This is a genomic window from Noviherbaspirillum humi (assembly GCF_900188095.1).
GTDB classification, from domain to species: Bacteria; Pseudomonadota; Gammaproteobacteria; order Burkholderiales; family Burkholderiaceae_D; genus Noviherbaspirillum; species Noviherbaspirillum humi.
The window spans coordinates 1-454,581 of record NZ_FZOT01000002.1; the positions used below are offsets into that span (position 1 = coordinate 1).

Here is a 454,581-nt window from a genome sequence, read left to right on the forward strand (position 1 = left end):
AAAGCTCGGGGCCGGAGAGGCGGCCGTCGCGGCCGATGATGACGGTGGATTCGCCGCGCTCGCGGGCGGCGGCGCCGAAGGCCTGGCCGACCTGTCTGGCGACCGAGGCGTCAAGGGTCTTGCCGATGATGCCGCGGATGTCGTAGGCCTTGAAGATGCTGGGGGAGATATTCATTGCTCGTCAGTCTGGTGATTGAAAGGATGGCGCCGCTCGACCGGCGCAGAATGAAAAAAGGCTGGCAATCGTGATTACCAGCCTTGCATGCGTTTGATGCGTTATCAGGACGAAGAAGGCGCGCCGATCAGCGGCGTATCCTTCGGCGGCGTTTCGTTGTGGTAGGCGCCGCCGTAGGTATAGCCGTAGCCGTAGCGGCCTGGGCGTACCTTGAGATCGTTGAACAGCACGCCCTTGGCTTCCAGGCCGGCCTGCGCCAGGCGCTTGAGCGACTCGTTGATCTCGGTGGCGGTGGTGACGCCGGCGCGGGTCATGATGTAGATCGCGCCTGCCTGGGCACCGATGATCATGGTGTCTGCCACGGCCAGGATAGGCGGCGCATCGATCAGCACCAGGTCATAGCGCTTCGACAGGTCCTGCACGAAGGCAGCGAAGTTCGGACGCATCAGCAGCTCCGACGGATTCGGCGGCAGCGTGCCGGTCGAGATGAAGTCCATGTTCTCGATCACGTCATGGTGGATCACCTGTTCCAGGGTGCGGGCGCCGGCGATCGCATCGGAGAAGCCGTCCTGGCGGCCGAAGCCGAAGTACAGGTGCAGCAGGCCGTTGCGGAAGTCGGAGTCGATCAGCAGCACGCGCTTGCCGGTGGCTGCCATGATGGCGGCCAGGTTGGCCGACACGAAGGACTTGCCCATGCCCGGCGTGGCGCCGGAGATGACCACCACGTTGTTCTTGAACTGCGGCAGGGCGAACTGCAGCGCGGTTCGGAAGTTGCGCAGGCTTTCCACCGCCGCGTCGTTGGAGGACACCGCCGCCAGCAGCGGCACCTTGTGGCTATGCTTGGTGCCGGCCTGCGCATAAAGCTCTTTCTGGCGCTTGCTGTGCGGGATGGTGGCGTACACCGGCAGGCCGGCGATGCGCTCCACCTGCTCCGGCGTATCGATGCCGCCCTTGATGGACTTGCGCAGGAAGGCAATCATCACGCCGATGAACAGGCCGCCGAGCACGGCCAGCGCCAGGATCATCGGACGGTTCGGCTTGACCGGCTTCTCCGGCGTCATGGCGCTGTCGACCAGGCGCACATTGCTGACCTTGCCCATGGTTACCAGCTTGAGCTGCTGGGCGGTGTTGAGCAGCGCGGTGTAAAGGTCGGTGTTGACCTTCACTTCACGCTGCAGGCGCAGCAGGTTCTGCTCGATCATCGGCAGCGTCTTGACGTGGTCGTTGATCGAGTTGATCTGCTGGTTCACCTCGCGGATCTGGCTGTCGATGCCCTGCACCAGCGGATGGTCGTTGGTATAGCGGGCCAGCAGTTCGATCTTGCGCTGCTGGAGTTCCATCTTGCGCAGCTTGGCGGCGGAAGACTGCTGCAGGCTGAGCTTGGATTCCTCATTCAGATCGACGGTGCCGTTGCTGTTGCGGAAGGCGTTGTAGCGCGACTCGGCCTGCTCCACCTGAGACTTCAGCTCCGGCAGCTGCTTGTTCAGGTAGGCCAGCGATTTCTCCGCTTCCTCGGTCTTGCGGGCGGCATTCTGCTTCACATACTCTTTGCCGATTTCGCCGAGGATGGCGCTGATGACCTTGGGATCGGAGCCCTGCAGGGTGGCATTGATCACATTGGAGGTCTTGCCGCCCTGCTCCGTCACCAGCAGCGCGGTCTGCACGCCTTCGATGGAAGCGAGGCGCGAGGTGCGGGACAGGCTGAATTCGGCGCCGGGGTTCGCGGCGAGCTGGTCGATGCGCAGCTCGATGCTGCCCTTGGGCGTTTCGAACACCAGCGGCGCACCGATCTTGCCGCTGAGCTCGATCTCTGCCTCGTTCTGGCTGAGGCGGAATTGACCGTTTCCTTCGGCGGTCAGCACGAATTCCTTGTTCAGCAGGGATTCGGGCACGTTGAACACGCCGACGTCGATCTTCTCCGAGCCCCAGGCATAGCCGCCGTAGCCGAAGAGGCCGGGCGTGGAAAGCTGCTTGTTGTGATTGGCAATCCAGGAGCCGACCAGCGGGAAGTATTTCGGCTTCGCGCTGATGTATAGGCGCAGATTGTCGATGGCCCGGGAGACCACCAGGCGCGAGCGCAGCAGTTCCATCTCGGCCAGCACCGACGTCTTGACGTCGAACATCGACGACAGGTCGCCGATGATGTTCTTGGATTCCTTCTGGCCTTCCTCCTCGACGTGGATGAGCATGTTCGCCTCATACACCGGCTTGGCAAGGTAGGCGTAGCTGGCGCCCAGCAGCGCCACGATCAGGGTGATGGTGGCGATCAGCCAGCGGCTCTCCCACAGGATGTCGAAGTAGGTCGCCAGCTCGATCTCTTCTTCTTCCTGCCGCGCCGGGCCGGTCAACTGCGGTATGGATTGGTTCATCATAAAAGTGTTCTCTTATGGTTAGTACATGGTTGTAGGTGCATTTCTCGCGGCAAACCGCGGCCGCCCGCCCGGGAAGCCTGCCTCCCGTTCAGCACTCCAGGCTGGCGCCGCCTGCATTGCTGCGGCGCCATGGGCATCGTTAAGGGTTAGCGGGGATTGGCCACCGGCGTCACCGCACCGACCGCGCCGGACAGCGCGCTCGGCAGGATCAGGCTGATCGCACGGTGCCAGTTGGCCAGCGGCGTGGCCGCCACGTACACCACGTCGCGCGGCCGCAGCTCGAAGCCCTCGGCCATCGCCAGCGCGCCGTTGGCCCGTCCGTCGAGCTGATACACCGTCTGCTCGCTGCCGTTCTTGCGGATCACGTAGATCTGGCTGCCGTCGCCGCTCAGCGGGTTCACGCCGCCGGACTCGCCGAGCGCCTCGTTGAGCGTGAGCCGGCCGTTGTGCATGGTCAGCGCGCGCGGGCTGACCACTTCGCCGGAGACGAACACCTTGCTCTCGTCGCGCGAGCGCACCCGCACCACGTCGCCGTCGGCGAGCAGGATGTTGGCCGGATTGACGCCGCGCTGCACCAGCTGCGGCAGGTTGATGGCGTAATTGGTGCCGGCGCGGTTGACGACGATCTGGCTCTGATCGCCGGTGGGCAGCACGCCGCCGGCCCGGTTGATCGCCTCGACCAGCGTCATCGGGATGTCGTTGATCGCCTGCAGGCCCGGGGTGCGCACTTCGCCGTCGACATACACGCGCTTGCTGCGGTAGGACTGCACGCGCAGCGTCACCTTCGGATTCTTCAGGTATTTGGACAGGTTCTGCGCCAGCAGATTGCGCGCCTGGTCCTGGGTCAGGCCCGCGACCTTGAGCGTGCCGGCATAGGGGAACTGGATCACGCCTTCATGGTCGACAATGAAGCCGGCTGGCGGCGCGTTGGTCGCGGTATTGGAGGCATCGGCGCCGGTGCCCGCGACCACGCCCATCGCGGTAGTGGCGGTATTGGACAACTCGGGATGATCCCAGACGACGACCGAAAGCACGTCGCCCGTGCCGATCTTGTAAGGGGCGGGCTTGCCCAGCAGGTTGGTGATGTCCTGGGACGCCATCTTCTCGCGGATTTCGAGCTCTTGCTTGACCAGCTGCGGCGTGATCGGCTTGAGCACCGCATTCGTCGCTTCCGCGCCGCCCTCCGCCGACGCATTGACGTTGCTGGAACCGGAGCTGGCCGCGTTCCTGTCGAAATGGAGTCCTGGCGCGACATTGGAACAGGCTGCCAGCCATGGCAGGCATAAAGCCACACTCCATTTTTTCAGAGATGCCTTGGAATCGAAGTGCATAATGATTACCCCACTAGATTAAACAGAGCCGCCAAACGACGTGCCGGCAATGCGAAATTGAAAAAGCGCGTTCCGATACATTGACGAGTTCCGGTCCACTGGCGGTATCGAAAATCGCCCTTGCACCTTGTCTTTCCAATCCATGTCAGATGGCAGGTTGGCCTGCTCGAGTGTTTCCTTCGAATGTTTCCTTCAGACAGTAATTTATTATCTGATGTACAACTTTACGTAAGCATCCCCTCGCTGTTTTGAGCGGTGTCAACGCCCTATCACAAACCGAAATGGCCCAACAGTCGCATTTGTCGATGCATAAGTCCGCATCATGCGGCGCGAAAAAAGCTGTCAATCAGCATGCATTTCCGATCTGCCGAACATCCGCTTCGCGGCTGCACTGCATGTGGGAAAGATAGAAGAAAGGGGAATTGCCGGTCTTGCGCGGCGACATGGCCGGAGAGGCCAGGGATTAAGCTGGATTAAACTTTGAAGAAAGGTAAATCAGGAGCCCGGAGCGGGAAGTGGAAGCGGCGACCGAGCGACGGCGAATGCAACGGAACCAAACTTCGGAAAACGCCGCCTTCGACTAAACGCTGCCCATGGCGAAGCGGGCTGCCCTGCATGCGGCATGGCACCGGCACGCAGGTTTTCCGCTCATCCTTCGCGCAGGGTTTGCAGCGGCGGCCGCGCCAGCACGTTGCGCAGTCCCACCATGCCGCCGATGAATGCGCAAATCGCGCCAACCACGACCCCGATGAGCCAGACCAGCGGCCGAAAGCCCCATTCGAAGTTGAAGACCTGGTCTGCCAGCAGCCAGCCGACCACGGCGGCGCCGGTTGCCGCCAGCACGCCCGATACGCCGCCGACCAGGGCGAACTCGATCCACTGGGCCCGCGACAGCTGGCGCCGGGTAGCGCCGAGCGCTCGCAGCAGCCCGGCTTCCCGCATGCGCTCATCCTGGGAGCCGGCGAGCGCGGCATACAGCACAAGGAAGCCCGACGCCAGCGTGAACAGGAACAGGAACTCGACCGCGGCGATGACCTGATCGAGTACCGACTGCACCTGGCGCAAAACGCTGCCGATGTCGACCACCGTCAGGTTCGGGAAATCCTGCGTCAGACGCCGCACAAAACCCTCGGCCGACTGCGGCACATGGAATGCGGTGATCCAGGTTTGCGGCGCATTCTGCAGCGCCTGCGGGCTGAGGATGACGAAGAAATTGACCCGCATCGATCCCCATTCCAGCTTGCGCAGGCTGGTGATCGGCGCTTCCACCATCTGGCCGGCGATGTCGAAGCGTATCCGGTCGCCGAGGCGAAGACCGAGCGTCTTCGCCAGCCCCTGCTCCACCGACGCCTCGGCCCGGCCGCCGCTGAACCAGGCGCCGCCGGTCAGCTGGTTTTGCGGCGGCATGGCATCCATGGTGGATAGATTGAACTCCCGCTCGACCAGGCGGCGCGCCCGGTCCTCCACATAGCTGTCGCCATTCACCTGACGGCCATTGATTGCCACCAGCCGTCCGCGGATCATCGGATACAAGGCGGCGTCCCGGATGCCTTGCGCCTTGAGACGGGCCTCGATCTCGTTCTTCTGGTCGGGCTGGATGTTGATCACGAAATGGTTTGGCGCGTCGGCCGGCGTCGACTGCCGCCAGGCGTCAAGCAAATCCTCCCGGATCACGGTCAGCAGGAGCAAGGCCATCAGCCCGAGCGCCAGCGCCACGATCTGCATCAGCGTCGCGCCCGTGCGCCGCTGCAGTGCGGTGACGGCAAAGCGCCAGCCGGGATACGGCAAGGCGGTTCTCAGCGACTTGAGCGAAAGCATGCACAGCCAGCCCACCAGCGCAAATGCGGCGAGGCCGCCAAGGAAACCGCCGGCGGTCAGGAGCGCCAGCTTGGGCTTGCCGACCTGCCACAGCAGCAAGCCGGTGAAGGCCAGCAGGCCGGTGCCGTAGCTCGTCAGCGCACCGGCCTTGGGCGGCTCCTGCTCGCGCCGGATGACGCGGTTGTGGGGCACGTTGCGCAGCTGGAGAATCGGCGGCAGCGCAAAACCGATGAGCAGCACCAGTCCGGTGGTCACGCCCTGCAGCGCCGGCACGATGCTCACCGGCGGCAGCTCCGTCGTCACCAGCCGGCCCAGCCATTCCAGCAGCAGGAAGTGCGCGCCGAAGCCGGCCGCCACGCCGAGCAAGCTGCCGGCCACGCCGATCAACAGGAATTCGAGCAGGTACATCAGGGTGACGGCGTTTTGCGTCATGCCGAGGCAGCGCAGCATGGCGCAGGCGTCGATGTGGCGCAGCATGAAGCGGCGCGCCGCCATCGCCACCGCAACTGCCGCCAGCATGGCCGACAGCAGTCCCACCAGAGACAGAAACTGCTCCGCCCGCTCCAGGGTCGCCTGCATCTCCGGCCGGCCGCTCTCCAGCGTCTCGATGCGCGTGCCGCGCACATTGGCCTGCCGAATGTCCTGCTGCAGCCAGTCGCGGAACCCGGCGACAGCCTGCGGCGCGCCCGCCACCAGCAGGCGGTAAGTCAGGCGCGAGCCATTCTGCACCAGCCCGGTGGCCGCCAGCTCGTCGAGCTGGAGCATGACGCGCGGCGCGAAGTTCATGAAGCCGGCGCCGCGGTCCGGCTCCACCGCGATCACCTGCGCCACCTTGAAACTGGCGTCGCCGAGCCGCAGCGTCTGGCCCTTGGCGATGTTCAGGCCGGCCAGCAGATTGGCGTCAGCCCAGACGGTGCCCGGCGCCGGGATGTCGCGCGTCGGGCGTTCCTCTCCGGTGCCCTGCGCCAGCTTGAGGCTGCCGCGCAGCGGATAGCCGGTCGACACCGCTTTCACCGACGCCAGCAGGGAGGCTGCCTCATCGCCTTCGCCCGCCAGCGCCATGCTGGGAAACACCACGGTTTCGGCGCTGGACAAGCCGCGGCGCGCCGCCTCCTCCTTCCACGCCGGACGCAGGGGCTGGTCGGCATTGAGCACGAGATCGGCGCCGAGCAGCTGATTGGCGTCACGCGCCAGCCCGGCGCGCATGCGGTCGACGAAAAAGCCGACCGAGGAAAGCGACGCCACCGCGACGATCAGCGCCACCAGCAGGAACCGCAGCTCTCCCGCGCGCCAGTCGCGCGCCGTCATTCGAAGCGCAAGGAACATGGACTAGATCCGGAATCGGCTGCTGAGCCAGCGCAGGCCGCGCCAGAGCTTCGGCAGCAGCCACAGCGCCAGCAGGAAGAACAGGCCGAGGAAGGTGAAGAGCAGCCAGGGATGGAAGAAGGCGGCCCAGAGTCCGCCCGCCACCGCCGCATCTTCCGACAACGAAGCGGCCCAATTGCTGAACGGCTCGGGCGAAGTGTTGATCAGCGCCCGGCTGCCCGCCTTGGTCGCATGCGCGCCGGCAGCGAAGGTGCCGCCGATGACGGCGGCGATCGTGGTGAGGGTCGGGTCCATGCTGCCGAGGGAAGCAGCGGCAAGCACCGCGCCGGCCGGAATGCGGATGAAGGTCTGGATCGCGTCCCAGACCGAATCCAGGCCAGGTATCTTATCGGCCAGGAATTCGGCCATCATCAGCAGGCCGGACGTCGCCATCACCCACTGCGACTCCAACACCTGCAGCGCGGGCGGCAGTTCGATCCAGCCGATGCGGGCGAACAGGCCCGCGATGAACAGCGTCATGTACAGGCGCAGGCCGCTCGCCCAGGAAAGTCCGCTGGCCAGCGCCGCGGTGGAAACCGATTCAACCATTGGGCCCTCCATCCAGAATGGACAGGACGGGCGTACACCGCGCATCGACACGGTGCAAGACGCCGGGTCCGGAGCGGCCTTCTTTCACCCGCCCGGACGCCGCGCGCGTCATGCCAGTCCCGCTTCCGCGAAATAAGCATCCACTTCGTCCAGCCGCTTCTGCTTTTCCGATGCAGGCAGAAAGGCGGCCGAAAAGCTGTTGCGCGCCAGCTGGCGCGCATGTCCCGCATCCAGCCCGAGGGCGTCAAAGGTCTGCAGGAAATTGTCGTTGATGTACCCGCCGAAGTAGGCGGGATCATCCGAATTCACCGTTACCTTCAAGCCGGCATCGAGCAGCGCGCGCATGTTGTGCTGATGCAGCGCGTCGAACACGCACAGCTTGATGTTGGACAGCGGGCAGACGGTGAGCGCGATGCCGTCCTTCGCCACGCGCCGGGTCAGCTCTGGATCCTCGAGGCAGCGCACGCCGTGGTCGATGCGCTCGACCTTCAGCAGATCGAGCGCGGTGCGGATATAGTCGGGCGGCCCCTCCTCGCCGGCATGCGCCACCAGGTGCAGGCCGAGTTCGCGGCAGCGGGCGAACACGCGGGCAAACTTTTCCGGCGGATGGCCGCGCTCGGAGGAATCCAGGCCCACGCCAAGCAGGCGGTCACGGTACGGCAGCGCCTGCTCCAGCGTGGCAAAGGCTTCCTCCTCCGACAGATGGCGCAGAAAGCACATGATCAGGCCGCCCGAGATGCCCCATTCGGAACGGGCATCCGCAAGGGCCCGGGAGATGCCGTCGATCACCGTTGCAAAGGCGATGCCGCGGGCGGTGTGGGTCTGCGGATCGAAGAACATCTCCACATGCCGCACATTGTCTTCATGCGCCCGCTTGAGATAGGCACGGGTCATGTCGTAGAAATCCTGCTCGGTGATCAGCACGCTTGCGCCGGCATAGTAGATATCGAGGAAGGACTGCAGATCGGTGAATGCATAGGCGCGGCGCAGGTCCTCGACCGACGCGTAATCGAGCCGCACATTGTTGCGCTGGGCAAGCGCGAAGATCAGCTCGGGTTCGAGCGAGCCTTCGATATGGATATGCAGTTCCGCCTTGGGCATGCCTCGCAGAACCCGGTGCAGGGTGTCAGCCATGTAAGAGACCTATGATCATGGACTCCTCGAACGCCGGACCCGTCAACCGGTTGATGCCTGCAGACCGGACGCTCCGGCCGGCGTCCCGCCAGAGATCCGGCGAGGGAGTATTGCCGTGATTGTAAGGCCAGTTCCCTTCTCGCGTGTATTCCCTTCTTCCCGGCCGCCAGGTCAAAGCGTGGCGCCCCTGCCCGCATCCAGATGCCGCTTTTCGAACGCTTCCTGGCAGGGAGCGCAGCGCTCCGCCATCGGCTGCACCTCCAGCCGCGCATAGGGGATCTCGTTGCCGCAGTCGACGCAATCGCCGTAAGTGCCCTCCGTCATGCGATTGCGCGCCGCTTCGATGGCGCGCAGTTCGATCATGTCGCGGGAGATGGCGGCATTGTCGAGATCGACCGACAGATCGGCAAAAGACGAGTCGCCCGGGTCCGGAATCTCGCTGGCAACGTCGACGAAAGAATCGCGGCTGCCGTTCTCCCGGCTGACATCGGCGCGCAGATCGGTCTCGCGCCGGTCCAGCAGGTCCTTCAGGTGATCCAGTTGCTGCTTGTTCAGGGTAGACATGGTCGTTCCGTATGCAAAGTTGAAGGGCTTGTCGTCGGTTCAGCGGGCCGGGCGCTGCTGATAGCGCCACAACGCGGCCAGGGCCGCCACGCCCAGCCAGATGGTCATCATGGCCTTCGGATTCATCACCGCCTTGGTGTAAAGGCTGGACTCGAGTACCGGCGCCGTCACGCCCTGGCGCTCGCGCAGTTCCGAGCCGGCCTGATACAAGCTGTTCCGTTCGCGGTCGGTGGCCGGCATGTCGGAGCGCTGGGCCGGGATGAGGAACCGTTTCCCGATCTGGTCGAATATCCGCGGCGCGAACTGCCCGCCGACGGAACCGAGCTTGGCGGCGGCGCCGACGAAGATGTCGCGCCGGGCGTTTTCGGCGGCGTACAGGATGGCATCCGCCGCCACTTCCGGCGCATATACCGGCGGCGGAAGCTTCGGTTCGACGTCCATGAAATTCTTTGCATGCTCCAGGAACATGGTATCGATGCCGGCCGGCTTGATCAGCGTCACCGACACCGGCGCGCCTTCATCGGCCAGTTCCATGCGCAGCGCGTCGGTGAAGCCCTTGACCGCATGCTTGGATGCCGAGTACATGCCCTGCAGCGGCACGGCGACGTCGGACAATTCGCTGCCGAGATTGATCAGCGCGCCGCCGCGCTGCTTCAAATGTTCCACCGCCACCATAGAGCCATGCACCACGCCCCAGAAATTGGTCTGGAACAAGCGCTTCTGGTCTTCCATCGGCACATCCTCGCTGCGTCCGAAGATCGAAATGCCGGCATTGTTGATCCAGGTATCGAAGCCGCCGAAGCGCTCGACGGCGACTTGCGCGATGCGACGCACGTCCGATTCCACGCCGACATCGGCGACCGCGTAAGCGGCCTCGCAGCCTTGCTTGGCGAGTTCGTGAGTGAGCTGCTTCAGACCGTCTTCATTCCTGGCGGACAAGACCAGCCGCGCGCCGCGCTTGGCCGCCATGCGCGCCGTGGTGAGGCCGATGCCGCTGGTGGCGCCGGTGATGACAACTACCTGCTCGGAAAGCTTCTTCAAGCGAATTCCCATTCGAGGCTCCTTTCGGCGCGATTGCAGCGAAAACCATGCCCGGGAAATCGGGGCGGTTTGGATCGCAGGAATTGCGCCGGGCTTGCATGCGGTGAAATTTTTACTCTTGTCATGCGCGTTTTTTCACGGCGCCAGATGCCCCAACCCTGCTCGCGGGGTCTGGAACAATCGGGCGCGGTTTCGTCTCCGATGCGATATGCTGTCAATCAGCTCTCGCCTTCTCATCCAGGCAGTCAAGCCCCGCATTGCGTCTGCTACTCGTCGGAAAGGAGACATGCATGGCTTTCCCCAAGAACCATTTTGGCGTGCCTCAATATCCCTCGACCGACACGCGCCGGCTCTTCGTGCTGCTCGGCGCCATCGATCTGCTGGAGCGCCCCACCGTCTCGGCCATCGCCGATCTCACCAGCCATGACCGCGATACCATCGACCAGGAAGTCAACAGGCTGCGCGAAGAATTCGGCGTGTCGCTGCACAAGGTGGGCGAGGTTTACCACATTGAATCGTGGGGCAAGGTGCTCAATCCCGAAGGCGTGAAGGGCTATCTGCGCGGTTAGAGCGTCACTGCAGCGCCGCCAGTTCGCGGTTGGTGATTCTGTCTTCCCGGGAGATGGTTGCCGCTACGTAGGCGAGAAAACCGTCGAGTTTCTGCCAGGCGCCGACCTGCTCGATCTCGACCGAATGCCACCACAAATGGAAGGCGCCACCGGTATCGCGCGCATGATCGAACATGGCGAAGATGCGCTCGGTCCAATCCTCATGCTGAAGCGCGAGAAACAATCCTTCCTGGCGCGACATCCATTGCCCCGCCTCGGCGAAATTGCGCAGATAGACCGACCGGTCATGGGGAAAGAACTGCACCGTGGTCGGCATCTCGTATCGCGCATTGCCGCTGTCGAAGCGGAGATTGACCGTGGTGCGCGCATAATCGAAGCCGCACGCTTCGACCAGCTTCACATCGCGCCGCTGGTATTTGCCGCCCGGATAGCAGAAGCCGGCGACAGGCTTGTTGAGCACGTCTTCCAGCATCTTCTTTCCATCCATGATCTGATCATAGGCTTCCCAGATGTTGGTGTGCTTCAGATAGCAGTGGTCGAAAGTATGCGAACCGATTTCGAAGCGGCGCCCCAACTCCCTGATCTGCTGAGGATTCATGACCTCGGGCCCCTCGCGGTTCTTGATCGGTACGTAGAAGGTTCCCGACAAGCCATGTTTGTCCAGCAGTTCGGCGGTCTTCAAGTCCAGTGGATGGCCATCGTCGATGGAACAGGTAAACAAAACTCCCATCAATTCTCCGCAAAGCATTATTCAAAAGGCTTTTTTTAGAGCAGCACCTAGTTGAAATAGTTTTATCGATCGCGGAATTTTATTTCTACCATGGCAAGCGCAGGACGGCGTCGCACATGGCTGCAGGACGTCGAAACAGGTCAAGCCCAAAAACAAAACGCCCCGACAAGGGGCGCTTTGCCTGCTGCCCTCGAACGGCTCACGCCGGCATGCGGATGTTCATCGGTGCCTGCGACACGAGCGCGAACCGGCAGGCCTCGACCAGGCCTTGAGCCGCGGTGTCGAAGGTGAAGTCCCGAACCAGACGCAGACTGTTGGCGGCGTACCGCATCCGGAGCGCGTCATCCGTCAGCAATTGGCTTGCCGCCTCGCTCCAGGCATCGACTTCCAGCGGCAGCACCCTTCCGTTTTCTCCGTCGCGCACCAGTTCACCAACCACGCCGGCTTGCGGCGATACCAGTACCGGCAGGCCGGCGGCGCAGGCTTCGTTCGCCACAACGCCCCATGGGTCCCAGCGCGTCGGAAACAGGAACAGGCGGGCCGAGCGGTAGAGGGATGGCAGCTCGGACTGGGTGGCGAATCCATGAAAGGCGACCTCGACGCTGTCGGCATGCCGCTCGGCCTTTTGCTTCAGGCCGGCCTCCATGCTGCCTGCGCCGGCAAACAGCAAGCTGACCTTCCTTCCCAGACGCCGGGCAGCGGCGATGGCCACGTCAAGCGCGAAGCCGGGATTTTTCACCTCCTCGATACGGCCGGAGAACATCAGGTCATAGCGTTTTGCTTCTGGAGCCGCGCCCGGATCAAAAGCGGCGTTATCGATGCACAGGCAGGACCGGAAGCACTGCGCGGCCGGCACGCCGTACGAGGCATAGTGGCGCTCGCCGCCGGCGCTTGCCGGAACGAAGGCGCGCGTGCGGGCATAGATGAAGCGCCGCACCAGCTTGTGTATCCGGCTCAGTCCCTGTTCGGAAACGTCGGTTCCGTCGGTCATCGCGACATGGGGCAATCCCTGCAGCCATGCGTAGCCGAAGGCGTACAGATGGGTCGGATTGAAGCCATCGGTGATCACGACGTCTGGGCGAAAGCGCCGCAGCGCCGCCAACACGTCGGGATTGTTGTGAATGTAGCGTCCGTCGACCGTGCTGAACCGTTCGCGCAGGAAGACATGATCGAAGCGCAGCGGCGGCAGATCCCACAAGCGGTTCGGCTCGCGCCGGCTGCAAAAAATGGCTTGGAACGTGATCTCCGGCATTTCGCCTATGCGCTGAAATACCGGGATGCGGTAAGGCGGTGGCACATTGGTGACGATGGCGATTCGAGTCATTGGCTTTCTCTTGAGGTGTGCGTGACGGCGGTTGCCATCCTGCACCCGGGACGACATCGGTGGGTTGGAACCGATTGCCATGTTATCCAGCCGCGCCTTCCATGCCTTGCGATGCACTAATCCGGTTGCAAGTCGGCATCGCGGCTCGCTCTGTTCGTCACGAACAACAAAAATCCGAAAATCGCCTTCAATAAATCAATGTTCTTTGGAACAGAATCCTTTTACCGGCGTCATAAAGATGCTTAAAAAGCAAATCTGCACATAGCGATGAAGAAATTCATAGCGCAATAGGAAACTTTACCCAGATCAATTGGTCATTAGCTACGGTTGCTTTGCAGATTACATTTTTCCGGAGAACATGCCATGGCTGAACATGCATTAGCAGGACAAGAAACCTATGATCCCAACCGCTTGCTGGACACCCTGCGGGAGAAGATGCGCTTGAAAAATGATGCTGCCCTGTCGCGCGCGCTCGAGGTCGCTCCTCCGGTGATCAGCAAGATCCGCCACAAGCGCCTGCCGGTTGGCGCCTCGTTGCTCATCCGCATGCATGAGGTATCCGACCTCAGCATCCGCGAACTGCGGGATTTGATGGGCGATCGCCGCAACAAGTATCGCGCCAGCGATACCTATGGAAAGAAAATGCCGACAGAGGGTAACGGCGTGGGCGCTTCGGGCCCTGGCAGCACCGATGCGGGAAGCTCCAGCCCGATGCAGCAATAAGACTGCAATCGTGTCCGCAAACTAAAAGAGCGCAAAGGCCAGACCTTTGCGCTCCTGCTTGCGTCTAAAAAATGCAAGTTGTTGAATTTTTTGCTATAAAATAAAAGCAGGGCAATCGCAAAATTGTTTTGCCGGCCTGTGAACTTCTTTGCATGCGGTCTTACCAAGCACTTACATTACGAAGTACTTAAGACAGTGAGCCGGAGCGAAAAATGGCGCGAGTGGACGATACCGCCTATCAGCTGGAAAACCTGGTAGATGCGGCGTGCGAATACGGAATCGTGATGGAATTGCTCACGGTGATCCATGAATTGTGCAATCGCCGGCAATTGCTCGGCGAGGACAATGAGCTGCTGAACGTCGCCAGCGTTGCGGCGCTGCTGGCTCGCGCACAGCGCCAAAACCTGCAAATCGATTCCTGAAGCCAGCCGTCAAGCCGCCATCGCCATCAGGCGATTCATCAGGCACTCACTCTCCAGCAAGCCGTTCTCCATCAGCCCCTCTGCCTTAGCAAGCCGCACCAGACCCCGCAACGCCTCGCGCATCGTATGTTTTTCACGCACGCCTGCTTCTTCGCCCAGCGTGGCATCGATCATGGATTCGATCATTTCAGACGTCGTCATCGCAGTTGCGCTCATCATTACCCCAATCGTTTAGGTGAGTTCGATGAATGCATTTTGCGGCCAATTTGCCTCCAGGCACTTGAGTAGCGTCAAATTTTTTTCGGAATAATCCTACAAAGATTAGGAAAATACGCTTCTGACATTAGGAAATTGCTTACTGGTTCTCCACTTGCGGTTACACCGGTCTTTCGCAGTTTGCAGAGTCATATTTTCCGAGCGGAATGCTCTCAAATTGTGAGAGCGTCATTTCGGTGGCATAATCTCGGACTCCAGTGGAAGCGTGGCCGAGTGGTTGAAGGCACCAGTCTTGAAAACTGGCGACGGGGCAACCCGTTCGTGAGTTCGAATCTCACCGCTTCCGCCAATCTCCCCGCCGTCGCCTCATCTTCCTGCTCAAGCCGTACGACGAGCCAAGGCCGGCCTTCTCTGGATTCCCCCGCCTTCGTCATTCTTTTTTGCAGCACGGGAAGAAACGTCTATCAATCTTGCAGAAAAATTTCCTGTAGGTCGTTCAGGAAGCGTTTGCCGAGCTCCGTTGGCTTGATGACGCGATGATCGCGGTAGAGCAGCCCTTTCGTTTCCGCCCGATTCAAGGCAGGCTCGATGGCATTGATGCTCAGGCCCGTGCGTTCGCTGAAGAGATTGACATCGAAGCCATCCACCAGGCGCAAGGCATTCAGCATGAATTCGAAGCCAAGCGCATCCCGCCCAACTTCGAACTCTTCCTGCACCGGTGCACCCTTGCTCACCGCATCGAGATACGCCTTGGGCTGTTTGAACCGCATCTGCCGCACGATCCTGTGCGGAAATGACAGCTTCGAATGCGCGCCGGCGCCGATGCCCAGGTAATCACCGAACTGCCAATAATTCAGATTGTGCCGGGCGCGCCGGTTCGGCTGCGCATAGGCCGACACCTCGTAATGCCCATAGCCGGCATCGGCGGTTGCCGCCTCGATCATGTCCTGCATCTCGGCGCTCTGGTCATCGTCAGGTACGGCAGGCGGGAATTTGGCGAAATAGGTATTGGGCTCCAGCGTCAGGTGATAGAGCGACAGGTGTGGCGGGGCCATGGCGATCGCCGTGTCGATATCGGCACGCGCGTCTGCCAGACTCTGCCCCGGCAGCGCATACATCAGGTCGAGATTGAAATTGTCGAAGTTTGCATGGGCGATTTCCACTGCCCGGCGGGCGTCGCCGCCATCATGGATGCGGCCAAGCTTTTCCAGATAGCGGCTGTCGAAACTCTGGATGCCGATCGACAGGCGATTGATGCCGCTGGCGCGATAGGAACGAAACTTGTCGGCTTCGAAAGTGCCCGGATTGGCTTCCATCGTGATTTCCACCGCCCCGTCGAGCGGCAGCAGCGTCCGGATATCCGACATGAGGCGGTCGAGGCCGGCGGCCGACATCAGGCTGGGCGTGCCGCCGCCGATGAAGATGGTGTAGATCTTCCGGCCCCAGATCAGGGGCAAGGCCTGCTCCAGGTCGCTGCGCAGCGCATCCAGATAGTCCCGCTCGGGGAAGTCGCCCCGCACCTCGTGTGAATTGAAGTCGCAGTAGGGGCATTTGCGCACGCACCAGGGGAAATGCACATACAGCGACAGCGGCGGCAGGCTGGCGAGGTTGATCAGCCCCGGCTTGAGGAAGGCATTGGCGGCCTGCGCCGCGTCCGCCCGCTTTCCATCGCTTATGGCGACCGGCGCGACCGGCTTGATCGGAATCATTTCAGCTTCTCGACCAGCAGGCGCAATGCCTGTCCCCGATGCGACAGCCGGTTTTTCTCTTCGGCGGAAAGTTCGGCAACCGATTTACCGAGTGCCGGCAGCCAGAAATACGGGTCGTAGCCGAATCCGCCGGCGCCACGCGCTTCCGGGCGGATCTCCCCATCCCATCGCCCCTCGGCGATGACCGGTTGCGGATCGTCGGCGTGGCGCAGGTAGACCAGCACGCAGTAGTAATAGGCCGACTTGTCGGCATGCGCGGCAAGCTCCGTGATGAGCTTTTCATTGTTGCGGGCATCCGACTTCGGCTCGCCGGCAAAACGCGCGGACAGCACACCAGGTGCGCCGCCGAGCGCGGTGACGCAGACGCCGGAATCATCGGCCAGCGCCGGCCTGCCCGACAGGCGGGCGGCATGGCGTGCCTTGGCCAGCGCGTTTTCCACGAAGGTGGGATGCGGCTCTTCCGCTTCCGGGATGTTGAGGTCGCCTTGCGGCCGCAGCGCGAAGCCGAGCGGACCGAGCAGCTGGCCGAATTCCTTCAGCTTGCCGGCATTGTTCGAGGCGAGGATGATTTCTTGCGTCATGGTTCTTGGATAAAGCAAAGCGGGCGCCGTTCCAACAAGGAAGCGGCGCCCGGGATGGATGGAAAATCTCAGGCTGCGATGCCGAGCGCCTCGCGCTGAAGGCGGATCAGCTCGCGGATGCCGCCGTCTGCCAGGTCGAGCATCTGGTTCATGGTACGGCGATCGAAAGCCTCGCCTTCTGCCGTGCCCTGTACTTCGATGAAATGGCCGGCGTCGGTCATGACGACGTTCATGTCGGTATCACAATCAGAATCTTCCGGGTAATCCAGGTCCAGCACGGGCATGCCGCGGTAGACGCCGACCGACACCGCCGCCACGAAGTGGCGCAGCGGAATCCTCTCCACCAGGCCTTGCTGCTGCAGCTTGGCGAAGGCGTCATAGGCGGCCACCATCGCGCCGGTGATGGAGGCGGTGCGGGTACCGCCATCGGCCTGGATCACATCGCAGTCCAGATGCAGGGTGCGTTCGCCGAAGGCCTCCAGATCGAAGGCGGCGCGCAGGGAGCGGCCGATCAAGCGCTGGATTTCCTGGGTGCGTCCCGATTGCTTGCCGCGGGCCGCCTCCCTGTCCATGCGGGTATGGGTGGAGCGCGGCAGCATGCCGTATTCCGCCGTCAGCCAGCCCTGCCCTTTGCCCTTGAGGAAACCGGGCACCTTGTCTTCGATGCTGGCGGTGCAGATGACGCGGGTATCGCCGAATTCGACCAGCACCGAACCTTCGGCATGGCGGGTGAAGTGACGGGTCAGGACGACCTTGCGCAGCGCGGCGGGAGCGCGGCCGCTGGGACGGGATTCGAATGGCATGAGTTGTCTAGTTCTTTGAGGTGATGCGGGATGTCTTGTCGATGGCCTTGCGGATTTCGTCGATTGCCTTCTCGATCTCGGCGTCGTCGAAAACATCCGGCCGTTCCAGGTCAGGATGCAACGGCGCCTGAATCGTCGTTGCAATGCTGCCGACGGGCAAGGTATGGGTGGCGATGGTGCTGGCATCCTCGAGGTTGTAGGCCCCTTCCCACATCATCGCCAGAGCGGTGACATTATCCCCGTTTTTGCCGCCGATCGCAGTGGCCATGCCGATCAGCTCCGGCACTGCCCGCACCACCGTGCTTTCCGCCAGGTTCTGGGCAATCAGATTGTCGGGCAGCACCGACCACAAGCCATCAGAACAGAGCAGGATCACGTCGCCGGTCTGCAGGCTGGCGCACCGGGAAACCTCGACCACCGGCGGCACCGAGGCGCCGAGGCAGTTGAACAGCCGGTTGCGGTCCGGGTGAGTCTCGCGTTCCGAAGGGTCTGCCTTGCCTTCGGCAATCAGCATCTCGATGCGGGAATGATCGCGGGTGCGGGCCAGGAGCTGGCCGCGTCGCAGCCAGTAGAGGCGCGAGTCGCCGCAATGTGCCCAGTAGGCGCCGTTTTCCTGGATCAGGCAGGCGACGATGGTGGTCCGCGGCGTTTCCGGCAGATTATTGACGGCGCGGTAGCGGTGAATTTCGCGGTGCGCGGCAAAGAAACTGTCTTCCAGGAAGCGCTCGGGCTTGGCCACCATTGGCGACGCTTCCTTCTGGAATCGGGCGCCAATGGTCTGCAGCGCAATGCTGGCCGCCATTTCGCCCTGGATATGCCCTCCCATGCCATCGGCGAGCACCAGCAGGGCGGCGTCCCGCGTGAAGCTGTACCCCATGCGGTCCTGGTTGCTCTTGCGGCCGCCGATCTGGCTTTCCTGATAAACCGAAAATCGCATCGCCGATCACCTCAGGGAAATGGTTGCTCGGTCGTCGCTTCGTTGCGGACCGGGGCCTTGTCCCTGGTCCGCAGCCCCAGCCAGCCCTTCAGCCGCTGCGCCAGTGAACCGGCCGGCGCCAGCACGGGGCTCGGCTCGGCGACCGCCTCCGCCGGCTCCCGCAATGCCTTCTGCAGGGCGAAGACGCTTTGCGGGCGCTGCTGCGGATCGACATGCAGGCTCCAGCGGATCACGTCCAGCAATTGTCGGGAATACAGCGGCTCCAGACGGCGCAACTGCTCGTCGAGACGGTCGTTGTTCTTGCGCTGGTCCACCGGCTGCGGCGGTGTGCCGGTCATGCAGGCATACATGGAAGCGCCGATGCTGTAGATGTCGGTCCAGGGACCGAGGTTGCCATCACGCATATGCAGCTCACCAGGGGCGAATCCCGGCGTGTACATCGGGGACAATCTGGGCGTATCGGTCGTCAGCGTCTGTCGGGCAGCGCCGAAATCGAGGAGGATGGGCGTGCCATCCATACGCAGGTAGATGTTCGCCGGCTTCAAATCCAGGTGCAGCAGTTTGCTGGCATGCACTTCACGCAGGCCGTTCATGACCTGGTTGAACATCTTGCGAATGAAGCGCTCGGAAACGAGCAGCTTTTCCCCCTTGTCGCGGCGGCGCAGGATGTGTTCCTGAAGCGAGCGGCCCGACTCGTAAGCCATCACCATGTAGACGGTGTCGTTGGCGCGGAAGAAATTGACCACGCTGACCACGTTCGGATGGGATATCCGGGCCAGCGCTCGGCCCTCTTCGAAGAAGCATTTCAGCCCCATGCGGAAGACAGGAAGGTTTTCGGCCGAGATGGCCGGCACCAGTTCCCCGGGCTCGCGCAAAGCCAGCGAACTCGGCAGGTACTCCTTGATGGCGACGGCATTGCCGTCTTCATCGTGGGCGAGATAGACGATACTGAACCCGCCGGACGCAATCTTCTTTACAATGCGATATCCGGCAATTTCAAGTCCGTCAGGCAATGGGGCATTGTTTTGAACGGCCATGACTGAAGTGATGATTTTCGAGTTCCCAATTAGCGAAACGACCAGCATCTGCAAGGCAATCCACGCTTAAAGGGTTCTGAAGATTGTGTGGATAAATCCCTGTTTTGTAAAGAAGAAATAAAGGACCTAATTTGACTATCAGTAGCATGACCGGTTATGCCGTCACTTCCCGTGACGGACCGGCCGGCACCGTGACCATCGAGATCAAGAGCGTGAATTCCCGCTTCCTCGATCTCCAATTCCGCATCAATGACGATTTGCGCAGCTTCGAGCCGGTGTTGCGGGAAGCGCTCATGGCACGCCTCAACCGCGGCAAGGTGGAATGCCGCCTGAGTTTTGGCCGCGCCGCGGCAGCGGCAGGTTCGCAGTCGCTCAATGGCGGGCTGCTGGAGTCGCTGGCCGCCATGCAGCAGGAAGTGCGGCAGCGCCTGCCGGAGGCCGCCCCACTGACGGTGGCCGAGGTCCTGCGCTGGCCGGGCATTATCGAAGATGCCAACGCCGGCCAGGACTCGCTGCAGGGAGATGTCGCTGCGGCCATGCAGGAAGCGCTCGAAGCCTTCCTCGAAAGCCGCCGGCGCGAAGGCGCCGCCATGCAGGCAATGCTGCTGTCGCGGGTGGATGAACTGGAAGCCATTGTCGCCCGCATCACGCCGCTGGTGCCGCAGGCGATCACCCAGTTCCAGCAGCGTGCCATCGACCGCCTGGAAGAAGCTTTGACCCTGGCGGCCCAGGCCAGCGGTGGCGCCACCCCCATCTCGCGCGACGATGCGATGGAAAGAATCCGCCAGGAAGTGACGATGTACGGCATCCGCATCGATCTGGCGGAGGAATTGTCCAGGCTGTCGGCGCACCTGGCCGAGACCCGCGCCATCCTGAAGAAAGGCGGCCAGGTCGGCAAGCGCCTCGATTTCATGATGCAGGAACTCAATCGCGAGGCCAACACTGTCGGCTCCAAGGCGGCGCTGAAGGAACTGTCCGATGCCTCCATGGCCATGAAGCTGCTGATCGAACAGATGCGCGAACAGGTGCAGAACCTCGAATGAGCCTGCCCTTTTTCAGAACCGCCTGTTCCCGCATAACCGTATGACCGGAGTCTCATCCATGTCGCTTTCCGATCCAGCCACCCCCGTTTCCGGCAGCCTGTTCATGGTGGTCGCCCCCTCGGGCGCCGGCAAATCCACCCTCGTCAATGCCCTGCTCGCCCAGGAACCGGCGATCAAGCTGTCGATTTCCTATACCACCCGGCCGCCGCGTCCGGCGGAGCAGCATGGCCGGGAATACTATTTCACCACCGTCGATGATTTCCTCGCCCGCCGCGAAGCCGGGGAATTTCTGGAGTCGGCGGAAGTCCATGGCAATTACTATGGCACATCACGCCTGCTGATCGCCGAGCAGATGAAGGCCGGGACCGATGTGCTGCTGGAAATCGACTGGCAGGGTGCGCAGCAGGTGCGCAAGCAGTTTCCGCATGCGGTCGGCATCTTCATCCTGCCGCCGTCGATCGCGGTGCTGGAGGAGCGCCTGAAGAAGCGCGGGCAGGACGAGCCGCACATCATCACGCGCCGGCTGCTGGCCGCCGGCGGCGAGATCGCACACGCGCCCGAGTTCGAATATGTTATTATTAATCAAGAGTTTGCAACCGCTTTGTCAGAGTTGACCGCAGTTGTCAAAGCGACCCGATGCCGGTTTGCCCAGCAAGCCGCGCGCAACGCTTCCTTGTTCGCCCAGCTGGGCATACACGGCACGCTGAACTGATTCGCTATTCCATCGAATTTTTAGGAGTGAAAATGGCCCGTATCACCGTAGAAGACTGCCTCGACCAAATCCCCAACCGCTTCCAGCTCTGCCTCGCCGCGACCTATCGCGCCCGCCAGCTGCTGCAGGGACATACCCCGAAGGTGGACGCCAAGGACAAGCCGACCGTGCTGGCATTGCGTGAAATCGCCGGCGGGTTGGTCGGCATCGAAATGCTGAAAAAAGTCCCGAGCTGATCCCACGCCTTCCCATGGCGCTGGTATGCTTTGCCCATGAACCTGATTCCTGCAGATTCAACTGTACCAGTTGCCCAGTCTAATCGGGCGGCGTCAGACCGCCCGACTCACCGCCCCAGCGAAGCACAGAAGACCGAAGCCCCTGCGGCCGGCGTCGCCTCGCTGTCCGATCTCTACACCAAGCTCGCCGACTACCTCACGCCTTCCGAACTGAAGAAGGTCAAGGAAGCCTATCGGTTTTCCGACGAGATGCATCTCGGACAGATGCGCAAGTCGGGCGAGCCGTACATCTCCCATCCGATCGCCGTCGCCGAGATCTGCGCCGACTGGAAGCTCGACGCCCAGGCCATCATGGCCGCCCTGCTGCACGACGTGATGGAAGACCAGGACGTCAAGAAGGATGAGCTGATCGAGCGCTTCGGCGCGCCGGTGGCGACCCTGGTGGACGGTTTGTCCAAGCTGGACAAGATCGAGTTCCAGAGCCAGATCGAGGTCCAGGCGGAAAACTTCCGCAAGATGCTGCTTGCCATGGCCCGCGACGTGCGGGTGATCCTGGTGAAGCTCGCCGACCGGCTGCACAACATGCGCACGCTCGGCGTCATGTCGCCGGAGAAGAAGCGGCGCATCGCCCGGGAAACCATGGAAGTGTATGTGCCGATTGCCCATCGCCTCGGCCTGAACAACATCTACCGCGAGCTGCAGGACCTGTCCTTCGCCCATCTCTATCCGCTGCGCTACCGCACGCTGACCAAGGCGGTGAAGGCGGCGCGGGGCAACCGGCGCGAGGTAGTCAGCAAGATCCTCGAGTCGGTCAAGACGACGCTCACCGGCCACCACATCAATGCCCAGGTCCATGGGCGGGAAAAGACCCTGTTCGGCATCTACCGCAAGATGCGCAACAAGCGCCTCTCCTTTTCCCAGGTGCTGGACGTCTACGGCTTTCGCATCATCGTCGACGACTTCGCCAGCTGCTATGTCGCCTTGGGCACCCTGCATGCGCTGTACAAGCCGATGCCGGGCAAATTCAAGGACTACATCGCCATCCCCAAGCTCAACGGCTACCAGTCGCTGCACACCACCTTGATCGGTCCCTACGGCACGCCGGTCGAATTTCAGATTCGCACGCCGGAGATGAACCGGGTGGCCGAATCCGGCGTGGCAGCGCACTGGCTGTACAAGAACCAGGATGCGAGCCTGACCGATCTGCAGCAGCGCACCCACGCCTGGCTTCAATCCCTGCTCGACATCCAGAAGCAGACCGGCGATTCCGCCGAGTTTCTGGAACATGTGAAGGTCGATCTTTTCCCCGACTCGGTCTACGTGTTCACGCCGAAGAGCACCATCATTGCCCTGCCCCGCGGCGCCACGGTGCTGGACTTCGCCTACAGCATCCACACCGACATCGGCGACCACGCCATCGCTGCCAAGGTCAACCATGAGCAGGCGGCGCTGCGCACTGAGCTGCGCAATGGCGACATCGTGGAAATCATCACAGCCTCCTCGTCCCGGCCGAGCCCGAACTGGCTGACGTTCGTCCGCACCGGCAAGGCGCGCTCCGCCATCCGCCATTACCTGCGCACGGTCAACCTGTCGGAATCCACCGCGCTCGGCAAGCGCCTGCTGGCCCAGGCGCTCACCGCCATCAACATGAGCCCGGCGCTGCCAACCGAGATGGAAGAAAAGCTGCTCAATGAATCCAGCGCCAAGTCGCTGGACGACCTGTATGCCGACATCGGCGTCGGTAAGCGCATGGCGACACTGGTGGCGCGGCACATCCGCAACCTGATCGAGAATGAAACTGTGCAAGCCCTGCCCGCTCCGGCGGACAGCGCCGCGACAGGCAAGCTCGATCCGGTCATCATCACCGGCACCGAGGGCGTTTCGGTCCAGCTCGCGGGGTGCTGCCATCCCATTCCCGGCGACGGCATCATCGGCCAGCTGCGTCGCGACCAGGGCCTGACGGTCCATACCACCGATTGCGAACCAGCCAAGCGCAGTCGCGCCAAGGAGCCGGACCGCTGGATCGAGCTGGCCTGGGGCAATGACCTGACGCGCCGCTTCGAATGCCGCATCAAGGTGCTGGTGCAGAACGAAAAAGGCGTGCTGGCCCGGGTTGCCGCCGAGATTGGCGAATCCGACGCCAACATCACCCATGTCGGCATGGACGATGACCGCGACCATGACATGACCCAGCTCCGCTTCACCGTGCAAGTGGAAGACCGGGTGCATCTGGCGCGATTGATGCGCAATGTCCGCCGTGTGCCCCGGGTGGCGCGCATCCTGCGCGAACGCGCCTGACTGAAGCCGGCCTTGCGCCGGCTTTTCCATCACGCCGATTGCCGTCCGGCTTGAGCCATGCATGAACGCGCATGGCTCGACGCCTATTTCTCGTGCATATGCATCTGCTTGTGCATGCGGCGCAATCCCAGCCACACTCCTACCGCCACCACCGGCACCAGCAGGCCGGTGAGCATGTCGGCATTGATCGGCAGGCCGGCCGCCTTGGCTGCCTTGCCGGCGTAGCCGAACAGGCCGATCATGTAATAGGAAATCGCCGCCACCGACAGTCCTTCCACCGCCTGCTGCAGCCGCAGCTGCTGGGCCGCGCGAGCGTTCATCGATTGCAGGATGCGGCGGTTCTGCTGTTCCTGCACGATGCCGACGCGGGTGCGCAGCAGGTCGTTGGTATGGGCGATGCGTGCCGCCATGGTTTCCTGCCGCCGGGCCACGGCCGCGCAGGTGCTCTGGGCGGGCGTCAGACGCCGCTCCATGAATTCGCCGATGGTCGGATAGCCTGCGATGCGCTGTTCGCGCAATTCCTCGATGCGCGCATGCACCAGGCGGAAATACGCCTGCGAGGCCGAGAAGCGATAGCCGTTCTCCACCGACATCTTTTCCAGCCGCGCCGCCAGGCCGGTAATGTTGGTCAGCAGCGCGCTCTCGCCGTCGGCATCCTCTTCGCTGCGCTCCGCCACGTCACCATGCCGGGCGTCCGTCATCTGCGCCGTCAGGGTCGCGAGTTCCGCCTCGATCTGGTTCAGCACAGGCAGCGCAGCCTGGGCCTTGGGCAGGCCGAGCATCGCCATCATGCGATAGGTTTCGATCTCCAGCAGCCGCTGCGCCAGCCGGCCATGCTGCTGCTCCGACAAGCCATGATCCCGCACCACGAAGCGGGTGAAGCCATCGGACTGGATCTGGAAATCGGTCCAGACCTCCCCTTCCCCGAGTACGCGGCTGCCGACCCACAAGCCGCCTTCGAACATGCGCGGCAGGCGCTGCACGAACTCCGGCACCGCCTCGCGCGAGCGCTCCATCAGCACATGCGCGGCCACCATGATCTTTCCTTCCAGGCCGAGCAGCCAGCGCTGCGGCACGTTGGACAGCGGCATGGCGCTGAACGGGTCCTGCGCACCGCCGCCCTCCTCGCCGCGCTGGGCGAAGGTATAGGTGGCGAACTCGGTATGGCTTTCCCACTTCAGCCGGAAGCGGCCGAAGTCGTGGAAGAAGTACTTGGCGTCGGTGCCGGGCGCGGCAACCCCGAAATGCGCGCACAGATCCGCCAGCAGCCGGTGCTGGATGGCGGCATTGCTTTCACCGGAAACAACCGCATCGCCGGCATACACTGCCAGGTGGCTGATGTTCTCCGGAACGTCGAGTCGCAGATAAGGGCGCGAATGCACTTCGGCGGCAAGGGGCACCCGCAGCGGGTGGTTGAAGCTTGAATAGGCGATGGACATGACGGGTCTGCTGAGTTTTTGAATTCGTTTTTTCTCCTGCAGCGGGACTCCTCTTCCCGCCGCAGGCACAAGACCATTTCGATGCGGACCTGCATGCGCAGATCGAGCCGATCAGGGTGCGGGATAGCTCACTTTCAGGATGGTCAGTTCATCGACGCCGGACGGCGTTCTGAGCGTGACGGTGTCGCCCTCCCGTGCCTTGGTCAGTGCCCGGGCCACCGGCGCGATCCAGCTGATCTTGCCGTTGAGCGGATCGAGCTCGTCGATGCCGACGATGGTGATCTCGTGCTCTTCGCCTGCGCTATTTTCATAAGCCACGGTAGCGCCGAAAAACACTTGGTCGCTGCCATGGTGCACGCTGGGGTCGACCACTTCCGCCAGGTCGAGGCGCTTGGTAAGAAAGCGGATGCGGCGGTCGATTTCCCGCAAACGGCGCTTGCCATAGATGTAGTCGCCGTTCTCCGAGCGGTCGCCGTTGGAGGCGGCCCAGGACACGATGCGCACCACTTCCGGGCGTTCGACGTCGATCAGGTGCAGCAGCTCATCCTTGAGGCGCTGGTGACCCTGGGGCGTGATGTAATTCTTGGACCCGGCCGGAATCTGGATCGCGGGCGACTCGAGATCGTCATCGTCGCCGTCGCCCTCTTTGACGAATGCTTTGTTCATAGTCCGCTATTGTAATCACGAAACTCACTAAACTTCGCCGGTCGCCGGCTCCGCCATCGAACAGCCGCTGATGCGGTCGCTCCAGTCGAAGGCATGCAATTGGAGCAGACGGAAATCATCCAGCGACAGGCCCAGCTTGTGCAGCAGCGGCAGGGCTTCGCATGCCGCCGCCTCGTCGCGCTCGATCAGCTCCGCCAGCAGCAGCATGTCGCCGTACCTGCCTTCGCGCCGCAGCAGCGCGCCGGCGATCTCGGCGCTGACCGACATGCGCTCGACGATGGCTTCCATGGGCAGACTGAACAGCACATCCATCAGCGACATGATGCCGACGGTGAAGGCGGTATCGGCCACTGGAGCATTCGCCGGATCGGCGCGCGCTGCGATCAGTTCGAGCAGGCGGCCACGCGTCGTCGCGAGATTGAGCAGCGGCGACGGTCCGCCGGCGCTGCTGGCCTCCGCATACAGCAGGATCTGCAGCCACCTGCCGAGTTGGCCGGGCGAGATGCGGCGCAGCGCCTGCCCGAGCGAACGAATGCGCCGCCGTTCGTGATCCGACGCGCTGTTGAGCAGGCGCATGAGCATCAGGCCCATGGAGGCATCCTGCTTGATGGTGCGCTCGATCTCATCCATCGAGGCGCCGGCGGCAATCTGCTGCATCAGCTGCATGATGGTCATCTGCGACGGGCTGAGGCGCTTGCCGGTCAGCACCAGCGGCCGCGCAAAGTAGTAGCCCTGGAAGTAGTCGCAGCCGAGTTCCAGGCAGCGCTCGAATTGCTCCATGGACTCCACCTTTTCCGCCAGCAGCTTCTTGCCTTCCTGCTTGAAGCGGCGGCTGAGCGCCGCCACCTGCTCCATGTCGGCGCCGCCGAGATCGAGCTTGATGATGTCAGCCAGGGGTAGCAGGCGCTGCACATCGGCCGAGGCGGCGATCACGTCGTCGAGGGCGATGGTATAGCCTTCCTTCCGAAGAGCGTCGACGCGCGCCAGCACGGCGTCGGTGGCCTTCACCGTCTCTAGGATTTCGAGCACCACTCGCTGCCTCGGCAGCAGCCGGATGGCGTCGCTCATCAGCATCGCTGCGTCGACGTTGAGAAAGGCCACCGATCCTCCGAGGACGTTTTCGATGCCGAGTTCGGCCGCATGGGTGATCACCGCAGCAGTGGCGGAAAGATGGTCGACCACGTTCGCCGGCCCTTCGGCGGCGGCGCGGAACAGCAGCTCATAGGCGGCCAGGGTCTGGTCACGGTTCAGGATCGGCTGCCGCGCGAGAAAGAATTCCCGCAGGCGCGGCGCCGGCGCAATCGGTTTTTCCAGCGTTTTCCGGATCAGGTCATCCATGAAAGCAGCGTCAGGAGGAGGAATCAGATGGGCCTAGCATAGCCCGCTTGGCAGGAGCGATATGGCGCTCCCTCATGAGAATCACTAGCAAGACACATGCCGATCCTCGCCGGAATTTTTCTTCCTGACAGACGCTTCCTGACAGACGTCGTATCAGCGGGAACGGGGCGGCTTGCCCGTTCCTGCCGTCCGGCGTGGTGCAGAAGGCGAGCCTGGACGTGCTGCCTTTCCCAATGGGTTCGTTCGTTGAACCGGGCGCTGCGGTGACCCAGCCTTGCCCGCACCCGGGCGGCTATCCCTCATTGGCGCGGCCACTTCCCGCGCCATCGGCTGCCTGACCTTGCCCGGCGTGCCGCCCTCGCCAACCTCAAGGGTGAAACTCGCGCCTTCATCCTCACCGAGTGCAGACACGAGATAGGGCAGCACTTCACGCAGCATGGGCTCCAGCGTCCAGGGCGGATTCAGGATGAACATGCCGCTGCTGTGCAGCCCGAAGCCATCCGGGGTCGGCGTGCGAATGCTGAGGGTGACGTTCAGCCAGTCCTGGGCGGGCAGGCGCATCAGCTTCTCTGGCATCTGGCGCGACTCCATGCGCTGCAGGACCGGATACCAGACCGCGTAAGTGCCGGTGGGAAAGCGGCCGAGCGCGTCCACCAATGTATCGCGCACGCGGCGGTAGTCCTCCTTGACTTCATACGGCGGATCGATCAGCACCAGGCCGCGCCGCGACGGCGGCGGCAGCAACGCCTTCAGGCCGGTGAAGCCATCCCCCTTTTCCACCATCACCCGCTTGCCGCGGACGGCAGGCCGCTGGCCGCTCGCTGCCGCTCCCTGCTCCAACTTCCGGAAATTGTCCTCGAGAATCTTGGCATCGCTCGGATGCAATTCGAACAGGCGGATGCGGTCCTGCGGCCGCAGGGCGCGATCGGCGCAATACGGCGAGCCCGGGTAGTAACGCATCTTGCCGCTCGGATTCAGCGCCTTCACCAGGTCGACATACTCCTTGAGCGGCGCCGGCAAATCCTTCCTGTCCCAGAGCTTGGCAATGCCGTTGGCGTATTCCGCATTCTTCGCCGCATAGCCGGTGTCGAGCGCGTAAATGCCCGCGCCGGCATGCGTGTCGATGTACATGGTCGGCGTTTCCTTCTGCCCGAAGTAGCGCATCAACTGGATGGCGATCATGTGCTTCAGCACGTCGGCATGATTGCCGGCGTGGAAGGCGTGGCGGTAACTCAGCATGGAAACTTTTCGGGGGAGTGAATGGAAGGGACACGCATTGTAGCAATTCCCCATTTCCCGCAAGACGGACCGCTGCGCCCGTGGAAAGAAAAAAGCCGCATCCTCGCGGATGCGGCCAACGGCATCGGCGCCACGGCGGTCTGCCGCGGCGGTCGAACAAGGCGGATCAGTGGAACTGTTCTTCTTCGGTAGAACCGGTCAGCGCCGTCACCGAGGAGGTGCCGCCCTGGATCACGGTGGTGACTTCGTCGAAGTAGCCGGCGCCGACTTCCTGCTGGTGCGAGACGAAGGTATAGCCCTTCTCGCGGGCGGCAAATTCCGGCTCCTGCACCATGTTGACGTAGTGCTTCATGCCTTCGCCGCGGGCATACGCATGGGCGAACTGGAAGGAGTTGTACCAGTTGATGTGGATGCCGGCCAGGGTGATGAACTGATACTTGTAGCCCAGCTCCGACAGCTTCTCCTGGAATTCGGCGATCGATTTGTCGTCCAGGTTCTTTTTCCAGTTGAAGGATGGCGAGCAGTTATAGGACAGCAGCTTGCCGGGGCACTTGGCATGCACCGCCTGGGCGAACTCGCGGGCGAAGCCGAGGTCGGGCGTGCCGGTCTCGCACCAGACCAGGTCGGCAACCGGCGCGTAAGCGACGCCGCGGCTGATCGCCTGCTCCAGGCCATTCTTCACGCGGTAGAAGCCTTCGCCGGTGCGCTCGCCGGTAAGGAACGGCTTGTCGTTGGCATCATGGTCGGAGGTGATGAGGTTGGCGGCTTCGGCATCGGTCCGGGCCAGCACGATGGTCGGCACGCCCATGACGTCCGCGGCGAAGCGGGCGGCGGTCAGCTTCTCGACCGCTTCCTGGGTCGGCACCAGCACCTTGCCGCCCATGTGGCCGCACTTCTTGACGGCGGCGAGCTGATCTTCGAAGTGCACGCCGGCGGCGCCGGCGGCGATCATGTTCTTCATCAGCTCGAAGGCGTTCAGGACGCCGCCGAAACCGGCTTCAGCGTCGGCGACGATCGGCAGGAAGTAATCGATGAAGCCGTCGTCGCCCGGATTGATGCCGCGCTGCCATTGAATCTCGTCGGCACGCTTGAAGGTGTTGTTGATGCGGCGGACCATGGTCGGCACCGAGTCATAGGCATACAGCGACTGGTCGGGGTACATGGTTTCGGAAGTGTTACCGTCGGCAGCCACCTGCCAGCCCGACAGGTAGACCGCTTCCAGGCCGGCTTTCGCCTGCTGCATCGCCTGGCCGGCGCTGATGGCGCCGAAAGAGTTGACGTAGCCTTTCTTGGCCTTGCCGTTGATCAGGCCCCACAGCTTTTCGGCGCCGCGGCGGGCCAGGGTGTGCTCGATCTGCAGCGAGCCGCGCAGGCGAACCACATCCTCGGCGGTGTAATTGCGCTTGACGCCCTTCCAGCGCGGATTTTCCGCCCAGTCCTTTTCCAATGCCTGGATTTGCTCCTGACGAGATGCCATGGTGATTCCTCCTGTTAAGAAAATAAAACGTCGACCGTTGGAATCATCTTAAAGGCTATTTTGCAGGGCAACACACTCTTATATAAGACATATAAGCATTTTTTTAATCCATGATTTCAGATACTTAGATATTCTTTTTCGCGATGCGGAAAGCGATTCCTTGAAATGAAAAATGGCGATGATGCTCTGCACACCATGTTTTCGCATTATGAAACGCAGTTTTCGCGTCATGAAAATCGGCTGATGACTGAAGCGCAGCTGCGTTAATTCCATGGCAAACCGGCTCGATGGGATAAGCGCTACCATTCGCCTACCTTGACAAAAGCGAAAGGCGTCGCCGGCGCGCCGCCACCCTCATGAACAAAGGCATTTCCTTCGCCCTGCTTGCCGCCGTCCTGTTCGGCGCCAGCACCCCGCTGGCGAAAATCCTTGGCGCCGAGGCTGCGCCGGTCCTGCTTGCCGGTTTGCTTTATGCCGGCAGCGGCATCGGACTCGGCATCTGGCTGCTGGCGCGGCGGGCTCGGCCGGATCGTGCGGCGGAAACAGCGGGCGTTTTGACTGCGGGAGACTACCCATGGCTGGCCGGGGCGGTTCTGAGCGGCGGCATGCTGGGGCCGGTGATGCTGATGACGGGGCTGGCGCAGGTGCAGGGGTCCACCGCTTCCCTCCTGCTCAATCTGGAAGGCGTGCTGACCGCCCTGCTCGCCTGGTTCGTATTCCGAGAGCAGTTCGACCGCCGCATCTTCATCGGCATGGTGCTGATCATTGCCGCCGGCCTCGTGCTGGCCGGACAATCGGGATGGAACCAGGTGAACGGCTTCGGCATGCCGTGGGGCGAGCTGTGCATCGCCGCCGCCTGTCTGTGCTGGGCGATAGACAACAACCTGACGCGCAAGGTGGCCAATGGCGATGCATTGCAGATTGCGATGATCAAGGGATTGGCGGCCGGCGCGGTCAATCTCGGCATCGCGCTCGGCTGGCTCAACCATCCCTTGCCGGCGCTGCCGCAGGCGACCGCCGCCGGACTGGTCGGCTTCGCCGGGTACGGCCTGAGCCTAGTGCTATTCGTGCTGGCCTTGCGCCATCTCGGCACGGCACGCACCGGCGCATATTTCTCGCTCGCGCCCTTCGTCGGCGCCTCGCTGTCGCTGCTGCTGCTCGGCGACCAGCCCGGCCCGCTGTTCTGGCTGGCGGCGCTGCTGATGGCGGCGGGCATCTGGCTGCATCTGACCGAGCGGCACAGCCATACCCACCGCCATGAGCCGCTGGCGCATAGCCACAGCCATGCGCACGACGAGCATCACCAGCACCCTCACGACGGCGCCTGGGACGGCAGCGAGCCGCATATCCATTTCCATCGACATGCGCCGCTGGTGCACAAGCATCCCCACTTCCCTGACGCCCATCATCGGCATCATCACTGAAGCTGCGCGAATGGTCCCGTTTCAGGCCGCCTGCGGCCTGGCCGGGGCGCGGTCGGCCCTGGCGCCGATGCCCACGGCGGTCGAGATCGCCAGTATCTGGAAGAAGCCGATGGCGAAAAACACCCAGGCATGGCGGCCGGCATCCATGAAGGCGCCGAACATCAGCGGCGCCAGCATCATGCCCACATCCAGGCCCGAATACACCACGCCATAGACGCGGCCGGTGGCATTCTTCGGCGCGGTGGAACGGATCAGCAGGTCGCGCGACGGCCCGGCGACACCGGAGCCGAAGCCGATTGCACCCATCAGGATCAGCACGACGGCTGGCGGCAGCGCGGCACTGGCGACCAGCATGGAAATCAGGCCGGCGCTGATGAAAGCGATGGCAATGGTGCGTTCATGGCGCGCCGCGCGGCTGGCGATGAAGCCGCCGCAGATGGTGCCGAGCGCGGAGCACAGCATGTAGGCGGTGAAGCAGTCGGCCGCCAGCGGCAGCGACATGCCATACAGATTGCGCAGGCTGGGCGTGGCAAAGCTCTGGATGCCGCCCAGCGCCAGCGCGGTGATGAAGAAGAAACCGAAGCACATCCAAACGCCGGGCACTTTCAGGAAAGCCAGGGCATGCGGTCCGGCTTCGCCGGCAGGCGCCACGCCGGCGGAGGTACGCCGCCCCACGCCCTCCAGCACATCGCCATGGAGGAAGAGCAGCGCCAACACGGCGAAGGGAATGCAAGCGGCGGCCAGCAAGGCGGTGCGCCAGTCGGCCATGCCGTTGACGGCCAGCAAAAATACCGGTGCGGCCGCCCAGCCGAGATTGCCGGTGATGCCGTGGACCGAGAAGGCGTGGCCCAGCCGCGGCGCGGATACCCGCTGGTTGAGAATGGTGAAGTCGGCCGGATGAAAGACGCTGTTGCCAAGGCCCGCCAGCATGGAGCCGGCGATCAGCATGGCGTAGTTCTGCGCCTGCGAGAGGATCACCGCCGCGATGCCCATGAACGCGAGCCCGCCCAGCAGGACCCGGCGTGCGCCTATCCTGTCCACTACGAAGCCGGCCAGCACCTGGCCGGTGCCTGAAACCACGTAAAACATGGTCATCGCGAAGCCGAGTTCGGCATAAGACAGGCCGAATGCCGGCTTGAGCCACGGAAAGAGGGGCGCCAGGATCAGGTGAAAGAAATGGGACACGCTGTGAGCGAGTCCGACCAGCCCGATGACTTGGGCATCCTGGCGCAGCGTCGGTGCGGCAATCTGGTTCATGCGGTGGGTCCTGAATCGGCAAAAACAAGAGTGTAATCAAAATTGAGCGCACTCAGTTAATTTGCGGCAGGCAATCGAAATTTCGTTAGCCGCGCCAAAAGAAAAAGGGCGGCTTGCGCCACCCTTTCGGTACCTGCCTCACGCTGCTGCGTAATCACCGCTTTTCGAACACCAGTTCGCTGCCGCGGGTATCGACATGGATCGTGTCCTTCGGGCCGAAGCGGCCTTCCAGGATCTGCTTCGACAGCGGATTCTCCAGTTCCTGCTGGATGGCCCGCTTGAGCGGCCGGGCGCCGTAGACCGGATCGAAGCCGGCTTCCGCGATCTTCTGCAGCGCCGCGTCGGACACTTCCATCCGCATGTCCATCTTCGCCAGCCGCTTCTCCAGCACGTTGAGCTGGATGCGGGCGATGGCGCCGATGTTCTTCTCGTCGAGCGCGTGGAACACCACGATCTCGTCGATGCGGTTGATGAACTCCGGCCGGAAATGGCCCTTCACTTCCGCCATCACCGCCAGCTTCACCAGCTGCGGATCGCTGTCTTCCATCGACTGGATCTTCTGCGAGCCGAGGTTGGACGTCATCACGATCACCGTGTTCTTGAAGTCCACCGTGCGGCCTTGGCCATCGGTCATGCGGCCATCGTCCAGCACCTGCAGCAGCACGTTGAACACGTCCGGATGCGCCTTCTCGATCTCGTCCAGCAGGATCACGCTGTAGGGCTTGCGCCGCACCGCCTCGGTCAGGTAGCCGCCCTCCTCGTAGCCAACATAGCCCGGCGGCGCGCCGATCAGCCTGGCCACCGAATGCTTCTCCATGAATTCGCTCATGTCGATGCGGATCAGCGACTCCTCGGTATCGAACAGGAACGAAGCCAGCGCCTTGCACAGCTCCGTCTTGCCAACGCCTGTCGGGCCGAGGAACATGAAGGAACCGTACGGCCGGTTCGGGTCGCCAAGTCCGGCGCGCGAGCGGCGGATGGCATCCGACACCGCGACGATGGCTTCATGCTGGCCCACCACCCGCTTGTGCAGTTCCTCTTCCATCTGCAGCAGCTTGTCGCGCTCGCCCTGCATCATCTTGGCGACCGGGATGCCGGTGGCGCGGGACACGACTTCAGCGATCTCCTCCGCGCCAACCTGGGTGCGCAGCAGCTTCGGCTTTTCCGCCGTCGCCTCGCCCTGGTCGGCCTGCTTCAGCTGGGCCTCCAGCTGCGGCAGCCGGCCGTACTGCAGCTCCGACATCTTCTGCCAGTCGCCGCGGCGCTTGGCTTCGTCCATCTGCAGGCGCACCTTCTCGATCTCTTCCTTGATGTGCTGGCTGCCTTGCACCGCCGACTTCTCGGCTTTCCACACCTCTTCCAGATCGGCGTATTCGCGCTCCAGCTTGCCGATCTCGTCTTCGATCAGGCCGAGGCGCTTCTGCGACGCTTCATCCTTTTCCTTGCGCACCGCCTCGCGCTCGATCTTCAGCTGGATCAGCCGGCGGTCGAGCTTGTCCATCGCCTCCGGCTTGGAGTCGATTTCGATCTTGATCTTGGAGGCGGCCTCGTCGATCAGGTCGATGGCCTTGTCCGGCAGGAAGCGGTCGGTGATGTAGCGGTGCGACAGTTCCGCCGCGGCGACGATCGCCGGGTCGGTGATCTCCACGCCATGGTGGACTTCGTACTTCTCCTGCAGGCCGCGCAGGATGGCGATGGTCGCTTCAACGCTCGGCTCGTCCACCAGGATCTTCTGGAAGCGCCGCTCCAGCGCCGCATCCTTCTCGATGTACTTGCGGTATTCATCCAGAGTGGTGGCGCCGATGCAGTGCAGCTCGCCGCGCGCCAGCGCCGGCTTGAGCATGTTGCCGGCATCGATTGCGCCTTCGGCCTTGCCGGCGCCGACCATGGTATGGATCTCGTCGATGAAGACGATGGTCTGGCCCTCGTCCTGGGCGATTTCCTTGAGCACCGCCTTCAGGCGCTCCTCGAACTCGCCGCGGTACTTTGCGCCGGCGAGCAGCGCCGCCATGTCGAGCGAGAGCACGCGCTTGGATTTCAGGCTGTCAGGCACCTCGCCGTTGACGATGCGCTGGGCCAGGCCTTCGACGATGGCGGTCTTGCCCACGCCCGGCTCGCCGATCAGCACCGGATTGTTCTTCGAGCGGCGCTGCAGCACCTGGATGGCGCGGCGGATTTCGTCGTCGCGGCCGATCACCGGATCGAGCTTGCCGTTGCGGGCGCGTTCGGTCAGGTCCAGGGTGTATTTCTTCAGCGCTTCGCGCTGGCCTTCGGCATCGGCCGATGAAACGTTGCCGCCGCCGCGCACGGCATCGATCGCCGCTTCCAGCGCCTTACGGGTCAGGCCGTTCTCGCGGGCGATTCGGCCGGCGTCGGACTTGTCCTCGGTCAGCGCCAGCAGCACCATTTCGCTGGCGATGAACTGGTCGCCGCGCTTCTGCGCTTCCTTGTCGGCGAGATTGAGCAGGGCCACCGATTCGCGGCCGATCTGCACTTCGCCGCCGGTGCCGGTGACCTTGGGCAAACGCTCCACGCCGCTTTTCAGGGCGCTGGCCAGACCGCCCACATTTACCCCGGCACGCTGCAGCAGCGAGCGCGCGCCGCCGTCATCCTGGGCCAGCAGCGCCGAGACGATATGAATCGGGTCGATGTATTGGTTGTCGTTGCCCACAGCCTGGCTCTGGGCATCCTGCAATGCTTCTTGTAGTTTTGTGGTGAGTTTGTCGAGACGCATGGAATGATCTCCAGTAAATCGTATGGCAACAACTTAAGGCCGGAAAACCACTTTTCAAGCATGGCTTTGATCTAGCCGCCGAATGTTTCCAAAATTGATGGAATTACATGAAGTCCGGACGACCTGACGCTTTGCAGAAAATCAGCCATGGTTCCGCGCCTCAATCATCCCGGGCGACGGAGAGTCGAAAGAGGTGCGGGATCGGCTTACCCGGCGCATGGTGCGCCTGCCATGCCGGGAGGCACGGCGCTGACTTGGCCGGTCTCGCGGTCAGGCCGCGAAGGCTCGGTAAGTGAAAAGGCCGGCCAGGCAGAGGAGGATGGAGCCTGCCAAATGCAGACCAATATGTGCCAGCGCCGGCACATAGTCGCCGCGCTGCAGCAGCACCAGGGCTTCGGCGGAGAAGGTGGAAAAGGTGGTGAGGCCGCCGAGGAAGCCGGTGACTGCCAGCAAACGCCACTCCGGGGCGATTTCTGAATGCTGGCCGAAGAAGCCGAGCGCCATGCCGATCAGGTAGCCGCCGATCAAATTGGCCGCCAGCGTCCCGAGCGGCAGCCAGGGGTGAACCGCATTCAACAACAGCCCCAGCCCCCAGCGCAGCCAGGCGCCGAGCGCCGCGCCGATGCCGACCGCTGCCCAGTTCATGCGCTCGGCTTGCCCTGGGCGGCGTTGGCGGAGGCGATGCCCCATTTCGCCAGCGCCTTGTCATCTTCCACCCGGGCATCTACCCAGCGCGCTCCGCCCGGCGTGTCTTCCTTCTTCCAGAATGGCGCCTCGCTCTTGAGGTAATCCATGATGAACTCGCAGGCGGCGAAGGATTCGCCCCGGTGTGCCGAGGTGACAGCGACCAGCACGATCTGGTCCAGCGGCTTCAGCGGTCCGACGCGGTGGATCACCAATGCGTCGATGATGCTGAATCGCGCCCGGGCCTGGGCGACGATGTCCTCCAGCGCCTTCTCGGTCATCCCCGGATAATGCTCCAGCTCCATGCCACCGATGCGCTCGCCCTGGTTGATGTCTCGCACCGTGCCGACGAAGCTGCATACCGCGCCGATGCCCTTCTGGCCGGCGCGCAGGGCGGCCACTTCGGCGCCGAGGTCGAAATCTGCTGTCTGGATGCGGATCGGCATGGAATTTCCTGGCAAAAAATCAGCCGCCGGTCACCGGCGGGAAGAAGGCCACCTCGCCGCCTTCGGCAATCGGCGTGTCGGGGCCGGTCATCTGCTGGTTGAAGGCCATGCGCAATGCGCGGCCTTCGCCCAGCACCTCGGCCCAGATGCCGCCGCGCTCGCGCAGGAAGGCGCGAACCTCGCCAACGGTGCGGACGGTTTCCGGCAGCACGACGGCTTCCTGGCTGGTGCCGAGCGCCTCGCGGACGCTGGCGAAGAATCGCAGTTGTATGTTCATGGAATCAGGCCAAATACTGGCAGGGGTTCATCTTGTTTCGACGCCTTTTGCCCTTAGTAGGGTTCCGTCTAGGGTGCCATCCGCGCGCGATGTTCGATCAGTAAAGCAGCTCGCCGAAGGAAATGAAGCGCACCATGTCGCCGCGCGCGATCGCCTTTCTCGGCGGATTGTCGATCAGGCCGTCGCCCCAGACCGTGGAGGTCAGCACCGCCGAGCTCTGGTTGGTGAACAGGTCCAGCCCGCCGTCGGCATTGAGCTTTCCGCGCAAAAATTCGTTGCGCCGGTCCGGCTTCGGCCAGTCGAAATCGGCGCGCACCTGGAACGACTTCGGCGCCGCATGGGGCACGCCCTGCATGCGCAGGATGAAGGGCCGCACGAACAGCAGGAAGGTGACGAAACTGGAAACCGGATTGCCCGGCAGACCGAGGAAGAAGGCGGCATCGCCCTCGCCAGCGCCGCCCGGCCGCCGGATATCGCCAAAAGCCAGCGGCTTGCCCGGCTTGACGGCGATCTGCCACATGTTGAGCCTGCCTTCCGCTTCCACCGCCGGCTTGATGTGGTCTTCCTCGCCCACCGACACGCCGCCGGAGGTGATGATCAGGTCATGCTCCTCGGCGGCGGCACGCAGGGTATCGCGGGTGGCGGCGAGCGAATCCGGCACGATGCCGTAATCGGTGATGACGCAGCCCAGGTTTTCCAGCAGGCCGCGCAGCAGGAAGCGGTTGGAATTGTAGATGGCGCCCGGCCTCAGTTCTTCCCCCGGCATGGCCAGTTCGTCGCCGGTGAAGAAGACCGCCACCCGCAGCCGCCGCACCACCGGCAGGCTGGCCAGGCCGACGGACGCCGCCAGGCCGAGTTCCTGGGCCCGCAGGCGGGTGCCGGCGGGCAGGATGACGCTGCCGGCCCGGATATCCTCGCCGGTGCGGCGAATCCAGTCCCCCGGCGCCGGCGCGTGCCTGACGATGACGGCATCGCCGTCGGCCTCGCAGACTTCCTGCATCACCACCGCGTCGGCGCCCTCGGGAATCATGGCGCCGGTGAAGATGCGGGCGGCGGTGCCCGGCTGCAGCGGCGCGCCGACATGGCCGGCGGGAATGCGCTGCGACACCGTCAGCCGCGCCTGGCCGCTGGCGCAGTCGGCGCTGCGCACCGCGTAGCCATCCATCTGGGTATTGTCCATCGGCGGCACGTTGAGCTGGGAGCTTTGCGCCTGGGCCAGCACCCGGCCGTTGGCCGACAGGGTGGGCACGGATTCGGTTTCGGTCACCGGCCGCGCTGCGGCCATCAGGAAGTCGAGCGCCTCGGCGACGCTGAGCATGGGCTTCTTGTTATTCATGTCTCGCTCTCCACTCCGGCGCGCGCAGCGCGCCTCTGTTCCGACAAACCGGCTTACAGTCCGGTGTTTGCAGCGATGAAGGCCTTCATGCGCTCCACATCCGGCGGCATCACCTCGAAGCGCTGCGGCAGGCTCTCGATGTTCTCGAAGCCGGCCGGACGCTCCGCATCCCGGCCGAGCGCCTCGCGGATGGTTTCGTTGAACTTCGCCGGCAAGGCGGTTTCCAGCACGATCATGGTCACGCCCGGGGTCAGGTGCTCCCGCGCCACCTTCACGCCGTCGGCGGTATGGGTGTCAATGGTGATGCCGGACGACTCGCGCACATCGCGGATGGTGGCGAGGCGGTCCCGATGCACCGACTTGCCGGACAAAAAGCCGTACTGCGCCACCTTCCTGAACTCGTCGCCGTCGCTGCCGGGACGGCCGGACAAATCGAAGCCGCCCTCGGTCTCGACCTTGCGGAACAGCTGCCGCACCCGGTCGGCGTCGCGGTCGAGCAGGTCGAACACGAAGCGCTCGAAGTTCGACGCCTTGCTGATGTCCATGCTCGGGCTGCTGGTGTGATAGGTCTCGGCCGACTTGCGCACCCGGTAGACGCCGGTGCGAAAGAATTCGTCCAGGACATCGTTTTCGTTGGTGGCGGCCACCAGCTTGTCGATCGGCACGCCCATCATGCGGGCGATGTGGCCGGCGCAGATATTGCCGAAATTGCCGGAGGGGACGGTGAACGACACCTTCTGGTCGTTGCTGGTGGTGGCGGCGAGATAGCCGCGGATGTAGTACACCACCTGGGCCACGACACGAGCCCAGTTGATGGAATTGACGGTGCCGATCTTTTGGCGCGCCTTGAATTCCAGGTCGTTCGACACCGCCTTCACCATGTCCTGGCAATCGTCGAACACGCCTTCCACCGCGATGTTGAAGATGTTCGGATCCTGCAGGCTGAACATCTGCGCCGTCTGGAAGGCGCTCATCTTCTTGTGCGGCGAGAGCATGAAGACGCGGATGCCGCGCTTGCCGCGCATCGCATATTCGGCCGCGCTGCCGGTGTCGCCGGACGTCGCGCCGAAAATGTTCAGTTCCTCATGCTGCTTGGCCAGGGTGTATTCGAACAGGTTGCCGAGCAGCTGCATCGCCATGTCCTTGAAGGCCAGGGTCGGGCCGTTGGACAGGGCTTGCAGCAACACCGTGGCGCCGCCCCGCTCTTCCAGCCGGCGCAGCGGCGTGATCTGGCCGGCGTCCTCGCCGGCGCGGACGTTGCGATAGACCTCGGCGGTATAAGTCTTGGCAGTGAGCGCGCGCAGATCGGCTTCCGGAATGTCGGTGGCAAACTTTTTCAGCACCTCGAAGGCAAGGTCGGCGTAGGACAGTTTGCGCCAGGCATCCAGTTCGGCGCCGCTGATGCGCGGATACTCCGCCGGCAGGAACAGGCCGCCGTCCGGGGCCAGGCCGCCGAGCAGGATTTCGGAAAACGACTGCGGGGCCGACTGGCCGCGTGTAGAGACGTATTGCATAGAGGCGGAGGAAAACGATTTCGGTTGCGCGGAAAGCGCCCATTATAGTCGGGCGCCGGCGCCGTCAGCCGCCGCGGGGAAAAGCGGCGGCAGGTGCAAGGGAATCAGCTCAGCTGTTCCAGGCGGATCTTGGTGACCTGGCCGGCCACGGTCGGCAGCGCCTCGATGCGGGCGATCGCAGCCTCGACATGCTTTTCACGGGTCTGGTGCGTCAGCATGATGATGTCGGTCTGGCTCTCGCCCTCCGCCGGCTCCTTCTGCAGCATGGCGTCGATCGAGATAGTGGCATCGGCCAGGATGCGAGTGATATCGGCCAGCACGCCCGGCTGGTCGGCCACCTGCATGCGCAGATAGTAGCTGGTGGTGATTTCCGACATCGGCAGGATCGGCGTGTCAGTCATCGCGTTGGGCTGGAAGGCGAGGTGCGGCACGCGGTGTCCCGGATCGGCGGTGGCGAGTCGGGTGATGTCCACCAGGTCGGCGATGACGGCGGAAGCCGTCGGCTCGGCGCCAGCGCCCTTGCCGTAATACAGCGTAGCGCCGACGGCGTCGCCCTGCACCAGCACCGCGTTCATCGCGCCTTCGACGTTGGCGATCAGGCGCTTGGCCGGGATCAAGGTCGGATGCACGCGTAGCTCGATGCCGGCCACGCCATTGACCTCCGCGCGCTTGGCGATACCGAGCAGCTTGATGCGGTAACCGAGCTGCTCGGCATAGCGGATGTCGGTAGCCTGCAGCTTGGTGATGCCTTCCACATGGGCCTTGTCGAACTGCACCGGAATGCCGAACGCGATGGCCGACATGATGGTGGCCTTGTGCGCCGCGTCCACGCCTTCGATGTCGAAGGTCGGGTCAGCTTCGGCATAGCCCAGGCGCTGTGCTTCCTTCAGCACTACGTCGAAGTCCAGGCCCTTGTCGCGCATCTCCGACAGGATGAAGTTGGTGGTGCCGTTGATGATGCCGGCGATCCACTCGATGCGGTTGGCGGTCAGGCCTTCGCGCAGCGCCTTGATGATGGGGATGCCGCCGGCGACCGCCGCTTCAAAAGCGACCATCACGCCCTTTTCCTGGGCCGCCTTGAAGATTTCGTTGCCATGGGTGGCCAGCAGCGCCTTGTTGGCGGTAACCACATGTTTTCCATTGGCGATGGCCTTCAGCACCAGCTCCCTGGCGATGCCGTAGCCGCCGATCAGCTCGACCACGATGTCGATGTCCGGATGCTCGACCACCTGACGCGCATCGGCCACCACCTCGCAGGCGCCGCCGGTCAATTCGCGCGCACGCTCGACATTGAGGTCGGCGACCATGGCAATCTCGATGCCGCGTCCGGCGCGGCGCCGGATCTCTTCCTGGTTGCGCTTGAGTACCTGGAAAGTGCCGGAACCGACGGTGCCGATGCCGAGCAAGCCTACTTTGATGGGTTTCATGATTCTTTTCTGCGACGGATGGAAAGGGTTATCTGCTGTCGACGCGGGCCGCGCTCAGAGCGTGCCGTGCCGCCTGCGGTAGTGCTCGAGGAAGCGGGCGATGCGGCCGATCGCTTCGGTGAGGTCGTCGGAATTCGGCAGGAACACGACGCGGAAATGGTCCGGCGCGACCCAGTTGAAGCCGGTGCCCTGCACGATCAGCACCTTTTCCTCCGCGAGGAGCTCGTAGGCGAATTGCTGGTCGTCCTGGATCGGGTAGATCTTCGGGTCGAGGCGCGGGAACATGTACAGCGCCGACTTCGGCTTCACGCAGGAGACGCCCGGGATGTCGGTCAGCAGGCTGTGCGCCAGGTCGCGCTGCTTGAGCAGGCGGCCGCCGGGGCCCACCAGGTCGTTGATGCTCTGGTAGCCGCCGAGCGCGGTCTGGATCGCATACTGGCCGGGCGCGTTCGCGCACAGGCGCATCGAGGCGAGCATGTTCAAGCCTTCGATGTAATCCTTGGCGTGGCGCTTCTCGCCGGATACCACCATCCAGCCGGCACGGTAGCCGCAGGAGCGGTAATTTTTCGAGAGGCCGTTCAGCGTGAGGAACAACACGTCGTCGGCGAGCGAGGCGATGGAAGTGTGCTCGGCGTCGTCATACAGGGTCTTGTCGTAGATCTCGTCGGCGAACACGATCAACTGGTGCTGGCGCGCCAGCTCGACGATCTCGTTCAGCAGCGACACTGGATAGAGGGCGCCGGTGGGGTTGTTCGGGTTGATGACGACGATGGCTTTGGTGTGCGGCGTGATCTTGCGCTTGATGTCCTCGATGTCGGGATACCAGTCCGCCGCCTCGTCGCAGATGTAGTGCACCGGCTTGCCGCCGGATAAGCTGACCGCCGCCGTCCAGAGCGGGTAGTCGGGCGCCGGCACCAGCACTTCGTCGCCGGAATTGAGCAGGGCGTTCATGCCCATGACGATGAGTTCGGACGCGCCGTTGCCGATGAAGATGTCGTCGATGCCCACCCCGGCGATGCGCTTTTCCTGGGTGTAATGCATGATCGCCTTGCGCGGCGCGAACAGGCCCTTGGAGTCGGTGTAGCCGGAGGCATTGCCCATGTTGATGATCATGTCGTGCACGATCTCGTCGGGCGGGTCGAAGCCGAACACGGCCAGGTTGCCGATGTTCAGCTTGATGATCTTGTGGCCCTCTTCTTCCATCTGCTTGGCTTTCTCAAGCACAGGACCACGGATGTCATAGCAAACGTCTGCTAATTTCTTGGATTTCTGAATCGACCGCACGCGCGCTTCCCCGGTGAACATTGCAATGCCAAGCGGCCATGCTGCACCGCCAAAACGGCCATTTTGCCGAAAGCAACCTGTTTTATCAATGTATGAAGTCCTGTTTTGGGATGGAAAACGCTACAATGCGGCATCTTTTTGATCGCATTGCCGGAATTTCAAGCACGGGAATGTGTCGGAACCGGTTTCGATGCCTGCCATGTCCCAATCCGGCCTGGCGCCCGCCTGCTTGCGCAATACCGTCCGACCTCCCGGCGAGAACACACCATGAAACTCCACGCCAACCCAACCCAGCACTACCAGACCGTCACTGCCTATGAACCGGGCAGCGTCGAGGTCAATGCCGTTCGATTTGCTCACAGCCTGATTATCCTGCCGGAGACCCAGCCTGTTGCCTGGCCGGTGACGTCGTTCGACGCGCTTACCGTCGAGAGCTTCCAGCAGATCGACACGCTCGGCCCCGAAGTGGTGATTCTCGGCACTGGCGAACGCCAGCGCTTCATCCATCCGCGCCTGACCAAGCCGCTCACTTCGCGCCAGGTCGGCGTCGAGTGCATGGACAATGCCGCCGCCTGCCGCACCTACAACATTCTCATGGGCGAAGGCCGCAAGGTCGCCCTGGCCCTGATCTTCGAACAGGCAACCACGGGATCGGGAGCAGCATGACCGAACCTCACAAGTCGAAAACCACCGTCTGGATCGTTTTCCTGCTGTTCTGCATCGTCTGGTTCTACGCCCTGGGCGCCCGCACCCTGGTGCCGACCGACGAGGGCCGCTACGCCGAAATGGCGCGCGAGATGGTTGCCACCGGCGACTTCATCACGCCGCGCCTGAACGGCATCAAGTACTTCGAGAAACCGCCGCTGCAGAACTGGATGAACGCCCTCACCTTCGCGCTTTTCGGCCTGGGTGAATGGCAGGCCCGGCTCTGGACCGGTCTGTGCGGATTGTTCGGCGTGGTGCTGACGGCATATGCGGGAGCCCGGGTGTTCAATGCCCGCACCGGCTTCCTCGCCGGCGCGGTGCTCGCCTCCTCCTTCTTCTGGGCGGCGCTCGGCCATGTCAACACGCTGGACATGGGCTTGTCCGGCATGATGACCCTGGCGCTATGCGGCCTCCTGATCGCGCAGCGCAAAGGCGCCGGCCCGCGCGAGCGGCGGCGCTGGATGCTCGCCTGCTGGGCCGGCATGGCCCTGGCCGTGCTTTCCAAGGGCTTGATCGGCGTCGTGCTGCCTGGTGCCGTGCTGGTGATCTACAGCTTCGTGGCCCGTGACTGGGCAATCTGGAAGCGGCTGCATATCGGCGCCGGCCTGCTGGTGTTCTTCCTCATCACCGTGCCTTGGTTCGTGCTGGTCTCGATCAAGAATCCGGAATTCCTGCGCTTCTTCTTCATTCACGAGCATTTCCAGCGCTTTACGAGCAAGGTGCACTCCCGCGCGGGCCCTCCCTGGTATTTCCTGCCGATCCTGATCGCCGGCATCGTGCCCTGGCTTGGCATATTCATCCAAAGCCTGTGGCAGGCGGCGCGCGAACCGGGATCGGGCTTCCAGCCGAAGAAGATAGCGCTGGTCTGGGCCGTATTCATCTTTTTCTTTTTCAGCGTTTCCGGCTCCAAGCTGCCCTCCTACATCCTGCCGATCTTCCCGGCGCTGGGGCTGCTGATCGCCGCCTATCTCGATCAGGCGTCGTCGCGTGCCGTCGCCATTGCTTCGGGCGTGACCGCGGCAATCGCCCTCATCGGACTGGCCTTCGTGCATCGTATGCCGGGGATGACGGACGAAGCCTTTGCCGTGCCCCTGTACGAAGCCTACATGCCCTGGGTCTACCGCGGCACGGTGCTCGCGCTGCTCGGCGCGCTGGCTGCCTTCTGGATCGCTTTCAAGATGCATCGCAAGGAACTGGCGGCCTTGGTGCTGGCGGCTGCCGGATTTCTATGCAGCCAGCTGCTGATGATCGGCCACGAGCCGCTCGGCAGCTATGCCGCGGGCGTGCACCATCTGCCCGCCCTGGAGAAAGAGGTGACGAAGGACACGCCCATCTATCTTGTCGGCCGCTATGAACAAGCCCTGCCCTTCTATCTGCGCCGCACCATGACGCTGGTGGAACATGCGGACGAGATGGCCTTCGGCCTGGAGCAGGAGCCGCGCCTCTGGATTCCGAAGCGTGACGATTTCGTGCGCAAGTGGCGCGCGGATACGGAAGCCGGCAAGAAATCCATTGCCATCATGCGGCCGAACATTTATGAGGAATTCAAGCAGCAGGGCGTGCCGATGCGGGTCATTGGACAGGACCCGCGCCGCGTCATCGTCGTCAGCGACAATGGAGCGGCCGGCCAATGAACCTCGCCACCTTCGGCTTCATCTTCACCGGCATTTGCCTGAATGCGGTCGCGCAGCTGTTGCTGAAGGCCGGCACCAATGCCGTCGGCGCCATCCACCTGACGGCGGAGAACTGGTTCAGCACCGGCATCAAGCTGGCCACCCAGCTGCCCATCATCGGCGGGCTGTCCTGCTATGTTTTGTCAGTAGTGGTGTGGATCATCGGCCTGTCGCGGGTGGATGTCACCATCGCCTATCCGATGCTATCCCTCGGCTACATCATCAATGCCATCGGTGCCTGGTATTTTCTCGGCGAAGCGGTCAGCGCCCAGCGCCTGCTCGCCATCGGCATCATCATCGTCGGCGTCGCCCTGTTGGCGCGCAGCTAGCCTGCCTGTCCAGCACGCCAATCCGAACCACGAACTTCAAAGCCAGTCATCATGAGCGAATCTTTCCTGCCGTTTTCCAAGCCCACCATCGATGAAGCCACCATCGCCGCCGTCGGCGAAGTGCTTCGCTCCGGCTGGATCACCAGCGGCCCCAAGGTCCAGGCCTTCGAAGTCCAGCTGTCCGATTACTTCGGCGGGCGCCTGGTGCGCACCTTCAACTCCGGCACCTGCACCATGGAAATCGCGCTGCGGCTGGCCGGCATCGGCCCGGGCGACGAGGTGATCACCACCCCGATCTCCTGGGTGGCCACGGCCAACGTCATCCTGGAAGTCGGGGCGACGCCGGTGTTCGCCGACATTGATCCGGTTACCCGCAACATCGACCTGGACAAATTGGAAGCCGCGATCACGCCGCGCACCAAGGCGGTGATCCCGGTGTTCCTGGCGGGCCTGCCGGTGGACATGGACCGGCTGTACGCCATCGCCGACAAGCACAAGCTGCGCGTGGTGGAGGATGCGGCACAGGCTCTCGGCTCGTCCTGGAAGGGGCGCCGCATCGGCGCCTTCGGCGATTTGGTGTCCTTCAGCTTCCAGGCCAACAAGAACATCACCACCTCAGAAGGCGGCTGCCTCGTGGTCAACACGCCGGAAGAAGCGAAGCTGGCTGAGAAGATCCGCCTGCAGGGCGTGACGCGCAGCGGCTTCGACGGCATCGATGTCGACGTCCTCGGCGGCAAGTTCAACATGACCGATGTCGCGGCTGCCATCGGCCTCGGCCAGTTCGCCCACATCGATGCGGTGACCACCAAGCGCCGCGCCCTCGCGAAGCATTACTTCGACTGCTTCGGCACCGATTTCGAGGAGCAGTTCGGCGCCCAGCTGCCAGTGGCGGATTTTGAAAACAGCAACTGGCACATGTACCAGCTGGTGCTGCCGGAAACCATCACCCGGGCCGACTTCATGGAAAAAATGATGGCCAAGAACATCGGCATCGGCTACCACTATCCGCCCATCCACCTCTTCAGCCTGTACCGCGAGCGCGGCTTCAAGGAAGGCATGTTCCCGGTGGCGGAGCGGGTCGGCAAGCGCATCGTCAGCCTGCCCATGTTTTTCGCCATGGAAAACAGGGACGTGGAGCGCGCGGTCGAGGCTGTAAAATCCGTACTTCAAAAATAAGACCGTCCGATTTCTGCCCTGATGAAACCCGAACTTTCCGTAGTCATTCCCGTTTATAACGAGGAAAGCGGCCTGGCCAAGCTGTTCGCCCGCCTGTATCCGGCACTGGACAAGCTTGGCATTTCCTATGAGGTCCTGTTCGTCAACGACGGCAGCCGCGACCGCTCGGCCGCCATCCTGTCGGAGCAGTTCCGGCTCCGACCCGACGTCACCCGCGTCATCCTGTTCAACGGCAATTACGGCCAGCACATGGCCATCCTGGCCGGCTTCCAGGCTACCCGTGGCGACATCACCGTGACATTGGATGCCGACCTGCAAAACCCGCCAGAAGAAATCGGCCACCTCGTGACCAAGGTGCGCGAGGGCTATGACTATGTCGGGTCCATCCGCCGCGAGCGCCAGGACGTGGCCTGGCGCACCGTTGCATCCCGCGTGATGAATCGCCTGCGCGAAAGAATCACCCGCATCAAGATGACCGACCAGGGCAACATGCTGCGCGCTTACGGCCGCAACGTGATTGATCTGATCAATCAATGCAGCGAGGTCAATACCTTCATCCCGGCGCTGGCCTACACCTTTTCCCGCCGTCCGACCGAAATCATCGTGGAGCACGAGGAGCGCGCCGCCGGGGAATCGAAATACTCGCTGTATAGCCTGATCCGGCTGAATTTCGATCTCATCACCGGCTTCTCGCTGGTGCCGCTGCAGATGTTTTCCATGCTCGGCATCGGCCTGTCCTTCGTCTCGGCAGCGCTCTTCGTGGTGCTGCTGGCGCGGCGCTTCCTGTTCGGCGCCGAGGTCGAGGGCGTGTTCACGCTGTTCGCCATCACCTTCTTCCTGCTCGGCGTGGTGCTGTTCGGCATCGGCCTGGTCGGCGAGTATGTCGGCCGCATCTATCAGCAGGTACGCGGCCGGCCGCGCTTCGTGATTCAGGCCATTCTCGAGGAAGGCGCCGCCGTCGAACCGGCGCACATTGTGGAGCCGGTCAACGGCACGAAAGGCTGAACCATGCGCGCCGTCGTCTTCGCCTATCACAATGTCGGTGTGCGCTGCCTGCGGGTATTGCTCGCACGCGGCGTCGATGTCGCTCTGGTCGTGACCCATCAGGACAACCCTGCCGAAACCATCTGGTTCGAATCCGTCGCCTCGGTCTGCGAAGAACAGGGCATTCCCTACATCACGCCGGACGATCCGAAATCCGAAGAATTGCTGCACCAGGTGCAGGCCGCCCGGCCGGACCTGATCTTCAGCTTCTACTACCGCCACATGCTGCCGGTGAACGTGCTGGGACTCGCCCCGCAGGGCGCCTTCAACATGCACGGCTCCCTGCTGCCGAAATATCGCGGCCGTGTGCCGGTGAACTGGGCGGTGCTGCATGGCGAGACCGAGACCGGCGCCACCCTGCATGAAATGCTGGCCAAGCCGGATGCCGGCGCCATCGTGGCCCAAACCGCGGTGCCCATCCTGCCGGACGATACGGCCCATGAAGTGTTCGGCAAGGTAACGGTCGCCGCGGAGCAGACACTGTGGCGGGCGCTGCCGGAAATGATCGCCGGCCGCATCTCGCGCCAGGAAAATGACCTCCGCCAGGGCAGCTATTTCGGCGGACGCAAGCCGGAGGACGGGCGCATCGACTGGCAGCAGAGCGCCCAGCAAATCTACAATCTGCACCGCGCGGTGGCGCCGCCCTACCCCGGCGCCTGGACCGTCCTGAACGGCCGCACCTTCATCATCGGCAAGGCGCGTCTTGCCAAAGAAACCATGCCGCATTTGCTCCCGGGCTTGGCTGTGGTGGATAATCGCATATTTGGCGTGGGCGGCGATGGCCGCGCCATCCAGATCTCTACGTTGCTTTCCGACGGCAAGACGGTGACGCCGGCTGAGCTGCAGCAACTCCTGTAAATCGTCAATCCGCTCGTCCGGCGGCTCCACATTAAGAAATCGATATGAAAAAAGTCCTCATTCTCGGTGTCAACGGCTTCATCGGCCATCACCTGTCCAAGCGCATTCTCGAAACCACCGACTGGCATGTCTATGGCATGGACATGATGACCGACCGCATCACGGACATCCTGGAAAACGAGAGCTACAAGAGCCGCATGCACTTCTTCGAGGGCGACATCACCATCAACAAGGAGTGGGTCGAGTACCACGTCAAGAAATGCGACGTCATCCTGCCGCTGGTGGCCATCGCCACGCCGTCGACCTATGTGAAGCAGCCGCTGCGCGTGTTCGAACTGGACTTCGAAGCCAACTTGCCCATCGTCCGCTCTGCCGCCAAGTACAACAAGCATCTGGTCTTCCCGTCCACTTCCGAAGTCTACGGCATGTGCCATGATGAGGAATTCGACCCCGAAGAATCCGAGCTGATCTGCGGCCCGATCAACAAGCCGCGCTGGATCTACTCCTGCGCCAAGCAGCTGATGGACCGCGTGATTTGGGGCTACGGCATGGAGAGCGGCCTCAACTTCACCCTGTTTCGTCCATTCAACTGGATCGGTGCGGGTCTCGATTCCATCCATACGCCGAAGGAAGGCAGCTCGCGCGTCGTCACCCAATTCTTCGGCCATATCGTGCGCGGCGAGAACATCTCGCTGGTTGACGGCGGCCAGCAGAAGCGCGCCTTCACCTACATCGACGATGGCATCGACGCCCTGATGCGCATTATCGCCAACAAGGATGGCGTCGCCAGCGGCAAGATCTACAACATCGGCAATCCGACCAACAACTACTCCATCCGCGAACTGGCCACCATGATGCTCAAGCTCGCTGCCGAGTACCCGGAATACGCCGACACCGCCAAGAAGGTCCAGCTGGTGGAGACCACTTCTGCCGCCTACTACGGCAAGGGGTATCAAGACGTGCAGAATCGCGTGCCGAAAATCACCAACACCTGCGAGGAACTCGACTGGAAACCCACCACCACCATGGAAGCCACCCTGCGCAACATCTTCGACGCTTATCGCGGTCAGGTGGCCGACGCCCGCGCCCTGATGGATTGAGACAGTGCCGCTGCTGACCCTCAAGATCGACGTCGACACCTATCGCGGCACCCGGGAAGGCACGCCCAATCTGGCGCGCATGCTGCGCCGGCACCGGGCCGATGCCACCTTTCTGTTCTCGCTCGGTCCGGACCATACCGGCTGGGCCTTGCGCCGGGCGCTGCGCCCGGGCTTCTTCCAGAAGGTGTCGCGTACGTCGGTGGTGGAGCATTACGGCATCAAGACGCTGATGTACGGCGTGCTGCTTCCCGGCCCCGACATCGGCCGCACCTGCGCCGGGCAGATGCGGGCGGTGGCTAAGGACGGCTTCGAATGCGGCATCCATACCTGGGATCATGTCTATTGGCAGGACAATGTGCGCAAGCGCGACGCCGCATGGACCCGAAACCAGATGGACGAGGCGTTTCAGCGCTTTCGGTCCATCTTCGGCGCGGCGCCCCAGACCCATGGCGCCGCCGGCTGGCAGATGAACGAACATGCCTTCCGCCAGCTTGATGCCTACGGCATGCGCTACGCATCCGACGGCCGTTCCGAATTGAAAGAAGATGGCAGCTTGGCCGATGCTTCGGCCGGCCCTTATCGCCTCCGCGTGGAAGGCCAAGAGCTGAATTGTGTCCAGCTGCCGACCACGCTGCCGACATTGGATGAAGTGCTCGGCCGCGACATCAATGGCACCACCATCAACCTGGACAACCTGCCGCAGTATCTGCTGCGCCTGACGGAAACGCGGCGGGATCATGTCTTTACCCTGCACGCCGAGCTTGAAGGACAGAAACTCGCCCCCATCTTCGAGCAATTGCTGGGCGGCTGGCGCGACCAGGGCTACGATCTGGTATCGATGCGGCAGTACCATGAACACGTCGCAGGGCAGCGGCTTCCGGTCCGGGATTTTGCCTGGGGCGAATTGCCTGGCCGCTCCGGCGAAGTGATCATCGAGCCGGCGAGGCAGCAGCCCGCCCGTCCCTCTTGAGCGAGCAAAACGAAAAGAACAATCAATCTGCAGGAGTTAACATGACCGACCAAGTGGCGCTCGGCGCCCCCGTTCCCGACTTCTCCGGCGCCATGACCGGCGGTACCGAGTTCCAGTTGCAGAATTATCGCGGCCGCAAGCTGGTGCTGTACTTCTACCCCAAGGACAACACGCCCGGCTGCACCACGGAAAGCATGCACTTCCGTGACCTGTATCCGCAATTTCAGGAGCGCGGCGCGGAAATCTTCGGCATCAGCCGCGACAGCATCGCTTCCCATGACAATTTCAAGGGCAAGCTCGAGCTTCCCTTCGAACTCATCTCCGACCCGGACGAAAAGCTCTGCAATCTGTTCGAAGTGATGAAGGTCAAGAACATGTACGGCAAGAAGGTAAGGGGCGTCGAGCGCAGCACTTTTGTCATTGACGCATCTGGCAATTTGGTGAAAGAATGGCGTGGAGTGAAAGTGCCAGGGCACATCGACGAAGTTTTGGAGTTCGTGGGGTCTCTGGCTTGAACTGACGAGCCGATTTGAATCCAGCAGATTTTTCCTCTCGAAAGCCGTTTGCGGAAGTGGCGTGCAGCCTTCCCAAACGGCTTTTTTGTTTGCGAAAACCGGTTTTCCTTTTTCCGTTTGTCGTCCCTTCATCAACCCCTTCCCGCAGCGCTGGACGTTGCGGCCCACCTGCAGTCGTCGACGACCATCGTCGAGTCTTGACCCTATTTCAGACAATTTCCTGTTGAGGTTCTGATGCCACTGCCAAAAATACCGACGAAACCCGCAACACTGCTGTCCCCTGAAGATTATCCCAAGGCAGAAAAAGGCAAGTCCGTCAAACCCGTGGTTTCCCTCGTGGAGCCGCCCGCGACACCCGCAGAACCAGCCGTGGAAGCGCCGAAGGCGCGCGGCCGCATCGCCGAGAAGCCGGCCGTCAAGGCGGTTGCCACCAAGCCGCGCGCAGTGCCCAGCCTGATGAAGTCCGGCACCAGCCGCTCGGCCGACAAGGCCGGTATCACCAAGATGTTCGTACTCGATACCAACGTGCTCATGCATGACCCGACCTCGCTGTTCCGCTTCGAGGAGCATGACGTCTACCTGCCGATGATGACGCTGGAGGAACTCGACAACCACAAGAAGGGCATGTCGGAGGTCGCAAGGAATGCGCGCCAGGTATCGCGCTCGCTCGATGCGCTGGTCGCCGACGTGCAGGAAGAAGACATAGAGAGCGGCATTCCCTTGTCCAAGCTGGGCAACAAGGATGCCAAGGGCCGTCTCTTCTTCCAGACCAAGCTGCAGCCGACGACGCTTCCCGAAGGCCTCCCCAGCGGCAAGGCCGACAATCAGATCCTCGGCGTGGTGCGCGCGCTGGAAGAACAGTTCCCCGACCGCCCGATCGTGCTGGTGTCCAAGGACATCAACATGCGCATCAAGGCGCGTGCGATGGGCCTGCCGGCCGAAGAGTACCTGAACGACCATGTGCTGGAAGACACCGATCTGCTCTATTCCGGCATCCTGCAGCTTCCGGACGACTTCTGGAACAAGCATGCCAAGGGCATGGAGTCGTGGCAGGAGAACAAGCATGGCACCGGCTATACCTTCTATCGCGTCACCGGTCCGACGGTGCCGTCGATGCTGGTCAACCAGTTCGTGTTCCTCGAACCGAGCAATGGCGAGGCGCCGTTCTACGGCCAGGTCAAGCAGATCAACGGCAAGACGGCGGTGCTGCAGACGCTGCGCGACTACACCCATGGCAAGAACGGCGTGTGGGGCGTCACCGCCCGCAATCGCGAGCAGAACTTCGCGCTGAATCTATTGATGAATCCGGAGTGCGACTTCGTCACCCTGCTCGGCCAGGCCGGCACCGGCAAGACCCTGCTGGCGCTCGCCGCCGGCTTGGCGCAGGTGCTGGAGACGAAGCTCTACAATGAAATCATCGTCACCCGGGTCACCGTGCCGGTGGGCGAAGACATCGGCTTCCTGCCCGGCACCGAAGAGGAAAAGATGTCGCCCTGGATGGGCGCCTTCGACGACAACCTCGAAGTGCTGAACAAGACCGACAGCGATGCCGGCGAATGGGGCCGCGCCGCGACGCAGGACCTGATCCGCTCCCGCATCAAGATCAAGTCGATGAATTTCATGCGCGGGCGCACTTTCGTCAACAAGTTCCTGATCGTCGACGAAGCCCAGAACCTGACGCCGAAGCAGATCAAGACCCTGGTCACCCGCGCCGGTCCCGGCACGAAGATCATCTGCCTCGGCAACATCGCGCAGATCGACACGCCCTATCTCACCGAAGGCTCCAGCGGCCTCACGTATGTCGTGGACCGCTTCAAGGGCTGGGCGCACAGCGGCCATGTGACGCTGGCGCGGGGCGAGCGCTCCAGGCTGGCGGATCACGCCAGCGACGTGCTGTAGCCTTGCTTGCAGCCGCCCGCGACGGGCGGCGCAATGAAGAAGGCCCGCAATCCGGAAGGATGCGGGCCTTTGTTTTTCTGGATTCGAATCAAAGGATCTTGGTGCCTATCCACCAGGCGATGGCGGCAACGAAGGCCGATGCCGGGATGGTAAGAATCCAGGCCCAGACGATGTTGCCGGCCACGCCCCAGCGCACCGCCGACATCTTGCGGGAAGAGCCGACGCCGACGATGGCGCCGGTGATGGTATGGGTGGTCGACACGGGGATGCCGAGCGCGGTGGCGAGGAACAGCGTGATCGCGCCGCCGGTCTCCGCGCAGAATCCGCCCACCGGCTTGAGCTTGGTGATTTTCTGACCCATGGTCTTGACGATGCGCCAGCCGCCGAACAGCGTGCCGAGGCCGATGGCGGTGTAGCAGCCGATGATCACCCACCACGGCAGCGGATCCTGCGCGGTGGTGTAGCCGGCGGCGATGAGCAGCATCCAGATGATGCCCATGGTTTTCTGCGCGTCGTTGCCGCCGTGGCCGAGGCTGTACATGGAAGCGGAGATCAGCTGCAGGCGGCGGAACCACTTGTCGATGCGGCGCGGCGTGGAGCGAACGAAGATCCACGACACCAGCAGCATCATCAGAGAGCCGAAGACGAACCCCAGCAGCGGTGACAGCACGATGAAGCTGATGGTTTTGATCAGGCCGCCCGAGATCAGGGAGCCGGTGCCAGCCTTGGCCACCGCAGCGCCGACGAGTCCGCCGATGAGGGCATGGGAAGAGGACGACGGAATGCCGTAGTACCAGGTCAGCACGTTCCAGAAAATCGCCCCGACCAGCGCGCCGAACACGACGTAGTGATCGACGATGGAGGGCTCGATCGTTCCCTTGCCGACGGTCGATGCCACCTTGAGCTGGAAAAAGAAGATCGCGACGACGTTGAAGAAGGCAGCCATGGCCACCGCCGTCTGCGGGCGCAGCACGCCGGTGGAAACCACGGTGGCGATAGCATTCGCGGCATCATGGAAGCCGTTCATGAAGTCGAACAGCAGCGCGAGGGCGATCAGCAGCGCAAGGGTGTACAGGCTAATCTGGAGTGTATTCATGGGTGTTGTTGATCTTGTTCAGCCGGCGCGGCGCAGGCGCGGACTAGCTCCGCATTGCGGCGCCGGCATCCCGCCGCCGGCGAACCGGCGGCCACGGAGCCCCGATCAGGCGTTCTCGACGATGATGCCTTCGATGATGTTGGCCACGTCCTCGCAGCGGTCGGTGACCGTCTCCAGGATTTCGTAGATTGCTTTCAGCTTGATCAGATTGCGCACGTCCGGCTCGTCGCGGAACAGCTTGGACATGGCGGAGCGCATGACATGGTCGGCATCGGATTCGAGCCGGTCGATCTCTTCGCAGATGCCGAGGATCTGACCGGAATTGTCCATGTTGTGCAGCAGGGTCACCGCCGACTTTACCTTCTCGGTGCAGGCGAGGCAGAGTTCCGCGAGGCGCTTGGCTTCGGGCGTGATGGCCTTGATGTCGTACAGGGAAATGGTCTGGGCGGCATCCTCCAGCAGGTCGAGGATGTCGTCCATGCGCGTGATCAGCTGGTGAATGTCGTCGCGGTCGAGCGGCGTGATGAACGTCTTGTGCAGCAGGTCCAGCGTCTGGTGGGTGATCTTGTCAGCCTGCTTCTCGACGCCTTCGATCGCGTGCACGCGGTTGTCGAGGTCATCGAAATTGGTCATCAGCGCCACCATTTCCTTGGCGCCCTTGACGCAGTAATCCGCATGCTGCTCGAACAGGTCGAAGAATTTGCCCTCGGTGGGCATGAGTCGTCCAAACATAATGTTCTCTCAAAGTAATCAAATTCCGGCAGGCTGCCGCGAAACCCGCGCATTGTACCCTGAGGCGTTTGACTGCGAATACGGCGCGAAGCTCAAAATGGCAAGAAAGCGCGATTTTACTCGCCGCCGAAGATGGCTTGGCCGCCAGTGTAATTGTCGAACTTGGTGTACTCGCCGAGGAAGGTGAGGCGGACGGTACCGATCGGGCCGTTACGCTGCTTGCCGATGATGATCTCGGCCGTGCCCTTGTCCGGGGAGTCCGGATTGTAGACCTGGTCACGGTAGATGAACAAAATGACGTCGGCGTCCTGTTCGATGGCGCCGGATTCACGCAGGTCGGACATCACCGGGCGCTTGTTGGGACGCTGCTCGAGCGAGCGGTTGAGCTGCGACAGCGCGATCACCGGGCAATTCAGTTCCTTCGCCAAGCCCTTCAGGTTGCGCGAGATCTCCGAGATCTCGGTAGCGCGGTTCTCGCCGGCCGAGTTGGCCGACATCAGCTGCAGGTAGTCGATGATAATCAGGCCCAGCTTGCCGCACTGCCGGGACAGGCGGCGGGCGCGGGCACGCAATTCGATGGAACTCAGCGCCGGCGTTTCATCGATGAAGAACTGGGCGTCGTTCATCTTCTGGATGGCATAAGTCAGACGCGGCCAATCCTCGTCGTTCAGGCGGCCGGTGCGCAGCCGGTGCTGGTCGAGCCGGCCAACCGAGCCGAGCATACGCATCGCCAGTTGGGCGCCTCCCATCTCCATGGAAAACACCGCCACCGGGAGGCCGCTCTCGATCGCGACATGCTCGCCGATGTTGATGGAGAACGCGGTTTTACCCATGGAGGGACGTCCCGCGACGATGACCAGATCACCCGGCTGCAGGCCAGAGGTCATCTTGTCGAGGTCGGCAAAACCGGTCGGCACGCCGGTGATGTCATTCTGGTTGTCGCGGTTGTAGAGCTCGTCGATGCGTTCAACCACCTGGGTCAGCAGCGGCTGAATCTCGAGGAATCCCTGGGCGCCGCGGGCGCCCTCTTCGGCGATCGCAAAAATCTTCGACTCGGCCTCGTCCAGCAATTGCTTCACTTCCTTGCCCTGCGGACTGAAGGCCTGCGTGGCGATTTCGTCGGACACGGTGATCAGGCGGCGCAGCACGCCGCGCTCGCGCACGATCTCTGCATAGCGGCGGATGTTGGCGGCGGAGGGCGTGTTCTGGGCCAGCGCGTTCAGGTAGGACAGACCGCCGACTTCCTCGGCCTTGTTGCTGACGTTCAGGGATTCATAGACCGTGATGACGTCCGCCGGTTTGCTGCTGTTGATCAGCTTGACGATGTGCTGAAAGATGAGGCGGTGGTCGTAGCGATAGAAGTCGTCCTCGCGCACGAAGTCCGCAATGCGGTCCCACGCCGCGTTGTCGAGCAGCAGACCGCCGAGCACGGATTGCTCAGCTTCGATGGAGTGCGGCGGGATGCGGAGGGAATCGATCTGAGGATCGGAGCGGGTTTCGCGGGATTCGATGCGGGAGTTCATGGGCGGGATTATCTCTGGAGAAATGACTCGCCGCAATGGCTGCGAGCAACAACCAGCGCTTGCCAAAACCACTTGCTTCCTCTAGCAAACCGCCATTTTTCCTATATGGCATTCGGCTGCCTTGACAATTACTGCCTAGGCAGCTATATTGGCGTATATTCGCGAAAATGCCCATGCCTCCTCTCTTTTCTACGCAGACTTACTCCCCGGACACCAGCATCGGTTTCCTGATCAAGCGTGCTGGCCAATTGATGGCGAACAACCTGGATCGGGCGCTTGCCGAATTCGACATCACCCACGCCCAATTCGGCATCCTGCTCAAGGTGCATCATGCCGGCGTCAAGACGGCAGCCGACCTCGCGCGCGAAGTCGTGGCCGACACCGGCGCCATGACGCGCATGCTCGATCGCCTCGAGGAAAAAAGCTTCATCGTGCGCAGCCGCAGTGAATCGGATCGCCGTGTCATCAAGGTGGCGCTTTCCGACAAAGGCGTTCAGGCGGCCGGGCGCATGACCGAGGTCGCGGTTGCGGCCTTGAACCACCATCTGCGCGGCTTCAGCGCCGAAGAAGTGGATCTTTTCCGGAGCTTCCTCGGCCGCATGATCGCCAACGCCTGCAATCAGCCAATCAACAGCGACAACCCATGAAAGCCAAACGATTCTTCCTGGCGCCGCCTTGCCCGGTGCCTGCGGCACTTGCCATTGCGCTTGCCGTCGCCCTTGCCGGCTGCGCCGGCTTGCCCGACATGCCGTCGCAGCCGAAAGCCCTTTCTGCAGCCGACCTCGCCCTTGCCGTACCGGCGGCGGATGGCGACCGCAGTTGGCCGTCCGATGGTTGGTGGCGCGCTTATGGCGACCCACAGCTCGACGCGTTGATGCAAAAGGCGCTCGACGCCAGCCCCAGTCTGGCATCGGCTCGCGCCCGCATCGCCCGTGCCCAGGCCGCAGTGGCTGGCGCGCAGTCGGCGATCGGCATTCAGCTCAACGGCAGCGCCGATGTCTCATATGGCCGTCAATCCGAGAATTACATCCTGCCCAAGCCGCCGCTGGGCAAAGGCGGAGAATCGATCAGTCAGGGACTCGCCGCCGTCGATTTCAGCTATGACCTCGACTTCTGGGGACGCAACGGCACGCTGGTACAGGCAGCACAGGCACAACTGAAGGCGGCCGGCTACGACCAGGATGCCGCCCGACTGGCGCTTTCCACTTCCGTCGCCCGAGCCTACGGCCAGCTGGCTGCCCAGTACGACATGCTGGAGGTGCTGCAGCAGACCCTGCAGCAACGCCGCGCCATGCGTGAGCTGGTGGCCAAGCGGGTAGCGAACGGCCTGGATACCAAGGTTGAACTGAAGCAGTCCGAAAGCGGCGAAGCCGCCCTCGGCGTCGACATCGCTCAGCTGCAGGGCCAGATCGAAGTCACCCGGCTTCAGATCGCCGCGCTGTGCGGCGATCTGCCGGGCGCCGCGGCGGCCATACGGCGCCCGCGCTTGGCGCTGGCGGCATTCAACCTTCCGCCGGATATTTCGCTTGACCTGCTCGGCCGCCGTCCGGAAGTATCCGCCCAGCGGGAGCGCCTCACCGCCGCTTTCGGCGAACTCGACGCAGCCCGCGCCCAGTTCTACCCCAATCTCAGCTTGAACGGATTGGCCGGCGTGCAGGCAATCGGCTTGCCAAACCTGCTTTCCCCCGGCAGCCTGATCACCAGCGTCGGTCCGGCGCTGCGCCTGCCGCTGTTCGACCAGGGGCGGCTGAAGGCCAACCATGCGGGGCGGGCGGCCGACATCGACCTGGCCGTGAGCCAGTACAACGCCAGCATCCTTTCCGCAGCCCAGGATGCCGCCGAACAGCTGGCCCGCATCGCCAGCCTGGCACGGGAGGAGAAAGCCGCCGCCGAGGCGCTCGCCGCTGCCGAGGAAGCCTATCGCCTCGCGATGCTGCGCTACCAGGGCGGGCTTTCGCCGTTTCTCACCGTGCTCAGCGCCGAGACGGGCGTGCTGGCCCAGCGCCGCGTCGCTGCCGAGATCCGCGCGCGCCGCCAGGATCTGCACGTGACCTTGGTACGCGCGCTGGGCGGCGGCTTCACCGACGCGCAGCCTGCGCCCCTGGCCCGCGCCGGCCGCTGACACCATTCGAAGAAAACCAGAGATCAGAATCGACCATGAATACCGCAACCACGACTCTCAACGACACCGCCGCACGTCCGCAGAAACGCAAGAAGGTGCTGCTGACGATAGCCACGATCTTCGTGCTGGCGGCCCTCCTCTACGGCCTGTACTGGTTCCTGTTCGCCCGCTATGTGGAAGAGACCGAGAACGCCTACGTGCAGGGCAATGTGGTGCAGGTCACGCCCCAGGTGGCCGGCACCGTCACCCGCATCCATGCCGACGACACCAATACCGTGAAGGCAGGCCAGCCCCTGGTGAGCTTCGACAGCGCCGATGCCGACGTGGCGGTGGCCCAGGCCGAGGCTCAGCTGGCGCAGACGGTGCGTGAAGTCCGCACCCTGTTTGCTTCCCAAGCCCAGTCGGGCGCCACGCTCGCCATGCGCCAAGCGGAACTTGCCAAGGCCCGCGACGACCTGGCGCGGCGCAAGGCGCTGGCCGGCTCCGGCGCCGTCTCGGCCGAAGAGATCCGCCATGCGGAAGCCGCCGTCACCGCAGCCCAGGCGGCGGTGAATGCCGCCAGCGAACAGCTCGCCTCCGGCCGCGCGCTGACCGAAGGCACTTCGGTGCAGAACCATCCGAATGTGCAACGCGCTGCGGCACGGCTGCAGGAAGCGATGCTGGCGCAGAGCCGCAACACGCTGTATGCGCCGGTATCCGGCGAAGTCGCCAAGCGCAGCGTGCAGGTGGGCCAGCGCGTCAACCCGGGCACGCCGGTGATGGCCATCATTCCGCTGGACCAGGTCTGGGTGGATGCCAATTTCAAGGAATCGCAGCTGCGCGACATGCGCATCGGCCAACCGGTGACACTGACTTCCGATGTCTACGGCGGCAAGGTGGAGTACCACGGCCACATCGTCGGCATGGCTGCCGGCACCGGTTCTGCTTTCGCCCTGCTGCCGGCGCAAAATGCGACCGGCAACTGGATCAAGGTGGTGCAGCGCATCCCGGTGCGCATCGCCATCGATGACAAGGATTTGAAGGAGCACCCGCTGCGCGTCGGCCTGTCCATGCATGCGGAAGTCGATCTGCATGACAAGCGCGGCCGACCGGTCGGCGACAACACCAGCGCGCCGACGCCGCTCGTTTCCGCCGCGCCGAGCGCAGCCATCGACGACAAGGCCAAGGCGCGCATCGCATCCATCATCACCGCTAACCTGAAGTCATGAGTCTTTCCTCTTCCACCGCCGGCGCTTCAGCGCAGCCGGCGCCATTGAAGGGCCCGGCGCTGCTGCTGCTGACGGTGGCGGCGGCGTTGTCGACGTTCATGGAGATCCTGGACATCACCATCGCCAACGTCTCGATCCCGACCATTGCCGGCTCGCTGGGCGTATCCACCAGCCAGGGAACCTGGATCATCAGCGCCTACTCGGTGGCGGCAGCGATCGCGGTGCCGCTGACCGGCTGGATGGCGCGGCGAATCGGCGAGGTGAAGCTGTTCGTGCTGTCGGTGCTGGCATTCACCCTGATGTCGGCGCTGGCCGCCTTCTCGGTAAATCTGGAAATGCTGGTCCTGTTTCGGCTCCTGCAAGGGCTGGTGTCAGGCCCGATGGTGCCGCTGTCGCAAACGCTGCTGGTGCGGAACTTCCCGCCAGAGAAACGCGGGGCAGCACTCGGCCTGTGGGCGATGACCGTGATCCTGGCGCCCATCGCCGGACCGCTCATGGGTGGCTACATCAGCGACAATTTCCATTGGTCCTGGATCTTCCTGATCAACATTCCGATCGGCCTGTTCGGCAGCCTGACCATCTGGACGCTGATGCGCAGGCGCGATTCGGCCACGCTCAAGGTACCTCTCGACGGCATCGGCCTGGCGCTGATGGTCGTGGGCATCGGCAGCCTGCAGCTGATGCTGGAGACAGGCAAGGACTACGACTGGTTCGCCTCGCCCTTCATCGTCGCCCTCGCCGTCGTATCGGTTGTCGCCCTCACCTTCTTCATCGCCTGGACCTTGTACTCCGAGCATCCGGTGGTCGACCTGCAGCTGTTCCGCGACCTCAACTTCCGCTACGGCGTGATCGTTCTGTCGATCGGCTTCATGACCTATTTCGGCTCGGTGGTGATCTTTCCGCTTTGGCTGCAGGTGGTGATGGGCTATACCTCGGCACAAGCCGGCATGGCGATGGCGCCGATCGGCATCTTCACCCTCATCCTGTCGCCCATCATCGGGCGCAACATCGCCCGCCTCAACCTGCGCTTCCTGGCGACGATGGCCTTCATCATCATGGGCGGCGTATCGCTGTGGAACAGCCTGATGTCCCTCGACGTCGACATCTGGACCATCATCGAGCCGCGCCTGGTGCAAGGCATCGGCATGGCGTTCTTCTTCATGCCGGTGCAGTCGCTGATGCTCTCCAACATCACGCCGGACCGCATGGCGGCAGCCTCAGGCCTCTCCAACTTCCTTCGCACGCTCGGCGCCGCCATGGGTACCGCCATCAGCGTCACCGCCTGGGAGCATCTCGCCACCGATCACCATGCGCGGCTGATGGAGAACGTCAACGCGTTCAATCCAGTCAGCGTGGATTATCTGAACCGCCTTCAATCCGGTGGCCTGACGCTGGAACAGGCATATGCAGTGATCGAGCGCACCATCAGCGCCCAGAGCTATATGCTGGCCACCAATGAGTTCTTCATGATCTGCGGCTTCGGCTTCTTCCTGCTGATTGGTCTGGTATGGCTGATGAAGCCGAAGAAGATGACGGGAGCGCCCATGGGGCATTGAACGGATGAGGCGATGGCAGCGGTACGCTGCCATCGAAACGGCTAGACATGTGTTCAAGGTACACGTGAGACCTGGCTGGGACCTCGACGTGGCCGGGCTGTGGCCTGGATTGGCGGAGCCGATGAGGATTGGCAGCAAAAGGTCCAGAAGTGCGGGATCAGAGAATGAAATGCGGTAAACGAGAAAAGCCGGGCAAGCCCGGCTTTTTTGGCTGTCGCCAGCGGACTGATCCGCCAGCAATGAGGCAGCTTAGGCGTGTTCGCCAGTCACCACGACGGTGACGTCGACCACCACGTCAGTGTGCAGGGCAACCGAAACCGGATGCTCGCCAGTGGTCTTGATCGGGCCTTGCGGCATGCGGACCTGGGCCTTTTCGACAGCGAAGCCCATCTTGCCGAGCCCTTCGGCGATGTCGAAGTTGGTCACGGAACCGAACAGGCGGCCGTCAACGCCGGCTTTCTGTGCGATCTGGACTTGCTTGCCGGAGAGCTGTTCGCCCTGGGCCTGGGAAGCAGCCAGCTTCTCGGCGGCGGCCTTTTCCAGCTCGGCGCGCTTGGCTTCGAATTCAGCCTTGGCGGCTTCGGTAGCGCGGCGTGCCTTGCGCTGGGGGATCAGGAAGTTGCGAGCGTAACCGTCCTTGACCTTGACGATATCGCCGAGGTTGCCGAGGTTGACGACTTTTTCCAACAGAATGACTTGCATGTTTTTCTCCTATTCAGTCGTCAATCAGGCGTTGTGCAGATCGGTGTACGGCAGCAGCGCGAGATAGCGGGCGCGCTTGATCGCGGTGTCCACCTGACGCTGGTAGTGAGCCTTGGTGCCGGTCAGGCGTGCCGGCATGATCTTGCCATTTTCCTGAACGAAGTCCTTCAGGGTGTCGATGTCCTTGTAATCCACCTGTTCAACGCCGGCGGCGGTGAAGCGGCAGAATTTCTTGCGCTTGAACAGCGGGTTCTGCTGCTGGCGCTTTTGCTTGAGTTTGCTTTTATCGAATTTTTTACCGAATGCCATGGTTGGCTCCTGTAGCTAATCTTTGAGTTCTGCTTGGTCCGCTGCACTCAGTCGAAATCGACGATGTGCAGCACGAGGCTTTTGCTGTTGCGATTCTTCCGCGCCAGGAATCCGCTGAACCGGTAAGGCTTGCCGAGCTCCGCGCCGTTGAGTCTTCCCGCGATCGTTCCGGCCGCGATGGCCGAGATGTCGAGAAAAACTTGGCGCTGCATGCCAGCCTCCGACTGTTCCGACTCATGCTGCAGCTTGACTGCGACGATCGGAATGCCTGCCGGGGTGTATCGCAGTGCATCGCGTTCGGCGATGCACGCCACCAGTTCCAGCCGGTTCACGCTCCTGGTGCCGCTGCCTTACTGGGCGGCTGCTTCGGAACGCTGGGACTTGGCGGCGTCTTCCTTCTGCACGGCCTTCATCATCGGCGACGGCGCGGTTTCAGCGCGCTTCATCTTGACGGTGAGGTGGCGCAGGACGGCGTCGTTGAACTTGAAGCCGGTTTCGATTTCGGCCAGCGTCTCGCTGTCGCACTCGATGTTCAGGCAAACGTAGTGAGCCTTGGCCAGTTTCTCGATCATGTAAGCCATCTGGCGACGGCCCCAGTCTTCCACGCGATGCACTTTGCCGCCGCGGCTGGAAACGATGCCCTTGTAGCGCTCGATCATGGCCGGGACTTGCTCGCTCTGGTCCGGGTGGACGATAAAAACGATTTCATAATGACGCATGTAATCTCCTTATGGACGGATTAACGAATCGCCCACCCCGGCGTCAACACGGGTGTGGGAAGAGGAAAGCCCTCGATGATAACCCGAAACTTGGAATAGCTCAATACATTCAAGGATTTATTGAAGAACGGCGCCGGATTGGCGGTGAAATCGGCGGAAATCCATGGAAGATGCTTGCAATCCCGACCTCACTGTATAAAAATACAGTCTGTCTTTAAACCCAGTTTAGCGGGAACCCATGATCAAGCTGACAGCACGGCAGGAACAGATCCTCAATCTCATCAAGGAAGCCATCCAAAACACGGGCTTCCCGCCGACCCGCGCCGAAATCGCCAGCGAACTCGGCTTCCGTTCCGCCAATGCCGCCGAGGAACATCTTCAGGCACTGGCACGCAAGGGCGCCATCGAAATTTCTCCCGGCACCTCCCGTGGCATCCGTCTTCTGGACGCGATGGGGGAAAGCTACCGGCCTACGCTCGGCCGCCAGATGTCCTTGCCGCATCCGGCCATCGTCCAATTGAGCTTGCCGTTGATCGGCCGTGTCGCCGCCGGCTCGCCCATTCTCGCGGAAGAGCATATAGAAGCCACCTATGCCGTCGATGCCTCATTGTTTTCCGCCAAGCCGGATTTCCTGCTCAAGGTGCGCGGCCTTTCCATGCGCGATGCCGGCATCATGGACGGCGACCTGCTGGCAGTGAAGAAGGTGGACAACGCTAAGAACGGCCAGATCGTCGTCGCCCGACTCGGAGAAGAAGTAACGGTCAAGCGTTACAAGAAAACCGGTTCGCTGATCGAATTGCTTCCTGAAAATCCCGATTTCGAGCCAATCCGGGTCGAGCCGATGCGCGACAATTTCGCATTGGAAGGTTTGGCAGTCGGCCTGCTCCGCGCCTGGGGCTGACACTTCACCTCTAGCCTGAATACAGGCCGGCCTAAAGTGGATGTTCGGCCGGCCTCTTCATGGCGGTGCAGAGACCTTGTCGGCACGTACAGGCGCACGACGTGGACTGCGCTTTGCCTCACCAACGACCCAGTCTTGGCTTTGTCTCAAGCCAATCCCATTAGTGCCAGCCAAGCTCGCGCGACCGCCTATTTCCTGCACTTGGCGAGGATGCTGCCGGCGATGCCGCGCAGAATGTTCACTTCTTCGGTCTCAATGCCGGTGCGGGAGAACAGTCGCTTCAGGCGCGGCATCAGCTTCTTCGGATTGGCCGGATCGAGGAAATCGATCGCCACCAGGGCTTGCTCGAGGTGGGCATACATGCCTTCGATGTCCGCCAGACGCGCCGCCTCCCCCTGGAAACCCACGCCGGCGGCCGGCGCCACGCCCTCTTCGCTCGCCATCCTCATTTCATAAGCCAGCACCTGCACTGCCTGTGACAAATTCAGGGATGAATACGTCGGGTTGGCAGGAATGTTAATGAGGACATTGCAGCGGGTCACCGCTTCGTTCGGCAAGCCATAGCGTTCATTGCCGAACACCAAGGCAGCGTTCAACCCTTCCCTGCCGGCAATGGCGGCGGCAAGACGACGCGGCGTCTCCACCGGAGGTGAAAATTCCCTCAATCTGGCACTGAGCGCGGCGGCGAAGTTGCAGCCTTCGAGCGCCTCGTCGATCGAACCGACGACCCGCGCCGCGGTCAAGACATCCAGCGCGCCGCTGGCGAAGGCGATAGCCTCCTCATGCTTGGCCGCATCCGGAAAGCGCGGATTGACGAGCACCAGATCGGAAAATCCCATGGTCTTCATGGCGCGCGCCGCCGATCCGATATTGCCCGGATGGCTGGTCTCCACGAGCACGAATCGCAGGCGCTTGAAGACGGGAATACTGGTTTGTGGCTGGTTCATTTAAAATAGCGGTATTCAGCGGCAGGATGACATCGTCCTGCCGCTTTGTTCTTATCCAATTACTCATGCGGTTCCGAGCGCGGCAGGCGTCGGTGCCGCCATTTTAACGGAAGCCCTATGCACCCCATGCTGAACACAGCGGTAAAGGCCGCCCGCCGCGCCGCTGCCATCATCAACCGCGCGTCCTTCGACCTGGATCGCGTCCGCGTCAGCGAAAAGCGCCACAACGACTTCGTGACCGAGGTCGACCATGCCGCCGAGCAGACCATCATCGAAGTCCTGAAGACGGCCTATCCCGACCATGCCATCCTGGCCGAGGAAACCGGGGCTTCCGACAACCTGCATGACGACAGCGAGAACGTCTGGATCATCGATCCGCTCGACGGCACCACCAATTTTATCCACGGCTTTCCTCAATACTGCGTCTCTATCGCGCTGCAGCAGCGCGGCCAGATCACGCAGGCGGTGGTGTTCGATCCGAACCGCAACGATCTGTTCACCGCCACCAAGGGTGCCGGCGCCTATCTCAATGAAAAGCGCATCCGCGTCTCGCGCCGCGACAAGATTGCCGATGCCCTGATCGGCACCGGCTTCCCCTTCCGCGAGAAGGAAGGTCTGGACGAGTACGTCGAGATCTTCAAGGTCATGACGACCAAGTGCGCCGGCCTGCGCCGTCCGGGCGCCGCCGCCCTCGATCTCGCCTACGTCGCCTGCGGCCGTCTCGATGGCTTCTTCGAACGCGGCCTGCAGCCGTGGGACATGGCGGCCGGCTCGCTGCTGGTTACCGAGGCTGGCGGCATCATGGGCAATTATTCGGGCGAAGCGGACTACCTGCACCGCGGCGAAGCGATTGCCGCCTCGCCAAAGATCTTCGCGCAGATGGTCAACCTGCTGGCGCCTTTCAAGAAGTAAGCCCGTCTCAAGCTGCAACATTCGAGGCCGGACGCGCGGTTGATGCCGCGCCACCGGCAATCCCATGCGAAACGGCGCTCAACGCCCTTTCGTCCGACAGGCCAGCCGGCCGCAGCGCCGGCAGCCTCCCCTTTGCAAAGAGCATTCATGACATTTTCCGAACTTGGCTTGACCGACGCGATCGTGCGCGCGGTGAGCGAACAGGGTTATACCCAGCCGACACCAATCCAGGCACAAGCCATCCCCGCCGTCCTCCAAGGCGGCGACTTGCTCGCCGGCGCGCAGACCGGCACCGGCAAGACCGCCGGCTTCACGCTGCCCATCCTGCAGCGCCTGAGCGCGAAGTCCGCTCCCCAGAACAACGGCCACAAGAACGGCCGTCCGGTGCGCGCCCTGATCCTGGCGCCGACCCGCGAACTGGCGGCTCAGGTCGAGGAAAGCGTGCGCTTGTACGGCAAGTACCTCAAGCTGTCGTCCGCTGTCATCTTCGGCGGCGTCAACATCAATCCGCAGATCGACCTGCTGCGACGCGGTGTCGATATCCTGGTGGCCACGCCCGGCCGCCTGCTCGACCACGTGCAGCAGGGCACGCTGAAGTTGGACACCGTCGAGATCCTGGTGCTGGACGAAGCCGACCGCATGCTGGACATGGGCTTCATTCGCGACATCCGGCGCGTGCTGGCCCTCTTGCCGAAACAGCGCCAGAACCTGCTCTTCTCCGCCACCTTCTCCGACGAGATCAAGGCCCTGGCCGACAGCCTGCTGAACAATCCGGCAATGATTGAAGTCGCCCGCCGCAATTCGACGGTGGAAGTCATCGCCCAGAAGGTCCACCCGGTCGACCGCAACCGCAAGCATCCGCTGCTGGCGCACCTGATCAAGGAGCGCAACTGGTTCCAGGTGCTGGTCTTCACCCGCACCAAGCATGGCGCCAACAAGCTGGTGGAGCAGCTCGGCAAGGAAGGCATCGGCGCCATGGCGATCCACGGCAACAAGAGCCAGGCGGCGCGCACCCGCGCCCTGGCCGAGTTCAAGGATGGCTCGCTGCAGGTGCTGGTAGCCACCGACATCGCCGCCCGCGGCATCGACATCGATCAACTGCCGCATGTGGTGAACTACGACCTGCCTAACGTGCCGGAAGACTATGTGCACCGCATCGGCCGCACCGGCCGCGCCGGTGCCACGGGTGAAGCGGTTTCCCTGGTCTGCGTCGATGAGAACCACCTGCTGAAGGATATCGAGAAGCTGATCAAGCGCAGCATCGAGCGTGAAGTCATCCCGGGCTTCGAGCCGGACCTGAACGAGAAACCTCAACCGATTCAGCTGCGCAGCGGCGACGGCGGTCGCCGCCATGGTCAAGGTCAGGGCCGGTCCCAGCGCGCGTCCAAGCCGGCGCATGAAGCGGGCGGCGCCAAGCCGGCCTCGCCGGCGCGCAAGACGGCTCATCCGACCAAGCCGGCTCAGGGCCAGCATGCCAAGCCAGCGCCAGCCAAGCATGGCCGTCCGGCTCCGGTTCAGCAGAGCCGCCCGGCGCCCCGTCCTCAGGGCGGGCAGAAGTCTCCCGGCGCCCTCCTCTCCGGCAGCATCAAGAAGGCAGGCTGATTCCTGCCTTTGCCGCGCGCTTCAAGGCTTCATATCGGCGTCTTGAAGCGCGCAAACCCCTGGTCGACACCGCCGCCGCAGGGCCGCCACGAGGTAAAATGGCGGACTGACAAGGTGTCAGCAGCAAAGGGTTTGAATGTCGTCCTCCATCGCCATCCGGCAGCCAGGCGCCGGCCACAACGAGTCCCCCGTAATCACCATCCCCAGCGCGGAAAAGCACACGCCCGTGATGCAGCAGTACCTGCGCATCAAGGCCGAGCATCCGAACACCCTGCTGTTCTACCGCATGGGGGATTTCTACGAGCTGTTCTTCGACGATGCCGAACGCGCCGCGCGCATGCTCGGCATCACCCTCACCCAGCGCGGCAATTCCAACGGCAGCCCGATCAAGATGGCCGGCGTGCCTTTCCACTCCGCCGAACAATACCTCGCCAAGCTGGTGAAGCTCGGCGAATCGGTCGCCATCTGCGAGCAGATCGGCGATCCGGCAACGAGCAAGGGCCCGGTGGAACGCAAGGTGGTGCGGGTCGTCACGCCCGGCACCCTGACCGATGCCGACCTGCTTCCCGAGAAATCGGAGCGGCCGCTGCTGGCGCTCTGCCTGCTGCCGCAGTGCAGGCAGCCGCGCGTCGGTCTGGCCTGGCTTGCCATGGCCAGCGGCGCCCTGAAGCTGATGGAATTGTCCGGCGACCCGAAGACGGTGGAGGCACGCCTGAGGCAGGAGATGGAACGCATCTCGCCGGCGGAAACCCTGGTCAGCGATTTCCCCGCGGAGTGGCTGGCCAATCTCGCCTGCGGCAAGCAGACCACTGTGCCGCACTGGCATTTCGATGGCGCGAACGGCCGCAATGCCTTGCATCGCCAGTTGGAAGTATCGACTTTGGCCGGCTTCGGCGCCGACGACATGGAAGCCGCCATCGGCGCCGCCGGCGCGCTGCTTGCCTATGCCGAATCCACCCAGGGCAAAGGCCTGCGCCACGTGCGCGCGCTGGCGGTGGAATCGGGCGACGAGTACATCGGCATGGATGCCGCCACCCGGCGCAATCTCGAGCTGACCGAAACCATACGCGGCCAGGAAGGCACGGCCGCCTGCCCCACCCTCTTTTCCCATCTCGATCATTGCCGCACTTCGATGGGCTCGCGCCTGCTGCGACATTGGCTGCACCATGCCCGGCGCGACCAGCGCGTGGCCCGCGCCCGCCATGCGGCCATCAATGCGCTGATGCGCGCCGACGCCGCGTCCGGCCTGTCGGGCACCTTGGGCGCGGTGCCGGACATCGAGCGCATCGCCACCCGCATCGCCCTCGGTTCCGCCCGTCCGCGCGACCTCGCCGGGCTGCGCGCCGGCCTGCAGCAACTGCCTACGCTGCGCAATTACATCGCCATGTGCAACCGCGACGCCGACGCGCCGATGCTCAAGCGCCTGCACGATGCGCTGACCACGCCGGTCGAATGCCTCGACCTGCTGGAGCGGGCGGTGGCGCTGGAGCCGGCCGCGATGGTGCGCGACGGCGGCGTGATCGCGCGCGGCTTCGACGCCGAGCTGGATGAACTGCGCGGCTTGTCGGAGAACGCAGGCCAATTCCTGGTCGATCTCGAGACTCGCGAGCGTGCCCGCACCGGCATCGGCAATTTGCGGGTCGAGTACAACAAGGTGCACGGCTTCTACATCGAGGTCACGCACGGCCAGACCGACAAGGTGCCGGAAGACTATCGCCGCCGCCAGACGCTGAAGAATGCCGAGCGCTACATCACGCCGGAGTTGAAGGCGTTCGAGGACAAGGCGCTGTCGGCGCAGGAACGCGCGCTCGCGCGCGAGAAGATGCTGTTCGAGCAGCTGCTCGCCGACCTCGGCACGCACATCGGCACCATCCAGGAAATCGCCCGCGCCATGGCCAACCTCGACGTGCTGGTGGCGCTGGCGGACCATGCGGTGCGCCATAACTGGAGCGCGCCGCAGCTGGTGGCCGAGCCCTGCATCGCCATCGAACAGGGCCGCCATCCGGTGGTGGAAAGCCAGATCGAGCGCTTCATCGCCAACGACTGCGCGCTTTCCGGCGAGCGCCGGCTGCTGCTGATCACCGGCCCGAACATGGGCGGCAAATCGACCTACATGCGCCAGGTGGCGCTGATCACGCTGCTCGCCTACATCGGCAGCTTCGTCCCGGCGGCAAGCGCCACCATTGGACCGATCGACCGCATCTTCACCCGCATCGGCGCGTCCGACGACCTTGCCGGCGGCCGCTCCACCTTCATGGTGGAGATGACCGAATCGGCCGCCATCCTGAACGGCGCCACCGAGCAGTCGCTGGTGCTGATGGATGAAGTGGGCCGCGGCACCTCCACCTTCGACGGCCTGGCGCTGGCCTGGGCCATCGCCCGCCACCTGATTGATACCACCCGCAGCTTCACCCTGTTCGCCACGCATTATTTCGAGCTGACGCAATTGCCCGAGACCCATCCCAGCGCGGCCAACGTGCATCTCTCGGCGGTGGAGCACAAGGACAGCATCGTGTTCCTGCATGCGGTGCAGCCCGGGCCGGCGTCGCAGAGCTACGGCCTGCAGGTGGCGCAGCTGGCCGGCGTGCCGCAGCCGGTGATTCGCGCCGCCCGCAAGCATCTGGCGGTGCTTGAAGCGCAGTCGGTGCAGCAGACGCCGCAGTTCGACCTGTTCGCCAGCGGGATGCCCGAGCCGGAGGACGAGCCAGTGCCGACATTACCCGAAACTTCTCCGCTGGCCGACGCGCTGGCGCAGATCGATCCGGACACGCTCACGCCGCGTCAGGCGCTGGACGCGCTGTACCGCCTCAAGGACCTGGCCGGCGAGGGTTGAACATGGCCTTGTGCATCGGCCGAATTCAGCGGCAGGGCCTGGCGATTTTGTTTTGCCTGACCCTCGGTTGCGCGAAGGCGGCGCAACCAGGTTTCCAAATTGGGATCGTCAATGCGCAGACCGAGGCTGCGCTCGCTTCGGCGGTGGAGCGCGCCGACGACGTAAGCCTCGCCTTCCTGGTGGTGACGCGCATAAAGGCCGTGGACGATGCCTGCTCCGACGAGCTCTATCTCGAGCGCCGCGCCTTGCTGGAAAAATCCCGGCATCCGATCGCATTGGTGTCCGCCGGCAGCGATTGGTCCGAATGCCAGTCGGACAGCGGCAGGGGCCTTGCCGTCGAGCGCCTGACCCGCTTGCGTGAACTGTTCCATGGCGATGATTTCATTCCCGCCATTGCCCTCAATCCGGTGCGTCAGTCGGCGACCGCCCGCTTCCGAAGCTTCGCCGAAAACATGCGCTGGGAACGGGACGGCCTGCTGTTCGCCACCCTGCACCTGCCGGCGCCGAACAACAACTTCCGTGCGGAAGCCGGCCGCAATAGCGAGTTCGAAGACAGATTGGTGGCCAATCAGGATTGGCTGCACCGCCTCGCCGCGCATGCCAGGTTGAAGAAGGCGAAGGCCATCGTCGTGTTCAGCGACGGCAATCCCTTGGCCACTCCGCCCAAGACGGCGTTCAAGCGGGATGGCTATCAGGAAGTGCGACGGCAGATGGAAACCCTGGCGGCCGGGTTCAGCGGCAAGGTGCTGCTCGTGCACGCGCAAGCCGGCAGCGATGAATCGACTGGAAAAATCTTCTGGAGAGGGAATCTGGGAGCGCTGTCGGTGGGGCCAGGCTGGACCAGGCTGAAAGTGACGCCGGGTCAGCCTGTACCATTCATGATGGAAAGCCCACCTGGGCCAATGAAGGCGGGCTCGCACCGCTAGTGCAAGCGCCGGCCGCCATCCGTCGGGACTAAAGGCCGGCGTGAGAAGAACCTACTGCAAATTGATGGTGCGGAACTGGTCGCCGGCCTCGTCGTCGTCATCGTGGCCGTGGTCATGATGATGGCCATGTTCGCCATGCACATGCTGGTGGGCGATCTCTTCCTCTGTGGCGGCGCGCACGTCCATCACCTTCAGATCGAAGCGCAAGGCCATCCCGGCCAGCGGATGATTTCCGTCGAGGACCACCTTGTCGTCGGCGATGTCGGTGACGGTGAAGATCACCGGCTCCTGGTCATCCTCGTCGTCCGGCGTTCCCTCGAACTGCATGCCGACCTCGATAGGCTCGGGCAGGCGATTGCGCGGCTCGATCTTCACCAGGTTCGCGTCGTACTCCCCGAATGCATCTTCCGGCTCGACCTGGATCATGGCCTGGTAGCCGACATCCTTGTCGTCGAGAGCTTCCTCGATCTTCGGCAGGGTGTTCTCATAGCCGCCATGCAGGTAGACCATCGGCTCCCGGCTTTCCTCGATCAGATTGCCTTGAGCATCTGACAGCTTGTAGTGCAGCGTCACTACGGAGTTCTTGGCAATCTTCATGATTCTTCCTTTCAATTTTCGGGACAGTGATTATAACCAATGCAATGGGATGGGCCAGGAGCCGCATTGGCGCTGACAGTCTGTACCAGATCGCGGTGTTGGGCTTGGACTCAAAGGCCCGGCGCAAGTTTTATCCATGCCCCCGCGCGACGCCTGACTATAATGGCGCCATGAAAAAATCCTCACTCTTCGGCGATGTCACGCCACAGCAGTTTTTCCGCGATTACTGGCACAAGAAGCCGCTCCTCATCCGCAATGCCTTTCCAGGATTCAAGGCGCCTGTCCCGCGTGACGCGCTTTTCCAACTGGCCGCCTCGGACGAAGTCGAATCCCGGCTGATCACGCATTTCGACAATCACTGGGAAATGCAGCATGGTCCGTTCGACCAGCTTCCCTCACCTGCCAAGCCGCAGTGGACGCTGCTGGTCCAGGGCGTCAATCTGCATGACGAGAAAGCCGATGCCTTGCTGCAGCAGTTTCGCCTGATTCCCGACGCCAGACTCGATGATCTGATGATCAGCTACGCCACCGACGGCGGCGGCGTCGGCCCGCACTTCGATTCCTACGACGTCTTTCTCCTGCAGGCCCACGGCCAGCGCCGCTGGCAGATCGGCGCGCAGAAGAACCTCGACCTGATCGAGGGCATGCCGCTGAAGATTCTGAAGCGCTTCAAGCCCCAGGAAGAGTTCGTGCTGGAACCGGGCGACATGCTTTATCTGCCGCCGCACTTCGCCCATGACGGCGTCGCCGTCGGCGAATGCATGACCTACTCGATCGGCTTCCGGGCGCCGGCGTATCAGGAACTGGGAGAAGCGTTTCTGCAGTTCATGGCGGATTCCATCGAAATCCCGGGACGCTATGCCGATCCTGATTTGACCGCGACCGCAAGGCCCGCGGAGATTGGCGATGCAATGGTCAGCCGGATTGCCGAAGAAATCAGGAAGATTCGCTTCGACGATGAAGACATCGCGATTTTCCTTGGCGAATTTCTGTCGGAACCCAAGCCGAACGTATTTTTCCAGCCGCCTTCACGCAAGCTCAGTCTGGACCGCTTCATGCAGTCGGCAAGCAAGCGCGGTCTCGCGCTTTCACCGAAAACCCGCATGCTGTATCGCGGCAAGCATGTTTTCATCAACGGCGAATCCTTCAACGCTGGACGCGCCGACCGAAAAGTGCTGGCCCTGCTCGCCGACCAGCGCCGTCTCGGGCCGGAAGACGTCTTATCAGCCTCGGCTGACGTGGTCGAGGCGTTGCACGCATGGCATGCCAGCGGATGGCTATTTGCCTGATTCCGCCAGATCCCGCTCAGCAGTGCAGAAACCCGAAGTTAGACACAGTTTCTTACAAAATTCCCGACGTTTCCTTACAGGTGGCTTACTGCGGTGCAAAATCCGTGATGCTTTGCCGCAAAAAAAAAGTTATAATTATGAGTTAGGAAGTTTTCAATGCAAGGCAAAGCAAAAAATTGCGAAGATCTGCGAAAACGCCTATAGAGCGATAATTACCGGTAATTATTCATCGCAAAAAGTTCTGTTGATATCAATCTTTGAAGGAAAAACCATGAAAAAGACCCTCCTGATCGCTTCCCTGCTGGCTGTTGCTCTGGCTGCTTGCGGCAAAAAAGAAGAAGCCGCTGCTCCGGCCGCTTCCACCGCAACCCCGGCTGCTTCCGCACCGGCCGAAGCTTCCGCACCGGCTGCTGCCGCTGCTCCGGCTGCCTCCGCTCCGGCTGACGCTGCTGCTTCCTCCGCTGCTCCCGCTGCTGCTGCTCCGGCCGCTTCCGCTCCGGCTGCTGACGCTGCCGCTGCTCCGGCTGCTTCCGCTCCGGCCGCCGCTGCTCCGGCTGCTTCGAAGTAATTCAGGACGCTTGATTCAAAAGCCGGCCTTCGGGCCGGCTTTTTTTATGGCAGTACAATCCTCGACAACTTCAAAGGAGACAACATGGGCGTCACCATCTATCACAATCCGAATTGCAGCACCTCCCGCAAAACCTTGGAGGCTATCCGCGAGGCTGGCGTCGAGCCGCAGGTGGTCGAGTATCTGAAGACACCGCCAGACCGGGAAACCCTGCGCAAGATGATCGCCGAAGCCGGCTTGACGGTTCGCGAAGCAGCCCGCGACAAGGAGGCCCTTTTCCGTACCCTGGGCCTGGACAATCCTGCCGTCGGCGACGAGCAGCTGCTCGATGCGATGATGGCCCATCCCATCCTCATCAACCGCCCGATCGTCGTCACCGAGAAAGGCACGCGCCTGTGCCGGCCGGCGGAAAAACTGTTCGAGGTGCTGCCGAAGTAAAGCAATGGGGAGGTAGATTCAGGCGAAAGCCTGAAGAAGCTGGATCGGCAGCGTGCCTGAATCAGGCTTCGACGACCGCCAGTTCCGGATGGGCGAGTTCAACCCAGTCGAAGCCCTGCTCCTGGCAGGCAATCATCACCCGCGCCGGCAGATCGCCGATGGCTTCGCACAGGGATGCCCGCGCCAGTTCCGGCGTATTGTTCTGCTGGCTCAGGTGGGCGCCGATGACCATGCGCAGCCTGGACTTGTCGAGCGCGGAAAGAATTTCCGCCATGGTGCTGTTGGAAAGATGGCCGTAGGCGCCGCCGATGCGCTGCTTGAGCGAAGCGGGATAGCTGGACCCGGCGAGCATCTGCAGGTCATGATTGCACTCCACCATCAGGGCGTCGCAGCCGCCCAAGCGCTGAATCAGGTGAGTGGTCGCCTGGCCGGCATCGGTCAGCACCCCGAGGCGATAGCAGCCGTCGGTGGCGACGTACTGGATGGGTTCCCGGGCATCATGCGGGACGGTATAGGGCGCCATTTGCAGGCCGCCGACCTCGATCCGGTCGCCGTCGCGGCAAAAGCGCACGTCCACGCCGGATGAATCGGACCGCACCGCATGGAAGGTGCCGCGGCTGAGCCAGACCGGGATGCCGTAGCGGCGCGCCAGCTTGAAAACGCCGCCGACATGGTCCTTGTGCTCATGGGTGACGAAGATGCCGCTGAGCGCGTCGGGCTGCAAGCCCAGGCGCTGCAGCCGCCGCTCGGTCTCGCGCACCGCGAAACCGCAATCGAGCATGATGGTGGTGGAATGGGCAGCGTCGCTAGCGGAGATCAGCAAGGCATTGCCTTCGCTGCCGCTGCCCAGGCTGGCAAACTTCAAGGGAAGACTTTATTTCAGCTGTTCGTTCAGGAGAGACAGGATGCGTTCGGCAGTCTGCGAGTTGTCCGGTCCGCCTTCCGCATTCAGCACGCCGACGCGGGTGACGCTGCCGGCTTCCTTGACGGCGACCTGGTAACGCTGTGCGGACTTGGCCTTGTCATCCGAACCGAAGGAGAACAAACGCGAGAGCAAGCCTTTTTCGGAGGCCGCCTTGGTCTGCGCCTCGGCGTTCGGGTCCACGTATCGCACGTAGTACAAGCCCTTGCTGCGGTCGCGGTCTTCCACCGTGAAGCCGACGCGGTCCAGTGCCAGGCCCACCCGGCGCCAGGCGCGATCGAAGCCCTCGTTCACCTCCACGACGCCGCCAGTGCTCGCCTTGACCAATTGGGCCTTGGCGGGCTGGGCCGGCGCATTCACCACGGTTGCCTTGGCGCGATTGGTGTCTTCGCCGAGCCGGACCATCAGCCGCGACAGGAACTCGGCTTCGAGTTCGGGATCGGCCGGGCGCGGCGTCCAGGTAGTGCTGTCTTTCTGACTGTTGATGACTTCCAGCGCACCGCGGTGGCTGATGTAGATCTCGGCGCCGCCATCCGGCGTGCGCTCGAAGCGGGTGCGGAACTTGTCGCGTTCACCGGTGGAGTACAGCGAATCCAGCGCCTTGCCAAGTGTGCGGCGCAGGAAGTCTTGCGGAATCTTCGCGCGGTTCTCGGCCCAGTCGGTTTCCATGATGCCGGTCTGCTGCGACTCGGAATTGATCAGGAAGCCGGAATCCTGCCAGAACTCCTTGACCTGCTCCCACAGCACCTCCGGCGACTGTTTCACCACCAGCCAGCGCTGATTGCCGGCACGTTCGATGCGCATGCCGTTGGCGGCACTGGCAGCATTCGTGGCATTCGGAGCACTGGCTGCACTGGCGGCACCGGCAACCGGCATGACTGCCGGTGCGACGGTCGCTGCCGGGCGCGTCACCTGCTGCTGGCTGTAGCTGGAAGCGGTCGCCGTGCCGCGTGCGGCTTCGGGGATCGAATAGCGGTTGTCGCGCTGCAGCTGGGTCAGGTCGGGCGGCACTTCCAGCGACGGCGTCTTGACGGTGCCGGCGCTCTTGTAATCGATCCGGTCCGGCTCAAGCATCGAGCCGATCGAACTGCAGCCTGCCAGGCCGGCGGCCAGCGCGAATGCGAGGCCACGCTGTGCCACGGTAGTTTTGGATTGCTTGGTCATCTTGAAGCCGGAGGAAAGTCAGTTGTAAGCCGGAAAACCGGCGCTTATTGTAATACGCCCGACTCGCGCATGGCGGCACGGACGGTCTGGTGGAAATCGTCTCCCAGGGGAGCGAGCGGCAGGCGCAGGCCATGCTGAATCAGGCCCATCTCCGCCATGGCCCATTTCACCGGAACCGGATTCGGCTCCACGAACAGCTTGTTATGCAGCGGCAGCAAGCGGTTGTTGATGGCGACCGCTTCTTTCACCTGGCCAGCCATGGCGGCGAAGCAAAGCTCGTGCATGGCCCGCGGCGCGACGTTAGCGGTGACGGAGATGTTGCCCTTGGCGCCGCAGAACATCAGCGCCATCGCGGTCGGGTCGTCGCCGGAGTAGACGGCGAAGGTTTCCGGCGCCAGGCGGATCAGGTCGCTGCCGCGGGCAATGTTGCCGGTGGCGTCCTTGATGCCGACGATGCCCGGCACCTGCGCCAGGCGCAGCGCGGTGTCGTTGCTCATGTCGGCCACGGTGCGGCCGGGCACATTGTAGAGAATCACCGGCAGGTCGACCGCTTCGGCGATCTGCCGGAAGTGGCGATACATGCCTTCCTGGGTGGGCCGGTTGTAGTAGGGGACGACCTGCAGCGAGGCATCGGCGCCGACGCTGCGGGCGTATTCGGTCAGCTCGATCGCTTCGGTGGTGGAATTGCCGCCGGTGCCGGCAATGACCGGAATGCGCTTGCCGACATGGTCGACCGCCACCTTGATGAGTTCACAATGCTCCTCCACCGACACCGTCGGCGATTCACCGGTGGTGCCGACGATGACGATGCCATCGGTGCCCTCGGCGATATGCCAGTCGATCAGCTTGCGCAGGCCCGGCAGGTCCAGGCTGCCATCGGGATGCATCGGGGTGACGATTGCTACTATGCTGCCCTGAATCATGATGTCGGTGCGAAAGGAATAAAACGTGGATTGTAGCGGATAGCCTGCCGGTGTGACACAGCAAGGGAACCAAATCCCTGCCGTGCAGCGTCCGGGAAATCGGGCTTATCCAAGGGGATAGGCCGCCAGTGCGGCGCCATCGCGGCGAACCGCGCAGAGGCGCTGAATCATGGCCGGTTTCGGTTGCCGTACATGGCCATCCTCAAATGCCAGCGTATGTATGGCCGCGCCGCCATGCAGGCGGCAGATGTCGAGCAGTTCGCCCGGCCGCAGCAGGAAGGCCGGGTTGGACGGCTTGCCGAATCGCTCATTGCCGAGGGCAAAAGTTTCATACACCAGGACGCCGCCCGGCGCCAGGCTGCGCAACAAATGCGGCATCAGCGGCCGGTGCAGGTAATTGGTGACGACGATGCCGGCGAACCGGGCTTCCTCGAAAGGCCAGCCGTCGCGCTCGCCGCCTTGCTCCAGGTCCGCCTGCAGCACGGTGATGCCTTCGCCGGCGCTCGCCGCCAGCGCGGCGGGATCGCGGTCCACCGCCAGAACCGCATGGCCGAGGCTGGCCAGCAGACGCGCATGGCGGCCGCCGCCGCAGGCGAGATCCAGCACCTCGCCAGGCGGAATCAGCGGCGCGAAACGCCGCACCCATGGGGAAGGCTGGTCCTGGATGAGATGGACGTCGCTCATGCGGCTCAGCGGTAGGACAGGCCCATTGCGTCGCGCACTTCGCGCATGGTTTCCTGCGCCAGTGCCCGGGCCTTGTCGCAGCCGGCGAAAACGATGTCGCGCACCAGCTTCGGATTGTCAATGTACTGCTGGGCGCGTTCGCGCATCGGCTCCTGTTCCTTCAGGATGCCATCCAGCACCGGCTGCTTGCATTCGAGGCAGCCGATGCCGGCGGAGCGGCAGCCTTGCTGCACCCACTGCTTCGTCGGCTCATCCGAATAGACCTTGTGCAGCTGCCAGACCGGGCATTTTTCCGGATCGCCCGCATCGGTGCGGCGCACCCGCGCCGGGTCGGTCGGCATGGTGCGAACCTTCTTGATCACCGAATCCCGGTCTTCGCGCAGCGCGATCGTATTGCCGTAGCTTTTCGACATCTTGCCGCCGTCGAGGCCGGGCAGCCTGGATGCCTCGGTCAGCCGCACCTGCGGCTCGGTCAGGATCATCTTGCGCTTGCCTTCGAGGTAACCCTGCAGGCGCTCGCGGTCGGCGGCGGACAGGCTCTGCGAGCCGGCGAGGATGGCCCTGCCCTGCTCCAGCGCCTCATGGCTGCCCTGCTCCAGGTAGGCGGTGCGAAATTCGGTGAACTGCTTGCCCTGCTTGCCGGCCAGCTTCTTCACCGCTTCCAGCGCCTTTTCCTCGAAGCCCTTTTCCTTGCCGTAGAGATGATTGAAGCGGCGTCCGATCTCGCGCATCATCTCGATATGCGGAATCTGGTCCTCGCCCACCGGCACCAGGGTGGCGCGGTAGATCAGCACATCGGCCGCCTGCAGCAGCGGATAGCCGAGGAAGCCATAGGTGGCGAGATCGCGGTCGGCCAGCTTCTCCTGCTGGTCCTTGTAGGTCGGGACCCGCTCCAGCCAACCCAGCGGCGTCACCATCGACAGCAGCAGATGCAGCTCGGCATGCTCCGGCACCCGGGACTGGATGAACAGGGTGGCCTTCTCGGGATCGACGCCGGCGGCGAGCCAATCGATCACCATTTCCCAGGTGCTGCTTTCGATGATGCTCGGATCGTCATAGTGCGTCGTCAGCGCATGCCAGTCGGCGACGAAGAACAGGCAGGGCAATTCCGACTGCATCTTCACCCAGTTCTTGAGCGCGCCGTGGTAATGGCCGAGATGAAGTGCGCCGGTCGGACGCATGCCGGATACAACGAGATCTGATTGCATAAAAGGTCAGCGGAAGAGGAAGTTCAGGGGCGAAACGAGAAGCGAGAGCGCCGACTGGGCGGCCAGCATCACCGGCATCATCCAGAACGACAGCACGTTGAGCATCACCAGGCCCATGACGATGAAAAAGCCATAAGGCTCGATCTGCGCGAACTTGTAGGCGGCGCGGTTCGGCAGCAGGCTGGTGAGAATGCGGCCGCCGTCGAGCGGCGGCACCGGAAAGAGGTTGAAAGCGAACATCACCAGGTTCGACAGGATGCCGGCGCGCGCCATCCCGGTGAGGAAGGGTTCATTGACATTCGTGGCCGACAGCGTGATGGCGAACACCATCCACAGCAGCGCCTGGAAGAAGTTCATCGCCGGGCCGGCCAGAGCAACCCAGGCCATGTCCCGCTTCGGGTTGCGCAGGTTGCGCCACTCCACCGGCACCGGCTTGGCATAGCCGAACAGGAAGGCGCCGCTGGTGGCGACGTAGAGGATGAGCGGGATGACGATGGTGCCGAAGGGGTCGATATGCCGCATCGGGTTCAAGCTCATGCGGCCTTGCACATAGGCGGTGGCATCGCCGAAATACTTGGCGGCGTAGGCGTGGGCCGCCTCGTGCAGCGTGATGGCGAAGATCACGGGCAAGGCGTAGACGGCGATCGTCTGGATGATTTCATTCATGGGCGCATTCTATCAGAGCGCAATCGCGAGCCATGCCGGCTTGCAGGGTGAAAGCAAGGGGTTACAGGCCGAAGATGGCGGCGTCTCCCCTGCCCTGACGCAGCAGCTCCGGCTCGTCGCCGGTGAGGTCGATCACTGTGGTCGGCTCCAGGCTGCAGGCGCCGCCGTCGATGATGAGCTCGATCTGCCGCTCCAGCCGGTCGCGGATCTGGTCGGCGTCGGTGAGCGGATCCTCCTCGTCGGGGAGGATCAGGGTGGTGCCGATCAGCGGCTGGCCGAGTTCCTGCAGCAGCGCCTGGGCGACGGCATTTTCCGGCACGCGCAGGCCGATGGTCTTGCGCGAGGGATGGCTGAGGCGGCGCGGCACTTCCTTGGTCGCTTCCAGGATGAAGGTATAGGGACCGGGCGTGGCCGACTTGAGCATGCGGTACTGGCGGTTGTCGACTCGGGCGTACTGGGCGATCTCGCTCAGGTCGCGGCACAGCAGGGTCAGGTGGTGCTTGTCGTCGACCTGGCGGATGCGGCGCAGGCGCTCCACCGCGTTCTTGTCGTCGAGGTGGCAAACCAGCGCATAGCAGGAGTCGGTGGGCAGGGCCACGATGCCGCCGCCGTGGACGATCTGGGCGGCCTGCTTGATGAGGCGAGCCTGGGGGTTGTCGGGATGGATCTGGAAAAATTGGCTCATGAAAAGAAAAGCGGCGGCGGTTCCTGTGAACCGCCGCCGCCGAAACAGGGTTTAGTGGGCGCCGCGCAATGCAGCGATGCGCTCCTCGATCGGCGGGTGGGTCGAGAACAGCGCCGCGAAGCCGGACTGGCCGCCGTTGATGCCGAAGGAGCGGAAATTCTGCGGCATGCTTTCCGGAGCCGCCAGTCCGCCAAGGCGGGCCAGCGCCTTCACCATCGGCTGCGGCGTGCCGAGCAGCCTGGCGGAACCGGCGTCGGCACGGAATTCGCGGTAGCGGGAGAACCAGGCAACGATGATGGATGCCAGGATGCCGAACAGGATCTCGCAGACGAAGACGGTGATCATGTAGCCGAAGCCGGGACCGCGGTCATCGTTGTTGCGAAACACGGTCTTGTCGATGAGGTAGCCGACCACCCGTGCCAGGAAGATGACGAAGGTGTTGACCACGCCCTGGATCAGGGTGAGCGTCACCATGTCGCCGTTGGCGACGTGGGCGATCTCGTGGCCGAGCACCGCTTCCACCTCATCCTTGGTCATGCTCTCCAGCAGGCCGGTCGACACGGCGACCAGGGCCGAGTTCTTGAAAGCGCCGGTGGCGAAGGCATTCGGCTCGCCATCGTAGACGGCCACTTCAGGCATGGCAATGCCGGCGCGATCGGCGAGGCGGCGCACGGTATCCACCAGCCACAGTTCGGTGGATGAGGACGGCGCATCGATCACGCGCGCGCCGGTGGACCATTTCGCCATGGTCTTGCTCATCAACAGTGAAATGATGGAGCCGGTGAAGCCGACCACCAGCGAATACACCATCAGGGTGCTCAGATTCAGCCCGTTGGCCGTCAGGTAGCGGTTAACGCCGAGCAAGGACAGCACGACCGACAGCACCACCATGACAGCGAGGTTGGTCAGGATGAACAGGAAAATTCGTTTCATGCGGAGGTCTCCTTTTTAGGTGCGCCTCTAAGATATGGTTCTTTCAAGAAAATTCAAGGGTAATGCGACAGCCTGCGCCGATGGCTGGCATGTCAAACCTTCCAGTCGCTCCATACCGGCTTAAGGTCAGCCGGCAACGGCGGCAGCCTGCCGAGGTCGACGCGCGATTCGCCCGGCGCGTGGAAGTCCGAACCGCGCGACGCCAGCAGGCCATACTGCCGCGCCACTCGGGCATAGATTTCGTACTCGTCCGGCGTGTGGCTGCCGGTGATGACTTCCACACCGGTTCCGCCGAGGCGCTTGAATTCATTGAGGAAGACGTCCCGTTCCAGATCGTTGAAGTCGTAGCGGCCGGGATGGGCGACGATGGCCACGCCGCCAGCGCCGCGTATCCATGTCACCGCCTGCTCCAGCGTGGCCCAGCGGTGGGGCACATAGCCGGGCTTGCCTTCGATCAGGTAATTGGCGAAGACCTCGGCCGTGTCCTTGCAGGTGCCGGTCTCGACGATGTAGCGGGCGAAGTGGGTGCGGGAGATGAGGTCCGGGTTGCCGACGTACCTGAGCGCGCCTTCGAAGGCATTCGGAATGCCGACCGCCGCCAGCTGCGCTGCCATCTCGTGCGCCCGGCGTTCGCGGCCGGAACGGGTCATTGCCAGTCCCTGGATCAGCGCTTCGTTTTTCTCGTCGATGCCGAGACCGACGATATGCACCGTGCGGCCGGCCCAGGTAATGGAAATCTCGACGCCGGGAACGAAGCCCATGCCGAGCGACTGCGCAGCCTCCCGCGCTTCGGGGATGCCGTCGACCTCGTCATGATCGGTCAAGGCCCAGACTTCGACGCCGTTGCGATGAGCGCGCGCCGCCACTGCCGATGGCGACAGGGCGCCATCGGACACATAGGAGTGCGAATGCAGGTCGACATTGGATGAAGGCAAGTTGGGTCTCCGTAAGGCGGTGCTCCGGCGTCATTCGCCACAGGGTCGTGACGAAACTGGTGCCTGGAAAAGCGATGCCTGATTACTCACTATTGTACGTGGATAGCGGATTTCAATGCGCCAAACTCATGCCCGGCTTGCCGCCACAATTCAGGCCAGAAATTCCTCGATCGCAGAGGCGAGAATCTCCGGCTGATCGTGGTGCAGCATGTGGCCGGCATCTTCCACCATCAGCGTACGTACGTCCTGAATCATGGCGATGCGGCGATCGATCTCGGCCCGCGCCTGGTCCTTTGGTCCCATCCAGCGCCAAGCGGTCGTATCGTCCGCTTCCACCCAAAGCACCGGCGCGGTGATGCCGCGCCAGCAGGCCAGCACCTCCTCCACCCGGTAGAGGATGGGATTGACGCGCTTGTGCGCCGGGTCGGCCAGGAGTCGCCAGCTGCCGTCGGCGTTTTCTGCCGCCCAATAGCCGGACAGGAACTCGGCCCGCTCCGGCGTCAGACGAGGATTGTTTTTGCGCAGGCGCTGTGCCACCTCGGCGCGGCTGGCATAAGGCCGAAGCGCCGGATCCTGCTTCAGCTCATCCAGCCATTCCCGATAGCGGGCCGGCGCCTTCTCGGGCGCCGCCGCCGGGAGGCCGAAGCCTTCGAGGTTGATCAGGCGACGGATGCGCTCCGGCCGCACGCCCGCATACAGCGTGACGACATTGCCGCCCATGCTGTGGCCGAGCAGGTTGACCGGTTCGGCGCCGGCGCAATGGTCGAGGATGGCGTCGAGGTCGCCGAGGTAGTCCGGAAACCAGTAGCTGTCGGCAGCCGGCGTCTCGGTCAGTCCGAAGCCGCGCCAGTCGGCGGCGATCACATGCCAGTCGCGGCGCAGGCAATCGACCACGAATTGGAAGGAAGCGGACATATCCATCCAGCCGTGCATCATGAAGAGCTTGGGCGCGCCTTCGCTGCCCCAGTGACGCAGGTGATAACGGAGGCCGCGGACCATGATAAATTCTGAACGTGATGGTTTCATGATGATGGAATGCGCTGCGATGAGGTAGCGGATCTGATTGAAATTCGCCAATTAATAGAACGATCGTTCGATAATTATACCGGAGACCCCATGCCTTCCCCGCGTCCCGCAATTACGCCTTTCCCGACCACACCGTGCGCCGACCGGTATGAAGCGCTGTACCAGGAATTTCGCTGGCAGGTGCCGGACGACTTCAACATCGCTGATGTCTGCTGTGTGCGCTGGGCGAACGACGCCGACCGCATCGCCATTCATTACGAAGACGAGAGCGGCGCTACCGGCATCCTGACTTATGCCGATCTCCATGCGCAAGCCCTGCGCTGCGCGGGCGCCCTGCGCACGCTCGGCGTCGAACGCGGCGATCGGGTCGCCCTCATCCTGCCGCAACGGCCCGAAACCGCGGTCGCGCACATGGCATGCCATCTCCTGGGCGCCGTCGCCATGCCGCTGTCCATCCTGTTCGGACCCGAGGCGCTCGAATACCGCCTGCAGAACAGCGACGCGGTGGTAGCGCTGGTCGATGCCGCCGGCATCGCCAACCTGGAGGAAGTGCTGCCCGCCTGCCCGGCGCTGAAGGCTGTCGTCGCACTGGACGATGTCGGCGGCGGCCACCATGGCTGGGAAGGATTGCTGGCGCAGGCCGAACCGCTGCCGCAAGCCGTGGGCACCCGGGCCGACGATCCTGCGGTGCTCATCTACACCAGCGGCACCACCGGCTCCCCCAAGGGAGCGCTGATCCCGCACCGCGCGCTGATCGGCAACCTGACCGGCTTCGTCGCCTCGCAAAACTGGTTCCCGCAGGAAGGCGACGTGTTCTGGTCGCCGGCCGACTGGGCATGGACCGGCGGACTGATGGATGCGCTGCTGCCGACGCTGTATTTCGGCAAGCCCATCGTCGGCTACCGCGGCCGCTTCTCCGCCGACACCGCCTTTCACCTCATGCAGAAATATGGCGTGACCAACACCTTCCTGTTCCCGACGGCGCTGAAGATGATGATGAAGGCCTGCCCCGCGCCTCGGGAAAAGTATCAGCTGAAGCTGCGCGCCATCATGAGCGCCGGCGAGGCGGTCGGCGATGCCGTGTTTACCTGGTGCCGCGATGCGCTGGGCGTGGTGCCGAACGAGATGTTCGGCCAGACCGAGATGAACTACATCGTCGGCAACAGCGCCCGGCAATGGCCGGCCAGGCCCGGCAGCATGGGCCGGCCCTACCCCGGCCACCGGATCGCGCTGATCGACGATGCCGGCCAGATGGTGCCGACTGGCCAAGTCGGCGAGGTGGCCGTGTGCCGCACCGACATCCACGGTCATCCCGACCCGATCTTCTTTCTCGAGTACTGGCGCAATCCAGAAGCGACGCGCAACAAGTTCAGCGGCGACTGGTGCCGCACCGGCGACCTGGCGCTGATGGATGAGGAGGGCTATCTCTGGTACCAGGGCCGCGCCGACGACATGTTCAAGGCCGCCGGCTACCGCATCGGCCCGTCCGAAATCGAGAACTGCCTGGTGAAGCATCCGGCGGTGGCGAACGTGGCGGTCGTGCCCAAGCCCGACTCGGAGCGCGGCAACATCGTCAAGGCATTCGTGGTGCTGACGCCGGAAACACGGCGCGGCGCCGAGGCCGAGGCCGCCCTGATCGCAGAACTGCAGGCTCATGTGCGCGGCAAGCTGGCGCCCTACGAATATCCGAAGGAAATCGAATTCATCGATGCGCTGCCGATGACGACCACCGGCAAGGTACAGCGCCGGGTCCTGCGCCTGCTGGAAGCGGAACGCAATCGGGGCGCCCGCCGGGAAGCCGCTCCGGCCTGAAGACCCCGGATTCAGGCGCGCCTATTTCTGCGCATCCTTGCGCGCGTTGTCGGCCTCCGCCTCGCGCGCTTTCTGCTGCATCTTCTCGCCGGCGTTCTTCATTCCCTCGCCGGCCTTGTCTGCCAGCTTGTTCAATTCATCGCCGGCGCGGGAGGCGGCCTTGTCGATCTGCTGGCCGGCCTTCTCCGCCGGGCCCGGGCCCGAGGCGGTATCGGTTTTCTGGCAGGCGCATAGCGCCACTGCTGCCAGCATCGCGCCGGCCGTGAGTGCGTCTCTCAAGCTCATTTTCTCCCTCCATGTTCATGCTGGCCGAACACCTTCGGCCCCTGGATGAAAGACCATCGCGGGAGATCAAAGTTTCCTGACAGGCAAGGCGTCAAGCCTTGGCGCCGTCGAGTTTGAGCAGCCGGTCGAGTTCAGCTTCGGTGAATCCGGCCGCCCTGCGCGCCTGGATGTTGAACGGTCCGCGCAATGCCGGCGCCTTGTAGCGCTGCGCGAGGTCGGCATAGGCGGCCAACGGATCCAGGCCGCGCTGCTCGCAAAGCCAGTTGAACCAGCGATTGCCGATGGCCACATGGCCGATTTCGTCGCGCAGGATGATGTCGAGGATGCGCGCCGCATCCATGTCGCCGGCCTGGGCCAGCTTGGCGCGCACCGGCGGCGAGGCATCCAGGCCGCGCGCCTCCAGCGTGCGCGGCACCAGCGCCATGCGCGCCAGGATGTCGGCGGCGGTCTTGTGCGCCATGTCCCACAGGCTGTTGTGAGCCGGGAAATCGCCGTAGTCGTAGCCCAGCGTCTGCAGATGGGCACGCAGCAGCGAAAAGTGCAGCGCTTCCTCCGCCGCGACTCTCAGCCAGTCGGCATAGTAGTCGGGCGGCATGCCGTCGAAGCGGGCGATCGCATCCAGCGCCAGGTTGATCGCATTGAATTCGATATGGGACAGCGCATGGATCAGGATCGACCGGCCTTCGAGGGTATGCATCGCGCGCCGCTTGACCGACAGCGGCGGTACCAGCATCGGGCGCTCGGGCCGGCCCGGCAACGCTTCGTCGCAATGTAGTCGCAAGGCAGGCTGCAGATCGATCCTGCCGTCGGTCCAGGCAAGGCTCAGTTCGGCCACGCCGTCGGCCTTGTCGCCGGCATCGCGGCACGCCAGCCAGTGCAGCGCAGCCTGGCGCAGTTCTGAGGGAGCTTTCATGGGAGTAATCAGGGACCGGAGCCAGTGCCGGCATCCGATGAACGGTAGAATGTGAAAACCAAACAACTCATTCTACGAAAAACCATGGCCATCTACCAACTCGGAGACAACACCCCCGACGTCGATTCTTCCGCCTATATCGCCGAATCCGCTGCCGTCATCGGGCGGGTGAAGATCGAGGCCAATGCCAGCGTCTGGTTCGGCGTGACCATCCGCGGCGACAACGAGCTGATCAGCATCGGCGAGAACAGCAACGTGCAGGAAAACACCGTCGCCCATACCGACCCCGGCTTTCCGCTCACCATCGGCAAGAACGTCACCGTCGGCCACCAGGCGATGCTGCATGGCTGCACCATCGGCGACGGCTCGCTGATCGGCATCCAGGCGGTGCTGCTGAACGGCGCGAAGATCGGCCGCAACTGCCTGGTCGGCGCCGGCGCCCTCGTCACCGAAGGCAAGGAATTTCCCGACAACTCCCTGATCATAGGCACACCGGCCAAGGTGGTGCGTACGCTTACCGACGAGGAAGTCGCCAAGCTTCGCCGCAACGCCGACGGCTATGTGAAGCGCGGTCAGATCTTCCGGGAGCAATTGAAAAAGATTGGTTGATTGATGGATACGCTGCAAAAATTCATGTTCGAAGACTCGGCCGTGCGCGGCGAGCTGGTCGAGATTTCCGAGACTTGGCGACAGGTCCAGTCGCGGCAGACCTATCCCGAACCGGTGCGCAACCTGCTCGGCGAAATGCTCGCCGCCGCCGCCCTGCTGTCGGCCAACCTGAAGTTCAACGGCACCATCATCATGCAGATCCATGGCGACGGCCCGGTGCGCCTGCTGGTGGTGGAATGCGATGCGGCCCTGCATATGCGCGCCACCGCCAAGCTGGATCCCGATGCCTCACTGCGCGGCGACGAGAGCGTGATAGAACTGGTGAACGTGAGCGGCCAGGGCCGTTTCGTGATCACGCTCGATCCGAAGGACAAGCTGCCCGGCCAGCAGCCCTATCAGGGCATCGTGCCGCTCGACGGCGGCTCGGTGGCGGAGATCATCGAGAACTACATGCTGCGTTCCGAACAGCTCGATACCAAGCTGTGGCTGGCGGCCGACCGCCAGGTGGCGCGCGGCATGCTGCTGCAGAAGCTGCCGCGCGAAGGCGGCATCGGCGGTCCGACCGACGATGTCGACACCTGGAACCGCACCGTCATGCTGGGCGATACGCTCAAGCGCGATGAGCTTCTGGAGACCGATATCGCCACCCTGATGCGCCGTCTGTTCTGGGAAGAGACCATCCGCGTATTCGACCCGCGCCATCCGGAATTCCACTGCACTTGCTCGCGCGAGAAAGTCGGCAACATGCTAAAGATGCTCGGCAGTGAAGAAGTGGAATCGGCGCTGCAGGAGATGGGCAAGCTGGGCATCGACTGCGACTTCTGCGGCCAGCACTATGAATTCGACGCGGTCGACTGCGCGCAGCTGTTCGCCACCGATCTCACCGGCAGCGCCATCCGGCCGCCAGGCAGCGTCCGGCACTGACAGTCCGGCCCCCCCGGCCGGCTCGATCAGCCTTGGCAAAAAAAAGCCCGCATTGAGCGGGCTTTTTTACAGGCGTCACTTCTTGTTCGGCGGCGGCGCGGCGCTCGATATGTTGAGCGGCTGGCCATTATTCTCCAGGATCTGGACGAAGACTTCGCCCTCCTTGATCATGCCGAGTTCATAACGCGCCCGCTCTTCGATGGCTCCCGTGCCTTCCTTCAAATCCATGACTTCGGAATTGAGCTTGGCATTGCGCGCCCGCAGTTCGTCGTTCTTGCGCTTCGCGGCTGTTACTTGGCCGTCGAGATCCCAGACGCGCAGCCAGCCGCCCTTCCCCAACCAGAGCGGATATTGGACAAGCAACAACAGGGCGAAGAGACTCAGGATGATCAGGCGCATGGCACTATGCTACACCGGGAATGCCTTCCGGGCCGATCGGAAATCGACCCGAAAAACAGGCTTATTTCAGGTTGTAGAAAGCGTCGCGGCCGGGGTAGGTGGCGATGTCGCCCAGGTCTTCCTCGATGCGCAGCAGCTGGTTGTATTTGGCCATGCGGTCGGAACGCGACATGGAACCGGTCTTGATCTGCAGCGCATTCAGGCCGACGGCGATGTCGGCGATGGTGCTGTCCTCGGTCTCGCCCGAACGGTGCGAGATCACCGCGGTGTAGCCGGCGCGCTTGGCCATCTCGATGGCGGCGAAGGTTTCGGTCAGCGTGCCGATCTGGTTGATCTTGATGAGGATCGAGTTGGCCACGCCCTTCTGGATGCCTTCGCGAAGGATCTTGGTGTTGGTGACGAACAGGTCGTCGCCCACCAGCTGCACCTGCTTGCCCAGGCGCTGCGTCAGCGTCGCCCAGCCCTCCCAGTCGTTCTCCGCCATGCCGTCCTCGATCGAGATGATCGGGTACTTGTCGCACCAGGTCGCCAGCAGGTTGGTGAAGTCGGCCGACGACAGCTGCAGGCCTTCGCCGTCGAGGTGGTACTTGCCATCCTTGTAGAACTCGGAGGCGGCGCAGTCCAGGCCGAGCGCGATTTGGGTGCCCGGCTCGTAGCCGGCCTGTTCGATGGCCTGCAGGATCAGCTTGATCGCGGCTTCATGGTTTTCCACGGAAGGCGCAAAGCCGCCTTCGTCGCCGACGGCGGTGGTCAGGCCCTTGTCGTGCAGGATCTTCTTCAGCGCGTGGAACACTTCGGCGCCGTAGCGCAGCGCTTCGCGGAAGGTCGGCGCACCCACCGGAATGATCATGAACTCCTGCAGATCGAGGTTGTTGTCGGCATGGGCGCCGCCGTTGATGACGTTCATCATCGGCACCGGCATCTGCATGGAGGCGGAGCCGCCGAAATAGCGGTACAGCGGCAGGCCGGCTTCTTCGGCGGCGGCCTTGGCCACGGCCATGGAGACGGCCAGCATGGCATTGGCGCCGAGGCGGCTCTTGTTCTCGGTGCCGTCGAGATCGATCAGGGTGCGGTCGAGGAAGGCCTGTTCATTGGCGTCCAGGCCCATGATGGCTTCGGAGATTTCGGTGTTGATGTTCTCGCAGGCTTTGAGCACTCCCTTGCCGAGATAGCGGCTCTTGTCGCCATCGCGCAGTTCGATCGCTTCGCGCGAACCGGTGGAGGCGCCCGACGGCACGGCGGCGCGGCCCATGACGCCGGACTCCAGCAGCACGTCGCATTCCACGGTCGGATTGCCGCGCGAGTCGATGATCTCGCGGCCGATGATGTCAACAATTGCACTCATTTCAATCTCCCAAAGCAAATAGAATTCTTGTCGCCGCGCGGCAGGCCGGCGCGGCTGGTGGCGGTATGCGCAGCGAGGCGCGCGGCCTTCTTATGAAAAGTCGTTTTCGGCGAAACCGGCTTCCTTGACGGCCCGGTCGAGTTTAACCAGCGTCTCCAGCAGGTTCTTGATGCGCGCCAACGGCACGGCGTTGGGGCCATCCGACTTGGCTTCGGCCGGATTCGGATGGGTTTCCATGAACAGGCCGGCGATGCCGACCGCAACCGCGGCACGCGCCAGCACCGGCACGAATTCGCGCTGGCCGCCGGAAGAAGAGCCCTGGCCGCCGGGCAGCTGCACCGAATGGGTGGCGTCGAACACCACCGGGCAGCCGGTCTCGCGCATGATCGCCAGCGAGCGCATGTCGGACACGAGGTTGTTGTAGCCGAAGGATACGCCGCGTTCGCAGGCCATGAAGTTGTCTTCGGGCAGACCGGCTTCGCGGGCCGCGTCGCGCGCCTTGTCGATCACGTTCTTCATGTCGTGCGGCGCGAGGAACTGCCCCTTCTTGATGTTCACCGGCTTGCCCGACTGGGCGCAGGCGCGAATGAAGTCGGTCTGGCGGCACAGGAAGGCCGGCGTCTGCAGCACGTCCACCACCGCCGCCACCAGCTTGATTTCGTCGATCTCGTGAATGTCGGTCAGCACCGGCACGCCGATCTCGCGCTTCACCGTGGCCAGGATCTCCAGGCCCTTCTCCATGCCGAGGCCGCGGAAGGATGTGCCGGAGGACCGGTTGGCCTTGTCGAACGAAGACTTGTAGATGAAGGGGATGCCGAGCTGACTAGTGATTTCCTTCAGTTGGCCGGCGGTGTCGAGCGCCATCTGCTGCGACTCGATCACGCACGGGCCGGCGATCAGGAAGAACGGCTTGTCGAGGCCGACTTCGAAGCCGCAGAGTTTCATGCTGCCTTCCTTTGCGATGCGCTTTGCTTGTGGGCCAGCGCCGCCTTGATGAACGAGATGAACAGCGGATGGCCGTCGCGCGGCGTGGACTTGAACTCCGGGTGATACTGCACGCCGACATACCACGGATGGGCATTCTCGCCGGCGCGCGGCATTTCCATGATCTCGCACAGGTCTTCGGTCGGAGTGCGGGCGGCAACCACCAGGCCTGCTTCCTCGATGCGATCCAGGTAGTGATTGTTCGCCTCGTAACGATGACGATGACGCTCGGTCACGACCGCGCCGTAGACTTCCGACGAGATGGTGCCCGGCTTGACGGCGCAGGTCTGGGCGCCCAGGCGCATGGTGCCGCCGAGGTCGGAATTGACGTCGCGGCGCTCGACCTTGCCGTCATGGTTCTGCCACTCGGTGATGAGGGCCACCACCGGTTGCTCGGTATCCGGATCGAACTCGGTGGAATTGGCCTTGGCCAGACCGGCCTTGTGGCGCGCGAATTCGATCAGCGCGACCTGCATGCCGAGGCAGATGCCCAGGTAAGGCACCTGGGATTCGCGGGCGAAGCGGGCGGCGGCAATCTTGCCTTCCACGCCGCGCTTGCCGAAGCCGCCCGGCACCAGGATGGCATCGTACTTCTTCAGGTTCGCGGTGCCCTTGGCCTCGATCTCTTCCGAGTCGATGTACTCGATGTTGACGCGGCTCTCGGTATGGATGCCGGCGTGGCGCAGCGCCTCGGTCAGCGACTTGTAGGACTCGGTCAGGTCGACATACTTGCCCACCATGCCGATGGTGACTTCGTTCTTCGGATTCTCCAGCGCATGCACCAGGCGGTTCCAGACCGACAGGTCGGCGGGCTTGGCGGACAAGCCGAGCTTCTCGCAGACGATGGCATCCAGGCCCTGGTCGTTCAGCATCTGCGGGATCTTGTAGATGGTGTCCACGTCCCAGACCGAGATGACGGCGTCTTCCGGCACATTGGAGAACAGGGAAATCTTGGCGCGCTCGTCGTCCGGAATACGGCGGTCGGCGCGGCACAGCAGCGCGTCCGGCGAGATGCCGATCTCGCGCAGCTTCTGTACGCTGTGCTGGGTCGGCTTGGTCTTGAGCTCGCCGGCGGAGGCGATGTACGGCACCAGGGTGAGGTGCACGAAGGCGCTGCTGTTGCGGCCCATGCGCAGGCTGAGCTGGCGCGCGGCTTCCAGGAACGGCAGGGATTCGATGTCGCCGACGGTGCCGCCGATCTCCACCAGCGCCACGTCGAAGCCCTCGGCGCCGCGGTGGATGTACTCCTGGATCTCGTTGGTGATGTGCGGGATCACCTGCACCGTCTTGCCGAGATACTCGCCGCGGCGTTCCTTGCGGATCACGGATTCGTAGATCTGGCCGGTGGTGAAGTTGTTCACCTTGCGCATCTTGGCGGTGATGAAGCGCTCGTAGTGGCCGAGGTCGAGGTCGGTCTCGGCGCCGTCGTCGGTGACGAACACCTCGCCGTGCTGCATCGGGCTCATGGTGCCCGGATCGACGTTGATGTACGGGTCGAGCTTCAGGAGGGTGACTTTGAGGCCGCGCGATTCGAGGATGGCAGCCAGAGATGCGGCGGCGATTCCCTTGCCCAGGGACGACACGACGCCGCCAGTGACGAATACAAACTTGGTCATTGCTGAATGTGCCGGACGGCACTTGCGGGAAATTCAAATTATACCCCAAACCGTCCGCGGGCCGTCTTTTGGGAAATTTCCGGTCCGTTCAGGAAATCGGGACGATGCGGCGAGGCTGGGGCGGCGCTCAATGGGTATAGGAAAGGATCAGGCGCAGATAGTTCTGGCTGCCGAAGGAATTCGGCAGGTCGCGGATTTCGTTGCTGCGGCGGACCACGCCGACCATTGCCTCGAACGGCCCCTGCAGCCAGGCCACGCCGGCTTCCGCCTCGCCCACCAGCCGCTTGGGCGCCACGGTGTGGGGATTGCCGGAAGAGAAATAGCCGCCCTGCAGGCTGGCGTTGTAGCCGACCCAGCGGCCGTCCAGGCGCAGGTAGCCATGCAGCGTGGGCTGGTTAGGCAGCAGGTTCAAGCGCCCTGCCCGCGCCAGCACGCTGAAGCCGGCGTCGGTGTAAATATTGCCTAAACGACCCTTGATGCTGGGAGTGACATCGAGGAACGGGGCGGGCGTCCACCGCATCGGCGCCACCTCCCCGTGCAGCACCACGCCCACTTCATTGCGCACCTGCCTGCTCCATGCCTGCGGCAGCGGCTGGTTCAGGATGCGGTGCAGCGTGTTCTGGGTGCGCTCGCCGCCAGCGCAGGGACCGAGGCAGCCAACATCGACGCCGACCCGGGCATGGCTGCCATCGGCGGCATGGCGTTCGCTGAAGACGCCGGCATACAGCCACGCGGCATACGGATGGTCGGGCGGGCCCACCCGCGCCGGCGGCAGCTTGATGTCGGAGGCGGTGTACAACTCCTGGCCGACGCGCCAGCCGCCTCTCACCATGCCGCCCGCGGTGCTGGCAGTCCACTGCTGGGTGTAGCGCAGCCCGCTCGTGTAAAAGCCGTCGTCGCGCTTCAGCAGCAGGGAGTCGTTGTCGATTTCTGCCGCATGCGTCGTAATTCCGGCGGCATGGGCCTGGCGAAAGTCGTCGACCACGCCGGCGGAGGCGTCGAAAGGGAGCGCGGACAGGGCCGCAAAGCTGGCGGCCGCGACGGCCGCCCCTGGATTAAGCTTAAGCATCATCGGATGTCCTGTTCAAACGCCAAGCAGGGAACGGATCATCGCATGCACCGCATTGGCGGCGGCGGCAGGCGACTCCATGGGAAACAGATGCCCGCCGGGCACCTGCTGGAAATGGCGGCCGACCAGCTTGCGGGTGGCGGCCAGGCCTGCCTGGCGGCACTCCGCCGAATCCAGGCCGCCGATGAAGCCGACCGGCACCGGGAAGCCGCGCCGGGTGATGGCGCCGAGATGATCCGGCAAGGTGCGGTACACCATGTTCTCGGTCTCGCGGGTGAAGCGCAGGGTTACGCCCTGCGGATGCGGCTTCAGCCCATGCGCGATGTAGTCTCGCAAGACGTTCTGGTCCCAGGCGGCGAACATCGGCTTGGCGGCGTAATGACGATAGGCGGTCTCGGCATCCGGGAACACGTTGCGCCGGCCCTGGGACGCCTTCGCCGGCGGAAACCGGCGGTCCAGTCCGCCGCGCTTGGCGAAGCGAAGCAGCAGCGCGCGCCAGCCGGCGACTACCGGGGAATCCAGCAGCACCACGCAGCGCACCAGCTCCGGCCGGGCTTTGGCCGCCATCAGGCTCAGCATGCCGCCCATGGAGTGACCGACGAGGATCACCGGCTGCGGCGTCTGCATCGCGGCCTGCCGCTCCGCCATGTCGTCCAGCAGTTCGCGCGCCAGCGCCGACCAGCCGTTCTGCACCGGATAGCGCGGGTCGTGCGCATGCATGTCCAGCGCCTGGATCTCGAAGTGGCGCCGCAGATGGCTGAAGAACTGGTGATAGGTGCCCGCGGGGTAGCTGTTGGCATGCACGAATTGAAGAACGGGGCGGTCCATGTGTGGCGCAAGGTGTCGATTGTTGTTGGCGACTGGCATTTTAGAGCCTGTTCAGCGCCTGCGCACAACAACCGGCGACCTCATCTATCGTCCGTGCCAGTACCGCGCCTGCTCGCGGCGGTATTCGCTTACCTGGAGTTCCTTGCCGAAGCGAAGGCTGATGGCGCCAGACTCGTCGCTGCGCAGGCGCCGGATGCCGTACCGGCCATAGCGCTCATACACCTCCGCCTTGGGATGGTTGTAGCGGTTGCGATAGCCGACCTGGAACAGCGCGATCTCCGGCTTCACCGCTGACAGAAAGGCGGCGGTGGACGAGGTGCCGCTGCCGTGATGCGGCGCCAGCAGCACCGTCGCTTCAAGGCGCTCCCTTGCCCCCTCCAGCAATTCGGCTTCCTGCACCGCCTCGATGTCGCCCGGCAGCAGCAGCGACCGGCCGCCCCGGCTGATGCGCAGGGTGCAGCTGCGCGCATTCGGCTTCCACTTGACGCTTTCGTAGATGGAGGCGGACGGATGCAGCATCTCGAAGCGCACGCCATCCCACTCCCAGGTTTGCCCGGCGAGGCAGCGTTCATGGCGCGGACTGGCTTGCACGATCGCGTTGTGAGGCGGCAGCGAGGACGATACCCAATCCACCCGCAACTCACGCAGCAGCGACAGCGCGCCGCCGGAATGGTCATTGTCGCTGTGGGATACGACGATGCCATCCAGCGCCTGGATGCCCCGGCTGCGCAGATAAGGCAGGATGACGCGATTGCCGCCGTCCGACTCGCCCGAATAGGCAGGACCGGTGTCGTACAGCAAGCGGTGCCCGTTGGTCTCGATCAGCACCGCCATGCCCTGGCCGACATCGAAGGCAGTGGCCCAGAATTCACCGGCGGCAGGCCGTGCCGGCGCCTGCAGCAACAACGGCAGCCAGGTCAGCACGCCCAGCCAGCGCAGCGGCCAGCCGCGCGGCGCGAGCAGCCACAGCATGCCGATGCAGGCCAGGGCAAACATCCACCAGGCAGGCGCAGGCGCCGACCAAACCGCCATCGGTGTATCGACCAGCCAGGACAAGGCCTGCGCCAGCCAGGCGACCAGCGCATGCGCCGCTTGCAGCAGCCAGGCGCAGAGCGGCGCCGGGAGGATGCTGCCCGCCAGCGCCAGCGGCGTCACCAGAAGGCTCACCAGCGGAATGGCGATGGCATTGGCCAGCGGGCTGATCAGCGATATCTGCGAGAACAGCAGCAGGGTCAGCGGCACCAGGCCGACGGTGACCGCATACTGCGTATGGGCGGCGCTGCGCAAGATGCGCCGCCAGGCCGGCGCATCGTTCGCATGGCCTTCATTGATGCGTCCCACCGACGCATAGAGAATCACCGCCACCGCGCCGAAGGACAGCCAGAATCCCGGCCACAGCACGGCCCAGGGGTCGAACAACAGGACCACCGCAAGCGCCAGGCACAGCACATGGGACACGCTGACGATGCGGCCGCTCCACATCGCCAGCGCCACCACTGACAGCATGTAGAGGGTGCGCTGGGCCGGCACCCCGAACCCGGCGAGCAGAACGTACACCAGAGCGGCCAGCGCGCCCGCCAGCGCCGCCACGCTTTGCGCCGGCAGCAGCAGCGGCAGGCTGGCGCGGGTGAAGAAGGAGCGCCGCCACAGTGCTGCGGCGAACGCCGCTGCCATGCCCGCCACCATGGTGATGTGCAGTCCGGAGATCGATATCAGGTGGCCGATGCCGCTGCGCGTGAAGAGCTTCCAGTCGTCGCCATCGAGCCCGCGCTGGTCGCCAATGACCAGCGCCACGATGACCGGCGCATAGCGCTTCCCTTCAAGGGCATGCTCGATGCGGTCGCGCAGCCAGCCGCGGCTGCGTTCGACCAGGGTGCCGAACCCGGCGACGAAATCATCATGCCTGCGGTTGGGAGAGGTAGCCGACGACGGTCGCACATAGCCGACTGCGCGCTGTCCCTGTTCCAGCATCCAGGCTTCATAGTCGAAGCCATCCGGGTTGGCATTGCCATGCGGTCGCCGCAGGCGCACCGTCAGCTGCCAGCGCTCGCCCGGCTTCAGATGCGGCACCGCTTCCCCGGGCCGGCCGCGAAATCCGCCATACCAGGCGAGCGCCAGGTTTTTCGGCAAGAGCGAGGGATCGGCGCCGGCCTGCACCGCCTCCACGCGAAAGTTGAAGCGAATGCCGTCCTCGAAGCGAAACGGAAGGCTGGAGACGATGCCGGTGACGCGGACATCCTTGCCTTCCACGTCCAGCGGCAAGCCTTCCGACAGGCGCCATTGGGCGAGGCCGGCGGCCCAGGCAAAGCCGAACACGAGGCCGGCGAGCAGGCGGCAGACCGCCCCGGCCCAGCGGCGTTTTTTGCCCAAAAATCCTGAGAGGATGAACAGCAAGAGGAAAGCCGCCGCCAGCAGACACGCCTCGGAAAGCGTGGGCAAGCGGGCCTGCCGCTGCAGCAGAAACACCCCCATCGTCAACCCGATGACGGCGCTGCGCATGGATCAGTTCAGCGCGGACAGTCTCGGCAGCGCCGAGCGGGCATTGGCGCTGGTGGCCAGCGCGATGTCCTCGGGCGTCATGCCGCGCAGCTCGGCCAGCGCGGCGCCGATGCGAGGCAATTCTTCCGGCGTATTGCGCCCCGGATGCAGCCAGGCGGGCGCAATGTCCGGGGCATCGGTTTCGAGCACGATGGCGTCCAGCGGCAGCGAGGTGGCGAGGCGGCGAATCTGCAGCGCCCGGGTGAAGGTCATGGCGCCGCCGAAGCCAAGCCGGAAGCCGAGGTCGATGAAAGTCTGCGCCTGCTGGAAACTGCCGTTGAAGGCATGGGCGATGCCGCCGGCGGGACGGATCTGGCGCAGGTGCTTGAGTATGACGTCCTGCGAGCGGCGCACATGCAGCAGCACCGGCAGGCCGAAGTCGCGGGCGATGCGCAGCTGCTCGCGGTAGAAATGCGCCTGCTTGTCGCGCATCTCGGCCGTGCACAGCGCCGGAATGAAAAAATCGAGGCCGATCTCGCCGATCGCCACCAAGTTCGGATCGCCGATGGCAGCCTCCACCGCCGAGCGCAGGGCATCGAGATCGCTTTCCTCCGCCTGCGGCACGAAGATAGGATGAATGCCGAGGGCATGGACGCAGTTGTCATGCTGCGCCGACAGCGTCGATACGGCAGAGAAGTTCACCACGCCGACCGCCGGAATGACGATGCAGGACACGCCGTTCTCCGCCGCCCGCGCCGCCACCTCGCCCGATTCGGGGCCGAACTCGCTGGCATCGAGGTGGCAGTGGGTGTCAGTCCACATACGGCTGCAAGCCTTCATCGGACAGGCGCAGCACCCGGTCGCAGCGCCGCGCCAGTTCGATGTCGTGGGTGACGATGACGAAGGCGGTGCCGAGGGTGCGCGACAGCTCCAGCATCAGGTCGAAGGTGGCGTGGGCGGTATGCCGGTCGAGGTTGCCGGTCGGCTCGTCGGCCAGCACGCAGGCCGGCTGGGTCACCAGCGCCCGTGCCAGCGCCACCCGCTGGCGTTCGCCGCCGGACAGCTCGCCCGGCACATGACTGACCCGCTTGCCCAGACCGACCCGTTCCAGGATGACCCGCGCCGATTCGTGCGCCGCGCTGCGCGGCGTGCGGCGAATCATCAGCGGCATGCCGACATTGTCCAGCGCCGAGAACTCCGGCAGCAGGTGGTGGAACTGGTAGACGAAGCCGAGACCGCGGTTGCGCAGCTCGCCGCGCGCCTTGTCGCCGAGGGCGGCGAAATCCTGGCCGAGCAGGCTGACGCTGCCGCTGCTCGGTGAATCCAGTCCGCCGAGCACGTGCAGCAGGGTCGACTTGCCGGAGCCCGAGGCGCCGACAATGGCCACGCGCTCGCCGCGATGCACCTCGAAATCGATGCTGCGCAACACCTCCACGGCATATTTGCCTTGCGTGTAGGTCTTGGCCAAGCCGCGGCAGGACAGCACCGCCTGATCCGTGCGAAGGTCACTCATAGCGCAGCGCCTCCGCCGGCTTCACCGACGCCGCGCGCCAGCTGGGATACAAGGTGGCGACGAAGGCCAGCACCACCGCCACGCCGCCGATGGTATAGACATCGGCCCAGCGAAGATCGGAAGGCAGTTCGGTGATCAGGTAAATGTCCTTGGACAGGAACTGCACGCCCAGCAGATGCTCGATGAAAGGCACGATGACGTCGATGTTGAGCGCCACCAGCACGCCGAGGCCGACGCCGATCGCCGTCCCGAACAGCCCTACCAGCGCACCCTGGATCATGAATATTTTCATGATGGACGTCGGCGAGGCGCCGATGGTGCGCAGGATGGCGATATCGGCCTGCTTGTCGGTCACCGTCATCACCAGGGTGGACACCAGGTTGAACGCGGCGACGGCGATGATCAGGGTGAGGATGATGAACATCATGCGCTTTTCGGTCTGCACCGCCGCGAACCAGGTTTTGTTCTGCTTCGACCAGTCGAGGATGTAGACATTGCCGGTAAGGATGCGCGACAGCTCCTGCGCCACCTCCGGCGCCCGCTGCATGTCCTGGATGCGCAGGCGCAGGCCGGACGGCGCGCTCAGCTGGAAAAGGCGCATGGCGTCGTCGATATGCACGAAGGCCAGCGCCGCATCGTATTCATGATGGCCGGCCTCGAAGATGCCGGCGACGGTGAACTGCTTCAGCCGCGGCAGCACCCCGGCCGGCGTAACGGTGCCCTGCGGCGCGATCATCGTCACCTTGTCGCCCACCTGCAGGCGCAGGCCTTGCGCCAGTTCCTTGCCGAGCACGATATTGAATTCACCCGGCTTCAGGTCGTCGAAGCTGCCCTGCTTCACCTGCTTGGCGACGTCCGACACCTTGGGTTCTTCCTCCGGCAGCACGCCGCGGATGATGGCGCCGCGCACCGTGTCGCCATGGGTCAGCATGGCCTGGGCGGCGACATAGGGCGCGGCACCCTTGACTTCCTTGTTCCGGAAGGCTTCCTGAGCGGTGAGGCGCCAGTCCGGCATGGAGCCGGTGGCGTCGAACACTTCGATATGGGACAGCACCGACAGCATGCGGTCGCGCACTTCCTTCTGGAAGCCGTTCATCACCGACAGCACCACGATCAGGGCGGCGACACCCAGGGCGATGCCGGCCATGGAGATCAGCGAGATGAAGGAGATGAAGCTGTTGCGGCCATTGCGGCGGCCGGCGCGGGTATAGCGCATGCCGACCAGCCATTCGAATGGCATGTTCTTAACGATACTCAATAGAAAACTCCTGGAACCCGGGCAAGTGGGCGCTGCATGAGCCGCGCCGGGGATGGCCTGATTTGCAATTGCCGCGCAGACCGAAGTGTGCCACAAAGCTCGCGGCAGAACCGGAGTTGGCGCAAGCCGGAGTGCCGAAGGGGCAACAACCTGCTACTGACGTCATGACAAATCTGGATCAGGCCGCCGAGGCCGATTCGTTGTCAGCCATCAAATACATGCCCGACGGCAGGCATAAAGTGGTGAAGCGAAACCGACTCGCGATCACTCTACCTACTGTAGCCATGCGACTGACCCTGAATTCCCTCAAGTTTCTGAGCCTCGCCGCACGGCTGGGGTGGCATATGCTGGTATTGCGTTTCGTGCCGGAATATACGGCATGCGATTCGCCTCCTCCGACTGGGGCCGGAAGTCGCCAGCCACGGCTGGCGAAGATCTTGCGGCTGCCTGTCCGCGCATCGAGGCCCGTCCGGGCAGCGCGTCGGGAGAAGCGCGCCGCCTGACCGCGTTTGGTGGATCGGCGTCGGATCGCGGGCTTTGCCCTACAATCCACGCCATGACCCACCTCGACATTCTCGTTCCCTTCGGATTACCGCCGCCGGAATTCGCAAACGATCTGCTGCGGCAGCTGAATCTGCCGGCGCTAGCTGCCCTCCTCGCCAAATCGGCACCGACGCTCTCCACAGGCAACATGAATGGCGAGCAGTTTGCCCGCGCTCTGCCGCATGAAGCCTGGGTGGCGGAACGCTTCGGGTTGAGCGGACGCGGCAGCCCCGCGGTGGCCAGCCCGGTGATGCATGCCGCCGGACAGCCGCCTGAAGCCGGATACTGGTTCATGCTCAATCCGGTGCATTTCCATATCGCCCAGGACCATATCGTGCTGACCGACTCGCGCCGCCTCGGCCTCGGCGAGGAAGAGTCGCGCCAGTTATTCGCGATGGCGGCGGAATTGTTCGAGGAAGCGGGCAAGCCGCTGCGTTACGGCGATGCCGGCACCTGGTTCGCCCGCGCCGACGATTGGCGCGGCCTGCAGACCGCCACGCCGGATGCCGCCAGCGGCCGCAACATCGACATCTGGATGCCCAGCGGCGACAGCGCGCGCGCTTGGCGCAAGCTGCAGAACGAGGTGCAGATGCATTGGTTCACCCATCCGCTGAATGCGCGGCGCGAGGCGGCCGGCGCCAAGCCGGTCAATTCGCTCTGGCTCTGGGGCGGAAGCGAGGCGCAAGCCGGCATCGCAGCGGGCTACACCCATGGCTACGGCGCCGCCACGCCCTGGCTGCGCAGTCTGCTCACTCGCCTGCCACAGCATGCGCCGGCCGGCACCGGCAGCGACCTGCTGGCCAACCCGCCGGCAAATGGCCTGCTGGTGTTGGACGAACTGATCGAGCCGGCGCTGGCCAACGACTGGGGCGACTGGGCGGCCCGAATGGAAAGCTTCGAGCGTGACTGGTTCGCCCCGCTGCTGGAAGGCCTGCGCAGCGCCAAGCTGGACCAGCTGTCGCTGACGCTGACGAACGATGGCAAGTCGGCCACATTTGCCGCCACCCGCCATTCCCTGAGAAAATTCTGGGTGAAACCTTCTCTCGCCCGCCTCGCCCCATGACCCGCATCGCTACCCGTTCCTACCCGTTCCGCACTGCCGAATTGCTGCGCCAGCAGGGCATCCATCCGGTGCTGGCGCGCCTGTATGCGGCCCGCGGCCTGAGCGACGCGAAGGACGTGGCGAGCGAGCTGCAGGGGCTGATGAACCCGACGGGCCTGAAGGGCATAGCCGCTGCCGCTGCCTATCTCGCCGATGCCATCGATGCGCGACGCAAGCTGGTGATCATCGCCGACTACGATTGCGACGGCGCCACCGCCTGCGCCGTCGGCCTGCGCGGGCTGCGCATGCTCGGCGCCCGCGTCGAGTACATCGTGCCCAACCGCTTCGAATACGGCTACGGCCTGACGCCGGAAATCGTGGAACTGGCGGTGCGGGAAAAGTCGCCCGACGTCATCGTCACCGTGGACAACGGCATCGCCAGCATCGACGGCGTGGCGGAAGCCAACCGGCGCGGCATCGACGTGGTGGTGACCGACCACCACCTCCCCGGCGCCACCCTGCCGGATGCACGTGTAATCGTCAATCCGAACCAGCCGGAGTGCGGCTTTCCCAGCAAGAACCTGGCTGGCGTCGGCGTCATGTTCTACGTGCTGCTGGCGCTGCGCGCCGAGCTGCGCCGCCGTGGCGTGTTCAGCGCCGAGACCCAGCCCAAGCTCGACACCCTGCTCGATCTGGTGGCGCTTGGCACCGTGGCCGACGTCGTCAAGCTGGATGGCAACAACCGTATCCTGGTAGCCCAGGGCCTGAAGCGCATGCGCGCCGGCCGCATGCATCCCGGCATCGCCGCCCTTTTCCGCGCCGCCGGCCGCGATCCGCGCCGCGCCACCCCGTTCGACCTCGGCTTCGCCCTCGGCCCGCGCCTGAACGCAGCCGGCCGCCTGGCCGACATGTCGCTCGGCATCGAATGCCTGACGACCGACGACGAAGGCCGCGCCTGGGCCATTGCCCAGCAGCTCGACGGCATCAACCGCGAGCGGCGCGATATCGAGGCCGGCATGCAGGAAACCGCGCTGGCCCTGCTCGACAGCTACAACCCGGAGGACCGCACCACCATCGCGGTGTTCGACGATTCCTGGCATCAGGGGGTGATCGGCATCGTCGCCTCGCGCCTGAAGGAAAAGTTCTACCGACCCACCATCACCTTCGCCCCGGCCGGCGATGGCGTGATCAAGGGCTCCGGCCGCTCCATCAACGGCTTTCATCTGCGCGATGCGCTCGACCTGGTATCGAAGAACGCGCCCAGCCTGATCGACAAGTTCGGCGGCCATGCGATGGCAGCCGGCCTGTCGATCAAGGCCGATGCTTTCGATGCGTTCGCCGACGCCTTTGAAACCGTGGGCAGGGATTGGCTGGATCGAAACATGCTGGAGCGGGTGGTGGAAACCGACGGCCCGCTGGAAGATGCCTATTTCACCCCGCAGTTCATCGAGCTGCTGGATTCCCAGGTCTGGGGCCAGGGCTTCGCGCCGCCGCTGTTCTGCGACGACTTCCGCGTGCTGTCGCAGCGCATCCTGAAGGAAAAGCACCTGAAGCTGCTGCTGGAAAAGGACGGCCGCCGCTACGACGCCATCTGGTTCGGCCATGTCGACAGCCTGCCGGACGTCGCCCGCATCGCCTACCGCCTGGATGCCAATGAATACAATGGCATCACCCGGGTGCAGCTGATCGTCGAGCACGCCGAACCGGCCTGATCTTCAGCGCAACAGCGTCCAGATTCGCGCCGGCGACCGAGATGGAACCCCGCTGCCGGGTTATAATGCAAGGTTTGATTTTTCATACCTTAGACGACCATGGAAGCTGAACGCCTGAACGCCCTTTCCGCCCTGCTCTCCGACCTGAGCAGCCGTGAAGCCGAACTTCGGAGGTATCTTTGACTTCGATGTGAAGTCGGAGAAACTCGAGCAAGTCAACGGCGAGCTGGAAGACCCCAACGTCTGGAACGACCCGAAGCGGGCGCAGGACTTGGGCAAGGAAAAGAAATCCCTGGAGGCCATCGTCCTCTCCCTGCAGAAGATCGAATCCGAGCTGCGCGACGCCAGCGATCTGTTCGAGATGGCGCGCGAGGAAAACGATGACGACACCCTGCAGGCCATCGAAGGCGACGCCGAGGAGTTGAAGAAGCAGGTGGAAGGCATGGAATTCCGCCGCATGTTCAGCAACCCGATGGACCCCAACAATTGCTTCATCGACATCCAGGCCGGCGCCGGCGGCACCGAGGCGCAGGACTGGGCGTCGATGCTGATGCGCCAGTATCTGCGCTATTGCGAGCGCAAGGGCTTCAAGACCGAGATCCTGGAAATTTCCGAGGGCGAGGTGGCCGGCATCAAGACCGTCACCATCAAGGTCGAGGGTGAATACGCCTATGGCTTCCTGCGCACCGAGAGCGGCGTGCACCGGTTGGTGCGCAAGTCGCCGTTCGACTCCGCCAACGGTCGCCACACCTCTTTCTGCAGCGTGTTCGTGTATCCGGAAGTGGATGAGTCCATCGAGATCGAGATCAACCCGGCCGACGTGCGCACCGACACCTTCCGCGCATCCGGCGCCGGCGGCCAGCACATCAACAAGACCGACTCCGCGGTTCGTCTCACGCACGCGCCGTCCGGCATCGTGGTTCAGTGCCAGAACGACCGCAGCCAGCACCGCAACCGGGCCGAGGCCTGGGCCATGCTGAAGTCGCGCCTGTACGAACTGGAACTGCGCAAGCGCATGAGCGAGCAGCAGAAAATGGAAGACGCCAAGACCGACATCGGCTGGGGCCATCAGATCCGCTCCTACGTGCTCGACCAGTCCCGCATCAAGGACCTGCGCACCAACCACGAGGTCGGCAACACCAAGGCGGTGCTCGACGGCGATCTCGACGATTTCATCGCCGCTTCCCTGAAGCAGGGCGTGTAAGCGCCACCGGAACCTTATCGATATTCATCCATGACCACAGAACAACAACACGAGCAGCACGGCCAGGGCGACGTGCCGCACGACGAAAACGCCATCATCGCCGAGCGCCGCGCCAAGCTGGCCGCCATCCGCGAACAGGGTGTCGCCTTCCCCAACGACTTCCGCCCGGAGCACAAGGCGGCCGACCTGCACCAGCAGTACGGCGAGCTGGCCAACGAGGAACTCGATGCCAGGCAGATCAGGGTCAGCGTCGCCGGCCGCATGATGCTCAAGCGGGTGATGGGCAAGGCGTCGTTCGCCACCATCCAGGACGCTTCCGGGATCAAGGCCGACGGCCGCATCCAGCTCTACATCACCAACGATTTGACAGGCGAGGAGGCGCACGCCGCCTTCAAGCACTATGACCTGGGCGACATCCTCGGCGCCGAAGGCATCCTGTTCAAGACCAAGGTGGGCGAGCTGTCGATCAAGGTCACCAGCCTGCGCCTGCTGACCAAGTCGCTGCGCCCGCTGCCGGACAAGTTCCACGGCCTGGCCGACCAGGAGTTGAAGTACCGCCAGCGCTACGTCGACCTGATCATGAGCGAGGACACCCGCCGCACCTTCAAGGCGCGCACCGCCGCCATGTCGTCGATCCGCCGCTTCATGGCCGAGAACGGCTTCATGGAAGTCGAGACGCCGATGCTGCACGTCATTCCCGGCGGCGCGGCAGCCAAGCCCTTCATCACTCACCACAATGCGCTCGACATGGAAATGTACCTGCGCATCGCGCCGGAGCTGTATCTGAAGCGGCTGGTGGTCGGCGGCTTCGACCGGGTGTTTGAGGTCAACCGCAATTTCCGCAATGAAGGCGTGTCGCCCCGGCACAATCCGGAATTCACGATGATGGAGTACTACGCCGCCTACGTGGATTACCGCTGGCTGATGGACTTCACCGAAGCCGTCATCCGCCAGGCCGCCGTGGACGCCCACGGCACCGCGGTGCTGACCTACCAGGGCCGCGAACTGGACCTGTCCAAGCCCTTTGCCCGCATGACCATCGTGCAGGCGATCAACAAGCATGCGCCCCACTACCAGGAAGCGCAGCTGCAGGATGCGGACTTCCTGCGCGCCGAGCTGAAGAAGTTCGGCGTCAAGCCGCTGGCCGGCGCCGGCCTCGGCGCCCTGCAGCTGGCGCTGTTCGAAGAGACCGCCGAAGCGCAGCTGTGGGAACCGACCTACATCATCGACTATCCGGTGGAAGTGTCGCCCCTGGCGCGCGCCTCCGACACGGTGCCCGGCATCACCGAGCGCTTCGAGCTGTTCATCACCGGCCGCGAGATCGCCAACGGCTTCTCCGAGCTGAACGATCCGGAAGACCAGGCTGCCCGTTTCCAGGCCCAGGTTGCCGCCAAGAACGCGGGCGACGAGGAAGCGATGTACTACGATGCCGACTACATCCGCGCCCTCGAATACGGCCTGCCGCCGACCGGCGGCTGCGGCATCGGCATCGACCGCCTGATGATGCTGATCACCGATTCGCCCAACATCCGCGACGTGATCCTGTTCCCGCACCTGCGGCGGGAAGATTGATCTGCTTATGCTCGATCGAAGGAGGCCGCCGGCCTCCTTTTTTGTTTTCGGACAGAATTTGATGCAGCCGAATCGTCGGGGGTTACAAAGCCTTACAGACGATACACGGCAACGATTTTTTTCCCGCCTTCCCGGCCCAATAATAGAGGTGTGGCAGCATGGGCTGCCGGTTCTCAATGGAGAGCATCGTGGAAGACACCAAAAAAACAAATCGCATCCATCCGCTGGTCGCAGGTGCCGCCGTTTCCGTCATGCTGGTGAGCCTGACCGGCGTCGCCGCCCTCACCGGCATTCTGCCGACTTCACACAGCAACAATGCGCCGGTCGCCCCGGTGGCCGGCGCCGATGCGGCGCCGCCCATCACTGGGAAGACCGCGCCCGCCGTGGCGACCGCCGCTACCTCGCCCGCCGCGCTGCTGGAGCAGAAGCCGGCCAGCCGCGAAGCCGACGCAACCGAGGCGCCCGCGCCGAAGGCCGCCAAGGCGCCGGCGCCGCGTCATCGTACCCAGACCCATGTGGCGAGCAACACTCATACAGCCTCTCAGCCTGCATCGCAGGCACCCTCTGGCTATGGCAGCAGCGGCAACGGCGTCTATGACAATGGCAGCTATGGCAGCGGCGCTTATGGCGCCGGCCAGGGCATCCCGGTGACGCAAACCGCGCCGGCCGCCGCGGTTTGCAACAGCTGCGGCACCATCGAAGACGTTCACGCCGTGCGCCAGGCGGCCAAGCCGAGCGGCCTTGGCATCGCGGCCGGCGCGGTGCTCGGCGGCGTGCTCGGTAACCAGGTCGGCAACGGCAACGGCCGCACCCTGGCGACCATCGCCGGCGCGGTCGGCGGCGGATATGCCGGCAACGAGGTGGAAAGCCGTACCCGCGGCACCACTTCCTACGAGGTCCGGGTACGCATGGAAGATGGATCGGTGCGCAGCTTCCCGTATCAGCAGCAGCCCGCCTGGGCTGTCGGCGAACGGGTGCGCGTGGTGAATGGCCAGCTGACCTCGCGCGGCTGACAAGAAAAAATAAAGAACGGGTTTCGCTCAGGGAAAACGAGAAGGGCAGCGTGCTACGCTGCCCTTTTTTATTGCCGCCGTGAAGCGAGCGTCATCGCCAACCAAGCATGGGAACGCTATTTCGCCTCGTCGATCCAGGCCATCTGAATTGCTTCGAGGATCTTTTCGTTGGAACGTGAAGGCTCATCGTCGAAGTCTTCCAGTTCGCAGATCCAGCGGTGCAGATCGGTGAACCGCACCGTCAGCGGGTCCACGTCCGGATGCTTGTCATTCAGTTCTTCAGCGATGCGGATGGTGTCGGTCCATTTCATGCTTCCCTCCCTTCCATGTCCATCGATGATCAGTGGTTCTCGCTGGCATGATTGATGGTGTACTTGGGAATTTCCACCACCACGTTTTCATCGGCCAGCACCGCCTGGCAGGACAGCCGCGAATTCGCTTCCAGCCCCCAGGCACGATCCAGCAAATCTTCTTCCTTCTCTTCAGGTTCATTGAGCGAATCGAAACCTTCCCGCACGATGACGTGGCAGGTGGTGCAGGCGCAGGATTTCTCGCAGGCATGCTCTATGTCGATGTCATGCTCAAGCAGCGCATCGCAAATCGTTTGTCCAACGGGGGCCTCGATCACGGCGCCTTCCGGGCACAGCGTGGCATGCGGCAATACTACTATCTGGGGCACTTTTAAACCTCTTTCGTTTAACGTTCTATGGCCGGCGCTTATTGGGCGTCTTCGGCGATCTCATCCAGGCGCTTGCCGGCAAGGGCGGCGCGCACGCTGCGGTCCATGCGGCGGGCGGCGAAATCCTCGGTGCCGTGGGCCAGCGCCTCGACGGCTGCCTTGATCGCGTGATGGTCATTGCCCTTGGCGACGATTCTGACCTGCTCCACCAGCGCCTCGATGTTCGCCCTCTCCTCCGCGGACAACAGCTTGCCGTCCGCCTCCAGCGCGGAACCGGTGGCAAGGATGATCCGCTCCGCTTCCACCTGCTCTTCGCGCAGCGCGCGCTGCTGCATGTCGGCGTCGGCGGCGTTGAAGGAATCCTGCAGCATGCGGGTGATGTCGTCGTCGTTCAGGCCGTAGGAAGGCTTGACGGTGATGGAGGCTTCGACGCCGGAACGCATCTCGCGCGCCGCGACTGACAGCAGCCCATCGGCATCGACCTGGTAGGTGACGCGGATGCGGGCGGCGCCGGCGGCCATCGGCGGAATGCCGCGCAGCTCGAAGCGCGCCAGCGAGCGGCAGTCGCTCACCAGCTCGCGCTCGCCCTGCACCACGTGGATGGCCATGGCGGTCTGGCCATCCTTGAAGGTGGTGAACTCCTGGGCGCGGGCGCAGGGAATGGTGGAATTGCGCGGGATGATCTTTTCCGCCAGGCCGCCCATGGTCTCGACGCCGAGCGACAGAGGGATCACGTCCAGCAGCAGCCAGTCGTCGCCGGCAGCGCGGTTGCCTGCAAGCAGGTTGGCCTGGATGGCGGCGCCGAGCGCCACCACCTTGTCCGGGTCGATGTTGGCCAGCGGCGTCTTGCCGAAGAAATCGGCGACCGCCTTGCGGATGTGCGGCATGCGGGTGGCGCCGCCAACCAGCACCACGCCGTCGACATCGTCCACCGACAGACCGGCATCGCGCAGGGCCTTCCTGGTCGGCGTAATGGTCTTGGAAACGAGATGCTGGGTGATCTGGCCGAAGGTTTCGGCGGTGAGCGTCAGATGCACTTCCTCGCCCGAACCCAGCGCCGCATCGATATGGGTCTCGTTGCGGCCGGAGAGCAGTTCCTTGGCCTCGCGCGACTTCACCATCAGCATGCGAATGTCTTGATCGGACAGCGGCGACAACTTGGCCTGTTCGATGATCCAGCACAGGATGCGGTGGTCGAAGTCGTCGCCGCCGAGTGCCGAGTCGCCGCCGGTGGCGAGCACCTCGAACACGCCTTTCGACAGCTTCAGCACGGAGATGTCGAAGGTGCCGCCGCCGAGGTCGTAGACGGCGAACACGCCTTCCGAGGCGGTGTCGAGGCCATAGGCGATGGCGGCCGCGGTCGGTTCGTTCAGCAGGCGCAGCACGTTCAGGCCGGCCAGCTGGGCCGCATCCTTGGTGGCCTGGCGCTGGGCATCGTCGAAGTAGGCCGGCACCGTGATCACGGCGCCCACCAGGTCGTCGCCGAGCGCATCCTCTGCGCGCTGTCGCAGCGTGGCGAGGATCTCGGCCGACACTTCCACCGGGCTCTTGACGCCGGCGACAGTGCGGATCTGGACCATGCCCGGCGCGTCGACGAAATCGTAGGGCTGGTTCTCGGCGTAAGCGATGTCCTTCAAGCCGCGGCCCATGAAGCGTTTCACCGAGACGATGGTGTTCTTCGGGTCGGTGGTCTGGGCGGCCTGGGCCTTGTAGCCGATGTTCGCATGGCCGCTGGGCAGATAGCGCACGATGGAGGGCAGCAGCGCGCGGCCCTCCTCGTCGGTGATGACTTCGGGCACGCTGCTGCGCACGGTGGCGACCAGCGAGTTGGTGGTGCCGAGGTCGATGCCCACTGCCAGCCGGTGCTGGTGCGGGGCGGTGGACATGCCCGGTTCGGATATCTGCAGTAAAGCCATGATGTGTTAAGTCGTTTTCCGGCGTGACGGAGTCATGCCGCGTGAGTCATGCAGGGCGGCCCGGACTTCCCCGGTCGCTCGAATTTTCAGGCATCCAGGCTTTCGAGGATGCGGCCTATTTCTTCCCCAAACTTTTCCAGGAACATGAGTTGCCGCACTTCCTGGCCGGCCTGGGCGAAATCGCCGGCATCGAGCAGCAGACCGAGACGCGCGATCTGCGCCTTGCGCGCCGACCGCAGCTCGGATTCGATGCCTTCCAGCGCATCGATGTCCTTCTCCGCCCGCGCGTCCTCCAGCGCTTCGCGCCACTCCATCTGCTGCATGAGGAAAGCCGGCGGCATCGCGGTATTCGATTCGATCTGCAGATCGACGCCGTTCAGTTCGCACAGGTAGGCGGCGCGCTTGAACGGATTCTTCAGCGTCTGATAAGCCTCGTTGGCCTGGGTCGCCCATTGCATCGCCACCCGCTTCTCCGCATCGCCAGCCTGCACGAACTTGTCGGGATGCACCCGGTTCTGCACCTCGCGGTATGCCCGGTCCAGCGCCGCCATATCAATGTAGAAGCGCTGCGGCAGCTGGAATAAATCGAAGTGGTTTTGCATGTCGAAAATAAAAAGCCCGTTTGTACCAACAGGCTTGGTTGAAAGCGAGGTATGCCGCTTCCGGTCGAACAAAAGGCCGCGGCCGTTTCCGGCAGCGGCCTGCATATCAGATGCGGAAGCTCTCGCCGCAGCCGCACTCGTCCTTCACGTTCGGATTGTAGAACTTGAAGCCTTCGTTGAGGCCTTCGCGCGCGAAGTCGAGTTCGGTGCCGTCGATGTAGGGCAGGCTCTTCGGATCGACGAACACCTTGATGCCGTGCGATTCGAACACTGCGTCCTCGGGCGCGCTCTCGTCCACATACTCCAGCTTGTAGGCCAGGCCGGAGCAGCCGGTGGTGCGCACGCCGAAGCGCAGGCCGATGCCCTTGCCCCGCTTCTGAATGTAGCGGCCCACATGCTTTGCAGCTTTTTCGGTCAGTGTGATTGCCATGGTGCTTTCGTCATCCTTCATGCCGTCCCGCCGGACGGCTCAAATCATGCGGCTTCCTTGCTGTCGCTGCCGTGCTTGGCCTTGTAGTCCTGCACCGCGGCCTTGATCGCGTCTTCGGCCAGGATCGAGCAGTGGATCTTCACCGGCGGCAGGGCCAGCTCTTCCGCGATCTGGGTGTTCTTGATCGACATTGCCTCGTCCAAGGTCTTGCCCTTCACCCATTCGGTCACCAGGGACGAGGATGCGATCGCCGACCCGCAGCCATAGGTCTTGAATTTGGCGTCTTCGATCACGCCGCCCTCGCCCACCTTGATCTGCAGCTTCATCACGTCGCCGCAAGCCGGGGCGCCGACCATGCCGGTGCCGACCGTTTCGTCGCCCTTTTCAAAGGAGCCGACGTTGCGCGGGTTTTCGTAGTGGTCCAGAACTTTTTCCGAGTAAGACATGTTGATGCTCCTTGTATGTTCGGGCCCGCCTTGCAGCGGGCTGTCAGCGTGTCAGTGTGCAGCCCATTGGATGGTGCTGATGTCGATGCCGTCCTTGTGCATTTCCCACAGCGGGGACAGCTCGCGCAGCTTGGCTACCTTGTCCTTCAGAAGGCGGATGGTGAAGTCGACATCTTCTTCGGTGGTGAAGCGGCCGATGGTGAAACGGATCGAGCTGTGCGCCAGTTCGTCGCTGCGGCCGAGGGCGCGCAGCACGTAGGACGGCTCCAGGCTGGCCGAGGTGCAGGCCGAACCGGACGATACGGCGATGTCCTTGATCGCCATGATCAGCGACTCGCCTTCGACGAAGTTGAAGCTCACGTTCAGGTTATGCGGCACCCGGTGCGCCATGTCGCCGTTGACATAGACTTCCTCGATTTCCAGCAAGCCCTTGGCGAGGCGGTCGCGCAGCGCGCCGATGCGCTCGAGCTCCGACGCCATCTCTTCCCGGGCGATGCGGAAGGCTTCGCCCATCCCGACGATCTGGTGGGTTGCCAAGGTGCCGGAGCGCAGGCCGCGTTCATGGCCGCCGCCGTGCATCTGGGCTTCGATGCGCACGCGCGGCTTGCGGCGCACGTACAGGGCGCCGATGCCCTTCGGGCCGTAAGTCTTGTGGGCGCTGAAGCTCATCAGGTCGACCTTCCACTTTTCCAGGTCGATCTCGACCTTGCCGGTGGCCTGGGCGGCGTCGGAATGGAAGATGATGCCCTTGGCGCGGCACAGCTCGCCGATCTCGGGGATGGGCTGGATCACGCCGATCTCGTTGTTGACCAGCATGACGGAGACCAGGATGGTGTCCGGGCGGATCGCTTCTTCCAGCTGCTGCAGGGTGATCAGGCCATTGTCCTGCGGCTGCAGGTAGGTGGCCTCGAAGCCTTCCCGCTCCAGCTCGCGCACCGTGTCCAACACCGCCTTGTGCTCGGTCTTGACGGTGATGATGTGCTTGCCCTTGGTCTTGTAGAAATGCGCCGCGCCCTTGAGCGCGAGGTTGTTGCTCTCGGTGGCGCCCGAGGTCCAGATGATTTCGCGCGGGTCGGCCTTCACCAGGGCGGCGACATTGGCGCGCGCCTCTTCAACGGCCTTCTCCGCTTCCCAGCCGTACATGTGGCTGCGCGAGGCCGGATTGCCGAACTGCTCGCGCAGGTAGGGAATCATCTTGTCGGCCACGCGCGGATCGATGGGCGTGGTAGCCGAGTAATCCATGTAGATCGGGAAATGCGGCGCCTTGATGGTGTCGATCAGGCTTTTTTCCAGGGGGGCATTCATTCTTGACTTCACTCCAATCAGGCTGTGATCTGCGAACGGCGCACGACGACGACGCCCCGTTCCTCGTTCTTCTGTTTCTGCTGGTCCGCCAGGTCTTTCAGCGAAACCGAATTCAGGTACTCGACCATTTTTGCGTTCAGCGTGGCCCAGAGATCATGGGTCATGCAGCGCACGCCATGCTCATGCTCGGCGCCGTGGCAATTCTGCTTGCCGCCGCACTGGGTCGCATCGAGCGGCTCGTCGACGGCGATGATGATGTCCGCCACCGTCACCTCTTCCGGCTTGCGCGCCAGCGTGTAGCCGCCGCCCGGGCCGCGCACCGATTCGACGATCTCGTGGCGGCGCAGCTTGCCGAACAGCTGTTCGAGGTAGGAAAGCGAGATTTCCTGGCGCTGGCTGATCGCGGCGAGCGTGACCGGACCGTTCTCCTGACGCAGCGCCAGGTCGATCATCGCGGTGACCGCAAATCTGCCCTTGGTGGTAAGACGCATACTTCAACTCCGGGTCGGGTTACGCTGCGTCCGGTATTTCCCGAACGATTTAGTCAAGTATAACAAAGTTGAGTAAATTCGTCAGGAATTCAAGTGCTTGCGGTTCTCGAACCGGAAGATTTTTCGTCGCTTTGCGCCCTCATCAAATAGCAAGACGGGATTATTTCATATCAGCAAAATACTTGCGTCTCATCAATAGACGCTTGAGGAAGCAAAACGATACGGGAGAGGACGCGATCGGCGTCCGTTGGGCCGCAGCGCAAGGCCGGGAAAGAAAGGGAAAAGTATCTGCTTACTGGAAACGCAGGCGCATGAAAAGCAGCAAGCCATTACGGTCGCCACCGTACACCGGGCTCGCATCGGCTGGAACCATGTAGCGGCTCATCATGCCGCCGAGGTCGTACCTGACCGGTCCGCTCGCATGAACTTCGTAGAGATAGCCGACCGACAGCTTGTTCACCTTGAAGGCCTGATGCGGCGCGGCATCGTCCCGTGCCAGCGCGTCGCTGCCCACCTGCTCCAGGCGCCCGAACAGTGAGTGGGCGGCCTCCCGGTAGATGGATTCAACCAGATATCCAGTCGTGACATCGCGATCCTGCCGGATGCTCCTGCCCCAGGCGAAGGTGGTCTGCAGCATGCCCTGCTGCATCGGGTGGCGATACGTCGCCGAAAGCGCGGTGCGGCGCAGCCGTTCGCCGGCATCGATCTGGTCCAGGGTGCTGACTGAGCCGCGGGTGAACTGCAGCGCCCAGCCGGGCGTCGGCGCAAGCGTAACCTTGCCCGATGTGGAGTCCAGCCGCGGGGTTTCGCGTTGAAGGTGTTCGCCGGCTTTCGGGCGAAGGGTGTAGGCGGCGCCTTCGACACGCAGGTTGCGCCAGGCATAGCCCAATGAAAGCATTTCCGCGCGGCTGACGATGCCACTGGAAAAGACGCTGGAGGCATCATCCGCAGAGGAGGCAAGCTGCTCGGTAGCGAGGCCGAAAGAATGAAAGCGGTCGGCGTTTGAGGCCCAGGGGTCGCTGAAGCTCTCGGACCCTGCGCCGGCGTAACCGAAGAGCCGGCCATATCGGCCCAGGCTGATGCCGCCTCCGGCTCCTGCCTCTTTGCCGGCACCCGTCGCATTGCTGCCCAAGCGCGCTTCTTTGGTCGTGCCGGAGTCGGTCAGCCACGCCACATTCCGTGTTGGACGCAGCCCCACGCCGGAGATGGATTCAGCGGGTTCCATCGCAGCAAACCCATCCATGCAAACACTGCTCATGACACTGCAAACAAACAGGGAAACCGGCTTCATTTGCCACCTCCTGCGGGCCCAGCCCATTGAGTCGATATCTAGGCCAGGTGCAACTTCCATACCATGGAGCACTAAATCAACCTCTTCGTCACTGCTTCAAGAATTACCAGCGTGGAAGCCGGCCGAGCTGCCGACGCCAGTAACAAATCCAGACAGGCTCGAAGGAAGGCTTTGTAAAATTTTCACCCATCTTCCCTCTCTGACAACTTTTCCATGTCTATAGCCTGGCCGCCGTAGAACTTGCCGATTCAGCGGCATGATGCGTCCTTCCAGCCCGCAGTTCGGCAAGCAGTCCGGCGCAAGCATCTTCCACATAGTCGAGCACGCGTTCAAAGGCGGTGAAACCGCGCGAATAAGGATCGGGCACGATCGAGCAATGGCTGTGGCGCGCGTACTCCATCAACATGCCGATCTTGTGCTGGTGTTCGGGGGGACAAATGCCTTGCAGGTGCGTCAGGTTTTCCCCATCCATGGCGAGGATGAGGTCGAAGCGCTCAAAATCGGCCTGGGCAACCTGGCGCGCGCGCAGCGCACCCAGGGCGTAGCCGCGCCGCCGGGCCGCAGCTTGGGCACGGAAGTCGGGCGGCTCGTCGATGAAATAATCATGCGTTCCGGCCGAATCGACCGCGATGTGTGCCGACAGGCCCGCTTGGGCAACCATGTGCCGCATGACGCCTTCGGCAGTCGGGGAGCGGCAGATGTTGCCGGTACAGACGAACAGGATCGATGTGGTGGTTTCCTCGGGCATGTCGCGCTCCGTTGGCAGAAAGCATTGCCGGCCTGCCGTCAGGCAAACCGGGACGGTTTCAGCCATTCTGTGCGCTTGGTGTGGGCGCCGGATTATTCGCGATCAAACGCCCGCTCGGGTTCGTGACGCCTCGACAATATTCCTGCGCTCGCTCAAATACCCATACGGCACGCGGGAGGACCGGGCAACCGGTTCAGGCCTTGAGCAGATGCATCGGTCCGAACAGCGCCTGCATCTGTTCATGCCGAATGAAGGAAAGGTTATAAGGGTGCTCGGAAACCGCCTTGGGAAAGGCGTTTGTGGCGGGCACGGATTTGAGCTGCTCGGCGATCTTTCCCCACAACACGAGTGTCGGCAGTTTGCCGCCGCGCTCGGCCAGCGCCTCGAACACCGCCTGCAGCAGCGGCTGCCACGCTTTGGCATCCTTCAACGGCGCCACGTCGGGGCGGTAGACCAGCGAGGCATTGAGCAACAGGAAACCGCGCTTGAGCAGGTTGGCCTGCATTTCGGTCAATGTCTGGATGAAGCCGGAACCAGCGGCGCGCGCCCGCGCAGACACCGCTTCCACCGCGACGCCCGAGGTATCTTCCGGCCGCAGCATGCCATCGGCCACCATCAGCATCTTCATGAAATTGCGCAGCGAGGTGGCGCGGTTCACCGGCTTCGACAAGCCCTTCTCCGACCACAGCGCTTCCACCGCGCCATCCATGAAGCAGACACCGGTAGCGCTTTCCTCGCGCGGATAAGGCCCTTCCCCAACCAGCACGTAGCGCACTTCGGAGAGCGGCAGGCTGAAGGCAGCGAACAGACGCCCCCGGGTCGGCAGGAAATGGCTTTGCGCCAATTGGGGCAAATAGGCGGGCTCGGCCTGCATCATGGCTTGCAGGCCCGCATGCAGGCAGTCATGCCAGGAAGGGTCTGCGGCTTGCAGTGCGTCGAGGATGGAAGGGGGGATGGCGGCGGAAGTCGGTGACATGGAGAAGGCGCGGTGAAGTGGCTGCGGACAGGGGCGATTGTAGCGCCCTGCCCGCTTCCGCGCGCTCCGTCACTTGCCCATGATGGAAACCACATTGTCGGCGCCGGGCGCGCCGAACAGGCCCTCCTTCAGAATGCGCAGCTGATCGCGCACCTGGGCCGCCTTCTCGAACTCCAGGTTCTTCGCGTGTTCGACCATCAGCTTTTCCAGGCGCTTGATTTCCTTGCCGGCCTGCTTCTGGCTCATCGACTCGTACTTCGCCACTTCCTGCGCCGCCTGCAGTTCCTGCTTCGCTTCCTGCTGGCTGTAGACGCCGTCGATCAGGTCGCGAATCTGCTTCTTCACGCCCACCGGCGTGATGTTGTTGGCGCGGTTGAAGGCAATTTGCTTAGCGCGGCGGCGCTCGGTCTCGTCGATGGCGCGGCGCATCGAATCGGTGACCCGGTCGGCATACAGGATCGCCATGCCGTGAAGGTTGCGCGCCGCCCGGCCGATGGTCTGGATCAGGCTGCGTTCGGAACGCAGAAAGCCTTCCTTGTCGGCGTCGAGGATGGCCACCAGCGACACCTCGGGAATGTCGAGGCCTTCGCGCAGCAAGTTGATGCCGACCAACACGTCGAAGGTACCGAGGCGCAAGTCGCGGATGATCTCCACCCGTTCCACCGTGTCGATGTCGCTGTGCAGGTAGCGCACCTTGATGCCGTTGTCGCTCAGGAACTCGGTCAGCTGCTCGGCCATGCGCTTGGTGAGCGTGGTCACCAGCACCCGCTCGTCCTTCTCGATGCGCTGAGTGACTTCCTGGATCAGGTCGTCTACCTGGCTGCTGGCCGGACGCACCGAGATCACCGGATCGACCAGGCCCGTTGGCCGCACCACCTGCTCCACCACCTGGTCGGCGTGCTGGTTCTCGTAGTCGGCCGGCGTGGCAGAGACGAAGATGGTCTGCCGCATCTTGCTTTCGAACTCCTCGAACTTCAGTGGACGGTTGTCCAGCGCAGACGGCAACCGGAAGCCGTAGTCGACCAGATTCACCTTGCGCGCCCGGTCTCCGTTGTACATGCCGTTGAACTGGCCCAGCAGCACGTGCGACTCGTCGAGGAACATGAGGGCGTCCTGCGGCAGGTAGTCCACCAGGGTCGGCGGCGGCTCGCCCGGCTTGGCGCCGGACAGGTGGCGCGAGTAGTTCTCGATGCCCTTGGTGAAGCCGATCTCGGCCATCATTTCCAGGTCGAAGCGGGTGCGCTGCTCCAGGCGCTGCTCCTCGATCAGCTTGTTCTGCTGGCGGAACCACTCCAGCCGGTCGCGCAGCTCTTCCTTGATGCTCTCGATGGCGCGCAGCACGGTGGAGCGCGGCGTCACGTAGTGCGAACCGGGATAAATGGTGAAGCGCGGGATCTTCTGCCGCACCCGGCCGGTGAGCGGGTCGAACAGCTGCAGGCTGTCGATCTCGTCGTCGAAGGTTTCGATGCGCAGCGCCAGCTCGGCGTGTTCTGCCGGGAACACGTCGATGGTGTCGCCGCGCACGCGGAAGGTACCGCGGGCGAAATCCACCTCGTTGCGGGTGTACTGCATCTGGATCAGGCGGGCGATCACGTCACGCTGGCTGACCTTGTCCTTGGCGCGCAAAGTCAGGATCATCTGGTGGTACTCGTTCGGATTACCGATACCGTAGATGGCCGACACCGTGGCCACGATGACAACATCGCGCCGCTCCATCAGCGACTTGGTGCAGGACAGCCGCATCTGCTCGATGTGCTCGTTGATCGACGAGTCCTTTTCAATGAACAGGTCGCGCTGCGGCACGTAGGCTTCAGGCTGGTAGTAATCGTAGTAGCTGACGAAGTACTCCACCGCGTTCTGCGGGAAGAACTCGCGGAACTCGCTGTAGAGCTGGGCCGCCAGCGTCTTGTTCGGGGCGAACACGATCGCCGGCCGTCCGAGCCGGGCGATGGTGTTGGCCATGGTGTAGGTCTTGCCCGAGCCGGTCACGCCGAGCAGAGTCTGGAAATAAAGACCATCCTCCACGCCTTCCACCAGCTTTTCGATCGCGGCGGGCTGGTCGCCGCCGGGCGGGAAAGGCTGGTAGAGCCGGAAAGGGGAATTCGGGAAGGTGACGATCTTGGACTCGTCGACGGTGCTGGTAACCTGGGATAAATCTGCCATGGGCATTCGACCTTTGGTAGAATAATTGGTTGCACTTCGGTGAGTCTGTGGCGCCAGTTGCAAACACCACATTGCACCGATAACAACCCGCTGCACAAGCAGAGCTCCGCAGCCAACTTTTCATGTTATCACGATGAACCAATCCCTTCCCGCCTCCCTTTTCTCCGCCATCGAGATGGCGCCGCGCGACCCGATTCTGGGCATCACCGAAGCATTCAACGCCGACAAGAATCCGGCCAAGGTCAATCTTGGCGTGGGCGTTTATTACGATGACAATGGCAAGGTGCCCCTGCTCGAATGCGTTCGCAAGGCCGAGGCCCAGCTGATGGAAAAGGCTGCGCCGCGCACTTACCTGCCGATCGACGGCTTGGCGGCGTATGACAAGGCGGTCCAGGAATTAGTATTTGGGGCCGACAGCGCCGTAGTTCAAGAAAAACGTGCGGTGACTGCCCAGGCCCTCGGCGGCACCGGCGCGCTCAAGCTCGGCGCCGACTTCCTCAAGCGCTTTTCGCCGAACGCCCAGGTCTGGATCAGCGATCCGAGCTGGGAAAACCACCGCGCGCTGTTCGAATCGGCCGGCTTCGTGGTCAACACCTATCCGTACTACGACGCTTCCACCCGCGGCGTGAATTTCGCCGGCATGCTACAGGCGCTGGAAACCATGCCCGCCGGCTCCATCGTCGTGCTGCATGCCTGCTGCCACAACCCGACCGGCGCCGACCTGACCGAAGACCAGTGGACCGACGTCATCCGCGTCGTGGCCAGCCGCGGCCTGATCCCCTTCCTCGACATGGCCTATCAGGGCTTCGGCGACGGCATCGATGCCGACGGCAAGGTGGTGCGCCGCTTCGCCGACGCCGGCGGCCCGCTGTTCGTCTCCAACTCCTTCTCGAAGTCGTTCTCGCTGTACGGCGAGCGCGTCGGCGCGCTCAGCATTGCCGCCGTCAGCGCCGAGGAAGCCGCCCGCGTGCTCTCGCAGCTCAAGCGCGTCATCCGCACCAACTACTCCAACCCGCCGATCCACGGCGGCCAGGTGGTGGCCACCGTGCTGTCGACGCCGGAACTGCGCCAGATGTGGGAAGAGGAACTCGCCGTGATGCGCGTTCGCATCCGCGAAATGCGCCAGGCCATGGTGCAGAAGCTCAAGGAAAAGGCCCCCGGCCAAAACTTCGACTTCGTCGTCCGCCAGCGCGGCATGTTCTCCTACTCCGGCCTCACCAAGGAGCAGGTGCAGCGCCTGCGCGAAGAGTTCTCGATCTATGCGATCGACACCGGCCGCATCTGCGTTGCCGCCCTGAACTCGCGCAACATCGACACCGTCGTCGGCGCCATCGCCAAGGTGCTCTAAGCACATCGTCCTGATGCGCCGCTGCTTGCGGCGCGTCAGGATCACAAGCGCTTCCCGCGCTTTGACAGCAAGACAGTTTCACCCTATAATGCTTTCTCTGTTCCCTGATAGCTCAGTCGGTAGAGCGACGGACTGTTAATCCGCAGGTCCCTGGTTCGAGTCCAGGTCGGGGAGCCAAAAATTCTGCAAAAAGGCCTTCTTTGGAAGGCCTTTTTGCTTTTGGCGTAATCCACCAGTGCCATGTTTCCTTTGCAGCCATCCCGCCCGCCAGCTCGATGACCGACGTCACTGCAAGGCAGCGGCCTGCCGGCTGCTTGGCTTTGTCAACTGCCGTCTCTTGCAAGTTTGCCAGTCCGGCCCCATACATCCATGCCAAGGACTCATGAGGCGAAGCCTTCCTATGACTGGACCGACGCACCTACCGTCCTGACAGACCAAGCGCTTGCACCTTCTTTTGTGCCGTCCTTTCGGCGTACGGTTGTCACTGTGCCCGCGTGCTGCCAGGACGACCGGTCGGTCAATTATGCCCGTGCAAGGGCAACCGGCTCTTTTCCTCTCCATGGCTGCGGTCGACATCGAGGAGGAAAGCCAATCCGGAGATCACCAGCAAGAAACCATTTGTTCAACGAATTTTGGCTTCATCTTTTCAAAATGCAAATGCATCTGCCGTGCAGGATTGCAGCAAGCAAACCGCCAAATGGTCCACCTTGAAACAAAAAGGCCGCGCATGAAGCGCGGCCTTTCTCGAAGACGAAGGCAATCAGCTGGCGTTCTTGCTGCGTTGAACGGCATTGGCCTTGGCAGTATCGGTCGCACGCGGCTCGATGCGCTTGGCATTGCCGGCGAACTGGTCTTGTCCTGCCATGCCGTTGAGGGAACCGAGGGAGGACGGGTTCTCGGCATAAGCCTTCTCCAGCTCGGCGCGGACCTCCTCGCGCGTCACGTTGCGAGTGATGGCTTCCTGAGCAGAAGCGGCGTTGGTCATGATCAGAGCGAGGGCGGCGGTGATGGCGAGATGGCGTTTCATTTTCGGCTCCTGGGTCAAAGGGGTATCTGCTTGGGTGGTTGGCAGGCATGTCCTGCATCGATGAACCCAGTGTAGTGTTTCTCCCTCAGCAGAAAAACCTGGCTCTCAGCAATATGTAATTTCGAAAAGTGAAACAATCTCCCGCTTTTTGCTCGCCTCAAGCGGCACTTAGCTGGCGCTCCTGCGAAACGGAGCGCAGCACTTCGATGAACTCCTGCACCGCCTGCGGCAGGCCAACTTCCGCCCTGCGCAGAAGCCCTACCGGTTCTTCGGTGCCAGTGGTGGCGAGCGGCAGCCTTTCCAATCCAGCTTCCCGCTTGCCGGCATTCACGCCCAGCACGCCGAGCGGAGCGAACCAGACGGAATCCGAATCGCGCACGAGGCGCTGGGCCAGCGCCACCGACAGGGTCTCGACGCAATTGTCCGGCATGCGGAAGCCTTGGGAACGGACGAAGCTTTCGGTGTGATGGCGCGGTACGGTACCGGTGGGGGAGACGACAAGCGGATGGGCAAGCACGTCGCTGAGCGTCACGTTGCCGGCCGCGCTCAGCGGATGCCCTTCCCTGACCAGCAGGGCAAGCGGCTCCATGTAGAGCAGTTCGAAGGTCAGGCCGACCGTCATCTGCGGGTCGGACATGCGGCCGACGGCGAAGTCGATCTCGCCCGCCTTCAGCATCTCCAGCAATGGCTGATTGGCCGCAGTATGGATCACGACCCGGGCATCGGCATGCAGCTGCCGGAAACGCTTCAAGGCAGGCGGCAGCACATCGGGCGCGACGCTGGGCAAGGCGCCGATCTGCACGGTCTCGGCACTTTTCTCGTCCGCCATGTCGACCGACGCGGCAGCGCCGTCAAGCGCCTCCATGATGCGCAGCGCATGCGGCATGAAACGCTCGCCTTCCGCCGTCAGGCGGGCGCCCATCCGATTGCGCTGAAACAGGGGCTGGCCGCTGATTTCATCCAGTTCCGACAAGGTCTTGGAGACCGCTGGCGCACTGATGCGCAAACGTTCGGCCGCGCGGCCCAAATTGCGTTCCTGGGCCACCGCGACGAAGCACTGGATATGGCGCAGCCGGATGCGGTGGAGAAAACTCGGCTTATTCATAACCGGAGGTTAATGATTTTTCGGGAAGATTTCAATTTACTTGAAAATCCATAAAGCCTAAAGTGGCGCCACTCAACCCTTCATGCCACACATAGAGGAGATATCCATGCCCGGTCCCATCGACCAATTCGGTGAATTCCTCCAGCGCGATTACAGCGTGCATCCGCCCGCTTTTGCGCCGGGGTACAAGACTACCGTGCTGCGCTCCCCGCGCAATTCCCTGATCTCGCTGCAGCAGTCGCTGTCCGAAGTGACCGCGCCGATCTTCCGCCCGGAAGAGCTCGGTCCGCTCGACAACGACCTGATCATGAACTATGCCAAGGACGGCCTGCCGATCGGCGAGCGCATCATCGTGCACGGCTACGTGCGCGACGAACTCGGCCGCCCGGTGCGCAATGCCCTGGTGGAAGTCTGGCAAGCCAATGCCGGCGGCCGCTACCGCCACAAGAAGGACCAGTACATCGCTCCGATCGACCCGAACTTCGGTGGTTGCGGACGCATGCTGACCGACGACAACGGCTATTACTATTACCGCACCATCAAGCCGGGTCCCTACCCATGGCGCAATCAGGTCAACGACTGGCGGCCGGCGCACATCCACTACGCCATCTCCGGCGACGGCTGGGCGCAGCGCCTGATCACCCAGATGTATTTCGAGGGCGATCCGATGATTCCGCACGATCCCATCCTCAAAACCATCACCAACGAGGAAGCGGTGCGCGGCCTGATCAGCAAGCTCGACCGCAGCGCCGTGGTCCAGCTCGACAGCCTCGCCTACCGCTTCGACATCGTCCTGCGCGGCAGCCGCGCCACGCTGTTCGAAAACCGCCTCCAGGGAGCCAAATAATGCTGAACCAAGTCACCATGCTCAAGGAAACCGCCTCCCAGACCGCCGGCCCGTACGTGCACATCGGCCTGGCACCCAAGCAGGCAGGCTTCGACATTTTCGAAAACAATTTCGGCAATGTGCTGACCACCTCCCAGACCAAGGGTGAGCGCATCGTGATCCAGGGCCGCGTCATCGACGGCTCGGGCACGCCGGTGCGCGATGCGCTGATCGAAATCTGGCAGGCCAACGCTGCCGGCAAGTACAACCATCCGGCCGACCGTCAGGAAAAGGATCTCGATCCCACCTTCCGCGGCTGGGGCCGCGGCTGCACCGATTTCGAAACGGGCACCTACACCTTCGAGACCATCAAGCCTGGGCAGGTCATGGGTCGTAACGGCCGCGTCATGGCGCCCCACGTCAATTTCTGGATCGTGGCCCGGGGCATCAACATCGGCCTCAACACCCGCATGTACTTCTCCGACGAAACCGATGCCAACAGCAAGGATCCGGTGCTCAACCTGATCGAATGGGAAGTACGCCGCAAGACCTTGTTGGCCGAGCGTATCGAGGAAAAGGGTCAGGTGATCTACCGCTTCGACATCGTGCTGCAGGGTCAGAACGAGACGGTGTTCTTCGACGTCTGATCCATCAAGGCTGCCGGCGCGTCGCCGGCATTCGCTTCATCTCGGGCTGCATGCCGCCAGGCTGCAGCCTTTTCTTTTGCGAATGCGCGCAGATGGCAACCGGCACCTGCCTGCCGGAGCGATGCAGAATTGCATGGAGGGTCGCGCCTTGCCCGGCATGCAGACGATCAATGGCGCTGCGGCGGCCGGGAAATTCCGACGGACATCGATCGTGTGGCCACGAAGATTTCGCGCAGGAAGAAAACGAAACTGCCGATCAGGCAGAGCATGGCGAGCACGAACATCAAGGCGATCGGCGCAGCCAATCCCAGCCCCAGCGCATCGCCTACGAACAGCGCTGCGATCACCAGGCAGATCAACAGCGCGCACGAGGTGCTGAGCGTGATGGCGCGGTTGATGAGGTGGGCGCGCTGATGGAGCGTGTCCCGTTCCGCCAGCATTTCCGGATCGGCGCCGGAGTCCGCCAAGCCGATGCGGTCATCCAGGACCCGCGAACGGTCGATGATCCGCGCAAGCCGGTTGGTGAGAACGGTGAGATTGGTGCCGACGCCGGTAAGCAGGAATACCGGCGCTACGGAAAGCTGAATGATGTGGCTGACGTTACCGATTTGTATTTCCATCGCGTTTCTTCAAGGTTGGCCGCCGCCATTCTATCCTGCGGCGCCGGTCGGACCGGGCTGTTGCGCGATGGCCTCCATCCGGCACATAAATGACGCCGGTTTGATTTTTCTCTGTTCCACGCTGCGGGAAGCCGGAGCAATCGACGCGATTTCCTGTCCATCCAGCCATATGCGCCTCTGATCCGGCGCATCCGATTGCCCTGGCTTACCCCGGAGCATGGCGCTCTTCCCCGCGCCAGTCTCCAGCCCACCAAGCCGCATTGCCTTCACAGATTGCTTCCCTGAACCAGCCGCACCCCGAGAACCCCAGCGAGACAGAAAATGACCATCCAGCCCCAGCGCAGCCATGCGCCTGACATGTCCTCGAGTGCCGCCATGACTCACTTCGAGATCGCCAGCCTTGCGCCTTCGCTTCTGACGAACATCCATTCCGGCGCCAACGGCGTGCTCATCATCGACGAGACGCTGCAGGTAGTACTGGTGAACCGTCGCGCCGAACAGATGTTCGGCTACCCCGCTGGATCATTGCTAGGCCAACCGCTGGAACGGCTCGTGCCGCTCGACCGCAATGCCGAAGCGAGGGAGAGGATCGATCAGCTCGGTTCGCCAGACGCTGCGGCGCGCCGCAGCCGGTGCGGCTTGCGAGGCGTGCGCATGGACGGGGTTGAAGTGCCGCTGAGCGCTTATGTATCGCGGCTGCCGATGCACGAGAATGCCTACATCGCCCTCGTCATCCGTGCCGACATGCGCCTGCGGCGCGGCCGCAATCGGCGCACCCAGTATCCGCGCGCAGCGGAGCTGCGCCGCCTGGCCCTATCCTCCCAGCAGGCGCACGAGCAGGAAAAGAAGCGCGTATCGAAGGAACTCTATGATGATATTGCGCAAAGATTGAGCGTTCTCAAACTGGACCTGGAGTGGCTGGACCAACATATGCCAGCAGGCAATGATCCGGTATTCGCTCGAATCACGCAGATGCAAGGCATGCTCGATAATGTCATCAGCATCACCAAGAGCATGGCATCTTCGCTGCGTCCGCCTCTGCTGGACGACTTCGGGCTGCTGCCGGCACTTGAATGGATAACCGAAAAATTTGAAAAGAAAACTGGCATTTCATGCCGACTCGATACCAGCGGCCTGCGCTTGCCCATTGCCGACCCTTTAGTCTCTGCCATCTTTCGCGTCGTTCAGGAAACGCTGATCAGCATCGAGCGGCAGAATCATGCCAGCATGGTAAACATACGCCTGACGCATGCGGCCGGTAAGCTGGAGCTGATCATCGAGGATGACGGCATCGGCGTGCCGCGCGAAGCGTCAAGCACCCAGGACTCTTACGGATTGGTAACGATGCAAGAAAGAATTTTCATTTTGGGAGGTACAATCACCATCATGAACAAATCCCCCCGAGGAGTAGCGATCCGCGCTACGATGCCGGCCGACCCACTCCCCGCTAGCTGAGCCCGAATCATCCATGATCCGTATTGTTATCGCCGACGATCACACCATCATGCGCGAAGGCCTGAAGCGAATCCTCGAAGGCGCCGACGATATTGAAGTCGTGGGTGAGGCCGTCGACGGTTACGAGGCACTGGCTCAAGTCCGCAAGGGCGGGTTCGACCTGCTGATGCTCGACCTCTCCATGCCCGGTCGCAGCGGCGTCGAACTGATCCGGCAGATCAAGGACGAGATGCCCAAGCTGCCCATCCTGATCCTGACGATGCACGAAGAGGAGCAGTATGCGGTACGCGCCATCCGCGCCGGCGCGAAAGGCTATCTCACCAAGGAGAGTGCCGGCACCCAGCTCGTGAGCGCCATCCGCAAGGTCGCAGCCGGCCGCCCCTACATCAGCCTCGAGGTTGCCGAACAGCTGGCCATGGATGCCATGCCTGCCAATGAAGACCTGCCGCACAAGCAGCTTTCCAACCGGGAGTTCGAAGTCTTCACGCTGCTGGTGAGCGGCAAGTCGATCACGGAGATCGCCGAATCGCTGCACCTGAGCGCCAAGACGGTGAGTACCCACAAAACCCGCATCCTAAACAAAATGAACATGAGCTCGCTTGCGGAAATGGTGCAGTATGCGGTGCAGCATAGGCTGCTGGGCCCGCTCAAGGTCTGACCCGCGCCTCTGGTTGTAGTCCTTTCCTTACCTCGGAAGCACTCGAAATTCCGTGCTTCGGCAGCCTGAAGCCCGCCAGCGCGGGTTTTTTCTTAATCAAAATCAAATCTGCCGCTTTTTTCGTCAGTGAAATTTACCGTCCCGGGTAGGAATTTTCCTACCCAATAGGCGGTAGTCCTACATCCTGATTCAGCCACTCCCGATAGTAAAGGCCGGTTGCTATTGCGATACTAGCCATTCACTAAAACGCAACAGTGTCAGACAGCAAATGCTGACCTGCGAACCGCATCGTCGCCTCCTCCCGCGCCACGATGAAAAAGACCGAAGCCGCATCCCACGGCGCTTCCGCCAAAACACTGGATTTTTGAAATAGGAGATGGTTATGTTGTCAACGCAAGCGTCCGATTCCCGCGGCGAGGTCGTCAATTCGACTCTGCATTCCTCATCTCTCGAAGCGGGCTGGCAACGGCAGGGCAAGCTCTGGTCCAACCTGAAGGAACTGTGCGACATCCTCCACATCCCCCAGGTCACGGCCCATACCGAAGAAGAGCTGCTTTTCCAGCATGTGCAATTCAAGACCGGGCAGCGGGTCCATACCATCGGCCAGCCCTTCGATACGCTGTATATCGTTCACTCCGGCTTCCTGAAGACGGTCCTGATCGACGAGTTCGGCAATGAGCAGGTGCTCAGCTTCCCGATGAAGGGCGACCTGTTCGGCGTCGACGGCATCCACACCAAGCGCTATGCGTCGGAAGCCGTTGCCCTCTCCAACTGCGACCTGATCCTTCTGCCGTTCAAGAAGCTCACCGCGCTTGGCCGCATCCATCCCGAGTTCGAGCATGCGATGTACAGCGTCATGAGCCGCGAACTGGTGCGTGAACAGGGCATGGTCAGCATGCTGGGCGCACTCAGCGCCGAAGCCCGCGTCGCCCGCTTCCTGGTCAACCTGTCGGAGCGCTATGCCGACATGGGCTACTCCAGCAAACTGTTCAACCTGCGCATGACACGTCATGAGATCGGCAGCTATCTCGGCCTGACCCTGGAAACCGTCAGCCGGACCCTGTCAGCCTTCAACGAGATCGGCCTCATCACCGTCGACCAGCGCTCCATCGGCATCAAGGATGCGGAAGCATTGCGGACGCTGCGCCGCCTGCCCCCTTCCAGCTCGCGCGCAAAACAGGTCGCCGCGAAAAAGGCCAAGGCCGCAGCTGCCCAAGCGCAGGAAGCGCCGGCCGAGGGCTGGGACCAGCGCGCCAGCGCCTGATCCGGCTAGCACCATTAGCCTGGCCAAGCCCTCTTCGGAGGGCTTTTTCTTTTCAAAATGGCCATAAACGCCATGCTTCAAATGCGCCGCCCCCGCCCCGTTCCAAGGTCCTCCAGTGCCGCAACGGCCAGCCGGCATGAGGGCGTTGCCGCTCTTGCCACGTTCAACGAATCCGGGAATTTCTTCAAAATCTTGTCGCCAGGCTGCAAATCGCCTGTTACCCAAGGGTTATAATACGACCCGCCTTGATCCGCCTCAGATTCAGCCTTCCGGCAATCTGTCCAGAGATCGACCGGCCCGGTTTGCCAACATCCGGCACCTGTCATTCACGCGCACCATTCCTTGTCGGTTCCTATGTCACAGACGTCTGCTAGCAAGCCTCTCGAAATCAAGATTTCCACGGTCGTCGCCGTCGCTGCCCTGCTCGGCACGGCCGATCTCGACACGTTGAAACAGGAACTGCGCAAGCTGACGGGAGGCACGCCGGATTATTTCGACAATGAATTCGCGGTGCTTGACCTCGCCGGATGCGGCGACATGGCGCTCGACTGGCCTGGACTCATCGCGCTCTTCAAGTCTTTCAGCCTGAACCCGGTGGCAGTACGCAATGCCCCGGCCGACATGGAAGCAGACATCGTCGCCAACGGCCTGAGCATCGACGTGGTCGCGCCTCAGGCTGGCGCCCGCGAGGCCGCTGCCGCAGCACCGGCTCCCGCGCCTGCGGCCCCTGCTCCCGCTCCGGCACCCGCGCCGCAGGCGGCCGCGCCCGTCCCCGCCATGATCATCGACACCCCGGTTCGCGCTGGCCAGCGCATCTATGCGCGCGGAGCGGATCTGATCGTCACGGCGGTGGTCAACGGCGGCGCCGAGCTGATCGCCGACGGCAGCATTCATGTCTACGCTCCGCTGCGCGGTCGCGCGCTCGCCGGCGCACGCGGCGATGCCGGCGCCCGCATCTTCGCGCTAAGCATGGAAGCCGAACTGGTATCCATCGCCGGCACCTATCGGACCTTTGAGAACGGCATCCCGGCGGATGTCGAGCGCAACGCGGCCCAGATCCGTCTCGACGGCGATCGCATCGAGATGCTGCCGCTTACCCTGCGCGCTTGAATAATTTTTGTGAAAGGAGTTTGTTCGTGGCAAAAATCATCGTGGTAACGTCTGGCAAAGGCGGCGTCGGCAAGACGACATCGAGCGCCAGTTTCGCTTCCGGACTGGCAATGCGCGGACACAAGACCGCAGTCATCGACTTCGACGTCGGCCTGCGCAACCTCGACCTGATCATGGGCTGCGAACGCCGCGTGGTCTATGACCTGATCAATGTCGTCAACGGCGAAGCCACGCTGACCCAGGCGCTGATCAAGGACAAGCACTGTGAGAACCTGTTCGTGCTGCCGGCTTCCCAGACCCGGGACAAGGACGCCCTCACTGAAGAAGGCGTTGAGAAGGTGCTGAAGGACCTCGACGGCATGGGCTTCGAGTACATCGTGTGCGACTCCCCCGCCGGCATCGAACGCGGCGCCGTGATGGCCCTGACCTTCGCCGACGAAGCGGTAATCGTCACCAACCCGGAAGTGTCCTCGGTGCGGGATTCCGACCGCATCCTCGGCATCATCCAGGCCAAGTCGCGCCGCGCCCAGAACGGCGGCGAGCCGGTGAAGGAGCATCTGCTGATCACCCGCTACGTGCCGAAGCGCGTGGAAGCCGGCGAGATGCTGTCTTATTCCGATGTCCAGGAAATCCTGCGCATCCCGCTGATCGGCATCATCCCCGAATCGGAGTCGGTGCTGCATGCCTCGAACCAGGGCACACCCGCCATCCACATAAAGGACAGCGACGTGGCCGAAGCGTATCAGGACGTGGTTTCGCGCTTCCTCGGCCATGAAGTGCCGCTGCGCTTCACCACCTATGAAAAGCCTGGCCTGTTCCAGCGCATTTTCAAGGGAAGATAATCGATGGCGCTGCTTTCCTTCCTCTTCAACAGCAAGCCGAAGACCGCCGTCGCGGCCAAGGAACGGCTGCAGGTGATCATCGCCCGCGAGCGCAATGGCATGGGCGGTCCGGACTTCCTGCCGCAGCTGCACAAGGAACTGATCCAGGTCATTTCCAAGTACGCCAACGTGAATCCCGACGACATCAAGATTTCGCTCGACCGCCAGGGCAATCTGGAAGTGCTCGATGTGAACGTGGTGCTGCCGGACGTTGCTGCGAAGCCGGCAAGCTGATCACTCGGATGTGAAGCGCCAGTTCGTCTGGCGCGCAATGAAAAGGCATTGCCCCGTCGGGACAATGCCTTTTGTTTTTGGCATCCACAAAGCCGATCGGTCGTCATCGCAGGCCATGGCGGCGATTGCACGCCGCCGGCGCAGCGGACTCAATGCAGGCTGTGCTTCAGGTCCGACAGTTCGCGATGAGCCTGCATTACCGCGCGGCGCACTTCCTCCGCCACCGGCGCGTCGGTCTTGCAGGCATCGCGGGCACGGTCGCCGAGCTGCTCCAGGTCGTCCACGCACTGGCGCAGGGCCTGTTCATCGGCCGACGCCAGCACATTGCTCATCTGACCGGATTTTTCATCGAGCTGCTGGATGCTGTCCTTCAGTTCCATCGGCAGCAGCAATTCTTCCTGGCACAGCCGGGATGCCTGCTCGATGGCAGCCTGCGCGTGCTGGACGCGCTGCCGGATTTCATTCATCTGCATGATGCCGCTCCTTGCTCGCGAATTGATCGAGCGGATTTGATGACAAAGCAATACGGGAGTTCCAGCGGCGAAATGCGGCTGCCCTGTGGGCGGGATATCCCGGGACGGCAAGACAAGGTAGACTAGCTCCGGGCCATCAGCCCAGCGCCGCGAAGCGGCTCATAACCACAAACACAAGGAGATAAAAATGACGTCGATGAAACGACGCGAGATGCTGCACACCACCGCTGCCATGACGCTCGGCGCGATCGCCGGCTGCGCCGCGCCTACCGTAGCCAGCAATCAGCCGCGCACGCCCTTCACCGTTGCCGACACCTATATTCCCATCGTCGGCTCCGATGAAATGTTCCCGGTGCGCCGCATCTACTGCATCGGCAGGAACTATGCCGCGCATGCGCGCGAGATGGGCTCCGACCCTACCCGCGAACCGCCCTTCTTCTTCCAGAAGCCGACCGACGCCATCCAGAACGTCGCCCCCGGCACCACCGCCAATCATCCTTATCCGACGCTCACCAAGAATTACCATTACGAGATCGAACTGGTGGCCGCGCTCGGCAAGGGCGGCAGGAATGTGCCGGTGGAAAAAGCGCTCGACCTGGTGTACGGCTACGCCATCGGTCTGGACATGACGCGGCGCGACCTGCAGCGCGGCATGGGCGACCAGAAGAAACCATGGGAGATCGGCAAGAGCTTCGACATGTCGGCGCCGATCGGCCCCATCCACAAGGTAGCCCAGACCGGCCATTTCAAGCAGGGCAGCATCTGGCTCAAGGTCAATGGCCAGACCAAGCAGGATGCCAACCTCAGCCAGATGATCTGGAGCGTGGCGGAACAGATCGCCAAGCTGTCGGAAGCTTTCGAGCTGATGCCGGGCGACATCATCTTTTCCGGCACGCCGGAAAACGTCGGCCCGGTGGTCAAGGGCGATGTCATGGAAGGCCATATCGACGGCTTGCCGAATTTGTCGGTCAAGGTGGTTTGAAACCCGAACGGGAAACCACAAGGCTGCCTGCATCGCGGCTTGCCATGACATGCGCCCCGCGGGGCGCATTTTCATTTCAGCGTTCGACCGAACGACTGGTCACTGAGGAGTAAAGGCAAATACCCGAAACCCGCTCGAAACAACCGGCAGTGCGCAAAACGGAATAAGTGGAGTGGTGGTCGGTACTGGGATCGAACCAGTGGCTTCCACCGTGTGAAGGTGGCACTCTACCGCTGAGTTAACCGACCATGTCGTCGTGCCGAGGACTCTTTCAAGCACCGCGGCAGATTATGGAAAACTGCGTCGCCATCTCTCGACAGCGGCGCGAATTATCTCACAAAACCTGCAATCCATCAAACAACTCAGGCCGGATTCTCTTCGGCCGGCTTCGTCAGCCAGAGGCACTTGCCCTTGGTGTCCTTGTCGAGTTTCTGCAGTAGCGCCTCGTGTTCCGCGATCTCGGTCTCGTCGGCGCACAGCACCAGGATCTCCGCCAGCTGCGCCGGCTCGGTTTCGCCTTCGCCGCTGCCGCTTTCTTCCGCGCCGATCAGGTCAATCGTCAGACTGTTCTGGCCGCGCGTCATGGCGAGGTAGACCTCGGCCAGCAGTTCGGCGTCGAGCAAGGCGCCGTGCAGCGCCCGGTGCGCATTCGAGATGCCGTAGCGGTCGCACAGCGCATCGAGCGAATTGCGCTTACCGGGATGCATTTCCTTGGCCCGCACCAGCGTGTCCAGCACCGTATGCACATGCGTCTTGAAGGCCGGCAGGCCGAGACGATCGAACTCGGCATCGAGGAAGGCGAGGTCGAAGGGCGCGTTGTGGATGATGATCTCGGCGCCGCTGACGAAGTCGCGCAGTTCGTCGGCGATCTCGGCGAACTTCGGCTTGTCGCTCAGGAACTCGGTGGTCAGGCCGTGCACCGCGAGCGCGCCCTCTTCCGAGTCGCGCTCGGGATTGATGTAGCGGTGGAAGTTGTTGCCGGTCAGGCGGCGGTTGACGATTTCGACGCAGCCGATCTCGATGATGCGGTCGCCGGAGCGTGGATTAAGGCCGGTGGTTTCGGTGTCGAGGACGATTTGGCGCATGATGAATTAAAAAAACGGAGTAGGAAAAACTTCACGCCGCGGCGGCGACGGAGGCGACGCCCATGTTGGCCAGCGCGTCTGCGCGCTCATTGCCTTCATGTCCTGCGTGCCCCTTGACCCAGCGCCATTCGACCTTGTGGCTGCCCAGCGCGGCATCGAGCGCCTGCCACAGGTCGACATTCTTCACCGGTTCCTTGGCGGCGGTTTTCCAGCCGCGCGCCTTCCAGCCATGGATCCACTCGCTGATGCCCTTCTGCACATACTGGCTATCGGTATGCACGATCACTTCGCAGGGACGCTTGAGCATGGTGAGCGCCTCGATCACGGCCCGCAGCTCCATGCGGTTATTGGTGGTGTTCAGCTCGCCGCCGAACAGTTCCTTGCGGTGGCTGCCGGCAACCAGCAGCGCGCCCCAGCCGCCGGGCCCGGGATTCCCCTTGCAGGCGCCGTCGGTAAAAATTTCCACTTTATCCATTACTCGTCCGTCAATTCCTTGATCTTGTTCGTCACCGGCACGCCGCGCGCCGCTTTCACGCCCTGCTTGGCCCAGGCCGGACCGATCAGCCGCATGCCCCGTACCCGCTTGACCGCCTGCACCATGTACACCGCTCCGAGGTAAGGCCACCAGCGGTCGCCGGCACGCTCCATGAAGCCATAGCGCCGCAGCCACTTGTCGGTCAGGCAGGGCGGCGCATAGCAGCCGAAATGGCCGCGATTGACCTCCATGCTCAGCAGCTTGAGCCAGTCCTTGAGCCGGTGCAGTCCGATGAACTCGCCGTTCTGCGGCAGGAAATGCGCGCCGGTCAGCCGTCCCGCCACTTGGCGCAAGCCCCACAGGCTGGCCGGGTTGAAGCCGCAGACGATCACCTGCCCTTCCGGGATCAGCACCCGCTCCACTTCACGCAGCACCTGATGCGGCTCCTGCGCGAACTCCAGCACATGCGGCAGCACCACCAGATCCAGGCTTTGCGTGGCGAAAGGAAGCTCGGCGAAATCATGCACGACCACGATGCGCGGTCGGCCGCCCTCTTCCGCCGGCATGCGGGTATCGGTCAGCCACTTGTTCGGCATGCGGTTGGCCCGCAGGGCGTCCACCTGGGGCAGACCGACCTGGATGGCGTTGAAGCCGAAGATGTCCGCCGTCAGGGCATCGAAGCGGGCCTGCTGCCAGGCGCGCACGTATTGTCCCGCAGGCGTATCCAGCCAGGCGCCGAGCGATATAATCGATTTCCCTGAGGACGGAGTGTGCATTTATGTTAAGCGTATTGGCGGTTCCCGCATTCCAGGACAACTATCTCTGGCTGATCCATGACGGCAAGCATGCGGTGGTAGTCGATCCGGGCGACGCGGCGCCGATTCTCGATGCGCTGGCAAGACTGAACCTGTCCCTGAGCGCTATTCTACTGACACATCACCACGCTGACCATGTCGGGGGCGTGGGCGAATTGACCGACCGCATGCCGGTGCCGGTCTTCGGGCCGCGCAAGGAAGCCATTGCCGGCGTGAACCGGCCGCTCGGGGAGGGTGACCATGTCAGCCTGAACGAGCCGCGCCTCGACTTCGACGTCATCGAAGTGCCCGGCCATACCCGCGGGCACATTGCCTATTTTTCCAGCGGACAGCGCTGGCTGTTCTGCGGCGATACGCTGTTCGCCGGCGGCTGCGGCCGCCTGTTCGAGGGTTCGCCCGAGCAGATGGTGAGTTCCCTTGCGAAGCTGGCAGCCTTGCCCGACGATACCGCCGTCTACTGCGCGCACGAATACACGCTCTCCAACCTGCGTTTCGCCCAAGCCGTTGAACCCGGCAACGAGCCGCTCAATCGCCGCATGCAGTCCGAACAGGACAAGCGCGAACGAGGCATTCCCACCGTCCCCTCCTCCATCGGCCTTGAAAAAGCCACCAATCCCTTCCTCCGCCATACCCATCCTGACATCCTGCGCAAGCTTTCCGACGAGAAAAAGATTTCTTCAGAGGAACCAATTTCGGCCTTCGCCGCTCTACGGGAATGGAAGAACAATTTCCGTTGAATTAACGCAATAGATAGTCTTTACTTTTGTGTAATCATCGCGATTACTTCCGATAAATCTTGACGCAGGAAAACACGATTACGTAAACTTCCCATCCTTTACGGCTGGAGTTTGCCAGCCCCACCCCAGAGAGGAAACATGCACACGCTGAAAAGTCGAAGATTTCCATTTGCAGCGCTGCTTCTTCTTGCCGCACCCATCGCCAGTACCCAAGCCGCAGACCTTTCCCTTCCGATCCAGAATTGGTCCCAAAGTCTAGTCACCGACCTGCCTTACGACCCGAACGACCCGGTCGCTCAGCTCCTCAGCATGGAGGAGGTCGATGTCTGGGGCCGCATCCGGCGCGGCTTTGCAATCCCCGACCTGGACAATCCGCTGGTGGCCAACCACATCCAGTGGTACACCTCGCGTCCTGACTACATTCAGCGCACCACCACCCGCGCCTCGCGCTATCTGTTCCATGTGGTGCAGGAACTGGAGAAGCGCGGAATGCCGACCGAGCTGGCGCTGCTGCCCTTCATCGAATCGGCCTTCAATCCGCAGGCGCTGTCGCCGGCGCAGGCAGCCGGCATGTGGCAATTCATTCCCTCGACCGGCCGCGACTTCAATTTGAAGCAGAGCACGTTCAAGGATGATCGCCGTGACGTGCTGGCGTCCACCGACGCCGCCCTCGCCTACCTGCAGAAGCTGTACAACATGTTCGGCGACTGGCAGCTCGCGCTGGCCGCCTACAACTGGGGCGAAGGGTCGGTGCAGCGGGCCGTCAACAAGAACAAGGCCGCCGGCCTGCCGACCGACTTCAACAGCCTGTCGGCCCTGATGCCGGCGGAAACCCGCAACTACGTGCCCAAGCTGCAGGCAGTGAAGAACCTGATCGCCGCGCCGGCGCAGTACGGCATCGCCCTGCCCAAGGTAGACAACCAGCCCTACTTCGTCACCATCGGCAAGACGCGCGACATCGACATCAAGGTCGCCGCCCAGCTCGCCGAGCTGTCGGTGGATGAATTCAAGGCGCTGAATCCGCAGTTCAACCGGCCGGTGATCACCGGCAGCTCGAACACCCAGATCCTTCTGCCGCAGAGCAATGCGGAGAAGTTCAAGGCCAACCTGTCGAAATGGGGCCGCGCGCTGTCTTCCTGGACGGCGCACACCGTCACCAGCGCGCGGGAGCGTATCGAGACCATCGCTTCCAAGTTCGGCACCACGCCGGAAGTGATCCGCGAAGTCAACAACATCCCGCCGCGCATGCGGGTGAAGGCCGGCTCCACGGTGCTGGTGCCGAAGACCGATCAGCTGGCCGAAGCCGACATCGCGCCCGAGGTGGCCGACAATGCCCGCCTGGCGATCGAGCCGGACGTGCCCGACACCCGCAAGATCTTCGTCAAGGTGGGCAAGCACGATAGTCTGGATTCCATCGCCAGCCGCTACAAGGTGAGCGTGGAACAGATCCGGGGCTGGAACAACCTGCACCAGAACAAGCTGAGCAAGGGGCAAAGCCTGCAGTTGCAGGTGCCTTTCAACCAGGGCGGCGCGACTCGCACGGCGTCGGCGAAGCATGTAGAGCCGGCCAGGCCGGCCACGGTCGTGGCGACCGCCTCCAGCAAGCGCGCCGCGGCGCCGGCCCGCCACGTGGCGCGTCCCGCGCCGGCACGCAAGGTCGCCGCTCCCGCCAAGCAGACTCAGGTAGCGAAGAAGACTGCCGCCCCGGCCAAGCAGCCGGCCAAGAAGCGGCAAGGCTGAACCCGGCGACTTACCCGGCGGGCGCCAGCTCGGTCGAGTAAGTCGAAGCCGCCAGCAGGCGGCGCGTGTAAGGCTGCGTCGGATTGGACAGCACGTCCTCCGTCATGCCGCTCTCCACCACTTTCCCGTCCTTCATCACCATCACCCGATGCGCCATGGCGCGGATCACGGCGAGGTCATGGCTGATGAAGAGATACGCCATGCCGTATTTTCGCTGCAGCTCGGCCAGCAGTTGCAGCACCTGCTTCTGCACCGAGACATCGAGTGACGAGGTTGGCTCGTCCAGCAGGATCAGCTCCGGCTTCAGCACCAGAGCGCGGGCAACCGCTATTCGCTGACGCTGGCCGCCGGAAAATTCATGCGGGTAGCGCGACATCATTTCCGGCGCCAGTCCCACTTCGTGCAGGCCCTGGGCCACCGCATCCCGCAGCTGGACGCGCCCGAGCTGCGGCTGATGCAGCGCTAGGCCCTCGCCGACGATCTGCTCGATGGTACGGCGCGGCGAGAGGGAAGCGAATGGATCCTGAAACACCACCTGCATGCGGGAGCGCAGCGGCCGCAGCGCAGTGCTGTTCATGTCGCTGATGGCGTGATCGCGGAAGCGGATGCTGCCTTCTACCTGAGCCGACGACAGCCGCAGCAGCGCCATGCCGAGCGTCGACTTGCCGGAGCCCGACTCGCCGACGATGCCGAGCGTTTCATGCGGCCGCAGACGCAGGTCGACGTTGTCCACCGCGACGAAAGGCGTCTGCTTGAACCAGCCGCGCTTGATCATGAAGGTGCAGCGCATTTTTTCAGCCGACAGGAGGGGCGGCACCTCGTCGCCGACGGCGGCCACCATGCGCTGCGGATGGCTGGCCAGCAGCTTCCTGGTATAGGGCTCGCGTGGATTGGCGAACAGTTCGGCAGTGGAAGCGGTCTCGATCAGCCGGCCGCTTTCCATCACCCCCACCCTGTCGGCGAAATGCCGCACCAGGTTGAGGTCATGGGTGATCATCAGCACCGCCATGTTCTCCTCGCGCTGCAGCTGGTTCAGCAGTTCGAGGATCTGTACCTGGATGGTGACGTCGAGCGCGGTGGTCGGCTCGTCGGCGATCAGCAGCTTGGGCTTGCAGGCCAGGGCCATGGCGATCATCGCCCGCTGCCGCTGCCCGCCGGACAACTGGTGCGGATAGGCCAGCGCCCGCCGCGCCGGCTCCGGAATGCCGGTCTTGTCGAGCAGATCAACCGCCCGCTTCGCCGCTTCGCGCGCATTGATCCCCTCGTGCAGCATCAGCACCTCGGCGATCTGGTTGCCGATGGTGAACAGCGGATTCAGCGCCGTCATCGGCTCCTGAAAGATCATGGCGATGTCATTGCCGCGCACGGCCCGCATCGCCTGCTCCGACTTGCGCAGGATGTCCTGCCCTTCGAACAGGATGCTGCCTTCATAGGCGGCGTCCTGGTTGAGGCGCATCAGCGAGAGCGAGGTCACCGTCTTGCCGGAACCAGACTCTCCCACCAGTGCGAACTTCTCGCCAGGCGCGATGGAGAAGCTGACGTCGTCCACCACGGTGGCCTCGCCGAAGCGCACGCGCAGGTTGCGCACATCCAGCAGGCTCATGCCTTCCTCCGCACGTCAAGGGCGTTGCGCAGCGCATCGCCGATATTGGTCAGCAGCAGCAGCGTGACGGTCAGCACGCCGAAGGTCGACAGCGCGATCCACCACGCATCGAGGTTGTTCTTGCCTTGGGCGAGCAGCTCGCCCAGGCTGGGCGTGGAAGGCGGCACGCCGAGGCCGAGGAAGTCGAGGCTGGTCAGTGCCAGGATGGCGCCGCTCATGCGGAACGGCAGGAAGGTGACGACGGGCGTGAGGCTGTTGGGCAGCACATGGCGCCAGATGATCTGGCGGTTCGACAGCCCAAGCGCCCGGGCTGCCTGCACATACTCCAGGTTACGGTTGCGCAGGAAGTCGGCGCGCACATAATCGGACAGGCCCATCCAGCCGAACAGCGACAGCAGCACCAGCAGCAGTCCAATGCTGGGCTCGAAGATGGACGAAAAAATGATCAGCAGGTAGAGCTCCGGCATGGAGCCCCAGATCTCCATGAAGCGCTGAAAGAAGAGGTCGGTGCGGCCGGCGAAGTAGCCCTGTATCGCGCCGGTGATCAAGCCAAGAATGACGCCGGTGATGGTGAGCGCCAGCCCGAACAGCACCGATACCCGGAAGCCATACAGCAGCCGGGCGAACACGTCGCGGCCGCGGTCGTCGGTGCCGAGCCAGTTTTCGGAGGAAGGCGGCGCCGGATTGGGGGACTTGGCGAAATAATTCAGCGTGTCGTAGCGATAGTGGTTGATCGGGTAGACGGCCCAGTTGCCCGGCTTGCGGAACTGGTCCTGGATGAAGGGATCGAGGTAGTCGGCGGGCGAGGCGAAGTCGCCGCCGAAGGCCTGCTCCGAATAAGTCTTCACGATCGGAAAATACATCTGGCCGTTGTAGCGGGCCAGCAGCGGCCGGTCGTTCGAAATCACTTCCGCCATCAGGCTGAGCGCGAACAGCACGGCGAAGAGGATGAGGCTGACATAGCCGCGCCGGTTCTGGCGGAAGCGCAGCCAGATGCGGCGCCACGGCGAGATCGAGGGCTTCAGGTCCGGGATGGCTCGGGCGGTGACATCCTCGTTGGAGGCGTGGGTGGTGACGGTGCTCATCGGCTCAGGCTTTCGAACTGGACGCGCGGGTCGGCCCAGACATAGCAGAGATCGCCCAGCAGCTTCACCACCAGGCCGATCAGGGTGAACAGGTAGAGCGTGCCCATTACCACCGGATAGTCGCGCCGCACCACCGACTCGTAAGACAGCAGGCCCAGGCCATCGAGCGAGAACAGGGTCTCGATGAGCAGGCTGCCGGCGAAGAAGGCGCCGATGAAGGCGGCCGGGAAGCCGGTCACCAGCGGAATCAGCGCATTGCGAAACACATGCTTGTACAGCACCGTGCGCTCGCTCAAACCCTTGGCGCGGGCGGTCAGCACGTACTGCTTGCGGATCTCCTCGAGGAAGGTGTTCTTGGTGAGCATGGTCATGACGGCGAAGGAACCGGCCACCGAGGCGGTCACCGGCAGGGCGATGTGCCACAGGTAGTCGGCGACCTTGCCGAACCACGACAGGGTTTCCCAGTTGTCCGAGGTCAGTCCGCGCAGCGGGAACCATTGGACGAAGCTGCCGCCGCCGAACATCACCAGCAGGAACACGCCGAGCACGAAGCCAGGAATGGAGTAGCCGACCAGCACCAGCATGCTGGTAGCGACGTCGAAGCGGCTGCCTTCCCGCATCGCCTTGGCGATGCCGAGCGGAACAGAGATGAAGTAAGTCAGGAAGAAGGTCCAGAGGCCGATGGTGATCGACACCGGCAGCTTCGACTTCACCAGCGACCACACATCCTTGTGGTGGTAGAAGCTCTGGCCGAGGTCGAAGGTGGCGAAGCCCTTGAGCATCTGCAGGAAGCGATCCGGCGCCGGCTTGTCGAAGCCGTACAGCGCCTTGATTTCCTTGACCCGCTCGGCGTCGATGCCCTGGCGCCCGCGGTAGTCGGAGGCGCCGCGGCCGGAGGCCTCTCCGCCGCCGCCCTGGGTCTTGAGCTCCATCAGCGCCTGCTCCACCGGGCCGCCGGGCACGAACTGGATCACGACGAAGGTGATGGTGACGACGCCGATCAGCGTCGGCAGCATCAGCAGCAGGCGCTTGGCGATGTAGGACCAGAGATTCATGGCTTTCCTTTTCTATGCCGTCAGCGCGGCTTGGCTTGCCACCAGGTCGAGATCACATACGGATCGGCCTGATAGTAGAGCGGCGGCTGCTGCGGGATGCCGAAGCGATTGCGGTAGGCGACGCGGTGGGTCGACGAATACCAGTGCGGCACCACCAAGAATTTGTGCAGCAGCACCCGATCCAGCGCACGAGACGCCGCCACCAGCTCCTTGCGGCTGGTGGCGGCCACCAGGGCTTCCACCAGCTTGTCCACCACCGGATCCTTGAGGCCGAAGGTGTTGGAGGAACCCTTTTCATCCGCCGCCTTGGAGCCGAACATGTCGAACATCTCGTTGCCCGGACTGTTGACGTCGGGGAAGCGGTTGCTGGTCATGTCGAAGTCGAACTCCTCCATGCGCTTCTGCACCAGGGCGAAGTCGGCGGTGCGCTGGTTGACCTGGATGCCGAGCTTCTGCAGGTTTCGCACATACACGCTGATGATGCGCGACAGCGCCGACTGGTCGTCCAGGATCTCGAACACGAAAGGCTCCCCTTTCGCATTGCGCAGCGCGCCGTCGCGGTACTCCCAGCCGGCCTGCCTGAACAGCTCGCGTGCCTTCATCAGGTTGGCGCGCAGGGAATTCGGCGAATCGGTGGACGGCGGCACCGGCGCCGGGCCGAACACCGCCGGATCGAGCTTGTCGCGCAGCGGTTCCAGCAATTTCAGTTCATCCGGACCGGGCATGCCGGTGGCGCCCAGTTCGCTGTTGTTGAAGAAGGAGTAGATGCGCTTGTACTGGCCATAGAACAGCTGGCGGTTCATCCATTCGAAGTCCAGCGCCAGGCCGAGCGCCTGCCGCACCCGGACGTCCTGGAACTGCGGCCGCCGCAGGTTCATCACGAAGCCCTGCATGCCGGCGCCGTTGGAATGCTGGAGCGCGCGCTTGACGATTTCGCCGTTCTCGAACTTCGGCCCGGTATAGGCGCGCGCCCAGTTCTTGGCGCTGTACTCCACCACCACATCGAACTCGCCGGCCTTGAAGGCTTCGAGGCGGGCGACGTCATCCTTGTAGAAGCGGTAGAAGATGCGCTCGAAGTTGTACATGCCGCGCCGCGCCGGCACGGCGTCGCCCCAGTAGGCCGGATTGCGCTTGTAAGTGATGGAGCGGCCGACGTCGTAGCGCTCGATCAGGTAGGGTCCGGTGGCGATCGGCGGCTCGAGCTGGATCTTGTCGAAGCTGGTGTTGGCGCCCCACTTGCGCGAGAAGACCGGCACGCCGCCGACGATCAAGGGCAGTTCATGGTTCAGGCTCTTGAAGTCGAAGCGCACCGTGCGCTCGTCCAGCACCACGCATTGCTTGACCTCGGCGAACACGATCTTGAACTGCGGCGCACCCTTGGCCATCAGGGTGTCGAAGGAATGCTTGACGTCGGCGGCGGTGACCGGGTCGCCATTGTTGAAGCGCGCCTTCGGATTGAGGCGAAAGGTCATCGCCATGCGGTCCGGCGCCAGTTCCATGTCTTCCGCCAGCAAGCCGTACATGGTGGCCACCTCGTCAGCGGAACTGGCTGCCAGGGTCTCGAACATCAGGTTGGAGACGCCGGCCGCCGCCACGCCCTTGAGCGAGAAGGGATTGAATTTGTCGAAGCTGGTGCGGCGGTCGGGATTGGCGAGAAACAGCTCGCCGCCGCGCGGCGCATCCGGATTCACGTAGCCGAAATGCGTGAAGTCCTTCGGGTACTTCGGGGTGTCGTACAGGGAAAATGCATGCGCTGCGCTGGCGGCGCCATGCTGGCCGAGACAACTGCAGAACAGTAGGGAAAGAAAGAATGTGCGCATTCGCGGTTTTTTCTTGCCGGGGCTGGCGGTAGGTGGGGCCATTTTACCGAAAGACATTTCGGGCCGGGCAAAGATTCCTCCCCATCGGAAAAACCGTTGATGCGGACATGATGCCAGCGGCGCGTCAGGCAGTCGCCGACGGCGCATATTGCCCTGACAACCCCGAAGCGCCTACAATCTCGCCCATTCCGCATTACCCGCGATATCAACCCATCCGCTTTCCGCCTCCGCTTTCGCTGCAACGTGGCGGCGCTGCGCAGGCGGATCCACCTGGAGTCAACATGGCGTTCCTGCAAGGCAAGAAATTACTCATCACCGGCCTCCTCTCCAACCGTTCCATCGCCTACGGCATCGCCAAGGCCTGCAAGCGCGAAGGCGCGGAACTGGCCTTCACCTACGTCGGCGAGCGCTTCAAGGACCGCATCACCGATTTCGCCAAGGAGTTCGAGAGCGAGCTGGTATTCGACTGCGACGTTGGCAGCGATGAGCAGATCAATGCCCTGTTCGCCGACCTCGGCAAGACGTGGGACAAGTTCGATGGCTTCGTGCACGCCATCGGCTTCGCGCCGCGCGAGGCGATCGGCGGCGATTTCCTCGACGGCCTTTCCCGCGAGAACTTCAAGATCGCCCACGACATTTCGGCTTACAGCTTTCCCGCCATGGCCAAGGCCGCGCTGCCGATGCTGAATGAAAACGCCGCGCTGCTGACCCTGAGCTATCTCGGCGCCATCCGCTCCGTTCCCAACTACAACACCATGGGCTTGGCGAAAGCATCGCTGGAAGCCAGCGTGCGCTACCTCGCCGAATCGCTGGGCAAGCGCGGCGTACGCGTCAACGGCATTTCCGCCGGCCCGATCAAGACCCTGGCCGCCAGCGGCATCAAGGATTTCGGCAAGATGCTGAACATCGTGGCGAAGAACGCTCCGCTGCGCCGCAACGTCACCATCGACGATGTCGGCAATGCGGCGGCCTTCCTGCTATCCGACCTCGCCGGCGGCATCACTGCAGAAATCACCTATGTGGACGGCGGTTTCTCTCAGGTGATGTACAGCCCCGAAGAGTAAGTCTTGCCCAGCGTTAATGCATGCGAGAAACCTTGCTTCCTTCAGCAAGGTTTCGTGCGTCATCAGGAGGGATATTCACAAGAAAACAGATCTTTAAGAGGCATATAATCAAACACGCAGTTCGATAAGCCTGTATAATTCTGTTTGTGCGCAATTCATCGCACATCGCCGCATCGCGAACCCTTTAGCATCTCGATAAAGCCATCCCGCCCTTTGGTGTCGCATTAGAACACCGTCCCGGCGCAAAGCTTTGTGCCGAAATCTCTCAGATTTTTTCTCAGCAGTTTCGTTGGTTGGCGTTGCATTTTCCGCGTTTGCCGCATTGGTCCGGCAGCGCAACGTATTGAACTACGAAAGTAAATAATGACATTTGAAGCATTAGGCTTGCACACGTCCGTCCTCATGGCACTTACCGAAGCAGGCTACACTGCGCCGACCCCGGTGCAGGCGCAGGCGGTGCCCGCGGCCATCGAAGGCCGCGACCTGCTCGTTTCTTCCCAGACCGGCTCCGGCAAGACTGCCGCATTCATGCTGCCGGCCCTGCACAAATTCGCCCTCGCGGAGCAGCAATCAGCGCCCCAGGGCAAGACCTCCAATCAGGAGCGCCAGGCTACCCGCGCCCGCGGCGAACGTCCCCGCTTCCAGCCGGCCCAGCCGAAGATGCTGGTGCTGACCCCGACGCGCGAACTGGCGCTGCAGGTCACCACCGCGACCACCAAGTACGGCGCCCATCTGCGCCGCGTGCGCGCGGTGTCCATCCTGGGCGGCATGCCGTATCCGAAGCAGATGCAATTGCTGTCGAAGAATCCGGAAATATTGGTTGCCACCCCGGGCCGCCTGATCGACCACATGGAGTCGGGCAAGATCGACTTCTCCCAGCTCCAGGTCCTGGTGCTCGACGAAGCCGACCGCATGCTGGACATGGGTTTCATCGAAGACATCGAGAAGATCGTCGACGCGACACCGGAAACCCGCCAGACCATGCTGTTCTCGGCGACGCTCGACGGCGTGGTCGGCAGCATGGCCAAGCGCATCACCCGCGATCCGATGGTGATCCAGATCGCCAGCGCCACCACGCGCCATGAGAACATCCAGCAGCGCGTGCACTTCGTCGACGACCTGTCGCACAAGAACCGCATCCTGGACCATCTGCTGCGCGATACCTCGATCGACCAGGCGGTGGTGTTCACCGCCACCAAGCGCGATGCCGACAGCATCGCCGACCGCCTGAACATCGCCGGCTTCAGCGCCGCCGCGCTGCATGGCGACATGCACCAGGGCGCCCGCAACCGCACCCTGGATGCGCTGCGCCGCGGCCAGGTGCAGGTGCTGGTGGCCACCGACGTCGCCGCTCGCGGCATCGACGTGCCGGGCATCACCCACGTCTTCAACTACGACCTGCCGAAGTTCCCGGAAGACTACGTGCACCGCATCGGCCGCACCGGCCGCGCCGGTCGCCAGGGTCTGGCGATTTCGCTGGCGAACCATGAAGAGAACATGAACGTGCGCCGCATCGAGCGCTTCACCAAGCAGACGATCCCGGTCGACGTGATCGCCGGCTTCGAGCCGAAGCGCAGCGCACGTCCGGCCCGCAAGGCGGACGGCTGGAAGCCGGGCGACAACCGTCGCGGCGGCGCCAAGCCGGGCCAGCGCAGCTTCAGCAAGCCGGGCGCGCCGCGTCGCGAAGGCGGCTCCGGCGGGTATGGCAAGGGTCGTGGCAGCGAGGGCGCCCGCCGCGCTTTCGGCGATCGCTGATTCCCGCCCACGCAAACGCATCAGTCAAACCGCCCGGGTCGAACCGGGCGGTTTTTTTTCGCCTCCAGGATCGGATGCGGGCTGAGCGGCTTTAGCTTTAGCTTGACCGAGCCAACCGTATGGCGGTGAATTGCCAGCGCGCCGGCGCCGGAAAGAAATTGCGATAGGTGGCGCGACTGTGATGCGCCGGAGTGGCGCAGGACGAACCGCGCAGCACATACTGGTTGACCATGAACTTGCCGTTGTACTCGCCGATGGCGCCGAGCGCCGGCCGGTATCCGGGATACGGCGCATAGCTGCTCGCCGTCCATTGCCAGCCGGCGCCGTAAAGCTGGCCCAGTCCCGTGCGGCCGTCGGCCGTCGGCTGCAAACCATGCGGCGGCACGCCCTGCTCGGTGCCCGCCGCCGCATGCTCCCATTCGAATTCGCTGGGCAGCCGTGCATCGCTCCAGCGCGCATAAGCGTCCGCTTCAAAGTAAGAAACATGGGTGACCGGATCATCCAGGCGCAACGGACGCGAGCCATGCAGGGTGAATTCCTCCCAGCCCGCTTCCGTCGCCCGCCAGTAGAGCGGATGGGCGATGCGCTGCGTCTGCACCCAGTCCCATCCCTCCGACAGCCACAGCCCTGGATCCCGGTAGCCGCCGGCTTCGATGAAGGCGGCATACTCGCCGTTTGTCACGAGGCGCGATGCCAGCTGATAGGGCTCCAGGAACTGGCGATGGCGCGGCGTTTCATTATCGAAGCAAAAGCCTTTGCCTGAATGGCCGATGCCCGCGATGCCGCCGTCGAAGCCGAGCCAGGAAAGCGGCCCGGCTTTTCCCGTTTCTTCCGGACCGGTTCGGTAGACGGGCTGCAGCGGATTGAGCGAGAGCAGGTGCTTCAGGTCGGTCAGGACCAGCTCCTGGTGCTGCTTCTCATGCTCCAGTCCAAGTTCCAGGAGGCGGGCCAGCTCTGCACGGTCCCCGTGCGCGCCGTCCAGCAGCGCAGCCATGCGCCGGTCCACGTTTTCGCGGTAGGCCTTCACCTCCTCCAGCGCAGGCCGGGTGAGCATGCCTCGCTGCGGCCGCGGATACTTGTCGCCGACGCCGTTGTAGTAGGAGTTGAACAGCACCCGGAACATCGGATGGAAAGGCTGGAAGGCCGGCTCGAAGCGCTCGAGGATGAAGGTCTCGAAGAACCAGGTGGTATGCGCCAGATGCCATTTCACCGGGCTGGCGTCCGGCATCGATTGCACGCAGCAGTCTTCCTCCGACAGCGGCGCGGCCAGCGCCACGGTATGCCGCCTCACCGCGGCGAAGGCGTGGCGCAGATCGGGATTGAAGTCGCGCATCGCGGTCTTCCTTTCCGTCTGCGTCAGATGGCCCGAGCGTGGCAGACCATGAACCAGCCGCGCTCGTCGGTCCAGGTGCGGGCCGCGCCGAATCCGGCCTGGTGCAGCAGCGACAGGAAGCGATCGCGGGTGTACTTGTAGCTGTTCTCGGTATGGATGCGCTCGCCCGCGGCGAAGCGGCGCCGGCCATCGCGCCATTGCACGGCGAGATCCTGGCGCGCCTCCAGGTGCATCTCGATGCGGCTCTCGTCCGGATTGAAGAAAGCCACGTGGCGCCACTGGCGCGGTTCGAAGTCGGCGCCCAGCATCGCATTGAGATGCAGCAGGAGATTCAGGTTGAAGGCGCCGGTCAGGCCGAGTTCGTCGTCGTAGGCGGCGTTGAGCACGGCGGCATCCTTCACCAGATCGATGCCGATCAGCAGGCCGCCATCCTCGTCGCAGGACTGGCGCAGACGCCTCAGGAAGGCGAGCGCCTCGTCCGGCGCATAGTTGCCGAGCGAGGAGCCGGGATAGAAGAACAACCGGCGATGCTCCGAGACCGCCGGCGGCAGCACGAACTCGCTGGAGAAGTCCATGCCCAGCGCCACCATGTCGAGGGCCGGAAACTTGCGCTGCCAGCGCTCCACCGCCTCGCGCAGGAAATCGACGGAGATGTCGACCGGCACGTACTGCGCCGGCTGCAGCGCCGGGAACAACCTCGCCGCCTTGGCGCAGTTGCCGGCGCCGAGATCGATCATGGTCGCGCCCTGGCCGACCGAGCGCCCGATCTCCAGCAGATGGTTGGCGAAGATGGCCGCCTCGGTGCGGGTGGGGTAGTACTCCGGCAGTTCGCAGATGGCTTCGAACAGGCGCGAGCCGAGCGCATCATAGAGGTACTTCGGGCTGGCATGAGCTTGCGGCGCCAGCAGCCCGGCGGCGAGCTCGGCGCGGATCGCTTCCGCATCCTCGCGGTAGAGCTGGATGAATTCCGCATGCGGCTCCAGCGCATCGCCAGCCAGGACGCTGACGGAGGTGATTCGGTCGGACGGTATCGGATGGCGCGAGGAGAATTTGGATATCATAGGCGGCCGGATTCCTTGTCGGTTAATGAGTCGCATGATCTGCAAAGCTTGCCCGCCGGCACGCCCTGCCGTTCGCAAATGAAACGCCGTGCGGCCATTCTACCCCCCTATCCCCAAACAGCCTCCATGCTCGAACTGCGCGACATCAGCAAATCCTACGGCAGCGGCCGCCAGATCTTCTCCGGCCTCTCCTATGCGCTGAGCGCGGGCGAGTATGTCGCCATTATGGGCGAGTCGGGCGTCGGCAAGTCCACCCTGCTCAATCTCATCGCCGGGCTCGATGCGCCGGACGCCGGCGAGATTTTGATCGATGGCCGGCCGATGTCCGCGCTGGACGATGAAGCCGCCACCCTGCTGCGGCGCCGGCGCTTCGGCTTCATCTTCCAGGCCTTCCACGTGCTGCCGCATCTGACGCTGGTGCAGAACGTGGCCCTGCCGCTACTGCTCAATGGCGAGCCGGCGCAAGCCGCGCAGCGCGCCCGCGCGATGCTGGCGGCGGTCGGCCTCGACGGGCGCGGCGGAGACTTCCCGCGCCAGCTTTCCGGCGGCGAGATGCAGCGGGTGGCAATCGCCCGCGCCCTGGTGCACAAGCCGCGGCTCATCCTGGCCGACGAGCCGACCGGCAACCTCGATCCGGAAACCGCCGACGAGGTGCTGGACCTGCTGCGCCGCGAGATCAAAGCCAATGGCGCGTCCTGCTTGCTGGTGACGCATTCCTATGCCGCCGCCGCCAGCACCGACCGGGTGCTGGAACTCACCCGCCATGGCCTGCATCCGCTGGCGCCGGACGCGCCGCTGCGCCGGGCCCGATGAGCGGCATGGCATCACCCTCCTGGGTGCTCAACCGCTGGCTGCTGCGCGGCGAATGGGCCGCCCATCCGCTGCGGGCGCTGATGGCGATCGCCGCCATCGCCCTCGGCGTCGCCATGGGCTTCGCTATCCACCTCATCAATGCCGCCGCCTTCAATGAATTCTCGGCCGCGGTGCGCAGTCTCTCCGGCCAGTCCGACCTGCAGGTGCGCGCCGCGTCAGGCTTCATCGACGAAAACCGCTATCCGCAGCTGGCGCAGCACGAGGGCGTGACGGTCGCGAGCCCGGTGCTGGAACTGGATGCGGTGGTGCCGGGACAGAGCAATGCGCTGCGCCTGCTCGGCATCGACATCTTCCGCGCCGCGCTGGTCGCGCCCGACTTGCTGCCCAGCGCCGGGGAAGACAAGCCTTTCGATGCGCTGGCCGACGATGCGATCTTCCTGTCCCCGGCGGCAATGGCCTGGCTGAACGTGAAAACCGGTGACCGGCTGGCCCTGCGCAGCGGCACCGACACGGTGGACCTGCGGGTGGCCGGCGGCATCGCCAGCGCCCGCCCCGGACAGCGCCTGGCGGTGATGGATGTCGGCGCGGCGCAATGGCGCTTCAAGCGCCTCGGCCAGCTGTCGCGCATCGACCTGAAGCTGGCGGAAGGCGTGAACCGGGAACGCTTCAGGCAGGAACTGGCGCGCGAACTCGGCACCGGCCTGCTCGTGACTGAAAGCCAGGAGCAGCAGGAGCGCAGCGCCAACATGTCGCGCGCCTACCGCGTCAACCTCAACGTGCTGGCGCTGGTGGCGCTGTTCACCGGCGCCTTTCTGGTGTTCTCCACCCAGGCGCTGTCGGTGCTGCGCCGGCGCAGCCAGCTGGCCCTGCTGCGGGTGCTGGGCCTGAGCCGGCGCCGGGTGCTGCTGCAGATCCTGCTGGAAGGCGGCCTGCTCGGCGTCGCGGGCGCGGTCCTCGGACTGGCGCTCGGCTACGCGCTGGCGGCGCTGGCGCTGCGCTTCTTCGGCGGCGATCTCGGCGGCGGCTTCTTTCCCGGCATCCGCCCCTCGGTGCAATTCGCGCCGGTGGCGGCGCTGGTGTTCTTGCTGCTCGGCATAGGCGTGGCCCTGCTCGGCTGCGCCAGCCCGGCCTGGGAAGCGGCCCGGGCGCGGCCGGCCGCCGCCCTGAAGGCCGGCAGCGAGGACGTGGCGCTGTCCCGGTTGGCCAAGCCCTGGCCGGCCCTGATCCTGCTGCTGCTCGGCGCCGTGCTGAGCCAGCTGCCGCCGGTGGCCGGCCTGCCGATCTTCGGCTATCTCGCCGTCGCCCTGCTGCTGATCGGCGGCATCGGCCTGATGCCGCGCCTGGCGGCGCTGATGTTCGGCGCGCTGTCGCGGCGCGGCAGCGACCGGGTGGTGCCGGCGCTGTCCCTGGCGCGGCTGGCGAACGCGCCCAACCAGGCGTCCATTGCCCTCGGCGGCATCCTCTCCAGTTTCAGCCTGATGGTGGCCATGGCCATCATGGTGGACAGCTTCCGCGTCTCGGTGGATGAATGGCTCGGGCAGGTGCTGTCGGCCGACGTCTATGTACGCGCTTCCAGCGGCGGTGCCACCACCGGCGCGCTGGGGCCGGTGCAGCAGCAGGCGCTGGCCGCCACGCCCGGTGTGCGCCGCATCGAATTCCTCAAGGCGCAGCAGCTGACCCTGGCGGCAGGACAGGCGCCTGTGGCCCTGATCGCGCGGCCTATCGATCCTGGCGACCCTGGACGCACCCTGCCGCTGCTTGGCAAGGGAACGCCGCCTATCCTGCCTGCCGGCGCGGTGCCCGTCTGGATTTCGGAAGCCATGGTCGATCTGTATGGCTACGCTGCCGGGCGCGAGGTTTCCCTCCCCTTCGGTCCGGCCGGTACCCGCTTCCTCGTCGCCGGCATCTGGCGCGACTATGCGCGCCAGGGCGGTGCGATCCAGATGCGCCTGGAAGACTACCGGCACCTGAGCGGCGATACGGATGTGAACGATGCCGGCATCTGGCTGGCACCGGGCGCATCCGCCGAGTCGGTGATCGCGCGCATCCGCGGGCTGCCCTTCGGACCGGCGCTGGAGATTTCCCAGCCGGGCGAGATCCGTGCCGTCAGCCTCAGGATCTTCGACCGCAGCTTCGCCATTACCTACCTGCTGGAGGCGGTGGCCATCGTCATCGGCCTGTTCGGCGTGGCCGCCACCTTCTCCGCCCAGACCCTCGCCCGCGCCCGGGAGTTCGGCATGCTGCGCCATGTCGGCGTGACCCGGCGCCAGATACTCGGCATGCTGGCTGCCGAGGGCGGCATGCTGGCGCTGCTCGGCATCCTCACCGGCTTCGCGCTCGGCGGCTGCATCAGCCTGATCCTGGTCTACATCGTCAACCCGCAATCCTTCCACTGGACCATGGAACTGCATGTGCCGTGGGGCTCGCTGATGGCGGTGGCCGCCGCCCTGCTGCTGTCGGCCGGCCTCACCGCGCTGCTGGCCGGCCGGCAGGCGGTAGCCGGCAGCGCGGTGCGGGCCGTTCGGGAGGACTGGTGATGATCAAGCGCATGCTCCTCGCCGGCCTGCTACTGCTGGTCAGCCTGCAGGCCGGTCTCGCCGCGCCGCCACGGCTGAGCGCAGTGACGCCCGGGAAGACCCTCGCCTTCCCGCGCGACTTCGGCGCCCATCCCGATTACCGCACCGAGTGGTGGTACGTCACCGGCTGGCTGCAGACGCCGGACGGCAAGCCGATCGGCTTCCAGGTCACCTTCTTCCGCTCCGCCACCGACCATGATCCGGCCAATCCCAGCCGGCTGGCGCCGAAGCAGCTGATCATCGCCCACGCGGCGCTGTCCGACCCGGCCGCCGGCCGCCTGCTGCACGACCAGCGCAGCGCCCGGGCCGGCTTCGACCTCGCCTACGCCAAGGAGGGCACCACCGATGTGGCGCTGAACGGCTGGCGCTTCTTCCGCGAAGCCGACGGCCGCTACCGGGCGCAGCTGCGTGCGCGGGAATTCGAATTCGACCTCGCCATGGCGCCGACCCAGCCGCTGCTGCTGCAGGGCGAGCAAGCATATTCGCGCAAGGGGCCGCGCCCGGAGCAGGCAAGCTACTACTACAGCGAACCCCAGCTCAAGGTCGGCGGCAGCATCGTCCGCAACGGCCAGCCGCTCACGGTGACCGGCAGCGCCTGGCTCGATCATGAATGGTCCACCAGCGTGCTCGACGCCGATGCCGCCGGCTGGGACTGGATCGGCGCCAACCTCGACGACGGTTCGGCCCTGATGGCTTTCCAGATCCGAAGCCGCGACGGCGCCCGCCGCTGGGCTCATGCCACCCTGCGCAGCCCTGACGGCAAGCTGCGCCAGTTCGGCCCCGACGAGGTCGCCTTCGAGCCGGTGCGGCGCTGGCAGTCGCCGCGCACCGGCGCCAGCTATCCGGTGGCGCAGCGCCTCGTGACCGGCGACATCGCCTGGGAGCTGCAGCCGCTGCAGGACGACCAGGAACTCGATTCGCGCCAGTCCACCGGCGCCATCTACTGGGAAGGCGCGACCACTCTGCTGCGCGGCGGGCAGCGGGCCGGGCGCGGCTATCTCGAAATGACCGGCTACGCCAAGCCGATGAAACTCTGATCTCCTCATGACGCCATCCAGCCAGCTCCGCCCGAAGGGCAGCCTCGCCACGCTCGAGGGCCTGCTGCCCTTCATGGCACCTTACCGCAAGCGCTTCCTGCTGGCCGGCTTCGCGCTGGTGGTGGCGGCCGGCGCCACCCTGGCCATGCCCTACGCCTTCCGGCGCCTGGTGGATGTCGGCTTCAACACCATCGAGAGCGGCAAGACGGCCCACATCGACGCCTACTTCATCGGCCTGTTCGCGCTCGCCTGCGTGCTGGCAGTCGCCACCGCCGCCCGCTTCTACATGGTGTCGTGGCTGGGCGAACGCGTCACCGCCGACCTGCGCCGGGCGGTGTATTCGCACGTGGTGACGCAGAGCCCGGAATTCTTCGAAACCAGCCAGACCGGGGAGGTGCTGTCACGCCTGACCACCGACACCACCCTGATCCAGACCCTGGTCGGCACTAGCATCTCCATGGGCCTGCGCAATTCGCTGCTGTTCGCCGGCGGCCTGACGATGCTGTTCGTCACCAGCCCGCGCCTGTCGGCCATCATCCTCGTCATGCTGCTGGTGCTGATCCTGCCCATCGTGATTTTCGGGCGCCGCGTGCGCAAGCTCTCGCGCGAGTCGCAGGACCGGGTGGCCGATGCCTCCGCCCTGGCGGGCGAGATCCTCAACGCCATGCCGACGGTGCAGGCCTATACCCAGGAAGTGCGGGAGGCGCGGCGCTTCGGCGATACCGTGGAACAGGCTTTCGACACCGCGATGCGTCGCATCCGCGCCCGTTCGCTGCTGACGGTGACGGCGATCCTGCTGGTGTTCGGCGCCATCGTGTTCGGGCTGTGGCTGGGCGCGCATGCGGTGATGGACAAGAGCATGACCCCCGGCGAGCTGGGCCAGTTCATCCTGTATGCCACGCTCGTCGCCGGCGCCATCGGCGCGCTGTCGGAAGTGATGGGCGATGCCCAGCGCGCCGCCGGCGCGGCGGAACGCCTGCTCGAACTGCTGGCGCTGAGCTCGCCGGTGCAGCCGCCGGCCGCGCCGCTTGCGCCGCCGGCGCGCCGGGGCAATGGCGCGGCGCTGAGCCTGAGCGACGTCTGCTTCCACTATCCCTCGCGGCCGCAGCAGAATTCGCTGTCCCACCTGAACCTGGAAGCAAGGCCGGGCGAGACGGTGGCGGTGGTCGGTCCCTCGGGCGCCGGCAAGACCACCCTGTTCCAGTTGCTGCTGCGCTTCTACGACCCCCAGCAGGGCGGCATCGCCATCGACGGCATCGACATCCGCCGGCTCGCCCTGCACGACCTGCGCGGCGCCATCAGCATCGTGCCGCAGGACACGGTGATCTTCTCCGCCAATGCCCTGGACAACATCCGCTACGGCCGGCCGGAGGCGAACGACGAGGAAGTGGTCGCGGCGGCGAAGATGGCGGCGGCGCACGAGTTCATCGAGCGCTTGCCGGAAGGCTACCGCTCCTTTCTCGGCGAGCGCGGCGTGCGCCTGTCCGGGGGACAGCGCCAACGTATCGCCATCGCCCGCGCCCTGCTGAAAAACCCGCCCCTGCTGCTGCTGGACGAAGCCACCAGCGCGCTCGACGCCGAATCGGAGCGCCTGGTGCAGGGAGCGCTGGAGCGGGCCATGGCCGGCCGCACCACGCTCGTCATCGCCCACCGCCTGGCGACCATCCAGCGTGCCGACCGCATCATCGTGATGGAGCATGGCCGCATCGTGAAAAGCGGCAGCCATGCTGAGCTGGTCGCCCATGGCGGCCTCTATGCCAGCCTGGCGGCCCTGCAATTCGGCTTGGGCTGATACTTGCGCCCGATGCTTCGGGTTAACGGAAGAATGGGTTCCGCAAAACTCTATTTGCAAATAATTCTCGTTTGCATATACTGAGTTTTCTTGCAATTTGCTGAATTCATTCCATCAACCCTTCACTCACGAAAGAGGAAATCCATGCGCAATGTCCTGCTTGCCTCCCTGTTGATCGCCCTGTCCGGCTCCGCCTTCGCCGCCGCCAAGTGCGCCGCCCATCCGAAGTCCGAATGGATGAAGCAAGAGGACGCCAAGGCCAAGCTGGAAGCCGAAGGCTACAAGATCCGCAAGTTCAAGGTCGACGGCAATTGCTATGAAATCTACGGCCATAACAAGGAAGGCAAGAAAGTGGAAATCTATTTCGACACCAAAACCCTGGACGTGGTGAAGGCCGAAGTCGAGAAATAAGCGCAAGCATCGGAGAGCGCTTGCCATGGTGCTGGTCTGGGACAGGCTGGTCCGCCTCATCCATTGGGGCGTGGCCGCGCTCGTGGCGTTCAATTTCCTGAACGAGGGTGGCTCAACCTGGCACCGCTATGCCGGCTATGCGACGGCGACGCTGGTACTCACCCGCCTCGCCTGGGGCCGTTTCAGCCGCGGCCATGCCCGCTTTTCCCGCTGGTGGCCAGGTATCGCCGGCCTGCGCGCCTACTTCGCCGCCAGCCGCGCCGGACGCGCCCCCCGCTTCCTCGGCATCAATCCGGCCGGCGCCTGCATGGCGGTGCTGCTCTGGCTGCTGATCCTGGCGCTCGGCATCAGCGGCTGGATGATGGGCCTGGATGCCTTCTGGGGCGATGAATGGCTGGAGATTCTCCATGAAGTCATCGGCTACGGGCTGCTGGCCTGCATCGGCTTGCATGTGGCTTCCGTCATCTTCGTCAGCATCCGGCACCGCGAAAACCTGCCGAAGGCCATGCTGACCGGCAAAAAACGTCCCTCCTGAATTCTCCCCGACAATCCGCTTGCCGGTAAAATACGGGCAACCTTCACGGATTGCGGATCCCCATGCGTCAATACCTCGATTTCATGCGCCATGTCTACGAACACGGCACCGAAAAAACCGATCGCACCGGCACCGGCACCCGCTCGGTGTTCGGCTACCAGATGCGCTTCGACCTGCAGGAAGGCTTCCCGCTGGTCACCACCAAGAAGCTGCACCTGAAATCCATCATCCATGAGCTGATCTGGTTCCTGGCCGGCTCCACCAACATCAAGTACCTGAAGGACAACGGCGTCTCGATCTGGGATGAATGGGCCGATGCCGAGGGCAATCTCGGCCCCATCTACGGCTACCAGTGGCGCTCCTGGCCGGCGCCGAACGGCCAGCACATCGACCAGATCGCCCAGGTGGTGGACCAGATCCGCAAGAATCCCGATTCGCGCCGGCTGATCGTCTCCGCCTGGAACGTGGCCGACATTCCGCAGATGAAGCTGCCGCCCTGCCATGCCTTCTTCCAGTTCTATGTCGCCGACGGCAAGCTGTCCTGCCAGCTCTACCAGCGCAGCGCCGACATCTTCCTCGGCGTGCCGTTCAACATCGCCTCCTACGCCCTGCTGACGCACATGGTGGCGCAGCAGACCGGCCTGGACGTCGGCGAATTCATCTGGACCGGCGGCGACTGCCACCTCTACTCCAACCACATGGAACAGGTGCGCGAACAGCTGTCGCGCAAGCCCTTCCCGCTGCCGCAGCTGGTCATCAAGCGCAAGCCGGACTCCCTCTTCGATTACCGCTTCGAGGATTTCGAGATCGTCGGCTACGAATGCCATCCCGCCATCAAGGCGCCGGTGGCGGTATAAGTTCCGGTTCGCGGGCGGCCGGCGCATGCCGCCGCCCTTTCGCCTTTCCCATCATCCGTCCCACTCCCGCCGCCGCGGGATGACCATCATGTCCGATCCCAAGCTCACCCTCATCGTCGCGGCCGACAGCGCCGGCGGCATCGGCATCAACAACCAGCTGCCCTGGCATTTGCCGGCCGACCTGGCCCGCTTCAAGCAGCTCACCACCGGCCATCCCATCATCATGGGCCGCAAGACCTTCGATTCCATCGGCCGGCCCTTGCCTAACCGGCGCAACATCGTCATCACCCGCGACGCGGCATGGCAGCACGACAAGGTGGAGGCGGTGAACTCGATCGAGGCGGCGCTGGCCCTGGTGGACGGATTGCAGGCGTATGTCATCGGCGGCGCGCAGATCTTCGAGAAGACCTTGCCCCTTGCGCAACGGCTGGAGCTCACCGAGATCGGCAAGCGCTTCGACTGCGATGTTTTCCTGCCGACCATCGACTGGAAACAGTGGAAGGAAGTGGCGCGCGAAGGGTATCATTCCGCCGAGCATGGTTTCGACTATGCATTTGTCACTTATGAAAGAGTCGAGGAGTAAGCATGTCCGGTCACGGTTTTCACGTTCACGGCCCGCATGATCATGAAGTCGAGCATGCCGCGTCTCATGGGGGCGCCGATTCCTTCGCCAGCCGCATCGCGGTGATGACGGCGGTGCTGGCTACCGTCGGCGCCATCTTCGGCTACCAGGCCGGCGCGACCCAGAACAACGCCGCCCTGTACAAGAACAACTCAGCCATCAAGAAGACCGAAGCCTCCAACCAGTGGAACTATTACCAGGCCAAGTCGAGCAAGCAGAACCTGGCCGAGCTGGCCATGGCCCTGCCCGGCGTCGACGTGAACAAGTACAAGGCCGAGGTGGAGCGCTACAAGCAGGAGAAGAATGACATCAAGGTGGATGCCGAGAAGCTGGAAGCGGTATCGCTCGACTGGGACAAGCAGTCGGACGAGCAGATCCACCAACACCATCGATGGGCGCAGGCGATGACGGCGGAGCAGATCGCCATTTCCCTCGCCGCGATCGCCCTCCTCACCCGCAAGAAGTGGCTGCAATTCTCCGCCTACGGCGTGGCTGCCGTCGGCTTCGCCCTCGGCGCGCTGGCCTGGCTGCACATCTGACCATTCCCCCGGACCGCCCGCCGCCAGGAATTCCTGGCGGCGGCGCCACTCCAAGCCGACAGGAAAGCCCTGCCGGCTCATCCGAATCCGCAGATACGCCGAATCCCCCAAGTTTCCCCATATCTGCGAAAATCCCGCTTTTGCCTTTCTGACGCCGGCCGCGCGCCCGCTATGGCGCGCCGGGCCAGCCGCATTTTCCGGTCGCACCCGCAGCACCGCGTCACCCGTTCTCACTGGAGACCCTGATGAAATTTCGCTTCCCCATCGTCATCATCGATGAAGACTTCCGCTCCGAGAACACCTCGGGCCTCGGCATCCGCGCGCTCGCCGATGCGATCGAGAAGGAAGGCATGGAAGTGCTGGGCGTCACCAGCTACGGCGACCTGTCCCAGTTCGCCCAGCAGCAGTCGCGCGCCTCGGCCTTCATCCTGTCCATCGACGACGAAGAATTCGGCGGCGGCTCGGACGAGGAAGTCGACACGGCGCTGAAGTCGCTGCGCGCCTTCGTCGGCGAGATCCGCCACAAGAACGCCGACATCCCGATCTACATCTACGGCGAGACCCGCACCTCGCGCCACATCCCGAACGACATCCTGCGCGAGCTGCATGGCTTCATCCACATGTTCGAGGATACGCCGGAGTTCGTGGCGCGCCACATCATCCGCGAGGCCAAGTCTTATCTCGACGGCCTGGCGCCGCCCTTCTTCCGCGCCCTGGTGCACTATGCGCAGGACGGTTCCTACTCCTGGCACTGCCCCGGCCACTCCGGCGGCGTCGCCTTCCTGAAGTCGCCGGTGGGCCAGATGTTCCACCAGTTCTTCGGCGAGAACATGCTGCGCGCCGACGTCTGCAACGCGGTGGAGGAACTCGGCCAGCTGCTCGACCATACCGGTCCGGTGGCCGCCTCGGAGCGCAATGCGGCGCGCATCTTCAATGCCGACCATTGCTACTTCGTCACCAACGGCACTTCGACCTCGAACAAGATGGTGTGGCACTCCACCGTCGGCCCCGGCGACATCGTCGTGGTGGACCGCAACTGCCACAAGTCCATCCTGCACTCCATCATCATGACCGGCGCCATCCCGGTCTTCCTGATGCCGACCCGGAACCACCTCGGCATCATCGGCCCGATCCCGCTGGAAGAGTTCAAGATGGAAAACATCATGAAGAAAATCGAGGCCAACCCCTTCGCCCGCGAAGCCAAGAACAAGAAGCCGCGCATCCTCACCATCACCCAGTCCACCTATGACGGCGTGCTGTACAACGTCGAGACGCTGAAGCAGATGCTGGACGGCGAGATCGACACCCTGCACTTCGACGAAGCCTGGCTGCCGCACGCCACCTTCCACGACTTCTATCGCAACATGCACGCCATCGGCAAGGACCGTCCGCGCGCCAAGCAGTCGATGATCTTCTCCACCCAGTCCACCCACAAGCTGCTGGCCGGCCTGTCGCAGGCATCGCAGATCCTGGTGCGGGAATCCGAGACGGTGAAGCTGGACCAGGACATGTTCAACGAAGCCTACCTGATGCACACCTCGACCTCGCCGCAGTATTCGATCATGGCGTCGCTCGACGTGGCGGCCGCGATGATGGAACCGCCGGGCGGCACCGCGCTGGTGGAGGAAAGCATCCTGGAGGCGCTCGACTTCCGCCGCGCGATGAAGAAGGTGGACCAGGAATGGGGCCAGGACTGGTGGTTCCAGGTCTGGGGCCCGGACGTCACGTCCGAGAACGGCATCGGCAGCCAGGAAGACTGGATGATCAACGCCGAGGATGACTGGCATGGCTTCGGCAAGCTGGCGCGCGGCTTCAACATGCTGGACCCGATCAAGGCCACCGTGGTCACGCCCGGCCTGTCGCTCGACGGCAAGTTCGGCGACACCGGCATTCCGGCGTCCATCGTCACCCGCTATCTCGCCGAGCATGGCGTCATCGTGGAGAAGGCCGGCCTGTATTCCTTCTTCATCATGTTCACCATCGGCATCACCAAGGGCCGCTGGAACACCCTGCTGACGGCGCTGCAGCAGTTCAAGGACGACTTCGACAAGAACCAGCCGATGTGGCGCATCCTGCCGGAGTTCGCCGCCGCCAATCCGCGCTACGAGCGCATCGGCCTGCGCGACCTGTGCCACAGCATCCACGACATGTACAAGGCCTACGACGTGGCGCGCCTGACCACCGAGATGTACCTGTCCGACATGCAGCCGGCGATGAAGCCGTCCGATGCCTTCGCCAAGATGGCCCACCGCGAGATCGAGCGCGTCTCCATCGACGAACTGGAAGGCCGGGTCACCGCCATCCTGCTGACGCCCTACCCGCCGGGCATTCCGCTGCTGATCCCGGGCGAGCGCTTCAACAAGACCATCGTCGATTACCTCAAGTTCGCGCGCGACTTCAACGAGAAGTTCCCCGGCTTCGAGACCGATGTGCATGGCCTCGTGACCCAGGTGGTGGACGGCAAGCGCGGCTACTACGTCGACTGCGTGAAGTAAGGATGGAATGCGGCATGCGGCCATGCCGCATTCCATCACTCCCTGTCAAAGATGAAAACCACTGAAGAGATGCACGGCGTCTGTTCCCGGCGCCATACCTTCCACGAAACCAGCCGCAAGGCCGAGCGCGGCACGCGCCTGGTGATGTGGATCACTGCCGCCATGATGGTGGTGGAGATCGGCGCCGGCTGGTGGTTCAACTCCATGGCGCTGCTGGCCGACGGCTGGCACATGAGTTCCCATGCGCTCGCCATCGGCCTCTCCGCCTTCGCCTATGGCGCGGCGCGGCGCTATGCGCATGATCCGCGCTTCGCCTTCGGCACCTGGAAGATGGAGATCCTGGCCGGCTTCACCAGCGCGGTGTTCCTGCTCGGGATCGCCGGCCTGATGGTGTTCGGGTCCATCGAGCGGCTGCTGGCCCCGGAAGCGATCCACTACGAAGAAGCGATGATCGTGGCCGCCATCGGCCTGGCGGTGAACGTGGTGTGCGCCTTCATCCTCGGCGGCGCCCATGATCACGGACACGAACATGGTCATCACCATGGCCATCACCATGGGCATGACGAGCATCACCGCCATGAGCAGCACGGCCATCATCACGACCTGAACCTGAAGGCGGCCTACGTCCACGTCATCACCGACGCCGCCACCTCGGTGCTGGCCATCGTGGCGCTGGCCGGCGGCTGGCTGTATGGCTGGGCCTGGCTGGACCCGCTGATGGGCATCGCCGGCGCGGTGCTGGTGGCGGCCTGGGCCCGCAACCTGATCGCCGACACCGGCAAGATCCTGCTTGACCGGGAAATGGACCATCCCATCGTCGACGAGATACGCGAGGTGGTGGCCGATGCAGCCACGGGGCGCAGCCTGCGCATCGACGACCTGCATGTCTGGCGGGTTGGCAAGCAATCCTTTGCCTGCGCCCTCAGCCTGATCACCGACGACGCTGGCCTGACGCCCGCGCGCATGCATGAACTGCTGTCGGTGCATCCCGAAATCGTGCATTCGACGATCGAAATCCACCACGCCGCCTGAACACCGGCCGCAACCGGCATGCGCGGCCGCACCGCCGATATGGCCGGCATTGGCGCATCAGCCTAGTTGCACATCGTCGCGCCGCCGCAGCTGACATAGTTCGACGACACGCCCACGTCTTCCCGGGTGCGGCCGTACAGGCTGATCTGCTTGTAGCTGGAAGCGCCGGTCGGCGTGCTGCTCAGCGTCAGGTCGATGCTGCGCTGGCCAACCAGGATCTCGTCGTGCGCTGCCCTTCCCATGCCCGAGCAGTTAGAACTGGTGCAGAAGGTCACGTCCTTGCCGGACACCGCGCCATTGCGCGCCCAGCTGGCGCTGAACACGGCGGTTTCGCCGCTGTACTTCACCAGGGCCTGTTTCGTCTTGCTTTCCAGTTCCAGCCAAGGGAAAGATGGCAGCGCCGCGAATTTCGGCGGCACGCCGTCGACGCGCTTGATCACCGACACCGGCGTGCCGGTGGCCGCCACGTTGTTGTACAGCTCGATCTTCACCTTGCGGCCGCGGCGATAGAAGTTGTCGATCAGGCTGTCGCCGGCCTGAGCATCGGCCCCGTTGTCGCCGAGCGATAGCCAGGACGCCCCGCAGGAGGAACCGGTGACGGCCAGGCGCGGCTTCTCGCTGGCTTGCGCCGCCTGGGTGATGCAGGCATCGCTCAGCGTCAGGCTGACCAGCGGCGTGGCTTCCCAGCCGGAGTTGTCGAGATTGCGCTGGAAGACCTTGGCGGCCCGGATGCCGGTGCTGCTGTTGCCGTCGCTGCCGGCGATGTCGAAGGTCAGCGCCCGGGTATAGGTGGCGGTCGATGCCGGATCGACGCCCGGCAGATCGAGGCGCACGGTGCGCTGCACCGCCGAGCCGATATGGATCTCATACGGCGACGACCGTCCGAGCAGCTTCCAGTCGGCGCCCGGCCGCAGCACCACGGCGAGTTCCGCGCCCTCGAAGGCCTGGCTGCCCTTGACCATGGAAAAGCCGACCTCGCAAGTCTTGGCGCTCGGATCGGTGGAGAAATCGCAGTCGCGCAGCACCGGATCGATGACCTTCCCGCCGAGCAGGTTGTTCATGCTCGCGAACTGGCAGAACGCGGCCGCCGCAGTCGACTTGTTCAGCGCTCCGCCGCCGATGTCGAGCGAGAACTGGTCGTCGAAGATGCCGGCGCCCGCCATGCGCGAAACGCAGGTCTCGAGACTGGAGGCGCCGATGGCGTAGTTCATCCCGCCGACGAAGACGCGGGAAATGCCGCGCAGGTCGGTATCCATTCCGGCATCGGCAGTCACCGCGCCGGTGGCGCTGTCCTGGTCGAGGTAGGCACTGCCGGCGCCGATGCGCCCCTCGAGCTGGACGAAGGTCTTGCCGGTGGCGCCGTCGAGCTCGGTGCTGACCTGACCGCATCCAGCAGCTTGTCCATGCCGGTGCGGTCGGCGCTGAAGGCGGTGGTGGCGAAGTCGGCATCGGCGATGCCGGCCTTGCTCGCCAGGTCGCCGAGCGCCGTCTTCAGCTTGGCCGCCTGGGCCTTGATGCTGTCCGCAGACGGCAAGGCAGCGGCGCCGTCGAACAGCACCGACGGGTCTTGCCCCACGGCCAGCGCCAGCGCGGCATGGGTGAGCGGCGTGACATTGGCGGTGCCCGCGTCCTGCACCACGGAGTACAGGCAGGTGTAGTTGGCGCCGACCAGGCCGCAGGATTGGATCGTGAACGGCGGCGTCATGCCCGCCACCGGGAGGTTGCCGTAGCTGCCGTCGTCCGCCGCGCTGGCGGTCGCGGTCTGGCCGTTGGCATCCCTGACCGTGATCGTGGCATCGAGCATCGGGGCACCGACCGCCACCGTGCCCGACAGCGTGCTGCCCGAGCCGGCCGCGGGCGTGTCAGCCTGGCTGACCGCGCCGCCACCGCCGCTGCAGGCGCCCAGCAGGGCAACGATCGCGGCGATCAAGGGCAGCGTGGCGTTGCGGGTATTCGGCCTGTAGGCTCCCATGACATCTCCTATTCAATAAAAGCAAAATGATCGATGAATCCGTGGACGAGAAACTGCACTGATGGAGGAAGACATGGAATCGATTCTAACGGCAGGAAATTTCCGTGTGGAAAAACCGTTGTCATTCTGGCCTTGCGCTGCGGCCAAGAAAAAAGCCCGCGCGGGTGGCCGGGCGGGCTTGATGAGGTTCGGCAGACTGGCTGCCGGAACGTTTTTCAACGCGGGATGATCAGGTCTTGGGCAGGGTCACGCCATGCTGACCCTGGTACTTGCCGCCGCGGTCCTTGTAGGAGATTTCACAGACTTCGTCGCTCTCGAAGAACAGAACCTGGGCGCAGCCTTCGCCGGCATAGATCTTCGCCGGCAGCGGCGTGGTGTTGGAGAACTCCAGCGTCACATAACCTTCCCATTCCGGCTCGAAGGGCGTGACGTTGACGATGATGCCGCAGCGCGCATAGGTCGACTTGCCGAGGCAGATGGTGAGCACGTTGCGCGGAATGCGGAAATACTCGACGGTGCGCGCCAGGGCGAAGGAGTTGGGCGGGATGATGCAGACATCGCCCTTGAAGTCGACGAAGGATTTCTCGTCGAAGTTCTTGGGATCGACGATGGTGCTGTTGATGTTGGTGAAGATCTTGAATTCGTTGGCGCAGCGGATATCGTAGCCGTAGGACGAGGTGCCGTAGCTGACGATCTTCTGGCCGTCCGAGGCGCGGACCTGGCTGGGCTCGAAGGGTTCGATCATGCCGTGTTCCTGGGCCATGCGGCGGATCCAGCGGTCGGATTTGATGCTCATGTTGTGGCGCTTTCCGGGTGGGGTTCGGGGTTGCGGCGCCCCGCCGGACTGCGGATCGGTGCTTGCCTCTGGTCAACCCATGATGCGCTGCGATTGTACGCGAATTCCCCCGGCGCTTCTAACCTTGCGCGCCACACCGCTCCGCCCGCACGGCTCAGCGGGCGTGCGACTGCCGCTGCCCGGTGCAGGCCCGGTAAGCATCCGCCAGCAGGCTCGGGTCGTGCAGCAGACGATCCTTCCACTCGCCCAGCGCGATGCGGCGCTGGATCAGCTCGCGCAGCACCCCGGCGTGATCGGACAGGCCGACCGCATTCGAGCCGACCAGCACGTCCTTGCCGAATTCCAGCCGCAGATAGCGGAAGTTGCGCTCATCCGACATTTCCACCCACTGCCCGCCCGAGACGCCGCGCCAGTGGCCGAAGGAGGCCAGCGGCAGGCCGAGCAGTTCCATCATGTCCACCTGCCGCACCCGGTGCTGGGTGGCGTGGCGGCCGGTCATGTTGAGCCCGGCGCAGCGCGCCTGCTCCACCGCATTCCATTGCATGGCGGAGATCACCGTGCGGCCCAGTTCGCTGTCGAACACCTCGGCGCAGTCGCCGGCGGCGAAGATGCCCGGCACGCTGGTCTGCATGCGGTCGTCCACCAGGATGCCGCTGGCGCAGCGGATGCCGCTCTCCTGCAGGAACGCGGTGTTGGGCGCATGGCCGGTGGCATGGATGATGACGTCCGCCTGCACCACCTCGCCGCTGGAGAGCCATGCCGCCAGCGGCGCAGACGGCGGCACCGGCAACTGCGTGCCGTCGGAACTGGCCGCGATGGCCCGCACCCGGGTGCCGGTGACGACCCGGATGCCCTTGGTCTGGCACCATTGCCGGACGACGCGGCTGGCGCCCTCGCCGATCAGGTGCGGCATCATGCGCATGCCCTTCTCCACCACCGTCAGTTCCACGCCGCGCGCCGCCAGGGCCTGCATCAGCACGCAGCCGATGTAGCCGGCGCCGATCAGCACCACCCGGGCCCGCGGCCGCAGGCGCAGCCGGGCCAGGATGTCGCGCGCATCCTGCATGGTCCAGCAGGCATGCACGCCCGGCGAACGCAGGCCGGTGATCACCGGCGCCACCGGACGCGCGCCGGTAGCGATCAGCAGGCGGTCGTAGGGCAGCTTGCCGCCATCCTCGAACAGCACGCTGTTGGCTTGCGTCTGGATGCGGCGGGCGCGGCCCAGGCGCAGGCGGATGCCGAGGCGGCGGAAATGGTCGGGATGGGTGCGCTGGCGAAGGTCCTGCTCGCCGATGGCGCCGCTCAGCCATTGCGGCAGGCGCGCCCGCGCGTAAGGCGGCTCCAGTTCATCGCCGACGAGGATGATCTCGTCATCCGGCGCATGCTGGCGTATGGTTTCGGCGGCGGTGATGCCGGCGGGCCCGGTACCGAGTATCAAATGCCTCATGCCGCCCGCTCCCGTTCCTGCCGTTGAATCCGGTACTCCGACATTGCTCCTCCCGATGAAGATCACGCCGGTCCAATATAGACGGCAGGGGTGGTTGCAATTTGCACAACGTCAAGCGCGGCCGGCGGGCCATGCCGGATGGCGCAAACTTCGGGCGGTGAAGCCTGTTCAGCCGCCGCCGCGGCGGGTGTAGTGGTCGAAGTAGGCGAGGAAATCCCGGCGCGCCGCTTCGCTCATGCCGAGGAAGCGGAAGGTCACCGCCAGCACCGGCAATTCGACGCTGGCGATGCGGCGCGGCGGCCGGAGGTCGAGGTGAATTTCGACGATGCCCGCGCCGGTGCTCACCCGGTGCAGGTTGCCGGCGGACTCGATGGCGGCATGGCGGATGGCGCCGGGCAGCCAGCGCTCGAACTCGGCGCGGGTGCAGCCCATTTCCCGGCTGAGTTGGGTCACGCCTGACGGATCGGCGGCATCGGGCATGGAAAGGCGGATGGGAGAAACAAAACGGGTCAACCTCCGGCGACCGGCGGCCAGATCGCGAGCGTATCGCCGTCGACCAGCGCGCGCGCCATGCGTTCCTCGGGCGCGACGTAGACGCCGTTGACCAGCACCAGGTGCACCAGCTTCTCCGGCAGGTTGAAACGCGCGACCAGGCTGCCGATGGTGGTGGCGGGATCGACTTCCAGCTCGACCGCGTTGTACTGGCGCTCGGCCGGGAGGTAATCGGTCAGGGTGGCGAAGAGTTTGAAGGTGATTTTCATGTTCGGTCGGAAAGGCGAACCCCGCGGCATCGGCCGCGCCATTCTACCCTTGCCGGCAGAAGCTGGAACGCGTTGCGAACCGTCCCGGCCTGGTTCGCAAGCGGTCTCAGGCTCGCTGCCAGGCATGCTGCTGCTGCGAGCAGGCGATGTAGGCTTCCATCAGCCGGGTCGGATCCTCGATCAGCTTCTGCTTCCAGTCGCCGAGCTTGACCCGTTGCTGGATCAGGCCGCGCATCACGCCCACATGGTCGGTATGGCCGACCGAATTGGAGCCGATCAGCACGTCGCCGTCGAAAGCCAGTTCCAGGTACTTGAAATTCCCGGTATCCGCCAGTTCGATCTTCTCGCCGTTCGGCACGCCTTCCCAGGAGCCAAATGAGGTGGAGATCAGGCCCAGCGTGTCCAGCACGTTGATGGTGGTGACGTCGAACTTGCGCAGGTTCTTGCCGGCCATGTTCATGCCGGCGCAATAGGCCTGGTCCGCGGCGTTGGGCTGGATCGCCGACACCACCGTCTTGCCGCTGGCGAAGTCGAAGGCTTCGGCGCAGTCGCCCGCGGCGTAGACGCCCGGCACATTGGTCTGCATCGCCGAATCCACCAGGATGCCGCGGCCGATGTCGATGCCGCTGCCCTGCAGGAAGCCGATGTTGGGCTTGACGCCGGTGGCGGAGATGACGAGGTCGGCATCCAGCGCCTCGCCATTGGACAGCCTGACCTTCATCGGCGCGCCGATGCCGTCCCCGATGGCCTGCACGCTGGTGCCGGTGAAGACCTTCACGCCCTTCTTCTCGCACCACTGCTTGATCATGCTGCCGGCGCCCGCGCCCATCATGCGCGGCACCATGCGGTCGCCCATCTCGACCACGGTGAGTTCGATGCCGCGCATGGCCAGCGCTTCCATGATGATGCAGCCGATGAAGCCGGCGCCCATCTGGATCACCCTGGCGCCCGGCTTGGCCAGCTTCATGATGTTGCGCGCATCCTCCAGCGTCCAGCAATGGTGGACGTTCGCATGGTCGATGCCGGCGACCGGCGGCTTGACCGGCACCGAGCCGGTGGCCAGCAGCAGGCGGTCGTAATCGATGGTGCCGCCGTCTTCCAGCGTCACCTTTCGGGCAGCGGTGTCGATTTTCGAAGCGCGGCCGCTGCGCTGCTCGATGCGCAGATGCTGGAAATGCCCCGCGTTCTTGCGCAGGTAGGTGCCGCTCTCGTCGATGTTGCCGACCAGGAGATACGGAATCGCCATGCGCGAGTAGGACGGCTCGGGCTCGTCGCCGAGCATCACGATCTCGTCATGCGGCGCGTTCTTGCGGATGGTTTCCGCGGCAATGACGCCCGAAGGCCCATTGCCGATGATCAGATGTCTCATCGGAGTCTTCCTGCTGCAGCGTTGATGGTCGCCGGCGGCGGGCCGCGCCTGTGTCGAGGCGAGACCCGCCGCCTGCCGCCTTTCTCACAGGGACAGGCGTTCCCGCGTCGCCGGGGTCAACTGGCCATCCTCTGTCCAGCCGCGGATGCGGTAATACTCCGGCAGCATCTTGTCGAGCCCGTTGACCATGCCCTTGGCCGGACCGGTCTTGGCCGGCTCGGTCAGCAGCCGCTTCGGCAGGGTGTCGTCCTTGCTGGTAAAGCCGGCGCGATTGTTGAAGTCGCGCTCCAGGTTCCAGATGCGCTCGCCGATCAGGCCCAGTTGTTCCATCGTGAAGGATTCGTCGCAGGCGGCCTGCAACTGCGGCTGCAGGTCGGCCATGGTCCAGGCGAAGGTGGTGAACACGCACACGCCGGCCGAGTCGAACACCGCCGTCGCGTCCTGGAAGGCCTTCACCAGTTCCGGCTTGCCGTCGGTGACCAGCGGGTCGGTCTTCACCGGGATGCCGAGCACTTCGGAAGCCACGGTGTAGCTGCGCAGATGGCAGGCGCCGCGGTTGGAGGTGGCGTAGGTCAGGCCCATGCCCTGGATGCCGCGCGAATCGTAGGCCGGGAATTCCTGGCCCTTCACGCTCATCGACAGCTCCGGATGGCCGTACTTGGCGCACAGGCGCTTGGAACCCAGGCCGATCTCCTTGCCGAAGCCTTCGCCGCGGGCGGTGATCTCGGTCAGGTAGGTCAAGGCCTTGGCGCTGCCGAACGGCGCTTCGATGCCGATCTGCTCCTTGGTCAGCACGCCCATCTCGTACAGCTCCATCACCGCGCCGACGGTGGCGCCGAAGGAGATCGGGTCCATGCCATCTTCGTTGCAGAGGAAGTTGGCGTAAGTCAGCGCTTCCAGGTCGTTGACGCCGTTGGCATTGCCCAGGGCCCAGGCCGCTTCGTATTCCAGGCCGCCGGAGGCGCCCCAGTACTGCGGCCGGTTCTGCACGGTGTAGTGGGTCTCGTCGATCTTGGAGATGCGGCCGCAGGCGATGGTGCAGCCGAAGCAGGCCTGGTTGGTCACTAGGTTGGCCTTGCCGTCGGTCGGGCGCGGCTCATGCATCTTCTCGCCGGAGATGTCCTTCGCGCCCTCGAACTGGACGTCGCGGTGGTTGCGGGTCGGCGAGGCGCCCATCTCGTTGATGACGTTCATCAGCACCTGGGTGCCGAACTTCGGCAGGCCCTGGCCGGTCACCGCATTGTCGGCCAGCACCTTCTTGGCGGCGACGGTGGCCTGCATGAAGGCGCGCGGATCGCGGATGTTGCCCACGCCCCGGGTGCCGCGCACGGCGATGGCCTTCAGGTTCTTGCTGCCCATGACGGTGCCGACGCCGGAGCGGCCGGCGGCGCGGTGCAGATCGTTCACCACCGCCGCATACAGCACGCCGCTCTCGCCGGCGCGGCCGATGGTGGAAACGCGGATCATCGGATCCTGGTGGTGCGTCTTGATCGCCGGCTCGGTCTCCCACACCGATTTGCCCCACAGCCAGGAGGCATCCAGCAACTCCGCTCTTTCATCTTCTATGTAGAGGTAGACCGGCTTGGCGGCCTTGCCTTCGAAGATGATCATGTCCCAGCCGGCGAACTTCAGCTCTGCGCCGAAGTAGCCGCCGGAGTTGGAGCAGGCGATGGCGCCGGTGAGCGCGCCCTTGGTGATGACGGAGTAGCGGCCGCCGGTGGAAGCCATGGTGCCGGTCAGCGGGCCGGTGGCCCAGATGATCTTGTTCTCGGGCGACAGCGGCTCGACCTTCGGATCGACCTCGCTGACGAAGTATTTGGTGGCGAGGCCGCGCTGGCCGATGTACTCCCTGGCCCATTGCATGTTCAGCGGCTCGGATTTGCAGGTTCCCGCGGTCAGGTCCACGCGAAGGATTTTTCCAGTCCATCCCATCTCATTCTCCTCGTCGTTCCGTTTAAGCCGCGGCCTCGGTATTGCCCAGCTTGGCGGCCCATTGCCGCATCTTGTCCAGGCCGGTCCAGTCGGCGTCGACGTAGGTGATGGCGCCGGTCGGGCAGGCCGAGGCACAGGCAGGGTCGCCGCCGCACAGGTCGCACTTGTGGACCTTGCCGGTGTCCTGCACGTAGTTCACCGTGCCGAACGGACAAGCGATGGTGCACACCTTGCAGCCGACGCAGACATCCTGGAACACCAGCTTGGCGCCGGTGGCGGCATCGAGCCTGATGGCATCCACCGGGCAGGCATGCAGGCACCAGGCTTCGGCGCACTGGGTGCAGGTATAAGGGACCTTCTTGCCGGTGTTGTGGAATTCGAAGACCTTGATCACCGACTTGGAGGGATTGAACATCCCATAGTGCTCGTAGCTGCAGGCCATCTCGCACTGCAGGCAGCCGGTACATTTGTCGGGATTGATGTGTAGGGATTTTTGCATGTCGTCTCCTGCGAACTGGGTTTCCCGGGCAGTACAAGACCGTGGGACGTACGCCGAACTATCTTATGTTCGGTCTTTCATATTGCTGCCACGGTATGCCTGTCCAGGAAGCAGACCATGAGGTGGATCAAGTTCGATGCGGGTGAGGGGAACTGGGCGGAGGCGGTCAGGCGTGCGAAAGGCGGGCCGAAGGCGATACGGTCGGTGGCGGGATCAAGAATGATTTGCCGTGGGGGCTGGGCGATAGGTGTTGCAGGAGGTTATAGGTGGTAAAAATGGCGCAACGGGGCATGACGGAGTCAGAAAAGGCCTGACTACGTCGTCCCTTCATTTTCAAGGGGCGCTGCAGGGGTTTCGCGAAGCATCGCTTCGCGCCTGCGTAGCCGGGTGCGCTTGCAAGCGCACCCGTGAGGTGAGGTTGCGCAGCAAAGAAATCCCCTCCCCCTCAGGGGGAGGGCGAGGGTGAGGGTGGGTTTCTTCTGAGACTAAAGAACGTTTTTAACCGCGAAAGAAACCCATCCACCTCCTGACCCTCCCCTTGAAGGGGTTGGAATTCATAATTGGACTTTGGGGTTCCCTATGGTCAGGCTTGCAAGCCTGACCAGCTTCGCAGGCGCGACGCATGCGTCGCGAATTCCCTGCTACGCCCCGCGACTACCTCTGCATCGCTTCCCACACCTTCTGCAGCCGCTTCACGGACACCGGCATCGGCGTGCGCAGCTCTTGCGCGAACAGCGAGACCCGCAGCTCTTCCAGCATCCAGCGGTACTCCGCCATGCGCGGATCGGCGCGGCCGCCCTGCCCTTTCTGCGCCCGCTGCCACGGCTGGGCGGCGGACTGCCAGTCCGCCATCAGCCTGGTGTCGCGCGCCGGGTCGGCGCGCAGCTTGTCGAGGCGGATGTGGATGGCCTTCAGGTAACGCGGAAAATGCACCAGGTGCTCGTATTCGTTGTCGGCGACGAAGCGCTTGCCGATCAGCACCCTGAGCTGGGCCTCGATGTCGGCCACCGCCTGCGGCTGGCCCTTGGCGCCCTGCAGCTTCTTCGGCAGCGGATGATACTCGGCGAGGATCTGCCCCACCAGGCGCGCGATCTCGTTCACCAGCAGGTTGAGCCGGGCCTTGCCCTCGTCGCGGCGGCGGGTGAACTGCTCGGCATTGATCGGCAGCGGATCCTGCAGGAAGGCGCGCTCGATGCCGGCGCCGATGATCTGATCGCGCAATTCCTCCTGCGTGCCGAGGGCCATGAACTGCATGCCCATCTGCTGCAGGCCCGGGATGTTCTTGTCCAGGAACTTCAGCTGCTCTTTTACCTGCAGCGAGAACAACCGGCGCAGCCCGAGCCGGTGCACCCTGGCGGCTTCGGCCGGGTCGTCGAACACCTCGATGTCGCAATGGGCGCCCTTGTCCACCAGCGCCGGGAAGCCGATCAGCGTCTGCTTGCCGCGGGTGATTTCAAGAAGCTCGGGCAGCTCGCCGAAGGACCAGGTGGTGAGATTCTGCTGTTCCGTTGGGGCGGACGATTCCGCAACCTTCGCCCCTTTCGTCCCCTGTGCCGGCTTCGCGGCAGGGGCCGGCTCGGCATCGCGCGCCGCACCATCGCCGCCCTCCGCCGCTGTCACCGTCGCCGTCTCCGCCAGGCGCTGGAAGCTTTGCCGCGCCTGTCCGCCGAGCTCCGCCTGCAGCGCCGCCAGGTTGCGGCCCATGTCGAGCTGGCGGCCATGCTCGTCGATCACCTTGAAGTTCATGAACAGGTGGGCGGGCAGCGTCTCCAGCTTGAAGTCGGTGGTCTTCACCGTCACGCCGGTCTGCTCCCGCACATCGGCGATCAGCGCATCGATCAGGCTGCCGCGGCCGAAGTCGGCGCGCTCGCTGAAGCCGGCCGCATAGTCGGGCAGCGGCACGCAATGCCGGCGCAATTTCTGCGGCAGCGACTTCAGCAGCAGATGCACCTTCTCCTTGATCATGCCGGGCACCAGCCATTCGGCCCGCTCGGCCGATACCTGGTTTAGCGAATAGAGCGGCACGGTGAGCGTGACGCCGTCGCGCGGGCTGCCCGGCTCGAAGTGGTAGGTCAGCGCCATGGCGACGCCGGCTACCGTCATCGTCTTGGGGAACAAGTCTGTGGTGACGCCGGCGGCTTCGTGCCGCATCAGGTCGTCGCGGTTCAGGTAGAGCAGCTTGGGATTGTCGCGCACCGCTTCGTTGTGCCACTTCTCGAAGGCCGGGCCGTTGTTGATGTGGACCGGCACCAGCTTGTCGTAGAAGGCGGCGATCAGTCCTTCGTCCACCAGCACATCCAGGCGGCGCGACTTGTGCTCCAGGTTCTCGATCTCGCGCACCAGCTTCTGGTTGTGGGCGAAGAACGGCGCCCGGGTGTCGTAGTCGCCGCCGACCAGGGCGTCGCGAATGAAGATGTCGCGCGCCTCCTTGGGATTGAAGCTGCCAAAGTTCACCGGCCGCTGGCTGTAGACCACCAGCCCGTACAAGGTCGCCCGCTCATAGGCGGTGACGCGGGCGGCGCGCTTTTCCCAGCGCGGCTCGCCGTAGGATTTCTTCAGCAGGTGGCCGCCGATGCGCTCCAGCCACTCCGGCTGGATCTGCGCCACGGTGCGGGCATACAGCCGGCTGGTTTCCACCAGTTCGGCCGCCATGATCCAGCGGCCGGCCTTCTTCGCCAGCGCGGAGCCGGGCCAGATGTGGAACTTGATGCCGCGCGCGCCGAGGTAAATGCCGTCGTCCTCCGACTTGAAGCCGATGTTGCCGAGCAGGCCGGTGAGCAGCGCCGCATGCAGCTGCTCATAGGTGGCCGGCGCTTCGTTCAGGCGCCAGCCCTGCTCCTTCACCAGCGTCAGCAGCTGGGAGTGCACGTCGCGCCATTCGCGCAGGCGCACCTGCGACAGGAAATTGGCGCGGCAGTTGTCCTGCAGCTGGCGGTTCGACTTCTTGTGCGCGATCGCGTCCTCGAACCATTTCCAGATCTTGAGGAAGGCGATGAACTCCGACTTCTCGTCGGCGAACTTCTTGTGCGCCTGGTCCGCCGCCTGCTGCGATTCCAGCGGCCGGTCGCGCGGGTCCTGCACCGACAGCGCCGAGGCGATGATCAGCATCTCGCTCAGGCAGGCCTGGTCGCGGGCGGCCAAAATCATGCGGCCGACGCGCGGATCGAGGGGCAGCTTGGCCAGCTGGCGGCCGGTCGGCGTGAGGACATTGTCGTCGTCGATCGCGCCCAGTTCCTGCAGCAGCTGGTAGCCGTCGGCGATGGCCCGGCCCGGCGGCGGCTCGATGAAGGGGAAAGTCTCGACATCGGTCAGGCGCAATGACTTCATGCGCAGGATGACGGCGGCGAGGGAGGAACGCAGGATTTCCGGATCGGTGAAGCGCGGCCGCTTGAGGAAGTCCTCCTCCTCGTAGAGCCGGATGCAGACGCCGGCGGCGACCCGGCCGCAGCGGCCGGCGCGCTGGTTGGCGGCGGACTGCGCGACCGGCTCGATCTGCAGCTGTTCCACCTTGTTGCGGTAGCTGTAGCGCTTCACCCGCGCCAGGCCGGTGTCCACGACGAAGCGGATGCCGGGCACGGTGAGCGAAGTCTCGGCGACGTTGGTGGCCAGGACGATGCGGCGCGCGTTCGAGGTCTTGAACACCCGCTCCTGCTCGGCCACCGACAGGCGCGCGAACAGCGGCAGGATTTCGACGTGCGGCGGATGGTGCTTGCGCAGCGCCTCGGCGGCGTCGCGGATCTCGCGCTCGCCCGGCAGGAACACCAGCACGTCGCCGGAGCCGAGGCGGGCCAGTTCATCGACCGCATCGACCACCGCTTCCATCAGGTCGCGCTGCTCGCGCTTGCTGTTTCCGCTGCCGCCGGCATTGGCACGCGCTTCGCCGGCCTGGTCCTGCTCCACCGGGCGGTAGCGTATCTCCACCGGATAGAGGCGGCCCGACACTTCGATCACCGGCGCGGGCTTGTCCTCGCTGCCGAAATGGCGGGCGAAGCGATCGGCATCGATGGTCGCCGAGGTGATGATCAGCTTCAGGTCCGGCCGGCGCGGCAGCAAGCCCTTGAGGTAGCCAAGCAGGAAATCGATGTTCAGGCTGCGCTCGTGCGCCTCGTCGATGATGATGGTGTCGTACTGCTTGAGCAGCGGATCGGTCTGCGTCTCCGCCAGCAGGATGCCGTCGGTCATGAGCTTCACCGAGGCGCCCTTGGACAACGTATCGGTGAAGCGCACCTTGAATCCGACGTTCTCGCCGAGCGGCGTGCCGAGTTCCTGGGCGATGCGCTTGGCGGTGGAGGACGCGGCGATGCGGCGCGGCTGGGTATGGCCGATCAGGCCCGCCTGCCCGCGCCCGAGTTCGAGGCAGATCTTCGGCAGCTGGGTGGTCTTGCCGGAACCGGTCTCGCCGCTGACGATCACCACCTGATGCTTGCGCAGCGCCTCGGCGATCTCGCGGCGCCGTCCCGAGACCGGCAGCTCTTCCGGGAAGGTTATCGGGGGCAGCGCGTTGCGCTCGGGCGGCGGGGCGGGAGTAGCTGTGTTTTGCCGGTCCGGGCGGCCGGTTTTTTTGGAAGGCTGGGATGCAGACATATCGGGGCGAATTATAATGCCCATCATGGAAAACCCTATTCAGTTCGTTCAGTGGCTGCGCTCGGTCGCGCCGTACATACACGCTTTCCGCGGCAAGACCTTCGTCGTCGCCTTCCCCGGCGAACTGGTGCAGGCCGGCGCGCTGCCGGTGCTGGCGCAGGACCTGTCGCTGCTGCACGCACTCGGCATCAAGGTCGTCATCGTGCACGGCAGCCGGCCGCAGGTGGAAGAACAGCTGGCGCTGCGCAAGGTCGAGCCGCGCTTTCATAAGGGCGTGCGCATCACCGACACCACGGCCCTGGAGTGCGCCAAGGAAGCCGCCGGCGAGATCCGGCTCGACATCGAAGCCGCCTTCAGCCAGGGCTTGCCGAACACGCCGATGGCCCATGCCGCGGTGCGCATCATTTCCGGCAACTTCGTCACCGCCCGGCCGATGGGCGTGATCGACGGCGTCGACCTGGAACTGACCGGCATCGTGCGCAAGATTGCCTATGAGACCATCCATCCGATATTAAGTGCCGGCGCCATGGTGCTGCTGTCGCCGCTCGGATTCTCGCCCACCGGCGAAGCCTTCAACCTCACCATGGAAGACGTGGCGGTCTCCGCCGCCACCGCCTTGCGCGCCGACAAGCTGATCTTCATCACCGAGACGCCGCTGATGACCGATTCCGGCGGTACCGAACTGCGCGAACTCTCCGCCCATCAGGCTCAGGCCGTGCTGCAGGCCGGCTTCCTGCCGCCGGATGCGTCTTTCTACCTGCGTCATGCGATCCAGGTCTGCAACAATGGCGTGTCCCGGGCCCACATCGTGCCGTTCAGCACCGACGGCTCCGCCCTGCTGGAGCTGTTCACCCACGACGGCATCGGCACCATGGTCACCTACCAGAACCTCGAAAGCCTGCGCGACGCCACCATCGAGGATGTGGGTGGCATCCTGAAGCTGATCGAGCCCCTGGAAGCGGACGGCACCCTGGTCAAGCGCGGCCGGGAGCTGATCGAGCGCGAGATCGACTATTTTTCCGTCATCGAGCACGACGGCGTCATCTTCGGCTGCGCCGCGCTCTACCCCTTCCCCTCGGAAAAGATGGGCGAGATGGCTTGCCTCACGGTAAGCCCCGACGCCCAGGCCCAGGGCGACGGCGAGCGCCTGCTCAAGCACATCGAGAACCGCGCCCGCGCCGCCGGCTTCACCAGGCTGTTCGTGCTCACGACCCGCACCGCCCACTGGTTCCTCAAGCGCGGTTTCATGCCGGCCAACGTGGATGCGCTGCCCAAGGACAGGCAGCACATGTACAACTGGCAGCGCAAATCCCAGGTATTCATCAAGCAACTCTGAATTTCATCCACCCGATACGCTCTCAGCCGGAGCGTGACTGAACATCAAGGAGTCAATATGGCCCGCATGGTCCACTGCATCAAGCTCAACCGCGAAGCCGAAGGCCTCGATTTCCCGCCCTACCCCGGTGAACTCGGCAAGCGCATCTATGAAAACGTCTCGAAGGAAGCCTGGGCAGCCTGGCTCAAGCATCAGACCATGCTGGTCAACGAGAACCGCCTGAACCTGGCCGATGCGCGCGCCCGCAAGTATCTCGCCACCCAGATGGAAAACCACTTTTTCGGCTCCGGAGCGGACGCCGCCGCCGGCTACGTGCCGCCGACGGAATAACGCCATTTCGCACCCATGGCTTGATGAGCCCGCGGCAGCGATGCCGCGGGCTTTTTCGTTTCCGGCGTCCGCCAGATGCGCGCAGCGGCGCACCGTGCTGGCGGCAGTCCGGGTGGGGATAGACCCTTCAACAGTCCGCCCTCGCGGCTTCTTGACCCGAACAGGGCATTTCCCAAGCCGCTTTCCTGAGCTTAAGATTGCATACGGTCAAACACAGCCGGCGACACGCGCTGCGCTGTTTCGCGACCAACCATTTCGACTCATTTGGAAAGACACCGCATGCGCATTTTTCTTCTGGCGCTCACAAACGCCGCCCTGCTGTTGATGCACGACGCCCAGGCCAAGCTGGTGGAAGAAGTCATCCGCGTTCCCGTGGAGGCGGCCAACCTGTACGGCAAGGCGACATCCCAGGAAATCGTCGTCACGCTTTTCCGCGATGACGCCAGCACCGGCCCGCAGCCGCTCGCGATCATCAATCATGGCCGCGCCGCGGAAGCGAAGGACAGGATCGCCCTGGGCAGGGCCCGCTACAGCGCGGTGTCGCGCTGGCTGGCGTCGCTCGGTTTTGTGGTCGCGCTGCCGACCCGGATCGGTTATGGCGAGAGCGGCGGCGACGATGTGGAAGATTCCGGGTCATGCAACGCCAAGAAGTATGGACCCAGCTATGCGGCCGGGATCGGCCAGGTTGTCACCGTCATGGAAGCATTGCGCAAGCGTCCGGACGTCGAGAAGGAGCGCACGCTCGTGATCGGCCAATCCTTCGGCGGCGCGATGTCGATCGGGATCGCGGCGCTGGCGGTACCGGGTGTGCAAGCCGCGATCAACTTCGCCGGCGGTGGTGGCGGCAATCCCATCGACCGTCCCGCCAATCCTTGCGGCCAGCATCAGATGAAGCAATTGTTCGCGAGCTATGGCGCCACGGCTCGCCTGCCCACCCTGTGGATCTACACCGAAAACGACAAGTACTGGGGACCGGCCTTGCCCCGCGAATGGTTCGACGCCTTTCGCGCCGCAGGCGGCAACGGCGAATTCGTCCGGTTTCCGGCCCATGGGGAGAACGGCCACGGCTTCTTCAGCGCGGCGCCTGCGGAATGGCGCAGCACGGTGCTGGACTTCCTGAGGAAGAACGGCTATCCGACGCTGGGCGCCGATTGACCCGACGACGCTTGCCGCAGGTGCCGGTCGATTGCGGCATCCGCCAGCCAGCGTCCCGCCTGCTCGTCAACGTTGCTTCGCGCCTCGCCGTCCATCGCGGCTGGCCATGTGCCTGGCCACGCGCTTGGCCGCTTGCATTGAGTGCGCTTCGAGCCGGGCGCCCAGGCGCCCGGCCGCCATAGTCCGGGAAACGAACTGCCGTGCGGTTAATACATATCCACGAAAAATCGATACCGCCTGCAGTCAGTTCTGGATGAGTTTGTTTCCGCCCCGCTTTCACAAGGTGTCAATCTTCTCCAGATAGGCCTTTGCCTGGGCCAGCGTTGCTTCCCGCTCTTCGTTGGGCATCCCGGCCCAGCTCTTGTACACCACCGCCAGGCGCGGGTGGCCGGCGAAGCGCTCCGAATGCCGGTCCAGGAAATGCCAGTAAAGGGAATTGAGAGGACAGGCGCCAGTGCCATGGCGCAGTTTCGGGTCGTAGCGGCAGCCCTTGCAGTAATCCGATTGCCGTCCGACATAGCCGGCGGCGCCGGCGTAAGGCTTGCTCGCCACGACGCCGCCGTCGGCAAACTGGCTCATGCCGCGGGTGTTCGGCATTTCCACCCATTCGAAGGCATCGATGTAGATGCCGAGGTACCAGGCATCCACCTCGTCGGGATCGCAGCCGGCCAGCAATGCGAAATTCCCGGTCACCATCAGCCGCTGAATGTGGTGCGCATAGGCCTTGTCGAGCGAGGCCGAGATCGCCGCCCGCTGGCACGCCATGCCGGTCTCGCCGGTCCAGTACCAAGCGGGCAACGGTCTGTCCGCTTGCATCGCGTTGAGCCTGGCATAGCCCGGCATGCGCGCCCAATAGACGCCGCGCATGAATTCGCGCCAGCCGAGGATCTGGCGCACGAAGCCTTCGCAGCTGGCGAGTTCCACCTTGCCCGCCTCGTATGCCTGCAGCGCGGCGGTGATGACCTCCAGCGGATGCAGCAGCTTCACGTTGAGGGCGAAGCTCAGCCCGGAATGGAACAGCAAGGCTGACTCCCGGCTCATCGCATCCTGGAAGCGGCCGAAATGGGGCAGCACCTGCTCGACGAATCGCGCCAGCCCGGTACGCGCCTCGCGCCGCGTGAGCGGCCAGCGCAACGCGTTTTCATGCGGCGTGCCGATGGTCTGCACGCCGGCCTCGACGATTTCCCGCCACAGCGATGAGAGATCATGCCCCGACCAGGGCCATGCGGGAGCCGGCGGGTCGCCGCGCCACTTGTCGCGGTTCTCGGCATCGTAGTTCCACTTGCCGCCCGCCGGCTTTTCATTCCCGTCCAGCAGGATGCCGTAGCGCTTGCGCATGCCGCGATAGAAGTACTCCATGCGTGGCACCCGCCCTCGGAATTCGGCGGCGATTTCGCTGCGCCCCACCAGGAAATGTTCGGCATCGCACACGACGGAATGGATTCCTCGTGCGGCAAGGGTTTCTTCGGCGGTCCGCAGCGCCTGTTCCATGCGCCACTCGTCTGCCTCCATGCGCTCGAAGCGGACCGCACCCGTCTCCGCCGCGATGCGCATCAGGTTGTCCCTGAAGTTCTGGGCATTGGCGACATCCCCCAGCTTCAGGTAGCGCACCTGGTGGCCAGCCTTCTCCAGCGCAGCGGCGAAGGTCCGCATCGCGGCGAAGATGGCCAGCACCTTTTGCGCATGGTGGCGCACGTAATCGGTCTCGCTGCGGGTTTCCATCAGCAGGTAGACCACATCGCCGCGCACGGCGCGGAACCAGCTGTGGCCAGCGTTGAGCTGGTCGCCCAGCACCAGCCGCAGCACCGTCATCGCGCCCCTCCGGCAGCGGGCCGCCGCCTGCGGCAGCGCTCAGAGCAATATTTGACTTCTTCCCAGACGGCAGACCACTTGCGGCGCCAAACGAAGGGACGGCCGCAGACAAGGCAGATCCTGGTGGGCAGATGGGGCTTGCGATGCATGCGGGCGCTGGCGAAGAAAAGGGAGAGCGGCGTGCCGGAACACGCCAACCCGTTGAAATTTGTCTACGCCGATTCTAGAACACCACGGCCTTGGAACCTCGACCGCGGGGCTTGCAGTATCGACAAACGCCGGTCAAAACCACAACAGCGCTGGACATCAACCATCGTCCCGCGCCTTGTCCAGGTCAAAAAGGAAAAGCCACCTCGCGGTGGCTTTCGCATCGTGCTAATGCAGTTTATTTTCAGCCGAAAGTCAGCGTGCGCACGCCGGACGGCGTGCCGAGCAAGGCAGTATGGGCGCCGTGCAGCGCGAACAGGCCGACGGTGACGACGCCGGCGATGTTGTTGACCTGCCGCTCCATCGCCAGCGGATCGGCGATCTGCAGGCCGGCGACGTCGATGATCATGCAGCCGTTGTCGGTCATGTAGGGCTGACCATCCTTCATGCGCAGATGCGGCGTGCCGCCCAGGGCAGCCAACTGGCGCGTCACCACCGGCACGGCCATCGGAATCACTTCCACCGGCAGTGGAAACTTGCCCATCACGTCGACCAGCTTGGATTCGTCGGCGATGCAGATGAAGCGGTCGGCCGCCGAGGCGACGATCTTTTCGCGGGTGAGCGCACCGCCGCCGCCCTTGATCATGGCGCCGCTGGCGGTGATCTCGTCGGCGCCGTCGATGTAGACCGGCATGCGCGCCACCTGGTCCAGGCCCAGCACCGGGATGCCGTGCGACTTCAGCCGGGCGGCGGTGGCTTCGGAGGATGCCACCGCACCCTTGATGCGGTCCTTGATCCTGCCGAGCTCGTCAATGAAGAAGTTGGCGGTGGAGCCGGTGCCGACGCCGATGATTTCGCCGTCGACGACATAATCGATCGCCGCGCGGGCAACGGCCTGTTTCAGTTCATCCTGGGTCATGATAGGTGCTTGGTTCGGGCAATAAACCCGACATTGTAAGCGCAAGGCCGCCGGAACACGATCCGCATGCCTTTCAGCCCGCTTTCAGCCGGCTCGCCTCCCGTGCCAGTTCACCGATGCGATTCCAGTCGCCGGCGGCGAGCGCCTCCTTCGGCGTCAGCCAGGAACCGCCGACGCAGGCCACATTGCCGCACGCCAGGAACTGCGCCGCATTTTCGGGGCCAACGCCGCCGGTGGGGCAGAAGGTCACATCCGGCAGCGGTCCGGCGATGGCCTTGAGCATGCCGATGCCGCCCGCCGGCACCGCCGGGAACAGTTTGAGCTGGAAGAAGCCGGCCTCGCGCGCCGCCATGATCTCCGACGGCGTCATCACGCCCGGCAGCAGCGGCAGGCCGCTGTCGCGAGCGGCGGCAATCAACGCCGGCGTCAGGCCGGGCGACACGCCGAACACTGCGCCGGCATCGCGCGCGGCGCGAAACTCTTCCGGCCGAGTCAGGGTGCCGACGCCGACGATGGCTTCGGGCAGCTTGCTCGCGATTTCCCGTATCGCCGGCAAGCCGTGTTCGGTGCGCAGCGTCACCTCCAGCACCCGGATGCCATTGCCCACCAGCGCCCGCGCCACCGGCAGCGCCTGCGCCAGGTCGTCGAAAGCCAGCACCGGGATCACCGGCGAGGCATGCATGATGTCGAGCAGGGTGTTCACGCGATTTCCTCCACGCGGGTCGGCATCGATGCGTCGGCCGGCGGGAGGCCGAAGGTGGCCGCGCCCTCCTCCGCCGCGCCGACGGTGCCGCGGAACATGGCGAACAGCTCCCGGCCCATGCCGACATGGTGGGCCGACAGGTCGGCTTCGGGAATGGTGCGCGCCTGCCACGCCGCTTCCGGCACCAGCGCCTGCAGCACGCCGGCCTCGGCATCGAGGCGGATCATGTCGCCGTCGCGTATCCGGCCGAGCGGGCCGCCCGCCAGCACCTCCGGCGACACATGGATCGCCGCCGGCACCTTGCCGGATGCTCCGGACATGCGGCCGTCGGTCACCAGCGCCACCTTTCTGCCGGCATCCTGCAGATTGGCGAGCGCCGGCGTGAGCGAGTGCAGTTCCGGCATGCCGTTGGCCCTGGGGCCCTGGAAGCGCACCACGGCGACGAAGTCCCGCTCCAGCTTCCCATCCTTGTAGGCGCGCAGGAAAGCTTCCTGCGAATCGAATACCAGGGCCGGCGCCTCCACCAGTCGGTGCTGCGGCTTGACCGCCGAGATCTTGATCACCGCCCGGCCGAGATTGCCCTGCATGAGCCGCAGGCCGCCGTCAGCCGCGAACGGCGCCGCCACCGGACGCGCCACGTTGTCATCGCCGCTGACGGGCGTGGCGGGCTTCCACACCACTTCCTGCGCCGGGTCGAGGAAGGGTTCGGCGCAATGGGCGCGCAGGCCGCGACCGAGTATCGTCAGCACGTCGTCGTGCAGCAAGCCGGCGTCGAGCAGTTCGCGGATCACGAAGCCGGGTCCGCCCGCCGCCTGGAAGTGGTTGATGTCGGCCTCGCCGTTCGGATAGATCCGTGTCAGCAGCGGCACCGCGCCGGAGAGTTCATCGAAGTCGTTCCAGTCGATGACGATGCCGGCCGCGCGGGCGATCGCCACCAGATGCAAGGTGTGATTGGTGGAACCGCCGGTGGCCAGCAGCGCGACGATGGCATTGACGATGGCTTTCTCGTCCACCATCCGGCCGACCGGAATGTAATGCTGTCCCTGGGCGCTGATCTCCACCGCGCGCCGCGCCGCCGCCTTCGTCAACGCGTCGCGCAGCGGCGTGCCGGGCGTGATGAAGGCCGCGCCCGGCAGATGCAGGCCCATCACTTCCATCAGCATCTGGTTGCTGTTGGCGGTGCCGTAGAAGGTGCAGGTGCCGGGGCCGTGGTAGGACAGCGCCTCCGATTCCAGCAGTTCGTCGCGCCCGAGCTTGCCTTGCGCATACAGCTGGCGAGTGCGGGCCTTTTCCGCATTGCCGATGCCGGTGGTCATCGGCCCGGCGGGAATGAATACCGCCGGCAAATGGCCGAAGTGCAGCGCGCCGATCAGAAGCCCGGGCACGATCTTGTCGCACACGCCGAGATAGACGGCGGCGTCGAACATATTGTGCGACAGGGCGACGGCAGTGGACATGGCAATGGTATCGCGCGAGAACAGCGACAATTCCATCCCGGGCCGTCCCTGGGTGACGCCGTCGCACATCGCCGGCACGCCGCCGGCGAACTGGGCCACGCCGCCGGCCGAGCGCGCCGCCTCGCGGATCAGGTCCGGAAAGCGGTGGAAGGGCTGGTGCGCAGACAGCATGTCGTTGTAGGCGGAGACGATGGCCAGCGAAGGCTGTCGCTGCTGCTTCAGGATCAGCTTGTCGTGCGGCTCGAAGGCGGCAAAGCCATGGGCGAGATTGGTGCAGGAAAGCGACCCGCGGTTGACGCCCTCGCCATGGGCGGCCTCCAGCCGCGCGAGATAGGCCGCGCGATAAGGCCGGCTGCGCTCGATGATGCGATCGGTGACGCGGGATAGCGTGCTGTGCACAGTCATGCTGGAACCTTTCCGGAAATGGCGGATGGATGATATCGGTGCGCGCTGGTTGCCAGGATCTGCACGGCGGCGCGGCGGCTTTGCCCGCTGATGATCAGAGTCAAAGGCGAATCGGGCTGGCTGCCTATGATGTAGGGAATTTGCGTCCTGCTATTGTATATTCCAATTTTACAACTCCGGTTGCCGACATGCCCCACCCTTCCCTGACCAGCCTTCCCGCCTTCGCCGATCTGCAAGCCCACTATGCGCATGCCAGCCAGTGGCAGCTGCGCCAGTTGTTTGCCGGCGATCCGCAGCGGTTCAAGCGCTTCTCGGTCGAGGCGGCCGGCCTGCTGCTGGATTACTCGAAGAACCGGATCAGCGAGGAAACTCTCGCCCTGCTGCTGCGCCTGGCGCAAGAACGCGACCTGGAAGCGCGCCGCGACGCCATGTTCGCCGGCGAAAAGATCAATGCCACCGAGCAGCGCGCGGTGCTGCATACCGCCCTGCGGGCGCCGCGCGGGGCCGGACCGACGCTGGATGGACAGGATGTGACGCAAGAGGTTCATGCGGTGCTGGACCACATGCGCCGCTTCAGCGAGCAGGTGCGCTCCGGCCAGTGGCTGGGCTGCAGCGGCAAGGCCATTACCGACATCGTCAACATCGGCATCGGCGGCTCCGACCTCGGGCCGGAAATGGTGACGCGGGCGTTGCGGCCCCTCGTTCATCCGCGCCTGTCGCTGCATTTCGTCTCCAACGTCGACGGCCATGACCTCGATGCGGCGCTTTCGGGGCTGGACCCGGAAACCACCCTGTTCGTCATTGCGTCCAAGACCTTCACTACCCGCGAAACCATGATGAACGCCCATTCGGCGCGCTCCTGGTTCCTGAAGAAGCGCGGCGAAGCCGACCTGCCACGGCATTTCGTGGCGGTATCGACCAACACCGACGGCGTGCGCCAGTTCGGCATCGATCCGGAAAACATGTTTCCGTTCTGGGACTGGGTCGGAGGCCGCTACTCGGTCTGGTCGGCGATCGGCCTGCCGGTAGCGCTGGCCATCGGCTTCGAGCGCTTCCGCGAGTTCCTCGACGGCGCGCATGCGATGGACCAGCATTTCCGTACCGAGCCGCTGGCGCGCAACATGCCGGTCCTGCTTGGCCTGATCGGCCTCTGGTACCGCAATTTCTTCCACTACGGTTCGGTCTCGATCGCGCCTTACCACCAGGATCTCAGCCAGTTCCCGGCCTACCTGCAGCAACTGGGGATGGAAAGCAACGGCAAGCAGGTCACCTTCGATGGCGGTCCGGTCGGAATCGATACCTGCCCGGTGATCTGGGGCGACGTCGGCACCAACGGCCAGCATGCCTATTTCCAGTTGCTGCACCAGGGCACCGACGTGACGCCGACGGACTTCATCGCTGCGCTGACGCCGGCGCACGGGCTGCCCGGCCATCACGCGGTGCTGCTGGCCAACTGCTTCGCCCAGGCCGAGGCTTTCATGAAGGGCAAGACGGCGGATGAGGTACGCGCGGAAATGCAGGCGCAGAAGCTTTCCAATGAACAGGTCGAGCAGCTCGTGCCGCATCGCACCTTCCCCGGCAACCGGCCGAGCAACATGATCCTGATGGAAGCGCTGACGCCGGCCGCGCTCGGCGCCCTGATCGCGCTGTATGAGCACAAGACCTTCGTGCAGGGCGTGATGTGGGACGTCAACAGCTTCGACCAGTGGGGCGTGGAACTGGGCAAGGTGCTGGCGAAGAACATCGAATCCGAACTCGAAGGCCAGCCCAGGCCGGAATTGCATGACAGTTCCACCAATGCGCTGATCGCGCGTGCCCGGGCCTGCCTGAACCTCTGACGCGGCGCCCTCGGCCGATTGCCGGCGGGCCGCCGCCAATCGGCTATCATGTGTCGTTCCTTTTCACCGTGCCCTTGAGTCGTCTCCATGAACCAGCTCGAACAACTGAAGCAATTCACCACCATCGTCGCCGACACCGGCGATTTCCAGGCGATGAAGGCGTTCGCGCCGCGCGATGCCACCACCAATCCCTCGCTTATCCTGAAGGCAGTGCAGAAGGATGAGTACCGGCCGCTGATGGAAAAGGCGGTGCGCGACCATGCCGGCGAATCCACCGGCGACATCATCGACCGCCTGCTGGTCGCCTTCGGCACCGAAATCCTGAAGATCATTCCGGGGCGCGTCTCCACCGAGACCGACGCCCGCCTCTCCTTCGATACCGAAGGCACCATCGCCAAGGGCCGCCATCTCATCGGCCTGTACGAAGCCGCAGGCATCGCCCGCGAGCGGGTGCTGATCAAGATCGCCTCCACCTGGGAAGGCATACGCGCCGCCGAGGTGCTGGAGAAGGAAGGCATCCGCTGCAACATGACGCTGCTGTTCTCGCTGCCTCAGGCGGTGGCCTGCGCCGACGCCGGCGTGCAGCTGATCTCGCCTTTCGTCGGCCGCATCTACGACTGGTACAAGAAATCCACCGGCCAGGAATACACCGGCGCGGAGGATCCGGGCGTGCAGTCGGTCAAGCGCATCTACGACTACTACCGCAAGTTCGGCTACAAGACCGAAGTGATGGGCGCGAGCTTCCGCAACACCTCGCAGATCGTCGAGCTGGCCGGCTGCGACCTGCTCACCATCAGCCCGGAACTGCTGCAGAAGCTGGCCGAAACCGATGCGCCGGTCGCGCGCAAGCTGAGCCCGGAGGAAGCGGCGGCCAGCGACCTGCAGAAGCTGACGCTGGATGAAAAAGCCTTCCGCCTGATGCTGAACGAAGATGCGATGGGTAGCGAGAAGCTGTCGGAAGGCATTCGCCTGTTCTGCGCCGATGCGGTGAAGCTGGAGAAGCTGGTGGAAGCGCTGAAGCGCTGAGCGACTTCGCATTTCCGGCGGCACCAACAAGAACCGCGGCCATGGCCGCGGTTTTTTATCGTCCCTCGGTCGAGCGCCAAATCGAGCGCTAAAGCTTCTCGGTTTCGCCTGACTTCGGCTGCCATTTCATCAGCCGCTTTTCGATCATGCCGACGAGCATGTCCAATACCAGCGCGAACGCCGTCAGCACCAGGATGCCGGCGAACACGGTGTTGATGTCGAAGGTGCCTTCCGCCTGCAGGATGAGGTAGCCGACGCCGCGCGCCGAGCCCAGATACTCGCCGACGATGGCGCCGACGAAGGCAAGGCCGACGGAAGTATGCAGGCTGGAGAACACCCAGGAGGTTGCCGACGGCAGATACACCTGGCGCAGCAGCTGGCGCTTGTTCGCCCCCAGCATGCGCGCATTCGCCAGCACCACCGGGCTCACTTCCTTCACGCCCTGGTAGACGTTGAAGAAGACGATGAAGAACACCAGCGTCACCGCCAGCGCCACCTTGGACCAGATGCCGAGGCCGAACCACATGGCGAAGATCGGCGCCAGGATCACCCGCGGCATGGAATTGGCCGCCTTGATGTAGGGATCGAGGATGGCGGAGGCCATCGGCGACAAGGCGAGCCACAGGCCGAAGGCGAGACCGAGCAGCGTGCCGATGGCGAAGGCGAGCATGGTCTCCGACAGCGTGATCAGCAAGTGCGGATAGATCTCCGCCGGGAAGTTGAGCGTGAACCAGGTGCTGTCGCCGATGCCGACTTCGAGCGCGCCGTTGCCGACGGTGAACCACTGCCAGATGCGCGCCATGACCTTGAGCGGCTCGCCGAAGAAGAAGGCGGCTTGGGCATCGCGGGTGGCCAGGTGCCATGCGCCGAAGAAAATGACCGCCACCAGCAGCTGCCAGAGGCGCAGGTTGCGCTGGTTCGGTTTGATTGCATTCCACATGGATCAGACCTTTTGCTTTTGTTGTTGGTAGCCCTTCAGCACTTCCTCCCGCAGCACGCCCCAGATCTGCGCATGCAATTCGACGAAGCGCGGATGGGTGCGGATCTCGGCGACGTCGCGCGGGCGCGGCAGGTCGATGACGAATTCGCCGATCGGACGGGTAGCCGGGCCGGCCGACAGCACCACCACCCGGTCGGACATGGCGATCGCCTCGTCGAGGTCATGGGTGATGAACAGCACCGCCTTCTTCTTCGCGTTCCACAGGTCCAGCACCTCGTTTTCCATCAGCTGGCGCGTCTGGATGTCGAGCGCCGAGAATGGCTCGTCCATCAGAATGATGTCGGGATCGAGCACCAGGGTCTGGGCCAGCGCCACCCGCTTGCGCATGCCGCCGGAGAGCTGGTGCGGATAGCGGTCGCCGAAGCCTTGCAGGCCGACCCGCGTCAGCCATTCCTCGCCCTGGCGGCGCGCATCGTCCTCGGCCACACCGCGGAACTGCAGGCCGGCGATGACGTTCTGCAGCGCGCTGCGCCACGGCATCAGCGCCTCCGCCTGGAACATGTAGCCGGCGCGGCTGTTGATGCCGTTCAGCGGCTGACCGAATACCTTCACCGTGCCGGACGACGGCTCCAGCAGTCCGGCACCGACATTGAGCAGGGTCGACTTGCCGCAGCCGGTGGGCCCGACCACCGAGACGAACTCGCCCGGCGCGATGTTGAGCGTGGTATCTGCCACGGCGGTATAGCGCTGCGACCGGTCGTCCTTGGAGACGAAGGTGCAGGTGATGTTGTCGAGGGAAAGCGCTGGGATCATCTGGGGTTGCGATCTCGGTTTTCATGTATTGGTAAATGCCGACCGCACAAAAAGATGCCATCCGGTCGGGATGGCATCTTCACTGCATCTCGGCTGGAACCGGCATGCCGGTTCCGCTCGGCGAGCTCAGTGATACTTGGCATTGGCTTTCTTCACCATCTCGTTGGTGAAGGTCTTGGACAGGTCGATGCTCTTGCCCGCGAGGTCCGGCTCGAAAGCCTGCAGCGCCTTGAGCGCGGTGCGCGGACCCGCTTCCGGAAACATGCCGTCGGGCGACATCGCTTCCCTCACCTTCATGAACGCTTCGATATACAGCGCCCGGTCGCCCAGCAGATAGCTTTCCGGTACGACCTTGATGATGTCGGACGGGCCGGCCTTCTGGATCCACTTCAGCGCCCGCACCATAGCATTGGTCAGCGCCTGCGCGGTGTTCGGGTTCTTCTTCAGGAAAGCTTCGGAAGCGTACAGCGTCGCCGCCGGCATTGGGCCGCCGAAGACCTCGTTGGTGTCCTTCAGCGTACGGGTATCGGCCACCACCTTGATCTCGTTCTTCTGCTGCAGCATGGTGATGACCGGATCGAGATTGGAGATGGCGTCGATCTGGCCGGAACGCAGCGCCGACAGCGCGCCGGCCGAGGCGCCGACGCCGATGAAGGAGACGTCGCTCGGCTTCAACCCGGCCTTGGCCAACACGAAGTTGGCCATCATGTTGGTGGAGGAACCAGGCGCAGTGACGCCGATCTTCTTGCCCTTCAGGTCGGCGACGGACTTGTAGTTGGGCATGGTCTTGTTGGACACGCCGAGCACGATCTGCGGCGCCCTGCCCTGCAGCACGAAGGCGGTGATCGGCTGTCCCTTGGCCTGCATGTTGATGGTGTGCTCATAGGCGCCGGACACCACGTCGGCGCTGCCGCCCACCAGCGCCTGCAGCGCCTTGGCGCCGCCGGCGAAGTCGCTGATCTCGACCTGCAGGCCCTCTTCCTTGAAGTAGCCAAGCTGTTCGGCGATGGTAAGCGGGAGATAGTAGAAGAGATTCTTGCCGCCGACGGCGATCGAGACCTTGGGCTTCTCGACCGTCTGGGAAAAAGCCTTGGAATTGAAGGTGAAGTAGCCGGCCAGGAAAAGCGCCAGCGCGATGGCAAACTGCTTCCAGAATCTGCGGTTCATGAAGTCGTCTCCTTTGATGAATTGCTTGTTCGGCAGTATGTTTTTGTCGGCAATCATACCCCAGCCCTGGCTTGGCGGGTTGGCATGCAGCCGAGGTGCGCCCGCGTTGCCGCTGGCTCCGCCGTTCAAAAATGGAAACGTATTATGCCCGACCGACTCTGCCTGTCACAGTGAATCGAGCGCCCAATGAAAACAGGCGCCCCGAAGGCGCCTGCATGCGGTTGCCGAAGCGGAGCGTCAGGTAGCGCGCCTATCCAGCATCGCCCGGGCAATGGTGCCCGCATCCACGTATTCCAGTTCGCCGCCCACCGGCACGCCGCGCGCCAGCCGGCTCACCTTCAGTCCGCGCGTCTTCAGCGTTTCACTGATGTAGTGGGCGGTGGCCTCGCCCTCGTTGGTGAAATTGGTGGCCAGCACCACTTCGGTGACGATGCCGTCGCCGGCCCGATTCACCAGCTTGTCGAGATGGATGTCCTTGGGACCGATGCCGTCCAGCGGCGAAAGGTGGCCCATGAGCACGAAATACAGTCCCTTGTAGGTCAGGGTCTGTTCGATCATGAGCTGGTCGGCCGGGGTTTCCACCACGCACAGCAGCTCGGCATCCCGCTCCGGATCGCTGCAGGTTTCGCAGATCTCGGCTTCGGTGAAGGTATTGCAGAGCGCGCAGTGATGGATTCTTTCCACCGCCTGCGCCAGCGCCCGGCCGAGCAGGGCCGCGCCATCGCGGTCGTGCTGCATCAGGTGGTAGGCCATGCGCTGCGCCGACTTGGGGCCGATGCCCGGCAGGCGGCGCAGCGCTTCGGCCAGGAATTCCAGACTGGAGGGTGATTTCACTGTGCTTCTTGTTCCATACGAAAAGCGGCGCCCGCCGCGTCGACCCATGTCCCGCGAGGCGAGGTGCGCATGCAGGCTTGGACCGTCAGAACGGCAGCTTGAATCCCGGCGGCAGCGGCAGGCCGGCGGTCATGCCCGCCATCTTTTCCTGCGACGTGGCTTCCGCCTTGCGCACCGCATCGTTGAACGCGGCCGCCACCAGGTCTTCCAGCATGTCGCGGTCGTCGCCGAGCAGGGACGGGTCGATGGACACGCGCTTGACGTCGTTCTTGCAGGTCATGACCACCTTCACCAGGCCGGCGCCGGACTGGCCCTCGACCTCGATGGAAGCCAGCTGCTCCTGCATCTTCTTCATGTTGTCCTGCATCGCCTGGGCTTGCTTCATCAGTCCCGCGAGTTGGCCCTTCATCATGGTGTTTCTCCTGAATCGTCTAGGTGGTTCGTTTTACAAGTATGCGCCATCCGCGCTCAAACCGGGCGGATGGAGCCCGGCACGATGGTCGCGCCGAATTCCCGCATCAGCGTCTGCACGAACGGATCGCTGTGCATGGTCTGCTCCGCCTCGCGCTGGCGCGTCTCCTGCTCGGCCAGCAGGCGCGCATTGGCGGTGTGCTCGACCGCGCCGATCTCGGTATCGACGCGGATCGTCCGGCCGAAGTGATCGGTCAGCGCAGCCGCCAGCTTGTCGATGCTGCCGGCGGAACGCAGGGTTTCGAGCGGAATCCTCAGGGTGAAGGCGTAGCCGTCGCCCAGCGGTTCGCAGCGCAGGAGTTCGCTTTGCTGCGCCAGTTGCTGCACCACCCCGCGCAGGGCCAATGCAGCGGCCAGCTGCGGCCAGTTGCCATCCCAGTTGAGCGCAGGAATGGCCTGCGGCAGATATGGCTTGGCCGGTGCGGCGGGCTTGGCGGCAGGGGCAGGTTGGAAAGCAGGTTCGGCTAGGGACGGCGGCTCACTTTTTTTTTGAGCGATGGCCTCGTCGGGCAGTTCGATCGGCGGCGGATTATCGCCCTCCTCCCAAGGCGGCACGAGCGACGCCGACGCCCGGGCCGGCGCCGGCTCGGCCGGCATCGCAGCCGGCGCCGACCTGGCCGGCGTCACCGCCTTTCCGCCTCGCGCTGCAGCGAGCGCTGCGCGGGCCGGGCTCATTGCAGCGGATTTCACCGGCTCGACAGCCGTCACGGCGGACGCCGCCTCGGCCGCAGCGGGTGCGGACCGAGCAGGCTTAACGGCTGAGGCCGATTGCACCTGTGCCTTGACGGCAGAAGGAACCGCCGCGGGCCTGCGTGCCGGTGCCTGGTCGGTCTGCTCGGATCCGCCGCCATCGACAGGCCGGAAAGCCAGCATGCGCAGCAGCGTCATGGAAAAGCCGGCGTATTCGTCCGGCGCCAAGCCGAGTTCATTGCGGCCATGGACCGCCACCTGGTAGTACAGCTGCACGTCTTCCGGCGTGAAGCATTGCGCCAGGCGCAGGATGTGTTCCCGCTCCGGCACGTCCTGGGGCAGCGCCTCAGGCGCGAGCTGTGCCAGCGCCAGCCGGTGCAGCAGCGTGCCGAGGTCCTGCAGTGCATTGCCGTAGGACAGGCTGCGCGATGCCATGTCGTCGGCGACCTGCATCAGTGCCGCGCCATCGCCTGCGGCGAGCGCATCCATGATGCGGACCAGATAGGTTTGGTCGAGCGCGCCGAGCATGCCCTGCACCGCCTCCAGCGTCACCTCGCCGGCGGCATAGGCAATCGCCTGGTCGGTCAGCGACAGCGCATCGCGCATCGAGCCCTGGGCGCCCTGTGCCAGCAGGCGAAGCGCCGGCTGTTCGAAGGCGATGCCTTCCTGGCCAAGGATGTTCTGCAGATGACCGACGATGTGGCCGGGCGGCATCTGTTTCAGATTGAACTGCAGACAGCGCGACAGCACAGTGACGGGAATCTTCTGCGGATCGGTGGTGGCGAGGATGAACTTGACGTGCTCCGGCGGCTCCTCCAGCGTCTTTAGCATGGCGTTGAAGGCGTGGTTGGTCAGCATGTGGACTTCGTCGATCATGTAGACCTTGAAGCGGGCATTCGACGGCGCGTAGATCGCCTGCTCCAGCAGCTGCGCCATCTCGTCCACGCCGCGGTTGGAAGCGGCGTCCATCTCGATGTAGTCGACGAAGCGGCCGGCATCGATCGCGGTGCATGCCTCGCACACGCCGCAGGGCTTGGCGGTGACGCCGGTGACGCAGTTGAACGACTTCGCCAGGATGCGCGACAGCGTGGTCTTGCCCACGCCGCGGGTGCCGGTGAACAGGTAGGCATGATGCAGGCGCTGATGCTCGAGCGCATGCGTGAGCGCGCGCACGACGTGCTCCTGGCCGACCAGCGTCTCGAAGCTTTTCGGGCGATATTTTCGGGCAAGGACTTGATAGGACATAGGCGAGCCGGAATGCAAGGTAACCGGCATTTTACCTGACCCGCTCGGGTCTGACCGTGCCGGAAGTTACCCGTCGGACAGGCATGGCCGAAAGACGGCTGCGAGCCAGCGGAGCGAGAGAACGGAAAACGGGGGAACCGCCGCAGCGGAAGAAATGATGGTGAAGCTGAAGGGGCGAGCCTTGTCTACGGCACTTGCGGGGAATGGCTGTGGCTGCTTCGTTCCCGACCTGACCAGGTTGACCATGCCACAATGCGCAGGGGCCCGCCGACGACAATTGTACCAGCAATGCGCTTCCGCCGCCGCAGGAATCGTCACCGGGCGGCGGGGCGCGAAAGATTACTTTCGGTCAGGATTTCTTGATGATGCCGCAGGCGATGCGGCCGCCGGAATTCCCGGCCGGCTGGGAGGCATAGTCGTCCGGGTTGGCGTGGATCACCACTGCGCGGTCGAGGATGCCGTATTTGCCGCTGTCGAGGGTGAGCATGCCGACCTCGAACGAGACGTTGGCATTGCCCTGGGCATCGGACATCAGGTTGGGCAGGTCGCCGGCATGGCGGCTGGGCTGGTTCGGATGGTTGTGCTGCTGGCCGTCCGGATTGAAATGGCCGCCGGCACTGGTGGCATCCGCTGCCGAGCAGTCGCCCTTCTCATGCACATGGAAGCCGTGCGCGCTGTTGGGCTTGAGGCCGCTCGCCTTCACCGTCACCAGCAGCCGGTCGCCGCGCTCGGCGAAACTGACGTCGCCGGCAGCGCTGGATGCACTGCGCGGTTCCAGCGTGGCGCGGGCGCCCTTGCCTGCGCCGGCGGCCTGCATCGGCGAGGATTGGCAGGCGGCCAGGGCAAGCATGCCCAGCATGGCGTAAATCGTTTTCATGGCGAGTCTCCTTTTCATTGGTTGATTGTCAGAGCCAGACCGTGATGCATCCGGAAAAGCCGCTACAGCGTAGCGTTTGATTGCGAGGCTGTCCATGTGATCGCGCAGGCGAAGAGCGCAAAAGGCGCTACAACCCGAGTTCATCCCACATATCGTCGACCTTGCGCTTGACCTCCGGCGCCATGGCGATCGCCGTGCCCCACTCCCGCGAGGTTTCGCCCGGCCACTTGTTGGTCGCGTCGATGCCCATCTTGCTGCCGAGGCCGCTGACCGGCGAGGCGAAGTCGAGATAGTCGATCGGCGTATTGTCCACCAGGGTCGTGTCGCGCGTCGGATCGACCCGGGTGGTGATGGCCCAGATCACCTCCTTCCAGTCGCGGATGTCGACGTCCTCGTCCACCACCACGATGAACTTGGTGTACATGAACTGGCGCAGGAAACTCCAGACGCCGAACATCACGCGCTTCGCATGGCCTGGATACGCCTTCTTCATCTGGACGATGGCCATGCGATAGCTGCAGCCCTCCGGCGGCAGGTAAAAGTCGGTGATCTCGGTGAACTGCTTCTGCAGCAGCGGGATGAAGACTTCGTTCAGCGCCACGCCGAGAATGGCCGGCTCGTCGGGCGGCTTGCCGGTATAGGTGGAGTGATAGATAGGCTGCCGGCGCATGGTGATGCGATCGACGGTGAAGACCGGGAACCAGTCCTGCTCATTGTAGTAGCCGGTATGGTCGCCGTAAGGCCCCTCCAGGGAATGCTCGTAGCCGCTGGGATGGCTGGCATCCGGATAGATATGGCCTTCCAGCACGAACTCGGCCGAGGCCGGCACCCGCAGTTCGCTGCCGATCGCCTTGACCAGTTCGGTGCGGCTGCCGCGCAACAGGCCGGCGAACTGGTACTCCGACAGCGTATCGGGCACTGGCGTGACGGCGCCGAGGATGGTGGCCGGGTCGGCGCCGAGCGCCACCGCCACCGGATACGGCTTGCCGGGATTGACGATGGCATGCTCGCGGAAATCGAGCGCGCCGCCGCGGTGCGCCAGCCAGCGCATGATGACCTTGTTCCGGCCCAGCACCTGCTGGCGGTAGATGCCGAGGTTCTGGCGCTTCTTGTGCGGTCCCTTGGTGATCACCAGTCCCCAGGTGATCAGCGGCGCCACGTCGCCCGGCCAGCAATGCTGAATCGGCAGGCTGGCCAGGTCGACATCCCGTTCTTCCCACACCATTTCCTGGCAGGGTGCGCTGCGCAGCTCGCGCGGCGCCATGTCCCAGATCGATTTCACCAGAGAGCCGAGGCCGAGCAAGTCCTTGAAACCTTTGGGGGGCTCCGGCTCCTTCAGCAGCGCGAGGACCTGCCCGATGCGGCGCAATTCGCCCACGTCGTCCACGCCCATGCCGAGCGCCACGCGGCGCGGCGTGCCGAACAGGTTGGCCAGCACCGGGATGTCGTGGCCTTCCGGTCGCTCGAAAAGGAGCGCCGGGCCGCCGGCACGCAGCACCCGATCGGCGATTTCGGTCATTTCGAGGCGGGTGGAAACCGGCACATTGATTCGCTTGAGCTCTCCCAAGCGCTCAAGCTGGGAAATGAAGTCCCGGAGATCTGAGTATTTCATGATGGGTATCAAACTTTTTGCACCTGTCGCTTCTTTAACGCTCTGCGGCAAGTCACTGATTTTAATAGTGTTTGGTTTTTAATAAGAATGCTATTATACCTCTATGTTATAAAGGAATGACTCTTTAGTATTGACTTGATATAAACCCACCCCTAAAATTCGGCCAAATCGTCAAACATGCATCTTTGGCTACTTTGCGGTCTGACAATCATTCACGGGAATCGGGGTCCCACGTAACATTTTAAGGAGTGTTCTCAAAAGGCGTCTGCCTTACTCCCCGAACCAAGTTGCAAATTCCTGTTGCGCAGCATGCAAGTCATCTGCAACAGCGTAATGAAGCGGCTCCGACATTTGCCGAACGCGCCACCCAACTGCTTCGGCAAGTGATTGTTTCTGATTCACGGCAATCAAGACTGGCTTACCAGCCCGTCTCGGGATCTTTTTGTCGCGATGATTCAGGAGGTTCAATGGTCAATCGTTTTTTCAGGGCTACGTCCGACTTCGCCCGCCGCCAGGGCAGGCAAACGGCGACGCTCGTCGTCGTCACCAGCGAAACCGTCAACCGGTTCATCAAAACCGCCCACCATACAGTCATGCTGCTCGGTGTGCTGTCCCTCGGCACTCTCGGCATTCTGTTTGTCAATCCGGACATGGCGGACCACGTAAAGGCACTCTCCCCGTTCGCCGTGGAAGCCGAGCAGGATATCGAGGAAGAACCGCAGCAAGTCGCGCTGACCGAAGCCAAACCGGCGCCCTCCGAAGCGAAGGCCGCGACTGCGACGGAACCGGCACAGGCCAAGCCCGTTGCCGTGCCATCGCCGCTGCCGGAAACCCTGCCCAAGGCGGCTGCGAATTCCAAGCAGGAGCAATGGGTTACCAACTGGCTGTCCAAGCGCTATCGCGTCGCCACCGACGCCACCCATATGCTGGTATCGGCCGCCTATATGACGGCACGAGAAATCAAGCTCGATCCGCTGCTTATCCTGTCGGTAATGGCGATCGAGTCCGGCCTGAATCCCTTTGCGGAGAGTCCGGTGGGCGCCCAGGGCCTGATGCAGGTGATGTCCAAGGTACACCGCGACAAGTTCGAGCGCCATGGCGGTCCCGCTGCTGCGCTCAATCCGATCGCCAACATCAAGGTCGGCTCCATGATTCTGAAGGATTACGTCTCGCGCGGCGGCTCGGTCGAAGCTGGCCTCAAGCTCTATGTCGGCGCTGGCGCCTTTGAGAACGATTCGGGCTACGGCAGCAAGGTGATGGCCGAGTATCGGCGCCTGAAGGATGTCGCCATGGGCAAGAGCGTGCCCACGTTCACCGCCCCGTCCAACCCTTCGCCGGCGATCCAGAAACCGAAGTCGCCGGAAATCAAGCAGGAAGGCGGAACCACGGTGCAGCTGGAAAAGAACAATGACGCTTCCATGCTGATCAACGCCTACGACGCGCCCGACCATCGCAGCTGAACGGGCATCAGCCGCATTTGAATGAAGAAGGGCCAGCATCCGCTGGCCCTTCTTCATTATTCAGCCGCCCCACCCCTCGGCGCAGCTCGGAACGGGTCACCGCTTCCGGCTAGCAAAATAATTTTTCAGGCGCCGCACCGCTTCCTGCAAATTCTCCATCGACGTCGCATACGAGATCCGGACATAGTCGCGGGCAGTATAGGAGCCGAAATCTAGGCCCGGAACCATCACCACGCCCGCCTCGCGCATGAGCTCCAGCGCCAGCGCGTCGGCATCGTCCGCCAGCTTGCGGCAATTGGCGTACACATAGAACGCGCCATCGGGCACGACAGGAATGTCGAAGCCGATCTCCCGCAGCGCCGGCACGATGTAGTCGCGCCGCCGCTTGAACTCGGCCTTGCGTTCCTCGTAGATGGCGATGGCTTCCGGCGAAAAGCAGGCCACGCCGGCGTACTGGGCCACCGTCGAGGCGCAGATGAACAGGTTTTGCGCCAGCTTCTCGAATTGCGGCAGCAGGCTTTCCGGCACCACCAGCCAGCCCAGCCGCCAGCCGGTCATGTTGAAGTACTTGGAAAAGCTGTTGATGACGATGACATCTTCACCCAGTGACAGCGCGGTGAACGGCGCATCGTCATAGGTCAGGCCCTGGTAGATTTCGTCGACGATGGTGAAACCGCCCTGCTCCCGCACTGCGCCGACGATGCGCGCCAGCTCGCCATGCTCGATCGACGTGCCGGTCGGGTTGGACGGCGATGCCAGCAGCACGCCGCGCGTCTTGTCATTCCAGTGCTGGCGCAGCATGGATTCGGAAAGCTGGAAGCGATGCTCCGGCCCGCTCGGGATCATGGTGGCGCGGCCTTCGAAGGCCGCCACGAAATGCCGATTGCAGGGATAGGAAGGGTCCGGCATCAGCACCTCGGCATCCCGCTCGACCAGAGCGGCACAGGCCAGCAGCAAGGCGGCGGAGGCGCCGGCGGTGACCAGAATGCGGCGCGGCGCCACATCGATGCCATAGACATTGCGATAGAACCCCGAGATGGCTTCGCGCAATTCCGGCAATCCCGTGGCCGCCGTGTATTGCAGCCTGCCCTCGCGCATCGCCTGTTCCGCCGCCCGCAGCACCGGCGGCGCGGCGGTGAAGTCCGGTTCGCCGATGCTCATGTGAATCATGGAGCGGCCGGCCTTCTCGAGCTCGGTCGCCATCTTCGCAAGCTCCATGACGTGGAATGGCTCGATATGGGCAAGCCGGGAGGCGAGGTTGTCGGGGATCCTGGGGGCGTTCATGGAATGCGGCCGCCGGCGGCCAGAGGAATTGAATCAAGGAAATGCCGGCGCCGTTCGCGGCGCGGGCATGCAAACCTCAGCGCTTGCCGACCTCGGCTTCGCGCACCTTGGCGGCAAACTTGTCAAGTACGCCATTGACGTACTTGTGGCCGTCGACGCCGCCGAAGGACTTGGTCAGTTCGACTGCTTCGTTGATGACGACCTTGTAGGGAATCTCGATGTGATTGCTGAGCTCGAAGGCGCCGATCAGCAGGGCCGCGTGTTCCACCGGCGACAGCTGGTCGATGGGCCGGTCGATCAGCGGCATCAGGCCTTCACGCAACTGCGCCGCCTGCTTGATGGTGCCGTGCAGCAGCGTGTCGAAATGCTCGGCATCGGCCTTGTCGAAGCCATGCGCCTGGCGGATGTGGGCGTCGATGACGCCGGCATCTTCCTGATTGAGCAGCCACTGGTAAAGGCCCTGCAGGGCGAACTCGCGCGCGCGGTGGCGCGGCGTCCGGTTTTTGCTGGGATTGGCGTGAACGGTTTTCTGGGTCATGGCGGTAAACTGCAAAAGCCACGCCGCATGGCGTGGCGAATTCATCAATCAGGAAGCGATGCCGCGGGGCGGCCGCAACGCTTACTCTTCGTCGGGTCCGGCGGATAGTTCATCCATGGCCATGGACAGGTTGGCCATTTCCACCGCCACGCGGGCGGCTTCCATGCCCTTCTGCGCCATGCGCACTTCGGCCTGCTCGTCGGTTTCCGTGGTCAGGACCGCGTTGGCCACCGGAATGCTGTAGTCGAGCGCAACGCGGGTGATGCCGGCGCCGGATTCGTTCGATACCAGTTCGAAATGATAGGTTTCGCCGCGGATCACCGCGCCGAGCGCCACCAGGGCGTCGAACTGCTGGGTCTGGGCCATTTTCTGCAGGGCAAGCGGAATTTCGAGCGCGCCCGGAACCGTCACATGCAGCACGTCTTCGTCGGCGACGCCGAGGTGCTTGAGTTCAGCCAGGCAGGCGGACAGCAAGCCGTGACAGACATCCTCATTGAACCGCGCTTGCACGATGCCGATACGCAGGCCTTCTCCGTCGAGGTTGCTTTCATAGGTTCCTACTGTCATCGCTGTTCCTTTTTGCGCCGGGGGCGCTTTGTTTTTAATGTGCGGCCTGTCGAATTGCAAGTTTTTTATCCCGGCGAGCCGGGACGGCGACAGGCCGCCGGATATTCTTGCGCCTGAGCGGCCGGAGACTACTGAGCCGGCTTTTCCAGATAGCCGGTGACTTCCAGGTCGAAGCCGGTCATGGAAGGCATCTTGCGCGGGTTGGCCAGCAGCTTCATGCGGCACACGCCGATGTCGCGCAGGATCTGTGCGCCGATGCCGTAGGTACGCAGATCCATGCGGGCGGCGCGCTGCTGGGGCTGGTTGTTCGAATTGTTGAGGGCGTCGAACTGGGAGAACATCTGCTCGGCCGACTCCTCGCAGTTCAGAAGCACCACTACGCCGCTTTCGCTGGCCTGAATGGTGGCCATGGCGGCGGCGATATTCCAGGAATGGGTGGTGGCTTCGGTCTCGAGCAGGTCGAGGATGGACACCGGCTGGTGCACCCGCACCAGGGTTTCGCGCTTGGGCTCGATGTCGCCATGCACCAGCGCCAAGTGCGCGCCGCCGCTCGGCTTGTCGCGATAGGCAATGGCGCGGAACTCGCCGTGCGGCGTGCGCATGGCGCGCTCGCCGATGCGCTCGACGATGCTTTCGTTCTGGCTGCGGTAATGGATCAGGTCGGCGATGGTGCCGACCTTCAGATTGTGCTCCTGGGCGAACTCGATCAGGTCCGGCAGGCGTGCCATGGTGCCGTCGTCCTTCAGGATCTCGCAGATCACGGCGGCCGGCATCAACCCGGCCAGCTCGGCGAAATCGCAGCCGGCCTCGGTATGGCCGGCGCGCATCAGCACCCCGCCCTTCTGTGCCTTGAGCGGGAAGATATGGCCAGGCTGGACGATGTCGCTCGGCTTCGCGTTGCGCGCCACTGCAGCCTGGACGGTCTTGGCGCGATCGGCGGCGGAAATGCCGGTGGTCACGCCCTCGGCCGCCTCGATGGAAACGGTGAAGGCGGTGCCGTAAGCGGTGCCGTTGCGGCTGGTCATCATCTGCAGGTTGAGCTGGTTGCAGCGCTCTTCGGTGAGCGTCAGGCAGATCAGTCCGCGGCCGTACTTGGCCATAAAATTGATCGCTTCCGGCGTGACGAACTCGGCGGCGAGAACCAGATCGCCTTCGTTTTCCCTGTCTTCCTCGTCGACGAGGATGACCATGCGGCCGGCGCGTAGCTCGCTGATGATTTCTTGTGTGGTTGAAATGGACATGATTCGGATCCTGGGTAGCCCGCTATTCTAATGGATTTGAAGAGAATCCCCGACGCAATGCGGCAACCGCATGGGAAAACGGTGGCAGCAAGGCTGCGCGCCCTGCCTGCCGTGAACCCACCGGATTGGCGCCGAATAAGGGTGCGAACCGGCTGTAAACGGAAAGGATTGCCGGCGATGCGTTAGCCGGCGTCAGTGTCGCCGTGGGCGCGTAAGGAAATCATCCGCTCGACGTAGCGCGCAATTACGTTCACGATTCCGCAACTATTTGTTCTCACTGGATTTTTACGAAATACGGTAAAAATGTACCGTAGAAAATACCGTGGAATTTTATAAGCACATGAGACAACTCATTTGGATACTTGATACCAACTGAGACCGTGCAAAATTTTTAGTGTCCAACCATGACGCTCAGCATCGGCAAAAACCGCACATGGTATACTAACAACTTCTTGGTGCATCTCGGTCGCTACTTACCGAATAAACCAAGATGACCAGATATGCCGGCTTGCCGTGTACATGCGTGGCAATGCAACCGGCAAGTCGTTTGGTACCCATTCTCGGTCGCCCGAACAACTGCGGCCATAACCCCGATCGTACGACCGCCTATCCTCTAGCTGCCACGCTTGCGGATAGCTTCTCCGCTGTTTTTTATAATTAGGCATCCGATACCTCGGAGGGGAGCGTTCGTCCGTTCGCTCTCCAGGAGGTATCCACATGAAGCATGACTATCTCGTACAAAGGTTTCATCCAAATTTGAGCATCGGCTTTGAGCCGTCCGTCTTGCGTGGCAAGCAGCTAATGCCAATCCATTGCCAGCAAGGGGGCTGGGACAGCGCATGCGGCGCACATGCGGCTGCAACCGCTATGGCACTGACTGGCGAAATCCATGACGTGGCCGTGCTGTCGGAGCGGCGCAATGGTGTGGCAGCGCGGTTGTGGAAAGCTGCGCGAGCAAAATACTTTGACGGCGTAACCGTAGATGAGCTAGCAGCGATGATCGAAGACATGGGCACGGAAAGAAAAATTACTGTCTGCGCCGGACGACACGCAAAATGTCTAGATTTCGTGCTTGCGCAGTTCAACCGAGGAAGCGCGGTAATCATTAGCTGGCATAGCCGGCGCGGCCAACAACATCATTTTTGTACAATCATTGGCACCGAAGGCCGACAGCGTGGAAGTGACTTCACGCCAACTACTCTTCTGTGTTTAGACCCGTCGCTTGAGGCCCCGTGGATGAGTTGCTATAACAGCCGGCTGGAATTCACTGCACATCCTCCACCGCGTAACGCATCCTATGTCCGGTATCGGTGTGCGGATGGCACAAAGCTGGCGGTGACATTGACGAGTGCACTGGCAATCGGAAGCACGGCTGGAAACGCATAGGCATGCAAACCGTGTTTCCATCTAAATATGATTGTTAGTCACCCTACTAAGTGGACGACGTATCCATTTCGTAGAATCAGCAGCACGTACGTACGTGCTGCTGAACGTTCATTCAATACGGTCAATAAACGTGCAACTCTTCGGTCAATAAACGTCCAACTCTTTGACTGCAACACTTAACCCTGTTCCGCTGCAAGCTATACTAAGAGGTTAACATCTTGCAAAGTAGCCATAGCGAGTTTCACATTGGAAAATCAGAACAAAACCACTCGGGACAAACACGGTTACCCAGCAACTTTTCAAGTCGCGGTAGCACTAGCTGCAATCCAAGCAAAAGAAAGTGTTGCTGAAATTGCGCAGCGGTATGGCGTCAACGTGGATCTGGTCGGGCAATGGAAAGCCCAATTACTAGATGGTGCAGTCAATGTCTTCATCGAAGAAAGTCCCAATCTTCTTAGCAATAGAGAGATTTCGCGTAACGACCTAGCCCTAACTATTGCGGAAAACTCTACACAAGGGTTTGCCATGATGGATGAGCACGGTTACTGCATCTATGCCAATCGTGCGTGGTTACAGATGACTGGCTACACGGCTGCGGAGATTGGTTCGATGCCCTTGCACGACCTGGTGCACCATCACTATCCCGATGGACGCCCGTATCCAATGAATGAATGCCCGATCGACCGTGCGTTGCCTGAAAACTTTGAAGTCCGCGCGCATGAAGACTTATTTTTTCGCAAAGACGGCAGTACCTTTTCGGTGATGTGTGCCGCAAGTCCAATTTTCAAGCATGGTCGTCCGATCGCGACTGCAATTGAAATTCGCGACATTACCGAAAAGATGCGTATTGACGACGAACTCCGTAGAGTCTCTGAACGTCAGGCGTTCCAGCTTAAGATGGCAGAAAGTCTGCGTGCTTTAGCTAAGCCGAATGAAGTCATGAAAGCAGCAAGTCGCTTAATTGGCGAGCATTTCGGTGTAGGGAGGGTTGGCTACGGCGAAATCGACCCAGCCGAGAAGACCGTCAGTGTGCATGACGACTGGACAAATGGCGCGATGGCTAGCTTGGCTGGAGAATCCAGACCATTAGAAAGCTTTGGGCCGACCATCATCAATGAATTAAGAAGTGGCAGAACATTACGCTTGGACGATATGGCCGAGGACCAGCGTTCTGCTCCGTATGCAGCCGGATATGCCAGTATCGGCGTGTGCTCAATGCTTGCTGTTCCATTGATAGAAGATCATCGCCTTACGGCAATACTGTACTTGCATGAATCTACGCAGCGCCCTTGGACTGATGAAGAAATCACGTTGGTAGAAGACGTGGCGCGGCGCACATGGGAAGCCGTCAAGCGAGCACGTGCAGAAGAGGACTTACGCGACGAGACGCGCATTCTTGAACTACTGAACCAGACGGGCCAAATCGTTGCATCAACTTTGGACATGCAGACTTTGGTGCAGTCAATTACAGACACGGCTACGCAACTCAGTGGCGCACAGTTTGGCGCATTCTTTTACAGCACGAAAGACGAGCAAGGCGATGTAATGTCCCTATTCACGCTTTCCGGCGCTCCACGTGAAGCATTCGAGCGGTTTGGTCATCCGCGCGCGACACCTCTCTTCGGCCCAACATTTAATGGACAGCCGCCAATTCGTAGTGACGACGTTACGAAAGATGCGCGTTATGGAAAATGGGAACCACACTATGGTATGCCGCCCAGGCATCCGCCAGTACGCAGCTATCTAGCCGTGCCAGTCGTTTCCCGCTCCGGAGAAGCAATTGGCGGTTTATTCTTTGGTCATTCCAGCATTGGTGTCTTTTCTGAACGTACAGAACGGCTCATTGTGGCGGTGGCCGCGCAAGCTTCAGTTGCCATTGACAATGCGCGCCTATACGAACAAGCCCAAAGAGCAGCGGAAGAGCGCGAAAATTTGTTGCATCGAGAACGCTCTGCGCGCTCGGAGGCTGAGCGGTTAAGTCGGATGAAAGATGAATTCTTGGCCATGCTGGCACACGAACTACGCAATCCTTTAGCACCAATTAGTAGTGCAGCCGAGCTTTTGAACATGCTTTATGCCAGTGAACCACGGGTGCACCAAACCAGCACGATCATCCGCCGTCAAGTTGCGCACATGACGCGGCTAGTTGATGACCTGTTGGATGTGTCGCGTGTCACACGCGATCTGGTCACACTTCATAAGAAGACACTAGATTTCCGCGATGTTATTACAAGTGCATTATCTCAGGCGCAACCACTCATTGACGAAAAGCGGCATCGTGTAACACTGCAACTGCCACATGTCCCCATCTACGTCCATGGTGACGAAACCCGGCTGGTACAAACAGTCGCAAACATTCTTAATAACGCGGCAAAGTACACGCCAGAAGCCGGCAACATTGTTCTGCAATTGGACGCTACGCCAAGCCAGCTTCAGTTACATATCAAAGATAACGGCACTGGCATTGCGTCCGAATTGCTGCCAGACGTGTTTGAGCTATTTACACAGGGAACCCGTACACTGGCGCGTTCACAAGGCGGATTAGGTCTAGGTCTTGCGCTGGTCAAGAAGCTGGTTGAGCTACATGGTGGTGGCGTCTCTGCATATAGTGCTGGAACCGGGCAAGGGAGTGAATTCACCATTGTTTTACCATTGGCAGCTTCCATGGCAGATGAATCCCACATTACTGACTTAACGAACAATGTCGGTCGTCAAGATGCACAAGACACGCACGCGGCGGCGCTGCATTTGACCGTTATTGACGACAACATGGATGCGGCAAACGGGCTGGCGTCATTGCTTCGCGCCATTGGACACCGAGTCTCAGTCCATTACACAGCACAAGCTGCGCTGCGCCAAGCTGTGGTCGAAACGTCGCAAGTATTTCTAGTGGACATTGGATTGCCGGATATGGACGGCTATGAACTTGCGCGGCACTTGCGCGCCCTTCCACAAGTAGCGCACTCAACGCTTATTGCCGTCACCGGCTATGGACAAGCACAGGACCGGGAACGAAGCCAAGCCGCTGGCTTTTCTCATCATCTAGTCAAACCAGTTGATATGGTGGCTCTTGCTGCAATACTCGGCGAGGTGAGCATCACCACTGCCAATAAACCGATCAGCGTTATAGAAAAGTAGGTAATGCAGCGATATACATCCGCGGAAGCAGCAAAGCTAGTTGACGAGTTGAGACAAGCTCGGGATGCACTTGCTTCGTCGCACCACGACAGACAATGGTTCCGCCGCATTCATCGTAAAATTACGCAGTACGCGCTTGAACATGACCAAGTTGAAATCCTCTGGTCACTGGAAAACCAGTTCAAAGCCGGAAAAATCTCGTCCGAAGAGTTTGACTCCGCACTTCTACAGCTTCTGACCAGTCCGAATGGCTAGAACAAATCCTTCCCAGTATTAGCTTGCCAGCTTGATATGGCTGCATTCTAGAATAGTTTTCAAGCGTCCGTCAGCTTTAGAGAAACGGAGTTGATTGCGGCTATCAGATCGGCTTTAGTAACTTTATCAAGCTCACTGTCTCTGTGGGTATCACCAGACAATCTTTGTCCAGCTACTCGTTGCAAATCGCTGATACAAAGCCGGAGCCATGCGTTGGTGGGCTGCACAATCGCATTAACGTTGAGTGCAAGTGAACCTATTGCGTTAGCGAGATGTGTCCTCTGCTGCTCTGTCAACAAATCCCATTCTTCGTCAATGATGTGACGAATCAGCACAATCAATTCTTTCCTTGTATTATTGATAACACCAACGTCATCCAACTGTGTCAAAAGAATATCTAAAGTAGCCATAACCAAACAATTATTTCCAATGCGCCATGATGATACAGTATGGAAATACTAGGGAAAATTAGGCGCCTTTGTTGATAAACGTCAATAACGCCTTATCATGACTTAGCAACCAACCGTGAAGAATAGATGGATAAACAAGCCTTACTGAAGCTGATTGCGGAAAGCAGCTACAACATCGGATTTGGTGCAAAAAAGCATTTCGCCACTTTTGACATAGTGGAAAAGGTTCCTGGCTGGATTGGATTAGCATCGTTGACTGCTGGTGTGCTTGCGCTGTTTATCAAAGAACTAGAAGAGAAGTATGTCACTGCAGCATTCACAATCCTTGGCATAGCAGCATTGACATTCAATTCTTACAATGAAAAGAAGGACCAATATAATCAAACCGGTATCGCATTGACCGGCAAGTTCCATGAACTAAGATCGCTTTACCAAACCGTAAAGTCCCTAACAGCCACTGTTGGCTTGACTCCTTACCTTGCAGAACACAGCCGAATTCAACAAGAAGCCCTGCAGTTTGGAATGAGCAAACACATTTTCTTGAGTGACTGGTACGCTCACATCAAGTTTTTCGGCCAAAGCCAAACCGATTGGATGGATGAGCAACTGCATTTTGGCTTTATTAAAGACAAGATACCATTCAGTGCCAAGGTTCTTTTTGTTGCTATTTCAATCCTCGTGGCTGCGCTATATCTGCCGAATGCTGTCGCCTATCTTAAAAACTTCTGCGGCTGATAATGAGTGCTGCCTTCTTTCAACAATTTCGCGAAAATTTGAGCGTTCAGAACGCTTCTGACATTTCTACTTCATACGCCAGTATCACTACGCGGCTTAACAAAGATTTCTGGAATCAGGAATCCGATGTGTACCATCGACGGCAAGTCGGCTCATACGGCAGAAAAACGGCGATCCATGGCATCAGTGACCTCGACATGGTCTTCGAGCTACCGTGGCCGCTGTACGAACGTTACAAAGCATATGAAGGCAATGGTCCCTCCCAGTTGCTGCAAGCCGTTAGAAAGTCGCTTCAGGCTCGTTACCGGAAAACAGAAATCAAGGGGGATGGTCAAGTAGTGGTAATCGAGTTTTCCAAATTCGTAGTGGAAGTACTGCCTGCATTCGTTGACAAAGAGTGTGACGGCTATCGCTTCGGTGATGCAAACAATGGCGGCTCATGGAAACTATGCAAGCCGGTTCAGGAAATGGATGCTGTTGACCAACGCAACATTGCCACAAACCGGAATCTCAAGCACGTCTGCAAAATGCTCCGCGCGTGGAAGAACACGCATGGCGTGAATATGGGCGGGCTGCTCATTGATACGCTGGCATACAACTTCTTTGGCCAAAATTCCGAGTACAACGACAAGAGCTATGCCGCATATGACAAGCTCTTCGTAGCACTTTTTACTTATCTTGGCGGTCTGGATCATCAAGACTATTGGGCAGCGCCAGGTAGCGGCCAGCGCGTACACAGCAAGGGTAAATTTCAATCGAAAGCAAAAAAAGCGGCTGCCAAGTGCCAGGAAGCGTTAGAGACTGACAAGGAAAAGAAAAAAGTAAAGTTGTGGCGTGAAGTCTTTGGACGCTCCTTCCCGACAGAGATTGTCACATCGGCCAAGTCTGAATCGGTTGCTCAACACGACACATCGCGTTATACCACTGAGCAGTTCATTGAAGACATGTATCCGGTCGATATTCGATTCGATCTAACGATCGACAGTGATGTGCTTCACGAAGGAGCCAATGCCGGTCGGCTTCGTATGCTGGCACAGCGTTTCTTTTGGCTTCCGCAAGGGCGCTCACTCCGTTTCCATGTAGTCGAATGCGATGTTCCGCGTCCGTATCAATTGATGTGGAAAATCAGGAACGTAGGAACAGAAGCGGAGCGCAGGGACTGTATCCGGGGGCAGATTTTCTTTGATCATGGAAAGCAAGAGCAACGTGAGCGCACCGACTTCCATGGTGAGCACTTTGTTGAGGCGTATGTTATTAAAGATGGTGTTTGCGTTGCACGTGACGTAATCGACGTGCGCATCAATCAATAATACGCGAATATCAGGGTTGTTTGAATGATCATCAGTCTTTGCTGGAAACTATGGATATTTTGACGTTTATATCGGAATTAGCTAAAGCCTTAGCTTGGCCTGCGGCTGTAGTCTTCCTGGCTTTCATGCTCAAGAATCCACTCACTGAGCTAATCCCTCTCCTACGGCGGCTGAAATATAAAGAGTTGGAAATGGAGTTCGCAAAGGAAGTAGCCGACCTTAAAGCGTCAGTAGCGGCACCCGAGCCCACGCCGGTGGAGGGTGTAGTGTCCAAACCCACCGATGGCCGGCTTCTCCAGTTAGCAAATTTTTCTCCACGTGCAGCTATCATGGAAGCTTGGATTGAGGTTGAGACGGCGGCAAATGAAGTAGCGAGTTCTTTTTGGAACCAAGGACCGAGCGAAATCATGAGGAACTACTCGCGACTAGGCGAGTACTTGCTTCAATGCAAGGTCTTAAGTAGCACACAATTGGAAACATTTAATAAGCTACGGCATCTGCGGAACAAAGCTGCGCATGCAGAGGAGCTTGATCTTAGTGAGACCGACGCGCGAGCCTATGTTGAGCTTGCCACGGCACTTGCAGCGCACATACGCTCATCAAGATAGAGCGCAAGACGGGCTGTCGTCCTGTATCAAATGCACTAAAGCGTATGCGCGGGCGCCCTGACGCGCGTGCCGGAAACTCTTTGCTTACATGTGACAAGCTTGTGGATTTTTTTCCGACTTCACACAAGCTCAGCAACTACGTTAATCAGTACTCTAGTCGTTGTCATGAGTACCACATGCAGCCAAGCTAGCAAACACTGGCATCAATTGGTTTCTTTATGGAAATATTTATCTATTAACAACATGCGGCTGTTGTACTGGTGTCAGCAATGAAGAGAGAGACCGCACTAGACCGATCAAAAAGCGATTAGAGCCGTTTTCATGCACACATGGATCCACAATGGCAGCGGTAAGAAAAACGGCTCTAATGCGTGGAAAACCAAACCAAGTTTATTATGGTCAATATTGCAATTAAAACATCTTTCATGTTGGCCAATACCACTGCTGGACTGAGTTTGAACACACACGTAGAAAAGAAGTTGGCGTGCTGTGGGTCCATCACAGCACGCCCTTCCCTCTTAAATTGATCAACGCTTCAGAAGTTCCCAGAGCTTGGAGCTTCGGAACGCGCTTTGCATTTCCAGCGCCATTGTCTCCGGCTGCCACCACTTGACCTTGAACTTCTCCAGCAGCTTTTCAAACCGATCCACTTCCGTGCAACCATGGGCGGTCAAATACATCCGCGCGCCAGCGAAGCCGCGCCAGCGCACTACGTCCAGGTACATCCAGAACGCGGCATCTTTTTTCAACTGCGGCATGTCTCTAATCTGCCAAACGTCCCAGCGGTCGAACGGCGCAGTCCATCGCTCCAGCACGTCTAGGTGGGGCAAGTCATCATAAACACGCCGAACTTCAAAGCGCGTGCGGCTGATCACCACTTCCGCATCGTCTTTCGGTGCAACACGAACATGCTCCAAAGGTGGCAAGTTGGTCGGCTCGCCTACTTTGCGTTTGAAATCATCGCTGGCATTTTGGTCGTAGACGACGCTATGCTTTTCGGAATAAACCGATCCCAGGTAGATGGTCTCCACTCGTCCTTCCTTGTCGGTGGCCACGAAAAACTTCGATTCCTTTTTGGCACGGCCCTGCCGGATGATTAGCGAATTCACATCAACGGGGAAGTCGGCTCGCACGTCAATGCGGTACACCCGCAAACGGCGAATTATTTCATCCGACCGACCAGGGAATAGCTTGCTAAGCATCGCTTTCAGATCCTCAACATGCTGGTCGTTCAAATAGTCTGGATTTAACGTCACGTTCATGAACTGCTTCGCAACTTGAGAACGAGACGGGTTTACGCGAAACTCCAAGTTGGATTTATCCGAGAACGAGCAGACATAAGAATGCTTGAATCCCTTGCCCTTGGTGGAGCCACGCTGAACCGTGCCAGCTTTCAGCCAAGTCCTAAACTGCTTGCTGACGACTGTGCGTTCGATTTCGCTCACGTCGTCCATCAGCACGGCAAGTGTGAGCTTGTCGATTCGCAGCGGCGGCTTCGCGGCCACAACAGAATTCACTGCGCTCGTTATCGCCTTCTTTGGCGGCATCTTGTTTGGTGCAGCATTCGGCTCCTTTGCAGGCTGCGCAACGCTAGTGGGGCCGGTACGCTTGTACTTGGGCGTAACCGCCGTTGTCCGATACCCATCCGCTTTCGCTTCAGCATGATTGGACAGAGGACGTAATTTCTCTTTTTTCGATTTTTGCTTGATACGAGCGGTATTCGTATTGTGAATTGATTTGGATTCTTCTCTCATCTCATTATTCTTTCTCTTATCTCTAACAGTATGTATGTTCTTATTTGCAGATTTCGTTTTCGTCGCCATGTTGAAATTCCTTGGTAATGTTCCGGTCGTGCCACATAAACCGCTGTAACGTCATCGCGTTTTCACCAAAAATAGATGCGATAGCCGGAACGAGTTGGATTGAATTTGCACGGTGTTCGACCGTGCTTGGCATTTACAGAATTGGATTTACGTCACTTCGGTCAGCGCGTCGGAAACCATCAACCACATGAGAAAACAGCGAGTTTTTTGATGGTGTCGGCAGGCCAGCGCGCTATGTGCAGAAAATTTGAACCGTGCTTGGCGATGTTTGCGTTTGCACGGCTCAGCCTTAGCCTCGCAGTCGCTTCTATTGCCCGGCGGTGTCTCCTGACTCTGGCTTTGGCGGCCATCGTCCGGTTAAGTAGGCATTCACGTCCTTAAGCGACCAGTACCGTAGACGCCCTCGTATGCGTGGTGGTGGAAGCAGACCCTGTTTCAGCTTGCGTTCCAATGTTGCCCGTGACTCGTTCGTATGCAGCGATATAGTGGTCATTTTTATATTCGCATCGACTCCGGCTTCGGTCATCGCGTTGACCCATTTCAGTTCCGCGATTGCTGCCTCTGTGTCCTCTGGCTGGCGGCGTTTCTTTTGCCGTTCGCAATTGCTCTTCTTTGTCTTTGCATTGACAGCATCCGTCTTTCGCTCCGCTGGAGACAAGCAGTTTGACGGTGCTAAAGGGGATTGCGGATCGGCAAGCTGACGACTGGCTGCCGTCAGCAATTCGCTTCTTTTAGGGTGGGGTGGTGCGCTGCGATTCTTACGTCTCAGCAGTCCGCGAAAACGGTACAACTTTTGGTCGTCGGCTCCAACGCATTCAAATGAAACAGGCGTTTGGCGAGGAGGCGCCAACTCCGTGGGAGTCGTGTGCACCAGTCGGCAAAATATCGTAATACGACCATCAGTGCCGATCGTTTCCTCGACGGCAGAGAGCGTGCCAACGCCAATGCACTTCTCGCCCTCAAAATCCATCTTGAGATAGCCATTAGGACCGATACCGTGAACGGTAGCTTTTGGAGCACTGGATTCTAGTACGGCTGGTTTGGCTGAAAAGTTGTCTTTCATGATGACTCCAGTTGTTGAACGGAGCCACCATTGAAACAAAAGGGTCTATCGCATTGCGGTGCGCCCTTTTGGGGATGCTGCTACTTGAGACGACTTCACCATCTTTTGAACGATTTTTGTGGCGTCGCCAGTCGTTTTTTCTCGTTTGTAAAGTAGCGTCGCGAACTTACCCTTACTGATATAAGTGTCAGCCGTTGCGCGCCATTCCGCAACCTTATGGTCGGTGACCGTGATTTGCTTCTTAAGCAGTGGGTCAAAGTACTGCGGCAGACGCTCGCGTACTTTGCTTGTCCATGTTCCCGGCTCTTTCTGGTTTTTTGCTGTAGCCTTTACCAGTGCATGGTACGCATCAAAAGCACGCAGCCAGAAATGCGCATCTTTTAGCTGGACGTTCTTGGCATATTCTTTGTAGCCGGCATCGGCTCTGGCGCTATTGAAGCGGTCGCGCACATCGCGCAACTGCTTTTCAAAGCTTACATCCAAGCGCAGCCGGAAGGCGATTTCATCCGGCCAGAGCGGCAGTGAGAATGTAGTCACGGATTCGCCCTTTGGAGCACGCATCGCAACCACATGCGGGACAAAGTTGGTCTTGTATGGATCATACTCATAGCTTGGCAACAAAAGCTCAGCCGGCTCCATATACCAACGACTTTTCAGTCGCCATTTTGGCGGCAGTATGCGTCCTCTTTTTTTCCGCTTCTTAGTTCGTTCATAGTATTCGCGTGCAGTCTCGCCTGCTTTTGCTTTCGGCACGCATTCCAGTCCGTCCAAAATGGTATCGGAATCTTCTTTGATTCCATTTTGGTACTCGCCGTCTGCCAGACCGCTGAAGATGGTCATCAAGTCAGCATATTTATCGCTTCTCCGTATGAATTCCCACGCAATGCGCTCATAGTCTTGCGAGCCATATTCCGGATACTGACTGGCATCGCGCCAGTCAGCATGGTATGGCTTGATCAGCGTTCTAGTCGTCATGCAGCATCCTTTTTAATGAGCTTTCAGCCGGAAACAGAAAGTCGGCCCATGCTTGCATCATTTGCCGACGCTCCGGCATGTAGTCGGCATGGTTGTAGCTGGCGCGGACTTGGTTGCGTTCGGAGTGCGCAAGCTGCCGCTCGATAGCGTCATGTCGGAAACCACGTTCATTGAGCCATGTGCTGGCAGTGCCACGAATGCCGTGCGGCGAGAACTTGCCTTGGTATTTTCCTTTTGCCATGTTGGCAAACATGTTGTTGAGCGTTGCACGGTTAATCGGTTTCAGAATGGTGCTGCTTTTCGGAAAGAGATAGTCCGAACCACAACTAAGCGGGCGCAGGGCTTCGAGCGTCTGCAATGCTTGCTTCGAGAGCGGCACGACATGCGCTTCTTTCATTTTCATGCGTTCGGCTGGAATTATCCATTTCGCATTGGCCAAGTCGAATTCGCTCCAATTTGCTTCCACTAGTTCGGTTTTCCGCACGAATGTCAGCAGCAAGAGCTTCGCCGCCAGCTTGGTGGTCAGATGACCGGGATAAGCGTCGATGGCATCGACCAGATCATGGATTTCATGTTCAACCAGATGTGGCCGGTTGGTGCGTGGTGGAATTTCGGCCCAGCGTTTAAGCTTAGCCGCCGGATTGGTCTCCGCTTTGAACTTCAAAATCGCATGCTCGAACACTTGCAGTGCAGTCTGCCGCACACGATCAGCGGTCTTGATGCCGCGTTCTTGGGCGCATTGCTCCAGCACCGTCAGCAAAAGCCGTGCATCAAAGTTGCGGATGGCCAGCTTGCCAAGTGATGGCTTCAAATCCCTCTCCAGATAAAGCTTGTTTGCTTCGCGCCAAGCTTTGGAGCGTTTGTCCGATTTGCTCTGATACCAGTCGTCAGCAATAGCAGAAAACGTATCTTCAACCAAGGCACGCTCAACCGCTTTGCGCGCTTTCTTCTCCACCGATGGATTGATGCCGTCGTGTAACTTCTGCTTGATTTCGCCGCGTTTCAGCCGTGCCTTTGCGAGCGTCAGTTGCGGATACTTGCCAAGCGTGTACGTGAACCGCTTGCCAGCGAATGTGTAATCCATCCGCCACGACTTAGTTCCAGATTGCAACACATAGAGATACAAGCCATCCGCGTCCGTGATCTTTTGCGGACGTGCGGCTGGCTTGATGGCTTGAATGCGGAGTTCGGTAAGCGGCATAACGGTATTTACTCACGGCGGCAGATGTATACCGTAAAAATACCGTTAAATACCGTCGTTTACTTGAGATACCACAAGCTCAAGTGAGACAGCAAAAAATCATAAGCGATTGATTTTTATGAAAAATCAATCTACTTGAGACAAAGAAAGCATCCGCTCGACATAACGCGCAATCAGGTCGATTTCAAGATTGACCTTGGCGCCCGGCTGCAAATGCTTGAGGGTGGTGACCTCGATGGTGTGAGGAATCAGGTTGATGGAAAATTCACAACCACTGGCCGTATCGGCCACGCGATTGACCGTCAGCGACACGCCGTTGACCACGATGGAGCCCTTGTAAGCGAGATACTTGGCCAGATCGTGCGGCGCTTCCACGACGAGCTCCCAGGATTCGCCCACCGGCTCGAACCTGCGCACCACGCCGAGGCCATCCACATGGCCGGATACCAGGTGTCCGCCGAGTCGTTCGGCCAGGGTGAGCGCCTTTTCCAGATTGACTTCGCCGGGCTGATCGAGGCCGACGGTGCGGTTCAGGCTCTCGCGCGACACGTCCACCGCGAACTCGTGTTCGGCCTTGGTCACCACCGTCATGCAGGCGCCGTTGAGGGCGATCGAGTCGCCGATGGCCACATCGGCCAGCGGCAATCCGCCGGCATCGATGACGAGGCGCACGCCGTCGGCGCCGGTGTTGCCGAGCGGGGTGATGGAGGTGATCCTGCCGACGGCGGCGACGATTCCAGTAAACATAGTGCTCTATCGCTTCAAGAGAAACGTGCAAGGATACGCAAATCCCGCCCGATCTGCTTCACTTCATGGAAGCGCAAGCGGCGCTGTTCATCCAGGGAGGCGGGCGCCTGCAGGTTGAACATGCCCTGGGCATCGCCGATCAGGCTGGGCGCCAGATACAACAGCAATTCGTCGACACAGCCCTCGCGCACGAAAGACCCGTTGAGCTTGAAGCCGGCTTCCACATGCAATTCATTGATCTGACGCCGGCCGAGTTCCTGTAGCAGGCTCGGCAGATCAACCTTGCCGCCCTGATTGGGCAGCATCAGAATCTCGGCGCCGAGGTCGCGCAGTTGCGCCTCCTTGTCCGGATTGGGACGCGCGGCAATGATCCAGGCGCCGCCGCCCTGAAGAATCTTGGCCGCCGGATCGATTTCCAACCCGCTGTCGATTACGACGCGGCGCGGCTGGCGCGGCGTTTCCACCGCTCTCACATTCAGCTGGGGATCATCCAGCTTGACGGTGCCGATGCCCGTCAGCACCGCGCAGGCGCGCGCCCGCCACCAGTGGCCGTCGTTGCGCGCCTCGGCCGAGGTAATCCATTGGCTGCGGCCGTCGTGCAAGGCGGTCTTGCCATCCAGGCTGGCCGCCGCTTTCAATCGAACCCATGGCTGGCCGCGCTGCATGCGCGCGAAGAAACCGATGTTGAGTTCCCGCGCCTCGATTTCCAGCACGCCGGTCTCTACCGCGATGCCGGCGGCCCGCAAGCGGGCCACGCCTCTGCCGGCCACCAGCGGATTCGGATCGCTGCAGGCCACGACCACCCGCGCCAGGCCGGCTTCGATCAGCGCATCGGCGCAGGGCGGCGTGCGCCCGAAATGGCTGCACGGCTCCAGCGTGACGTAGGCAGTCGCCCCGCGCAGGTCCGCGCCGCGCTGGCGAGCATCCTTCATGGCCTGGATTTCGGCATGATCGAACCCGACCGGCTGGGTATGGCCGGCGCCGATCACCCTGTCCTCCTTCACGATCACGCAACCGACGCGCGGATTGGGCATGGTGATGAACATGCCTTTTGCCGCCCAGTCGAGGGCAAGCTTCATGTAGTCGATATCGGCAAAGGCAATCATGGACGGGGAGCGAATTGGCAAAGGAAGCGGACAAGCAGGGGCCGCTGGCGGATTGTAATGGATTTGCCGGGAGGCGGCGCTCAGCAGGCGGGATTGCGCTCGGTGTCGCAAATGCGTGGACGGCCGCTGAAATTGATCTTGATCTCCCGTACCACCTTCCCCGCCAGGCTGAGCCGAAAGCTGCCGACCTGCGGCACCTAATCGCTGGCATCGATACGGGTGCGGCCGCTACCCTGGTAGGCAAGGTAATTGCGGCGGCTGTCGGTGAAGGCGCTGGCGAGGCCGAGCGGCGGCGTCAGCGCGCCATGCTGCTGGATGACGGTATCGCCGGCATCCGCCACGCCGTTGCGGTTGACGTCGATGAAGACCGCCCACCCGGCGCCCCAGTCGCCGTCCTTGCCCACGGGTGCCAGATCCACACGCTGCCCGCGCTTGATCGCTTCAGACCGAGCGAGCAGGATGGCCGCATGCAGATCGCTGGTCGCCGCGGCAATGCGTTGCCGGGCAATTAGCGCATGGAAGGCAGGCACGGCTACGCCAAGCAGGATGGCCACAACCGCCACCGTGATCAGCATTTCCACCATCGTCAAGCCGGCGGCTGGAATCCGCCGGCCCTGGCGCCCTGCTACCAGCATCGCGCCAAATCCCCTTCCGCCGTTTTCACGCCGGTACTGGTCAAGCCGAGTCGGCCGCATTCCGCATCGCTGAAGCTGCGGTTGACCCTGGGTCCGCCTGGCGTCGCCCGCAGCAGGATGCAGGCGTCGACGCTCTCGCCGGGACAGGCGATTCCCTCGATCTGATAGGCGCTGTCCTGATGCTTCGATCCAATGAACCACTTGAATCGCTGGGCGTCCGCACTGGCGGCGTCCGCCGAGAATTCCACATAGGTGTTGCGCTGGGCATGAAAGCGCTCCTGCTGTTGCATCAGTTGCAGCAGCGCCGACTTCGCTTCGGCCCGGCGCGCTCGGATGACGATCTGCTGATAGCTTGGGTAACTCAGCATCGCGAGCAGGACGACAATCACCAGCGCCACCAGCACCTCGATCAAGGTCCAGCCGAAAGAGGCCTGGCATGCGGCAATCGCTTTATTTCGTCGACGCCGCATGGTGCCCTTCTCCCCAATTGATCAGTTCCCGCCAGCTAAGCCGGCCTGCTACAGAAACGCTGTGAACCCGCTTTCTTGCCTCTTTTCCGGGCGTCGTGGGCGCCGAATCGGTGCCGGTTGCGGCTGCGCCTGGCTGCAGAATGATGCGGTCGCGGGTAACCAGGCGGCGCCCGGCGGCGCCTTCCGTGGTGGCGGCAGACTGGGCTGGCAGCAGCAAAGGCGGCGCAGGCCAGACCAGCGACGTGGACATGCTCGCCAGCCGCCCATCGAGGTCCAGTCCGCTCAAGGCATCAAGATAGTAAAGGCGCTGGGTCAGGCTGCCGCATTCCGCGCCCGGCATTACCGTGTTGAAGATTGCCTTCCCGTCCAGGACGGCTGGGGCATGGATACTGCGTTCACCACGGCTTGCTGCGTCAGGCAGGTCGATATACCAGCCGCGATAGCGCGGACTGTCGCCGCCATAGCGGAACGCCGGCCCGGATACGCTGTAGCCCGGGTTTCCATCGCTCTTTTTTACGGCGCGGGGTGCGAGATCGCTTCTGCCGAGCGGGCGGGGCTCCAGCGTCGGCACATCCAGAACGGCGTAAAGCGATTGCTGCACGTAATCGGCAGGATCGACATCCCGGGCTTCCATCAGTTTGCCGGTCCCGATCAGCACCACATAGCCGCCGTTAGGCGCGTACACCACGGCGGGCGCGCTGCTGATCGGTTGCCGCATCGAATTGCCGGTGACAGCCGTAAAAATGCGACGGACCGCGTTCGCCGGCATCCTGCCCCGGGAAGAAAACGCGTCGAAGTCAAAGCGCCACAGATTGCCTTGCAAATCGCCGGCATACGCAAGCCGGGTCGCGCCATCGGCGCCCGCAACCAGCGCCGGCGTGCTCAAGCCGTTGGGAAGCGTTTCATCGGCATCCGTAGTGCGCAGCTTGAAGTAATTGCGATTCAACCGCCATGGCTCCGATTTTTCCTTGTCGAGCGAGAGCAGAAACAGGGCGGCTTTCGCATCCTTCGCGCGGCGGCCGCTGCCGTCGTTCGCGTAGGCATTCACGCCCGATGCCACCATGGCGAAATGGCGATAGATCGGCGGCGCCCCGGTCACTGCCATGTTGAAGCGGCCGATGACAACGGGGCCGAGCAGGTTTCCCATATCCGGATCGTCGCGATCGGAAAACTCCCACAGCGCGCCGCCGGAAGTGCCGAAACGGTCAGGATCGGTTACATCCAGCGCGAATACGCCCTGCCCGCCAGCGCCAAGGCTGGCGACCAGAATCGTTTTCCAGCCAGCTTCCAAATGCAGGTCTTCCACCGTCACCGGTCCATCGACATAAGACTGATGGCGGTAATCGGGACGTGTAAGCTCGGGCAGGCGCTCCGCCAGCATGGCCGGAATATAGGCCATGCGTTCCTCGCCGCTGACGGCATCGAAGCCATGCAGCATGCCGTCGTTCGCGCCGACGTAAATCATGGATGCCCGTTTGCCGTTGCGGGCCATGAAATCGGCAAAGGCGGCATCCCCGTATTTCGGGCTTGGCTTGCCGACGAAGGCCGGCTTGCTGCCGATGATGTCGCCGAGAAGGCGCTGCCTGGCGCGGAAGATGCCGCCAGGGCGCGTGACCTCGTGCCCCTGCGCGCCGCGCAGCCAGTCAAGGCGCTGGCGGCCGAGCCCGTCCGACGCATCGCCGCCGGGATTGCGATTCAAGAAAGTCCGGTATGCCGCGGGAAGTCCGGACCAGGAAAACTCCAACGTCGCCAGACCGCCATTTGCCATGGGCGCGCCGATGTAAATCTTCCTCGCCTCCGGTTTGCCCTCGGTGAGTACCCTGCCCGCATCCCAATCCGGACTGCTTGTGTCGACCGCCCCCGAATCGCCAACGATGCGCTCCGTCCGCCTGGTCAGGCTGCCTTGCCAGGTACCCGATTGAAAGCCGGCTTCATACACATATCTTGTCCCGCTCCGGCTGGCATCGTCGGATGCCGCTCCGGTTACCATCCAGCGTCGGTCGCCCACCGTCGCCACCATCTGTTGCAGCGCCGAAACGCGCCCGCCGGTCGGTCCGACATGCAGGTATGACGGCAACTGCGTGCCAGCGCCGTTCATGTCATCACCCCCGCCGTATTTGGCCGCTAGGTGGAGCACATTCGAATCGGCATCGGCGACTTCTCCGAGATCGACCGCCCGGGTTCCGAAGCGCACCGGCCGGTCGAGCCGAATGTCATTCTGGCTTGCCCAGTAAGCCAGGCCGGCGGCAAGGAAGCTGCCATGTGCCGGGCCGGTCTCGCGGGCGACGAGGTCGGTCAGCCCGTTCTGGGATTGGGTGCGGCCGCGTTTGGCCGCATTGATTTCGAGACCGGCAAGCCGGCGCAGCCATGCCTCCGCATCCAGCGCCGGCAGCCTTGTCGTTGCGGGTTCTGGCACCATCCCGCGATTGCGGCCGTCCGTCTTGCTGTTGCCAGGCACGCCCCGGTCGCTTGAGGTGCCCGCATTGGCAATCAGCATGAAATCATTCGATTGGCAGGATGCGGAAACCGGGTCGGTCCAACTTTCCGCCGCCGGAAACCCGTCGCGAGGCGGCAGACGAATGCCTTTGAGGGCTGGAACGCTGGGCTGCCGGCCCTGGAAAAGCCGCGTGCCTTCATACACCAGTTCGCTGAGCGGATTGAACCCGGGATAAATGCCATCCCTGCCGATCAGGTTGATGTAATTGACGACGCCGCTTTTCCTGCCAGTCCGGTCCGGATCTGGTCTGAACACGCCGCTGTCGGGGTCCCATTCAAGCGCCTCATTGGGCACAGGGCCGCTACCGGGTCGATCGTTTTTCATCGGCCCGATCTGCTTCATTGGCGCGCGCAGCACCCCTCCGTAGGAATCACTCCCGTTTTCGGGCAACGTAGAAATGACGCCGTAGCGCAGGCGTTGCGCGTTGCGCTGAAGGGCGCCCACCGGTTTGAAGGTGCTGCCATAGCGCTGGCAGAGGTCGGGCCTGCTCACAGCATCCACGCCATCGCATGCCTGCACCCGGACCTGAAAAATTGCGTTCATGGGTGCGCCGCGCGCCTCAGGGAGCCAGCCGGCGGCAGTGCACGTGCCCGCTGCCGGTTTGTCGCTGAAGATCACCTGGTGCCGGCAGGACGCGATATGCAAGGTGGCGGAGCGGAATGGCGTAAGCCGGTCCGGCGGAGTGCCGTTAGCCGTGACGGCCAGGCGCTTTGGCGGGAAATGAGAAATCAAAAAGGCCGGATCCGCTGGCAGCACCGCCCGCTGCAGCACCGTTCTGTTAAGGGTATCGATCACGCGGTCGCCGCCGGTCAATGCCATGCGCAGCAGATCCAGCTTGGATGCGGTCGCCCAGTTCATGAAATTGCCGGCGAAGGAATCGCCGCCGCATTCCCTGCGCGCGTCGGCATTCTTCAGGATGTAGAAGTACCCCTCCTCAGCCGGGCCTGCTGCTGCCGGTGACGGGGTGCGGACGACGGCATCCGAAGTCAGCGGCGCAGTGGAATAGGCATAGCACTTGTCCGGATTGAAGTAGCCCTCGTAGCGCATGCCGCGGTCATACTCGCTCGCGCCCGTATAAACTGCGCCGGCGCTGGCCGGGGTGAGCGCTAGGCCGAGCAGGAGATTGGGCAATGGAGCAGTCTGGGTGTGCCACGCGGGTTGGCTCAGATCAACCGTTGGCAGCTCCGCCCGCGCCAGGAGGCTCCACGCAAACAGAAAAGCGAGGATCGCGCGGTGGGTGATTTTTCTCATGCTTGTCGATGCCATGCGGGCCTCAATCGTCCGTCTTCCGATAGACGGCTTGCAGCACTACCCGGGTCGATGGACGCGGTCCGAAGCCGATGGCTGTAATGCGGTAGAGATAAGAAAGTCCCGCACTGTCGGCTGAAGCGCCGGGACGGGCGTAGGGCAGGAGTTCGATGATGTAGCGTGGCAGCCGTCCCGGAAGCGCGCCCTCGCCATTCGGATAGCTGCGTCCGGTGAAATGGCCATAGGGTACCGAGACGGCGGACGAAGGCTGGTCCTCCTGCAGATTCACCGCATCCCAGACGGGCGGCATGCCTGCATTCGTCGGCAGGCACAGTCCCAGCTGACGGTTTTCCAATCCCCTGCCGCAGCCAGGCAGGAAACCCTCCGCGCTGCGACTGGAGAAAACCAGCCCTCGACCGCCCCCGCCCGTAGACTGCTCGATATCTGCCTCGGCATCGATCAGAGCCGCCTCGGCCGCCTGAAAGGCAATCTGGCGATCGCGGTCGTTGCGCGAACCTTTTTCGCCGTGGAGGGCAACCTGGCTGGCGGAGACGCCGAGCAACAGCACGATCAGAAGCATGATCAACGCGGTGGCCAGCGCTGCCCCTTGGCTGCCCCCGCGTGCCGGCAGAATCTGGCGTTGGCGTGGGTGCATGATCAACCCCCTCCAGCAGCATTGCGCAGCATGACCGTTGCCGAAACAGTCTTGCGCAGGCGGTGGCGGCTCGCCTGAGGCAGTTCCGGTTCGCTGATGCTGGAGCCGGGGTCTGAAGCGCCGGCCGAGCGCGCATAAGCCGGACCAAACAAATCGTAGCGATTGTCCGGGGCGTCGGCCCGGTTCCCGCTGCTGCCCCGCATCAGCATGGCGAACTTGACCGCCACCACCTGTTTCCAAGGGTTTGCCCCAACACCGGCGGCGGGTGTCGCATCCGCCAGGCGCTCGATCTCCCCCGCGGGCACATACCGGTTGGGCTTGCCGTCGCCGTCGGGATCCAGGCCATACAGCACCTGGAAAGTCTCTACGCCGCGAACCATGCCCACCGAATTCCAGTTTCCGTCTGCGTTGGCGTACTTGCAGCGCAGTTCCGGCTCGCCGTCGGATAGGGCAACGTAGAAGATGCTCCAGCCGCGGCCGGCGTCGGGGTCTTCCGGCTGCGGCACCGCAAAGCCGGCGCAGTTGAATACCGTGCCATCTCCGCCAGGCGCAGGACCGCTGCCGACGAAGCGGATTGCCAGCACGTCGCTGCCGTTGACACCGGTGGTTGGACGGTCCAGCGCCGGACTGTTGCTTTTCAAGCTGCGATCATCCAGCCCGAAAATGGCCGGGCTGGCATCGCTTCCGGCAATCAGTGCCGCTCCGCCGCCACCGTCCCAGTTGTCGAAAGCCGCCTGGCGAATGGCACGACCGATCATTTGGAGGGCGAAGCGGCCATTTTCTTCGAGTTCGGCGTAATCATCATTGGCGGCGAATGCCTGCCGGGTGGACAGCATCACAGCCGTGGCGACAAGCGCAATCAGCATGCCGAGCGCAGTCGCCACCATCAATTCGACCAGCGTGAATCCACACCGGCGAGTGCACCTGAATTTCGCTTTCATGGTTCGCGTCGCCATTCTGGTCGGCTTATATGCTCAGGGCCAGTTCCGGATCGCCGTCTTGTAAATCGGCCGGTTGCTGCCAGCTGCGCCAGCCGATCTTGATGACTAGGGGCGCACCGGCACGGTGATCGCAACTCCACTTCAACTTGCGGGAGGCGCGGTCCCACGGCGCGCTGTCGCGGCAGATCACCACCCGGGCGCCCGGCAAGGCAGATGCGACCCGCTGGCGCCAGTCGGCAAGGTGCTGGCCCGCGGCAATATCGGGATCGCAGACGGAGGTGAAACAGGAAAAATCGGAAGTCGGAGGAATGGCGCCGGGCCGGGCCGCATCGAACTCATAGTCGCCGCCGCCGTTTTGCGGCAGCGGCACGGTGCGGTTGCGCACCATGTCGGCCATTTCGGAGGCAAGCTGCACGGCGGCAGAGCGATAACCGGATTGCTTTTGACTGCGCAGGGCTTGCAGGACCAGGTTGGCGCAGCCGATCACGCCAATTGCGAGCAGAAGAATCGATACCAGGACTTCGATTAAAGTGAAACCCCGCAGCCGGCATGAATACATGCGCTCCCCTTGTCTTTTTGCCAACGAAAAGGTTGCATTTTAGGGAGGGCGGTTTCCAGCACTTTGCCTCTAGTCGGCAAGCGATGCCCGCTGATCAGAAAGGAAAATGAAGAGTGAGAAATGCCGCTGAGCGGCAATCAGCCGGGCTTGCGTTCGTGGCCGACTTCGGCGACCGCATCCTGAAATTCGGCGACGTCCTCGAAGCTCTTGTAAACCGAGGCGAAGCGAATATAAGCAATCTTGTCGAGCAGCTTCAGTTCGGCCATGACGAGTTCGCCCACCTGACCTGACGGCACTTCGCGCGCGCCGCTGGTGAGCAGCTTCTCCTTGATGCGCTGAACCGCGCCATCCACGGCTTCGGCCGCCACCGGCCGCTTGCGCAATGCCAGCATCAGGCTGCCGCGCAGCTTGCCGGCATCGAACTCGGTCCGGTTGCCATTCTTCTTGACGATCACCGGCATGGTCAGCTCCACCCGTTCGAACGTGGTGAAGCGCTTGTCGCAATGCGCGCAGCGACGACGGCGACGGATGGCATCCCCTTCCTCGGACACGCGGGTGTCAAGGACTTGCGTATCTTCGTGATGACAGAAGGGACATTTCATGAAGCGATCTCAGTGATGATCCAGGCTCAACGTTAACATATTTTCACCGGAAAACCGGCATTGGCGAACCTCGGCCGCCAATGAAAAAGGCCACCGGCGGCCGCGCCGGTGGCCTCTGTGCTGCATCAGCCGTAGACCGGGAAGGCGTCGGTCAGCTTCTTGACGTCTGCCTTGACGCGCTCGATGGTGGCGGCGTCGTGCGGGTTGTCGAGCACGTCGGCGATCAAGTTGCCGACCTTGGTCGCTTCCGCTTCCTTGAAGCCGCGGGTGGTCATGGCCGGGCTGCCTAGGCGGATGCCGGAAGTGACGAAGGGCTTTTCAGGATCGTTGGGGATTGCGTTCTTGTTGCAGGTGATGTGGGCCGAACCGAGGATGGCTTCGGCTTCCTTGCCGGTGATCTTCTTGGCACGCAGGTCGACCAGCATCACATGCGATTCGGTGCGGCCGGATACGATGCGCAGGCCGCGCGCGATCAGGGCCTTGGCCAATGCGTCGGCATTCTTCACTACCTGCTCCTGGTAGGCGCGGAACTCGGGCGCCTGGGCTTCCTTGAACGCCACCGCCTTGGCAGCGATGACGTGCATCAGCGGGCCGCCCTGGATGCCTGGGAAGATGGCGGAGTTGATCGCCTTCTCGTGCTCGGCCTTCATCAGGATGATGCCGCCGCGCGGACCGCGCAGTGACTTGTGGGTAGTGGAAGTGACGAAGTCGGCGAACGGCACTGGATTCGGATACACGCCGGCGGCGATCAGGCCGGCGTAGTGGGCCATGTCGACCATGAAATAGGCGCCGACTTCCTTCGCGATGCGGGCGAAGCGCTCGAAGTCGATGCGCAGCGCATAGGCGGAGGCGCCGGCGATGATCAGCTTGGGCTTGCGTTCGCGCGCCAGCTTTTCCATCTGCTCGTAATCGATCTCTTCCTTCTCGTTCAGGCCATAGGAAACGACGTTGAACCATTTGCCCGACATGTTGAGCGCCATGCCGTGGGTGAGGTGGCCGCCTTCGGCGAGCGACATGCCCATGATGGTATCGCCCGGCTTGAGCATGGCGAAGAACACGCCCTGGTTGGCCTGGGAACCGGAGTTGGGCTGCACGTTCGCAGCCTCGGCGCCGAACAGTTCCTTCAGGCGGTTGATGGCCAGGGTTTCCGCCACGTCGACGAATTCGCAGCCGCCGTAGTAGCGCTTGCCGGGATAGCCTTCCGCATACTTGTTGGTGAGCTGGGAGCCCTGCGCCTCCATCACTGCCGGCGACGTGTAGTTCTCGGACGCGATCAGTTCGATGTGGTCCTGCTGGCGCTGGTTTTCCTTCTGGATGGCGGACCAGAGTTCAGGATCGGTCTTGGCGAGGGTATGGTCTTTTGCGAACATGAAGTGACTCCAAACGATTGAGTATGCAAACGAATATGCAAACGGCGTTGCCTGAATCGAAAGAGGGCCAGGGGGAATGACAGGCAGCCTCAGTCGTGCGTTCCATTTTGGGCTGCCCAGGCGAACGGCGGAGAAGCCTCACGTTCCCCGGTGGATATCCACCTTGTACCGGGAGCAGGCCCGGTTTTTCGCCAGTCACGTGAGACGAAATGGTGTGAAATTGTAAGGGAGCGAGATTATTTCTTCAAGTACGGACAAAAATAGCGGCAAAATTTGGGCCGGCGCAATGAAATGCGCCATGGGCTACAATTTTGCCGGTCCCAACAATTCAGTGAGGAAAACCCATGATCGTTCTGGTAACGGGCGCCACCGCCGGCTTCGGCGCAGAGATGGCCAGGAAATTCGTGCAGCATGGTCACCGGGTGATCGCTGCCGGGCGCCGCAAGGAACGCCTCGACGCTCTCGCGGCCGAGCTCGGCCCGTCCCTGCTGCCCCTGGTGCTGGACGTCAGCGACACCGCCTCCATCACCACATCGCTCGGCAGCCTGCCGGCCGACTGGCAAAACATCGACGTACTGATCAACAATGCCGGCCTTGCGCTCGGCATAGAACCTGCCTACAAGGCTTCGCTGGAAGAGTGGGACACCATGATCAGCACCAACTGCCGCGGCCTGGTTGCGATGACCCATGCGGTGCTGCCGAAAATGGTGGCGCGCGGCAGCGGCCTGGTGATCAACCTTGGCTCGGTGGCCGGCAGCTATCCCTACCCCGGCGGCAATGTCTATGGCGCCACCAAGGCCTTCGTCGAGCAGTTCACGCTGAATCTGCGGGCGGACCTGATCGGCACCGGCGTGCGCGCCACCAACATCGCGCCCGGCCTGTGCGGCGGCACCGAATTTTCCAACGTCCGCTTGAAGGATGATGCCGCTGCGGCCAAGGTCTACGAAGGCACGGTGCCGCTGACCGCCGCCGACATCGCCGAGGCGGCCTACTGGATCGCCACCCTGCCGCCGCACGTCAACATCAACTCGATCGAGATGATGCCGACCTGCCAGGGCTTCGCTCCCTTCGCCGTCAAGCGCAATCCCTGAGGCGGCAGCAACTGGACCACAACTCAATGATGCTTTCCTCGGCCAGTCCCGCCGCCGCTCCGGCGGCGGATTTTTACTGGACCTTGCGCGTTTATTACGAAGACACCGACGCCGGCGGCATCGTCTTCTACGCCAATTATCTGAAGTTCTTCGAGCGCGCCCGCACCGAATGGCTGCGTGCAGCCGGCATTAGCCAGCAGGCATTGTCGGAAACGCATGATGTCGTGTTTGTCGTCAAAAGCACCGCGGTGGATTATCATTCACCCGCGAAACTGGACGATGTGGTGAGTGTGTCGGTGCGGGTCGAAAAGCTCGGCCGTGCTTCGGTCGTTTTCTACCAGGAAGCCTGGCGCGTCGCCGGCACCGAGAAGACCCTGCTCGCCAGCGGCAGCATCAAGGTCGGCTGCGTGAATGCGAAAGCCCTGCGGCCCTCTCCCATTCCCGACGCCGTCATGGCTGGCATACGCCAGTCTGGCAGCATGGGTGCTTGAACCCCATGGTACCCGCTCGGTCCCGCTCCGAAATCCGCCATCCAGCGGCCGCAAGCCGGTTTAGTCATCGAATCCAAATCAATTCATGAGCGTTACACAAGACCTTTCCTTCGTTTCCCTGATTTCCAACGCATCGCTGCTGGTGCAGCTGGTGATGGCCATTCTGCTGCTGGTGTCGATCTTCAGCTGGACTTATATCTTCCGCAAGCTGTTCGCGATTCGCAGCGCCCAGGTGCAGACTGAGGAATTCGAACGGGCCTTCTGGTCCGGCGGCAACCTCAGCGCCCTCTATGAAGGCGCAAACTCCAACCGCGGCAAGAGCGGCGGCGCGCTGGAGCGCATCTTTGCTTCCGGCATGGGCGAGTTCCAGAAGATTCGCGCTTCCTACGCCAGCAAGGGCGCTGCCGATCCCGGCGCGCTGATCGACGGCGCCCGCCGCGCCATGCGGGCCGCCTACCAGCGCGAGATGGATGCGCTCGAATCCCATCTCGCCTTCCTAGCGTCGGTCGGCTCGGTGTCGCCCTACGTCGGCCTGTTCGGCACCGTCTGGGGCATCATGAACGCCTTCCGCGGCCTGGCCAACGTGCAGCAGGCGACCCTCGCTTCGGTGGCGCCCGGCATCGCCGAGGCGCTGGTCGCCACCGCCATCGGCCTGTTCGCCGCCATCCCGGCGGTGGTGGCCTACAACCGCTATTCGCATGACATCGACCGGCTGGCGATTCGCTTCGAGAGCTTCATCGAAGAGTTCTCCAACATCTTGCAGAGGCAGGCGCGCTGATGGCAGGCTCGACCATGCGCGGCGGCCGCGGCCGCAAGTTCAAGGCGGAGATCAACGTCGTCCCCTACATCGACGTGATGCTGGTGCTGCTGGTGATCTTCATGGTGGCGGCGCCGCTGGCCAATCCCGGCGTGATCAACCTGCCGACCGCAGCCAAGTCGTCACTGCCGCCGTCCGAGTATATCCAGATCAACCTGCAGCCCGACACCAGCGCGACCATCGGCATCAACGGCGGCAAGACCGGCGGCGCAGCGCCGGAAAAGGTCGGCGGCCGGGCAATCCTGGTTCAGCGGCTGAAGGCCATGCATGAGGCCGAGCCGGAGATGGCGGTGATGATCTCGGCCGACAAGGATATCCGTTACGATGAAGTCATCCAGGTGATTTCCGAAGCCAAGAAGCTCGGCATCAGCCGGGTCGGCCTCGCCACCAAGCAGTAATCATGAGCAGCAATAGTTCCACCACGCCTTATCAAGTTCCCAAGGAGCCCGGCCGCTGGCGCGCCCTGGCGCTGGCTGCGCTGGTGCACGGCTTGCTGCTGGTTTTCCTCTGGATCGGCGTGCGCTGGCAGAACGAAACGCCGGTCGCCGTGGAAGCCGAAGTCTGGTCGCCGCAGCCGCGCGAAGCTGCGCCGGCGCCCGAGCCCAAGCCAGAGCCTGAACCTCAGCCGATCGCCAGGGCGGAGCCCAGGCCGACACCCGACGTTTCCCCGCCCCCGCCGGCGAAGCAGGAAATCAAGCCCGAGCCGAAGCCGGTCGAGAAGCCGGACATCGCGCTCGAGCAGGAGAAGAAGCGCAAGGCGGAGGAAAGAAAGCGGCGCGAGGAAGAGGAAGAACGTCGCGAGGAACTCAAGCGCAAGGAAGCATTGAAGCAGAAGCAGCTCGAGCAGGATAAAGCCGAGCGCGCCAAGCTTGAAAAGGAAAAAGCCGCGCAACTGGCGAAAGAGAAGGCGGACAAGGAGAAAGCCGACAAGCTCGCCAGGGAAAAAGCCGAGAAGGACAAGGCCGAGAAACTGGCGAAGGAGCAGGCTGACAAGGAAAAGGCCGACAAGCTCGCCAAGGAGAAGGCAGCTGCCGACGCCAAGCGCAAGGCGCAGGAAAAGGCCGATCGCGACATGCTGGACAAGATGCGCAACGAGGAAATGAAGCGCATGGCCGGCGGTGTCGCCGGCACCGGCGGCAGCGGCGATGCTCCGAAATCGCAGGGCGGCGGCCGCGCCAACAGCGAGTATGCGGCTCGCGTCGGCGCCAAGATCCGCTCCAACATCACCTTCAACGTGCCGGATGACCTGGCGGGCAATCCGGCGGCGGAATTCCGCGTCGACCTGCTGCCGGATGGCTCCATCGCCGGCATCACCCAGGTGAAGTCATCCGGCGTGAAGGGCTTCGACGAAGCGGTGCGGCGCGCGATCGAGCGCTCGGCGCCCTTCCCCAAGGACAAATCCGGCTCGGTGCCGTCAAGCTTCATCGGCATCCACAAGCCCAAGGACCAGTAAGCGCAACAAGCACTCAAGGACATTAGCCATGATGATCAAAAAAATCCTCACTCGCGCGATCGTGGTGTTCGGCGTGGCCCAGGCCCTGACGGTCCATGCCCAGCTCAGGGTCGAAACCTCGGGCGTGGGCGCGACCCAGATTCCGATCGCCATCGCCAGCTTCGCCGATGAAGGACTGTCGCCGCAGCAGGTGACGGCCATCATCAAGGACGACCTGACGCGCAGCGGCTACTTCAAGATCATCGACACCGGCAGCGTGATGTCCGAAACCACGCCGGTGAACTTTGGCGAGATCAAGTCGCGCGGCGCCGATGCACTGGTGGTGGGCAGCGTGCAGCGCCTGGCCGACGGCCGCTACGACGTGCGCTACCGCCTGCTCGACACGCTGAAGCAGGCGCCGCTGTCCGGCTTCGGCCAGGCGGCGGGCAACGACCGGCTGCGCCTCGCCGCCCATCGCATCGCCGACGACATCTATGAAAAGCTGATCGGCATCCGCGGCGACTTTTCCACCCGCGTGGCCTATGTGACCAAGGCCGGCAACGAATATCGGCTGGAGGTGGCCGATTCGGATGGCCAGGGCACCCAGATCGCGCTGCGGTCCAATGAACCGATCATCTCGCCGGCCTGGTCGCCGGACGGCACCAAGGTCGCCTATGTTTCCTTCGAAAGCAAGAAGCCGGTAGTGTATGTGCAGGATCTGGTGAGCCGGCAGCGCGTCACCATCGCCAACTACAAGGGCAGCAACTCTGCGCCCTCCTGGTCGCCTGATGGCAGCAAGCTGGCGCTGGCCCTGGCGCGCGAGGGACTGACCCAGGTCTATGTGGTGAATGCCGACGGTTCCGGCCTGCGCCGCCTGACCAACACCAACAGCATCGAAACCGAGCCGCAATTCTCGCCGGACGGCCAGAGCATCTACTTCACCAGCGACCGCAGCGGCGGACCGCAGATCTACAAGATGCCGGCTGGCGGCGGCGAAGCGCAGCGCGTCACGTTCAACGGCATCTACAACATCAGCCCGCGCATCGCTCCGGATGGGAAGACGCTGGCTTACATCTCGCGCCGCGAAGGCCGCTTCCAGCTGTATGCGCTCGACTTGGCCAGCGGCCAGGAACTGCGCCTGTCGGACGGTCCGCGCGACGAGGCGCCCAGCTTCTCGCCCAATGGCAGATACCTCATGTACGCGACCGAGTCCGGCCGCCGCGGCTCGCTCGCGGTCGTGTCGGTCGACGGCCGCGTGCGCCACCGGTTGACCACCCAGGCAGGCGACGTCCGAGAGCCGACCTGGGGTCCGTTCATGAAATGATTCATCACCCCTATTCCAACAGCATTAATCAGGAGAATTCAATGCGCAAACTGAGCAAACTCACCCTCGCCGTTTCGACCGCCCTCGTGCTGGCCGCCTGCGGCTCTTCCGTCAAGCTGGACGACAACGTGAAGGTGGAAGACCGTTCCGGCGCCCTCGCCGGCAACAACCCCACCACCGATTCCCGCACCGTCGCACCGCTGAGCGCCAACTCCACCGATCCGCTGAACGATCCGAAAGGCGTGCTGGCCAAGCGCAGCATCTATTTCGACTACGACAGCTACTCCATCAAGGACGAGTTCAAGCCAGTGGTCGAGGCCCACGCGAAATACCTGAACGCCAACAAGGCCCGCAAGATCATCATCCAGGGCAACACCGACGAGCGCGGCGGCCGCGAATACAACCTCGCCCTCGGCCAGAAGCGCGCCGAAGCCGTCCGTCGTGCCATGGCGCTGCTCGGCGTTTCCGACAACCAGATGGAAGCGGTATCCTTCGGCAAGGAAAAGCCCAAGGCCACCGGCAGCGATGAGGCGGCCTTCGCCGAAAATCGTCGTTCCGACATCGTCTACCAGTAATCATGAAAAAACTGTTCCGATCCTCGCTCGCCGCGGCCTTGCTGGCCGCATTCTCCTATGCGCCGCTGCAGGCCAATGCCGCGCTGTTTGAAGATGAGGAAGCGCGCAAGGCGATACTCGCCATCCGCGCCCGCCTCGACAACATGCAGAACGAAATCAATGCCAAGGCGGACAAGACCAACAGCCTCGATCTGAACAACCAGAACGAGCAGCTGCGCCAGGAAATCGCCCGACTGCGGGGCCAGATCGAACTGCTGACCAACGAACTGGCGAACACTCAGCGCCGGCAGAAGGATTTCTATGTCGACCTCGACAACCGGATCCGCAAGATGGAGCCGCAGAAGGTCACGGTCGACGGTCAGGAAATCAGCGTCGAGCAATCGGAACAGCGTGCTTACGATGCCGCCCTCGCCTACTTCAAGGCAGGCGACTACAAGAGCGCCGGCGCGGCGTTCTACGACTTCACCCGCCGCTATCCCCAGTCCGGCCTGATGCCCTCGGCGCAGTACTGGCTGGGCAACACCTACTACGCGCAGCGCGACTACCGCAATGCAATCACGGCGCAGCAGGTGGTGGTCAACAATTTCGGAGATAACCCGAAGGCGGCCGACGCCCTGCTCAACATCGCCAGCTGCCAGCTGGAGCTGAAAGACAAGGCGGCTGCGAAGAAGACGCTGGAAACGTTGACGCACAAGTACCCGGATTCGGCAGCGGCACAAACCGCCAAGGAAAGACTGGCTGCGCTGCGGTAAGCGGGCACCTGGACCGTTTTCCATGCTCCGCACAGGGAAAACGGTAACACCGGGAAAGTCCTGTTTGACAGCAAGACCAGGATATCCTTATAATAGCGGTCTTTCGGGTCGTTAGCTCAGCTGGTAGAGCAGCGGACTTTTAATCCGTTGGTCGCAGGTTCGAATCCCGCACGGCCTACCAAATTGCAAAAGGGTTCAGGTGAAAGCCTGAACCCTTTTTCTTTTCCGTCTCGCCCCATCTCTCTCTTCCAAACCCATTTGTGGCCGCTTCCGGCTTGCCTCCGGTTCAGCCACAGCGGCATCCCTGCACATTCAATGACGGCACAGTCGCTGGGCATACATCACGATGCATTGCATGGCTTGTCCCAACCCTCCATGCCATCGGGCCGAATGAATTTTTCTCTGATGGTCACTTGCAAATAGCATAACGAGCGGCACTGCGATTTCCGATAATGCGGTGACTTCCTTCGAACCCGATTTCCGCGACGATGCATTCATGGTAACCAAGGCATTCGCATTGCTGGCAACGTTCAGCGCCTGGCTGGCTTTCCTATGGCTGGGCCCCAGCATGGATTTCACCCGCCATGCGCCAACCAGCATCATCGCCCTCCACTTGCTCCCGCCCTTGTTCGCCTGCGCGGCCTGGATGGGCTGCTCAGTCTTCGTTCGGCGCAGGCGGATGGAACGGGAACGCACTGCCGCACTGGAGGCGGAAACCCGGGAGCGTGCACGGCAACGCGCGGAACAGGTGGAAGCGGACAAGCGTCGTGCCGAGCGGGAACGCTCTATTGACTGCCGTGCGGTCAGCATAAGCGGTCTGGGAACGGCGAAGGCCATCGATGCCTTCCCCGCTTCGCGCGATAACTGTCGCGTCGAATGGGAACTCACGTCCGCCGGGCCGCATGCCGACGGTGCCGACAGAATCGGCCGCCTTTCCTTGCTCATGCGCCAGGCGCTCGAAGGCATCACGCATATCGAGCCCGATTGTCTGATGCTACCCATGTTCATCGTCACGCCGACCGGTGTATCGGACGCACACGCCAAGTCACTGTTGAAGCAGGCGATTGCCACGATGCCGGCACAGACCGGCTTGAAGCGTGACGATCAGCCCGCCATCTTCACGCTGGATCGCAGCATGTCCGACGGGTTGGCGACGCTGTTCGACACCCTGCCTGAACTGGGCGCTGCGCTGCTGATCGCTGTCGACGCATCTGACTCCGACTCCAGCGACTTGCTTGATGAAGAATCTACGCTTTCCCCCGACCGCATGCCGCCCGCGCAGGGCGCCTCTGCGCTGTTGCTGATGTCGCCTGCGATAAAGCACGTATCAGACATTGAGGTGGAATCCGGCACGCATGGCAAGTCTGTTGACGCCTTACTCCCTTACTGGGAGCACGTGAGCAGCGACAGCCATGCATCCACCACAACTGCAAACTTGGCAGAGTGGCGCAGGCTTGCTCAGCTACCGGTACTCGCACGCATCCACCGCGCCGCCTGCGATGATGTGGAAACTGGAAGTCCTGGCCTGCTGACGCAAACGCGGCGCACCACCACCCTGATGAACGAGGCGCTGCTGAATGCGGGTGTCGGGAGCGGGATGGCGTTCCTCGGCCTCGTTCACGATGCCGGCAATATTGCCCACTGTGGCAAGCGGCTCGCCTGCCTGGGATCGGCACTGCATGCCGCCGAAATCGATTTCGAGCCGGTCGGGCCGGATGCATTGAATCTGACCGACCTGATCGGAGACCTCGGCACGGCCAGCGAAGTCGCTTTGCTGGCCTGCGCCGTTGCGAAGACTGTGGAAACCGGCCGAGCAACCCTGAGCGCCGCGTTCCTGCCTCACGGCAGATTGGCGCTGCGCTTCATCATGCCATCCTCCGACGATGGAACGGGACCATGAAGAAAATCAATTTTCGCGGTGCCCCGACCGGCCTTGGCGTAGGCGTCACAGGCGGCGCATCTGCAGTCCTCGCCGCGGGCGGGCCCATTCCCCGCATGGGTGATTCCCGCGCCTGCACGATGCGCGGGCACCAGGACTGTACCCTCATAGAAGGCGTCCCCGGCTGGCGGCGCAGTAGCTGGCCCGCGCCCCAGGAAAGCCGTCGCACCAGCTGCGGCGCAGCGCTGGCTTCGAGCCTGCCGCCTATAGAGCGTGGCTGATGCATTGCTTCAGAACCGGAGAATCATGAATACGCAATTACTTGACGATCTGTTGGCCCCTATTCCGGGGGGCCATCCTGGCGGCGAAGACATGTCGTTCTCGCGCGAATTCGATGCCATTCGCGAGGCACGACGCCAGGACGACGCCGGCTTGTCCCAGGGGGAGTGGCAGACTGCGCCCAAAGCAGCACAATGGCCGCTGGTTGCGCGGCTTTGTGAAGACCTGCTCAAAAACCGCAGCAAGGACTTGCAGGCCGCCTGCTGGTACACGGACGCCTTGATTCGCACCCAAGGCTTTTCCGGTTTGGTCTTTGGCCTCACGGTGCTGCAAGCCCTGCTGAGCGATTTTTGGGAGTTCCTCTATCCACCGCTCGATCCATCAGATCCGGAAGAACGTGCCGCCCGCCTCGTCTGGCTGGACAGGGAAGCGGCCGCCGCAGTTCGGGAAGCGCCGCTGACCGGCAAGGAAACAGGATTTTCCTGGCTGACCTGGCAGGCGGCGATGACGCTAGACAATCTCGCACTGAAAGATCCCGCCGCGCGTCAGGCCGCAGCCAGGGATGGCGCCATCAGTGGAGAGCAATTCGACCGGGCGGCAATGGAAAGCGGGCTGAATTTTTATCAATCGATGAACTCGACGCTGACGCAAGCGGCACGGCTCGTGGCGCAGATTGAAGATCGTCTCGATACCGCCTTCGGCCAGCATGCCCCTACGCTTCCCATGCTCAGGCAAGCCTTGTCGGATTGCCGGTCGGTCGTCAGCCGGAGTATTGCCAAACTTGGCGGCGTGCAGGAGGTCGATGAAGCGACCTCGCCGGTCGATACCGTCGTACCCGCCAAAATCTTTACGCCGATTGCGACAAACGCCTCGTTGCAAGTGCCGCCCGAAACGGCTGTGGTCACCGGCGCTGCCAACCAAGGGGTAATGCTCACTTCCCGCCGGGAGGCCGTCGTCCACCTGCGCCTCGTTGCGTCATATTTTCGTGAACAGGAGCCGCACAGCCCGGTCGGACCGCTGGTCGAACGGGCCGCCAAGTGGGCGGAAATGCCACTCGATCAATGGCTTGAAGCGGTCGTCAAGGACGCCGCTACCCTGCAGCAGCTAAGGGAATTGCTCGACCTGCCGCGCGACCGGCAAGCCTGATGACAAAAGGCGCGAGCGCCAAGCCATCTAATCCGCTGTTGATTGGACTCACGTGCCCTAAGACTAGGCCTAGCGCTTCTCCTCCCGCCCTGCCTTCACCCGCCTCCATGCCTCAGCAACGTGACTGAGCACCGGCTCGACAGCAGCGAGCACCCTGGACCGCGAGTAAAAATCCGAACTGTTCAGGGGGCCGCTTCCAGGGTTTCAGCTAACCACTACTTCGATGCGCTGACGCCTTACCCGAGCTTCCACCTGACGTATCGGTTCGCCCACCGACAGTTTCTCCAGCACTCGCTGCGAGATCTCCGCCAGCAGTCCGCTGGAGATGATGGCATCCGCATTCCGGGCGCCGCTATCCACTTCGCTGCAACGTGCCACGATCATTTCGGACAGTTTCGGATCGCTTAGAAACGCGGCGCCGTACTGCCGCTGCAATCGGTCGCGTATTTTCTGCAGCTTCAGGCCGACAATGCGGCTCATTGCCTTCTCATCGAGCGGATAGTAAGGGATCACGGATAGCCGGCCGAGGAAAGCTGGCTTGAAGATGCGCTGCAGTTCGGGTCTGATCAATTCCCGCAAGTCGTCAGGAGTCGGCCGGCGGCAGGCATCGCCTACCTTCACGCCGGCGTCAACCGCACGCATGACGGTGGCGCTACCCGCATTCGAGCAGAGCAGGATGACGGCATGCCGGAAATCCACCTGGCGTCCCTCGGCATCGTCCAACGTGCCTTTGTCGAACACCTGGAAGAAGAGTTCGAGCACATCAGGATGGGCTTTTTCCGCTTCATCCAGCAGGATGACGCAGTGCGGGCGTCGCCGCACGGCCTCGGTAAGGACGCCTCCCTGACCGTAGCCAACATAGCCGGGCGGCGCGCCTTTTAAGGTCGCGACATTGTGGGCTTCCTGATACTCGGACAAGTTGATCGTCACGATATGCCGCTCGCCACCATACAGCATCTCGGCCAGAGCCAGCGCGGTCTCCGTCTTGCCTACGCCGGATGGGCCGGCGAGCAGGAATACGCCCTTGGGCTTGGCAGGGTCTTCCAGGCCTGCCCTTGCAATCAGCATGTGTCGGCTGATTTCGTCCAACGCGTGGTCCTGGCCAATGATGCGCAGCTCGAGGCGTTGACGCAGTTCGCGGACCAACTCCAATTCCGCTGCCAGCATGCGGCCGAGCGGGATGCCGGTCCATTCGGCAACGACTTGTGCCACGACGCCCTTGTCGACGCAGTCATGCACCATCGGCCCGCCTACGGCGCTTCGCAAGCGTGCCGTGGTTTCGGTCAATTCGGCACGGAGCTCGTTCAAGCGGGAATGGAAAACCGCCTTCTCCGGCGCCGGATCTGCAGCATCGTTCGCAGCGGCATTGATTTCGGACTGCAAGGCGTCAATGCGGCGGTACAAGGCCTGCTGTCCGCGCCATGCCGCTTCCCGCCGTTCGAGTTCGCTGCCGAGCAAGGCATGCCGGCCTCGCAATGTCTCGATACGCTCGGCGTGGTCGCCGTTTTCTTCCCGCATCAGGGAAGCGATTTCCGCCTCGGCGCCATGCATCAGCTGGCGCAGGTCGGTGATATCGCGCGGCACGCCGGTCTGGGAAATGGCTACCTTGGCGCAGGCCGTGTCGAGAACGCTCACCGCCTTGTCGGGAAGCTGCCTTTCACTGAGATACCGGCTCGAGAGCGTCACCGCCTGCTGCAGCGCCTCGTCGAGGATGCGCACGCCATGATGGGCTTCCATGGCCGTCGCGATGCCGCGCAGCATGCGGATGGCAGTTTCCTCGTCCGGCTGGGCAACCTTCACGACCTGGAAGCGCCGCGCCAGCGCAGCATCCTTCTCCATGTAACGCTTGTATTCAGACCAGGTCGTTGCCGCAATGGTGCGCAGCTCGCCGCGGGCCAGCGCCGGCTTGAGCAGATTGGCGGCATCGCCCTGCCCCGCGGCGGCGCCAGCTCCAACCAGGGTATGGGCTTCATCGATGAAAAGCATTATCGGGTGCGGGCTGGCCTTGACTTCGTCGATGGTGGCCTTCAGCCTTGCCTCGAATTCGCCTTTCATGCTGGCCCCAGCCTGCAGCAGGCCCAGGTCGAGCGCATGAATCGCAAAGTCGCGCATTGCTGCCGGCACCTCGCCGTTGACGATGCGCAGCGCCAACCCTTCTACGATAGCGGTCTTGCCCACACCCGGCTCGCCGGTCAGGATTGGATTGTTCTGGCGCCGCCGCAGCAGGATGTCGATCACTTGCGCGATCTCGCCCTCCCGGCCTGTCACCGGATCGATCTTGCCGGCCCGGGCCAGGGTGGTCAGGTCGGTGGTATAGGCAGCCAATGCGCCGCTTTGCCGGCCCGCGCCTGGCAGGCCGGATCCATCCTCATCCCGTCGCGCCGAACCCATGCCGGCTGACTCTTCCGAACCGCTCATGGCCAGCATCATCGCCTCGCGCAGCGCCGGCTGCGCCAGTCCTGCCAGCGGAGGCATGACCGGCTTCCATTGCCTGGAAAACGTCTCATCGGCCAACATGACGTGAAGCAGGTGCGCGCTGCGGATGCTCGCCATGCCGTACTCTAGGCTGGCGACCAGCCAGGCGCTGCGCAGCCATGCCTGCAGCTGCGCGGACAATACCGGATTGCGCGGATTGCCGGTTCGGAAGCCGCCCACTTCCGTCCGCATGTCCTCCTGCAGCTGCGAGCAGGAAATGCCGGCCGATGTCAGAGCCCGGCACCAATCACTACCTGGAAGATGCAGCATCGCCTGCATCAGGTGTTCGACATCGACCTCATGATGCGTTGCCGACCGGGCCGCAGCCGCCGCCTGCTCCATCGCCTGGCGCGACAACGGACTCATTCTGCCGATCAGCGCCTTCAATTCAACCGTCATTGCCTCTCCCCTTCCCCTGCATTGCCGGCATCAATTGCCCCAAACGAATCAGCCGCCATGGAACTGGACCTCGGCCGCATGCTTGTCGCCGATTTCAGTCACGTATTTGATTTGTACCTTTTTAATTGACAGGCCTGCCTTGGCAAGCTCATCCCTCACCGCAGCGGCTCGGGCGATGGCTGCGTCACGTGCATTGCCGACTTGCCGCCGGTCGCAAAAGCCGGTGATCGTCAGCCGGCTCGACGACTTCGCGCGGTCGGCCAACTGGGCAATCAGCTTGCGCGCGTCCTCGTCGAGCTTGATGCTGAGTTTTTCGAAGGGGACCAGCACCGGATTGGCCGTCAGACTGGCGGACTTTACATCGCGCGGTTCCGCCATGGTGCTGGCGCCAACTGCCTTCTGCGCAATGATGGGCGGCGCTTCGTTCGAGACGGAACCTTGGGGCGCCGGGGACTGCGCGCAACCGCCCAGCAGCGCGGCGCCCATGACGAAGGCCGAGAGATTCGTCGAAGCTGGAACGGAGGTTGAAAACCGGGGTAAAGCATTAGCCATGCGACCTGTCCTTGAACTACCTGTTCGAATCATGAAAACCATGCCGCCGTGTGGCACAGCGGCATGCATGCCCGCGCAAACCGCCGCTCAGGCAATGGCCTTGTTGGCAGTGAGATCCCAGCCGGCGCTGACGTTGCCGCCTCCGGACCCGTCTTCCCGTTTCTGCTGGGTGTAGGTCCATTTGATCTTGCCGTAGGACAGCGCCACCTTCTCGCTCGGGAAGCCGCTGTCGCCGGCGGCCGCGCCCTGTTCCTCTATCCTGGAAATCATGACCTGCTCCATCCGAATTTCCATGTACTTCATCTTGTTGCCGCCGGCACGGCACAGTTCGACCACCACTTCCTTGATGTGCTTGCCGGTGCAGCAGGCGTCATGCAGCTTGGGGCTGGCTTTGTCGAGGTGATGCACGAAATTGAAGGTGCCGTGCTGGACACGTTCGGCGGTCGCTCCGCCTACCGAACTGGCGGTGCTGGACGCCGGCTGCTCGAGCTTGTGGTCATAAGAAAGCACCTCTATCCAATCCTGATGGGCGTGATCGCTCGATTCGCCAGGTATGCCGTCGATCTTGATGAAGCTGTCAAATGCCATGTTTCCTCCCTGATGGAAAGTCCGTTGAATGTAGCGGCGCCTTGCCGCCGTGAGGCGGCCTTCATCCGAGTCCCGAGGCGCCCGGGACGTGATGCCTACTTGTAAAAAACTATCTGGCGTTGCGCGGCAATTCGGCCACGAGGCGCAGCGAAATGGTCAATTCGTCGAGCTGAAAGTGTGGCCGCAGGAAAGCTGCCGCTCGATACACCCCGGGCCGACCCGGAACTTCCACCACCTCGACACGCGCTTCGCGCAAGGGATACTTGGCCTTGGCTTCCTGAGAAGCGGAATCGTCCAGCAACACGTATTGCGCCAGCCAGGTATTGAGGAAATCCTGCACGCTTTCGCGCGAAGCGAAGCTGCCGATCTTGTCCCGCACGATCGCCTTCATGTAATGCGCGATGCGGGACGTGGCGAATACATAGGGCAGCTGCGCCGACAGGCGGGCATTCGCATTCGCGGCGTCGGTGTTGTAGGTTTTGGCCTTCTGCACCGACTGGCCGCTGAAGAAGGCGGCGTAATCGGTGTTCTTGCAATGCACCAGCGAGATGAAGCCGAGGTCGGACAGCAGTTTCTCGGTGCGATCGGTGATTGCCACCTCCGTCGGGCACTTGAGCGCAACCTCGCCCTCATCAGTCTTGAAAGCATGAGTCGGCAAACCCTCTACCAATCCGCCGCCTTCCACGCCCCGGATGGCGGCCAGCCAGCCATAGTTGGCGAAGGCATCGGTCAGGCGGGCGGCGAATGCATACGCGGCATTGGTCCAGAGGTATTTGTCATGGTCGGCGCCATCGACGTCTTCCTCGAAATGAAAGGCGTCCACCGGCAGGGTATCCGCGCCATAGGGCAGCCGGCCCAGCACGTGGGGAAGCACCAGCCCGACATAGCGGGAATCGTCCGACTCGCGGAAGGATTTCCACTTGGCGTACTCAACCGTGTCGAAGACTTTCGCCAGGTCGCGCGGCTTGCCGATGTCATTGAAGCTCTCCAGCCCGAACAGGCCCGGCGCCGCGGCGGAGATGAGCGGAGCATGGGCTGCCGCGCCGACGTGGGACAATTGCTCCAGCAGATAGAAATCCTCCGGATGCCGCGAGAATTCAAAGTCTCCGATGAGCGCCGCATAGGGTGCGCCGCCGAAGGTGCCGTACTCCTCTTCATAGATCTTCTTGAAGAGCGCCGACTGGTCGAAATCCGGGGCTGCGCGGAAATCCTTTACCAAATCCTTCTTGGACGCATTCAGCACCCGGACTTTAAGCATTGAACTGGTCTCGGACTGCGTGACCAGGTAATGCAAGCCGCGCCATGAGGCTTCGAGGCGCTGGAAGTCCGGATGATGCATGATGGCGTTGACCTGCTCCGACAGCATGCGATCGATTTCCGCGATGCGCATGTCGATGCCGGCGGCCAGATCGCGGGACACCGCCAGCGCGCCGGACAGCACTTCGCCGGCGAGCTGGGCTATCTGCTCCCGCGCGCTGGCATTCTCTCTGGGCGTCAGCGCCAGGCGACAGCCGTCGATGATGTCGTCGAGCAGCGAATGGGTGCCGCTGGCAACCACGGCTTCCGCGGCGGCATGGTCGGGTAGGACGTCTTTCGTCATTCCTTATTCCTCCTGTTGAACGGAATCGGCCTGGATCTGGCGCAGCTTGTCCGTATCACGCACGATCTCGTCGAGCATTTCCTCCAGCTTGTCGTTGCCGGCCATCCGGTTGCGCAGGTCGAACAGCCGGGAGCGGATTTCCAGCAATTGCCGCAGGGGCTCGACCTGTTCGACGATGCGGTCCGGTTCGAAATCGCGCAATTGACTGAAATTCAGCGCCAGCCTGAGCCGGGAGTCATCGCCGGCCAGGCGGTTGTCCACGTCAAGCTGCAGACGCGGCGCCATCCCCTTGAGCACCTCGTCGAAATTGTCACGATCAATCTCGACGAACTTCCGCTCCTTCAGCTTGGGCAGGGCTTGCGCCGGCTGGCCGGCGAATTCACCGAGCACGCCGAGGACGAAAGGCAACTCCTTGGTTTCCAGCGCGTCGCCGACTTCGACGTCATAGGTGATCTGTACGCGCGGAGGACGAACGCGCGACAACTTCTTCTGAGTGCTTTCCTTGGCCATTCGGATTCCCTTTCTGCTGGTTGGATGGATTTGCAAGAGGTCGGCGATCATGCATCGAGCCGGTCATCGAGCTTCGCACTGACGTCGGCGAGGAACCACGCCAGCCGCTTCAAGCTGCAAGCCGGATCGGCTAACAGGCGGTCCAGCGCATAGGCGACCTCGGCGTAGAGCGGATGCCTGCACCACGCCTCCTGCCGCGATCCCAGGTCGAGCCGATGAGCGTCGTTCAGCGCTGGCTGCAGCGCTTGCGCCAACAAGCGCCGGTCCGCACCATGGAAGCCGGTCATCAACAGGAAACGGCTGCTCGATTCCTGCTTGATCAGGAAAGTCGCCAGCCACGGCAGGTCGTCGTCGTTCCCCTGCCGAATTGCTTCGAGCAGACGCAGCCAGGCGCTTGCCGCCAATACCTGCTCGCCGCGATCCGGAGGCAGAGGCAGCATGATGCTTTGATGGGCTTCCTGGCCCGGAAAGCGGCGCAGGAAGGCCCGATAGAAAAGAAGATTCAACAAGGCTTGCGCCAGTGCGTCGCGGCTGCCGATGTGATCATCCAGCAAGCCGCCGAAATAACGGGTGGAGGTGGACTCCATGTAGCGCGCCAACACGCTTTCGGCCAACACCGCATCCCCCAGCGTGTCTGCGGCTTGCAGAGAAGATTCCAGATACTGGCGACAGGCGAACACATCGAAGGCCGGCGCGGCAGCTATGCCCTGGCCGGAGCCCTGTTCGAATTGTTGAAGCAGGCCGGCCGCAAAGATTTCCAGCGCGACGGATGAGATGCAGGCCATGCCTGCCACGATTGGCGCAGGCAACGTCAATGCGGCAAGCAAGGGATAGCGCCTGCCGGCCTGGTCGACGCTGGGCGCCAATACACCCAATAGCGCATGGCGCCGATCGGCTGTGGCGAACTGAAACCAGCAGGGAGCGGCGTACCGGCTCAATGAGTCGCTGCAACTGTCCTCGACAGCGGCTTGCAGCAAACGATCCAGCTCCAGCAAGGCCGGATGCTCCGCGTTCACCCGAATGAAATCTGCGTGACGCGGCGATTTTCCATAGATGACGTAGCCCTTCTCGTCGCTGGCCTCATGCCGCTTGAATGACAGGATCATGGCGCACGCTCCTGGAGCGCCACCTTGTCTGGCAGGGCGAGGTTACGCAATCCAACGAAAGCAAGCGGATTGGCACCGCTCACCATGCGGAAGTTGAAACGAACCACTCCCGCGTCGCCGTCGCCGCCCGCCGGGCGCTGGCCGATCGTTGCCTTTTCCCCTGCCCCGCGTCCGCCTGTATGGCGCCATTCGAGCTGAACGGTGGCGGCGCCGGGATTTTCGTTTCTGGCCGCCGCAAGCAAGCGGAGCAAACCAAGGCGACCATCGAACCCGGCGACGGTATTGGCCGCGCCGCTGAAGGACACAGTTTGTATCCTGGCACCCTGAGCCGCGCCTTCGGGAACGCCGGGCCAACTGAAGCCGGTCCAGATCTGCGGGCCATTGCGGTATTTGACCGCCTGGCCGTCGATTTCAAGCGAAATCTCCGACAACCCTGGCGTGGGTACCGGCTGCAATTCGAAGCGGGAAGCTTCGCCTTCCTGCAATGCCGCGCTTGCCGCGGCGGAAAACCGTGCCACGCCTGAAAGAAAGGCGGGATTGAAGTTGATCCCAAGCCCGGCCCAAGTGCGGGGTACCAGCGCTTCGCCGCGCCGCATGACAAGGCCGGACAGATTCTTGTCGATAAAGCGTGCCAGGATGCCTTCCTTCGGCTTAAGGAACTTGGCGATATCCGGCAATGTGGCTTCGCTGGCTGAATCGGCAAATGGATATTTGCTTGCCAGCCCGCGCCAACTGCCAAGCACATCGGCCTGCCATGCCTGGTTCAGGTCCTGCTCCACCAGCGGCAGCATAAGCGCATAGGCTTGCATCAGCGGTCGTACCAGCAGGGGCCGGACGAGGGATCGGCTCTCCTCCGACATGCCGGCAAGCAGCTGGGCATCGACCAGATTCAGCGCATCGGCCAGTTCCGAACCGCTCCCGGCGAGGGTGGCCTGGAGCCATTGCCGCGCCGATGCGCCTGCCTCCCCGCTGGCCGCGATTTGCGCCATGCGCGATCGAATCTTGCCGAGCGCATCGAAATAGGCCGCGAGCGGCGCAGGCTTGTCGTTCGATGCGGCGCTCAGCCAATGCAGAACCTGGAATTTCCGGCCCGTCTCTCCCAGTTGTGCGTCGGCCGTACCGGCCGGCGCGCTGCGGGTGCCGAGAATCAGTTGTTCGGTTCGCTCGATCACTGATTTCCTGGCTTGATCAAGCGACCGGCTGAGCTGCGATGGATTGTCCCAGGAGGTTTCCTGCACAGCCCGCTGCAGCAAAAGGTGGATGGGTGATTGCTGAGCCTGCGACAACCTGGCGAAGGCTTGTACCCCGGCGTTCAGGTCGGCGGCCTCGCGCACCGTGACACCTTGCAGGAACGCGGCCCACTCGGCCTGATAGTCCGCCTTGTAGAGCGCCTCCAGTTCGCGTCGGTTCTTCTCTTCCGAGCCTTCCTTGGCGAGGTCGTCCTGAGTCATGGTCGCGAGTACCCAATCGTCGCCCTTTATCACGCCCTTGCTGGCGGATTCGATGGCGCCGCGGAAGTACTTCTCCCACGCCTCCCGGGTAAATGCGCCCTGAACGACCCGGCTCGCGGCAAGCGGGCTGGCATCCGCCGGCGCAAGCATGCTGCTCAAAGTCAGCGGTACAAATTGCGTGTTGGCGCGGGACTTCAATTCGTTATAGACCCTTTCCTTGGCCGACAGGCGGGACATCGCGCCGCGAAGCGCAGTGCGGCTGGCGGCAACCAATTCGCCGCGCGGCGTGATCAGGGGCAGGTCCGGTCTATCGAGCTGGGAGAGATAGAAGCCGATCAGGCGTTCGGCCAGGCGGCTGATGTCTTCCATGTTGCCCTTGCCGCGATTGGCTTCAAGCCAGGGGCGCCAGTAACGGGGAAGTTGATCGGCGAGATGGGCAGCGTCCATGCGTTCACGCAGCCCGAGCATAAGGTAGGTCTTGAGCGCATTGTAGCCGTCGTCTAGGTTCCTGGCTGCGGGCTTGATTTCCAGCGGCAACGGCCTCGCGGCAAGCGACTCGGTTCTGGGCGCTGGACGGCTGCTAGACGCTGCGCCAGGGCCGCCGGCAGGCACGTTCCCGACCAGCATGACCCGCGCGTCGGCGAATCCGGTCGCGCGGTCGAAGAAGATGGGGATGACAGGCAGGCCGGACGGCCTGGCCGGCTGGACCGGGCGGCTGGTGCGTGGCGGCGCTTGAGGCGCCGGCGGCTTGGTGCTGGCTGCCGCGTCGCCGGAGGCCGGCGGACTTGGTGCAGGCGCGGCCTGCAATGACGACAGTTTCTGCTCAAGGCCGGCGGAGATCGGTTCCAGCATGAGCAGACGCATGCCAGCGAAGAAGTCGGCTCGAAGTGCTTTCTCGATCTTCTCGCCCTGGTATAGCCGCAATCCGATGCGCATCGGATGACCTTGCCGGCGATAGGTATCGAGCTGTTCGAGTCGCAGTTGCAGCACCTGGAGTGCCTTGAGACGATCGGCCAACTCGCTGCTCGCCAGGAGCCCAGCCGCCGCCGCTCGCTCCTCCGCGGCTTGCTCGATCAGCTTGTGATTGCCGATGTAAGACCAGGCAAGGGCTCCGGCGACGCAGGCGAGTGCCGCGATGCCCGCGGCGATTCCCGTGATGCGGGCACGGCTACCGCGCGTCGCGCCTTGGCGTGTCACCAGGAATTGGTCGGGAAACAGCACCTGCTGGAACAGGCCGCGCAGGAAATAGCTGCAGGATGTCGCTGCGCGCGTCTGCTCGAAACCGGGCCGGGACAAATGAAACCTGGCTGCCACCCGGGCACCTGCCGCAATGCGCGGCAGCCCTTCCTGCAACGCACTGGTGAAGTAGAAGCCGCGCAGCAGTGGCCTGGCATGGAAAGTGTCGTTCTGGAACAGCAGTTCAGCGAACCGTCCTACCGCCTCGCGCAGGCCGTTGAATTCAATCGGAAAGGAGAAGAGCGCAGCCCGGCGGGCTTCCGCCATCGGTTGCGCCAGCCGCTCATTCGCGAGATGCGTCAGTCCGCGCACCAGGATGTCGAAATGATTGAGCACCGCGCTTCGCGCATCGAAGTCCTCCGGCTGCTCATGCGGCAGCGTCGCGCCCCACACCTGTTGCCGCTCCTCTTCGGTGGCGCCTTCAAAGAATTGGGCAAAGCCGCCGAGCAGATCGACCTTGGTGAAAATGAGATACACCGGCACTTTCATGCCGAACGCGTGTTCAATCTCATCGATGCGCTCGCGCATCTGGCGGGCGTAAAGAGAGAACTGCTCCGACTGAAATTGCTGCAGCTCGGGAAAGCTCATTGAAACCAGGACGCCATTGACCGGCGCGCGCGGCCGGTATTTTTTCAGCAGGCGCAGAAAGGCCAGCCACTCCGACCGATCTTCCCGCTGGGTCGCGTAGCGGCCGGCGGTATCCAGCAGCACGCCTTCGGTGGAAAAGAACCAGTCGCAATCCCGGGTCCCGCCCACACCCTGAACGATCTGCCGGTCGCCCAGAGGGAAAGTCAATCCGGACCGCAGGATGGCGCTGCTCTTGCCGGCGGCTGGATGTCCGATGATCATGTACCAAGGCAGCTCGTACAGCGCGGCGCGGCCGCGCGTTCTGCCGATCTGCGACGACTTCAGCGTATCGATTGCAGCCAGCATGCGCTGGCGCAGCCGGGTGATCTCGGCACGCCTGTCGTGACTGGCGGAGATCACCGCCTCGTCCGCCTGAAGGCGCAGAAATTTCTCCAGCGCGCCGCCGGCGCGCTCGGTCAGCGCCCGCCCCATCATGAGTGCGGCCACCCAGACCAGCATGATGCAGAACACGATGAGAAAGCGATATTCCTTCGATGTCACGCCGATATAGGGGCTGAGAAACCAGCCTATCCCCAGCAGGAGAAGCATCCCAATGACCGATATCACCTTGGGATGCATTAACCATTTCCACATGCCTGCTTCGCTCCTCATGTTGTCGTGGAAGCGGCCATCAGCGCCGCCCTTGCGCGGATTCGATATGACCGTAATCCTTCATGCTCCAGCGCCCGCCCCAGATTAGCCCCTCCCGATCCGCCTCTTCGCCAAGCGCCTGATAGGCTTGCATCGCCCAAGGGTCCCGCTCGGAAATCACCAGTTGACCTTGCCGCAGCGGCGCCGCGTCCAGCGCCTGGCCGAACTGATGCTTGCTCTGAAATGCGCGCGCCTGCGTCACATGGGCGCCCATGTCGGCCAGCCGATCCTGCCGCTCCGGGCTGCGGTAGCCTTCCAGCAGCGCCAGCGGAAATCCGCGTGCTTCCATGCGGGCGAACACTCTCAATGCCTGTTGCAGAAAATCCGGATGAAGCCGGTTCCAGTCGCGATCGGCCGTCTCGAGGTTCGGACGTTCGGTATTGAGGAAAACTGCTGGTGGCAAAGGCGGCGGCGGGACCAGCTTCTCCAGGGTCAGCACGGTGCGTACATGGGAGCCGCGATAGGAAGCGAGCGCAATCAGCGGTTCGGGCACGTATTGCTCGGCCATGGAGAGCATGACTGCAATCGCCAGTACTGGCGTCAACAGCGACAAGCCGATCAGCATCAGCATGGCAGGCGGTCCGTTCCGTTTCGGTGCCGACGTGCCGCTGCACTGGTCCGGCGTATTTTCGGACCCGGGCCTCCCCGGCGCCGGCTGACGGCCGCCACGTATCGCATTCAGCTCGCTTCGAATGAAGAAGTGCCACGCGATCCATGTCAGCAGGACGAAGCCGCTGGCCAGAATCAGAAGGACGGTTGCAAAAGCCACTCAATTCAGCCTCGAGAAGAGAATGCGGGATGGCGGCGCGGGTTTGAACTGCGCAGCGCGGTGAAATGGAAAGCGACTCTTCGCAGCACGATGTAAACGCCTTGCCTAAATAATTATCAAATAATCATTAAAAAAACGGCAAGATTGTATAATAGTTAACTCGGTATGCAAGCTGAAATTTAGGCGTTACAAAAAACGGCGAGGACAGGGATGGCGGCTTTCGGCTGGATCAGAAAAACAATCGGAAAGGCAAGCGGATTGGCGTGGGTAACATCGCTGGCAGCCTTATCGCTGGGCGGTTGCGCCACCGCGCCGAAGCCTGCGGCAGCGGACATCCGCGCCAGTGCCGACGCCGTGATCAATCGCGACAGCCAGGGAAAGCCGCTGTCCGTCGCCATCCGCATCTACCAATTGAAAAGCGCGACCGAGTTCTCGCGCCTGACGTTCGACAGCCTCGCCTCGAACCGTACCGATGCCGAATTGCTCGGCGCGGACCTGATCGACAGGACCGAACTGATCATGGTCCCGCGCAGCCAGCAAACGACAATTGCCAAGCTCAAGGATGACACCCGCTACCTCGGCATCGTCTCGCTGTTCCGCAAGCCTGATCCGCATTACTGGCGTTTTCTGGTCGATGCCGACAAGGTGCGGGCGGCGGGGCTGCAATTCATGGTGCGCGATTGCTACCTGATGCTGTCGCAGCCCACGCCGCATCCGATTCCGGGGCAGCCGGCATTTACGCCGCCCACCTGCGATGCTCTGCCGCGTGCAGCCATCAGCAAGGCGCCTTGAGCACCGGGTTCGCCTCATACAAGGGAGATTGCTTTGCCTGCCTATCGAATCCTATGGGGAGAGGGCCTGTTCCTTCGTCCCCAGCATTTTCAGCAACAGGAACAGTTCCTGGAGCAACGTATCCTCTCATTGCAGCAGGCTCTGCAAAACCATGCCTGGGGCTTGTGCCAAGCAGGATTCGACCAAGATGCCCTCAAGTCCGGCCTGCTGCGGCTGGAATCGCTCGACATCTTTTTCCGCGACGGCACGCATATCCGCGCCCCATCCCAGGCGGAATTGCCGGCGCCACGCAGTCTGGATGCGGTTCCAGCAGCTGCGAACGAAGTGCTGATCCATGTTTGCCTCCCTACGCTCAATGCCGCCGGCCGCAACCTGGCGCGGCGGGCGGACGATGAGGCATCCCGATACGCATTGCATGAGAAGACGTTTCCGGACCTGTACACCGACGCCCTGGAAGCGGAGGTCGGCGTGCTGCAGCCTCGCCTCGTGCTGCGCCTGGACAGCGAGATTCGCGATGGTTACGATTCGGTGCCGCTGACGCGGCTGCGCCGCCATGCCAGCCACGGATGGGAGCAGGATGAAAGCCACGTTCCGCCACTCATGTCGACCCTCAAATCCGGCTGGATCGAAACGATGCTGCGCCGGCTCCTGGAAATCCTGCATGTCAAAAGCGAAGCGCTGGCGTCACGCCACCGTGAGCGCGCCAAGAGCGTTCTTGAATTCGGTCCGGCCGACGTCGGTTCCTTCTGGCTGCTCAATGCCATCAACCGCAGCATTCCGCTGCTCGCCCATCTGCTGAGAGCCGGCGCCCATCCGGAGCGGCTGTATCTCGCGCTGTCGCAGCTGTGCGGCGAGCTCACCACCTTCGCCTCGGACATGTCGGCGAAGGACATCCCTCCCTATTCCCATGACGAACCCGGTCCCATGTTTCAGCAGCTCGATGCCCGGCTGAGGGCGCTGCTCGATACGGTCATCTCCACCCGGCACGCCATGATCCCGCTGGACAATGTCAAGCCATCCTTTTTCATCGGCCGGCTGGAAAGCGAACGGATGCTGGAGGGCGCCGACTTCTATCTCTCGATTGCCAGCGACACGCCGACACCCGGCCTGACCGAAACCATCCCGATGAAATTCAAGATCGGTGCGCCGGATGACGTGGAGAAAATCCTGCATTCCGCCCTGCCCGGCGTGCGTCTGGTGCATGCGCTGCAGACCCCGTCCAGCCTGCCGGTCCGGATCGGCAATCATTACTTCGCGCTGCTGCCGCAGGGGCAGATTTTCGAACGCATGCTGCGCAGCCGCAGCATCTGCGTCTACGTTCCGCAGGCGCTGCCCCCGCTCAAGCTTGAACTGATCGCCGTTTTCAGATGATCGCTGGAGGCCACACCATGTCGCAATCAACTGCCCTTCCCGCCAACACGCTGCCGTCGTCGCGGCAATTGCGTCACTCGCTTAGCCTGAAGGACATGCTGGAAGATGGGATTTACCTGCTGCTGCTCCTGCAGGCAGGGAATGCGCCCAAGGACGGCGCCGCCTTCGCGCAGCAGGTGCAAACCTTCCTGGCGCAGTTCGACAGCAATGCGCGCAAATTGGGCAAGGATGAAACGGCCGTGTCTTCCGCCAAGTATGCGTTCTGCGCCCTGCTTGATGAAGTCATCCTGTCGTCCAGCTTCGACATGCGCGCAGCCTGGGAAGGCGCGCCGCTGCAATTGCAGCTTTTCGGGGAGCATCTCGCCGGGGAGCATTTCTTCGAGCGGCTCGACGCCTTGCGCGGGGATCCGAAGTCAAACCTCGAAGTGCTGGAAGTCTTCCACACCTGCCTGCTGCTGGGCTTCCGTGGCAAGTATCTGATCGAGGGCACGGAGAAACTGCAGCTTCTGACTGCACGGTTGGAACAGGAGCTGATCCAAGCACGCGGCGGCAAGGCGGAATTTGCGCCGCACTGGCGGCTGCCGCAGCGCCTGCAGCAGTACCTGAAGCATGAGTTGCCGCTCTGGACCTACTTTGCCCTGCTTGCGCTGGCGGGTGCCACGGTGTTCCTGTCCTTTGCCTGGCTGCTCGATCGCGAGGCCGGCGGATTCGTCCGGCAATCCGCCGACCGGCCGCTGTTCATGAGGATCGACGGGCAGAACAACACGCCGGCCAATGGTCCGCAGCCGGCCCGCCCGCAAATGTAAGAACCATTCATGCATGGCTCATATCCTGATTGGTGCGAGGTATCGATCCGGCGTCGGGTTCGAGCGCAATCGCCAGCCATGCGGATCGGCATACCCCTCCGCATTCACGCGCCTGCAAGGGCTGTAAGCGCCTGTCAGACCATGTTCCAGTTCACTACTACTTCCTGGCCGATGCCTTCATGAAGCCTCATTCACGCCAAGCGCTCATTCTCCCGTCCGTGCTCGATCGCTTGTTCGACGATGCGCCCGACAGCGAGGCCGACGCCAGCCTGCCGGGTTTCGACCTCGCGGCCTACAAGCGCACCGTCGCCCGCGACCTCGAATGGTTGCTCAACAGCCGCAACATGCCGGCTGATGGCGATGACGACCTGCATCCGCAAGCGCATGCCTCGATACTGCGCTTCGGCATTGAAGACCTCTCCAGCCTCAGCCTGCTCGATCCGGACCACCGCGCCCTGCTGCGTGACCGCCTCAGGCTGGCGATCGAGCGCCATGAACCGCGGCTGGCGAAGGTCAGAGTGGCGCTCGATGCGCCCGGCAGCAATGAGCGTTCGCTGCGCTTTCGCGTCGATGCGGTGCTCAAGGTCCATCCAGGCAAACCGCCGGTCAGCTTCGACGCGATGCTGCAGCTCGCTTCGAGCGCCTGCCGCGTGCGCGATTGCTGACATCCCGATGCCGCTGAACCGGAGTGACCATGCTTGACGAACTGCTTCCCTACTACGAGAGAGAGCTGGCATTCCTGCGCGAGTTGTCGGGTGAGTTCGCGCGACGCTATCCGAAGGTTGCGCGCCGGCTGGCACTTGATGGCGAGCAGAGCGACGATCCGCATGTGGAACGGATGATGGAAGCGTTCGCCTTCCTTGCCGCCCGCATCCACCGCAAGCTCGATGCGGAATTTCCGGAAATCGCCGAGGGCTTCATGCAAGTGCTGTATCCGCACTACCTGCAGCCCTTCCCTGCCTGCACCATCCTGCAGTTCGACACCGGCGGCGACAAGCCCGGCATGACCGGCCGCCATACCATCCCGCGCCACCAACCAGTGACATCGCCGGCGGTGGGCGGCATTTCCTGCCAGTTCCGCACCTGCTACCCGGTGGATCTCTTTCCGCTCGAGGTCAGTGCGGTCGGTTTGCGGGTCGCCCAGGAGTCGCCGGCGCTGCGGGCCAGCGCGCCAGATGCAGCGGCGGTCCTGACGCTGCGCCTGCAAGCGCAGGGCGGCCTGCCGTTGGCCGGCATGGGGCTGGATCGCCTGCGCTTTTTTCTTGATGGCGATCCGGCGCAGATGCATTTGCTGCGCGACCTGCTGCTGCGGCATGCGCTGCGGGTCCAGGCTGGCGACGGCAGCGGCCGCCTGATCCAGGCGGTTGGCGGCGCGCCGGAATTGAAGGCGGTCGGCTTCGCAGAGGAAGATCGCCTGCTCGACGGCGATGAGCGGTCTTTCACCGGCCATCACCTGCTCCGCGAGTATTTCGCCTTTCCGGACAAGTTTCTCTTTCTCGACATCCAGGGCCTGCAGCGCCTGCCGCTTGAGGCGCTGCAGGGCACGCTGGAGATCGGCATCCTGCTTTCCCCTCTGCCCGAGAACGAGCGCCATCAACGGCTGCTTCGATCCCTCCATCCCGGCAATTTCAAGCTCGGCTGCACGCCGGCGATCAACCTGTTCCGGCGCGCTGCCGAGCCGATCCGGCTGACCCACCGCCGCAGCAGTTATCCGGTGCAGGTGGACAGCCGCCGCCCGCTGGCCTACGAAGTGATCGCCATCACGGCCGTCAGGAGCGCGGAGCGCCAGGGCAGCCAGGACGCGGCGCATGAGGTGCTGCCGTTTTATTCCCTGCGCCATGGCGCTGCGGATGGCGCCCGCCACGCATACTGGCATGCGAGCCGGGAGGCCTCGGTTCGGGAACATGACCGCGGGACCGAACTGGAAATCTGTTTCGTCGACCTGGATTTCCAGCCCCGGCGACCGGCGGCGGAAGTTCTTTCGCTCGATCTTCTGTGCAGCAATCGCGATCTGCCGGCCAGCCTGGCTTTCGGCGGCGATGGCCCATGCACCGATTTCACCCTGCCCCAAGCCACCGTGGTGAAGCGGGTGCGCCTGCTGCGCAAGCCAACCGTCAGTCTGCGCCCGCCGGCCAAGCAGGGGCTGGCATGGCGGCTGATTTCGCACCTTTCGCTGAACCACGCTGCGTTCGCCGCTGGCAGTCAAGCCTTGCAGGAGCTTTTGTCCTTGTATGACTTCGGCCAATCGGCAGCGGCGGCGCGCCAGATCGGCGGCATCGTGGCGGTGGACAGCGCTCCGGCAGTGGTGCGCGTCGCCGGGCCGCATTTCTCGGGATTCGCCCGCGGCACCGATTTCACCGTCACGCTCGACGAGGCGGCATTCGTCGGCACCGGTCCGCTCCTCTTCGGCAGCGTGCTGGAGCATTATCTGGCGCTTTGCTGCGGGCCCAACAGCTTCACCCGCCTGACGCTGCTTTCCCATGACCAGAAACAGGTGATCGCCAGATGGCCGGCCCGCAACGCGAACACGATCGTGACTTGATCGGCGAGCTGTTCGCCGAGGCGCCACGCTTCGAATTCTTCCAGGCAGTGCGGCTCCTGAGGCTGTGGCGCCGGCGTGCCCGATGACGCCGACGAGGTGCCGGCGTTGCGCTTCGCCGGCTTGCTCAGTCAGGCGTTTCCGGCAAGCGACGTGCAGTCGCTGCAAGCCATCGAGGATGCCGATCTCCCGCGCTTGCGCATGACGGTGAGCTTCATGGGCATGACCGGCCCTGGAGGAGCCTTGCCGCCGGTTTACACCGAAGCGCTGCTCGCCCGCCGGCATCTGCATCGCGACCTCGCGGCGCAGGATTTCCTCGATATCTTTTCCCACCGCGCCGTCAGCCTGTTCCACGCGGCCTGGGTCAAGCACCGCTTTCCCCACGCCAGGGAACTGGGGGAACGGGATCGCTTCATGAATCATCTGCTGGACCTGGCGGGCGCCGGCTTGTCCACGGCGCAGGCAGCGCCGAATGTTTCGGAAGGCGAGTTTCCCCAGGAACTCCCTGCGTATTTTTCCGGCCTGCTGGCACAGCGGCCGCTGCCGGCGGCGAGCATCGAAGCACTGGTGAGGCATGCCCTCGGCGTACCGGTCCGGCTGGAGCAATTCGTCGGACAATGGATCACCGTGGCGCCGGAACAGCAGGCCAGGCTGGGCGGCATGGCAGCCACCCTAAGCGGCAGCGCCTGCCTTGGCGTTCGCGCCTGGGAGAGGCAGCTGAAGGTTCGCATCGTGCTAGGCCCGCTGGCGGGCGACGCTTTCCGGCAGCACCTGCCGGGCAGCAGCGGTTATCGCAGGTTGCAGGCGCTGATGCGATTTTGCTGCGGCGAGGAATTCGCCTGCGACCTGAAAGTGCTCATGCAGGCGAATGCGATTACGGCGGCGCGGCTGTCGTCCGATGGCGAGGCCACCAGACTGGGACAGGACGGCTGGCTACTGAGCCGCCCTTCCACCGCCGATGCCAGCGATGCCTGCTTCTGCCTGCTCGAATGACTGCGTGACGCCGCAAGCGACGTTTCGGCCAGGCAGCAAAGCTCAATAAGCCGATGGCGCCTTGCTGTAGGAAGGGCAGCCGTTCTTGCCCCACTGACCGGAGCAAAGCTGCCACTTGCAGATTTCCCGCTGGAACAGATTGGGCGCCGCCTCGCACTCGGCCACCCGCGCCGACGCCCTTGCCGGCTCCGATGGCTGGACATTCGCCATCTGGATGTCGCCCGCCTTCGCCGGCGCCGGCGCGGGCTGGCGCAGCCGCGCCTGCTCGTTCTGGCGCTGCAGCTGATTCTTGCGCTTCAATTCTTCCGCCGCCTGGCGCCGGATGCGCTCTATTTCCCGTTGTTTGGCGAGGCGCTCGCTTTCCGATACACGCGGCTTGGACGGCGCGGCTGACCGCCTTTCCACCGGCGTCGGCTTGATATCCGCATTACGGGCTTGCGTTGCCGGCTGCCGGGCGCCCTGGGTAGCAGCGGCGGCCGCAGCAGCCGGCTGTTCGGAAGCGGTTGCCGGCGAGATTGGCGTTTCCTCGGCCGGCTGGTCGCCTGAAGACTGTATCGTCGCCGGAACGGCAGATGCGCCCGAGCTGTTTTCGCCTGCCGATGCCGGTGCAGGTGCCGGCGCGGGATCCACGCGCGCAGCCGCCGCTTCCCGATGCCTGCTGCCATCGTAGGGAAGCTCGCTGGGACTCATGCCGTTACGCGCGCTCATCGGCGTCGGCAAGCGTGGCGCAGGACTCGATGCGGCGGCAGACGACCCGCTCGCATCGGCGCCCATGGCGGCGCGCGCCGCCTCGCTTTCCGTCATGGCGCGGCCCTCGATGGGCTCCAGCTCGAATCCCAGCCCGCCCCACCATGCGCCAAACAGGCCGGCCCCGGCGCCGATCAGGAACACCAGCAATGCCACTCCCATCTTCGCCGGCCAGCGCGGCTGCCGCTTCCGCTGCATGCTGCGCTCATAGTCGGCCGCCAACTCCGGCGCGATCCGCGGGAACTGGATGGCCGACGCCTTGCTTGCCGCTGCGGCTGCGTGCCCCGTTGGCGGCTTGCGCTGCGCGGTGGGTGCTTCCTTCGGCGGACCAGGCGAAGAGCTCATGATGCAATCGGAAGAAAAGCCATACAGATAGAGACGGCAGCGACATGCCGGAGTTCATTGCGGACTCGGCAAGCCGCTGCGCATCGGCGGAAAATCGTTATCCGATTGTAAAAAAGGCGGAGATGGCCGGCTTGAGGCGGCTCATGGGGACACGCGCATTTGCCGTGGTCCGCGCATGGATCAGGCGCGGACCTGCTGCGAAGCGCGTCAGATTTCGGCTTCGTGGACGATGCGCCACTGGCCGCCTTCGCGGCTCCAGTATTGGCGCTTGCGGGCGGTGTGGCGGAATTTTCCGGCCGTGACTTCCTGGGTAAAAGTGCTGACGATCATGTCGCCGCGGCCGGGATAGAGGAAATGGGTGGCGTCGCGCAGCTTGACGCTGAATCCGCGGGGATTAAAGGCAGGCAGCTGCTTGCGGGCATACCAGCCGGCGAAATCCTCGCCCCGGTCAGACTTGAACTGACTGGAGTAATGCAGCGCCAGCTTGCCGGCGTCCTGGCCTTCCAGGTCGCGCCGCCATTGATCCACCAGTCCGGCGGCAAGCTCCCGTTCGCTGGCCCACTTGGCCCGGTTGACGAATTCGATGTTTTCCGCGATCACCACCGGCGTCTTGCCGATCTCCACCGAGGCGGTGAGCTTCTTCAGGTCGGGATTGGTCAGGACGACGCAGCCGTCAGACGACAGCGGCGGACGGCTGTAACTGTCGGATGGCGTGCCGTGCAGCCAGATGCCGGAGCCGCTGCGGCCGTTGAGCCGGTCCCATTCGTTCGGATAGTTGATCGGCAAGGCGCCCGGGCCGTAGAAATCCGGCAGGCGCACGCCAGGCAGGCGGCGGGTGATGTAATACACGCCCACCGGCGTCTTCTGATCGCCTTCCTTGAGCTTGTTGACGCCCAGCTTGCCCTGGCTGATGTAGTAATCGCTGACGAATTTCAATTCGCCGCCGCGGTTTTCATATACGTAGAGCCGTGAGCGCTTGGCGTCGACCACCAGGGCATGCTTCTGGTCATCGCGCAGTTGCAGGAGGGGACGCGGCATCAGATCCGGCGCCGGCCGCTCGCGCAGCGACCGCAGGCGCACCATGGCTTCTTCCCGCAGGTCGGCAAGGCGTTCGGCGGGCGCGTTGCCGACGGCGCCCAGGGTATCGACGGGCCGGGTGTGCATCTGCAGCAGGTCGCCGTAGATCAGCTGTCCGAGATGGAAGTTGGGATAGGCATTCACCAGGGCTTCGGCCCTGGCCTGCGCCGAGGCGAGACGATTGGCGGCGAGCTCCTTGTACACCTCGATGAGCATCACTTCCGGGTCCGTCCGCGCTGCCGCCGACCCGGCATCGCGCCGCGCGGCGTGGCTGGGGACAGCCAGGACAACCGCAGCCGCCAACAGGGCGGCACCGGCATGGCGGCTTAGGCAGCGGCGGGATCCCATCGTCAGCCCCCCGTCTGTTCCTGCCGGATCAGCCACTTGCCGGCGTGGCGCGCCAGCACCAGGGTCTTGCGGGTATTGGCCGTCAGCCGGTCGGAGGTATAGATCTGCCGGAAGCGCACCGTCGCCGAGTTGCCGTTCACCGTCACCTCCGGCGACTCGACCTTGACGCTGATGCGGCCCTTGCCGGCGATGCGGTTGCGGCGCTCCTCTTCCCACGTCTTGCGTGCCTGCCCATTCGGTGCCTGGAAGTCGGGGCCGTAGTAAGCGAGATAGCTCTTCACATCCTGCCCGCTCCAGGCCTTGGCCCAGGCATGCACCAGACTCAATGCTTCCTCGCGCTCGGCATGCGGGCGCGGGTCGGACTTCGGCTCCGGCTTGATGTCGATGCGCGGCAGCGGCTTGGCTTCCGGCTTCGCCATGGCAACCTGGGGAGCCGGTTTGGGCTCCGGTTTGGGCTCCGGCTTGGATTCCGGCTTGGCCATGGCGACCTGCATGGCTGGCGGCTTGGGTTCGGTCTTGGGGTCCGGTTTTGCGGTGGGCACCTGGGGCGCCGGCTTGGGGGGTGCCGTCGTGCCGGCAGGAACGGCGGCAGTCGCGACCGCGGCCGGCGCGGAGGCCGGCGTCTGTGCCACCGTCACCACGGCAGGCTTGGCTGGCGGCGTGAGCTGCGCCGGTTTTGCCTGCGCCAGCGCGGCGGCGCCATTCGGCGCATGCAGGGTGCGCACCAGCGCCAGGGTGGATTTGACCGGCGCGTCCGCGGCTTCGATCCGCAACGCCTTGCTGTAGGCTTGGGCCGCGAGGCGGGCATGCACGTCGCCGAGATTGTCGTAAGCGGCGGCGTAAGCAGGCTGGGTGCGGATCGCGGCGTCGAAAGCGGCGCGCGCCTTGTCGAGCTGGCCATTGGCGGCATAAAGGACGCCCAGGTTGTTGAGCGGCTCAGGCAGGGCCGGATAGTCCTCGGCCAGCTTGGCAAATACCGCGATGGCTTCGGCGCTGCGGTTCTGCTCCGCCAGAATCAATCCTTTCAGAAAACGCATCTGGGCATCGCGCGGATTGTGGGCCAGGAAAGCGTCCGCCTTGGCGAGCGCTTCCGCATGCTGGCCGGCGCGCAGCAGGCGCCCGACATCGGCGGCGTCATCGGCCCACGCCGGCATCGACAGCGCCAGGGAGGCGGCCAGTACGGAAATCACGCGCTTGCGCAGCTTGGCGAGAGGTCTCTGCGTGGCAAACAAGATGCGTGATCTGGAAGTCATGATTGGAGTAATCCGGTTCTGCAATGGGAGCGCAACGTCCATGCATCGGGAGTTGCCGGACATCGCCGCGCGATCCGCCTTCAAGCCTTTCCAGGACAGGCAGGCGATCAACGGGCTGGCACTTACCGACAATCTGTTGAAAGTCGGCATTTTATACGCTCTACCCTACGCACGCCATTTGACAAATGGGCCATGGCGGCGCGGCTACAACGCTTCCGGCATGATTGACGGAGGGAATTTGTCGGGCACAATGAGGGACGAGTCAGGATGACTTCACACTGACGCTGAACCGGACCGGCATTTCGCCGTGGCCAAATCGCTTAGCAAAAAAGACATGACTCCCATTCCCGAATCCAAGAAGAGCCACTTGTGGCGCAAGATCATCTGGCACACCGATCCGGATCTCTCTCCCCTCGGACCGTTTCACTCGGCCGAAATCTACTGCTGCGAGGAGGCCAACGGCTACGCGGTCTGGTATGTCCGCCGTCTGGCGCGGGACGACCGCCGCGGCCACGGCGTGGTCGAGAACGGGGATTACCTGCTGGGGTATTTTTCACGCGCCCGGCGTGACGACGCGATCGAACGCGCGGTGCTGATCGCCAATTGCCGCGAATCGGCGGACGACATCATTGCCGAGATCGACCGCCTGGCTGGCGACGCGCAAAAGGTCTGAAGGTTCGAACAACCACCGTCAGGACGGCCACAATGGCGGCTCGTCCATGAGGGCGACCTGCTCGCGCAATTCGAGTATGCGGTCCTGCCAGTAGCGCGTGGTATTGAACCAGGGGAAGGCAGCGGTGAAGGCGGGATCGGTCCAGCGCTGGGCCAGCCAGGCCGAGTAATGCATCAGCCGCAGCGTGCGCAGGGCTTCCAGCAGATGCAGCTCGCGCGGGTCGAACTCGCGGAAGTCTTCATAGCCGGCGAGCAGATCGGCCAGCTGGGCAGACATCTCCGAGCGTTCCCCCGACAGCAGCATCCACAGGTCCTGCAGCGCGGGGCCGTTGCGGCTGTCGTCGAAATCCACGAAATGCGGCCCGGCATCGGTCCACAGCACATTGCCGATGTGGCAATCGCCATGCAGTCTCAGCGCGGCCACCTCGCCGGCGCGTTCGAAGGCATGCCGCACCCCATCGAGCGCCTGGGCGCTGACGCTGCGGTAAGCCTCCTGCAATTCCGCCGGAATGAAGCCGTTGCTCAACAAGTAAGTTCGGGCGTGCTCGCCGAAGCTGTCGATGTCCAGGGTCTCGCGCTGCCGGAACGGACGGCCGGCGCCAATGGCGTGAATGCGTCCGATGAAGCGGCCCAGCCATTCCAGCGTCCCCGGCTGTTCCAGCTCCGGCGCCCGTCCGCCCTGGCGGGCAAAGACGGCGAAACGAAACCCGCCGTGATGGCCAAGGGTGGCGCCGCCTTGCAGCATCATCGGCGGCACCACCGGCACTTCCTGTTCCACCAGTTCCCGCACGAAATCATGCTCTTCCAGGATGGCCGCATCGCTCCAGCGCCCGGGCCGATAGAACTTGGCGACCAGCGGCGGACCTTCCTCCATGCCGACCTGATACACCCGATTTTCATAGCTGTTGAGCGCGAGCAGGCGGCCGTCGCCGCGCAGGCCGACGCTGTCGAGGGCGTCGAGCACGAGGTCGGCATCGAGGCCGTCGAAGGAAGCGGGCGGATTGGCATTCATCCGGCCATTGTAGCCACTTCCCTGCCCTGCGACCGGCAGGCTGCCGCTGCGCCGCGGCAAAGCAGGCTACACTTTGGTCTTTCTCTCTGCCCGATTCCCGCCATGCATCTCGACGATCCTCTATCCGACAAGGAATTCAACGAACTCGACCAATTCCTGCTTTCCGACCGCTGCGCCGAGGACGGCATGACCATGGACACCCTGCACGGTTACCTGACCGCGCTCGCCATCGGCCCGGAGGAAGTGCTGATGGCCGAATGGTTGCCCCGGGTGTGGGGTGAATTCGCCGACAAGGGGCCGAAGTTCGACAATGACAAGCAGGCCAAGCGCATCACCGGCCTGATCGCGCGCTACATGAATGAAATCCTGATGACGCTGGAAGTGGCGCCGAAGGAGTTCGAGCCGCTGTACTGCGAGATGGAGTGGGAAGGCCGCACCCTGCTCGATCCGGAGGCGTGGGCCTGGGGCTTCTGGCAAGGCATGGAATTGCGCGCCGACGCCTGGGAACCGATCTGGGATTCGGAACTGGCGGACCTGATGCGTCCCGTCTATCTGCTCGGCGCCGAGGAGCTGGAGGAAGAGGACATGGCGCAGGTGGAGTCGCCGGTCCAGCGCGACAAGCTGGCCATCGAGCTCGAATCCGCCATCCTGCCTATCTACCGCTACTGGAAACCGAAGCGCAAGTCCGCCGTCACCCAGGTCCGGAAAGCCGGCGATCAGCCGGGCCGCAACGATCCCTGCCCCTGCGGCAGCGGCAAGAAATTCAAGAAGTGCTGCGGCGCCGCCAGCGGCGACGCCTGAGCGCAGCCTCCGCCGCCTTTACTGCATGGCGGAGGATTTCCAGTAAATCGTCTTGCGCTTGGCGGTCACCGTCGGCGCCACCTTCTGCGGCGCGATCGGGCTGTTGGCGCCGCCGGCGCGCTGGCTGGCGCCGATGATCACCGTTTGCGGCACGCCGTTGATGGGCACCGTGCCGATCACCGGCGACGGCGGCAGGCCGCCGCTGGCGAAGACGCTGGAACGGCTGCCGCCGCAACTGCCCTGCACACCGATGGCGCCGGAACCGTTGAACAGATTCACCCAGTAGCCGCGCGCTTCGCCCAGCGTCGTGGAGCAGCTGTTCTGCGCCGGCGGCACCGGCCGGTTGGTGGAAAAGGCCACCATGCCGCCGGCAATCACCGCCGACGTTACGCCCTGCTCGCCCGCGCCGTTCTGATTCAGGTCCATGAACCAGCCCTTCTGGGTGCTGGTCGGCAGCACGCCGGTGGTATTGCAGGTCGTCAGGCTGGTGAAATTGCCCATGACCGCCGTGTCGTCGAGATTGGTGGCACTGGTCGCGGTCAGGTCGTCCAGGTAGACATACATCCGGTTGGTGACGTTGGCATAGGGATACTGCGAGACCAGCGGATGCTCGCGGTCGCCGGAGGTCAGCGCCAGGTAGACCTTGCTGTTGGGGCCGACCAGCAGCGCCGGCGCGTACATGAACTTGCGGCCGGCGCCGTTGGTATAGGCGACGCGCTTCATGCTCCAGTTGCTGGTCTGGGCGGCGAAATCGATCCGGTAGATGTTGCCGCCGGTGTCGACCGCATAGGCGTGGTCGACCACGCCGTCGCCCGCAGTGGCGATCAGGGCCACGTCGGCCGCCACGCTCCTGGAGGTGCTGAAGGACTTGATCAGCGTGCCGTCCTGGGCATCGATCACGTACACCGCCGCGCCCTTGGTATTGCCGCAGTTGGGCGAGCTTGTGTTGGCATCCTCGCAGTTGTCGTAGCCGCCGCCGACGATCAGCACCGGCTTGCTGTAGCCCAGTATGCCGGTGGCGACCGCCGGCTTGGACCAGGTCTGGCCGATTCCGGAGAAGCCGCTGCTGCAGCCGGTGTCGTTGGCGAGGCTGGGGCAGCCCACTTTCCACATGAGGCTGGGCGACGCCGGATTGGTGACGTTGAACGCGTACAGCATGCGGCCGCCGCGGCGCATGGTCGGGTAGATCCAGACCTTGGAGTTATCCGCCGCCTGATACAGGCCGATGGAGCCGTCGAAGAAATAATCCTTGGCCACCGGCGTCGGCGTCACCTTGGTGGGATCGGCGAAGTAATTGCTGATCAGCGGGCTGTTGTCCGACAGGCGCTGCAGCCGCGAAAAGAATTCCGGCGCCACGAAGGCCCAGCGCTCGGCGCCGGTGGTGGCGTTCACCGCCCGCAGCATGCCGTCGTTGGTGCCGTAATAGACGGTGACGGAGCTGCCATAGTCCACCGGCAGCGGACGGGAATGCAGCGCGTCGCCGTGCAACGACGGACGGGTTTCGGTCACATTGCTGTTGCCGTTCTCGTCGTTGACATCCTTGCCGCTGATGAAATTCACCAGGCTGGCCGACAGCCCGGAAGACGTGGTGTCGAAGGTGACCAGGCCGCTGCCCGACTGGGTGTAGAGGGTGCGGTTCACCTGCCAGGTCGGCGTGGTATTGGTGCTCGGCGGGTTGTTGCCCTTGCGGATGACCTCCGCCACCCCGCCCTTCTCCACGATCGGCCCGTCGGGCGCATCGGAAAAGGCATTGAAGGTGGTGGCGGTGCATTTGCCGCGCGGGATCGGGTTGCCCGGCACGGTGGCCCAGTAAGCGCCGGTGACGGCGGAGTAACTGCCCGAGTCGGTGGTCCAGAAGCTGGTGGCGCAGTCGGTGAGGAAGCCGGTCTGCGAGTTGACCGCGACCTCGCCGTTGACGTCGCCGAGCTGCACCGTGCCGCCGGTATCGATCAGCTGGTACTGCTTCAGATTGCCGTACCAGCGCGGCTTGGCGTCCGGATCCGGCCGGAACTGCGGAATGAAGACCTGGTTCTTGTCCTGAGCGCGGTTGGTGGTGTTGATCGGCAGCGAGGCGGAGGCAAAGGTGCCGTTGACCGCCTGCACTTCGACGAAGATCTTCTGCAGCGCGCTCAGGACTTCGCTGCTGCTCTGCGCCGTGAACGGCGTGCCGCCGCCGGCAACCGCCATGTTGTAGAGGTACTGGCGCTGCTCCGGCTGGTTGGGGGGCGGCTTGGTGCCGAATACGTTCACCGTATAGGTGATGACGTTCTGCTGCCCCGCCACGGGGCTGACGTCGGTGGTGTACAGGAAGCGTGCCCACTCGTCGGCGGTGTAGCTCTTGTTGCCGCCGTCCATCGGATTCGGCGCAATGGCGCTGGTATTTCCCTGCACGTTCGACAGCAGGGTTGGATCATCGGCATTGGGGAAGCCGTTGCCGATGAAAACGATGTAGTTCTTGGGGCAAGGCCCGAGCGATGGCGACTTGTAGAGGGAGAAGCCATTGGTGTAGGCGCTTGGATCGGCGATGGACGTATCGATGTCGGCATAGCGGGCATTGCCGAAATAGCTGCGGGCGACCGGGGAGCCGGCGACGTTGTCGGTCGCATGAGCCGGGCTGGTGAAGCCGCCGAAGTACTTGAACATATCGAACATGACGGCGCCATAGTTGGCGCTGGAGGCCGCCTTCCAGGTGGGATCGGTGATGTTGTTGTAGCGGGCGGTCAGCCAGCTGGCCCACTTGGCTTGGTTGGCGGCGGTCATCGGCGCGAGGTCGAACACCACCACGCCGCCCGGATTGCCGGCAGTCGTGGTTAGCAGCGTCAGCCCGACGTTGATGCTGCTGTCGAGAGTCGAGATGACCTGGCTCAGCGCCTGCACCTCGGCCTGGCCCTGGGTGATGCCGCCCGGCCAGCCCTGGTTGTTGGCCGACCAGTTGGAGGTGTTGTCGAGCACGATCATGACGTTGGCGACGCTGGTGCTGCCGCCACCGCCGCCGATGAACAGATCGATGTCCTCCGCATGTGCCGCCGGCAGCGGGCCGCACAGCAGAAGCAGCGTCAGGGAAGAAAGAAACCGGGCAAGCTGGCGCATGGTTCGGACTCGCAGTGCTGGATGATGGAATCAGGGACAGGGATTGATCGCCTCGGCGCGTATGGCGGCGCCCTGGTTGACGGTGATCTGCGTTTCCCTGACGGTGTCGGTGGCCTTGGCCTGGATGTCCCACAGCATGTTGGCGCACATCGAATTGTTGTTCGTGGCGCCGACCACGCCGAAGTCCTGGCCGACATTGATCAGGCAGCCGGCATCGTTGGGGTCGGCATAGTCGAGCGCCCCCACCGGCAGGATCTGGGTGGAGACGCAGGTCGGCGTCACCTTCACCACCACGTCGCTGGCGCCGTCGCCGTTGAAGTCGCTGCAGGTGGTATTGGCGCCGTTGCAGGGGCTGGCGATCGCATTGGCCGGCGTGGTCATGAAACGCGTGCTGCTGACCGTCTGCTCGATCGCCGCCTGCGCCGCCGGCAGCATCTGCGCCTTTTGCTGCGCATTGCCGACGATCTGCAATTCGTTCTTGTTGATGCGGAAGGCGGTCACCGCCAGCAGCGTCATCATCAGCAGCATGATCATGCCGACCAGCAGGGTGGCGCCGCGCTCGCGCTGTCGATTCATCGTCATGATGCATTCCTTCCGGCGGCATTGTTCAGGCGCACGGTGCTCGAATACACCCGGCGCTTGTAGCCGTCGCCCGCGGAGGGCGTGAACGTGTTGTCGCTGCCGTCGGCCTTGTAGCCGAGGGTATAGGTTTTGCCGTCGCTATAGCCGGGGGCCGGCGTCCGGGTGCGCACCAGCAGGCTGACGCGCGCGGCCACCGCATTGCGCCAGTAGCCGACGCAGGTCTGGCCGCTGCAGCCGTTGTAAGTGTCGGGATCGGCGGTGTACACGCCGGGCGTGCCGGTCGTCGGCTGGTTGGCCACCGTGCCCGAGTCCAGGCCCCACTCCAGCTGCATGCTCTCCACCCCTTCCGCGACCGGATAAACGGTGAAGCCGTTGGCGCCCAGTTCCGCCCGCTTGAGGGTCGGTATGCCGTCGCCGCTCTTGTCGTTGTTGGCGATGAAGTAGATGTGGGTGCGGAACTGCCGGATCGGCGCCAGGGTCGCGCAGTCGCGGGCATGGCGGGTGAGATTGGCGGCGTTCGTGTCGAGGGCGTAGTAGCTGGCGACAGTCGTCGCGGACAGCTCGCTGGCGTTGCTGCAGGCCGACGCCTGGAAGTAAGGCGCGCCGGCGACGGCCGCATCGCAGCCGGTCTCGCCCACGGCGCAGGTGCTGACGCGGCGCACGACGAGAATGTCGGTGCCGCTGCGCACGTCCGACAGGCAGGTCGGCGCATTGGCGCTGTTGTCATAGCCTTGCACTCCCAGGGGCAGCGCGGCTTGCAGCGTCGCCAGATCGGTGGCGCAGGCATCCGGCTTGGCAGCCGGCGTGGCCAGCAGCTTGACGTTCATCTCGCCGAGATATCCGGCATTGCGCAGATCGTCGGCCAATGTCTGGATCGCGTACAAGCCGTTGTCGTTCTGCTGGTTGGCGCGCTCGATGTCGTCCCGGGTCCGGTTGTTGCGCACGAAGATGGTGATCAGCCCCGCCAGGATGATCAGGCCGATGGTGATGGCGATCATGAACTCCACCAGCGAGTAGCCCTTGCTGGCGGACGAAGGGGCGCCGGGCCGGAAGTATCGTTGCATGGTTCTGGTCCTCACAGGCAGCTCGGCAGGCCGATGCTGACGTCCGTGGCGATGGCGCGCCGATAGGCGTCGTCGCTGCCATACGAGCCCTGTCCGCAGGTCAGGCTGGGCGCCGAGATGCGGCTCATGCCTTGCCAGCTGACGGTGACGCGGTAGATGCCGGGCGCGCAGACTCCGGTCGTGGCATCCGGCGCCTGCACCTGGGTGATGCAGGCCCGCGCCCCGATCATGGCGCCCTGCCTCGCTCCCTTGCTCTGCTCCGCCGCGCCCTTGAGCGCATTGCTCCATTCGCACAGATCGCGCGCCGGACCGGTGGCAAGGGTGGCGCAGGAGGCAGGCTGGTTGTCGCCGGTGCCGATGGTGCCTGCATTGAGGTAGCTGGATGCCAGTGCGCGGTTGGCCGAAAGACGTTCGCTGATCTCGGCCAGCAGCACCACGGCTTGCGTACGCTCATGGGCCTCGAACTCCGCCACCTGGATCTTGCTTTGCAGCGCCCCAAGGCCGAGCAGGCCGAAAGCCAGGATGACGACGGTGACCAGCACCTCGATCATGCTGGCGCCGCGCTGGCGCCCGGTTTGGCAAGCCGTGTTCAGCATGTCGTCCCCGCCTTGATGTACGGCCGGCCGCTCGGATCGGCCGAGACGCACTGATTCCCGTTGCCGGAACCCGTCCCGCTCTGCACCACGAACATGGGCGCGCTGCCGCTTTGCAGGCGGCCGGAACTGCGGTACACCACGCTGGTCGGTCCGGCGATCGTCAGGCCGCTGAAGGCGCTCTTGTCATCCAGCACCTTCGAGCTGGCCTTGCTGTTGGCGTCCGTGATCTGCCAGCCGTTCACCCAGGCGCCATTCTTCGGCGCCAGGGTGACGTCGCCGCCGCGGGTAATGGCCTCGCTGCGGGTACGCGCCAGCGACGAATAGATTTCGGTGGCCGCATTCTTGGCGCGCTGACCGGCGACGAAGCCGGAAAAGGAAGGCGCGGCCATCGCCGCCAGGGTGCCGGCAAGGGCCACGGTCACGACCATCTCGACCAGGGTGAAGCCCTGTTCTTCAGGGGAGGCGAAGCCGCGACGGGATGGCATCAAGGGACTGGACATGGCGCCTCACCAGGCGGACGATGGCAGGCGGGCGCCGGTATTGTCCAGGCTGAGTGTCACTTCGGAAGCCTGGGAGGTGCCCGTCTTGGGGGTGGCGGTGATCGAAAACACCGGGACCGGATTGGCGCTGCTGGTGCCGGTATTGCAGCAATTGATGGTGTAATAGGCGGCGACATCGCTTGGCGTGGTCGTATTCAGCGTGGCGAGGTCCGGCGCGTAGGCGCGGCTATCGAGCAGGTATTGCTGCTGCCGCTGGGCCACCTCCATCAGGAAGGCTTGGGCAGAAGCACGGCGGCCGCGCGCCACATTGCCTGAATAGCTTTGAACGGCGATGCCGATGATGATGCCGAGGATGACGATGGCGACCATCAGCTCGACGAGGGTGAAGCCGGCGGCGCGGCGCTTCTGTGACTGAAAAGGCAGGGAGGGCATGAGTTTTCGTAGGCGCAATCTATTTCCACATGGAAATATATTAGACGATATGCCGCTGCCTCACCAGAATTCCTGACGAGCGTGATGGTTTTTTGGAAGGACGGTTAGTAAAAAGCGGAAAACTTGAAAAAGCGGCAATCAGTTCAATCCTGATTGCCGCTTTTTTGCCACAGCATCAGATGCCGTAAGTCCGCTTGGCACCGGGCTTGATGTTGCGGGTGGCGTCGTGGATCTGCTGCATCGGCAGCTTGGGCGTGCGGTCCGCGGTGAGCAGGCCGTTGGCTTCCTGGTAGGTATCGGCGAACTGGGTGTAGCAGAAGCCGCTGAACATCGGCGTTTCGTTCACCACCTCCAGCAGGCGGCGGTAGGCATCGTGGAACTGCTGGTCGCTCTCGGCCTCCGAATAGCCCCAGACTTCATTGACGCCCTTCTCCGGCCGCTTGCGGTAGGCGATGCCGCCGAATTCGGTCAGGATGATCGGCTGGCCGCGGTGCGGATAGCCATCCAGGGTGAGGATGCGGCCGCCCGGACGCCGGCGGTCGAACAGTTCCTGGGTGGTGACGGCATTGCCGTAGCGCGCCTGCAAGCGCTCCGCATCCGGATCGTAGTCGTGGATGCCGAGCAGGTCCGTCGCCGACGCTTCCCAGCCGTCGTTGCCGATCACCGGCCGGGTCGAGTCCAGCGTGCGCGTGAGGTGGTACAGCGCTTCCACGGCATTGCGATGGGCCTGGGTCGAGGTCAGATTGGGCACGCCCCAGGATTCATTGAACGGCACCCAGACGATGATGCAGGGATGGCTGTAATCGCGTTCGATGACTTCGGCCCACTCCTTCACCATGCGGGTGATGGCCAGCGGGCTGAAGCGATAGGACGAGGGCATCTCTTCCCACACCAGCAGGCCCAGCTTGTCGGCCCAGTAGAGGTAGCGCGGGTCTTCGATCTTCTGGTGCTTGCGCACGCCGTTGAAGCCCATCTCCTTCGCCAGCTCGACGTCGCGCCGCAGCGCATCGTCGGAAGGCGCGGACAGCAGGGTTTCCGGCCAATAGCCCTGGTCCAGCACCAGCCGCAGATGATAAGGCCGGCCATTGAGCATGAAGCGGTCGCGGTTGATGGCCACCGAGCGCAGCGCGGTATAGGACTTCACCCTGTCCAGCACTTCATCGTGGTAGCGCAGGACGATGTCGACGTCGAGCAGGGTCGGCCGCTCCGGGCTCCACAGCAGCTCATTGCGGGAGTCGTCGATGCCGGGGTCCGACAGCGCGATCTTGCGGTGCGCCTCGCCGCCGATGATCTGGTAATGGTCGTCGGCCAGGATCTTGTCGCCGTTGCGGATGGTGACGTCGACGGTGAGGTCGTTCTCCAGGTCGCCATAGACGAAGGTCTCGCAGCCGATCTCGAAGCCCTCGAAATGCGGCGTCCAGCGCAGCTTGCGGATGTAGGTGTGGTTCACCTTTTCCAGCCATACCGCCTGCCAGATGCCGGTGGTGCGCGGATACCAGATGGAGTGCGGTTCCAGCTGCCAGTCCTGCTTGCCGCGCGGCTTGGCGAGGTCGTGGGGATCGTCTTCCACCCAGACGGTGAGCGTATGCTTCTCGGCTTCGCCGAGAGCCCGGGTGATATCCGCCTGGAAAGAGCTGTGTCCGCCCTCATGGTCCACCACCTGATGGCCGTTGACCCATACCCGGGCGCGGTAATCGACCGCGCCGAAATGCAGGATCACCCTGCCGTGCGGCTCGGCCTTGACGTCGAATTCGCGCTCGTACCAGACGGAGCGGTGGAAACCGCGGTCGCAGATGCCGCTGGCTTCGGATTCGGGCGGATACGGCACGTTGATCTGATGCGTCCAGCTGATCGGATCCGACGGATGCTTGTATTTCTTCTCGTTATCGAAGGCAAACTTCCATTGGCCGTTGAGCGATTGCCAATGCTCGCGCTGGAGTTGCGGCCGCGGGTAGGCGGTATCAGCCATTTAATTTTCCTTGCAAGGATGATCACCCGGTTTGGAGTATTTACCGGCAAGGCTGTTCCCGCTTTCCGCGCAAGAAATGGCCGGTATTTCCACCTTCATGCCACCGCGCGGCTTCCTTCCTGCGCTTCCCAGGGCAGCGTGTTCTCCCTGAAATAGCGCTGCAGGGCATTGGTGAAGCCGGGCAGGATCAGCCCGCGCTCGCTCGACAGCGCGGTGACGGCGCGGCCGGCATCGGCGCTCCTGCGCACCAGGCCCGGGTCCAGTCCCGCCTGCTGCGCCGCCTGCCGGGCGAATTCGTACCATGACACCATGCCGGGATTGGCCAGGTGCCAGATGCCCTTCTCATGGTCGGTCACCAGATCGAGCGTCGAATGCACCAGGTCCGGCACATAAGTCGGCGACACCATGACGCCGTCGCTTGCCTCGAAGGGCCGGCCGGCGGCAACCTCGCGCAGCGCGAGATGCACGAAGTTGTGCCGGTCCCAGGGTCCGAAGAAGGCGCTGGTGCGGATCACCAGCGCATGGTCCGGGCAGGCCTGCAGCACCCGGCGTTCGGCCTCCGCCTTGCTCTGGCCATAGATGCCGACCGGCGCCACCGCATCGCTCTCGACATAGGGCCGTCCGAGGCTGCCGTCGAACACCAGATCGGACGAAAAGGTGACATAGGGAATGCCGAGTTCGGCGCATGCCTTCGCCAGCACTTCGGCGCCGACGGAATTTTCGCGGAAGCAGCGCTCCGGCTCCTTCGCCGCGTCCGCCACCCGCACATAGCCGGCGGTATTGATCACCGCCCACGGCCGGTGGCGCAGCAGCGCCGCCTGCACCGACGCCGGATCGGCGATATCCATGTCGGCCCGGCCGAGCAATTCGTGCTGCAGATGGCGCGATTCGCAGATGCGGGCGAAGGCCCGGCCGAGCGTGCCGGTGCTGCCGGTGATCAGCAGCTTGCGATGGGTGCGGATGACGCGCGGCTCGCCTTCCCGCGGCACCGGGGCGAGGTAGCGGTCGTCGCGCTGCCACCAGCCGAGGCCGTCGAGCGCCGGATGATCGAAGTCGCCGGTGTGCGCCAGCGATTTCACCGCGCCGGCGACGGCGGTGGCGCGGGGCGGATCGCAGCGCACGTCGAAGGCGCCGCTTTCGTAGAAGCCGTTGCGCTCGATCAGCAGCGAATTCCAGTCGACGCAGCCGAGCAGCGACCAGACGGTGACGGCCCGCATGTCCACGCCCTCCTGCTTCAGTCCGGCAGCGGCGTCCCACACCTGCTTCAGCCAGCGCAGCTGGTCGTCGCGGGCGCCGCCATGATGCACTTCGGTGACCGCGATCGGCAGCCGGTAGCGCTCCCACACCTCGCGCAGCCGCAGGTCGGGCCCCGTAAGGCCATCCACCTGCGGCACCCGCACCGCCTGCACGTCCACGTAGCGCGGATGGCCGTTGGGATGGAAAGGCTCGGGATAATCGCGGATGCGGCGGTCGAGGAAGCGTTCGCTGGTGAGGTAATGGTTGATGCCGATGATGTCCGGCGCACAGGGCGCATCGACGAACTCCGCCAGCTGCGCCTCGCTGATGCCCGCCTCGAGGAAGGCTTGATGCCAGGAATGACGGCGGTCGATGCGGCCGCACAGCAGGTCGAAGCTGAGCCAGCGGCGCTCGTTCTCGTAATCCGCCTGGTGCCGCAGATTGGGCATGCTGAAGACCTTGCCCATGTCCTCCGTCTGGATCAGCTGGGCTTCGGGCGTGACGCGGCGGATGGCGCGCATCGCCAGCAGCGTGCCGCGGCACTCGTGATACAGCGCGCGCAGCATGGTGGCCACATCGCGTCCATGCGGGTACCAGTGGCCGTACAGGGCGCTGAAGCGGGCGGTGGTCAGCGGCTCGTTGACCGGCGTGAAGCGGGTGATCCAGGGGTAGCGCTGCGCCACCCGTTCCGCGTGCCGCGCCAGCAGGTCGGGAAATGCCGGGTCCAGCAGGCTGGTGTAGCGCGGGCCGCTGCCATGATGAACCAGTCCGGCGATGGGCGCGATGCCGAGTTCCCGCAGGCGCTGCAGGCGCGCATCATGCCAGCGCCAGTCGCACGCCTCGGGGCGATCGGGGGCGACGGTTTCCCACAGGACCGGATAGCGCAAGGTTCGTATGCCGAGCGCCGCGATGGCGTCCAGATCCTGCAGTCGCCGATGATGTCCGGTTTCCTCGATCTGGTTTCGGTAGCTGTCCTGGATGCGGACGACCGTGCATTCGAGTCCGCCCCAAAGTTCCAGCGACCGTTGCGGTGATGTCGTGGGCATGTATGGTGACCGGAAGTTGAAATCAGGTCAGAGTGTGCCCAAACTGGCGCAGGCGGCATTGCGAAGGTTCAAGCGGCCCGAGGGCAAGGCGATTGGCGCGCCCTGCCATGGCTGCCCAGGCACGGCGGAAAAGCACGGGAGAACACGGGCATGCGCCCGGTTCTCCGCGTCAATCACAACTGCGGAACGACCGACACGCGCAGGCGGATGCGTTCGCCCGGGTGGTAGGGAAGCACGCTGGTATGGGTGCGGCCCTGGTATTCATAGGTGACGGCATAGCCGTTGGTGCGGGTCTGCCAGTGATCCACCATGCGGCAGCGCTGCACCGGCTGCTCGTAGACGGTATTGGGCGCGGCTGCATAAGCGCCATTGTTCTCGACCCGGTCGCCGGCGATCGCGCCGGCAATGGCGCCCACCGCGGTCGCCACCGTGCGGCCATTGCCGCCGCCGACCTGATTGCCGAGGATGCCGCCTGCCACCCCGCCGAGGATGGAGCCGCCCATGCCGCGCTGCTGCGGTTGGGGCTGCTGTACCTGAACGTATTCGGTGCGGCACTCCTGCTGCGGCTGATTGTATTGCTCGGTTTGCGGCGCCACGGCGACGACCCGGCCGTATTCTTCGAAATCGGCGGCCTGTACGCCGGCGGCGGTGAAAAGCATAGCCATCAGGGCCGCGGAAGTGGGAATGCGCTTGTTCATGAACTCTCCTGTGCATGCGAAATCGACGACATGATATCGATTAAACGCAGGAAACAAAAAAGTCGGTGACGCAGGAGATGTAAGGATTTGTAAAAGCGCTGGGAAGGCCTTCCGGTGAAACCGCGACTGCGCAAGGAGAAGGATTGATTCGCGTTCGGCGCCGGATGGCAGACGCTGACGACAGCGCCGTTTGAAAAGGTTGGATTGCAATTCCGGCAACAGCAGCGCGGCGTACCTCGTGCCGATCAGGTTGCGGCACCGGGTGCGATCGATTCAGCTCGACTGGTCGCGGAAGACTTCCTCTTCGGTCAGGTAGTCCATGGCGCAGGTCTTGTTGCAGAAGCGCTTGACGCTGTCGAGCGGCTGATTGCAATACCAGCAGGCGCCTTTCGGCTTCAGGCTGGCTGTTGCCTTCATCACGTCCGGAAGTTGAGTGCCCTGGAGAGCGCCACTGTCAATCGGGGTTGCATCGTCCATGATTGGCCACCAATAGGAAAACTTGACCGTTGCCGAACCGGCGGGACGGCGCCACAGCGGGTCGTGGCGGGTCTCCGGACGGCTTGAGCGAAGTATAGGAACAAAGCCTTTCCATGCCTACCGTCGATGCGCCAAGTTGGCCAAATATTGACGCGCATCATTCAACCTCGATCCGGCATCGCCGGCCGGCCTCGTGGTGATTGCCAGCCCCGCGCATCCGTGGTTGCAACCGGCCGGCAAGGCTCAAACCGGCTCGATCGAATGCTCGACCTCCGCGCTTTCGTCGCCCACCTTGCTCTGCCACGCGCGCAGGAAATAAGCTTTTTCCTCTTCCGAAGGCTGCTCGTACCAGGCCACCAGCAGGCGTCCCTTGTGGTCATGGATGTGGCGGATCTTGCCGAGGAAGCCGCCATTGCCGGCGGCATCGGCGAGGCCGACGGCGTAGCCATATACCCGGTTCAACCGCTCGAGACGGTCCGGCTCGGTGCTGCTGTTGGTGGCGGTGATGGCGGGATGGTTGAGGTACATGCTTGGCTCCTAGTAATCCATTACACTGCATTTCCGTTTTCTGGCCATTGTCCGTTTACCGCGTCAATTTCTCAATGAAAAAATCGTTCCGACGGCTGCTGCTGATTTCCATTCCCGCCCTCGCCGGGATCATTGCCGCCCTTCCCGCCCGCGCGGATGCGTATCCTTCCAAGCCCATCCGCTTCGTCGTGCCCTATCCGCCGGGCGGCCCGCTCGACGCGGTGGCGCGCATGCTGGCCGACAAGATGAAGGATGGCTTGGGCCAGGTCGTCGTCGTTGAAAACAAGCCGGGCGCGGGCGGCAACATCGGCGCCGATCTGGTGGCGAAGTCGGCGCCGGACGGCTATACCATCGTCATGGGCGCGGTCGCCACCCACGCGATCAATCCCTGGCTGTATCCGAAGCTTCCCTACGATCCGGTCAAGGACTTCGCACCGGTGTCGCTGGTCGCCACCGTGCCCAACGTCCTGGTGCTGAACCCGGATACCGCAGCCCGGCTCGGCATCGGCTCGGTGAAGCAACTGGTGACCTATGCCCGCGCGCATCCCGGCCGCCTCAACTATGCATCCGGAGGCAATGGCAGCGCCGGCCACCTCGCCGGCGAACTGTTCAAGATGTCGGCCAAGGCGAGCATGCTGCATATCCCTTACAACGGCGCGGCCCCGGCCCAGCTCGGCCTGCTGGCCGGCCAGACCGACCTCATGTTCGACAACATGGCTTCGGCATCGCAGAACATCCGCGCCGGCAAATTGAAGGCACTGGCGGTGACGACGGCAAAGCGCTCCAGCCTGATGCCGGAACTGCCGACCATCGCCGAGGCGGCCGAGGACAAAGGGTTGGCGGGCTTCGACATCTCGACCTGGTTCGGCGTGCTGGCGCCAGCGAAGACGCCGGAAGCGATCGTCAATCGGCTCAATGCGGAAATCGTCCATGCGCTGCATGCGCCCGACGTGAAGGAACGAATGGCCCGCCTTGCTGCCGAACCGGCACCGACCACGCCCGGGCAGTTCGGTGCATTGATTCAGTCCGAACTCAAGAAGTACGCCGCCGTCGTCAAGGCTTCCGGCGCGAAGGTCGACTGAAGCAACCGCATCGCGGCGGCGCATGCAGTCGCCGCGACTCAACCAGGCTGATGCATGCAGCTCGTTGTCGAATCCCGTCCCGGATTGCATGGCGATCCGGATCCCGCCAGCTTCCAGCTGGGTGGAAGGCAGATCGACGTCGTTTCCATCATCGATCGCTGGCGTGCGCCGGACCATGCCTACTTCAAGGTGCGGGGCAGCGACGATGCGCTCTACATTCTGCGACTCGATAGCGGCTCCGGCCTGTGGGAGCTCACCCTCTTCAAGGCGCCCGGCATGCCTTGAGCTTGTCCTGCCCTGCTGCTTCCATCGATCTGCCTCAAGCCCTCACCCCGTTACGGGTTGACTGCAGTCAAGGAGGCGGTGAAAGCCCTCATTACCATCAAGCATGTTGGTTTTCCTGATGGACAATCGTTACATGGGGGATGAAATGAGAGTCGCTACCGCACCTAAGGCCACCGAAGAAGGCGTGCTCTTCACCGTGGAAGTCGGCTTTCGCGAGCGCGAATGCCTGGTGTCCCGCAATGCTTTGACGCGTCTGCGGCGTACCGGCAGCAGCGAGGAGGACCTGCTCGATACCTACCGCGCCTTCGAAGACCGGATTCAATCGGTGGCGCGGCGCATGGTGGTGGCGGGCGCTTCCGGGTCGCCTCTCGTGCTGTTCGCCTCCAGCTTCAACTGACTGCATCGATTACATCAATGCGTTGATTCTGCTGAACCGCGGCGCACGCCGCCGTTCAGGATCCCGCTCCGGCGGCTCGCCTTCCTGTCCGCTCTCTTGCCTGCACTCGCCGATCGCCTTGCCCGGCAAAGCGTTCGGCATGTCCCCTCCTCTTTGCCGGTTGCCGCGTTTTCACGCAGCATGATTTTCTCCTTGTCTCGCTGCTGCCTATTTTTTAATCAAATCAAATCCGCAGCATTCACCGCAAAAACGTGCGGGGTTCAATGAGAATTATCAAAAATCTATATATTGTCTTGGTCACAATACGACGAACGCAAATGGCTTCACACCACCGAGGAGCAGACATGGAAACTTCGAAATCGAACGAGCAGCTCCAGTATGATCCGAACCACTTGCTGGAGTCCCTCATCCAGAAGCTCAATCTGAAGAACGATGCCGCGTTGTCGCGCGCGCTCGAAGTGGCGCCGCCCCTGATCAGCAAGATCCGTCATCGCCGCCTGCCGGTCGGCGCTTCGCTGCTGATCCGCATGCATGAAGTGTCCGATCTCAGCATCAAGGACCTGCGCGAACTGATGGGCGACCGCCGCAACAAATTCCGCATCAGCGATAAGCAGTTCAAGCCCAAGGCAGCGCAAGCGCACGCCTGAGGCGGCACGGGCCGGCCTATCCGCAGGCAGTATGCGCTGCCTGCCTCATGCGCTGCAGAATTGCGGCGTGGCGGCGTCTCCATTCAGGCAGGTGCCATGCCGGCCAAGCAGGGACTGGGAAGAACTGCAGCGGGCACATGCGAGCGCTTTCTCCGGCACCTGCTGGCAGCGCCGCAGCGGCCATTGCGCCTGGCCCGCCCTGTCCCATCACGCCAGGTCGATTGACATCGAGGATGCCCGCCGGCCTCCTCGATCACCGGCGTATCACCGATACCCAGCCATGAAACCAGCCAATCAGCATCGCCCGCCTTCCGAACCGAGTCCGGACGACGATCCGATACCCGATCAGGGACCGACGCCAGACAAGGAACCGGTGCCCAATCCGCATCCGGTTTCCTCACGCTAGAAGCACTGCATTACACCGTTCAGCAAGTGGCAGCTGCGTCCGCCAGGACCGAGGAGCACATTGCCCGTACCGCCTTCGTAGCGCTGGCCCGATGTGCTCCAGCATCCCGAAGCGTCGCAGATGCCGGTGTTCACCGGCGCGGGCGGCGACGGCGCGGCAGGTACTGCGGGCAGGGAGGCCGGCGGCGCTGTCTGCTGACCGGGACCGGGGGGAAGAACCGGCTGCCCGTCGACGATCAGCCGAGATGCCGCGGGTGGCGCCGAAGGTAGTGCTGCCCCGCGATGCTGCGCAGGCGGAAAAGCGGACACCGGCAGCGGTTCGCCGCGCGGCTTGATGCTGGCGGAAGTGCAGGCGGATAGGAGAATCGCCAGCGCCGCAAGCGTGATTTTTCCCATACCGCGCCTTCATGCCTGGCGTTCGCAGGCCAGCCGCAATCAACTCGGCTGGAAGCCTGCTACAAGCCCTTGGCGAGGTAAAGGGCGGGAAAAGCGGCGATCGTCCAGAACTCCATGACGGCGTCGATGAAAGCCTGATTGAGTTCAAGTGCCTGTTGATAGCTGTCCATGCCGACCACCCTGTATGCTGAAGGAAGATGCAGAATATCAATCCGGGAGTTGGCGAAGTTGAGCTGCGTCAATTCCCCGCGGGTCTTCGGTTTTCTTCAAAACCTTCCCTCAATCCCGTCATTTCCCGACTTCGGATTCAAACAGGAAATAGGTCATATGGCATCCAAGGCATAGGCTTAATATAGTGAAAGCGCAGTAAATCTCTTCCTCCTTGGATGGCTTAACCCGCAAACGCAAGTTTGCGGGCTTTTTTTTGCGCCCCCGATTTCCGAATCAGAATAAGCCCAGGGCTCAGGGCAGTACTCTTCCGCCTACCTGCAGCGACTTGATGTTCCAGGTGCGCAGCGCCTGGATGCTGTTGCCGGCCGCGTCCTCGGCATGCCGCACATATTTCACCGGCCCGAGGTCAGGGGCGAAATAAGCTTCTTCCGAATTCACCACGCCCCGCTTTTCCCCCGTGCCGGAAACGATGAGGTAGAAGCGATAGGTATTCGAGAAATGCGCCACGCTGGCGGTACCCCACGGCAGCGCCAGGTTTTCAAAGCCGCGGAAGACCTGCGCATATTCGATGCGAAAACTCTCGCTGCGTCCGTCTCCATCCACATCCTGGTCCCAGGTCCCCTGCCGGATTACCGTACGGGTTTCATCGACGGCGTAAGCGGGGAATGCATATTCCCGAATCAGCCCGATCTGCTGAGCCGCCGCTGGCGGAATGGAGGCATCGCTGGTGTAGTCGATATAGAGTCCATCTGCCTTGCGCACGAAGACGCTGCTGTCTCCCGGATTCTGGTTATCGATTTCGAGAAGTGCGCCTTGCTCGCCCTCTGCCGTCGTGGCAAGGGAAGTCACCAGCCGGTTTCCGCTGCCAATGACGCCGCCGCCTGCGTCGGCCTGATCATAGAGCCAGCTGTCGCCGTAGGCGGCGGGCATCAAGTTTATCCCCGACAGGTTGATGGTGGCGCCCGCCGGCGGGGTTTCGCTGGCGATGGGCGCGGCGGAGAAAGCGGGGGTGTCGGTCCCGGTGCTTACCCGTGGGGCGCCGGCATTGACGCTCGATGGATTCTGGTTTGCCGATGAGCCGCCTCCGCCACACGCGGCAAGTATCAGTACGCAGCTTGCGCCAGCCAGGATTTTATTGAGAGCGAATATCTTGGTTTTCATCTGAAGAAGGTAAGAGGTCGCAAGCCTTTGCGTGACGATGGCTTTAACACGTTCATATTTCGGATACCGGCTGACATAGACCGCAAGAAATTTCTTCAGTTCAATGAATTTATATTCTGCGCTCGCCTGTACTGGTTCAAGCAAGGAAGTTGGTTGGCTTCCCGCGATGGCAAACGGGAAAAGCCGACTCGTTTTTGTAATGGCCGGCAAGGCATCGAGTGAACAATCCAGCCTGCATTAAAGATTTATCGCAGCCATGCCCGTGATGTATTGGGTTGACGCGCCTGCGCAGTGACGAATGGCGGAATTCGCTGTCCAATTCCGGAAGAGCCCTGCCCAGAAACGAGTGAAAGGTTTTGACGAAGCGGCGATGCAGGGCGCATGGCAGGAACGGGTTTCATTTATGTCTTCGCCGGTGACTAAGGCCGAGACGGGAAAGCGCAAGTCGATTTCTATCTTCCAGGAAAAAATCCTATGTCTCTGGAGAACTATTTCGGCTTTCGCTTGCCTATCCATCTTTGCCAAGAGGAAATTCTATGACTGACCGGGAAATGCATGATCTGATCATCAAGTGCAAACTCAAGGGGAATGCATCTTGGGAAGTGCTTTTGTCCCAGTTTTCGAGGCAGCTGGTCGCCATCTCCGATCGGCTCAGCGAAGATGAGCTCTACTCGTTGATGGATATCGCCATGACCTGCTACCAAAAGGGCTATCAAGAACTATGGGCAAATGACGAAGCAATGGAAGCGATCAACCGCGCCCGCTTGTCATCCCGCCAGTCCTCGCAGTAGGCCGGTTTTCTTGATGAGGCGGCACCATGCCTGGAGGAATCGATTTGCACGGCTTCTTGATTACTCACAGAAACCGGCTGCGTAATGTCTTTACAATCAGGTCCTGTTAATGAAGAAAATAGCGCCCTCGCCGGTTTCGCCGCCATAGGGATACCCATAGGCGAGGGCTTCGGCAATTTTCGTGGATAGTCTCAATGGCCCAAGTGCATACGCATTACGACAATCTCAAGGTGGCGCGCGACGCCCCACCGGAAGTCATTCGCGCGGCTTACAAGACCCTATCCCAGAAGTATCACCCGGACCGCAATCCCGGCAACGCGGAAGCGATACGCATCATCCAGATCATCAACAGCGCTTACGAGGTATTGTCCGATCCGGTGAAGCGCCAGGAGCACGATGCGTGGATCGCCCGCACGGAAGCTGGCACCGGCGCTTTCTCGCAGCGCGGAAGCGGCAAGCCCTTCTTCCATGGGTCGAGCGGCATGGGCGCTGAACAGCGGACGCAGGGCCGCCATGCGGTGCGCAAGCGCGTGCGCCGCAAATCCGGGGGAAGTTCAGGCTCGGCGATGGAAAAGCTGAGAATGATGCTCGGCCGATTTTCCCGAATGCTGTTTCCCCGCATGTAGGGGAATGGCCTGAACGGCCGCTCCCCACGCGTTCTCCGCGCTCGGTCGAGCCGTTCAGCTGCACCAATCTAGGGAACCTGGTCCTTGTCAAGGTGTCAATACACCGTAACGATTGATGAGGTCCTGTATGGAGCAGCTAGAACAAGTCACATCCACCTACAATCCGAATCGATTGCTGGACGCGCTCATTGAGCGCCTCAAGGTCGGCAGCGATACCGGGCTTTCCAAGAAACTCAAGGTTGCCAAGAATGTCATCAACAGCATGCGCCTTGGCACCATGCCGGTTGGCGCATCCATGCTGATGTGGATGCATGAAGCCACCGGCATCAGCATGGCCGAATTGCGCGCCCTGCTCGGCGACCGGCGAATGAAGTTCCGCGTCGGACGCATCATCGCGAAATAGCTTCAGGCCTTTAGGCCGCAGCGGCCAAAACGAAATCCCCGCCAGCGCGAGCCGCGGGGATTTTTCTTTGCCTTCCCGGTTTTCCTTGCCCGAAGGGCGCAGGCGAAGGGAAAACGGCCTCGCGGCCATCCGACTTCAGGCTGCGTCATGCATTCGGTCGCGTGCGCACCTGACGCAGCAATTCCTCAGTGATTTCCACAATCGTCTTGTTGCCCCATCCGGAAGCGACGAGGGCATCCAGCTCCCCATAGCGCCGCGCCTGGTCTGGATGCGTACCCGAAGCCACTCTTTTCATGAATTGGGAAAAGACGGCGGCGTGGTCAGATTCATCAGGTTTGTTCTGGCTCATATTCCCCCCAAAGGGAGCTTAGTTTTCGACATTCAACTTTAGTTCTCTCACGGAAAGCAAAAAACCTGTCGAACCATTTAGACAAACTACATCACCACAATGTGCCTGATAAATCGATTCTTCTTATGGATGCGATGGAAGGCGATGACCGGCAAGCCCAACCATGGCGCCCGTCAACGGGACGGCGCAGGGAAAATGGTAAAACGACATCATGATGCGTACGCCGCGGGAGCCCACATGAAACACCTGATCCGGATGTTTTCCGGCTTGTACGGATTGGCGGCCGTTTTCTTCGTCGCCGTTGCCCTGCTGCTGGTCGCGATCGCCGTGATGACAGCATGGTCGGCGCTAAGCGACGGGCTCACGCCCAATGCGGCGCAGGACATCATCGAAGCCATCGGCCTGATGGCGATCGCGGTCATGGCGCTGCAGATCGCCCAGACCATTGTTGAGGAGGAAGTGGTGCGCGATGCCCATATCAGCGCGCCGACGCGGGTACGCCGCTATCTGTCGCGCTTCATGGTGGTCGTCGTGGTGGCCATTGCCATCGAGGGACTGGTGGCGACCGTCAAGGCGCTGCACGAGAACATCGCCCATCTTCCGCATGCGGCATCGACGCTGATCGGCGCCGCGGTGCTGCTGGCTTGCTGGGGCTGGTTCATCCAGCTCAACCGCGCGGCGGAAGAACTGGAGCCGGAAGCGATGCAGCAAGCCAAGAGCGAGGACCGGAAGCTGGAAGGCTGACCCCCTGGACCGCGCCGCTCACCAGCCGAAGCCGAAGCCGAATCGTGCGCCGTGGCGGCTGCCGTAGCCGAAGTTGAAGTACATCGGCGGCCCGACATAGACCGGCGCGGGCACCGTATAGACCGGTGCCGGCATGACGTAGACCGGAGCGGGAACGGGCGCTGCCGTTCCTGTGGATGGCGGCGTGGCTTGCGCGGCGCCTGCCGCTGTGCCGGATGGCGGAATGGACGGCGTCTGCAGCGCCGGATAATAAGTGGGATAGCTCATCGGCACCGCCTGATAGGCGGTATAGCCGTCCACCGGCACCGCCACGCAGCCGCACAATGCCCCCGGGATTGCCAGGGTAAGCCAGAATCGCGTCATCGCATCCTCATCGCCAGCCAATCCGGCGCATGCCGTTTCAATCCAGTCTACGCCACCGCTGGACAAATGCCACCCTGCCGCACAACGTGCTTCAGAGACCCGCATTGAATCAATTGCATGATTTGCCCTCCAATGCACATGAACCATCATTTCATCACGAGGAGCATCATGAAAAAATTCGCTTTCACCGCCTCCCTGCTGCTGTCCCTGTTCGCCATGACTGGCACGGCGGAAGGCAAGGGATGCCTCAAGGGTGCTGCGGTCGGCGGCGTGGCCGGCCATGTGGCCGGCAATCATGGCGTGCTGGGTGCGGCGGCCGGCTGCGCGGTGGGACGTCACCGCGCCAACAAGAAGGAAAAGGCTGAAAACACGGCGGCGCAGAACAATGCGAACGCCTCCAGCGGTACGAGCGGCACCAGCGGCACGGCTGCTAACGGCAACTCGGGCAATACCGCTCCGGCACGCTGACCGACCTATCCGGTCTGCCTCAGCCGACGCAGCGGAAGCTGCCGGCTGCGGCCGCATCCCCGCCCTGGTACCGCGGCCATTGCGGATAGGGACACAAGGGCCGCGCCCTGCCTCGCGTCGCGGCGTTCAGGTCGACGCCCGTCATGGTGGCAGGCAGGCTGCCACGTTCCACCCAGGTGTCCAGCGCATCGAGCGCCTCCCAGGCCGGCACGAAGGCACCCCCGCCGTGGCCGAAACCGGGCACCGTCAGCAGGCGGATGAAGGCATTTGCTTCTTCCCTGCCCCAGCGCAGCACCTGGCCTTCGTAGTAGGCGATGGTGGCGTTCGGGCTGATCACCTCGTCCGCCAAGCCATGCATCAGCAGCAGCTTGCCGCCGCGTTCCCGGAAGCGGGAAAGATCGGGGTTGGCCGCGCCGACTTCGTTCGACAGCCCCCTCAGCCGCTGCCGGAAGCCACCACCCTCGCGCGGGTCGAAGGCGAGCGACGAACGCGCCGGATCGCGGGCGACGAAATGACGGAAGAAGGCATCGCCCTGGGCGAACAGATAGCCGTTGCTGAACACGTTTGGCGGCTGCGTCAGGCGCGGTGACGTGCCGAGGCCCAGGCTGCCGGAGAAGTCCGCGCCTTGAAGAATGTTGTACCCCGGGTGGCGGTCCACGCCGGCCGCCAGCGGATAGCGCAGCAGCAGATCATCGGCAAGCGCGCGCACCACGCGCAGCTGGGCATCGGACAGGCAGGCGCTCGCCGCGCCATCCCTGCCGCCCGGGCAGCGCAGTGCCGCGAAAATTTCCGGCGCCTTGGCCCGGCAGGCCCGAACATCGCCGATGATGCCGTCGGCGATGCCGTCGTCCGCATCGCACGAGGCGAGCGCCCGGGCGCGAATGAGCGCCTGCTTTTCCCTTGGAATGAAGCCGCCTTCCACATAGGCCGCCTGCCCGACGCGAATGCCATGCAGCCGCACGCCGACGAAGTTGATGGCCGGCGCAATGGCCAGCACGCCGTCGTAGTCCTGCGGCCAGCGCTGCGCCGCCGTCATGGCTTCCCGTCCGCCGGTCGACGCGCCGGCGAAATACGAGCGGCGGGGAGCGCGGCCATAATGCAGCCGGATCAGCGCCAGCGCCGCGTCATGCGCCTTCTTGATGTGGGCATGGCCGAAATTGGCGAGGGCCGCGTCGTTCAGCGCGAAGCGCGCATCATCGCCAGCACCGGCATGGCCGGAATCGGAGCCGTAGGTGGCATAGCCTTGGGACAGCGGTGCGGTCAACGAGGCGAAGGGAATGGGCCCGGTGCCGGTCACCACAGCGCCGTTGTAGGCGGAGCCGCCCATCTGCACCGCCTTGCCGTTCCACTGAAGCGGCAGATTGAGCTGAAAGCGGATCTCGGGCGTGTCGCTCTCCAGTGCCCGGATGCTGGCGGTGACCCGGCAGTAATCGCTCAAGCGGCGGGCATCGCTTTCATCCCGGATGGCCTCGGCGGACAGAACCGTGGCGCCGCCGGTCGGCAGGCCGATCTGCTGCGGCCTCACCACGCTGCCGGCAAGATCGGCGCAGGCAAGGGCCGGCGCTGCCTGCCGTGCTTCAGGCGTTGCGCAAGCCGCCAGCAGCAACGCCACTAATGGAAATGAGGCAAGCACGGCCATCCTGCGGATCGACCGTGCGGAAACGCGATTCGCCGCGGCGCTTCTTCTCATTGAACAAGGCATGCTGCCTTGACCGTCGTCGGCCGGAGCGGTTCCGGCCCAGGCACACTTCTCATGGCGCTTGGGCTGGCGCGCGCTGCTTACTTGCCGATCCAGACCGAGCCATACTTGGCGACACCCGCCTCGCCGTTGTAGTAACCCGGAAAATAGACTGCCCAATCCTGGTTGTCGCCGTACCAGGCATTCATCATCAATTGCATCGGCACCGCAACGGCGCCAGTGGCGACCCGGCGCAATTCCACCCACTGGCCGGCATCGGAGTAGGCGAACCAGGCGATGCTGTCCGGCCGCCATTCGATGCTGTAATTGCGCATGCCGCCGTAGGGATTGATGCCGTACTGAGCCAGGTCGATGTCCAAGGGATTCTGCTGGCCTGCTACCCAGTAATTGGTGTGCAGCGTGCTGGTGCCGCCCATGAATTCGATGTCGATCTCGAAATGGCTGGCCGTGCCGGCGGTGCCGGTGTACAGGAAGAAGGAGCTGATGGTGCCACCGACATTGGCCGGCTGCATATTGACGATGAAGGAACCGTACTGCCAAGCCTTGGCGGTGCGGACCTCGGCGCATTTGCCCGAACTGCCGCTGAAGCTGAGGCTGAGCATGCCCTTGCTCTTGCTGACATCCTGGCTGGAAAACGTGCAGCCGAAGGGATGGCCGTTGACCCAGCTGCTGATCTGCCAGGCGCTGCCGAGGCCGCCCTTGGTGTCGAAACTATCGTAGAAGACCTGATTGGTCTGGGCACGGGCGCCCTGGCTTGCGAGGCAAGCGGCGGCTGCCAATACGGCAGCCAGTTTTCGACACTTCACCATCTTGATTCCTTTGCTGTGCTGCCACTTGCCTCTGCCAAGATGACAGGAGAGCAGTGTTTATAAGCAACAATGTTGCCACACAGAAATCAATTCAGTAAAGAGGTGGCTGCATTTCTTTGTAGAAATAAGACAGCGTGCTGAGATTCTGCCTGGTTAATGCGGTATCCAGCGGAACAGGAACCGCGTACGGATCATGAGCCAGATGAGTAAGAGCGCGCCGGCATGGATGGCCGTGTTCACTGCGATGCTGTGCATGCCGGGCAGCGGCGTGTTCTCGACCAGGAGAATCAGGTAGATATGCATGAAGAACACGTACATCGATTCCTGGCCGAGGGGGATGAAGAGCCAACCGAGCAGTCGGTCCAGCGGCTTCCATGCCACCGTCAGCAGCGCGTAGAGCGCGATCAGCAGTACCACATTGTTCAGCACCCGGCCCGGGCCGAGCTGGTACTTGAGGAAGAAATGCCTGTACCACCAGCCGAAGGTTTGGGCCGGAATGACTTCGATCACCGCCCAGTCGGGCAGCTGCGGCAGCGGGTGGTTCAGCGAGAAAACGATCATCAGACCGGAAAGCAGCACGCAAAGCCAGACCAGGAAGATCCCGGTACCGGTGCGGAAGAAGGCCAGCAGCTGCTTCTTGTAGTAGCCGGCCAGCACGCCATGCACGAACAGCAGCTGCCAGGCGAGTGAAGGAAAGGCGTACTCGAACTCGGCCCAGGTGAGTCGGATGGCGGCGGTGCCCGGCGTGGCTTCCGGCGCGAGATAGTTGACCAGGTAGGCCAACCAGCTGGCGAGCATGAGCAGGCGCACATGGCCGCGGTCGATGGCCCAGAAAATGAGCGGCGTAAGCAGGAACAGCACCACGTACAGGCCGACGATCTGGAACTGGTGCGGTCCCGCCTTCATGAAGAACACGTAGAAGAAAGTGACGATGGGCCGCTCATGAAGGTCGGGATAGAGCGGATAGGTCTGGCCGGTGACCGGGTCGGTGAAGGTGGTGAGCGCGTTGGTATCCAGGCCGGGCACGAGGCGCAGCAGCGCGATGGACCCGGCGACGATGAAGGCGATCCGGTACAGGGTCCAGGCGCGCCTGACCAGCTTCCAGGTGCAGGTGGCGAGGCCTTCGGTCTTCAACTTCTTGCCGTAGACGGCCCCCGTCACCACGCCGGCCAGGATGATGAAGGTCTCGGCGGAGGAAACCACCCCTATCCTCTCCCAACCGATCAGCGCGAACCAGGAGAAATAGTTGAAGTGGGCGGTGAACAGCAGCAGGAACACGAAGCCGCGCAGAAAATCGATGCGCAGGTCGCGCGTGCCGCCGGTATCGCGATAGCGCCAGCTGTCGGCAGGCAGAGCCGGGCTGGCGGAGGCGGTCGGCGGGACCAGGATCAACGGTTAACTCCGACTGGATGATGTGAGCACATTCCCGGCAGTATCCTGCGGTCCGCATGCACGCTGCGCCGGCTTCATGTTCATTGCCCCGACAGCGTCTGCCGCTTGCCGAGGCGGGTATTCGGCAATTTCGCATCGCAGATTGGCCGCTCGATGGGATAGCACCGGTTGGGCGGCGCAAACGCATCCTGCTGCTGCGCCTGGAAATAACCGGGCGTGGCATCGCCCGGATAAAGCTGGCCCCAGGCCTTGAACATCAGCGATTCCAGTACCGCCGCATTGGTCGACAGCGTGATGTTTTCCTGGATCGCGCCGCTCTTCTCCAGCCGCCCTTCGTACCAGCCGCGTTCCGGATCGTAGAGCGACTGCACCACCTTGATCAGCTCGTCGGTATAGCCGGTCGGCCATACCGCCCACATGGCGAATGCCGCCTTGGTCGACACCAGCGCCAGATCGGGATACTCCTTGCCGTCGTTGCCTATGGTGTTGAAGGGATAGCCGGCCGCGAACACCGAGTCCAGCACCTGATACGGCGCTTCCTTGATCTGGTAGTCGGTGCGGGCGGTGAACACGTTCTCGCGCCGGTAGCGTTCTTCCTGCACCTGGTAGACATCGTTGGCGAGCTTACGCAGATCGATGCCGCCGGCTTCGCTCATGGCGAGCCTGCTCGGATAACGCCAGCCGAATTCCATGCCCATCAGCGCGTAGGGCATGGTCGCCACCGGCGCCTGCGCCTTGGTCAGGCGCGGGTCGCGCGCATCGTAGTAAATGCGGCGGCCAAAGATATTGAAGGCTTCCATGCCTTCCAGGGAGGCGGAATGCTTGGTATCGAAGCCCCACACCGCGTAGCCGGCGCTGGTGAGCTGCTCGTAGCCGAGCCGGCCTTCCTGGTATTCGGTGGACTGGCCCTGGCTGCGCGATGCGCCGAACATCGTGCCGCAGTCGTCGATCACCTTGCAGAAATTCCAGCGGAACACCACCTTGTCGAAATACTCGCGGAAGCGCGGATAGCGCTCGCCGGTGATCTTCATCCACATCATCAGCCGGCCGATGTCGGTGGCCGACCAGCCGATGTCCTCCGGCTGGTTGCCGAAGTTGACCATGGCGCCGGACTCGATGTTGTACACCTTGGCCGGCACCGCGCCATAGGACAGCGGCATCTTGTAGAGGAAGTTGAGGATCTTGGCGATGCGGGTGTCGAACTCGCGCTGCTCGATCAGCTCGAGTTCGTAGGCGGCCACCGTCGCGGCCAGGGTATCGCCGAGCTGCCACATGGTGAGGGTCAGGGCGCGGTCGGTGCCGCCGGTCAGCCCGGTCTGCGGATGGGTATTGGCCTCGAAGTAGCGCCACGCCGCCTTGGCCCAGGCGGTTTCCTTATCGGTCAGCTTGCCGGCACGGCCTATGCCGCCGGCATGCCGGGCATGGTCGGCGACGTTGGCTACGCCGCGCGCGACCACGCCGCAGCCGGCAGCGGCCAGGCTGAGTCCCAGCACGAAAACCGTCAGCAGGCGTTTCACGGTCGCGCCGCTTTGTTGATCACGAGGCGTCAGCATGGCCGGTTCTCGCTGTCCGAGGCAGGCTCGCGCGGCCCCAGCGGCAGCAGGTTCGCGCAGTCGTTGGCGCTGCGCTGCGCGCTGGCGAAGTTCTGCTTCAGCCTCGCCCCGGATCCATAGGGGCTCTCGATGCTGCGCTCCCACAGGCTCTTGCCCTGCTTCTGCGGACTCCATCTCAGCAGCTTGCCCTGCGCCTTGTACAGCAAGGCTTCGAGCATGATGCCGTTGTTGTTGGCGGTGAAGGCCTTGATCGGCCCCTTGCCGCTTTCCAGGATGCCTTCATAAAACCCCTTGGCCGGATCGAACTGCTTGGCGATGGTGTTGAACAGCAGATCGGTGTAGTCGGATTTCCATAGCACCCACATGCCGAGCGCCGCCTTGAGCGAGATGGCGGCGTACTGCGGCATGTGCTTGCCGGTGTCGGTGATGGTGTTCCAGGGGAAGCCGTCGGTGAACACCGTGTCGTACACGAAGTACGGCTCCTGGTCGAGCTGGTGCTCGGAGCGCGCGGTGATGATGCCGGTCTCCCGGTAGCGGTTCTCCTGCGCCTGGTAGACGCGGTGGGCGAAGTTCTCCATCCAGGCCAGGCTGTGGCGGCCGTCGTTGGTGTCGCGGTCCAGCGCCATGTCCCAGTTGAACTCGACGCCGTCGAGCACATAGCTTTCCGACACCACGTAATTGTGCTGGTAGAACTTGCGCGGATCGCGCGTATCGTAGGGCACCTCGACGCAGAAGATGGGAATCGTGTCATAGGGCTCCGGCTTGGACGCCGCGGCGGTGGACAATCCCCACAGCTCGAAGCCCTTGGCCGAGTACTCTTCGTAGCCCAGCCGGCCCTCCTGCACGTATTGCAGTTTTTTCTCCTTGTCGATGTTGGCGCCGAACATGGTGCCTTCGCGGTCCACCACATGATCGAAATTCCAGCGCAGCACGAAGCGGTCGACCGCCTCCGCATGCTGGGGATAGCGTTCCTTGATGATCTTCAGCCAGATCAGCAGGCGGCCGAGGTCGATGGCGGAAAAGCCGATTTCTCCCGGCTTGTTGCCGTAGTCGACCTTCTCCACCGTCTTGGCGTGGTAAGCCTTGTTGGGCAGCTCGTCTCGAAAGAAGGCCATGCGGTTGAAGGTCCTGAGGATGAGCGACAACCGCTCGTCCGCCTGCTGCGGCGTGATCAGGTTCAGTTCGCGCGCCGCCACCAGGGCACCGAGGTAGGAGGCGGTGTCCCACATGGTGGTGGAAGGATAGCCATCCACCGCATTCACCAGGCCCGACTCCGGATGGTAGTTGTTTTCGAAGTATTTCCAGGCCGTGCGCGCCATGGCCGTCTCCTGCTCGGTGAGCGGGCCGGAGCGCTGGGGATAGCGCCGCGCCGGCAGATCGCCGCTCACGCAGGATGCCCAGGCGCCTGCCCCGGCGAGCGCCAGCAGCAGGACCGCCAGCAGGTTTCTGATACAGCTCTTCATGATTGTTTGAATTTCCTTCCCTCGCATGACCCGCGGCCAGGCGCTATTTGCCGTCTGCAGCCGCCGCGCGCCCGAGCAGCTTGCCGGTGGCGATGTAGGCCAGACTCTCCAGCACGATGCCATTGGTGTTCGCATTCACCGACTTGTTGGGCTGGCCGGTTTCCTCGTAGCGGCCGGCGTACCAGCCCTTGTCCGGATCCTGCAGGTCGGCCAGCGACTCCACCAGCCGCGCGGTGTACTCATTGCCGTACAGCGCATGCCAGGCGAAGGCCGCCTTCACGCTCACGGTCCTGAGCTTGGGCACCGGCTCGCCCTTTTCGGTGACGGTGTTCCAGGCCTTGCCGTCGCTGAACACGGTGTTGTAGACGAAGTATGGCGCCTGGTCCACATGGTCCTCGCTGACGGCGGTCAGGACGCCGGTGCGCCGGAAGCGTTCCTGCTGGGCGCGGAAAACGCGCCACGCGAACTCCCGCAAATGACTGTCCCAGCCGAATTCCAGGCCATCCAGCATGTAGGGTTCGCTCACCACGAACTGATGCGCGCCGAGCTTCTTCGGATCGCGGCTGTCGTAAGGAATCTGCACGCCGAACACGTCGGCATAGGCCAGATGCTGGCGCGGATCGGCGGCGCGGGCGACATCCAGTCCCATCAGCGCGAAGGTATGGGCCGCATACTGCTCATAGCCGAGCCGGCCTTCCTGGACTACGCCGACATTGCCTTCCGGCTCGACGAGGGCGCCGAACAGCTCGCCGTCGCGCGCCAGCCGGCTGGTATCCCAGCGCGCCAGCACCCTGCTCGCGGCCGCCGCATGCCGCGGGTACTGCCAGACCACCGCATTGAGCGGCACCAGCAGGCGGCCGAGGTCGATCGCCGACCAGCCGATGCCCTTTTCCGTCGGCTTGCCGGTGTAGTCCACCATCGCCAGGTCGGCGGTGCTGTAGGACTTGTTGGGCAGCGCATTGTCGAACAGCGGCAGGCGCCCGAGCGATTCCAGCGCCCGCGCCATGCGCCGGTCGAACTCCTGCTGTCCGACCAGGTCGAGGCGACGGGCGGAGATCAGGCCGAGCAGATAGGAAGCGGTATCCCACATGGTGGCGGCCGGGTAGCCGGCGACCGAGTTCGCCAGCCCGGTGTCGGGATGGGTATTGGCTTCGAAATATTTCCAGGCCGCCTGTGCCCATTGCCGCTCCTGGTCGTTCAGCGGCCGCACCGGCTTTGCCGCCGGCAGGTCGGCGCTGCGCTGAATCCCGGCCGGCTGCGCGGCCGCGAGCGACATGCTGCTGTGCTGCTCGATCTCCCACACCGCCCAGCAGGACAGGATCACCGCCAGGATGAAGATGATGGAACTCCTGGCCTTGACGAGATTGCCGCTCATTGCCCGCCCCGCGCATGCTTGTTCATGGATAGCTTTTCCTTCATCCGATCATGTCATGTTGAAGCCGGCGCGGCGGCGCCGGCGGTGTCCTTGCCCACGTCCGCCTCGTCCGGCGGCTGCCACAGCGCCGCGCGTATCATCGGCAGCATGGAAATGATGTTGTTCAATCCCCAGGCGGCATTCACCACCAGGCTCTGCAGCTTTTCCTGGTGGCCGAGGATGAAGACCTGATAGGCGGCATACAGCAGGCCGACCGCGGTCAGGGCCACGATGGCGATCTGCGGCACGACGAGACCGAGGAAATTGCCTTCCTGCCTGTCCTTGGGCGTGACGTGGAACTTGATCTTCTCGCCCTTGAGCACGGTCCACAGCGCGCGGAAGTTGATCGAGAAAAAGGAGAGATAGGAAGCCTTCCCTTCCCAGGAGCGTATGCCCCAGGTGCCGAACATGAAGGCCAGTTCATTCATGATGATGAACGGGATGACATGCAGGTAGAACGGCATGGCGTAGGCCTTCAGCGGCGGCACACCGGTGAACAGGTAGATGATGGGCGCCACCAGGAACACGAAGTTCCAGATGCAGCCGAGGTAGGACCAGAAGGTGGTGAGGTACATCAGCCGCTGCGCCAGCGTCATGCGGCCGCGGAACAGCGGGTTGTCGCGGAAGCAGATGTCGAGCGTGCCGCCGGCATACTTGAAGCGCTGGATCATCCAGGTCAGCAGGTCCTGCGGCGACAGCATCTTCGACTCCACCTTCGGATGCAGCACCGAGCGCCAGCGCCGGCCCGGATCGCTGTGCAGCACTATGGAGGTGTAAATGTCTTCCGAGACGTGGAACTTGTAAGGCGTAAGTTCGGTGTCCAGCACGGCCTGGGTGCGCATCGCCTCGCTCAGGTTCTCGCGCAGCTCCGGATGCTTGACCTGCCTGGCGTACTGTTCCACCTCGCGGTCGATGGTCACGGCGAAGGCGCGCAGCGCCGCCTGCATCACCGCCTCGCGCCGATGGATGGACGCCGCGCCGCAGCAGAAGGCGGCATTGGCCCAGTTACGGCGGCGCAGGATCACGTCGTAGAACATCTTCGGGTCGTTGACGAAGGGATCCTCGCCGATGTTCACCTTGCCGGCGACCCGCTCCACCAGACGGCCCAGCCAGCGTCCCGGCCGGCCCAGGCGCGCTTCCAGATAGCGCGGCAGCGGCACGCCCTCCGGAATGTCGTAGAACCATTGCGGGGTCTGCACCCAGGCCATGTCCTTGTCACGGAAATAGCCGAGCGTGTCTTCCAGGATGGTCGGCAGCAGCCGGGTGTCGGCATCGCAGATCACGATGAAGTCGCCGCTGGTCTGCTCCATCGCGTTGCGCAGGTTGCCGGCCTTGAAGCCGATGTTGTTGCTGCGGGTGATGTAGTTGGCGCCCTCTTCTTCCGCCACCTGCCGCATCAGCGGACGGCGGCCGTCATCCAGCACATGCACGTTGATGTCGATCGGATGGGGATAGCGCACCGCGCGCGCATCGCGGATGGAGATGCGCACCAGTTCCTCTTCCTCGTTGTAGGTGGTGATGAAGATGTCGACCGAGATCGGCCGGTCGGACTCGGAATGGTCGTCGCCGCATTCGCCCACGGTGAACGGCGGCGGCCGCTGCGGCTCGTCGCGCGTCATCCAGAGGTTGATGGTGAAGAGGATGAGGCCGATGTAAGCGAAGGTTTCGGCCAGGGCTACCGGGATGGAGAACCAGAGGGCGTCGTAATTGAGGGATTCCATCCAGCGCCAGCGTATGTAATTGGCGCCGAGAATCAAGGCGACCACCACGAGGAACTGCCAGATCAGCTCTATCGTGGGGGAATAGGGAACGGGTTCGGGTGGCTGGCGCGATTCGAATTTCTCAAAGTAAAAGCCCAACGGGGTCTCTCCACGATATGTTCTTCTTGCCGGCGTCGCACGCGCGCAGGCGGACTCGGTGCGGAAACCTAAACCAGACTCCTGCTTGTGACCAGCGTCCAGGCGAAATGATTCCTAGTTTGCTTTTTGAAATCAACTGAAAATCAGCATTTCTTGTACAAAATGAGGCGGTTCAACCCGTTTTCGGTCTTGTAATGGACTTCATCGAATGAAGCCTTGATGAGCGACAGGCCCATGCCGCTCTCCGGCAAGCTGGCGGTGTCGGCCGGATCGAAACCGAACACGCTTCCATCCGCCTGCTCCAGCGCCGACGCCGGAATCGGCCGGCCGCGGTCGTGGATTTCAACCGTAACGCCGTGCTCATGCTCTTCGTAAGAAATTTCAGCCACGCCGGCAGTTCCGGACGGATAGCCATGCTTGATAACGTTGGTCACCGCCTCCACCACCGCGAGTTCGATGGAATCCCGGTCGATCGCCGGCACCCGGCGTGAAATGAAGGCCTTCAGCGCCTGGGCGACGAGCGAGAGGTCGTCCAGGCTGGCGGCGATGGAAAAGCTGGCGCGGCGCGGCGCATGGCCGGGCGCGCCGGAGGAAGCATCGGCATTCATCCCCTGGCCCTCTGCACCGCCTCGTCCCGGCTCGGCAGGATGGCGAACACCTTGTCCATGCGGGTCAGCTTGAACAGGTTCTGCACGTTGCCCCTGACGTTGCAGATTACTACCGCGCCCTTGCCGCCCAGCGCCTTCAGCACCGACACCAGCGCGCCCAAGCCGCTGGAATCGACGAAGTCTACGCCTTCCATGTCGAGCACCAGCCGCTGCTCGCCTGCCTGAATGCGCTCCACCATGGCCTCCTTGAACGCCAGGGCATTGGCGGCGTCGAGCCGCTTCATCTGCAGCCTGGCGACAGCCACTTCGCCTTCCTTGCTAAGGTCGATCATTGACATGGATTTCCTTTCCGTTGCGAACGATGGGGGAGACGGCCGGCATGTTCTTTACCATGGGATGGACCAGGTGATCGAAATGCTGCCGTTGCGGAAGCCGCCCTGCCCCGGCGCCGTTTCCCGTCCCGGGAAGCGGTTGCCGGAGTAGTTGTTGTACTGGACCGAAATGGTGCCGGGATGCCAGTCGAAGTAACCGAAGCCGTAGGTGAAGTCCGGGTCCCAGGGCTGCTGCTGTTCCCGGTTCGGGAAGTAAAACAGCGTGATGTTGGCGTACCAGTTCTCCGGGGTGGTGTAGCGGCAGCCGAGCGCGAGGGATTTTTTGTAAGCCTTGAGCGAGAGCGTCTTCAGGTCGGTATAGCGCGGCGTGACGTTGGCGCCGACGCTGCAATTGACCTGATCCTTCTCGTCGATCAGGAACAGCGGCTCGAGCAGCTTGGGCATCGGGAACTTGAAGGCGTAGGACAAGGTTCCCTGGTTGAAGCGGGTGCGCGCCTCGCCGCGGCCGTAATCGGGCGAAAAGCGGTTGCCGCCATAATTGCCGTAGATCAGGCTCAGGGTGTACGGATGCCAATCGTCGTAGCCGAAGGCATAGGTGAAGTCCGGGTTCCATGGCTGCTGTCGATCCGGGAGGAAGTAGCGGCGGGCGGTGAAGTTGAAGAACCAGTAGGACAGCGGGTTGTAGCGCAGATTCACCACCGCCGTCGGCGAGGTCAGCGTGTTCGCTCCCTGGGATTGCAGGCCGGACTGGGCCGACACATTCGACTGCAAGGGATAGTCGAGGCCGACGCTCACGCTCAGGGGATGCTCCGGCGTGGCGTCCGCGCTTTCCTTCAGCAGGTCGCCGAAAGGCAGATCGAAGGAGCTCATGATGCCCTTCCACACTTCGCCGCGCTCCTGCTGGGGCCGTTCATCCTCGATGCCGGCGCCCCACGCGCGTGCGCCGGCCGTCGCCAGGACGGCGCAAAACAGGGCTGCGATGGCGCGGCGCGAGGTCATCCGCTGGTTCTCCTGGATATCGGCGAGCTGCCCGCCGGGCGTGACGATTCTACTGGACAATGGACCGCATCGAAGCCCGCCGATCCGGCAATCCGCCCGCGGCATGATCTGGCTCTGATGATCGGATGGTCTGGTGCGCAAGGCATTCCGGGTCCGTCAGCGCGACCAGCGGAAAACCGGCGGCGCATCCCCTGAACCCTGTTCCGGCGCCGCTGCCGGCATCTCGTTCGGCACGACGGTTTCGGCATCGGATGCGCCGACGGCCATGCCGCCAGGAGAGCGCCGCAGCATCGATGGGGTTTCCACCTCGACGGCTGCGGCTGCCTGGGCCCGTGGCAACGGCGCGATTCCGGGCGACCCCGCCGCGGCGAAGGGCTCGGGTGCCGACGCCTTTCCATCCCACCCCCAGATGCGAATGGAGGCGATGTCGAATCGGGCCGGCAGAGCCGCCTCATCGATCGGTCCTGCCCATGTGCCGCCCAGCGCCAGGTTGATGCGCAGCTGCATGGGCTGGCGCAGCGGATCGGCATCGCCGGCGCGGGCATCATCCGGATTCATCACCAGCAGCGGCTGGCCGTCGATTGCAACGGCAATGCGGTCGGGCGTCCACTCGAGCTGATAGCTGTGCCACTGCCCGGCAAGGCCGGGCAGGATGCGCCACGTGGAGCGCTGCTTGCGCCGCGCCGCCCGGCTGCCGTAGTGAATGGTGGCAAACATGGTATCGGGATGCTTGCCGACATGCTCCATGAAGTCGATCTCGCCGTACTGGCCGGGCGCGATGCCGAGCAGCCAGATCGCCGGCCATACGCCAAGGCCCGCCGGGATGCGCGCCCTGACCTCGATGCGGGCAAAGCGCAACGGCTGGCAGGACACCAGGCTGCCGGAGGTATAGGCCGCCTCGCGCTGTGACTGCGCCCAGTCGCGCGCGCCGGGGCGCCGGGCAGGATTGGGCATGCGCTCGCGCCGCGCCTCGATGCGCAGCGCGCCCTGCTCGACCCGGAAATTCTGGTCGGTGTAGTACTGCCGTTCCTGGTTGCGATGCATGCCGGTCTCGACGCACCAGAAACGGGTGTCGAAGCCGCTTGCGCGGGAAAAGTCTTCCTCGTGCGTCAGGGTCCACGAACCGGCGGCCGTGCTCCATATGGCGAGGCCCGCCAGGGCGCTAATACGCCAGCGCCAGGAAAGTGACATCGTCGTCGTAAGCCTCGGCGCTGCCGCGCCATTGCTGCAGCGCCCGTTCCAGCGACTGCGCCGCATGGTCGAGCGGCGCGGCGCCGCATTCGCGCAGCACCTCTTCCATGCGCTCCCGGCCGAACAGCTCGCCGGCGCCATTGGCGCATTCGGTGACGCCATCGGAATACAGATACAGCCGCGACCCGGGCTCCAGCTGCAGCACATTGGCTTCGTACTCCACCTCGTCGAGAAAGCCGATCGGCAAGCCGCCCTCCCCTATCGGTTCCATGCTCCGGCGGCCGGGATGGAAATACAGCGGTGCGGGATGCCCGGCCTGCACCAGCGCCACCCGGCCGCTTTCCGCATCGAGGATGCCGAAGATGATGGTGAAGTAGAGGCTGGTTTCATTCATCTGCATGAAGCGGCGGTTGAATTCGGTGACGCTGGCCGCCGCCACCGCGCCGATGTCGCTGCCCGGCTGCGTCAGCAGCGCGGCGATCTGGCCGACGGCGGAGCGGATCTGGTTGCGGGTGTTGAAAGCCAGCATGGCGGCGGAGACGCCATGGCCGGCGACATCGACCACGTAGAAGCAGGTATAGCGGCCGTCGATCGGAAAATAGTCGAAGCTGTCGCCGCCGACATAGCTCGATGCCTTGAAGAACCAGTTGAAGCTCACCGGCCCGATGCTGCTTGGGTCGGGCAGCAATCCGAGCAGCATCTTGCGGGCGATGTCGAGCTCGCGGCTCAACTGGTTGTAGGCTTCGGCGAGCTTGCGGTTGCGGCTCTCCAGTCCGGCCTCCAGCGCCAGCACCCGCAGCGCCGCATGCAGCCGGGCGCCGAGCTCGGGCGGGCTGAACGGCTTCACCAGGAAATCGTCCACGCCGGCTTCCATCGCTTCCACCAGCGAACCGGCGTTGCCGCGCGACGTGAGCATCATCAGGTAGACATAGGCATCGCGCGGCTTGCTGCGCACCGCCTGGCACAGCGCCAGGCCGTCCATGCCGGGCATGACCCAGTCGGTGATGACGAGGTTGATGTCTTCGGCTTCCAGGAGGCGCAGCGCGTCATGGCCGTCGCTGGCTTCGAACACCGCATAGCCTTTGGATTTGAGGAAGAAGCTGATGAGCCTCAGGATGAGGGGATCGTCGTCGACGACCAGGGCGCGGATGGGGGGCGGATCGAACATCATTGCCTTATGCCATGTATCGCTTCAATGCAGTCAGACCTTGCTCAAGATGCGAGATGTCCGCGGCCTCCAGCCGGCCGGCCGCGCGCGCGGCGGTGACCATGCGCTCCAGTTCCTTGGCTTCCAGCCCGAGGTCCGGCATGCCGAAGGTGCCCGCCGACCCGGCCAGGGAATGCAGCTGCCGATACGCCGTCTCCAGCGCCTCGGCATCCGCCGGCGCGGCGCGCAGCGTGTCCAGGCTGGCTGCAATGTCATGCAGGATGGCCGGCAGGCGGTCGCTGAACTCCAGTTCCAGCGCCTTCAGCAGCGCTTCGAACTCGGCATCCTCACTCATGCCGGCCCTCCCACAGGCGGCGGATTTCCGGCACCAGCCGGCGCGGATCGAAAGGCTTGGCAATGACGCCGAGCGCGCCGAGCGCACGGTAGCCGGCGATTTCCGACGGGTCGGACTTGGCGGTCATGAAGATGAAGGGAACGGCGGCGGTGTTGGGCAGGCCGCGCAGTTGCGCCACGGTGGCCGGACCATCCAGGTCCGGCATCATCACGTCGAGCAGGATGAGATCCGGGCGGTAATCCGGCTCGCCTGCCGCCTGCAGCGCTTCGCGGCCGGAGCTGCAGGCGCGCACGGTGAACTTGCCGAGGCGCTCCAGCGCCATGCGCGCCAGCAGGCGGATGTCGGCGTTGTCCTCGATGTAAAGAATCCGTTCGAGCGCTTCATTCGCCATGGACGTTGCCTTGGCGGGAAACGCGCGGACCCGAGCGCGGGAGAAAAGCAGGCGAACGGCGGGCAGATGCAAGGCGAGCGGTCATCACGGCGGCACTTCCTTTCGGCAAATTGGGCGCAGCAATGGCTTCTTCAGGCATCGGCGAGGGATTGCAGCGCGCGCCTTATTTTGTCCTGCTGAATCAAATCAGGTTCCCGCCAGCGCGGTCCGATGTCATGCACCACGGAAAACAGCAGGGACCGGCCGCCGACTTCAACGCTGCCCGAATGCACCTGCACCGGACGCACTTCGCCATTGGCAAGACGGTGCCGGAAGTTGAAATGCTTGCGCCGTTCGCGGTCGGCGGCACGCACTTCCTCGGCGATTTCCAGATCCGACATGACGTTGATTTCCGACATGTGCATGCCCACCATGAGCTCGCGGCTGTAGCCGTAGAACGCTACCGCGGCCGGGTTCGCATCGACCAGGCGGCTGTCGATCGGATCGACCAGCAGCATCACCACCCGGGCTTCTTCGAACAACTGGCGATAACGGGCATCGTAGTCGTGACTCGGCTGCTGCTTGCGGTCGTCGAGCACATCCAGCAGCAGGTTGATCACCCGCGCCAGTTCGCTGGTCTGGGCCGATGCGCCTCCGGAGAGCCGCGTGCCGCCCTCGGAATTGAGTGCGCTGGCTTGATCGACCAGGCGCTGCAGGTCGGCTCCCACCCGCGTCTGCAAGCGCCGCGCCAGGGGCCATGCTGCAGCCACCAGCAACAGCAGCACCGCCAGTAACCCCGCCGCCGGCAGCAGGATGCCGGTGTCGAGTTCCTGGGAACGACCGGACAATTCCACCCGCAAGCCCAGCGGCTGGAACTGCGCCGGCAGGGGCACCGGCACCGATGCCGCTGGCGGTCCGCTGCGGTCGCCGCGGTCATTCCTGATCTGGCCGTTCCAGACGAGCCTGGCGGATTGGTCGATAGGCAGCAGATCGTTGAGCGCCAGACGGTAGGCGAGCGCTCCCAGCGGCTTCTTGTCGCTGGCACGGTGGAGAGTGAGAAGCGAAAGCAGCTCTCCTGACTTGCCATGCATCACGATGCTGCTGCTTCCCTGTCCATCTCGAAGCGTGGAGAGCACCCAGGCCCGCTGGTTCGAAGTGAGCGCCGGTGCGCCGTTATCGATCACGGTTTCGCCGTCGTGCTCGAACAGGGCAATATGCACCGGGATGCCGGCCGTATCGGCCATGTCTGCCAGCCGGGTTGCCAGCAGTGCCCGTGTTTCATCCTCACCCTGTTCCAGCACGCGAAGCAATTCATCCTTGCGGCGTTCGATGCGCTGCTGGAGGAGCGTCAGGCGTTGTCCGGCGTGCCGGGCGAGGAAGTCGGCTTCGCGCCACGCCACTGCGTCCCGAAAGAGGCTGTCCTGCCACATCAGGGCGGCCAGGGCCGCCACCCATGCCGCCGCTAGGACGCCGGCGCACAGCAATACCGTCGACAGGGCGGCCCGTGCATTCATGTCACGACGCAGCAGGGATGTCTTGAAGGAACTTTTATCCATGATCAGCGAGAAAAGTAGGTTTCAGCCGGCACTTTTGGTGTACTGCGACCTCGGCTACCGGAAGAGCCGACACGGCTGTAGGATTTTTCTTACTGATTGCCGGAAATTCTTAAGCCGATGATTTTTATAAAGAAATCCAGCTATGCACAGTTCCTGTGGACAACTTTGTGGATAATCAAATCTTGCACCCTGCCAAGCTAGCAAATTCGCGGCTTGCAATAAATTGCTTATTCCTTAGGCACTTTAATAAGTATTTGAAAAACAAGGAATTTTATTTTGAGCACCAACCAGAATCGTCAATCGTGATTTCTTGAACGACATTGTGCGTAAGTCCCCGATTTTCCCGATGCCAAAGCCATTTTTCCGGCAGCCGGCTCTCCCGTTGTCAATACCTTACATATGGAATAGACACGGATTGCATCCAATCAATTGTATTGCTTTTCAAGGCAATGCCATAGGCTCTTCATTGCCTGGAAGTCGGCTACCATAGCGGCTTTGTCGAAAACGCGTCTTTTTCATGCTCGCCCGTCTGCTTTCGCATCTGCAACGTTATCTGCCGACCGCTCCCCGCATCGATTCCCGGGAAAAAGCCCGCTCCATTCTTGGCGCCGCGCTGGGGATATTCGTCACCGGATTGTTGAGCCGGACGATAGTCGGCGCGGATTCGGACCTGCCCTGGCTGCTCGCACCGATGGGCGCCTCCGCCGTCCTGCTGTTCGCCGTCCCGGCGAGTCCGCTGGCTCAGCCGTGGTCGGTGATGGGTGGCAATCTGTTGTCGGCGGCGGTCGGCCTTTCCTGCGCCCGCTTCGTCGGCGCGCCGCTGGCCGCCGCCAGCCTGGCGCTGGCGTCCGCCCTGCTGATCATGATGGCCCTGCGCTGCATGCATCCGCCGGGCGGGGCGGTGGCCCTCGGCAGCGCGCTCGGCGGACCGGCCCTGGCGCAGCATGGCTTCCTGTTCACGCTCGGGCCGCTTGCCCTGAATTCCCTGCTGCTGGTGCTGGCCGCGGTTGCCTACAACAACCTGTGCGGCCGGCGCTATCCGCATCGAACGGTGGACCATGCGAACCAGCACCAGACAAGGGACAAGCTGCCTACCGACCGGCTGGGCGTCACCGCCGCCGACCTCGACATGGTGCTGCGTCAGTACAACCAGGTGCTGGACGTGAGCCACGACGATCTCGAGGAAATCCTGCTTCGGGCCGAACGGCAGGCGCACCAGCGCCGCTTCGGTTTGATCACCTGCGCCGACCTGATGTCGCGCGACGTGGTGAAAGTGGAGTTCGGCACCGACCTGGAAGAAGCCTGGCGCCTGCTGCGCGTCCATGGCCTCGAAGTGCTGCCGGTGGTGAACAGGTTCCAGCGCGTGATCGGCATCATCAGCGAGCGCGATTTCTTCCGCCATGCGGGTGGAAGCCAGCCGGCGGAACTGGCGGGACGCCTGCGGCGCCTCATCGCCCGCACCCCCGGCACCAATTCCGACAAGCCGGAGGTGGTGGGACAAATAATGAGCACGACCCGAACCGCCTTCGAGCATGAAGCGGTCACCAGCCTGGTGCCGCTGTTCTCCGATGGCGGCGTGCACACCCTGCCCATCATCGATGCCAATGAAAGGCTGGTGGGCATGCTGGCGCAATCCGACGTGGTCGCGGCGCTTTACCACGCCGGCCTTGGCCGGGAAGGCGAAGCGAATGGCAAGGCGGCGCTGCGCCGCATCGCCTGAACCGGCTGCAAAGTGGACGTGCACCGTCCCTGAAATGGAAAAAGGACATTCGCGCAGTCGAAGCGTGAATGTCCTTCATAAGTGCGATGCCTTCGCATCGCGTCCTGCACGCATTGCCGACCATGCAGGAGGAAATTACCGTCACCCGCCAGGGATGCCGGCTTCGAGGTGGTCGGCTTAGTCGCGGCCAGCGATGAAGCGCAGTTCGGCGGCGAGATTCGGGCTGACCGAATCATACTGGCTGGCCAGCGCATACAGCTGGCGCAGGCCGGATACGCGCTTGCGCGCACTGGTTTCGGCAACGGCTTGCGCCTTCAGGGAAGCATCGACAGGACGACCGGCTACGAGGGCGGCGATGAAGGCGCGGAAAGCGCGGCCGAGATTCTCGCCATAGGAAACCGGTTGACCGAATTGCTGGCCGGCGGTGAATTGAGTGGTAGACATGGAAAGCTCCTTTGCGTAAATCGTTTTGTCTTGAACGATAGTATGAAGCTTTCGAGAAATAATTCCACTTTCAATATCTGATTACACCTATTCACCATTCGTATACCAAATCTCGCGTTCTTTCGGCATGTGACGCTGCCGCAGGCAAGTCGTTAGGCATCGTCAAACCGAATTGTTGCGCCCGCAAACAGATTCCCATTTTCCTGGGATTAATTTTTTCTCCCCGCTGTGGCTCACTGCTGAATGCAAGTTGTGGCTCGGAATTGAACAAAGCGGTCGGCACCATCCGCCCGGCATACCGCGCACTCTACGGCTACGGGGAGCGAACAATGAACACGACACACAGGGTCAGTTCGGCGCAGGTCGAGATGACGGCGCAGGAAAGCGGCCTGCCTGCCCCAGCGATGCCAAGCGCCATCGGCATATTCGCCTGCGACGACAAGTTGCGCCTTCAGCTTAGGCAGAGGTTGGCAGCCACCAACCACACCATCCGCCTCTTCACCGTGGAAGACTTGCCCGCCGACGGCATCGACCTGCTCATCATCGATGCCGTTGCGGCGCAACGCCACAGACGCCGACTGCGGAAAATGCTGGCCGAAGCCAGTCCGCTGCAACTTCCGCTGCTGCTCGTCACCACGTCGGCCAGGCCGCTCCCTGCTCTGCCTTTCCGTTGCGATCATCTGTCGCTACCCGCCAACAGCGCCGCACTGGACCGCGCCATGCATCAAGCCTTGCTGAGGCGGCGCAATTCGGTGGCGGCGCTCGACGCCAATTGCCAGCGTTTCCGGAAGACCTTCGAACTGGCGCCGCTCGGCATGGTTGCTCTTTCGATGGGCGGACGCATTCTTGCCTGCAATCCGGCCTTGAGCGCGCTCCTCGATTTCACCGAGTCGGAATTGCTCACGATGGCGCCGGATGAACTGATGAGCGCCGGTGAAGCGCGGCGGCTGTACCGCCATGCCGCGCGCACTTTCAAGTCCGGACAGCCATGCCAGATCGAGGTGAAGCTCAGTGCCCGCTTCGGCCGCCCGCTCTGGGCTGGCATGACCCTGACCCGCGTGCATATCGCGGACGCCCAATCCAGCCAGATCATCTGCGCGGTGGAAGACATCAGCCGGAGGAAATTCATGGAACAGGCCCTGAACGAAGTGCGGTCGGCCGCAGCCAGGACGAGCGAGCCGGCATGCGGGCGGCAGGAACGCGGTTCGGCTTCGACGCCGCAGGCCCAGTCCGGCGGCACGAGGCGCCAATGGCAGGATTTCGGACTGAACCCGCTGCCTTGAAAGACTCACTAGGAGCGATTCAAGCAACCAGCTCACTGCCGCGCCGCCATGTGCGGCGGAAGGAGGTGGCGCCCGCTATATTCCTCGGGCCGCGGCTTTGCCGGGCCGCCAGCCGCTGCCGCCCGGCAAAGCCGGCGGAACCTAGCCGGGACGGATGCGGAGCCGCGCGGACGCTTCTCTCCCTTGCTATTGCCCCTGTCCTGAATTGTTGCTGCCGCCCTGCATCGTCTTCTGCATGTCCTGGCGGTTGGTGCGATGGGGACGATGCGGATCGGCTTCCGATTCGTCGATCGGCAGGATGTGCTGGTCGCCCGACTGCTTTTCCTGCATCTCGTTGCGGTCCGCGGACTGTTGGCGAGTCCGGTTGGGTTTCGACAGTGTCATGATGGGCTCCTATGCGTGATCGCCGCATGACATGCGGCGTGGAATGGAACGGCCGAGCCCGGCGGGGATGATGGCCTGCATTTTCCACCGGATGCGCTCGCCCGCGTCGAAGCCATTGGAACCTTGGCCGCATGGGCAGTTCAAACTTCGCAAGTAGATTTTTTCTCAACGCCGAGACGGCGCTGCACCGCTTTCCGCGCAGCGACGCTTCCTGCATCACCCCATGTCCATGCTCAATTTCCAGGCGCCATCAGCCACCGGCGACGCGGCGTCCTCCATACCGCGCGAACCCGGCCTCGACCATACCCGCGCCCTGCTGCGCGAAGGCTACCGCTACATGCCGAACCGCTTCGCCGCGCATGGCACCGACATCTTCGCCACCAGGCTGATGTTCCAGAGCGCCATCTGCGTCTACGGCGAATCCGCGGCGCGCATGTTCTACACGCCGGGCCGCTTCACCCGCAAGCTGGCCCTGCCGCCCAACGCACTGCTCTTGCTGCAGGATCTCGGCAGCGTCGTCATGCGCGATGGCGAGGCGCATCACCGGCGCAAGGAAATGTTCATGGCGCTGATGGCGCCCGACAGCGTGCAGCGGCTGATGGAATTGAGCGCGGCGCAGTGGCGCAGCCGCTTCGCGCAGTGGCAAGGCATGAGCCGGATCGTCCTGCATGAGGAAGCTCAGGCGGTGCTGTGCCGCGCCGCCTGTGAATGGGCCGGCGTTCCGCTGGACGAGCGCACCGCCGTGCCGCGCACGCGCGAGTTCGCCGCCATGATCGACGGCGCCGGCACCGCCGGACCGCGCAACTGGCGCGGCCTGATGCTGCGCCGGCACACCGAGCGCTGGGCGCGGGCGCTCATCGAAGAGGTTCGTGCGGGCAAGCTGCAGCCGCCGGCCGGCAGCGCGCTGGCCGTCATGGCCGGCCACGAGGATTCGGATGGTCGCCTCCTCGACGTGAAGGTGGCGGCGGTGGAACTGATCAACGTGCTGCGGCCTACCGTGGCCGTGGCGCGCTTCATCGTGTTCGGCGCGCTGGCCATGCATGAGCATCCCGAAATGCGCGCCATCCTGGCCAGGGGCGATGCCGAGTTCATGGAAATGTTCGCGCAGGAAGTGCGCCGCTACTATCCCTTCATCCCCGCCGTCGGCGGCCGGGCGCTGCAGGCATTCGACTGGAGCGGCCACCATTTCCGCGCGGGAGACTGGGTACTGCTCGATCTCTACGGCACCAACCACGATGCCAGGCTGTGGCGCGACCCGGAAGCCTTCCGCCCGGAACGCTTTCGCGGCTGGCGCAGCAGCGGCTTCGATCTGATTCCTCAAGGCGCAGGCGATCCGCACCAGGGCCACCGCTGCCCGGGCGAGGACATCACCGTCGGCCTGCTAAAGACTGCGCTCTGCCTGCTGGCGGGAGAGATCGACTACGACGTGCCGCAGCAGGACCTGTCGGTGCCGCTGTCGCGCATGCCGACGCTGCCGGCGAGCGGATTCGTCATCAGCCGCATCCGCGCCAGGCGGCCGGCCGGTCCCGACAACGCCGGCATCACCTGCATCCGCAAGAAATGATGCCTTCCCTTGCGGCGCCGCCGCAGCAGCGGCCGGTACCGGCGTCAATGGCAGCATGTGCCGGCGGATGACGCGGGAAAGCGAGCAGCGCAGGCAAGCGTAGACGCTAGAGCGTCGGTGCGTTCTGAAATGGGCGCGCGTCGAGCGGGATGTCGATGGCGAAGGTGGTGCCGCGCTCGGCGCCGCTGTCCACGCCGATGCTGCCGCCGTGGCTTTCGGCCACGCTGCGTACATAGGGCAGGCCGATGCCCCAGCCTTGCTGCGCGCCTTCGCGGGCCGCCTCGGTGCGCCGGAACACCTGGAACACCGACTCCATTTGTTCCTCCGGAATCGGCGGGCCGCTGTTGTGCACCTTCATCTGGACCCGCTCGTCATGGACGTTGAGCGAGAGATGGATCGGCGCTTCGGCGTCGCCGTATTTGACGGCATTGCCGACCAGGTTCTCCAGCGCCCGCTTGAGCGCCTCCCTGTCCCACCAGCCTTCGGCGCAGCCCCCGGGAAATTCCATGCGCGGCCCGTAGGCTGCGATGGACTGCCGGCACACCTCAACCACCAGGTCGCCGAGGTCGAAGCGCGAGAGCCTGAGCCGCAAGCGCTCGCCGCTCTGGAACACCACCGAATCGAGCAGATCCTGGATCATGCGATCCATGCGGCCGTGCTGCTCCAGGATGCGCTCTGCCAGGTCCTTCAACCGGGGCGACTCCGCGTCCTGGCGGATCAGTTCCGCCGCGACGTTGGCGGTGGTGAGGGGATTGCGCAGGTCATGGGTGAGCGCCGCCACGAAGCGTTCCCGCAGCGCCGACTGCACCAGCGCATAGGCAGCGACCGCTTCCCGGATCGCGCGGTCGATGTAGGCATTCACGATGCCGGACTCGCGCTGGTCGAGGACCAGCTGGTGCGCACCGAGCACGTCGAAGATGGTCCAGCGCAGGAGCTGGTACTCCTGCACCACCGACTGCGGGTGATAGTTGGTCAGGCGAGCCCTTTCGCCGCCGTGTTCCGACGCCACGGTATTGCCCTCGCCGTCCGCGCGCGCATGGGCCGGACTGAGCGCCTGGGCGAGGTTGGCGTACATGGTAGGCATGGTGTTGATCAGCAGCGGATGCGGCAGGCTGCCCGCCTCGGCGATTGCCGAGCGGGCGCGCCGCTCCCATTCCGAGAGCACGGCTTCGCGCAGCTGCATCATGCGCACGGCGGCCGGAGAAAGCTGCTCCGACGCCGGATCTGGATCGCTGGAAAGGGTCACCTTGGCTGAACGGGATAGCGGATGTTTCCCGGTGTGACGTCGGCGCTCGCGTCCGGTTCAGTCAAATGGCGCCGGCCTTGCCCTAAGTCAGTAGGCCGGCCTGCCGGCCGATTCAGCGCGGCAAGGCTGGCAGCGCGCCGGATGGCAGGAGCGCCGGCTGGCCTTCCTGCTCATCATCATCCAGCTTGAAGCTGCCGACCACCTCGACCAGATTGCCCGTCTGCTGTTGCAGCGCCGAGGCGGCCGACGCGGCCTGTTCCACCAGCGCGGTGTTCTGCTGCGCCACCTTGTCCATCTGCGCGATGGTGAGGTTGATCTGCTCGATATCGGTCGCCTGCACCTGGCTGGCGGCGCTGATCTCTCCCATGATGGCGGTGACGCGCCGGGCGCTGGCGACGATCTGCTCCATGGTCTGGCCGGCTTCGTCGACGCGCTTGCTGCCCTGCTCCACCTTCTCGACCGAATCGCCGATGAGCGACTTGATCTCGCGCGCCGCGGCGGCCGCGCGCTGGGCCAGGTTGCGCACTTCACCCGCGACCACGGCAAAGCCCCTGCCCTGCTCGCCGGCGCGCGCCGCTTCGACCGAGGCATTCAAGGCCAGGATGTTGGTCTGGAAGGCGATACCGTCAATGACGCCGATAATGTCCACGATCTTCCTGGAAGAGGCGGTGATGGAACTCATGGTCTCGACCAGCTGCGACACATTGCTGCCGCCCTTCGCCGCCAAGGTGGACGTGGACAGGGCCAGTTCGTTGGCACGGCTGGCGCTGTCGGCGTTCCGCTTCACATTGGCCGTCAGCTCTTCCATGGTGGCCGCGGTCTTCTCCAGGGAATCCACCTGCTCGCGGGTACGCTCCGAGAAATCCTGATTGCCGGCGGCGATCTGTTCCGACGCCACCAGAATGGAGTCGCTCGATACCTTGATGCGGCCGACGAGATCGGTCAGGCGGTCTTCCATGTCGCCCAGCACCGACAGCAGCTGGCCGAATTCGCCGCCGCGGGAGGTTTCGAACTCCTGGCTGAGGTCGCCTGAGCTGACGGTTTCGGCGATGTGGATCGCTTCCTCGAGCGGCTTGGCAATGCCGGCCACCAGCCACAAGGTCAGGCCGACGCCCGCCGCCAGTGCGACCAGGCCCAGTCCCAGCATCAGGTTGCGCGTGCCTGCGGCGCTCTGGCTGAGATGGGTGAACACTTCCTCCAGCCGCTTTTCTTCCAGGTCCGCCAGCTTGCGTACCTGGGTTTGAAGGGCCGCGAGGGCCGGGATGGTCTGGGCGAGGACGGCGCGGGTGGCTTCGTCGCTGCTGCCCTGCGCCATCTGGCCAGCGGCTGAGGCCAGCGAGCCCAGGTACTTGCCGGCCTGCTCACGCAGCGCGGCGATGGCGGCCCTGTCGGTGTCGCCCGCCACCGCATCGAGGGTCTGCAGGGCGGTTTGCAGGGATTTCGTTTCCGCCTCGATTTCCCGGCCGAGTTTGGCGGCGTGTTCCTTTTCGGGTTTGGCCATCATTTCGATGGCATGGCGGGCGCTGCTAGTGATGGCGACATTGACCGCGGCGACCGCTTCGGTGGCATCCCGTCCGGGGCCGGCCATCTGCCGGTTGGCATCATCGATGCGCTGGAAGCTCAAGGTTGCAAGAATCAGGATGGCCGCAAGGAACAGCAGCACCACGCCAAAGCCAATGCCGATACGGGTTCGGATCTTCAGATTTTCTAGCGACATGGGAAATTTATCGTTATGGGTGTTGGTTGCTTAAAAGAGCTGATGTCGCCGAGCCATTTTTGTCTCCATTCGACGACGGGCCTCACCTTAACATTGTAATTTCTTTGAAGCAACACTCTAACTGGACTGAGCAGATATGGATGTCCTGAAACAGTAAAAATGCACCTAACTATTTGATCAAAATCAATATTTCCAGAACTCCACATTTCCTGTGGATAAGTTTGTGGGCAAGTCGCTCTTGACAAGCCCGCAAGGCAGGAAACATGCGGGCTCCAATAGATTGCCAATTTGATGAGCAGCGAATTGATCTGAGTAAAATCAATGGCTTAGCGTACGCAATGTTGAACCTATCGCAAAGCACGAAAATATATGACAACTACGTTACAAAATGTTTCTACGGTGCATAACCGGTCGAAACCGACGGCCCGAACGGCGTTTTTCACTGACCGCCGTCCGCGGCGAATCGAATAGACGTGAACCGCTTTCCTTCACCGTTTCAACGGCAGGAAAACCAAGCCTTTTCGACCCGGCCATTGAAACCTCGGCATGAAGAGCCATCGTTTTGGCTCGAGATGCGGTGCTTTCCGGTCCGCCCAGCGAATAAGCCCTTGGCACCCGCCGTCGCGCTGTTCAGTCACGCTTTCGTCAGAATTCTTCCCATCCGTCTGCTGCCGCATGGCTCTCCTGCCGTTGCACGGAAACCAGGCGCGGCGATGGACGCACGATGGCAGAGCGAGCCGCCAGGGCGGGCTTGGCGGCGGCCGGCACGTTGCTGGCGTCGATGCGGAACACGCCCACCGCTTGCGCCAGGCGCGCCGCCTGCTCCTGCATGGCGTCCGAAGCGGCAGCAGCCTGCTCCACCAGCGCCGCGTTCTGCTGGGTCACCTCATCCATCTGGCTGATGGCCTGGTTGATCTGCTCGATGCCGGCAGTCTGTTCCTGGCTGGCAGCCGTGATCTCCCGCATGATGTCGGTCACGCGCTGCACGCTGTCGACGATCTCCCGCATCGTTTCACCGGCCTCGCCAACCAGGCGGCTGCCGCTTTCCACTTTCTCGGTCGAATCACCGATGAGCGTCTTGATTTCCTTGGCCGCGCTGGCGGAACGCTGGGCCAGGCTGCGCACTTCGGCCGCCACGACGGCAAAGCCCCTGCCCTGCTCGCCTGCGCGGGCCGCTTCGACCGCCGCATTCAGCGCCAGGATATTGGTCTGGAAGGCGATGCCATCGATCACGCCGATGATGTCGGCAATCTTGCCGGCCGCGCTGTTGATCTCGTCCATTGTGCTGACCACCTGGGAAATCACCGCGCCCCCCTTCGTCGCCACGCCCGAGGCGGCTTCGGCGAGCGCATTGGCCTGGCGGGCGTTGTCGGCGTTCTGCTTGACGGTGGAAGTGAGCTCTTCCATGGAAGAAGCCGTCTCTTCCAGCGAACTCGCCTGCTCCTCCGTGCGTGCCGACAGGTCCTGACTGCCGGCAGCCACCTCGGACGAGGCGGTTGCGATGGTCTCGGTGCCGGCCCGTACCGTGCTCACCGTCTTCGCCAAGCTTTCGTTCATTCCCTTCAGCGCGCGCAGCAGCTGGCCCATTTCATCGCGGGTGTCGGCGTCGATCCGGCTGGTGAGGTCGCCGGCAGCGACCGTATTGGCGACCTTGAGCGCCTGCGCCACCGGGCGGGTGATCGACGTGGTGATCTGGTAAGCCACCGCGGCGGCGAAGGCGAGAATGCCGAGACCCAGGCCGATCATCAGGTTTCGGGTACTGCTGTAGGTCTGCGCGGCGACGTCGGCGGCCTCCTGCGTCGCATCGCTCTGCAGCTTGATCTCCTCGGCGATCAGCTTCTTGTACTCCACCAGCAGCGGGCGCAGCTCCACGATCAGGTAGCGCTTCCCATCGTCGACGGCGCCCGCATTCACCTGCCTGAACACCTCATCCTGGCCTTTCACGTACCTGTCGTTCAGCTCCGCCATCCGCTGCAGGATCTCCTTCGCTCTGGGGATGGTCATGGTGCGCTTCATTTCATCCAGGGTCTGCTGCGCCTCGCGCCGGGCAGCCAGCACCGCATCCATCTGCTTCTGGCGGTCGGCCTTGTCGTCGATGAGGATGACATTGCGCATCGCGATGGCAATGTCATTGACGTTCGACTGGAGATTGTTCGACATCTGGATCTTCGGCATGCGGTCATGGACGATCACGTCGGTGCCGTCGCTGATCCGGCCGAGCATGGTGATGTTCAAGCCGACGATGAAGATCAGCATGAGGCAGATCGCGCCGAAGCCGAGCGCCAGGCGATTGCCGATTCGGAGATTGGAAAGAGTCATTGCGATTTCCTGCTTGATGGTTCATGGCTTGCGCGGCAGCCTGCATGCCCGGCGATGAAACGACGGACACGCAAGGGCCCGGCGGCGAACGCCGCTTTCGGCAAGACTTGGAGTGGGTTTTCGCCCGGCTGGGCGGATCAGAATGGTTTGACGGCGTATCGCCCTCAACTCTCCTGCAGCGTCATTGCACCCGGAGAGGAAAGACTTTCCTGGTCAAATCCTGAGAAAAAATGGGCCATGGCTGCCGGATGACAGCGCCCTGCTTTGTCCACTGCTTCACTGTGTTGATTCTCCTTTTGGCGGGCATTCATGCGATGCCTTGGTCGATGCCGCATAGTTTCCTTGCGGAAACCAATATTACGGCGAATGTTGCCTTAACACGATGGCCAAAAGTTAAGAAGTGGAAGATTTTTATGCGGGTCGGCGTCAGGCAGCAACGTGAAGGTTACGTCCCTCGCTTTACCAAGGGAAAGCAGGGATGGCGCCCGCCGCGAACGACCGGGGCGTCGTGACAGGAAGGCTGTGTTGCAGGCAGGCTTGTCAGCGCTGGCTGTTCTGCGTCCGTGCTGATCGATGTGTGTTCATCAGCGCCGGCTCAGCATGTGATGACTGGCCATCCCTGCGGTCATGATTGCCGACAGCGGCCGTCGTCTTACCAGACGCCGCCGGTGTAATTGGCGCCGAACTGATCGCGATACTGCTCGTTGTGCTCGACGCGATAGCGGTAGTGGGAATAGCCGGCGCCGACCAAAATGGCCGTCCAGACGACGGATGCGATGACGAAGGTGAACATGGATAAGATGTGCCTGCTGATGCGACCTGAACGGATGCGTGCTACAAGGCCTGCACCACGGAGCTGAACGACTGGCTATCCCGGCATGCACCGCCGGTTTAGCTTGGCGGGCAGGGATGAACGACATGGGTGAAACTTGGCGGAGAGGGGGGGATTCGAACCCCCGATAGGCTATTAACCTATACACGCTTTCCAGGCGTGCGACTTAAACCACTCATCCACCTCTCCTGGATTTGTGTTCGCGTTGCGCGAAGCCCCGCATTATAGCAAAGATTTTCCTTTTTGCTGAGCGAATTGATGCTCATCTTCAAGACTGCTGGAAACGAAAACGGCGCAGCATGTGCTGCGCCGTTTCCTTGCTGCCTGAACCTGCTGCCGAAGACCTTACTGCGCCTGCTTGAGCTGATCCAGGATGGCTGGGTTTTCCAGCGTCGAGACGTCCTGGGTGATTTCCTCGCCCTTGGCCAGCACGCGCAGCAGGCGGCGCATGATCTTGCCGGAACGAGTCTTGGGCAGGTTGTCTCCGAAGCGGATTTCTTTGGGCTTGGCGATCGGGCCGATTTCCTTGCCGACCCAGTCGCGCAGTTCCTTGGCGATCTGCTTGGCTTCGTCGCCGGTGGGACGGGAGCGCTTGAGCACGACGAAGGCGCAGATGGATTCACCGGTGGTCTCATCAGGCTTGCCGACCACCGCCGCTTCCGCCACCAACGGATTGGCCACCAGCGCCGACTCGATCTCCATGGTGCCCATGCGATGGCCGGAAACGTTCAGCACGTCGTCGATGCGGCCGGTGATGGTGAAGTAGCCGGTCTGCTCGTTGCGGATGGCGCCGTCGCCGGCGAGGTAGAGCTTGTTGCCGAACTCGTCCGGGAAGTAGCTTTTCTTGAAGCGCTCCGGATCGCCCCAGATGGTGCGGATCATCGACGGCCACGGGCGCTTCACCACCAGGATGCCGCCCTGCCCGTTCGGCAGGTCCTGGCCGGTCTCGTCCACCACCGCCGCCATGATGCCCGGCAGCGGCAGCGTGCAGGAACCCGGCACCAGCGGCGTGGCGCCCGGCAGCGGCGTGATCATGTGGCCGCCGGTCTCGGTCTGCCAGAAGGTGTCGACGATCGGGCAGCGCTCCCGGCCGATGTTCCGGTAGTACCACATCCAGGCTTCGGGGTTGATCGGCTCGCCGACGGACCCGAGCAGGCGCAGGCTGGACAGGTCGTAGTTCTTCGGATGCACCTTCTCATCGGCATCCGCCGCCTTGATCAGCGAGCGGATCGCGGTCGGCGCGGTGTAGAAGATGGTCGCCTTGTGGCGGGCGATCATGTCCCAGAAGCGGCCGGCGTTCGGGTAGGTCGGCACGCCCTCGAACACGATCTCGGTGGCGCCGACGGCGAGCGGGCCGTAGGTGATGTAGCTGTGGCCGGTAACCCAGCCGATGTCGGCGGTGCACCAGAAGATGTCGTTCGGCTTGAGGTCGAAGGTCCACTTCATCGTCAGCATGGTCCACAGCAGGTAGCCTGCGGAGGAATGCTGCACGCCCTTCGGCTTGCCGGTGGAGCCGGAGGTGTAGAGGATGAACAGCGGATGCTCGGCGTCGACCCACTCCGGCTCGCACTGGTCGGGCTGGTTGGCGACCACGTCTTCCATCCAGAGGTCGCGGCCTTCGACGAACTTGACGTTGCCGCCGGTGCGCTTGTAGACGATGACGCTCTTCAGCGCCTCGCAGCCGCCCATGTCGATGGCTTCGTCGGCGATGGCCTTCAGCGGCAGCTGCTTGCCGCCGCGAACCTGTTCGTCGGCGGTGATCAGCGCCACCGCGCCGGCGTCGATGATGCGCTCCTGCAGGGATTTGGCGGAGAAGCCGCCGAACACCACCGAATGGGTGGCGCCGATGCGGGCGCAGGCTTGCATCGCCACCACGCCCTCGATCGACATCGGCATGTAGATCACGACCCGGTCGCCCTTCTTGATGCCGAGCGCCTTCAGGCCGTTGGCGAATTGGCAGACGCGGCCGTGCAATTCCTGATAGGTGAGCTTTGTGACCTTGCCGTCGTCGGCTTCGAAGATGATCGCGGTCTTGGCCGCGTTGCCGTTCTTGAGATTGCGGTCCAGGCAGTTGTAGGAAACGTTGAGCTGGCCGTCCTCGAACCACTTGTAGAACGGCGCTTCCGTTTCATTCAGTGTCGTGGTGAACGGCTTGTGCCACTCGATGTTCTCCCTGGCAAGGCGGGCCCAAAAGCCTTCGTAATCGCGTTCCGCCTCCGCGCGCAGCGCCTGATAAGCTTGCATGCCGGAGATCGTCGCGTTCTTGGCGAATTCTGCGGGCGGATTGAAGATGCGGGTTTCCTGCTTGGCGGATTCGATCTCTGACATCTTTGTCTCCTCGATTAATAACTTGGCATGAAGTTAAGCGTTCACTCTTACTCAGTCCTTACAGGCAAATTCCAGTCCAGCGGCTGGCAATGACGCAAAACGATTGCTGCCATTATCCTTGCTGGCCACCTGTCGTCGTGCTTGGCGAGCATTGGCAGCCGTGCCGTACGAATCGGCGCCATGCGACCGCTCCGTTTTCAAGCGGCACTGCGCCATCCCGCATTGGGAAGCTTGCCAATCTACTTATACTGCCGGCCACCCTTAAAATCTTGACCTATATCATCAGTGTTGCCATTGTTTGCATGCATGAATTCCGGCCGGCATGACGCCTTGGGTGTAGAATGCGGAGCTTTGTATTCCGTTAGGCATTCACACAGCATGGATATGAAAGTATCGCCGAGCCGCACGGGCGAAGGCCGGATCCGTCCCCTGCCGAACCTGATCTTCATGAGCCGCTGGCTGCAGCTTCCGCTTTACCTCGGCCTGATCCTGGCGCAGGGCGTCTACGTGTACCACTTCTGGGTCGAACTGGTCGATCTGATCGGCGCAGCCATGGGCAACCAGGCCGCCCTGGAACATGTGCTGACGGCAGTGGCCGTGGATGGCACCGCCCGCCCGACGAAGCTCAATGAAACCACCATCATGCTGGTGGTGCTTGGCTTGATCGACGTGGTCATGATCTCCAACCTGCTCATCATGGTGATCGTCGGCGGCTACGAAACCTTCGTCTCGCGCATGAATCTGGAAACCCATCCCGACCAGCCGGAGTGGCTTTCCCACGTAAACGCGTCGGTGCTGAAGGTGAAGCTGGCCACCGCCATCATCGGCATCTCGTCGATTCATCTTCTCAAGACCTTCATCAACGCCAACGCCTACGACGCCAAGACGCTCATCGCGCAGACGGTGATCCATGTCGTGTTCCTGTTCTCCGCCATGGCGATCGCCGCCAGCGACCGCATCATGGCTGGCACCAACGGCACCAACAAGCACTCTCACTGACCTGGCAAACCCATCATGACCATCATCAAGCAAGAAGATCTCATCGAATCCGTGGCCGCAGCCCTGCAGTACATCAGCTACTACCATCCGGTCGACTACATTCAGCATTTGGCCCGCGCCTACGAGACCGAGCAGAGCCCGGCCGCCAAGGACGCGATCGCCCAGATCCTGACCAACTCCAAGATGTGCGCCGAAGGCAAGCGCCCGCTGTGCCAGGACACCGGCATCGTCAACGTCTTCCTGAAGATCGGCATGGGCGTGCGCTTCGAGGGCTTCTCCGGCTCCATCGCCGACGCCGTGAATGAAGGCGTGCGCCGCGGCTACGGTCATCCGGACAACGTGCTTCGCGCCTCCGTCGTGGCCGATCCGCAGTTCGAGCGCAAGAACACCAAGGACAATACGCCGGCCGTGATCCACATGGAACTGGTGCCGGGCAATACCGTCGACGTGCAGGTCGCGGCCAAGGGCGGCGGCTCCGAGAACAAGTCCAAGTTCGTCATGCTCAATCCGTCCGACTCCATCGTCGACTGGGTGCTGAAGACTGTCCCGACCATGGGCGCCGGCTGGTGCCCGCCGGGCATGCTCGGCATCGGCATCGGCGGCACCGCCGAGAAGGCGATGCTGATGGCGAAGGAATCGCTGATGGAAGACATCGACATGTACGAGCTGAAGCAGCGCGGCCCGAAGAACAAGACCGAGGAACTGCGCCTCGAGCTGTACGAAAAGGTGAATGCGCTCGGCATCGGCGCGCAGGGCCTCGGCGGCCTGACCACCGTGCTAGACGTGAAGATCCGCATGTATCCGACCCATGCCGCCTCGAAGCCGGTCGCGATGATCCCGAATTGCGCCGCCACCCGCCACGCCCACTTCGTGCTGGACGGCTCCGGCCCCGCCTACATCGAACCGCCCGCGCTGTCCGAGTGGCCGGACGTGCAATGGACCCCGAACACCGAGCAGTCCAAGCGCGTCGACCTCGACAAGCTGACCAAGGAAGAAGTCGCTTCCTGGAAGCCGGGCCAGACCCTGCTCCTGAACGGCAAGATGCTGACCGGCCGCGATGCCGCCCACAAGCGCATCCAGGACATGCTGGCCCGCGGCGAGAAGCTGCCGGTGGACTTCACCAACCGCGTGATCTACTACGTCGGCCCGGTGGACCCGGTGCGCGAGGAAGCGGTCGGCCCGGCCGGCCCCACCACCGCCACCCGCATGGACAAGTTCACCGACATGATGCTCGAGAAGACCGGCCTAATCTCCATGATCGGCAAGGCCGAGCGCGGCCCGGTGGCGATCGAGTCGATCAAGAAGCACAAGTCGGCCTACCTGATGGCCGTCGGCGGCGCCGCCTACCTGGTGTCGAAGGCGATCAAGACCGCCAAGGTGGTCGGCTTCGAAGACCTCGGCATGGAAGCCATCTACGAGTTCGAAGTGAAGGACATGCCGGTGACGGTGGCGGTGGACGCCAACGGCACGTCGGTCCACAACACCGGACCGAAGGAATGGCAGGAGCGCATCGCCTCGACCATCGGCAATATCCCGGTCGCCACGGCCTGACGCGCTTCGCCGGATGACGGCAATCGACAGCGGCAAGCACCCGATGGGGGCATCTGACGGCAAGCCGAACCGCATGCCGTTGGATGCCCCCATCGGCATTTTCGATTCCGGCATCGGCGGGCTGTCGGTGCTGCGGCACGTGCATGCGCTGCTGCCGCAGGAGAATCTGCTGTATTTTGCTGATGCCGGCTTCGCGCCCTACGGCGGCAAGCCGGAAGCCGAGATCCTGGAACGCAGCGCCGCCATTGCCGGCTTCCTTCGCCAGTCCGGCGCGAAGGCGGTGGTGGTGGCCTGCAATACCGCGACGGCGGCGGCCATCGCCCATCTCCGCGCCTTGCATCCTGACTGGGCGGTGGTCGGCGTGGAACCGGGCCTGAAGCCGGCGGCGGCCGCCTCGCGCAGCACGGTGGTGGGCGTGCTCGCCACCGAACGCACCGTCGCCAGCGAGAAGTTCCGCCTGCTGCGGCAGCGTCTTGAAGCCGAAAGCGCGGTTCGCTTCGTCTGCAGCCCCTGCCCCGGCCTGGCCGATGCGATCGAGGCGGGGCAGCTGCGCTCCCCTGACACCGCCGCCCTGCTGACTCGCTTCCTCATGCCGCTGCTCGAAGCCGGCGCCGATACCATCGTGCTCGGCTGCACCCACTATCCCTTCGTCGCCGAGCTCATCCATGCCATCGCCAACCGGGCCGGCCGGCCGGTGCAGCTGATCGACACCGGCGAAGCGGTGGCGCGCCAGCTCGCCCGCCTGCTGTCTGCACATGACTGTCTGCATGCGGCGCAAGGCCCCGGCAGCATCAACGCCTTCACGACCGGCAGCGCCGGTTCACTCGACGCCGCCTTCCACCGCCTGCTCGGCATGCGGGTTCAATCCATGGCGTTGAAGACCGCCAGCTGACCGCATGGAAAAACCTGGCGCATTTATTTGCCAGACTCAACGGTCTTTTGTATAATCATTGGCTCCCTCGCAGCGCAATGCCGAAAGGCATCGCGACGCAGGGACAAGCAGTTTCATTGGTGGCCGTAGCTCAGTTGGTAGAGTCCAGGATTGTGATTCCTGTCGTCGTGGGTTCGAGTCCCATCGGCCACCCCAAAGAATTCAAGCACTTAGCCCAGTTTTCGGACTGGGCTTTTTGCTTTCTGGTTTCCTAAAAAACCTCGTGTAACCGCTGTGTAACCCGATTTGGGAAATATCGACCAATCTCTACTGCGTCCTACTATTTCCTGTTAGGACAGCAAGGCAGCGATGATTGCACCCTGCTCTTCGCTTTCGTAATCTAGCAACTATGAATGCTTTGCACTCACGTGCACTTACAAAGTCCAAACTTGCGTCCTTGAGCAGTGAAGGCAACCACTCATTTGGGGCCATCTAATCGACTGTAGGCAAGCGTTCTACTATCAAGCTGATGGTGCGTCCACTCTGCAGAAATCTACGTTTTGCTTGATGAGCGTTTAGCGCATAAACCCTCACGTCCACCTTGCCGTCCAAGCTATAAACCCGAAAAGGATAAACGGGGTAGCTCCGTATCTGTTTGCCGCAGTAGGCGCAAAAGTTATTTCCTCGATGTCTCCCAGTCAAACAGGCCCATCTTTGCCAAAGGATATGAAGCATCGTGGTTTCCTGTGCTGATAACTGCGCATCAAATCTCTACTTGCGTACCGACTTCAATAACGCGGTTTGCCGGAATACGAAAATAATCGGCAGCATCTCGGGCGTTACGCGCCATGGTTGCAAATAGCGATTCACGCCAGAGCGCCATGCCACTGCCCACTTTCGGTATGACGTTTTGCCGAGCAACAAAGAAGGATGTCTCCATGGGGTTGAACTCTAGGCCCTTTTGTGAACACAACTCCAACGCACGTGGGATGTCGCGCTCGTCCATGAAGCCATAGTGGACATTAACCTGAAAGCAGTTCTCCCCCAGATTTTCCACTTCGACTCGCTGTGTTTCGGGTATTCGCGGGATATCGGCGTTCAGCACGGTCAAGAAAATGGTTCGCTCGTGAAGTACCTTGTTATGCAGGAGGTTGTGCAGCATCGCATGTGGCACACCATCGCCTTCCATCCGGAAGAAAATTGCCGTTCCGTCGACTCGTGTAGGGGGACTTACAAAAAGCGACTGTAGGAAGTCACTGAGCGGCACAAGATGATGCTGCAGATTTTCGAATACTAGGTTTCTACCCTGCTTCCAGGTCAGCATGACGGTCATTACGCCGGCACCCAATACAAGCGGAAACCAGCCTCCGTGCGCAATTTTCAAGGTATTGGCAGCAAAGAATGCAAAATCAATGAGGAGGAAAAAGCCGGTAGCGAGCCAGCAGATGGCAAGGTTGTACCCCCATCCATAGCGCACGACAAAGAACGTTAGGATGGTCGTAAGTAGCATGGTGGCCGTCACGGCGATGCCGTAAGCCGAGGCAAGATGGGTCGAATCGCCGAACCCCACTACGGCCGCCGCCACGGCTGCGAACTGTAGCCAGTTGATAAAAGGGATGTAGATTTGCCCCATTTCCCGCTCAGAGGTGTAGACAACCCGCATGCGAGGAACGTATCCAAGTGCAATCGCCTGCTGGATAATGGAGAAAGTGCCGGAAATGGTCGCCTGCGACGCAATCACCGTGGCGACCGTGGAAAGTGCTACGAGTGGATAAATGCTCCATGGCCCCAGTTGCTGGTAAAACGGGTTTGAGACAGCCGCAGGGTTCGATAGTAGTAACGCACCTTGGCCAAGGTAATTCAGCGCCAGCCCCGGAAACACCACTATGAACCAAGCCAGGCGGATGGGTCGTTTACCGAAGTGCCCCATATCGGCATACAGTGCTTCTGCACCAGTGAAGGCAAGCACCACCGCACCTAGGGCCAGAAAGGCCAGCCAGCCGTTCCTGACCAAGAACTGAATTGCGTGCCAAGGATTCAGTGCATGCAATATTTGCGGGTTGGCCAAAATATTGACCAAACCCATACCCGCTAAGGTAATGAACCACACAACCACAATGGGGCCAAACCACTTGCCTATACCTGCCGTTCCTCGGCGCTGCAAGGCGTAAAGTGCAAACAGGATGACTACGGTTAGTGGCACCACATAGGGTTTCAAAGCAGGTGTTGCGACTTCCAAGCCTTCTACGGCAGACAGTACGGAGATTGCGGGGGTGATGACGCCATCGCCAAAAAAGAGCGCCGCACCAATGAGGCCGACCATCGTAAGCGAGAAATACCAGCGCGATTTAGACGTCACGGAGGCAAGGGCCAAGGCAACCAAGGCCATGATGCCGCCTTCGCCCCGGTTATCCGCGCGCAGGATGAGCGTCACGTATTTCAGCGATACGATGAGGGTCAGGCCCCAAAGGATGAGAGAAACCACCCCCAGCAGGTTCGCTTCTGTCAGCGGCAAGCCGTGTTCCTGAGAAAAAACCTCCTTCATCGTATACAGCGGACTGGTGCCAATGTCGCCATAGACGATACCGATAGCGGCGAGGGTCAGGGTGGCAATACTGGACTTATGCAGCTCATGGGGAGCAGTGATGGCAGCGGTATGCATTTTGTGAGGTGATAATCGTGGGTACGAAGAAAGTCAGCCCGGGAGAAGCAAGCGATAGCCGACGCCAGTTTCGGTCAGCAGGTATTGCGATTGAGTAGGGTCTTCTTCCAGCTTTTGCCGGAGGTGACTCATGTAGATTCTGAGGTAGTGGGCGTTCTCTGCCTGTGCAGGACCCCAAACAGCGCGCAAGAGGTGTTGGGTAGTCGCCACCTTGCCAGCGTTGGCGATAAGTGCGGCTAGGAGGCGATATTCGGTTGGCGATAACTTCACCACCTGACCGGCTTTCTTTACCAGCCGCGTCTGGGTGTCAATCGTCACATCGCCAAAGGAAACTAAAGTCGAAGGCTGATTGGCATATTGCTGGCGTCGTAGCATTGAGCGTACGCGCGCAAGAAGCTCCTCGACGCCGAACGGCTTGGTAAGATAGTCATCAGCGCCCGCGTCCAGTGCCCGGACTTTTTCCGTTTCCATGGTGCGGGCGGACAGCACGATAATGGGGACGGTAGACCGACTTCGGATGTCGCTGATGAAATCGATGCCGTCTCCATCCGGTAGGCCAAGGTCCAGGACAATGAGGTCTGGTTTGCGCGCACTAGTCTCAGCGAGCCCTCGCCGTAGTGTCTCCGCTTCGTGCACCTGCCATCCTTCCTCAGCCAAAGATAGCTTTACGAAGCGCCGGATTTGTGGCTCGTCTTCCACCACAACGGCAACTTTGGCGGATTCAGTCATTTGCAACACCTAGGCCCAAGTCTTCTGACGCTTCTATGTCAGGCAAAGCCGGAGGGTTCTCGAGTGGCAGCGTAAAAACAACGCAGGCCCCGCTCTTAGGGACGTTATATGCATGAATCGTCCCCTTATGCGCTTCGATGATAGTCCGGCAGATGGCTAATCCGAGACCAACGCCTGGTAGAGCGGATTCCCGATTACCGCGAACAAATTTCTCGAAGATGTCCTGCTTCTGTCCAGTTGGTAGCCCGGGTCCCGTATCAAGTACTGCCACGCGAAGGTCGTTATCCCACTTTTCCGCGGTGATGGTCACATGAGAGCCGGCCGGTGTGTACTTAGCAGCATTTTCCAGTAGGTTGCATAACACCCGCTCCACCAGGACGGCATCGAACCGTACCAGCGGCAAGTTATAAGGCAGGTCTACACGGACTTTATGGTTTGCTAGGGCTGTCTTACAAGTCCGGAGAGCACTACCAACCACCTCTTCGAAGGGTTGCCATTGAAGATTCAGGCTCACCTTGCCACTCTGAAGGCGAGCCATTTCTAGCAGCGTAGAGGCCATGTCGTTCAGGTGCAAAGCGCTATCGCGCAGCGCGTAGGCGACCTCCTGCTGATGCGTGGCCAAAGGTGGCTTGGACCTTGCCAGTGATTCCGACAGCCCCACGATGGAAGTTAATGGGGTTCGGATATCGTGCGAGAGGGCTGCAAGCAATGAGTTACGCAGCCGCTCGGACTCCACTTGCAACTCGGTATCCTGGGCCACTTTAAGGTAATGCTGCCGCTCGAGTGCGATTGCGATTAGGGCGGCAAAGGTCATGACCTGATTGGCGTGGCCAAGCAATGCGGCTTGCTCGTGGTGCTCACAGCGAAGGGCTAGCACGCCGCGAGTACGCAATGGCGAAACCAATGGATAGAATGCAAATTCTGAGGCAGACAACAGCGCTGTCCCGGCACCGGCAGGTTTCGCTCGGTCAAAACTCCATTGAGCGATACTCAAATCTAAGACGGTCAACAGTGGGATTTCAGCCGGATGAGTTGCCGGTATAGGTGGCAGAGTCAGTCGCCCATCCGCATCTGGTAGCAGGATGAAAGAGCGCATACGAAAGGTTGTCCTGATAACTTTGCTGGAGACCTCCACGATTTGCTCGGTTTGAAGGGCACCTGACAAGTCACGTGCGAATTCGTAGAGTGCTGTGGATTCGGCCTCCCGCTTGTCCGCGGCAAGCACTTCAGCGCGCAAACGGCTAGTCAACTGAGCTATTAGGAGGCCAACGGCGAGCATCACGGCAAAGGTCACGAGGTATTGGATGTCGGACACACCTAACGAAAAACGCGGCGGAACAAATCCGAAGTCGAACGCAGCAACGCTGACTGCCGTCGCTAGAATAGCCGGCCCGCGCCCATAAAAAACAGCGACCACGACCACGCTGAGCAAGAACAGCATTACTATGTTGGCCAAGTCTAGGAATGCGAGTAGCGGGGTTGCAGTCACTGCGCACAGGAGTGGAATTGCGGCGGCGCCTAGGTAAGCCAAAGAAGGTTTAACCCCCCTATTACCAGAGGAATTAGCTTCTGGAGCTAGATAGCTTGCCCAGTGTAATAAGAAATGACTCACTTAACGCTCGTTTCCTAGAATGCAACTTTCCGGGTGATATATCTGCACCCTCCTCGTTGCGATAAATGTAGCGTAGTAGAAAAGGCGTAAACGAGGCGTAAAAGTTCAGGCAATTTCTAGCAAAGCTTTTCCAAGACAGCAACACACCGGTTAACTCTTATGCTGATTCCACGATGCTTATGTCCAATTCCTCCGTTCAGATATTGGATGGATGTTTCCCGATAAAGAATCATTGCCTTTTACGGAGTCCGGTTTAACAACCTTTTCTAAAAGAGGTAAGGAAACGGGCGTGATTAGACTGAATCCTCTTACTTTAGAACAGCCCTTAATGCCCGTTTGTTTTCTTCTAGCAAATCATTGACCCGTCTTCTCGCTTCTCTAGTTTCGGCGTTATATGCGCCATGGATAAACGCGTTCTGACTACTAACTGCTTTCCCGGATTTTGTCTTGGGTCCGGTCGCCTGTTCCCATGGTCGCCAATTCCTGATTAATGCTGCCTGTCGAGCTCGTCGCTCCGGAGTCCAGCCGTTTGCCATTTGAAACCTCCAATATTTCGTTCGTCGGATTTATATCTTTCTCGTGCGTGCGCGTACTGGACGCAGAGTTCATCGGACCATTGTTGACTTGCTGCTGTTGCGCCACATTCTGCTGTTTAATGAAGGTTGGAGAGCGCGGGTACTTAATCTCTGACAGAGCTTCTAAGGTTGTGCGGCATTGAGATTGCGCCTTCAACGCCATCCGAAGATAGGTTTCTGAGGCCGGAAGATAACCCGCGTTCATGTTGGCTGCGGCCTTCTGAGCCAAACAGGTGAACATGGCGTCTAGCGCATGTGCCTGGGCTGCCAACATCGCTTCCGGGCGGTCCATGCAGTCGCCACGGATGGTCAATACCTGCTTACCCAGTTCGTCAACCAAATCAGTGATATTTGCCCCCGCCTTCATGGGGTGGAAGTTGAACATGGTCACAGCAGCGTTCACGGTTGGGCTTGCCATCATCCGGGAATGGGCTCTGCCCTCCGTCTCCCCTTCCCGCTGTGTTACTTGCAGAGTGTTTGGATTTGCGGCCCGTGAATCTTCCTTTTTGGGGCTACGCTTGTTCGGGTTGTTGGTCATTCGATTCTCACTTTCTTTAACGGCCCAAGTTCGGCCAGGACATCGCGGCAATCCTTCGCAACGAGTGCCACGCAACCGGCAGGCCGGATGCGCTTCAGGAAAGCGGATTGTTCCGGCCTCAGCCTCCCCTTGGCGGCCTTCACCTCCACGCCCAGCAACCGGCCACCCCTCAGTTGTCCCAGCACGTCAGGGCAGCCGGGCCAGCCAAACCGAATGAACCGGCCTCCTACCGTAGCGGCCCTGCTGTTTATCCGTTCGCACCATGCCACCATCGGATGCGCTCGCAAGGTCTTGAGCACTTCCACCAGCGCGGCGGCTCCGGGCTTGGCATTGCTTCGTACTAGAGGAAGGTCATCACTCAATAAATCAGTGCAAGCCCGATTGCCGGAAAGCTCTCCGGTCTTCTCCTCCCCTATATAAGGGGGGAGGAGAATTTCGGCGTCGGACTTCTCCGAAAACGGAGAAAATGGAGAATTTCGGCGTTTCACCTTACCCATAGCCACCCCTCATTGCACCCAAGATAACCACGGGAAATCAGCCCAGTGATTGCCTCTCTGGCGCGGGAAGTTCGCTTATCTGTAGGGCATGTCAGGCTTGCAGCACCAGCAGTGACGGCCCGTTCAAGTTCGATGCAGGGGCGGGATGGCGGCGCTCCTGGCTTGCCGGTTACGCCAGTAATGAACAAGGGACGCAAGGCATCGGTAACAAGACGTTGATTCCCACCGCTTGGCGTCTTCACGCGCTTGACGTCATGGGCAGCAGTATCAGGAACCACCACGCAAGAAGTCACCGGGTCGCCGAACTCGTCCTCCCCGAGTGCCTCCACTTGGAGCCTGAAGGCATGAGAATTGCCGTCCTCACCGTCCTTGGACTTCGCCACCTTCCATTCACGGCGGTCGCCATCTCTCGATACTTCGATGGCGGCATCCATCGCAGCAAATAGGGAACTATGCCCGCGTAGACCCTTAGTCGAGTCTTTCCCGGTATGGTGAACCAGCACCACAAGCCCGCCCGTCATCGCCTGTAATCGCTTGGCGGCTTCCAGAATTTCGCCCATGTCGCGGCTACTGTTCTCGTCGGCAGTCGGCGCGGCCCGGTTCAGCGTGTCGATGAAAACCACGGCACCAGCGGGCACGACGGCGGCAAGGTCCTGCACGTCGCCCGGCTCGGTCAACTTGAACGGTTGCAGCACCATGCGCAGCGAATCGGGCAGCTTGCGGCCTTCGTGCGCCTCCCATGCGGCCACCCGCAACCGGAACCCAGCCTCCCCTTCGAGCGCGGCATATACCACTGGCGCGGCCTCTACACGGCACCCGAACCAAGTTCGACCGCCCGCCACAGCAGCGGCCATATCGAAGCCTAGAAACGATTTCCCGGATGCGCTCGGCCCGTACAGGGCAGCCACGCCAGCAGCCGGCAGCACCCCACGAACGCGCCATTGCAGCGGCGGCAAGGCGTGAAGGTCGGCGCTTCCCAGCAGCTTGAAACGCCGTTCTGGCTTGGGCGGCTCCTTGGTTCGCTCCAGAAGGGATGCCAGCGCATCGGCTCCATACTCGATTGCGTAATCGTTCGCATCGTAATTGGCGGCCTTGTCGGCGGGCAGCTCGCACCACTCGCCATTGACTGCTTGGGCTATCTCAGCGGCTTGCGCCTCCTTGCCCCGGTCAGGCACCAGAACCAGCCGGGCGGCGGGGTACTGCTCACGAGCGGCAGCGGCTACAGTTTTCATCCGTCCAGCCCCGAAGCAAACCAAAGCAGCGGCGTCCGTTGCCGCATGGGCGGCCCACGCCTGCCCCAAACCCTCAACGATATAAATCCGGTCGCCAATCTCACCCACCAAATGACAGCCATTGCCGAAGCTCGCACCTGGCAGATTCAGCTTGTCGCCCTGCTCTGGAATGAATTGCAGCGTTTGCAGCTTGCCGCCAAGGTCGCGGCTTGGCACTACCAAGCACCCGGCCACGTTCCGCTCACGGATGACCAACGGCGGCGCATCGGTGGGATAAACCCGCAGGCCATCCGGCAAACCGCCTTTTCGGGCAATGTAGGGATGGTCAGCGGGCGCGGGGTTGCAGCGGCCCCACACCTCGGCAGCCTTGGCGCTCTCGGCTTGCTTAATCGGCGTTACAGGCGCTTTCCTTGGTGCGGCGGGGACAATGCTTGCCTGGCCGCCGTTCGCAGCTTGGAGGCGCTTTGCCGGGTCTTGCCAGCCTTGCGCGTAAGCCATCGCATAGAGTGAATTTGCCGTCACCGGCCCGTCCTCGCTAAACGACTTCCAGACTGTCAGGCAGTCGCGTTCACTGGAATAGTTGCCAGCCGATGCGCTCCAGTCGTGGAACGTCTCAAAGGAGAGTCCGGCAGCTTTCGCGGCCATGCCAGCTTTTACCCATTCCTCACGCGGGCAACTGGAATCAAGGTGCCTCAGGGCAGATGCGGCGCGGTCCTGTTCCTGCATCATGCGACACCTCCAGACAACACCACCAGCACCAGCAAGGCGACGTCAGGAGGCACCATTGCAAGATAACCAATGGCAACCATCATTCCACCCCCTTGTCGCCCGACACGGCGGCAATAACACGTTGCGACAACCAGTATTCACGAATAGGGCGGCCAGTGCCGCATCCGTCGGGACAAGGTACATCCTGGGCCTCGACGGGCCATCCTAGATAATCAAGCTCTTTGATGTATGCGGCCAGTCGCCAGCAGCGCAGCCCATAGCTAGGCTGGGTTAGGCGTTCACCTTTAAGCATTCGAGCCAAAGCAATACCAGGTTGCGTCGCATGGTTCGGCCAAATGGGATTAAAATCAGGCTCAGGCAAGAACGATAATTGCTCAAACCCGGTTGATGCTTGGCGGCTCTCCGGGTTTTTCATTTTGCGCTCCCGTTCAGCAGCGCGGCAATTTCGGCAACGGGCCACAGCAGGCGGTTGCCGAACTTGACGGGTCGGATGCCGAAGCAATGCCCGGTGAGGCAATAATGCTTCCTGAGGGTTTGGCTAGCGCGATTTGTTGCGCGGGCAAACTCGGAAGTTTGAATGTGGTCTCGGCCTGCCGCGATTGCGGCAAGTGCGGGCGGGAGAGAGATGGAAATTTGCATCGCCATGTTCCTTTCTAGAGGTATAGCGCCACTGCGATTGATTCGCGGTGAAGCGCAGGCGATACAAACTTTATGCACGGGGAAGCGTGGTGACGATAGACCCTCCGACAGCCCTCCGCCTCCCTCCGATTACCTTCCGGCTAGCCTCCGACTTTTCTCCATTCCTGTACACGTTTGTCCAGTTGTGGCGCCGTTAGCTCCTGCTCGTCTCCCTTCTCATATTCGTACTTCACCCCGCCAGCCGTCGTACAAGTCAACGGGTGGATTTTTTGTGTTGCCATCCGCTTCAATTCAGCCATGACCGGGCCGGCCGTAACCTTCTTGCCCGCGTCCCTAAGGTCATAGCAAATCGTCCAAATCGTCGGTGTCAGTGAGTCTCCCCCTTGCGGTTCGATGCGCGTCTTTGGTGCGAATGGCTTGGCTTCTTTTGTCGAACGCGGGAGAGCCACCGGTTTTGCCATCTCCACTAGCTCCGGCGGCATGTCAGGCCAGCCGACAGACTGCCCCCAAGCGGCGAACTCCGACAAAAGCACTTCATCGGGACCAAGGCTGCTGTATTGCGTCAGCGGTGGAGTAAATACTGCACGGTCGTATCGGTTAGCACGAAGCAGCCTGAGTCTTTTCTCGAACTTTACTTGCGCGTCGGTAGATGGAAAGCTGTCTGAAGTAAAAAGCTGCCCACTGCCTGGGCCTGCCATCCAAGCCTGCGGATGGCCTTTCATCGAGTCGGGGTCAAGGCCCAGCGACAAGGCGCAAGCTTGCCATTCTTTGGCCTTTCGCATGGCGCGCCAGTATTCCCAGTCAATGCTTCTTGCCTCCGCCTGCTGTTTCACAATACGCAGCCCGATACTTCTGGCACCAAGGAAAGGGATTAAATCTTGAGGGAGGACTACCGAGCTTTTCAGCGATTGACCAACAGGGAACGTATGCCGACCAAGGCCAGCGGGGTTTCGAACGACAAGCTCACCTCGCTGCACTGCTTGGGGTAACTCCTGCTCTAGATTGACCCGCGCAACGCCATAATCCATCCATTCATCATCGCTTGGATGCAGGGCTTTCGCCATCATATCCGCCAGCTCGGCAAACTTCACCGGCTTGCCATCATCGATGGATAGCCAAGCAAAGTAATTTTTTTCTTCCAAAGTTGCGCTCCTTCGCTGCGCCGCCCTTCGTAATTGGGGCGCCAGACATGCAGGCGAAGGAACCTGCTTTTCTCCCCGTCGGGATAGTCTGGCGCTTTAACATTTCTGGATTCGGTCAGGCAGCGGTAACTACCCTTAACCCCTTTTCTTCCGTCTTAAACTCTATTCCTGCCTGCTCTAGCACCCATGCCTCAATCTTGACGTGCCACATGCGCAACAGGTCAATCGGGCGGTTTCGGTAATGCTTCTCTGCAATGGCGCTTGGCTTGTGCCCCATAATTTGTGCCACCACACCGGCAGGCGCTTCCGTCCATTCAGCGAGCGTTCCAAAGGAGCGGCGCAGGCCATGCAACGTGACGTCAGGCAGCCCCGCAGCTTTGAGCGCCCGCTTATGACCCGGAGTTGGGTCTACTAACTGACCATTGGATGCCGCCTTGCTGGAAAAAACCCATTCCGATGGCTTCCATGTTTCATTGCGCTGCTCCAGCGTTCGCAACCATCGGACGGTCGGCGGCGCGTCGTTTCGTGCCTTCAGTGCCAGTAGAAGATGCGCGACATATGGCGTAAGCGGGATGGTCCGTTCCCCTTCCACCTTGTCCCGGATGGTCATTTTCTGCCACTGGAAATCTACGTCGTCCCACTTCAGGGCGGCCAGCTCACGGCGGCGGGCTCCGGTCAGCAGCAAGATTTGCAGGTAAGCCGATTGCGCCGGATTCGCCATTTCGCGAACGGCTTTAAACCACATAGGGAGTTGTTCGCGCTGTAGGCTGTCATCCTGCTTAGCATTCTTGGCGGGCAGCTCATCCCGGACCTGAGACGATTTGCAGGCTCCAGGCGGCACCAAGCCCGCATATTCCCCTTGAGAGTCGCACCAGTTGACGAACACTGACAGCAGACGAAAAGCCAGCGAAGCTTGTGTCGGGCGCTTTTCCGCTTCAGCGACCAGCCATTCCCCAATGCGCTTGCCGGTTAAGTCGGATAATCTGACGTCAAGCAGGGATGCCAACGGTCCTGGTTCGGTCAGGCCCTTGCCACGCTTTTTTGGTTCGCCTCCACGGCGGGCGACCGTCTCATGGTCCCGAATGGTCCATTGTCCCCATTTCCTGCGGCGGGCCTCGATATACATCGGCCACGCCATACCAAGGGTTACGGCTTCGCGTCTGGCTTGAAACTCACGCGCTGCAGCTTGGGCGGCTCGCTCATCGCGAGCGGCTTGGTCAGCGGCCAGCGCATCGGCTTGCACTTGGCGCGGGTCTTTCCCGCTGTCGATTATGACTTTCAGACGACGCGCCTCAGTGCGAGCATCGTCAATGCTCCAGGTCTTAGGGTTGCCAATAGTGATGCGAATTGCCTGTCCGTTCAGCTTGGCTTGAAAGATGTAGGATTTGGCACCACTGGCAGTCCCACGGAGTCCTAAGCCCGGCGCTTCTGTGTCCCAAAGGAAAGATTGGCTTTTACCCGGTTCACACTGGAACCCCTCTACCCGGCCCGCCGTAAATTTCACTTTTGACATTGAATTGCCATCCCGTGTAACCCCTATGTAACCCGGTTTCGAGTATAGCAATCAACTTTCGTCAACGCAACGACAGGAGTATTTCCTGTTATGTGTCTGTTTTTTATAGGGTTACAAGGTTTTAAGCATGTTTATCAACAGCAATGAATAATACTTTTCCAGGATTGTGATTCCTGTCGTCGTGGGTTCGAGTCCCATCGGCCACCCCAAAATTCAAGACTCAGGCCCGATGCCTGGGTCTTTTCAAGATGACTTCCAGTTTCCGGAAAAGTCATCGAGCCTGGAATAAAGGCCCGCGTTTTGACGCGGGCCTTTTTGTTTTGGCGCCTACCTTGGTGGGCACTGCGCTGCTCCGGCCGCTTCCCCATTCGGTTTCCCGGGCAATACCAAGGAGATCATTCCAAAGCCGGGCGGCACTCTGTCGCGTTCTCCGCTCCGGGGGCCGGGATGCTCTCGCCGGCGGGGATCGCTTGCTGCGTGATGCGATGGCGATTTGAAGCGGCGCTTCAGCGGCCAGACTAGCCGCTTGTCGATGGGCACCGTTCATCGGGTCGAGGCTCGCCGGATGATTCAATTGCGATTTCAAAGCAAAGCCGGTTTCCAGCAGAACGTTCGTTCCGGATGATGTCCCGTCGCAGAGATCGTTCCTGCCTCAGTTTCCCATCCTGCGCTGACGCAGCATTTCCGCGACGAGTCGGGCAATCTTGCGGCCATTGATTGGTTTGACGAGGTGATGATCGAATCCGGCTTCCATCGTGGCGATCCGATCCTCCTTCTGCCCCCATCCCGTGGCGGCGATCAACGCGACCCGGCCGCCCCAGGGCTGGCTTCTCATCCAGCGCGCCACTTCATTGCCCGTGGCAATCGGCATGCCGATATCGAGGATCGCGACATCGGGAACCTCCTTCTTCGACAACTCGATGGCCGACTGGCCGTCATAAACCGTTTGCACGGTGTATCCATCCAGGCGCAGCACGTCGCTCAGCAGGTTGGCGGCATCGACATTGTCATCGGCAACCAGGATGCGGCCATTCCCCGCTTCCCACACCTCGCCTTCCGACAGCGTGGCCGGGCTGGCCTCTCCCCGGTACTGAATGGGCAATTCCATCCGGAAGCAGGCGCCTTGGCCCGCACCATCGCTGTAAGCACTGACGGTTCCACCGTGGAGGGTGACCAGCTTGTGGACAACCGCCAGGCCGATTCCAAGGCCGGTGGCCCCGCCGCTGGCCTTGGTCTGCCCCTGGAAGAACATTTCAAAGACCTTGTCCAATTTCTTTGGATCGATGCCGATACCATTGTCGGCCACTTGGACGACGGCCTTGCCGGCGGCAAGAAACGCCTTGACCTCGATGCGTCCGCCCGGCGGCGTGAATTTTCCCGCATTGCTCAGCAGGTTGGTCAGCACCTGAGTCAGCCGGACTTCGTCGCCCTGCACAAGGATGGGCTCGGGAGCCAGAACCAGCACCACGTCATGGCTGAACGGGTCGATCATGGGCTTCGCGCTCTCGTACCCAAGCTCGATCACCCGCCGCAGATCGAGCGGCTTCATATCCAGATCGATTTTGTTGCGGGTGATGCGGCTCAGGTCGAGCAGGTCGTCCAGCAGCCTGCCCATATGCGCCGTCTGCCGCTCGATCACCGCGCGCGCCTTGCTGATCACCTCCGGCGAGCCGACATGCCTCAGCAGATCAATGGAATAACCGATCGCCGCCATGGGATTGCGCAGTTCATGCGACAGCACCGACAGGAACTCGGTCTTTTGCCGGTTTGCCTCCTCCAGCTCATGCTGGGTCTGCTTGAGCGCGGTCACATCCATGAGCGCGCCCACCGCGCCGCGAACCTTTCCAGCGCCATCCCGCAATGGAGACGTATTGATCAACAGGACGATCGACCTGCCGTCGGCAAGCCGCATTTCCAGTTCCTCGCCGCGCACGTCGATGCCATGCCGCGCGGCACGCTGCATCGGCAGGTCGTCGGGGGACACTTCCGCGTTATCGCGGAAGACCCGGTACGGAAGGTCAGCCACGCCCGCCCCGGTGGACGAGACATTGGCCCCGGACGCCACGCCGAGCAACTCGGCCAGATAGGGCGTGAACTGGATGCCATTCGCCTCGGGATCGCGGCTGATCGCGATGCCGACGGGCAGCACGTCGAGGATGGTCTGCAATTCTTCCTGCTGCCGCTGCGTGCGCTCGCGAGCGGCCACCTCGTCGGTCACGTCGCGCGCTGCGCCGATCACCAGCTTCGGCGCGTTCCCTTCGTCCCGGATGATCTTTCCGCTGGAGGCGATCCATCGCGTCCGGCCATCGGCGCCGATTGCCCGAAACTGGGCCTGATAGTCATCGCCGCCGGCCATCGCCGCATCCCAGGCCGCCATGACCGCGGGCTGGTCATCGACATGGACATCACCGAGCCAATGCTGGAAGCTGGCGTGGACAAAACCTTCCGGCTGGCCGAACATCGGCCCGATCGCATCCGAATAAATGATTCCGTTGCTTTGCACGTCGAACTGCCAGGTGCCCATGCGTGCCGATTGCAGAGCGATTTCGAGCCGCACCTTGGCGAGGGTTTCCCGCTCCAGCGCCTGGCTCAGCTGCTCACGCTGCCGGGCGCGCTCGACGCACGACAGGACCGCATAAGGGATGCGCGGGTAGTGCTTGACCGTCTTCGTGATGTAGTCGTCCAGGCCCCCCTTCATCGCGTTGACGGCGACTTCCTCGTTGCCGCTGCCAGTGAACATGATCACCGGCTTCTTCGGAAAGCGACGCTTCATCTCGCGCAAAACTTCGGTGCCGGTCGACCAGCGCAAGCGGTAATCCGTAATCACCAGATCGAAGCGGTTTCTGCCGATGGCCTCGTTGAGCGCCTGCTCATCGCCGGCATGCTCGACCCGCACGCCGGCGATGTGATGTTCGAGTTCCCGCGCCACCAAGGCGCGGTCGTCGGGATTGTCGTCGACCAGCAGGACGGTTAGCGTTGTCATGTTCCGGTCTTCTTTCAGGGACGTTCGAGCGCGATCCAGAACGTGGATCCCGTGCCGGGCGTCGACTCGACGCCGACGCTGCCTCCCATGCGCTCGACGCCCTTCTTCACGATGGCGAGACCGATTCCCGTGCCGGGATATTCCTCCTCGCCGTGAAGGCGCTCGAACACGTTGAAGATACGCCCCAATGCCGCTTCGTCGATGCCGATGCCATTGTCTTGCACCGCTATCCTGACTTTTCGCCCTTCGGGTACGGCCTGGATGACGATTGCCGCCGACTGGCCGGCGCGAACGAATTTGCAGGCGTTCGACAACAGGTTGGTCAAGGCCTGCACCAGAGTCAGGCGATGCGCCTTCACGGAGAGCTCCGGATCCATGCAGACCTGGATGCGGGCCTGGCGGTAAGCCGGTTCAGCCTGCAACACTGCCTGAGCTTCGCCGACGGCCGCAGCCACCCGCACGATCTCCGTCGGGATTTCCGCGCGGGAGAGACGGGCGAACTCGAGCAGGTCGGAGACCATCAGGTCGATCCGCCTGGCGATCACGTCGATCCGGTCGATGTAGTTGCGCAGGTTATCTAACTCGCCTGCGCCGAAGTCCTGGCGCAGTGCGTGCGCATATCCTTGAATGGTGCGAAGCGGCTCGCGCAAGTCATGGGATACGGAAAATCCGAAGGCCTCGAGCGCCTCGTTGGCCTCCTCAAGCTGGTTGGTCCGCTCCAGGATGCGCTGCTCCAGTTCGGCGTTGAGGCGATGAATCTCGGCATCCGCGCGCCGCAGCGACGTCGCATCCTCCACGATTCCGTCGATGGCGTCATGTCCATTGACCCGGACCCGCAGCAGCTTGACGACATAAAACCTGAAGCCAGCGGGGTCGCTTTCGAACTGGGCCTGGATTTCGGCCGCATCCAGGGTCTTCGCAAGCGACGGAAGCTTTTCCCTGACTTTTGCCAGGAGCGGATGCCCAGCCATTTCTGCCGGGCTCAGGTCGCGGCCCAGCATGGTTCGCAGCGCCGCATTGGCTTCCTCGACGCGGCCGTCGAGCGACATGCGGAACACGCCGAGATGGATGTTCTCCAGCAGGGCGGAAAGGCGGGTTTCCGAACGGATGGCGCGGGCGCGAATCTCTGCGCGGTCCAGGCAGGTCCGCACCGCTACCGGCAGCCGCGCATAATGGCGCGGGCTCTTGATCACATAGTCGTCGAGCCCGAGCTTCATGGCTTCGACCGCGATTTCCTGGGTGCCTGTTGCGGTGAACATGATGACTGGCCGCTCGGCGTCATGCGCCTTCACGCGCTGAAGCACATCCAGCCCGGTGGTCCATCGCATCTGGTAGTCGGTGATGATTACGTCGTAGGCCAGTCCGGCCGCCATCTGCGCTTCGAAGGCCGCACGGTCCCCCGCTTCCCGGATCGCGCAGCCCGGAAAATGCCGTTCAAGCTCCCTGCGGGACAGGGCGCGATCATCGGGATTGTCATCCAGGAGAAGAATCGATAAGGCCATGAGTCTCTCAGTAACCGGCAGCCGAACGTGGCGCCGTCAGGTTGGTATCTATCCAGTACGATCCGAGGACGACCAGCATTCTTGCCAATTCGCCGAATGCCACCGGCTTCTGCAGGTACGAGTTGGCCCCGCGCCGATAGGCTTGCTCGATATCTTCCTCCTCGGTCGAAGAGGTCAGCACGATGACCGGCGTGGTGGCGAGCGCTTGGCGGGCACGTATCCACTGCAGCACGTCGAGTCCCGAGCGTTTGGGCAGCTTCAGGTCGAGCAGGATCAGCGCAGGCAAGGGAAATGTGCCTCGGTCGGCATAGGCGCCGCTGCCTTCGAGATACGCGACGGCGTCGTCGCCGTCGCCGACGACGCTGAGAGAAATGCGCAGGCCGGCTTTCCGCACCGCCCGGCGCGTCAGCAGCACGTCGTCCGGATTATCTTCAACGAGCATGACGGACGGAACGCCCGCCTCCAGCGGCATGACTTCATCGCTGCTCATCGGCGTTCTTTTCCGCTGAAGGGAGAAAGACCTCGAACCGGGTTCCGCCGTCCGGCAAGCCCTGCACCTTGATTTGGCCACCCATCCGTTCCACTCCCTTCTTGACGATCGCCAGGCCGATGCCGGTACCCGGATATTGCTCCTGACCATGGAGACGCTCAAAAACCCCGAACACATGGTCATGGTGCGCCGGGTCGATGCCGATGCCGTTATCTTCGATACTGATCCGGCTCATGCCATTGACGCTGGCGCCATGGATTCGCACCCGCGGTAATTTCCCCTGTGCAACAAATTTTAGCGCATTCGCCAATAAGTTAGAGATAATTTGCATGAATACGGCCTGGTTGGCTTGCACGGCCGGCAGCGGCTCATCGACGATGATCTGCGCCTGCGTTTCGCTTATCTGGCTTTCCAGGTCGCGTCGAACGGCTTTCAATACCTCGCTCGTATCGACGCGTTGCAGCCTGAGCTCGCTGCGGGAAAGGCGGCTATAGGCAAGAAGGTCGGTGATCAGCCGGTCCATGCGCACGACCGCGGCACAGATGCGGCCGGCAAACATTTTCCCGTCATCAGACATGCGGTCGGCTTCATCCTCCAGCAGCGCAGAGGCAAATCCCTCTACGTTGCGCAGCGGTGCACGCAAGTCGTGCGCAACGGTATGCGCAAAGCCCTGCAGTTCGGCATTGGCTTCCGCGATTTGCTGGGTTCGTTCCTGGATTCGCTGCTCCAGCAGCTGATTCGCCTCCTGGAGCTGGCGCTGCGCCTCCCTGAGCTGGGCTCTTTCCGCGAGGAGGCTCGCCGCATTTTTTTCGTAAAGGAGTCGCAGAAAGACCAGCAGTCCGATCGAGAGCACAAACACCGCGGCGACGGAAACGATGAGTTCGGTCCTGGCGCGCAGCACCCGGGCTTCGCGCTCATTGAGCAGACGCTGTTCTTCTGCCCTGATCTTCGCAGCTTGCTCAAGGATCGCAGTTTTGACGCGAAAGCCCGATTCGAGAAGCTCAGGATCAAAAGGGGCTCCGTCCAACTTCATTTGCAGCGTGCTGTGCAGGAGCCCGAGCCGCTGCAGCACCAGCTCCTTGAATTTTCCGATGGCCTGCTGTTGAACGGGGTTATCGTGGGTCAGGCTCTTGAGTGCATCTATTTCAGCCGTCACCCCTTCGCTGTCTTGCCTGTAGATAAGCAGTTGCCTCTCTGCACCGGAAATGAGAAAGCCCCGCTGGGCCGCTTCTGCTTCACTGGTCAGCGTGAGGACGATCTGCAGTCGCTCCAGCACCGCGCGTGTATGTACCACCCATTGCCAGGAATCCGCTTCGCGCTGAATGCTCTTGGTCAGCACCAGCGTCGCGAGTAACAGCACGCTAATGCTTGCAACTGTGGCGAGCCACAGGAACGAAGAGGACCGTGGCGAGGGGTTAGGCATGGAATATTGCAAATGGCGTGAAAGACAAGGAGCCATTATTCCTCAGCCGGCGAAAAGATGCCTGAGGAGTCGCGATTTCCGGCGGCAACAGCACCCAACGCAAGCACACCGCAGATGAGGGAAATCTCACGCTGCATTGCAGGGCAGTGCCGGGTCAGCGAAGGGAATTTCTGTGCACGGCACCGCAGGAAAGCAAGGGCAACCAGGTCTCCCTTGCAGCATCGCCGCCTGTTACACGCATCGGAAAATCCCTATGCCGCACATTACTTCACTCTTTGCTTTTCCAGCTTGCGTGCCAGCGTGCGGCGATGCATGCCAAGCCTGCGCGCGGTCTCCGAAATATTGAAGTTGGTCTCGGCCAGGGTCGCATGGATGCGCTCCCACTCCAGCGTCTTGATGGAGGTGGCGCGGTTGGTCAGTTCCACCGGCTCGGTGCCGGCGACGTGGCCGAACGCCGCTTCGATGTCGTCGGTGTTCGATGGTTTCGCAAGGTAATGGCAGGCGCCGAGCTTGATCGCTTCCACCGCGGTATTGATGCTGGCATACCCGGTCAGCACCACGATCTGCATCTCCGGATCGTGCTTGTGCAGCAACTGCACGCAGGCAAGGCCGGAGGTATTGCCGGTGATTTTCAGGTCGACCACCGCGTAGCCAGGGGAATGCTGCTCAAGCATCGCTTCCACCTCTTCCAGGCTGGACGCCACCAGCACCTTGTAGTCGCGCCGCTCGAAGGAACGGCCCAGGGTGCGTGCGAAAGCGGCATCGTCCTCGACGATCAATAGCACGCGTTCTTCATCGGCTGACATGCTTCTCTTCCTCCGGGAGGGCGATGCGGGACAGCGGCAGGGTCAGCTGGACGACGGCGCCACCCTCGGCGCGATTGCGCGCCGTCAGCATGCCGCCCAGCGTGCGCGAGACGTTCACCGCGAGGAAGATGCCCAGACCGCCGCCCGGGCGACCCTTGGTCGACTGATAGGGCTTGCCGAACTGCGCCAGCATTTCCGGCGCGAACCCCGGGCCATCGTCGCTGACCATCAGCACCAGGGAATCCCCTTCGCGACGCGCGATCATGCTCAGCCAGTGCGGCGAAGCTTCGATCGCGTTGTCCAGCAGATTATAGACGGTCTGCTTCAGCGCCGAATCGAACACCACCGGCATGTCGTCCTCGATCCGGTTTTCATAGACGAAGGTTTGAATCGGCCTGGTGGCGCGCCACTCGCGGGCGATGTCGTCCAGGAACGTGGCGATGGTGGTCTTGGTGGAGGATTCTCCCCGGGTTTCGCCGGCGGAAAGCAGGATGCCGCTGACGATGGACTTGCAGCGCTTGAGCTGGGTTTCCATCTCGGTGATTTCTTCCAGCAGCTCCGGGTTGCTCTTGAATTCCTTCATCCGTCTCCAGTCGCCGAGGATCACGGACAGCGTCGCCAGCGGCGTGCCGAGCTCATGCGCCGCGCCCGAGGCAAGCAGTCCCATGCGCACGATGTGCTCCTCTTCCGCCGCCTGCTGGCGCAGGTTGGCGAGCATGGCGTCGCCGGCGCGCAGGTTGGCGGAGATGCGGGTGATGGAGGCGACCAGCAGCCCCGCATTCAGCATGAAGCAGATCAGCACGCCCTGCACGTACAGGCTGAAGATGGGATGCTCGTTGTTCGCCGGCAGGATCAGGGGCTTCGAGAACAGCGCCAAGCCGGCGAGGCAGGCGCTGGTGATGGCGACGATGGTCCAGGTCGACCAGGCTTCCAGCAGCACCGCGCTGAGAATCACCTGCAGCAGATAAAGGAAGGCAAAGGGATTGGTCAGGCCGCCGCTGAAGTAAAGCTGGGCCGTCAGGCTGCCGACGTCCACCAGCAGCGCCAGGAACAGCTCATTGTTGGTCACCGGCTTCTGCATGCGCCAGCGCAGCTCGCTGACGCCGTTGAAGGCGGCGAGGCAAGCCAGCACGATCAGCATGTTCTGCAGCGGCAGTTCGATGCCGAAGCCGTAAGTCACGACTTCGATGGTGGTCAGCTGGCCGATGACGGCGATCCAGCGCAGCTGGATCAGCTGCTGCATGTTCTTGTGGCCGGCGGCCCGCTCCACCGTGGACTCGGCGGTCCATGGCTTGCTGGCCTGCTCGGCGGCGCCAGCGTATCTCGACTTGGTCAGCATTTCTTCATTCCCGGATGACGGCATCCGGACAGCATCAGCCCCGGCGCCGCTTGCGCTCGTCCCGGACCACCCAGAAGAAGGCGGCCGCGACCATCAAGGCAAGAGCATACCAAGTTACGGCATAGACCAAATGGCTGTTGTGAAAGGCGATGACGGTGAGTCCGCCGGTCGGCCGCACGCCGCCTGCGCCGGCGTTTTGTGCCTCGGCATCGGCCTGGCTGGCGTCGGCATCGACGAAATAGGGAGCGACGCGCTCCAGGCGGCGCGCAGCGGCAATCGCTTGCACGTCGCGCGAATACCAGCGGTCGGCGGCGGGATCGTTCTTGCGCAGGAAGCCGCCGTTTGGCTCGCTGATGCGCAGCAGGCCGGTGACGGTCACCGTCGGCCTGTCGGCGGCCGGCGGCTCCTTGGCCATGATCTGTCCCGGCGGGATGAAGCCGCGGTTCACCAGCACGATGCTGCCGTCGGCCTGGCGCAGCGGCGTCAGCAGCCAGTAGCCGCTGCCGAGGTCGGTGACGGCCTGGACGCGGGCGGCGTGTTCATGGAGGAAAACGCCGGACAGCCGCACATGGCGGTACTCGTCGGATTCGGCGGTGACGGCAGGCCAGCGCTCGGGGCCGGGCGCGGGAACCGGCTCGGCATGCACGCGCTGGTTGACGCGCTCGATCAGGTCCTGTTTCCAGTGCAGGCGTTTCACCTGCCAGGTCCCCAAAGCGCAAAAGGCGGCGAAGAACATCGCCGCCAGGATGGCAAGCACCACGCGGGTGGTACGGGAGCGCGAGCGGGGCGGGGCTTCGGTGAAAGCCCCTTCCCCGCCCTGCGCCGGCCGCTGCGTCATGGCAGCTTGTGCACGTGCTGCGCGGCGTCCGGGCCCATGCCCGGCATCATGTTGTGGTTCATGTGGTACATGACCCAGATCGAGCCGGCCAGCATGATGCCGACGACCAGCACGGTGAAAAGCATTGCCAGCATGGACCAGCCGCCTTCCGCCTTCGAGTTCATGTGCAGGAAGTAGATCATATGCACCACGATCTGCACGACGGCAAATCCGAGCAGGACGATGCCCAGGGTGCCGGAGCTGTCGATCTTCTTGCCCATCACCAGCCAGAACGGGATGGCGGTCAGGATCACCGACAGGATGAAGCCGACGGCGTAGCTCTTCAGGCTGCCGTGGTCATGGCCGTCATGGCCATGGTGATCGCCGTGGCCGTGGTGCTCGTGGGCGCCGTGCGCCGGTTGTGCGTGATGTCCGCTCATGGCAGAACTCCCATCAGGTAGACAAAGGTGAAGACGCCGATCCAGACCACGTCGAGGAAGTGCCAGAACATCGACAGGCACATCAGGCGGCGGCGGTTCTCGGGGATCAGTCCGTGGCGGTTCAGCTGGAAGCACAGCGTCACCAGCCAGACGATGCCGAAGGTCACGTGCAGGCCGTGGGTAGCCACCAGCGAGAAGAACGCGGTCAGGAAGCCGCTGCGCTGCGGGCCGGCGCCTTCGTGGATCAGGTGGGCGAACTCATACAGTTCCAGCGAGAGGAAGGCCAGGCCGAACAGACCGGTGACCCCGAGCCACATCAGGGTGCTGCCGAGACGCTTCTTCTGCGACTCCAGCATGGCGAAGCCGTAGGTGATCGACGAGAACAGCAGCATGGCGGTGTTGAGCGCCACCAGCGGCAGGTCGAACAGCTCCGCGCCGCTCGGACCGCCGGCGTAATTTCGGCCGAGCACCGCATAGCCGATGAACAGGCAGGCGAAGATCAGGCAGTCGCTCATCAGGTAAATCCAGAAGCCGAGCAGCGTGCCGTTTTCCGGATGGTGCTCCTTCACATAGAAGCGGGAGCTCTTGTCGGCGCTGATGGCGCTTTCAGGGGTGGCGAGGATCTCAGACATGGCTTTCCAGCATTCGAGTACGCGCGGCTTCGGTACGGACCACCTGGTCCGCCGGGATGTAGAAGTCGCGCTTGTAGTTGAAGGTATGGACGATGATCGCGGTCAGCATCGAGACGAAGCCGATGCCGGCCACCAGCCACATCTGCCAGATCAGGGCGAAGCCGACCAGCGCGGACAGTGCGGCGATGATGAAGCCGGCGCCCGTGTTCTTCGGCATGTGGATGGGCACGAAGCCTTCCATCGGGCGGACGTAGCCGGCCTTCTTCATGTCGGCCCAGGCGTCGGTGTCGAAGACGCGCGGGGTGAACGCGAAATTGTAGTCAGGCGGCGGCGACGAGGTCGACCATTCCAGGGTGCGGCCGTTCCATGGGTCGCCGGTCACGTCGGCCAGCGCATGGCGGCGCTTGAAGCTGACGTAGAACTGCATGCCCATGGCGCCGATGCCGAGCGCGATCAGGACCGCGCCGAGGGCGGCGATCTGGAACCAGATCTGCAGCGACGGATCCTCGAAGTGGCTCATGCGGCGGGTGACGCCCATCAGGCCGAGCACGTACAGCGGCATGAAGGCGAGGTAGAAGCCGACCAGCCAGCACCAGAAGGAGACCTTGCCCCAGAACTCGTCCAGCTTGAAGCCGAAGGCCTTCGGGAACCAGTAGTTGATGCCGGCGAACAGGCCGAACACCACGCCGCCGATGATCACGTTGTGGAAGTGGGCGATCAGGAACAGGCTGTTGTGCAGCACGAAGTCGGCCGCCGGAACCGCCAGCAGCACGCCGGTCATGCCGCCGATGACGAAGGTGATCATGAAGCCCACCGTCCACAGCATCGGCACGTCGAAGCGGATGCGGCCGCGGTACATGGTGAAGAGCCAGTTGAAGATCTTGGCGCCGGTCGGGATCGAGATGATCATCGTGGTGATGCCGAAGAACGAGTTCACGCTGGCGCCCGAACCCATGGTGAAGAAGTGATGCAGCCACACCAGGTAGGACAGGATGGTGATGACCACGGTCGCGTACACCATGGACTTGTAGCCGAACAGGCGCTTGCCGGAGAAGGTGGACACCACTTCCGAGAAGATGCCGAACACCGGCAGAACCAGGATGTAGACCTCGGGATGGCCCCAGATCCAGATCAGGTTCACGTACAGCATGGCGTTGCCGCCGAGGTCATTGGTGAAGAAGTTCATGCCGAACATGCGGTCCAGGGACAGCATGGCGAGCACGGCAGTCAGCACCGGGAAGGCGGCGACGATCAGCACGTTGGTGCAGAGCGAGGTCCAGGTGAACACCGGCATCTTCATCATGGTCATGCCGGGAGCGCGCATCTTGATGATGGTGACGATCAGGTTCACGCCGGACAGCAGCGTGCCGACGCCCGCCACCTGCAGCGCCCAGATGTAGTAATCCACGCCGACGTCGGGGCTGGCCAGAATGCCGGACAGCGGCGGATAGGCGAGCCAGCCGGTGCGGGCGAATTCACCCACGAACAGCGAGGCCATCACCAGCACGGCGCCGAAGGTGGTCATCCAGAAGCTGAAGTTGTTCAGGAACGGGAAGGCGACGTCTCGCGCGCCGATCTGCAGCGGCACGACATAGTTCATCAGGCCCGTCACCAGCGGCATCGCGACGAAGAAGATCATGATCACGCCGTGGGCGGTGAAGACCTGGTCGTAGTGGTGCGGCGGCAGGAAGCCGGCGGAGTCGCCGAAGGCGACCGCCTGCTGGGCGCGCATCATGAGGGCGTCGGCGAAGCCGCGCAGCAGCATGACGAGGCCGAGCACGATGTACATGATGCCGATTTTCTTGTGGTCGATGCTGGTGAACCAGTCGCGCCACAGCGGGCCCCACAGCTTGAACTTGGTCAGCAGGGTGAGGACGGCGAGTCCGCCGATCGCCACCATGATGAAGGTGCCGATCAGGATCGGCTCATGGAAGGGAATCGCATCCCAGCCCAGCCGACCGAAGATAAGCTTGGTCAGATCGATGTTGTCTAACATGATTACTCTTTATGGAAATGATTTGCCGGGTGCACCGTGTCGGCGCCGTTCTGGGCGACGTGGCCGGCATGGCCGGCGTGGGCAGCCTCGGCGGCGGGTTGTTCCGGCTTCGCCGCGCTGGCTGCACCGGCTTCATGTGCATTCAGGTTCGCGGCCGCGTTGCGGATGCGGTTCGCATCGTCGGCCATCATTTGATTGATGCAGGTCGAGCCCGGTTCCACGCAGCGATTCAGAATGGCGGTGTACAGGCCGTTGTCGACGCCGCCATAGCGGCGCACCGGCTCGCGCTCGCTCGGCTTTTCCAGCGCGAGGTAGTCGGCGCGGGTCAGCGGCTTGCTCTCGGACTTGGTGCGCGCGACCCAGTTGTCGAAGTCGGCGGCGGCGACGCCGCGGTACTTGAAGCGCATGTGCGAGAAGCCGGCGCCGCTGTAGTTGGCGGAAAAGCCTTCATACTCGCCGACCTTGTTGATCACGGCGTTGAGCTGGGTCTCCATGCCAGGCATGGCGTAGATCTGGCCGGCCAGCGCGGGAACGTAGAAGCCGTTCATCACGTTGGAAGCGGTGATCTTGAAGCGCACCGGCACGTCGACCGGGGTGACCAGTTCGTTGACGGTGGCGATGCCCTGCTCCGGATAAATGAACAGCCATTTCCAGTCGAGCGCCACGACCTGCACTTCCAGCGCCTTGTGGTCGGCGGCGAGCGGCCGGCTGGCATCGATGCGATCCAGCGGACGGTAGGGATCGAGCTTGTGGGTGCTGATCCAGGTGATCAGGCCGAGGACGATGATGATCAGCAGCGGAGCGCCCCAGATGATCAACTCCAGCTTGGTGGAATGATCCCAGTCAGGCTCATATTTGGCCGAGGTATTGTTTTTCCGGTAGCGCCATGCAAAGATGAGCGTCAGGGCGATCACGGGAACGATGATAAGAAGCATCAAGGCCGTAGAAATGATGACAAGTCGGCCCTGTTGAGCGGCGATATCGCCTGACGGATTCAGCACCACCGTTTCACATCCGGCGAGCAGAACTGAAGGCAATAAGAATAAGCCGCGACGAACTATCTGGGAAATCATGCGGTGGCTAGAAGAGAAGTAGAGGGAAGCTAACCGCGCGAGTTTACCGTCGATGGGGCGTCTTGCCGATTGGACGTTTTGTCCCACCCTTCGCATGCCCTGCCAACAAAGGGGCAGCGGAGATCGCTAAACCGATACACAGTACCGATACACTGTAGCCGAGGAGACAACAATGGCTGGAACCATCACTTATCGCGGCAGCTTTCCGGCGGATGCCGGGCCGCATTCGGCCGACAATGGCGCGTTCGGCGCCGACACCCAGGAAGGACATGTCGCTCCGGGCGAGATCGCCATCGGCGTGGTCATAGGACGCGCCTCGGAGTACTTCGATTTCTTCGTCTACGCCATCGCCTCGGTGCTGGTGTTTCCCTCAGTCTTCTTCCCTTTCGCGGACAGGCTGACCGGCGCACTGTATGCCTTCATGATCTTTTCGCTAGCCTTTGTGGCAAGGCCGATCGGCACCGTGGCCTTCATGGCCATCCAGCGCCGCTTCAGCCGCGAAGTCAAGCTCACCCTGGCGCTGGTCCTGCTCGGCGCCTCCACCGCCGGCATCGCCTTCCTGCCCAATCATGCCCATCTCGGCATGGCGGCCATCGGGCTGCTGGCGGCGTTCCGCATCGGCCAGGGTGTGGCGCTCGGCGGCGCCTGGGATGGCCTACCGTCGCTGCTGGCCCTGAATGCGCCGGCGCACCGCCGCGGCTGGTACGCCATGCTGGGCCAGCTCGGCGCACCGGTCGGCTTCATCCTTGCCGCCGGCCTGTTCTCCTACCTGATGGCGGAGCTGTCGCAGCGCGACTTCCTCGAATGGGGCTGGCGCTATACCTTCTACGTTGCCTTCGCGATCAATGTGGTGGCACTGTTCGCCCGTCTGCGCCTGGTCACGACGCCGGAGTACGAGCGCCTGCTCAATGAACGCGAGCTGCAGCCCGCCGGCGCCATCCGCATGATGCGCAACCAGGGTCGCAATGTGCTGATCGGCGCCCTCGCCGCCCTGGCCAGCTACGCCCTGTTCCACCTGGTGACGGTGTTCCCGCTGTCGTGGATCAGCCTGTACTCCCAGCGCTCGGTGAGCGAATTCCTGGCACTGCAGATGGCGGGCGCGGTGCTGGCCGCCGGCGGCATCGTCGCCTCCGGCCTGATCGCCGACCGTCTCGGACGCCGCACCACGCTCGGCACGCTGGCCGTGCTGATCGCATTGTTCAGCGCCTGCATACCGACCCTGATGGATGGCGGCATCCTTGGCCAGAACATCTTCATCCTGGCCGGCTTCGCCCTGCTCGGCCTGTCCTATGGCCAGGCCGCCGGCGCCGTGACGTCGAACTTCGCCAGCAAGTACCGCTACACCGGCGCGGCGCTCACCTCGGACGTCGCCTGGCTTGTCGGCGCCGGCTTCGCGCCGCTGATCGCGCTGTTCCTGGCCGCGAATTTCGGTCTTGCCTACGTCAGCCTCTACCTGCTGTCGGGCGCCGGCTGCTCGCTTGCCGCACTGAGCCTGAACAAGGCGCTGACTTACCGGGACTGACAGGGAAGCCTGCCTGAGCAGTTGGCCGAAACGCCGCCGCTGGAAGCGTCCAGCGGCGGCGTTTTCTTTGGCGGACGCGAAACCGCAGCGCGCAGCGCGGCAAGTCGAACCGCATCCGCAGCCATGCCCTGCTGCGAACCGCGACTGATCTGCGTCGTCATTGACGCGGGCTGAACTGCTACACTGGCGCCCTTTCCGCTTGCCCGCTTCAACCATCCATGTCGGAACAACTGTACGGTCTTTTCCTGGTGTGGTCGGTGCGCCTCACCCTGATGCTGGCTGACGATGCCGCCATGCTGGCCTTTATTTTCTGCCAATAAGCGCCCTTTCCATGCAGGCCGCTGCTGCCTGCCGCCGTCTCCGAGGGCTTCCGGATGAGCGTCAGATAGCCGCCCGTGAATTCCGATTGAAGCGCGCTGCCGCTGCGCATGGCGGCGCTGCGTGACTATGTGTTCAATCCATTGGAGCAAGCGCGATCGGCGCCGTCATCACGGCGTCACATTCGCCGCTTATGATGCCTCCATTCGCCGCACAGGCCATCGATAGGCATGGCGGCGAAGAGGTGGGCCTTGACCTGACAGATAAGGAAGGTCCCACCGACCAGATTTTCTTCAAATCATCAAGCCATCAAGGCTGCGTAGCCGAGGCAGCCGCATTGCATGGCCGCGGCAGCACCGCAGGCGTCTTCCGCGTCACGGCATAGCTGACCAACCCTGCCCATTCATGCACCGCGCTGTCGAGTTCGGCCAGGTTGGCGCCGAGGTTCAGATCCAGCCGCAGCAGATGGCCGGGCCAGCTCTGGTGATCGACCGGATAGGGAATCACCGGCCAGCCCAGCGCGCAGAACACGCCGATAGCGCGCGGCATGTGCGCGGCGGATGTTATCAGCACCCAGTTTTCTCCTGGCCGTGGGCTGACCAGTCTTTTCGAATAGAGCGCATTTTCGACGGTGTTGCGCGACGCGATTTCGAACGTCACCCCCGCGGGATCCGGCCCAATCTGCGCGAACAGCATGCGCGCCACCTCCCCCTCCCGGTAATCCCGGTCGACCAGCCGGCCGGACCCGCCGGAAAAAATCAGCTTGGCTTGGGGATAGCGGCGGGCCAGCGCGATGAAAGCCATGGGTCGTTCGGCATGCGCGGTGAATTCCGGCTGCCGCCAGACGGAACTGTGGCCAGCCCGCTCGGCCCCGCCCAGCATGATGATGCCGTCCACTCTTTCCGGCAGAACCGGGTTTGCGGGAAAGCGGCTCTCGAGTGGAAAGAGCAACCACTCGCCGACCGGAAAAAACGCGACCGGCAGCAATGCCAGCAAAAGGAAGGCCGCAGCCCGGCGCGCCAGCCGCAGATTGCCCGTCCGCAGAAGGAGCAGGATCAGCGCCAGGCCGACGAGCATCACGCTGCTGGGCGAGACGATGAACCAGGCCAGCTTGGATGCGAGGAAAAAAGCGGTGTCCATCCAGCTCCAAAGTCATGCAATGAATTCGACCGCCACCCTACTGGGTTGAGAAAGATCAAGGCGACGATCTTGAGCGGAATCAAGTACTTGGCGTGCTTGCCCCTGGGTTGTCCACAAGCTTACCCACCAAAACTGTGGATAAGCCGGTTTACCCTTTACGGGCGCTCAATACGGCGAGTGAACTGCACGGCGCGGAGGGATTATGCGGCAAATGCGGTGACGGCGGAAACCGCCATGCGGCGTATCGGCGTGACGTCGGTTCAATGCCTGTGGCCGAAGGTATCGGCCACCATCGTCGTCGCACCGCCGGGAGGTTGGTCCAGCACGGCGCGAATCTTCTCCTCCAGTTCGGCGCGCCGGTAAGGCTTGCTCAGGATATCCATCGAGCCGGCGCCCTCCTTCTGGTAAGAGAGTTCATCCATATAACCCGTGGTGAGCAGGACCGGCACATCCGGCAGCCGCTTGCGCACCTTCTCCGCCAGCACCAGGCCGTTCATGCCGCCCGGCATGACGAGATCGGTGAACAGCAGGTCGATGCGCTGCGCCCGATCCAGCATGTCCAGCGCCTGCTCGCCGCTGGCTGCCGACAGCACGCGGAAGCCGAGGGACAGCAAGGTGCTTTCCGCCACTTGCCGCACGTCGTCGCTGTCCTCCACTAGCAGGATGGTGCGCGTCGCAGCCGCGGCCTGGCCTGGAGCTGGATACGAACGCGGCGCCGCGCCGACGCCATGCTCGGACGCCAGGGGGAACATCATCTGTACCGTCGTTCCCTTTCCCGGGTGACTGTCGATGTGGAGCCGGCCATGGGACTGCTGCACGAAGCCGTGCACCATCGCCAGTCCAAGGCCGGTGCCCGGCACCTTGGTAGTGAAAAAGGGCTCGACGGCACGATCCAGCACGTCGGGCGTCATGCCCGCGCCTTCGTCGGTAATGCTGAGGCTGACGAAATTGCCGGCGAGCGGCCGCTGGCTGCCCGCGCCTTCCTTGCCGTTCACCGTGCCGGTGGCGATGGTCACCCTTCCGCCGCCCGGCATGGCGTCGCGGGCATTGATCAGCACGTTCAGCAGCGCCATCTCCATGTGGGTGGGATCGACGATGCAGGCCGGCAGGCCTGGCTTCAGTTGCAGCCTGAGGTCGACGCTCTCTCCAAGGGTGCGCGCCAGCATTTCGCTGAATTCCACCACCAGGGTATTGAGATTGACCTGCCTGGGTTCCAGCCGCTGCTTGCGGGCAAAGGTGAGCAGTTGCTGGGTCAGCTTGCCGCCCTTGAAAGCGGCTTGCTCGGCGCGATCGAGCGCATCGCGCAGGCGCGGATTGTCGCTGGCCTGGTGCTTGGCGAGTTCCAGATTGCCGGTCACGACCTGCAGCAGATTGTTGAAGTCATGGGCGAGGCCCGCCGTCAGCTGGCCGATCGCCTCCATCTTCTGCGCCTGGCGGAACGATTGCTCCGAGACCCGGCGCTGCGTGATGTCGAGCTGGGAAGCGAAGAAGTAGGTCAGCCTGCCTTCGGCATCGAAGATCGGTCCGATGAAAAGCGCGTTCCAGAACGGCGAGCCGTCCGCCTTGTAGTTCAGGATGTCCACCGCCACCGCACGGTGTTCGCGGACGGCGGCGCGGATTTCGGCCACCGTGTCCGGATCGGTGTTCGGACCCTGCAGCATGCGGCAATTCCGGCCGATGACCTGCGTCTCTTCGTAGCCCGACATGTCGAGGAAGGCGCGATTGACGAAGACGATGGGATTGTCTTCCTGGTTGGGGTCGGTCACCAGCATCGGCATGCGCGTCATTTCCACCGCGGCGAAAAAAACGCTGTTGCGCTGGTCCAGTCCGGGGCGCGAGATGAAGCTGGCCTGCCAGTGCCGGAGGCCGGGATTGCCGAGCGGGTCGAAGCTGTTTCCCTCCAGTTCGCCCGATGCCGGCACGCCCGCGCTTTGTCCGCCGCCCTGAACGTCGAGCGGCTTGGCGCCATCCTCTTCCCGTTTGCTGCCTGTGCTCATCGATGCATCCGAATCCTCAAATTGCTTTCACATCGCCTGCCGGCGCCGTGTTCGGGCAGCCCTCGCCGCGGCGGCTACCCGATTGGACGAAGGACGGGCCGATCTGTTCAACCCGCATGCTCAATCCCGAGCCAGAAGATGGCAGCCGGCGCGCGGCAAGTCCACGTCATTTTTTCCCCGAGAGTAGGTTTTTTCCGCAACAACGTGATAGCATATTTCCGAGGGGAAATTACAATTCTCCAGAGACAAAAACCACCAGCCCGCTCGGCCGATGACGGCAGCTGCCAGCGGCGCTTACAGAGGACATGCAGGCGGAGACGAACGTGTCAGCGGACGAAGATCTCAAGGCCAGACTCATGGAATGCGAGCAGAGGCTTCAATTCCTGTCCCAGTTTTCGTCCGACTGGTATTGGGAACAGGATGCCGAGTTCCGGTTCACCCACATCAGCCGCAATTCCCTGTCCGAAGAACGCTTTCCGCGCAGCCTGAGCATCGGCAAGCGGCGCTGGGACCTGCCCTACGTCGGCATCACCGAAGCCGAATGGGAAGCGCATCGGGCGCTGCTGCGTGCGCACCAGCCCTTTCACGACTTCATTCTCAAGCGCTACGACACCAAGGGCAATCTGTATTACACCAGCCTGAGCGGCGCTCCCTTCTACGATGGCGACGGCAATTTCAAGGGCTACCGCGGCATCGGCCGCGACGTCACCAAGCGCAAGCAGATGGAGCAGCAGGCGGCGCTGGAGCATGCGGTGGTGCGCGTCATCACCGAGGCCAGCGACGTCGTCTCGGCCCTGCCGCGCATCCTGCAGGCGATCTGCGAAACCCTCGACTGGGACTATGGCGCCTATTGGGGCGCCGAGGGACAGAACGAGCTGATCCGCCAGCTCTACGTCTGGCATGTGCCGGACCTCGCCGCCGAGCGCTTCGTCGGCAGCGGCAGCAGCTGGGTCGCCAGCCGGGAGAACGCCGGCGGCAACGACGGCGACGTGGTGCGCAAGGCCTGGCTGGGGCAGCAGCCGGTGTCGATACAGAATCTCTCATTGCAGCCCGCGTTCCAGCGCGCCGGCCAGGCACAGGAACTCGGACTGCGCACCGCGTTCGCCTTCCCGGTGGTGATCGGCGACCGGACCCATGGGGTGATGGAGTTCTACAGCCGCACGATGCGCGAAGTGGAAGCCTCGCTGCTGGCCAGCCTGACCACGGTCGGCAACCAGATCGGCCTGTTTTGCCAGCGCAAGCAGCTGGAGTCGCGGCAGGTCATGCAGCATATCGTCACTCGGCTGCTGTCGGAGTCCGACACGGTGGAAGTGGCCATGCCGGCCATCATCCAGACCGTCTGCCAGACCCTGGGCTGGGATTACGGCGGCTATTGGTGCATGGATACGCAGACGCGGATGGTGAACTGCCGCGCCTTGTGGAGCATCGACAGGCTGACCGACAGCAGTTTCGTCCAGCAAACGCGGCAGAAGGCCATCTTCCTCTCGCGCCTGACCAATGAACGCAATGCCGGCCACCTCGGCACCGTCTGGCGCGAGCGCATTCCGGTTTGGGTGGCCGACATCGGCGCCACCCTTGAATACCGGCATCACCGCACCCGGCTGGGCGCCGAATCCGCGCTGCACTCCATCTTCGCCTTCCCGATCGTCGACGGCCAGGAAGTGTTGGGCGCCCTCGAATTCTTCAGCCGCACCATCCGGCAGCCGGACGATACGCTGCTCGAAACGGCCCAGGCGATCGGCATCCAGGTCGGCCAGTTCCATCGTCGCAAGGAAGCGGAGGAACGGATCCAGTATCTCGCCTTCTATGATGCCCTGACTGGCCTGCCCAACCGACCCTTCTTCGTGCAGCAGCTCAACCATGCGCTGGCCAAGGCGCGCCGTTCCGCCGCCCGCCTGGCGTTGCTGTTCATCGACGTCGACCGATTCAAGCACATCAACGACAGCCTCGGCCATGAAGCCGGCGACCAGCTGCTGGCGGAAATGGCGTCCCGCTTCAAGGCCTGCATACGCGAGAGCGATACCGTCGGCCGGCTCGGCGGCGATGAATTCGTGATTCTCCTGGAAGGCATCAAGGACGCGCGCGAGGCGGCGGTGGTGTCGCGCAAGATCAACGAGGCGGCGCTGCGGCCGTTCACCATCGGCGCGCAGGAATATCAGGTCTCGGCCAGCATCGGCATCAGCCTGTATCCCGACAATGGCGACAATGCGCAGGTCATGATGAAGCATGCCGACATCGCCATGTACCAGACCAAGGAAAGCGGCAAGAACCACTATCAGTTCTATTCGCCGCAGATCGACCGCGACGCTTCCAGCCGCCTGGCGATGGAAGCGGAACTGCGGCAGGCGCTGGAACGCAACCAGCTTCGCCTGCACTATCAGCCCAAGGTGAGCCTGGACAGCGGACGCATCAGCGGCATGGAAGCCCTGCTGCGCTGGGCGCATCCGGAGCTGGGCATGGTGCCGCCGTCGGTCTTCATTCCGCTGGCGGAGGAAACCGGCATGATCGAATCCATCGGCGCCTGGGTGCTGCAGGAAGCCTGTGCGCAGAGCAAGCGCTGGGAAAACGAGGGGCTGCCGCCGCTGCGCATTTCGGTCAATCTCTCGCCGCGCCAGTTCAACAGCGAAGACCTGATCGCCGACATCGCCCAGGCGCTGATCCAGCATCAGCTGCAGCCGGGCGTGCTGGAGCTGGAAATTACGGAAAGCACGGTCACGCGCAATGCGGAGAAGGCGGCGCGGGTGCTGGCCCGGGTGCAGGCCATGGGCGTGTCGGTCGCCATCGACGATTTCGGCACCGGCTACTCATCCCTGAGCCAGCTCAAGCATTTTCCGATCAATACCTTGAAGATAGACCGCTCCTTCATTGCCGACGTCACCGTCAACCGGGCCAACAAGGCGATCGTCCGGGCAGTCGTCGCCATGGGCAAGGCGCTCGGCCTGAACCTGGTGGCGGAGGGCGTGGAAAGCGACGAGCAGATGCAGTTCCTGCAAAGCGTTTCATGCAACGAAGTCCAGGGCAGCTATTTCAGCGGCCCCCTGCCGCCCCGCGAGTTCGCCGAGCTGCTGCGCCAGGACGAGGCGCTGCTGCGTCATTGATCAGCTGCGCGACGACAGCACGATTCCTCCGACGATCAGCAGGAAGGCCACCGCATGGTAGGCATGCGGCATCTCGCCCAGGATGGCTGAGGAAAGGATCGCAGCGAACAGCGGCGTGAGGTTGTTGAAGAAGGCGGCGATGTTCGGCCCCACCCGCTGCACGCCCACGCCCCAGCAGCGGAAGGCGATGATGGCCGGGCCGATGGCGACATAAGCCAGGGCCGCCGCGAGCGGCCAGCCCCATTCCACGTGATGGTCGCCCAGGCTCCATTCGCCGGCGGCGAAGACGGCCGACCACGCCACGCCGTACGTCACCTGGGCGGCGAGGAAGCTGGCCCAGTGGCCGTTGCGTATGCCGTCCGGCACGCCGGGGCGTCCGAGCAGCCAGCTGTAGATGGACCAGGCGATGGTGGCCAGCACCATGAAGATGTCGCCCGGCACCAGGCGCAGCGACAGCAACTGCTGCCATTGGCCCCGGCTCAACACGATCAGCACGCCGGCCATGGACAGCGCCGCGCCCATGGTCTGGCGCCGGCTGACGCGGGCGCCGAAAAACAGCCAGCCGATCAGCAGCATCCACACCGGCATCGACGCCGCCACCAGGGTGACGTTGATTGGCGTCGAACTCTGCAGCGCCAGGTATTGCAGCGCGTTGTAGAGGCCGATGCCGAGCAGCCCCAGCACCGAGAAACGGCGCCAATGGGTCAGCAGACCGCTCCCCGGCCGGTAGATGAAGGCGGCGAGCGGCGCGAGCAGCACGAGCGCGATGGCCCAGCGCAGCAGGTTCAGGGTGATGGGCGGAACCATGTCATGCAGCAGCCGACCGACGATGGCATTGCCTGCCCAGAGCAGCGGCGGAACGGCGAGGAGGAGCGCAGTGGATGGAGTGAGCTGGGTCTTCATGCTGGATGCTGGGAACGGCCGGACGGCAACTGCGCGCCCGCTGTACTGGCTGGCCGACACGGCGGCGCACCGGTTTCTGCCGTCAGGATCACTGCCGGACGAAGGACGGACGCTACTTTGCGGCAATGAAAAGGTGACGCGGAGCATACCATAGGCGCCGGCACGGTGATTTGCGCCGGCTTGTCCCGGAATTGCCTGAAAACACTCATCGATTCCAGTCTTGCGGCGAATGCAAAAGTATCCGCCAGAAGTATAATGATTCTCATTCTCTAGAATCTCCGCGCGATCATGACATCCTCCCTCAGACTGGCCGTCGGCTTGCTGATCTGCCTCTTCGGCTTGTGCAATGCCGCCCGCGCCGATTCGGCGAGCGAGCAGAAGACACGGCAAACCTGGCAGATCCTCGACTATCTGGCTGTCGACTATGGCGGCGCCGTGGAGGACGGCAAGGTCAAGAGCGCGGATGAGTATGCCGAGATGCAGGAATTCGCCCAGACTTCGGAGCGCAACCTCGCGGAACTGCCCGACGGTCCCGCCAAGGCCCGGCTGCTCCAGGAAGCGGCCGCGCTGAAGAACGACATTGCCGCCAAGGCCGGCCAGGACCAGGTCGGCCGGCGCGCCCGCGGATTGGCCGCCGCCCTGCTCGCCGCCTATCCGGTGCCGGTGGCGCCGTCGAAGATGCCCGATCTGCAAGCCGGCGCCAAGCTGTACCAGGCGCAATGCGCCTCCTGCCACGGCGCCGAGGGGCGGGGCAACGGTCCGCTGGCCGCCAGGCTGTCGCCGCCGCCGGCCGACCTGACCGACCATGAGCGTGCCAGCCAGCGCAGCCTGTTCGGCCTGCATCAGATCGTCACCCAGGGCATCTCGGGCACGTCCATGCCGGCGTTTTCGCAGCTCTCCGATGACGAGCGCTGGGCGCTCGCCTTCTTCGTCTCCAGCCTTTCCTATACCGATGCCGACCGCCAGGCCGGGCAGAAGCTGTGGAAGGAAAACAAGGTCGGGATCGCGGCTGCCATTCCCAATATCGCCGGTCTGACCCAGCTGTCGGAAATGGCGCTGGCCGAAAAGCTGCCGCCGGACCAGGCCCGCGCCGCCCTCGCCTTCCTGCGCAGCAATCCGGAAAACCTCGCCCAGTCGCGCCACGACAGCCTGGCGGTGGCGCAATCGCGCCTGAAGGAAAGCCTGGCGGCGCTGCAGGACGGCAAGCAGTCCGAGGCGGTGCGGCTGGCCCTATCCGCTTATCTGGACGGCTTCGAGCCGGTGGAGCCGGCGCTGGCGGTCAAGGACAAGAACCTGTTCGACGAGATCGAGAAAACCATGGGCAGCTTCCGCAATGCCGTCACCGCGCGCGACATGGCCGGCGCCGCCGCCATCGAAGGCAAGCTCCAGGGCATGCTCGGTCAGGCGCAGGAAGCGCTGGCCTCGACCAGCGAGGATCCGCTCGGCGTGTTCATCGGGGCGCTGACCATCCTGCTGCGCGAGGGACTGGAAGCGCTGCTGATCGTGGTGGCGATGATCGCCTTCCTGAAGAAAGCGCAGCGCCAGGACGTGATCCGCTATGTGCATGCCGGCTGGACCTCGGCGCTGGCCGCCGGCGGCCTGACCTGGTTCATCGCCACCAGCCTGGTCGACATGAGCGGCGCCAGCCGCGAGCTCACCGAAGGCTTCTCCGCCATCTTCGCCGCCGTGGTGCTGCTGAGCGTCGGCGTCTGGATGCATCAGAAGAGCCTGGCCGGCCGCTGGCAAGCCTATGTGAAGGAAAAGCTGTCCTCGGCGCTGAACCGCAGCTCCGCCATGATGCTGTTCGTGCTGGCCTTCGTCACGGTGTACCGGGAAGTGTTCGAAACGGTGCTGTTCTACGCCGCCCTCTGGACCGAGGGCAACGGCATCTATCTGCTGTCCGGCCTGGGCACCGGCTTGCTGATCCTGGCGGGCGTGGCGCTGGTGATGCTCAAGACCAGCTCGCGCCTGCCGATTTCGCAATTCTTCGCCGCCAGCTCGGCCCTGGTCGCCATCCTGTCCTTCGTCCTGATCGGCAAGGGCGTGGCGGCGCTGCAGGAAGCCGGCATGCTGGGCGTGACGCCGGTGCCGATGCCGCGCATCGACCTGCTCGGCATGTATCCCTCGCTGCAGTCGGTGGCGGCGCAGGTGGTGGTGGTGCTGATCATCATCGCCAGCGTCAGCTACAACCTGCGCTCCACCCGCAGCCCCCGCTAACCCATAAGACAAAGGCCTCGCTCCGGATCACCCGGCGCGAGGCCTTTTCATTGATGCATTTCGATCGGTGCGGCCGGAGCGGCCGGCGTTCTTATTGCCGCTTCAGGAACAGGCTGCTCCATTTCCGCTCCCACTTCTCACTTTCATCCAGCACCTCGCCGACATCGATCATGGTGGAAGGAAAGTTGTTGAGTTCGCTCTTGACCTTGGTGCTGGCCGGTATGCGGCCCATGGACTTCAGCAGTTCCTGTCCTTCCGGCGACAGCACGTAGTCGGCGAACAGCAGCGCCGCATGCGGATGCGGCGCATTGCGGGCCACGCCCAGGGCCTGCGGCCGCGCGATCACCGGCTCGATCGGCGCCCAGTCGATGGGCGCGCCGCGCCGCTTCAGCGATTCGGCGACCGAGTTGTACACCGTCAGCGCCACCGGCACTTCGCCGGCCGCCACCAGCTCCGTCAGCAGGATGTGGCCCTTGCGCACATCCGGCCGCAGTTCCGACAGCTTGTCGAAAAACTGGGCGCCGCGCTCGGCGCCGAGCTTCTTCACCATGGCGGCCATCCATTCGCTGTCGGTGGCTTCGATGCCGAGGCGCCCCTTCCACTTCGGATCGGCGAAACCTTCGTAGGAATTGGGCAGATCCTCGCGCTTGATCTTGGCGGTATTGTAGGCGACGACGAAGTAATTCAGCCGGTCGGAAACCCAGAGCCGGTGTGACGGAATGGCGCCGGGCGGCAGATCCGCCAGATAGGGGCTGAAGAATTCGGCGGTGAGCTTTTCCCGCGCGATCATCTCCACTTCAGGGGCGTTGGTTTCGATGACATCCACCGCGTAACGCCGGGCCTTGCCCTCGGTGACGGTACGCTGGACCACCTTCTCGCTCACCGCCCGCCACAGCTCCACCTTGATGCCATACTTTTTCTCGAAGGCGTTGGCCAGCGGCATGGATTCGGAGGGTGCGAGCGAGGTGTACAGCGTCACCGTTCCCTCCTGCTTCGCCTTCTCCACCAGCTTCTGATCGCGGTCGGCGCCACGGTACTGGAAGACGGCGTCATTGCGTCCGGCGTTCTGCGCCGGCACGCTGCCCGCCGCCGCGGACAGGGCGAGCGCCAGCGCTGCCGTCAGCACGCGGCGGCGCGGTGTGAAACGAGAGAAGAGACTCATGCTGCCTCCGCTGCGACCGGCCGCCCGAGCGCGGCCGAAGTTGGGAATACCAGGGACTTGATCACCACCGGCACCGCGCCGGAGGTTTCCAGCATGGCCCCGATGTCGATGAAGTCGAACTCCTTCAGCGTCACGCCATCGATGGAAACAATGGTGCTGGCCAGCTTCAGCTCTTCCACGCAATGGATGCCGATCAGGCCGCCGATATCGCCGTCGCCCACCAGGATCAGCGGATGGCCGTTCTCCAGCAAGGCCGCAAGCCCGGCGACGGCGCCGCGGCAGAAGGCGTCCATGCGGGCAAAGGTGGCCGATTCCTGCCAGCGGTAGCACAGCGCGACCGGCCGTTCGCCATGCTGCAGATCGAGCCGGCGCAGCGCCGCCTGGATGCCGGCGGCGATGCGGGCCGGGTCCAGCGCTTCGTCGGCGAGCGGCAGATCGGGCGTGACCACGGCGATGTTCCGCAGCGGCAGCGCTTCCAGCGGCGCGACGTAAATGGTGCTGCCGCTGACCTGCACCGTGTACTGCGAGGCGCCGACGACGGTGGCCCGTATGCCCTGTTCCGGAGCGGCCACCGGCACGCCCCACTGCCTTACCTTGGCGAGAATGGCACGCGCCAGGCGCGGCCCCAGATCGCCGAAGCCCTGCGCCTGCTTGTCGTAGATGTACTCCGACACGCCGCCGGAAAAGGTGATCACGTCGGGCCGATGGCGATTGCTCAATGCGTCCAGCCGCAGCAGTGCCGCCGTCTGGGCATCCAGCGCCGGCTGGCTGATGACGGCGAACAGGCGGCTGGCCATGCATTCGGCCATGCGGTCCAGGTCGGCGTCGGCCGGACGCATGCCGATCTCCAGCGGGATCCCGGCTTCGGCGGCGAAGCGGCGCCCCGCCTCTTCGATGCGCTGCACGCGGCCGCCGGCATCGAGGCAGACGATGCGTGCGCCGACATCCACCGCCGTGAGCTCCGCCAGCTCGCCGGCTTCGCACAGCGCGATCTTGGAGGTGCCGCCGCCGATGTCGATATTCATCACCCGCACGCCGTCCCGGATGGAGCGGGCGGCGGCGCCGGAACCGAAGGCGGCGAGCGTGGTTTCCAGGCCGTCGCCGGCGCTGACGGAAACGAACTTGCCGGCCTGCGCGGCGAACAGCTCGCCGATGGCGCGGGCATTGCTGCGGCGGACCGCCACGCCGGTCAGGATCAGGGCGCCGGTGTCGATCGCCTCCGGCAGGATGCCGGCCAGCCGGTACTGCTGCTCGATGAAGGCGCCGAGCGCCGCCGCGTCGATGGTGTGGTCGTCGGCGTATGGCGTGAGCATCACCTCGGATTCATGCAGGATTTCGCGCTCCGAGACGATGTAGCGGTTGTCGAGCCGCTCCAGCAGCAACCGGGAAAACACCAGATGGGACGTGGATGAGCCGATGTCGACGCCGACGCTGGTGAGGCGGATTTCATCCTCCTCTTCCAGGCTTCTGCGTACATTGCTGAAGAAGATGCGGCCGCCGGATTCTGTAGTCATGGCACTCGATAGCGTCAATCAGGAAAGGCGGCGCGATGATGCGGCCGCCGTGGATCGTCTTCGAATTGCGCCGGCACGGGCGCCGGCAGCCGGCCTATTTCTGCGGGACGTCGGACGGCTTCACGTACCAGGCCGGGTCCATCCGGCTCGGCACGCCGTTGCGCTGCAGCGTTTCCTCGTACTCCTTGCGGATGAAGGGATCCTCCATCCAGTACGGGATGGCGGTGCCGCCTTCGTTGATTTCGCGCGCGGTGTAGTCGGTGTGCTTCTCGCCCGGCGGCCCGGGATCGCGGCCGGGATTGTGCGGGCCGAACCAGGCGGTGAGGCGGAACGGGTCCTTGGACACGCTGAAGTGCTGGTGGTACCAGCGCGCGCCGCCGGGAGCGGCCGTCACCATGCCGCCCTGTTCGTAGTCCACCCGGCGCACCTTGTCGGCATGGCCGGTTTGCCAGGGGTTTTCGCCATACTTCTCCGGCCAGGTGTAGGTGTAGCCCTTGCCCTTCAGGCAAATCAGCACCGCCGCCGAGGTATGCGCATGCGCCTTCGAGTAGCGGCCGTTCTCGTGCTGGCCGATCCAGAAGTAGAAGCAGTTGTTGGTCATGAACGGCTCGATGCGGCGGTAGCCGGGCGAGCGCCGGTTGTCCAGCGGCAGGTCGCAGTTGATTGCGTCCGGAATCAGATTGGTGCGCCGCATCGCCAGGCCGCGCACCGGGTCCGGCTCGATGTCGTCCTTCGGCTTGTAGAAGTCGTCGGCGCCGCTGAAGCGGTCGCGGAACACGAAGGGATTGTTGAACACCGCGTCGTAGTTGTTGAGCAGGTTGATGACGTTGGGCGCGGTGGTCCCGGCCAGCAGCAGCGCGCCGCCGGAAGAGCCGTTGACGATGCGGTACCAGGCATTCATCGGAATGGAGAACATGGAGCCCTTCTGCCATTCGAACACATGCTTCTTGCTGTCGCCTTCCTGCCAGACCTCGGTGGTGCCGCGCCCTTCCAGCACCAGGAAGATCTCCTCGTACATGTGCTTCTCGGGGTTCAGGGCGCCTGCCGGCGGCACCTCGACCACGTAGCAGCCCCACTTGCCTTCGGTGCCGAGCAGCTGGATGTAATGGCCGCGGCCGCCCTTGCGCTTCCACGGCACCAGCGGCAGGTCGTGCACCTTGCGGATGCCGATGTCGCGGAACACCGGCACGCCTTCCGACTCCATGAAGGCGTCATAGGGCGTGGGCTGCTTGCGGAATTCGCCGAAGCCGGCGCGCTTGTTCCCCGCCGGCTCATGCCAGTGGGTCTGGTCCTTGTCATGCGGCATTGTCGTCTCCTGCTCGAATGGTTTGGCTTGTTGTTATGCGCGGGGCGTACCGGTCGCATCCATCTCGGCGCAGATTTTTACCGGTCGCTTTTGTTCCCTTATATGGAACGATGTTCTCTTTTTCAATTCATGCTACCGAAGCGCCGGACGGAAGTCAATTGCGCGGGTACGCCTGCCCCGCAGTCCGATTCGACGTTACCATTGCGTTCATTCCGACAAGCGCCGGCCAGGCCGGCATGACCCCATGCGCCGCATTACCATTTCCGTCGATGATTCCCTCGCCGAGCAGTTCGAGCAGCTGATCGAGCGCCATGGTTACGAGAACCGCTCCGAAGCCTTCCGCGACCTGCTGCGCGGCCGCCTGGAGCAGGAGCGCAAGAGCACCTACCAGGCGCGCTATTGCATCGCCAGCCTGAGCTATGTCTACAACCATCATGAACGGGAATTGTCGAGCCGGCTGGCGGCGCTGCAGCATGAACACCATGACATCTGCGTCTCCAGCATGCACGTGCACCTGGACCACGACGACTGCCTGGAAACCATCGTGCTGCGCGGCCCCTACCGCCAGGTGCATGCCTTCGCCAACAGCGTCATCGCCCAGAGCGGCGTACGCCATGGGCAGATCAATCTGGTGCCGGTGGACATGGCAACGCCGACGCTGGCACAGCACCAGCATCCGCACTTCCATCCCAAGACCTGAAATCCCGGGAGCGCTGCGGCGTTAGAAGTTGGTGACGAGGGTGACGCGGAAGGAGCGCGACTCGATCGGATGGAAATGCACGTCCGGCGTGGCCGACCCAGGCGGCTCGCCGGCGAGGCGCGACTCATAGTAGTAATCGATGGCGGAGTCGCGCCGGTTCAGCAGGTTGAAGCCTTCCAGCTCCACGCGCATCTTCGGATTGATCCTGTAGCCGATGCGGCCATTGAGCGTGGTCGTCGAGCGCGAGCGCACGCTGTTGTCTTCGATCAGCGGCCGCGGGCCGAAATAACGCAGCTGCAGCGCGCCGAAATAGGGACCGAGATTATCCACCGCCATGGCCACCGAGGCGACGCCTTCCACGGCGCCGGGGATGCGGCTGCCGACCGGGTCGGCATCGCGGAACCGGGCGCGGGCGAAGGCGATGTCCGCATCCAGCGTCAGCCATGAGGTCGGCTTGTAGTAGTTGTTGAACTCGATGCCGTAGCGGCGGCTGGGCCGGCTCGCCTCGGTGGTGCCGGCATCGCCGATGAACAGCAGCTCCGAGTCGAAGTCGAGCCGGTACAGCGCCAGGGTGCTTTGCAGGCCCGGGATGATTTCGCTGCGCATGCCCACTTCCATGCCCTTGGAGCGCACCAGGGGCGTGACCCGGTTGACCGGATTGCCGCTGGCCGGATCGACAGAAATCGTGGCTCCTCGGGCATCGTTGCTGTGGAAGCCGGTGCCGACGTTCAGGTAGTACTCGGTCTTCGCCCAGGGCCCGAAGATGAAGCTGAGCTTGGGGCTGGCGATGCTGTCCGTCGCGGTGCCGGAATTGGCGGGCTTGTCGCTCTTGACGTTGAAGCGGTAATGGTCGCTGCGCAGGCCTGCCACAGTGCGGAACCAATCGTTCCAGCCGGTGCGGTTTTCGAAATAGATGCCGGCGCTGCTTTCCACCACATGATCCTGCCGCACCGTGGACAGGGTGCGCCGCGCCGCCGTCTGCAGCAGGCCGTTGAAGGCATTGTCGTTCTGCAGCTGCAGCCCGATGGTGTTTTCCATGGATCGACCAAGCCAGTTGCCGCGCCAGGTGTGGCTGGCATTCATCCCGGCGGTGGTGCGGCGGTCGGGCTGGGCGAACTGGTCGCCGTTGATCGGGTCGTTGAGAAAATAAGTGAAATTGGAGAAGAGGTCGAGCTTGTTGTGGATGAGGTAGGCATTCACGCTGCTCGATTCCTGCGCGGTGCTGCGGCGCCATGCGGCCGACAGGCTGTAGCGGTGGGACTGGCCGCCGTCGGTGGGATCGACGGTATCGAAGCGGCCGAGCAGCCCGCCATTCACCGCGCGCTGGGGTATCTGGTCGGTGGCATTCCACTTGGCGCGGTAAGCCATGGCGCTGAGATTGAAGCCATTGGCAGCATTGCCCTCGCTGTAGCGCAGCACGCCGTTGAACTTGCGGTAATCGTCCGGCCGGGTGAAGGGGCCGTCGTTGTGGAACAGTTCCAGCGCGTACAGCAGGTTGCCGTTGCCCGCCTTGGGCGAATCGGCCAGCAAGGTGCGCAGGTAGCCGTTCTGGCCGATGCCGACACTGGCAATGCCCTGCGCCAGCTTGTCGGCATAGACGATGCTGGCGCTGCCGGCGGTGGCGAAGTCGCCTTCCGAGGCGCTGTACGGCCCCTTGGCGTACTCCATGCGCGTGACCAGTTCCGGAATGAGGAAATTCAGGTCGGTCCAGCCTTGGCCGTGCGCATGGCTGCGCTGGTTGACCAGCATGCCGTCGACAGTGGTGCGCAGGTCGGTGCCGTGGTCGAGGTTGAAGCCGCGCAGGTAGAACTGGTTGGCCTTGCCCTCTCCGCTGTGCTGGCTGACGATCAGCCCCGGCATCGCTTCCAGCAGTTCCCCGGTGCGGTACACGGTGCGCGCCTCCAGCTGCTGCTGGGTGATGATGCCGGCATTGGCGGTGTCGGCAATGCCGAGCTGGCTGTTGCGGGAGGTTTCCACCACCACCGATGGCAGGGTGCGCTCAGGCTCGGCCGCCCGCGCCATGGACATGGCGAGCACTGCGCAAGCCAGCGCGGCGGGAAGCGGCATCAAACGGAACGGCAGGCGGGATGGAAAACATGCTTCTGCGGCAGGAACCATGGGTTGTCTCTATCGTTTTGTCAGCCAGACGGAGGGCCGACAGTCTTATTGTCGGCGCAAAAGCTTGGCATCTTAACCATTGCAAGTCCGCGCCGTATGATTTTTTAAGAAATGTTCTTACACCGTGCGACTATTGTAGCTCGGAATTCCTTTATATGGAACCTTGTTCCAATAATTATGCGCTCGGCGAACACCTCCTTCCTGGGCTGCGCAAGCCCCGGTAGCGGCGATTTCGAAGAAAGGGGAAGACGGGCGGAAAGCCTCCCGCCGCGATCCCGGTCATCGGAGAGGGCCAGACCTGCTCGTGGCAGGCATCGAATGACATGGAACTGTGGCTGCAACATCTGGCCGCACGAATGGTCCAATGACATTGGCCCATCCCTCGAGGCAACAGCCGACGTGCGCTTCCTCAATCGTTTTCTCGAGCCGAACGTCCGTTCCAGACGGATTATCATCCCGCGCGGCAGCATGGGCGCCGTACTATTCTGGCCGCTGGCTGCGCTGCTGCTGGCGCTGGCGGGATGGTCCGTGCTGCTGGCCAATCTGCGCCAGGACCGGGCGGCGATCGAGGGCAATGCGCTGCGCGAAGCGACGGCCTTCGCCAACAGCCATGCGGAGTACCTGAGCCGCACCGTCGAATCGATAGACCAGGTCACGCTGCACGTGCGGTATGCCTGGCAGCAGTCGCAGGGCAAGCTGCACCTGGATGCCCTGAACGCACAAGGCTTGTTCCCGCCCTCCTCCTACTCTTACCTGGCGATCACCGACCGCGACGGCCGCATCGTCACCAGCACACTGCCGGAACTGCGCGGCCTGGAGATCGGAGACCGCGGCTATTTCCGCCTGCAGCGCGAGGCGGATACCGACAGCGTCTTCATCGGCGAGCCGGTGTATGGCCGCGGCACCGGGCGCCAGGTCCTGCACGTCTCGCGCCGCCTGCTGGACGAGCGCGGCGGCTTCGCCGGCGTCGTGCTGGTGGCCGTGACCCTCAGCTATTTCACCGCCACTTATGATCCGGTGGTGATGGGCAGCCTCGGCTTCCTCGGCATGTCCAGCAACGACGGCCAGGAGCGCACCATGCGCGTCGGCCACCGCGTGAGCGCCCCGGGCGAGCGCTTCCTGATGCAGGCGCCGGCCAATGCCCTGCTCGGCGGCACCGGCCTGCTCGAGGGCCGGCGCTGGTTCGCCGACGGCCGCGCCCGCTATGTCGCCTGGCAGGCGGTCTACGGCTATCCCCTGATCGCCTTCGCCGGCCTCGACCGGGAAGAAGTGCTGGCGCCGTATCAGCGCAACGCCGACGCCTCCATGTACTACGCCACGCTTGCCAGCCTCGCCCTGCTGGCATTCGCTACGATCGCCACCGTCCTTTCGCTGCGGCTGGCGTGGCGCAAGCAGCAGGTGACGGTCCTGCAAACCACCTACCGACTCGCCACCGAAGCCGGCACGGAAGGGTTTTACATCGCGCATCCGGTCCGCGCCGCCGATGGCGGCATTGCCGATTTCGAAGTCATGGACTGCAACCGGCGCGGCGCCGAGTTCTTCGGGTCCCGGCGGGAGGAATTCATCGGCATACGCCTGAGCAGCTGCCATCCCGGCGAGCAGGGCGTCCGCTTCCTCCACCTGCTGACCCAGGCCTGGCACGAAGGTCGCAAGGAAGCGGAGCTGCCGCTCGCATCGCGGCGCGGCGATGAACCGCGCTGGATCGCGCTGCAGGCGCTGCGGGCGGAGGACAATCTGGCGGTCACCCTGCGCGACATCACCGATGCCAAGGCGCACGTGGCCGAGCTGGAGCAGCGCAGCAACCATGATGCGCTCACCGGCCTGCCGAACCGCCACTGGGTCGGCCTGCATGTGCCGCAGTCGATCGCGGCGGCGGCTCACAGCGGCGCCACCCTCGCTTTTCTGTTCATCGATCTCGACGGCTTCAAGACGGTCAACGACAGCATGGGTCATGAGGCCGGCGACCAGGTGCTGCGCGTTGCCGCCAAGCGGCTGCGCCTGGCGGTACGGCCGCAAGATCACGTGGTGCGGCTGGGCGGCGACGAGTTCGTGGTCATTCTGGAGGGCATCGGCAGCAAGGAAGACGCGGCCCAGGTGGCGCAGCGCATCCTGCAATCCTTCGAAGAGCGCTTCCACGTCGCCGGCGCCACCCATGCCATCGGCACCTCGATCGGCATCAGTCTCTATCCGCAGGATGGCGGCGACGTGGATACCCTGCTCAAGCATGCGGACGTGGCGATGTACTCGGTCAAGACCACCGGCAAGCGCAATTACCGCTTCTACGACCAGAAGTTCTATGACGCGCTGATGGCCAGCCTGCGCCAGGAGTCGGAACTGCGGCATGCCATCGACCATGACCAGTTCGTGCTGCACTATCAGCCCCGGGTCGACATCTCTACCGGCGTCACTTCCAGCATGGAAGCGCTGGTGCGCTGGGCGCATCCGCTGCGCGGCCTGGTGGAGCCGAGCGAGTTCATCCCGATCGCCGAGGATACCGGCCTGATCCTGCCGCTGGGCGAACTGATCATCGACAAGGTATGCGCGCAGCTGGCGTTCTGGGCGCGCAGCGGCCAGGAACTGGTGCCGGTGTCGGTGAACGTCTCGCCGCGGCAGTTCAGCGAGGCCAACATGGCGACGGTGATCCGTTCCGCCATCGAGCGCAATGGACTGGAACCCAGCCTGATCGAGATCGAGCTGACGGAATCGTCAATGCTCACCGATACGGACGAACTGACCGAAACCATCGCCGCCATCCGCGGCATGGGCGTGAAGCTGCTGGTGGACGACTTCGGCACCGGCTATTCGTCGCTGTCGCAATTGCAGCGGCTGGATGTGGACGTGCTCAAGGTCGACCGCGCCTTCACCGCCGAACTCGGGAAGACGGAACAGGGCAAGGTGTTCTTCACCGCCATCGTCACCATGGCCCACGCGCTGGGCATGCGGGTGGTGGCCGAGGGCGTGGAGAGCGAAGCGCAATTGCGAATCCTGAAATCGCTGCGCTGCGACGAGATCCAGGGCTACTTCGTCTCCCGCCCCCTGCCGCCGACCGATACTCAGCCGATCTTGCCGAAATGGTTTCTGCCTTCCGCCCTGTAATGCGCTGCAGGGGTGCCATGCTCCCGGCGCCGGGTTACAACTGCTTACCACTGAAACCGATTCCTCGATCACGCCCGTGCCCTGCCTTGCTACGATGCTTTCCATCAATACCTGACTTCCGTATCGGAGCAAGCCATGCAAACCACCGCCACTTCCACCAGCCGCATTCATCCGCTCGTCGCCGGCGCTGCCGCCTCGGTCATGCTGGTCAGTCTCCTCGGCGCCGCTGCCATCACCGGCATCCTGCCGACTTCGCAAGGCAGCGTCGCGCCAGCCGCGTCGACGGTCCCGGCCGCTCCGCTCGCCGCAGTGGTTCCTGCGCCGGAAGCCAAGCCCGCTGCCGTTGCCAGCCTGGCCCCGCAGGATGCGGCGCCTGCAGTCCATCAGCCCAGCCAGAAGGCGGCTCGCCACCATGCGCCGGCTCGTTCCCAGCAGGTTGCCTATAGCGAGCCGGCACGCCAGGCCCAGGCAGCGCCGGTTTATCAGCAGCCGGCTCCCGCTCCTGCGCCAGCCGCCCGGAACAGCGCAGTCGGCATCGGCGTGGGCGCGGTGGTCGGCGGTCTGCTAGGCAGCCAGGTGGGCGGCGGCAATGGCCGCACGCTGGCAACCATCGCCGGCGCCGTCGGCGGCGGCTATGTCGGCAACGAAATCGCCAAGCGCAACCCGTAAGCCACAGCCCTTGGGGCGAGACCGAAGCCGGCCGCGAGGCCGGCTTTTTTATCGGCCTTTCAACCGGTACCCGCCGGTCCGGACCATGACTTCGTTCATGGTTACGACAGGGCCGGCCGATCAATACAATGAAAAACAATTGATCCGGATCAATTTTGAAAATCCAAGGCAAATCAGTGATATAAAGCAATGATTCAAAGCTTGTTCACAGGTTTGCCCACCGAAATTGTGGATAACCGTTCAAAGCACTTGGTCTTGATCATGGGAACCGAGGGTAAGGTCAACGAGTCGCGCGCTGCCGCGTTTTCAGTAAGCGGAAGCCACAACGCATCTTTCCTCCAGGAACAATCTGCTTCTCGGCGTGTCTGAGCCATTTTCAACAGGACTTGATTCAATGGACGACTTTCTTACCATGCTGCCCCTCGTGCCCGCCATGCTGGTGGTCGGGATTTTCGTCGTGCGCCGTTCCATGGCGTCACGTGAACTGATTCATCAACGCCGCATGAATACCCGCTCGGATGTCAGGCTGAACGAAAAGCGGCCGCCCCGCATCAAGAAATAAGCCACCCGCTTCCCGACCTCGCCCGCAGCCGCAGCCGATGCCATCGGCTGTGCGCCTTGCCTGCTGCACCGCCCTGCCCGTTTCGTCCCACCTGTTTCGTTCTCCTGTGGGATACTGGCGTCCCGCTTGATACCTGATTTCCCCCATGCCCGATTTCTGGTCCGATTCCGGCTATTGCCACGCGCAACGTCGCGCCGATGGCAGGCTCCTCCTCACCGACGACCTGCTGCGCTTCTGGTGGCAGCGCCCCGAGGTGGCGCCCATCGCCGAGTCGGGCGATGCCGAGCGGTCGCTGCATGCCGCCCTGCTGACGCAGCCGAGGCGGCCGGTGCCGGCAAGCGAACTGGCCGCGCTGGGCGATCCGGATGCCGTCGAAAACTACGAAGTCATGCTGGCATGGCGCGACAGGCTGCTGTCCGCGCCGACGCTGGAAGAAGCCTATCTCGGCATCTTCCAGGGCGGCGCCGTCACCACCGCGCCGGCGCTGATCGACCAGCTGGCCCGCCTCATTGTCCACGCCACGCTCGACGGCTGCGACGATCCGCTGCAGGTACGGGCCGCTGAACTGTTCTTCCGGCCGCAGAAGGTGTCGCTGCAGGACGGCGCCATCCTGCTGGCCGATGCCGAGACGGTGGAGCGGCACCAGACCGGCGGCATATACGGCGACCTGGGCAGGCTGCTGGCCGAGGCCAGGATCACGCCGCGCCGGGTGGAGCTGGATCTGCTGGAGAAGGACAACGCCGCCGCGTACTGGCTGCGCAGCGAGGCGCACGAGACCGCGATCGCCTTCAACCATGGCCGCGATGCGCTGGCCGCCTTCTGCCGCGTGCTGGAGAAATGGGTACGGCACTTCACCGGACTGGAAGTCACGGTGCAATCCAGGGCGTCCATCGAGGACAGCCAGTGGCGCTGGCACATCGGCCTGGATGCCGAAGCCACCGCCCTGCTCAACGACCTGTACCGCGGCACGGCCCTGTCCCAGGAACGGGCGCGCCGCATCCTGGCCCTGTTCCGCATGGATTTCGCCGACGGCGCCGCGCTGCTGCCGGACATGGCGGGCCGGCCGGTCTACCTCGGCTGCGCGATGAACGAGCGCCAGATCCTGCGCATCAAGCCGCAGAATTTGCTGCTCAACCTGCCGCTGGCGCAGCAGGATTGAAGCCGCCGGGCGGATGAACGGTTTTGCCAGCCCCCGCCGGCGGGTATAGCATGCTAGCCGATTGCCACAGACATCCCCCGCAGTTCTCTACCGCAGTTCCCCATTCGCCAGGAGGAATCATGAGCCGTCCGGTACTCGATGAAGCGCAGATCCATCCCGCTATCCGCGGCACCATCGCCGACAATCATGCCGACATCATCACGGAAGTGCAGGCGGCGATTGCCGCCAATCCGATCGTGGTGGTCGGGATGGCGCAGAACCCCTTTCCGCGCAAGGCCCGCAAGCTGCTGCAGGAAGCCGGCCTGGCCTACCGCTATCTGGAGTACGGCAGCTATTTCAGCCAGTGGCGGCGCCGCAGCGCGCTGAAGATGTGGACCGGCTGGCCCACCTTTCCCATGGTCTTCGTCAATGGCGTATTGATCGGCGGCGCCGGCGATTTGCAGAAGCTGATCGCCAGCGGCGAGCTGCCGCGCATGCTGCGCCCGAGCGCCGCAGCGGCCACCTAGAGGCCGCGAAAGGTCAGCCGCGCCTGGCGGCGGACTGCGGCTCGGATGCAATGAGCATGCTGCAGCGCAGTTTCTCCATCAGCATCGCATCCATGGAGCCGCGCCACCAGCGGGCGGCGAAAGGCTTGCGCGAGGAATGGCCGACGATCACCAGTTCCACGCCGAGCCGGTTGGCCATGTCGGAGATGACATCCACCGGCTCCCCGATCTCGAGATGGTTGATCACTCTCAGGCCGGCTTCGCGCAGCAAGGTCATGCCGGATTCCAGCACCAGTTCCATCGCATGCCGCTCGGCCTTTTCCTGATCGGCGTTGTAGAAGGCGGCGACCGCGAAATCGGCGGCGATTACCACCGGCTGAGGCGTCGTCACCACCAGGAGATGGATTTCCGCCGCCGGCCCCGGGTTCAGGCGTATGCATTCCTGCAGGGCGTGACGGCTTTCAGGCGAACCATTGTAGGCGACCAGGATCTTGCTATACATGGCGACTCTCCTCAAGGAAGCGGCTGACCAGCGGATAACCGGCACTGGCGCCTGAAAACACGGCGCCTCGGGCGGACGACAGCCACCGTATCTTATACCTTGGGGCCGCGCTTGCGGGCGGTCCGCGCAGGCGATTGCGCTCTCTCAAGCGCCGGGCATCAGGTGCGGCGCAGCGCCACGCCGCTGGCCAGCAGGAGCGCCCCGGCCGCCAGCAGCGAATGCGAAAAACCGCCGTCGGTATCCAGCACATAGGCGGCGCAGAGCGGCCCGGCGATCTGGCCGACGGCGAAGGCGGCGGTCATCGCGGCGATCAGCCGGGTGGCGGCCGGACCCGCTACCCGGCGCGCGTCCTGCACCGCGCACACCGTCACCACGATGAAGGTGCCGCCCACTAGCACCGCCGCCAGGAAAATGCCTGCCAGCCCCGGCGCGAACACCGGCAGCGCCACGCCGAGCGCCATCAGGAAATGGCAGCCCATCCACACCGCCCGCGCGCCGAATCGGCGCAGCAGCGGCGCGGCGCCCACGGTGGAAAAGGCGGCAGCCAGGCCGAACAGCGGCCAGGACCAGCCGAACAGCGCCGGATTGGGCAGCGCCTGCTTGGCCATCAGCGGCAGATAGGTGGCCGGGATGATGTAGCCGAAACCATATACGCCGTAGCACAGGATCATGCGCCAGGCGGCGGCGTCCAGGCCCGGCGGCGGCGCCTGCATCGAATCGTTCGCCGCCACCGTCGGCAGCGCAAAGCGGTTCCAGGTGAGCAGTCCGGCCAGCAAGGACAGCCCGCCGAGCGCCAGCCAGGCTTCGGCGGCGGAGCCGCCCCAGGCGGTGAGCAGCAGGCACAGCACGCCGGCGCTGGCAATCCCGAGCCCGACGCCGGCAAACACCAGGTTGCCGAGCCAGGGCATCTGAAAGCGGGCAAGCGCGCCCAGGCTCCACGAGGAAACGGAAATCAGCACCCAGGCACTGGCCACGCCGGCCAGCAGGCGCAAGGCCATCCAGAGCGGCAACGGCAGGCTCGACGCCATGGCCAGGGTGGTCAGCGCGATCGCCAGCAGGCCGCCGCGGATGGCGGTCGATGGCGTCACCCGGACCAGGGTGGCCATCAGCGCGCCGATGAGATAGCCGATGTAATTGGCCGAGGCCAGCAGGCTTCCGCCAGTCAGCGTCAAGCCGGCGTCGTGCAGCATCATCGGCAGGATGGGCGTGAATGCGAAGCGGCCTATGCCCATGGCCACGGCCAGCGCGCACAGTCCGGCGCTGGCCACGGCAACGCTGGTACTGGCGGATCGGATGGAGTCGCTGCGGTCGGGCATCGAAGTCTCTGATGGCAGGGTGTCGAAAACAGCCGATATGCTACGCTAAGCAAACCATTTCAGCCGCGTCACATTTCCCGTCCGTCGTCGCCCGCGCCGACAGCGTTCCGCAATGAAGCTCAAAGACTATATTTTCGAACGCGGCCTCGGCGCCTATCTGGCGCTGGCCTTCTCGCTGCTGTCGGTGGTGCTGACCCTGATCCTGGTGGAAGTCATCGATGTCGTCGCCACTGAACAGGCGCGCGGCAGCATCGGCAACAGCCTGGCCGACCTCGCGCTGCAAACCACCGACAAGCTCGATCGCAGCATGTTCGAACGCTATCGCGAAGTGCAATTGATGGCGATGCGTCCCGATCTGCGCGGCGCCGCGACCGACAGCCGCGAGAAGCGCCAGGTGCTCGACTCGCGTCAGGAGACCTACCCCTTCTATTCCTGGATCGGACTGGTGGCCACCGACGGCACGGTGCAGGTGGCCACCAAGGGAATGCTGGAAGGCAGCAACGTATCGACCCGCCCCTGGTTCAAGGAGGCGCTACAGGCGCCCTACATCGGCGACGTACATGATGCCGTCATGCTGTCCAAGCGTCTCCCCCATCCGGAAGGGCGGCCGCTGCGCTTTCTCGACCTGGCCTTTCCCTATGCCGATCAGACCGGCAGGATCGCCGGCGTGCTCGGGGTCCACCTGTCATGGGAATGGGCGCGCGAAGTCGGCCTGTCGGTGATCGAGCCGGTGGCGGCGCGGCGCCAGGTCCAGGGCTTCATCGTCAGCCGCGAAGGCCTGGTGCTGTGGGGGCCGGAAGCCATGCTGGGGCAAAAGCTGAACCTCGACAGCCTGCGCGCCGCGCAGAAGAGCAGGCGCGGCTATACCATCGAATCCTGGGACCGGGAAGGCCGCTTCGTGGTCGGTTTCAGCAAGAGCCCGGCGCATGAGGGCCAGACCGATCTTGGCTGGACGGTGCTGGTGCTGGAAAGCGTGGACAGCGCCTTCGCGCCGGTCAAGGCCATGCAGCGCCAGGTGCTGTGGGCCGGGCTGGGCATCGCCATCCTGTTCTCCCTGATCGGCCTGCTGGCGGCGCGGCGCATTACCCAGCCGCTGCTGCGGCTGGCGCAGTCGGCGCAGCGCATCCAGTACGGGCAGGGAGCCGACATCGATCCCGGCGCGGAAAACTACTACGAGAGCAAGGTCCTGGCCACGTCGCTGCGTTCGCTGGTGACCGACTTGCTCTACCAGAAGGCGGCATTGCAGGAACTCAACCAGTCGCTGGAGCAGCGGGTGGAAGCGCGCACCCGCGAACTGGCTGGCGCGCTCGCCAATGTGAAGGCGAACGAACGCCGCATCCAGACCATCACCGAGACGGCCCAGGATGCTTTCATCGCCGTCGACCTGCATGGCAACGTCACCGACTGGAACAGCCAGGCGGAGCGCATGTTCGGCTGGACGCGCGGCGAAGCCGTGGGGCATCCGCTGGCGGACCGGGTGGTGCCGCAGCGCTTCCGGGACAGCTACCAGCGCTCCCTGCGCGAAGTCAATGAAACCGGCATGACCGGCGCCCTCAATCGCCGCCTGGAGCGCGTGGTGATGAACCGCAGCGGCCAGGAATTCCCGGTGGAGATGACGGTGGGCCTGGCGGGCACCGACGAAACCGCCTTTCTCAGCGTCTTCCTGCATGACATCTCGGCGCGCAAGCAGGTAGAACGCATGAAGAATGAATTCATCTCCACCGTCTCCCACGAGCTGCGCACGCCGCTGACCTCGATCCGCGCGTCGCTCGGCATGCTGGCCGACGGCATGGTGGGCGAATTCGATCCGGAAGCGAAGGAATTGCTGCAGATCGCGAATGACAGCTGCGAGCGGCTGGTGCGCCTGGTGAACGACATGCTCGACATCGAAAAGATCGAGTCCGGCAAGATGGCGTTCCGCATTCGCGCGCTGCCGCTGGAAGACGTGGCGCGGCAGGCCATGGAAGCCACCCGGGCTTACGCCGAAGGCTTCGGCATCCGGCTCACGCTGGTGAACCAGGCGCCCGGCATGCGCGTGATGGCCGACGACGACCGCATGACCCAGGTAGCGGTCAACCTGCTCTCAAACGCCATCAAGTTTTCGCCTCGGGGGGGCGAGGTGGAGGTGGTGATCAGCCGCGCGGAGGGCCAGGGCAGGCTGGCGGTGATCGACCATGGCTGCGGCGTCCCCGATGCGTTCCGGGACCGCATCTTTCAGAAGTTCGCCCAGGCCGATGCCACCGATACGCGGCAAAAGGGAGGCACCGGCCTCGGCCTGAGCATCTGCAAGAGCATCGTCGAGCAGCATGGCGGCCGCATCCATTTCGAGAGCGACGCCGATCATGGCACCACGTTCTTCGTTGACCTGCCGCTGGCTGCGGCGCACGCCGCGGCAACCGCGGAATGAGCGTCCTCAGGCGGAACCCGCCGCCTTCATGTAGGGCTGCAGGCGTTGCAGCAGCTCGGCGGGCTGAAAAGGCTTGGCGATGAATTCATCGATGCCGGCCTGCTCCCGCCGCGCCGCATCATGTTGCCCGTTCCGGGCGCTGAGCATGATCACCGGCACCTGCTGCCAGCCCGGACAGGTACGCAGGAAGCTGGCGATTTCGTAGCCATCCCGCCGGGGCAGCATCAAGTCCAGCAGCACCAGCGCCGGCACCGCTTCCGCCTTCCCGATGCGCTCCAGCGCCGCGAGGCCATCCGTTTCGAGTTCGATACGGTATCCCTGCCGTGTCATCAGCAACGATAGCAGACGGCCGATCTGCGTATCGTCTTCCACGATCAATACATAAGGCGAGGCGGCAGGGTTCATTGGCGATTCCAGGAGGAAATTCATTATAGCCGCACGGCCTTGGTTTTCCTCCATGCTCCGAGAAGGATTTCCATCGTGAAAAGAGCTTGCGCTACGTCGATAACACAGTGCATTGCAATATTTACATGCCGTACATACAAAACCTTCAGCTCGATTCGCGCTCTAATTTTCCGTCTCGCGTCCTCAAGAGACGAAGCCTGAGCCATTACCGGCTGCTTTCCCTGCAGGAAAGATGGCACGAGCCTTGCACCGGAATTGCCTGAAGCCATGTCGAGCACCGTCAGTACCCGAACTTGCCGTGGCGACGATTGCATTGGTATGAATTCATCAAGAGGAGCATTGCATGGACTACAACAATAGCCCCCAATCATCCGGCCGCAGTTCCGGGGCCGCCGCCTCGGGCGCGGCCGGGAACGAGAACACGGAAGCCATGGCGGACCTCAAGTCAGATGCAAAGCGCGCCGCCCAGCGCACGGCCGCCACACTGCGCACCGAGCTGCAAACCCTGAAAACCGATCTCGACGCGCTGATGAACCGGGCGCCGAGCCTTTCGGATGACGAACTCACCGAAGCCCATGCGCGCCTCATGACGCAATTCAGCTCCCTGCGCTACGCGGCCAAGGGCATTGCCAGCGAAGCCCAGCGCCAGTTCAACCGCAGCATGGAGAACACCAGCACCTATGTGAATGACAAGCCATGGCAATCGGTGTCGATGGCGGTAGCCGCCGGCCTGTTCCTGGGCATGCTGCTCAAGCGCCGCTGATTGCGCGGCTTCCTCAACGCTAACCTCATCGAATCCATGAAAAGCGCGACCATGTTCTCCGCCCTGCGCAAGTCGAAGCAGGTAACCAATCTGGCACTCGACCGGGTCCACGACTATCTCGACCTGTTCCGCGTCGAGATGAAGATCCGCGGCGCCGAAATGGGCATACGCATTGCCGGCTTCGCCGTCGCCGGCCTGTTCGGCCTGCTGGCTACGGTCTTTCTCGGTCTGGCGATCATCATCACTTTCTGGGAGTCCGACTATCGCGCCCTCGCCGCCTGGTTCGTGGTCCTGCTGTATGGCGGCATCGCGGCCGCGGGGGTGATCTACGCGTTGAAGCAGAGCGAACCGGTATCGCTCACCGACACGCTGCGCAATGAATTGCGTCACGACATTCAAACCATCAAGGAAAGCCTATGAGCGCACCACACGCATTGGAAGCGGAACGCCAAGCCATCCTGGCCCGGATGCGGACCAGCCGGGAGCGCTATCGCCGCATGATGGCCGGTGAACCGGTGGACCTGGTGATGGTCGAGCCGGTTATCGACACGCATGGCCATCCGCATCAGGCCGCCCATGCCGATGTGCATGCCGCCAGTCCGCAAATGGCCAGCACCGCCACCGTCCACACCGTCAGCGTGATGCCGCGCCGCGCGCCGGCCCTGCGCGCCAATCCTGCGCTGGAGTGGATGGAGACGCATCCGCTGGCATGCGCCGCCGCGGTGGCTGCCGTCGTCGCCATCGGGCCGAACCGCATCGGGCGGGCGGTACGCACCAGCGGCGACAGAATCAGCGGCCTGGGCAATAGCTTCACCGCCCATCGGCATAACTTCGAGACCCTGGTCAATATCCTGACCACGGTGGCCAACCTGATGCAGCGTGACCGCACTCCGAATTATCCCCGCTGAAGCCAGCCGGCAAGAGAGCGTTGCATTACGTCATGTCTCTCGAGAATCTGCTGGCACGATGATTGCAAATCCGAATGAGCGCAGTTCCTGAAAACCAAACCATGAAAGGACTCACCATGAAAAAGACCGCTTCCATCATCGCCGTTCTGCTGTTCTCCATCGGACTCACCGCCTGCAACACCATGCGTGGCATGGGCCGCGACATCGAGCGCGGTGGCGAGAAAGTCCAGGGCGCAGCCACCAACAGCCAGCAGAACATGAGCAAGTAAGCGCTCGGGCTGGCCGCAGCCCATGTGGCGCTGGCCTGCCAGCGTTGAAAGAAAAAGCGCCCATCGGCGCTTTTTCTTTTTTGGGATGCGCGGATCGAACCCCTAGTTTCTCAAGCAGGTCGAGCTCCGTGTATGTAGGACTTACATGCCGTGCTCAATATTTCATTGCCGGCTGAACATCCTCACTGTCTCCGCCCGCAGACCCGCTCGGGAGGCGCGTGCCGCCGCCACTCGCTTCGTCCGCTGCGGCCCGCGGCCACGCCATCACCGTCCGCGCCAGGCCGTTCCCTTCGCCGTTCCTCGATACGCGCACCATCCTGCTCAACATGCGTCCCTTCACTTCAGCGCGGACCCGATAGGTGCCCGACGGCAGGTCGACCAGCATCATCGGACCGTCGCAATGCGCCTCCATGACGGGCCTGCCGCTGCCATCCGCAATGTCCACCCGCACATCCGCCAGGTAGGCGCCATCCTGGGCCGCGAAAGTCAGCAGCAGATCGTAGCCAGAGGCCGCCTCCTTCATCGCCTTCGCCTCGTCCTCGCCGACGCCGCCGCAGAGATACCCGATCCCGTTCGCCGTGCGCCTGTGCGTCATGCCGAATTCATCGACCGGCGCGTCAGCGCTCACAGGCTGGCTCATTCCCGTCTCCGGCAGCAGGACGGCGCACAAGGCGATCGTCACGAAGTTTCGCTTGAACATGATGTTCTTCCACGCATCGGGCTGGCAGGATTCGTGCTGCATCGACCATGCCTGAGCCGTGTGAAAACAGCTCTCCGCCGTTGCAGACGGTTGCAATGCATTTGAAACTTTTGCATCCGGCAAAGCTCTTTACGAAACCGGGGTGGCCCCGCCGCAGGAAGCGATGCGGGCGAGGACCGGACCGATGCGGACCATGAGTGGAATACGTGATCACCGACAAACTCGTCCTACCCGTCAAGATACTGCCGCAGCCCGACGAAACCACCTGCGGCCCGACCTGCCTGCAGGCGGTTTACCGTTACTGGGGTGAAAGCGAGGAGCTGACCGGCGTGATCAATCGCGCCGGCCGCCTGGAACATGGCGGCACCTTCGCCGTCTTTCTCGCCTGCGATGCCCTGCGCAAGGGCTACCGCGCCACCATCTATACCTACAACCTCAATGTGTTCGATCCGACCTGGTTCACCCGCGGGGATGTGGACATCGCCGAGCGCCTCAGCGCCCAGCGCGAGATCAAGATGGATTACCGCCTGCAGCATGCCACTACCGGCTACCTGGAGTTTCTCAAGCTCGGCGGACGGCTGCGGCTGCTGGACCTGTCGCGCGGCCTGATACACGGCATGCTCAGGCGCGGCATTCCCATCATCACCGGACTCAGCTCGACCTATCTGTACCGCGTGCCGCGCGAATTCGGCCCGGACGATACGCCGGACGACATCCGCGGCCTGCCATCGGGCCATTTCGTCATCATCGCCGGCTATGAACGCAGCCGGCGCCGTCTGCTGGTGGTCGATCCCTACCAGCAGAATCCCTATGCCAGCACGCATGAATACTGGCTCAGCATAGAGCGCGTCGTTGGTGCCGTGCTGCTCGGCATCGTCACCCATGACGCCAACTTGCTGATCATTCAGCCGCCCGAGGGGCGACAGGAATAGCCATGAACATCCTTTTCGTCGTCAGCCAAGAGCAGGACTGGCCGTTCGACATCCCAGGCATAGAAGCAATCTCCGCGCAAACCTATCTGATGGATCCGGCCTATGGCGAATGCGGTCCGACCAAAGTCTTCAATCTCTGCCGCGCCTACCGCTACCAGAACGACGGCTACTATGTTTCGCTGCTGGCCGAGGCGCGCGGCCACAGGCCGGTGCCCGATGTGGAAGCAATACGCGACCTGCAGTCCGAGGACCTGCTGCCGGACCTCGGCGCCAAGCTGGGCGACCTGATCGACTGCTCGCTGTCCCGCGTCGAAGCGGACGTCGTCGATCTGGACATCTACTTCGGCCGCGACGCAGGCGGACGCCATGAGCACTTGTGCCGCCGGCTGTTCGAGCTGCTGCGGGCGCCGCTGCTGCATGTGCGGCTCGAGCGCCTGAACGACCGGTGGCGGCTGTGCAGCGTCCACGCCGGCAGCTTGCGCGATGTCCCCCGCAGCCATCATGAGCTTGCGACCGACGCCGCGCGCAGCTACCTGAAGCAGCAGAAGATACGCATGGCGCGGCCGCCCGGACAGCGACCGGCGGTCGCCATCCTGCACGATCCCCGGCGCGCCGATTCGCCCTCCAACCGGGCCGCGCTGGAGAAATTCGCTGTCGCGGCGCGCCAGCTCGGCATGCGCACCGAACTGCTCACCGCCCGCGACTGCCACCGGCTCGCTGATTTCGATGCCCTGTTCATCCGCGAGACGACCGGCATCAACCACCATACCTACCGCATCTCGCGCCAAGCCGCCGATGCCGGGCTGGTGGTCATCGACGATCCCGATTCGATCCTGCGCTGCACCAACAAGATCTATCTGTCCGAGCTGCTGATCCGCCACCATCTGCCGACGCCGAAGGCGATGCTGGTCCATCGCGGCAATATCGACCAGATCGGCGGCGCGCTCGGCCTGCCCTGCATCCTGAAGCAGCCGGACGGCGCCTTTTCCGTCGGGGTGGTGAAGGTCGAGTCGGAGGCGGAGCTGCTGCCGACGGTGGAGGCGCTGCTGGAAAAATCGGAGCTGGTGCTGGCGCAGGAGTACCTGCCCACCGACTACGACTGGCGCATCGGCGTGCTGGACGGGCGGGTGCTCTTCGCCTGCAAGTACTACATGGCCTCAGGGCACTGGCAGATCATCAAGCATGAGCAGCAGCAGATGAGCGAAGGCCGCACCGAGGCGCTGGCCGTGGGCGAAGTGCCGGACGACGTGGTGCGCATCGCGCTGCAGGCCGCGGCGCTGATCGGCGACGGCTTCTACGGCGTCGACCTGAAACAGGTCGGCAGCCAGGTCTACGTCATCGAGATCAACGACAACCCGAACGTCGACGCCGGCAACGAGGATGGCGTGCTGGGGGATGCCCTCTACCGCGAGGTCATGGGCGTGTTCCGCAAGCGCATCGAGGCCCTCAAGGGAAACAGCACAGCATGAGCGCAATGCCCAATGCCTTGCCGGCGTTCTCCGGCTACGGCATCGAACTGGAATACATGATCGTGAACCGGCAGACGCTGGACGTGATGCCGATCGCCGATCAAGTGCTCAGGCTGGGCGCCGGCAGGCCGGCGAGCGAGGTCAGGCGCGGCCCGATGGGATGGTCGAATGAATTCGTGCTGCACGTGATCGAAGTGAAGAACCTGGCGCCGATGACCGCGCTGAACGCGCTGCCCGATCTGTTCCTGCGCGAGACGGCCCATATCAACCAGCTGCTGCAGGCGTTCGACGCCTGCCTGATGCCGGGCGCGATGCATCCCTGGATGGACCCTCGCAGCGAGACCCGGCTGTGGCCGCATGAGAACGATGCCATCTATAACGCCTACGCCCGCATCTTCGATACCAGCACCCACGGCTGGGCCAATCTGCAGAGCATGCATATCAACCTGCCGTTCGCCGACGACGACGAGTTCGCCCGGCTGCATGCGGCGGTGCGCCTGGCCTTGCCGCTCCTTCCGGCGCTGGCCGCCAGCTCGCCGGTCGCCGACGGCAACGTCAGCGGCTGCCTGGATTACCGGATGCAGGTCTACTGCCGCAACGCCGACGAACTGCCTTCCATCGCCGGCAAGGTGGTACCGGAAACGGTATCCAGTGAAGCGGATTACCAACGGCTGATCCTGGCGCCGATGTATCGCGACATCGCGCCGCATGATCCGGATGGCGTGCTGCAGGAAGAGTGGCTCAATTCCCGCGGCGCGATTGCCCGCTTCGACCGCAACGCCATCGAGATTCGCGTCATCGATACCCAGGAATGTCCGCGCGCCGACCTGGCGGTGGCCGCCGCTGCCGTGCACCTGGTACGTCGCCTGTATGATGCCGGCGCCGACCGGCTGGCCGAATTGCAGGCCATTCCGACCGATGAGCTCGCGGCGCTGCTGCAGGCATGCATACGGGATGCCGACCAGACCGTGATCCGCCACAAGCCTTATCTCGCACTGATGGGCGTGGACGAGGCCGAATGCAGCGCCGGCGCCCTCTGGCGCCATGTGCTGGCCGACGTGCTGGACCCGCAACGCGTACCGCGGCCCGGCAGCGGCACGGCTTGGGCGGCACCGCTGGCACACATTCTGGAACACGGACCGCTGGCGCGCCGCCTGATGCTGGCCATCGGCACGGATGCATCGAGGGCGCATCTGGCCGGCGTCTACCGGGAACTGTGCGCCTGCCTGGCGGAAGACCGACTGTTTTTCCCGCCGCAATCTTGAAGCCCTTCCTGCTATTCAGTTGCGAACACGGCGGCAACCGCATTCCCTCGGCTTGTCGCGGGCCTTTCATCGGCCATGAGGCGGTGCTGCATACCCATCGCGCTTACGACGCCGGGGCGCTGCGCATGGCGCGCGAGATGGCGCAGGCATTCCAGGCGCCCTTGCATGCCGCCGTCCTCTCGCGCCTGCTGATCGACCTCAACCGCTCGCCGCATCATCCTCGCCTGTATTCCGAGTTCAGCCGCCACCTCCCGCAGGATGTCCGGGCCGATCTCCTGCAGGACCATTACCGCCGCTACCGCGATGGCGTGGAAGCGGCGGTAGGCGCGGCGGTGGCGGCGGACAAGCGGGTGCTGCATGTGTCCTGCCACAGCTTCACGCCGGTGCTGGACGGGAAGCCGCGCAATGCCGACATCGGCTTGCTGTACGACCCGTCGCGCCTCGGCGAAGCGGCGCATTGCCGGCACTGGCGCGCGGCGCTGCTGCGGCGCATGCCGGCGCTGCGGGTACGCATGAACTATCCCTACCGCGGCACGTCGGACGGATTCACCGTCTACCTGCGCAAGCGCTTCGGCGCGGATCGCTACGCCGGCATCGAACTCGAAATCAATCAGGCCTGCGTGCGAACCGAGAGTGCCTGGCCGGCATTGCGGCAAGCCCTCATCCGCAGTCTGGAAGACGCCCTCGAACACTGGCCGGATGGCCAGCCTGGCTGAATCCGGAATACGTCCCGGCCGTATTTTTCATCTTTTCCCAATCGCGATTTGCCTTGAATGCGACAGCAATTGTTCGCAATCGAGCAATGGTTCTACCTGTTTTAACCACTGGATTCCCGGCTCGGTCCTGAATTGAAAGACTGGCGCTGCCCATGCCATATGTCACCTAGGTTCGTGAAATTGCTTCCAATACACTGGATTCGCAATAGAGGTCCGGCCATGCAAAGCCGGGCGAACGAACCCAGTTCGATCTACCTGTGGAGTCCCATCATGGAACACCAAGCACAAACTTGGAACGGCACCGCGAATCGCCCCCAAGGCCAACAAGAAGACAAGCCGGCTGAAGCCAGCATCCCGCCTAACCGGCGCCGGCTGCCGTGGCTGAAGCCGCATCCGCTGCTCGACTTCATTCTCTCACGCATGAACTTGCCGAACGATGCAGCATTGTGCCGGCGGCTGGAAGTCAAGCCCTACTACATCAGCAAGGTGCGCAACCGCCGCGAGCGGGTCAGCGCCGAACTGCTGATCGCGCTGCATGAGGAAACCGGCATCAGCATCCGCGAATTGAAGAGCCACCTCGAGGTCTGACCGGCTCGTCAGCCACAGGACGCCTGGCCGGCGTCCTCCCGCATTACCTTTTCCGCCCTCATGCCATGGCCCGGTCGCCCGATGGACCGGGCGCACCGGAAACCTCCTTTTCCCCGTCAACTCCATGCGTTCGCGTGCATGCCGGGAACGGCCGACGCGCTCCCGCGAATCGATGATCTTCTCACGTGCCATCGCGCCGTCGCGCGCCGGCATGCCGTTACCAGAACCGGATGGCGGCGAAATGCCGGCAGTTGGGCCGCCGTGCCAGAGTACGTGGCCGATGAGGCATGGAAGCGATGGCGCCGTGACGGGTGCACAGCGCCCGGCGCGCGCGACGAAACCAGTACCTGTCGCCGCGCAAGCGCAGCCGCCATGCAGGATCGACCTGCTGGCCGGCGGGAAGTCGGGAGGTGCATTCTTGGTCGCTCCCTCGCTTGGCCCGTCCGCTTCGAGGACATTGAAGTTGGCTCATGGACAAAAATCCTGAAAAAGGGATAAGGGATGCACGCGGTTAACGCAAGCGCCATGCCACTGGCCTTGTGGCAAGTTCATGGGAAGCGTTTCGCTCCCTTTTCAGGCTGTTGCGCGCGACAGCAATTACATGGCGCCAGGCGCCGGCGGCGCGGGACGCGCAGCCATGTCCATCTGCGCCGTCTTCACATGGCGGGCAACCGATGTCGTCGGTCTGGGCGTGTATCCCGGTCCCGGAAGATCGGAATGGCGGCCGCAGCCGCCCAGCAGAAGAAGCGGCACGGCAGCCAGGGCCATGCCGCGTGAACCAATGCGAAGAAGGGAGCGGGTATTCATGATGTCATGCGCTTCGGAGTGATGGAGCGTTGCCGGTAATCCGACATGAATGCAAACACCGTTCCCGCACGATGAATCAGGCGGCGCGCGCCTGCCGCTGCGCCCCTCGGCGCTCATCGAGGCGCTTGTTGCGCATGTAGACCAATTGCCCGGCCACGGCAGTGAGCAGAATGAAAAAATTGGAAAACACGAACACCCAATTTTCAACGAGGTAGCTGTAGATGGTGAATCCGGTGGATGCCGCCAGCTGCCCGATGAAGAGCCAGCGCGATACGCCCTGCACCGTACGGCTGCGCCATTGCGAATAGACCTGCCGAGAAATGGTCAGCACCAGTATGGCCGAGCTGATCCAGCCGATGACATCAGTAAGCATGTCCCTCCCTTTCGTGTTTCGTGGTTGTCATGCCCTCAGCCGCCGATGTCGAGGCGTCGCCCCTGGGTCGGCGCCGAACGGATCGGCAGCGTCACCTGCAGCACGCCGTCATGCATGGCGGCCGACGCGGCATCCGGATCGATGCCGCGCGGCAGCGAGATCATTCGATAGAAATGGCCATAGGATCGTTCCGAATGCAGCCTGTCGCCGCGCACGCCCTGGGCCTCGTCATGCCGCTCGCCCTCGATGATGAGCGCGTCGTGCTGCACCTCGACGTGCACATCCTTGCGCTGCACGCCCGGCAGTTCGGCGCACACCACTACCTTGTCGCCCTGTCGGCTGACTTCCACGACCGGCATCCATTCGCTGCGTGCCTCGCCGCGCTCGGCGCCTTGCGGGTCCGGCGCCGCGCCGGCAGGCTGGGCGGCGCGGCCGCCGAACATCGGCCGGCCGACGAAGCGCTCGAACAGCTGGTCCACCTCGCCGGACATCTTGCGCATCGCGGCCATCGGTTCCTCGATCGCCTGCATGAGGTTCGGCAGCCACGAAGGCTCGCTCGCATGGCTTGACTGCTGGCGGCCCGAACCGGCATGCGCCGAATGCGCAGAATGGGTCGACTGTGACGACTCCTTCTCCGCCCCGGTTCCCGCAGCCGGGTCCTGCGGTCGTGCCGCCGCGCCTTGGCTTTCAGCGCCGCCGCGCATGGACTGCGCCATCGCGTCGGCCGGGCTGGCGCCGCCGGACACCGGTGCGCCCACCGGCGCTTCCGGCATCTGGCCCACGCGCCGCGCCTGCGGCGACTGCTGGTCCAGACTGACTTCCTCGGCGACGCGGAAGCCGCTTTCATCCTTCGGTATGCCGGCGAGCGCATCCATGCGCGACAGCGAGGACGAAGACTGGGTAGCGGCACCGGCAGCCTGGCCCTGCTCCGCATTCCCCGGCTGCAGCCCGGTGCTCTGCGGCTGGCTGCCGCGGCCGAGCTGACCGGCATTGTCGGGCGTGGATGACACCACCGCCATGCCCGGATCCTCGTTGCCGTCCCCGCCCTCGCTGCCGGCCGCATAGGACGAAGAAGAAGCCGCGGCGCTGGAAGCGGAGGCCGAAGCGGCGGCATGTGCTGCCCGCGCACCATGCCGGCTTTCCAGGTGGCGCTTGAAGCGGACCAGGTCCTGCTGCAGGCGCTGGCTCAGAATGGCGCCTGCGTTGTCCTGGGGCAGGCTGAAATCGCCGTCGATGGAGACGGCGATGCGGGCGCCATTGCCGCTCGGCGTGACATCCACCCGGCCTTCGTGCGGGAAGCGCAATCCGCGCCAGGCGAAGCCCTGCCCCGGCCGGCTGTCCGTGATCTCCATTTCCCAGCTGACATCATGGCCGGCCAGCGTTGCCCGCCAGTGCAGATGCCGCTCGTCTTCGCGGCGCACCTCGATCACGTCGCTGATGAACTGCGGATACTCCTCGAAGCGCGTCAGCTCGCGGTAGGCGATATCCGGAGATGCATTGACGTCGATAGTCTGGGCGATCCTGGCCATGATGGTCTCCTCGGAAAAAGTGCTGTGTCACGCCACACGCATGATTGCCGCATGCAAGACGGGCGAAGCATTTTTGCAAGTTCCATACCATTGCCTTTTACGCGCATGCGCGCGTTACCGCCCGCTCCTTCCATGTAAGTCTTACAGAGCTATATCCGCGATGGGCGCTCAACGAACACCGCAGCGCGGCGTCTGCTCGCAGCGTGCTTTCCGCTTGCTCCGGCAAGTGCTCATCGGCCTTGTGGCCGACCTCGGCTTTCCGGCCTGAAACCCATTTGCGGTGGAACAGGACTTGCATCTCGCCTGCCATCGGCCGCGCGGCATGGATGTCGAACGCCGCGGCATTGCACCGGAATTCACGCAGGATATGGGTCATGTCTAAAGTCCTTACTTTCTCCCGAAGCCGCCGCCGTCCTTTCATCGTCAACGAAGAGCAATTGCTGGGCGTGGCTGCTTGGCATGGGTCGCGCCGCATGAACGGCGACTTGGCTGCGATGCATGCCGGAAGCGCCCGGCTTGATCACGGCGGCATGCCGGAGCTTCTGGCTTCGGTCATCGTCCCGGCGATGGCGTCGCCCGAAATGCTGAACCGCTGCCTGGCCAGCCTGGCCCTGCAGGAATTCGATTGCCCGCGCTTCGAAGTGATCGTGGTCGACATGCGGGCCGACGAAGCCACCCGGGAAGTGATAGAGCGCTGGCGAGTCCATACCGCGCTGACCGGCCCGCACATCATCTCGCTGCCGTCGCCGGCGCATGAAGGCCTGGCTGCTGCCCGCAACCGCGGCTGGCGCGTGGCGCGCGGCGCCATCGTGGCATTCATCGATGAAGATGCGGTGGCGCGCTCGGACTGGCTGGCCCATGGGCTGCAGGCCTTTCGCGGAAACGTGCAGGCCGCCTGGGGACGCCTGGCCACCGCGCGCCATGAGCCCGAGCCGCGCGGCGACGGCGACGGCGAAGCGGGCGATGTCATCCCATCCAATTTCTTCTGCCGCAGACATGTGTTGAATGAGATCGACGGCTTCGACGAGCGCTTCTCGCTAGGCTGGCGCGAGAGCGCGGACTTCTACTTCCGCCTGCTGCAGAGCGAAGCCCGGGTGGCGCAGGCGCCGCAAGCGCTGATCAGCCGCACGCCGCTCAACCGGGCCATCTCGAGCGAACTGGCCGATCTGCGCAAGATGCAATACGACGCGCTGCTCTTCAAGAAGCATCCGGATTTTTTCCGGCAGAAGCTGGGCGCCAGCGTGCCCTGGCATTTCTACCTGATCGTGGCCATGCTCGGCGTGTTCGCAGCCAGCCTGTGGCTGCATGCGTATGATGCGATGGCCATGAGCGCCACGGTGTGGACCATCATGACGACGCGGCTGTGTCTGCGCCGCATTGCCGCGCAGTCGGCGGCGCACCGCGATTCCGGGCGGGTCATACTGACATCGCTGCTGATGCCGCCGGTCGCGGTATTCTGGCGCATCGTCGGCGCGCTGCGCTTTCGAAGTGCCCTGCTATAGCGGCGGCGCAGGAAACGATCGGGAAGTCACCAGGCCCAGCATACGAGACGGGATGCGGCCGAATCGAAATACAGCGACTTCCACGGGATGGCGAGTTCGCCGCCCGCATTGCATGCCAGCACCACGTAGCGCAGCTGCTGAGTGCGTGCGTCGATCATCATGTGCAGCACGCTTCCCAGCACGGTGCCATCGCGCATGGCAACGCTGCAGCCTTCCATCATGCGCGCCACGCCGGACTGCGTTGCATGCACCCGCGTCAGCCGGCGCGCAGTGGCAGCCATGGGCGATCCCGTCAGGCTGCCGGTGTGTGAATGAAGCATGAGCCTCCCTGTGCTGGTTCAGGATGGCCGGCCCGCCCTTTCCGCGGCCCAGCTGACCCGGCGCGAGCCGGCGGCGCCGAGCGCACCGCCGCTGATGCCGAGGACCAGAGCCAGTGCCACCGCACCGAAAACGATCCAGGCGGTCGCGCCGACTGTCCTGACAGCATTATCGGCGTTGGCTCTGCCGCCGGCGGAGGCATTCGCAGGCAATCCCGATATGATCAAAGCCTGGTCGGCAATGATGCCGGCCCGCTCCTGCGGCACCCCGGCAAGCGTCAGCCGCTGCACCGCCGCTTCGCGATCGCCGCTGCGGATGGCACGCTGCAGATCGGCCATTGCAGCGGCATCGAGTCTTCCGGCCTGGCTATGCAGCATGGCGGCCAGGGGCGAGTCGGGCACGGTCAGCGCGCCGCGCGCCATCTGCCCCATGTTGCTGAAGACACCGCTCAGCATGCTGCTGCCAATGGAGGTCGCCATCACGGCGAACAGGATGGTGGTCACCGCCCAGGATACGGCGCCATGCAGCACGCCGTCCGATTTCCGCTTGAGGCCCGACATCCGGGCTGCCACATATCCCCCGACGAAGGCGGACACCAGCATGGTCAGGCCGGCCCATAGCAGCGAGCCCACGCCCGGCCCACCATTGCCTTCGGCGGGCTCGAGGCTGGACAGGCCGGCGGCAATGCCGAGCAGCGTCAGCGCCAGCTGCACGGAGATGCCGACGGCAACGCCGGCCAGCACCGCGCCCCACCGTATCGCCGGCAAAAGAGGACGTCGTATGGCATTTCCGGTATGGTCGAGCGCATCGATTTGACGGCCGGTGTAATGCACCTCGTTTGCCATCGAGTTCTTCTCCCTTCGCTTGCAGTCTTTTCTGTTGGCATGGCGGCCCGGCGATGCGCTCGGCGGATCACCGATGGGCCGGTTCAGTCATTGGCCATGTCGGCCAAGCCGCGCAAGCGATCATGCGCCAGAGCGCATGGTGAATGGCCGCCCGACCGGCGCTGCGACGCTGTCCGGCCGGGCCGAGCCAGGCTAGCGGAAGCGCTCGACGACCTGGCCGTTGGCGACGCGCACCCGCTCGCCCACCTGCAGCATGCCGGCGTTGTCCTGAGCCAGCGTCTGCACCGCGCCGTTATCCATGCGCACGGTCACTCGATAGGTTTCGCCCCCCGCGGCGCGGCTATTGCGCTGCATCTGGTTGCCGGCATAGGCGCCGCCGGCTGCGCCGGCCACCGTTGCCGCGGTACGGCCGTTGCCGCTGCCTACCTGATTGCCGAGCAGGCCGCCGACGACCGCGCCAGCCACCGTGCCGAGGCCGATGCCGGGATTGTCGCGCGGAACCACTTCCACCGATTGAACGACGCCCGTGCCTGATGCACTGCTGGTACTCATCGGCATGGAACCGCTGCCCATGCTGCTACTGCCCATGGGGCTGCCGCCCATCATGTTGCCGCCGGTAGAGCCGCAAGCGGTGAGAGCCAGCAGGCACATTCCCGCGAGGCCGGTTTTGATCTTGAGGTCAATCATGATTAATCTCCTTCGTGGATGTGAACCGATTCATCGAGGCAAACTTTTTCGCCTGCCAGGAATCGCCTTGCACGTAACGAATGCAGATTGCATGCCACTTTGGCACGCTTGGCTATCAGAGGGCGGCAAGGAAAGAACGCGCTTTCGAAATCGCTCGCTTCGCTGTAAGTTTTACCGTGCTCTTGAAAAATGGATTTTCATTTCGCAATGACTGCGGGAACTATGCGGCGAACTGAGTTCGCGATTGAATGCGATGGCTGCTTCAACGGCTTGTGTTTCAAGGGAAGTTTCAAAAAGAACGCCGCCGCGAAGCGGGCTCGCCAAGGCGCTTCTGAAAAGGCATCGTTGGCATGGAGCTTGCGAAGCTTGCCTCTGGATCAACCCGGAAAACCGATAAGCCAAGGAGAAACGCATGCCTCGCAATGCCGCTACCAAGACCACTACCCGTGCGCCTGCCAAGGCGCCACTCAAGGCCGCAGCGAAGAAGGCACCGGCCAAGCGCGCCGCGCCGCGCAAGACTGCATCGGCCGCCAAGGACGCGCTGCTTCTGCTGAAGGAAGACCATGCCAAGGTCAAGAAGATGTTCGACCAGTTCGAGAAGCTGAAGAAGAAGGACGACAAGGTCGCAGAGATGCAGAAGCTGGTGGAAACCGCCTGCGCCGAGCTCACCATTCACGCCCAGGTGGAAGAGGAAATCTTCTATCCGGCGGCCCGTGCAGCCCTGAAGGAAGGAGACCTTCTGGACGAAGCCGAAGTCGAGCATGCTTCGGCCAAGCAGCTCATCACCGAACTTGCCGCCATGCGGCCGGGCGATGACCTGTACAAGGCAAAGTTCTCGGTGCTGGGCGAATACGTGCAGCACCACGTCGAAGAGGAAGAGAAGGAAATGTTTCCGAAGGTGAAGCGCGCGAAGCTTGACCTCGCCGGCCTGGCGGAACAGATCCAGCAGCGCAAGCAGGAGCTGCGCGAGGAACTCGGTCTGGACCGGGGCGCCGCCGGCATGGATGACGACATGGCCGACAAGCCGGCCCGTCGCAATCTGCATTGATACGCATGCGGGACAGCGCCAATTCGCGCACGACGCGGGATGGCGCTTCACGTTCCACAGCCAGGTTCGGCAAGACCTCAACAGGAGTAGACGCGCCGGAAATCGCTGCGGTGCGTCTGAAGAACAAAAAGGAGAGACACCAAGTGATCGTGTCCAGCGAAAAATGGGGAGCCTGCCATTCGGTGGATATCTTCGCCTTCGTCGCAGCAGACGACATTCCGCTCAGCCAGTTCGAAGCGCCGTTTTACCTAACGCCCGCGCCAGGGGAGGAGCGGGACTATCATCTCTTGCATGAAACCCTGAACCGCACCGGCAAGGTGGGCATCGCCCACGTCGTCATCCGCCAGCGCCAGCAGCTCGCGGCGCTCATCCCCTGCGGTCCCGCGCTGATACTCAATACGCTGCGCTGGGACATCGGCCAGGGCGACGACATGATGCGCCATGAACCGGGAGGACCGGAACTGAGCAAGCAGGATCTGGAAACGGCTTGCAGGCTCGTGGACAGCATGACCAGAAAATGGGATATCGGGCAGTACCATCCTGCCTTCCGCGACGACATCCTTTCCCTGGTACGGCGACGGGTCCGTTCCGGCGAGCCGGCTGCCATGCGCGCGGCAGCCGACACCGACGCGCAGTATGTCGAGCGCGTCAGGCCGAGGCCGCCGGCGCCGCAGCGTCAGGTTGACGCCCTGCCTCATCGTCGGGCGATGAAGCCGCGCTACCGACGCGTTCAGGCCTGAACGGAAACGGCAGGTGCTATCAGACCCGGCATGGCCTGCCGGGTCTTCCTAAGTGGAAGCGAAGTGGAACCGGCGCGGCGCTATTCTGCGCCGGCGCTCTTCTTCGGCGCTTCCCAGTTGAGCAGGGCTTCCGCGGCACGCTTGCCGGCGAGGAAGGCATGATCGGCGTTGTAATACGCCCATTCGCCGAAGCGGCCGGCGAGCAGAATGTCCTGTTCGATCAGCCAGTCCCGGATCAGCGCCACCCGCCGCGTGCGCTCATGGTCGTGAATCACATAGGCATAAGGCATGTCCACCTGATGGGCAGTGAGCACCTCGTCTTCCGGACGCAGCAGGCCGACGCGGATGCAATCGGCGATGCAGCGCGCGATCAGTTCCTGGCCATCGGCCGGCAGCGGCTTGCTGCCGGAATAGGTGATTTCGCAGGTCAGGCCGAAGCCGCCCGGGGGATTGCAGGCGGGGCTCGCATTCCCCTGGGCGAAGATGCGGTGAAACACCGTGTCTTCAGGATAGTAGATCCAGTGCTTGTCGGTGATGTTCTCGCGGGCGATGCCAAGGTTCACGCTGCGCACCGACACATGGCGCAAGCCGCGCGCTGCATCCCGAACCTCGGGCGGCGCCTCGTCGCCCATCCGCTTCACCAGTTCAGGCAGCGGCATGGTGTTGACCAGGCTGTCGTAGCGGAAGCGCCGCCCGTCCGCCAGCGCCACCTCGTGCTCGCCCGGACATATCTTCACCACGTCGGCATTCAGTTCGATATCGCCCTTGATGTGGGGCAGGAAGCCCTCCATCAACGCCTGGAAGCCGCCCCGCAGGGGATAGCCGATGCAGTTTGCCGCGCCGCCCTGCCGAACGGAAGGCTGCAGGGCGCCGCTCACCACTTCTTCCAGGTTCAGCCGCGGCGAGCGCTGTCCCAGCCAGGAGACTTCCATCTCGGACAGCGGTATCGTCCACAGCTTGCGGTTATAGGGCAGGACGAAATGCCGCGCCATGCCGACGCCCCACAGCTGATGGATGAATTCCTCGAAATTGGCTGGCGCGCGTCTTTCCAGCGGCGTCACCCGGCCCGACGCATCCACCGTCGCGCCGGCGCCATAGGCTGCATCGATCGCACCCAGGATGCATTCGTTCACCACGCTGGCCGGCAAGCCGTACAGCGCCCGCTCGAAAGGATAGCGGGTGTAGGTCTGCTTGCTGTAGATCCAGGCTTCCCGCTCCTGCCAGTGCTGATTTTCCCCGAGCAGGACGCGATACATCTCCATCACGTAGGGATCGCTGGCGAACATCGCATGCCCGGCCTGATCGAAAGTGAAGCCCTTGTCGTGAATCGAGCGGCACCAGCCGCCGACGCGGTCATGCTTTTCCAGCAGCAGGGTGTCTGCGCCCAGGTGAAAGGCGGTGGACAGGCCGGCGGGCCCCGCGCCGAGGATGACGTGCCGCCGCGCGGGTGCGGCATCCCGCAGCACCGCCTGCCGCCGCAGCGGGTTCACGTCAATATTTTCGCCGGCAGACGGCTCGACACGGCGGCTTGCGGCCTGCTCCATCAGTTCACGCATCCTGGTCGCCGTCGCGTCCCAGGACGTTGCGGCCAGCACGGCGCGCATTTTCTCGACCTTCTCCAGCAGTTCCTGGCGCGGCGCCAGCAGGGCAGCCTCGCAGGCGCGGATGAAAGCGGGGGCATCGCCGGCAATGGCGACGATGTCGCTGTAGTTGTCGGCCACGTCGGCCACCGGCGTGCTGACGATGGGCAGTTCCGCCGCCATGTACTCCAGCGTCTTGGTCGGGCTGATGTAGCGGGTGGACTCGTTGATGGCGAACGGCAGCAGGCATACATCCCAGCCGGCGAGGAAATTCGGCAGCACTTCGTACGGCTGCGGGCCGAGATAATGGATGTTGGGACGCTGCGGCAGGATGGCAGGATCGACCTTCACCACCGGGCCGACCAGCACGATCTGCCACTGCGGATGCGCATCGGCTAGCTGGCCTACCAAATCGACGTCGAAGCGCTCATCGATCACGCCATAAAAGCCAAGGCGCGGGCCCGGGATGCTGCGATGCGCCGGATGGGAGTTGGCCCGGTCCAGCGCCTGCTTGAAGTGGGTCACGTCGACGCTGCTCGGAAAGCAGTGCACGTTCGGATGGCGGTCGCGCTTGGCGCGGTACAGGCTGGGGCCGCCGGTGAATACGATATCGGCCAGCTTCAGCACCGCGCTTTCCCTTTGCAGCAGCTGCTTGGGCGCGTTCCTGAAGGCAGCAAGTTCATCCATGCAGTCGTACACCACCAGACGCGGCCGCAGCGCCTGCAGCAGCGGCAACGCCATCGGCGTATAGAACCAGGCGATATGCTCGTCGTAATCCTGCACCGCCTGCCGCACCAGCTTCTGCAGGTGCGGCAGCTGATCGTCATGGAAGCCCGGCATGCGGACCGGGGTATGCGGCTGGCAGACCAGGATGTTGGGCGCCGGCGCATAGGTTTTCATGAACGGTTCGCCATCGTGGAGGATCGGCTCCTCCACCACGACGATCGGAAAATGCTTGGACAGGCGCGTCAGAAGATGTTGCGGCCGCTGATAAACGAAATCCCAGCGCAGGTGAGAAAAGACGATGATTGCAGAAGCCATACTATCTCCTTGCCTGTTGACGTGTTGATTTCATGGACGCCTTGCGGCCAACGCGGCGAGACGCATGAAGCGGCGGGCGAGCGCGCCGCCGGGCAATGATTGAAATCGGAGTGATGCCGCATACGTCTGCGCTCCCCGGGCTGGGAACGCCGCCTGTTTCGCTGGAATGCCGTATGCGCTGCATGGGGTGTGTGCGGGAATTTCTGGGCCGATCAGCTGTTGATTCGATGCAGCAGTGATCGATGCGAATCGTCGGTCCGGGACCGGCGCATCGTGTCGCTGCCTGTCTTCTGCCTGTTGGTTCGCCGCCGGCATGGCGGAATGTCGAAAGTGGTTTCGCTGCTGTGCTGGCTCCTTTCCGCGAGCGCTTCGTTGCCGCCAGGCTCAGGCGCCTGTCTGTCACGACAAACCCTGCTGCAGGTGCAATTCCCGTGCCGGTTCTTCGTGCGATGGCATTCATTCGCCCTTGCACAAATATACGGACCATGGCGGGCCCCTCTCCTGATCTTCCTCAACCGGAAACCGGCATCTCCGCTCATCGGTATGCTTCCTGCTTGGTGCAGACCGGAACCTCGGCGGCAAGCTGCGGCAAACCATGGCTGCCCTGGCGATGAACCATTACCCGGCTCGGCCGGCTGGCCGGATGCATGAGGCGCTGCGTGGCCCCGCTGCATGTAAATAAGCTCAGGCCGATGTAATGATTACTCGCAGCCGACCAGGGCGAACGGTTACCAAAAGTCAGGAGATCGTTGCATGGCGAACATCCGCAGGGCATCAAGCTTAAGAGGGCTCAAGCCTTGCGCGCATCTTCTTCGACATGGCATCAGTACCGGGCGCAAGGGCGCGCCTATGATGGAACGGGGGCAGAGAATGCGGTTTGCAAGCCGCGTCCTGCCCGGCACTCATCGTTAATGAAATTTGAATCTTCCCCCTGCCGCTGCTGCGGCCGGGGAAAACAGGGAGCCAGCCATACATGGCAGCATTCGGCAACATTGCGAAAACCAGCAGCAACGATCCTCGGTTCAAGGCTCCTGCAGGCGCCATGAGGCACGACGGGATAGAAAGCGCTGACATGGATCAGAAGCCAATCATGCCCATCGGAACCGAGGCCGCCTCCACGCTGCTGCAACGCATCTGCGAGGATAGTCCGGCACTGGTTGCCTATCTCGACGCAGCCTGCCGCTACCGTTATGTCAGCGCCACCTACGAGAAATGGTTCGGCCGCCCGCGCGCCGAATTGGTCGGCGCCCGCCTGCAAGACCTCGACGGCATGGCTTACGCGCAGATGCGGCCGCATATCGAGCAGGCGCTGCGCGGCGAGCAGGTGCGTTACGAAGCGAGCATCGAAACCCGGCACGGCGCGCGCCAGCTCACCGGCTTCTATATCCCGGACCGGGACGCGCATGGCAAGGTGATCGGCTTCTGTTCCATCGCCGTCGACGTCACCGAGCGCAGCCATGCCGAGCAGGCGCTGCGGGAACGCGAACGCGAACTGCAGGCAGCGGAGGAGCGGCTGAGGCTGCGCGAGCGGGAATTCAAGACCCTGGTGGAGAATTCGCCGGACATCATCCTGCGCATGGATGGCGGCATGCGCCATCTCTACGCGAATCCGGCGATCGAACGCCTGACCGGTCAGCCGGCCGCGGCGCTGCTCGGCCGCACCAAGGCGGAAGCCGGCCTCCCTGAATCGGTGGCGGCGCCCTGGGACAAGGCAGCTGCGGCGGCCTTCGCCAGCGGGCGGGAGCAGAAGCTTGAATTCGAGCATGTCATCCAGGGGGAATTGCGCTATTTCTCCGGCCGCATTGTGCCGGAAGCCGATGGGGCCGGCCATGTGGAATCGGTGATCAGCATCGCCTATGACGTCACCGAGCGCGCCCGCATCGCCCGGGAAAGGGATGAATCGCTCGCAAGGGAACGCACCGCACGCATCCAGGCCGAGACCGCCGCCCGTGCCCGCGACGAATTTCTCAACGTCGTATCGCATGAGCTGCGCGCGCCCTTGAACGGCATCCAGAGCTGGGCTCACGTGCTGGAAAACTATGTCAAGGATGCGAGCAGTTCGCCTCTCGTGGGGCGGGCGCTGCAGGGAATCAAGACCGGCGTGAGCCAACAGGTGCGGCTCATCGAGGAATTGCTCGACGTGACCCGCATGATGAGCGGCAGGTTGCGCCTGGTGAAGCAGCCGCTGACCCTGCTGCCGGTGCTGCAATCGACGGTCGACGCCATGCGGGAGCAAGCCGCCGCCCGCCACATCGAATTGCAATGCACCTACGGCATCACCACCGAGCAGGTGGAAGGCGATTCCGACCGGCTGCAGCAGGTGCTGCGCAATCTGCTGTCGAACGCGCTGAAGTTCACCCGCGAGCATGGACATGTATGGGTCACCGCCACCTGCTCAAGCGACGAGATCCGCATCACCGTGCGCGACGACGGCATCGGCGTGTCGCCGGATTTCCTTCCCTTCCTGTTCGACCGCTTCAGCCAGAAGGACACCTCCAGCACGCGCGGCCACAACGGCCTCGGCCTGGGGCTGTTCATGGCGCGCAGCCTGGTGGAACTGCATGGCGGCCGCATCACTGCGGAGAGCGAGGGCGAAGCGCGCGGAACGCAGTTTTCGGTGTACCTGCCGTTGCGCGAGCCGTCGGAGAAATACATCCCGGCGATCCACGCCACCAACATCGACGACAATGCGATGCCGCTGCCCTCGCTTGCCGGTCTGAGGGTGCTGCTGGTGGACGACCAGGAGGAGGCGCGCGAATCACTCACCATCGTGCTGTCTTCCGCCGGCGCCCGGGTGTTCGCCGCCAGCACCGCGAAGGAAGTGCTGGCCTGGCTCGCGACCCTCGCGCCAGATGAGTATCCGGATGTGCTGGTGAGCGACATCGCGATGCCGGGCGAAGACGGCTACACCGTTCTGCGCCGCATCCGGTCCTGGCAGCGGCAGGATGGCGCCACGCCGCTGCAACGCCTGCCGGCCCTGGCGCTGACCGCTTTCGCCCAGCGCGAGGATCGCATCCGCGCCCTCACCGCGGGCTTCCAGATGCATGTCACCAAGCCGGTGGCTCCGGAAGAGCTAATCGTGGTGATCGATACGCTGGCGCCGCACGACCGCACACGCCGGTAAAGCAACTTCTGCAAAACGGAAAAGCCGGCGCCTTGCGGCAGCCGGCTTTTTCATTGGCTGGCGATGATGCGGGCATGGCGCCCGCGTCGCTCAGTGCATCGAATCGCTGCTGTGCAGCGTGGAATCGTCGTTCTTCGGCACGCCCTCGTAGGGACCATACTCCTCGAGCCGGTTGTAGAGCGTCTTCAGGCTGATGCCGAGGATGTCGGCCGCCCGCTTCTTCACGCCGCCGCACAACTCCAGGGTTGCGTAGATCAGCTTGCGGTCGACGTCGGCCAGCGAGGTGCCGACCGGGATGGCGAGCGTCAAGCCCACCGGCGACTGGCTGGTGGTGACCGGCGTCAGCGCGGCGGCATCAATCACCTGGTCGGACAGGATGAATGCCCGCTGCACGTGATTGCGCAGCTCGCGCACATTGCCCGGCCAGTGGTAGTTCATCAGGGACGACAGGCTATCGGGTGCGAACACTTTGCTGGCGCCATGCGCCGCGTTGAGTTCATCGAGGAAATGCTGGGCCAGCAATTCCACGTCATTGCGGCGCTCGCGCAGCGGCGGGATGCGCAGCGGGAACACGTTCAGGCGGTGGTACAGGTCGAGGCGCAATTTGCCTTCGGCGACGGCCGCTTCCGGATCCCGGTTGCTGGCGGCGACCACCCGCACATCGGTTTCCAGTTCCTGATTGCTGCCGATGCGCATGAAGGTGCCGGACTCCAGCACCCGCAGCAGCTTGACCTGCAGCTCGATCGGCATTTCGGTGATCTCGTCGAGAAACAGCGTGCCGCCGTTGGCGCGCTCGAAATAGCCTTTGTGCTGGCGGTCGGCGCCGGTGAAGCTGCCCTTCTCGTGGCCGAAGATTTCGCTCTCGATCAGCTGCGGCGAGATGGCGCCGCAGTTCACCGGCAGGAAGGGATGCTTGCTGCGCAGGCTGAGATCGTGGATGGTCTTGGCGGCCAGTTCCTTGCCGGTGCCGCTTTCGCCGAGCAGCAGCACCGTGGCTTCGGTCGGGGCGACGCGGCTGATGTGGTTGTACAGCTTCTGCATCACCGGCGCCGCGCCGAGCATCTGGCCGAAATGGCCCAGGCGGCGCAATTCGCTGCGCAGTTCGCCGATCTCCTTCTTCAGATCGTCGGTGCGCGGCACGCGGGACAACAAGCCCTTCAGGCGGCGGAAGTTAATCGGCTTGGTCAGGTAGTCGGCGGCGCCGAGGCGCAGTGCCTCCACCGCCGTCTCCACGCTGGCATGGCCGGTGATGAGCACGATTTCAGTGGTCGCCCGCGATTCGATGTCGTTGAACAAGTCCATGCCGCTGCCATCCGGCAGCTTGAGATCGATCAGCACCACGTCCGGACGCCGTTGCTGCATCTGTTCCTTGGCATCCGCGATGCTGCCGGCGACGGCAACCGTGAAGCCTTCCGCGCCGGTGATCTCGGCCAGCGCTTCCCTGGTATTGACATCGTCATCGACGATTAGCACATGAGGCATAAGTCGTTATCTCTATCCGTGTATGGTTGACAGGTTACCGGTATGCGGCAAGCGTTGCGGACGGCATGGCTGGCGTCGTCACGGCTGCCGTATCCAGGTCTTGGTTATAGGTAAAAAATAGAGAAGGACGTGTTGCGATCATCGATCCGAACGCAACGCCTGATCCGGCCTGGGCGGCGCCATGGAGAACAGGCCGCGCAAACAGACTCTTGCAGGAAGCGGCGCGCTTGCGCGAAACGCCATTGCAGTCGCCTGGTTCGCCATGCATGTTCGTCGGAAACTGATCTCCATCACGCAGACAAAAGCCTTGCTCGTCATCGGCTCCCATACTGAAGCCGCTTTTATTATCGCCTAGAGCCCGACCTCGTCAATTCGGCTTTCGCAATGCTTATCGCTTTTCTTTTGCGTACTGCGTATTTTCCCGAGAGCGCCGGACCGTCCGCGGGGCGGCACAGGGCGATGTCCCGATCGGAAAATGGGGCACACGGTGTAAAGACTGCATGGGACGAGACAGGTTCACCCGCGGAAGCGGGAAACCCGATAAAAGCTTGATCGGAGAAGACACCGCGCATCGCGGAGCCTTCTCGAAATGGCAGGAGGAAATCCCGCGGCCGCCGCGTACTGAACACGGCACTGCCGCGCGGATTTTCCTCAGTGCAGTGCCGGGATGCAAATCCGCCCGGAAAGGCGTCTGCAATTCCCGACGATCGGATCAACGGGAAGAGCCGGTACCACCAGAGCTGCCGCTGGACATGCCGCCGGACGATGCGCCCGAACCCTTGGTGCCGGATGCGCCCGACGAGCTTGCGCCCGAAGCGCCGGAGCCCTGATCCGAGCTACCGCCTGCCTGGCGGCCGCAGCCGACCATGGTCATGCTCAATGCCGCTGCCAGCAGCAAAATCTTCGAAGTTTGACGTAGTGTGTTCATGCTCTGCCCTTTCACTGGTTGGTTATTTCGCGCTGGAACCGCTCGAACCGCCTGCAGCGCCTGAAGACCCCATGGTGCCCGAACCGCCGGATGAACTGGAAGCGCTGCCGGGCGTGCCGCCGCCGGTGGCGCCGGCACTCTGGTCTGAAGCATTGCGCTGGCCGCAGCCTGCCATGGTGAGGGTCAGAGCTGCTGCAACGAGTAGGGTTTTGGTGATGTTGTTCACTGCTTTCATGCCACATCCTTTCTATCGACCGTTCGTCCGAGTCTTGACCATTACATTTGCGATAAGTTCTTGGCGTTTCGGCAAAGTGTTCTCATACCAGACCGAGCCAACATGAGCGCCGCGCATCGGCAAGCCTCGCGCTCCGGTTCCGCGCAGCATCGTTCCCCATTCTGGCCGTGGCGAATAAATGAACTGCTCTTGTGATTCCGTTCGGGGACACCATATCGAACCTGTCCCGACGTCAAGAGTCCGATTCCGTTCGTATGCCCACATGACAGACTCGAACATCTGCGATCGGTCGGCGTGATGCCGGCTTCTCGGCGTACTTATTCGGTGCTTTACTGAATTAACGCAAGCGTCGGTCGGACTCCCGATGCAAGAATGGGAAACCTGCAGAGGCACGACCTGCATGCCGTCCTCCGCAAGATTGGATCACCGCTGACATGCCTTCAGACAAACTACTCAAACGCTATGGCATCCTGTATGGGTCCTCGCCCATCATGGAACGCCTTTACCAGCAGGTCGAACGTGTGTCCGCCACGGATGCGACCGTATTGCTGGTGGGTGAAAGCGGCACCGGCAAGGAATTGATCTCCAAGGCCATCCACCAGATCAGCAAGCGCAACGACAAGACCTTCGTGGCCGTCAATTGCGGCGCCATTCCAGCGCACCTGATCGAGGCGGCCTTGTTCGGCCATGAACGCGGCAGCTTCACCGGCGCCGTCAAGCAGCACATCGGTTACTTTGAGCATGCTTCCGGCGGCACGCTGTTTCTCGACGAAATCACCGAGATGCCGGTCGACATGCAGGTCAAGCTGTTGCGGGTGCTGGAGTCCGGCACCTTCATGCGCGTCGGAGGCGATCAGGAAGTGAAGGTCGACGTGCGGCTCATCGCCGCCACCAACCGCGACCTCGAGTCGGCAGTGAAGCAGGGAAACCTGCGCGAAGACCTGATGTACCGTCTGGCGGTGTTTCCGATCAGGATTCCCCCGCTGCGCGAGCGCGGCGCCGACATCGAACTGCTGGCGCAACAGTTCCTCGAGTCGCTGAATGAAAAAAATCAGACCAGGAAAAACTTCTCCCGCAGTTCGCTCGACGTGATCCGCTCCTATTCCTGGCCGGGCAATGTGCGCGAATTGAAAAACGTGGTGCACCGCGCCTACATTCTTTCCGGCGACGAACTCGACATCGAGGATTGCGTGTCGGAGCTGGCGGCGAAGAAGCCGACGGTGCATGAGGGCTATCTCAACTTCTTCGTCGGCACGCCGCTGGCCGACGCGCAGAAGGAAATCATTCTCGCCACGCTCAAGCACTACAGCGGCAACAAGCGCCTTGCCGCCGATGCGCTCGGCATCAGCCTGAAGACGCTCTACAACCGGCTCAAGGAATATCAGATCGTGAACTGAGCGCCCGTTTCCGGGCGTCTCCCATCATTGCCCATCAAGCGTTCACCACCTCGCCGCCATTGGGATGGAGCACCTGGCCCGTCATGTAGGACGAATCCTCCGAAGCGAGGAACACATAGGCCGGCGCCACTTCGTCCGGCTGTCCCGGCCTGCCCAGCGGCACGCTCTTGCCGAACTTCTCTACCTGTTCCGGTGGAAAGGTCGCCGGGATCAGCGGCGTCCAGATCGGACCCGGCGCCACCGCGTTCACCAATATTTTTTTCTCCGCCAACTGTTGCGAGAGCGAGCGGGTGAAGGCGACGATCGCGCCCTTGGTCGATGAATAATCGAGCAGATGCCCGCTGCCGCGATAGGCGGTGACGGAGGTGGTGTTGATGATGCGCGCCCCTTCCTTCAGATGCGGCAGCGCTGCCCTGACGGTATAGAACATCGAAAAAATGTTCGTGCGGAAGGTCTTTTCCAGCTGTTCGTCGCTGATGTCGGCGAGGCTTTGCTGCGGGTACTGCTGCGCGGCATTGTTGACGAGAATATCGAGCCTGCCGAAGCTGGAGACCGCCTTTTCGATCAGCTGCTTGCAAAAGGCGGAGCTGCCGATGTCGCCCGGCATGTTGACGCACTTCCTCCCTTCCGCTTCGATCAGGCGCCTGGTTTCGTCCGCGTCCTGCTGCTCGTCGAGGTAATTGATCACCACATCCGCACCTTCCTTGGCGAAGGCGATCGCCACCGCCCGGCCGATGCCGCTGTCGCCGCCGGTGATGACCGCGACCTTGCCTTGCAGCTTCCCGGCCGCCTTGTATTCGCGCTCGGTGGAGTCGGGCCGCGGCGTCATCTGCGCCTCGACGCCGGGTTGATGGTCCTGGTGCTGAGGGGGGATGGATTTCTCATGGTTTGCCATGTCGGCCTCCTGCTGTCTGGCGTGAAAAGCCGTCGTTTAGCAGGTTCCATGCCACTGGATGACAATTCATCAACAGCGTGAACATGGCAGCGCCGGTGCCCGATGCCATGCATCGAGCGCGCGAAATTACATGGCAGGGATCAAAGTTACGCGGCCCGTGCCTGAGTGCGTGTGTAGGCTTGCAGCAGCAGGTCGGGATCGCCGGCAGCCAGCTTCTTGGAGTCGGACAACGTCTGGCGGAAGGCGCGGGCGCCCGGCATGCCGGCCATCAGGCCCAGCATGTGCCGGGTGATGCTGTTCAGGCGCAGGCCGCCGCCTGCTGCGGCGCCATGGCCATAGCGGGCCAGCTGTTCGCGTGCGTAATCGGCCATGGCTTGCAGCACGTCGAGGCGCGACTTGGGCAAGGCATCGTCGCCGTAGTAGCGCGCATCGAAGTCGGCCATCAGCCAGGGATTGTGATACGCCTCGCGGCCGAGCATGACGCCATCCACCTGCTGCAGGTGGACATCGATTTCTTCCAGGGTCTTGATGCCGCCGTTGATGATGATTTCCAGCTGCGGAAATTCGCGCTTGAGCTGGTAGGCGAATTCCGGCTTGAGCGGCGGAATCTCGCGGTTTTCCTTCGGGCTCAATCCCTCCAGAATCGCGTTGCGCGCATGAACGATGAAGGTGGCGCAGCCGGCCTCGGCCACCGTGCCGACGAAATCGCGCACGAAGCCATACGTTTCGCTGCGGCCGATGCCGATGCGATGCTTGACGGTGACGTCGATGTCGACCGCATCGCGCATGGCCTTGACGCAATCCGCCACGAGTTGCGGCTCGTTCATCAGGCAGGCGCCGAACGCGCCCTTCTGCACCCGCTCCGACGGGCAGCCGCAATTCAGATTGATCTCGTCATAGCCCCATTGCTGGCCCAGCTTTGCGCTCTTCGCCAAGTCCTCGGGTTCGCTGCCGCCGAGCTGCAGCGCCACCGGATGCTCTGCCTGGCTGAAATTGAGATGGCGCTCGACGTCGCCATGGATCAGCGCGCCGGTGGTGACCATCTCGGTGTACAGCCAGGTATGGCGGGTGATGTGGCGATGAAACACGCGGCAATGCCTGTCGGTCCAGTCCATCATCGGCGCCACCGAAATCCGGCGCGGCGGCAGTCCGCGTGCGGCGGTGGTGTCGGCGAGCGCGGGGGTGGTCTGCTGGGTGTCGGGCTGGTTCGAATTCATCGTCATCTTTTCTCCGGTACCGCAAGGCGGCCGGCATGGGTGCGGCAGGGCCGCGCATGATAGCAAAGTTGGCGGCAGCGGACATCGAACAACGGTCAGCGCGCCTTGCGGCCGCGCCGAGCGCGATGATAGCAAACGTACTACCATGGACCGTCGACTGCCAATCTTGCAAGGTGAGCCATGCCGGACAACATCAATCTCGAGCATTTCTGGATGCCCTTCACTGCCAATCGTCAGTTCAAGTCGCGGCCGCGCATGCTGGTCGGCGCGCAGGGCATGCATTACATCACCGACGACGGTCGCCGCATCCTCGACGGCACCGCCGGCCTCTGGTGCGTCAACGCCGGCCATGGCCATCCGAAGATCGTGCAGGCGATACAGCAGCAGGCGGCCGCTCTCGATTACGGCCCGCTGTTCCAGATGGGCCATCCGCGCGCCTTCGAGGCGGCCAGCGCCCTGGTGTCGATCGCGCCCGAGGGCTTGAACCGGGTGTTCTTCTGCAACGACGGCTCGGAAGCGGTGGACAGCGCGCTGAAGATCGCCCTCGCCTATCACCGCGCCCGCGGCGACGGCCTGCGCACCCGGCTGATCGGACGGGAGCGGGCCTACCACGGCGTCGGCTTCGGCGGCATCGCGGTGGGCGGCATCGCCGGCAACCGCAAGCACTTCGGTCCGACACTGGCCGGCGTCGATCACCTGCGCCATCCGCTCGACATCGCCCGCAATGCCTTCTCGCGCGGCCTGCCGGAGCATGGGGCCGAGATCGCCGACGAACTGGAGCAGCGCCTGCTGGCGCTGCATGATCCGTCGACGGTGGCCGCCGTCATCGTCGAGCCGCTGCAGGGCTCCACCGGCGTCATCCTGCCGCCCAAGGGCTATCTGCAAAAGCTGCGCGCCATCTGCGACCGCCACGGCATCCTGCTGATCTTCGACGAGGTGATCACCGGCTTTGGCCGCCTCGGCACGGCCTTCGCCGCCGATTACTTCGGCGTGGTGCCGGACATGATCGTCTGCGCCAAGGGCTTGACCAACGCTGCCGTGCCGATGGGCGCGGTGATCGTGCGCCAGGACATCCACGACGCCTTCATGGCGGCGGCGCCGGAAAACACCATCGAGTTCTTTCACGGCTATACCTACAGCGGCCATCCCCTCGCCGCCGCGGCAGCGGTGGCCGCCATCGGCGTCTACCGGGAGGAAGGCCTGTTCGACCGGGCGGCGGCGATGGCACCCTATTTCGAGGATGCCGCGCACAGCCTGAAGGGCCTGCCCTGGGTGAAGGATGTGCGCAACCTCGGCCTGGTATGCGGCATCGAACTCGAAAGCGTGCCCGGCAAGCCGACGGCGCGGGCGGTGGATGTGTTCCTCAAGTGCTTCTGGGACAAGAACGTGCTCATCCGCACCACCGGCGACATCATCGCCCTGTCGCCGCCGCTGATCATCGACAAGCCGCAGATCGACGAGCTGTTCGGCGCCATCGGCGACGTGCTGAAGCATCAGCAGGCAACGCCCTCGCCGGAAGCGGTGGAACAGCTGCCCTGACGCCTAGGCAGGAGATCTCAGCCGGCGTCCGCGCTTGCCAGAACGGGCGCGGGCTTCGCCGGTCGACAGGCCGCATCGGATGCAAGCGCGCCGCGTGCCCGTAGCGCCGCCAGTTCGTTGCCCACGAGCGCCGACAGCACCACGCCGCCGCCGATCACGGTATTGAACCCAGGCGCTTCACCCGCGCCCAGCCAGGCCCAGACCGGGCCGAGCAGCACTTCGATCAGCGACAGCAGCGACACTTCCGGCGCCGACAGCGTACGCGTCGCGCGCAGCATCAGCATGCAGGGCAGGCCCAACTGGAACACGCCGAGCATCGCGAGGATGCCGACGTCGTGCCCGGAAGCGCGCAGCGGCATGGCGAAGGGCAGCATCAGCAGCGCCGAAAACACGCTGCCGAGGAAGATGGCCGGCATCAGGTCCACGTCCTGGCCCGCCTTCTTGATGATCATGAGGTTGGTGGCCGAAGCCGCCGGCACCGCCAGCGCGATCAGCATGCCGATCAGATGCGACGGCCCGAGATTGCTGATGCCGTTGATGAACATCCACACCATGCCGACGAAGGCGGCGGCAATCGCCAGCCAGGTGCGGCGCGCCACCGCCTGCTTCAATATCAGCCAGGATAGAAAAGCGGTCAGCAGCGGCGCAATGCTGAGCATGATCAGGGTGTTGGCGACGGTGGTGCGGGTCAGCGCGATCATGAAGCAGCTGAACATGGTGCACCACATCAGCCCGGAGACGACGATGCGCCAGCCGCCGCCGCGAATGGCAGCCAAGGTGCCGGCAAGCCCCCGCTGCGCGACCAGCGCCGCGCCGACGAACAGGGCGGAGAACAGGCTGCGCCAGAACGTCACCTCGAAATCGCGCGCGGCGTCGAGATGGCGGGTGAACACGCCGGCAATGCTCCACATAGCCGGCGCGCAGATCATCAGCAAGATGCTGCGCTGGTGGATTGTCAGGGATTTCATGGTCCGAGTAAAAAACAAGCCCGGTATCCTGGTAAGGAAGCCGGGCTTTTTCAAAAGCAACGGCATGTCTGCGACAGCCGCTGCCCGATTCAGTTCAGAAATTCTTCGCTTATGCCGCTTCGCGCGACGCCTTCTTGCGCTCATGCTCCTTCAGGAAGCGCTTGCGCAGGCGGATGCTCTTCGGCGTGATCTCGACCAGCTCGTCATCCTCGATGAATTCGACCGCGTATTCCAGGGTCAGCTGGATCGGCGGCACCAGGCGCACTGCTTCGTCGGTGCCGGAGGCGCGGACGTTGGTCAGCTGCTTGCCCTTGATCGGGTTGACGACGAGATCGTTGTCGCGCGAGTGGATGCCGATGATCATGCCTTCGTACACCGGATCGTTGTGGCTGACGAACATGCGGCCGCGATCCTGCAGCTTCCACAGGGCGTAGGCGACGGCGGCGCCGTCATCCTGCGAAATCAGCACGCCGTTGCGGCGGCCGGCGAGTTCCGGCTTGTTGGCGTCGACCGGCGCGTAGTCGTCGAAGATGTGGCTCATCAGGCCGGTGCCGCGCGTCAGCGTCATGAATTCCGACTGGAATCCGATCAGGCCGCGCGCCGGAATGCGGTACTCGAGGCGCACGCGGCCCTTGCCGTCCGGTTCCATGTTCTGCAGGTCGCCGCGGCGGCGGCCCAGCTCTTCCATCACGCCGCCCTGGTGGGCATCCTCGACGTCCACCGTCAGCAGCTCGAACGGCTCGCACTTGACGCCGTCGATTTCCTTGAACACCACGCGCGGACGGGACACCGCCAGTTCGTAGCCTTCGCGGCGCATGTTTTCCAGCAGGATGGTCAGGTGCAGTTCACCGCGGCCCGACACTTCGAAAGTGGTGTCGTCGCCGGTGTCGGTGACGCGCAGGGCGACGTTGGACTTCAGCTCGCGGTCGAGGCGGTCGCGGATCTGGCGGCTGGTGACGAACTTGCCTTCGCGGCCGGCCAGCGGCGAGCTGTTGACCAGGAAGTTCATGGTCAGGGTCGGCTCGTCGACCTTCAGCATCGGCAGCGCATCCGGCGTATCCGGCGCGCAGACGGTGGAGCCGATGCCGATTTCCTCGACGCCATTGATCAGCACGATATCGCCGGCCTGGGCTTCATCGACCAGCTGGCGCTCCAGGCCCTTGAACTTCAGCACCTGGTTGATGCGGGCCTTGATCGGAGTGGAATCCGGACCGTTCATCACGATCACGTCCTGCAGCGCCTTGACGCGGCCGCGCTTGATGCGGCCGATGCCGATCTTGCCGACGTAGGAGGAGTAGTCCAGCGAGGAGATCTGCAGCTGCAGCGGGCCGTCCGGATCGTCGTCGCGCACCGGCACGTTCTCCAGTACGGAGTCGAACAGCGGCTTCATGGTGCCTTCGCGCACGGTCGGGTCGAGGCTGGCGTAGCCGTTCAGCGCCGACGCGTACACCACCGGGAAGTCGAGCTGCTCTTCGGTCGCGCCGAGCTTGTCGAACAGTTCGAAGGTGGCATTGATGACCCAGTCCGGACGGGCGCCGGGGCGGTCGATCTTGTTGACCACGACGATGGGCTTCAGGCCGAGGCCGAGCGCCTTGCGGGTGACGAAGCGGGTCTGCGGCATCGGGCCTTCGACCGCGTCCACCAGCAGCAGCACCGAGTCGACCATCGACAGCACGCGCTCCACCTCGCCGCCGAAGTCGGCGTGGCCCGGGGTGTCGACGATGTTGATGTGGGTGCCTTCGTATTCGACGGCGCAGTTCTTCGCCAGAATGGTGATGCCCCGTTCCTTTTCCAGGTCGTTGGAGTCCATCACGCGGTTATCGACCTGCTGATTCTCACGGAAGGTGCCGGACTGGCGCAGCAGCTGGTCCACCAGAGTGGTCTTGCCGTGGTCAACGTGGGCGATGATGGCGATATTGCGTAGGGCGCGTTTGGTGTCGGACATGGTCGTGGCCTGCAAAGACGGGAAAACCGACGATTATAGCATGCTGCGCTGCACGAACCGAAGAAACCTTTTGCTTTTCAACGGGTTGCGCAGCCTGCACGGGTCTTCCCAGGGTTGTTCGGTGGTATGGATGGTTCGATATCGACGCTAATTGGCAGCCGTGGCGATGAGGCGCTCCGGCCGGAGCACGCCAAACGATTCGAGCTGGCCGGTGCCGAGCAGACGGTTCGATGTCTGTTCGTAGACCCGGACCCGGCCCGGCGCTGCGGGCAATTCGACATCGGTCTGGCCTAGCGCCAGGCGCTGTCCATGCAGGAATCGGCGGGCAAGCTCATCTGACAGCTTGAGCGCCGGAAAAGTGCCGAGCAAGGCATCGACCGGCGCCAGCAGTTTTTCCCGTTCGGCTTCCGCCGTCGCTTCCAGCTGCTCCAGCGTCTGGCAACCATCCAAGGTCAATGCGCCGACGCCGGTGCGCCTCAAGGCGTTCAAGTGTGCGCCGCAGCCGAGGACCGCGCCGATGTCCTGCCCCAATACCCGGATGTAAGTGCCCTTGCTGCAGGTGACCCGCAGGCTCAGGAAAGGCGCTTGCCAGTCGAGCAAGTCGAGCGCGTGGATGGTGACGGCGCGCGCCTGCCGCTCCAGGGTGACGCCGGCGCGCGCATATTCGTACAGCGGCTTGCCGTCACGCTTCAGGGCGGAATACATCGGCGGCACCTGTTCGATGGCTCCCCGGAATCGCGCCAGCACGGCCTCGATGTCGGCGAGCGACACATCGACCGGCTTGCTGCCGACCACTTGTCCTTCGGTATCGCCGGTATCGGTTTCGATGCCGAGATGCACCACGGTTTCATAGGTCTTGTCGGCTTCCAGCAAATCCTGGGAGAACTTGGTGGCTTCGCCGAAACAGAGCGGCAGCAGGCCGGTGGCGAACGGGTCTAGGGTGCCGGTATGGCCAGCCTTGAGCGCCAGCAGCAGGCGCTTGGCGCGGATCAGGGCATCATTGCTGGACAGGCCGACCGGCTTGTCCAGCAGCAGCACGCCGTCGAGGGCGCGCCGGTTTTTCTTGGGTACGGCGGACATGGAAGAGAAAGCCGTCCGGGTGGGCGGCATGGGCAGGGATGAAGGGCAATCGCGAACGCTTACTCGTCCGCATCCTTGGCGCGGCTGGCATTCGCTTCGTCGATCAGGCGCGACAGTTCCATGCCGCGCGCGGTCGACCGGTCATGCACGAAGTGCAGTTCCGGGATCATGTGGATGGTGAGGCGCCGGCCGAGCTGGCCGCGCAGGAAGCCTGATGCCTTGTGCAAGCCGGTGATCGCATTCTGCACCGCCTCTTCACTGTCGTTGAGGGTCGTGAAGAAAATCTTGGCGTGGGCGTAATCCGGGGTCACCTGCACTTCGGTGATGGTGATCATGCCGACGCGCGGGTCCTTCAGCTCGAAGGCGATGATTTCCGACAAATCGCGCTGGATCTGGTCGGCAACGCGAAGGCCGCGCCCGGGTATGGATTTGCTGTGTCTGGCCATGCTGTTCTTGTCAGGTAAAACGGCCGCGCTCAAGGCCGGAAGGATGCGTGAAGGTGCATCCAGTGTAGACAAGGACCGCAATCATGCAATCCCCGTTCCGTCATGCCGCAGCGCGGTGTTCGAATGAAGGAGGGTTAAAAAACGGCGCCACGCGGGCGCCGTTTCCGGTTGCTGCCATCGCCGGGCGACGGCGGATTACAGCGTACGGGCGACTTCCTGCACCTCGAAGACTTCCAGCTGGTCGCCTTCCTGGATGTCGTTGAAGTTCTTCAGCGTCAGGCCGCACTCGAAACCGGCCTTGACTTCGCGCACGTCATCCTTGAAGCGCTTGAGCGAGTCGAGTTCGCCGGTCCAGGCCACCACGTTGTTGCGCAGCAGCCGGACTTGCGCGCCCCGGCGCACCAGACCGTCGAGCACGTAGCAGCCGGCGATGGAACCGACCTTGCTGACGTGGATGACCTGACGGATTTCCACCAGGCCGAGCGTGTTCTCGCGCTTCTCGGGCGCCAGCATGCCCGACATCGCCGCCTTGATCTCGTCCACCGCATCGTAAATGATGTTGTAGTAGCGGATGTCGATGCCGCTGGTTTCGGCCAGCTTGCGGGCGGATGCGTCGGCGCGGGTGTTGAAGCCGATGATGACCGCCTTCGAGGCAACCGCGAGGTTGACGTCGGATTCGCTGATGCCGCCCACCGCCGCGTGCACGATCTGCACCCGGACTTCCTCGGTCGACAGCTTCTGCATCGCATGCACGATGGCTTCCTGGGAACCCTGCACGTCGGCCTTGATGATCATCGGCAGGTTCTTCACCTCGCCCTCGCCCATCTGCTCAAACATGTTTTCCAGCTTGGCCGCCTGCTGCTTGGCCAGCTTGACGTCGCGGAACTTGCCCTGCCTGAACAGCGCGATCTCGCGCGCCTTGCGCTCGTCGCCCATGACCATGACTTCCTCGCCGGCGGCCGGCACTTCGGTCAGGCCCTGGATCTCCACCGGAATGGAAGGACCGGCCTCGGCGATGTTCTTGCCGTTTTCATCCAGCATGGCGCGCACGCGGCCATAAGAGGAACCGGCCAGCACCACGTCGCCGCGCTTAAGTGTGCCGGTCTGCACCAGCACGGTCGCGACCGGACCGCGGCCCTTGTCCAGCTTGGCTTCGATCACCAGGCCCTTGGCCATCGCATCCACCGGCGCCTTCAGTTCCAGCACTTCGGCCTGCAGCAGCACGTTTTCAAGCAGATCGTCGATGCCCTGGCCGGTTTTGGCCGACACCGGCACGAACGGCGCTTCGCCGCCATAGGCTTCCGGCACCACGCCTTCGGCGATCAGCTCCTGCGTCACGCGGTCGGTGTTGGCACCCTGCTTGTCGATCTTGTTGATCGCCACGACGATGGGAACGCCGGCCGCCTTGGCGTGGGCGATCGCTTCCTTGGTCTGCGGCATGACGCCGTCATCTGCCGCCACCACGAGGATGACGATGTCGGTCGCCTTCGCGCCGCGGGCACGCATGGCGGTGAACGCCTCGTGACCCGGGGTGTCCAGGAAGGTGATGATGCCGCGCGCCGATTCGACGTGATAGGCGCCGATGTGCTGCGTGATGCCGCCGGCCTCGCCCGCCGCCACCTTGGCGCGACGAATGTAGTCCAGCAGCGAGGTCTTGCCGTGGTCGACGTGACCCATGACGGTGACCACCGGCGCCCGCGGCAGAGCCTCGGCATCGGTGTGGGGGCCGCTTTCCTCCAGCAGCGCTTCGGGATCGTCGAGCTTGGCGGCGTAGGCCTTGTGGCCCATCTCTTCCACCAGGATCATCGCGGTTTCCTGGTCCAGCACCTGGTTGATGGTGACCATCTGGCCCAGCTTCATCATGTGCTTGATGACTTCGGATGCCTTGACCGCCATCTTGTGCGCCAGCTCGGCCACGGTGATGGTCTCCGGCACGTGGACGTCCTTGATCACGGCCTCGGTCGGCACCTGGAAATTGCTTTCGCGCTGGTCATCGTGCGAAGAGCGGCGGCCACGCGGGCCGCTGCGCCAGCCGTCCCGTCCGCCTGACGGCGCGCCGGGTCCGCGGGTCTTGATCGCGTTGCGCTTCTTGGCGTCGTCCTGCCAGGTGGAGGAGACATTGGCCGACTTGATCGACTTCTTGTCCCCCGGTGCCGGCTTCTTGTCCGCCGGCTTGTCGCCCGGCTTCTTGTCGGCCGGCTTGTGCAGGGTGCCTTCCTGGGCCTTCGCCTGCGGCGCGGGTGCGGGCGCCGGCTCCGGCGCCTTCATGACGCGGCGCGGCGCATTCATCATGGCCTTGATCTGCGCGACTTCTTCCTCCACGGCGCGGCGGGCGCGCTCGGTGGCGGCAGCGCGCTCGGCCGCAGCCTTGGCATCTGCCTCGGCGGCCTTGCGCTTGGCTTCCTCGGCTTCCGCGCGGCGCTTGGCTGCGTCTGCGGATGCTTCCGCGGCGCTGCTGGCGGCTTCCTTCTCGCGCCGGGTCTTATCCTCTTCCTCGCGGCGGCGAGCCTCTTCGGCTTCAGCCATGGCCTTGGCCTGGGCGGCCTTTTCGGCTTCCAGCTTGGCCAGTCGCTCCTGCTTCTCGCGCAGCTCGGCTTCCTGGCGCGCCAGCAGCTCGGCCTGCCGCTGCGCTTCTTCGGCGCGGCGGGCCTGCTCGGCTTCGTCCACCACCGGGGCGGCCGACGCCGGCGCAGCCGTTTCCACGGCCGGCTCGTCGCGCTTGATGAAGGTGCGCTTCTTGCGCACTTCGACCTGGATCGTGCGCGACTTGCCGGTGGCATCAGCCTGCTTGATTTCGGTGGTTTCCTTGCGCGTCAGGGTGATCTTCTTCTTCTCGCCGTCCGGCGCCGCGCCATGCGAGCGGCGCAGATGGCTGAGGAGCTTGTCCTTGTCTTCCTTCGACAGCGGATCGGACGCCGAACTCTTGTCGACGCCCGCCGCGCGCAGTTGCGTCAGCAGCAGATCCGCCGGCATCTTCAGTTCGGTGGCAAATTGGGCTACGTTGTTACTCGCCATTCAGTCCTCTTTTCTATGTGACAGGGCAGATGAGTGGGATGCGATTACGATCATTGGGCTTCGGCCAGTTCCCAGGCCTTTGCCTGCAACGCCTTCGCATGATCGTCGTACTTCGCATCGATCAGTTTCATCTCGTCGTCGGTCACATCCTTGAATTCATTTTCAATCAGTTCGCGTGCGCGCTCGGTAGGCAGTGCCAGGATTGCGCCAAATTCGTCATAGGCCAGCTCGGAGAAAGCCTTGACTGTCTTGATGCCGGACAGCCCAAGCTTGCCTGCGGTCGTGCGGTCCATGCCTTCGAGGTTGATCAGCGCTTCTTCCATGCCTTCCAGGCCCTCTTCCGAAGCGATGGCCTCGGTCACCAGGGCGTCGCGGGCGCGGTTGCGCAGCTCGTTGACGGTATCCTCGTCGAAGGCCTCGATGTCGAGCATTTCCGTGATCGGCACATAGGCGATTTCCTCGAGGCTGGTGAAGCCTTCGTCCACCAGGATGTCGGCCACTTCCTCGTCGACGTCCAGCTTGTCCATGAACAGCGAGCGGATCGCTGCTTTCTCGGCGGCCGCCTTGTCGGCGGATTCCTCGGCCGTCATGATGTTGATCTGCCAGCCGGTGAGCTCGGACGCCAGGCGCACGTTCTGGCCGCCGCGGCCGATGGCGATGGCGAGGTTTTCCTCGTCGACCACCACGTCCATCGCATGCTTTTCCTCGTCGACCACGATCGAAGAGACATTGGCCGGCGCCAGCGCGCCAATGACGAACTGAGCCGGATCTTCCGACCACAGCACGATGTCGACCCGCTCGCCGCCGAGCTCGCCCGTCACCGCCTGCACGCGCGAACCGCGCATGCCGACGCAGGTGCCGATCGGATCGATGCGCTTGTCGCTGGTGTAGACGGCGATCTTGGCACGCACGCCCGGATCGCGAGCGGCGGACTTGATTTGCAGCGAGCCCTGCTCGATTTCCGGCACTTCCAGCTCGAACAGCTTCATGATGAAGTCGGGGGCGGTGCGCGACAGGATCACCTGCGGGCCGCGGGCATTGCGGTCCACGCGCAGGATGTAAGCGCGGACGCGGTCGCCGATGCGCAGATTCTCCTTCGGGATCATCTGGTCGCGCGGCAGGCGGGCTTCGATCTTGCCGGATTCGACGATGGCGTCGCCGCGCTCCATGCGCTTGATGGTGCCGGTGACCAGGGTGTCGCCGCGGGCCAGGAAGTCGGCCAGGATCTGTTCGCGCTCGGCGTCGCGAATGCGCTGCAGCACGACCTGCTTGGTATCCTGGGCGAAGCGGCGGCCGAAGTCGACCGACTCGATCGGCTCTTCGATGAAGTCGTCGATTTCGATATCGGGAATCTGTTCACGGGCTTCGAAGTGCAGCACTTCCTGGTCCGGCTGCTGCAGGCCCGCCTCGTCAGGCACCACGCGCCAGCGTCGATAGGACTCGAACTCGCCGGTGTCGCGATCGATCGAGACGCGAATGTCTACCTCGCCTTCATAGCGCTTCTTGGTTGCCTGGGCGAGTGCATGCTCCAGCGCTCCAAAGACGATTTCCTTATCGACGTTCTTCTCACGCGCCAGCGCATCGACCAACAATAAAACTTCGCGACTCATGCTTTGCGACTCCTAAAGTCTACTTTCGGCACCAAGCGTGCCTTGTCCACATCGGCCAGCGTGAATTCCAGCACGGCCGGCCCTTCTTTACCTTCGAATTCGAGTTTCAGCGTTTCGCCTTCCGGCGCATGCAGCACGCCCTGAAACGACTTGCGGTTGGGCGTGCCAGGCATCGGCATGCGCAGCTTCACCACGGCCTCCTGACCGGCGAAGCGCGCATAGTCGGCCAGCTTCTTCAGCGGCCGGTCCAGGCCGGGCGAAGATATTTCCAGCCGCTCGTAATTCACGTTCTCGACCGTCAGGACATGTGACAGCTGATGACTGACCTTTTCGCAGTCTTCCACGGTGATGAAACCGCGATCCGCCTCTTCCGGCACGAAGTCGATGTACACGCGCAGCAGGCCCTGGCCGGCCTGCTCGAGGTCGACCAGTTCATAGCCCATGCCGGTGATGGTTGTTTCAATCAGTTCCTGCAAACGCAAGGCGCTTCTCCGCATTGAGCGGCCCGGGCCGGAAATGGATGCTGCAATTTGAGAAACAAAAAAAAAATGGGCAATTGCCCATCTTTTTGTCATTGCAGCCATCCCATTCCCTGTCGCGGCGTTACCCGCACGGGCGGCTCTTCATTTCAAATACACGTAACTGGCTAATTATAAACAAAAACATTAGCCATCGCAACGGCATGAGCGCTTAATTCCCGGCAAATTCATCGATTCGCCGGAAGAAGCGCCAACCGTCGCATCAGTTCCAAACGACTCAGGCCTTCCCCATATAGGCACTGAAGCGCCTGGTTCAAGCCCGCGCTGCCTTAGCCTCGGCCGCGACGTCGGTTCATCCCCTGCATCGCCACGCCGGCGCGCGCGCCGCCGCCGCGGCGTTGCTGTCCCATGCCGGGGAAGCCGAGCGCCGTTTGCAGCGGATCGGGCTGGCGGCTACGCTGCTGGCCCTGACCCTGGCCTTGTCCGCGGCCCGGCCCCCGCTTCTGCGACTGGGCAGGATCGGATAGGGTATTGCCGTTGCGGTCGCCACGCTGCTGCGGACGGCCCTTGGCCTTGCCGTTGGCATGATTGCCGTGGTTGGCACCGGCGGAAGCCTGCTTCTCCATGCCGCTCGCCGTCATCAGCTCGCGCACGGCATTTTCGTCCAATTCTTCCCAGCGGCCGCGCTTGAGCCCGCGCGGAAGGGTCATGGCGCCGTAACGGGTGCGGATCAGGCGCGACACCGTCAGGCCGACCGCTTCGAACATGCGGCGCACTTCACGGTTGCGACCTTCGCCGATGATCACTCGGTACCAGCGGTTCACGCCCTCGCCTCCGCCATCGATGATGCGCGAGAACTGGGCCAAACCGTCTTCCAGTTCCACGCCGGCGAGCAGCTTCTGCCGCATGCCTTCTTCCAGTTCGCCCAGGGTGCGCACCGCATACTCGCGCTCGATGTTGTAACGCGGGTGCATGAGGCGATTGGCCAGGTCGCCTGAGGTAGTGAACAGCAGCAAGCCCTCGGTGTTGAAGTCGAGGCGGCCAACGGCCAGCCACTTCGCCGCCTTCATGGTCGGCAGGCGGTCGAACACCGATGGCCGGCCTTCGGGATCCTGATGGCTGACGATTTCGCCGGCCGGCTTGTGGTACACCAGCACGCGTGGCGGGCGCTTGCTCACCTTGCGCTGGATGAGCTTGCCGTTGATGCGTACCTGATCGGTGGCGAGAATGCGCTGGCCGATATGGGCCGGCTCCCCGTTCACCGACACGCGACCCGCGATGATCAACTCTTCCATGTCGCGCCGCGAACCGAGGCCCGCGTCGGCGAGGACCTTGTGCAGCTTGGGCGCATCGTCCTCCGCCGTCAGGTCGCGGCGGACCGCGCGCGCCGCCTGGGAGCGGCCGCCGTCCCCGCCGTCATGGCTATCGTAAGCATCGGAGGTAACGAAAGAAAACACGTCGTCCGGATCATGCTGCTTGCCGCGTTGGGCGCTGCCGGCATCCTTGCCGGGGCCACGGGCGCCGTTCGGCCTGGCCTTGGCGCCGGCCGGCTTGGGGCCGCGCTCGTTCCGTTCATTCTTCTGGCGGCGATTCCTGCTGCCATCCTCGGCCTGGCGCGCCGGCATGGGCGCACTTGCCCGATCGGCGTCCATCGACTCGACCGCTGGCTCGCCTGCGGCGCCAGGCTCGGCATTGCGCGCAGCACGCGCGCGCCTCAGGCTGCGCGGGCCACGCACGCCGCGCTTCTGCTGCCGCGCTTTCGCCTCATCGCCCGCACCTTGCTCCGCACCGGATTCCGGACGATCGGAGGAGTCGCCCTCCTTAGGCTCGGAAGCGGCGACAGCGAGGGCTGCATCATCATTGGGAAGCGCTGGATTCATTGTTTGGTTCTTTATTGAGCGGTTCGGATGCCGTATCGGATTCCGGAGGAATCGCGGCATCTGCGGTGGACTGCTGGAAATCGGAGCGATCCGCGGGTTCGGCGGATTCAGACGGCTGCTGCGCATCGACAGGCACAGCTTGCGCCGAGCCGCCTGCCAGCGATCCCGGCTCGGCACCGCTAGGCGTGCCGGCGAGGCCGGTACCATCGGCAGCCTCGTTGTCAGTGACAGCAGTTTCGGCCGCAAAGTTCATGGCCGTCTGACTCGGACTGGCCGCCATGCCGGCGCCGAGCGCTTGCGCCTCCGGCAGCAAGCCATCCTTGCTGACCTGCTGCAGCGGCGGCAACTGGTCGAGCGAGGTCAGGCCGAGATCGTCGAGGAACTGCCGGGTCGTGGCAAAAAGGGCTGGCCGGCCGGGGACGTCGCGATGGCCGATGGCCTCGATCCATCCGCGATCCTCGAGCATTTTGATGGTCTGTGAGTTGACGGTCACGCCACGGATTTCCTCGATGTCCCCGCGCGTCACCGGCTGACGGTAAGCGATGATCGCCAGCGTTTCCATCGTCGCGCGCGAATAGCGCGGCGGCTTTTCCGGATTCAAGCGCTCCAGGTATTTCTTCATCTCCGGACGGCTCTGGAAACGCCAGCCGGTCGACAGGCTGACGATTTCGATGCCCTTGTCCGCCCAGTCGTTCTTCAGCTCCTCCAGCATCTGACGGATGGCATCGACACCAATTTCCGGCTCGACCGCTTCCTCGCCATCCAGGTAGAGCTTCTTCATGTCGTTGATCGACAAGGGCTCATGCGCGCAAAGCAATGCGGTTTCGAGGACCTTCTTCGCCTCAAGAATGTTCATGTGCGGTGGTATGCGTCTTGTTAGATAACAATTTGCAGAGATCGTTGTAGATGCTGCCCGGGGCGAGAGGATGCCCGGCCGGAGAACCCGTGTGAAGCTGGCTCCGCCGCTCGATTTCGAGGAGTGTATTGAGTGAGCGGGAAAGCAAAGACCAGGAATTGGTTGCGGGGGCAGGATTTGAACCTGCGACCTTCGGGTTATGAGCCCGACGAGCTGCCAGACTGCTCCACCCCGCGTCTGGAGAGGTGGATTATATAGAGGTTGCCGCCCCAACGCAAACCAATGCGGAAAAAACCTTCCTTGAGGCGCGGACATTCTTCCTGCATCGGCCGATGCTACACTGCCGTTGCTTGATACATTGATTACTTCGGGCCCGGTTCGCCGCGTACGGCTGACGGCGCTCAACCACAAGGCCATTCTCTTCATGAAATTCTGCTCCGAGTGCGCACACCCGGTCTTGCTGACGGTTCCCCCCGACGACAACCGCCCCCGGTTTGTCTGCGCCAACTGCGGCACCATCCACTACCAGAACCCGAAAATGGTGATCGGCTCGATTCCGGTATGGGAGGAAGGCGGCGAACTGCGGATCCTGCTGTGCAAGCGCGCGATCGAACCGCGGCTGGGCTATTGGACCCTGCCTGCCGGCTTCATGGAGAATGGGGAGACCACGAGCGATGCGGCGATCCGCGAAACGCTGGAGGAAGCTGGCGCGCGCGTCCAGCTGCATGGGCTGTTCTCCCTGCTGAATGTGCCGCATGTGCACCAGGTGCACATGTTCTACCGCGCATCGCTGCTGGACCTTGACTACAGCGCCGGCATTGAAAGCCTGGACGTAGGCCTGTTCACCGAATCCGAAATTCCGTGGGCCGACATTGCCTTCCCGACCGTGGCATACACCCTCAAGTCCTTTTTCGCCGATACGGCGCAAGCAAGTGAAAAGGATTGCGGCTACCGTCTGCATACCGCAGACATCACCCGGCCGATGCGGTCCACGGACTGATTCCCGACCAAGGTCTTGCCGACGGGGGACGCCAACTCTGCCGTAGGGCGGTCAGGCGTCCCTTTCCTGCTTACCAGCTCGTCTCCCGCTCCGCCGTAGCGCTGATCTTGTGGATCGACAGGTCGGCGCCGTCGAATTCCTGCTCCGGATCGAGACGGATGCCGACCGTCTTCTTCAACGCGCCGTAGATCACAAGGCCGCCAGCAACCGCAATCGCCACGCCGAGAATGGTGCCGGCCAGCTGCGACGCCAGCGACACCCCGCCGATACCCCCCAAGGCCTTCTGGCCGAAGATGCCGGCAGCGATGCCGCCCCACGCGCCGCACAGGCCGTGCAGCGGCCACACCCCCAGCACGTCGTCGATGCGCCACTTGTTCTGAACCAAGGTGAACATCCAGACGAAGATGGCGCCGGCGATGGCGCCGGTCGCCAGCGCGCCGAGCGGATGCATGAGATCGGAGCCGGCGCATACCGCCACCAGACCGGCGAGCGGGCCGTTGTAGGCGAAGCCGGGGTCGTTCTTGCCCATCAGGACCGCCACCAGGGTCCCGCCCACCATGGCCATCAGGGAGTTCATCGCCACCAGGCCATTCATCTTGTCGAGGGTCTGTGCGCTCATGACGTTGAAGCCGAACCAGCCCACCGTCAGAATCCATGCGCCAAGCGCAAGGAAGGGAATGTTCGAAGGGGGATGGGCGGCAATCGCGCCATCCTTGGAGTAGCGGCCACGGCGCGCGCCGAGCAGCATCACCGCAGGCAGGGCAACCCAGCCGCCTACCGCATGCACGACCACGGAGCCAGCGAAGTCGTGAAATTCTTCCGAAAACATGTTCTTCAGCGCATCCTGGATGCCGAATCGGTGGTTCCAGGCAATGCCTTCGAAGAAGGGATAGACGAAACCGACCAGCAGCGCCGTCGCCACAAGTTGAGGATGGAATTTGGCGCGCTCGGCAATGCCGCCAGAAATAATGGCTGGAATCGCCGCAGCAAAGGTGAGCAGAAAGAAAAACTTCACCAGTTCGAAACCGCTGCGGTTGGCGAGCGTCGTTGCGTCATCGAAGAAATGAATTCCGTAGGCAATGGTGTAACCGATGAAGAAATACGCAATGGTGGAGATGCCGAAATCCACTAAGATCTTGACGAGCGCATTGACCTGATTTTTTTTCCTGACAGTGCCTAGTTCCAAAAATGCGAAACCCGCGTGCATTGCCAGGATCATAATTGCCCCTAGCAAGATGAATGTTGCATCGGAACCGTTTTTAAATGCATCCATGAAAGACCAATCTCCCTAAAATTGTGCACTGTGCGGCAAAAAGAGCTGTGATAGAGCAAGATTTATTCCATTATGGTGCAAAATTGCAAGTTCTTGATTCCTTTACGAATTAGATAAAGTTCATGGCAATGTTCTCTCCAAGTCGCACTATGGCAGGGCGTTTTTTTGGTGCAAAGGAATGTTCATGATTCCCTGGCTTGGGAAGAAATCGCCGTTTCCGGATGTGTCCCGGGCCTTGACCGAGCTTGACGGCGCACCCGGACTGCTTGCTGCCGGAGCCGATCTGTCTCCAGAACGCTTGCTATATGCGTATCAAAATGGCATTTTTCCTTGGTTTTCCGAAGGTCAGCCCATCCTTTGGTGGAGTACCGATCCGCGCATGGTGCTCTATACCAGCCGTTTGAAGCTGTCGCACAGCCTGCGCAAAACCTTGCGCAAGGTGGAGCAGAATCGGGCGGATGGTGGACCCTGGAGCATTCGCTTCGATACCGCCTTTGCCGACGTGATGCGCGCCTGCGCGGCGCCACGCCGCGATGGCACCGGCACCTGGATTTCGGAAGACATCATTCGCGGGTATACCGCCTTGCACGAGCGTGGTTTCGCCCACTCTGCCGAAGTGTGGCTGCACGGGGAACTCGTCGGCGGCGCCTACGGCGTGAGCATCGGCCGGATGTTTTACGGCGAATCGATGTTTGCCCGCGTTACCGATGCCTCCAAGATTGCGCTCGCTTATCTGGTCCGCTTCCTGCAACTCCATGGGGTGGAAATGATCGACTGTCAGCAGGAGACCGGCCATCTGGCCTCGCTCGGCGCGGCTCCGATCCCGCGTCACGAATTTATTTCCCACCTGCGAAACGCAATCGCCTTTCCGCAGATCGAAAGGTGGAATCCTGTGCCGCCGCTCGAACCGAAGGAAAGTTTTCAAACGGACCGGCAGACCGTGTAAATTAACGTTGTCCGCATCGTAGTCAGGTAAGACGCCCATGACGCATCTGAAAGACCTACCCTTTGCCGCGCTCCAGTTCTACGCTACGGCACCCTACCCCTGCAGTTATCTCGAGGAGCGCCAGGCACGCTCGCAAGTGGCGACGCCATCCCACCTGATCAATGCCGACGTCTACTCCGAGCTGGTGAAGAACGGTTTCCGCCGCAGCGGCATCTTCACCTACCGGCCCTATTGCGACGGCTGCAATGCCTGCATCCCGGTGCGGGTGAAAACCGGCGAATTCCTGCCCAACCGCAGCCAGCGGCGCGCCTGGAGCCGCCATCATCGTCTCGACGCCTGGGTGACTACCCTGGCTTACGTTCCGGAGCATTACGAGCTCTATCTGCGCTACCAGGCGGCACGGCATGCCGGCGGCGGCATGGATCAGGACAGCCGCGACCAGTACGCGCAATTTCTCCTTCAGAGCAAGGTCAACACCCGCCTGGTGGAATTCCGCGATACCGACGGCACGCTGCGCATGGTCAGCATCATCGACGTGCTGAGCGACGGCCTGTCCTCGGTGTATACCTTTTACGACCCCGATGTCCCGGGCGCGTCCTTCGGCACCTTCAACATCATGTGGCAGATCGATCAGGCCAAGCGCCTCGACATGCCCTATGTCTACCTCGGCTACTGGATCAAGGACAGCGCGAAAATGGCCTACAAAGTCAATTTCAAGCCGCTCGAAGGCCTGCGCCAGGGGAAATGGGAAAACTGGACCTGATGCTCGGTTCAAAGCTGAGGCAGTCAATATACGGCTACAATACGGCGCTTTAACTGCGGGCATTCCGCGCCATTCAATCCTTGGATGACACGGCGCCGGTGCCGGCCGATTGTTGATAGCCATGTCCGACCGACTCCTGTACGCGCTGGCGCGCCCTCTCCTGTTCTCGCTCGACCCCGAAGCCGCCCATCATCTCACCCTGCCCTCGTTGAAGAAGGCGGAACGCCTCGGCTTGACCAAGGCCTTCCCGGCTGTTCCGAGCGACCCACGCACGGTGATGGGCCTGCGCTTTGACAATCCGGTCGGCCTGGCGGCGGGCCTGGACAAGGATGGCGCCTACATCGACGGGCTGGCGTCTCTCGGATTTGGCTTCATCGAAGTCGGCACCGTCACCCCGAAGCCGCAGCCCGGCAATCCGCAGCCGCGCATGTTCCGCCTGCCGCGCGCCAACGCCATCATCAACCGCATGGGTTTCAACAACGGCGGCGTCGACGCCTTCGTCGCCAACGTGCAGAAGTCCCGCTTCTACCAGGACAAGCAAGGTGTGCTTGGCCTGAACATCGGCAAGAATGCCTCCACGCCGATAGAGCGCGCGGCCGAGGATTACCTGCATTGCCTTGAAAAGGTGTATCCGTATGCGAGCTATGTCACGGTCAACATTTCTTCACCGAACACCAAGAACCTGCGCCAGTTGCAGGGCGGCTCCGAATTGGATGCCCTGCTCTCGCAGTTGAAGCAAGCGCAGCAGCGGCTGGCGGACCGGCATGGCCGCTACGTGCCAATCACGCTGAAGATCGCTCCCGATGTGGAGCAGGATCAGATTCGGCAGATTGCCGCCGCGCTGCTCGATCATCGCATGGATGGCGTCATTGCCACCAACACCACCACTTCGCGCGATGCGGTGCAGGGCATGCCGCATGCACAGGAAACCGGCGGCCTGTCCGGCGCTCCGGTATTCGACATGTCGAATACCGTTATCCGCGCCTTGAAGCAGGAACTCGGCAACGCCATCCCAATTATCGGCGTGGGCGGCATCCTGTCCGGAGATGATGCGCGGGCCAAGCTGGACGCCGGCGCTTCGCTGGTCCAGCTCTACACCGGCCTGATTTATCGCGGTCCGGCACTGATACGGGAATGCGCCGCCGCGCTGCGTACAGTCCAGCACGCCTGAATTCGGCTGGTGTTGCCGGCACGTTTCTGTTACTGCTTTCAGCTTCTTGAAATAAAAAACCCGGTCTTCATGCGAAGACCGGGTTTTTGTTGGGAAGCTCAATTATTCGACTTCGAGCGTTTCTTCCGGTGCCGGCGGCGGATCGATATCGCCCTCGGCAAAGTCCAGCTTGATCTGCTCGCTGTCGTCCAGATCCACGGTCACTCGACCGCCGGAAACCAGTCGACCGAACAGCAGTTCGTCGGCCAGCGCCTTGCGGATCATGTCCTGGATCAGGCGCGACATCGGACGTGCGCCCATGAGCGGATCGAAGCCTTTCCGTCCCAGGAACTTGCGCAGCTTGTCGGTAAACACCGCTTCGACCTTCTTCTCGTGCAGCTGCTCTTCCAGCTGCATGAGGAATTTGTCGACCACCCGCAGGATGATTTCCTCGTCCAGCGCACGGAAGCTGATGATCGCATCCAGGCGGTTGCGGAACTCCGGCGTGAACATGCGCTTGATGTCGGCCATCTCGTCGCCGGTCTCGCGCTGCTCGGTGAAGCCGATGACGCGCTTCTGCAGCGCTTCTGCGCCCGCGTTCGTGGTCATGATGATGATCACGTTGCGGAAATCGGCCTTGCGACCATTGTTGTCGGTCAGCGTGCCGTGGTCCATCACCTGCAGCAGGATATTGAAGATATCCGGATGCGCCTTTTCGATCTCGTCGAGCAGCAGCACCGCGTGCGGCTTCTTGGTGATGGCTTCGGTCAGCAGGCCGCCCTGGTCGAAACCGACATAGCCCGGAGGCGCGCCTATCAGGCGGCTCACCGCATGGCGCTCCATGTACTCCGACATGTCGAAGCGGATCAGCTCGATGCCGAGAATGAAGGCAAGCTGCTTCGCCACCTCGGTCTTGCCGACGCCGGTCGGACCGGAGAACAGGAAGGAACCGATAGGCTTGTCGGTCTTGCCGAGGCCTGCGCGCGCCATCTTGATGGCGGAGCCCAGCGCCTCGATAGCCGGATCCTGGCCGAAGACCACGTTCTTGAGATCGCGGTCGATGGTCTGCAGTTTGGTCCGGTCATCCTGGTTGACCGACTGCGGCGGAATCCGGGCGATCTTGGAAATGATTTCCTCGATCTCGGACTTGCCAATGGTTTTCTTCTGCTTCGACTTCGGCAGGATGCGCTGGGCGGCGCCTGCTTCGTCGATGACGTCGATCGCCTTGTCCGGCAGATGGCGGTCATTGATGAAGCGCGCAGCCAGTTCGGCGGCCGAGGTCAGCGCGGAGGCCGAATACTTGACGCCGTGGTGCTCCTCGAAGCGGGACTTCAGGCCGCGCAGGATCTGCACCGTCTGCTCCACCGTCGGCTCCGTCACATCGATCTTCTGGAAGCGACGCGACAGCGCATGGTCCTTCTCGAAGACGCCGCGGAACTCGGTGTAAGTCGTGGCGCCGATGCACTTCAGCTGGCCGGACGACAGCGCCGGCTTCAGCAAGTTGGAGGCGTCCAACGTGCCGCCCGAAGCCGATCCCGCGCCGATGATGGTATGAATCTCATCGATGAATAAGATGCCGTTCGGATTGTCCTTGAGCTGCTTGAGTACCGCCTTCAGGCGCTGCTCGAAGTCGCCGCGATACTTGGTGCCCGCCAGCAGTGCGCCCATGTCAAGCGAATACACCACGGCATTCTGCAGAATCTCGGGAACGTCGCCCTGAGTCACGCGCCAAGCCAGACCCTCGGCGATGGCGGTCTTGCCGACGCCGGCTTCGCCTACCAGCAGCGGGTTGTTCTTGCGCCGGCGGCACAAGGTCTGAATGACGCGCTCGACTTCCTGCTCGCGCCCGATCAGCGGGTCGATCTTGCCTTCGGCCGCCATCTTGTTCAGATTCTGGGTGTACTGGTCCAGCGGGCTTTCCTTCTGCTGGCCTTCGACCTGAGTGTCCTCTCCGCTTTCCGGTCCCTTCTGCGGTTCGGCCTGTTGGTCCTTGCGCACGCCGTGGGAAATGAAATTCACCACATCCAGGCGAGTCACCCCCTGCTGGTGCAGGTAATAGACGGCATGGGAATCCTTCTCGCCGAAAATGGCCACCAGCACATTGGCGCCGGTTACTTCTTTCTTGCCATTGGATGCGGATTGCACGTGCATGATGGCACGCTGAATCACCCGCTGAAAGCCGAGGGTCGGCTGGGTGTCGACTTCACTGGTGCCAGGCACGGTCGGCGTATTGTCGCTGATGAAATTCGTCAGCGTCTTCCGCAGATCTTCGATATTGACTGCGCATGCGCGAAGCACTTCCGCTGCGGACGGATTGTCCAGCAACGCAAGCAGCAAATGCTCGACTGTAATGAACTCATGCCTTGCCTGACGAGCTTCGACAAAGGCCATATGCAAACTTACTTCCAGTTCCTGCGCAATCATGCTTCCTCCATCACGCACTGCAGGGGATGCCCTGCCTTTCTAGCGTGGGTTAACACTAACTCCACTTTGGTCGACGCAATATCCTTAGGATACACGCCACATAAGCCCTTTCCGTCACGATGCACCTTGAGCATGATCTGCGTCGCGGTTTCTCGATCCTTGTTGAAATACTCCTGGATGATCGCGACTACAAATTCCATGGGAGTGTAGTCATCGTTTAAAAGCAGCACTTGGTACATCGGCGGCGGCTTCAGCTTCTCCTTTTGCCTAGCAAGTACCGTACCGTTCTCTTCCCTGGTTACCATGCTCGGATTCTAATCACGTAATTTTTTCGCGGTAGGCGAAAAGTCAAGAAAATAGTGGTTCGTCACTTCATCTTACGCCGATTCTTCTTACGGCGCAGATGATGCTGAAAATGACTAAATCAAGCCCTCTTTCATGGTGCGGACCCCGGAAAAGATTGCATTAAGTCAAAAACTCCTTGTTCCGTCCCTTGACTTTTATAATTTTTGCAGGAAGAATGAGTTTATTGACAAGGGGCCGTTTTGAACCATTTGTCAATACGGAGTGAGCAAGTTTTAGGAGGGGGCAGCGTTACGCGAGGCTTCTTGCTTATACGGCTCGTGTAATTAGTTATTCTTTGAAAGATGCTTTTATGCCAAAAGGTACCGTCAAGTGGTTCAATGATTCCAAAGGCTTCGGATTTATCACTCCGGACGATGGTGGTGAAGATTTGTTTGCCCATTTTTCCGCGATCCAGATGCAAGGTTTCAAGACCCTGAAAGAGGGTCAAAAAGTTCAGTTTGAAGTCACGCAGGGCCCGAAAGGCAAGCAGGCTTCGAACATCCAAGCAGCAGCCTGATTTACCGGATTGCCAAAAAGCTGAAACCCCGCGCTGGCGGGGTTTTTTTTCGCCTGTCCTACTTGGCCCGAGTACGAATAGGCTTCGTGGTAAGGAATTCAAAAGTCCTGCACGATTTGCAAGCGCCATGGCAGTTAGCTTTGCTTTAGGGAAGGTTTCGCCTAAAGTAGCGCGTCATGACCCTCCGCCAAAAAATTATCCTCTTTGCAATCACGCCGCTGGTTCTTTCTATGGTGTCGATTGCCATTGCGGTCCGCCACCAAGCCAATATCCTGGCGCAACAGCAACGTGCCTCGGTTGAGAGCGCGTATCTGGCCATCAAAGAAACCGAGCTTCGGCATTACACAGCACTGGCGACCCAGGCGATTGCTCATTTGTATAAATCGGGGCGGTCCGACAAAGCGACACTGGAAGAGGCAAAGCGCATTCTTGCCAAGCTCGAGTTTGGAGAAGACGGCTATTTCTTTCTATACGATATGGCCGGCAATAATCTGATGCATCCTCGTCAGCCCCAATTGATCGGCAAAAATCTGTGGGACATGAAAGACGCCAACGGCCGTCTTACCATACAAAACCTGATTTCCCGTGCGAAGAGTGGCGGAGGTTTTGAAAGATACCTTTGGGAAAAACCGTCAACAGGCAAGATCATGCCCAAGCTGGGCTATGTCGTGCCCCTTGAACGTTGGGGCTGGATGCTCGGCACCGGCCTTTATCTGGATGATGTCGATACAGCGATCGGCAAGATAGATGCCCAAATTTCTCGCAATATCCAAAACACCATGTTGTGGATCGCCGGCATTGCCATCACCGGGGCTTTGTTGATCACCATGTCGGGCTTGGTGCTGAATATTAGCGAATATCGGGTGGCTGATGCCAAGTTGAAAATGCTGGCGCAACGAGTGGTGCGCTCGCAAGAAGAAGAAAGAGCGAGGCTTGCGCGGGATTTGCACGACGGTATCAGCCAATGCCTCGTGTCAATCAAATTGCAAGTCGAAGCAGCCATCGCCAAGCTGAATCTTGCCCCTGCCAATGCGGCCAACGCCCAAACCGCCCTGAACCGGGCCGCCGAGCAATTGAACAATGTCTTGGGCGAAGTTCGCCGAATTTCCCATGGCTTGCGGCCCACCTTACTGGATGATATGGGACTGGCAGCAGCGCTGGATCACCTGGCGCAAGAGTTTTCCGAACATGCTTCGATTCCCACTGCCTTCAAGTCGCAGGGATCGCTGGAGGATCTCAGCGACGTCGGCACAACGGTACTGTTCCGAATTGCGCAGGAAAGCCTGACCAACATTCAGCGCCATGCCGGAGCCCATCATGCTCAAATACTGATCGAGGGTTCGGCTGAACGGGTACGGATGACGATTTCCGATGATGGCGCCGGTTTCGATCTCGAGCATGTCACGGGCCACCCCAAGCACGGCATCGGCCTGCGCAACATGCATGAACGCCTGGAAGCAGTCGGCGGAAACCTGCAATTGCTGTCTTCCGGCCAGGGCACCCAGGTCATCGCTACTCTTCCAAAAAGACTACGAGCTTATGTATAACCAGCCTTATGTCCATATCCTGTTGATCGACGATCATCCTCTGGTCAGGGACGGGCTGCGTTCCCGCTTGGAAAGCGTGCCACGCTTCACCGTCGTGGCCGAGGCCGGCAATGCCGAGGAGGCACTTCGCCATGCCGAGTCCAACACCATCGACTTGGCGTTGATGGATGTCAGCCTCGGCGGCATGAATGGCATTGAGCTGACCGGACGGTTCAACACCCTGTTTCCCGAAATTGCCATCCTCATGCTCAGCATGCACGACAAGGCCGAGTACGTAATGCAGGCGGTGCAGGCTGGCGCTCGCGGCTATGTGCTGAAGGATGCGCCAGCAGCCGACATCATCGCCGCCATCGACACCGTCATGTCAGGAGGTATTTACTACAGCGCGGGCTTGGCACGCCAACTGGCGCAACCCATCCCGCCCGCCACGCTGCTGACGCCGCGGGAGAAGGAAGTGCTGCACTCCATTGCGACCGGCAAATCCAATAAGCATATCGCCCGGGAGCTCAACCTCAGCGTGCGAACGGTGGAAACGCATCGGCAAAACATCAAGCGCAAGTTGGGCATCGAGGGGCAGGCCGACCTGATCCGCTTTGCGCTGGAGCAGACGATCATCAAATAGCAACCTGCAGCAAACCTGCGCCGCCAGAAAAAGCCGGACATCGTCCGGCTTTTTTTATGAACTCACTCCACCTGCATCTGTTCGATCATCGCTTCGCCAAAGCCGGAGCAGGACACCTGGGTCGCGCCTTCCATGAGGCGGGCAAAGTCATAGGTGACGCGCTTGGAAGAAATAGCCTTTTCCATTGAGGCGATGATCAGATCGGCCGCTTCCACCCAACCCATGTGCCGCAGCATCATCTCGGCCGACAGGATCAGCGAGCCGGGGTTCACGTAATCCTTGCCGGCGTACTTCGGCGCTGTGCCATGGGTGGCTTCGAACATGGCTACCGAATCGGAAAGATTGGCGCCAGGCGCAATGCCGATGCCGCCGACTTGGGCCGCCAATGCATCCGAGATATAGTCGCCGTTCAAGTTCAGCGTGGCGATCACGCTGTATTCCGCCGGACGCAGCAGGATCTGCTGCAGGAACGCATCCGCGATAACATCCTTGATGGTGATGTCGCGGCCGGTCTTCGGATTCTTGAACTTGCACCAAGGTCCGCCGTCGATCAGCTGAGCGCCGAATTCCCTCAGCGCCAGCTCATACCCCCAGTCACGGAAGCCGCCCTCGGTGAACTTCATGATATTGCCCTTGTGAACCAGGGTCACGGAGGGCTTGTCGTTGTCGATGGCATACTGGATTGCCTTGCGCACCAAGCGCTGCGTGCCTTCGCGCGATACCGGCTTGATCCCGATGCCGGAGCTTTGCGGGAAGCGGATCTTCTTCACGCCCATCTCGCGCACCAGGAAGTCGATCACTTTCTTCGCGCCTTCGGATCCTTCGGACCACTCGATGCCGGCATAGATATCCTCGGAGTTCTCGCGGAAGATGACCATATCGGTCTTTTCCGGCTCCCGCAGCGGCGAAGGAACGCCCTTGAAGTAGCGCACCGGGCGCAGGCAAACATAGAGATCCAGTTCCTGGCGCAGCGCCACATTGAGCGAGCGGATGCCTCCTCCGACAGGCGTCGTCAGCGGTCCCTTGATCGAAACCACGTAATCCTTCACTATCTGCAGCGTTTCCTCGGGCAGCCAGACATCTGGTCCATATATCTGAGTCGACTTCTCGCCGGCATAGATTTCCATCCAGCTGATCCTGCGCCTGTCGCCATAGGCCTTCGCAACGGCCGCATCCACCACTTTCAGCATCACCGGACTGATATCGATGCCGATTCCATCCCCCTCTATATAGGGCAGGATGGGATTGTCAGGAACGTTCAGCGAGAAATCTGCATTGACAGTGATTTTCTGGCCGTCGGCGGGGACTTTGACATGTTGATACATCATGGGCTCCGGATTGAGATGGGGCTGGGTCCTGATATCGATTATAGGTATGCGCTTTTCAATTTCCTATCGCAACGGCACCGGCATGGATTTCACGGGTCAACGACAGTGACAGCAACAAGCGCCGAAATGGCTCGAGACCGGCAAACGCGGACGAGCGGTTATGTATAAGACACAGGATAATCTTTCTGATTATGCATGAAGGCCCGCCCCGCCGCCATCGCGCCGCCACTGGCACAGATGACGTGCAAACCCTGGCACCGCTTGCCGGCCGGTAGAATCCTGATTTCCACCTCCGCGCAAGCCAACCGAATGCCGCTGATCCTGTTCAACAAGCCCTACAACGTCATGTGCCAGTTTTCGGCGCATCCGACACGGCCGACCCTAGCCGACCATATCGACCTGCCCGGCATATACCCCGCCGGGCGACTCGATGCCGACAGCGAAGGCTTGGTGCTGCTGACGAACGACGGCAAGCTGCAGCATGCCATTAGCCATCCGCAGCGCAAGCAGCCCAAGACTTACATCGTGCAGGTGGAGGGTGAAGCGGGTGCGGAACAGTTGAAGCGCCTGCGTCAGCCCATCGACCTCGGCGATTTTGTGACGCAGGAATGTGATGCCGTGAAGATCCTCCCGCCTGAATGGCTGTGGGAACGTCATCCCCCGGTGCGATGGCGCGTCAATCAGCCAACCAGCTGGCTGGCCATCACCCTGTCTGAAGGGAAGAATCGCCAAGTGCGGCGCATGACGGCTGCTGTCGGCTTGCCCACCCTGCGCCTAGTGCGCATTGCGATCGGCCCTTTCTCGCTCGAAAGCCATCCGCTGCTGCCGGGCGAATGGCGGGAAGTGCCGTCAGACGCATTCACCTGAGTGATTAGAACGTCAGCAGTTTGAGATCGAATGCCCGTTCCGCCAGCCATACCGCGGCCAGTGCGGCAATCAACAGCGAGCCGCCGATCAGAACCAGTCGGCGGTAAAAAGCCGTACGGCGCAGCAGATAGGCAATCGGCAGGAAAACCGCCACGATGGCCAGCTGGCCAGCTTCCACGCCGAGATTGAAGCCCACCAGCGCCAGCGCCAGCGCCTGCTGCGGCAGACCGAGATCGGCCAGCACGCTGGCGAAGCCGAAGCCGTGGATCAGGCCGAACAGAAAAGCCATTGCCCAGCGCCGCTCGCGGAACAGCGGAAACACGTTGTTGAGCGCCGCTGCCACGACGGATGCCGCGATGGTCGACTCGACCAGCCGCGACGGCAGGCTGATCAGTTTCAATGTCGCCAGGCTCAACGTGATCGAATGGGCAATCGTGAAAGCGGTCACGATCTTCAATACCGAGACGAAGGCCGGACGGAAAGCGGCCACCGCCTCCCATTTGCCTGCTTGCCGGTAGGCGACTGCCGGCAGGAGCAATGCCAGCAAAAACAGGATATGGTCGAAGCCGATCCAGATATGCCAGACGCCCTCCCGGCCGTAATCCAGAAACTGTCCGAGGGCGCTGGGTTTTTCGAGAGTGAAGCGCTGACTCGCTTTCTCGGGGGTGAATACGGCGGTGCTGGCCGCGCCGCCGTATTCCAGGCGCAGCAAGCCCTTGTGCTGCGGATCGATGTCGAAGAACAGGCGATAGGTTGCCTCGAGAACGCCGACCGGCGCCGGACAATCGGCCCGGAAGCGTATTACGGCATAGGCGCCATCGGTATGGTCGTCGATCAGATGATCCGTGACTTGGGTCGGGCAATCGGCGCCGTCGCTCCCCAGCCGCAAGCGTGCCAGCGCATAGGCATCGATTTCAGCGTGCTTTGCCTTGACTTCGCCCCACGTGATCGCGGCATCGCCGTTGGCGTCGAGGCCGATGGCGAAATCCAGGTCGCGCAGTGCGATATCCCATTGCCCATTTACCGCCCTGCCATCGACGGCCAGCGCCAGATAGCTGTCGCTCGGCTTGTGCGCCTGCGCGGGGTTGGCGAGCAGGCAGGCGGCTAGCCACAATAAGGCGACTTGCCACCTCATTTGCGGCCGCCCTTCAGCCGGCGCGCCAAGTCCTGCAGGTAGCGGTCTTCGATATGACTGCTTTCCACCCAGCCCACGACCGGCGCGGCAGCGGCCGGATCATTGGCGGCGAGGGCTGCCTCGAGATAGATGCGGGCGTCCCGCGGCTCCAGTTGCACGGTCCAGTTTTCCCGGGCCAGTTCCAGCGCCTTCTTCGGGTTCTTGCGCACGTAGAGATGAAACCGCGCTTCCTCCTGCTGGTGAACGTTTTCGCCGCGCATCTGGGACGCGACGAAGCGCGCTTCCATCGCATCCGCCTTTTCCTTGGCGGTGGGCAGATCGAGCGCCTGCTCGGCCATGACAATACGCAGCAGCAGCACGTCGGAACGCTCGCGATTCTTCAGCAGGCGCAGCACCTCGGCGGCACGCTTCTGATCCAGCATGAGGTCAGCATAGGCTGCCAGCAGGAAGCCGTCGGTGATGTCATAGGACAGCGCCTGGCGGAAATGCCGTTCGGCCAACTTGGTGTTTTCAAGCCGCCACGCCAATTCGCCCAGTCGAATATTGGCCCACAGCTTGTCGGAAGGCGAAGCTTCCGGATGCTGATCGAGCACCGTCGTGAGCCGGTCATAGGCAGCTGCCGCCTTGCCGGTCAATCCGTCGACCATGGCGCCGCATCCCGCGGACACGACCGGACTGACCAATCCATCGAGAGCGGCGCAATCAGCTGCCGCTTGCGGGTAGCGCGCCTGCACGATGTGGATGATGGCACGCAGGATGCGAGCCTCGGCATTGCGTGGATTTCGGGCCAGGACGGCATCGAGATCGGCCAGGGAGCCCGTGAAGTCATGCCGGAATTGGCGAATGCTGGCCCGGAGGATTTGCACCGCTTCCGGCGGCGGGTTCAAGTTCCACCATGGAGCGAGCGCCGCTTCCGCATAGCCGAGGTAGCGCGGATCACCTTCTTCACCCACCAAGCCGTAGTAGCGGCGCGCCAGGCGTATGGCGGAATCGATGTCATTGGGGTTGGCTTTCAGCCTTGCTCGCAGATCGGAGAGTTCGCGGGCGATTGGGTCGTTCGGCCGAAACGGCAATCTCTCCAGCACCTGCTGATCCGAGTCGGGCACGTGAGGAGCGGCCGGAGAAACCGAGGGCAAGAGCAGCCAGCCTGCGCATAGAACGAGGAGACGAACCGATATCATGAAAGGGAGCGCCCGAACATTGCCCGAAATGAAATCCAGGAGGAAACGCATCATAGCAACGGCTCGTGGCCACAGCAATGAGGAGCTCAGTTCAATCCGTCTTCAGTTGATTCTCACCCATCGTTTTTGCAGGCAAATTTTTATGTTAATGTGTCAACCGGGTGTGTTGACTGACGTTAACTTATTTGCTTCAAGTGAATCACCCAATCACCTACACGTTAATTAGAGGAATAAAAATGAATAAACTGATTGCCGCTCTGGTTGCAAGCCTGTTCGCCACCTCTGTTTTCGCCGCTGCGCATACCGGTGCTCCTGCCGCTGCTCCTGCTACTCCCGCCGCGCCCGCTGCTGCTTCTGCCGATGCACCTAAAGCCGACGCCGCCGCCCCGAAGAAAAAAGCCAAAAAGGCGAAGAAGTCCAAGAAAGCCAAGGCTGCTTCCAGCGACACCGCTGCAGCCAAGTAATACGATCTTCGATCGGTCAAGGGCAGGCAAAACGCCTGCCTTTTTCTTTTGCGTCGATGCCGACGACACATCCCTTCCCTGCCAGCCCCGTACAATACGATACGGCAGCCAGTCTGCCCGCGTAGCGTCAGCCACAGCCTATTAACTCCATCATTCTCACGACATGGCTCTTTTCCCTCGTTACTTTCGCATGGCTGCCGGCTGCCTAGCGCTGGCAGCCTCCAGCATCGCATTGGCTCAGCAAGCGACCAAATTTCCCGTAATCTCGCTCAACGCCGGCATGTATGTGATCCGCGCGGAGGTTGCTGCACGCGATGCGGAGCGCCAGCAGGGATTGATGTTTCGGGAAAAGATGGGCGCCAACGAAGGAATGGTTTTTCTATTTGAGGCGCCAGCCGGCGTTTGCATGTGGATGAAGAACACCCTGATTCCATTGTCGGTCGCTTTTATCGACGAAAATGGGCAAATCGTCAACATCGAGGACATGCAACCCCAAACCCTGGATTCGCATTGCGCCCGCAAGCCGGTACGCTATGCGCTCGAGATGAACCAGGGCTGGTTCAAGAGCAAGAACATCAAGCCAGGCATGCGAATCGAAGGGCTGCCGCGCTGATTGACTGACCTGAAGACGACTCGGCGCCAAGGACAGCACGGCGGGCGGGCCATACCGCTGCGCCTAAACGAAGAACAAAAAAGGCAGGCGTCCAAGAAAAGACAACACAAACGACGAAACCCGCACGATTTCTCATGCGGGTTTCGTCATATCAGCTTTTCAGCAGGTTCAACGGCGATTCGCCGCGAACCGAACAAGTCCTATTAAGCGGACATTGCCTTCAGGGCAGCGGCGAGGCGGCTCTTGTGGCGCGCAGCCTTGTTCTTGTGGATGATCTTCTTGTCGGCGATACGGTCAAGCACGGACACGGAAGACTGGAACACCTGGGAAGCGGCGGCCTTGTCACCGGCTTCGATTGCCTTGCGGACGGCCTTGATGGCGGTGCGCAGAGCGGAGCGCTGGCTGGAATTGTGTGCGTTTTGCTTGACTGCTTGACGAGCGCGTTTGCGCGCTTGTGCGGTATTTGCCATGAATATTTCCTAAAACGAGATCGGAGATGAGTTCGCAATCCCTAGTGAAATCGCGACACAAAATTCTGTAAAGCCGTTGATTATATCGGCTTTTTGGAAGTCAGGCAATTATGATCCTGGGGCAGCTTCGGAAAGGCCTTCCGATAGCGCCCAGAAACATGCCGTCATTCGTGGCGCAGGAACAGATCAGCATCTGAAATTTGGAGGCCCGAATCCGGCGGGCAACCCTGCCGCTATAATGGCGCCCCATGAATCTGCACAAAACGCTTGCCGCGATTTCCGGCATGACCATGATTTCGCGCGTCACGGGCTTGCTGCGTGAATTCCTGATCGCCCGCGCCTTCGGCGCTTCGGCCTACACCGACGCCTTCTTCGTCGCCTTCCGCATCCCCAACCTGCTGCGCCGGCTGTTTGCCGAAGGAGCGTTTTCCCAGGCATTCGTGCCGATCCTGGCGGAATACAAGAATCGCCAGGGAGAAGATGCCACCCGGCGGCTCACCGACCATGTCGCCACGGTGCTGACCTGGAGCCTGGTGCTGACTTGCGCCGTTGGCATTCTCGGTGCGCCCGCCTTTGTCTACCTGATCGCCACCGGCTTGCAGTCCGATCCTGAAGCCTTCCGGGTTTCGGTCGTGATGACGCGCATCATGTTCCCCTATATCGGCTTCATGTCCTTCGTGGCGCTGGCAGGCGGCATCCTCAATACCTGGCGCCAGTTCAAGATACCCGCCTTCACGCCGGTATTGCTGAATCTGTCATTCATCTTCGCTTCGCTGTTCGTCGCGCCTTATTTGGCGCAGCCGGTATATGCGCTGGCGCTGGCGGTGTTCGTAGGCGGCGTACTGCAAATCGCGCTGCAGATTTCCCCATTGCGCCGCATCGGCATGCTGCCGCGCATTTCCTTCCGCCTGCGGGAAGCCTTCGCCGACGCCGGCACCAAGCGGGTATTGAAGCAAATGGTGCCGGCTACGGCCGCCGTGTCGGTGGCTCAAATCAGCTTGATCATCAATACCAACATTGCCTCGCGCCTCGACAACGGCAGCGTATCCTGGCTGTCCTATGCCGACCGCCTCATGGAGTTTCCCACCGCGCTGCTCGGCGTGGCGCTGGGCACCATCCTCCTGCCCAGCCTGGCCAAGGCGAATGCCGACGGCGATACCGAAGAGTATTCGTCCCTGCTCGATTGGGGCTTGCGCCTGACCTTCCTGCTGGCTCTACCGGCCGCCGTCATGCTGGCCACGCTGTCCGAGGCCTTGACCGCCACCCTCTTCCATTACGGCAAATTCGATCAGCAATCCGTGGTCATGACCGGCCGGGCGCTGATCGCCTACGGCGTCGGCCTGATCGGCCTCATCCTCGTCAAGATCCTGGCGCCTGGGTTCTACGCCAAACAGGATATCCGCACCCCGGTCAAGATCGCCATCATCGTGCTCATTCTTACCCAGCTGATGAACTTGGCCTTCGTCCCCTGGATTGCCCATGCCGGACTGGCACTGTCGGTCGGACTTGGGGCCTGCGTCAATGCGCTCTTCCTGTTCAATGGCCTGCGCCGGCGCGGCATCTACGTGCCCAACCCGGGTTGGACCAGTTTCCTGCTGAAACTGACAGGCGCGCTGTTTTTGCTCGGCGGCGTTTCGCTCTGGGCCGGCGCTCAAGTGGATTGGATAGGCATGCGCGCTCAGCCGCTGCTTCGCGCCGGCATGCTGGCCGGGGTGATGGTGGCCTGCGGCATCAGTTATTTCGGCGCACTCTTACTCATGGGATTCCGGGCACGGGATTTCAAGCGTACCAGCAAGTAAGACGTCCCGTTTTTTCGGGCAGCGGCCCTGTCATCGCAACTGCGAGCGGCTATGATGGTCTCTATATGATGATCCAATCGCTCGATTACTTTGCATCACTGGTGCAGCAGGACGATTCCATCCCCTTGTTCGAGGCTGCCCTGTCGATCGCCCAGGACGCCGATCCCTATCTCGACCTGGCAGCCGTGCAGGCCGAGGTCGATACCTTCGCCGCCCGCCTGCAGAAGCGCCTGGCGCCGGATGCCTCCAGCATCCAGAAGCTGCGTATGCTGAACCACTACTTCTACCAGGAATTGGGCTTCGCGGGAAACGTCAACAATTACTACGACCCGGACAACAGTTACCTTCACCGGGTGATTCATACCCGGCGCGGCATCCCGATCTCGCTGGCGGTGATCTACATGGAGATGGCGCAGCAGGTGGGATTGAACGTCAAGGGCATTTCGTTTCCCGGGCATTTCCTGATGAAACTGTCTGTACAGTCTGGCGATGTGGTGCTGGACCCGTTCAACGGCATCAGCCTGTCGCGGGAGGACCTCGAAGAGCGGCTGGAGCCCTTCACCCGCAACCAGGCCTATCCTGCCACGCTGCCGATCGGCGCTTACCTGCATGCAGCGCATCCGCGCGACATCCTGGTGCGCATGCTGCGCAACCTGAAAATGCTGTTCACGGAACAGCAGCGCTGGCAGCACCTGCTCGGCGTCCAGCAAAGGCTGGTTATCCTTCTGCCGGGCGAAGTGACCGAGCGCCGCGACCGCGGCCTGGCCTATGCCCACCTGGACGCGCCGCGGGAAGCGCTCGACGACCTGGAGGCTTACATCGACGAACGGCCTCATGCCTCGGACACGGAAGACCTTCGCCGGCGCCTGCCCGGCTTGCGGGACGCGCTGCGGCGCCTGCAGTAATGAACGCCGGCGCGGCGTTGGCTAGCCTTTGGCGCGCGCCTCCATCGCCTCCCATTTCTCCAGGCTTTCCATCAGCAATTCATCGATCTCGGCATAGCGTTCGTTGAGGCGCTGCGCCGCTGCCGGATCCTTCTGGTACAGGTCGGGGTCGGCAAGCTTCCGGGTAATGTCCTGCTGCTCGGTTTCGAGCGATTCGATCAGCGCCGGCAGCGCTTCCAGTTCGCGCTGCTCCTTGTAGCTCAGCTTCTTCGCCTTAACAGCCGAGGCAGCCGGTTCGGCAGCCCTGTTTTCCGCCTTCGGTTCCGGCTTTTGCGGCTTCGCCTGCACATTTGGCGCGGCAGCCGGACGCACCCGTTCCCAATCGCTGTAGCCGCCGACATATTCACGCCAGAGGCCATCGCCTTCAGCGACGATGACCTGGGTCACCACGTTGTCCAGGAAGGTACGGTCATGGCTGACGAGGAACACCGTTCCCGCATAGTCCTGCAGCAGCTCTTCCAGCAGCTCCAGGGTATCGATGTCGAGGTCATTGGTCGGCTCGTCAAGCACCAGCACGTTGGCCGGCTTGGCGAACAGGCGCGCCAGCAGCAGCCGGTTGCGCTCGCCGCCCGAGAGCGACTTCACCGGCGAGCGTGAGCGCTCCGGTGCGAACAGGAAGTCCGAGAGATAAGTCATCACGTGCCGGCGCTGGCCATTGATCTCGACCCAGTCGCTGCCCGGCGAGATGGTGTCGGCAAGACTGGCTTCATCGTTCAGCTGGGCGCGCATCTGATCGAAGTAGGCGATCTGCAGCCGGCTGCCCTGCTTCACCGTGCCGCCGTCCGGCGCTTCCTCGCCGAGAATGAGCTTGAGCAGCGTGGTTTTGCCGGCGCCGTTCGGACCGATCAGGCCGATCTTGTCGCCACGCAGGAGGGTTGAACTGAAGTCGCGCACGATGACCTTGTCGCCGTAGCGCTTGGATACGCCGATCAGTTCCGCGACCACTTTGCCGGAACGCTCGCCGGTGGCCACATCCAGCTTCACCTGGCCCTGCTGGTCACGCCGCGCAACGCGCGTGCGGCGCAATTCCTCCAGCCGCCTGACGCGTCCTTCATTGCGGGTGCGTCGCGCTTCCACGCCCTTGCGGATCCAGACTTCTTCCTGCGCCAGAAACTTGTCGAACTTGGCGTTCTCAATCGCTTCGATTTCCAGCTGTTCCGCCTTGCGCTGCTGGTAGGTACTGAAGTTGCCTGGAAAGGACAGCAGGCGGCCGCGGTCGAGTTCGACGATGCGGGTGGCGATGTTATCGAGGAAGGAGCGGTCGTGCGTGATGAACAGCACCGAGCCCTTGTACTCGCGCAGCAGGTTCTCCAGCCACAGGATGGAGGTGAAATCGAGATGGTTGGTCGGCTCGTCCAGCAGCAGCACGTCCGGCAGGCCGACCAGCGCGCAGGCCAATGCCACCCGTTTCTGCGTGCCGCCCGACAGCGTCCCGATCAGCGCATCGCCCGACAGGTTGAGGCGTGCCAGCGTGGTCTCCACCCGGTTCGACATGTTCCATGCGTCAGTCGCGTCAAGCTTCACCTGCAGGTCGTGCATGCGCTCCATGAGCGCCGCATCGTCGCTGCCGCCGAGGCGACCGGCGATGTCGTTGTACTCGTTGAGCAGTGCCTGGGTATCGCCGAGGCCCGAGGCGACCGCATCGAACACGTTCATCTCCGGCGGGAACTGCGGTTCCTGCTCGACGTACGCAATCTTCACGCCCTGCTGCATTACCATCAGGCCGTCGTCCAGCCTGGACCGGCCGGCAATAATCTTCAGCAAGGAAGACTTGCCGGTGCCATTGCGACCGATCAGTCCGACCCGTTCGCCGGCTTCGAGAGAAAACTCGGCATGATCCAGCAAGGCCACGTGGCCGAACGCGAGTTGTGCATTGGTTAAGGAGATGACCGCCATAAACGAACCTGGTACGCCCGGCGCGCCGGGACAATTGAAAAAAGAAGCCGCATTGTACCGACAGCCGATGCCATGGAAGCAAATTCGGGTTCACACTCGGCTATAATCTCGTCTCCGACCGGCATGCCGGCCGGCATCAACGTGTCTCGCCGTAGTTCAATGGATAGAACGAGTGCCTCCTAAGCGCTAGATCTGGGTTCGATTCCCGGCGGCGGGACCACCTCTCTCAGCGCTCGCCGCGCGGCGGTTCTACTGACCTCTGCGATCGGATCATCGTTTAGGCGATAAATCAGGCTTCTTGGTTCATCCTGCCGTGGCTTGCCGCACCAAGCGCATTGACTGGCTGCCGCGCCATTCCTGGCTTGGCAGAAGAAGCACCGGTCTTGCCACCTGCGCCGCCTCGATGCAGAGCATCCGCTTCCAGTCCTCGTCCGGCATGTCCTTCAGGGCACGACACTTTTCAGGCCCGGGGTTCCAGACCACGGTGTCCTCGAACCCTTCCTGCTCCACAGCCAATGTCGGCTGTCCCGCTTCCAGCAGCATCAATTTCTTCGACGGCGCGAGATACACGCGATCGACTTCCGCGTCGATTGCCAGCAGCGCTTGCTGCTGCACCCGCTCCACATTTCCCGCCGTGGCATCCTGATACCTGGTGTTTTCAAGCCCCTGGACTTGCGTGCGAAGGATGTCGTCCACCGCCAGATACGTATGCAAGGCGCCGGTGAACGACCAGGGAGATTCGCCTGTATTTCGGACATGGAGGGCGATGGTCAAGCGATCTGCTTCCAGCGAGACGGCGATCTCTGCATGAAACGAATGGGGCCAATGCTGCCGCGTCAATTCGTCATCCGCGAGCACGAATCTCGCTGACGGTGATGCGGATTCATGCCTCCAGTCGAGCGCCCTGGCAAAACCATGCTTGAGAAGCGGACCGCGATCCGAAAACTGCGGAAAGCAGACTGGAGACCCGCCCCGGATGGCCGCTGCCAATCGAGCCGCATCATCTCCTGCCCTGCGGCCGCCGGAGATCGGCGACAGGTAAAGGCGTTCCTTGCCATCCACCGCCTTCCAGGAAAGGACTTGCGCCCCTTGCCGGGCAACGAATGCAGAGGAGGCGCGATCGGCCAAGCGAATGCCGGCGAAGCCTTGCAAGGAATCGTGGCTGAAGGTTCCGGAAATGACTAATGACATGGCGGCGGAAGAGGAAAAAAATCGAAATGTATCACTGCCAGGCACGGGCAGATGTCATCTGCATCAACCTTGTGACCACGAACGGCATGCATGCGTGCGCACGCCGTCCGGCGTCACAGTTCTCCCCGCGCCGGTCTTGTTCCTGCTTAAGGCGGAGACCGGAGGCAGGGTGTCCAATTGATCTTCCCTGATTGCAACAGCGACAAAGGCCCGGTTCATCATGAGCATGCATCGACATTCAAGACAGCCACTCTCCTCCCGCCGTGGCGTTTTCGCGCTCTGCGTCTTTACGCTTCTGCTTGGCGGATGCGGAGGCGCCGGACCGGTGCCATCCAATTCATCCTTCCAGGCCTCTCAAAGTCTTTCCGGTACGGCGCCGGTGCAGAGCCTACCCTTCGAGACGCTGGATCGAAGCAGCTATTCGGGAGTCGAACAACCGCTGCTCACGGTGGTGCGCGATCAAAACGGCTGGTCGGATCTCTGGCGGGTCCATACCCGGCTGATCACTCCGGCGCCATCCCAGCCATCCGTCGATCTGGCACGGCAGATGGTGATCGGCGTATTCGCCGGCACCAAGCCGAACGGTTGCCATGGCATCCAGGTACGCGAAATCACACTGGACCAGGGCGTGATGACGGTACGCTACCAGGAAGAAACCCCTGGACCGCAGTCCATGTGCGCTCAGGCCTTGACCGCGCCCAGCCATTTGATTACGACCGCAGCTTTCGCCGGTGAAGTGCGGTTTCTCAAGCAGCCCTGACATCCACGCCGGTATGGCGGGCAAAGGAATGGAACATCCGAACTCCGTCACTTGTCATTGTTCTAAGCAAATGGTTGAAAGTCGGGCCTTGGCAAGAGGGTCCGTGTCATGTGGATTTGCTTTGAGGAGATGACCATGAAGGCAACAAGATTGATAGTCCCCGCTGCCTGGGCAGCCGCTGCCCTTTGCAGCATGCCGCTGGCAGCAAGCGCCGCCGATGCCTCGAACACAGCCATGTCTCGCTCCGAAGCGCGGCAAATGGTGCCGGACAGTACGCCGCAGCAGCGCTATAACACCTCCCGCAAGGAAGCGCAGGCCGCCTACCAGGAAGCCTTGGCCGCATGCCGCTCCATGAGCGCCGGTGAGCGGACTTCCTGCATGAAGGAGGCCAAACAAAACCTTCAAAGCGATTTGGCTTATGCCAAGGATGCGATGAAGAATCCCGATACCGCCTCCGGTTCGAGCGGGACCGCCGGCGGCATCCGCAGCAGCGTCACGCCAATGTCCGGCGGCACATCGTCCGACTCGGCCGCCTCACCGCCTTCGGGCAGCGGCATGCGGCCATCGGGAGGCTCGTCGATGGGAACGACCACCCCCGGCAGCATGGGAGGCGGCACCCGCTGACGCAATTTCGGGGGCTGCGTGCCGCCTTCATTCAAAAACAAGGCAGGCGCTCGGGAATCGGTGTACTCGGAAAGCGGTGTAACGACCGCCGAACGCCGGCTCTTTACCGGCGCTGCCTTTTCATGACGCGCCGGCGTTTCCTGTTTGCCGATACGTCAGCGACTATTCGGCATCGGGCTGATTGCCGGGTGCCGCCTGTTCAAACGCCGGCAAGGCATTGCAGGCATCACTGATGCGCAGCAGCGTCGGCATGCCCGACAGGTCGCAATTCAGACGCTTGGCATTGGCGATCTGCGGCACCAGGCAGCAATCCGCGAGGGTCGGGGTGTCGCCATAGCAGAAGGTCCCGGTGCGCGGGTCATTCGCCAAGCGGGCTTCCAGCGCCGCCAAGCCCTGTTCGCACCAGTGGCGGTACCAGGCGTTCTTGTCGTCCTCGCTTACTTTCAGCTCCCGCACCAGGTAGCGCAGGATGCGCAGGTTGTTGAGCGGATGGATGTCGCAGGCGATGGAAAGCGCAATGCTGCGCACATGAGCGCGGTCCAGCGGATCGGCCGGCAACAGGCGTGGCTCGGGGTGGGTTTCATCGAGGTATTCGATGATGGCCAGCGATTGGGTCAGCACGCTGCGAACAGCATCGGCGTCGGCTTCCTCATCCACCAATACCGGCACCAGGGCGTCAGCATTGAGCTTGCGGAACTCGGGGGCGAACTGCTCGCCGCCGTTCTTCAGCAGGTGCACCGGGATGATGTCGTGCGCCATGCCCTTGAGGTTCAGCGCGATGCGCACGCGGTAGGAAGCCGAGCTGCGGAAATAACTGTAGAGTTTCATGCGTTCTTCCTGCGGGCCGAGCCGGATATGGCCGGCCTGCATCAAGATGTTCAAACGATACGGACCTTGAGTTCGCCCAGTCCGGCAATGGCGCCTTCCAGCAGGTCGCCTTGCTTCACCGCCGCCACCCCTTCCGGCGTGCCGGTATAGATCAGGTCGCCCGGCTGCAATTCGAAATACTTCGACAGGTGCTCGATCGTTTCCGCCACGTTCCATATCAGCTTGTCGACATCGCTGTTCTGGCGCATTTCCCCGTTGACCTTGAGGGTAATGCCACCTTGATTCAGCGGCCCTGTCTGCGTCACCGGATGCAGCGGCGCGATCGGCGCCGACAGGTCGAAGGCCTTGCCGGTATCCCAAGGGCGACCAAGCTTCTTCGCCTCGCCTTGCAGATCACGGCGGGTCATGTCCAGACCGACGGCATAGCCCCAGATATGCTGCTGCGCATCGGCGGCAGCGATGTTGCGCCCGGCCTTGCCGATAGCCACCACCAGCTCGATTTCATGATGCAGATCGCTTGTCATTGGCGGGTAAGGCATTTCACCGGTCGCGCCATACGGCACCGGCAAAATGCTGTCGGCCGGTTTCTGGAAGAAGAACGGCGCCTCGCGCCCGGTGAAGCCCATTTCCTTGGCATGCTCGACGTAATTGCGGCCGACGCAGTAGATGCGATGCACCGGGAACTGGTCAGCGCTGTTGAACACCGGCACTGCGGCTGGGGCTTTGGGCGGGAAAACGAAACTCATCTTGCCTCCTGGATGGATGTTGTTGTGTCAAGCGTTCGATTATGCCACTGGCAAGTGCGGCGCGTATGGCAGGACGGACGCAAAAAGGTCTTTTGATTTCGCCGCCGGTCCGCATATAGGTGTGGCCCGAGGCGGAACACCGCGGCGGGCGGATGAAGTATCGACAACCCCATGCGAAAGGATTGCCATGTTTTATCGTCTGAGCCGATTGCTGCGCGCCACTGGCCGCGATCTGGTGACGCTGTGGTTCGCCATCCGCCACCCCGGCACGCCCGGCGGCTTGAAGCTGGCCGCAGTGCTGCTCGGCCTGTATGCGCTGAGCCCGATCGATTTGCTGCCCGACGGCATACCGCTGTTGGGCTTGGTGGATGACGTCACCCTGCTCGCCTTCGGCGTTCCGGCGTTGCTCAAATTGCTGCCGCAGCCGGCCTTGCAGGAAGCGCGCAACGCAACCGAACGCGTGATGTCGCGCTGGTCATTCCGACGGGCGCGCAACTGACCCGATCTCCGCTTTCATTCCCGAATGCAAAACGCCCGCCGATCGGCGGGCGTTTTCGTTGCAGCGAACGGCGCGTCTATGCTTCACCCAGATAGGCCGCCCTGACTTTGGGATCGTCCAGCATGTCCTGGCCCTTGCCGTGCATGGTAATGAGGCCCGAGTCCATCACATAGCCGCGGTGCGCCGCCTGCAGCGCCAGTTTCGCGTTCTGCTCCACCAGCAGGATGGTGACGCCCTGGGCGGAAACGGTACGCACCACCTCGAAGATTTTTTCCACCATGATGGGCGACAAGCCCATCGACGGCTCATCCAGCAGCAACAGCTTCGGATGGCACATCAATGCCCGCGCCATCGCCAGCATCTGCTGCTCGCCGCCGGAGAGCGTACCGGCAAGCTGGTCGCGCCGCTCCTTCAAGCGCGGGAAGATGCCGAACCACTTGTCGACATCGGCGGCGATGCCGTCCTTGTCGTCGCGCAGATAGGCGCCCATCAGCAGGTTTTCATGGATGGACATGCGGGTGAACACGCCGCGTCCTTCCGGCACCATGGCCAGGCCGCGCTGAACCAGCTTGAACGAATTCATGCCTTGCACCGGTTCGCCGCCATAAATGATCTGCCCTTCGACCCGGCATTGCGGCAGGGTGCCGGTGATCGCCTTGAGGGTCGTGGTCTTGCCGGCGCCGTTGGCGCCGATCAGCGTCACCAGCTCGCCCTGATTCACTTCGAGGTCGATGCCCTTTACCGCCTGGATGCCGCCGTAGGCAATCTTCAGGCCGCTGACCTTGAGGACATTCTGCTGCATCAGTGGCCCCCTCCGAGATACGCTTCGATCACCGCCGGATTTTTCTGCACCTCGGCCGGGATGCCTTCGGCGATCGGCTTGCCGTAGTCGAGCACGGTGAGACGGTCGCACAGGCCCATGACCAGCTTGACGTCATGCTCGATCAGCAGGATGGTCTTGCCCTCGGCCTTGATTTTCAGAAGCAGCTCGCGCAGCGCCAGCTTCTCGGTCGCATTCATGCCGGCAGCCGGCTCATCGAGCGCCAGCAGCTGTGGCTCGGTGGCCAGCGCACGCGCGATCTCGAGCCGGCGCTGATCGCCGTAGGATAGATGGCGCGAAGTGCGGTGCGCGAACTGGGCGATGCCGACAAAGTCAAGCAGCTCCATCGCCCGGTTGCGGATCGCCGCCTCCTCCTCGCGCGCGGCGCGGTGCTGCAGGATCGCACCGAGCACGCCCTGGCGGGTGCGCACATGGCGGCCCACCATGACGTTTTCCAGCGCCGTCATTTCGCTGAACAGGCGGATATTCTGGAAGGTGCGGGCGATGCCGGCCTTGGCCACCTCGTGCGGCGCCGACGGCGAGTAAGGCTTGCCGGCCAGCTCGAAGGTGCCGCTGTCCGGCTGGTACAGGCCGGTGATGACATTGAAGAAGGTGGTCTTGCCGGCGCCGTTGGGGCCGATCAAACCGTAGATCTGGCCCTGCATGATTTTCACGCTGACATCCGACAGCGCCTGCAGGCCGCCGAAACGCTTGGTGACGCCGGCGATGTTGAGTATGACTGGTCGCTCCATGCTTCTCCTCAGCCCGCCAGCGCGGTGGCTTCCTTCTTCCCGTCGGCAGGCTTGCCGCTGGCCGTCATGCGGTCTTCCATGCGCGGCGACGGCCACAGGCCTTCCGGACGGCGCAGCATGATCACCACCATCGCCAAGCCGTAGAGCAGCTGGCGCAGCACTTCGGCTTCGATCAGCACCTGGCCGAAAATGGATTTCTGCATCGGCTCCACCACATGCCGCAGCACTTCAGGCAGCGCGGCGAGGATGGCGCCGCCGAGAATGACGCCCGGAATGTGGCCCATCCCTCCGAGAACCACCATGGCCAGCACCGCGATGGACTCGGTCAGCGAAAAGGATTCCGGCGAGACGAAACCCTGAAAGGCGGCGAACATGGCGCCGGCGACGCCGCCGAAGGAAGCGCCCATGGCGAACGCCAGCAGCTTGATGTTGCGGGTGTTGATGCCCATCGCCTTGGCGGCGATTTCATCCTCGCGGATGGCGACCCAGGCACGGCCCAGACGCGAGTGCTGCAGCCGCACCGAGATGATGACGGTGATCGCGCACAATGCCAGGAACAGGAAGTAATAGGCGTTTACCGAGGGCATGGAGATCGGCCCGAGGTGCACCGTGGCGCGCGATCCCGCCTCCCCCGCCAGCGACAGGCCGCCAATGCGCACCGGATCGATCATGTTGATGCCCTGCGGACCGTTGGTGATGTTGACCGGCGCGTTCAGGTTGTTCATGAAGATGCGGATGATCTCGCCGAAGCCGAGGGTGACGATGGCGAGGTAGTCGCCGCGCAGCTTGAGCGTGGGCGCGCCCAGCAGCGCGCCGAACAGCGCCGCCACCGCCGCGCTCAACGGCACGATCAGCCACACCGACAGATGGATGCCATTCTTGGTGACGTCTTCCCCGACCAGGGCGCTGAGCGCATTGCCGGCGTCCGGATACTGGCTGACGATCGATTCGAGCACGGTGGCGAATTGCGGCGAGGCCAGCAAGCCGGCCATGTAGGCGCCGAGGGCGTAGAAGGCGATATAGCCGAGGTCGAGCAGACCGGCGAAGCCGACCACGATGTTGAGTCCGAGCGCCAGCATGATGTAGAGCAGCGCCAGGTCCATGATGCGCACCCAGGAATTGCCGAACTGGGAAGCGATGAAGGGAAAGGCCAGGAGCACGACGCCGAGGATGGCGAAGCTGATGATGGCCTTGCGCGGATTGTGGCGGGTATCGAAGAGGTAGGACATGCTGCCCCCTTAGGCGCGGTCTGCGACGCGTTCGCCCATGATGCCGGATGGGCGCAGCGTCAGCACGATGATGAGCACGATGAACGCGAAGATGTCCTGGTAATTGCTGCCCAGGAAGCCGTTGGTGAAATCGCCGATGTAGCCGGCGCCCAGGCTTTCGATCAGGCCGAGCAGGATGCCGCCCACCATGGCGCCGTAAATGTTGCCGATCCCGCCCAGGACCGCCGCGGAGAAGGCCTTCAGTCCGGGCACGAAACCCATGGCAAACTGTGCCGACGCATAGTTGGCGCCCCACATCACGCCGGCGATGGCCGCCAACGCGGCGCCGATGGCGAAGGTGAAGACGATGACACGGTTGGCATCCACGCCCATCAGCCCGGCCACACGCGGATTCTCTGCGGTGGCGCGCATCGCGCGGCCCATGCGGGTGCGCTCGACCAGCAGCACCAGGCCGATCATCGACAGGGCCGCCAGCGCCAACAGCATGATCTGGGTCGGCGAGATCAGGGCGCCGCCGATGTTGAGCGGATCGGTCGGCATCACCTGCGGAAAGGGGACCGGGCTGCGGCCCCAGATCATCATGGCGAAGGTCTGCAGCAGGATGGAGACGCCGATGGCGGTGATCAGCGGCGCCAGGCGCGGCGCATTGCGCAGGCGGCGGTAGGCGATGCGCTCGATCAGCACGTTGACGACCACGCACACCGGAATGGCGCCGACGATGGCGATCAGCAGCTTGACCACACCAGGCAAGCCGGGCGCCACTTCCTGGACGATGCGCAGGATGGTGGTGCCGACCATCGCGCCTATCATCAGCACGTCGCCATGTGCGAAGTTGATCAGGTTGAGCACGCCGTAGACCATGGTGTAGCCGAGCGCCACCAGCGCGTACATGCTGCCCAGGACCAAGCCATTGATGATCTGCTGCAGAAGGACTTCCATTGACTATCCCCTTGCGGTGAACCGGATGGAGCGCCCAACGCCGGGAAAAGCATGCCGGACCTGTTTAAGGCAGGGTGGAGCCGCCTGCGCAGTTCGCGTGACGTTCGACATCGGTAACACCTTTCTGCGGTTGTTCATGGAGCGCATGCTTCGATGCGCGGCCTTTATTGGCTAGCAACTTTCAGTCCACCGCCACGCACCTTTCCGGATCAGAAAGCGGCGCGGAGTCATGCGCCGCAGCCAGTGCTCAGGCGCGGGCATCCGCATTGTAATGGCGGGGATGAGGATGAACAATTAATTATCGAGGCGGATTGGCCATGCGCAGACTCCAGCCATCCGGCTGGAGCGCGGTCATGTCGGAGGGCATGCCGGCGCCGGCATGGCCGGCATCGCGGAGTCAGGCGGGACGGGCGGCGGACAAACCCTTGGGCAACGGGAAGGTGACGTTCTCCTCCACGCCTTCAAGCGTGCGCACGCTCTGCGCGCCCAGATGCTTGAGCTGCTCGATCACTGCCTGCACCAGCACCTCGGGCGCGGAGGCGCCAGCGGTGACGCCGATGCGGCGCTTGTCCTCCAGCCAGGCGGGATCGATCTGGCTGGCGTTGTCAACCATGTAGGCGGTGGTCCCGCGCTTTTCCGCGACTTCGCGCAACCGGTTGGAATTGGAGCTGTTGGGACTGCCGACCACGATCACCATATCGACCTGCGGCGCCATGAACTTCACCGCCTCCTGCCGGTTGGTGGTCGCATAGCAGATATCGCCCTTCTTCGGCTCGGCGATGGCAGGGAAGCGACGCTTGAGGGCGGCGATGATGTCGGCGGTATCGTCGACCGAGAGCGTGGTCTGCGTGACATAGGCGAGCTCATCGGGATCGGCGACCTGCAGCCGTTCCACATCCTCCACCGATTCGACCAGATGCATGCCGGCGTCGGCCTGACCCATGGTGCCTTCCACTTCCGGGTGTCCGGCATGGCCGATCATGATGATCTCCCGGCCATCGCGCCGCATCTTGCCGACCTCGACGTGGACCTTGGTCACTAGCGGGCAGGTGGCGTCGTAAATCCTGAGGCCACGCTGTGCCGCATCATCCTGCACCGCCTTGGACACGCCATGCGCGGAAAAAATCAAAATGCTGCCGGACGGGACATCCTCCAGCTTCTCGATGAATATCGCGCCCTTGGTACGAAGGTCGTTCACCACATACGCGTTGTGCACGATCTCGTGGCGCACATAAACCGGGGCGCCGAACTCCGCCAGCGCCCGCTCCACGATCTCGATCGCACGGTCCACGCCGGCGCAGAAGCCGCGCGGCTGGGCAAGCAGGATTTCCTTTTCCATGGCCGTTCCTCGCTCCGTCACATTACACCGATGATTTTCACTTCGAACTTCACCGGCTGGCCCGCCAGAGGATGATTGAAGTCGAACAGCGCGCCGTCGGCATCGATTTCCCGCAGCACGCCTGCGAAGCGGCCGCCGCCCGGCGCCGCGAACTCTACCAAGTCCCCGATGCTGTATTCCTCGCCCAGCTGCGAGTTTTCCTCCAGGGTCTTGCGCGATACCCGCTGCAGCAGTTCCGGATTGCGCGGACCGAAAGCCTGCTCGGGCGCGAGCTCGAAAGTACGATGCGTGCCCTCCTCCAGCCCGAGGAGGCAGGCCTCGAGCGATGGCGCGAGCTGACCGGTGCCGAGCTGAAGCGTCGCCGGCGTGTCCTGGAAGGTGCTGACGATGTCTTCCCCATCCAGGGAAGCGAGACGGTAATGCAGAGTGAGATAAGCGCTGGGCGTGACGACAGGGGAAGAAGACATGGTAGTTCCAAAAAGAGCTAGGCCGCTATTCTAAGCTACCCGCCGACGGCAGGCTGGAAGCAGGGACATTGTTGTAAAATTTGAAACTTTATGCGGCTCGAAAGGATGGGAATGCAGATGCATAGGGATGCAGACTTCATGAATGCCGATAGCTTCAATGGCGATCACTGACTGGCCGGAGGACCAGCGGCCACGCGAGCGCTTGATCCGGCATGGCGCCGATGCCTTGTCGGATGCAGAATTGCTGGCCGTATTTCTGCGAGTCGGCATTGCCGGCAAGAGCGCGGTCGATCTGGCGCGGGAGATGGTGATGCACTTCGGTTCGCTGAACCGGCTCTTCTCCGCCTCCCTGCGCGACTTCTCCGCCATACCGGGCTTGGGAGCGGCTAAATATGCGCAACTGCAGGCGGTGATGGAGCTGGCCAGGCGCGCGCTCGGCGAGGACCTGAAGGCCGGCTGTGCCCTCAGCAGTCCCCAAGCGGTGCAGCGCTACCTGCAGTTATCGATGGCACGCAAGCCCTATGAGTCCTTCACCGTACTTTTCCTCGACGTCAAGAATCGGCTGATCGCCTCGAAAGAACTGTTCCGTGGCACGCTGACGCATGCCAGCGTCTACCCGCGCGAAGTCGTGAAGGATGCGCTGGCGCATAATGCCGCAGCCGTCATCCTGGCGCATAACCACCCTTCCGGCTCCTGCGAGCCGAGTGCTGCCGATCTGCACCTGACGCAGGCATTGAAGCAGGCCCTGACGCTGGTTGATGTTCGTTTGCTCGATCATCTCGTCATCGCTGGTAGTGAAGCCTATTCCTTCGCCGACCATGGGCAAATCTAGCGCAACGCCGGAGCGCAAAACCAATTGTTAAATCACGATCAGTTCATTGACACACTTATTTTTCGCAAGTCATTGAAAAAGATCGATTTTTCCCATACACTCTCGTTTTTTCCAAATTCGGAAAGCTTTCTAAGGAGTTTGATATGGCACGTGTTTGCCAAGTGACGGGAAAGGGCCCCATGGTGGGCAACAACGTTTCCCACGCCAACAACAAGACCAAGCGCCGTTTTCTGCCGAACCTGCAAAACCGCCGTATCTTCGTTGAATCCGAAAACCGCTGGGTTTCGCTGCGCGTTTCCAACGCCGGCCTGCGTGTAATCGACAAAGTCGGCATCGACGCCGTTCTGGCCGACATGCGCGCACGCGGCGAAAAAATCTAAGCGGACATTTCTAGGAAACTATCATGGCAAAAACCAACCGCGACAAGATCAAGCTGGAGTCCACCGCCGGCACCGGTCACTTCTACACCACCACCAAGAACAAGCGCACCACTCCGGAAAAAATGGAGATCATGAAGTTCGATCCCAAGGCGCGCAAGCACGTGATCTACAAGGAAACCAAGATCAAGTAAGCCGCCTCCGGCAGTACAAAGCAAAAGCCCCGCAGATGCGGGGCTTTGTTTTTTGGGCTGCTTCTTTCGCTTTTGCCAGCGCGGGCTTCTACGCCCCCATCGGCAGAATAAGCTACTGGGCGGCAGCGCGCCGCCCGTTTCCTGTTCAAGCGTAGCTGCGCAGGCGCAGGGAGAAATCCCGCAGCGCCTTGATGCCGGAGGCTTCGGCCCGGACGCACCAGTCCTGAAGCTGGTGCAGCAGCTGTTCGCGGCTGGCATTGGAACGCTCCCAGATGGCCGCCAGTTCCACGCGCATGTCGTGCATGGTCTTCAGCGCCTTGCTGTGGGAAAGCAGTTCCGCCAACTGCTGCTGCTGCGGAGCTTCCAGCTTGGCCGGCTCGCGCTGCAGGAGCTTGCGCGAGGATTTCAGGAACATGGGCTCGACCTTGGTGGACAGATGCTGCACTTCCTCGCGCCAGGCGGCTTTCACCGACTTGGCATACTTCGACATGACGTCATAGCGATTGGCGATGACGGATTGCAGGGTATCGAAGTCGGCGCTCAGCTTCTGGCGGTCGAACTTCGGTGCCGGCGCGACCTTCTTCACCTTGGCCAGGCCCAGGGTCTCGAGAATGCGGATATACAGCCAGCCGATGTCGAACTCATACCATTTGGACGATAGCTTGGCCGACGTGCCGAAGGTATGGTGGTTGTTGTGCAGTTCCTCGCCGCCAATGATGATGCCGATCGGGAAGATGTTCCTCGATGCATCGCTGCAGTCGTAATTGCGGTAGCCCCAGAAGTGGCCGATGCCGTTGATGATGCCGGCGGCGGTCACCGGGATCCAGAGCATCTGCACCGCCCAGACCGACAGGCCGACCACGCCGAACAGCATGACATCGATGATCAGCATCAGGCCCACGCCCTGCCATTGGTACTTGCTGTAAACATTACGCTCGACCCAGTCGTCAGGAGTGCCATGGCCGTACTTCTCCATGGTTTCACGATTCTTGGATTCGGCACGGTAAAGTTCGGCGCCCTCGAAGAACACCTTCTTGATGCCGCGCGTCTGCGGGCTGTGCGGATCTTCCGGGGTTTCGCACTTGGCATGGTGCTTGCGATGGATGGCCGCCCACTCCTTGGTCACCATGCCGGTGGTCAGCCAGAGCCAGAAGCGGAAGAAATGGCTCGGAATCGCATGCAATTCAAGCGCGCGATGCGCCTGGCAGCGGTGCAGGAAGATGGTGACGCTGGCGATGGTGATGTGGGTGAGGATCAGCGTGCAGGCAATGATTTGCCAGGCGCTGGCTTTGGCCAGACCGTTGGACAGAAACTCCAGGACTGCATCTAACATTGTTTTTCCAATCATACGAACGAAAGTTTTTGCCGCCGGAAACTTGATAAACAAGCAACCGGCATACAACATTTTGCACCAGATTGTACGCCTTTTGATTAATCGCTGGACGTTCTTTCTGACAAGGGCACGGCTTCGTTCTGCAGATTGGCACGTCCATCAACTAAACGAATTTCCCTTTGCGGATAAGGCACTTGAATGCCGTGGGCCTTGAAGGCTTTCCATATGGCCCGGTTCACTTCAGACAGCACATTTCCTCTTCCGTTCTCCGGGTCATCGATCCAGAAGCCGGTTTCGAGTTCGATGCCGTCCGGCTCGAACTTTACCAGCAGCACACTTGGCGCCGGGCTGGCGGCCACCCGGGCTACTGAGGCAGCGGCGCGCTCCAGCACAGTGATGACCGCCTCGATATCGGTCTCATAGGACACCGTGATCCGGGTAGCCAGACGCAAGGTGCGGTCGGTAAGCGAATAGTTCTGCACGGGAGACGACACCAGCAGGTCGTTCGGTATCACCGTTTCGGTTCCGTCCGGGCTGCGCACGATGGTGTAGCGGGTATTGATGCGGGTCACCTGGCCGGAATACTTGTCGATGGTGACGATGTCGCCGATCGCGAGACTGCGCTCGAGCAGGATGACGAAGCCGGAAACGTAGCTGCTGGCGAGTTTCTGCAAACCGAGGCCGAGGCCGACGCCGAGGGCGCCGCCGAACACCGAGAGGACGGTCAGGTCGATGCCGACCAGCGACAGGCTGAGCAGCACCGCCACCAGGATCAGCAGCGCCCTTCCCGCCCGCGCCATCACCACCCGCAGCGAGGAATGCAGGCTGTCCATGCGCATCAGCCGCTCTTCCAACAGCGTGCCAGCCCACAGCGCCAGCATCAGTGTCACCGCGACGGATGCCCCCGCCTGCAGGATGACCAGCAGCGAAACCTGGTGGCGTCCGATGGGCAAGGTATTGTGATCCAGGTAGCGCGCCAGTTCTGGCCACAACCCGGTGACATAGAGCGCCACGCCAACCCAGACGAGGGCAGCGAAGATGCGCTCGGCCAGCAGCAGCAGCGCCCCCGCTTCGCCGCCGCGGGCAAACACCCGGCGCAGCACGTGAAATACCAGGCGGATGACGGCGAAGGATCCCACCAGCGGTATCGCCAGGCGCAGCAGGTTGGCATGGCGCCACTGCGCGAACAGCGGCGTGACGCCGGCAATCAGGGCCAGCGTTACCAGCGGCCACAGGATGCGGGCGAAGCCCTCCAGCCCGAGGCGCACCGCCCGCCTGCCATCGCCGCGTCCCTTCAGCCGCCCATGCAGCAGCCGCGAAACGCCCCAGCCGATGGCGAAGCACAATGCCAGGGCAGCCAGCTGCCACAGCAGGCTGGCGTCATGCAGATCGCTCCAGATGTCGGCGACGAATTCGGACAGCAGGGTGTTTTTCATTATTTGTAGGGCATGGCGTCGCGCCGGTGCCGCTCCCAGTTCGAAGCATAGCGCAGCGCCAGCTCCGGGCTGCCGCGTATGATCAGCAGGTTTTCCGCATTCTTGTGCTGCGCGGTCCAGGTGAAATTGTAGCTGCCGGTGATGACGGCCGGCTCGGCGCCGTGGGCATCGATCACGATGATCTTGTTGTGGGCATTCTGGTAGCGGGTTTCCAGCCAGATCGGCAAGCCGGCGGCAGCGAGCTTCGGCAGCTGGCTGGAAGGCGTCTTTTCATGCTGATCGGCGTCGGCCAGGATGCGCACCGCCACGCCGCGCCGATGCGCGGCGAGCAGCGCGGCGCCAATCCGCTTGCTCGTCAGCAGATAGGCCTGAACCAGGATGTCGCGCCGGGCAGTGCCCAGCGCATCTTCGATCAATGCTTCGGAATCATCCCAAGGGGCAAACGCTGCCTGGACGGTGCCATGCAGCGGCAGTACCGGCACCGAATCGCTGCCGCGCGCGCCGGCCGGCAGACCGACCGCGCCCAGCAGGCAGATCAGCGCCAGTCTTGTCCTCATGCGCTGCGTTCGAACACCGCGCTGAAGAAGCCGTCGGTCTCGTGCACCTGCGGCAGCAGCTTCAGGTAGTCGCCCATTTCGAGGGCAATCTTCTGCTCTTCCAGTATCTGCTGCATAGGCACCAGGCGGAACGCGGGATTGGCGGCGATGAATTGCGCAGCGATGGCTTCATTCTCCTCTTCCAGCAGGCTGCAAGTGGCGTACACCAGGCGACCGCCCGGCTTCACCAGCCGCGCAGCGCTCGCCAGGATGGCCTGCTGCTTGGCATTGAGTTCGATCACCGACTCCGGCGTCTGGCGCCACTTCATGTCGGGATTGCGGCGCAGGGTGCCGAGGCCGCTGCACGGCGCATCCACCAGCACGCGGTCAGCCTTGCCCGCCATGCGCTTGACCTTGGTGTCGTTCTCATGGGCGATGACGACCGGATGCACGTTCGACAGGCCGCTGCGCGCCAGGCGCGGCTTGAGCTTGGCCAGGCGCTTCTCCGACACATCGAGCGCATAAAGACGACCGGTATTGCGCATCGCGGCGCCAAGCGCCAGGGTCTTGCCGCCAGCGCCGGCGCAGAAATCGATCACCAGCTCGCCCCGCTTGGCGCCGGTGATCTGGGCCAGCAGCTGGCTGCCTTCGTCCTGCACTTCGATCGCGCCGTCCTGGAACAGCGGCATGTTCTGCAGCGCCGGCTTGCGGCGGATGCGGATGCCGAGCGGCGAGAATGGCGTGGCCTCGCAGACGATGCCCGCCGCCGTCAGCTCAGCCAGCACCGGCTCGCGCTTCGCTTTCAGCGCATTGACGCGCAGATCGAGCGGTGCCTGCCGGTTCAACGCCCCGGTGAGCGCCAGCAACTGCGCTTCACCGAGCTGCTGCGTCAAGCGCTCCTGAAGCCAGGGCGGAAGATTGAGTTGAAGTCCCAACGGCAGAGTCGTGCGGTCGATCTGGGCGATGCGCTTGAGCCAGGCTGCCTCTTCTTCGGACAGGCCGCCGATGGCATCGGCGCCGACGGTTTCACCGAGGCCAAGCAGCGCCTGGCGGCGCATCGCCGGGCCGACGCCGGATTCTGCGAAGCTGGCGTACATCAGCTTGTTGCGCAGCACGGCATACACCGCCTCGGCCACCGCGCCGCGCTCCCGTCCGCCCAGCTTGGGATTCTCACGAAAGTAGCGCGACAGAACGACGTCGGCCGGGCCAGTGAAGCGCAGTATCTCGCGCAGGACTTCCTCGGTATGGGAAACGACAAAGGGTGGCAATCTCATGGAAGTCTTTCTTTATATGACGGCAGATGCTTCGGCCGGTTCTGCGATCCGAACGACGCCGTTTTGCAGGGACAGGCGGCCTTCGACGAAGCTGCGCACTGCCTGCGGATAGATGAGGTGCTCCTGTTCCAGCACCCGGGCGGCAAGGCTTTCCTCGCTGTCGTCCGGCAAAACCGGCACGCAAGCCTGAGCAACGATGGGGCCATGGTCGAGGTCGGGCGTGACGAAATGCACGGTCGCGCCATGCACTTTGACGCCCGCTTGCAGCGCCTGCCGGTGAGTTGCAAGGCCGGGAAAGCTTGGCAGCAGGGAAGGATGGATATTGAGCATGCGGCCGGCGTAATGCTCCACGAATCCGGGCGTGAGGATGCGCATGAAGCCGGCGAGCACCACGAGGTCTGGCTGAAAGGCGTCGATCTCGCGCTGCAGGGCGGCGTCGAACGCTTCGCGGCTGGGGAACTCCTTGTGGAAGAGTGCAACGGTAGGAATGCTATGTTCGGCGGCGAAAGCCAGGCCGGAAGCATCCGGTCGGTTGCTGATGACGGCAGCGATCTTGCAAGGCCATCCCTGTTCCCGGGCGACGCGAACGATCGCTTCCATGTTGCTGCCTCGTCCGGAGATGAGGATAACGATGTTTTTCATGGCGCGCATTGTACCGTAAGGACCAAAACACAAAGCCGGCGCGGAGCCGGCTATTGCGGGGGAAGTCAGGCGATGAGAAGTGCTTACTGGAAGGAGTAGAAAACGCGGAACGGTACCTTCTTTTCCGCCCAGAAGTCAGCGGCATCACGGAACACGTCGAGCAGGGTTTCACGCGCTTCGCGGTCGAACTTGGGCGTATTGGGCAATTGTTCGATCACGACTAGGAAACCCGGCTGCTGGCCTGATTTGAAAGCCAGATCGGTCAGACAGTCAGCCAGGGCGTCGAAATTCTTGCCAAAATGCCTGGGAAAGTGAAACGCCTCGGCGATGCAGGCCAGCACCTGTTGCTTCGTCACGGCTTCGGCGCAATAGGCATAGAGGAAATGGTAGCCCAGCCTCGCCGCCTCCTGTTGCAGTTCAGGCACCCTGAATGCGCGGATCGATTGCACGACGTTGGGAGGAACGGTCCTGAACAAGCTCATGTCTTCCTCGACTGGCGCAAGCATTTTCGCTGGTTCCGTTTGCAGGGATTCGACTCGCATGACTCACTCTTTGACGCGTTTGAATGACTGGTAATGGTCTTCCGTATAGTAAAACTCCGAAGGTGCCCTCACTTCCCCACCGGTGATGATGCGACGCGCGCCGCGGTTGCGAACGCCAGGGGTTTTTACCGTGAATTCATGATAATACCCGCGCTTTTGCTTGGGCAAAACCCCTTCATAATTGCCAAAAACAACACCATCCTTGGGGTAGGGAAACGGTCCGCCGGTCCGGATCAGCAGGATGGTGTGACGTGCTTCTTCCGGCAATTCGCCGATCGAGATCGTTGGTAATCCAGGATCTTGCCTTGCATGCACAGGTAAAGCGACGCCGAGGGATAGGCAAAGCAGGATGAAAAACCTGAGGAAGACAACGATAAAGTTCCGCATGGTGGTTGACCTTCTGACAAGACCTTTAGCTTGACAAATGGCTATGATAAAAGCATTTGCCCATCAAAACTCACAAAAATGCGGTAAAGAAACGGTAACTGGCTTTATCAACAGCAATAGATACATTTTGTTGCAATAATTACTGCTGTTGAACCGGCTTTTCCTGTCCTTTGTGACGTCTCGCGCGTTAAATGAACATAGAACATTTCGGAGCCATCATGAAACTTTCCCTCGCCCGTTTCGCCAAGTTTGCGATTGCACTGGGGCTCGTTGCCGGTACGCCGCTGGCGTTCGCCAACGGTCATGTGAACTGGTCGGTCAACGTCGGCACGGCATTCCCGGCGCCACGCCCGGTGTACGTCCCGCCGCCTCAGGTGTATGTCCAGCCGCAGCCTTCCGTTACTTATATCGACCCGCGCCAACCGGTTTATGTCGGGCCTACTTATTACCAAACTCAGCCGGCTTATGTCGCGCCGCCGGTGGTCGTGGTTCCCCCTGGTGCGGTGCTCCAGTACGGACCGCCGCACAGGCATCACCACCATCACTACCACCCTCAGCCCTATTACCGCTACGGCTATTGATTGGATTGCGGCATTCGCCGCTCCAGTCGCTCCAGTCACTCCAGTCGCTTCGGTTAACGGTCAGCCTGAATCGCTAGGCTGACCGCCTGCCTGCCTCCTCATCCACACCGAAGAAGCGCAATACCTCGCCGCGCTTTTCCTGCGCATCGCGCCATCCCAGTTCGATCAATTCCCGCGTGTAGCTCGCCTCGAACAGCAGATAGGAGGCAAGCGCCCCGCCGCGGCCGTCGGTGGCGCCGATGGCAGCGAGCAACAGGCGAATCGGCCGCGGCAAGCTGCCGACATGGCGGCTGGCGATCTGGTCGAGGCGCTGGGAGGGCGCAATGATCAGCATGTCGATCGGCCGCAACGCCTGGTTCGCACGCTGTGTCTCGGTCAGCAGCGCCAGGGTCGTGTTTATCCGGCTCATGCGCTCGATGTCCATGGCAAGGCCATCGAGAAAGATGCTCGACATCGCATGGCCGGCGATCTGGGCCAGGCTCGGATAGACGCCAATTTCCGGCACCTCCTGCGCAGGCTCCGTCAGGCGTCCGGCGCCAATGACAAGTACCCGGTCCGCGCCGAGGTGAATGGCGGGCGAAATCGGCGCCGTCTGCCGCATCGAGCCATCGCCGCAGTATTCGCGGCGGCCGTCGCAGTAAATCGGCGTCGCCGGAAAGATGAGCGGAATGGCGGACGAGGCGAGCAGGTGCTCAATGCCGATCTGGGCAGGCATGGACAGGCGCTGGCTGCGCCGCCAGGGCTGCACCGCCGTCTCGGTCTGGTAGAAGGTGATGTGGCGGCCGCTGGTGTAGGAAGATGCCGTCACCGCCAGCGCCTGCAAGTGCCCGTCGGCCAGGGCGGCATCCAGCTTCGGGAACGAAAGCATCCGATGCAGCAGTGTCACCAGCGGCGTGTTGTCGAGCAGGGAGGTAGGCGGATTGCTGCGCCACTGCCTCAGCAGCCAGCCGAACGACAGCAACGACATCCATCGCGCGCCGGAGCGAAGCACGCCCAGGGAATCGGCGCGGTAGACCTGCTCCACGGTGAATGAAGACCAGATGTCGCTGAGCCGTTCCAGGCCGGCGTCGAACTCGGCCGCCTGGCAGGCGAGCGCGACGGCATTGAGCGCACCGGCCGAGGTGCCGCAAATGATGTCGTAGGGGTTGCGATCCGGCCAATGGCCAGCCTGGCGCAAGATGTCGGACACGCCTTGCAGCACACCGACCTGATAGGCGGCACGGGCGCCGCCGCCGGTCAGAATCAAGCCGGTCTTCTGGTTTGCTTTCATCCGTCGAGGTTAGCAAGCCGAAACCCAGTTGCGCACGGTAAAAACGGACAGGTCAGCGAAAAACAACACTCATGTCGCAAGGAAGGCGATGGGCGCCGCATGCGACCTGATCATTCGCCATCATTCGCCGGCCGCGACGCCCTCCCGGCGGGGATCGGCGCCGCCGAACCACATGTCCTCCCCGTGGACGTTCATGCGCATGATGCCGTGCAGCCCCGAAGTCTGAGGAGCGAGGCGGATGACATGCCCCCTTGCCTGCAGGGCCTGCACCAGGGAGGGCGGCGCCATGCCCTGCTCCAGTTCGGTCGGACCATTGCGGCTGCCGAAGTTCTGCAGGCTGATCGCCTGCTGCATGTTCAGCCCCCAATCGAGGGTCCCGATCAAGGTCTTGGCAACGTAGTTGATGATCGACGAGCCCCCTGGCGAGCCGACCGCCAGCACCAGCTTGCGGGTCGCCTTGTCGAATACCAGGGTCGGCGCCATGGCGCTGCGCGGACGCTTGCCCGGCTGAACCCGGTTGGCAACGGGACCGTCGGCATCGGCAGGCAGGAACGAGAAGTCGGTGAGCTGGTTGTTGAGCAGGAAGCCGCGCACCAACTGGCGGGAACCGAAGGCGTCCTCGATCGAGCTGGTCATTGCTACCGCATGGCCGGCGGCATCCACCACCGAAATATGCGAGGTGGAGGGCAGCTCCGGCGAGGTATCTTCGCCCTGCGCCAGCTTGATGCCCAGCGGCTGCCCGGGCGGCGCCATTCTCATGGAGCGCTCTCCTATCGATTGCCCCCGCTCGGCCAGGTAGCGCTTGTCGATCAGCGGCTCGACGCTATTGCCCGGCAAGGGAACGAAATCGGTATCGGCCACATAGCGCGCCCGGTCGGCATAGGCAAGACGTCCTGCTTCGCTGATCAGATGCACCGCTTCCGCCGCCGGCACGCCATCGGCCGGGGGCAGCGAAGCCAGATTGCGGCGTTCCAGCATCCCCAGCATTTGCGCCACCGCGATGCCGCCGGAGGACGGCGGCGGCATGCCGCACACGGTCCATCGACGGTAATCGCTGCACACCGGGTCGCGCGTTTTGGGCAGATAGGCGGCAAGGTCCGAGGCGGCGAGCTTGCCGGGATTGCGTGAATGCGACCTCACTTTTGCCTCTATATCGCGGGCAATGCGGCCGCGGTAAAAGGCGTCTGCGCCTTCGAGGGCGATCTCTCGCAGCGTGGCGGCCAGCGCCGGGTTCTTCAGAAGATGGCCCGCTGGCCAGGGCTTGCCGGCAGCATCGTAGAAGTAGGCAGCGGCGGCGGCATCCTGCTTCAGGTAAGGGTCGATCTGCAGCATGCGCGCCAGGCGCGGGCTGACGGGGAAGCCCTTTTCCGCCAGATTGATCGCTGGCGCGAACAGCGTTGCCCATGGCAGCCGGCCATGCTGAAGATGCGCCTGCTCCAGCATGCGCAGCAGGCCCGGCACGCCGACCGCCCGGCCGCCCACCGCCGCTTCATGAAACCGCAGCGGCGTGCCCGGCCCGGATTGCAGCAGCGTTTCATCGACTGCAGCGGGTGCGGTCTCGCGGCCATCGAAGGCCTGCACTTTCCTGCCGTCGTGGTGCAGCAAAAAGCCACCACCGCCGATGCCGGAGGATTGCGGCTCCACCAGGGTCAGCACCATCTGGGCGGCGATGGCGGCATCCACGGCCGATCCGCCGGCCTTCAGCACTTGGCGGCCTGCGTCGGCGGCGAGCGGATGGGCCGCGACGATCATGAACCGCCGAGCGACCCACCCCGGTTTCTCCGCATAGCCTGTGGCCGCTTCCGGCGGACGCAGGGTTTCGGTGACCTCGCTCGCGGTAGGCAGGGATGGCGGTGCGGCGCAACCGGCGAGCACGGCCAGCAGCGCGGTGAGGGGCAATATACGGAAGGGAGACATGAATTGGAAACGGTATGGCCAAAAACAAACCGGCGCATCGGCGCCGGTTTCTCAGTGTGCCGCAGCGCCTACTTCGGCTGCATGCGGATGGCGCCATCGAGGCGGATGGTTTCGCCATTGAGCATGGTGTTCTCGATGATGGTCCGGGCGAGATGCGCGTATTCGGCCGGCTTGCCCAGGCGCGGCGGGAACGGCACCATCCTGCCGAGCGCATCCTGCACTTCCTGCGGCATGCCGAGCAGCATGGGGGTTTCGAAGATGCCGGGGGCAATGGTCATGACGCGGATGCCGCTGCGCGACAGGTCGCGCGCCATCGGCAAAGTCAGGCCGACCACGCCGGCCTTGGAAGCGCCATAGGCAGCCTGCCCGATCTGGCCATCATAGGCTGCGACCGATGCGGTGTTGATGATCACGCCGCGCTCGCCCTGCTCGTTCGGCTCGCCGCGCGACATGGCCTCGGCGGCGAGGCGCGCCATGTTGAAGGTGCCGACCAGATTGATGTTGATCACGCGCTGGAACACATCGAGCGGATGCGGGCCATCCTTGCCAACGGTCTTCACCGCCGGCGCCACGCCCGCGCAATTGATCAGGCCGCGAACCTGTCCCATCTGCATGGCCGCCTCTACCACTGCCTTGCCATCGGCTTCCTGGGTTACGTCGCACTTCATGAAGCGTCCGCCGAGCTCGGCCGCGAGCTTTTCGCCGGCTTCCACCTGCACGTCGGCGAGCATCACCCTGCCGCCGTTCTCCACCAACATCCTGGCGGTGGCGGCGCCGAGGCCCGATGCCCCGCCGGTGATGATGAAGACGTTGTTCGCGATTTGCATCCTTCTCCTCCTTGGCAAGTCCGTTGGGACGTTTGTCGTGACGTTTACGTTAACGTGAACCGCGCTGATTCTAACGGACTTGCCGCAGACGGGAAAGGATGCCTGTCAACCGCCGGCCGGATGTTGGACGCTTACTGCTTGGGCTGGGCGACCTTCACCGCTTCGGCCGGCGGCGTGACAATCTTCTTCCCCGGTTCGGCCGAGCTGGCGATCGGCAGCACCATGTTGCCGCTGTCGGAAGACTGCATGCCGACGGAGGGCAGCAGCGGCACCATGAGCAGCGCCACGATGTTGATGATCTTGATCAGCGGGTTGACCGCCGGGCCGGCCGTATCCTTGTACGGGTCGCCGACGGTATCGCCCGTCACGGCAGCCTTGTGCGCATCCGAGCCCTTGCCGCCATGGTGGCCATCCTCGATGTACTTCTTGGCGTTATCCCAGGCGCCGCCGCCGGTCGTCATGGAGATGGCCACGAACAGCCCGGTGACGATGGTGCCCATCAGCAGCCCGCCCAGCGCCGCCGGTCCGAGCAGCAGGCCGACCAGCACCGGCACCAGCACCGGCAGCAATGAAGGCAGAATCATTTCCTTGATCGCCGACGCCGTCAGCATGTCGACCGCCTTGTCATACTGCGGCTTGCCGCTGCCGTCCATGATGCCCTTGATCTCGTGGAACTGGCGCCGCACCTCGACCACCACCGCGCCGGCAGCACGGCCTACCGCTTCCATCGCCATCGCGCCGAACAGATAAGGGATCAGGCCGCCGATGAAGAGGCCGATGATCACCATCGGATTGGACAAATCGAAGGTGGTGGACTTGCCGGCCGAGTCGAGCGCATGGGTATAGTCGGCAAACAGCACCAGCGCCGCCAGGCCGGCGGAGCCGATCGCATAGCCCTTGGTGACCGCCTTGGTGGTATTGCCCACTGCATCCAGCGGATCGGTGATGGCCCGCACCGAAGCCGGCAGATCGGACATTTCGGCGATGCCGCCGGCATTGTCTGTCACCGGGCCATAGGCGTCGAGGGCAACGATGATGCCTGCCATGGAGAGCATGGAGGTCGCCGCGATCGCCACGCCGTACAGGCCGCCGAGCCAGTAGGCGATGATGATGGCAACGCACACCGCCAGCACCGGGTAGGCGGTTGACTTCATCGACAGGCCAAGGCCGGCGATGATGTTGGTGCCATGGCCGGTGGTGGAGGCTTGGGCGAGGTGACGCACCGGCTTGAATTCGGTGCCGGTGTAGTACTCGGTGATATAAACCATCAGCCCGGTGAGCACGATGCCGACGATTGCCGAACCCATCATCGGCAGTCGCATGGTTTCCGGCAGCAGCAGCCAGGTCACCGCGGCAAATCCTATCAGCGACAGGCCGGCCGACCACCACAGCCCGGTGTACAGCGCCGACATGATCTTCTTGCCGGGCTGCGCGCGGACGAAGCTGCAGCCGATGATGGACGCGAGGATGGAGACGCCGCCAAGCATCAGCGGATAAAGCGTGGCCTCCGCTTCTGCGCCCTTGATCATCAGCGCGCCCAGCAGCATGGTGGCGATCAGGGTGACCACGTAGGTTTCGAACAGGTCGGCCGCCATGCCGGCGCAATCGCCGACGTTGTCGCCGACGTTGTCGGCGATGACCGCCGGATTGCGCGGATCGTCTTCAGGGATGCCGGCCTCGACCTTGCCCACCAGGTCGGCGCCGACGTCGGCGCCCTTGGTGAAGATGCCGCCGCCGAGGCGGGCGAAGATGGAAATGAGCGAGGCGCCGAAGCCGAGACCGATCAGCGGCTTGATCACGTCATGCACCGCCGCCGTGGACTCGGCGGGCATGGCGCGAGTCAGCACCCAGTAAAAGAGGGAGACCCCGAGCAGGCCGAGCCCCACCACCAGCATGCCGGTGATGGCGCCGCTCTTGAAGGCGACATTCAGCGCTTCATTCATGCCTCGGGTAGCTGCCTGCGCGGTGCGCACGTTGGCCCGTACCGACACGTTCATGCCGATGAAGCCGCAGGCGCCGGACAGCACGGCCCCGATGAGAAAACCGAGCGCGGTGTACAGGCCTAGGCCGGGGAGCAGTGCAATGACGATGAAGAGCAGCACGCCGACGATGGCGATGGTGCGGTACTGGCGTCCGAGATAGGCGGCGGCGCCCTGCTGGATGGCGAGCGCAATTTCCTGCATGCGCGGATTGCCAGGGTCCTGCTTCAATATCCAACTGCGCGACGCAAGTCCATAGATGACGGCAATGAGGCCGCACACCAAAGCGAACATTAAGCCAATAGCCATGCTGAATCTCCATGTAGTTATATACAGAGCGGAAACAACAACACCTGCGGAGACCGGCAAGGCCTCGGTCAATACACCGACCGGGACTTGCCGTCTTTTTCCCCTTCCAGTACTGCATTGCCTGCTGCAAAACTCATGTTCGGGTGCATGATGGACTTGCGTATCTCGGCTAATGTGCTCCCATTGCCAGCGCGTTCGTTTGTCCTAAAACAAAAAAGCGGACCACGGTCCGCTTTTCTTCCTTCCAGTTATTCGGCCAGCGCCGCGAGAGCCCTGTCGCGGATTTCCTCCACCGGGCCGACGCCGGAAATCTTCCGGTATTTCGGCGCGCCCGGGGTGCCGGACAGCGCCCACTTGTTGTAATAGTCGACCAGCACTTCCGTCTGCTCGTGGTACACCGCGAGGCGCTTCATGACGGTCGCTTCCTTGTCGTCGTCGCGCTGGATCAATTCCTCGCCGGTGACGTCATCCTTGCCTTCGACCTTGGGCGGGTTGTACTTGACGTGATAGGTGCGGCCGGACGTCTGATGCACGCGGCGGCCGCTCATGCGCTCGATGATGGCGTCGTCCGGCACGTCGATTTCCAACACGTAGTCGATGGCCACGCCAGCCTCTTTCATCGCATCGGCCTGCGGGATGGTGCGCGGGAATCCATCGAACAGATAACCGTTGGCGCAGTCCGCCTGCTTCAGGCGGTCCTTCACCAGACCAATGATGATGTCGTCGGAAACCAGGCCGCCCGCATCCATGACCTTCTTCGCTTCCAGGCCCAGCGGCGTGCCGGCCTTGACGGCGGCGCGCAGCATGTCGCCGGTGGAGATCTGCGGAATGTTGAACTTTTCCTTGATGAAATTGGCTTGCGTGCCCTTTCCGGCACCGGGCGCTCCGAGGAGAATGAGGCGCATGAGATTTCCCTAATCGAGTTTTGAATTCTGTCGGCTTGCCGGCTTGCCGGCTTGCGGGCGCCTGGACTCGTCGCTACCGAGGCGGCTGCATGCTTCACGCCGTGTTTTACCATATTAACTTTGCACGAAACTTACCACAGAAACCCTGTTTTCCGACAGTCTTGTGCACTGTCGTCCTTCATTCGGCGGGAAAGAGAGCCCTCACCCGCTCCAGGTCTTGCGGCGTATCGACGCCGGCAGCGGGCGCGCTCGGCGTGACGTGCACGGCGATCGGAAAACCATGCCACAGCACGCGCAGCTGCTCCAGCGCTTCAATTTGCTCCAGCGGCGATTGCGCCAGCGTCGGATAGGTTTGAAGGAAACCATTGCTGAAGGCGTACAGGCCGATGTGCCGCAGCGGCTGGTAGCCGGCCGGCAGCGCATCGCGGCTTTGGGCGAAGCCATCGCGATGCCAGGGGATGGTGGCGCGCGAAAAATACAGCGCGCGGCCGTGCCGGTCGAGCACCACCTTGACGACGTTCGGATTGAAGGCATCGGCCGCATCGGCGATCGGATGGGCAGCGGTGGCCATCGGCACGCCGGCGCCCGCCAGCGACGCGGTGTCGCGCACCAGGGCCGAATCGATCAGCGGCTCATCGCCCTGCACGTTCACCACTACCGCATCGTCCGAAAGACCCATTGCGGCAGCGACTTCGGCGATGCGGTCGGTGCCGGACGGATGATCCGGCCGCGTCATCATGGCGCGCACGTCATGCCGTGCGCAGGCATCGATGATGGCCTGGCTGTCGGCAGCCACCACGACCTCCGCCGCACCGGACAGGGCGGCCCGCTCTGCCACCCTCACCACCATCGGCTTGCCGGCGATATCGGCCAGCGGCTTGTTGGGCAAACGGGTTGACGCCAGGCGGGCCGGGATGATGACGATGAAGGACATAAGCGTTCGGATCGCCCGCACCGCCGAAGGCGGACAGGCTGAATCAAGATAAGAAGAAGGCTGGCGCTGCCAGCCCGATGGCAATCAGGCCGCCGGCGGCACCGGCTTGGCAGCGGGGTCGATGTCGCGCGCCTGGTCGGCCCACATGATGGGAATGCCGTCGCGTATCGGGAAGGCCAGCTTGTCCGGCCGGCAGATCAGTTCCTGGGCATTCTTGTCGTACTGGAGCGGTCCCTTGCAGATCGGGCAAACCAGGATATCAAGCAATCGGGCATCCACGCCATTTCTCCATGATGGTTTCGACCAGAGAGGCATCGATATTCGCCTCAACCGGCACGACCCACAGACGCGGGTCGTTCTTGAGTTGTTCTGATTGTTCGCATTTTACTGCATCCTTCTCTGTGATCAGGATGACATCGACATCCCGGCCGGCGAAGGGATTGCTGGCGAAGTCGTGATGATCGGGCAGCGGCAGCTCGTCGAAATGCAGCCCGGCCTGCCGCAGAAGGCTGAAGAAGCGGGCCGGGTTGCCGATGCCGGCCGCAGCCAGCAGTCGGAGCGGACTCGTTCCGTCGATTGACTGTGCCAATCCCGCCAGGGGAATGCGATGGCGCCTGTCGACCAGCTGTTCGGCAAACCTTCCGTCCAGTTGCATGAGAAAAGCGTCGTCGGGTACGCCCGGCGGCACGGTATGGCCATTGACGACCGAAATGTCACGCCGGCGCGACGCCGGTTCGCGCAGCGGCCCGGCCGGCAACAGCCAGCCGTTGCCGTTGCCGCGGCTATCGCACAGGACGATTTCCACGTCACGCTGCAGCGCGTAGTGCTGCAGGCCGTCATCGGAAAGCAGCACATCGATCTCCGGATGACGCGCCAGCAGTTCCCGACCGGCCGCCACCCGATCGGCGCCGACCATCACCGGGCAGCCGGCGCGGCGTGCAATCAGCAGCGGTTCGTCGCCAACGATTGTCGCCAATGCGTTCGTCCCCACCAGTCGCGGCGCCCTGTCCTCGCTGCGATAGCCGCGCGACACCACGCCCGGATGCAAGCCACGCGCGCGCAACTGCTGCGCGAGCCAGATGACGAGGGGTGTCTTGCCGGTACCGCCGACGAAGATATTGCCGACGATGATCACCGGCACCGGCAGGCGGCTGCTTTTCAGCCAGCCCAGCCGGTAGAGTGCCTGCCGCATCCGCACCAGCAGATGGAAGAGCAGCGAAACCGGCAGCAGCAGCCAGCCGGACGGATGGCGGCGGCTGGACCACAGCCGCTGAAAGCCGGATTCGAAGTGTGAGGAGGAACTCAAATCAGCCCGCCCGCGGGGAGGATGACGCGGGATGCCGCAGCAGAACCATCACGCTATTTGCCGCCGCTCGACTGGGCGGCGAAAGTCACGCGATCGAATCCGGCCAGGCGCGCGGCTTCCAGCACATTGATCACCGATTGGTGCGCGGCAGTTGCATCGGCATTGATGATGATGACCGGCTCCTTGCGCTGCCCGTCGGTTCCCGCCGCTTCCCTGAGCGCCTGCGCCAGGCCGGCCGCATCGCGCGCCGGGATGCGCAGGTTGTTGACGGCATAGCGGCCCTGGGGATCGACGGCAACGTTGATTTCCTGCGGCTGCTCGATGGCCTTCTCGGCATCGGCAGTGGGCAGGGTGATCTGCAGGGCGGTGAACTTGCTGTATGTCGTGGTCACCATCAGGAAGATGAGAATCACCAGCAGCACGTCGATGAAGGGAATCAGGTTGATTTCCGGGTCATCGCGCCCCTTGCCCTTGCGGAAGTTCATGGCGCGTCCTTCCTACTTGCGGTTGCCATGGACAATGTCCACGAATTTCACCGCCTGCTGCTCCATTTCGACGACGAAGCCATCTACCAGGGCGCGGAAGTGGCGATAGAAGACCAGGGTCGGCATGGCGATGGCGAGACCGAAACCGGTGTTGTACAGGGCGACCGAGATGCCGTGCGCCAGCTGCGCCGGGTTGGTGCCGGAGGCGTCCTGTGCGCCGAAGATTTCGATCATGCCGACGACGGTGCCGAACAGGCCCATCAGCGGGGCCAGGGTAGCAATGGTGCCGAGGGTGGTCAGGAAACGGTCCAGTTCATGGGCCGTGCCCTGCCCGGCCTCCTCGATGGATTCCTTCATCACGTCGCGCGGCGCATTGACGTTGCGCAGACCGGCAGCCAACACCCGGCCCAGCGGCGAGTTCTGCTCCAGGTTCTTGATCACTTCCGGCTGCACCTTGCCGTTCTGATAAACACGGACGACTTCATCCAGGAGATTGGGTGGAAGGATGCGGCGACGGCGAAGGTACAATAGCCGTTCGATGATCAGCGCCAGGGCGATGACCGAAGCAATCAGCAGCAGCCAGATGGGCCAGCCGGCCGCCTGAATAATCGCGAGCAAAACTCGGCTCCTTGAAAAATCGTGGGATGCAGGAATGTATCGTAGCGGCTTTCCTCCGGCAAGCGCTGCGGGGCTCCGGACGACTTCTGAAGCCGTCCTTGCCCAAGCTGTGGATAACTTTGTGGGCAAGACTTCCCGGGATTAGATCAAGATCTTGAGAACTTGCAAGGTTTTTGTTCGACACTTGTCCATAAGGCTCAAATTTCCCTTCAAATTCATTGGCTTAAGGGAAATATTGAAACCTCTCAATAATGCGTTATTGCAACACTCCTACAAGAGACTCTGTGGATAGTCAACCCTTGAATGAACCGACAACGAATGATGGTGACGATGCCGTAGTGGCATCATCGCAACAAGTGCTGACCGTGTCCGCCCTCAATCAGGCGGTGTCGCGCTTGCTGGAGCGCAGCTTTCCCTTGGCCTGGGTATCCGGCGAAATATCGAATTTCACCAAGGCGGCCTCCGGCCACTGGTATTTCACGCTGAAAGACAGCGGCGCTCAGGTGCGGGCGGTGATGTTTCGCGGCCGCTGCCAGTACGC

422 protein-coding genes, 9 tRNA genes, 1 other RNA gene, 4 pseudogenes and 1 riboswitch (1 of these 437 only partly in view) are annotated in these 454,581 nt (G+C 62.9%); of the genes and pseudogenes, 163 read left to right on the forward strand and 273 right to left on the reverse strand.

What is annotated here, in order from left to right; translation table 11 throughout:
* The 8 genes and pseudogenes from CHB88_RS03340 to CHB88_RS03375 all read right to left on the reverse strand — a co-directional run.
* A pseudogene (locus CHB88_RS03340) lies at positions 1-175 on the reverse strand (phosphomannomutase/phosphoglucomutase); the annotation flags it as partial.
* A 104-nt stretch (positions 176-279) separates the two neighbouring features.
* Positions 280-2,547 (reverse strand): polysaccharide biosynthesis tyrosine autokinase, encoded by a 2,268-nt coding sequence (locus CHB88_RS03345; protein WP_245844710.1) that lies wholly within the window; start codon positions 2,545-2,547, stop codon positions 280-282.
* Positions 2,548-2,693: 146 nt separating this feature from the next.
* A complete protein-coding gene (locus CHB88_RS03350) occupies positions 2,694-3,839 on the reverse strand; it encodes a polysaccharide biosynthesis/export family protein (RefSeq protein ID WP_245844713.1) in 1,146 nt (381 codons plus the stop codon).
* A gap of 687 nt (positions 3,840-4,526) precedes the next feature.
* Positions 4,527-7,022 (reverse strand): ABC transporter permease, encoded by a 2,496-nt coding sequence (locus tag CHB88_RS03355; RefSeq protein ID WP_089397900.1) that lies wholly within the window; start codon positions 7,020-7,022, stop codon positions 4,527-4,529.
* Positions 7,023-7,025: 3 nt separating this feature from the next.
* Positions 7,026-7,610, reverse strand: coding sequence for a DUF4126 domain-containing protein (locus CHB88_RS03360; protein WP_089397901.1), 585 nt, complete (start codon positions 7,608-7,610; stop codon positions 7,026-7,028).
* Positions 7,611-7,718: 108 nt separating this feature from the next.
* On the reverse strand, positions 7,719-8,744 hold the full coding sequence (locus tag CHB88_RS03365) for an adenosine deaminase (protein ID WP_089397902.1): 1,026 nt from the start codon (positions 8,742-8,744) through the stop codon (positions 7,719-7,721).
* 171 nt (positions 8,745-8,915) lie between these two features.
* Complete coding sequence (locus CHB88_RS03370) at positions 8,916-9,308, reverse strand: TraR/DksA family transcriptional regulator (RefSeq protein WP_089397903.1); 393 nt, start codon at positions 9,306-9,308, stop codon at positions 8,916-8,918.
* 39 nt (positions 9,309-9,347) lie between these two features.
* On the reverse strand, positions 9,348-10,361 hold the full coding sequence (locus CHB88_RS03375; RefSeq protein WP_089397904.1) for an SDR family oxidoreductase: 1,014 nt from the start codon (positions 10,359-10,361) through the stop codon (positions 9,348-9,350).
* A gap of 278 nt (positions 10,362-10,639) precedes the next feature.
* On the opposite strand from CHB88_RS03375, the gene CHB88_RS03380 reads away from it, so the two are divergent.
* Complete coding sequence (locus tag CHB88_RS03380) at positions 10,640-10,918, forward strand: hypothetical protein (protein WP_089397905.1); 279 nt, start codon at positions 10,640-10,642, stop codon at positions 10,916-10,918.
* A gap of 4 nt (positions 10,919-10,922) precedes the next feature.
* Here CHB88_RS03380 and CHB88_RS03385 read toward each other — a convergent pair whose 3' ends face one another.
* Positions 10,923-11,648 carry a polysaccharide deacetylase family protein gene (locus CHB88_RS03385; protein ID WP_245844717.1) on the reverse strand — a complete coding sequence of 242 codons (726 nt, stop codon included), beginning with the start codon at positions 11,646-11,648 and terminating at the stop codon, positions 10,923-10,925.
* A gap of 199 nt (positions 11,649-11,847) precedes the next feature.
* Positions 11,848-12,972, reverse strand: a complete 1,125-nt coding sequence (locus CHB88_RS03390) for a glycosyltransferase family 4 protein (protein ID WP_245844718.1) — start codon at positions 12,970-12,972, stop codon at positions 11,848-11,850.
* Between the two features lie 363 nt (positions 12,973-13,335).
* Between CHB88_RS03390 and CHB88_RS03395 the strand changes: the two genes are divergently transcribed.
* Both CHB88_RS03395 and CHB88_RS03400 read left to right on the forward strand, forming a co-directional pair.
* Positions 13,336-13,695 (forward strand): hypothetical protein, encoded by a 360-nt coding sequence (locus tag CHB88_RS03395; RefSeq protein WP_245844720.1) that lies wholly within the window; start codon positions 13,336-13,338, stop codon positions 13,693-13,695.
* A 212-nt stretch (positions 13,696-13,907) separates the two neighbouring features.
* A complete protein-coding gene (locus CHB88_RS03400) occupies positions 13,908-14,117 on the forward strand; it encodes a hypothetical protein (protein ID WP_089397907.1) in 210 nt (69 codons plus the stop codon).
* 9 nt (positions 14,118-14,126) lie between these two features.
* Here CHB88_RS03400 and CHB88_RS03405 read toward each other — a convergent pair whose 3' ends face one another.
* Positions 14,127-14,336, reverse strand: a complete 210-nt coding sequence (locus CHB88_RS03405; protein ID WP_089397908.1) for a hypothetical protein — start codon at positions 14,334-14,336, stop codon at positions 14,127-14,129.
* 256 nt (positions 14,337-14,592) lie between these two features.
* On the opposite strand from CHB88_RS03405, the gene CHB88_RS03410 reads away from it, so the two are divergent.
* Positions 14,593-14,682: transfer RNA gene (locus tag CHB88_RS03410), tRNA-Ser, on the forward strand.
* Positions 14,683-14,797: 115 nt separating this feature from the next.
* Here CHB88_RS03410 and hemW read toward each other — a convergent pair.
* From hemW to CHB88_RS03435, 5 genes are all read right to left on the reverse strand, one after another.
* Complete coding sequence (gene hemW / locus CHB88_RS03415; protein ID WP_089397909.1) at positions 14,798-16,042, reverse strand: radical SAM family heme chaperone HemW; 1,245 nt, start codon at positions 16,040-16,042, stop codon at positions 14,798-14,800.
* On the reverse strand, positions 16,039-16,623 hold the full coding sequence (gene rdgB, locus CHB88_RS03420) for an RdgB/HAM1 family non-canonical purine NTP pyrophosphatase (RefSeq protein ID WP_089397910.1): 585 nt from the start codon (positions 16,621-16,623) through the stop codon (positions 16,039-16,041). Before rdgB ends, hemW begins: the two co-directional genes overlap by 4 nt.
* A 68-nt stretch (positions 16,624-16,691) precedes the next feature.
* Positions 16,692-17,426, reverse strand: a complete 735-nt coding sequence (rph, locus tag CHB88_RS03425) for a ribonuclease PH (RefSeq protein ID WP_089397911.1) — start codon at positions 17,424-17,426, stop codon at positions 16,692-16,694.
* A 7-nt stretch (positions 17,427-17,433) separates the two neighbouring features.
* Complete coding sequence (locus CHB88_RS03430; protein WP_089397912.1) at positions 17,434-18,363, reverse strand: PP2C family protein-serine/threonine phosphatase; 930 nt, start codon at positions 18,361-18,363, stop codon at positions 17,434-17,436.
* A gap of 11 nt (positions 18,364-18,374) precedes the next feature.
* Positions 18,375-19,400, reverse strand: coding sequence for a serine/threonine protein kinase (locus CHB88_RS03435; RefSeq protein ID WP_089397913.1), 1,026 nt, complete (start codon positions 19,398-19,400; stop codon positions 18,375-18,377).
* Positions 19,401-19,546: 146 nt separating this feature from the next.
* Between CHB88_RS03435 and CHB88_RS03440 the strand changes: the two genes are divergently transcribed.
* From CHB88_RS03440 to CHB88_RS03455, 4 genes are read left to right on the forward strand one after another with little or no spacing between them, the layout of a single operon-like run.
* On the forward strand, positions 19,547-20,443 hold the full coding sequence (locus tag CHB88_RS03440; RefSeq protein ID WP_089397914.1) for a YicC/YloC family endoribonuclease: 897 nt from the start codon (positions 19,547-19,549) through the stop codon (positions 20,441-20,443).
* A gap of 58 nt (positions 20,444-20,501) precedes the next feature.
* Positions 20,502-21,155: a guanylate kinase gene (gene gmk / locus CHB88_RS03445; RefSeq protein WP_089397915.1), complete on the forward strand. Its 654-nt coding sequence runs from the start codon at positions 20,502-20,504 to the stop codon at positions 21,153-21,155.
* Between the two features lie 32 nt (positions 21,156-21,187).
* Positions 21,188-21,391, forward strand: a complete 204-nt coding sequence (gene rpoZ / locus CHB88_RS03450) for a DNA-directed RNA polymerase subunit omega (protein ID WP_089397916.1) — start codon at positions 21,188-21,190, stop codon at positions 21,389-21,391.
* Between the two features lie 36 nt (positions 21,392-21,427).
* Positions 21,428-23,689, forward strand: a complete 2,262-nt coding sequence (locus tag CHB88_RS03455) for a RelA/SpoT family protein (protein WP_089397917.1) — start codon at positions 21,428-21,430, stop codon at positions 23,687-23,689.
* 83 nt (positions 23,690-23,772) lie between these two features.
* Here CHB88_RS03455 and CHB88_RS03460 read toward each other — a convergent pair whose 3' ends face one another.
* The 5 genes and pseudogenes from CHB88_RS03460 to aceA all read right to left on the reverse strand — a co-directional run bounded on the left by CHB88_RS03460 (position 23,773) and on the right by aceA (position 29,848).
* On the reverse strand, positions 23,773-25,128 hold the full coding sequence (locus tag CHB88_RS03460; RefSeq protein ID WP_089397918.1) for a DUF3422 family protein: 1,356 nt from the start codon (positions 25,126-25,128) through the stop codon (positions 23,773-23,775).
* Between the two features lie 111 nt (positions 25,129-25,239).
* On the reverse strand, positions 25,240-25,794 hold the full coding sequence (gene greB / locus CHB88_RS03465) for a transcription elongation factor GreB (RefSeq protein WP_089397919.1): 555 nt from the start codon (positions 25,792-25,794) through the stop codon (positions 25,240-25,242).
* Between the two features lie 27 nt (positions 25,795-25,821).
* On the reverse strand, positions 25,822-27,132 hold the full coding sequence (locus tag CHB88_RS03470) for an EAL and HDOD domain-containing protein (RefSeq protein WP_089397920.1): 1,311 nt from the start codon (positions 27,130-27,132) through the stop codon (positions 25,822-25,824).
* A gap of 357 nt (positions 27,133-27,489) precedes the next feature.
* Positions 27,490-28,371, reverse strand: a pseudogene (locus CHB88_RS03475) (23S rRNA (adenine(2030)-N(6))-methyltransferase RlmJ); the annotation flags it as partial.
* A 166-nt stretch (positions 28,372-28,537) separates the two neighbouring features.
* Positions 28,538-29,848: an isocitrate lyase gene (gene aceA, locus CHB88_RS03480; protein WP_089397922.1), complete on the reverse strand. Its 1,311-nt coding sequence runs from the start codon at positions 29,846-29,848 to the stop codon at positions 28,538-28,540.
* A gap of 356 nt (positions 29,849-30,204) precedes the next feature.
* On the opposite strand from aceA, the gene CHB88_RS03485 reads away from it, so the two are divergent.
* On the forward strand, positions 30,205-31,272 hold the full coding sequence (locus CHB88_RS03485; protein ID WP_089397923.1) for a DMT family transporter: 1,068 nt from the start codon (positions 30,205-30,207) through the stop codon (positions 31,270-31,272).
* Between the two features lie 21 nt (positions 31,273-31,293).
* On the opposite strand, the gene CHB88_RS03490 is transcribed toward CHB88_RS03485, so the two are convergent.
* The 9 genes from CHB88_RS03490 to CHB88_RS03530 form a co-directional block, all read right to left on the reverse strand.
* Positions 31,294-32,529, reverse strand: coding sequence for an MFS transporter (locus tag CHB88_RS03490; RefSeq protein ID WP_089397924.1), 1,236 nt, complete (start codon positions 32,527-32,529; stop codon positions 31,294-31,296).
* 154 nt (positions 32,530-32,683) lie between these two features.
* Entirely contained in the window at positions 32,684-35,263 is a 2,580-nt protein-coding gene (clpB, locus tag CHB88_RS03495) for an ATP-dependent chaperone ClpB (protein ID WP_089397925.1), read from the reverse strand.
* Between the two features lie 270 nt (positions 35,264-35,533).
* Entirely contained in the window at positions 35,534-35,908 is a 375-nt protein-coding gene (crcB, locus tag CHB88_RS03500) for a fluoride efflux transporter CrcB (protein ID WP_089397926.1), read from the reverse strand.
* Positions 35,905-36,393, reverse strand: coding sequence for a molybdenum cofactor biosynthesis protein MoaE (locus tag CHB88_RS03505; protein WP_089397927.1), 489 nt, complete (start codon positions 36,391-36,393; stop codon positions 35,905-35,907). Before CHB88_RS03505 ends, crcB begins: the two co-directional genes overlap by 4 nt.
* Before the next feature lie 19 nt (positions 36,394-36,412).
* Entirely contained in the window at positions 36,413-36,670 is a 258-nt protein-coding gene (gene moaD, locus CHB88_RS03510) for a molybdopterin converting factor subunit 1 (protein WP_089397928.1), read from the reverse strand.
* A gap of 97 nt (positions 36,671-36,767) precedes the next feature.
* Positions 36,768-38,006 carry a molybdopterin molybdotransferase MoeA gene (locus CHB88_RS03515; protein ID WP_089397929.1) on the reverse strand — a complete coding sequence of 413 codons (1,239 nt, stop codon included), beginning with the start codon at positions 38,004-38,006 and terminating at the stop codon, positions 36,768-36,770.
* Positions 38,007-38,059: 53 nt separating this feature from the next.
* The gene (thrC, locus tag CHB88_RS03520) at positions 38,060-39,520 is read right to left on the reverse strand and encodes a threonine synthase (protein WP_089397930.1); all 1,461 of its coding nucleotides are present in this window, start codon (positions 39,518-39,520) and stop codon (positions 38,060-38,062) included.
* Between the two features lie 104 nt (positions 39,521-39,624).
* On the reverse strand, positions 39,625-40,947 hold the full coding sequence (locus tag CHB88_RS03525) for a homoserine dehydrogenase (protein WP_089397931.1): 1,323 nt from the start codon (positions 40,945-40,947) through the stop codon (positions 39,625-39,627).
* Positions 40,948-41,001: 54 nt separating this feature from the next.
* Positions 41,002-42,231, reverse strand: coding sequence for a pyridoxal phosphate-dependent aminotransferase (locus CHB88_RS03530; protein WP_089398466.1), 1,230 nt, complete (start codon positions 42,229-42,231; stop codon positions 41,002-41,004).
* Positions 42,232-42,498: 267 nt separating this feature from the next.
* Here CHB88_RS03530 and CHB88_RS03535 point away from each other — a divergent pair, with 267 nt between their 5' ends.
* From CHB88_RS03535 to CHB88_RS03580, 10 genes are all read left to right on the forward strand, one after another.
* The gene (locus CHB88_RS03535) at positions 42,499-42,897 is read left to right on the forward strand and encodes an Mth938-like domain-containing protein (protein ID WP_089397932.1); all 399 of its coding nucleotides are present in this window, start codon (positions 42,499-42,501) and stop codon (positions 42,895-42,897) included.
* Positions 42,894-44,570, forward strand: a complete 1,677-nt coding sequence (locus tag CHB88_RS03540; RefSeq protein ID WP_089397933.1) for a glycosyltransferase family 39 protein — start codon at positions 42,894-42,896, stop codon at positions 44,568-44,570. Before CHB88_RS03535 ends, CHB88_RS03540 begins: the two co-directional genes overlap by 4 nt.
* Positions 44,567-44,938 (forward strand): EamA family transporter, encoded by a 372-nt coding sequence (locus CHB88_RS03545; RefSeq protein ID WP_089397934.1) that lies wholly within the window; start codon positions 44,567-44,569, stop codon positions 44,936-44,938. Before CHB88_RS03540 ends, CHB88_RS03545 begins: the two co-directional genes overlap by 4 nt.
* A 51-nt stretch (positions 44,939-44,989) precedes the next feature.
* The gene (locus CHB88_RS03550) at positions 44,990-46,114 is read left to right on the forward strand and encodes a DegT/DnrJ/EryC1/StrS family aminotransferase (RefSeq protein WP_089397935.1); all 1,125 of its coding nucleotides are present in this window, start codon (positions 44,990-44,992) and stop codon (positions 46,112-46,114) included.
* Positions 46,115-46,135: 21 nt separating this feature from the next.
* Positions 46,136-47,119: a glycosyltransferase gene (locus CHB88_RS03555; protein WP_089397936.1), complete on the forward strand. Its 984-nt coding sequence runs from the start codon at positions 46,136-46,138 to the stop codon at positions 47,117-47,119.
* Positions 47,120-47,122: 3 nt separating this feature from the next.
* Positions 47,123-48,016, forward strand: a complete 894-nt coding sequence (locus tag CHB88_RS03560) for a formyltransferase (RefSeq protein ID WP_089397937.1) — start codon at positions 47,123-47,125, stop codon at positions 48,014-48,016.
* 44 nt (positions 48,017-48,060) lie between these two features.
* Complete coding sequence (locus CHB88_RS03565; RefSeq protein ID WP_089397938.1) at positions 48,061-49,116, forward strand: bifunctional UDP-4-keto-pentose/UDP-xylose synthase; 1,056 nt, start codon at positions 48,061-48,063, stop codon at positions 49,114-49,116.
* Positions 49,117-49,120: 4 nt separating this feature from the next.
* On the forward strand, positions 49,121-50,086 hold the full coding sequence (locus tag CHB88_RS03570) for a polysaccharide deacetylase family protein (protein WP_089397939.1): 966 nt from the start codon (positions 49,121-49,123) through the stop codon (positions 50,084-50,086).
* 41 nt (positions 50,087-50,127) lie between these two features.
* Positions 50,128-50,601, forward strand: coding sequence for a peroxiredoxin (locus tag CHB88_RS03575; protein WP_089397940.1), 474 nt, complete (start codon positions 50,128-50,130; stop codon positions 50,599-50,601).
* A gap of 234 nt (positions 50,602-50,835) precedes the next feature.
* Positions 50,836-52,500 (forward strand): PhoH family protein, encoded by a 1,665-nt coding sequence (locus CHB88_RS03580; RefSeq protein ID WP_176442301.1) that lies wholly within the window; start codon positions 50,836-50,838, stop codon positions 52,498-52,500.
* 88 nt (positions 52,501-52,588) lie between these two features.
* Here CHB88_RS03580 and CHB88_RS03585 read toward each other — a convergent pair whose 3' ends face one another.
* The 3 genes from CHB88_RS03585 to CHB88_RS03595 all read right to left on the reverse strand — a co-directional run bounded on the left by CHB88_RS03585 (position 52,589) and on the right by CHB88_RS03595 (position 55,851).
* A complete protein-coding gene (locus tag CHB88_RS03585) occupies positions 52,589-53,596 on the reverse strand; it encodes an inorganic phosphate transporter (protein WP_089397941.1) in 1,008 nt (335 codons plus the stop codon).
* A gap of 105 nt (positions 53,597-53,701) precedes the next feature.
* Positions 53,702-54,328: a DUF47 domain-containing protein gene (locus CHB88_RS03590; protein WP_089397942.1), complete on the reverse strand. Its 627-nt coding sequence runs from the start codon at positions 54,326-54,328 to the stop codon at positions 53,702-53,704.
* 116 nt (positions 54,329-54,444) lie between these two features.
* A complete protein-coding gene (locus CHB88_RS03595) occupies positions 54,445-55,851 on the reverse strand; it encodes a replicative DNA helicase (protein ID WP_089397943.1) in 1,407 nt (468 codons plus the stop codon).
* 173 nt (positions 55,852-56,024) lie between these two features.
* On the opposite strand from CHB88_RS03595, the gene CHB88_RS03600 reads away from it, so the two are divergent.
* The 4 genes from CHB88_RS03600 to CHB88_RS03615 are packed head-to-tail and all read left to right on the forward strand — an operon-like array spanning position 56,025 to position 60,737.
* A complete protein-coding gene (locus tag CHB88_RS03600; RefSeq protein WP_176442302.1) occupies positions 56,025-56,498 on the forward strand; it encodes a MarR family winged helix-turn-helix transcriptional regulator in 474 nt (157 codons plus the stop codon).
* Complete coding sequence (locus CHB88_RS03605) at positions 56,495-57,973, forward strand: efflux transporter outer membrane subunit (RefSeq protein WP_089397945.1); 1,479 nt, start codon at positions 56,495-56,497, stop codon at positions 57,971-57,973. Before CHB88_RS03600 ends, CHB88_RS03605 begins: the two co-directional genes overlap by 4 nt.
* A gap of 35 nt (positions 57,974-58,008) precedes the next feature.
* Positions 58,009-59,181: an HlyD/EmrA/EmrK family protein gene (locus CHB88_RS03610; RefSeq protein ID WP_089397946.1), complete on the forward strand. Its 1,173-nt coding sequence runs from the start codon at positions 58,009-58,011 to the stop codon at positions 59,179-59,181.
* Complete coding sequence (locus CHB88_RS03615) at positions 59,178-60,737, forward strand: DHA2 family efflux MFS transporter permease subunit (protein ID WP_089397947.1); 1,560 nt, start codon at positions 59,178-59,180, stop codon at positions 60,735-60,737. The genes CHB88_RS03610 and CHB88_RS03615 overlap by 4 nt, the downstream gene beginning before the upstream one ends.
* A gap of 249 nt (positions 60,738-60,986) precedes the next feature.
* Here the strand turns inward: CHB88_RS03615 and rplI are convergent, their stop codons facing one another.
* The 4 genes from rplI to rpsF are packed head-to-tail and all read right to left on the reverse strand — an operon-like array spanning position 60,987 to position 62,467.
* Entirely contained in the window at positions 60,987-61,439 is a 453-nt protein-coding gene (gene rplI, locus CHB88_RS03620) for a 50S ribosomal protein L9 (RefSeq protein ID WP_089397948.1), read from the reverse strand.
* A 24-nt stretch (positions 61,440-61,463) separates the two neighbouring features.
* Complete coding sequence (gene rpsR, locus CHB88_RS03625) at positions 61,464-61,748, reverse strand: 30S ribosomal protein S18 (protein WP_089397949.1); 285 nt, start codon at positions 61,746-61,748, stop codon at positions 61,464-61,466.
* A 47-nt stretch (positions 61,749-61,795) separates the two neighbouring features.
* Positions 61,796-62,080 carry a primosomal replication protein N gene (priB, locus tag CHB88_RS03630; RefSeq protein WP_089397950.1) on the reverse strand — a complete coding sequence of 95 codons (285 nt, stop codon included), beginning with the start codon at positions 62,078-62,080 and terminating at the stop codon, positions 61,796-61,798.
* Positions 62,081-62,098: 18 nt separating this feature from the next.
* Positions 62,099-62,467: a 30S ribosomal protein S6 gene (gene rpsF / locus CHB88_RS03635; RefSeq protein ID WP_089397951.1), complete on the reverse strand. Its 369-nt coding sequence runs from the start codon at positions 62,465-62,467 to the stop codon at positions 62,099-62,101.
* Between the two features lie 238 nt (positions 62,468-62,705).
* On the opposite strand from rpsF, the gene lexA reads away from it, so the two are divergent.
* Positions 62,706-63,368, forward strand: coding sequence for a transcriptional repressor LexA (gene lexA / locus CHB88_RS03640; protein ID WP_089397952.1), 663 nt, complete (start codon positions 62,706-62,708; stop codon positions 63,366-63,368).
* A gap of 188 nt (positions 63,369-63,556) precedes the next feature.
* Here lexA and CHB88_RS03645 read toward each other — a convergent pair whose 3' ends face one another.
* Positions 63,557-64,315 (reverse strand): RNA methyltransferase, encoded by a 759-nt coding sequence (locus CHB88_RS03645; protein WP_089397953.1) that lies wholly within the window; start codon positions 64,313-64,315, stop codon positions 63,557-63,559.
* A 117-nt stretch (positions 64,316-64,432) separates the two neighbouring features.
* Here CHB88_RS03645 and CHB88_RS03650 point away from each other — a divergent pair, with 117 nt between their 5' ends.
* The 4 genes from CHB88_RS03650 (at position 64,433) to CHB88_RS03665 (ending at position 70,588) form a co-directional block, all read left to right on the forward strand.
* Positions 64,433-65,227, forward strand: a complete 795-nt coding sequence (locus CHB88_RS03650; protein ID WP_089397954.1) for an inositol monophosphatase family protein — start codon at positions 64,433-64,435, stop codon at positions 65,225-65,227.
* Positions 65,228-65,374: 147 nt separating this feature from the next.
* Entirely contained in the window at positions 65,375-66,829 is a 1,455-nt protein-coding gene (locus CHB88_RS03655; RefSeq protein WP_089397955.1) for a DEAD/DEAH box helicase, read from the forward strand.
* Positions 66,830-67,058: 229 nt separating this feature from the next.
* Positions 67,059-69,662, forward strand: coding sequence for a DNA mismatch repair protein MutS (gene mutS / locus CHB88_RS03660; protein WP_245844773.1), 2,604 nt, complete (start codon positions 67,059-67,061; stop codon positions 69,660-69,662).
* A gap of 2 nt (positions 69,663-69,664) precedes the next feature.
* Positions 69,665-70,588, forward strand: a complete 924-nt coding sequence (locus CHB88_RS03665; protein WP_089397957.1) for a hypothetical protein — start codon at positions 69,665-69,667, stop codon at positions 70,586-70,588.
* Positions 70,589-70,639: 51 nt separating this feature from the next.
* On the opposite strand, the gene CHB88_RS03670 is transcribed toward CHB88_RS03665, so the two are convergent.
* Positions 70,640-71,185 (reverse strand): FKBP-type peptidyl-prolyl cis-trans isomerase, encoded by a 546-nt coding sequence (locus CHB88_RS03670; RefSeq protein WP_089397958.1) that lies wholly within the window; start codon positions 71,183-71,185, stop codon positions 70,640-70,642.
* A gap of 170 nt (positions 71,186-71,355) precedes the next feature.
* Here CHB88_RS03670 and CHB88_RS03675 point away from each other — a divergent pair, with 170 nt between their 5' ends.
* From CHB88_RS03675 to arsC, 3 genes are all read left to right on the forward strand, one after another.
* Positions 71,356-72,474 (forward strand): ribosomal protein uL16 3-hydroxylase, encoded by a 1,119-nt coding sequence (locus CHB88_RS03675; protein ID WP_089397959.1) that lies wholly within the window; start codon positions 71,356-71,358, stop codon positions 72,472-72,474.
* A gap of 271 nt (positions 72,475-72,745) precedes the next feature.
* Positions 72,746-73,042 (forward strand): hypothetical protein, encoded by a 297-nt coding sequence (locus CHB88_RS03680; protein WP_089397960.1) that lies wholly within the window; start codon positions 72,746-72,748, stop codon positions 73,040-73,042.
* Between the two features lie 84 nt (positions 73,043-73,126).
* Positions 73,127-73,480 carry an arsenate reductase (glutaredoxin) gene (gene arsC, locus CHB88_RS03685; protein WP_089397961.1) on the forward strand — a complete coding sequence of 118 codons (354 nt, stop codon included), beginning with the start codon at positions 73,127-73,129 and terminating at the stop codon, positions 73,478-73,480.
* A 61-nt stretch (positions 73,481-73,541) separates the two neighbouring features.
* On the opposite strand, the gene CHB88_RS03690 is transcribed toward arsC, so the two are convergent.
* From CHB88_RS03690 to CHB88_RS03735, 10 genes are all read right to left on the reverse strand, one after another.
* The gene (locus CHB88_RS03690; protein ID WP_089397962.1) at positions 73,542-74,345 is read right to left on the reverse strand and encodes an MBL fold metallo-hydrolase; all 804 of its coding nucleotides are present in this window, start codon (positions 74,343-74,345) and stop codon (positions 73,542-73,544) included.
* A 9-nt stretch (positions 74,346-74,354) separates the two neighbouring features.
* Complete coding sequence (bamC, locus tag CHB88_RS03695) at positions 74,355-75,566, reverse strand: outer membrane protein assembly factor BamC (protein ID WP_089397963.1); 1,212 nt, start codon at positions 75,564-75,566, stop codon at positions 74,355-74,357.
* 44 nt (positions 75,567-75,610) lie between these two features.
* Positions 75,611-76,489 carry a 4-hydroxy-tetrahydrodipicolinate synthase gene (gene dapA / locus CHB88_RS03700; protein ID WP_089397964.1) on the reverse strand — a complete coding sequence of 293 codons (879 nt, stop codon included), beginning with the start codon at positions 76,487-76,489 and terminating at the stop codon, positions 75,611-75,613.
* A 105-nt stretch (positions 76,490-76,594) separates the two neighbouring features.
* A complete protein-coding gene (locus CHB88_RS03705; RefSeq protein ID WP_089397965.1) occupies positions 76,595-77,173 on the reverse strand; it encodes a class I SAM-dependent methyltransferase in 579 nt (192 codons plus the stop codon).
* Positions 77,174-77,178: 5 nt separating this feature from the next.
* Entirely contained in the window at positions 77,179-78,381 is a 1,203-nt protein-coding gene (locus CHB88_RS03710; RefSeq protein ID WP_089397966.1) for a tryptophan--tRNA ligase, read from the reverse strand.
* Positions 78,382-78,387: 6 nt separating this feature from the next.
* A complete protein-coding gene (locus CHB88_RS03715) occupies positions 78,388-79,047 on the reverse strand; it encodes a site-2 protease family protein (protein WP_089397967.1) in 660 nt (219 codons plus the stop codon).
* Between the two features lie 61 nt (positions 79,048-79,108).
* Complete coding sequence (locus CHB88_RS03720) at positions 79,109-79,732, reverse strand: L-threonylcarbamoyladenylate synthase (protein ID WP_089397968.1); 624 nt, start codon at positions 79,730-79,732, stop codon at positions 79,109-79,111.
* A gap of 51 nt (positions 79,733-79,783) precedes the next feature.
* Positions 79,784-80,665, reverse strand: a complete 882-nt coding sequence (gene htpX / locus CHB88_RS03725) for a protease HtpX (RefSeq protein ID WP_089397969.1) — start codon at positions 80,663-80,665, stop codon at positions 79,784-79,786.
* Between the two features lie 92 nt (positions 80,666-80,757).
* Complete coding sequence (locus CHB88_RS03730; RefSeq protein WP_089397970.1) at positions 80,758-81,600, reverse strand: 3',5'-nucleoside bisphosphate phosphatase; 843 nt, start codon at positions 81,598-81,600, stop codon at positions 80,758-80,760.
* Positions 81,601-81,750: 150 nt separating this feature from the next.
* A complete protein-coding gene (locus CHB88_RS03735; protein ID WP_089398468.1) occupies positions 81,751-82,626 on the reverse strand; it encodes an alpha/beta fold hydrolase in 876 nt (291 codons plus the stop codon).
* A 90-nt stretch (positions 82,627-82,716) separates the two neighbouring features.
* Here CHB88_RS03735 and CHB88_RS03740 point away from each other — a divergent pair, with 90 nt between their 5' ends.
* Positions 82,717-84,438 (forward strand): acetate--CoA ligase, encoded by a 1,722-nt coding sequence (locus CHB88_RS03740; RefSeq protein WP_089397971.1) that lies wholly within the window; start codon positions 82,717-82,719, stop codon positions 84,436-84,438.
* A gap of 21 nt (positions 84,439-84,459) precedes the next feature.
* Here CHB88_RS03740 and CHB88_RS03745 read toward each other — a convergent pair whose 3' ends face one another.
* Positions 84,460-84,717 (reverse strand): hypothetical protein, encoded by a 258-nt coding sequence (locus tag CHB88_RS03745; protein WP_143131107.1) that lies wholly within the window; start codon positions 84,715-84,717, stop codon positions 84,460-84,462.
* 97 nt (positions 84,718-84,814) lie between these two features.
* On the reverse strand, positions 84,815-85,636 hold the full coding sequence (locus CHB88_RS03750) for a ferritin-like domain-containing protein (RefSeq protein WP_089397973.1): 822 nt from the start codon (positions 85,634-85,636) through the stop codon (positions 84,815-84,817).
* An 84-nt stretch (positions 85,637-85,720) separates the two neighbouring features.
* On the opposite strand from CHB88_RS03750, the gene CHB88_RS03755 reads away from it, so the two are divergent.
* On the forward strand, positions 85,721-86,245 hold the full coding sequence (locus CHB88_RS03755; protein WP_089397974.1) for a gamma carbonic anhydrase family protein: 525 nt from the start codon (positions 85,721-85,723) through the stop codon (positions 86,243-86,245).
* The gene (gene hslO, locus CHB88_RS03760) at positions 86,246-87,169 is read left to right on the forward strand and encodes an Hsp33 family molecular chaperone HslO (protein WP_176442303.1); all 924 of its coding nucleotides are present in this window, start codon (positions 86,246-86,248) and stop codon (positions 87,167-87,169) included.
* A 75-nt stretch (positions 87,170-87,244) separates the two neighbouring features.
* Here hslO and ftsB read toward each other — a convergent pair whose 3' ends face one another.
* The 10 genes from ftsB to CHB88_RS03810 form a co-directional block, all read right to left on the reverse strand.
* Positions 87,245-87,568 (reverse strand): cell division protein FtsB, encoded by a 324-nt coding sequence (ftsB, locus tag CHB88_RS03765; RefSeq protein ID WP_089397975.1) that lies wholly within the window; start codon positions 87,566-87,568, stop codon positions 87,245-87,247.
* A 61-nt stretch (positions 87,569-87,629) separates the two neighbouring features.
* Positions 87,630-88,913, reverse strand: a complete 1,284-nt coding sequence (gene eno / locus CHB88_RS03770) for a phosphopyruvate hydratase (protein ID WP_089397976.1) — start codon at positions 88,911-88,913, stop codon at positions 87,630-87,632.
* A gap of 90 nt (positions 88,914-89,003) precedes the next feature.
* Positions 89,004-89,858, reverse strand: a complete 855-nt coding sequence (gene kdsA, locus CHB88_RS03775) for a 3-deoxy-8-phosphooctulonate synthase (RefSeq protein WP_089397977.1) — start codon at positions 89,856-89,858, stop codon at positions 89,004-89,006.
* Positions 89,855-91,513, reverse strand: coding sequence for a CTP synthase (locus tag CHB88_RS03780; RefSeq protein WP_089397978.1), 1,659 nt, complete (start codon positions 91,511-91,513; stop codon positions 89,855-89,857). Before CHB88_RS03780 ends, kdsA begins: the two co-directional genes overlap by 4 nt.
* Before the next feature lie 127 nt (positions 91,514-91,640).
* A complete protein-coding gene (locus tag CHB88_RS03785) occupies positions 91,641-92,585 on the reverse strand; it encodes a lipid A deacylase LpxR family protein (protein ID WP_245844725.1) in 945 nt (314 codons plus the stop codon).
* 12 nt (positions 92,586-92,597) lie between these two features.
* Positions 92,598-93,410, reverse strand: coding sequence for an alpha/beta fold hydrolase (locus CHB88_RS03790; RefSeq protein WP_089397979.1), 813 nt, complete (start codon positions 93,408-93,410; stop codon positions 92,598-92,600).
* A gap of 84 nt (positions 93,411-93,494) precedes the next feature.
* Complete coding sequence (locus tag CHB88_RS03795; protein WP_089397980.1) at positions 93,495-95,909, reverse strand: DNA internalization-related competence protein ComEC/Rec2; 2,415 nt, start codon at positions 95,907-95,909, stop codon at positions 93,495-93,497.
* Positions 95,910-95,912: 3 nt separating this feature from the next.
* Positions 95,913-96,710, reverse strand: coding sequence for a TatD family hydrolase (locus CHB88_RS03800; protein ID WP_089397981.1), 798 nt, complete (start codon positions 96,708-96,710; stop codon positions 95,913-95,915).
* The gene (lolD, locus tag CHB88_RS03805) at positions 96,700-97,401 is read right to left on the reverse strand and encodes a lipoprotein-releasing ABC transporter ATP-binding protein LolD (RefSeq protein ID WP_089397982.1); all 702 of its coding nucleotides are present in this window, start codon (positions 97,399-97,401) and stop codon (positions 96,700-96,702) included. The genes CHB88_RS03800 and lolD overlap by 11 nt, the downstream gene beginning before the upstream one ends.
* Positions 97,394-98,659 (reverse strand): lipoprotein-releasing ABC transporter permease subunit, encoded by a 1,266-nt coding sequence (locus CHB88_RS03810; protein ID WP_089397983.1) that lies wholly within the window; start codon positions 98,657-98,659, stop codon positions 97,394-97,396. Before CHB88_RS03810 ends, lolD begins: the two co-directional genes overlap by 8 nt.
* A gap of 556 nt (positions 98,660-99,215) precedes the next feature.
* Between CHB88_RS03810 and CHB88_RS03815 the strand changes: the two genes are divergently transcribed.
* From CHB88_RS03815 to CHB88_RS03835, 5 genes are all read left to right on the forward strand, one after another.
* The gene (locus CHB88_RS03815) at positions 99,216-100,265 is read left to right on the forward strand and encodes a hypothetical protein (RefSeq protein WP_089397984.1); all 1,050 of its coding nucleotides are present in this window, start codon (positions 99,216-99,218) and stop codon (positions 100,263-100,265) included.
* Positions 100,262-101,956: a single-stranded-DNA-specific exonuclease RecJ gene (gene recJ, locus CHB88_RS03820; RefSeq protein ID WP_089397985.1), complete on the forward strand. Its 1,695-nt coding sequence runs from the start codon at positions 100,262-100,264 to the stop codon at positions 101,954-101,956. Before CHB88_RS03815 ends, recJ begins: the two co-directional genes overlap by 4 nt.
* A gap of 99 nt (positions 101,957-102,055) precedes the next feature.
* Positions 102,056-103,160 (forward strand): peptide chain release factor 2 gene (gene prfB, locus CHB88_RS03825; protein ID WP_143131108.1). Its coding sequence is split into 2 segments (ribosomal slippage): positions 102,056-102,136 and positions 102,138-103,160, totalling 1,104 coding nucleotides; the frame shifts between segments, so codons are not numbered across the junction.
* Positions 103,161-103,190: 30 nt separating this feature from the next.
* Positions 103,191-104,732, forward strand: coding sequence for a lysine--tRNA ligase (gene lysS, locus CHB88_RS03830; protein ID WP_089397987.1), 1,542 nt, complete (start codon positions 103,191-103,193; stop codon positions 104,730-104,732).
* Positions 104,733-104,920: 188 nt separating this feature from the next.
* On the forward strand, positions 104,921-105,745 hold the full coding sequence (locus tag CHB88_RS03835) for an outer membrane lipoprotein (RefSeq protein ID WP_245844728.1): 825 nt from the start codon (positions 104,921-104,923) through the stop codon (positions 105,743-105,745).
* 116 nt (positions 105,746-105,861) lie between these two features.
* On the opposite strand, the gene iscX is transcribed toward CHB88_RS03835, so the two are convergent.
* From iscX to uvrB, 12 genes are all read right to left on the reverse strand, one after another.
* Complete coding sequence (gene iscX / locus CHB88_RS03840; protein ID WP_089397988.1) at positions 105,862-106,056, reverse strand: Fe-S cluster assembly protein IscX; 195 nt, start codon at positions 106,054-106,056, stop codon at positions 105,862-105,864.
* Positions 106,057-106,085: 29 nt separating this feature from the next.
* Entirely contained in the window at positions 106,086-106,424 is a 339-nt protein-coding gene (gene fdx / locus CHB88_RS03845; protein WP_089397989.1) for an ISC system 2Fe-2S type ferredoxin, read from the reverse strand.
* A gap of 38 nt (positions 106,425-106,462) precedes the next feature.
* A complete protein-coding gene (gene hscA, locus CHB88_RS03850; protein WP_089397990.1) occupies positions 106,463-108,340 on the reverse strand; it encodes a Fe-S protein assembly chaperone HscA in 1,878 nt (625 codons plus the stop codon).
* A gap of 86 nt (positions 108,341-108,426) precedes the next feature.
* Positions 108,427-108,942 carry a Fe-S protein assembly co-chaperone HscB gene (gene hscB, locus CHB88_RS03855; protein ID WP_089398472.1) on the reverse strand — a complete coding sequence of 172 codons (516 nt, stop codon included), beginning with the start codon at positions 108,940-108,942 and terminating at the stop codon, positions 108,427-108,429.
* 106 nt (positions 108,943-109,048) lie between these two features.
* Entirely contained in the window at positions 109,049-109,372 is a 324-nt protein-coding gene (gene iscA / locus CHB88_RS03860) for an iron-sulfur cluster assembly protein IscA (protein ID WP_089398473.1), read from the reverse strand.
* A 44-nt stretch (positions 109,373-109,416) separates the two neighbouring features.
* The gene (iscU, locus tag CHB88_RS03865; protein WP_089397991.1) at positions 109,417-109,818 is read right to left on the reverse strand and encodes a Fe-S cluster assembly scaffold IscU; all 402 of its coding nucleotides are present in this window, start codon (positions 109,816-109,818) and stop codon (positions 109,417-109,419) included.
* A 51-nt stretch (positions 109,819-109,869) separates the two neighbouring features.
* Positions 109,870-111,123 carry an IscS subfamily cysteine desulfurase gene (locus CHB88_RS03870; protein WP_089397992.1) on the reverse strand — a complete coding sequence of 418 codons (1,254 nt, stop codon included), beginning with the start codon at positions 111,121-111,123 and terminating at the stop codon, positions 109,870-109,872.
* A gap of 17 nt (positions 111,124-111,140) precedes the next feature.
* Positions 111,141-111,614 (reverse strand): Fe-S cluster assembly transcriptional regulator IscR, encoded by a 474-nt coding sequence (gene iscR, locus CHB88_RS03875; RefSeq protein ID WP_089397993.1) that lies wholly within the window; start codon positions 111,612-111,614, stop codon positions 111,141-111,143.
* A gap of 292 nt (positions 111,615-111,906) precedes the next feature.
* Complete coding sequence (locus CHB88_RS03880) at positions 111,907-112,905, reverse strand: hypothetical protein (protein WP_143131109.1); 999 nt, start codon at positions 112,903-112,905, stop codon at positions 111,907-111,909.
* A gap of 217 nt (positions 112,906-113,122) precedes the next feature.
* Positions 113,123-113,653, reverse strand: coding sequence for a low molecular weight protein-tyrosine-phosphatase (locus tag CHB88_RS03885; protein WP_089397995.1), 531 nt, complete (start codon positions 113,651-113,653; stop codon positions 113,123-113,125).
* A 193-nt stretch (positions 113,654-113,846) separates the two neighbouring features.
* Positions 113,847-114,629 (reverse strand): uracil-DNA glycosylase family protein, encoded by a 783-nt coding sequence (locus CHB88_RS03890; protein ID WP_089397996.1) that lies wholly within the window; start codon positions 114,627-114,629, stop codon positions 113,847-113,849.
* A gap of 69 nt (positions 114,630-114,698) precedes the next feature.
* The gene (gene uvrB, locus CHB88_RS03895) at positions 114,699-116,792 is read right to left on the reverse strand and encodes an excinuclease ABC subunit UvrB (RefSeq protein ID WP_089397997.1); all 2,094 of its coding nucleotides are present in this window, start codon (positions 116,790-116,792) and stop codon (positions 114,699-114,701) included.
* 133 nt (positions 116,793-116,925) lie between these two features.
* Between uvrB and CHB88_RS03900 the strand changes: the two genes are divergently transcribed.
* Both CHB88_RS03900 and CHB88_RS03905 read left to right on the forward strand, forming a co-directional pair.
* Positions 116,926-118,140: an amino acid aminotransferase gene (locus CHB88_RS03900; protein WP_089397998.1), complete on the forward strand. Its 1,215-nt coding sequence runs from the start codon at positions 116,926-116,928 to the stop codon at positions 118,138-118,140.
* A gap of 101 nt (positions 118,141-118,241) precedes the next feature.
* Positions 118,242-118,317: transfer RNA gene (locus tag CHB88_RS03905), tRNA-Asn, on the forward strand.
* A 583-nt stretch (positions 118,318-118,900) separates the two neighbouring features.
* Here the strand turns inward: CHB88_RS03905 and CHB88_RS03910 are convergent.
* The 3 genes and pseudogenes from CHB88_RS03910 to CHB88_RS25485 form a co-directional block, all read right to left on the reverse strand.
* The gene (locus CHB88_RS03910; protein WP_089397999.1) at positions 118,901-119,167 is read right to left on the reverse strand and encodes a DUF4148 domain-containing protein; all 267 of its coding nucleotides are present in this window, start codon (positions 119,165-119,167) and stop codon (positions 118,901-118,903) included.
* 157 nt (positions 119,168-119,324) lie between these two features.
* On the reverse strand, positions 119,325-120,053 hold the full coding sequence (locus CHB88_RS03915) for a LysR substrate-binding domain-containing protein (RefSeq protein ID WP_245844775.1): 729 nt from the start codon (positions 120,051-120,053) through the stop codon (positions 119,325-119,327).
* A 66-nt stretch (positions 120,054-120,119) separates the two neighbouring features.
* Positions 120,120-120,272 (reverse strand): annotated as a pseudogene (locus tag CHB88_RS25485) (LysR family transcriptional regulator); the annotation flags it as partial.
* Positions 120,273-120,378: 106 nt separating this feature from the next.
* Between CHB88_RS25485 and pcaH the strand changes: the two are divergent.
* On the forward strand, positions 120,379-121,119 hold the full coding sequence (gene pcaH / locus CHB88_RS03920) for a protocatechuate 3,4-dioxygenase subunit beta (RefSeq protein ID WP_089398001.1): 741 nt from the start codon (positions 120,379-120,381) through the stop codon (positions 121,117-121,119).
* On the forward strand, positions 121,119-121,745 hold the full coding sequence (gene pcaG, locus CHB88_RS03925) for a protocatechuate 3,4-dioxygenase subunit alpha (RefSeq protein ID WP_089398002.1): 627 nt from the start codon (positions 121,119-121,121) through the stop codon (positions 121,743-121,745). Before pcaH ends, pcaG begins: the two co-directional genes overlap by 1 nt.
* A 167-nt stretch (positions 121,746-121,912) precedes the next feature.
* Here the strand turns inward: pcaG and CHB88_RS03930 are convergent, their stop codons facing one another.
* Positions 121,913-122,365, reverse strand: coding sequence for a DUF2721 domain-containing protein (locus CHB88_RS03930; protein ID WP_089398003.1), 453 nt, complete (start codon positions 122,363-122,365; stop codon positions 121,913-121,915).
* 321 nt (positions 122,366-122,686) lie between these two features.
* On the opposite strand from CHB88_RS03930, the gene CHB88_RS03940 reads away from it, so the two are divergent.
* From CHB88_RS03940 to minE, 6 genes are all read left to right on the forward strand, one after another.
* Positions 122,687-123,820 carry a sensor histidine kinase gene (locus tag CHB88_RS03940; protein ID WP_089398005.1) on the forward strand — a complete coding sequence of 378 codons (1,134 nt, stop codon included), beginning with the start codon at positions 122,687-122,689 and terminating at the stop codon, positions 123,818-123,820.
* 13 nt (positions 123,821-123,833) lie between these two features.
* A complete protein-coding gene (locus tag CHB88_RS03945; RefSeq protein WP_089398006.1) occupies positions 123,834-124,478 on the forward strand; it encodes a response regulator in 645 nt (214 codons plus the stop codon).
* A 382-nt stretch (positions 124,479-124,860) separates the two neighbouring features.
* A complete protein-coding gene (locus CHB88_RS03950) occupies positions 124,861-125,742 on the forward strand; it encodes a Crp/Fnr family transcriptional regulator (protein ID WP_089398007.1) in 882 nt (293 codons plus the stop codon).
* 354 nt (positions 125,743-126,096) lie between these two features.
* Positions 126,097-126,852, forward strand: a complete 756-nt coding sequence (gene minC / locus CHB88_RS03955; protein WP_089398008.1) for a septum site-determining protein MinC — start codon at positions 126,097-126,099, stop codon at positions 126,850-126,852.
* A 26-nt stretch (positions 126,853-126,878) separates the two neighbouring features.
* A complete protein-coding gene (gene minD, locus CHB88_RS03960; RefSeq protein WP_089398474.1) occupies positions 126,879-127,694 on the forward strand; it encodes a septum site-determining protein MinD in 816 nt (271 codons plus the stop codon).
* Positions 127,695-127,697: 3 nt separating this feature from the next.
* Complete coding sequence (gene minE / locus CHB88_RS03965; RefSeq protein ID WP_089398009.1) at positions 127,698-127,967, forward strand: cell division topological specificity factor MinE; 270 nt, start codon at positions 127,698-127,700, stop codon at positions 127,965-127,967.
* A 149-nt stretch (positions 127,968-128,116) separates the two neighbouring features.
* Here minE and CHB88_RS03970 read toward each other — a convergent pair whose 3' ends face one another.
* Positions 128,117-128,440, reverse strand: a complete 324-nt coding sequence (locus CHB88_RS03970; protein ID WP_245844730.1) for a hypothetical protein — start codon at positions 128,438-128,440, stop codon at positions 128,117-128,119.
* Between the two features lie 187 nt (positions 128,441-128,627).
* On the opposite strand from CHB88_RS03970, the gene CHB88_RS03975 reads away from it, so the two are divergent.
* A complete protein-coding gene (locus CHB88_RS03975; protein ID WP_089398010.1) occupies positions 128,628-129,422 on the forward strand; it encodes a fumarylacetoacetate hydrolase family protein in 795 nt (264 codons plus the stop codon).
* A gap of 173 nt (positions 129,423-129,595) precedes the next feature.
* On the opposite strand, the gene CHB88_RS03980 is transcribed toward CHB88_RS03975, so the two are convergent.
* The 4 genes from CHB88_RS03980 to CHB88_RS03995 all read right to left on the reverse strand — a co-directional run bounded on the left by CHB88_RS03980 (position 129,596) and on the right by CHB88_RS03995 (position 131,758).
* Positions 129,596-129,670 (reverse strand) — tRNA-Val (locus tag CHB88_RS03980).
* A gap of 114 nt (positions 129,671-129,784) precedes the next feature.
* Positions 129,785-130,507 carry a DNA polymerase III subunit epsilon gene (gene dnaQ / locus CHB88_RS03985; RefSeq protein WP_089398011.1) on the reverse strand — a complete coding sequence of 241 codons (723 nt, stop codon included), beginning with the start codon at positions 130,505-130,507 and terminating at the stop codon, positions 129,785-129,787.
* Between the two features lie 31 nt (positions 130,508-130,538).
* Entirely contained in the window at positions 130,539-130,982 is a 444-nt protein-coding gene (rnhA, locus tag CHB88_RS03990; RefSeq protein ID WP_089398012.1) for a ribonuclease HI, read from the reverse strand.
* On the reverse strand, positions 130,982-131,758 hold the full coding sequence (locus CHB88_RS03995) for a class I SAM-dependent methyltransferase (protein WP_089398013.1): 777 nt from the start codon (positions 131,756-131,758) through the stop codon (positions 130,982-130,984). Before CHB88_RS03995 ends, rnhA begins: the two co-directional genes overlap by 1 nt.
* 2 nt (positions 131,759-131,760) lie before the next feature.
* Here CHB88_RS03995 and gloB point away from each other — a divergent pair, with 2 nt between their 5' ends.
* Together gloB and CHB88_RS04005 are read left to right on the forward strand one after the other, a co-directional pair.
* Positions 131,761-132,534, forward strand: coding sequence for a hydroxyacylglutathione hydrolase (gene gloB, locus CHB88_RS04000; RefSeq protein WP_089398014.1), 774 nt, complete (start codon positions 131,761-131,763; stop codon positions 132,532-132,534).
* Positions 132,535-132,672: 138 nt separating this feature from the next.
* Positions 132,673-134,274, forward strand: coding sequence for a transglycosylase SLT domain-containing protein (locus CHB88_RS04005; RefSeq protein WP_089398015.1), 1,602 nt, complete (start codon positions 132,673-132,675; stop codon positions 134,272-134,274).
* A gap of 10 nt (positions 134,275-134,284) precedes the next feature.
* Here CHB88_RS04005 and CHB88_RS04010 read toward each other — a convergent pair whose 3' ends face one another.
* The 4 genes from CHB88_RS04010 to CHB88_RS04025 are packed head-to-tail and all read right to left on the reverse strand — an operon-like array spanning position 134,285 to position 139,837.
* A complete protein-coding gene (locus tag CHB88_RS04010) occupies positions 134,285-135,877 on the reverse strand; it encodes an ABC transporter ATP-binding protein (protein ID WP_089398016.1) in 1,593 nt (530 codons plus the stop codon).
* The gene (locus CHB88_RS04015) at positions 135,874-136,962 is read right to left on the reverse strand and encodes an ABC transporter permease (RefSeq protein WP_089398017.1); all 1,089 of its coding nucleotides are present in this window, start codon (positions 136,960-136,962) and stop codon (positions 135,874-135,876) included. Before CHB88_RS04015 ends, CHB88_RS04010 begins: the two co-directional genes overlap by 4 nt.
* Positions 136,959-138,017 carry a microcin C ABC transporter permease YejB gene (locus CHB88_RS04020; protein ID WP_089398018.1) on the reverse strand — a complete coding sequence of 353 codons (1,059 nt, stop codon included), beginning with the start codon at positions 138,015-138,017 and terminating at the stop codon, positions 136,959-136,961. The genes CHB88_RS04015 and CHB88_RS04020 overlap by 4 nt, the downstream gene beginning before the upstream one ends.
* 20 nt (positions 138,018-138,037) lie before the next feature.
* Complete coding sequence (locus CHB88_RS04025; RefSeq protein WP_089398019.1) at positions 138,038-139,837, reverse strand: extracellular solute-binding protein; 1,800 nt, start codon at positions 139,835-139,837, stop codon at positions 138,038-138,040.
* A gap of 281 nt (positions 139,838-140,118) precedes the next feature.
* Here CHB88_RS04025 and fabI point away from each other — a divergent pair, with 281 nt between their 5' ends.
* Together fabI and CHB88_RS04035 are read left to right on the forward strand one after the other, a co-directional pair.
* Positions 140,119-140,901, forward strand: a complete 783-nt coding sequence (gene fabI, locus CHB88_RS04030; protein ID WP_089398020.1) for an enoyl-ACP reductase FabI — start codon at positions 140,119-140,121, stop codon at positions 140,899-140,901.
* 363 nt (positions 140,902-141,264) lie between these two features.
* Complete coding sequence (locus CHB88_RS04035; protein ID WP_089398021.1) at positions 141,265-142,656, forward strand: DEAD/DEAH box helicase; 1,392 nt, start codon at positions 141,265-141,267, stop codon at positions 142,654-142,656.
* Positions 142,657-142,753: 97 nt separating this feature from the next.
* Here CHB88_RS04035 and egtB read toward each other — a convergent pair whose 3' ends face one another.
* Positions 142,754-143,989 (reverse strand): ergothioneine biosynthesis protein EgtB, encoded by a 1,236-nt coding sequence (gene egtB, locus CHB88_RS04040; protein WP_089398022.1) that lies wholly within the window; start codon positions 143,987-143,989, stop codon positions 142,754-142,756.
* Between the two features lie 23 nt (positions 143,990-144,012).
* Positions 144,013-145,050, reverse strand: coding sequence for an L-histidine N(alpha)-methyltransferase (gene egtD, locus CHB88_RS04045; protein ID WP_089398023.1), 1,038 nt, complete (start codon positions 145,048-145,050; stop codon positions 144,013-144,015).
* 126 nt (positions 145,051-145,176) lie between these two features.
* Between egtD and CHB88_RS04050 the strand changes: the two genes are divergently transcribed.
* The 11 genes from CHB88_RS04050 to dmeF all read left to right on the forward strand — a co-directional run bounded on the left by CHB88_RS04050 (position 145,177) and on the right by dmeF (position 157,759).
* Positions 145,177-145,863: an ABC transporter ATP-binding protein gene (locus CHB88_RS04050; RefSeq protein ID WP_089398024.1), complete on the forward strand. Its 687-nt coding sequence runs from the start codon at positions 145,177-145,179 to the stop codon at positions 145,861-145,863.
* A 5-nt stretch (positions 145,864-145,868) separates the two neighbouring features.
* Positions 145,869-148,400 (forward strand): ABC transporter permease, encoded by a 2,532-nt coding sequence (locus tag CHB88_RS04055; protein WP_425436056.1) that lies wholly within the window; start codon positions 145,869-145,871, stop codon positions 148,398-148,400.
* The gene (locus CHB88_RS04060) at positions 148,400-149,476 is read left to right on the forward strand and encodes a lipocalin-like domain-containing protein (RefSeq protein WP_245844733.1); all 1,077 of its coding nucleotides are present in this window, start codon (positions 148,400-148,402) and stop codon (positions 149,474-149,476) included. Before CHB88_RS04055 ends, CHB88_RS04060 begins: the two co-directional genes overlap by 1 nt.
* Before the next feature lie 7 nt (positions 149,477-149,483).
* Entirely contained in the window at positions 149,484-151,268 is a 1,785-nt protein-coding gene (locus CHB88_RS04065) for an ABC transporter transmembrane domain-containing protein (RefSeq protein ID WP_089398026.1), read from the forward strand.
* Between the two features lie 144 nt (positions 151,269-151,412).
* Positions 151,413-151,679, forward strand: a complete 267-nt coding sequence (locus CHB88_RS04070; RefSeq protein ID WP_089398027.1) for a PepSY domain-containing protein — start codon at positions 151,413-151,415, stop codon at positions 151,677-151,679.
* Positions 151,680-151,704: 25 nt separating this feature from the next.
* Entirely contained in the window at positions 151,705-152,214 is a 510-nt protein-coding gene (locus CHB88_RS04075; RefSeq protein ID WP_089398028.1) for a cytochrome b/b6 domain-containing protein, read from the forward strand.
* A gap of 62 nt (positions 152,215-152,276) precedes the next feature.
* Positions 152,277-153,071: a thymidylate synthase gene (locus CHB88_RS04080; protein ID WP_089398029.1), complete on the forward strand. Its 795-nt coding sequence runs from the start codon at positions 152,277-152,279 to the stop codon at positions 153,069-153,071.
* An 88-nt stretch (positions 153,072-153,159) separates the two neighbouring features.
* Positions 153,160-153,654: a dihydrofolate reductase gene (locus CHB88_RS04085; RefSeq protein WP_089398477.1), complete on the forward strand. Its 495-nt coding sequence runs from the start codon at positions 153,160-153,162 to the stop codon at positions 153,652-153,654.
* 2 nt (positions 153,655-153,656) lie between these two features.
* On the forward strand, positions 153,657-154,232 hold the full coding sequence (locus CHB88_RS04090; protein WP_089398030.1) for a DUF4337 domain-containing protein: 576 nt from the start codon (positions 153,657-153,659) through the stop codon (positions 154,230-154,232).
* Positions 154,233-154,477: 245 nt separating this feature from the next.
* Positions 154,478-156,727: an arginine/lysine/ornithine decarboxylase gene (locus CHB88_RS04095; RefSeq protein ID WP_089398031.1), complete on the forward strand. Its 2,250-nt coding sequence runs from the start codon at positions 154,478-154,480 to the stop codon at positions 156,725-156,727.
* A 51-nt stretch (positions 156,728-156,778) separates the two neighbouring features.
* Positions 156,779-157,759 carry a CDF family Co(II)/Ni(II) efflux transporter DmeF gene (gene dmeF / locus CHB88_RS04100; RefSeq protein ID WP_425436057.1) on the forward strand — a complete coding sequence of 327 codons (981 nt, stop codon included), beginning with the start codon at positions 156,779-156,781 and terminating at the stop codon, positions 157,757-157,759.
* Positions 157,760-157,821: 62 nt separating this feature from the next.
* Here dmeF and CHB88_RS04105 read toward each other — a convergent pair whose 3' ends face one another.
* On the reverse strand, positions 157,822-159,015 hold the full coding sequence (locus tag CHB88_RS04105) for a hypothetical protein (RefSeq protein ID WP_089398033.1): 1,194 nt from the start codon (positions 159,013-159,015) through the stop codon (positions 157,822-157,824).
* 14 nt (positions 159,016-159,029) lie between these two features.
* On the reverse strand, positions 159,030-159,731 hold the full coding sequence (locus tag CHB88_RS04110; protein ID WP_089398034.1) for a hypothetical protein: 702 nt from the start codon (positions 159,729-159,731) through the stop codon (positions 159,030-159,032).
* Between the two features lie 73 nt (positions 159,732-159,804).
* On the opposite strand from CHB88_RS04110, the gene CHB88_RS25025 reads away from it, so the two are divergent.
* On the forward strand, positions 159,805-159,960 hold the full coding sequence (locus tag CHB88_RS25025; RefSeq protein ID WP_176442304.1) for a hypothetical protein: 156 nt from the start codon (positions 159,805-159,807) through the stop codon (positions 159,958-159,960).
* Here the strand turns inward: CHB88_RS25025 and dcd are convergent, their stop codons facing one another.
* The 8 genes from dcd to hrpA all read right to left on the reverse strand — a co-directional run bounded on the left by dcd (position 159,961) and on the right by hrpA (position 171,119).
* The gene (dcd, locus tag CHB88_RS04115; RefSeq protein ID WP_089398035.1) at positions 159,961-160,527 is read right to left on the reverse strand and encodes a dCTP deaminase; all 567 of its coding nucleotides are present in this window, start codon (positions 160,525-160,527) and stop codon (positions 159,961-159,963) included.
* A 154-nt stretch (positions 160,528-160,681) separates the two neighbouring features.
* On the reverse strand, positions 160,682-161,974 hold the full coding sequence (locus CHB88_RS04120; RefSeq protein ID WP_089398036.1) for an NAD(P)/FAD-dependent oxidoreductase: 1,293 nt from the start codon (positions 161,972-161,974) through the stop codon (positions 160,682-160,684).
* Positions 161,975-162,142: 168 nt separating this feature from the next.
* A complete protein-coding gene (locus CHB88_RS04125; protein WP_089398037.1) occupies positions 162,143-162,454 on the reverse strand; it encodes a hypothetical protein in 312 nt (103 codons plus the stop codon).
* Positions 162,455-162,483: 29 nt separating this feature from the next.
* Positions 162,484-162,735, reverse strand: coding sequence for a MoaD/ThiS family protein (locus CHB88_RS04130; protein ID WP_089398478.1), 252 nt, complete (start codon positions 162,733-162,735; stop codon positions 162,484-162,486).
* Positions 162,736-162,841: 106 nt separating this feature from the next.
* On the reverse strand, positions 162,842-164,104 hold the full coding sequence (locus tag CHB88_RS04135; protein WP_089398038.1) for an NAD(P)/FAD-dependent oxidoreductase: 1,263 nt from the start codon (positions 164,102-164,104) through the stop codon (positions 162,842-162,844).
* 84 nt (positions 164,105-164,188) lie between these two features.
* Positions 164,189-166,036 (reverse strand): aldehyde ferredoxin oxidoreductase family protein, encoded by a 1,848-nt coding sequence (locus tag CHB88_RS04140; RefSeq protein WP_089398039.1) that lies wholly within the window; start codon positions 166,034-166,036, stop codon positions 164,189-164,191.
* 22 nt (positions 166,037-166,058) lie between these two features.
* Positions 166,059-166,535: a 4Fe-4S dicluster domain-containing protein gene (locus CHB88_RS04145; protein ID WP_089398040.1), complete on the reverse strand. Its 477-nt coding sequence runs from the start codon at positions 166,533-166,535 to the stop codon at positions 166,059-166,061.
* A gap of 654 nt (positions 166,536-167,189) precedes the next feature.
* Positions 167,190-171,119 carry an ATP-dependent RNA helicase HrpA gene (gene hrpA / locus CHB88_RS04150; protein WP_089398041.1) on the reverse strand — a complete coding sequence of 1,310 codons (3,930 nt, stop codon included), beginning with the start codon at positions 171,117-171,119 and terminating at the stop codon, positions 167,190-167,192.
* A gap of 25 nt (positions 171,120-171,144) precedes the next feature.
* Between hrpA and argA the strand changes: the two genes are divergently transcribed.
* From argA to CHB88_RS04165, 3 genes are all read left to right on the forward strand, one after another.
* Positions 171,145-172,455 (forward strand): amino-acid N-acetyltransferase, encoded by a 1,311-nt coding sequence (argA, locus tag CHB88_RS04155; protein ID WP_089398479.1) that lies wholly within the window; start codon positions 171,145-171,147, stop codon positions 172,453-172,455.
* A gap of 57 nt (positions 172,456-172,512) precedes the next feature.
* Entirely contained in the window at positions 172,513-172,785 is a 273-nt protein-coding gene (locus tag CHB88_RS04160; protein ID WP_089398042.1) for an oxidative damage protection protein, read from the forward strand.
* Between the two features lie 279 nt (positions 172,786-173,064).
* Positions 173,065-173,940, forward strand: a complete 876-nt coding sequence (locus CHB88_RS04165; RefSeq protein WP_245844736.1) for a dienelactone hydrolase family protein — start codon at positions 173,065-173,067, stop codon at positions 173,938-173,940.
* 276 nt (positions 173,941-174,216) lie between these two features.
* Here CHB88_RS04165 and CHB88_RS04170 read toward each other — a convergent pair whose 3' ends face one another.
* From CHB88_RS04170 to edd, 5 genes are all read right to left on the reverse strand, one after another.
* Positions 174,217-175,752, reverse strand: a complete 1,536-nt coding sequence (locus tag CHB88_RS04170) for a cryptochrome/photolyase family protein (protein ID WP_089398043.1) — start codon at positions 175,750-175,752, stop codon at positions 174,217-174,219.
* Positions 175,749-175,901, reverse strand: a complete 153-nt coding sequence (locus tag CHB88_RS04175; RefSeq protein WP_089398481.1) for a DUF2256 domain-containing protein — start codon at positions 175,899-175,901, stop codon at positions 175,749-175,751. The genes CHB88_RS04170 and CHB88_RS04175 overlap by 4 nt, the downstream gene beginning before the upstream one ends.
* Before the next feature lie 242 nt (positions 175,902-176,143).
* A complete protein-coding gene (rpiA, locus tag CHB88_RS04180) occupies positions 176,144-176,818 on the reverse strand; it encodes a ribose-5-phosphate isomerase RpiA (RefSeq protein ID WP_089398044.1) in 675 nt (224 codons plus the stop codon).
* A 73-nt stretch (positions 176,819-176,891) separates the two neighbouring features.
* Complete coding sequence (eda, locus tag CHB88_RS04185; RefSeq protein WP_089398045.1) at positions 176,892-177,521, reverse strand: bifunctional 4-hydroxy-2-oxoglutarate aldolase/2-dehydro-3-deoxy-phosphogluconate aldolase; 630 nt, start codon at positions 177,519-177,521, stop codon at positions 176,892-176,894.
* Positions 177,518-179,383 carry a phosphogluconate dehydratase gene (gene edd, locus CHB88_RS04190; protein ID WP_089398046.1) on the reverse strand — a complete coding sequence of 622 codons (1,866 nt, stop codon included), beginning with the start codon at positions 179,381-179,383 and terminating at the stop codon, positions 177,518-177,520. Before edd ends, eda begins: the two co-directional genes overlap by 4 nt.
* Positions 179,384-179,571: 188 nt before the next feature.
* On the opposite strand from edd, the gene pgi reads away from it, so the two are divergent.
* Together pgi and tal are read left to right on the forward strand one after the other, a co-directional pair.
* Positions 179,572-181,221 carry a glucose-6-phosphate isomerase gene (gene pgi / locus CHB88_RS04195; RefSeq protein ID WP_089398047.1) on the forward strand — a complete coding sequence of 550 codons (1,650 nt, stop codon included), beginning with the start codon at positions 179,572-179,574 and terminating at the stop codon, positions 181,219-181,221.
* Positions 181,222-181,308: 87 nt separating this feature from the next.
* Positions 181,309-182,247 (forward strand): transaldolase, encoded by a 939-nt coding sequence (gene tal / locus CHB88_RS04200; protein WP_089398048.1) that lies wholly within the window; start codon positions 181,309-181,311, stop codon positions 182,245-182,247.
* An 88-nt stretch (positions 182,248-182,335) separates the two neighbouring features.
* Here the strand turns inward: tal and CHB88_RS04205 are convergent, their stop codons facing one another.
* The 9 genes from CHB88_RS04205 to ubiD all read right to left on the reverse strand — a co-directional run bounded on the left by CHB88_RS04205 (position 182,336) and on the right by ubiD (position 190,896).
* Positions 182,336-183,187, reverse strand: coding sequence for an ABC transporter permease (locus tag CHB88_RS04205; RefSeq protein ID WP_089398049.1), 852 nt, complete (start codon positions 183,185-183,187; stop codon positions 182,336-182,338).
* Positions 183,188-183,190: 3 nt separating this feature from the next.
* Positions 183,191-184,000, reverse strand: coding sequence for an ABC transporter ATP-binding protein (locus CHB88_RS04210; RefSeq protein WP_089398050.1), 810 nt, complete (start codon positions 183,998-184,000; stop codon positions 183,191-183,193).
* A gap of 126 nt (positions 184,001-184,126) precedes the next feature.
* Entirely contained in the window at positions 184,127-185,167 is a 1,041-nt protein-coding gene (locus CHB88_RS04215) for an ABC transporter substrate-binding protein (RefSeq protein WP_089398482.1), read from the reverse strand.
* A 237-nt stretch (positions 185,168-185,404) separates the two neighbouring features.
* Positions 185,405-186,001: a recombination mediator RecR gene (recR, locus tag CHB88_RS04220; protein ID WP_245844738.1), complete on the reverse strand. Its 597-nt coding sequence runs from the start codon at positions 185,999-186,001 to the stop codon at positions 185,405-185,407.
* An 85-nt stretch (positions 186,002-186,086) separates the two neighbouring features.
* Complete coding sequence (locus CHB88_RS04225) at positions 186,087-186,413, reverse strand: YbaB/EbfC family nucleoid-associated protein (RefSeq protein ID WP_089398052.1); 327 nt, start codon at positions 186,411-186,413, stop codon at positions 186,087-186,089.
* 56 nt (positions 186,414-186,469) lie between these two features.
* Positions 186,470-188,407 (reverse strand): DNA polymerase III subunit gamma/tau, encoded by a 1,938-nt coding sequence (gene dnaX / locus CHB88_RS04230; RefSeq protein WP_089398053.1) that lies wholly within the window; start codon positions 188,405-188,407, stop codon positions 186,470-186,472.
* 170 nt (positions 188,408-188,577) lie between these two features.
* Positions 188,578-188,676, reverse strand: an RNA gene (ffs, locus tag CHB88_RS04235) — signal recognition particle sRNA small type.
* 80 nt (positions 188,677-188,756) lie between these two features.
* Positions 188,757-189,284, reverse strand: coding sequence for a superoxide dismutase family protein (locus CHB88_RS04240; RefSeq protein WP_089398054.1), 528 nt, complete (start codon positions 189,282-189,284; stop codon positions 188,757-188,759).
* Between the two features lie 127 nt (positions 189,285-189,411).
* Positions 189,412-190,896, reverse strand: coding sequence for a 4-hydroxy-3-polyprenylbenzoate decarboxylase (gene ubiD / locus CHB88_RS04245; RefSeq protein WP_089398055.1), 1,485 nt, complete (start codon positions 190,894-190,896; stop codon positions 189,412-189,414).
* A 467-nt stretch (positions 190,897-191,363) separates the two neighbouring features.
* Here ubiD and CHB88_RS04250 point away from each other — a divergent pair, with 467 nt between their 5' ends.
* Positions 191,364-192,356 carry a transglycosylase SLT domain-containing protein gene (locus CHB88_RS04250; protein WP_089398056.1) on the forward strand — a complete coding sequence of 331 codons (993 nt, stop codon included), beginning with the start codon at positions 191,364-191,366 and terminating at the stop codon, positions 192,354-192,356.
* Positions 192,357-192,452: 96 nt separating this feature from the next.
* Here the strand turns inward: CHB88_RS04250 and CHB88_RS04255 are convergent, their stop codons facing one another.
* The 4 genes from CHB88_RS04255 to ribBA all read right to left on the reverse strand — a co-directional run bounded on the left by CHB88_RS04255 (position 192,453) and on the right by ribBA (position 195,986).
* Complete coding sequence (locus CHB88_RS04255) at positions 192,453-193,640, reverse strand: pyridoxal phosphate-dependent aminotransferase (RefSeq protein ID WP_089398057.1); 1,188 nt, start codon at positions 193,638-193,640, stop codon at positions 192,453-192,455.
* 76 nt (positions 193,641-193,716) lie between these two features.
* Complete coding sequence (gene nusB / locus CHB88_RS04260) at positions 193,717-194,178, reverse strand: transcription antitermination factor NusB (protein ID WP_089398483.1); 462 nt, start codon at positions 194,176-194,178, stop codon at positions 193,717-193,719.
* 81 nt (positions 194,179-194,259) lie between these two features.
* On the reverse strand, positions 194,260-194,745 hold the full coding sequence (gene ribH, locus CHB88_RS04265) for a 6,7-dimethyl-8-ribityllumazine synthase (RefSeq protein ID WP_089398058.1): 486 nt from the start codon (positions 194,743-194,745) through the stop codon (positions 194,260-194,262).
* 128 nt (positions 194,746-194,873) lie between these two features.
* Complete coding sequence (gene ribBA / locus CHB88_RS04270) at positions 194,874-195,986, reverse strand: bifunctional 3,4-dihydroxy-2-butanone-4-phosphate synthase/GTP cyclohydrolase II (protein ID WP_089398059.1); 1,113 nt, start codon at positions 195,984-195,986, stop codon at positions 194,874-194,876.
* A 717-nt stretch (positions 195,987-196,703) separates the two neighbouring features.
* Between ribBA and CHB88_RS24140 the strand changes: the two genes are divergently transcribed.
* From CHB88_RS24140 to CHB88_RS24145, 3 genes are all read left to right on the forward strand, one after another.
* Complete coding sequence (locus CHB88_RS24140; protein ID WP_143131110.1) at positions 196,704-197,372, forward strand: hypothetical protein; 669 nt, start codon at positions 196,704-196,706, stop codon at positions 197,370-197,372.
* 246 nt (positions 197,373-197,618) lie between these two features.
* Positions 197,619-200,510 carry a GAF domain-containing protein gene (locus CHB88_RS04275; protein WP_143131111.1) on the forward strand — a complete coding sequence of 964 codons (2,892 nt, stop codon included), beginning with the start codon at positions 197,619-197,621 and terminating at the stop codon, positions 200,508-200,510.
* Positions 200,511-200,513: 3 nt separating this feature from the next.
* The gene (locus CHB88_RS24145; RefSeq protein ID WP_143131112.1) at positions 200,514-200,765 is read left to right on the forward strand and encodes a hypothetical protein; all 252 of its coding nucleotides are present in this window, start codon (positions 200,514-200,516) and stop codon (positions 200,763-200,765) included.
* 59 nt (positions 200,766-200,824) lie between these two features.
* On the opposite strand, the gene CHB88_RS04280 is transcribed toward CHB88_RS24145, so the two are convergent.
* Positions 200,825-201,175, reverse strand: a complete 351-nt coding sequence (locus tag CHB88_RS04280) for a hypothetical protein (protein WP_089398061.1) — start codon at positions 201,173-201,175, stop codon at positions 200,825-200,827.
* A gap of 126 nt (positions 201,176-201,301) precedes the next feature.
* On the opposite strand from CHB88_RS04280, the gene CHB88_RS04285 reads away from it, so the two are divergent.
* From CHB88_RS04285 to CHB88_RS04295, 3 genes are read left to right on the forward strand one after another with little or no spacing between them, the layout of a single operon-like run.
* Positions 201,302-201,910 (forward strand): SLATT domain-containing protein, encoded by a 609-nt coding sequence (locus CHB88_RS04285; protein WP_089398062.1) that lies wholly within the window; start codon positions 201,302-201,304, stop codon positions 201,908-201,910.
* A gap of 2 nt (positions 201,911-201,912) precedes the next feature.
* Positions 201,913-203,220 (forward strand): SMODS domain-containing nucleotidyltransferase, encoded by a 1,308-nt coding sequence (locus tag CHB88_RS04290; RefSeq protein WP_089398063.1) that lies wholly within the window; start codon positions 201,913-201,915, stop codon positions 203,218-203,220.
* Between the two features lie 20 nt (positions 203,221-203,240).
* Positions 203,241-203,828: a hypothetical protein gene (locus tag CHB88_RS04295; RefSeq protein ID WP_217900125.1), complete on the forward strand. Its 588-nt coding sequence runs from the start codon at positions 203,241-203,243 to the stop codon at positions 203,826-203,828.
* Positions 203,829-204,355: 527 nt separating this feature from the next.
* On the opposite strand, the gene CHB88_RS04300 is transcribed toward CHB88_RS04295, so the two are convergent.
* The 14 genes from CHB88_RS04300 to glyA all read right to left on the reverse strand — a co-directional run bounded on the left by CHB88_RS04300 (position 204,356) and on the right by glyA (position 219,720).
* Positions 204,356-205,651, reverse strand: a complete 1,296-nt coding sequence (locus tag CHB88_RS04300) for a hypothetical protein (protein ID WP_143131114.1) — start codon at positions 205,649-205,651, stop codon at positions 204,356-204,358.
* Positions 205,652-205,958: 307 nt separating this feature from the next.
* Positions 205,959-206,714, reverse strand: coding sequence for a helix-turn-helix transcriptional regulator (locus tag CHB88_RS24150; protein ID WP_143131115.1), 756 nt, complete (start codon positions 206,712-206,714; stop codon positions 205,959-205,961).
* 45 nt (positions 206,715-206,759) lie between these two features.
* The gene (locus CHB88_RS04305) at positions 206,760-207,689 is read right to left on the reverse strand and encodes a transcriptional regulator domain-containing protein (RefSeq protein WP_089398066.1); all 930 of its coding nucleotides are present in this window, start codon (positions 207,687-207,689) and stop codon (positions 206,760-206,762) included.
* Complete coding sequence (locus tag CHB88_RS04310; protein WP_089398067.1) at positions 207,679-208,890, reverse strand: tyrosine-type recombinase/integrase; 1,212 nt, start codon at positions 208,888-208,890, stop codon at positions 207,679-207,681. The genes CHB88_RS04305 and CHB88_RS04310 overlap by 11 nt, the downstream gene beginning before the upstream one ends.
* A gap of 126 nt (positions 208,891-209,016) precedes the next feature.
* Positions 209,017-209,637 carry a riboflavin synthase gene (locus CHB88_RS04315; protein ID WP_089398068.1) on the reverse strand — a complete coding sequence of 207 codons (621 nt, stop codon included), beginning with the start codon at positions 209,635-209,637 and terminating at the stop codon, positions 209,017-209,019.
* 14 nt (positions 209,638-209,651) lie between these two features.
* Positions 209,652-210,743 (reverse strand): bifunctional diaminohydroxyphosphoribosylaminopyrimidine deaminase/5-amino-6-(5-phosphoribosylamino)uracil reductase RibD, encoded by a 1,092-nt coding sequence (gene ribD, locus CHB88_RS04320; protein ID WP_089398069.1) that lies wholly within the window; start codon positions 210,741-210,743, stop codon positions 209,652-209,654.
* 197 nt (positions 210,744-210,940) lie between these two features.
* Positions 210,941-211,378, reverse strand: a complete 438-nt coding sequence (locus tag CHB88_RS04325; protein WP_245844739.1) for a GspH/FimT family pseudopilin — start codon at positions 211,376-211,378, stop codon at positions 210,941-210,943.
* The gene (locus tag CHB88_RS04330) at positions 211,369-211,848 is read right to left on the reverse strand and encodes a type IV pilin protein (protein WP_089398070.1); all 480 of its coding nucleotides are present in this window, start codon (positions 211,846-211,848) and stop codon (positions 211,369-211,371) included. The genes CHB88_RS04325 and CHB88_RS04330 overlap by 10 nt, the downstream gene beginning before the upstream one ends.
* Positions 211,829-215,596 carry a pilus assembly protein gene (locus CHB88_RS04335; RefSeq protein ID WP_176442305.1) on the reverse strand — a complete coding sequence of 1,256 codons (3,768 nt, stop codon included), beginning with the start codon at positions 215,594-215,596 and terminating at the stop codon, positions 211,829-211,831. Before CHB88_RS04335 ends, CHB88_RS04330 begins: the two co-directional genes overlap by 20 nt.
* A gap of 22 nt (positions 215,597-215,618) precedes the next feature.
* On the reverse strand, positions 215,619-216,248 hold the full coding sequence (locus CHB88_RS04340; protein WP_089398072.1) for a pilus assembly PilX family protein: 630 nt from the start codon (positions 216,246-216,248) through the stop codon (positions 215,619-215,621).
* Positions 216,249-216,250: 2 nt separating this feature from the next.
* Positions 216,251-217,189: a PilW family protein gene (locus tag CHB88_RS04345; RefSeq protein ID WP_176442306.1), complete on the reverse strand. Its 939-nt coding sequence runs from the start codon at positions 217,187-217,189 to the stop codon at positions 216,251-216,253.
* A 25-nt stretch (positions 217,190-217,214) separates the two neighbouring features.
* Positions 217,215-217,748 carry a type IV pilus modification protein PilV gene (gene pilV, locus CHB88_RS04350; RefSeq protein ID WP_089398074.1) on the reverse strand — a complete coding sequence of 178 codons (534 nt, stop codon included), beginning with the start codon at positions 217,746-217,748 and terminating at the stop codon, positions 217,215-217,217.
* Between the two features lie 137 nt (positions 217,749-217,885).
* Positions 217,886-218,350 (reverse strand): transcriptional regulator NrdR, encoded by a 465-nt coding sequence (gene nrdR, locus CHB88_RS04355; protein ID WP_089398075.1) that lies wholly within the window; start codon positions 218,348-218,350, stop codon positions 217,886-217,888.
* Between the two features lie 125 nt (positions 218,351-218,475).
* Positions 218,476-219,720 carry a serine hydroxymethyltransferase gene (glyA, locus tag CHB88_RS04360; protein ID WP_089398076.1) on the reverse strand — a complete coding sequence of 415 codons (1,245 nt, stop codon included), beginning with the start codon at positions 219,718-219,720 and terminating at the stop codon, positions 218,476-218,478.
* A gap of 107 nt (positions 219,721-219,827) precedes the next feature.
* Positions 219,828-219,929: riboswitch (ZMP/ZTP riboswitch) on the reverse strand.
* A 135-nt stretch (positions 219,930-220,064) separates the two neighbouring features.
* Between glyA and CHB88_RS04365 the strand changes: the two genes are divergently transcribed.
* From CHB88_RS04365 to tssA, 11 genes are all read left to right on the forward strand, one after another.
* A complete protein-coding gene (locus CHB88_RS04365) occupies positions 220,065-220,811 on the forward strand; it encodes an SDR family NAD(P)-dependent oxidoreductase (protein WP_089398077.1) in 747 nt (248 codons plus the stop codon).
* A 26-nt stretch (positions 220,812-220,837) separates the two neighbouring features.
* A complete protein-coding gene (gene ybgC, locus CHB88_RS04370; RefSeq protein WP_089398078.1) occupies positions 220,838-221,302 on the forward strand; it encodes a tol-pal system-associated acyl-CoA thioesterase in 465 nt (154 codons plus the stop codon).
* Positions 221,303-221,387: 85 nt separating this feature from the next.
* Positions 221,388-222,080: a protein TolQ gene (tolQ, locus tag CHB88_RS04375; protein ID WP_089398079.1), complete on the forward strand. Its 693-nt coding sequence runs from the start codon at positions 221,388-221,390 to the stop codon at positions 222,078-222,080.
* Positions 222,080-222,517, forward strand: a complete 438-nt coding sequence (locus CHB88_RS04380) for an ExbD/TolR family protein (RefSeq protein ID WP_089398080.1) — start codon at positions 222,080-222,082, stop codon at positions 222,515-222,517. The genes tolQ and CHB88_RS04380 overlap by 1 nt, the downstream gene beginning before the upstream one ends.
* 2 nt (positions 222,518-222,519) lie before the next feature.
* Positions 222,520-223,572 (forward strand): cell envelope integrity protein TolA, encoded by a 1,053-nt coding sequence (gene tolA / locus CHB88_RS04385; RefSeq protein WP_089398081.1) that lies wholly within the window; start codon positions 222,520-222,522, stop codon positions 223,570-223,572.
* A gap of 31 nt (positions 223,573-223,603) precedes the next feature.
* Complete coding sequence (gene tolB / locus CHB88_RS04390) at positions 223,604-224,875, forward strand: Tol-Pal system beta propeller repeat protein TolB (RefSeq protein WP_089398484.1); 1,272 nt, start codon at positions 223,604-223,606, stop codon at positions 224,873-224,875.
* A gap of 41 nt (positions 224,876-224,916) precedes the next feature.
* Positions 224,917-225,450 (forward strand): peptidoglycan-associated lipoprotein Pal, encoded by a 534-nt coding sequence (pal, locus tag CHB88_RS04395; protein ID WP_089398082.1) that lies wholly within the window; start codon positions 224,917-224,919, stop codon positions 225,448-225,450.
* 2 nt (positions 225,451-225,452) lie between these two features.
* Positions 225,453-226,202: a tol-pal system protein YbgF gene (gene ybgF / locus CHB88_RS04400; RefSeq protein ID WP_089398083.1), complete on the forward strand. Its 750-nt coding sequence runs from the start codon at positions 225,453-225,455 to the stop codon at positions 226,200-226,202.
* 105 nt (positions 226,203-226,307) lie between these two features.
* Positions 226,308-226,383, forward strand: a tRNA-Lys gene (locus CHB88_RS04405).
* 276 nt (positions 226,384-226,659) lie between these two features.
* Entirely contained in the window at positions 226,660-228,102 is a 1,443-nt protein-coding gene (locus CHB88_RS04410) for a hypothetical protein (RefSeq protein ID WP_143131117.1), read from the forward strand.
* Between the two features lie 285 nt (positions 228,103-228,387).
* Positions 228,388-229,506 carry a type VI secretion system protein TssA gene (gene tssA / locus CHB88_RS04415; protein WP_089398085.1) on the forward strand — a complete coding sequence of 373 codons (1,119 nt, stop codon included), beginning with the start codon at positions 228,388-228,390 and terminating at the stop codon, positions 229,504-229,506.
* Positions 229,507-229,710: 204 nt separating this feature from the next.
* On the opposite strand, the gene tssH is transcribed toward tssA, so the two are convergent.
* The 8 genes from tssH to CHB88_RS04455 all read right to left on the reverse strand — a co-directional run bounded on the left by tssH (position 229,711) and on the right by CHB88_RS04455 (position 241,272).
* On the reverse strand, positions 229,711-232,380 hold the full coding sequence (gene tssH, locus CHB88_RS04420; protein WP_089398086.1) for a type VI secretion system ATPase TssH: 2,670 nt from the start codon (positions 232,378-232,380) through the stop codon (positions 229,711-229,713).
* 48 nt (positions 232,381-232,428) lie between these two features.
* Complete coding sequence (locus CHB88_RS04425; protein ID WP_176442307.1) at positions 232,429-232,866, reverse strand: OmpA family protein; 438 nt, start codon at positions 232,864-232,866, stop codon at positions 232,429-232,431.
* 153 nt (positions 232,867-233,019) lie between these two features.
* Positions 233,020-233,520: an Hcp family type VI secretion system effector gene (locus CHB88_RS04430; protein ID WP_089398088.1), complete on the reverse strand. Its 501-nt coding sequence runs from the start codon at positions 233,518-233,520 to the stop codon at positions 233,020-233,022.
* A gap of 109 nt (positions 233,521-233,629) precedes the next feature.
* Positions 233,630-235,120, reverse strand: a complete 1,491-nt coding sequence (tssC, locus tag CHB88_RS04435; protein ID WP_089398089.1) for a type VI secretion system contractile sheath large subunit — start codon at positions 235,118-235,120, stop codon at positions 233,630-233,632.
* 3 nt (positions 235,121-235,123) lie between these two features.
* Positions 235,124-235,681 (reverse strand): type VI secretion system contractile sheath small subunit, encoded by a 558-nt coding sequence (tssB, locus tag CHB88_RS04440; protein WP_425436059.1) that lies wholly within the window; start codon positions 235,679-235,681, stop codon positions 235,124-235,126.
* Positions 235,678-236,736, reverse strand: coding sequence for a type VI secretion system-associated protein TagF (gene tagF / locus CHB88_RS04445; RefSeq protein ID WP_089398091.1), 1,059 nt, complete (start codon positions 236,734-236,736; stop codon positions 235,678-235,680). Before tagF ends, tssB begins: the two co-directional genes overlap by 4 nt.
* Positions 236,733-240,629 (reverse strand): type VI secretion system membrane subunit TssM, encoded by a 3,897-nt coding sequence (gene tssM / locus CHB88_RS04450; RefSeq protein WP_217900126.1) that lies wholly within the window; start codon positions 240,627-240,629, stop codon positions 236,733-236,735. The genes tagF and tssM overlap by 4 nt, the downstream gene beginning before the upstream one ends.
* 52 nt (positions 240,630-240,681) lie before the next feature.
* Positions 240,682-241,272, reverse strand: coding sequence for a M15 family metallopeptidase (locus CHB88_RS04455; RefSeq protein ID WP_089398093.1), 591 nt, complete (start codon positions 241,270-241,272; stop codon positions 240,682-240,684).
* 408 nt (positions 241,273-241,680) lie between these two features.
* On the opposite strand from CHB88_RS04455, the gene tssJ reads away from it, so the two are divergent.
* The 6 genes from tssJ to tssG all read left to right on the forward strand — a co-directional run bounded on the left by tssJ (position 241,681) and on the right by tssG (position 247,971).
* On the forward strand, positions 241,681-242,262 hold the full coding sequence (gene tssJ, locus CHB88_RS04460) for a type VI secretion system lipoprotein TssJ (protein WP_089398094.1): 582 nt from the start codon (positions 241,681-241,683) through the stop codon (positions 242,260-242,262).
* A 33-nt stretch (positions 242,263-242,295) separates the two neighbouring features.
* On the forward strand, positions 242,296-243,633 hold the full coding sequence (gene tssK, locus CHB88_RS04465) for a type VI secretion system baseplate subunit TssK (protein ID WP_217900127.1): 1,338 nt from the start codon (positions 242,296-242,298) through the stop codon (positions 243,631-243,633).
* 17 nt (positions 243,634-243,650) lie between these two features.
* Complete coding sequence (icmH, locus tag CHB88_RS04470; protein ID WP_089398486.1) at positions 243,651-244,439, forward strand: type IVB secretion system protein IcmH/DotU; 789 nt, start codon at positions 243,651-243,653, stop codon at positions 244,437-244,439.
* 179 nt (positions 244,440-244,618) lie between these two features.
* Entirely contained in the window at positions 244,619-245,104 is a 486-nt protein-coding gene (gene tssE / locus CHB88_RS04475) for a type VI secretion system baseplate subunit TssE (protein WP_089398095.1), read from the forward strand.
* 29 nt (positions 245,105-245,133) lie between these two features.
* Positions 245,134-246,981: a type VI secretion system baseplate subunit TssF gene (gene tssF / locus CHB88_RS04480; protein ID WP_089398096.1), complete on the forward strand. Its 1,848-nt coding sequence runs from the start codon at positions 245,134-245,136 to the stop codon at positions 246,979-246,981.
* Positions 246,982-247,056: 75 nt separating this feature from the next.
* Positions 247,057-247,971, forward strand: coding sequence for a type VI secretion system baseplate subunit TssG (gene tssG, locus CHB88_RS04485; RefSeq protein WP_089398097.1), 915 nt, complete (start codon positions 247,057-247,059; stop codon positions 247,969-247,971).
* A 42-nt stretch (positions 247,972-248,013) separates the two neighbouring features.
* Here tssG and CHB88_RS04490 read toward each other — a convergent pair whose 3' ends face one another.
* From CHB88_RS04490 to CHB88_RS04500, 3 genes are all read right to left on the reverse strand, one after another.
* A complete protein-coding gene (locus CHB88_RS04490) occupies positions 248,014-249,063 on the reverse strand; it encodes a hypothetical protein (RefSeq protein WP_089398098.1) in 1,050 nt (349 codons plus the stop codon).
* 207 nt (positions 249,064-249,270) lie between these two features.
* Complete coding sequence (locus CHB88_RS04495) at positions 249,271-250,356, reverse strand: L,D-transpeptidase family protein (protein ID WP_342745489.1); 1,086 nt, start codon at positions 250,354-250,356, stop codon at positions 249,271-249,273.
* Between the two features lie 134 nt (positions 250,357-250,490).
* Positions 250,491-251,741: a nuclear transport factor 2 family protein gene (locus CHB88_RS04500; protein ID WP_089398100.1), complete on the reverse strand. Its 1,251-nt coding sequence runs from the start codon at positions 251,739-251,741 to the stop codon at positions 250,491-250,493.
* On the opposite strand from CHB88_RS04500, the gene CHB88_RS04505 reads away from it, so the two are divergent.
* Positions 251,722-252,012, forward strand: a complete 291-nt coding sequence (locus CHB88_RS04505) for a hypothetical protein (protein WP_143131118.1) — start codon at positions 251,722-251,724, stop codon at positions 252,010-252,012. The two genes, CHB88_RS04500 and CHB88_RS04505, sit on opposite strands and share 20 nt — an antisense overlap.
* A gap of 63 nt (positions 252,013-252,075) precedes the next feature.
* Positions 252,076-252,414, forward strand: a complete 339-nt coding sequence (locus tag CHB88_RS04510) for a hypothetical protein (RefSeq protein ID WP_089398102.1) — start codon at positions 252,076-252,078, stop codon at positions 252,412-252,414.
* A gap of 18 nt (positions 252,415-252,432) precedes the next feature.
* Here CHB88_RS04510 and CHB88_RS04515 read toward each other — a convergent pair whose 3' ends face one another.
* The gene (locus CHB88_RS04515) at positions 252,433-253,425 is read right to left on the reverse strand and encodes a serine/threonine protein kinase (protein WP_089398103.1); all 993 of its coding nucleotides are present in this window, start codon (positions 253,423-253,425) and stop codon (positions 252,433-252,435) included.
* A gap of 102 nt (positions 253,426-253,527) precedes the next feature.
* Between CHB88_RS04515 and CHB88_RS04520 the strand changes: the two genes are divergently transcribed.
* Positions 253,528-254,226: a UPF0149 family protein gene (locus CHB88_RS04520; protein ID WP_089398104.1), complete on the forward strand. Its 699-nt coding sequence runs from the start codon at positions 253,528-253,530 to the stop codon at positions 254,224-254,226.
* A gap of 18 nt (positions 254,227-254,244) precedes the next feature.
* On the opposite strand, the gene CHB88_RS04525 is transcribed toward CHB88_RS04520, so the two are convergent.
* The 11 genes from CHB88_RS04525 to CHB88_RS04570 form a co-directional block, all read right to left on the reverse strand.
* Entirely contained in the window at positions 254,245-257,316 is a 3,072-nt protein-coding gene (locus tag CHB88_RS04525) for a pilus assembly protein (RefSeq protein WP_089398105.1), read from the reverse strand.
* A gap of 30 nt (positions 257,317-257,346) precedes the next feature.
* Positions 257,347-257,898, reverse strand: a complete 552-nt coding sequence (locus tag CHB88_RS04530; protein ID WP_089398106.1) for a hypothetical protein — start codon at positions 257,896-257,898, stop codon at positions 257,347-257,349.
* A complete protein-coding gene (locus CHB88_RS04535) occupies positions 257,895-258,962 on the reverse strand; it encodes a PilW family protein (protein ID WP_089398107.1) in 1,068 nt (355 codons plus the stop codon). The genes CHB88_RS04530 and CHB88_RS04535 overlap by 4 nt, the downstream gene beginning before the upstream one ends.
* Before the next feature lie 11 nt (positions 258,963-258,973).
* Positions 258,974-259,558, reverse strand: a complete 585-nt coding sequence (locus tag CHB88_RS04540) for a type IV pilus modification PilV family protein (RefSeq protein ID WP_245844741.1) — start codon at positions 259,556-259,558, stop codon at positions 258,974-258,976.
* Complete coding sequence (locus CHB88_RS04545; protein WP_089398108.1) at positions 259,552-260,058, reverse strand: GspH/FimT family pseudopilin; 507 nt, start codon at positions 260,056-260,058, stop codon at positions 259,552-259,554. Before CHB88_RS04545 ends, CHB88_RS04540 begins: the two co-directional genes overlap by 7 nt.
* A gap of 6 nt (positions 260,059-260,064) precedes the next feature.
* On the reverse strand, positions 260,065-260,490 hold the full coding sequence (locus CHB88_RS04550; RefSeq protein WP_089398109.1) for a type IV pilin protein: 426 nt from the start codon (positions 260,488-260,490) through the stop codon (positions 260,065-260,067).
* 175 nt (positions 260,491-260,665) lie between these two features.
* A complete protein-coding gene (locus tag CHB88_RS04555) occupies positions 260,666-262,459 on the reverse strand; it encodes a glycoside hydrolase family 2 protein (protein WP_089398110.1) in 1,794 nt (597 codons plus the stop codon).
* Positions 262,460-262,554: 95 nt separating this feature from the next.
* On the reverse strand, positions 262,555-264,741 hold the full coding sequence (locus tag CHB88_RS04560; protein ID WP_089398111.1) for a family 1 glycosylhydrolase: 2,187 nt from the start codon (positions 264,739-264,741) through the stop codon (positions 262,555-262,557).
* Positions 264,742-264,914: 173 nt separating this feature from the next.
* A complete protein-coding gene (locus CHB88_RS04565) occupies positions 264,915-265,439 on the reverse strand; it encodes a glycine zipper 2TM domain-containing protein (protein ID WP_089398112.1) in 525 nt (174 codons plus the stop codon).
* Positions 265,440-265,712: 273 nt separating this feature from the next.
* Positions 265,713-265,916 carry a hypothetical protein gene (locus tag CHB88_RS24155; protein ID WP_143131119.1) on the reverse strand — a complete coding sequence of 68 codons (204 nt, stop codon included), beginning with the start codon at positions 265,914-265,916 and terminating at the stop codon, positions 265,713-265,715.
* Positions 265,917-266,159: 243 nt separating this feature from the next.
* The gene (locus tag CHB88_RS04570) at positions 266,160-266,444 is read right to left on the reverse strand and encodes a hypothetical protein (RefSeq protein ID WP_089398113.1); all 285 of its coding nucleotides are present in this window, start codon (positions 266,442-266,444) and stop codon (positions 266,160-266,162) included.
* Positions 266,445-266,518: 74 nt separating this feature from the next.
* Between CHB88_RS04570 and CHB88_RS04575 the strand changes: the two genes are divergently transcribed.
* The 3 genes from CHB88_RS04575 (at position 266,519) to CHB88_RS04585 (ending at position 268,208) form a co-directional block, all read left to right on the forward strand.
* Positions 266,519-267,526, forward strand: coding sequence for a Bug family tripartite tricarboxylate transporter substrate binding protein (locus tag CHB88_RS04575; RefSeq protein ID WP_089398488.1), 1,008 nt, complete (start codon positions 266,519-266,521; stop codon positions 267,524-267,526).
* A gap of 54 nt (positions 267,527-267,580) precedes the next feature.
* Positions 267,581-267,811, forward strand: coding sequence for a hypothetical protein (locus CHB88_RS04580; RefSeq protein WP_089398114.1), 231 nt, complete (start codon positions 267,581-267,583; stop codon positions 267,809-267,811).
* Between the two features lie 145 nt (positions 267,812-267,956).
* Positions 267,957-268,208 (forward strand): DUF1488 family protein, encoded by a 252-nt coding sequence (locus tag CHB88_RS04585; protein WP_176442308.1) that lies wholly within the window; start codon positions 267,957-267,959, stop codon positions 268,206-268,208.
* 9 nt (positions 268,209-268,217) lie between these two features.
* On the opposite strand, the gene CHB88_RS25800 is transcribed toward CHB88_RS04585, so the two are convergent.
* On the reverse strand, positions 268,218-268,349 hold the full coding sequence (locus CHB88_RS25800; RefSeq protein WP_281254978.1) for a hypothetical protein: 132 nt from the start codon (positions 268,347-268,349) through the stop codon (positions 268,218-268,220).
* A 203-nt stretch (positions 268,350-268,552) separates the two neighbouring features.
* Between CHB88_RS25800 and CHB88_RS04590 the strand changes: the two genes are divergently transcribed.
* Positions 268,553-268,855 carry a hypothetical protein gene (locus CHB88_RS04590; RefSeq protein ID WP_089398116.1) on the forward strand — a complete coding sequence of 101 codons (303 nt, stop codon included), beginning with the start codon at positions 268,553-268,555 and terminating at the stop codon, positions 268,853-268,855.
* An 860-nt stretch (positions 268,856-269,715) separates the two neighbouring features.
* Here the strand turns inward: CHB88_RS04590 and CHB88_RS04595 are convergent.
* Both CHB88_RS04595 and CHB88_RS24160 read right to left on the reverse strand, forming a co-directional pair.
* A complete protein-coding gene (locus CHB88_RS04595; RefSeq protein ID WP_089398117.1) occupies positions 269,716-269,898 on the reverse strand; it encodes a hypothetical protein in 183 nt (60 codons plus the stop codon).
* Positions 269,899-270,118: 220 nt separating this feature from the next.
* The gene (locus CHB88_RS24160) at positions 270,119-271,132 is read right to left on the reverse strand and encodes a hypothetical protein (RefSeq protein ID WP_217900128.1); all 1,014 of its coding nucleotides are present in this window, start codon (positions 271,130-271,132) and stop codon (positions 270,119-270,121) included.
* Positions 271,133-271,286: 154 nt separating this feature from the next.
* Here CHB88_RS24160 and CHB88_RS04610 point away from each other — a divergent pair, with 154 nt between their 5' ends.
* The 4 genes and pseudogenes from CHB88_RS04610 (at position 271,287) to CHB88_RS04625 (ending at position 272,808) form a co-directional block, all read left to right on the forward strand.
* Positions 271,287-271,532, forward strand: a complete 246-nt coding sequence (locus CHB88_RS04610) for a hypothetical protein (RefSeq protein WP_089398120.1) — start codon at positions 271,287-271,289, stop codon at positions 271,530-271,532.
* On the forward strand, positions 271,525-271,779 hold the full coding sequence (locus CHB88_RS04615; RefSeq protein ID WP_089398121.1) for a hypothetical protein: 255 nt from the start codon (positions 271,525-271,527) through the stop codon (positions 271,777-271,779). The genes CHB88_RS04610 and CHB88_RS04615 overlap by 8 nt, the downstream gene beginning before the upstream one ends.
* A 194-nt stretch (positions 271,780-271,973) precedes the next feature.
* Positions 271,974-272,198: pseudogene (locus CHB88_RS25490) on the forward strand (J domain-containing protein); the annotation flags it as partial.
* Between the two features lie 334 nt (positions 272,199-272,532).
* Positions 272,533-272,808 (forward strand): hypothetical protein, encoded by a 276-nt coding sequence (locus CHB88_RS04625; protein WP_089398123.1) that lies wholly within the window; start codon positions 272,533-272,535, stop codon positions 272,806-272,808.
* Between the two features lie 145 nt (positions 272,809-272,953).
* Here the strand turns inward: CHB88_RS04625 and CHB88_RS04630 are convergent, their stop codons facing one another.
* On the reverse strand, positions 272,954-273,157 hold the full coding sequence (locus CHB88_RS04630; protein WP_089398124.1) for a hypothetical protein: 204 nt from the start codon (positions 273,155-273,157) through the stop codon (positions 272,954-272,956).
* A 237-nt stretch (positions 273,158-273,394) separates the two neighbouring features.
* On the opposite strand from CHB88_RS04630, the gene CHB88_RS04635 reads away from it, so the two are divergent.
* Entirely contained in the window at positions 273,395-273,901 is a 507-nt protein-coding gene (locus CHB88_RS04635; protein ID WP_089398125.1) for a hypothetical protein, read from the forward strand.
* An 18-nt stretch (positions 273,902-273,919) separates the two neighbouring features.
* On the opposite strand, the gene CHB88_RS25030 is transcribed toward CHB88_RS04635, so the two are convergent.
* Positions 273,920-274,264: a hypothetical protein gene (locus CHB88_RS25030; RefSeq protein WP_176442310.1), complete on the reverse strand. Its 345-nt coding sequence runs from the start codon at positions 274,262-274,264 to the stop codon at positions 273,920-273,922.
* A 216-nt stretch (positions 274,265-274,480) separates the two neighbouring features.
* Here CHB88_RS25030 and CHB88_RS04645 point away from each other — a divergent pair, with 216 nt between their 5' ends.
* On the forward strand, positions 274,481-274,732 hold the full coding sequence (locus tag CHB88_RS04645) for a hypothetical protein (RefSeq protein ID WP_425436070.1): 252 nt from the start codon (positions 274,481-274,483) through the stop codon (positions 274,730-274,732).
* Positions 274,733-274,751: 19 nt separating this feature from the next.
* Here CHB88_RS04645 and CHB88_RS04650 read toward each other — a convergent pair whose 3' ends face one another.
* From CHB88_RS04650 to CHB88_RS04720, 15 genes are all read right to left on the reverse strand, one after another.
* Entirely contained in the window at positions 274,752-276,371 is a 1,620-nt protein-coding gene (locus CHB88_RS04650; RefSeq protein ID WP_089398127.1) for a tannase/feruloyl esterase family alpha/beta hydrolase, read from the reverse strand.
* Positions 276,372-276,511: 140 nt separating this feature from the next.
* Entirely contained in the window at positions 276,512-277,240 is a 729-nt protein-coding gene (locus tag CHB88_RS04655; protein WP_089398128.1) for a family 16 glycosylhydrolase, read from the reverse strand.
* A 153-nt stretch (positions 277,241-277,393) separates the two neighbouring features.
* Entirely contained in the window at positions 277,394-278,632 is a 1,239-nt protein-coding gene (gene opgC / locus CHB88_RS04660; RefSeq protein WP_089398129.1) for an OpgC domain-containing protein, read from the reverse strand.
* An 80-nt stretch (positions 278,633-278,712) separates the two neighbouring features.
* Positions 278,713-280,149, reverse strand: a complete 1,437-nt coding sequence (locus CHB88_RS04665) for a DUF3131 domain-containing protein (RefSeq protein ID WP_176442311.1) — start codon at positions 280,147-280,149, stop codon at positions 278,713-278,715.
* 29 nt (positions 280,150-280,178) lie between these two features.
* Positions 280,179-281,648, reverse strand: a complete 1,470-nt coding sequence (locus CHB88_RS04670; protein ID WP_089398131.1) for a DUF3131 domain-containing protein — start codon at positions 281,646-281,648, stop codon at positions 280,179-280,181.
* A 43-nt stretch (positions 281,649-281,691) separates the two neighbouring features.
* Positions 281,692-283,023: a DUF3131 domain-containing protein gene (locus tag CHB88_RS04675; RefSeq protein ID WP_089398132.1), complete on the reverse strand. Its 1,332-nt coding sequence runs from the start codon at positions 283,021-283,023 to the stop codon at positions 281,692-281,694.
* A 53-nt stretch (positions 283,024-283,076) separates the two neighbouring features.
* Positions 283,077-284,921, reverse strand: a complete 1,845-nt coding sequence (locus tag CHB88_RS04680; RefSeq protein WP_089398133.1) for a glycosyltransferase family 2 protein — start codon at positions 284,919-284,921, stop codon at positions 283,077-283,079.
* Positions 284,922-285,064: 143 nt separating this feature from the next.
* Positions 285,065-285,529, reverse strand: a complete 465-nt coding sequence (locus tag CHB88_RS04685) for an ATP-binding protein (protein ID WP_089398134.1) — start codon at positions 285,527-285,529, stop codon at positions 285,065-285,067.
* Positions 285,526-285,867 (reverse strand): STAS domain-containing protein, encoded by a 342-nt coding sequence (locus CHB88_RS04690; RefSeq protein WP_217900129.1) that lies wholly within the window; start codon positions 285,865-285,867, stop codon positions 285,526-285,528. Before CHB88_RS04690 ends, CHB88_RS04685 begins: the two co-directional genes overlap by 4 nt.
* A 48-nt stretch (positions 285,868-285,915) precedes the next feature.
* Positions 285,916-286,920 (reverse strand): hypothetical protein, encoded by a 1,005-nt coding sequence (locus CHB88_RS04695; RefSeq protein WP_143131121.1) that lies wholly within the window; start codon positions 286,918-286,920, stop codon positions 285,916-285,918.
* A gap of 96 nt (positions 286,921-287,016) precedes the next feature.
* Positions 287,017-288,051 carry a glycoside hydrolase family 16 protein gene (locus CHB88_RS04700; RefSeq protein WP_176442312.1) on the reverse strand — a complete coding sequence of 345 codons (1,035 nt, stop codon included), beginning with the start codon at positions 288,049-288,051 and terminating at the stop codon, positions 287,017-287,019.
* A complete protein-coding gene (locus CHB88_RS04705) occupies positions 288,023-289,222 on the reverse strand; it encodes a PP2C family protein-serine/threonine phosphatase (protein WP_089398138.1) in 1,200 nt (399 codons plus the stop codon). Before CHB88_RS04705 ends, CHB88_RS04700 begins: the two co-directional genes overlap by 29 nt.
* 4 nt (positions 289,223-289,226) lie before the next feature.
* Positions 289,227-289,553, reverse strand: coding sequence for an Hpt domain-containing protein (locus tag CHB88_RS04710; RefSeq protein ID WP_089398139.1), 327 nt, complete (start codon positions 289,551-289,553; stop codon positions 289,227-289,229).
* The gene (locus tag CHB88_RS04715) at positions 289,546-289,944 is read right to left on the reverse strand and encodes a response regulator (RefSeq protein WP_089398140.1); all 399 of its coding nucleotides are present in this window, start codon (positions 289,942-289,944) and stop codon (positions 289,546-289,548) included. The genes CHB88_RS04710 and CHB88_RS04715 overlap by 8 nt, the downstream gene beginning before the upstream one ends.
* A gap of 131 nt (positions 289,945-290,075) precedes the next feature.
* Positions 290,076-291,479, reverse strand: coding sequence for a PAS domain S-box protein (locus tag CHB88_RS04720; RefSeq protein WP_089398141.1), 1,404 nt, complete (start codon positions 291,477-291,479; stop codon positions 290,076-290,078).
* A gap of 517 nt (positions 291,480-291,996) precedes the next feature.
* Between CHB88_RS04720 and CHB88_RS04725 the strand changes: the two genes are divergently transcribed.
* Complete coding sequence (locus CHB88_RS04725) at positions 291,997-293,199, forward strand: HPP family protein (RefSeq protein ID WP_089398142.1); 1,203 nt, start codon at positions 291,997-291,999, stop codon at positions 293,197-293,199.
* A 177-nt stretch (positions 293,200-293,376) separates the two neighbouring features.
* Here CHB88_RS04725 and CHB88_RS04730 read toward each other — a convergent pair whose 3' ends face one another.
* On the reverse strand, positions 293,377-293,643 hold the full coding sequence (locus CHB88_RS04730; RefSeq protein ID WP_089398143.1) for a hypothetical protein: 267 nt from the start codon (positions 293,641-293,643) through the stop codon (positions 293,377-293,379).
* 263 nt (positions 293,644-293,906) lie between these two features.
* Between CHB88_RS04730 and CHB88_RS04735 the strand changes: the two genes are divergently transcribed.
* Positions 293,907-294,926, forward strand: coding sequence for a PAS domain-containing protein (locus CHB88_RS04735; RefSeq protein WP_089398144.1), 1,020 nt, complete (start codon positions 293,907-293,909; stop codon positions 294,924-294,926).
* 186 nt (positions 294,927-295,112) lie between these two features.
* Here CHB88_RS04735 and CHB88_RS04740 read toward each other — a convergent pair whose 3' ends face one another.
* Positions 295,113-295,310 (reverse strand): hypothetical protein, encoded by a 198-nt coding sequence (locus tag CHB88_RS04740; RefSeq protein ID WP_089398145.1) that lies wholly within the window; start codon positions 295,308-295,310, stop codon positions 295,113-295,115.
* A 223-nt stretch (positions 295,311-295,533) separates the two neighbouring features.
* Here CHB88_RS04740 and CHB88_RS04745 point away from each other — a divergent pair, with 223 nt between their 5' ends.
* The gene (locus CHB88_RS04745) at positions 295,534-296,874 is read left to right on the forward strand and encodes a cytochrome P450 (protein WP_245844744.1); all 1,341 of its coding nucleotides are present in this window, start codon (positions 295,534-295,536) and stop codon (positions 296,872-296,874) included.
* A 106-nt stretch (positions 296,875-296,980) separates the two neighbouring features.
* Here CHB88_RS04745 and CHB88_RS04750 read toward each other — a convergent pair whose 3' ends face one another.
* From CHB88_RS04750 to acs, 7 genes are all read right to left on the reverse strand, one after another.
* Complete coding sequence (locus CHB88_RS04750) at positions 296,981-298,120, reverse strand: sensor histidine kinase (RefSeq protein WP_089398146.1); 1,140 nt, start codon at positions 298,118-298,120, stop codon at positions 296,981-296,983.
* 112 nt (positions 298,121-298,232) lie between these two features.
* On the reverse strand, positions 298,233-299,837 hold the full coding sequence (locus tag CHB88_RS25805) for a methyl-accepting chemotaxis protein (protein WP_089398147.1): 1,605 nt from the start codon (positions 299,835-299,837) through the stop codon (positions 298,233-298,235).
* A gap of 645 nt (positions 299,838-300,482) precedes the next feature.
* Positions 300,483-302,156 carry a methyl-accepting chemotaxis protein gene (locus CHB88_RS04760; RefSeq protein ID WP_089398148.1) on the reverse strand — a complete coding sequence of 558 codons (1,674 nt, stop codon included), beginning with the start codon at positions 302,154-302,156 and terminating at the stop codon, positions 300,483-300,485.
* A gap of 164 nt (positions 302,157-302,320) precedes the next feature.
* Positions 302,321-302,467, reverse strand: a complete 147-nt coding sequence (locus tag CHB88_RS25040; protein WP_176442313.1) for a hypothetical protein — start codon at positions 302,465-302,467, stop codon at positions 302,321-302,323.
* Positions 302,468-302,808: 341 nt separating this feature from the next.
* Entirely contained in the window at positions 302,809-302,949 is a 141-nt protein-coding gene (locus CHB88_RS25045; RefSeq protein ID WP_176442314.1) for a hypothetical protein, read from the reverse strand.
* Between the two features lie 137 nt (positions 302,950-303,086).
* Positions 303,087-303,177: transfer RNA gene (locus CHB88_RS04765), tRNA-Ser, on the reverse strand.
* A gap of 156 nt (positions 303,178-303,333) precedes the next feature.
* Entirely contained in the window at positions 303,334-305,316 is a 1,983-nt protein-coding gene (gene acs, locus CHB88_RS04770) for an acetate--CoA ligase (RefSeq protein WP_089398149.1), read from the reverse strand.
* A 384-nt stretch (positions 305,317-305,700) separates the two neighbouring features.
* Between acs and CHB88_RS04775 the strand changes: the two genes are divergently transcribed.
* From CHB88_RS04775 to CHB88_RS04790, 4 genes are all read left to right on the forward strand, one after another.
* Positions 305,701-306,315, forward strand: a complete 615-nt coding sequence (locus CHB88_RS04775; protein WP_089398490.1) for a YqhA family protein — start codon at positions 305,701-305,703, stop codon at positions 306,313-306,315.
* A gap of 15 nt (positions 306,316-306,330) precedes the next feature.
* Complete coding sequence (locus tag CHB88_RS04780; protein WP_089398150.1) at positions 306,331-307,866, forward strand: fumarate hydratase; 1,536 nt, start codon at positions 306,331-306,333, stop codon at positions 307,864-307,866.
* A 73-nt stretch (positions 307,867-307,939) separates the two neighbouring features.
* Positions 307,940-308,758 (forward strand): glutamate racemase, encoded by an 819-nt coding sequence (gene murI / locus CHB88_RS04785; RefSeq protein WP_089398491.1) that lies wholly within the window; start codon positions 307,940-307,942, stop codon positions 308,756-308,758.
* A gap of 119 nt (positions 308,759-308,877) precedes the next feature.
* Positions 308,878-308,953, forward strand: a tRNA-His gene (locus tag CHB88_RS04790).
* A gap of 547 nt (positions 308,954-309,500) precedes the next feature.
* On the opposite strand, the gene CHB88_RS04795 is transcribed toward CHB88_RS04790, so the two are convergent.
* From CHB88_RS04795 to CHB88_RS04835, 10 genes are all read right to left on the reverse strand, one after another.
* On the reverse strand, positions 309,501-311,399 hold the full coding sequence (locus tag CHB88_RS04795; RefSeq protein WP_176442315.1) for a potassium transporter Kup: 1,899 nt from the start codon (positions 311,397-311,399) through the stop codon (positions 309,501-309,503).
* Positions 311,400-311,432: 33 nt separating this feature from the next.
* The gene (locus CHB88_RS04800) at positions 311,433-312,128 is read right to left on the reverse strand and encodes a response regulator (RefSeq protein ID WP_089398151.1); all 696 of its coding nucleotides are present in this window, start codon (positions 312,126-312,128) and stop codon (positions 311,433-311,435) included.
* Complete coding sequence (locus CHB88_RS04805) at positions 312,121-313,740, reverse strand: DUF4118 domain-containing protein (RefSeq protein ID WP_281254979.1); 1,620 nt, start codon at positions 313,738-313,740, stop codon at positions 312,121-312,123. The genes CHB88_RS04800 and CHB88_RS04805 overlap by 8 nt, the downstream gene beginning before the upstream one ends.
* Before the next feature lie 423 nt (positions 313,741-314,163).
* Positions 314,164-314,853: a hypothetical protein gene (locus tag CHB88_RS24170; protein WP_143131122.1), complete on the reverse strand. Its 690-nt coding sequence runs from the start codon at positions 314,851-314,853 to the stop codon at positions 314,164-314,166.
* The gene (locus tag CHB88_RS04815) at positions 314,850-315,350 is read right to left on the reverse strand and encodes a VRR-NUC domain-containing protein (RefSeq protein WP_143131123.1); all 501 of its coding nucleotides are present in this window, start codon (positions 315,348-315,350) and stop codon (positions 314,850-314,852) included. The genes CHB88_RS24170 and CHB88_RS04815 overlap by 4 nt, the downstream gene beginning before the upstream one ends.
* Complete coding sequence (locus CHB88_RS04820) at positions 315,338-317,311, reverse strand: AAA family ATPase (RefSeq protein ID WP_245844745.1); 1,974 nt, start codon at positions 317,309-317,311, stop codon at positions 315,338-315,340. Before CHB88_RS04820 ends, CHB88_RS04815 begins: the two co-directional genes overlap by 13 nt.
* Positions 317,312-317,390: 79 nt before the next feature.
* The gene (locus CHB88_RS24175; protein ID WP_143131124.1) at positions 317,391-317,726 is read right to left on the reverse strand and encodes a hypothetical protein; all 336 of its coding nucleotides are present in this window, start codon (positions 317,724-317,726) and stop codon (positions 317,391-317,393) included.
* Positions 317,723-317,950: a hypothetical protein gene (locus CHB88_RS04825; protein WP_089398495.1), complete on the reverse strand. Its 228-nt coding sequence runs from the start codon at positions 317,948-317,950 to the stop codon at positions 317,723-317,725. Before CHB88_RS04825 ends, CHB88_RS24175 begins: the two co-directional genes overlap by 4 nt.
* Before the next feature lie 140 nt (positions 317,951-318,090).
* Complete coding sequence (locus CHB88_RS04830; protein WP_089398153.1) at positions 318,091-319,092, reverse strand: hypothetical protein; 1,002 nt, start codon at positions 319,090-319,092, stop codon at positions 318,091-318,093.
* Positions 319,093-319,207: 115 nt separating this feature from the next.
* Positions 319,208-320,605 carry a tyrosine-type recombinase/integrase gene (locus CHB88_RS04835; RefSeq protein ID WP_089398154.1) on the reverse strand — a complete coding sequence of 466 codons (1,398 nt, stop codon included), beginning with the start codon at positions 320,603-320,605 and terminating at the stop codon, positions 319,208-319,210.
* A 92-nt stretch (positions 320,606-320,697) separates the two neighbouring features.
* On the opposite strand from CHB88_RS04835, the gene CHB88_RS25050 reads away from it, so the two are divergent.
* A tRNA-Ser gene (locus tag CHB88_RS25050) sits at positions 320,698-320,814 on the forward strand.
* Between the two features lie 443 nt (positions 320,815-321,257).
* Here the strand turns inward: CHB88_RS25050 and CHB88_RS04840 are convergent.
* The 11 genes from CHB88_RS04840 to cyoA all read right to left on the reverse strand — a co-directional run bounded on the left by CHB88_RS04840 (position 321,258) and on the right by cyoA (position 334,106).
* Entirely contained in the window at positions 321,258-323,588 is a 2,331-nt protein-coding gene (locus CHB88_RS04840; protein WP_089398155.1) for a hybrid sensor histidine kinase/response regulator, read from the reverse strand.
* Positions 323,589-323,602: 14 nt separating this feature from the next.
* Positions 323,603-325,090, reverse strand: a complete 1,488-nt coding sequence (locus CHB88_RS04845; protein ID WP_089398156.1) for a sensor histidine kinase — start codon at positions 325,088-325,090, stop codon at positions 323,603-323,605.
* A gap of 7 nt (positions 325,091-325,097) precedes the next feature.
* Positions 325,098-325,580: a response regulator gene (locus CHB88_RS04850; protein ID WP_089398157.1), complete on the reverse strand. Its 483-nt coding sequence runs from the start codon at positions 325,578-325,580 to the stop codon at positions 325,098-325,100.
* Entirely contained in the window at positions 325,567-327,003 is a 1,437-nt protein-coding gene (locus CHB88_RS04855; protein ID WP_176442316.1) for a sensor histidine kinase, read from the reverse strand. The genes CHB88_RS04850 and CHB88_RS04855 overlap by 14 nt, the downstream gene beginning before the upstream one ends.
* A gap of 263 nt (positions 327,004-327,266) precedes the next feature.
* Positions 327,267-327,809, reverse strand: a complete 543-nt coding sequence (locus tag CHB88_RS04860) for a response regulator transcription factor (protein ID WP_089398159.1) — start codon at positions 327,807-327,809, stop codon at positions 327,267-327,269.
* Positions 327,796-329,148: an ATP-binding protein gene (locus CHB88_RS04865; protein ID WP_089398160.1), complete on the reverse strand. Its 1,353-nt coding sequence runs from the start codon at positions 329,146-329,148 to the stop codon at positions 327,796-327,798. Before CHB88_RS04865 ends, CHB88_RS04860 begins: the two co-directional genes overlap by 14 nt.
* Positions 329,149-329,182: 34 nt before the next feature.
* Entirely contained in the window at positions 329,183-329,986 is an 804-nt protein-coding gene (locus CHB88_RS04870) for an SURF1 family protein (protein WP_089398161.1), read from the reverse strand.
* Positions 329,983-330,405, reverse strand: coding sequence for a cytochrome o ubiquinol oxidase subunit IV (cyoD, locus tag CHB88_RS04875; RefSeq protein WP_089398162.1), 423 nt, complete (start codon positions 330,403-330,405; stop codon positions 329,983-329,985). Before cyoD ends, CHB88_RS04870 begins: the two co-directional genes overlap by 4 nt.
* Positions 330,402-331,037: a cytochrome o ubiquinol oxidase subunit III gene (gene cyoC, locus CHB88_RS04880; protein ID WP_089398163.1), complete on the reverse strand. Its 636-nt coding sequence runs from the start codon at positions 331,035-331,037 to the stop codon at positions 330,402-330,404. The genes cyoD and cyoC overlap by 4 nt, the downstream gene beginning before the upstream one ends.
* On the reverse strand, positions 331,030-333,033 hold the full coding sequence (cyoB, locus tag CHB88_RS04885; protein WP_089398164.1) for a cytochrome o ubiquinol oxidase subunit I: 2,004 nt from the start codon (positions 333,031-333,033) through the stop codon (positions 331,030-331,032). The genes cyoC and cyoB overlap by 8 nt, the downstream gene beginning before the upstream one ends.
* 2 nt (positions 333,034-333,035) lie before the next feature.
* Positions 333,036-334,106: a ubiquinol oxidase subunit II gene (gene cyoA / locus CHB88_RS04890; protein WP_089398165.1), complete on the reverse strand. Its 1,071-nt coding sequence runs from the start codon at positions 334,104-334,106 to the stop codon at positions 333,036-333,038.
* A gap of 172 nt (positions 334,107-334,278) precedes the next feature.
* On the opposite strand from cyoA, the gene CHB88_RS04895 reads away from it, so the two are divergent.
* Entirely contained in the window at positions 334,279-335,628 is a 1,350-nt protein-coding gene (locus tag CHB88_RS04895) for an MFS transporter (protein ID WP_089398166.1), read from the forward strand.
* A 627-nt stretch (positions 335,629-336,255) separates the two neighbouring features.
* Here the strand turns inward: CHB88_RS04895 and CHB88_RS04900 are convergent.
* A complete protein-coding gene (locus CHB88_RS04900; protein ID WP_089398167.1) occupies positions 336,256-337,086 on the reverse strand; it encodes a YdcF family protein in 831 nt (276 codons plus the stop codon).
* Between the two features lie 260 nt (positions 337,087-337,346).
* On the reverse strand, positions 337,347-339,083 hold the full coding sequence (locus tag CHB88_RS04905; protein ID WP_089398168.1) for a histidine kinase famiy protein: 1,737 nt from the start codon (positions 339,081-339,083) through the stop codon (positions 337,347-337,349).
* 323 nt (positions 339,084-339,406) lie between these two features.
* Between CHB88_RS04905 and CHB88_RS04910 the strand changes: the two genes are divergently transcribed.
* On the forward strand, positions 339,407-342,181 hold the full coding sequence (locus tag CHB88_RS04910) for an EAL domain-containing protein (protein ID WP_176442317.1): 2,775 nt from the start codon (positions 339,407-339,409) through the stop codon (positions 342,179-342,181).
* Here CHB88_RS04910 and CHB88_RS04915 read toward each other — a convergent pair whose 3' ends face one another.
* The gene (locus tag CHB88_RS04915; protein ID WP_089398170.1) at positions 342,182-343,084 is read right to left on the reverse strand and encodes a DMT family transporter; all 903 of its coding nucleotides are present in this window, start codon (positions 343,082-343,084) and stop codon (positions 342,182-342,184) included.
* Between the two features lie 288 nt (positions 343,085-343,372).
* On the opposite strand from CHB88_RS04915, the gene CHB88_RS04920 reads away from it, so the two are divergent.
* Entirely contained in the window at positions 343,373-345,301 is a 1,929-nt protein-coding gene (locus CHB88_RS04920; protein ID WP_089398171.1) for a cytochrome c/FTR1 family iron permease, read from the forward strand.
* 91 nt (positions 345,302-345,392) lie between these two features.
* Here CHB88_RS04920 and CHB88_RS04925 read toward each other — a convergent pair whose 3' ends face one another.
* From CHB88_RS04925 to CHB88_RS04935, 3 genes are all read right to left on the reverse strand, one after another.
* Positions 345,393-346,463: an ABC transporter substrate-binding protein gene (locus CHB88_RS04925; protein ID WP_089398172.1), complete on the reverse strand. Its 1,071-nt coding sequence runs from the start codon at positions 346,461-346,463 to the stop codon at positions 345,393-345,395.
* Positions 346,460-347,977 carry an ethanolamine ammonia-lyase reactivating factor EutA gene (locus CHB88_RS04930; RefSeq protein WP_089398173.1) on the reverse strand — a complete coding sequence of 506 codons (1,518 nt, stop codon included), beginning with the start codon at positions 347,975-347,977 and terminating at the stop codon, positions 346,460-346,462. Before CHB88_RS04930 ends, CHB88_RS04925 begins: the two co-directional genes overlap by 4 nt.
* Before the next feature lie 94 nt (positions 347,978-348,071).
* Entirely contained in the window at positions 348,072-349,283 is a 1,212-nt protein-coding gene (locus tag CHB88_RS04935) for a cupin domain-containing protein (protein ID WP_089398174.1), read from the reverse strand.
* Positions 349,284-349,527: 244 nt separating this feature from the next.
* Here CHB88_RS04935 and nikR point away from each other — a divergent pair, with 244 nt between their 5' ends.
* Positions 349,528-349,983: a nickel-responsive transcriptional regulator NikR gene (gene nikR / locus CHB88_RS04940; RefSeq protein ID WP_089398175.1), complete on the forward strand. Its 456-nt coding sequence runs from the start codon at positions 349,528-349,530 to the stop codon at positions 349,981-349,983.
* 21 nt (positions 349,984-350,004) lie between these two features.
* On the opposite strand, the gene CHB88_RS04945 is transcribed toward nikR, so the two are convergent.
* Positions 350,005-352,050 (reverse strand): TonB-dependent receptor, encoded by a 2,046-nt coding sequence (locus CHB88_RS04945; protein ID WP_089398176.1) that lies wholly within the window; start codon positions 352,048-352,050, stop codon positions 350,005-350,007.
* A 519-nt stretch (positions 352,051-352,569) separates the two neighbouring features.
* On the opposite strand from CHB88_RS04945, the gene CHB88_RS04950 reads away from it, so the two are divergent.
* From CHB88_RS04950 to CHB88_RS04965, 5 genes are all read left to right on the forward strand, one after another.
* Positions 352,570-355,197, forward strand: a complete 2,628-nt coding sequence (locus CHB88_RS04950) for a bifunctional diguanylate cyclase/phosphodiesterase (protein WP_176442318.1) — start codon at positions 352,570-352,572, stop codon at positions 355,195-355,197.
* 135 nt (positions 355,198-355,332) lie between these two features.
* A complete protein-coding gene (locus tag CHB88_RS25810) occupies positions 355,333-355,866 on the forward strand; it encodes a glycine zipper 2TM domain-containing protein (RefSeq protein ID WP_089398178.1) in 534 nt (177 codons plus the stop codon).
* A 394-nt stretch (positions 355,867-356,260) separates the two neighbouring features.
* Entirely contained in the window at positions 356,261-356,428 is a 168-nt protein-coding gene (locus CHB88_RS25055; RefSeq protein ID WP_176442319.1) for a hypothetical protein, read from the forward strand.
* Between the two features lie 145 nt (positions 356,429-356,573).
* Entirely contained in the window at positions 356,574-357,587 is a 1,014-nt protein-coding gene (locus tag CHB88_RS04960) for a DUF6352 family protein (protein WP_089398179.1), read from the forward strand.
* A 119-nt stretch (positions 357,588-357,706) separates the two neighbouring features.
* Positions 357,707-358,093, forward strand: coding sequence for a glutaredoxin domain-containing protein (locus tag CHB88_RS04965; RefSeq protein ID WP_089398180.1), 387 nt, complete (start codon positions 357,707-357,709; stop codon positions 358,091-358,093).
* A gap of 13 nt (positions 358,094-358,106) precedes the next feature.
* Here the strand turns inward: CHB88_RS04965 and CHB88_RS04970 are convergent, their stop codons facing one another.
* Together CHB88_RS04970 and CHB88_RS04975 are read right to left on the reverse strand one after the other, a co-directional pair.
* A complete protein-coding gene (locus CHB88_RS04970; protein WP_089398181.1) occupies positions 358,107-358,574 on the reverse strand; it encodes a universal stress protein in 468 nt (155 codons plus the stop codon).
* 158 nt (positions 358,575-358,732) lie between these two features.
* Entirely contained in the window at positions 358,733-359,890 is a 1,158-nt protein-coding gene (locus CHB88_RS04975; protein WP_089398182.1) for a YbfB/YjiJ family MFS transporter, read from the reverse strand.
* Positions 359,891-360,002: 112 nt separating this feature from the next.
* Between CHB88_RS04975 and CHB88_RS04980 the strand changes: the two genes are divergently transcribed.
* A complete protein-coding gene (locus CHB88_RS04980) occupies positions 360,003-362,297 on the forward strand; it encodes a sensor histidine kinase (RefSeq protein ID WP_089398183.1) in 2,295 nt (764 codons plus the stop codon).
* 6 nt (positions 362,298-362,303) lie between these two features.
* Here the strand turns inward: CHB88_RS04980 and CHB88_RS04985 are convergent, their stop codons facing one another.
* Positions 362,304-362,702, reverse strand: coding sequence for a response regulator (locus CHB88_RS04985; RefSeq protein ID WP_176442320.1), 399 nt, complete (start codon positions 362,700-362,702; stop codon positions 362,304-362,306).
* Positions 362,703-363,045: 343 nt separating this feature from the next.
* Between CHB88_RS04985 and CHB88_RS04990 the strand changes: the two genes are divergently transcribed.
* From CHB88_RS04990 to CHB88_RS05005, 4 genes are all read left to right on the forward strand, one after another.
* On the forward strand, positions 363,046-363,465 hold the full coding sequence (locus tag CHB88_RS04990; RefSeq protein ID WP_245844748.1) for an ElaB/YgaM/YqjD family protein: 420 nt from the start codon (positions 363,046-363,048) through the stop codon (positions 363,463-363,465).
* Between the two features lie 36 nt (positions 363,466-363,501).
* Positions 363,502-363,885: a phage holin family protein gene (locus CHB88_RS04995; RefSeq protein WP_143131126.1), complete on the forward strand. Its 384-nt coding sequence runs from the start codon at positions 363,502-363,504 to the stop codon at positions 363,883-363,885.
* On the forward strand, positions 363,882-364,373 hold the full coding sequence (locus CHB88_RS05000) for a hypothetical protein (RefSeq protein ID WP_143131127.1): 492 nt from the start codon (positions 363,882-363,884) through the stop codon (positions 364,371-364,373). Before CHB88_RS04995 ends, CHB88_RS05000 begins: the two co-directional genes overlap by 4 nt.
* Before the next feature lie 116 nt (positions 364,374-364,489).
* Complete coding sequence (locus CHB88_RS05005; RefSeq protein WP_089398497.1) at positions 364,490-364,642, forward strand: entericidin A/B family lipoprotein; 153 nt, start codon at positions 364,490-364,492, stop codon at positions 364,640-364,642.
* Between the two features lie 154 nt (positions 364,643-364,796).
* Here CHB88_RS05005 and CHB88_RS05010 read toward each other — a convergent pair whose 3' ends face one another.
* Positions 364,797-365,384 carry a hypothetical protein gene (locus CHB88_RS05010; protein ID WP_089398187.1) on the reverse strand — a complete coding sequence of 196 codons (588 nt, stop codon included), beginning with the start codon at positions 365,382-365,384 and terminating at the stop codon, positions 364,797-364,799.
* Between the two features lie 164 nt (positions 365,385-365,548).
* On the opposite strand from CHB88_RS05010, the gene CHB88_RS05015 reads away from it, so the two are divergent.
* From CHB88_RS05015 to CHB88_RS05035, 5 genes are all read left to right on the forward strand, one after another.
* A complete protein-coding gene (locus tag CHB88_RS05015; protein ID WP_089398498.1) occupies positions 365,549-366,274 on the forward strand; it encodes a hypothetical protein in 726 nt (241 codons plus the stop codon).
* Between the two features lie 2 nt (positions 366,275-366,276).
* Entirely contained in the window at positions 366,277-367,743 is a 1,467-nt protein-coding gene (locus tag CHB88_RS05020) for a RimK family protein (protein WP_089398188.1), read from the forward strand.
* Positions 367,740-369,008 carry a carboxylate-amine ligase gene (locus CHB88_RS05025; RefSeq protein WP_089398189.1) on the forward strand — a complete coding sequence of 423 codons (1,269 nt, stop codon included), beginning with the start codon at positions 367,740-367,742 and terminating at the stop codon, positions 369,006-369,008. Before CHB88_RS05020 ends, CHB88_RS05025 begins: the two co-directional genes overlap by 4 nt.
* Positions 369,005-369,724 carry an N-formylglutamate amidohydrolase gene (locus tag CHB88_RS05030; RefSeq protein WP_089398190.1) on the forward strand — a complete coding sequence of 240 codons (720 nt, stop codon included), beginning with the start codon at positions 369,005-369,007 and terminating at the stop codon, positions 369,722-369,724. Before CHB88_RS05025 ends, CHB88_RS05030 begins: the two co-directional genes overlap by 4 nt.
* 270 nt (positions 369,725-369,994) lie before the next feature.
* Positions 369,995-370,312 carry a bacteriophage CI repressor gene (locus tag CHB88_RS05035; RefSeq protein ID WP_143131128.1) on the forward strand — a complete coding sequence of 106 codons (318 nt, stop codon included), beginning with the start codon at positions 369,995-369,997 and terminating at the stop codon, positions 370,310-370,312.
* A gap of 597 nt (positions 370,313-370,909) precedes the next feature.
* On the opposite strand, the gene CHB88_RS24180 is transcribed toward CHB88_RS05035, so the two are convergent.
* The 4 genes from CHB88_RS24180 to CHB88_RS25060 all read right to left on the reverse strand — a co-directional run bounded on the left by CHB88_RS24180 (position 370,910) and on the right by CHB88_RS25060 (position 373,397).
* Positions 370,910-371,119 (reverse strand): hypothetical protein, encoded by a 210-nt coding sequence (locus tag CHB88_RS24180; protein WP_143131129.1) that lies wholly within the window; start codon positions 371,117-371,119, stop codon positions 370,910-370,912.
* 76 nt (positions 371,120-371,195) lie between these two features.
* Entirely contained in the window at positions 371,196-371,492 is a 297-nt protein-coding gene (locus tag CHB88_RS05040) for a hypothetical protein (protein WP_089398192.1), read from the reverse strand.
* A 35-nt stretch (positions 371,493-371,527) separates the two neighbouring features.
* Entirely contained in the window at positions 371,528-373,021 is a 1,494-nt protein-coding gene (locus CHB88_RS05045) for an Hsp20 family protein (RefSeq protein WP_089398193.1), read from the reverse strand.
* Positions 373,022-373,118: 97 nt separating this feature from the next.
* Entirely contained in the window at positions 373,119-373,397 is a 279-nt protein-coding gene (locus tag CHB88_RS25060) for a hypothetical protein (protein ID WP_176442321.1), read from the reverse strand.
* On the opposite strand from CHB88_RS25060, the gene CHB88_RS05050 reads away from it, so the two are divergent.
* Positions 373,396-374,523 carry a glycosyltransferase family 2 protein gene (locus CHB88_RS05050; protein ID WP_176442322.1) on the forward strand — a complete coding sequence of 376 codons (1,128 nt, stop codon included), beginning with the start codon at positions 373,396-373,398 and terminating at the stop codon, positions 374,521-374,523. The two genes, CHB88_RS25060 and CHB88_RS05050, sit on opposite strands and share 2 nt — an antisense overlap.
* A 26-nt stretch (positions 374,524-374,549) precedes the next feature.
* Here CHB88_RS05050 and CHB88_RS05055 read toward each other — a convergent pair whose 3' ends face one another.
* From CHB88_RS05055 to CHB88_RS05065, 3 genes are all read right to left on the reverse strand, one after another.
* Positions 374,550-374,843 carry a PRC-barrel domain-containing protein gene (locus CHB88_RS05055; protein WP_089398195.1) on the reverse strand — a complete coding sequence of 98 codons (294 nt, stop codon included), beginning with the start codon at positions 374,841-374,843 and terminating at the stop codon, positions 374,550-374,552.
* A gap of 18 nt (positions 374,844-374,861) precedes the next feature.
* The gene (locus CHB88_RS05060; protein WP_089398196.1) at positions 374,862-375,686 is read right to left on the reverse strand and encodes a hypothetical protein; all 825 of its coding nucleotides are present in this window, start codon (positions 375,684-375,686) and stop codon (positions 374,862-374,864) included.
* A gap of 192 nt (positions 375,687-375,878) precedes the next feature.
* Positions 375,879-376,373 carry an outer membrane lipoprotein gene (locus CHB88_RS05065; protein ID WP_089398197.1) on the reverse strand — a complete coding sequence of 165 codons (495 nt, stop codon included), beginning with the start codon at positions 376,371-376,373 and terminating at the stop codon, positions 375,879-375,881.
* Positions 376,374-376,785: 412 nt separating this feature from the next.
* On the opposite strand from CHB88_RS05065, the gene CHB88_RS05070 reads away from it, so the two are divergent.
* Positions 376,786-377,421, forward strand: a complete 636-nt coding sequence (locus CHB88_RS05070; RefSeq protein ID WP_089398198.1) for a hemerythrin domain-containing protein — start codon at positions 376,786-376,788, stop codon at positions 377,419-377,421.
* 5 nt (positions 377,422-377,426) lie between these two features.
* Positions 377,427-378,161, forward strand: coding sequence for a Ku protein (locus CHB88_RS05075; protein WP_089398199.1), 735 nt, complete (start codon positions 377,427-377,429; stop codon positions 378,159-378,161).
* An 80-nt stretch (positions 378,162-378,241) separates the two neighbouring features.
* On the opposite strand, the gene CHB88_RS05080 is transcribed toward CHB88_RS05075, so the two are convergent.
* On the reverse strand, positions 378,242-380,782 hold the full coding sequence (locus tag CHB88_RS05080) for an FAD-dependent oxidoreductase (RefSeq protein WP_089398200.1): 2,541 nt from the start codon (positions 380,780-380,782) through the stop codon (positions 378,242-378,244).
* Between the two features lie 1,090 nt (positions 380,783-381,872).
* Between CHB88_RS05080 and CHB88_RS05085 the strand changes: the two genes are divergently transcribed.
* On the forward strand, positions 381,873-383,906 hold the full coding sequence (locus tag CHB88_RS05085; RefSeq protein ID WP_176442323.1) for a PAS domain-containing hybrid sensor histidine kinase/response regulator: 2,034 nt from the start codon (positions 381,873-381,875) through the stop codon (positions 383,904-383,906).
* A gap of 90 nt (positions 383,907-383,996) precedes the next feature.
* On the opposite strand, the gene CHB88_RS05090 is transcribed toward CHB88_RS05085, so the two are convergent.
* Together CHB88_RS05090 and CHB88_RS24185 are read right to left on the reverse strand one after the other, a co-directional pair.
* Positions 383,997-385,388: a sigma-54-dependent transcriptional regulator gene (locus CHB88_RS05090; RefSeq protein ID WP_089398202.1), complete on the reverse strand. Its 1,392-nt coding sequence runs from the start codon at positions 385,386-385,388 to the stop codon at positions 383,997-383,999.
* A 34-nt stretch (positions 385,389-385,422) separates the two neighbouring features.
* Positions 385,423-385,716 (reverse strand): hypothetical protein, encoded by a 294-nt coding sequence (locus CHB88_RS24185; RefSeq protein ID WP_143131130.1) that lies wholly within the window; start codon positions 385,714-385,716, stop codon positions 385,423-385,425.
* Positions 385,717-385,936: 220 nt separating this feature from the next.
* On the opposite strand from CHB88_RS24185, the gene CHB88_RS24190 reads away from it, so the two are divergent.
* Entirely contained in the window at positions 385,937-386,218 is a 282-nt protein-coding gene (locus CHB88_RS24190; protein ID WP_143131131.1) for a hypothetical protein, read from the forward strand.
* Positions 386,219-386,338: 120 nt separating this feature from the next.
* On the opposite strand, the gene CHB88_RS24195 is transcribed toward CHB88_RS24190, so the two are convergent.
* Positions 386,339-386,551 (reverse strand): hypothetical protein, encoded by a 213-nt coding sequence (locus CHB88_RS24195; RefSeq protein WP_143131132.1) that lies wholly within the window; start codon positions 386,549-386,551, stop codon positions 386,339-386,341.
* 434 nt (positions 386,552-386,985) lie between these two features.
* Here CHB88_RS24195 and CHB88_RS05095 point away from each other — a divergent pair, with 434 nt between their 5' ends.
* Positions 386,986-387,948 carry a sigma-54 interaction domain-containing protein gene (locus CHB88_RS05095; protein ID WP_089398203.1) on the forward strand — a complete coding sequence of 321 codons (963 nt, stop codon included), beginning with the start codon at positions 386,986-386,988 and terminating at the stop codon, positions 387,946-387,948.
* A gap of 34 nt (positions 387,949-387,982) precedes the next feature.
* Here the strand turns inward: CHB88_RS05095 and CHB88_RS05100 are convergent, their stop codons facing one another.
* Both CHB88_RS05100 and dusA read right to left on the reverse strand, forming a co-directional pair.
* A complete protein-coding gene (locus tag CHB88_RS05100) occupies positions 387,983-388,843 on the reverse strand; it encodes an SDR family oxidoreductase (RefSeq protein ID WP_089398204.1) in 861 nt (286 codons plus the stop codon).
* Between the two features lie 146 nt (positions 388,844-388,989).
* On the reverse strand, positions 388,990-390,060 hold the full coding sequence (gene dusA / locus CHB88_RS05105) for a tRNA dihydrouridine(20/20a) synthase DusA (protein ID WP_089398499.1): 1,071 nt from the start codon (positions 390,058-390,060) through the stop codon (positions 388,990-388,992).
* Between the two features lie 180 nt (positions 390,061-390,240).
* Here dusA and aptA point away from each other — a divergent pair, with 180 nt between their 5' ends.
* Positions 390,241-391,599, forward strand: coding sequence for an omega-aminotransferase AptA (gene aptA, locus CHB88_RS05110; RefSeq protein WP_089398205.1), 1,359 nt, complete (start codon positions 390,241-390,243; stop codon positions 391,597-391,599).
* A 17-nt stretch (positions 391,600-391,616) separates the two neighbouring features.
* On the opposite strand, the gene CHB88_RS05115 is transcribed toward aptA, so the two are convergent.
* The 10 genes from CHB88_RS05115 to CHB88_RS05160 all read right to left on the reverse strand — a co-directional run bounded on the left by CHB88_RS05115 (position 391,617) and on the right by CHB88_RS05160 (position 404,114).
* Positions 391,617-392,567, reverse strand: a complete 951-nt coding sequence (locus CHB88_RS05115) for a DMT family transporter (protein WP_089398206.1) — start codon at positions 392,565-392,567, stop codon at positions 391,617-391,619.
* 109 nt (positions 392,568-392,676) lie between these two features.
* Positions 392,677-394,512 (reverse strand): translational GTPase TypA, encoded by a 1,836-nt coding sequence (gene typA / locus CHB88_RS05120; protein WP_089398207.1) that lies wholly within the window; start codon positions 394,510-394,512, stop codon positions 392,677-392,679.
* 147 nt (positions 394,513-394,659) lie between these two features.
* Complete coding sequence (gene truB, locus CHB88_RS05125) at positions 394,660-395,592, reverse strand: tRNA pseudouridine(55) synthase TruB (protein ID WP_176442324.1); 933 nt, start codon at positions 395,590-395,592, stop codon at positions 394,660-394,662.
* Positions 395,593-395,651: 59 nt separating this feature from the next.
* Positions 395,652-396,038, reverse strand: coding sequence for a 30S ribosome-binding factor RbfA (gene rbfA / locus CHB88_RS05130; RefSeq protein WP_089398209.1), 387 nt, complete (start codon positions 396,036-396,038; stop codon positions 395,652-395,654).
* Positions 396,039-396,233: 195 nt separating this feature from the next.
* Positions 396,234-399,053: a translation initiation factor IF-2 gene (infB, locus tag CHB88_RS05135; protein ID WP_089398210.1), complete on the reverse strand. Its 2,820-nt coding sequence runs from the start codon at positions 399,051-399,053 to the stop codon at positions 396,234-396,236.
* Positions 399,054-399,103: 50 nt separating this feature from the next.
* Positions 399,104-400,663 (reverse strand): transcription termination factor NusA, encoded by a 1,560-nt coding sequence (gene nusA / locus CHB88_RS05140; protein ID WP_089398211.1) that lies wholly within the window; start codon positions 400,661-400,663, stop codon positions 399,104-399,106.
* Positions 400,660-401,145 (reverse strand): ribosome maturation factor RimP, encoded by a 486-nt coding sequence (gene rimP, locus CHB88_RS05145; protein WP_089398212.1) that lies wholly within the window; start codon positions 401,143-401,145, stop codon positions 400,660-400,662. The genes nusA and rimP overlap by 4 nt, the downstream gene beginning before the upstream one ends.
* A 326-nt stretch (positions 401,146-401,471) precedes the next feature.
* On the reverse strand, positions 401,472-403,022 hold the full coding sequence (gene rluB / locus CHB88_RS05150) for a 23S rRNA pseudouridine(2605) synthase RluB (protein WP_245844750.1): 1,551 nt from the start codon (positions 403,020-403,022) through the stop codon (positions 401,472-401,474).
* The gene (gene scpB, locus CHB88_RS05155; RefSeq protein WP_089398214.1) at positions 403,000-403,878 is read right to left on the reverse strand and encodes an SMC-Scp complex subunit ScpB; all 879 of its coding nucleotides are present in this window, start codon (positions 403,876-403,878) and stop codon (positions 403,000-403,002) included. Before scpB ends, rluB begins: the two co-directional genes overlap by 23 nt.
* Positions 403,879-404,037: 159 nt before the next feature.
* Positions 404,038-404,114, reverse strand: a tRNA-Met gene (locus CHB88_RS05160).
* Positions 404,115-404,302: 188 nt separating this feature from the next.
* On the opposite strand from CHB88_RS05160, the gene CHB88_RS05165 reads away from it, so the two are divergent.
* The gene (locus CHB88_RS05165; RefSeq protein ID WP_089398500.1) at positions 404,303-404,878 is read left to right on the forward strand and encodes an NUDIX hydrolase; all 576 of its coding nucleotides are present in this window, start codon (positions 404,303-404,305) and stop codon (positions 404,876-404,878) included.
* Between the two features lie 70 nt (positions 404,879-404,948).
* On the opposite strand, the gene CHB88_RS05170 is transcribed toward CHB88_RS05165, so the two are convergent.
* A complete protein-coding gene (locus tag CHB88_RS05170; RefSeq protein WP_089398215.1) occupies positions 404,949-406,151 on the reverse strand; it encodes an ammonium transporter in 1,203 nt (400 codons plus the stop codon).
* A 184-nt stretch (positions 406,152-406,335) separates the two neighbouring features.
* Between CHB88_RS05170 and aat the strand changes: the two genes are divergently transcribed.
* The 3 genes from aat to CHB88_RS05185 all read left to right on the forward strand — a co-directional run bounded on the left by aat (position 406,336) and on the right by CHB88_RS05185 (position 409,031).
* Complete coding sequence (gene aat / locus CHB88_RS05175) at positions 406,336-407,097, forward strand: leucyl/phenylalanyl-tRNA--protein transferase (protein WP_089398501.1); 762 nt, start codon at positions 406,336-406,338, stop codon at positions 407,095-407,097.
* Positions 407,098-407,134: 37 nt separating this feature from the next.
* Positions 407,135-407,860, forward strand: coding sequence for an arginyltransferase (locus tag CHB88_RS05180; protein ID WP_089398216.1), 726 nt, complete (start codon positions 407,135-407,137; stop codon positions 407,858-407,860).
* A 121-nt stretch (positions 407,861-407,981) separates the two neighbouring features.
* Entirely contained in the window at positions 407,982-409,031 is a 1,050-nt protein-coding gene (locus CHB88_RS05185) for a quinone-dependent dihydroorotate dehydrogenase (RefSeq protein ID WP_089398217.1), read from the forward strand.
* 102 nt (positions 409,032-409,133) lie between these two features.
* Here CHB88_RS05185 and clpA read toward each other — a convergent pair whose 3' ends face one another.
* Together clpA and clpS are read right to left on the reverse strand one after the other, a co-directional pair.
* A complete protein-coding gene (clpA, locus tag CHB88_RS05190; RefSeq protein ID WP_089398218.1) occupies positions 409,134-411,434 on the reverse strand; it encodes an ATP-dependent Clp protease ATP-binding subunit ClpA in 2,301 nt (766 codons plus the stop codon).
* Positions 411,431-411,739: an ATP-dependent Clp protease adapter ClpS gene (clpS, locus tag CHB88_RS05195; protein ID WP_089398219.1), complete on the reverse strand. Its 309-nt coding sequence runs from the start codon at positions 411,737-411,739 to the stop codon at positions 411,431-411,433. The genes clpA and clpS overlap by 4 nt, the downstream gene beginning before the upstream one ends.
* A gap of 350 nt (positions 411,740-412,089) precedes the next feature.
* Between clpS and cspE the strand changes: the two genes are divergently transcribed.
* From cspE to CHB88_RS05210, 3 genes are all read left to right on the forward strand, one after another.
* The gene (gene cspE / locus CHB88_RS05200; RefSeq protein ID WP_089398220.1) at positions 412,090-412,296 is read left to right on the forward strand and encodes a transcription antiterminator/RNA stability regulator CspE; all 207 of its coding nucleotides are present in this window, start codon (positions 412,090-412,092) and stop codon (positions 412,294-412,296) included.
* Positions 412,297-412,472: 176 nt separating this feature from the next.
* A complete protein-coding gene (locus CHB88_RS05205) occupies positions 412,473-413,843 on the forward strand; it encodes a cache domain-containing protein (RefSeq protein WP_089398221.1) in 1,371 nt (456 codons plus the stop codon).
* On the forward strand, positions 413,836-414,465 hold the full coding sequence (locus tag CHB88_RS05210) for a response regulator transcription factor (RefSeq protein WP_089398222.1): 630 nt from the start codon (positions 413,836-413,838) through the stop codon (positions 414,463-414,465). Before CHB88_RS05205 ends, CHB88_RS05210 begins: the two co-directional genes overlap by 8 nt.
* Positions 414,466-414,527: 62 nt before the next feature.
* On the opposite strand, the gene icd is transcribed toward CHB88_RS05210, so the two are convergent.
* Entirely contained in the window at positions 414,528-415,790 is a 1,263-nt protein-coding gene (gene icd, locus CHB88_RS05215; protein WP_089398502.1) for an NADP-dependent isocitrate dehydrogenase, read from the reverse strand.
* A gap of 312 nt (positions 415,791-416,102) precedes the next feature.
* On the opposite strand from icd, the gene CHB88_RS05220 reads away from it, so the two are divergent.
* Positions 416,103-416,660, forward strand: a complete 558-nt coding sequence (locus tag CHB88_RS05220; RefSeq protein ID WP_089398223.1) for a pseudouridine synthase — start codon at positions 416,103-416,105, stop codon at positions 416,658-416,660.
* Positions 416,661-416,664: 4 nt separating this feature from the next.
* Here CHB88_RS05220 and CHB88_RS05225 read toward each other — a convergent pair whose 3' ends face one another.
* A complete protein-coding gene (locus tag CHB88_RS05225; protein ID WP_089398224.1) occupies positions 416,665-417,795 on the reverse strand; it encodes a HupE/UreJ family protein in 1,131 nt (376 codons plus the stop codon).
* Positions 417,792-418,901: a tetratricopeptide repeat protein gene (locus CHB88_RS05230; protein ID WP_143131133.1), complete on the reverse strand. Its 1,110-nt coding sequence runs from the start codon at positions 418,899-418,901 to the stop codon at positions 417,792-417,794. The genes CHB88_RS05225 and CHB88_RS05230 overlap by 4 nt, the downstream gene beginning before the upstream one ends.
* Before the next feature lie 311 nt (positions 418,902-419,212).
* Here CHB88_RS05230 and CHB88_RS05235 point away from each other — a divergent pair, with 311 nt between their 5' ends.
* Entirely contained in the window at positions 419,213-419,440 is a 228-nt protein-coding gene (locus tag CHB88_RS05235; protein WP_089398226.1) for a hypothetical protein, read from the forward strand.
* Positions 419,441-419,603: 163 nt separating this feature from the next.
* Positions 419,604-420,053: a DUF192 domain-containing protein gene (locus CHB88_RS05240; RefSeq protein ID WP_089398227.1), complete on the forward strand. Its 450-nt coding sequence runs from the start codon at positions 419,604-419,606 to the stop codon at positions 420,051-420,053.
* Between the two features lie 203 nt (positions 420,054-420,256).
* Here CHB88_RS05240 and rpsT read toward each other — a convergent pair whose 3' ends face one another.
* The gene (gene rpsT, locus CHB88_RS05245; protein WP_089398228.1) at positions 420,257-420,523 is read right to left on the reverse strand and encodes a 30S ribosomal protein S20; all 267 of its coding nucleotides are present in this window, start codon (positions 420,521-420,523) and stop codon (positions 420,257-420,259) included.
* Between the two features lie 248 nt (positions 420,524-420,771).
* Here rpsT and murJ point away from each other — a divergent pair, with 248 nt between their 5' ends.
* Positions 420,772-422,322 (forward strand): murein biosynthesis integral membrane protein MurJ, encoded by a 1,551-nt coding sequence (gene murJ, locus CHB88_RS05250; RefSeq protein WP_089398229.1) that lies wholly within the window; start codon positions 420,772-420,774, stop codon positions 422,320-422,322.
* A gap of 65 nt (positions 422,323-422,387) precedes the next feature.
* On the forward strand, positions 422,388-423,227 hold the full coding sequence (locus CHB88_RS05255; RefSeq protein WP_089398230.1) for a SirB1 family protein: 840 nt from the start codon (positions 422,388-422,390) through the stop codon (positions 423,225-423,227).
* Between the two features lie 21 nt (positions 423,228-423,248).
* Here CHB88_RS05255 and CHB88_RS05260 read toward each other — a convergent pair whose 3' ends face one another.
* Positions 423,249-425,162: an ATP-binding cassette domain-containing protein gene (locus CHB88_RS05260; protein ID WP_089398231.1), complete on the reverse strand. Its 1,914-nt coding sequence runs from the start codon at positions 425,160-425,162 to the stop codon at positions 423,249-423,251.
* A gap of 145 nt (positions 425,163-425,307) precedes the next feature.
* Between CHB88_RS05260 and CHB88_RS05265 the strand changes: the two genes are divergently transcribed.
* Positions 425,308-425,382, forward strand: a tRNA-Arg gene (locus CHB88_RS05265).
* Positions 425,383-425,465: 83 nt separating this feature from the next.
* Here the strand turns inward: CHB88_RS05265 and CHB88_RS05270 are convergent.
* On the reverse strand, positions 425,466-426,353 hold the full coding sequence (locus CHB88_RS05270) for a D-hexose-6-phosphate mutarotase (protein WP_089398232.1): 888 nt from the start codon (positions 426,351-426,353) through the stop codon (positions 425,466-425,468).
* Positions 426,354-426,573: 220 nt separating this feature from the next.
* On the opposite strand from CHB88_RS05270, the gene CHB88_RS05275 reads away from it, so the two are divergent.
* Positions 426,574-427,113, forward strand: a complete 540-nt coding sequence (locus CHB88_RS05275; RefSeq protein ID WP_089398233.1) for a protease complex subunit PrcB family protein — start codon at positions 426,574-426,576, stop codon at positions 427,111-427,113.
* A 62-nt stretch (positions 427,114-427,175) separates the two neighbouring features.
* On the opposite strand, the gene CHB88_RS25065 is transcribed toward CHB88_RS05275, so the two are convergent.
* Complete coding sequence (locus tag CHB88_RS25065; RefSeq protein WP_176442325.1) at positions 427,176-427,349, reverse strand: hypothetical protein; 174 nt, start codon at positions 427,347-427,349, stop codon at positions 427,176-427,178.
* On the opposite strand from CHB88_RS25065, the gene CHB88_RS24200 reads away from it, so the two are divergent.
* Positions 427,348-427,737, forward strand: a complete 390-nt coding sequence (locus tag CHB88_RS24200; protein WP_143131134.1) for a hypothetical protein — start codon at positions 427,348-427,350, stop codon at positions 427,735-427,737. The two genes, CHB88_RS25065 and CHB88_RS24200, sit on opposite strands and share 2 nt — an antisense overlap.
* 162 nt (positions 427,738-427,899) lie before the next feature.
* Here CHB88_RS24200 and maiA read toward each other — a convergent pair whose 3' ends face one another.
* Together maiA and CHB88_RS05290 are read right to left on the reverse strand one after the other, a co-directional pair.
* A complete protein-coding gene (maiA, locus tag CHB88_RS05285; RefSeq protein WP_089398503.1) occupies positions 427,900-428,565 on the reverse strand; it encodes a maleylacetoacetate isomerase in 666 nt (221 codons plus the stop codon).
* A gap of 50 nt (positions 428,566-428,615) precedes the next feature.
* Complete coding sequence (locus CHB88_RS05290; RefSeq protein WP_089398235.1) at positions 428,616-429,311, reverse strand: fumarylacetoacetate hydrolase family protein; 696 nt, start codon at positions 429,309-429,311, stop codon at positions 428,616-428,618.
* A 187-nt stretch (positions 429,312-429,498) separates the two neighbouring features.
* Between CHB88_RS05290 and CHB88_RS05295 the strand changes: the two genes are divergently transcribed.
* Positions 429,499-429,810, forward strand: a complete 312-nt coding sequence (locus tag CHB88_RS05295; RefSeq protein ID WP_089398236.1) for a YkvA family protein — start codon at positions 429,499-429,501, stop codon at positions 429,808-429,810.
* Between the two features lie 76 nt (positions 429,811-429,886).
* Here the strand turns inward: CHB88_RS05295 and CHB88_RS05300 are convergent, their stop codons facing one another.
* From CHB88_RS05300 to CHB88_RS05325, 6 genes are all read right to left on the reverse strand, one after another.
* Positions 429,887-430,612 (reverse strand): ABC transporter ATP-binding protein, encoded by a 726-nt coding sequence (locus tag CHB88_RS05300; RefSeq protein WP_089398237.1) that lies wholly within the window; start codon positions 430,610-430,612, stop codon positions 429,887-429,889.
* The gene (locus tag CHB88_RS05305) at positions 430,612-431,382 is read right to left on the reverse strand and encodes an ABC transporter ATP-binding protein (RefSeq protein WP_089398238.1); all 771 of its coding nucleotides are present in this window, start codon (positions 431,380-431,382) and stop codon (positions 430,612-430,614) included. Before CHB88_RS05305 ends, CHB88_RS05300 begins: the two co-directional genes overlap by 1 nt.
* Positions 431,383-431,390: 8 nt before the next feature.
* Positions 431,391-432,611, reverse strand: a complete 1,221-nt coding sequence (locus CHB88_RS05310) for an ABC transporter permease subunit (protein WP_089398239.1) — start codon at positions 432,609-432,611, stop codon at positions 431,391-431,393.
* A 9-nt stretch (positions 432,612-432,620) separates the two neighbouring features.
* Positions 432,621-433,550 (reverse strand): branched-chain amino acid ABC transporter permease, encoded by a 930-nt coding sequence (locus tag CHB88_RS05315; protein ID WP_089398240.1) that lies wholly within the window; start codon positions 433,548-433,550, stop codon positions 432,621-432,623.
* A 397-nt stretch (positions 433,551-433,947) separates the two neighbouring features.
* Complete coding sequence (gene ispH / locus CHB88_RS05320) at positions 433,948-434,889, reverse strand: 4-hydroxy-3-methylbut-2-enyl diphosphate reductase (protein ID WP_089398241.1); 942 nt, start codon at positions 434,887-434,889, stop codon at positions 433,948-433,950.
* 17 nt (positions 434,890-434,906) lie between these two features.
* Entirely contained in the window at positions 434,907-435,356 is a 450-nt protein-coding gene (locus CHB88_RS05325; RefSeq protein ID WP_089398242.1) for an FKBP-type peptidyl-prolyl cis-trans isomerase, read from the reverse strand.
* A gap of 157 nt (positions 435,357-435,513) precedes the next feature.
* Here CHB88_RS05325 and radC point away from each other — a divergent pair, with 157 nt between their 5' ends.
* The 3 genes from radC (at position 435,514) to rpmG (ending at position 436,759) form a co-directional block, all read left to right on the forward strand.
* A complete protein-coding gene (gene radC / locus CHB88_RS05330; RefSeq protein WP_089398243.1) occupies positions 435,514-436,188 on the forward strand; it encodes a RadC family protein in 675 nt (224 codons plus the stop codon).
* A gap of 143 nt (positions 436,189-436,331) precedes the next feature.
* Positions 436,332-436,568 carry a 50S ribosomal protein L28 gene (gene rpmB / locus CHB88_RS05335; RefSeq protein WP_089398244.1) on the forward strand — a complete coding sequence of 79 codons (237 nt, stop codon included), beginning with the start codon at positions 436,332-436,334 and terminating at the stop codon, positions 436,566-436,568.
* A 23-nt stretch (positions 436,569-436,591) separates the two neighbouring features.
* Positions 436,592-436,759: a 50S ribosomal protein L33 gene (gene rpmG, locus CHB88_RS05340; protein WP_089398245.1), complete on the forward strand. Its 168-nt coding sequence runs from the start codon at positions 436,592-436,594 to the stop codon at positions 436,757-436,759.
* Between the two features lie 145 nt (positions 436,760-436,904).
* On the opposite strand, the gene CHB88_RS05345 is transcribed toward rpmG, so the two are convergent.
* The 7 genes from CHB88_RS05345 to CHB88_RS05375 form a co-directional block, all read right to left on the reverse strand.
* Positions 436,905-438,092 (reverse strand): DesA family fatty acid desaturase, encoded by a 1,188-nt coding sequence (locus CHB88_RS05345; protein WP_089398246.1) that lies wholly within the window; start codon positions 438,090-438,092, stop codon positions 436,905-436,907.
* Positions 438,093-438,190: 98 nt separating this feature from the next.
* Positions 438,191-439,528: a mechanosensitive ion channel family protein gene (locus tag CHB88_RS05350; RefSeq protein ID WP_089398247.1), complete on the reverse strand. Its 1,338-nt coding sequence runs from the start codon at positions 439,526-439,528 to the stop codon at positions 438,191-438,193.
* Positions 439,528-440,085, reverse strand: a complete 558-nt coding sequence (locus CHB88_RS05355) for a phospholipase D family nuclease (RefSeq protein ID WP_089398248.1) — start codon at positions 440,083-440,085, stop codon at positions 439,528-439,530. The genes CHB88_RS05350 and CHB88_RS05355 overlap by 1 nt, the downstream gene beginning before the upstream one ends.
* Positions 440,082-441,338, reverse strand: coding sequence for an RsmB/NOP family class I SAM-dependent RNA methyltransferase (locus CHB88_RS05360; protein ID WP_089398249.1), 1,257 nt, complete (start codon positions 441,336-441,338; stop codon positions 440,082-440,084). Before CHB88_RS05360 ends, CHB88_RS05355 begins: the two co-directional genes overlap by 4 nt.
* Positions 441,339-441,350: 12 nt before the next feature.
* Complete coding sequence (gene purN / locus CHB88_RS05365; protein ID WP_089398250.1) at positions 441,351-441,980, reverse strand: phosphoribosylglycinamide formyltransferase; 630 nt, start codon at positions 441,978-441,980, stop codon at positions 441,351-441,353.
* Positions 441,981-442,063: 83 nt separating this feature from the next.
* Positions 442,064-442,522, reverse strand: coding sequence for a barstar family protein (locus tag CHB88_RS05370; RefSeq protein ID WP_245844751.1), 459 nt, complete (start codon positions 442,520-442,522; stop codon positions 442,064-442,066).
* Between the two features lie 3 nt (positions 442,523-442,525).
* Positions 442,526-442,909 (reverse strand): guanyl-specific ribonuclease, encoded by a 384-nt coding sequence (locus CHB88_RS05375; RefSeq protein WP_089398251.1) that lies wholly within the window; start codon positions 442,907-442,909, stop codon positions 442,526-442,528.
* A gap of 218 nt (positions 442,910-443,127) precedes the next feature.
* Here CHB88_RS05375 and CHB88_RS05380 point away from each other — a divergent pair, with 218 nt between their 5' ends.
* Complete coding sequence (locus CHB88_RS05380) at positions 443,128-443,490, forward strand: hypothetical protein (RefSeq protein ID WP_089398252.1); 363 nt, start codon at positions 443,128-443,130, stop codon at positions 443,488-443,490.
* A gap of 73 nt (positions 443,491-443,563) precedes the next feature.
* On the opposite strand, the gene CHB88_RS05385 is transcribed toward CHB88_RS05380, so the two are convergent.
* The 10 genes from CHB88_RS05385 to CHB88_RS05430 form a co-directional block, all read right to left on the reverse strand.
* Positions 443,564-444,760, reverse strand: coding sequence for a patatin-like phospholipase family protein (locus CHB88_RS05385; RefSeq protein ID WP_089398253.1), 1,197 nt, complete (start codon positions 444,758-444,760; stop codon positions 443,564-443,566).
* Between the two features lie 120 nt (positions 444,761-444,880).
* Positions 444,881-446,677 carry a gamma-glutamyltransferase gene (gene ggt / locus CHB88_RS05390; RefSeq protein WP_089398254.1) on the reverse strand — a complete coding sequence of 599 codons (1,797 nt, stop codon included), beginning with the start codon at positions 446,675-446,677 and terminating at the stop codon, positions 444,881-444,883.
* 68 nt (positions 446,678-446,745) lie between these two features.
* Complete coding sequence (locus tag CHB88_RS05395; protein WP_089398255.1) at positions 446,746-447,504, reverse strand: 3-hydroxyacyl-CoA dehydrogenase; 759 nt, start codon at positions 447,502-447,504, stop codon at positions 446,746-446,748.
* Between the two features lie 131 nt (positions 447,505-447,635).
* Positions 447,636-449,792 carry a sodium-translocating pyrophosphatase gene (locus CHB88_RS05400; protein WP_089398256.1) on the reverse strand — a complete coding sequence of 719 codons (2,157 nt, stop codon included), beginning with the start codon at positions 449,790-449,792 and terminating at the stop codon, positions 447,636-447,638.
* A gap of 248 nt (positions 449,793-450,040) precedes the next feature.
* Complete coding sequence (adk, locus tag CHB88_RS05405; protein ID WP_089398257.1) at positions 450,041-450,697, reverse strand: adenylate kinase; 657 nt, start codon at positions 450,695-450,697, stop codon at positions 450,041-450,043.
* A gap of 178 nt (positions 450,698-450,875) precedes the next feature.
* The gene (gene kdsB, locus CHB88_RS05410; RefSeq protein WP_089398258.1) at positions 450,876-451,631 is read right to left on the reverse strand and encodes a 3-deoxy-manno-octulosonate cytidylyltransferase; all 756 of its coding nucleotides are present in this window, start codon (positions 451,629-451,631) and stop codon (positions 450,876-450,878) included.
* 84 nt (positions 451,632-451,715) lie between these two features.
* Positions 451,716-451,910, reverse strand: a complete 195-nt coding sequence (locus CHB88_RS05415) for a Trm112 family protein (RefSeq protein WP_089398259.1) — start codon at positions 451,908-451,910, stop codon at positions 451,716-451,718.
* Entirely contained in the window at positions 451,891-452,937 is a 1,047-nt protein-coding gene (lpxK, locus tag CHB88_RS05420) for a tetraacyldisaccharide 4'-kinase (protein ID WP_089398260.1), read from the reverse strand. The genes CHB88_RS05415 and lpxK overlap by 20 nt, the downstream gene beginning before the upstream one ends.
* Before the next feature lie 53 nt (positions 452,938-452,990).
* On the reverse strand, positions 452,991-453,422 hold the full coding sequence (locus tag CHB88_RS05425; RefSeq protein ID WP_089398261.1) for an ExbD/TolR family protein: 432 nt from the start codon (positions 453,420-453,422) through the stop codon (positions 452,991-452,993).
* A gap of 12 nt (positions 453,423-453,434) precedes the next feature.
* On the reverse strand, positions 453,435-454,040 hold the full coding sequence (locus tag CHB88_RS05430) for a MotA/TolQ/ExbB proton channel family protein (RefSeq protein WP_089398262.1): 606 nt from the start codon (positions 454,038-454,040) through the stop codon (positions 453,435-453,437).
* Between the two features lie 251 nt (positions 454,041-454,291).
* Here CHB88_RS05430 and xseA point away from each other — a divergent pair, with 251 nt between their 5' ends.
* Positions 454,292-454,581 carry the start of an exodeoxyribonuclease VII large subunit gene (gene xseA / locus CHB88_RS05435; RefSeq protein ID WP_089398263.1) on the forward strand. Its footprint extends 1,132 nt past the window's final position, so the window shows 290 of its 1,422 coding nt (coding positions 1-290); it begins with the start codon at positions 454,292-454,294; its stop codon lies beyond the right edge, outside the window.

Bases quoted from the DNA above. Each gene is read 5' to 3' on its own strand.
- CHB88_RS04175 (WP_089398481.1), bottom strand. From the start codon at position 175,901: ATGCATCGCAAGCCCCATCTGCCCACCAGGATCTGCCTTGTCTGCGGC.
- CHB88_RS04625 (WP_089398123.1), top strand. From the start codon at position 272,533: ATGGAGCAGCTAGAACAAGTCACATCCACCTACAATCCGAATCGATTG.
- CHB88_RS04580 (WP_089398114.1), top strand. From the start codon at position 267,581: ATGCAGCTCGTTGTCGAATCCCGTCCCGGATTGCATGGCGATCCGGAT.
- CHB88_RS05325 (WP_089398242.1), bottom strand. From the start codon at position 435,356: ATGTCTTCTTCCCCTGTCGTCACGCCCAGCGCTTATCTCACTCTGCAT.
- CHB88_RS04145 (WP_089398040.1), bottom strand. From the start codon at position 166,535: ATGCAAAAATCCCTACACATCAATCCCGACAAATGTACCGGCTGCCTG.
- CHB88_RS03890 (WP_089397996.1), bottom strand. From the start codon at position 114,629: ATGTCACCGACTTCCGCCGCCATCCCCCCTTCCATCCTCGACGCACTG.
- rpmG (WP_089398245.1), top strand. From the start codon at position 436,592: ATGGCAAAAACCAACCGCGACAAGATCAAGCTGGAGTCCACCGCCGGC.
- CHB88_RS04300 (WP_143131114.1), bottom strand. From the start codon at position 205,651: ATGGCGACGAAAACGAAATCTGCAAATAAGAACATACATACTGTTAGA.
- CHB88_RS04585 (WP_176442308.1), top strand. From the start codon at position 267,957: ATGAGAGTCGCTACCGCACCTAAGGCCACCGAAGAAGGCGTGCTCTTC.
- CHB88_RS04225 (WP_089398052.1), bottom strand. From the start codon at position 186,413: ATGATGAAGGGCCAACTCGCGGGACTGATGAAGCAAGCCCAGGCGATG.
- CHB88_RS04905 (WP_089398168.1), bottom strand. From the start codon at position 339,083: ATGAGCACAGGCAGCAAACGGGAAGAGGATGGCGCCAAGCCGCTCGAC.
- CHB88_RS24140 (WP_143131110.1), top strand. From the start codon at position 196,704: ATGAAGCATGACTATCTCGTACAAAGGTTTCATCCAAATTTGAGCATC.
- CHB88_RS04010 (WP_089398016.1), bottom strand. From the start codon at position 135,877: ATGAGCCTGCTGGATGTGCGCAACCTGCGCGTGCGCTTCGGCGAGGCC.
- CHB88_RS04160 (WP_089398042.1), top strand. From the start codon at position 172,513: ATGGCCCGCATGGTCCACTGCATCAAGCTCAACCGCGAAGCCGAAGGC.
- CHB88_RS04745 (WP_245844744.1), top strand. From the start codon at position 295,534: ATGTCCATGCTCAATTTCCAGGCGCCATCAGCCACCGGCGACGCGGCG.
- CHB88_RS03550 (WP_089397935.1), top strand. From the start codon at position 44,990: ATGAGCGAATCTTTCCTGCCGTTTTCCAAGCCCACCATCGATGAAGCC.
- CHB88_RS04590 (WP_089398116.1), top strand. From the start codon at position 268,553: ATGGAAACTTCGAAATCGAACGAGCAGCTCCAGTATGATCCGAACCAC.
- CHB88_RS04860 (WP_089398159.1), bottom strand. From the start codon at position 327,809: ATGTCAGCCGATGAAGAACGCGTGCTATTGATCGTCGAGGACGATGCC.
- CHB88_RS04965 (WP_089398180.1), top strand. From the start codon at position 357,707: ATGAGCCGTCCGGTACTCGATGAAGCGCAGATCCATCCCGCTATCCGC.
- CHB88_RS04780 (WP_089398150.1), top strand. From the start codon at position 306,331: ATGACCATCATCAAGCAAGAAGATCTCATCGAATCCGTGGCCGCAGCC.
- gmk (WP_089397915.1), top strand. From the start codon at position 20,502: ATGTCGCTTTCCGATCCAGCCACCCCCGTTTCCGGCAGCCTGTTCATG.
- CHB88_RS04655 (WP_089398128.1), bottom strand. From the start codon at position 277,240: ATGGTGAAGTGTCGAAAACTGGCTGCCGTATTGGCAGCCGCCGCTTGC.
- CHB88_RS24170 (WP_143131122.1), bottom strand. From the start codon at position 314,853: ATGACCAACAACCCGAACAAGCGTAGCCCCAAAAAGGAAGATTCACGG.
- maiA (WP_089398503.1), bottom strand. From the start codon at position 428,565: ATGAAACTCTACAGTTATTTCCGCAGCTCGGCTTCCTACCGCGTGCGC.
- CHB88_RS05060 (WP_089398196.1), bottom strand. From the start codon at position 375,686: ATGGCAAACGAGGTGCATTACACCGGCCGTCAAATCGATGCGCTCGAC.
- minE (WP_089398009.1), top strand. From the start codon at position 127,698: ATGGCGCTGCTTTCCTTCCTCTTCAACAGCAAGCCGAAGACCGCCGTC.
- CHB88_RS04980 (WP_089398183.1), top strand. From the start codon at position 360,003: ATGAAGCTCAAAGACTATATTTTCGAACGCGGCCTCGGCGCCTATCTG.
- CHB88_RS05000 (WP_143131127.1), top strand. From the start codon at position 363,882: ATGAGCGCACCACACGCATTGGAAGCGGAACGCCAAGCCATCCTGGCC.
- CHB88_RS04545 (WP_089398108.1), bottom strand. From the start codon at position 260,058: ATGTCCAGTCCCTTGATGCCATCCCGTCGCGGCTTCGCCTCCCCTGAA.
- rpsT (WP_089398228.1), bottom strand. From the start codon at position 420,523: ATGGCAAATACCGCACAAGCGCGCAAACGCGCTCGTCAAGCAGTCAAG.
- CHB88_RS04730 (WP_089398143.1), bottom strand. From the start codon at position 293,643: ATGTCTACCACTCAATTCACCGCCGGCCAGCAATTCGGTCAACCGGTT.
- CHB88_RS04510 (WP_089398102.1), top strand. From the start codon at position 252,076: ATGACTCCCATTCCCGAATCCAAGAAGAGCCACTTGTGGCGCAAGATC.
- CHB88_RS04970 (WP_089398181.1), bottom strand. From the start codon at position 358,574: ATGTATAGCAAGATCCTGGTCGCCTACAATGGTTCGCCTGAAAGCCGT.
- CHB88_RS03605 (WP_089397945.1), top strand. From the start codon at position 56,495: ATGAAAGCCAAACGATTCTTCCTGGCGCCGCCTTGCCCGGTGCCTGCG.
- CHB88_RS04315 (WP_089398068.1), bottom strand. From the start codon at position 209,637: ATGTTTACTGGAATCGTCGCCGCCGTCGGCAGGATCACCTCCATCACC.
- radC (WP_089398243.1), top strand. From the start codon at position 435,514: ATGGCGATCACTGACTGGCCGGAGGACCAGCGGCCACGCGAGCGCTTG.
- CHB88_RS05090 (WP_089398202.1), bottom strand. From the start codon at position 385,388: ATGCCTCATGTGCTAATCGTCGATGACGATGTCAATACCAGGGAAGCG.
- CHB88_RS04060 (WP_245844733.1), top strand. From the start codon at position 148,400: ATGATCAAGCGCATGCTCCTCGCCGGCCTGCTACTGCTGGTCAGCCTG.
- CHB88_RS03485 (WP_089397923.1), top strand. From the start codon at position 30,205: ATGAACAAAGGCATTTCCTTCGCCCTGCTTGCCGCCGTCCTGTTCGGC.
- ggt (WP_089398254.1), bottom strand. From the start codon at position 446,677: ATGTCTCCCTTCCGTATATTGCCCCTCACCGCGCTGCTGGCCGTGCTC.
- CHB88_RS03780 (WP_089397978.1), bottom strand. From the start codon at position 91,513: ATGACCAAGTTTGTATTCGTCACTGGCGGCGTCGTGTCGTCCCTGGGC.
- clpS (WP_089398219.1), bottom strand. From the start codon at position 411,739: ATGGTAACCAGGGAAGAGAACGGTACGGTACTTGCTAGGCAAAAGGAG.
- infB (WP_089398210.1), bottom strand. From the start codon at position 399,053: ATGGCGAGTAACAACGTAGCCCAATTTGCCACCGAACTGAAGATGCCG.
- CHB88_RS03650 (WP_089397954.1), top strand. From the start codon at position 64,433: ATGCACCCCATGCTGAACACAGCGGTAAAGGCCGCCCGCCGCGCCGCT.
- CHB88_RS25065 (WP_176442325.1), bottom strand. From the start codon at position 427,349: ATGGCTGTGTTCGAGGCATCGGCGGCGCTTGCTGCCAGCGGCATGCTG.
- nikR (WP_089398175.1), top strand. From the start codon at position 349,528: ATGCGCCGCATTACCATTTCCGTCGATGATTCCCTCGCCGAGCAGTTC.
- CHB88_RS25055 (WP_176442319.1), top strand. From the start codon at position 356,261: ATGGACGACTTTCTTACCATGCTGCCCCTCGTGCCCGCCATGCTGGTG.
- ybgF (WP_089398083.1), top strand. From the start codon at position 225,453: ATGAAAAAACTGTTCCGATCCTCGCTCGCCGCGGCCTTGCTGGCCGCA.
- CHB88_RS04305 (WP_089398066.1), bottom strand. From the start codon at position 207,689: ATGACGACTAGAACGCTGATCAAGCCATACCATGCTGACTGGCGCGAT.
- CHB88_RS03430 (WP_089397912.1), bottom strand. From the start codon at position 18,363: ATGCGATTTTCGGTTTATCAGGAAAGCCAGATCGGCGGCCGCAAGAGC.
- iscR (WP_089397993.1), bottom strand. From the start codon at position 111,614: ATGCGTCTTACCACCAAGGGCAGATTTGCGGTCACCGCGATGATCGAC.
- CHB88_RS04635 (WP_089398125.1), top strand. From the start codon at position 273,395: ATGAAACACCTGATCCGGATGTTTTCCGGCTTGTACGGATTGGCGGCC.
- CHB88_RS03945 (WP_089398006.1), top strand. From the start codon at position 123,834: ATGATCCGTATTGTTATCGCCGACGATCACACCATCATGCGCGAAGGC.
- CHB88_RS04845 (WP_089398156.1), bottom strand. From the start codon at position 325,090: ATGGCCTTATCGATTCTTCTCCTGGATGACAATCCCGATGATCGCGCC.
- CHB88_RS04975 (WP_089398182.1), bottom strand. From the start codon at position 359,890: ATGCCCGACCGCAGCGACTCCATCCGATCCGCCAGTACCAGCGTTGCC.
- CHB88_RS03385 (WP_245844717.1), bottom strand. From the start codon at position 11,648: ATGGGAGTTTTGTTTACCTGTTCCATCGACGATGGCCATCCACTGGAC.
- egtD (WP_089398023.1), bottom strand. From the start codon at position 145,050: ATGATATCCAAATTCTCCTCGCGCCATCCGATACCGTCCGACCGAATC.
- CHB88_RS04070 (WP_089398027.1), top strand. From the start codon at position 151,413: ATGCGCAATGTCCTGCTTGCCTCCCTGTTGATCGCCCTGTCCGGCTCC.
- CHB88_RS03575 (WP_089397940.1), top strand. From the start codon at position 50,128: ATGACCGACCAAGTGGCGCTCGGCGCCCCCGTTCCCGACTTCTCCGGC.
- CHB88_RS03555 (WP_089397936.1), top strand. From the start codon at position 46,136: ATGAAACCCGAACTTTCCGTAGTCATTCCCGTTTATAACGAGGAAAGC.
- CHB88_RS03670 (WP_089397958.1), bottom strand. From the start codon at position 71,185: ATGAAGATTGCCAAGAACTCCGTAGTGACGCTGCACTACAAGCTGTCA.
- icmH (WP_089398486.1), top strand. From the start codon at position 243,651: ATGTCGCAATCAACTGCCCTTCCCGCCAACACGCTGCCGTCGTCGCGG.
- CHB88_RS03655 (WP_089397955.1), top strand. From the start codon at position 65,375: ATGACATTTTCCGAACTTGGCTTGACCGACGCGATCGTGCGCGCGGTG.
- hscA (WP_089397990.1), bottom strand. From the start codon at position 108,340: ATGGCTTTACTGCAGATATCCGAACCGGGCATGTCCACCGCCCCGCAC.
- CHB88_RS04775 (WP_089398490.1), top strand. From the start codon at position 305,701: ATGAAAGTATCGCCGAGCCGCACGGGCGAAGGCCGGATCCGTCCCCTG.
- CHB88_RS05025 (WP_089398189.1), top strand. From the start codon at position 367,740: ATGAGCGCAATGCCCAATGCCTTGCCGGCGTTCTCCGGCTACGGCATC.
- CHB88_RS04840 (WP_089398155.1), bottom strand. From the start codon at position 323,588: ATGACAACGCTAACCGTCCTGCTGGTCGACGACAATCCCGACGACCGC.
- CHB88_RS04675 (WP_089398132.1), bottom strand. From the start codon at position 283,023: ATGAGCGGCAATCTCGTCAAGGCCAGGAGTTCCATCATCTTCATCCTG.
- recJ (WP_089397985.1), top strand. From the start codon at position 100,262: ATGACCCGCATCGCTACCCGTTCCTACCCGTTCCGCACTGCCGAATTG.
- CHB88_RS04740 (WP_089398145.1), bottom strand. From the start codon at position 295,310: ATGACACTGTCGAAACCCAACCGGACTCGCCAACAGTCCGCGGACCGC.
- CHB88_RS04430 (WP_089398088.1), bottom strand. From the start codon at position 233,520: ATGGCATTTGACAGCTTCATCAAGATCGACGGCATACCTGGCGAATCG.
- CHB88_RS03720 (WP_089397968.1), bottom strand. From the start codon at position 79,732: ATGAGCCAATTTTTCCAGATCCATCCCGACAACCCCCAGGCTCGCCTC.
- CHB88_RS05385 (WP_089398253.1), bottom strand. From the start codon at position 444,760: ATGAAAGCAAACCAGAAGACCGGCTTGATTCTGACCGGCGGCGGCGCC.
- pilV (WP_089398074.1), bottom strand. From the start codon at position 217,748: ATGTATTCATGCCGGCTGCGGGGTTTCACTTTAATCGAAGTCCTGGTA.
- CHB88_RS05165 (WP_089398500.1), top strand. From the start codon at position 404,303: ATGAAATTCTGCTCCGAGTGCGCACACCCGGTCTTGCTGACGGTTCCC.
- aptA (WP_089398205.1), top strand. From the start codon at position 390,241: ATGCCGGACAACATCAATCTCGAGCATTTCTGGATGCCCTTCACTGCC.
- CHB88_RS03815 (WP_089397984.1), top strand. From the start codon at position 99,216: ATGACCCACCTCGACATTCTCGTTCCCTTCGGATTACCGCCGCCGGAA.
- CHB88_RS04915 (WP_089398170.1), bottom strand. From the start codon at position 343,084: ATGAAGACCCAGCTCACTCCATCCACTGCGCTCCTCCTCGCCGTTCCG.
- tagF (WP_089398091.1), bottom strand. From the start codon at position 236,736: ATGATCCTGTCATTCAAGCGGCATGAGGCCAGCGACGAGAAGGGCTAC.
- CHB88_RS04210 (WP_089398050.1), bottom strand. From the start codon at position 184,000: ATGATCCCAGCGCTTTCCCTCGACAACATCACCTGCACCTTCGTCTCC.
- CHB88_RS05085 (WP_176442323.1), top strand. From the start codon at position 381,873: ATGCCCATCGGAACCGAGGCCGCCTCCACGCTGCTGCAACGCATCTGC.
- tssC (WP_089398089.1), bottom strand. From the start codon at position 235,120: ATGACGAAAGACGTCCTACCCGACCATGCCGCCGCGGAAGCCGTGGTT.
- CHB88_RS04650 (WP_089398127.1), bottom strand. From the start codon at position 276,371: ATGGCCGTGCTTGCCTCATTTCCATTAGTGGCGTTGCTGCTGGCGGCT.
- CHB88_RS05115 (WP_089398206.1), bottom strand. From the start codon at position 392,567: ATGAAATCCCTGACAATCCACCAGCGCAGCATCTTGCTGATGATCTGC.
- mutS (WP_245844773.1), top strand. From the start codon at position 67,059: ATGCAGCAGTACCTGCGCATCAAGGCCGAGCATCCGAACACCCTGCTG.
- crcB (WP_089397926.1), bottom strand. From the start codon at position 35,908: ATGAACTGGGCAGCGGTCGGCATCGGCGCGGCGCTCGGCGCCTGGCTG.
- CHB88_RS24150 (WP_143131115.1), bottom strand. From the start codon at position 206,714: ATGAAAGACAACTTTTCAGCCAAACCAGCCGTACTAGAATCCAGTGCT.
- CHB88_RS04065 (WP_089398026.1), top strand. From the start codon at position 149,484: ATGACGCCATCCAGCCAGCTCCGCCCGAAGGGCAGCCTCGCCACGCTC.
- CHB88_RS03505 (WP_089397927.1), bottom strand. From the start codon at position 36,393: ATGCCGATCCGCATCCAGACAGCAGATTTCGACCTCGGCGCCGAAGTG.
- CHB88_RS04005 (WP_089398015.1), top strand. From the start codon at position 132,673: ATGCACACGCTGAAAAGTCGAAGATTTCCATTTGCAGCGCTGCTTCTT.
- rbfA (WP_089398209.1), bottom strand. From the start codon at position 396,038: ATGGCCAGACACAGCAAATCCATACCCGGGCGCGGCCTTCGCGTTGCC.
- CHB88_RS05065 (WP_089398197.1), bottom strand. From the start codon at position 376,373: ATGATTGACCTCAAGATCAAAACCGGCCTCGCGGGAATGTGCCTGCTG.
- CHB88_RS04935 (WP_089398174.1), bottom strand. From the start codon at position 349,283: ATGCCGCATGACAAGGACCAGACCCACTGGCATGAGCCGGCGGGGAAC.
- purN (WP_089398250.1), bottom strand. From the start codon at position 441,980: ATGAAAAACATCGTTATCCTCATCTCCGGACGAGGCAGCAACATGGAA.
- CHB88_RS04345 (WP_176442306.1), bottom strand. From the start codon at position 217,189: ATGAAAGCGAAATTCAGGTGCACTCGCCGGTGTGGATTCACGCTGGTC.
- truB (WP_176442324.1), bottom strand. From the start codon at position 395,592: ATGTCCGCCGTACCCAAGAAAAACCGGCGCGCCCTCGACGGCGTGCTG.
- dcd (WP_089398035.1), bottom strand. From the start codon at position 160,527: ATGAGCATCAAATCCGACCGCTGGATCCGCCGCATGGCCCAGGAACAC.
- CHB88_RS04050 (WP_089398024.1), top strand. From the start codon at position 145,177: ATGCTCGAACTGCGCGACATCAGCAAATCCTACGGCAGCGGCCGCCAG.
- CHB88_RS24155 (WP_143131119.1), bottom strand. From the start codon at position 265,916: ATGGACGATGCAACCCCGATTGACAGTGGCGCTCTCCAGGGCACTCAA.
- cyoD (WP_089398162.1), bottom strand. From the start codon at position 330,405: ATGAGCGGACATCACGCACAACCGGCGCACGGCGCCCACGAGCACCAC.
- CHB88_RS25030 (WP_176442310.1), bottom strand. From the start codon at position 274,264: ATGACGCGATTCTGGCTTACCCTGGCAATCCCGGGGGCATTGTGCGGC.
- CHB88_RS04685 (WP_089398134.1), bottom strand. From the start codon at position 285,529: ATGAATGCCGATGCTTCCTCCGGCGCGCCCGGCCATGCGCCGCGCCGC.
- rpsR (WP_089397949.1), bottom strand. From the start codon at position 61,748: ATGGCATTCGGTAAAAAATTCGATAAAAGCAAACTCAAGCAAAAGCGC.
- CHB88_RS04125 (WP_089398037.1), bottom strand. From the start codon at position 162,454: ATGCCCGATGCCGCCGATCCGTCAGGCGTGACCCAACTCAGCCGGGAA.
- CHB88_RS04310 (WP_089398067.1), bottom strand. From the start codon at position 208,890: ATGCCGCTTACCGAACTCCGCATTCAAGCCATCAAGCCAGCCGCACGT.
- CHB88_RS03915 (WP_245844775.1), bottom strand. From the start codon at position 120,053: ATGCCGCATGCGCTGCGCATCATGGAGGCGCTTGACGGCGCTGCCGCG.
- CHB88_RS05005 (WP_089398497.1), top strand. From the start codon at position 364,490: ATGAAAAAGACCGCTTCCATCATCGCCGTTCTGCTGTTCTCCATCGGA.
- CHB88_RS04035 (WP_089398021.1), top strand. From the start codon at position 141,265: ATGACATTTGAAGCATTAGGCTTGCACACGTCCGTCCTCATGGCACTT.
- CHB88_RS03680 (WP_089397960.1), top strand. From the start codon at position 72,746: ATGAAAAAGACCCTCCTGATCGCTTCCCTGCTGGCTGTTGCTCTGGCT.
- acs (WP_089398149.1), bottom strand. From the start codon at position 305,316: ATGTCAGAGATCGAATCCGCCAAGCAGGAAACCCGCATCTTCAATCCG.
- CHB88_RS03560 (WP_089397937.1), top strand. From the start codon at position 47,123: ATGCGCGCCGTCGTCTTCGCCTATCACAATGTCGGTGTGCGCTGCCTG.
- CHB88_RS04380 (WP_089398080.1), top strand. From the start codon at position 222,080: ATGGCAGGCTCGACCATGCGCGGCGGCCGCGGCCGCAAGTTCAAGGCG.
- CHB88_RS05045 (WP_089398193.1), bottom strand. From the start codon at position 373,021: ATGGCCAGGATCGCCCAGACTATCGACGTCAATGCATCTCCGGATATC.
- lolD (WP_089397982.1), bottom strand. From the start codon at position 97,401: ATGAGTGACCTTCGCACGGATCAGGCGGTGCTGTCCTGCCGCGGCTTG.
- murJ (WP_089398229.1), top strand. From the start codon at position 420,772: ATGAATCTGCACAAAACGCTTGCCGCGATTTCCGGCATGACCATGATT.
- CHB88_RS05305 (WP_089398238.1), bottom strand. From the start codon at position 431,382: ATGGAGCGACCAGTCATACTCAACATCGCCGGCGTCACCAAGCGTTTC.
- CHB88_RS05290 (WP_089398235.1), bottom strand. From the start codon at position 429,311: ATGAGTTTCGTTTTCCCGCCCAAAGCCCCAGCCGCAGTGCCGGTGTTC.
- CHB88_RS04325 (WP_245844739.1), bottom strand. From the start codon at position 211,378: ATGCTGGTAGCAGGGCGCCAGGGCCGGCGGATTCCAGCCGCCGGCTTG.
- CHB88_RS03940 (WP_089398005.1), top strand. From the start codon at position 122,687: ATGACCATCCAGCCCCAGCGCAGCCATGCGCCTGACATGTCCTCGAGT.
- gloB (WP_089398014.1), top strand. From the start codon at position 131,761: ATGTTAAGCGTATTGGCGGTTCCCGCATTCCAGGACAACTATCTCTGG.
- tssB (WP_425436059.1), bottom strand. From the start codon at position 235,681: ATGATCGCCGACCTCTTGCAAATCCATCCAACCAGCAGAAAGGGAATC.
- CHB88_RS04280 (WP_089398061.1), bottom strand. From the start codon at position 201,175: ATGGCTACTTTAGATATTCTTTTGACACAGTTGGATGACGTTGGTGTT.
- rpiA (WP_089398044.1), bottom strand. From the start codon at position 176,818: ATGACCCAGGATGAACTGAAACAGGCCGTTGCCCGCGCGGCGATCGAT.
- CHB88_RS03375 (WP_089397904.1), bottom strand. From the start codon at position 10,361: ATGGGAATTCGCTTGAAGAAGCTTTCCGAGCAGGTAGTTGTCATCACC.
- CHB88_RS04825 (WP_089398495.1), bottom strand. From the start codon at position 317,950: ATGCAAATTTCCATCTCTCTCCCGCCCGCACTTGCCGCAATCGCGGCA.
- CHB88_RS03580 (WP_176442301.1), top strand. From the start codon at position 50,836: ATGCCACTGCCAAAAATACCGACGAAACCCGCAACACTGCTGTCCCCT.
- thrC (WP_089397930.1), bottom strand. From the start codon at position 39,520: ATGCAATACGTCTCTACACGCGGCCAGTCGGCCCCGCAGTCGTTTTCC.
- CHB88_RS04165 (WP_245844736.1), top strand. From the start codon at position 173,065: ATGCGCATTTTTCTTCTGGCGCTCACAAACGCCGCCCTGCTGTTGATG.
- tssJ (WP_089398094.1), top strand. From the start codon at position 241,681: ATGGCGGCTTTCGGCTGGATCAGAAAAACAATCGGAAAGGCAAGCGGA.
- CHB88_RS03795 (WP_089397980.1), bottom strand. From the start codon at position 95,909: ATGCGCAGCGCCGTCATCGGGTTGACGATGGGGGTGTTTCTGCTGCAG.
- CHB88_RS04110 (WP_089398034.1), bottom strand. From the start codon at position 159,731: ATGGGAGCCTACAGGCCGAATACCCGCAACGCCACGCTGCCCTTGATC.
- CHB88_RS04575 (WP_089398488.1), top strand. From the start codon at position 266,519: ATGAAAAAATCGTTCCGACGGCTGCTGCTGATTTCCATTCCCGCCCTC.
- CHB88_RS04215 (WP_089398482.1), bottom strand. From the start codon at position 185,167: ATGAACCGCAGATTCTGGAAGCAGTTTGCCATCGCGCTGGCGCTTTTC.
- iscA (WP_089398473.1), bottom strand. From the start codon at position 109,372: ATGGCAATCACACTGACCGAAAAAGCTGCAAAGCATGTGGGCCGCTAC.
- CHB88_RS03460 (WP_089397918.1), bottom strand. From the start codon at position 25,128: ATGTCCATCGCCTATTCAAGCTTCAACCACCCGCTGCGGGTGCCCCTT.
- CHB88_RS04850 (WP_089398157.1), bottom strand. From the start codon at position 325,580: ATGAGCAGCGATGAAGTCATGCCGCTGGAGGCGGGCGTTCCGTCCGTC.
- CHB88_RS04020 (WP_089398018.1), bottom strand. From the start codon at position 138,017: ATGAATCTCTGGTCCTACATCGCCAAGCGCCTGCTGCTGATGCTGCCG.
- CHB88_RS05260 (WP_089398231.1), bottom strand. From the start codon at position 425,162: ATGGCGGTCATCTCCTTAACCAATGCACAACTCGCGTTCGGCCACGTG.
- arsC (WP_089397961.1), top strand. From the start codon at position 73,127: ATGGGCGTCACCATCTATCACAATCCGAATTGCAGCACCTCCCGCAAA.
- CHB88_RS04490 (WP_089398098.1), bottom strand. From the start codon at position 249,063: ATGAGCTCTTCGCCTGGTCCGCCGAAGGAAGCACCCACCGCGCAGCGC.
- egtB (WP_089398022.1), bottom strand. From the start codon at position 143,989: ATGCGCGACTTCAATCCCGATCTGCGCCACGCCTTCGCCGCGGTGAGG.
- CHB88_RS24195 (WP_143131132.1), bottom strand. From the start codon at position 386,551: ATGAAAGCAGTGAACAACATCACCAAAACCCTACTCGTTGCAGCAGCT.
- CHB88_RS24175 (WP_143131124.1), bottom strand. From the start codon at position 317,726: ATGAAAAACCCGGAGAGCCGCCAAGCATCAACCGGGTTTGAGCAATTA.
- aat (WP_089398501.1), top strand. From the start codon at position 406,336: ATGATTCCCTGGCTTGGGAAGAAATCGCCGTTTCCGGATGTGTCCCGG.
- CHB88_RS04900 (WP_089398167.1), bottom strand. From the start codon at position 337,086: ATGGACACCGCTTTTTTCCTCGCATCCAAGCTGGCCTGGTTCATCGTC.
- CHB88_RS03405 (WP_089397908.1), bottom strand. From the start codon at position 14,336: ATGATGAGCGCAACTGCGATGACGACGTCTGAAATGATCGAATCCATG.
- CHB88_RS05050 (WP_176442322.1), top strand. From the start codon at position 373,396: ATGTCTAAAGTCCTTACTTTCTCCCGAAGCCGCCGCCGTCCTTTCATC.
- CHB88_RS05055 (WP_089398195.1), bottom strand. From the start codon at position 374,843: ATGCTTCATTCACACACCGGCAGCCTGACGGGATCGCCCATGGCTGCC.
- CHB88_RS04530 (WP_089398106.1), bottom strand. From the start codon at position 257,898: ATGACGATGAATCGACAGCGCGAGCGCGGCGCCACCCTGCTGGTCGGC.
- CHB88_RS04240 (WP_089398054.1), bottom strand. From the start codon at position 189,284: ATGAAAACGATTTACGCCATGCTGGGCATGCTTGCCCTGGCCGCCTGC.
- CHB88_RS03540 (WP_089397933.1), top strand. From the start codon at position 42,894: ATGACCGAACCTCACAAGTCGAAAACCACCGTCTGGATCGTTTTCCTG.
- CHB88_RS05350 (WP_089398247.1), bottom strand. From the start codon at position 439,528: ATGAAAAACACCCTGCTGTCCGAATTCGTCGCCGACATCTGGAGCGAT.
- tal (WP_089398048.1), top strand. From the start codon at position 181,309: ATGAACCAGCTCGAACAACTGAAGCAATTCACCACCATCGTCGCCGAC.
- CHB88_RS03885 (WP_089397995.1), bottom strand. From the start codon at position 113,653: ATGCCCGAGGAAACCACCACATCGATCCTGTTCGTCTGTACCGGCAAC.
- CHB88_RS03785 (WP_245844725.1), bottom strand. From the start codon at position 92,585: ATGATGCTTAAGCTTAATCCAGGGGCGGCCGTCGCGGCCGCCAGCTTT.
- CHB88_RS04365 (WP_089398077.1), top strand. From the start codon at position 220,065: ATGATCGTTCTGGTAACGGGCGCCACCGCCGGCTTCGGCGCAGAGATG.
- CHB88_RS03715 (WP_089397967.1), bottom strand. From the start codon at position 79,047: ATGAATGAAATCATCCAGACGATCGCCGTCTACGCCTTGCCCGTGATC.
- CHB88_RS25045 (WP_176442314.1), bottom strand. From the start codon at position 302,949: ATGTTCACCTTCGTCATCGCATCCGTCGTCTGGACGGCCATTTTGGTC.
- cyoC (WP_089398163.1), bottom strand. From the start codon at position 331,037: ATGTCTGAGATCCTCGCCACCCCTGAAAGCGCCATCAGCGCCGACAAG.
- kdsB (WP_089398258.1), bottom strand. From the start codon at position 451,631: ATGTCCTTCATCGTCATCATCCCGGCCCGCCTGGCGTCAACCCGTTTG.
- icd (WP_089398502.1), bottom strand. From the start codon at position 415,790: ATGTATCAACATGTCAAAGTCCCCGCCGACGGCCAGAAAATCACTGTC.
- minC (WP_089398008.1), top strand. From the start codon at position 126,097: ATGTCACAGACGTCTGCTAGCAAGCCTCTCGAAATCAAGATTTCCACG.
- bamC (WP_089397963.1), bottom strand. From the start codon at position 75,566: ATGACCAAGCAATCCAAAACTACCGTGGCACAGCGTGGCCTCGCATTC.
- ybgC (WP_089398078.1), top strand. From the start codon at position 220,838: ATGATGCTTTCCTCGGCCAGTCCCGCCGCCGCTCCGGCGGCGGATTTT.
- CHB88_RS05205 (WP_089398221.1), top strand. From the start codon at position 412,473: ATGACCCTCCGCCAAAAAATTATCCTCTTTGCAATCACGCCGCTGGTT.
- CHB88_RS04085 (WP_089398477.1), top strand. From the start codon at position 153,160: ATGTCCGATCCCAAGCTCACCCTCATCGTCGCGGCCGACAGCGCCGGC.
- CHB88_RS03365 (WP_089397902.1), bottom strand. From the start codon at position 8,744: ATGGCTGACACCCTGCACCGGGTTCTGCGAGGCATGCCCAAGGCGGAA.
- ispH (WP_089398241.1), bottom strand. From the start codon at position 434,889: ATGGAAAAGGAAATCCTGCTTGCCCAGCCGCGCGGCTTCTGCGCCGGC.
- CHB88_RS04550 (WP_089398109.1), bottom strand. From the start codon at position 260,490: ATGCCCTCCCTGCCTTTTCAGTCACAGAAGCGCCGCGCCGCCGGCTTC.
- tssF (WP_089398096.1), top strand. From the start codon at position 245,134: ATGCTTGACGAACTGCTTCCCTACTACGAGAGAGAGCTGGCATTCCTG.
- CHB88_RS03735 (WP_089398468.1), bottom strand. From the start codon at position 82,626: ATGAAACCATCACGTTCAGAATTTATCATGGTCCGCGGCCTCCGTTAT.
- CHB88_RS03590 (WP_089397942.1), bottom strand. From the start codon at position 54,328: ATGTTTGGACGACTCATGCCCACCGAGGGCAAATTCTTCGACCTGTTC.
- adk (WP_089398257.1), bottom strand. From the start codon at position 450,697: ATGCGCCTCATTCTCCTCGGAGCGCCCGGTGCCGGAAAGGGCACGCAA.
- CHB88_RS03705 (WP_089397965.1), bottom strand. From the start codon at position 77,173: ATGAGCGACGTCCATCTCATCCAGGACCAGCCTTCCCCATGGGTGCGG.
- CHB88_RS03515 (WP_089397929.1), bottom strand. From the start codon at position 38,006: ATGAATAACAAGAAGCCCATGCTCAGCGTCGCCGAGGCGCTCGACTTC.
- CHB88_RS03665 (WP_089397957.1), top strand. From the start codon at position 69,665: ATGGCCTTGTGCATCGGCCGAATTCAGCGGCAGGGCCTGGCGATTTTG.
- CHB88_RS03435 (WP_089397913.1), bottom strand. From the start codon at position 19,400: ATGGCCGTTCAAAACAATGCCCCATTGCCTGACGGACTTGAAATTGCC.
- tolQ (WP_089398079.1), top strand. From the start codon at position 221,388: ATGAGCGTTACACAAGACCTTTCCTTCGTTTCCCTGATTTCCAACGCA.
- CHB88_RS04105 (WP_089398033.1), bottom strand. From the start codon at position 159,015: ATGGATACCGACCTGCGCGGCATTTCCCGCGTCTTCGTCGGCGGGATG.
- rpmB (WP_089398244.1), top strand. From the start codon at position 436,332: ATGGCACGTGTTTGCCAAGTGACGGGAAAGGGCCCCATGGTGGGCAAC.
- dmeF (WP_425436057.1), top strand. From the start codon at position 156,779: ATGAAAACCACTGAAGAGATGCACGGCGTCTGTTCCCGGCGCCATACC.
- CHB88_RS04015 (WP_089398017.1), bottom strand. From the start codon at position 136,962: ATGAGCACCGTCACCACCCACGCCTCCAACGAGGATGTCACCGCCCGA.
- iscU (WP_089397991.1), bottom strand. From the start codon at position 109,818: ATGTCTTACTCGGAAAAAGTTCTGGACCACTACGAAAACCCGCGCAAC.
- kdsA (WP_089397977.1), bottom strand. From the start codon at position 89,858: ATGAAACTCTGCGGCTTCGAAGTCGGCCTCGACAAGCCGTTCTTCCTG.
- CHB88_RS03800 (WP_089397981.1), bottom strand. From the start codon at position 96,710: ATGTGGACTGACACCCACTGCCACCTCGATGCCAGCGAGTTCGGCCCC.
- CHB88_RS24185 (WP_143131130.1), bottom strand. From the start codon at position 385,716: ATGGGAGCCGATGACGAGCAAGGCTTTTGTCTGCGTGATGGAGATCAG.
- CHB88_RS05220 (WP_089398223.1), top strand. From the start codon at position 416,103: ATGCCGCTGATCCTGTTCAACAAGCCCTACAACGTCATGTGCCAGTTT.
- CHB88_RS04205 (WP_089398049.1), bottom strand. From the start codon at position 183,187: ATGTGGAATGCAATCAAACCGAACCAGCGCAACCTGCGCCTCTGGCAG.
- CHB88_RS04555 (WP_089398110.1), bottom strand. From the start codon at position 262,459: ATGGCTGATACCGCCTACCCGCGGCCGCAACTCCAGCGCGAGCATTGG.
- CHB88_RS05275 (WP_089398233.1), top strand. From the start codon at position 426,574: ATGAGCATGCATCGACATTCAAGACAGCCACTCTCCTCCCGCCGTGGC.
- CHB88_RS03710 (WP_089397966.1), bottom strand. From the start codon at position 78,381: ATGCAATCAGATCTCGTTGTATCCGGCATGCGTCCGACCGGCGCACTT.
- CHB88_RS03380 (WP_089397905.1), top strand. From the start codon at position 10,640: ATGGCTTTCCCCAAGAACCATTTTGGCGTGCCTCAATATCCCTCGACC.
- CHB88_RS04565 (WP_089398112.1), bottom strand. From the start codon at position 265,439: ATGAACAAGCGCATTCCCACTTCCGCGGCCCTGATGGCTATGCTTTTC.
- CHB88_RS04090 (WP_089398030.1), top strand. From the start codon at position 153,657: ATGTCCGGTCACGGTTTTCACGTTCACGGCCCGCATGATCATGAAGTC.
- fabI (WP_089398020.1), top strand. From the start codon at position 140,119: ATGGCGTTCCTGCAAGGCAAGAAATTACTCATCACCGGCCTCCTCTCC.
- rnhA (WP_089398012.1), bottom strand. From the start codon at position 130,982: ATGGATAAAGTGGAAATTTTTACCGACGGCGCCTGCAAGGGGAATCCC.
- CHB88_RS05375 (WP_089398251.1), bottom strand. From the start codon at position 442,909: ATGCGGAACTTTATCGTTGTCTTCCTCAGGTTTTTCATCCTGCTTTGC.
- CHB88_RS03970 (WP_245844730.1), bottom strand. From the start codon at position 128,440: ATGCAGATGAATGAAATCCGGCAGCGCGTCCAGCACGCGCAGGCTGCC.
- CHB88_RS05310 (WP_089398239.1), bottom strand. From the start codon at position 432,611: ATGTCCTACCTCTTCGATACCCGCCACAATCCGCGCAAGGCCATCATC.
- CHB88_RS03900 (WP_089397998.1), top strand. From the start codon at position 116,926: ATGAACCAATCCCTTCCCGCCTCCCTTTTCTCCGCCATCGAGATGGCG.
- CHB88_RS04505 (WP_143131118.1), top strand. From the start codon at position 251,722: ATGCGTGATCTGGAAGTCATGATTGGAGTAATCCGGTTCTGCAATGGG.
- CHB88_RS03930 (WP_089398003.1), bottom strand. From the start codon at position 122,365: ATGGAAATACAAATCGGTAACGTCAGCCACATCATTCAGCTTTCCGTA.
- CHB88_RS04990 (WP_245844748.1), top strand. From the start codon at position 363,046: ATGGACTACAACAATAGCCCCCAATCATCCGGCCGCAGTTCCGGGGCC.
- CHB88_RS04700 (WP_176442312.1), bottom strand. From the start codon at position 288,051: ATGTCACTTTCCTGGCGCTGGCGTATTAGCGCCCTGGCGGGCCTCGCC.
- CHB88_RS04960 (WP_089398179.1), top strand. From the start codon at position 356,574: ATGCCCGATTTCTGGTCCGATTCCGGCTATTGCCACGCGCAACGTCGC.
- CHB88_RS04610 (WP_089398120.1), top strand. From the start codon at position 271,287: ATGGCGGAATTCGCTGTCCAATTCCGGAAGAGCCCTGCCCAGAAACGA.
- argA (WP_089398479.1), top strand. From the start codon at position 171,145: ATGGAAAACCCTATTCAGTTCGTTCAGTGGCTGCGCTCGGTCGCGCCG.
- CHB88_RS04570 (WP_089398113.1), bottom strand. From the start codon at position 266,444: ATGTACCTCAACCATCCCGCCATCACCGCCACCAACAGCAGCACCGAG.
- CHB88_RS04800 (WP_089398151.1), bottom strand. From the start codon at position 312,128: ATGACTGAATCCGCCAAAGTTGCCGTTGTGGTGGAAGACGAGCCACAA.
- CHB88_RS05300 (WP_089398237.1), bottom strand. From the start codon at position 430,612: ATGCAGCAGAATGTCCTCAAGGTCAGCGGCCTGAAGATTGCCTACGGC.
- cyoA (WP_089398165.1), bottom strand. From the start codon at position 334,106: ATGATTTCCCAGATAGTTCGTCGCGGCTTATTCTTATTGCCTTCAGTT.
- CHB88_RS04950 (WP_176442318.1), top strand. From the start codon at position 352,570: ATGGGCGCCGTACTATTCTGGCCGCTGGCTGCGCTGCTGCTGGCGCTG.
- CHB88_RS04930 (WP_089398173.1), bottom strand. From the start codon at position 347,977: ATGACTACAGAATCCGGCGGCCGCATCTTCTTCAGCAATGTACGCAGA.
- CHB88_RS04645 (WP_425436070.1), top strand. From the start codon at position 274,481: ATGACTGGCACGGCGGAAGGCAAGGGATGCCTCAAGGGTGCTGCGGTC.
- CHB88_RS03995 (WP_089398013.1), bottom strand. From the start codon at position 131,758: ATGCACACTCCGTCCTCAGGGAAATCGATTATATCGCTCGGCGCCTGG.
- CHB88_RS03525 (WP_089397931.1), bottom strand. From the start codon at position 40,947: ATGAAACCCATCAAAGTAGGCTTGCTCGGCATCGGCACCGTCGGTTCC.
- CHB88_RS04835 (WP_089398154.1), bottom strand. From the start codon at position 320,605: ATGTCAAAAGTGAAATTTACGGCGGGCCGGGTAGAGGGGTTCCAGTGT.
- CHB88_RS04560 (WP_089398111.1), bottom strand. From the start codon at position 264,741: ATGCCCACGACATCACCGCAACGGTCGCTGGAACTTTGGGGCGGACTC.
- CHB88_RS04095 (WP_089398031.1), top strand. From the start codon at position 154,478: ATGAAATTTCGCTTCCCCATCGTCATCATCGATGAAGACTTCCGCTCC.
- CHB88_RS04995 (WP_143131126.1), top strand. From the start codon at position 363,502: ATGAAAAGCGCGACCATGTTCTCCGCCCTGCGCAAGTCGAAGCAGGTA.
- CHB88_RS03975 (WP_089398010.1), top strand. From the start codon at position 128,628: ATGACGTCGATGAAACGACGCGAGATGCTGCACACCACCGCTGCCATG.
- CHB88_RS25025 (WP_176442304.1), top strand. From the start codon at position 159,805: ATGGAATCGATTCTAACGGCAGGAAATTTCCGTGTGGAAAAACCGTTG.
- edd (WP_089398046.1), bottom strand. From the start codon at position 179,383: ATGACTGTGCACAGCACGCTATCCCGCGTCACCGATCGCATCATCGAG.
- CHB88_RS03355 (WP_089397900.1), bottom strand. From the start codon at position 7,022: ATGTTCCTTGCGCTTCGAATGACGGCGCGCGACTGGCGCGCGGGAGAG.
- eno (WP_089397976.1), bottom strand. From the start codon at position 88,913: ATGAGTGCAATTGTTGACATCATCGGCCGCGAGATCATCGACTCGCGC.
- cspE (WP_089398220.1), top strand. From the start codon at position 412,090: ATGCCAAAAGGTACCGTCAAGTGGTTCAATGATTCCAAAGGCTTCGGA.
- CHB88_RS04615 (WP_089398121.1), top strand. From the start codon at position 271,525: ATGACTGACCGGGAAATGCATGATCTGATCATCAAGTGCAAACTCAAG.
- CHB88_RS04290 (WP_089398063.1), top strand. From the start codon at position 201,913: ATGAGTGCTGCCTTCTTTCAACAATTTCGCGAAAATTTGAGCGTTCAG.
- CHB88_RS04725 (WP_089398142.1), top strand. From the start codon at position 291,997: ATGCTCGCCCGTCTGCTTTCGCATCTGCAACGTTATCTGCCGACCGCT.
- CHB88_RS04515 (WP_089398103.1), bottom strand. From the start codon at position 253,425: ATGAATGCCAATCCGCCCGCTTCCTTCGACGGCCTCGATGCCGACCTC.
- CHB88_RS03615 (WP_089397947.1), top strand. From the start codon at position 59,178: ATGAGTCTTTCCTCTTCCACCGCCGGCGCTTCAGCGCAGCCGGCGCCA.
- CHB88_RS03470 (WP_089397920.1), bottom strand. From the start codon at position 27,132: ATGGATGACCTGATCCGGAAAACGCTGGAAAAACCGATTGCGCCGGCG.
- CHB88_RS05295 (WP_089398236.1), top strand. From the start codon at position 429,499: ATGTTTTATCGTCTGAGCCGATTGCTGCGCGCCACTGGCCGCGATCTG.
- CHB88_RS03870 (WP_089397992.1), bottom strand. From the start codon at position 111,123: ATGAATGCCCCCCTGGAAAAAAGCCTGATCGACACCATCAAGGCGCCG.
- CHB88_RS03595 (WP_089397943.1), bottom strand. From the start codon at position 55,851: ATGAACTCCCGCATCGAATCCCGCGAAACCCGCTCCGATCCTCAGATC.
- hemW (WP_089397909.1), bottom strand. From the start codon at position 16,042: ATGATTCCGATCAAGCCGGTCGCGCCGGTCGCCATAAGCGATGGAAAG.
- CHB88_RS05270 (WP_089398232.1), bottom strand. From the start codon at position 426,353: ATGTCATTAGTCATTTCCGGAACCTTCAGCCACGATTCCTTGCAAGGC.
- dusA (WP_089398499.1), bottom strand. From the start codon at position 390,060: ATGAATTCGAACCAGCCCGACACCCAGCAGACCACCCCCGCGCTCGCC.
- clpB (WP_089397925.1), bottom strand. From the start codon at position 35,263: ATGCGTCTCGACAAACTCACCACAAAACTACAAGAAGCATTGCAGGAT.
- CHB88_RS24145 (WP_143131112.1), top strand. From the start codon at position 200,514: ATGCAGCGATATACATCCGCGGAAGCAGCAAAGCTAGTTGACGAGTTG.
- CHB88_RS04495 (WP_342745489.1), bottom strand. From the start codon at position 250,356: ATGCTCATCGAGGTGTACAAGGAGCTCGCCGCCAATCGTCTCGCCTCG.
- CHB88_RS05185 (WP_089398217.1), top strand. From the start codon at position 407,982: ATGTCCGACCGACTCCTGTACGCGCTGGCGCGCCCTCTCCTGTTCTCG.
- hrpA (WP_089398041.1), bottom strand. From the start codon at position 171,119: ATGTCTGCATCCCAGCCTTCCAAAAAAACCGGCCGCCCGGACCGGCAA.
- pcaH (WP_089398001.1), top strand. From the start codon at position 120,379: ATGCCCGGTCCCATCGACCAATTCGGTGAATTCCTCCAGCGCGATTAC.
- CHB88_RS04855 (WP_176442316.1), bottom strand. From the start codon at position 327,003: ATGCCTAACCCCTCGCCACGGTCCTCTTCGTTCCTGTGGCTCGCCACA.
- CHB88_RS05425 (WP_089398261.1), bottom strand. From the start codon at position 453,422: ATGAACTTCCGCAAGGGCAAGGGGCGCGATGACCCGGAAATCAACCTG.
- rph (WP_089397911.1), bottom strand. From the start codon at position 17,426: ATGCCATTCGAATCCCGTCCCAGCGGCCGCGCTCCCGCCGCGCTGCGC.
- rpoZ (WP_089397916.1), top strand. From the start codon at position 21,188: ATGGCCCGTATCACCGTAGAAGACTGCCTCGACCAAATCCCCAACCGC.
- CHB88_RS04945 (WP_089398176.1), bottom strand. From the start codon at position 352,050: ATGCCGCTTCCCGCCGCGCTGGCTTGCGCAGTGCTCGCCATGTCCATG.
- CHB88_RS04025 (WP_089398019.1), bottom strand. From the start codon at position 139,837: ATGCGCACATTCTTTCTTTCCCTACTGTTCTGCAGTTGTCTCGGCCAG.
- typA (WP_089398207.1), bottom strand. From the start codon at position 394,512: ATGTCCGACACCAAACGCGCCCTACGCAATATCGCCATCATCGCCCAC.
- CHB88_RS04715 (WP_089398140.1), bottom strand. From the start codon at position 289,944: ATGGCGAATGAAGCGCTCGAACGGATTCTTTACATCGAGGACAACGCC.
- rluB (WP_245844750.1), bottom strand. From the start codon at position 403,022: ATGAATCCAGCGCTTCCCAATGATGATGCAGCCCTCGCTGTCGCCGCT.
- CHB88_RS03395 (WP_245844720.1), top strand. From the start codon at position 13,336: ATGGCTGAACATGCATTAGCAGGACAAGAAACCTATGATCCCAACCGC.
- CHB88_RS05180 (WP_089398216.1), top strand. From the start codon at position 407,135: ATGACGCATCTGAAAGACCTACCCTTTGCCGCGCTCCAGTTCTACGCT.
- cyoB (WP_089398164.1), bottom strand. From the start codon at position 333,033: ATGTTAGACAACATCGATCTGACCAAGCTTATCTTCGGTCGGCTGGGC.
- clpA (WP_089398218.1), bottom strand. From the start codon at position 411,434: ATGATTGCGCAGGAACTGGAAGTAAGTTTGCATATGGCCTTTGTCGAA.
- rpsF (WP_089397951.1), bottom strand. From the start codon at position 62,467: ATGCGTCATTATGAAATCGTTTTTATCGTCCACCCGGACCAGAGCGAG.
- CHB88_RS03565 (WP_089397938.1), top strand. From the start codon at position 48,061: ATGAAAAAAGTCCTCATTCTCGGTGTCAACGGCTTCATCGGCCATCAC.
- CHB88_RS05235 (WP_089398226.1), top strand. From the start codon at position 419,213: ATGAATAAACTGATTGCCGCTCTGGTTGCAAGCCTGTTCGCCACCTCT.
- CHB88_RS03440 (WP_089397914.1), top strand. From the start codon at position 19,547: ATGACCGGTTATGCCGTCACTTCCCGTGACGGACCGGCCGGCACCGTG.
- ribD (WP_089398069.1), bottom strand. From the start codon at position 210,743: ATGATTGCCTTTGCCGATATCGACTACATGAAGCTTGCCCTCGACTGG.
- CHB88_RS03740 (WP_089397971.1), top strand. From the start codon at position 82,717: ATGCCTTCCCCGCGTCCCGCAATTACGCCTTTCCCGACCACACCGTGC.
- rdgB (WP_089397910.1), bottom strand. From the start codon at position 16,623: ATGACGCAAGAAATCATCCTCGCCTCGAACAATGCCGGCAAGCTGAAG.
- CHB88_RS04075 (WP_089398028.1), top strand. From the start codon at position 151,705: ATGGTGCTGGTCTGGGACAGGCTGGTCCGCCTCATCCATTGGGGCGTG.
- dapA (WP_089397964.1), bottom strand. From the start codon at position 76,489: ATGATTCAGGGCAGCATAGTAGCAATCGTCACCCCGATGCATCCCGAT.
- rplI (WP_089397948.1), bottom strand. From the start codon at position 61,439: ATGCAAGTCATTCTGTTGGAAAAAGTCGTCAACCTCGGCAACCTCGGC.
- CHB88_RS04985 (WP_176442320.1), bottom strand. From the start codon at position 362,702: ATGAACCCTGCCGCCTCGCCTTATGTATTGATCGTGGAAGACGATACG.
- CHB88_RS25800 (WP_281254978.1), bottom strand. From the start codon at position 268,349: ATGCCGAACGCTTTGCCGGGCAAGGCGATCGGCGAGTGCAGGCAAGAG.
- CHB88_RS04525 (WP_089398105.1), bottom strand. From the start codon at position 257,316: ATGCGCCAGCTTGCCCGGTTTCTTTCTTCCCTGACGCTGCTTCTGCTG.
- CHB88_RS03755 (WP_089397974.1), top strand. From the start codon at position 85,721: ATGGCCATCTACCAACTCGGAGACAACACCCCCGACGTCGATTCTTCC.
- murI (WP_089398491.1), top strand. From the start codon at position 307,940: ATGCCGTTGGATGCCCCCATCGGCATTTTCGATTCCGGCATCGGCGGG.
- CHB88_RS05100 (WP_089398204.1), bottom strand. From the start codon at position 388,843: ATGGCAAACCATGAGAAATCCATCCCCCCTCAGCACCAGGACCATCAA.
- CHB88_RS04285 (WP_089398062.1), top strand. From the start codon at position 201,302: ATGGATAAACAAGCCTTACTGAAGCTGATTGCGGAAAGCAGCTACAAC.
- CHB88_RS04255 (WP_089398057.1), bottom strand. From the start codon at position 193,640: ATGAACGCCCCCAGGATCCCCGACAACCTCGCCTCCCGGCTTGCCCAT.
- CHB88_RS04720 (WP_089398141.1), bottom strand. From the start codon at position 291,479: ATGGATAAAAGTTCCTTCAAGACATCCCTGCTGCGTCGTGACATGAAT.
- glyA (WP_089398076.1), bottom strand. From the start codon at position 219,720: ATGTTCGCAAAAGACCATACCCTCGCCAAGACCGATCCTGAACTCTGG.
- greB (WP_089397919.1), bottom strand. From the start codon at position 25,794: ATGAACAAAGCATTCGTCAAAGAGGGCGACGGCGACGATGACGATCTC.
- CHB88_RS03675 (WP_089397959.1), top strand. From the start codon at position 71,356: ATGAAAAAATCCTCACTCTTCGGCGATGTCACGCCACAGCAGTTTTTC.
- CHB88_RS05040 (WP_089398192.1), bottom strand. From the start codon at position 371,492: ATGCTTACTGATGTCATCGGCTGGATCAGCTCGGCCATACTGGTGCTG.
- CHB88_RS03600 (WP_176442302.1), top strand. From the start codon at position 56,025: ATGCCTCCTCTCTTTTCTACGCAGACTTACTCCCCGGACACCAGCATC.
- CHB88_RS03535 (WP_089397932.1), top strand. From the start codon at position 42,499: ATGAAACTCCACGCCAACCCAACCCAGCACTACCAGACCGTCACTGCC.
- CHB88_RS05360 (WP_089398249.1), bottom strand. From the start codon at position 441,338: ATGAGATTGCCACCCTTTGTCGTTTCCCATACCGAGGAAGTCCTGCGC.
- CHB88_RS04170 (WP_089398043.1), bottom strand. From the start codon at position 175,752: ATGACGGTGCTGCGGCTGGTGCTGGGCGACCAGCTCAACGCTGGCCAC.
- CHB88_RS04330 (WP_089398070.1), bottom strand. From the start codon at position 211,848: ATGCGGCGTCGACGAAATAAAGCGATTGCCGCATGCCAGGCCTCTTTC.
- pgi (WP_089398047.1), top strand. From the start codon at position 179,572: ATGCCCCACCCTTCCCTGACCAGCCTTCCCGCCTTCGCCGATCTGCAA.
- CHB88_RS05355 (WP_089398248.1), bottom strand. From the start codon at position 440,085: ATGAGGACAAGACTGGCGCTGATCTGCCTGCTGGGCGCGGTCGGTCTG.
- iscX (WP_089397988.1), bottom strand. From the start codon at position 106,056: ATGAAATGGACCGACACCATCCGCATCGCTGAAGAACTGAATGACAAG.
- CHB88_RS05395 (WP_089398255.1), bottom strand. From the start codon at position 447,504: ATGCAAATCGCGAACAACGTCTTCATCATCACCGGCGGGGCATCGGGC.
- CHB88_RS04705 (WP_089398138.1), bottom strand. From the start codon at position 289,222: ATGATGTTCGATCCGCCCCCCATCCGCGCCCTGGTCGTCGACGACGAT.
- CHB88_RS05225 (WP_089398224.1), bottom strand. From the start codon at position 417,795: ATGAGGTGGCAAGTCGCCTTATTGTGGCTAGCCGCCTGCCTGCTCGCC.
- dnaQ (WP_089398011.1), bottom strand. From the start codon at position 130,507: ATGCGCCAAATCGTCCTCGACACCGAAACCACCGGCCTTAATCCACGC.
- CHB88_RS04535 (WP_089398107.1), bottom strand. From the start codon at position 258,962: ATGCAACGATACTTCCGGCCCGGCGCCCCTTCGTCCGCCAGCAAGGGC.
- ftsB (WP_089397975.1), bottom strand. From the start codon at position 87,568: ATGCGCCTGATCATCCTGAGTCTCTTCGCCCTGTTGTTGCTTGTCCAA.
- CHB88_RS03490 (WP_089397924.1), bottom strand. From the start codon at position 32,529: ATGAACCAGATTGCCGCACCGACGCTGCGCCAGGATGCCCAAGTCATC.
- CHB88_RS03390 (WP_245844718.1), bottom strand. From the start codon at position 12,972: ATGACTCGAATCGCCATCGTCACCAATGTGCCACCGCCTTACCGCATC.
- CHB88_RS04455 (WP_089398093.1), bottom strand. From the start codon at position 241,272: ATGCTGATGCTGATCGGCTTGTCGCTGTTGACGCCAGTACTGGCGATT.
- dnaX (WP_089398053.1), bottom strand. From the start codon at position 188,407: ATGTCCTATCAAGTCCTTGCCCGAAAATATCGCCCGAAAAGCTTCGAG.
- CHB88_RS03400 (WP_089397907.1), top strand. From the start codon at position 13,908: ATGGCGCGAGTGGACGATACCGCCTATCAGCTGGAAAACCTGGTAGAT.
- CHB88_RS03345 (WP_245844710.1), bottom strand. From the start codon at position 2,547: ATGATGAACCAATCCATACCGCAGTTGACCGGCCCGGCGCGGCAGGAA.
- ribH (WP_089398058.1), bottom strand. From the start codon at position 194,745: ATGACAGTAGGAACCTATGAAAGCAACCTCGACGGAGAAGGCCTGCGT.
- CHB88_RS04250 (WP_089398056.1), top strand. From the start codon at position 191,364: ATGGTCAATCGTTTTTTCAGGGCTACGTCCGACTTCGCCCGCCGCCAG.
- CHB88_RS04140 (WP_089398039.1), bottom strand. From the start codon at position 166,036: ATGGGATGGACTGGAAAAATCCTTCGCGTGGACCTGACCGCGGGAACC.
- ribBA (WP_089398059.1), bottom strand. From the start codon at position 195,986: ATGTCCATTTCAACCACACAAGAAATCATCAGCGAGCTACGCGCCGGC.
- CHB88_RS05075 (WP_089398199.1), top strand. From the start codon at position 377,427: ATGCGGGACAGCGCCAATTCGCGCACGACGCGGGATGGCGCTTCACGT.
- CHB88_RS04120 (WP_089398036.1), bottom strand. From the start codon at position 161,974: ATGAGGCATTTGATACTCGGTACCGGGCCCGCCGGCATCACCGCCGCC.
- CHB88_RS03645 (WP_089397953.1), bottom strand. From the start codon at position 64,315: ATGAACCAGCCACAAACCAGTATTCCCGTCTTCAAGCGCCTGCGATTC.
- CHB88_RS25040 (WP_176442313.1), bottom strand. From the start codon at position 302,467: ATGAATGCCCGCCAAAAGGAGAATCAACACAGTGAAGCAGTGGACAAA.
- CHB88_RS04340 (WP_089398072.1), bottom strand. From the start codon at position 216,248: ATGCACCCACGCCAACGCCAGATTCTGCCGGCACGCGGGGGCAGCCAA.
- CHB88_RS04135 (WP_089398038.1), bottom strand. From the start codon at position 164,104: ATGAGACATCTGATCATCGGCAATGGGCCTTCGGGCGTCATTGCCGCG.
- pal (WP_089398082.1), top strand. From the start codon at position 224,917: ATGCGCAAACTGAGCAAACTCACCCTCGCCGTTTCGACCGCCCTCGTG.
- CHB88_RS03750 (WP_089397973.1), bottom strand. From the start codon at position 85,636: ATGAAAGCTCCCTCAGAACTGCGCCAGGCTGCGCTGCACTGGCTGGCG.
- CHB88_RS03360 (WP_089397901.1), bottom strand. From the start codon at position 7,610: ATGGTTGAATCGGTTTCCACCGCGGCGCTGGCCAGCGGACTTTCCTGG.
- tssM (WP_217900126.1), bottom strand. From the start codon at position 240,629: ATGCATCCCAAGGTGATATCGGTCATTGGGATGCTTCTCCTGCTGGGG.
- CHB88_RS04055 (WP_425436056.1), top strand. From the start codon at position 145,869: ATGGCATCACCCTCCTGGGTGCTCAACCGCTGGCTGCTGCGCGGCGAA.
- CHB88_RS04540 (WP_245844741.1), bottom strand. From the start codon at position 259,558: ATGCTGAACACGGCTTGCCAAACCGGGCGCCAGCGCGGCGCCAGCATG.
- CHB88_RS04500 (WP_089398100.1), bottom strand. From the start codon at position 251,741: ATGACTTCCAGATCACGCATCTTGTTTGCCACGCAGAGACCTCTCGCC.
- CHB88_RS25810 (WP_089398178.1), top strand. From the start codon at position 355,333: ATGCAAACCACCGCCACTTCCACCAGCCGCATTCATCCGCTCGTCGCC.
- CHB88_RS04690 (WP_217900129.1), bottom strand. From the start codon at position 285,867: ATGTCAATGATCGACCTTAGCAAGGAAGGCGAAGTGGCTGTCGCCAGG.
- CHB88_RS05370 (WP_245844751.1), bottom strand. From the start codon at position 442,522: ATGCGAGTCGAATCCCTGCAAACGGAACCAGCGAAAATGCTTGCGCCA.
- CHB88_RS05170 (WP_089398215.1), bottom strand. From the start codon at position 406,151: ATGGATGCATTTAAAAACGGTTCCGATGCAACATTCATCTTGCTAGGG.
- CHB88_RS05070 (WP_089398198.1), top strand. From the start codon at position 376,786: ATGCCTCGCAATGCCGCTACCAAGACCACTACCCGTGCGCCTGCCAAG.
- CHB88_RS05010 (WP_089398187.1), bottom strand. From the start codon at position 365,384: ATGCAGCACGAATCCTGCCAGCCCGATGCGTGGAAGAACATCATGTTC.
- CHB88_RS25805 (WP_089398147.1), bottom strand. From the start codon at position 299,837: ATGTCGCTAGAAAATCTGAAGATCCGAACCCGTATCGGCATTGGCTTT.
- CHB88_RS03610 (WP_089397946.1), top strand. From the start codon at position 58,009: ATGAATACCGCAACCACGACTCTCAACGACACCGCCGCACGTCCGCAG.
- CHB88_RS04920 (WP_089398171.1), top strand. From the start codon at position 343,373: ATGACATCCTCCCTCAGACTGGCCGTCGGCTTGCTGATCTGCCTCTTC.
- tolA (WP_089398081.1), top strand. From the start codon at position 222,520: ATGAGCAGCAATAGTTCCACCACGCCTTATCAAGTTCCCAAGGAGCCC.
- CHB88_RS04895 (WP_089398166.1), top strand. From the start codon at position 334,279: ATGGCTGGAACCATCACTTATCGCGGCAGCTTTCCGGCGGATGCCGGG.
- moaD (WP_089397928.1), bottom strand. From the start codon at position 36,670: ATGAACATACAACTGCGATTCTTCGCCAGCGTCCGCGAGGCGCTCGGC.
- CHB88_RS03545 (WP_089397934.1), top strand. From the start codon at position 44,567: ATGAACCTCGCCACCTTCGGCTTCATCTTCACCGGCATTTGCCTGAAT.
- CHB88_RS04795 (WP_176442315.1), bottom strand. From the start codon at position 311,399: ATGCATACCGCTGCCATCACTGCTCCCCATGAGCTGCATAAGTCCAGT.
- CHB88_RS24200 (WP_143131134.1), top strand. From the start codon at position 427,348: ATGTCTCGCTCCGAAGCGCGGCAAATGGTGCCGGACAGTACGCCGCAG.
- hscB (WP_089398472.1), bottom strand. From the start codon at position 108,942: ATGCAAAACCACTTCGATTTATTCCAGCTGCCGCAGCGCTTCTACATT.
- CHB88_RS03790 (WP_089397979.1), bottom strand. From the start codon at position 93,410: ATGGACCGCCCCGTTCTTCAATTCGTGCATGCCAACAGCTACCCCGCG.
- CHB88_RS03880 (WP_143131109.1), bottom strand. From the start codon at position 112,905: ATGAAGCCGGTTTCCCTGTTTGTTTGCAGTGTCATGAGCAGTGTTTGC.
- CHB88_RS05345 (WP_089398246.1), bottom strand. From the start codon at position 438,092: ATGTTAGATGCAGTCCTGGAGTTTCTGTCCAACGGTCTGGCCAAAGCC.
- CHB88_RS04520 (WP_089398104.1), top strand. From the start codon at position 253,528: ATGCATCTCGACGATCCTCTATCCGACAAGGAATTCAACGAACTCGAC.
- tolB (WP_089398484.1), top strand. From the start codon at position 223,604: ATGATCAAAAAAATCCTCACTCGCGCGATCGTGGTGTTCGGCGTGGCC.
- CHB88_RS05035 (WP_143131128.1), top strand. From the start codon at position 369,995: ATGGAACACCAAGCACAAACTTGGAACGGCACCGCGAATCGCCCCCAA.
- CHB88_RS04670 (WP_089398131.1), bottom strand. From the start codon at position 281,648: ATGAAGAGCTGTATCAGAAACCTGCTGGCGGTCCTGCTGCTGGCGCTC.
- CHB88_RS05315 (WP_089398240.1), bottom strand. From the start codon at position 433,550: ATGGAAGTCCTTCTGCAGCAGATCATCAATGGCTTGGTCCTGGGCAGC.
- htpX (WP_089397969.1), bottom strand. From the start codon at position 80,665: ATGAAACGAATTTTCCTGTTCATCCTGACCAACCTCGCTGTCATGGTG.
- CHB88_RS03950 (WP_089398007.1), top strand. From the start codon at position 124,861: ATGTTGTCAACGCAAGCGTCCGATTCCCGCGGCGAGGTCGTCAATTCG.
- CHB88_RS04820 (WP_245844745.1), bottom strand. From the start codon at position 317,311: ATGATGCAGGAACAGGACCGCGCCGCATCTGCCCTGAGGCACCTTGAT.
- CHB88_RS04815 (WP_143131123.1), bottom strand. From the start codon at position 315,350: ATGGGTAAGGTGAAACGCCGAAATTCTCCATTTTCTCCGTTTTCGGAG.
- pcaG (WP_089398002.1), top strand. From the start codon at position 121,119: ATGCTGAACCAAGTCACCATGCTCAAGGAAACCGCCTCCCAGACCGCC.
- CHB88_RS04335 (WP_176442305.1), bottom strand. From the start codon at position 215,596: ATGAGAAAAATCACCCACCGCGCGATCCTCGCTTTTCTGTTTGCGTGG.
- CHB88_RS25060 (WP_176442321.1), bottom strand. From the start codon at position 373,397: ATGACCCATATCCTGCGTGAATTCCGGTGCAATGCCGCGGCGTTCGAC.
- tssA (WP_089398085.1), top strand. From the start codon at position 228,388: ATGAATACGCAATTACTTGACGATCTGTTGGCCCCTATTCCGGGGGGC.
- nusB (WP_089398483.1), bottom strand. From the start codon at position 194,178: ATGACCCAGAAAACCGTTCACGCCAATCCCAGCAAAAACCGGACGCCG.
- nusA (WP_089398211.1), bottom strand. From the start codon at position 400,663: ATGAGTCGCGAAGTTTTATTGTTGGTCGATGCGCTGGCGCGTGAGAAG.
- uvrB (WP_089397997.1), bottom strand. From the start codon at position 116,792: ATGGCAGATTTATCCCAGGTTACCAGCACCGTCGACGAGTCCAAGATC.
- CHB88_RS05400 (WP_089398256.1), bottom strand. From the start codon at position 449,792: ATGGCTATTGGCTTAATGTTCGCTTTGGTGTGCGGCCTCATTGCCGTC.
- CHB88_RS05380 (WP_089398252.1), top strand. From the start codon at position 443,128: ATGAAACTTTCCCTCGCCCGTTTCGCCAAGTTTGCGATTGCACTGGGG.
- CHB88_RS05020 (WP_089398188.1), top strand. From the start codon at position 366,277: ATGAACATCCTTTTCGTCGTCAGCCAAGAGCAGGACTGGCCGTTCGAC.
- nrdR (WP_089398075.1), bottom strand. From the start codon at position 218,350: ATGAAATGTCCCTTCTGTCATCACGAAGATACGCAAGTCCTTGACACC.
- tssE (WP_089398095.1), top strand. From the start codon at position 244,619: ATGAAGCCTCATTCACGCCAAGCGCTCATTCTCCCGTCCGTGCTCGAT.
- tssH (WP_089398086.1), bottom strand. From the start codon at position 232,380: ATGACGGTTGAATTGAAGGCGCTGATCGGCAGAATGAGTCCGTTGTCG.
- CHB88_RS05210 (WP_089398222.1), top strand. From the start codon at position 413,836: ATGTATAACCAGCCTTATGTCCATATCCTGTTGATCGACGATCATCCT.
- scpB (WP_089398214.1), bottom strand. From the start codon at position 403,878: ATGAACATTCTTGAGGCGAAGAAGGTCCTCGAAACCGCATTGCTTTGC.
- CHB88_RS03910 (WP_089397999.1), bottom strand. From the start codon at position 119,167: ATGAAACGCCATCTCGCCATCACCGCCGCCCTCGCTCTGATCATGACC.
- CHB88_RS24180 (WP_143131129.1), bottom strand. From the start codon at position 371,119: ATGAATACCCGCTCCCTTCTTCGCATTGGTTCACGCGGCATGGCCCTG.
- CHB88_RS05095 (WP_089398203.1), top strand. From the start codon at position 386,986: ATGCCTTCAGACAAACTACTCAAACGCTATGGCATCCTGTATGGGTCC.
- ubiD (WP_089398055.1), bottom strand. From the start codon at position 190,896: ATGAAATACTCAGATCTCCGGGACTTCATTTCCCAGCTTGAGCGCTTG.
- CHB88_RS04710 (WP_089398139.1), bottom strand. From the start codon at position 289,553: ATGAGTGAGGATGCCGAGTTCGAAGCGCTGCTGAAGGCGCTGGAACTG.
- CHB88_RS05240 (WP_089398227.1), top strand. From the start codon at position 419,604: ATGGCTCTTTTCCCTCGTTACTTTCGCATGGCTGCCGGCTGCCTAGCG.
- CHB88_RS04865 (WP_089398160.1), bottom strand. From the start codon at position 329,148: ATGCTGACCAAGTCGAGATACGCTGGCGCCGCCGAGCAGGCCAGCAAG.
- CHB88_RS03455 (WP_089397917.1), top strand. From the start codon at position 21,428: ATGAACCTGATTCCTGCAGATTCAACTGTACCAGTTGCCCAGTCTAAT.
- CHB88_RS04130 (WP_089398478.1), bottom strand. From the start codon at position 162,735: ATGAAAATCACCTTCAAACTCTTCGCCACCCTGACCGATTACCTCCCG.
- CHB88_RS03585 (WP_089397941.1), bottom strand. From the start codon at position 53,596: ATGAATACACTCCAGATTAGCCTGTACACCCTTGCGCTGCTGATCGCC.
- CHB88_RS04630 (WP_089398124.1), bottom strand. From the start codon at position 273,157: ATGAGCCAGAACAAACCTGATGAATCTGACCACGCCGCCGTCTTTTCC.
- CHB88_RS04760 (WP_089398148.1), bottom strand. From the start codon at position 302,156: ATGACTCTTTCCAATCTCCGAATCGGCAATCGCCTGGCGCTCGGCTTC.
- CHB88_RS03370 (WP_089397903.1), bottom strand. From the start codon at position 9,308: ATGTCTACCCTGAACAAGCAGCAACTGGATCACCTGAAGGACCTGCTG.
- CHB88_RS04870 (WP_089398161.1), bottom strand. From the start codon at position 329,986: ATGACGCAGCGGCCGGCGCAGGGCGGGGAAGGGGCTTTCACCGAAGCC.
- CHB88_RS04080 (WP_089398029.1), top strand. From the start codon at position 152,277: ATGCGTCAATACCTCGATTTCATGCGCCATGTCTACGAACACGGCACC.
- CHB88_RS05255 (WP_089398230.1), top strand. From the start codon at position 422,388: ATGATGATCCAATCGCTCGATTACTTTGCATCACTGGTGCAGCAGGAC.
- lysS (WP_089397987.1), top strand. From the start codon at position 103,191: ATGACCACAGAACAACAACACGAGCAGCACGGCCAGGGCGACGTGCCG.
- aceA (WP_089397922.1), bottom strand. From the start codon at position 29,848: ATGGCATCTCGTCAGGAGCAAATCCAGGCATTGGAAAAGGACTGGGCG.
- CHB88_RS05080 (WP_089398200.1), bottom strand. From the start codon at position 380,782: ATGGCTTCTGCAATCATCGTCTTTTCTCACCTGCGCTGGGATTTCGTT.
- CHB88_RS04925 (WP_089398172.1), bottom strand. From the start codon at position 346,463: ATGAGTCTCTTCTCTCGTTTCACACCGCGCCGCCGCGTGCTGACGGCA.
- lexA (WP_089397952.1), top strand. From the start codon at position 62,706: ATGATCAAGCTGACAGCACGGCAGGAACAGATCCTCAATCTCATCAAG.
- CHB88_RS04425 (WP_176442307.1), bottom strand. From the start codon at position 232,866: ATGGGCGCCGCGCTGCTGGGCGGTTGCGCGCAGTCCCCGGCGCCCCAA.